Source organism: Streptacidiphilus albus JL83 (assembly GCF_000744705.1).
In the GTDB taxonomy this organism is placed as follows: domain Bacteria; phylum Actinomycetota; class Actinomycetes; order Streptomycetales; family Streptomycetaceae; genus Streptacidiphilus; species Streptacidiphilus albus.
The window spans coordinates 5,946,619-6,405,487 of the sequence record NZ_JQML01000001.1; the positions used below are offsets into that span (position 1 = coordinate 5,946,619).

Consider the following 458,869-nt stretch of genomic DNA (forward strand, 5'->3'; position numbering starts at 1 on the left):
CGGCGGTCGCGGCACCGGCCGAGGCGATGATGGCGGCGCGGCCGACCGTGGGCTCCGGATGGGCGTTGGCGGCGAATACGCCGTCCTCGGTGAAGGTCGCGGCCCACTCCTCGACCCGTCCCTGGTCGAGCAGTTGCATCTGCTGGGCGTAGAACTGCTGAACCTGGTGGTACAGCTCGGCGGAGCCGATTGTGGGGGCTTGCTCCGTCACGGTCATGGCGGCGGTCCTCTCTGCACTGGCGTGGTCGTTCCCTGCCGAACCGAGCATCGGGACCCCGGCTCGACTACGGCCGGACTGTCGCCGGAACGCCGCCCCGGACCCGCTCCGGCGCCGTCCAGCGCTGCTCGATCCAGCTGCGAGGCCCTCTCGGCAAGGTGACCTCAGTCAGCAGTCGAGAGGAGTCAAGAGCATGGCGAACGAGGCGAACGAGCAGCGGCGGGTGGCCCTGGTCACCGGCGGGACCAGCGGCATCGGACTGGCGGTGGCCCGCGGCCTGGGCGGAGCCGGACTGGCGGTGTTCATCTGCGCGCGCAGCGCGGAGAACGTCGAACTGACCGTCAAGGAGCTTCGGGCCGAGGGCCTGGAGGTGTCCGGAGCGGCCGCCGACGTCCGCAGCCCGGAGTCGGTCAAGGCCCTGGTCGCCGCGGCCGTCGAGACCTACGGCCGGGTCGACGTCCTGGTCAACAACGCCGGTCGGAGCGGTGGCGGCGTGACCGCCGACATCGCCGACGACCTCTGGTACGACGTCATGGACACCAACCTGAACAGCGTCTTCCTGACCACCCGGGAGGTGCTCAAGGCGGGCGGCCTGCAGGAGCGCGGCTGGGGCCGGATCGTCAACATCGCCTCCACCGGCGGCAAGCAGGGCGTGGTCCTGGGGGCCCCGTACTCGGCTTCCAAGCACGCGGTGGTCGGCTTCACCAAGGCCGTCGGCCTGGAGCTGGCGAAGACCGGGATCACCGTCAACGCGGTCTGCCCCGGCTACGTCGAGACCCCGATGGCGCAGAAGGTCCGGCAGGGCTACGCGGCGGCCTACGACGCCACGGAGGAGGCGATCCTGGAGCGCTTCCAGGCGAAGATCCCGCTGGGCCGCTACTCCACCCCGGAGGAGGTGGCCGGCCTGGTCGGCTACCTGGTCACCGAGACCGCCGCCTCCATCACCGCGCAGGCGCTCAACGTCTGCGGCGGGCTTGGCAACTACTGATCCCAGGGACAACGAGCGAAGCGAGGCAGAACACCATGTCCGTTCCCACCAGTGTGGTCGAGAAGTACCGCACCGTGCACTCCGTGGACGTCGCGGCTCCGGCCGAGCGGGTCTTCGGCATCATCGCAGACGTCACCAACTGGCCCCTGCACTTCGCGCCCAACGTTCACACCGAGCAGGTCGAGAGCGATGCCGGGGTCGAGCGGATACGCATCTGGGCCACCGCCAACGATGAGATCAAGACCTGGTCCTCGGTGCGGGTGCTGAACCCGGCGGACGGCCGGGTCAGCTTCCGGCAGGACGTCTCCACGCCGCCGGTCGAGGCCATGGACGGCGAGTGGATCGTCACCCCCGTCGACGCGGCGAACTCGCGGCTGGACCTGGTCCACACCTTCCGGGCGATCGACGACGACCCGGCCGGGATCGAGTGGATCCACGCCGCCCTGGAGCGCAACAGCGCCTCCGAGCTCGACGGCATCAAGCGCCTGGCGGAGCTGGGCGACCAGCTGGACGAGCTGGTGTTCGGCTTCTCCGACACCGTCCACGTCGAGGGCGACGGGGCCGACGTGTTCGACTTCCTGAACCGGGCCGACCTGTGGCCCGAGCGGCTGCCCCACGTCGCCCGCCTCGACCTGGTCGAGGACCTGCCGGGCGTGCAGGTGATGACGATGGACACGAGCACCAAGGACGGCTCGGTGCACACCACCCGCTCGGTGCGGGTCTGCTTCGCGCCGAACCGGATCGTCTACAAGCAGACCGAGGTCCCCGCGCTGATGACCGCCCACACCGGCAGCTGGACCATCGTCCGCTCCGGCACCGGGGTGGACGTCACCTCCCGCCACGACGTCACGGTCCGCCCGGACGCCGTCGAGCGGATCCTCGGCGCGGGCAGCACCGTGGCCGACGCCCGCGCGTACATCCAGCGCGCGCTGAGCACCAACAGCACCACCACCCTGCGGCACGCCCGCGACCACGCGGAGGGACGCCGTGGCTGAGCGGCTCGACGACCTGCTCGCAGCGGCCGCCCGGAACGATCCGGGCCGGGCCGCGATCCTCGCCGAGGGGCGCGGCACGGACTTCGCCGAGCTGGACCGCCGGGTCACGGCGGTGGCGGCGGCGATCACCGAGCTGCTGCCGGAACCGGGCGGCACCGTGGCCGCGGTCTCGGTCCTGCACCCGGACTTCGCCGTGGCCTACTACGGGACGGTCCGGGCCGGCGGGGTCGTCGCCGTCGTCAACCCGCTGCTGCGGGAGGACGACCTGGTGCACCTGCTGGTGTCCAGCGGCGCGGCGCTGGCGTTCGTGGACGCGGTGGTGCTGCGCAGGCTCGCGGCCGTCCGCGACCGGCTGCCCGCGGCGCTGCGCCTGATCGTGATCGGCGCCGACCCGGCGGCCGACCAGTCCTCGGTGACCACCCTGGACGACCTGGCCGCGGGCACGAGCACGGCCGGCGGGTCCGCCGCCGGGTTCGTCCCGCCGCCGGTCTCGCCGGACGACGTCGCCTGCATCCAGTTCACCAGCGGAACCACCGGACGCCCCAAGGCTGTTCGGCTCACCCACCGGAACCTGCTGGTGAACGCGGAGCAGATCGCCGACGCCCACCGGCTGGACCGGGGCTCGGTGACGCTGAACCACCTGCCCACCTTCCACCCCATGCACCTGAACTCCGCCCTGCGGGCCGGCGCCACCCAGGTGCTGTTCGCGGGCCCGGACCCGGCGGAGGCGGTGGCCGCGGCCAACCGCTACGGCGCGACCCACTACTACAGCCTGCCGGTGCGGCTGGCCCGACTGGCGGTCGATCCGGCGCTGGACGGGCTGGAGCTGCGGACGGTGCGGCGGATCGCCTCCGGCGGCTCCGCGCTGCCGGTGGCGGCGGCGGTGCGGCTGACCGAACGCTTCGGGGTGCCGGTGTTCCAGGGCTACGGCCTGGCGGAGACCTCCCCGCTGACCCACAGCGACGACCCGGAGCACCCGACCCCCGGTTCGGTGGGTCGGCCGGTGGCCGGCACCGAGTGCCGGGTGGTGGACATCGAGAGCCGGTCGGTGCTGGTCCCCGGCGAGGTCGGCGAGGTCCAACTGCGGGGCCCGCAGGTGATGAAGGGCTACCTGGGCGGTCCCGACGGCACCGGTCTGGAGGCCGACGGCTGGCTGTCGACCGGCGACGCCGGGCGGATCGACGCGGAGGGCCGGCTGTTCCTGGTGGACCGGCTCAAGGACGTGTTCAAGTGCGACAACTTCCTGGTCGCGCCGTCCGACGTGGAGCGCGTGCTGCTGGCCCACCCGCTGGTGCGGGAGGCCGTGGTGGTGGACCTGCCCGACCCGTTCAGCGGCTCGGTGGCCGGTGCGCTGCTGGTGCTCAGCGGTGGGGCCGACTCCCTGGACCAGGTCCTGTCGGCGGTCAACGAGCAGCTCCCCTACTACCAGCGGGTCCGCCATGCGAAGGCCGTGGACGCCGTCCCGCGCAACGGCAACGGCAAGATCCAGCGGCGGGTACTGGCGGCCGGTCTGGCCGAGGAACTCGCCGCGGTCTGAGCCGCAGTCTGACCAGTTCTGATCCGACGTCATGGCACCACCCCCGATCGAGAGGAACCGACCATGAGCGACAACGCGACCCCGGGACAGCGTCCCCTGTTCACCGTGATCAACACCTTCACCCTCAAGGAGCCCGAGAACGCGGCCGCGTTCGAGGAGCGCTTCCTCAGCCATGTCGAGTGGATGCGGGCCAGGGACGGCTTCGAGTCGCACCAGGCCGTGCGCAGCCAGGAGCAGCCGGGCGTGTACGTGAACCTGGGCTGGTGGGGCAGCCCGGAGAACTTCAAGGAGGTGCTCGGGAGCGAGGTGTTCCAGGAGCACGCCAAGGACTTCCACCGGATCGTGGACGTCGAGGCCGACCCCTCCCTCGGGGTGCTGCGGCTGAACGGCCGTCAGGACAGCCTGGCGGACGGCGTGGTGCTGGTGGTCGAGACCCTGGACGCCACCGGCGACGCGGTCGAGCTGGAGGTGGCCTACCGGGCCTACGCCGAGGCGGCAGCCTCCGTCGACGGCTTCGGCTGGACCGACTTCGCCCGCTCGCTGATCCGTCCGGACCACTACACCGCGGTCACCGCCTGGTCCGGCGCCGAGGCGGCGGCCGTGGCCGGCGCGCTGCCGCAGTACGCGGCGGTGCTGGCGCTCGCCGACACCCAGCGGACGACCGGTTCGCCGGTCGCGGGGACCCGGTCTCCCGCGGCCGTGCCGGTCGCGGTCTAGAAGGGAAGCGGTATGACGCGGGACGAGACGACGACGGAGCTGGCCACCGACATCTGCGTGGTCGGGGCCGGACCGGCCGGACTGACCCTGGCCCTGCTGCTGCTGAAGTCCGGGGTCGCGGTGACCGTGGTCGAGCGCTCCCGGGCCCACCAGCGCGAGTTCCGGGGCGAGATCCTGCAGCCCGTTGCGATGGCACTGCTGGACCAGCTGGGCGTGCTGGCGGGCGCGCGGGCGCGCGGCGCCCACGAGCACGCCCGGTTCCGGCTGGTGGAGCGGGACCGGGTGCTGCTGGACATCGACTACCGGGGTCTGCCCGCGCCCCACAACCACCTGCTGAGCATCCCGCAGGCGCACGTGCTGGACGAACTACTGCTGCACTGCGAGAAGTTCGAGGGGTTCCGCTATCTGGAGGGGACCCGGGTGAACGGCCTGCTCCGCGAGCAGGAGCGGATCGTCGGCGTCACCGCCGACGGCTCCGCGGGCCACCACACGGTTCGTGCGCACTGCGTGGTGGCGGCGGACGGGCGGTTCTCCAAGGTCCGCCGGCTCGCCGGGATCGAGGCCGGCCGCAGCGACGTCTTCGACCTGGACGTGCTGTGGTTCAAGCTCACCCTGCCGGAGGGCGCGTCCGGCGAGGGGCCCGAGCCGGTGCGGGACGTCCGGGTGTTCCGGGCCGAGGGCAGCCCGGTGCTGGTCTACGAGTCCTGGCCGAACCGGGTCCAGGTCGGCTGGACCCTTCCGCACGGCGGCTACAAGGCGGTGGCGGCGGAAGGTCTTGAGCACACCAAGGAGCAGCTGGCCAGGGCGGTGCCGCCGTACGCCGACCTGATCCGCAGCCAGATCACTTCGCCGCGCGACCTCAGCCTGCTCGACGTGTTCTCCGGACGGGCCGAGCGCTGGGCCGTCGACGGGCTGGTGCTGATCGGTGACGCCGCCCACACCCACAGCCCGATCGGCGCGCAGGGCATCAACCTGGCGATCCAGGACGCCGTGGTGCTCCACCCGCTGCTGGTCGCCTCGCTGGCGGCCGGCGACGCCGGGGCCGGGTTCCTGGCGGCCTTCGAGCGCGGACGCTCGGCGGACATCGAGGCGGTGATGCGGACGCAGCGGATCCAGAGCAAGGCGATGCTGGCCCACGGCGCCGTGGTCACCTGGCTGCGGCCCAAGATGGCCGCGGTGCTCCAGCGGACCCCGCTGTTCGGGAAGGTGCTGCGGAGCATCGCCTACGGCAACCCGGCCATCCGGATCGCCGAGGAGCACTTCACCGACCGCGACTGAGCCACCGGACGGCAGTGAAAGGGCCGGCCCCCGATCGGGGGCCGGCCCTTCCGTGTGTTCGCTGCGGCGCGGATCAGCGGCGGGCCAGGGCCTCCAGGTCGTGGACCACCTCGGCCGGTGACGGCATCCCGGCCATCGACCGGGCGAGGTCGCCCGCCGCGCGGGCGTAGCCGGGCTCGTTCAGCACCGCCTCCAGGCCGGCCCGGAGCCGCGAACGGTCGTTCTGCTCCTCCGCGTCGGAGATGCAGACGGCGGCGCCGGCCGCGGCGAGCTGCTGGCCGGTGGTGAACATGTCGAGCAGCTGCGGCAGCACCAGCTGGGGCAGGCCGAAGGAGGTCGAGGTGAGCGCGGTCCCGGCGCCGCCGTGGTGGACCACCGCGTCGCAGGACTCCATGATCAGGTGCAGCGGCACCGGGTCGATCAGCCGCACGTTCTCCGGCATCGGCCCGAGGGCCTCCCGGAACTCCTCCTCCACGGTCGCCACCGCCTCGGTGTCGGAGAGGCCGGAGAAGGCACTGAGGATGTCGCGGACGTGCGGCACGCCGTTGAGGGACAGGGTGCGGGAGCCCAGCGAGACCACGACCCGGCGGCCGAAGGGCTTCTTCTCCCGGAGCCACTCCGGGTAGACGCCGGGGCCGTTGAAGGGGACGTAGCGGATCGGTCGGCCGGGCTCGCTGCCCGGGGCCAGCAGCGCCGTCGGCGCGGAGTCCAGCACCAGGTCGGGGTCGGGCAGGCCGGGCAGGCCCAGCCGATGGCAGGCGCCCTGCAGGGCGAGCCGGGCGGGTCCGCGGGCGCCGGTGGAGATGGGGTCGAGGCCCCAGCGGTGGTGCACCACCGGCACCCCGAGCGAGCCGCCCACCACCAGCGAGGCGTACTCCAGCATGTCGGAGAGGATCAGGTCGGGCTTGAACTCGCGGGCGAAGTCCAGGTATTCGGGCAGCAGGTAGCGGGCGTGCATCATCCAGACCTTCGCGCCCGCGGCCATCTCCTCGGGCTTGGCCGGGGCGCGGGTCTCGATGATCCGCTTGCCGTCGCGCAGCCCGCCGGTGAGCATGTCGCCGACGTGGTACCAGTCGCCGAGGACCACGCCGGACAGGCCCGCGCTGCGGGCCGTCGCGACCACCTCGGGCTGGCCGGCGAACAGCACCTCGTGGCCGGCCGCGCGCAGCGCCCAGGCCAGCGGCACCAGCGGGGTGAAGTGGGTGGGGACAGGGGTGTTGAACATGAGTACACGCATCTGAGCTCCCGGGAAGGGTGCGCCCCGCCCCCTCGACGGGGGACGGGGCGGCGGTGGGTGTGGACGGGACGAGCCGGTGGTCGGTGGTTCTGTGGGGTCAGGCGGCCGTGGCGGCCTCTTGGTCGGATTCGGCGGCGGAGCCGTGCTCGGCGTCGGCGTCGGCGTCGGCGTCGGCGTCGTCGGAAGTGGAAGTGGAAGTGGAAGTGGCGGTGGAAGTGGCGGCCTCGGTCCCGGCCTCCGCCGGGACCTCGGTGTCCGCGTCCGCGCCCGCCTCCGTCTCCACCTCGGCCTCGGCCGGGTCGAGCCGGGTGTCCGGCAGTGCGACGGCCAGGGCCAGGCCGGCCAGCATGATCGCGCTCGCCACCAGGAACGCGGTGGCGGTGGCCTTCGCATAGGCGTGCTCGCCGACGGCCTTGGACGCGGACGCCATGCCGCCGGGCAGGATCGAGTTGAGGCGCTGGGTCAGCACCTCACCCAGGACGGTGGTGCCGAAGCCGCTGCCCAGGGTCATGAAGAAGCGGCCGCCCGAGGTCACCACGCCCAGGTTCTCCGGGAGCGCGGTCGCCTGCACGGTCTGCAGCACCACCTGGACCACGCCGCCGAGGCCGAAGCCCAGCAGCACCAGCATCCCGCTCAGCTCCAGGGTGGAGGTGTGCTCGTTGATGAGCCCGAACAGGCCGAGGGCGACCACCCCGACCGTGGCGTTGGCCAGCAGCACCGGCTTGAACCGGCCCAGCCGGGTGATCAGCTTGCCGGAGGTGAACATCACCACCAGCACGCCCCCCGCCATCGGCGCGAGCCGCAGACCCGCGCCCTCGGGGGTCACCCCCCGGGTGATCTGCAGGTACGTCACCACGTAGACGGGTACCGCCAGGATCGCGAAGCCGCCGATGAACTGCAGCGGGGCGGCGATCCGGAAGACCCGGTCGCGGAACAGCGACATCGGCAGGATGGGCTCGGCGGCCTTGGTCTCCCACCAGCAGAACAGCGCCGTGAGCAGCAGGCTGCCGCCGCCCGTGCCGAGGATCACCGGAGAGGTCCAGGAGTAGGCGCCACCGCCCCAGTGGGCCACCAGCAGCAGCCCGCTCGCGGCGGCGGTGATCAGCGCCGCTCCCGGCAGGTCCACCCGGTGGGCGGCCTTGCGGGCCGGAAGGCGCAGGGCCAGCAGCGTGATCACGACGGTGACCAGGCCGAGCGGCAGGTTGACGTAGAAGATCCAGCGCCAGGTCAGGTGCTGGCAGAGGAAGCCGCCCAGCACCGGGCCGATGATGATGCCGAGGGCGACCAGGCCACCGCCCATTCCGGAGCCGGCGGCCCGCTTCCGGGGCGGCAGCAGGGTGGCCATGATGATCAGCGTGACGCTCATCAGCCCGCCGCCGCCGAGGCCCTGGACCACCCGGAAGGCGATCAGTTCGCCCATGTTCCGGGCGGCCCCGCAGAGCGCGGAGCCGGCCAGGAAGGTGCAGATCGCGAACAGGTAGACCCGCTTGGGGCCGAACATGTCGCTGAGCTTGCCGTACAGCGGCTGGGTGGCGGTGGCGGCCAGCACGTAGGCGGTGATCAGCCAGGGGAGTTCGCTCAGCCCGTGGACCGGGTCGAGCGCCCTGGTGATCGGCCAGGCCGCGGTGGCCACGATGTTCTCGTCCAGCAGCGACAGCAGCATGGCCGCCATCGCCCCGAGCGAGAACAGCTGGATCTGCTGTTCACTCATCCCGTGGGTAGGAGCTGCCTCCTCGGTCGGGCGTTCGATCGTGCTGAGGTCGGTCATACGAAGATCCTCCGGTGGCGTTCGTCGGCGGTGGTCTGCTCGGGACCGCCGAGCTCGGGGCTGCGGGACGCGATCAGCGCCTCCAGGTCGCCGACCACGGCCGCCGGAGCCGGCATCCGGGCGACGCTCTCGCCCAACTCCGTCGCCGAGAGCCGGAACCCGGCCCCGTCGAGCAGCTGCTCCAGGGCGGCGCGGACCCGGGACGGGTCGTCCTGCTCCTCGGCCGAGTCGACGGCGAGGCCGGCCCCGGCCGCGACCAGCCCGTCGGCGACCGCGAACTGGTCCATGATCTGCGGGAGCACCAGCTGCGGCAGCCCGGTCGCGGTGGCGGTCATGGCGGTCCCGCAGCCGCCGTGGTGGACGATCGCGTCGCAGTCGTTCAGGAACAGCGAGAGCGGCGTCGGGTCCACCAGCCGGACGTTCCGGGGCACGGGACCGAGTTCCGCCCGGTGGGCCGGGTCCACGGTCACCACGGCCTCGGTGTCCGCCAGGCCGTCGAAGGCGTCCACCACGCTGCGCAGCAGCGGCATGCCGTTGAGCTTGAGGGTCTGCCCCCCGAGCGTCACGCACACCCGCCGCCCGGTGCGCCGGTCCAGGGCCCACTCCGGCCGCACGCCGCCGCCGTTGAAGGGGACGAAGCGGATCGGTGCACCGGGCGCGGCACTCGCGTGCTGGAGCTCCGGCGGGCAGGGGTCCAGGATCAGGTCGGGCTCCGGCAGCGAGGTCAGCCCGTGCCGGCGGCTCAGGCCGTCCAGGAAGAACCCGGCCGCGCCGCGCAGCAGGGCGGTCAGCGGGTCGACGCCCCAGCGGTGGCGGACCACCGGTATCCCCAGCGCACCGCCCACGACCAGCGAGGCGAACTCCAGCTGCTCCCCGACGACCAGGTCGGGGCGCCACTGCCGGGCCACCTCCAGGTAGCGCGGCACCATGTAGCGGGCGTGCCCGAGAAAGGTCTTGGCGCCGTCGGCGAGCCCGGCCGGGCCGGGCCTGCCGAGGCTCTGCAACGGGCGCTTGCCCGGCGGAAGGTACGGCAGCAGCAGGTCGTCCACGTGGTAGGGGTGGCCGACCCGGGCCAGGGACAGGCCCGCGGCGACGACCGTCGCCTCGACGTCCGGCTGTCCCACCACCAGCACCTCGTGCCCGGCGGCCCGGAGCGCCCACGCCAGCGGCACCATCGGGGTCAGATGGGTCGGTACAGGGGTGGTCGTCATCAGTACGCGCATCCGTGCTCCTCGGGTATCGGGCGGAGTGGGGCCGGTGGAACGGGGCCCGGGGTTGAGGGGAGGCGTTGTGCCTCGGGCCCGATGCTGGTCGCTCTTGATCGAGTCGCCCTCGCGCGGCACTTGAGCCGTGCACTCGACCCCGCTGCGAGAGGCGCTCCACGCCCCCGCGCCACGGTGGGTCGGATGTGTGACCGCAACGGAGGAGGTCGTAAGGATGAACGTTGACGTCGACGTGGCCGTGATCGGCGGCGGACCGGTCGGGACGCTGCTCGCGGCGGAACTACGGCTGGCCGGGGCCGGCGCGGTGGTCGTCCTGGAGCAGCGGTCGGAGCCGAACCCGCACTCGCGGGCGTTCCGGCTGCAGACCCGAACCCTGGAACTGCTGGACCAGCGCGGGATCCTGAAACGCTTCACGGATACGGCGGCGACCTGGCCCAAGGCCCACTTCGCCGGGATCCACCCGCTGCTGGACCTCGCCATGCTGCCCAGCAGCCACCCCTACGCGCTGCTGATCCCGCAGGCGCGCACGGAGGCCCTGCTGAACAAGCGGGCCCTCGAACTGGGGGCGGAGATCCGGCGCGGGCACCGCGTGCTCGGGCTGACCCAGTCGGACGACCGGGTGGTGCTGCGGATCGAGGGGCCCGAGGGCGAGCACGACCTGTCGGCCCGCTACGTCATCGGCTGCGACGGCGGGCACAGCGTCGTCCGCAACCTGGCCGGGATCGACTTCCCCGGCAGCGGCGGGACCGTGTCGGCGCTGCTCGGCGACGTGGTCCTGGAGGACCCCTCGGCGCTGCCGATCGGGCTCCCGGGAACCCTGCGCCGCCCCGAGGGGCTGCTGATGGCGGTCACCCTGGAGGAGGGCATCACCCGAATCCTCACCACCGAGTTCGGCCCCCGGCAGCAGCCCGCGCAGAGCGGCGAGGTGACCCTGGACGAACTCAAGGCGGCGGTGCGCCGGGTGAGCGGCACCGACGTGGAACTGTCGAACCCGCAGTGGCTGTCCCGGTTCACCGACTCGACCCGGCTCGCCGAGCACTACCGGGCGGGCCGGGTGCTGCTCGCCGGCGACGCCGCCCACGTCCACTTCCCGATCGGCGCGCAGGGCCTGAACCTCGGCCTGCAGGACGCGATGAACCTCGGCTGGAAACTGGCGGCGGTCGTCTCCGGCCGGGCGCCGGAGAGCCTGCTCGACAGCTACGAGAGCGAGCGGCGCCCGGCCGCGGCGGGAGTCCTGCGGGAGACCAGGGCGCAGCTGGCGCTGATGAACCCCGACCCCTCGGTCGATCCGCTGCGGGAGCTGTTCGCGGACCTGCTGGCGATCCCCGAGGTCAACCTGCACCTCTCCGAGATGATCACCGGGCTCGACGTCCGCTACCCGGTGCCGGACGGCTCCCATCCGCTGGTCGGCTGCCGGGTGCCGGACTTCACCCTGCACGGCAGCGGCGAGACGCACCGGGTCGCCGAGCTGCTGCACGGCGGCCGGGGCGTGCTGATCGACCTCGGCGCGGACAGCGCCGCGCACCGGGCGGCGGTTCCGTGGGCGGACCGGGTGGACCTGGTCGCGGCGACCGCCACGGTCGGCGCGCCCGCCGAGGCCCTGCTGATCCGCCCGGACGGCTGTGTGGCCTGGGTCGGCGGCGGCGCCGCTGCCACCGAGGACGGGATCGCGAGCCTGGAGACGGCCCTGGACACCTGGTTCGGTGCGCCGGTGCGCTGAGGGCGCCGCCGGCCACCGCGCGCCGGAGCGCGGTCGGGCCCCGGGGAGCAACCGCTCCCCGGGGCCTTTCGCGCTGCCGCCGTCCCGGTCCGCGACAGGAGGACGGGCCCACCGGAGCTTCCGCTCCGATGGGCCCGTCCGTGCTGCCGCCGTGCTGATGGAACGTCAGCTCTTGCCGCGACGAACGAGCTTGAGGACGCCGACGATGGCGCCGACGGCGATGATGGCGATGGCGATGTGGACGTAGTTGAGGCCCATGATGATCTCTCCTGATGTCAGTTCTCGGGATGTGTCGCTCGGTTGCGGTGCGGTGCTGCGTGCGCTGCGTGCTGCGGTGCGGTGGGTCAGGCGGCCAGTCGGCTGCTGCTGCGCTGTTCGTCCAGGACCCGCCACAGGGCTCCCGGCGTACCGAAGGTCACGCCGTTGAGGGTCTCCTCGGGAAACTCGACGCGGTACTCGCTCTCCAGCCGCACCAGTAGCTCGATGCTGGCCAGTGAGTCCAGACCGGCCTTCTTCAGGTCGTAGTCCGGGGTCAGCTCCGCGCCCCGGGCCGAGGCCGGCAGCGCGTCGCCGAGCAGCTGCGCGAAGCGCGCGTCCCACTGCACTTGCAGGTGTCCGTTCATGGTGGTCCCTCCTGTGCCGGTCAGTTCTGGGATGCCGCCTGCTGCCGCAGCAGCTGACGGTCGGTCTTGCCGTTGGGGGTCAGCGGGAGGGCGGCCAGCACCCGGCACTCGGCCGGTACCTTCGCGCCCTCCAGTCGTTCGGCGAGGAGTTCGATCACCTCCTCCGGGGTGCGGTCGGTCACCGCGAACAGGATCAGGTCGTGACCCTCCTCCGGCGGCACCGCGGCCGCGGCCGTGACACCGTCGATGTCCAGAGCGGCGGCCTCGATCTCCAGGGAGCTCATCCGCACCCCGCGCCGCTTGAACAGGTCGTCGCGCCGGCCCTGGAAGTAGAGGTGGCCGTCCTCGTCCAGCCGCCCGTAGTCGCCGGTGTGGAGGGTGACGACGCCGGTCACCGGGTCGCGGCGGAACCGCTGCGCGGTGATCTCGGGCGCCCGCCAGTAGCCGGTCATCACGTGCGGACCCCTGGCGGCGATCTCGCCGATGGCGCCGGCCGGCGCCGGCCGGCCCTCCTCGTCGAGGACCAGCACCTCGGTCCCGGGCAGCGCCCGGCCCACCGAACCGGGCTTGGCCACGTGGCCGCCCGGCTCCAGGACGGTGATCCGCTTGCACTCGGTGGTGCCGAACATGGGGGAGACCTCGGCCCCGGGGAAGCTGCTCCGCAGCGCCTCGATGACCGGCGGGGTCAGCGCCGCCCCGGTGTTGGTGAACAGCCGCACCGGCGGCGCCTCGCCCTGCTCCCGGCCCGCCAGCCGCAGCAGCATCTCGGCGAGCGAGGGCACCACCGGGACCACGGTCACCCGGTGCCGCTGGAGCGTGCCGATCAGCCGCAGGTGGCGGTCCGGCTCGGTCAGCAGCACCTGGGCGCCCGCGAGCACCGACAGGAACAGCTGGTAGAGCCCGTAGTCGAAGGAGACCGGGATCGCCACCAGGACCACGTCGTCGGCCCGGTAGCCGAGCCGCTGGGCGATGGACCGGGTGGCGAAGACCACCGGCGCATGGGTGCTGACCACGGCCTTCGGCGCGGAGGTGCTGCCGGAGGTGTAGATCAGCAGGGCCAGGTCGTCCGGGCCGACCGCGGTGCCGGCCGACGGCTCCGCCGCCGGCGGGGCGGCGCGCAGCTCCTCGACCCGGCGCCACACCTCCCCGAACTCGTGCACCGGACGGTCGGTCAGCGAGCCGAGCAGGACGGTGTCCTCGCCCTGCGCGACGACCAGCGCCGGGTCGCAGTCGGCGGTGACGGTGGTCAGGTGGAACCGCTTCATCGCGGGGTTCACCGGGACCAGGGCCGCGCCGTGGAGCAGCGTGCCGAACAGCAGTGCGGCGAACTCGCGGCGGTTGCCCACCCGCACCAGCACCCGCTCGCCGCGGGCGACGCCCTGCTCGGCCAGCCAGTCGGCGAAGGCGCGGGCGTGGTCGGAGAGCTCGGTGTAGGTCCAGACCCCGGAGCCGTCGGCGACCGCCGGGGCGTCGGGGCGGGCGGCGGTGGCCGCCGCGAGCAGCTCGGGGACGGTTCGGACGGCGGCGTCGGCCGCGGCCAGGACCAGCGGTTCGACGGCCGGAGCCGTGACCGCCGGCCGCTCGATCGCGGTCACCATTGCGGCACCTCCTCGATCTCCAGGACGGCGACGGTGCAGGTGTAGCCCGCGCCCCCGCCGAACAGCATCACCTTGTCGCCGGCGGCGAGGCCGCCGGTCGCGATCAGGTGGTCCAGGCCGGCGGCCCAGTCCCCGCCGCCGACGTGCCCGGTCGTGCTCCCGTACGCCCAGGTCGTCTGTTCCTCGGTGACGCCCAGCAGGTGGTGCACCTGGTGGTCGCCCTTGCGGCGGCCGGTCGCCGGGGTGATCACCCGGGTCAGGTCGGCGGTGGTGATCCCGGCGTCGGTCAGCGCCTCGGCCTTGGCCTGGAGCATGGTCCGACCGAAGCGCAGCATGATCTCGCGCTCGTCGCCGGCACTGGTGTACTCGTGCGAGCGGCGGGACAGGTCGATGCCCTCGGTCGCGGCCGGCGACGCGGTGCGGAACGGCTCGTTCCCACGGGCCAGCCCCTCCAGCGAGTTGTCCGCGACCGTGGCCGTGGAGAGCAGCCGGGCGAAGCCGCCCCGGCTGGACAGCACGATCGCGGTGCCGCCGTCGCCGTAGGCACTGAGCTCGTGCAGGTTCCAGCGGTTGACGCCGGGTTCGCTCCAGCGGTCGGCCGTGGTCACCATGACCGCGCTGCCGCCCCGGAGCCCGGAGGTGAGATGGGCGGCGGCCAGTTCGAGGCCGCTGATGCCGATGTTGCAGCGCTGCTGCACATCCATCGCCGGCACGTGCCGGCCCACGGTGCGGTGGGCGATGTACGAAGCGGCCGGCCAGATGTCCAGGCCCTGGAACCAGAGGCTGCCGTGCAGCAGCAGGCTGAACTCTGACGGGTCGACGCCGGACCGCTTCAGTGCGTTCTCGGCGGCCCACACCGCCATGTCGGGCGGCGCCACGTCGTCCGCCTGCAGGGTGGACCGGTAGCCGAAGGTCTCGTACCGCTCGGCGGTGTACTTCCCCTCGCGGACCGCGTCCGCGGCGGAGACCGGCTCCGGCAGCCAGGTGCCCACCGAGGCGATGTGGATGTCATTCCAGCGCATGCTCACTCCCTTCCTGAGTAGTCGGCCCCGGGTACGGGAGGGATGACCCGACCTCGTGGAGCCGGACCGACGGATCGATCGTGCGCGTCCCTACTGGAGCGCCGGTGGAGCAGGCGTACCGCTCCTCCTCGAAGCCGGTTCCGGGGCTGTGGACCGCGGATCGAGCGGGCGTCGAGGAGCTGGTCCGAAGGTTGGGTCCGGAAAGGCCCGCGCCGGTGCTGACGCCGGGTCCCGGCAGGACAGGAGAGAGACAGATGACCACCGACACCCCACAGGACGGCGGCGGCGCACTCGGCTTCGGCGTGTTCTTCTTCGCCGCGCTCGGTGAGCGCCCGGGGGAGACCTACCGACTGATGCTGGACTGCGCCCGGCGCGCCGACGAGCTCGACTTCGACTTCGTCTCCACCCCCGAACGCCACTTCCACCCCTTCGGCGGGGCGTTCCCCAACCCGGCGGTCACCTCGGCCGCCATCGCGGCGGTGACCGAGCGGATCCAGATCCGGGCGGGCAGTGTGGTCACCCCGCTGCACCCCGCCGTCCGGGTGGTCGAGGACTTCGCCATGGTCGACGGCCTCTCCGGGGGCCGGGTGGCGATCTCGGTCGGCTCCGGCTGGAACGTCAACGACTTCGTGATCGCGCCCGAGCAGTTCGCGGGACGGCGGGAGCGGCTGACCGCCGATGTGACGGCGATCCGGGAGGCCTGGCGGAGCGGCGCCTGGACCGGGCCGGACCCGCTCGGCAAGGAGGTCACCGTGTCGGTGTACCCCCGCCCGGTCCAGGAGGAGCTGGAGATCTGGATCACCGCCTCGCGCAGCGAGGGCACCTTCCGCGAGGCCGGCCGGCTCGGCTGCAACATCCTCACCCACCTGGAGAACCAGGACCCGGAGTCGCTCGCCGACAAGGTCCGGATCTACCGCGAGGCCCGGGCCGAGTTCGGGCACGCCGGCCCCGGCCGGATCACCGTGATGATGCACACCTACCTGGCGGCGGACTCCGCCGAGGCCCGGCGCACGGGCGGCGGCTGGCTCAAGCAGTACCTGCTGACCGCGATCGACCTGGAGGCCCGCGCGGTCGACGCCGGCGGCCGGATGAGCGGCGGCAAGGAGGGCCGCGAGGTCCTCGCCGCGGCATCCGCCCAGTCCAAGCTCGCCGACCTCGGCGTCAACCGCTACCTGGCCGGCAACTCGCTGATCGGCACCGTGGACGAGTGCGTCGCCACCGCCGAACGGCTGCGCGCGGCCGGGGCCGACGAGATCGCCTGCCTGGTCGACTTCGTCGGCGACCCCGGGCAGGTACTGGAGTCGCTGGAGCACCTGGGCGCGGTCCGCAAGCACTTCGCCGGCGGCTCCGACGTCCGTCGGACCGACCCGAACTGACGACCACTGCCCGGAAGCCTGGAGGACCACACACCGTGCCGACGATCCTGGCTGTCTCCGGCAGCCCCTCGCTCCCCTCGTTCACCCATGAGGTGCTGGCCCTGGCCTGCGCCCCGCTCACGGCGCGCGGCCTGCGCGTCGACACCCTCGCCCTCCGCGAGCTCCCGGCGCAGGCGCTGCTGGCCGCCGACGGCGGAGACCCGGCCGTCGCCGACGCCGTGGCCCGACTGGAGGCGGCGGACGCCGTCGTGCTGGCGACGCCCGTCTACAAGGCCGCGTACTCGGGCCTGCTGAAGACCTTCCTCGACCTGCTGCCGCAGCACGCGCTGGCCGGCAAGGTCGTGCTGCCGCTGGCCACCGGCGGGTCCATGGCCCACGCCCTGGCGCTGGACTACGGGCTCCGGCCGGTACTGATGTCGATGGCGCCGGCGGCGGTCGCCAACGCCGTCTTCGTCCACGCCGAGTCCGCGCTGCGCGGCCCGGAGGGGCTGCGCGGGCTGGAGCCGGACACCCGCACCCGCCTGGACCAGGCGGCCGAGGGCTTCGCCGACCTGCTCGACGCGCTCGCCCTGCACGCCCTGCTGAACGAGGCGGTGACGGACGACCTGGTGACGGCCGAGCGGTTGGCCGGCCTCCGTCAGGCAGCCTGAACGACCCCGGAGCACCGGCGGAAATCGAGGAATCCTCGATCGGCCGCCCCCATGGTCACCCTGGTCCCGCAGAGCGCGGGGCGCATCCCTGACACAGAGAAGAGGAGTCCCGATGAAGGCTCTTGTCCTGTCCGGCGGACTGGGAACCCGCCTCCGACCCTTCAGCTACTCGATGCCCAAACAGCTGATACCCATCGCCAACCGGCCGGTCCTGGAGCACGTCCTGGAGAACATCCGGGAGACCGGGGTCACCGACATCGGCATCATCGTCGGCGACCGCGAGGCGGAGATCTTCGCCGCCCTCGGCGACGGCTCCCAGCTGGGCGTGCGGATCACCTACTTCCGCCAGGACGCGCCGCTCGGGCTCGCCCACTGCGTGTCCATCGCCCGGACCTTCCTCGGCGAGGACGACTTCCTGATGTACCTCGGCGACAACATGCTCACCGCCGGCGTCACCGAGGCCGCCGAGCAGTTCCGCGACCGGCGCCCCGCCGCACAGGTCGTGGTCCAGAAGGTCGCCGACCCGCGCGCCTTCGGCGTCGCCGAGGTCGACGCGGACGGCGTGGTGCAGCGCCTGGTCGAGAAGCCGCAGTACCCGGCCGGCGACCTCGCGCTGATCGGCGTCTACTTCTTCACCCCGGCGATCCACCGCGCGGTGGCCGCGATCGTCCCCAGCGCCCGCGGCGAACTGGAGATCACCGACGCCATCCAGTGGCTGGTCGACGCCGGGGCGGAGGTCAGGGCCCACGAGTACACCGGCTACTGGAAGGACACCGGCCGGGTCGAGGACGTCCTCGACTGCAACCGGGAGCTGCTGGACCAGCTGGTCCGCTCCATCGACGGCGCGGTCGACGACGAGAGCCTGCTCATCGGCCCGGTCGTGGTCGAGGCCGGGGCCAAGGTGGTCAGGTCCACGATCGAGGGCCCGGCGATCGTCGGGGCGGACAGCGTCATCGAGGACAGCTGCATCGGTCCGCACACCTCCATCGGCGACGAGTGCGTGCTGCGCGGCAGCAGCGTCTCCTACTCCATCGTCCTGGACCGGGCCTCGCTGTCCGGCGTCGAGGGCCTCCACGGCTCCGTCGTCGGCCGGTCCGCCGCCGTCAGCGGCAACGACTCCGGTCAGCGGACGCTCAAGCTCGTGGTCGGCGACCACACCCAGGTCGAGGTGGCGGCATGAGAGTCCTGGTCACCGGCGGCGCCGGCTTCATCGGCTCCCACTACGTCCGCACCATGCTCGACGGCGGATACCCCGGCTACGAGGACGCCCGGATCACCGTCCTGGACGCGCTCACCTACGCCGGCAACCGCGACAACCTGCCGGCCCACCACCCCCGGCTGGAGTTCGTCCGGGGCGACATCTGCGATCTGCCGCTGCTGCTGCAACTCCTGCCGGGACACGACGCGGTGGTGCACTTCGCCGCCGAGTCCCATGTGGACCGCTCGCTGCTCTCGGCGGCCGAGTTCGTCCGCACCAACGTCGGCGGCACCCAGAACCTGCTCGACGCCTGTCTGCAGACCGGCGTCCGCAGGATCGTCCACGTCTCCACCGACGAGGTCTACGGCTCGATCGCCGAGGGCTCCTGGACGGAGGAGTGGCCGCTGCTGCCGAACTCCCCCTACGCCGCCTCCAAGGCCGGCTCCGACCTGGTCGCCCGCGCCTACTGGCGGACCCACGGCCTGGACATCTCGATCACCCGCTGCTCCAACAACTACGGCCCCTACCAGCACCCCGAGAAGCTGATCCCGCTGTTCGTCACCTCGCTGCTGGAGGGCGGGACGGTGCCGCTCTACGGCGACGGGGCCAACGTCCGCGAGTGGCTCCACGTCGACGACCACTGCCGGGCGATCCAGCTGGTCCTGACGGCCGGCCGCTCCGGCGAGATCTACAACGTCGGCGGCGGCAACGAGATGACCAACCTGCAGATGACCGAGGACCTGCTGGCCCTCTGCGGGGCCGACTGGAGCAGCGTCCGCCGGGTCGCCGACCGCAAGGGCCACGACCTGCGCTACTCGCTGGACGAGAGCAAGATCCGCGACGAGCTCGGCTACCGGCCGCAGATCCCCTTCGCCCGGGGGTTGGCCGAGACGGTCGAGTGGTACCGGTCCAACCCCAACTGGTGGAAGAGCATCAGGACGACCCACAGGGAGCAGGCATGACCGTCGATCACTGGACGCCGGAAGCCCTGCCGCAGGTCCTGGTGGCCGGGGCCGGACCGGTCGGACTGACCATCGCCCACGAACTCGCCCGCCACGGCGTGCGGGTCCGCCTGGTGGACGCCGCCAAGGGGCCCGCCAGCACCAGCCGCGCCCTGGCCACCCATGCCCGGACCCTGGAGACGTACGACCAGATGGGCGTCCTGCAGGACCTGCTCCCGCGGGGGCAGCGGGTCGAGCACTTCACGCTGCACCAGAACGGCGGACGCCTGATCCGCTTCGACACCGACTACACCCACCTGCCCACCCGTTTCCCCTTCACCCTGATGGTCGACCAGGTGGTGACCGAGCGGGTGCTCCGCGAGGCCGCCGCCCGGCGCGGGGTGCGGGTCGAATGGGGCGTCGAGCTGGGCGAGTTCGAGCAGGTCGAGGGCGGGGTCAGGGCCGTGCTGCGACACCCGGACGGGCGGACCGAGACGGTCGGGTCCGACTGGCTGATCGGAGCCGACGGCGGCCACAGCACCGTCCGCAAGCAGCTCGGCCTGCAGCTCGTCGGCGACAGCAACGAGACCTGGCTGATCGCCGACGCGGTCGTCGACTGCGACCTGCCGAGGGACAGCATCCACTGGATCCGCACCCCGCGCGGCACGGTGATGATGGTGCCCTTCCCCGACCCCGGCAAGTGGCGGCTGCTGGACACCGCCGAGGTCTCCTACGACGGCGACGACACCCTGGTCGCCCGTCGGTTCGCGGAGAAGATCAGCTCCGGCATCGGCGCCCGGGCCCTGGTCGAGCCGCCGACCTGGGTGTCGGTGTTCACCATCCAGCAGCGCATGATCCCCTCGATGCGGGTCGGCCGCTGCTTCGTCGCCGGCGACGCCGCCCACGTCCACAGCCCCGCCTCCGGCCAGGGCATGAACACCGGCGTCCAGGACGCCTACAACCTGTCCTGGAAGCTCGCCGCGGTGATCCACGACCGGGCGGACGAGGAACTGCTGGACACCTACTCCGCCGAGCGGGTGCCGGTGGGGGCCGAGCTGCTGGCCTCCACCCGGATGGCGACCGTGCTGGTGCAGCTGCGCAACCGCTACGCGGCGGCGGCGCTGCGGGTCCTGCTGACCTTCGTCCGCTCGGTGCCGCCGCTCAAGTCGAAGATCCAGCGGAAGATCATGGGCGGGATGTCCGCCCTCGACCTCCGCTACACCGAGAGCCCGCTCACCCTCCCCGACGACCCCGGCGGCGCGCTCGTCGCCGGCGCCAGGGCGGCCCGGGTCACCGCGGAGGACTTCGCCGGCTCCACCGGATGGCGCGAGTTCATCGCCGAACTCCGCACCGGCGAGTGGACGCTGCTGGCCTTCGCCGGCCCCCGGGAGTACCCGGAGCTGCACCGGATCGCCGAGAACCTCGGCGGCACCCTCTCGGTCCGCACGGTCTACCCCGGACCGGACGACGCCGGCCCCTGCGCCGCCCCCGGACCCCTGTCCGACCCCGGCGACCTGCTGCGGGACGGCCTCGCGGCCGAGCCCGGCAGCTGGCTGCTGATCCGCCCGGACGGCTACCTCGCCGCCCGCGGCACGGACCTGCGCACCAACCCGCCCGAGCGGGCCCTGGCCGACCTGGGAATCCGGGTCGGGTCGCGGCGGCCCGAGCACGTCGGCTCGGACCCGCTCGGTTGAGAGCGATCGTCGGTCCGAGCCCTCGCCCTGCTGTCGCACTCGATCCTCCGCTCCCTCCCAACCGATCAGGACTCAGCCATGGACATAGTGGGAAACGGCTTTCTCGCCCGGAGCCTCCTTCCGATCGCCGATCGTCACCCGGACACCGTGGCACTCGCCGCCGGGGTCTCCTGGGCGGACGGAACCTCGGAAGCGGACTTCGCCCGGGAGTCCGACCTCCTCCGCAGCGTCGCGCGGAACTGCGTCGAAACCGGTCGCCGCCTGCTGTTCTTCTCGACCGCGTCCAGCGGCATGTACGGGCTGGGCGCCGGCCCGGCCCGTGAGGACGACCCAGCCGCCCCGCCGACCCCCTACGGCCGCCACAAGCTGGCCATGGAAGAGCAGTTGGCCGAGTCCGGGGCGGACCACCTGATCATCAGGCTCAGCCACATGGTCGGCCCCGGCCAGCCCTCGCACCAGCTGATCCCGGTGCTGGTCCGGCAGATCGGCTCGGGCACGGTGCACATCCACCGCGGCGCGACGCGCGACCTGATCAGGGCCGACGACGCAGTGCTGCTGATCGACCGACTGCTGTCCCTGGGCCTGCGCCGGGACACGGTGAACGTCGCCTGCGGCCACGCCGCGAGCGTCGAGCTGATCATCAACCAGCTGGAGCGGATGCTCGGGGTCCGGGCGCACCGGGAGTACCGGACCTCGGGCGCCTCGACGGAGGTCTGCGTCGACCGGCTCCGCTCCCTGGTCCCCGAGGTGGAGGGGCTCGGCTTCGGCGCCGACTACTACCGACGCGCCCTCCTGGCCTTCCCGCTGGAGGTCGCCAGGTCGGGAGCCACGACTCGACCGGCGCTCAAGTCGGCGCTGCCAGTGTGAAGCAGAGAGCTTCCGTCACCGGAACGAAGAAGGAGAACCTCATGAGGAAAGCCGTCACGGGCGGCCCGACCGCGCAGCCGGTGCGGGAGCAGAGCCAGCTCGGGTCTGCCCTCCGCCCCCTGCTCATCGATGTCGCGATCCCGCTGGTGCTGTACTACGTCCTGCACGGCGGAGCGAAGCTCGGCACGGTCGAGTCGCTGTTCATCAGCAGCGTCGTGCCCGGACTGCGGACGGTCGTCGCACTGGTGCGTGAACGTTCGATCAACGGGCTGGCCCTGCTGATGTTCGTGGTCACCCTGGCCGGCGCGGCCATCAGCGTGATCACCGGCGACGCCCGGCTGATGCTGGCCAAGGAGTCGCTGGGGACCGGCGTGATCGGGCTGTCCATCGGATGGTCCGCGTTCACCAGCCAGCCGCTGATGAACAACGCCATCCGCCCCTTCATGACGAAGGGCGCGGCCGCCAAGGAGGCCGCCTGGCAGGCGCTGAACGAGACCTCGCCCGAGTTCCGCCGCTCGCTGTCGCGGGTGAGCCTGCTCTGGGGCGTCGGCCTGCTGAGCGACTGCGTGCTGCGGGTCGTCGGTGCGTTCACCCTCCCGGTGAGCACCATGGTCTGGATGTCCACGGTGATCCTGGTCGCGGCCATCGGCGTCCTGGTCGCCGGGACCGGCGTGGTGTCCGACCGCGCCGAGAAGCTGCTGGAGGCGCAGAGCGCGGAGAAGGTGGAGGACGGGCTCCCGGCCGCGGTCAGGACCGCGGCCTGACCGACCCGACCGGCAGAGCCGGACGAGCACCGACGAGCAGCGCGCGAGAGCAGCGCGGAAGAGCAGTACGGATACAGCGCCGACCGGTCCCGCAGTCACTGCGGCGAGCCGGTCGGCGGCGTTTCGTCAGTCATCAAGTCATCGAGTCATCGAGTTCGAGTCGTCGCGTCACGGCGCACGAGAGGAGCAGTGACATGGCCGTCAACGGCCCGACCGCCCACCCCGGTCACCCCGTCCGAACGGTGGCGGTGCTCGGCAGCACCGGATTCCTCGGCGCACAGGTCTGCACGACCCTGGAGGCAGCCGGCCTCACCGTCCACCGGATCACCCGCGACCGGCTGGACCTGGCCGAGGCCACTCCCGAGCGGCTGGCGGAGGTCCTGGCCCGCTGCGCGCCCGAGGTCGTGGTCAACGCCGCCGGCGCGGTCTGGGGAGTGACGGACCAGCAGATGAGACTCCTCAACGAGGAGGTGCCCCGGGCCCTGGCCGGGGCCGCCGGCCTGCTGCCGCGCCCGTTCCGGATCGTCCACCCGGGTTCCGTCCACGAGTACGGCCCCACGCCGCCCGGCGGGCCGGTGACCGAGGACCGGCGGCCCGAGCCCGTCGGCTTCTACGGGCGGACCAAGGCGCGGGGCAGCCGGGCGGTGGTCGCCGCCGGCGGGGTGGTGCTGCGGCTGTCCAATGTGATCGGCCCGGGGGCCCCCGCCGACAGCCTGCCGGGGGTGGTGGCCCGCCAGCTCGCCCTGGCCGCGGCGGAGGCCGCCGCCGGACGTCCGGTCCCGGAGCTCCGGCTGGCGCCGCTGGTGTCCTACCGGGACTTCGTGGACGTCAGAGACGCGGCCGACGCGGTGTCCGCGGCGGCGCTGGCGACCTGTACCGGGCGGGTGTTCAACATCGCCGCCGGGGAGCCGGTCCCGGTGCGGCTGCTGGTCCGGCGGATGGTCGAGCTGTCCGGGCTGCCGGTACGGATCGTGGAGGAGGGCGTGGCGGGCAACCCGCGCGGCGGCGCCGACCGGCAGCTCCTGGACGTCTCGGCGGCCGGCCGGGACCTGGGCTGGCGTCCGCGCCGTTCGCTCGACCGCTCGCTGCGGGACCTGCTCGCCCCCATCGGACTTCCAGGGGCGTTCGAGCCCACCGGTGCAAGGTCAAGGGACAGCGGGCCGCGGCCGGAGTGCCGAACCGAACAGAGAGGCAGCGAAGATGACCGATCAGAAGGCTCTAGTGCTCGACGAGGTGCGGAAGTACCACGAGGAGCAGCGGAACAATCGCCCGTTCGAGCCCGGCGTCACCGAGATCTGGCCGTCGGGGGCGGTGCTGGAGGCAGATGACCGGATTGCGCTGGTGGAGGCCGCGCTGGACCTGCGGATCGCGGCGGGCCACAGCTCGCGGAAGTTCGAGTCGGCGTTCGCGCGCCGGCTGAAGCTCCGCAAGGCGCACCTGACCAACTCGGGCTCCTCGGCCAACCTCCTGGCGATCACCGCCCTCACCTCGCACCACCTGGGCGACCAGCGCCTGGTCCCCGGCGATGAGGTGATCACGGTGGCGGCGGGCTTCCCGACCACGGTCAACCCGATCCTGCAGAACGGTCTGATCCCGGTCTTCGTCGACGTGGACCTGCGGACCTACAACACCACGGCGGAGCGCATCGAGGCCGCCATCGGCCCGCGCACCAGGGCGATCATCGTGGCCCACGCCCTGGGCAACCCGTTCCCGGTGGCCGAGGTGGCGCAGCTGGCCGAGGACCACGGGCTGTTCCTGATCGAGGACAACTGCGACGCGGTGGGCGCCACCTACGACGGCAAGCTCACCGGTACCTTCGGTGACATATCCACCGTCAGCTTCTACCCGGCGCACCACCTGACGATGGGTGAGGGCGGCTGCGTCCTCACCGGGAACCTGGCGCTGGCCCGGATCGTGGAGTCGCTGCGCGACTGGGGCCGGGACTGCTGGTGCGAGCCGGGCGAGAGCAACAAGTGCCTCAAGCGCTTCAACTACCAGATGGGGACCCTGCCGGCCGGCTACGACCACAAGTACATCTTCTCCCACGTCGGCTACAACCTGAAGGCGACCGACCTGCAGGCCGCGCTGGGGCTGACCCAGCTGGCCAAGCTGGACTCGTTCATCGCCGCCCGCCGCAGCAACTGGCAGCGGCTGCGGGAGAGCCTGGACGGCGTGCCGTGGCTGATCCTGCCGGAGGCCACGCCGCGCAGCGACCCGAGTTGGTTCGGGTTCGTGGTCACGGTGGACCCGGAGGCCCCGTTCCACCGGGCCGCGCTGGTGGACTTCCTGGAGAGCCGGAAGATCGGCACCCGTCGGCTCTTCGCCGGCAACCTCACCCGGCAGCCGGCCTACGTCGACCAGCCGCACCGGGTGTCCGGCAGCCTGGAGAACAGCGACCTGGTCACCGAGCACACCTTCTGGGTGGGGGTCTACCCCGGGCTCACCGAGGAGATGATCGACTACATCGCCTCCTCCATGAAGGAGTTCGTGGGGGCCCACGGATGACCGGCGGATCCCGTACACCGACTCCGGACCGGAAGGAGCCGTCGTGGACCTGGGCCTGAACGGGCGGACGGTGCTGGTGACCGGCGCGACCGGCGGCATCGGCAGCGAGATCGCCCGGGCTTTCGCGGCCGAGGGGGCCCGGGTGGCGGTGACCTACCGCTCCGACCACGAGGCCGCCGAGAAGCTCGTCGCCGAACTGCGCGGGGGCGGCGACCCGGCCGCCGACCCGGACCGCGCCTTCGCCCTGCGCTACGCCCTGGACGAGCCCGGCTCCGCGCAGCGCGCGGTGGCGGCGGTCGAGGACCGCTGGGGCTCCCTGGACGTCCTGGTGGTGAACGCGGTGCACCGGGGCGCCCGCCGGGTGCCGGGCACCCGCTTCGAGGACGTACCCGAGGAGGCCTGGCGCCCGGTCGTCGACGACAACCTGGCCCCTGCCATCAGCACGGTCCAGTGCGCGGTGGGCGGGATGCGCCGCCGGGGCTGGGGCCGGATCGTCCTGATCTCCTCCCACAACGCGCTCGGCGGCAACCAGGGCCAGGAGTTCTACGGCGCCGCCAAGGCCGGTCTGCACGGACTGGCCCGCAGCCTGATGTGGGACCTGGGCGACTCCGGGGTGCTGGTCAACGTGGTCTGCCCGGGGCTGACCGCGACCGAGCAGGTCGTCGCCGCCCTGCCCGGCGCGGTGCGTGACCGGGAGGCGCAGGCCACGCCGACCGGCCGGTTGACCGCCCCCGCCGAGGTGGCCCGGAGCGTGGTCTTCCTGTGCTCGGAGGCCAACGGCAACATCACCGGCGAATCGCTGACGGTGGCCGGCGGCCGCTAGCCGCACTCATCCGTACCTTTCAACCGCACCTGTCCGATCCCGATCGAAGGGGAAACCGTGTCGCCTGAAATAGCAACCGAAATGACCCTGCCGGCACTGCTGCGGTCCCGTATGGACCCGGACCTGCCGGCCCGAATCGCCCGCTCGGCAGCCACCACCCGGGGCTCCGTGATGCGGACCGAGGACTTCCCCGCCTGGCTGGACGAACGCCGTCGGGCCAACGACTTCCGGGTGGACCGGATCCCCTTCGCGGAGCTGGACGGCTGGTCCTTCCAGGAGGGCACCTGCAACCTGGTGCACCGCAGCGGGAGGTTCTTCGCCGTCGAGGGGCTGCACGTCACCTGCGACACCGGGCTCTTCCGCGACTGGTACCAGCCGATCATCAAGCAGCCCGAGGTGGGCATCCTCGGCATCCTGGTGAAGGAGTTCGACGGGGTCCTGCACTGCCTGATGCAGGCCAAGATGGAGCCGGGCAACCCGAACCTGCTGCAGCTGTCGCCCACCGTCCAGGCCACCCGCAGCAACTACACCAAGGTGCACCACGGCGCGGACGTGAAGTACCTGGAGTACTTCACCCAGCCGAGGTCCGGCCGGGTGCTCTCCGACATGCTGCAGTCCGAGCACGGCTCGTGGTTCTACCACAAGAGCAACCGGAACATGATCGTGGAGGCCATCGGCGAGGTGCCGGTGCACGAGGACTTCGTCTGGCTGACCTTCGGTCAGCTCGCCGAGCTGCTGCACCGGGACAACGTGGTCAACATGGACTCCCGGACGGTGCTGGCCACCGCGCCGATGGCCGCGACCGGCACCTGGGCGGAGGAGGAGGTGACCTTCGCGGCGGCCCTGGACCGCTCCCGCGACCAGAGCGCGGGCGCCCTCCACTCCGACACCGAGCTCCGCTCCTGGTTCACCGCCGAGCGCTCCCGGCACGACGTCGACGCCGAACGCATTCCGCTGACCGGGCTGCCCGGCTGGAAGCGCGGCGAGTCGTCGATCGAGCGGGAGGACGGCCGGTACTTCCGGGTGGTGGCGCTCTCCGTCACCGCCGGCAACCGCGAGGTGACCGGCTGGACCCAGCCGATGATCGAGCCCTGCGGCCGCGGCGTCTCCGCCTTCCTCGCCTGCATCATCGAGGGCGTGCTGCACGTCCTGGTGCACGCCAGGGTCGAGGGCGGCTTCCTGGACACCATCGAGCTGGGCCCGACGGTCCAGTACACCCCGGGCAACTACGACCACCTGGCGGAGGAGGAGCGCCCGCCGTTCCTGGACCTGGTGCTCTCCGCCAACCCCGCCCGGGTCCGCTACGAGGCGGTTCACGCCGAGGAGGGCGGCCGCTTCCTCAATGCCGAGAGCCGCTACCTGGTCGTAGAGGTGTTCGAGGGCGAAGCAGCTGCCGCGCTCGAACCGGTGGAAGGATACCGATGGGTTACGCCGGGGCAGTTGAGCAGCCTCGTGCGGCACAGTCACTATGTGAACGTACAAGCACGGACTCTTCTGGCTTGCCTGAATGCGATGGGTGGTACCGAGCAGAATGAATGAGGAGATAGTCGAAGGGCCGGGGACGGCGGATCCCCGGCCCGCTCTGCGGGTCGGTGTCCTCGGCAGTGCCGACATCGCCCGACGCCGGATGCTGCCCGCCCTGGCGGCGGAGCCCGGCATCGAGATCGTGGCGGTCGCCGGCCGTGCGCCCGGGCGGGCCGACGAGCTCGCCGCCGCCTACGGCTGCGCGTCGGTCACCGGCTACGCGAACCTGCTGGCCATGGACGAGGTGGACGCGGTCTACGTGCCGCTGCCGGTGGCCCTCCACGCCGACTGGGCCGAGCGCGCGCTGCGCGCCGGCAAGCACGTGCTGGCCGAGAAGCCGCTGGCGATGGACCCGGTCACGGCCCGGCGGCTGCTGGACCTGGCCGAGGAACGCGGCCTGGTGCTGCTGGAGAACGTGATGTTCGTCCACCACGGCCAGCACGCCGCCGTCCGCAAGCTGGTCGCCGACGGCACCATCGGTGAACTCAGGTCCTTCCGGGCCGACTTCGCCATTCCCGAGCTTCCGCCGGAGGACATCCGCTACCAGTCGGAGCTCGGCGGCGGCGCCCTGCTGGACGTCGGCCTGTACCCGGTCCGGGGGGCGCTGCAGATGCTGGGCGGCGGCCTGCGGGTGGTCGGCGCCGCCCTGTACAGCTCGCCGGGCAAGTCCGTGGAGACCGCCGGGGCGGCCCTGCTGACCACGCCCGACGGGGTGTTCGCCCAGCTCACCTTCGGCATCGGTCTGGCCTACCGGTCCGCCTACGAACTGTGGGGCAGCCGGGGTCGAATCCGGGTCGAGCGGGTGTTCACGCCCGGCGGGGACCATGCGCCGGTCGTGCAGGTCGAACTTCCCGGCTCCGTGCGGCCGGTGGTGCTCGCCCCGGAGGACCAGGTGGCGGCGACGGTGCGGGCCTTCGTGGAGGCGGTCCGCAGCGGTGTCGCAGGCGCTCCGGACGCCGAGGAGTGCCTGGAACAGGCGGCGCTGCTCGACGCGATCCGGCAGCACGCCCGCACCGGCGGCACTCCAGTCTCCCCCGAGCCGTCGAGCTGACCTTGTAGCCGGCTGCCGGGCGGCAGCCGGCCCCCACAGGAGGAATGGAAGCCGATGAGCATAGTTGACGACCGGCCACAGCTGCGGATCGAGACCCCGGCCTCGCTCCGTCGCACCGGACCAGTTCCGACCGCACCCCCGTCCAGGCCCCGGCCGGCTCCGGCCGGCCCCCCGGCCGCCCGCCCGGAGCCGGCTGCGGAGCCGGCTGCGGAGCCGGCGCCCACCGCGCCGCTGAGCGCCCGGGAGCGGGCGGCGGAACTGGCGGAGAAGCGCGCCGAGGTCCTGCGCGGACCGAGTGACCAGGCCACCGAGGCCCAGCACGCCAAGGGCAAGCTCACCGCCAGGGAGCGGCTCGACCTGCTCTTCGACCCGGGGAGCTTCACCGAGGTCGAGGGGTTGCGCCGGCACCGGGCCACCGGCTTCGGACTGGAGGCCAAGAAGCCCCACACCGACGGGGTGGTCATCGGCTGGGGACAGGTGGACGGCCGGCAGGTGTTCGCCTACGCCCACGACTTCCGGATCTTCGGCGGCGCGCTCGGCGAGGCCCACGCCCAGAAGATCCACAAGATCATGGACCTGGCGGCGGCCGCCGGAGCGCCCGTCATCGGCCTCTGCGACGGCGCCGGGGCCCGGATCCAGGAGGGCGTCACCGCGCTCGCCGGCTACGGCGGCATCTTCCAGCGCAATGTCCGCAACTCCGGGGTGATCCCGCAGATCAGCGTGATGCTCGGGCCGTGCGCCGGCGGCGCCGCCTACTCGCCCGCGCTCACCGACTTCGTGTTCATGGTCCGCGGCACCTCGCAGATGTTCATCACCGGGCCCGACGTGGTCCAGGCGGTCACCGGCGAGAAGATCAGCCAGAACGGCCTCGGCGGCGCGGACGTCCACGCGGAGACCACCGGAGTGGCGGCCTTCGTCAGCGACGACGAGGAGAGCTGCCTCGCCGACGTCCGGCACCTGCTCTCGCTGCTGCCGGCCAACAACCGTGAACTTCCGCCGCGGGAGCTGGAGTCGGACCCGGTGGACCGGCGCACCGACGCCCTGCTCGACCTGGTTCCGGCGGACCCCAACCGCTCCTACGACATGCGCGCGGTGATCGCCGAGATCGTCGACGACGGCGAGTTCTTCGAGGTGCACGAGCGCTGGGCGCCCAACATCGTCTGCGCGCTGACCCGGCTCGGCGGGGACGTGGTCGGCATCGTCGCCAATCAACCCCAGTCGCTCGCGGGCGTGCTGGACATCCACTCGTCGGAGAAGGCGGCCCGCTTCGTCCAGCTGTGCGACGCCTTCAACATCCCGCTGGTGACCCTGGTCGACGTGCCGGGCTTCCTGCCGGGCGTCGCCCAGGAGCACGGCGGGGTCATCCGCCACGGCGCCAAGCTGCTGTACGCGTACTGCAACGCCACCGTGCCGCGCATCCAGCTGATCCTGCGCAAGGCCTACGGCGGCGCCTACATCGTCATGGACTCGCGCTCCATCGGGACCGACCTCTCGCTCGCCTGGCCGACCAACGAGATCGCCGTGATGGGCGCGGAGGGGGCCGCCAACGTGGTCTTCCGCCGCGAGATCGCCGCCTCCGAGGATCCCGATCGGACCCGGGCCGAACGCATCCAGGAGTACCGCACGGAGCTGATGCACCCCTACTACGCCGCCGAACGCGGACTGGTGGACGATGTGATAGACCCGGGCGAGACCCGGAGCCGGCTCATCGGCGGTCTCGCGATGCTGCGCGCCAAGCATGTGCCGCTGCCCAGCCGCAAGCATGGGAACCAGCCCCAGTGAGCGCCGGGGCATCGGCGCCACCGGCGCCGCAGCCGCTGTTCAGCATCGTCCGGGGCGAGGTCGCCCCGGAGGAGCTGGCGGCGCTGACCGCCGTGCTGCTGACCCGGGCGCGGACCGCGGAGGCGCTCCCCCCGCAGCGCTCGGGCCCGGCCCGCTGGTCCCGCGAACTGGCGGGGCACCGGACGGCGGGAGCCTGGGCCGCTCCCGACCTTCCGGACTGGAGTTCGCCCAGGAACTGACGCCAGGTCACGATGATCCCGGTCCCATTTCCGAGGTATTCCACAAAGCGGTCGCGCCCCCTGCCTAGAGTGAACCCATGGACACTGAGGTGATCGTGGCCGGGGGCGGACCCGTGGGACTGCTGCTCGCCTGCGAGTTGCGGCTGGCGGGGGTCGACGTCCTGGTTCTCGAACGTCGGCGTGAACCGGACCTGACCATCAAGGCCGGCTCCGTCAACGCCCCCACGATGGAGGCGTTCCACCGGCGGGGACTGCTGCCGGCGCTGACCCGGGCCCAGCGGGAGAACCTGGAGCGGATGCGGCAGTTCCTCCGGCAGCAGCCGGCGGACGCGCCGACGGCGGTGCCGCCCAGGCCGCTCGGCCACTTCGCCGGGATGATGCTCAGCGCGGACCTGCTGGACCCGGACGACCCGGAGTTCGCCGGTCTCGGCCCGGTCGAGGCCGTCGGTCTGATCCCGCAGCGCGACATCGAGCGGATCCTGGCCGAGCGCGCGGCGGAGCTGGGGGTGCGACTGCTGACCGGCACCGAGGTGACCGGGCTGGCGGCGGACGACGAGGGCGTGACCGTACAGGCCGGCGACAGCTCCTTCCGCGCCCCGTGGCTGGTCGGCTGCGACGGCGGACGCAGCGCGGTGCGAAAGCTGAGCGGATTCGCCTTTCCCGGAACCGAGGGCGAGATCACCGGCCATCAGGCCGTGGTCGAACTGAGCCGCACGGACGGCCTGCGAGCCGGTTGGAACCTCACCGACACCGGCGTCTACGTCCACGGCCCGCTGCCCGGGCGGATCCTCACGGTGGAGTTCGACGGACCGCCGGTGGACCGCGAGGGGCCGGTCACCGCCGAGGAGCTGCAGGGCAGCCTGCGCCGGGTCTCCGGGCTGCCGGTCGTGGTCGACCGGGTCGCCAGCGGCACCCGCTTCACCGACAACGCCCGTCAGGCGTCCACCTACCGGCTCGGCCGGGTGCTGCTGGCCGGCGACGCCGCCCATGTCCACGCGCCCTTCGGGGCGCAGGGGCTGAACCTCGGCATCGGCGACGCGATGAACCTCGGCTGGAAGCTGGCCGCGGTGGTCCGCGACCCGAAGGCGGAGCGACTGCTCGACACCTACACCGCCGAACGGCACCCCATCGGAGCCAGGGTGCTGGACTGGACCCGCGCCCAGGTGCTGCTGATGCGTCCCGAACCGGCCAGCCGGGCGTTGCGCACGGTCGTCGGCGACCTGATGAACACCGGGACCGGGACCGGCTACTTCGTCCGGATGATCTCCGGGGTCCAGCAGCGCTACGAGCTGCCCGGCGACCATCCGCTCGTCGGCCGCAGCGCTCCCGACCTGCTGCTGGCCGACGGCAGCCGGCTCGCCGACCACCTCCACGACGGCCGGGGGCTGCTGCTCGACCTCCTGGACGACCCCGAGCTGCGGGCCGGTGCGGAGGGCTACCGGGAGCGGGTGCGGACGGTGACCCTGAGCAGCGCCGAGCGGCCGGGCACGGCCGCACTGCTGGTGCGCCCGGACGGCTGCGTCGCCTGGGCGGCGGACAGCGGCGCGCCGTCGGCCGACGTGCCGCTCGAAGCGGCACTGGCCACCTGGTTCGGCTGAGGTCACGTCACGGCGGCTACCACCCCTCCAGATGGGACGTCCCGTAGGGGAACTCCAGCTCCCACATGAGCATCATCTCCTGGGCGGTGAGCGGGACGTCCCGGCACAGCCGCTCCGGGTGCCCGGGCGGCGGCCCGTCCTCGTCGCCCGGCATCAGCATCAGGTAGCGACGGTCGATCGTCCGGAGCCGTCCGCGATTGCGCTGGGTCTGCCTGCGCCTGCTGAGGCCGCCGATGACGGTGAGGGCGTCACCCACAGGTCGGCCGCAACGCTTCAGCAGCCGACGCATCCATCCTGTTCGAGCAGCCATGCCTGTCCTCCCCTTCTTCCCGGGCAAGCGCCGGGGAGAAAGGGAGGATGCATGCCGCTGCTGGAATCGCGGTCGACACCGCGTCGGGTGGCGGCCGAGTGCCGCCCGTGCCGAGCGCCGGTTTGTCGAGAGCGGTTCGACCGGCGTGCGAACGCTCCGGGGCAGAGTCACGGGGTGTGCGCAACGGGCGCAGCCGGAACAGGTCGGTGCAGGACGGGTGGAGGTCTCGGGTCACGTGCTTGTCGAATCGATGGAAAGCGCTGTGGACGCCAACGGCGCAGTACCCAAGCAGATCAGCAAGCTGAACCAGGTGGTGATCCGGTTCGCGGGGGACTCCGGGGACGGGATGCAGTTGACGGGGGACCGGTTCACGACGGAGACCGCCGGGTTCGGCAACGACCTGTCGACCCTGCCGAACTTCCCGGCCGAGATCCGGGCTCCCGCAGGGACGCTGCCGGGAGTCTCCTCGTTCCAGCTGCACTTCGCCGACCACGACATCCTGACTCCGGGTGACGCCCCGGACGTGCTGGTGGCGATGAACCCGGCGGCGCTGAAGGCGAATCTCGGGGACGTTCCGCGTGGTGCGGAGGTCATCGTGAACACCGACGAGTTCACCAAGCGGGCGCTGGCGAAGGCCGGCTATGCGGCCGATCCGTTGGCCGACGGCAGTCTGGAGGCCTATGCGCTGCACCGGGTGCCGCTGACGACGCTGACGGTGGAGGCGCTGAAGGACTCCGGACTGGCCCGCAAGGACGCGGAGCGGGCGAAGAACATGTTCGCGCTCGGGCTGCTGAGCTGGATGTACCACCGCCCGACGGAGGGCACGGAGGGGTTCCTGCGGACCAAGTTCGCCAAGCGGCCGGAGATCGCCGAGGCCAATATCCGGGCCTTCAGGGCTGGTTGGAACTACGGCGAGACGACGGAGGAGTTCGCCACCTCGTACGAGGTGGCCCCGGCGTCGTCGGCGTTCGCACCGGGGCGGTACCGGAGCATGTCGGGGAACCTGGCCCTGTCCTACGGGCTGGTGGCGGCCGCGGAGCTCTCGGGGCTGCCGCTGTTCCTGGGCTCCTACCCGATCACGCCGGCGTCGGACATCCTGCACGAGCTGAGCAAGCACAAGAACTTCGGGGTGCGCACCTTCCAGGCGGAGGACGAGATCGCCGGGATCGGCGCGGCGCTGGGGGCGGCGTTCGGCGGGGCCCTGGGGGTGACGACCACCTCGGGGCCGGGAGTGGCGCTGAAGTCGGAGACCATCGGGCTGGCGGTGTCCCTGGAACTGCCGTTGGTGATCATCGACATCCAGCGGGGCGGGCCCAGCACCGGCCTGCCGACCAAGACGGAGCAGGCGGATCTGCTGCAGGCGATGTACGGCCGCAACGGCGAGGCCCCCGTGCCGATCGTCGCGCCGGCGACGGCGGGTGACTGCTTCCCGGCGGTGCTGGAGGCGGCGCGGATCGCGTTGACCTACCGGACGCCGGTGTTCCTGCTGTCCGACGGGTACCTGGCGAACGGCTCGGAGCCGTGGCGGATCCCGGAGCGGGACGAACTGCCGGACCTGCGGGTGGAGTTCACCCGGGAGCCGAACCGACCGGACGGGAGCTTCTGGCCGTACCAGCGGGACCCGGAGACCTTGGCGCGCCCGTGGGCCGTTCCGGGGACGCCGGGGCTGGAGCACCGGATCGGCGGGATCGAGAAGCAGGACGGCACGGGCAACATCTCCTACGACCCGGCCAACCACGACCACATGGTCCGCACCCGGCAGGCGAAGATCGACGGGATCACGGTGCCGGACGTCGAGGTCGACGACCCCTCGGGCGCGGCCCGGGTGCTGGTGCTGGGGTGGGGCTCGACCTACGGGCCGATCGCGGCCGGGGTGCGGCGGGTCCGGGCGGCCGGCGGGCGGGTGGCGCAGGCGCACCTGCGGCATCTGAATCCGTTCCCGGCCAACCTCGGCGAGGTGCTGGCGTCCTACGACCGGGTGCTGGTGCCGGAGATGAACCTGGGGCAGCTCGCCCACCTGATCCGGGCCAAGTACCTGGTGGACGCCCAGTCCTTCACCCAGGTCACCGGCCTGCCCTTCAAGTCCGACCAGCTCGCCGACGCCATCACCGCCTACTCGGAGAACGACCATGCCTGAGCGCACAGGTACCTACCCCTCGCTGACCCTGGTCCCCAAGAGCACCACGCCGCTGGGCACCAGGGACTTCAAGTCGGACCAGGAGGTGCGGTGGTGCCCGGGGTGCGGGGACTACGCGATCCTGGCGGCGGTCCAGTCGTTCCTGCCGGAGCTGGGGCTGGCCCGGGAGAACATCTGCTTCATCTCGGGCATCGGCTGCTCCTCGCGGTTCCCGTACTACCTGAACACCTACGGCATGCACTCCATCCACGGCCGGGCGCCGGCGATCGCGACCGGGCTGGCCACCTCGCGGACGGACCTGTCGGTGTGGGTGGTGACCGGTGACGGTGACGCGCTGTCGATCGGCGGGAACCACCTGATCCACGCGCTGCGGCGGAACGTGAACCTGAAGATCCTGCTGTTCAACAACCGGATCTACGGGCTGACCAAGGGGCAGTACTCGCCGACCAGCGAGGTCGGGAAGATCACGAAGTCGACGCCGATGGGCTCGCTGGACGCCCCCTTCAACCCGCTCTCGCTGGCGATCGGGGCGGAGGCGACGTTCGTGGCCCGGACGATCGACTCGGACCGCCAGCACCTGCAGTCCGTGCTGCGGGCGGCGGCCGAGCACGAGGGCACCGCGCTGGTGGAGATCTACCAGAACTGCAACATCTTCAACGACGGTGCGTTCGACGCCCTGAAGGAGCCGGAGACGCGCGAGCACGCGCTGATCCGGCTGGAGCACGGCCGGCCGATCCGCTTCGGTCCGGGCGACGCGATGGGGGTGTTCCGCGACCGGGTCACCGGGCAGCTGGGCACCGGCCCGGTGACCGAGGCGAACGCGGCCGAGGTCCTGGTCCACGACGCCCACGCAACGGATCCGGGCACCGCCTTCGCGCTGACCCGGCTGGCGGACCCGGACACCCTGCACCACACCCCGATCGGTGTGCTGCGAAGCGTCCGGCGACCGGTCTACGACACCCTCATGGCCCAGCAGCTCGACACCGCGGTCGCCCAGCGCGGCGTGGGCGAGCTGGACTCCCTCCTCACCGGCGCCGACACCTGGACGGTGGGCTGAGCGCGGGCAGCCCCGGGCTCCAACGGCCGGCGGGCCAGGTTCCGGGTCGGAGTGACGCGGCCACCCACCGGTGCAGCTCCACCCGTGGGCAGGTGTACGCCGCCGCGGGCCGGGCACCCGTGGCGGCGACGCTGCGGCGCATCGGGGACGGCCTGGGCTGACGCCGGTTCCGGGGCCGGTCGCCGACCGGGCCCGGACCGCCGGCGGGGGGCTCCCCTAGGCTGCACGCCATGATGCTGCGCACCATGGTGCTGGACACCTGGCAGAGGAGAGGCGGCCGGAGCCGGCGGTTCTGGGGCGCGGGCGTCACCTTGCTGGTGACCGGGTGCGCCATCGTCCTGCTCGTCTCCTTCGGGTCGGGTCCGGGCAGCAGCAAGGGCGCAGCCCTGGGCTCCGGCACCCCGGCCAGTCTGCAGCCGTTGCAGCGGCTCGCCTTCGGGATGTCCTACGGGGACACCCTCACCTTCGACACCGGCCAACAGCTGGACCGGGCGCTGGACGACGCGGTGGCCCTCGGCGTGACCTGGGTGCGCACCGACCTGTCCTGGGAGGACATCCAGCCGGACAGCTCGGACAAGTTCCAGTGGCAGCGGTTCGACCGGGTGTTGGCGGCGGCGCGGGCACGGGGGCTGAACGTGCTGCCGACGATCTCCTACACCCCGCCGTGGGAGCGCCGGCCCGGCTGCACCGGCGGCCAGTCCTGCGCGCCGGTGGATCCCGCCGCCTTCGCCGCCTTCGCCCGGGAGGCGGCGGCCCGGTACGCGCCGATGGGCGTGCATGTCTGGGAGATCTGGAACGAGCCCAACATCGGCTTCTGGGCGCCGCAGCCGGACCCGGTGGCCTACACCGCGCTGCTGCGCGACACGTCCGCGGCGATCCGTTCGGCGGACCCGAAGGCGTACCTGGTGATGGGCGGTCTGGCCGCGGTGCCGACCGATCCGGCGCGGGGCTACCTCTCGCAGACCGACTTCCTGGCCGCGGTCTCGAAGCTCGGCGCCAACCGGATGGTGAACGCGATCGGCTACCACCCCTACAACTACCCCAACCTGCCCAGCGCGACCACCTCCTTCGGGACCCCCTTCCAGCGGATCAGCGACTTCGGCGGCAGCAGTCTGGAAGCGGTGCTGGCCGAGTACGGAACTCCGGACATGCCGATCTGGATCACCGAGACCGGGGCGCCCACCGACGGGCCGGGGGCGGCGGCCGACGGCCGGAGCACCCCGCCGAACAGCACCCATGTGACGGAGGCCTTCCAGGCCGCGATCGCGACCGACACCGTGCGGGCGGCCGCCGCCAACCCCTTCGTCTACACCCTGTTCTGGTACACCGACCAGGACTCGGCGCCGCCCACGGATCCCTCCGACCGTTCGCAGTTCTACGGGCTGCGGCGCTACGACGGCACCCGGAAGCCCGCCTTCGCCGCCCTCAAGGACGCCATCGCCGCCTACCAGCGGTCGAGGGCGGCCGCCACGCCGGACAGCGGCTGACCTAAGCTGTGCCGCATGGCTGAGCGAACGGATGAACGGCAGCGGCTGCGGCTGCGGACCGGCCTCGTCTCGTTGGTCTTCGTCCTGGTGGCCACAGCCCTCGGGGTCCACGCGTCCTCCTCGGACGCGCCGACGGCCCCGGGCGCCAAGGCCGCCGCCTCGGCCCCGGCCGGCCTGGTGGGCACGGGCGGCGCCCGGAGCATTCCGCTGGACTTCGGCGTCGCCTACGGGGACACCCTCCCGTTCGACTCGGACCAGAAGCTGGACAGCGCGCTGAACGACGCGGTGACCCTCGGTGCCACCTGGGTGCGCGCCGACCTGTCCTGGGAGGACATCCAGCCGGACGGTCCGGGGACCTACGACTGGCAGCGCTTCGACCGGGTGGTCGAGGCGGCGCGGGCGCGCGGGCTGAGCGTGCTGCCGACGATCTCCTACACCCCGCCGTGGGAGCGCTCGCCGGACTGCGCCAACGGCCAGTCCTGCGCACCGGTGGACCCGAACGCCTTCGCCACGTTCGCGCGGACGGCGGCGGCCCGGTACGCGCCGATGGGCGTGCACACCTGGGAGATCTGGAACGAGCCCAACATCCCGTTCTGGGGGCCCAAGCCGGACCCGGCGGCCTACACCGCGCTGCTCAGGGTGACCGCCAAGGCGATCCGCTCGGTGGACCCCAAGGCGTTCCTGCTGATGGGCGGTCTCGCCGCGGTCTCCACCGACCCGAAGATCAACTACGTCTCGGCGACCGACTTCCTGGCCGCCGTCTCGAAGCTCGGCGCCAACCGGCTGGTGAACGCCATCAGCTACCACCCCTACACCTATCCGTACCTGCCCACCGCCACCACCTCCTTCGGCACCGCGTTCCAGCGGATCAGCAGCTACGGCAGCGTCAACCTGGAGGCGGTGCTGACCAAGTACGGGACCCCGAACCTGCCGGTCTGGGTCACCGAGACCGGTGCGCCCACCAACGGCCCGGGGGCGGCGGCCGACGGCACCACCATCCCGCCGAACGCCACGGACGTCACCGAGGGGTTCCAGGCCGAGATCGCCACCGCCACGGTGAAGGCCGCCGCCGCCAACCCCTATGTGGGCGCGGTGTTCTGGTTCAGCGACCAGGACACCGGCACGCCGGCGCAGAAGAACTACCGCTCGCTCTTCTACGGCCTGCGGCGCTACGACGGGAGCGAGAAGCCGGCCTTCACGGCGTTCAAGAACGCCATCGCCGCCTACGAGAAGTCGCTGCAGCCCCCGACGCCGTAGCCGGCCCGACGCCGTAGCCGGTCCGGAGCCTCGGCCGGCCCGGAGCCGGGCCAACGGCGGCTAGACGGACCGCAGCAGCTCCAGGTAGCGCCGCATCAGGTCGGGCCAGGCGTAGTGCTGTTCGGCCCGCAGCCGTCCCGCCGTGCCGAGGCGGTCGGCCAGGGCGCCGTCCGCCAGCAGTCGGCGGCAGGCCGCCGCCAGCGCCTCGGGGTCGGCCGGCGGTACCAGCAGCCCGCACTCCTCGTCCACCACGACGTGCGGGATGCCGCCCACGGCGGAGCCCACCACCGGGGTGGCGCAGGCCATGGCCTCGACCAGGCTCATCCCGAAGGACTCCGACTCGGTGCGCGAGGGCAGCACCAGCACGGCCGCCGTCCGCACGGCCTGCACCAGGTCCGCGCCGGTGAGCTCGCCGACCGCGTCGACCCGGTCGGCGACGCCCAGGCGCTCGGCCAGCCGCAGGTGGTCCGCGAGCGCGTCCCCGCCGCCGACCAGTCGCAACCGGACCCCGGAGAGCCCGGGGGCGTCGGGGGAGTCCGCGGCGTCCGGGGAGTCCGCGCCGGTGACCAGGGCGAAGGCCCGGAGCAGCACGTCGACGCCCTTCCAGGCGGAGCTGCGGTCCATCCGTCCGACGTAGAGGAGGGTGCGGGGCCGCCGGGAGGCGGGCTCCCCGGGGGTGAAGCGCTCGGTGTCGACGCCGGGGGTGATCCGGACCGCGTGGTCGTGGCCGGCCGCCAGCGACACGGGTGAGACCGCGACCAGGGCCCGGGCGCGGGCGAAGACCCGGGGCAGCACCCGTCGTTCGTAGACCGAGATCAGCCGGTCGGCCGCGCCGCTGCCGGGCTCGCCCTTGAGCATCGACCCGGCGTGGTAGGTCAGCACGGTCGGCCGCCGTCCGGCCACGGCGACCGCGAGGTCGCCCAGCCCCGGCACCGGGGCGTGGGCGTTGACCACCTCGGCGCCGGTCCGCCGCAGCCAGTACCGCAGTTGCAGCGGCCACAGCGGACTGAGCGGCGTGTTCGACAGCCGCAGCCAGGCGCCCAGCCGGACGACCGTGACGCCGTCCTCCTCGGCGACCGCCGTCCGCAGCCCGGAGGGCCGGGTGGTGATCACCACCGGGCGCAGCGCGTCGTCGGCGGCGACGGCGGCGGCGACCCGGGCGGCGTAGTGCTCCACCCCGCCGACCTTGGGCGGGTAGTAGGGCGAGACGATCGCCACGGTGCGCCGGCTCATCGGACGGTCGGCGCCGACAGGTCGGCCTGCAGCTCGGCGACGAACCCGGCGGCGCGGGCCGAGTAGCCGGGGATCACTCGGCGCAGGTGCTCACGGTAGGCGTCGCCGTCGACCAATAGCTTGTCGACGAGGGCGATGAGCGAGTCGGCACGGGCCTCGGTCATCGGCACCACCCAGTGGCCCAGGTCGAGGTCCTCCATGATCCCCCGGGTCTTGTGGTCGTACTCGACGGCCGCGCAGGGGACCCCGGCCAGCAGGCCGAAGATCACCGAGTGGAACCGGGTGCCGAGGATGAAGTCGGCGGTGCCGTAGAGCGCGAAGACGTCGTGGTGGTCGACCCGGTCGTCGTCGAGCACGTGCAGCCGGGGGCTGCCGACGCGGTCGGCGATCCGGGAGTTGACGATCCGGTCGTCGTCGGCCTGGAAGCTGCAGGTGACCTGGGGCACGAGCACGACCTGGCAGTCCTCCCGTTCGAGCAGGTGCCGGACGGTGGCCGCCATGGCCGCCTCGTAGCCGGACTGGGCCTCGCTGCCCAGGTACTGACGTGCCGTCATCAGCACCAGGACGGCGTCCTCGGGGATGCCGAGCTGCTGCCGCCAGGGCCGGTCCGAGGCGCCGTGGAAGGCGAAGGCGCTGTCGACGCCGCGGACCAGATTGGCCGGGGGCACCCCGGCCTCGTCGAGCCGCTGCAGGCTGATCTCCTCGCGGACCACCACCCGTCGGCAGGTCGCCAGCACCCGGCGGACCATCAGCCGCTGCACCCCGGTGGGGAAGGGCCCGTAGGACTGCGGGCCCAGCACCGTGGGGACCGCGAACCGGTGGGCCAGCCACAGCGGCAGCAGCAGGAAGCCGATGCTCAGGTCGGAGGCGAAGTCGGCCTTGCCGTTGAGCCGCCCGCCGCCCAGGGAGAAGACCAGGTCGGCCTCGGCCAGGGCCCGCAGCTCCGCGCGCATCTCCCCCGGCAGCAGCCAGGAGACCGCCCTGAGCAGCGGTGCGCTGCCGGGGACGGCGGCCAGCAGGGCGAGCCCGAGCGCCAGCAGCTTGCGGCTGATCCGGACCAGTCGGCCGACCGTCTCGTCGCCCACGTACCGGCGGATCGAGCCCAGGTTCGGCACGCCGTCGAACTCGGGCCGCTGCTGCGGCTGTTCGAAACCGGCGATGTGCAGCTCCGCCCCCGGAAAGGCCAGTTGGAGCTGCTCGACGGCGACGCTCAGCAGGGCCGCGTCGCCGCGGTTCTCCCGCAGGTACGCGTCGACGATCACGATCTTCACAGGGCGACGACCTCCAGGTAGTGGTGTTCCAGGGCGTCGAGGAACTCCGCGACGCCGTACCGCTCCGCCCGCAGCGCCGAGGCGGCGCCCATCCGTTCCAGCGCCCCCGGGTCGGCCAGCAGCCGGCCCAGTGCCGCCGCGAGTTCGGCCGCGCTGCCCGCCGTCACCAGTGCGCCGTTGTCCGGACCGACCAGCTCCGGCAGTCCGCCGACCCGGGAGGCCACCATGGGCCGCCCCAGCTGCAGCGCCTCCAGCGCGACGGTGGGGAAGTTCTCCGGCCACAGCGAGGGCAGCACCACCACGGCCGAGGCCCGCAGCCGCCCGGCCACGCCCTCCGGCGACAGCCGGCCGTGGAAGCGTACGCTCCCCCCGGCGGTGAGGTCGGCCGCGGCGGCCTCCAACCGGGCCCGGTCGGTCCCGTCCCCGACGATGTCCAGCCGCGCGCCGGGGCGTTCCGGCAGCAGCAGCCGGAACGCGTCCAGCAGCACCTGGACGCCCTTCACCGGTTCCAGCCGCCCGACGAAGAGCAGCTGTTCGGTCCCGGTCGGCGGCTCCGGGGCGGCGGTCCGCTCGATCCCGTTCGGCAGCACGAACACCGGGACCCGCCCCACGTCCCGGCGGACCGCCTCGGCGAAGTAGGCGCTGGGGGCCAGCACCCGGTCCAGCCGCCGGATCCGCGGCAGGTAGCCGGGACGCTGGAGGAACCGCAGGTAGAGGTAGCGGGCCCGGTCGCCGGCCGACAGCCGCCCAGCGCCGGTACCGGCGCTGGCGAGGTTCCAGCGGAGCAGCGACAGCGTCCAGTCCTCGGGGCCGTGCACGGTCAGCAGCCGGGGGCGGCCCCGGGTCGCGGCCAGCACCGCCGGGCTGAACTCGCCGATGGTGTGCAGGTGCACGCAGTCCGGACGGAACCCGGCGAGCTCCCGGCGCAGGATCCGGTGGGCCGGCCGGTGCCAGAAGTAGCCGAGCAGCCGCCGGGCGGGACCGCCGGCGACGGCCGGCACCAGCACGTCCGCGAACAGCTCCGGCGCCGCACCGGAGCGGTCGGCCGAGGACGGGTCGCCGGCCAGCAGGTCGGTGGCGACCACCCGGACCTCGTGCCCGCGCGCCCGCAGCCCCTCGGCGATCAGCCGGACGCTCTTCTCCGCGCCGCCGGCCTCGAAGCCGATGTTGACGATCTGCAGGATTCTCACGGATGTGCCTCCAGGGCTCGGGACAGCCGCTGCGCCCAGGGCTGCTCCGGGTCGGACGAGTCCCAGGTCAGCGTCGGCCGAACGGCCGACCGCTCCGGCTCGGGCTGCGCCGGGTCCGACGCGGCGTCCGCGCCGTCCGGCAGCGCCGCGTCGCGCCGCGCGCGGCGGCCGACCAGCGCGGCCAGCGCCACCAGCCCGGACGCCAGGTTGCCCGCGGCCCAGGCCCAGCCCAGCCAGACCAGTCCGCGCGGGGCCCAGAGCAGGGCCAGGCCGATGACCACCACCGCGTAGACGATGTTGCTGACGATCATCGCCCGCATCTGCTTGACCAGCTTGAGGGCGAAGCTGGACCAGCTGTTCAGCGCGACCGGGAGCGCGCCGACGGCGAACACCTGCAGCAGGCCGTGCACATGGGTGGCGTAGGCGCCGCCGAAGACCCGCAGCAGCAGTCCGCTGCCGAGGCCGACCACGGCGGCGGCCGGGACCTGGACGGCGAGGATGATGCCGACCGAGCGCCGCAGCAGCACCCCGAAGCGCGAGGGGTCGTAGGAGACCTCGGCGAAGACCGCCTCGCCGACGGAGTAGGACACCGAGTTGAGCAGCCCGGCTATCTGGAAGGCGACGAAGTAGTACCCGGCCGCGGCGGCGCCCAACTGCTGGAGCACGACCAGCGGGACGACCATCAGCGGGGCGAGGTTGAGCAGGCTGGAGACGTAGCTGGCCATCGAGAACCGCAGCTGCTCGCGCAGCCGGGTGCCCCGGGAGAGCAGGTCGAAGCGCCAGCCGAGCTTGGAGCGCATCAGCAGCAGCGAGGCGGCGACCGCCACCACGTAGCCGCCGCCGGTCGACCCGACGATCCCGGCGGTGCCGTAGCCGACCAGCAGCGCGGGCAGCGCCAGCTTGGCCAGGCCCTGGATCAGTCCGTCGACGATCACGTTGTACTGCGGCACCCGGGCGCCGATGAAGACCGAGTCGGTCAGCAGGTTCAACCCGGAGCAGGCGCAGAACACCACGAAGGCCGCGGCCAGCATCGGGGAGTCGCGGACGAACAGCAGCTTCTGGCCGTAGAGCGGCAGCCCGAGCAGATAGCCGGCGCCCACCAGCACCGAGGTGATCCCGACCACGACCAGCGACTGGGTGATCTGCCCGTTGCGGGAGACGCCGGCCGCCGGGAACCGGATCAGCGTGCTGTTCAGCCCGAACAGGCTGAGATAGGCGATCAGCGAGGTCGCCGACACCAGCGAGGTGGCCAGGCCGACCTCGGCGGGGGAGTAGTAGCGGGCGACGACCACCCAGAAGAGGAAGCCGAGGGCGGCGGTGACCACGGTCGAGGCGAGCAGGAAGAAGGAGCTCCGGTAGACCTGGTCCGGCTGCCGGGCGTGTTTGCCGCGTGCGTTCATGGGCGCGGCGGGCGAGGGGACGGGTGGTGCGGCGAGCGGTCGGGCAGCGCTTCGGCGTAGTGCCGCAGCAGCGCCTCCGCGTGCTGCGGCCAGGAGAAGCCGGTCTCGGCGTAGTGGCGCGCGTAGTCGCCCATCCGGCCGCGCAGCTCCGGGTCCCCGGCCAGCGAGGCCAGCGCGGTCCGCAGCGCCGGGACCTGACGCGGGACCAGCGCCACCAGCCCGGGGTCCAGCCGGTAGGGCGCATAGCCGGGATCGTCGCTGGTCAGCACCGCCAGCCCGGAGGCCATGGCCTCCTGCACGGTCAGCGGGAATCCCTCCGCCGCCGAGGGCAGGGCGAATATCTCGCAGGCCCGGTAGAGCTCGGCCAGCCGCTCGGCCGACAGGGTGCCGAGATGGTGCACCCCGGTGCGGCCGGCCAGCGCCCGGCTGTCGCCGTCCCCGGCGAAGACCAGCTCGTAGCCGGGCTCCGGCTCGGCCGCGTGCGCGGCGAGCAGCAGGTCGTAGCCCTTCTTCGGCACCAGCCGGCCGGCGAACAGCACCAGCGGGACGTCGTCCGGGAGGCCGAAGCTCCGGCGGGCGTCCCGGCGTTCCCCGGCCGAGGCGGCCGGCCGGAACAGCACCGGGTCCACTCCGTTGGCCAGGTGGTGGCTGCGCGCCGGACGCGCGCCGTACCGGCCGACGAAGGCGGCGACGCCGGCGTTGAGGGTGAGCACCGCCCGGGCCCGGCGCAGCAGCGAGCGCCCGGCCGTCGCGTACACGGCCCGCTGCACCCCGCGCACCAGCGCCGAGGGGTGCTCCACCAGGGCGACGTGCTGGGTGACCAGGTGCGGGGTGCGGGTCAGCGCGGCCGCCAGTCCGGCCGCCCAGGAGGTCGGGTAGAGGCAGTCGTGCACGTGCACCACGTCGGCCCGGCGGACCAGCCGGAGCGCGGTCGGCAGCAGCCGCGGCGACAGCACCGGGAAGGGCACCCCGGCCCGTCGCTCCACCCCGTTCCAGGCCCGGACCCGGACCACCCGCACGCCCGCCTCGTCGACGGCGCCGCTCCGCTCCCCGCTGGTGAGCACGGTGACGTCGACGCCCAGGGCGGCCAGCTGGACCGCCTCGTTCCGGACCACGTTCTCGATCCCGCCGAGGTGCGGCGGGTAGTAGTGGCTCACCAGGAGGACCCGGAGCGGCTGGGTGCGGGGCGCGGTCATCGGTAGATCTCAGCCCCTTCATTGCTGTAGATCTCGTCCTTGGTGCTCTGGAGGAGACCCATAGGGTAGCGGTAGGTCACCAGGTCGCCCTGGTAGTAGATGGTCACCGTGTCCTGCACCACGGTGGTCGTGCCGAGCAGCACGTAGGCGTTCCGGTCGAGCACGGTGGGGAAGATGTCGCCCATCACCGGCCCGGTGAACAGGGTCTGCTCGCGGCTGAAGGTGAAGGAGTCGGTCTGCACCACCGGCTCGGGCCTCCCCTGCGGGGTGGCGTCGATCTGCCGGCTCAGCCAGTAGGAGGCCATCCGCTCCTGCGTGGTGGGGTAGTAGACGTCGTAGTACTGGCCGGAGTTGCTGAGCTGCAGCTGGGCCGGGTAGCCGCCGAGGACCTTCGGCACCACGCCGGTCAGGTCCAGGAACAGCCCGATCACCAGCACGCAGACCACCGGGACGGACCGCCGGCCGAACCAGCGGGCCAACCGCAGCGCCCCGGCGGCGATGAACGGGGCGAAGCAGAACAGCCCCTGCTGGAAGGCGCGCTGGACGCTGTAGTCGACCGCGAGCTGGGGCAGCACGGTGAGCAGCGCGACCATCCCGACCGACCCCACGGTCAGGGTGACCTGGTCCCGTGCGGGCCGGAAGCACTTGCGGCGGCCCCGCAGCGTCACCACCAGCCCGAGCAGCAGCAGTGCCTCGAACCCGAGCGCGGCGGCCTCCCGCAGCAGCCCGTTGACCGTGACCGTGGAGACGCCGGTCGCCTGCAGCGCCCGCCCGGCGGCGGTGAGCGGCAGGTTCGGGGTCGGCACGGCGGTGACCGGGTAGGCGTTGACGGTGGACAGCGGGAGGTAGCTGCCGCCGGCGCGCTTGCCGGCCGTCTGGATCAGGGTCTGGGCGCGGTAGTCGGCCAGCTGCTGCTGCGGGGTGCCGGTCGCCTGGCCGTGGCCGAGGTGGGCGATGCCCTGGTAGACGTTGCCGAGAGTGGTCTGCAACTGCCCGCTGGTGTGGGTGATCGGGGCGGCCCAGACCACCGCCAGCACCGCCGGGACGAGCACCATCCACCAGCTGACGAAGGCGTGTGAGCTGGTCAGCGGGTCGCGTCGGCGCAGCCGCCGGCGCTTGCCGCGGGTGACCAGCCGCCAGAGCAGGTCGGTGGCGAAGCCGATGCCGAGGACACCGACCACCACGTAGGTGGTCGAGTAGTGCGAGAGCACGATGCCGGCCAGCAGCACCGTGAAGGCCGTCCGGCGGGCGCGCAGCGGGCGCCCGGTGTCGGTCACCACCACCATCGCGCAGCCGAGCAGCACGAAGGCGATCTCCTGCCGGCCGAGGTAGGTCATGTCCGTGTAGAAGGTCGGGAACACCAGGAAGAAGACGGCCGAGAGCAGCGAGACCAGTTGCGGGGCCACGTTCCGGACGGTGCGGTGGACCAGCAGCGGGGTCAGCGCGAACAGCAGCGGCAGGACGATCTTGAAGACGTAGACGCCGGGGATCGCGGTGAGGCGGACCAGCGAGACCGGCAGCAGGGTGATGCTGAGGCAGGCGTTGTAGGGGTTGGGGTAGGCGGCGACGTTCCACCGCGATCCGCCCAGGGTCAGCTGGAAGTACTCGTACTCGCGCTGGATGTCGTGGCCGGTGATGTACCAGCCGCGCAGTGAGACCAGCAGCAGCAGCGAGAGCGAGGCGGCGTACAGGCCGCAGCCGAGCACGGCGGCCGGGTAGCGCCCGCGTCGCACCAGCACCAGCAGCAGCAGGGCGGCGACGGCGACCAGGGCGACGGTGCTGACGCCGCCGCCCAGGCCGTTGTTGAGCCGGATCGGCCCGGCCACCGACAGCAGCAGGGCGACCGCGCCCAGCGCCCCGACCGGCAGGGCGCCCCGGGGCAGCCCCGGCCGCGCCCCGGTCGTCCGGGCCGCTCGGGCCGCTCGGGCCTCCTCGGGGAGGAACATCCCGAGGACGATCACGGTGAGCGCGGCGGCGGCGGCGAGCACGGTCCGGGTCAGTGGCCGGGCGTCACCCACCAGCGGCAGCAGGGTGTTCACGCCGAGGGCGACCACCATGTCGGTGATCAGTGTCAGGCCCACGGCCAGCAGCAGGCTGCCGTCCCGGGTGGAGACCGCCCGGGCGGCGGTCCCGCGCCAGACCAGGGTCGGGGCGAGCAGCAGCAGCCAGAGCCCGGCCAGGGTGAGCGGCAGCCCGGGCAGGCCCGGCACCATCTCGACGGCGCAGCCGAGCGCGGTCGCGGCCATGACCCCGGAGCGCCCCCGGGCCCAGCCGGGCAGGCGCGACCCCGCCGGACTCGTACCGGCGGGACCCGTACCGGCCGGACGCGCGCCGGTCGCAGCCGCTCCGGTCGCAGCCGCGCCGGTCGTGCTCGCGGCGCGGCTCATCCGAAGACCTTCGTGTAGACCTGTTCGACCTGCTCGGCCACCGCGGCCCAGGAGTGGCCGCGGGCGGCGGCCGCGCTGCGCCCGGCGAGCTGCCGGCGCAGCTCCGGATCGGCCGCGACCCGGTCGATCGCGGCCGCCAGCTCCGCCGCGTCGGGGGCCACCAGCAGTCCGACCCCGCGCAGCAGTTCGGCGTTGCCGGGGACGTCGGTGGCCACCACCGGCAGGGAAGCCGCCATGGCCTCCAGTGCCACCAGCGGCATGCCCTCCTTCTCGGAGGGCAGCACGAAGACGTCGGCCCGGGCGTAGGCGTCGAGCAGGTCCCGGCCGTGCAGGGCGCCGGAGAAGCTGACGTCCTCCAGCCCGAGCTCGCGGGCCCGCGCCTCCAGCGGCCCGCGCAGCTCGCCGTCGCCGACGATGCGCAGCCGCACCGGCCGAGCGGTCCGGCTCAGCGCGTCCAGCAGCCGGTCGACGCCCTTCTGCGGATTCAGCCGGCCGACGAACAGCAGCTCCAGCGGCCGGTCCTCCGGCTCGCGCGGCGGCCGGAAGAACTCCTCGCCGACCCCGTTGGGCACCACGAAGATCCGGTCGGCGGGCACCCGGTAGGCCTCCCGGACGAAGTCGGCCTGAGCCCCGGTCAGCACCACGACCCCGGCGGCGGCCCGGGCGACCCGGCCGAAGACGTGCTTCTTGTAGGCCGGCAGCAGCACCCCCAGCGGTCCGGAGCCGTCCACGTCCAGGTGGAAGTGGAGCAGGAAGCGCTGCCCCCGGAGCCGGGCGGTCAGCGCGACCAGTTCCGGGATCAGCGCGTGCGCGCTGTGCAGGTGCAGGACCGAGGAGCGCGGGGCACGCAGCAGCGACAGCGGCAGCCCGGGGGAGACCGCGGTGTGCGCCCATTCGACGGCGCGGTGCCGGTGCACGGTCAGGCTCCCCTGCTGGTAGCGGTGGAGCGCGCCCTCGGCGCCGATGCCGGTGGTGACCACCCGCACCTCGTGCCGCTTGGCCTGCTCCTGGGAGAGCCGTTGCACCACGCGTTCCAGGCCGCCCAGGTGCGGCGGGTAGTAGGGGGTGATCTGCACGATGGTGCGGGGCCGTGCCGGACCGGGTGCGGTGTCTCGGGTGCTGTCCATGGTGTTGCCCTTGCGGTCGGTGTCCGGCTGGCTAGTTCCCGAAGGCGTAGTGCAGTCGCTGCGGATGGCCGACCAGGATGACATCCACCTCGCTGACCGCCACCGTCAGGGTGGTGGGCAGCACCGGGCGGGCGACCACGCTCACCGGGGTGCCGTCGCGCGGGACCAGGGCCACCGTGGCCGTCGAGACGACGGCGCCGCTGTCCGTCTCCAGCTGCACCTTCAGCGTGAACGAGCCGACGTCCGTGCCGTGGGTGTCGATGGTGATCGGCACGACCACGGTGGCCCCGTCGAAGGCCGGTGCGGCGGTGAAGTACAGCTCGGTGTAGGGGCTCTGCTGCTCGGTGAACGACTGGAGCAGGACCGTCCGCACCGGACCGACCGACCAGAGGCCGACCGCCAGCGCGACCGCGACGAGGCCGCCCAGCAGCGCCGACGCCGCCCGCTTCGGCGTGCTCGGCCTCCGGCCGCGTCGGCGGCGGCGGGATCGGGGACGGCCCTCCTCCGCCGGTGCCGACGCCTCGTCCGGCACTGCTTCCTGCTCCGGCACTCCCTCCGGCTCCGGCACTGCTTCCGGCTCCGGTTCCGTCTCCGCTGCCGGTTCTGTCGGTCCGGGGCTCATGCGACTTCGTATTCCTCGGTGTGCCGCCGCTGGGCCGGGACGCCCGCGCTCGTGCTGTCCGCCGGGTCCAGGACCGGCTCCCCGGACCTGGTCCGGCGGAAGCGGTGCTCGAAGAGCTGCCGCAGGTTGGCCATGCCGTCGGGCAGTGCGTTCAGCTTCACCTCGCCGGCGCGCTTGCGGTACTCGATCGGCACCTCCAGGAAGCGGTAACCGGCGACCGTGGCGGCGTTCTTGATCTCCTGCGAGAAGGCCATGCCCTCCGAGCGGACGTCGATCCCGTGCCAGACATAGCGTCGGAATATCCACATGCCGGACTGGGAGTCGCGCAGCCCGTTGTGGAAGAGCCGGCGGCTGAGCGCGCTCAGCGCGTGGTTGGCGATGGAGTGGGTCGGCTTCATGGCCGGGCGGTTGGCGCGCTGCAGCCGATCCGTCGTCATGAACTCCACGTCCCGCTCCACCAGCGTGCGCAGCAGCTCCGGCAGGGCGTCGAAGGGGTAGGTGCAGTCGGCGTCGCCGGTGGCGATCACGGTGCCGGTGGCGGCCTCGAAGCCGGCCAGGTAGGCGTTGCCGTAGCCGCGCTTGGGCTGGAGCACGACGCGTGCCCCGAGCGAGCGGGCGACCTCGGCGGTGCCGTCGGTCGAGCCGTTGTCGACCACCACCACCTCGGTGCCCCAGCCTCCGGCCGCCAGTTCGTCCACCGGCACCGAGGCGAGCACCGAGGGCAGGTTGGACGCCTCGTTGAGGGCCGGTATGACGATAGACAGGCTGTCCATGCTGGTGAGTCCCCTGGTCGCTGCAGACGAGCGGCAGACCATGCCCTCGGAGCGGCACCCGGAGGGGCGCCGGTTCCCGGCCTGCCGTGACGGACGGGTGGCTGCGCCCGGGAGGGGCGCGTCCCGTGGTCGGGGCACCCGGCGTCGACGCCCAGAATCCCCCGGTTGCCAGTGCGCACGTTCGCCGACCATTTGCTTCGTGCGATTCTTGATTGCAACGGGACAATAGTGGATTCGCGGGAGCGAAGAGCGGTGGGGTGACCATATGGTTACCGACCGGTTGGCCTCCGGCGGCAAAAGCCACGGTGCCGGGCCCGAGTTGGGACGGCATCGTGACGCAGATCACGTCCCCGGCATGCAACGTCCCCGGCGGACGGAGACTCTGCCACCCCTGCCGTCGTCGGCCGCCGGGAGTCCGGGGGAATGGTTCAGCCGACGCCCTGGGAGCGGTCGTTGGCGCCGAAACCCGCGCGCCGTCGGGGCCGGCTGGAAATCCGCTGGGAATCGGCTGGGAATTCCGCGCCGGAACCGGCCGTCACCGGCCCGGAGCAGCGCCGGGATTGACGGTGACGCAGGGGTCCACCGGCAACACTGATGTTCTAGCATTGCTGTCCATGACCGACGGCAGGGAAGACCGGGACGAGTCCGTCCCCTCGGAGCGGGACCCCCGAGCGGGTCGGCAGGCGCCTTCCGCGCTGCCCGACCCCCGGATATCGGCCCCGGCGGCGGACGACTCCACCCGACTCCTCGGTTACGGCTACCCGCCCGCGTCACCGCCGCCGCGCGACGAGCCCACCCAACTGCTCAGCCCCGTCGTCGGCTACGGCTACCCGCAGCCCGCGCCGGCGCCCGCGCCCGCGCCGACGTCGGCCGATGAGCCCGGCCGGGTCCCCGGCTACGGCTACCCGCCGCAGCAGCCGGCGCGGCCGGTGCAGCCGGAGCCGTTCCGCCCCGCGCCGCCCAGGCCGCAGCAGCCCTACCCGCCGCAGCAGGTCAATCCGCAGCAGGCCGCCCCGCAGCAGGGCTTCGCCGCGCAGCAGGGCTTCGCCCCGCAGCAGGCCGGCCCGCAGCAGGGCTTCCCGCCGCCGCGGGCCAATCCGCCGCAGCAGGGCTTCCCGCCGTCACCTCCGCTGCCCGGGCTTCCCGTTCCCCCCTCCAACGAGCCGGACTGGTCCTCGCTGGCCGACCAGCACGACGCCCGGGCCCGGCGCACCCGCCGACTGCGGATCGGCGGCATCGCGCTCGCCGTCTGCGTGGTCGTGGCCGGCGGCGTCGTGGCCCTGCAGAGCCGGGGCGGGAAGCCGACGCCGCACGCCGGACCCACCGCCAGCGCCACCGCCACCGGGCCCTCGGCCTCGGCCTCGGGGCCGACCACCGCTCCGAGCGCGTCCTCGACCTCGCCCACCGTCCCCGGGCAGCCCGGGGTCCTCGCCGACCAGTCCGGGCAGTCCGACCTCGCGCTGGGCCCGGGCGCCACCGTCAGCTCGGTCCAGAACGGCTTTGTGGCCTCCTTCGATAACGCCTCCAACTCCTATGCGCAGTCGGCCGATCCGGTGGTCGACACGACCAAGGGCTTCAGCGTCTCGGCCTGGGTCTACAACCAGGCGCACACCCTGACCCGGGCCGCCATCAGCCAGGGCGACGGCGTGTCCTACTCCTTCATGCTGGGCCGCGACATCGTCAACGGCCGCTCCGGCTGGACGTTCAGCGTCCAGACCGGGGGCAACGGCGCGGACAGCACCGTCTACGAGGCGCGGGTCAACAGCGCCTCCACGGTCGGCGACTGGGCCCTGCTCACGGGGGTCTACAGCGCGTCGAAGCACACCATCCAGCTCTATGTGAACGCCGTTCCGGGCGCCACCGTCACCGTCCCCGGGATCTGGACCGGGACGGGCCCGCTGCAACTCGGCCGGGACCGCCACCACGGCCTGTGGGACGACTCCTGGGACGGCGTCATCGGCCACATCCAGATCTGGAACCAGCCGCTGGACCAGGCCGAGGTCACCAATGTGAAGAACGGCGGCTCCGGGCTCTCCGCCCATCCCGTCGCCTCCTGGCTGGTCGGCTGAGGGACGGACGGACGGTCAGAGCTGCGGCTCTGGGCGGTCGCGCGGCGCGCCCGGCCGGTCCAGGGTCAGCCGCTCGGCGCGCGGGAGCCCGGCGGCGACCAGGTCGTAGGAGTCCTCGATCATCTCGCGGACCAGCCGGTCGGGCACCGAGGCGTCGAGCAGCACGGTGTTCCAGTGCCGCTTGTTGAGGTGCCAGCCGCCGGTGATCGCCGGATACGCGGCCCGCAGCCGCAGCGCGAGCTCGGGCTCGCACTTCAGGCTGACCCGCAGCGGCTCGGCGTCCAGCGCCGAGAGGGCGAAGATCTTGCCGCCCACCTTGAAGACCGAGGTCTCCGCGTTGAACGGGAAGGTCTCCACCGCTCCGTTCAGCTCCAGGCAGGCGGCCTTCAGCGCGTCAGGTGTCATGGGGAGATCCTGCCGCGTCGGCGGCGGCTCACTTGCGCTTGCGGATCGCCGGGAGCCGGCGCTCGACGTCCTCCACGAACCAGTCCGGCACCTGGCCGGTGGTCCGCAGGTGCAGCCGCTCGTCGTGACTGAGCCGGTCGGCGGCCTGGTCCACGGCCAGGGCGTAGTCGATCCTGATGCCGGAGGTCTGCTCGCGGCGCAGGTCGCTGCCGTGGCGCGTGCCGCCCCGGCGTCCGCTGCCGAGGTAGGTGAAGAGGCGGAAGAGCCCGACCTTCCGGCTCTTCTCGTCGACGTAGTCCCGCATGGCGAGCCAGCAGAGCCGTTCGTCGGTCGTTCTCGGTACTGCGTTGCTCGTCGGCATCGGTCGTTCTCCCCCAGGTCGGTCGTGGTGGGGGGAGGTTAGCAAGAGCTACCGACATCGGCGCGGGACTTCGGCGGCGGCCCCGGCGAGCAGCCGGGTGGCCAGCTGGTGCCAGCCGTCCTCCAGTCGGGCCCGCGGGTAGCCGCGCTGCACATGGAGGTGGTGCAGCAGGACCGGGTCGAGATAGCCGTTGAGGGCCTGGGCGAGCAGCTCGGTGTCGCCCCCGGCTCCGGCCTGCCGGAGCAGCGTGGCCATGTGGTGCACCCGCAGCATCTCGGCGGGGACCAGCAGCCGCCGTTCGGCGCAGGGGTCGGCGGCCAGGTAGAGGTCGAGGTGGTCCAGGTGGTGGCGGATCGTGCTGCGCCCGAACGCCTCCAGCCGCTCGCAGGCCGGTGCGCCCGGTCCGAGCGGCGGCGGGCCGGTCAGGAAGCCGCGCTGGTACTCCGTCTCCGCGTGGTCCAGCAGCGCCCGCATCAACCCCTCCCGGTCGCCGAAGCGCCGGAACAGCGTGCCCTTGCCCACCTGGGCGGCGGTGGCGACGGCGTCCATGGTCACGTGCTGCGCGCCGAGCTCGCGCACCAGCTGCGCGGCGGCGTCCAGCAGCCGCGACCGGTTGCGCGCGGCGTCGGCGCGTTCGTGCGGGGGCTGCCCCAGCAGGGTGAGCTCGCGCGCGGGGCCGACGCGGGGCCGGAGGGGGTGGTCGGCGCGTTCATGTCGTCAACCATAACCTTCCGTGGACAGAACTGGACTGCGGTCCGTTTGGCGTGTTACACCTTTAACCGGACCACAGTCCACTTCTGTGGGGCCGCCATCCGAGCATCCAGGAGTTCGACATGTCCGTACGCGTTCTCGCCCTCGTCGGCAGCCTGCGCGCAGGCTCGCACAACCGCCAGCTCGCCGAGGCCGCTGTGAAGCACGCCCCCGAGGGCGTCGAGGTCGTGCTGTACGAGGGCCTCGCCGAGATCCCCTTCTACAACGAGGACATCGACGTCGAGGGCACCGTCCCCGCCGCGGCCGCCGCGCTGCGCGAGGCCGCCGGCCAGGCCGACGCCTTCCTCCTGTTCTCGCCCGAGTACAACGGCACCATCACCGCCGTGCTGAAGAACGCCGTGGACTGGCTCTCCCGTCCCTACGGCGCGGGCGCGCTGGCCGGCAAGCCGGCCGCCGTCGTCGGCACCGCCTACGGCCAGTTCGGCGGCCTGTGGGCGCAGGACGAGACCCGCAAGACCCTGGGCGTGGCCGGCGCCAACGTGCTGACCGAGGCCGCGCTGTCGCTGCCCGGCTCCGTGGTCCGCTTCGCCGAGCTGCACCCGCAGGACGACGCCGAGGTCGCCGAGAAGCTTCCCACCGTGGTCGCCCAGCTCGCCGCCGCCGTGACGGCCTCCGCCTGACCACCCGCGTCCTGCCGGACGGCCATGCAGTCGGCCCCACCGCCCTGAGGGCGGTGGGGCCGACTGCATGCGCGGCGCCGGGGGCGGGCGGGCTCAGTCCTCGCGGTGGGTCGCCGTTCCGTCGAGCATGGTGAGCCGGATGGGGGCCTCGGCCAGCTCGTCCGGCGCGGCGGTGGCCGGGTCGACGGCGAAGGCGGTCAGGTCGGCGCGGTAGCCCGGGGCGATCCGGCCCGCGTGCCGCTCCTGGCCGGTGGCGTACGCGGCGTGACTGGTCATCCCCTCCAGCGCCATCAGCCCGGTCAGGGCCTGCTCGGGGAGGACCGGCGCGGCATCCGTGCCGGGGAGCCGGCGCAGCTGGGCCGTGGCCAGCACCTGGCGCGGATCGAAGTGGGCGATCGGCCAGTCCGAGCCGAGGACCAGGGTGGCGCCGCTGTCGCGCAGGTCCCGGCAGCACCAGGCGCGCGCCGCGCGCTCCGCGCCGACCCGGAGCGACCACTCGTCGCTGTGGTCGGCCTTGGTGTAGGCGGTGTGGGTGGGCTGCATCGAGGCGGCGACGCCGAGCTCCGCGAAACGCCTGATCTGCTCGTACGGCAGCGTCTCGATGTGCTCGATCCGGTGCCGGACCGCGTCCGTCCGGCCGCGGCCCGGGGCGCCGGCGACGGTGTCCAGGGCGTACCGGACACCGGCGTCGCCGATGGCGTGGGTCGCGGTCTGGATCCCGGCCGCGTCCAGCCGGTGGACCGCCCGGGTGTACTGGGCGGGGTCGCGCCAGAAGGAGTCCGTGCTCCGGCCGTGGCAGTCGGCGTGCTCCAGCCAGGCGGTGCCGCCCTCCACCGTGCCGTCGATGAAGAACTTCACCGCGTCGATGCTCCAGCGGTGGCCCGCCGTGCCGTGGCGGTCGATCAGCTCGTCGATCTGGTCGTCGATCTCGCCCGGCATCGCCCAGGGGGCGAAGCGCAGCCGGAGCGGCAGCTCTTCCAGGCCGGAGACCAGCTCCAGCGAGTCGCCGTTGAGGTCCATCACATGGCCGCCGGTCAGCCCGGTGGCGGCCATCGCCTGCAGCACCCCCAGGACCTTGGTCCGGCGCTCCGCCAGGTCCGGGATCGGCGTGACCTGCTGCACCAGGCGGACGGCGCCGTCCTCCAGCAGCAGGCCGGTCGGCCGTCCCTCCGGGTCGCAGACGATCTCCGAGCGGCTGGCGAAGTCGCGCGGCCCGTCGATCCCGGCGGCGCGCAGCGCGGCCTCGCTGGCCAGTGCGGAGTGGCCGTCGTAGAGGACCAGTACGGCGGGGATGCCGTCGAGGACGTCCTCGATCAGGGAGTTGGTGATCGGCTGTCCGGCGAAGGTGTTGTGGTCGAGCGCGAAGCCGGTGATCCACTCGCCGCGTCCGGTGGTCCGGACCGCCTCGGCCAGCGCGGCGCGCAGCTGGTCGACGTCGTGGCAGCCGGAGAGGTCGATTCCGGTGAAGCTGGTGGAGCCGAGCACCGGGTGCATGTGGCCGTCGACCAGACCGGGCGTCAGGGTGGCGCCCGCCAGGTCGTGGACGGCGGTGGCCGGGCCGCGCCAGTCGGCGGAGTCCGCGCCGACGGCGACGATGGTCCCGTCCTTGACCGCGACGTCGGCCGTCTCGGTGGCCGGCCGGGCCGGGTCGAGGGTGCGGAGCACGGCTCCGGTGATCAGGGCGTCAGCTGTGGGCATGTTCCGGTTCCTTCTCGACGGACGGCGCCTCCGCGCCGATGTTGGCGTAGACCGAGGGTCGCGCGGACCTCAGCCACAGGGCGAGCAGCACGCCGACCACGATCACCACGGGCACGATCCCGACCAGGACCACATTGACGAAGCCGGTGGTCCCGGACAGCAGCGCGATCTTCGAGACCATCAGGTAGAGCGCGGTGGCCATCCCGACCGCCGCCGCGATCGGCGCGACCACCGTCCGCCACCTGCCCTCGTCGTGGCGGAAGCCGCGGAAGAACACCGGCACCGCGACCGCGACCGCCACCTGCAGCAGCACCAGCCCGATCACGCCGGGGGTGTTCACCCAGATCATCAGCTTGAGGTAGGGGTCGAGCCCGGCGACGGCGAAGCCGGCCACGATCACCACCGAGAGCGCCGTCTGCAGCCCGCCGGCGACGAAGGGGGAGCCGGTCCTCGGGTGGATCGCCGCGAGCCGGCGCGGCAGCATGCCCTCGTCGGCGACGGCCTTGGTGTAGCGGTTGATGGCGTTGTGGAAGGCCAGCAGCGAGGCGAGGGTGCTGCTGAGGATCAGCAGGTGCATCACGTCGGTGGCCCAGGCGCCCACATAGGTGGTCATCTCGGCGAAGACCAGCCCGGCGGTGTCCTGCGCGGCGGCGGCCTGGACCTCGGCCGAGCCGTAGCCCTGGATGATCGTCCAGGCGATGAAGCTGTAGAAGATGCCGAGGAAGGCCACGGCTATGTAGGTGGCGCGCGGGATGGTCCGGCGCGGGTCGCGCGCCTCCGAGCGGTAGATCGCGGTGGACTCGAAGCCCATGAAGGCGGCGAAGGCGAAGACCATCAACGAGCTGGTGCTGCCGTTGAAGACGTGCTTCGGCGCGTAGGACTGCAGGTCCAGGCCGTGGGCGCCGCCCTTGAGCAGGATGGCCGCGGCGAGCACCACCAGGATCCCCGACTCGGCGACCATCAGCACGGCCAGCAGCTTGGCGCCGAACTCGATGCTCCGGTAGCCGGCGAACCAGACCAGGGCGACCCCGGTCAGGGCGTACCAGGGCCAGGCGATGTTCACGCCGAACAGCGAGTCCACCGTGGACTGGGCCACGCTGCCGAGCAGGCCGTACATGCCGATCTGCACCGCGTTGTAGGACACCAGCGCGAGGATGGCGGCGGCCACGCCGGCCGGACGGCCGAGGCCGCGGGTGATGTAGGCGTAGAACGCCCCGGCGTTGGTCACGTAGCGGGACATCGTGGTGAACCCGACGGCGAAGACGGTCAGCACGATGCCGGCGATCAGGTACGCGGACGGTGCGCCGATGCCGCCGACCAGGATCGCGTAGGGGGCGACGCCGGCCAGGATCATCAGTGGTGCGGCGGCGGAGATGACGAAGAACGCGATGTCACCGGTCCCGAGCGTCCCGCGGTGCAGCTTTCGCTCCATGGGGGCCTTCCGTGGGGGAGGGTTAATCTAAACCGATTAGGTTTAGGTTTCGGGCAATATATCCTCAGCGGGGACGATCAGAAAAGTGACGTGCGTCACACTCATGGGTCCGCGTGGTGAACCAGGAGGAGAACACAGGTGGCACGACCGCGAACGGCACTGCTGGACCTTGAGCGGATCGCGACCGCCGCGATGGACCTGGTCGACGAGACGGGCGACTTCACCATGCCCGCGCTGGCCGCACGCCTCGGCGTGCAGACCGCCTCGCTCTACCACCACGTCGACGGCCGCTCCGGCGTCGTCGAACTGCTGCGCACCCGGATCGGCAGCGAGATCGTCTCCGCGCCCCGTCCGGACCAGTCCTGGGAGCCCGCGCTGCGCTCCTACGCGTACTCCTACCGGGCCGCGTTCGCCGCGCACCCGCATGTGGTGCCGATGCTGACCACCGAGCCCATCCGCTCGCCCGAGGTGCTGGCCGGCTACGAGCGGGTGGTGGCGCTGATGGAGAAGTCCGGCTTCCCGCTCCCGGCGGTGATGACCGCGCTCACCGCGCTGGAGAACTTCGTCCTCGGCGCGGCGCTGGACCTCGCCGCACCCGAGGTGATGTGGGCGGTCCCGCCCGGCATCGACGCCGACCGCCTCAACGCCGCGCTGGCCGCGCAGCCGGCCGAGCCCACCCGCGCCGACCGCGCCTTCGACTTCGGCATAACCGTCCTCCTCCGCGGCTGCGCGGACCTGCTGGCAGCGACGACGGCCGAACCCGAGTGACGTTGCCGTCGGTCCGACCGGGCAACCACCTGCGGGGACTCGTTCTATTCTCGACTGTGGCCCGGAAACTATTCTCGACTGTGGCCCGGAAACGAAGCCGTCGATGCTGAGATCGACCACGTCGAATCGCCACGTCCCGAAACCGCCATCGACGAGCAGTGGGACAACTTCTTCCGGGACGACTCCGATAGTCGGTAGTGCAGGGCCCGAGCGTCCGCGAGTCCGGCAGGGGCGGCTCCCTTCGCTCGGAACTCCCCTGCGGACGTCGCCCGTTGGGTCTGGCGGAGGTGGGGGGATGCGGACGCGTCAGCGGGACCGGGATCTGCCGGGGCCGGGGGAGCCCTGGAGCGAGATCCGTCGCGGGTTGTGGATGGGCGGTCACTACTGGACCGATCCGGCGGGGGAGTGGCGGCCGGTGGTGGTGCGGGAGGAGTTCGATCTGGTGGTCAGCCTGTTCACGCGCAGCGGGCACGGTCCCGGGCCCCGGACCGAGCACCTGGTGGCGGAGGTGCCGGACGGCCCGCTGGCACCGGGCCAGCTCGACCTGGTCCAGCGAGCGGCGCGGACGGTCGCGACGGCGGTGCGCGAGGGCCGGTCCACGCTGGTGCGCTGCCACTCCGGGTACAACCGCTCCGGACTGGTCGTCGGCCAGGCGCTGATCGAACTGGGTCACGATGCCGACGAGGCCATCGGCCTGGTCCGGCGGGGCCGCTCCCCCTGGGCGCTGAACAACGAGGTGTTCGTCGACTACCTGACCGCCGGCCTCGACCTCGCCCGCCTGCTCACCGGTCTGGAGCCGTCCGGCTGAGGCCGTTCGGCGCGGACCGGCTCCGGGCGTCGGCAGCCGCGCCTACTGCCAGAACAGCTCGTAGACGACGATCTGGGGATCGACGGCACGGCGTACGAAGGTGAATTCGAACCACCCGCGCGCACCGTCGAACTCGGCGTAGTGCGGCCCCAACGGGCGACTGGAGCGCATCGGCAGGGCAACGTCGTTGACGTAGGGATTGCGGGCGGTGATGATCTCGAACAGTACGTCGTCGTACATCGCCTGCACATGCGGGGGCAGACCCTCGCGGGCCTCGCGGGCCAGCAGAGTGAAGTCCACGGCCCATGGCGGCCCGAGGATCGCCTCGTGGGCGTCGCTCACTCGCCCGGCTCCAGTGCCCGCACGCTGTACTTGATGCGCGAGACATCCTCCAGCAACTCCCTGGCCCGAGCCGAGTCGCTCTCCTCGGCGGCCCTGTCTTCCAGGGTGTGCAGGTGTGCGGCCAAATCAGGGTCCCGCTCGATGGCGAACGTCTCCCACCACCGGGTGGTGAACGCTGGTGCCGCAGCCAGGTTGTATGTCTCGGCGATGGTCCGCTTCCAGTCCGCCTCGAAATCGGCCAGCAGTTGCGGAGTCCAGCGTGCGATCGCCTCGCGCAGCCCACGGGGTGTGCGCCCAGGCATCGGCGGCGGCTGTCGCACCGGCATCGTGCTCATCGCACACACCACCCTTCCGGACCAGGTCCGTACGCCTCTTGCGCCCTGTTCGATCACTGTGTGTAGCAGGAGCCATCATATCCACCTCGCAGCATCGGCGACTGGTCTCTCCGATGACGGGCGGACACGGTGGGCCCGGCCGGCGCGAGGACCGGCTCGGGCTACCGCCGGGGCTTGCGGGCCACTGCGCCGTACCAGGAGATGTCCTCGGGGCGGGCGAGGCGGTCGGCCTCGGTGTCCGGGCGCCAGTCGGTGACCAGTTGGAGGCCGGGTTCGAGCAGGTCCAGGCCGTCGAAGAACGGCAGTACCTCGGCACGGGGGCGCGGGTAGAGGCCGACGCCGTTGGCGCGGTAGGCGCGGACCAGGGCCTCACCGGCCTCGCCGGAGAAGTCCGTGCTGCCGTGGGTGAGGATCAGGTGGCTGCCCTCGGGGCAGGCCGCCAGCAGCCGGGCCACGATGCCGTACGGGTCCTCCTCGTCGGCGATGAAGTGGAGGATGGCCACCAGCATCAGCCCGACCGGTTCGCCCAGGTCCAGGGTGTCGCGGACGGCGGGGGAGGCCAGGATCGCCTCGGGGTCGCGCAGGTCGGCGTCCAGGTAGGCGGTGCGGCCCTCGCGACCGCTGGTGAGCAGCGCGCGGGCGTGGGCCAGGACGATCGGGTCGTTGTCCGCGTAGACCACCCGGGCGGTCGGGTCGACGGCCTGGGCCACCTCGTGGGTGTTGGGCGAGGTCGGTATCCCGGTGCCTAGGTCCAGGAACTGACGCACCCCCAGCCGGGCCACGTGGTCCACCGCCCGGCGGAGGAAGCGCCGGTTGGCCTGCGCGGCGGCGACGACCTGCGGCATCCGCAGGATCGCCTGGTCCGCGGCCGTGCGGTCGGCCTCGAAGTTGTCCTTGCCGGCGAGGAAGTAGTCGTACATCCGGGCAGGGTGCGCGATCGAGGTGTCGATGCCGCCCGGCCTCCAGTCGTCGGCCATCTCAACGTCCCCCTGCAGCAGTGATGTTGTCAGTGTGCGGAGCAAGAGTACTCAGCGTGCGGCGGTCGCGGCGACCCCCGGTCGGCCCGGCCGGCGGCCGGCCCCGGGTCCCGGATCCGACGTTTGCGCCTGCTCGGCGGGGGTGCCGGGCCGTTCGCCCGCGCTCGATGGTGTGCTAACCAGCGTGCGGTGCGCCGGTTTTGCCGAACTCACCGGTGGCACAGGGGTGCTGTGCTCGCGTCAAGTCGGTTTCGGGGCGGGCGGGGTCTGCGGGTAGGGTGGGGTCTGATTGGTCATACGATATTTCCGTAGATGGCCATGCCCTCAGCTCTTCCCACCGGCCCCGGCATGGTGCGTCGGCGTTCGCCGCCTTGTGCCACGAGGAACTGATTGATGTCTGCTCAGATGTCCCCCAACGTGCCGGACGCCCGACGGTCGAGGGGACGGACCCTCGGCCTGCCGCTGCTCGGCATCGTCCTGGTCGGCGCCGTCTGTGCCTGGAGCACCTCCGAGGCCGCGTCCGCCGACCGGATCCCGCTGGCCTGCTACGGCGGCGCCGCCGCCCTGCTGTTCGGGGTGCTGCTGGCGGTGAACGCCGTACGCACGGACACCGTGCGTCAGCTGGTCGCGGCCCGCGCCCTCACCGCCCGCGCCGAGGCCCAGCAGGCCGAGACCGCCCGCAAGGCGGTGCTGGACGGCGAGGCCGCGCGGCACGCGCTGTGGGACGCGCAGGCCGCCCACCAGGCCGAGCGGCAGGCCGAACGCCAGGCCGCTGCCGAGAGCGAGGCCCGGCTGCGGGACGCCCTGGACACCGAGCGCGCCGACGTCGCCGCCCTGGTCGAGGAGGTCGACCGGCTCCGGGCCCACGCGGCGCAGTTCACCGCCGACGCGGAGCGGTTGGCGCTGGAGGCCATGCCGGCCGCCGTCAAGCAACTGCGCGCCGGCTCCTCCGCCGACACCGTGCTGGCCCAGCTGCCGGACCGGCTCGACCCCGCGCACCTGGGCATCCTGCGCACCCTGGTGACCGAGGTCGGCACCAGCGAGCGGATGCGCGCCTCCTCCATGGCGGCCTGCGCCAACGCCGCCGGCCGGGTCCAGGCCCTGGCCACCAGCATGCTCGCGGACCTGCGCGAGATGGAGAACCGGCACCGCGAGGAGGTCCTCGGCGACCTGCTCACCCTCGACCACAGCACCGCCCAGGCGGGGCGGCTCGCCGACAGCATCGCCGTGCTCACCGGGGCGCGCTCGGGACGCCGCTGGACCAAGCCGATCGTGATGGAGAGCGTGCTGCGCGGCGCGCTCGGCCGGATCAGCGCCTACCAGCGGGTCCGGCTGCACAGCACCTCCACCGCGGCGGTGGCCGGTTACGCGGCCGAGGGCGTCATGCACGCCCTGGCCGAGCTGATGGACAATGCGGCCACCTTCTCCCCGCCCACGGAGGAGGTGCACGTCTACGTCCAGGAGATGCACTCCGGCGTGGTGGTCACCATCGAGGACGGCGGTCTGGTGATGCCCTCCGCGACCCTGGCCCGGGCCGAACTCCTGGTGTCGGCCGAGCCGTTGGACCTGATGACGCTCTCCGGCACCCGGCTCGGCCTGGCCGTCGTCGGCTGCCTGGCCCGCAAGCACGGGCTCACCGTCTCCTTCCGGCCCTCCTCGCGCGGCGGCACCGGGGTCGTGGTGCTGATCCCGGAGCAGCTGATCACCCGCCCGCAGGAGCAGTTCGAGGACGCGGGCCGGACGCCGGGCCGGGCGACGGAGCAGACACCCGGTCAGGCCGCCCTGGGCAGCGCCCCGGCCGCCCCGGCCGCGCCCGCCCTGCCGAGCGCGGCGGCGAGCGCGCCGAGCGCGACGCCCGCCGCGAGCCCCGCCGCCGAGCCGGAGGAGGCCGCTCCCGTCGCGAGGACCGGCCGGACCGGGCTGCCCAAGCGGCCGCCGGGGCGGACGCTGGCCGCCGCGACCCGCCCGGCCGCGCCGGTCTCCCCGCCCGCGTCGAGCGCGCCCCGCCCCGACGCCGGGGTCGGCTTCGGCGCCTTCCAGGCCGCGATCCGTGCCGACACCGGGTCGATCCCGGTGGTCCCGCCGCTCACCCGACGGGTCACCCCGCCGGCCGACCCGGAAGCCGCTCCGTCGACCAGCCTGTCGACCAACCCGTCAACCACCCCGTCAGAGCAGAACGGACAGGACACCGACCGATGAGCACCACAGACCGCAGCCTCGACTGGCTGCTGGAGAACCTGCTGGAGAAGACCCCCGGGGTGCGCCACGCCCTGGTGCTCTCGCGCGACGGCCTCAAGCTCTGCCTGACCTCCGGACTGACCGTGGACCAGGCCGACCAGCTGGCCGCCATCGCCTCCGGGATCCAGAGCCTGTCCCACGGCGCCTCCGTCGAGTTCGGGGACGGCAGCGGCGGCGTCCGCCAGTCGATGACCGAGTTCCACGGCGGCATCCTGTTCATCGTCGAGGCGGGCGTCGGCGCGCACCTCGCGGTGATCACCGAGGACGGCGCCGACGCCGGGGTCGTCGGCCACAACATGAGCGAGCTGATCGAGCAGATAGGGGACTACCTGCGGGCCGAGCCGAGGCTGCTCACATGATTCGCCGGCCGTTCGACAGCGGCGATCCGGACCGGCTGTACACCGTCACCGGAGGCCGCAGCCAGGCCCACGAGACCTCGTTCGACCTGGTCACGCTGATCGTGCGGGAGTGCCTGCCCACCCGGGGGATGCAGTCCGAGCACGCCCGGATCCTGCGGCTGTGCGAGCGCCCGGTCGCGGTGGTGGAGCTGGCCTCGCTGCTCGACCTGCCGGTCGGCGTGGTGAAGATCCTGCTGTGCGACCTGCTCGACTCGGGGAAGGTCACCGCCCGCCATCCGCAGTCGTCCGTACGGGGATCCCAACTGCCGCCGCCCGAAACCTTGAAGAAGGTGCTCGTTGCCCTCCGCAACCTCTGACCCGACCGCCTCCGCCCTCCCGCTGCGGGACTCGGCCCGGGACGGGCTCAAGATCGTCGTCGTCGGCGGCTTCGGCGTGGGCAAGACCACGATGGTGGGCTCCGTCAGCGAGATCCGTCCGCTGAGCACGGAGGAGGTGATGACCACGGCCGGTGTCGGCATCGACGACAGCAAGGCCGTGACCGCGAAGACCACCACCACCGTCGCCTTCGACTTCGGCCGGATCACCCTCACCGACGAGATGGTGCTCTACCTCTTCGGCGCCCCGGGCCAGGAGCGGTTCTGGTTCCTCTGGGACCGGCTGTTCGCCGGCACCCTGGGCGCGGTCGTGCTGGTCGACACCCGGCGGCTGGCGGACTCCTGGTACGCCATCGACCGGCTGGAACACCACGGACTGCCGTTCGTGGTCGCCCGCAACAACTTCGACGAGCCCGAGTTCACCCTGGACGAGGTGCGCGAGGCGCTCTCGCTCCGGCCGGAGGTCCCGCTGCTCGACTGCGACGCGCGCAAGCGGGACTCCAGTCGGGACGTGCTGATCGCCCTGGTCAACCATCTGCATTCCCTTTCCTACGCCCAGGAGTCGACCCCGTGACGACCCATCAGGACGCGGCCGTTCCGCCGCCCGGATGCCCCGCGCACGCCCCCGAGGGCTCTCCCTTCGGCGACGAGAGCATCGGTCCCGGCGGCGCGGTCCGGATGCACTCGCCCCGGTTCCAGCGCGACCCCGCCGAGCTCTACCGCGCGCTGCGCCGGGAGCACGGCCCGGTCGCGCCGATCCTGCTGGACAACGACGTCCCGGCCTGGCTGGTCCTGGGCTACCGCGAGGTCCACTACGTCACCAGCAACTCCGAGCTGTTCGCCCGGGACTCGCGCCGCTGGCACGCCTGGGACGACATCCCGGCCGACTGGCCGCTGCTGCCCTATGTGGTGCACACCCCCTCGGTGCTGTTCACCGAGGGCGCGGAGCACCAGCGCCGGGCCGGCGCGATCACCGAGGTGCTGTCCGCGGTCGACCTGTTCGAGCTGCGCGCGGACAGCGAGCGGGTCGCCGACGAGCTGGTGGACGGCTTCTCCGGCAGCGGCCGGGCCGAGCTGATGGTCGACTACGCCTCGCAGGTCCCGCTGCGGGTGGTGGCCGGGCTGTTCGGCCTGGACCGGGCCGCCATCTTCGACCTGGAGCGGGACATGGCCGCCTCCCTGGACGACGGCCCCGGCGCGATCGACGCCTACATGCGGATCCACGCCACCATGACCGGGCTGGTCGAGCGCGGGCGCGAGCGTCCGGGACCGGACGTGGCCTCGCGGATGCTGGCGCACCCGGCGGGGCTGGCGGACGAGGAGATCGTCCAGGACATGATCTCGATCATCGCGGCGGGCCAGCAGCCGACCTCCAACTGGATCGGCAACACCCTGCGGCTGATGCTCACCGACGACCGGTTCGCGGTGACCCTGTCCGGCGGTCGGCGCAGCGTCAGCCAGGCGCTCAACGAGGTGCTGTGGGCGGACACCCCGACCCAGAACTTCGTCGGCCGCTGGGCGGCCCGGGACACCCTGCTGGCGGGCCGGAAGATCCGCAAGGGCGACTGCCTGGTGCTCGGGCTGGCGGCGGCCAACACCGACCCCGAGGTGCAGCCGGACTTCGGCGCCGGATCGGTCGGCAACCAGGCGCACCTGTCGTTCAGCCACGGCGAGCACCGCTGTCCGGTGCCCGCCCCGGAGATGGCCGAGGTGATCGCCCGGGCGGCGGTCGAGGTGCTGCTCGACCGCCTTCCGGACGTGGTGCTGTCGGTGCCGACCCGGGAGCTGGAGTGGCGCCCGTCGATCTGGATGCGCGGCCCCTCGGCACTGCCGGTCGACTTCACCGCGACCTGACCGGCGAGCGGACGGCGGTTCAGCCCGCGACGGGGGTGAACCGCACCCGGAGCGAGTCCGGGCCGCGGGTGAACAGGCCCTGCTCCGCCGGCAGTTCCTCGGCCAGGGCCAGGTCGGGCAGGGCGTCCAGCAGCTGGTTGACGCCCACCTCGATCTCGGCCTTGGCCAGCAGCGCGCCCACGCAGAAGTGCCGGCCGAGGGCGAAGGCCAGGTGGTCGGCGGCGGCGGTGAAGGCGTTGGCCGTGGTCAGGTCGGCCCGGAAGATGTCGAAGGAGTCGGGGGCGGCGTAGCGACCACCGTCCCGGTTGGCGGCGGCGATCAGGCAGGTGACGGTCTTCCCGGCCTCGACCGTGCCGCCGCTGAGCACCACGTCCTCGGCCGGCTGACGCATGATCATGTGCACCGGCGGGGTGAACCGCAGGGTCTCCGCGAAGGCGGCGGCGATCAGGTCGCGGTCGGCGCGGACGGCGGCCAGCTGCTCCGGGTGGGCGAGCAGGTTGCGGAAGACCCCGGCTATCGCCTTGTCGGTGGTCTCGCCGCCGGCCGCGAGCAGCAGGCTGACGAACGCCTTGATGTCCTCGTCGCTCATGCTGGTGCCGTCGATCTCGGCGGTGCAGAGGGTCGACAGCAGGTCGTCGCCGGGGTTGGCGCGGCGCTCCTGGATGATCGGGATCATGTAGGCGGCGAGCTCCTCGCGGGTGCGCAGCCCGGCGGCGGTGACCTCGGGGTCCTGGGTGAGGTTGCCGAGGAAGCCGATGATCGAGGTGTACCAGCCGTGGAAGCGGGCGTGGTCCTCGCGCGGGAGGCCGAGCATGTCGACGATGACGTTGATCGGGAACCAGGTCGCGAACTGGGAGACCAGGTCGGCGCTGCCGTCGGCGCGGAAGGCGTCGATCAGCTCGCGCGCGTTGCGCTCGATCACCGGCAGGAACTTCTCCTGCAGCTCCTTGCCCCGGAAGGCCGGCGCGACCAGGGCCCGGCGGACCGAGTGCTCGCGGCCCTTGAGCTGGAGGATGGTCCGGCCGTGCACCGGCTCCAGCTGCCAGTCGTAGTTGTCGCTGGTGAACACCGGCTCCTTGAAGGCGCGTTCGACGTCCTCGTAGCGGGAGACGAGGTAGCTCTGCATTCCCTCGTGCCAGATCAGCGGGAACTGCTCGCGCATGGTGCGGTAGGCGGCGTACGGGTCGGCGGCGAACTCGGGGGAGAGGATGTCCGGTGCCTGCGGAGCGGTGGTCACGGCGTACTCCTTGATCATTTGTCGGCTGCGCGCACACCCTACTGTCACTGAACTGCCGTGCGAAGGTGCGGGGGTGCCCCACTTTCCGCCGTCGGCGGGACTAGCCGGCCGTCGGCCCGGCGTGCTCGGGCCGGATCCGGGCGGCGAGGACGGCGACGTCGTCCTCGACGTCCGTGCCGCCCGCGCCCATGCCCGCCAGCAGCCGGTCCAGCAGGAGGTCCAGCGAGGCGTTCCGGGGCAGCCGCAACCGGGCCAGCCGGAGCAGGGAGTGGTCGATGTCCTCGCCGCGCCGCTCCACCAGGCCGTCGGTGTAGAGCAGCAGGGTGTCCCCGCCGAGGCAGGGGCGGGTCCAGGAGACGTAGCCGCCGAAGCCGGTGCCCAGCGGTGGACCGGTGGGCACGTTCAGCAGGTGGGTGCGGTGGTCGATGTCGATCACGGCGGGCGGCAGGTGTCCGGCGCCGGCGTAGGTGCAGACGCCGCGCCGGGTGTCGACCAGCGCCAGCAGGCAGGTCGCCGGGCGCTCGCCGGAGACCCGCGCCATCAGCGCGTCCATCCGGTCCAGCACGAGGTGCGGCGCCATCCCGTCCTCGGCGACGACCCGCACCATGGCGCTGTAGTGGCTCATGTCGACGGCGGCCTCGACCCCGTGGCCCATCACGTCCCCGATGACCAGCAGGGTTCGGTGCGGCGAGAGTTGGACGCTGTCGAACCAGTCGCCACCGACCAGGGCGCTGGTGCCGGAGGGCAGGTAGCGGGAGGCCACCTCCAGCGCCGGATGCGGGCTACTCGGGCCGGACAGCAGGGCGCGCTGCAGCTCCAGCGCGATGTGGTGCTCGCGGGTGTAGCGGCGGGCGTTGTCCAGGCTGATCGCGGCCCGTCCGGCGAGGTCCTGGGCGGTGACCACGTCGTGGTCGGTGAACGCGGGGGAGTCGCCGGCCCGGACCAGGGTGAGGGTGCCGACCGGTTCGCCCCGGGCGAGCAGCGGGACCAGCAGCCCGGAGTGGTAGCCGAGCTCCCGGTAGGCGGCGAGCCGGCCCGGGGTCGGCGCGGAGCGGAGCAGCGCCTCGTCGTCGAGCAGGTTCTCCAGCACCGGCTCCCCGGCCGCCAGGCAGCGGCGCACCGCCGATCCGGGCTGGTGGTCGAGGTACTCGCCGGGTCTGCCGAACGAGCGAACCCGCGCCTCCAGATCGGGCACCGCCGCCACCGCCGTCCGGCGCAGCCGCAGCACCCCGCGCGAGGGCGGCCGCATCCGCAGGCCCACGTCGGAGGGGACGACGTCGACGGTGGCGATGTCGGCCAGGTAGGGGACCAGGAAGCCGGCCAGCTCGTTGCAGGTGGTGTCCATGTCCAGGGTGGTGCCGACCACGGTGGCGGCGCGGTCCAGCACCGAGAGCCGTGCCTGCGCCCGCTCCAGCTCCCGCTCGTGCTCCCGGGCGTCGGTGACCTCCAGCACGATCCCGAAGATGCCGATGACCTGCCCGTTCTCCTCCAGCCGGTGGTAGGCCCCGTGCCAGTAGCGGCGCTCGCGCTCCGATCCGGCCCGGGTGTGCCCGCTGGAGGTCACCTCGCGCGGGACGCCGTCGGCGAGGACCTGCCGCAGCACGTCCTCGCGGGCGTCGATGTCCGGCACCACCTCGGCGATGGTGCGTCCGGTGTGCTGCTCGGCCGGGACGCCGTTCATCCGGGCCAGGGTGCGGTTGACGTAGGTGTAGCGCAGCTCCGGGTCGAGCATGGCGACACCGGCGTTGGTCCCGTCGAGGATCTGCCGCAGCAGGGCCTGGACCTGTGGCGAGGAGGCGTCGCTCAGCACCCGCGTCCTCCTTCGCAGCGGCCGGGTCACCGGTCCCGGTCCCGCCCCCCGATCCCAGGCTACGCGCGCGCACATGACAGCGCCGCCGTCCCCGCCCTCTGAGGAAGGGCGGGGACGGCGGTGGTCCGGCGCCGACAGCACACGTCGGGCCGACCACAGGTGGTGCCCCGGGGCGGGCGGCAGCACCTGTGGTCCAGGGGGACGGCGCCGGAAGGAGGAGCCCCGACCCTGCCACCGACTCTAGTAATGAGAGCTTACTATTTGCAAGCCCCTGGACCGGGTCGGCCCGGCTCGGCCCGGAAAACCCTTTGCCCGCTCCCCGCGCCGCCGCCTAGCCTGGACGACGACCCAATGCCGTCCGTCAGGAGTAGGCCGTTGCTCGTCTGAGCCCGGAGACACCGCTGCCACAGTCTCGTGCTGTGCCCGTGCGCGCCCCGGCCCCGGCGACCGAACCCGCCCTCCTGCTCAGCGATCCGCTGTCGGACGATCCACCGTGATCCGCCCGCGGCCGAGTGATCGGCCCGGTGATCCGCCCTGTGATCACGCCCGCCGATCCGCCGCTGACGGCCGTTCCCCCGCGCTCCCGCCGTGTCTCCCTCCGTGTTGTCGCTGGATCACCACCAACACCGGGAGCTACCCCATGTCACAGTCCTTCACCGCGCCCCGCGACCCCGCCGCGACCCCCGCCGCCATCGGCTGCACCGGGCTCGACTACTCCTGGCCCGACGGACAGCCGCTGTTCCAGGGCCTCGACCTGGCCTTCGGCCCCGGCCGGACCGGACTGGTCGGCCGCAACGGCTCCGGCAAGTCCACCCTGCTGCGGCTGCTGGCCGGAGAGCTCCGCCCCGACGGCGGGACGGTCACGGCGGCCGGCCGCGTCGGCCACCTGCCCCAGGACCTCGCCCTGGACGCCGGACTGCCGGTCGCCGAGGCCCTCGGCATCGCCCCGGTCAGGGACGCCCTGCTCGCCATCGAGCGCGGCGACACCGGCGAGCAGAACTTCGCCCTCGTCGGCGACGACTGGGACGTCGAGGAGCGCGCCCGCGCCGCCCTGGACCGGATCGGCCTCGGCGCCGTCCCACTGGACGGCCGGGTCGGCCGGCTCTCCGGCGGCGAGACGGTGCTGCTCGGCCTGGCCGGGCTGCTGCTGCGCCGCCCCGAGGTGCTGCTGCTGGACGAGCCCACCAACAACCTCGACCGGGACGCCCGGCGGCGGCTGGGCGAGGCGGTGGCGGGCTGGCGCGGCGTCCTCGTCCTGGTCAGCCACGACCGGGAGCTGCTGGAGCAGGTCGACCGCACCGCCGACCTCAGGGACGGCGAAGTCCACTGGTACGGCGGCAACTTCAGCTCCTACCGGGCCGCGCTCGCGGTCGAGCAGGAGGCCGCCGGGCGGATGGTGCGGGTCGCCGAGGCCGACCTCCGCCGCCAGCAGCGCGAGCTGGCCGACACCCAGACCGTGCTGAACCACCGCAAGCGCTACGGCCAGAAGATGTCCGACAACAAGCGCGAGCCGGGCATCGTCATGGGCCAGCGCAAACGCCAGGCCCAGGTCTCCGCCGGAAAGCTGCGCAACCAGCAGCAGGAGAAGGTGGACGGGGCCAGGGAGCGGCTGGCCGCGGCCGAGGCGGCGGTCCGCGAGGACGCCGCGATCCGGGTCGACCTCGCGGCCGGCCAGGTCCCGGCCGGCCGCACCGTGCTCGCCCTCACCGGGGTGAGGCCGGTCCGCTTCGCCGAGGGCGTCCGGATCGACCTGGAGCTGCGCGGCCCCGAACGGATCGCGCTCACCGGCGGCAACGGCACCGGCAAGACGACGCTGCTGCGCACCATCGCCGGGGAGCTCGACCCGCTGGAGGGCGGGGTGTTCCAGGCCGTCCCGCTGCGGATGCTGCCGCAACGGCTGGACATCCTGGACGACCGCCTCAGCGTCGCCGGCAATGTGGCCCGGTTCGCGCCCTCCGCCACCGACAACGAGATCAGGGCGCGGCTCGCCCGCTTCCTCTTCCGCGGCGGCCGGGCCGACCAGCAGGTCGCCACGCTCTCCGGCGGCGAGCGCTTCCGGGCCTCGCTGGCGGCGCTGATGCTGGCCGAACCCGCCCCGCAACTGCTGATCCTGGACGAGCCCACCAACAACCTGGACCTGGCCGGCGTGGCGCAGCTCTCCGCCGCCCTGGCCGGCTACCCCGGCGCGCTGCTGGTGGTCAGCCACGACGAGCCCTTCCTCGCCGGTATCGGCCTCACCCGCCGACTGCGGCTGGACCCGGCCGTCGGCCTGGTCCCGGACCGGGTGGAGGAGTGACCGCCGAACGCGGAAGAGCCGGGGCGGCATCGGTCAGGCGTCCATCTGGCATGGTCAAATAGCCACTGGTGGACAGGAGATGACGGATTGTCAGCGTCCCGGCCAACTCTGTCGCCAATGCCTCGACAGGGCCGGGTCCGCTGGCGAACCTGGCTGCGTGGGAAACGACTTCTTGCTGGTCCTGGTGGTCGTCACGGCCCTGGCCTTCGACTTCACCAACGGTTTTCACGACACCGGTAACGCGATGGCGACGTCCATCGCAACGGGCGCACTCGGCCCACGAGTTGCCGTGGCCCTCTCAGGTCTGCTGAACCTGGTCGGAGCCTTCCTCTCGCTCAGCGTTGCCGCGACCATCGCCAGCGGCCTGGTGGACACCAACCTGGTCACCCTGACCGTGGTGTTCGCCGGCCTGGCCGGCGGCATCACCTGGAACCTGCTGACCTGGTTCCTCGGCATCCCGTCCAGTTCCTCGCACGCCCTGATCGGCGGCGTCGTCGGCGCCACGCTGGCGGCCGCCGGCGGGCACGCGGTGAAGTGGCACGGGCTCTTCCAGAAGGTCATCATCCCGGCCGGGCTCTCCCCGGTCATCGCCGGGCTGATCGCCGCCATCGGCACCTACCTCGTCTACCTGATCAGCCGCCGGGTCTCCGAGGGCGCGCGCGGCCACGGCTTCCGGATCGGCCAGATCGGCTCCGCCTCCATGGTCTCGCTCGCGCACGGGACCAACGACGCACAGAAGACCATGGGCGTGATCACTCTCGCCCTGATCGCCAACGGCACCCTGCACTCAGGGGCGAAGGCCCCGTTCTGGGTCATCCTCTCCTGCGCGCTGGCGATCAGCATCGGTACCTATACGGGTGGCTGGCGGGTGATCCGCACCCTTGGCAAGGGGCTGGTCGAGATCGAGGCGCCGCAGGGCATGGCCGCCGAGTCCTCGTCCGCCGCCGTCATCCTGCTCTCCAGCCACTTCGGCTACTCCCTGTCCACCACCCACGTCGCCACCGGTTCGATCCTGGGCACCGGCGTCGGCAAGAAGGGCGCCACGGTCCGCTGGTCCGTCGCCGGGCGGATGGCCACGGCGTGGCTGCTCACCCTGCCCGCCGCCGGCGCGGTCGGCGCGGCCGGCTACGGCCTCGCCCATGTCGTCGGCGGGACCGCCGGGGTCCTGGTCGACCTGGCGATCCTGCTCGCGGTGGCCGGCCTCATCTATGCGAAGTCCCGCGCCACCGCCGTCAGCCACAGCAACGTCAACTCCGAATGGACCGGCTCGGTCGCCCCGTCGGCCCCGGTCAAGGAGGTCGCCGCCGTATGAACTCCTGGATCAACCTGCACGCCCTGTGGGAGATCGTGGTCGTCGGCCTGCTGGCCGGGGCCGGTCTGCCGGCCCTGTTCGCCGTCGGCCTGCGCGCCCTCAGCCTGCCCGGCAGCCGGGGCCAGGCCGGCAACGGGGGCCAGGCCGGGGAGGAGCGGATCGTCGGCGGCAGCGTCCCCGGGATGGTCGCCGCCGGGCTCTGCTTCGCGGTGGTGCTGGCCGGCCTCGGCTGGGGCATCTACTACATCGTCGCCGGAAGCTGACGGCGGTGGCCGAGCATCCGCCGCCCCGAGGAGAGGCCCGCACCCATATGGCACTGCCACCGTTCCTGTCCGCAGTGATCACCTGGCTCCGGGCAGGGTATCCCGAAGGCGTCCCCGAGCACGACTACCTGCCCCTGTTCGCCCTGCTGTCGCGCCGGCTGCCCGACGCCGACGTGGCCGCGCTGGCCGACGAGCTGGCCGACGTCGGCGACCCGGCCTCGGCGCAGGCGATCCGCGCGGCCATCGCGACCGCCACCCGCGCCGAGCCGCTCGACGCGGACGTGGCCCGGGTCAGCTCCCGGCTGGCCGCCGCGGGTTGGCCGCTGGCCCGCCCCGACCACCTCGACCACGACTGAACCCGCCTGAACCCGACTGCTCCTCGCGCCGCCCCGGCCCGGTCGCCCGCTGCTCCCCGCTCAGGGCAGCGGCCGGCCGGGCCGACGACCACACCGCCGCCCGTCCGGCCGCGTTCGGCTGCCGCCCCGATGTCGCTCGCTCGGGGACCCGCCGCGCAGACCCCGCCTCCCGCAGCGCGAAGTGCCCCCCGGCCTCGCCCGTCCACAGCGCGTTGACACCGGGTCCACCGGCCATTGACGCCCACCCTGCGACAGTTCATTCCGGGCCCTGAACCTCCAGGGGCCTGTGCAGGAGAACGCGACAGCCGAGGGGGTGAAGAGAATGACGGACGAGCCGAAGGTCTGGGTGGCCCCCAGCCTCGCCGATGAGGTCTTCGAGGCTGAGCTGCGGTGCAACTGCGGCTGTGACGCCCAGCAGGGCGCCGGCGCCGGCGCCAGCGTCATCTGACGTGTTCGCCGAGACAGCACCGACCTTGGGAGGAGGTGATTCCCATGGAGATCGAAGAGCGGCAGTGGATTGCCCCGGCAATGAGTGCGGTGGTTTTCGAAGCCCAGCTTGAGTGCGCGTGCCGTTGCGGCGCGTCCGCGGGCAGTGGCGGCGGCTCGGGCGGCGAGGTCATCTGACGGACCCCCGGCCAGGCAACGGGCGTGCCGACGAACGGCCCAGCCGTCCGTCGGCACGCCCTCCGCAGGAGACACCCGCCCCACCGGAAACGTACAGCGCCAGGAAGAGAGCAAGCAGTGCTGACAGACATGCTGGAGGAACTGATAGTCCCGCCCGACCTTGTGGAGTTCCGCACAAGCGGGAGGCGGATGGTGGTCAATCCCGAACTCTCGTCCTGGTGCACGCCCGACGAGGAGCAGTACCGGACACTGAGGGCGGTCGCCAGGCGGGAACCGCGGCTCGACCGGGACCGGACCGCTCTGGAACGGGACCTCGGCTACTTGCTGCTGCACTACATGATCTACCGGCCCGGGGCCGTCCCGAAGCCGCAAGTGGCGCTCCCGCAGCTGAAGATGGTCTACTACGCGATCACCGACGGGTGCAATCTCCGCTGTCCCTACTGCTACGCGTCGTCCGAGAAGGCGCTGCCGGGAGAGCTCAGCACTGCCGAGTCCATGAAGCTGGTCGACGACGCGGCCGAGATGGGCGCGCCTCTGATGATCTTCACCGGTGGCGAACCGATGATGCGGCGCGATCTGTTCGACGTCGTGCGCCATGTCCGCGCCCGCGGCATGCGCGCGAACATCATCACCAACGGCACCCTGGTGCGTACGGCTGAGACGGCCGCGCAGATGGCGGAGCTCTTCGACGTGGTCACGGTGTCCATGGACGGCGCGACCCGGGAGAAGCACGAGAAGACCCGGGGACGTGGCACCTTCGACAAGACGGTCCAGGCCCTGCGTCTGCTCAACGAACAGGGCGTCAAGCCCATCATCAACCACGTCCTGAGCAAGGACAGCGTCCAGAGCGTGCAGGAGTTCTCCGAATTCATCCGCGGCTTCGACATCGCGTTCCTGCGCTGCATGCAGCAGTCGACACTCGGCCGGGGGAAGGAGGACGACGGGACGTTCGAATGGAACAACTACATCGACATGTTCGACTTCGCCTGGACCAGCCCCGCTTCCCAGGGGGTCTTCACTGAGGGCCCGAAGGCCGCCAAGCCTTGCTCTGTCAAGGGGAACTGCGGCATGGGCGGCACCGAGATCTATGTCAACTCACTCGGCAACGTGTATCCCTGCAAGCTGATCACCGGCGCCACCGACATCGCGGGGAACGTGCGCACACAGCGCCTCTCCGACATCTTTGCGAACCCGGTGCTGGCCGCGATGCGGGCGTCGTCGCCCATCGCCGGCGGTGGATCGGTGCACGCGGACTGCACGAAGTGCTACATCCGGGGCGGCTGCGGCGGCGGGTGCCGTGGATACCACCTGGCCAGGTCCGGCGACTACACGCGCAACAGCCGTACGCTCTGCCGCCAGCTGCGGCACCAGCAGGTCTCCGCGTACTGGGCCTCCACCGGCCTTCCGCCGAAGACCCTCGTCGCCGACCAGGGGGCGTACATCCCCTACCTCGTGCGTACCGGCGAGGTCCACGAGGTGTTCGAGGACTGGAAGGCGGAGCAGGTGCCCGCCTTCTCGAAACAACTGCCGCTGCTGAGCGTCGGCGGCAAGGAGAAAGGTTGTTCGGTATGACCAAGCAGATCAGTCCGGACGTGGTGTGGACCGAGGCCGGCGACGAGGTCCGGCTCTACGACACCAACACCGGCGAGTTCCAGCGGCTGAACGAGTCGGGTGCCGTGATCTGGCGGATGCTGGCCCAACCGACCGAGGAGACCGACGTCGCGGACCGGCTCGTCGCCGAGTACGCACCCGAGGACAGCGAAGGGCAGCGGGTGATCCGCCGGGACGTCGCACGGTTCATCGACGACATGACGAAGCGGTCGCTGCTCGTCGACGCCAATGCGGACTGACACGGGTGGCCGGGGCCCGGTGGCGGCGTGGGACCACTGCTCGCTGATCCGCCGGGCCGTGCAGCAGGGCAGCGGAGCGACGATGACGGCCCGGGGCGGCAGCATGGCCCCGACGATCGTCTCCGGTGACCGGGTGCGGATCGTCCGGTGCGACTTCGCGGACGTGGCACCGGGTCAGGTCATCGCCTTCGAGGTCCCCGGCCGGATCGTCACCCACCGCGTGCTCGACCGGTACGAAGGACAGCTCGTCACCGCCGGTGACGCGCACTGGTTCACCGACGCCCCGGTCACCGAGCAGTCGTACCTCGGCGTGGTGGCGGATGTCGACCCTCGTCCTCCGCTGCGGCGCTGGTCGGCGGGGCCCGCGCGGGCCGCTTCCCCGATGCCCCCGGGGGCCGGACCGACGTGGTTCCCTGGATCTTCACGGACCGTCCGGAGCAGCTCCCGGACACACTGGCAGGCGCGCGCACGGTTCCGCTGAGCGGTATCGGCAGCCGTCCGGACCGGCTCGCCGAGTTCAGCCGCGGCCTGGCCGCCTTCGACCTGGTCGTCCTGCTCCACTCCGGAGCCGTGCGACCGCTGGACTCGCTGCGGGAGATCGACTGGAGCCGGGTCGGCAGCGTGGCCGTCCTGGTCGGCGGCCGGATCGGCGAGGGCGCAGCGGGTACCGACGACTTCATCCCCTCCGCCTTGGCCGACGTCAAAGTCCGGGTTCGGGGCGTCGGCGAGGCGGTCCCGCCGACGAGGCAATCGCCGGCGTCCGCCAGCTCCTAGGAAGGACCTGATGTCATGGGCCAGGCAGCAATAAGCGTGGACGACGTCGTCAAGTGCTACGACCCGGCCAAGGGGCCGGTCCTGGACGGGGTTTCCGTCAGCATCGGCGAGGGCGAGTCGGTGGGCCTGCTCGGCCCCAACGGCGCCGGCAAGACCACGCTGGTCAAACTGTTGTCCGGGGTCACCCGGCCGACCTCGGGCCAGGTGCGGCTGCTCGGCCAGGACCCCTTCCTCGACGGGCTGCGGGTCAAGCGGAGCCTGGGGGTCGTGCACCAGGCGACCCCGTTGGACATGATGCTGACGGTCCGGGACAACCTGCGGATCGCCGCCATGTTCCGAGGGTTCACCTGGCGCCGGGCCGGCAGCCGAATCCTGGACCTGGTCGAGGAGTTCGAGCTCACGAAGACCCTCGACAACCTGGCGTTCACGCTGTCCGGCGGACAGATGAGACGGCTCCAGATCATCCGGGTGCTCATCGCCCCGCCGCAGATCCTCCTCCTGGACGAACCATCCGCCGGCCTGGACGTGCTCGGGCGGCGCAAACTCTGGAACATCCTGGACGAGCTGAAGGCCCAGCACGGCACCACCATCGTGCTGACCAGCCACAACCTCGACGAAGTGGAGCGGAACTCCGAGAACGTCATCATCCTGCACCGGGGCCGGGTGCTGCGGCACGCGCACCGCCGGGAGATCGTCGGTGAGTTCGGCGGGCGGGCTGCCACGCTGAGCTACAGCGAACCGGTGGACGTCGGTGCCGTCACCCGGATCTGCGCCCAGGTGGGCCTGGAGTGCCGGTCGATGTCGAAGACCGAGGTCGAGGTCAGCGGCGACCATGTGGAAGCCGCCCTGCCCGCCCTGCTCGAACGGCTGGCCCCGGTCACCGGAGCGCCGCGCCGGACCGCCATCACCGAAGTCTCCCTGGAGGAGGCGTTCATCAAGCTGACCGCGGCGAGCGCGGTGACCGAAGGAGCACTGCGGTGACCACACTGGACGTGCCGGCCCGGACGGTGGGCGGCCTGGCCGCGACCCTGTACCGCGAGATGCTGCTGCTCACCCGGAACCGGGTGAACCTGATCCTCTCCATCGCACCGTCACTGATCTATCTGGTGATCGTGTCCGGCTCCTTCAGCAGCCTGATCCCCACCGTGCAGTTCGACGGGAGGACCGTCACCTACCCCGAGTACCTGGTCGCCACCGTCGTGATGTCGGCGGTCCTGTCCTCGGCCCTGAACGTCGGTACCGCGCTCTTCCAGGAGGACATGAGCCGGATGGCGCTGGAGATCGGGGCGTATCCGGTCCGCAGGCGGGACTACCTCCTGGGGAAGGTCGTCGCGGGCATGAGCCTGATGGTCGTGCAGTCGGCGGCCATGATGCTGCTGGCCTCAGCGGTGCTGCGCACCGACTGGGGGCCGACCGCCTGGCTGTCACTGCTGGCGGCGGGTGTGGTCACCGGAGCCGCAGTGACCTCGCTGTACCTCTTGCTGGCCACCCTGGTGAAGGAGTTCCGCCGGTACTCCATCATCGGGGGCCTCTCGCTGCAGATCCTGCTCTTCGCCAGCCCCTCGTTCTACCCGCAGCAGAGCATGGCGGCCTTCCCCCGCTACCTGTCCTACGCCAATCCGATCACCTACTGCCTCGACAGCATGCGGCGGGCGGCCTTCCAGGGCCTGGCCTCGGCTGCTCCGCTGCTGGCCGCCATGGCCGTGGTGACCGCGGTGAGCTGCTTCGCGGTACTCAAGTGCCTCACCCGCCGCGCCGACCGGCTCTGAGCCGGCACCCGACCACCTATCTGGACTGCCTGGGGGCCTCCGTGGATACTCTGCGCCGTTGCGTCGGCGATCCCGCATCCTTCCTGACCGACGTCTGGCAGCAGCGTCCTGCTCTGCTGTCGCCCGCCGAACCGCCGGTGGACGTCTTCCCACCTGCCGAGATGGAGCGCCTGCTCGACCACGGGCTGCCGATGTCGCCGTACATCGAGCTGGTCCAGCACAACGGGACGGTGCCACCGGAGCGCTTCTGTCGCCGTGGCGCCTTCATGGACCGGGCCGAGACGCTGTGCCCCGACGCGGCCCTGGTCCGCAGGCTCGTCCTCAGCGAGGGCGCGGGCATCCTGCTCCGCTACGTCGAACACTGGCATCCTGGCGTGCGGCAACTGACGGAGGGCCTCGCCGCCGCTCTCGGCCGCAATGTGGAGGCGTTCTACTTCTTCACCCCGCCGCAGGTGCAGTCCCGACCGGTGCACCGCGACGACGCCGACGTCCTGGCGATCCAGGTGAGCGGACGCAAGGAGTGGCGGGTCTACGAGGGCCCGACCAGCGACAGTTGGACTCCGAAGGCCGTCGAGCAGCCCGCATGCGCACCGCTGCTGCAGGTCACGACCGGCCCCGGCGACGTGCTGTACATCCCCCGGGGCTACGCCCACGCGGCCAAGGCCGTGGGCAACGTGCGCTCCGTCCACCTCTCCCTGACCATCCGGGAGGCCGGCAGCGCCGAACTCAAGGAAGCACTCGTCGACGCCCTGCTGAGCGACCTGGAGCTGCCCGTCCGCCCGCTGGGCGATCTCCAGCTCACACGGACCGCCGAGCAGTTCCTGGAGGGACTCCGGGAGCGTCTGGAGAAGCTCGACGCACAGAGCCTCCTGGAGGCGGCGCGGGCCAGGGCCCACGGGTTCGCCGGGTGATCGACAGTTCTGCGGCGGCTGCCGCTTCCGGCATTGACACGGCGTTGACGGGCGACTGGCAGACTTCGGTCCGCCGGCCGGTCCTCCGGGGGGCCGGTTCGTGGGAAGGCTCGTCAACGAAGGGACCTCTGATGTCGTCAACCTGTACCCGTACGTCGCGCCGCACGCTGAACCCGCTGGTGGCGGCGGCCCTCCTGGCCGGAGCCCTGCTGATCGGCACAGGCGTGGCCGACGGCTCGGGTCACGGCGGCAGCCACGTCCGCGCGGCTGCCGGGAACGGGTTCGACTGGAACAGCGGTATCTCCGGACACGCCGTCCCGGGGCAGGGCGTACTCGTGCCGGGCGTCCAGGGCTGAACACCGGCGCAGCATCGTGCGGGCCGCGTTCAGTACGCCGACAGGTCCGGCTCTCCGGCGGCGAGTTGGGCCGCCGCGGACCGGGCCTCCGGCAGGTCCAGCGCGGCGAACAGGTGGTACGCCTGCTCAAGGCGGGCCAGTGCCCCGGTCCGGTCGCCGAGCGCCCACAGGACCCGGGCCAGCACCATCAGCGACTGGGCCGATTCCCGTTCGCTGCGGCTGGTCTGCCAGGTCTGCACGGCTTCGCGGACGAGCGGCAGGGCGTCCTCGGCCCGGCCCAGCGCCCGCAGGGTGTCCGCGAGCCGGTACTGGGCGGTGGCCGCCCAGCCGCTCTGACCGAGACGGGTCCAGAGCTCCAGCGCCTCGGTCAGCCGCTCGGCCGCCTCGGTGTACCGCCGGCCGGCATGGAGGCCGAGGCCGAGGACGTAGAGGGCCTGGGCCCGGCCTGCGCCCGGTCCGTGCAGGCGCGGGTTGTCCAGTTCGCGCAGACAGGTGCGTACGGCCCGTTCCCACTCCCCACTGCGAATCCAGACCACGGAGGCGTTGAGCGCGGTGGCGCATTCCCCGGCCTCGTGTCTCAGCTCGCGGGCCAGCTGAATCGCCTCGTCGTAGCAGCGGGACGCCTCCTCGTACCGGCCCCGGAAGTAGCACAGCATGCCCAGGTCGTTCATCACCTGGCGGAGGATCACGGTGTCGCCGGTCGCCCGGCAGATCTGCGCCGCCAGTCGGGTCAGCCGCTCGCCCTCGTCCAGCTGGACGGCCTCCAGGGCAGCGTTGCCGCAGAGGAACCGGCACCGCCCCTCGGCCCACCGGTCCGCACGCCGCTCGGCCGCCCGCAGCAGGGCCCGGCCCGCGGCCCACTGGCCCTGCCAGGCCAGCAGGTTGAACGGTGTCAGCGCGATCAGCAGACTGACCGCCGTACGCAGTTCCTCGGTCGCCCGCTGGTCCTCGGCCGGCAGGTCGGCCACCTCCGCCGCCACCTGGGCGGCCAGACCCACACAGGTGTCCATCTCCGCCGTGGCCCAGGCCCGCGCGGCGTTCGCGTCGTCGAAGGCCGGCCCCGGCCCGTGCAGTTCGAGCGCCTCCCGGATCGGGTCACCCGGCACGGCCTGTTCGAACGCCGCGCAGGCCTTGGCCAGCAGGAACCGCAGCAACCGGGTTCGCCCGGCCGCGGCCTCCGGCGCGTGGCCGGCCTCGGACTTCCGACGGGCGAAAGCGCGAAGCAGGTCGTGCGGCCGGTAGCGGCCGGCCGCCGACGACTCCAGCATCGCGACGTCGGCGAGCGACTCCAGCACCTGGTCGGCGCGGTGCTCGTCCAGGCCGAGCAGCGCGGCTGCGGCGCTGATGCCCAGATCCTGGCAGTCCACGGAGGCGACCAGCCGGAATGCCCGGGCCTGGAGGCCGCTCAGCTGGCGGTAGCCCAGTTCGAAGGTGGCGCGCACCGCGAGATCGCCGACGCGCAGTTCGTCGATTCGGCGTCGTTCGTCGCCGAGCCGGTCGACCATTGCCCGCACCGTCCAGTCCGGGCGGGCGGCGAGCCGGGAGGCGACGATGCGCACGGCCAGGGGTAGGAATCCGCAGGCCGCGACCAGTTCCGGCGTGGCGGTCGACTGGCCCGCCAGGCGATCGGCGCCGATGATCCGCTCCAGCAGGCTCCGTCCCTCGCACGGAGTGAAGCCGGTCAGTCCGATCTGCCGGACACCGGGCAGTCCGGCCAGCTGGGCGCGGCTGGTGACCAGGACGGCGCAGTCCGACGCCCCGGGCAGCAGTGGGCGGATCTGGGCGCTGTCGAACGCGTTGTCCAGCACCACGAGGAGTCGTCGGCCGTCGATGAGGGAGCGGAAGAGCGCGGACTTGGCGGCCAGCCCGTCGGGGAGCGCACCAGCAGCCGTGCCGAGTGCCAGCAGGAATGACGTGACGACGGCCTCCGAGGACACGGGCCCGTCCTCGCCCCGCAGGTCCGCGTAGAGCTGGCCGGCCGGGAAGAACTGCTTCACCCGGTGTGCGACATGGACGGCGAGGGCGGTCTTGCCCGCGCCGCCCATGCCGGTCACCGCGCCGATCCGCAGCGCGACCCGGCCGGGCGCCGCTTCCGCCAGTGCGGCGCAGAGCGCCTCGACGGCCGCCTCCCGTCCGGTGAAATGTGCGTCGTCCGGCGGGAGCTGTGCCGGTCTCGGCGGTACGTCCGGGGGTCCGGGGGCGTGCGGGCGGGGCGCCTCCTCGGGCGGGGCGGGCGGGGCGGGTGGTCCGGGTGGTCCGGGCTGCCGCAGCAGGGGCGCGGGGTCGGCCGCGAACTCGGTCTGCCCTTCGCTCCGTCCTTCGCTCCGTCCTTCGCCCCGTCCTTCGTTCTGCTCGCGGGCAGGGGTGTACTCGTGGGCAGGTGGGTGCTGGTGGGCGGGGGCCTGCTCACGGGCAGAGGTCTGCCGGACCAGCGCCGGATCGCCGTCGAGGATTCGCCGCTGGAGGCCGGTCAAGGCCGGGCCGGGCTCCACTCCGAGCTCCTCGACCAGCAGGCGCCGGGCGACCCGGAAGACTTCGAGGGATTCGTGCTGGCGGCCGGCGTGGCACAGGGCGCGCATCAGCAGTTCGTAGAACCGCTCTCGCAGGGGGTGCTCCTGGGTGAGCGGGATCAGCTCCGACACGCACAACCCCGCACGGCCCAGCGCGATGTCGAGGGCCAGTCGCTCCTCCAGCAGGGTCAGCCGCAGGTCCTCCAGCCGACCGCGCTGGCGTGCCGCGAACGGACCGGGCACGCCGATCAGCGGCTCGCCCTGCCACAGCGCAAGCGCCTCCCGGAGCAGCACACAGGCCTTCTCCGGAGCACCGTGCGAGGACGCGTCGACCGCGTCGGCAACGAGCCGCTCGGCCTCGAAGGCGTCAACCCAGGCTGTCGCCATCTCCAGACGGTAGCCACCGGGGAGCGAGACCAGTTGTTCGTCCGGCCCGGCCCCCAGGCTCCGGCGGAGGCGGGACACATACGTCCGCACCGTGGTCCTGGCCTGTCGCGGCGGGTCGTCCGGCCACAGTGCGTCCACCAGATCGTCCATGCTGGAGGTGTGGCCGGGGGCGAGTAGCAGGACCGCCAGCACCGCCTGTTGCTGCGGACTGCCCATCGTCAGCGGCACTCCGTCGGACTCGCCCTGCACCCGACCCAGTACGCGGAAGCGCGTCATCTTCATCCTGGCCCTCCCCGTCCGCCATGATCTTTCCACGTGAGGACGCAGATGCTACAGAGGAGGTTTCATCGCCAGGCTCGGTCAGCCTCGCGCGGCGGACCAGCCTGTACGGCTCGACGGCTGGAATGGCATCGCGCCACGCACGGGCCGGTGACCAGGTCACACGTCGAGCGCTGTGCGGGCCGGCGCGGGTAACCGCCCCCGGGCAGCGGGCGCGCCGGGGTGGTGCCTCCCGGTGCCCGGCTCAGTTCTTCATGGCGCGGCAGACCAACTGCTCCTCGGCAGAACGGAACCGGGACACCAGCGGCGCGGCGCTGCTGTCGCTGAGCTGCTCGCTGAGCGAGAGCGTCACGCTGCGGCTGCCGTCGGCGGTCGCGGCGGCGAACTGGGTGTAGCCTTGGACGTTGCCGGTGTGACCGTAGAACACACCGCAGGGGGTGGTGTAGCGGAAGATCGCCAGACCGGCCTCGTTCCGGCCCGGCCCCGAGGGCTGGGAGCGGCCTTCCACGAAGGTGAACTGCTGCGCGTGCGTCGCAGGCGAGAGCAGTTCGCCTCCGGCATCGGCGGCGATGAACCGGTTCAGGTCACGCGGCGTGGAGACCATGCCCCCGGCGGCCCACAGCCCCGACATGCCGAACGCCGTGCTCACGTCCGTCGGCCTGGCCGGCGGGTCGACGACGTAGCCGTGGAGGTAGGGCCGTGGCAGGCGGGAGCCCTGCGGCAACGAGGTGCGGTCGAGCCCGAGGGGCGCGAGGACGTCCGTCCGCAGCAGGTCCTCGTAGCGCCGACCGGTGACGGCCTCGGTCATCAGCGCGACCGCGATGTTGTCGGAGTTGGAGTAGTGGTAGGCCGAACCGGGGTCGAAGAGCAGCGGCCGGTCGGCGACGTAGTCGAGCAGGCGCCGTGAGTCGAACACGTGGTGCGGGTCGGCGGCGAACTCGCTCTGGAACCTGGGCGAGGAGGCGTAGTCCGGGAGCCCGCTGGTGTGGTTGAGGAGCTCACGCAGGGTCACACAGTCCCAGGCCGCAGGGAGGCTCGGCAGCCGTTGGCCGATGGTGTCGTCCAGGCCCAGCAGTCCGTGGTCCACCAGGACGAGTGCGGCCACCCCGCCGAACGCCTTGGACACGCTGGCCAACCGCATGGAGTCGTCGATCTGCGGCGTCCGGTGGGACCCGACCTCGGCAACACCGGCCCGGAAGGTCTCCGTGCGGTCGCCGCGCCGGACCACGGCGATGGCTCCCGGCGGACCGCCCGGCAGGTCGACCAGGTCGGACAGCGCCTTCTGCAGCCCGGAGGGCTCGGCGGCGGGCGTCGGTGCCGCCTGGGCGGGTGCGGCCAGCAGCCCGGCGACGACGGCGACCAGCGCCGCCGTCGCGAGCGTGCGCGGACGCGGACGCGGACGGCGACGAGTGGTCTGGCACAGGCGGCGCAGCGGGGATGACACGGCGGTGACCTCCTGGTTCGGCAGTGGTTCACGGCATCGATGCCCCCCTTGTCCACTGCCTGTGAGATATCACCTGGCACCCACGGACCGAAACCAGGCCCGGCGCAGATGAGGCCGGTCGGGGTAGCCGTCGGCTGCCCACCGCCCGGAGCAGCGACCTGACCCGGCTACCAGACGAGCACCCCGCCGCTGCACCCTCGGGCCCGCTCGGCCCCACCGCGCCAGTCCGCTGCTTTGATCGCAGAGGCAAGGGAAGGATACGACCACGATGAGCATGCACGACCTGAGCGCGGCGCCCTGGCGCAAGAGCAGCTACAGCGGCGACAACGGCGGGGACTGCATCGAGGCGGCCCTCGGATTCATCCCCGGAGCCGTCCCGGTCCGTGACAGCAAGGATCCCGAGGGGCCTGCCCTGGTCTTCCCCGCCGCCGCGTTCGCGGCCTTCGTGGGTGCTGTCAAAGCCGGCGAGTTCACCGACGGCGAGAAGTACCTGGTGCCGTAGTCCGCAGCGCAGCAGCACCTCGTCCCGCAGCGGCCCGCTCCTCGGAGTGGGTCGCTGACGTTTGCGCCTGGAACCTTGCGTGTTCCGGGCGAGGACCCTTGCGCGGTCAGCGCCAAGGCGATGTGCCAGACGCTCCGCACGCCTACGATCTGCTCAGGGGCGACGCTCTGCCCCGGATCGGTCCTGATCGACGGTTGCCTGAAGGGATCTGCGACGTGAACCGTGCCAGCGAACTGGGCGTCAAGTGGCGCAAGAGCAGCTACAGCGGCGACAACGGTGGCAACTGCATCGAGGCAGCCTCCGGATTCATGCCCGCCATCGTCCTCGTCCGTGACAGCAAGGATCCGGAGGGGCCCGCCCTGGCATTCCCTGCCGCCGCGTTCGTGGCCTTCGTGGGCGCGGTCAAGGTCGGCGAGTTCGCCGAAGGCGAGCAGTACGTCACCCTGTAGCCACCTCTGCGGGTTGGCGGTTTCAGACCGTGAACTTCCCATGGGGAATGCCTCGAACCCATTCCGCTTCGAAGGCCGCTGTGGCCAGCGCGACTACTGCTGGCTCCGTGCGCACCTCCTATCCCGGGTCGGCCCAGTCGCCTTCTCCACTGAAGTGGTTGATGGACGGCGGTGCTGATGGAGCTTCCATTGGCGCTCTACCCGGAGGGGCAAGAGCCTGTGGGCTACCGCCTGCGTCGGTCGCGTGCCCAGGCGCGGCGGCCCTCGACAAGCTGGGCGAGAACGGAGCGACGGTGCGTGACTCGGTCGGCATCGCAGACAAAAATGGTCAGCTTGCCGTCGGCGCCGGTACGGACGTAGATCGCCGTGTTGGATTCCGGCGGTTCAGCAAAGCGCGGAGGCATGACGAACTCCTGTCGACGGAGCGGGGATGGTCGCGGGTGAACAGGTCGGCTGCCATCCTGGCGCCTCGGTGGGAGGCGCCTCGACGGGAGGCCGGTTCAGCTCCGCGCCGCCTCGGCGGCCTGCTTCGCACGGTGCTCGGCCATGTACTCGGCCACGGTCATCAGCGGGGCGCCGGTCCCGGTGTCGGCGTCGGTGTCGTGCTTACGACGGTCCCTGACGTCCCGTCGGAGCAGGAACCACCAGCCGATCGGCAGCATCAGGGCGAACAGCCACCACTGGATCGCGTACGGCAGGTGCACCCCCTGGCCCACCACCGCCAGGTCGTCGCTGGTCTGGGCGTCGGCGGTGGGGCCGGGAATCGCCTCTGCCGAGTCCGCCGCGCTCATCTGCGGAGTGCTGGAGACGAACTCGATGTAGCCCGCCACCACCGGCTGGTGCAGGGCCGTCGACTGCTCCCCACTGTTGATCATCATGAACTGGTGGGGCGGCAGGCCCGCCAGTGAATGGATCTTGATCGGTAGCGTGGCCGGGGTCTCGTCCGGCCGCAGCCGACCGAAGACGGTGACCGTGCCGGTCGGCGTCGCCGGGACGCTGGGATAGGCCACCGCGTCGGTGGCGTTCGGGTTCACCCAGCCGCGGTCGACCAGGACCACCTCGCCGTCGGACAGGTCCAGTGGGGTGACCACGTCGAAGCCGGTGATGTCGCCGGACGAGTCCATGCGGTTGCGCACCACGAACTGGCCGCGGACGTCGAACCGGCCGGTCGCGGTGACATGCCGGTACATCTCACTGGTGGGCACCACGCCGCCGGGGTGCGACAACTGCTCGATCGGAACCGGCTGCGCCGTGAGGTTGGCGGAGGTCACGCGGTTGCTGCGGTTCGTCGCCTGGTACCGGTGGAACTGCCACATGCCGAGGAAGTACATCGCCGGGACCAGCCCGAGGAAGATCACGGTCAGCGCAAACCAGCGCCAGGTCAGTAGAGTTCGCAGCACCCTCCGACGCTACCGCCGTCCCCTTCGGGCCCCGCGCGCGGGTGGGAGGGGAGTGTTCAGCCTGCCGTGACCGGGCCGATGGTGAGCGGGTGGATGGTGGTGCCGGCGCAGTGGCTGGTCTTCCAGGGGAGGAAGATGGCGGCCTTCTCGTTCGGCGGGTAGATCCGCAGGCCCTGGGCCGGGGTGAGGTCGCACTGCTGCGGGGTGTAGCCGGTGCCGCCGTTGCTGTCGTGCAGGGTGGCCTGGGCCGTGCCGCCCGGCTTGAGGGTGACCAGCGAGACGCTGCCGGCCGCCCGCTGCGCGGGGTTGCCGGACTGGACGCCGTTGGCGGCCACGTACGAGACGCCGGGGTAGCCGTACAGGGTGCAGCCGGCGGAGGAGGTGTTGGTGAAGACCAGGGTGGAGTAGTACTGGCCCGCGCCCACGCTCGAATTGGTCTGCGCGACCGACAGCTCGCTGCTGGTGCAGGCGTTGCTGCTGCCGCCGGTGCCGGTGGTGCCGCCGGCACCGCTGCCGCCGCCGGTCTGCGAGGAGGAGCCGATCGGGGTGGTCGAACCGGAGCCCGAGCCCGAGCCCGAGCCGGAACCCGAGCCCGAGTTGGTGCTGGAGCCGGGGGCCGGTGCGGCGGTGCCGCCCGCCGCGGAGGACTGGTTGGCGGTCACGGAGCCGGTCGCCGAGCAGGCGGTGAGGCCGGTGGCGGCGAGGCCGAGCAGCAGGCCGGCGGTGGCGACGGAACGTATCCGCCGCGGGGTGTTGGTGGCACGCTTCATTTCAGGTCTCCCGCCGAGAGTGGTCTGCGCTGCCCGAACCGGGGCCCGCACTTCCAGAGTCCCGCGTCGGACCACCCGTGTCACCGGCTGTTACGCCGCTGTGGCAGAACCAGGGCCGCACCCGGAAGATGTGACGGGGTCGCGGAGCGCCCGGTTCCGATGGTGTGAGCTCGCCGCGAAGGGGCCCAATGGGCCTGCTGGACAGGGCGAAAGAGTTAACTCTCCAGGGTGCCGAAGGTACGATGAGCCCACAGAACCTGCGCTTGCTGGGGGGCGGCATGAAGCGGTTGCTGACGCGTGTGGTCACGGCTTTCGAACGGCTTCGAGGACGACCCGGACCTCTACCACGGCGCGTGGTCGGGGGCCGTCGGGGGTACTGGCCGGCCGACTCGGGCCTGGGTGACCAGGACACGTTCGTCGCCACCGTACGCTGAGCGGACCGATGCGAATCCCCCGTCCGGACTCCGGCCCGGACTTCGGCCGGCGGGGGCCGGGCAGGTAGGTGAGGAGACAGCGGCCGTGGCCGAGCGACGCATCCGCAGCACGGCGACGGCGAGCGCCCTCGCTCTCGCGCTGGCCCTCGCCCCGGTCCTGGCCGGCTGCTCCTCGAACGCGAGGCCGGGCCCGGGGCAGACCCCCGTCGTCGTCCCGGTCGTCCCCGTGGTTCCGGTCGACCCCACGGGCATCCCGGGCGCCTGGAAGACCACCCTCAACGACGGTCCGACCCAACTGGCCCGGTGGGGCGGCTGGTTCGGCGGCGGTGTGACCGGCCCGGTCAACACCAACGAGAACGTCTGCTACAGCTCCGACCATGTCGGGCTGACCCCGGCCACGCTCACCGGTCAGCGGAACCTGACGCTCACCCTCACCGGCGACCACAGCACCTGCAACGGCACCACCTACCCCTACACCGGTGCGCTGATCTCCTCCCGGGGGATCTTCCAGCAGACCTACGGCGCCTTCGAGGCCAAGGTCTACCTCCCGGCCGCGCCCGACGGCAGCATCGCCGACTGGCCCGCCGTCTGGTCCGATGGGATGAACGAGCCGCAGAACGGCGAGATCGACGCCATGGAGGGACTGCTCGGCGTGGCCTGCTACCACACCCACCCCCCGACCGACGGCCCCGGCGCGTGCGTGCCGCTCACGACCTTCAAGCCCGGTTGGAACATCGTCGGCTGGGTCTGGCAGCCGGGCTCGGTGACCTTCTACTACAACGGGGTCCAGGTGGGCCGGATCGACGGCCATGTCCCCAGCACGCCCGACTACCTGATACTGGACCTCACCAACGGGCCGGGCGTCGGCGGAAAGACGGTGGTCCCGGCCACGATGGAGGTCGCCTACGTCCGCGCCTGGACCAGCCTCGGCAGCAGCGGCGGCACCGGCGGGTAGCGGGGGAGCCCGCTGCCCGCCGGTGGCCGGCAGGGGTCAGCCGCCGACGTAGGCGGCCAGGTGCCGGCCGGTGAGGGTGGAACGGTCGGCGACCAGCTCGGCCGGGGTGCCCTCGAAGACGACCCGGCCGCCGTCGTGGCCGGCGCCGGGACCGAGATCGATGATCCAGTCGGCGTGCGCCATCACCGCCTGGTGGTGCTCGATCACGATCACCGACTTCCCGGAGTCGACCAGCCGGTCGAGCAGGCCGAGCAGCTGCTCGACGTCGGCCAGGTGGAGGCCGGTGGTCGGTTCGTCCAGGACGTAGACGCCGCCCTTCTCGGCCAGGTGCGTCGCCAGCTTGAGCCGCTGCCGCTCGCCGCCGGACAGCGTGGTGAGCGGCTGGCCGAGGGTGAGGTAGCCGAGCCCGACGTCGGCCAGCCGGGCCAGGATCGCGTGCGCGGCCGGGGTGCGCGCCTCGCCGGCGCCGAAGAACTCCTCGGCCTCGGCCACCGACATCGCCAGCACCTCGCTGATGTCGCGGCCGCCGAGGTGGTAGTCCAGCACCGACGCCTGGAACCGCTTGCCCTCGCACTCCTCGCAGACGGTGGCGACGCCGGCCATCAGCGCCAGGTCGGTGTAGATGACCCCGGCCCCGTTGCAGTTGGGGCAGGCGCCCTCGGAGTTGGCGCTGAACAGGGCCGGCTTCACCCCGTTGGTCTTCGCGAACGCCTTGCGGATCGGGTCGAGCAGCCCGGTGTAGGTGGCCGGGTTGCTGCGCCGCGAGCCCTTGATCGCGCCCTGCCCGATCGCCACCACGCCGGAGCCCGCGCCGCCGGAGCCGGAGCCCGCGCCGCCGGAGTCCGTGCCCTCGGTCCCCGCGTCGTCGGTCCCGGCGCCGTTGACCAGCGAGCCGTGCACCAGCGAGGTCTTGCCGGAGCCCGCGACGCCGGTGACCACGACGAGCACCCCGAGCGGGACGTCCACGTCCACGTCGCGCAGGTTGTGCGTGCTAGCCCCGCGGATCGCCAGCGTCCCGGTGGGCGTCCGCACCTGCTCCTTGACCGCGGCCCGGTCGTCGAAGTGACGGCCGGTGACGGTGTCGCTGGCCCGTAGCCCCTCGACGGTGCCCTCGAAGCAGACCGTGCCGCCGCCCGACCCGGCGCCCGGGCCGAGGTCGACCACATGGTCGCCGATCGCGATCATCTCCGGCTTGTGCTCGACGACCAGCACCGTGTTGCCCTTGTCCCGCAGCCGCAGCAGCAGCCCGTTCATCCGGTCGATGTCGTGCGGGTGCAGACCCGTGGTGGGCTCGTCGAAGACGTAGGTGACGTCGGTGAGCGAGGAGCCGAGCTGACGGATCATCTTGACCCGCTGCGCCTCACCGCCCGACAGCGTGCCGGACGGCCGGTCGAGCGAGAGGTAGCCGAGCCCGATCTCCACCAGCGAGTCGAGGATCTGCTGCAGCGCGGCCAGCAGCGGCGCGACCGAGGCCTCGTCCAGGCCGCGGACCCAGTCGGCCAGATCGCTGATCTGCATGGCGCAGGCGTCGGCGATGTTGACCTTGCCGATCCGCGAGGAGCGGGCCGCCGCACTGAGCCGGGTGCCGCCGCAGTCGGGACAGGCGGCGAAGGCGACCGCCCGGTCCACGAAGGCCCGGATGTGCGGCTGCATCGACTCCGGGTCCTTGGAGAGCATCGACTTCTGGATCCGGGGGACCAGCCCCTCGTAGGTCATGTTGATGCCCTCGATCTTCATCCTGACCGGCTCGTGGTGCAGGAAGTCGTGCAGCTCCTTCTTGGTGTACTTGCGGATCGGCTTCTCCGGGTCGTAGAAGCCCGAGGAGGCGTAGAGCCGGTAGTTCCAGCCGCCCGGCGTGTAGCCGGGGATGGTGAGCGCACCGTCGGCCAGCGACTTGGCGTCGTCGAAGAGCTGACCGAGGTCGATGTCGGAGACCGTGCCCCGGCCCTCGCAGCGCGGGCACATACCGCCGGTGATGCTGAAGCTGCGCCGCTCCTTCACCGTCTTCCCGTCGCGCTCCATGGTGACCGCGCCCGAGCCGCTGATCGAGGGGACGTTGAAGGAGAAAGCCTTGGGCGAGCCGATGTGCGGCTGCCCGAGCCGGCTGAACAGGATCCGCAGCATCGCGTTGGCGTCGGTGGCGGTGCCGACCGTGGAGCGGGGGTCGCCGCCCATCCGCTGCTGGTCGACGATGATCGCGGTGGTCAGCCCTTCGAGCACGTCGACCTCGGGCCGCGCCAGCGTCGGCATGAAGCCCTGCACGAAGGCGCTGTAGGTCTCGTTGATCAGCCGCTGCGAGTCCGCGGCGATGGTGCCGAACACCAGCGAGCTCTTGCCGGAGCCGGAGACGCCGGTGAAGACCGTCAGCCGGCGCTTCGGGATCTCGACGCTGACGTCCTTGAGGTTGTTCACGCGCGCGCCCTGCACCCGGATCAGATCGTGGCTGTCGGCAGGGTGCTGCGTCGGCGGTTCGGGCTTCGTCCTCGCGGCCGGGCTCATCGTCTCTCCGTCTGTCTGGCGGGCGCTGTCCTTCCCCACACGCTACGGGCAGCCGGACGGGCGGCGCTTCTCCGTTCCTGACCGGCTGCTCGCGGTTTTGTGTTATCCGCGTCCGGGTGCAGGATCTCCCAGGACATGATGAACTCACCTGCCCGGGATTCGGTGAAGGCGGTTGGCACGGTGCCCGGCGACCGGGTGCCGGGCCTGGTCGAGCGGGCCCAGCGCGGGGAGCGGGCCGCGCTGGACGAGCTGGTCGGCGGGCATCTGCAGCTGGTGTACAACATCGTCGGCAGAGCGCTCGCCGGGCATCCGGACACCGATGACGTCGTCCAGGAGACGCTGCTCCAAGTGGTGTCCGGCCTGGGCGGGCTCCGTGATCCGGCGAGCTTCCGCTCCTGGACGGTGGCCATCGCCATGAACCAGGTCCGGCGCCGGTGGCGCGGCGCGCCGTCCACCCGGGAGCTGGCGGACGCATGGCCGCTGAGCGACCCCGGAGCGGACTTCGCCGAGCTGGCCATCGTCCGGCTCGGCCTCTCCGACCAGCGCCGGGAGACGGTCGAGGCGACCCGCTGGCTCGACCCGGACGACCGCGAGCTGCTGGCGCTCTGGTGGCTGGAGGCGGCCGGCGAGCTGTCCCGTGCCGACCTGGCCGCGGCCCTGGAGCTGCCACCGCAGCACGTCGCGGTGAAGGTCCAGCGGATGAAGGGACAGCTGGAGACCGCCCGGGTGGTGGTGCGCGCGCTGCGCAACCGGGCGGGCTGTCCGGCGCTGTCGGCGCTCACCTCGGACTGGGACGAGGCGCCCAGCGCGCTCTGGCGCAAGCGAATAGGCCGCCACGCCCGCGAGTGCGAAGCCTGCTCCCGTCAGCGGGAGGGCCTGGTCCCGGCCGAGGGGCTGCTGGCCGGCCTGGCCATGGTCCCCGTCCCCGCCGGCTACGGGCCGACCGGGCCGGGGGGACCCGCCGGGCTCGGAACGGCTCCCGCAGGGGCCCGACCCGCTCGCGGCTCGCACCGTTCGCACCGATCCACGCCGCGTCGGCACGCGGGCGGCGGCCACCGCCGGACCCAGCCGCGCTGGCGGATGCTGGCGGCGGCGACCGGAGTGGCCGCCGCAGCCGTGGCGGGCGTGTTCGTCGTGGTCCAGTCGCCGGAGCAGTCGCAGGCGGCCGGGGCCCCGTCCTCCCGGGCGGTCACGGTCGCGGTCACGGTCTCCCCGGCGCCGGCGCCGGCGACCGCGGGCCCGGCCGGCAGCGGCGCCTCGCCCAGCGGCGCGGCGCCCACCACTGCCCGGCCCCGCCCGACCGCCGTGGTGTCCACCGCGCCGAGGTCCGCCGGCTCCCGGCAGAGCGCCGCCGCCGGTCCGGACAAGGGCACCGGAACCAGCACCAGCACCAGCACCAGCACCACCGGGGCGAGCAGCCCGGCGGAGCAGGTCCTGGCCCTGATCAACCGGGCCCGTGCCGCCAACGGGCTGGCCCCGCTCACCCTGACCTCCGGCCTGGACGCCAGCGCGGCCCAGCACGACACGACCATGGCGGACGGCTGCGGCCTGTCCCACCAGTGCCCGGGCGAACCGGCGCTCGGCCAGCGGGAGACCGCTCAGGGCGTCCAGTGGACCTCGGCCGGGGAGAACATCGGCGACGGCGGGCCGGTGAGCGACGACAACTCGGCGGTGGCGTCGATGGCGGTCGGCCTGACCCAGTCCATGCTCGACGAGCAGCCGCCCGACGACGGCCACCGGCTCAACATCCTGAGCACGTCCTTCACCCACATCGGCATAGCCGTGATCCGGGACAGCAGCACCGGGACCGTCTGGCTCACCCAGGACTTCTCCGACTGACCGCGGCCGGCACACCGCTGCGGGGCGGGCCCGGTTCGGGCCCGCCCCGCAGCGGTCGAGCACTCGGCGACGGTCAGGCGGCCGGGGCGCCGCCCGCGAAGTCGCTCTTGAAGTAGGACTCGATCAGGTTCACCGAGGAGTGGTCGGTGAGGATGATCCCGAGCTCGCGGTTGTTGTCCAGCGAGTTCTCGGTGATGTTGATCGAGCCGACCTCGACCCGCTCCGCATGGGTGCCGGCGTCGGCGACGACGGCCTTGGCGTGGATGTAGAGGCCGGTCTGCGAGGAGTAGGTGGTGACCGTGGCGCCGGCCGCCTCGACCTGGGCGATCTCCCAGGTGTAGTACGAGGGGTTCTCCAGCACGATCCGGACCTTCACCCCGCGCTTGGCGGCGGCGGTGATCGCGTCGACCACGGCCGAGTCGCTGAACTCCAGCTCCTCGACGTCCAGCGTCCGCTTGGCGCCGTTGATCACGGTGAGGATCCGGGCCCGGGAGTCGGTCGGCGACCACAGCAGGTTGTCGCCGTCGCCGGGCGTCACCGCGGTGTGGGTGAAGTCGGCGTTGAACACCGTCTCGATCGCGGCCACGTCCCGGTGGTCGTTGTCGAACACCCCGTAGTCGCGGCTGGTGGTGTAGTACTCGGAGGTCAGGTTGCCGGTCATGATCAGCGACACCGCGCCGTCGACGGTGATCGTCTTCTGGTGGGTGAAGTAGTACGTGGGGTTGGAGTAGACGACGCCGACACCGGCCGCCTGCAGCTGGGCGAAGGCGGGGGCGTTGTAGGACTCGTTGCGGTTGTCCAGGATCACCCGCACCGCCACGCCGCGGTCGTGCAGCGCGATCAGCTCCTTGATCGCGGTGGTGTCGTCGAGCTCGTACATCGTCATGTCGAGCGACCGGTGCGCCGAGGCGATGAACTTGTCGATGACCGGCTCGTTGGTCCCCGTGGTGCGCGAGAAGGCGAACGCCTTGTAGCTGACACCGACCTGGTGCGAGCCGGACGCCCGGGCGGCGCTCGCCGGTGCGGCGCCGGCGGTCGCGACCACCGCAGCGGCGCAGACGAGCGCGGCGATTCCGGCACGACCGGCAGACCTGGCTATCATGCGTCTCTCCCATGGGACTTGAGGATGGGTCCAGCCCCGTGGCCGGACGCGTCCCAAGGAGACCACCGACCGGGAGCGCTGGAAAGAGCGCCTCGGTGAACGCCCAATGACAACCTCCCCCGCACCGCTCTACGCGCGTCCCGCAGGGCCGCGGCGGTGCGCCGGGCGGGTCAGGAAAAGGGTCCGGCCCGCCCTGCGGCAACAGGACGGGCCGGCAAATCAGTGCATCGCACGGAACACTGTATTAAGGAGAAGTCGCGTGCGTGCACCACCTGCGATAATAGCCGGTGCTGCGCGGGTGCCCACGGCCGGATCCACGGACCGGGACGCGGCCTTCGTCCGACTTGTTCCGGCCGCTGCGGGGGCGCCGCGAAGGGTGTCGGACCCCCGAATTGACGGAGCGTCATCTATCGGGTGATGCAAATGAGTTGGATATGAAAAGAGTGGGTGATGTTCATGAATGCATCATCTGTGTAGGTGATCGAAGTCGCCTCTCCTCGCAAGACTCACCGCCGTCGGCAAAAGCCGGCTCGGGACTGCCCCGCGGCAACGGAGCGTCCCGGCAGCCATGCACGGAAGCTGTGTATAAGGAGAAGTCGCGTGCGCGCTCTTCGCACTGTCATGATTGCGACGGTGGCCACCGCCACCCTCGCGGCGGGCGTGGGTACGGCCCTGGCCGACCCGTCCTCGACCCCGGCCGTCACCGCGATCGTCGCGGTGGGTTCGGACACCACCCAGTACCTGAGCGACCAGTTCTCGACCGACTACAACTCGACGACGCCGACGAACCCGTTCTACAGCTGGGACGCCGTCAACCCCACCACGGGTCTGCCCGGTGACACCATCTCGACGAAGAACGACGCCAACTGCTCGATCACCCGGCCGAACGGCTCCGGCGCCGGCATCACGCAGCTCCAGCAGAAGCTCAAGACCACCAGCGGCACCGACTACTGTGTCGACATCGCCCGTTCCTCGCGGAACATCAAGTCCACCGACGGCACCGGCATCGTCTCGGTGCTGTTCGCCAAGGACCTGATCACCTATGCGACCAACAGCGGTGGCAACGGCGTCAGCAACCTCACCGACACCGACCTGACCGCGATCTTCTCCTGCAACGCCTCGCTGATCAACTCCTCGTACACGGGCGCGGTGAAGTGGAACGAGGTCGGTGGCACCAGCACCGACGCGATCATCCCGGTCCTGCCGCAGTCCAGCTCCGGCACCCGGTCCCAGTGGCTCTCCGACATCGGCGTGACCACCCCCGGCTCCTGCGTGGTGAACGGTGCCTACAGCGGTGCCGCGATCGAGGAGAACGAGGGCACCAACGCGGTGTACACCGCGGCCGGCAACCCGACCGGCTACAAGGACGTCCTGGGTATCTTCTCCGGCGGCAGCTACGTCTCCCAGGTCTACACGAAGTACAGCCCGGACCAGCACGGCACCCTGGTGCTGCAGGACATCGACGGCAAGGCGCCGCTGACGTCCACGGACACGATCAACACCTCCGGCCTGAGCGCCTTCCCGGCCACCTACATCCGTGGCCTGTACTACGTCACGCTGAACGCCGGCACGGCCTCGGCCCCGGCGGTTCCGACCAGCCCGATCAACCTGACCGCTCTCCTGGGCCAGGGCAACGCCACCGGCTGGATCTGCGGCACCACCGCGGCGACCGACATCAAGCACTTCGGCTTCGCCACCGCCTCCAACTGCGGTGCTCTGACCGGCCAGTAAGTCTGCAACTCGATCGTGCCGGGGCCCTTCGGGTCCCGGCACGATCCACCGGTGCGCCCGGTCACGGGCGCACCGGCCCGGCGGACCGGCGCACGCCGGAGGGCCAGTCGCGTGTGTGTCCCGCGCAGGCCCGGCAGCCGTTCCAGGGCGTCGACGGCCGCGACAGCGGGACCGAACCACCCCTGAGTCGAGAACCACCCCTCACTCGAAGTACCCAGTCAAGGAGAAGAGCTGTATGCGCATCTCTGCCAGGAACGCCATCGCCCTGTCCGTGGCCGCGCTCAGCGCCGCGATGCTGACCGGGCTCGGCGCCGGGACGGCCGACGCGGCCACCGTCGCCAGCGGTTCGGCCACCCTGACCGTCAACGCCTCGTTCCTCGCCTCGCTCGCCGAGCACGGCGTCGTCTTCCTGCCCAGCGGCTACAGCAGCGTCAGCTACGCGAACGGCCAGGTGGCCGTCGACTACGCGGCGACCGAGGGCAACGCGGACATCAGCACCTTCTCAGGGACCATCTCCTACTCCGGCGGTCTCTGCGGCTTCGACCTGAACGGCAAGCACGTCGAGCTCAGCTCGCTGCTGTTCGACCTCGGCGACACCCAGTTCGACGGTGCGACCGCGACCAGCGGCGAGGTGCCGCTGGTCGACCTGGCCGGCACCCAGGCCGGGAACATCAACGGCACCACCGAGACCTACTCGGCCAGCAGCCTGACGCTGGACCCGGCCGGTGCGGCCTTCCTGAACAGCGCCCTCGGCACCAGTGCCTTCGTGAGCGGCGAGAGCGTCGGCTCGTTCAGCGCGACCTGGGTGATCTGAGCGCGGGCACCCGAACACGCGGGGCCGGGGGAGGACCCGGTGCCGGTCCGGCACGGCGAGTCCGTGCCGGACCGGCACCCGCAGGCGGCCCCGGTGGGGCGTGACAGCAGTGGTGGAGCAGAGGACCGGTGGAGATGATGAGCGGAACGCCAACAGGGTTGCGGACAGGTGCACATCGGCGGATCGGCGCACGCCTGCGGAGCGCCGCCACGTTACTCGCGGCGGTGGCCGTGACGGCCGCTGCGCTGCTGGGGGTCGGGCCGGTGCCCGATGCGAGCGCGGCCGCCCCGACCGCGTCGCCGACCGCTCCCGCGACCGGGCACACCACCTGCGTGTCGAGCGGCGGGAGCGGGAGCAGCTGCACCGGTACCTACGGCGGTGACACCGCCTGGGACAACTACGCGGACGACGAGAACGGCGGCATGATCACGGCCCAGCCGAAGGTCACCGTGGACCAGACGGTCAACCTGACCAACCAGATGGTCCACATCACCTGGTCGAACTTCACCCCCTCCGGCTACGAGGGCAACGGCGACCCGGCCACCGGTCTCTCCAACGGTTTCAAGGCCTCGCTCGAGTACTACCCGGTCTTCGTGGTCGAGTGCAAGGGCGCGAACCCGCAGACCATCGACGCCTGCAACGAGTTGCAGGTGGGCCTGCCCAGCGCGGGCGCGCCGGGCAACGCGATCGAGTCGTACACCCAGGGCGGCGCGACCACCCAGGCGTCGGACTGCTCGGACGTGCCGAACGACCCGGTGTGCGGCACCGGGTACACGGACCTGCAGATCCAGACCCAGCTGCAGAACAACACCCTCGGCTGCGACAGCAGCAACCCCTGCTCGATCGCGGTCCTGCCGGAGTGGGGCGGCAACACCTACGCGCAGCCGGCCGACTGCGAGGACCACAGCCTGGACCTGCCGTCCAACGGCGGCTACGCCTCGACCCAGTACGGCGACTACACCTCGTGCATGTGGAACGACCGCATCGTCGTCCCGCTGTCCTTCGCGCCGACCGCCAAGCAGCTGTGCAGCTCCAACGACTACGCGTTCTCGGCCCAGGGCTCGCCGATGCTCGAACGGGTCATGGGGCAGTGGCAGCCGGGCTGGTGCACCGCCACCCAGGGCAAGGTCGACTTCAACTACGACTCCGGCGTGAACGAGTACGAGGCCCGGAACGGCTTCCTCAACGGCAGCAGCTCGCTGAGCGCGAGTACGGACGTGGCGCTGGTCACCGACCCCGCCTCCAGCACGGAGGCCTCGGCGTCGTCGCGGCAGTTCACCTACGCGCCGGTCGCGACCACGTCGATCACCGTCGCCTACTACGTGGACAACCAGGTCACCCAGGAACCGATCACCAACCTGAAACTGAACGCGCGACTGGTGGCGAAGCTGCTCACCCAGTCGTACTCGTTGCAGTTCAGCCAGTGCGCGACCGGTCAGACCGCGCAGTCGGACCTGTGCGACCCCAAGATCGTGGGCAATCCGGTCAGCATCTTCGCCGACCCGGAGTTCTACCAGCTCAACCCGGAGTACTCGAAGGCCGACTTCGAGACCGAGACCAACGGCCTGGACAACAGCGGCGACTTCCTGCCGATCGTGCTGGCGGGCAACAGCGACATGACCTACGAGCTGACCCGGTGGATCGAGTCCGACGCGAGCGCGGTCGCCTTCCTCGAAGGCAAGCCGGACCCCTGGGGCATGCACGTCAACGCGTACTACGAGCAGGGGCAGTCGCAGACCTACCCGGTCAGCGAGTTCCAGGTGCTCGACCCCGGCTTCACCTCCGGCACCACCGGGCTGGGCTCCACCAGCGATCCCTTCCTGTCCACCATGCAGGTCGCCTGGAACCCGGTGACCGGCCTGGACAACGTCGCCTCCGACCTGGCCGGCTGGACCCCCAGCGGCGACCAGTTCTTCCCCTCGTGCAGCAACACCACCTACGCCTGGACCCAGTGCCAGGGCAACGGCAACGTCATCGACGCCAAGGACCCCGCCGACCAGTTCCCGCAGCGTGCGCTGTTCGCCGTCCTGGACTCCGGCACCGCCTCCGCCTACCGCTTCCCGACCGCCCAGCTGGTCAACCCGGCCGGCGCAGCGGTGGCCCCCTCCACCACCTCGATGGCGGCGGCCGTGGCCGCGATGAGGACCAACCCGGACGGCGTCACCCAGTACCAGGACTTCTCCCACACCGTCGCCGGGGCCTACCCGCTGACCGAGATCCAGTACGCGATGGTGCCGACCTGCGGGCTCTCCTCGGCCAAGGCCGGAGCGATCTCGACCTTCCTGAAGGACGTGGTCGGCTCGCAGAGCTACGGCGTCGGCCTCAGCCAGATCCCGCCCTTCGGCGGCTACCTCAAGCTGAACTCCGCCCAGCAGGCCCAGGACCTGAAGGCGGCCGCGGCGGTGCAGCGGCAGACCTGCGCGACCACGCCGCCGGACGGCACGGTCTCCGGGCAGAAGCCGCCGCCCGCCACCGGGACCGGCACCGGCTCCGGCACCGATGGCGGCACCGGCACCGGCTCCGGCTCCGGCACCCTGGCGTCGGGCGGCGCCACCGGCAGCGGAGGCGCGACGGCCGCGGCGGCCGCAGCCGCCGCCCACCCGGTGAGCAGCGCCACCCCGACCGGCCGGGCCACCCCGGTCGCCCTCGGTGACAAGGCCGCGGACAGCAGCAGCGTCGGCGACTACGTACTGCCCGGCGCGCTCCTGCTCGGTGCGCTGCTGGCGGTCGGTGGTCCCCTGGCCTTCGGCTTCGGCACCGGCGGCATCCGGCTCAGGATGCCGCGCCGCCGCGGGGCCGGCAACGGGGCGGGCGGCAGCAATGGCTGACACCACGCCGACCGAGGCGTTCGGGCTGCCGCTGCTGCCCGGCGCCCCGGACCCCGGCGACCCATCGGCGCCGGGGTCCGAGGAAGGGCTGCAGGACGACGTGCGGCGGGTCATCGTGGCCCGGCTCAGCGGCGCGGACCGGGCCTTCCGGGCGCTGCTGCGCAGCGGCGGGATCGCGGTCTTCGTGATCACCGGCATGATCGGGCTGTTCCTCGTCATCCGGGCCTGGAGCGCCTACCGGAAGGCCGGTTGGAGCTTCTTCAGCACCGGTACCTGGCTGGTGGGCGAGAACCACTTCGGCATCGCCTCGATCCTGCCGAACGGCATCCTGATCGCGCTGATCGCCCTGGTGATAGCCGTGCCCTGTGCGATCGTCACGGCCCTGTTCATCTCGGAGTACGCCCCGGCCCTGATCGAGCGCAAGCTGATCGCGGTGATCGACCTGATGGCCGCGATCCCCAGCATCGTCTACGCGCTCTGGGGCGTCTTCTTCTTCCAGCCCAGGGCCCTCGGCTTCGCCCGCTGGCTGGCCGACCACGTCGGACCGGTCTTCCCCCCGTTCCGGATCGTCGGCCACGAGATGGTGATCGTCTTCTCCTCCTCGCCCTTCGTCGCGGGACTGGTCGTCTCGCTGATGGTCATTCCGATCATCGCCTCCCTCTGCCGCGAGGTGTTCTCGCAGGCGCCGCAGGGCGAGCGCGAGGCCGCCTACGCGCTCGGCGCCAGCCGCTGGGCGATGATCCGCGCCGTCGTGCTGCCCTACGGTCGCGGCGGCACGATCGGCGCGGTGATGCTCGGATTCGGGCGGGCGATGGGGGAGACGATCGCCGTCTCGCTGATCATCTCCCCGGTCTGGACCTTCAACTGGCACGTGCTGCAGACCGGCGGGATGTCGATCCCCGCCCTGATCGCGCTGCGCTACACCGAGTCCACGCCGCAGATGCTCTCCGCGCTGATGGCCGCCGGGCTCGTGCTCTTCGCCTTCACCCTGGCCGTCAACTCGGCGGCCGGCGTGATCATCACCCGCACGCGCTCCGGCGCCCAGACGGCCGACTAGGAGGAACCGCACCATGGCGAAGAGTTCGATCACGGAACCGAGCGTGGAGACCACGCTGCAGCTGCCGCCGGTCGCCGCCGAGCCCGAGGCGGGGGCGGAGGCGGGGGCGGAGCCCGAGCAGCGCATCCGGCGGCGCGCCGTCTCCCTCGACGGGGTCTGCGCGCTGCTCGGTTCGGCAGCCGCCGCCCTCGGCCTGACCTGGGTGGTCTACGAGCGGATCCTGCCGACCACCGGCGCCCTCGGCTTCTGGCTCACCGTGTTCCTGGTGTTCCTGGCGTTCTACGCCGGGGTGACGGCGCTGGTGTGGGGCCGCCGGGCGGTGGCCGACCGGATGGCCGGCGCGCTGATGTTCGCCGTCGGCATGCTGATCGTGTTCGTGGTGGCGGACCAGATCGCCTACACGGGGTACGAGGGCCATTCCGCGCTCGGGCACCTGACCTTCTTCACCCAGGACTCGCTGAACGCGACCGGGCTCACCCACCTCGACCAGGGCGGCATCCTCAACGCCCTGGTCGGCTCGCTGGAGCAGATGGGCATCGCGACCGCCATCGCCGTTCCGCTCGGCATCCTGGCCGCGCTCTTCCTGGTGGAGATCGGCGGCCCGATGGCCCGCCCGGTGCGCTCGCTGGTCGAGGCGATGACCTCGCTTCCCGAGATCATCGCCGGTCTCTTCATCTTCGCGCTGTTCATCCTCACCTTCGGGCTGCGGCAGAGCGGTTTCGCGGCGGCGCTCGCGCTCACCATCATGATGATTCCCTTCGTCGCCCGCTCCTCCGAGGTGATGCTCCGGCTCGTGCCCGGCACGCTGCGCGAGGCCTCGTACGCGCTCGGCGCGAGCCAGTGGCGCACCGTCCTCGGCGTGGTGCTGCCGACCGCCCGTTCCGGGCTGACCACGGCGGTCGTGCTGGGCATGGCGCGGGCGATCGGTGAGACCGCGCCGGTCCTGCTCACCTCCGGCTACACCGACTACGTCAACGCCAACCCGTTCTCCGGCTGGCAGACCAGCCTGCCGCTCTACATCTACGAGACCGTGCGCGAGCCGGCCGACGTCCAGCGGGTCCGGGCCTTCGGCGCCGCGGTCGTGCTGATCACGCTGGTCCTCGTGCTGTTCGCGATCGCGCGGCTGCTCGGCGGCCGGCGGCCGGGGGAGCTGAGCCGGCGTCAGCGCCGACGGGCCGACCGGGAACGGCTCGCGTACCGCAGGACGATCCTCGGCCTCCCCTCCTACGCCGGCCGCAGCGCCGCCGACCACCACTCCGGCCGCCGCGCCGCCGATCCGGAAGGAGGAGACCAATGAGTCCGCTCAGACTCCGGCTCCGCCTGTTCATCGCCGCCTTCGCCGCGGCGCTCGCCCTGTGCGCCGTCCCGGTGGCGCCGGCCTCGGCCACCGGCTACGTCCCGCTGGACGGGGACGGCTCCTCCTGGGCCGAGCCGGCGATCCAGCAGTGGGCCAGGGACATGGCGCCCGACGGCATCCAGATCAACTACACCGGGGACGGCTCCGCCCAGGGGCGGGAGAAGTACATCGAGGACCAGAACGACTTCGCCGGTTCCGACATCGCCTTCCTCACCCAGGGCGACCCCTTCGGCGCCGGTCTTGAGGTGCCGACCTGGAACTACTCGTACATCCCGATCGTCGCCGGCGGCACCACCTTCATCTACAACCTCACCGTCGGCGGGCAGAAGGTGAAGAACCTGCGGCTGTCCGGCCCGACCATCGCGGGGATCTTCACCGGCGCCATCACCAACTGGGACGACCCGAAGATCACCCACGACTACGGCACCCAACTGCCGAACCAGCCGATCACGGTGGTCACCCGCTCCGACGGCTCCGGCGCCAGCTACATGTTCACCCGGTGGCTGTCCAAGGAGTACCCGTCGCTGTGGGACTCCTTCTGCTCCGCGCACGGCGGCCCCAGCTCCTGCGGGCCCACCGAGTTCTACCCGGGCTTTGCGAACTCGGTGCAGAAGGACGGCTCGGACCAGATGGCCTCGTTCCTGTCCTCCCCGATCAGCAACGGGGCGATCGGCTACGACGAGTACGCCTATGCGCTCGACTACGGCCTGCCCGCGGTGAAGATGCTCAACGCGGCCGGCTACTACACCCTGCCGACGCCGTCCAATGTGGCCATCGCGCTGCAGGCGGCGGTGATCGACGAGAACCCGAACGACGTCGACTTCCTGATGCAGGACCTCGACAACGTCTACACCTACAACGACCCGCGGGCCTACCCGCTTTCGAGCTACAGCTACCTGGTCATCCCGCGCGACGTCGGCGGCGGGAAGAACAACGCGCCGCCGCCGTCCTGGAACACGGCCAAGGGCGCGACGCTGGGCACCTGGCTCAACTACGTGCTCTGCGGCGCCCAGCAGAGCGCCGGCAACCTCGGCTACTCGCCGCTGCCGAAGAACCTGGTCGTCGGCGGGTTCGAGCAGGTCGACCACCTGCCCGGACACGTAGCGACGCCGGACCTGACCGACCTGAACAACTGCAACAACCCGACCTACTCGAACGGCGTCAACCACCTGATCGCCAACGCGCCGAACCCGAGCCCGTGCGACTACTACACCGCGCCGCTGGACTGCACGGTCGCCGACGGCAAGGCCGTGCCGACGTCGACCGGCGGCTCGGGCTCCGGCTCGGGTTCCGGCTCGGGTTCCGGCGCCGGCTCCGGCTCGGGCGGGACCTCGGGCGGCTCGGGCAACGGCGACGCGGCCAACCCCGCCGCCGCCGGAACCGGCGGCGGCACCAGCGGCGGTACCGGGACCAGCACCGGCGTGGATCCGAACACCGGGCAGCCGATCGGCAGCGGCAGCGGCACCGGCTCCACGCAGTCCATCGCCGCCGAGCCGATGGACGTCGCGGGCCGGGCGAACGAGGAGTCGCTGCTCGCCGCGCTCACCGTGGTCGAGATCCTGGCGGCGCTCAGCGCGCCGGTGCTGGTCGGGGCCTGGGTCCAGCGGCGCCGGAAGCGGGGCTGAGCCGTGGCCCAGTCCGAGCTCCTCGAATCGCCGGCCGAGCCGGAGCCCCGGCCCGAGACCGGAGCCGGGGCCGGGAACTCCCGGCCCGGCCGGCCCGCCGCCGCGACAGCGAACCGCTGCGCCCGGCCCGGCCGTCCGGGCCGGTCCGGCGACGGCCCGTGCTGCAGGCCCTCGGCCTGACCTTCACCCTGCTCGCCGTGCTGGTGCTGGGTTTCTTCGTCTACCTCTACGGACTGTCCGGGCTCAGCGAGCAGCGTGCCCAGTCGGCCCTCTACAAGACCTTCGCGGCGCGGCTCGCCGTGGGGACCGCGCCGACCGGGCCCACCGCCGCGGGCGCGCCGGTGGCCATCCTGAACATCCCCGCGATCGGCGTCCACGACCTGGTGGTGGTCGAGGGCACCAGCGCCGAGCAGCTCACCCAGGGCGCCGGACACCTCCGCGCCACCGTGCTGCCGGGACAGTACGGCGTGAGCACGGTCTTCGGGCGCGATGCCACCCACGGCGGCCCCTTCGCCCACCTGATGGAGCTGCGGCGCGGCGACCGGATCACCGCGACCACCGGCGAGGGAACCGCGACGTACGTCGTCGAGTCCTTCGGCACCACCGCGGACCCCGCGCCCGACCCGACCCGGAACCGGCTGCTGCTGGAGACCGGCGCCGGTCCCGGCTACCCGACCGGTTGGGCCCAGGTCAGCGCCGACCTGTGGAGCGCTCCGGTGCAGACGCCGACCGCCTGGCCCGCCGTCGCCCCGGCGGAGACAGCGCTGGCCGGCGATCCCGACGCGCTGCTCCCGCTGATGCTCTGGACCCAGGCACTGCTGGTGGTCTCCTTCGCCGGTTCGCTGGCCGCGCACCGCTGGTCGCGCTGGGCCGCGCTGCTGTGCACCGCCCCGGTCGTGCTCGCCCTGGTCTGGGCGCTGTACGAGAACCTCTCGCTGCTGCTGCCGAACCTCTACTGACGCCGGACTCCTACCGAGAGACACTGACATGAGCACTCTGAACGAGACGGCATCGGTCGACCCGGGGCCGGTCGCGCCCGACCGCCTGCACGACCCGGCCGGCCTGGAGACGCGGGCGGTGTCCGCGTGGTTCGGCGACCACAAGGTGCTGGAGCGCGTCTCGCTGACGATGGACCCAGGTCGGGTGACCGCGTTGATCGGCCCCTCCGGCTGCGGCAAGTCCACCTACCTCAGGATCCTCAACCGGATGCACGAGATGGTCCGCGGCGCCAGTCTCGGGGGCAAGGTCCTGCTCGGGGCGGCCGACATCTACGACCCCGGGGTGCGCCCGGCCGAGATCCGCAAGCGGATCGGGATGGTCTTCCAGAAGCCCAACCCCTTCCCGGCGATGACCATCTACGAGAACGTCGCCAGCGGGCTGAAGCTCGCCGGGATCAAGGGCGTGGACAAGGACGCGGTGGTCGAGGACTCGCTGCGGCGCGCGGGCCTGTGGAACGAGGTGCACCGCCGGCTGCGCACGCCCGGCGGCGCGCTCTCCGGCGGCCAGCAGCAGCGTCTGTGCATCGCCCGCTCGCTCGCGGTCAGCCCGGACGTGCTGCTGATGGACGAGCCCTGCTCCGCCCTCGACCCGACCTCCACCCGGCGGATCGAGGAGACGATCGGCGAGCTGTCCGGGCAGATCACCATCGTCATCGTGACGCACAACATGCAGCAGGCGGCCCGCGTCTCCCAGCACTGCGCCTTCTTCCTGGCCGGCGAGGAGCAGCCGGGCCGGATCGTGGAGTCGGGCCCCACCGAGCAGATCTTCGACCACCCGGTCGACCCCCGCACCGCCGACTACGTCCACGGCCGCTTCGGCTGACGGAGGGCGACTGTGGCCACTGCCAACCGGATCACCGTCCGCGTCGAGTGCCCTGACTTCGAAGGGATCCGCAAGGCCGCCGCCGCCGAGGTCAGGGCCGAGCTCGACGCGATCGGCGACCCGGTCGAACTGGCCCGCCGGGCCGGTCGGATCATCGGGACGACGACCGCGGCGCTGGACGGCCTCCGGCCGGTCCGCGACGCGGCCGCCCTCTCCCTGTGGGCCTACCAGGCGCCGCCCGCCCTGCACCGGTCACTGGGGCAGACCCCCACCACGCTGGCCAAGCTGACGCGCGAGGCACTCGGCCTCGGCGCCGCGGAGCGGGTCCCGCCGGCCGGGCGGGAACGGATCGCCGCCGCGCGGGCCGCCGGGGTCACCCCGGTCCCGGACGCGCTGCGGGCCCTGCCGGAGCTGGCGGCCCGGGCCGCCGAGCAGCAGGCGCGGCGCAAGGCCGCCGTGCCCTACCGGAACGCCGCCGCCCGCGAACTGGTCAACCGGCTCGGCTGGGAGCGCGGCCGGGTCGAGGCGGTCACCGGCATGTCGAAGGTCGCCGTCCACCGCGCCGTGCACGCCGACGGCACCCCGTCGAACCGCTACGACGAGGAGACCCGCCGCAGGGCGGTGGTGCTGGTGCTGGACCAGGGGATGACCGGCACCGCCGCGGGCGAGCAGCTCGGCATCGGCCCGGCCACCGTCCGCTACTGGGTCAGGGTGGAACGCCGGCTCCGGGAGGCCACGGCGGTGCTGCGGCAGCGCGACCCCGAGATCCGCTGCAAGGCGGTGTCGATGGTGCTGGACCAGGGGATGACCGGCGCCGCCGCCGCCACCGAGCTCGGCATCGGCGCACCCACCGTCCGCTGGTGGGCCAGGACCGCGCGCCGGGAGCGCGCGGCCGGGCCCCGGTCGCAGCCGAGTCGGAGCGACCTGCCCTGACGGCGCCGAGGGCTATCCGGCCGGGTCCGCGGCGGGAACGGGACCGTCGGCGGGTTCGGCCGGGAACCAGAGGGCGGCCAGGGCGTCGGCGCCCAGCCCGAACAGGGCCTCGTCCGCGCAGGTCAGCAGGTCGAAGCGGAGCAGGCCCAGCAGCAGGGTCCAGGCCAGCAGGGCTCGCGGGCCGCCGGCCGACGCGGCGAGCGGGCCGGGGAGTCCGGGGACGGCGGGCGGCAGCGGCCGGGCGTCGAGCAGGGCGAACTGGTGGGGGTGGGCCCTGGCCCAGTCCCTGGCCGCCCGGCAGCAGGCGTGCCAGCGGGCCCTCGGCCCGGCGTCCGCCCGGCGGAGCGGCGGTCCGAGCCGCTGGGACAGGGCTGCCTGGGCCTCGGCGGCCAGCGCCTGGAGCAGGTGTTCGCGGCTGGGGAAGTACCGGTACAGGGCGGAGGACGCCACCCCCAGTTCCCGGGCGACCGCCCGGAGCGAGAGGCCGACCTGGCCCTCCTCGGCCAGCAGCCGCCAGGCGGTGCTCTTGATCTCCCGCACGATGTCCTCGTGCGCCCGTGTCCTGGCGGAGCCGAAGGACGATGACCGGCCGTCCATCAGGCGGCCGCGCCGGCCGTCAGCTGGACCAGCCAGATGCCGGGGCGCGCCTCGACGGCCGCCGGCGGCGAGCTGTGCTGGCTGCTCGACCAGTCCACCATGTGCTCCAGGACCCGCTCCACGCTGCGCTGGCCGAAGCGGGCCCAGCGCTGGTCGCCGATGGCCTCGGCGGCGTCGGTGAACTCCTGGAACCGCTGGAGGGCGTCCTCGGCGCGGCCCCGCGCCAACAGCACCAGGGCCAGCCCGCGCCGGGCGTCCACTCCCGCACGCCGGTCCAGGCCGTCCGCGTCCCGCCGCAGGACGGCCTGGTAGCACTCCTCCGCCCGCGTCGGATCGCCCTCGCTGAGGGCGGCGTCACCCGCGCCGATCAGGCAGCGCAGCGCCCCCGACACGTCGTCCAGCTCCTCGAACAGCCGTCCCGCGTCGGTGTAGTGGTCCGTCGCCGACCGGGTGCGCCGCTGCTGCCAGGCGAGGTCGCCGAGCATCCGCAGCACATTGGCCCGGCCCCTGTCGCTGCCGCCGAGCACGGCCGCCTCAAGGGCCAGGTCGAGCAGCACGGCCCATTCGTCCCAGCGCCCGCAGGCGTCCAGGTAGCCGGACACGGCATCGGTCAACTCCAGCACCAGGGACCAGTCGCGGGCCTCGCTGGCGTGCCGGACCGCTTCCAGCAGGCCCTGGATCTCCGCCTGGAACCAGCCGACCGGGGAACTGCCCACGATCCCGGCCCAGTCGAGCCGGAGCGGGGGGCCTTCGGGTCCTTCGGCCCGGCCGGCGCTGTCGGCTCCGTCGGCCCTGTCGGCCCTGGCGGCTCCGTCGGCGGAGGGCGGCCGGGGCCGGCCCGGCGCCAGCGACCGGTCCGCGTGGCGGGCCAGGGACAGGTAGGCGCGGCCGAGCCGGTCGGCGGCGGCGCGGCGCAGCTCCGGGCTCTCGGCCCCGTGCAGCTTCTCCTGGGCGAGCGCGCGGAGCAGCCGGTGGTAGCCGTACCGGTGGCCGACCGGTCGGCCCGTGCCCAGGATCTCCAGCAGCCGCACTTCGACCAGGAGTTCCAACAGCCGTTCGGCCTTCGCCGGAGTGGTGCGCAGCAGGACGGCGGCGCCCCAGAGCGAGAAGCCGGCCTCGGGGGTGATCGACAGCAGCCGGAAGGCCCGTTGCTCCTCGACCCCCAGCTCGTCGTAGCCGACCGCCAGCGCGGCCCGTACCTCCAGGTCGCCCGCGCTGAGCAGGTCGAGCGCGGCGGTACGGTCCGCCAGCCGTCCGGCGAGCGTGGCCGGGGTCCAGTGCGGGCGGGCGTTGAGCGCGGCCCCGGCCACCCGCAGCGCCAGCGGCAGCCCGCCGCAGAGCGAGGCGATCTCGCGGACGGCGGCCGGGTCGCCGTTGACCCGCGCCCCGGCCACGGCCAGCAGCAGCCGCTGCGACTCGGCGGCGGTCAGCGGCTCCAGCGTGAGCAGCCGGGCGTTCTCCAGGCCGACCAGGCTGCGCCGGCCGGTGACCACCAGCAGCCCCCGGTCCAGCCCTTCGGCCACCGGCCGCACCTGTGCCTCGGAGACCGCGTCGTCCAGCACCACCAGCAGCCGCCGTCCGCGCAGCGCACTCGCCAACTCCCGGTCGACGTCGGCGGGCAGGCCGGGCAGGGGCGTGCCGGGGCCGACCAGGCGCAGCACCGCGGCAGCGGCGGCGGCGGGGTCGAGCGCCGCGCCCCGGGGGTCGCGCAGCGGCACCAGCAGCTGCCCGTCCGGGAACGCCTCGGCCTGCTGCCGGGCCAGTTCGACGGCGAAGGCGGTCTTGCCGACCCCGGCCGCCCCGGAGACGACCAGCAGCCGCGCCGCCCCGTGCTCGCCGTCGCCCTCGGCCAGGCCGGCGGCCAGGGTCAGCAGCCGGTCCCGGCCGATCAGGTCGGGGACGGCCGGGGGCAGCAGGGACACCGGGGCGGCGGTACGGACCTGCGTCTTCGGGGCGTCCTGCGGCCAGAGCAGGGCGGGGTCCGAGCGCAGGACGCGCGCGTGCAGCCGGGCCAGCGCGGGGCCCGGCTCCACGCCCAGCTCGTCGACGAGCGCGCGGCGGATGTTGCGGAAGGCCAGCAGCGCGTCGCTCTGCCGCTCGGAGCGGTACAGAGCCACCATCAGATGGGCGTGCAGGACCTCCCGGTACGGGTGCTCGGCGGCGAGGGCCAGCAGTTCGGCGATGAGCCCGGCGTGGCGTCCCAGCCGGAGGTCGGCCGCCACCCGCTGTTCCAGCACGGCGAGCCGGGACTCCTCCAGGTGCACGGCGGCGGCGGACAGCAGCGGCCCGTGCGGGACGCCGGAGAGCGCCGCCCCGGTCCACAGCCCGAGGGCCTCCCGCAGCCGGGCCCCGGTCTCCTCGTAGGCGCCCCGTTCGTAGGCGCGGCGGCCGGAGTCGCGGAGCCGTTCGAAACGGGCGAGGTCCAGCTCGTCCGGGCCGACCCGGAGCCGGTAGCCGGGCGGCTGGGTCTGCAGCAGCCCGTCCCGGTCGCGCCGGTTGTCGGTGCCCTCGGCGAGCAGCGTCCGCAGCTGCGAGACGTAGACCTGCAGGGTGGTGGTCACCGTCCGGGGCGGCTCGTCGCCCCAGATCTCGTCGATCAGGGCCTGGCTGGAGACCACCTGGTCGGCCCGGATCAGAAAGGTCGCCAGCAGCACCCGTACCTTCGCTGCGGTGGGTGTGCGCGGACTGAGGGCCACTGGGCCCAGGACTTGGTATCGCATCGTTCCCCCTGACGCCTGCTCATACCCGGACACCTGGTCGGACCAGGCCGCTCGGTCGGACACGGACTCCGTCTCGCCCCCGGCGGGGACTCAGCAGTCCTGCAGCACGGTGGTTTCCACCAGCCCTATCTGCCGGGAGCCCTGGGTGAAGCGCAGGCTCAGCGCCAGCAGCGGCCTGCCCTCGGGGTCCCTGGCCGCCAGTCCGCCGGAGGCGCTGCAGAGCAGCGGCAGGTCGGGCTCGGCGAAGCCCTGGAAGTCCGCGCTCCAGCGGGTCAGCACGCAGTCCGCCGGGGCGAAGCCCCGGAGCTGGGCCGCCTGGAGGACCGCGGTCTGCCGACTGGCCTCCAGCAGTACCGACGAGGGGACGTGGTCGGCATCGCCGCCCGCGAACACCGGGTGGTCGGGGTCGGCGGCGACCTGGACCGTGAGGGTGTCGTCCTCGCTGTGCTCGCACAGCCCGATGACGACATTGGCCGGGTCGGTGCGACCGACCGCGAGCGGCGGGACCTTCTGCCCGGCCGTCAGGCCCGGCCGGCCGGGCTCGGAGCCGGCGCGGCTCGCGGCGCGTCCCCGGGCGCGGTGGTTCTGGTAGACCTTCGGCATCAGGAACACCAGCCGGGCGCTGACGCTGCCGCAGGGCAGCCCGGCCAGGCGCAGCCCGGCCCGGCACTCCAGGCCCCTGGGCACGCCGTTGACCACGTCGGCCGGCTCCAGCGACAGGTCCATCCGGGCCTCGGCCGGTCCGGCCGAGCGCCGCCAGGCGTCGATGCCGGCGGTGTCGAGGGCGATGGTCGAGAAGACCACCGGACGCTCCTCCGGGACCCGGAAGTAGCGGTGGGCCACGAAGAGCGCGCTGCGCCGCAGCGCCTCGACGGGGACGTGGAGGTCGTGGTGGCGTCCGGAGCCGTCGGTGTAGAGCGGGTGGCTCTCGGGCAGTTCGGCCGAGAGCCCGAACTCCTGGGGCACGGCGGCGGTCGAGCCGCTCATGATGCCCTCCAGGGTGTCGGGGCGGTGCACCAGGTGGAAGCTGAAGCCGGGTGCTGCGGCGGCGGTCCGAGTCTGCATCACGGTGACGGGTCCCCTTCTGGAGCGGCCGGCGCCCGACCCGGTGCGGCCTGCCGGTAGGCGGCGAGCAGGAGTTGCCAGGCGACGTCGAGTTCGCTCTCGTCCCTGGGGCCGTAGACGAGCAGCGAGCCGGCGGGTTCGGCGGCCACCGCCCAGCCGGCGGCGACGGCGCGCCCGGCCAGCGGGGACGGCAGCCTCAGGTGCAGACTGCCGTCGTAGACCGGGTGCAGGTGGCCGAATTCGGTGTCCAGCAGGAACGCCCGGGCCGGGCCGAGGGCGAGGGCCGGAACCAGTCGGCAGCCCCGGCTGCCGGGGACGCAACTGCCGGTCGGGCCGACCCGCACTCCGGGTAAAGCCGCGACCATTTCCAGGAGCAGCTGTTGGAGCGGAACGGGCGAGCACTGGGTGACCTGTTCGATCCGGCCGCTCGTGGACACGCGCGGCGCATGACCGATACGCAAGGGAATTTCGGGCCCAATGGCGGGCGTCATGACTCCGCACTCCCGCTCGCAAAAGTACCGCGAATGCTGGTGAAAAGAACTGACGGCATGTCCGCATCATGTGGGTTGCCGGTACCATTCTGTTCCTGTTCCGATACCGGGGCCCGGTACCGAACAGGAATCGGTCCAGGAACGCGGAGTCGAATGCTGGAGCACGTTCAAGGAGATGGACTGCGACCCAGGGAGAAGACACATGAACGTACGTTCATTCGGCACGCTGGTCGGCGCACTGCTGCTGGGAGTCGTCCTGCTGGGATGGGCGTCCGGTCACACCGCGGTGAGGGCCGATGACGACATCGTGCCGGCGACGGTCTCGACCGCGGGCAACTGACACGGAGCACGAGTGCCGCCCGGTCCCCGAGGGGGCCGGGCGCCGCCCGTTTCAGCAGGTTCGGACGTGTCCGGTGCGGATGCCCATGGCGTCGAACAGCGCCCTGGCCCGGCTCCGCTGGGCCTCGGCCTGACTGGTGTCCCCGGTCGCCTCGGCGACCAGGGCCAGCCCCTGCAGGGCCTCGGCCGCACCGATCCGGAAGCCGATCCGCTCGGCCTGCGCCAGCGCGTCGCTCAGGCAGCGCCGGGCCTCCTGGTACTCCTCGCTGCGCTCGTGCACCGCACCCAGGATGTTCTGCAGCTTGACCGACAGCGCGCTGTCGGTCGCGTTCCACAGCGCCCCGCGGATCAGCAGCATGTAGCGTCTGGCCTCCTTGAGGTTGCCCAGCGCCAGCTGGACCTGGGCCAGCCGTCCGGCGATCAGGGCGTTGCGGGTGCCGGTGCCCCGGAGCTGGGCCAGCAGCCACGCCTCGGTGAGGTGCTCCAGCGCGGCCTGCAGCCTTCCCCGGCCGACCTCGGCGTTGGCCAGGTTCACCAGGGCGAGGCCCTCGCCGGAGTGGTAGCCCAGCCGCTGGTACACCGTGATCGCCTGCCGCGCGGCCTGCGCGGAGCGCTCGTAGTCGCCCAGATAACCCATGGCGGAACTGATCGCCACCTGGGTCGCGGCGAGTTCGCGCTGCATTCCGCAGGAGCGCATGATCTCCAGTGCCTGCTCCAGAAAGCGGAGCCCCTCGGCGTAATTTCCGAGGGCATTATGGAATGAGCCGATCCGGTTCAGGCAGGTGGCCGCCGCCATTTGATCGCCGAGTCCGGTGGCGATTTCGAGCGCGTGCTCCGACCGCTCCAGCCCCTCCTGGAACCGGCCGAGACCCCACAGTGCCACGCCCACGTTCCTGGTGGCGGCCATAAGCAGCTTCGGGTCGTCGAGATGCTCCGCCGCCCCGACCGCGATCCGCGATATCTCCAGGCTCTCCTCCAGATAGCCGTTCAGTTGCAGGTACTCGCTCACATACCGCGGCACCACCGCCGCGTGCCAGTAAAGGCCGATATCCATGGCCAGCCGCACCGCCGCCGCCAGATTGGCGTACTCGCGGTCCAGCCAGGCCAGGGCGGCCGCGGCGTCCGGGAACTCCGGCCGGTGCGGCGTCTCCGGCAGGTCGTCGACGGCCTCCAGGGCGAGGCCGGGGTAGAGCAGCCGGGCGGCGGTCACCAGGGCCAGGTAGCAGTGGTCGAGGAACCGGGCTGCGGACTGCCGGTTGGCCTCCTCGTGCCAGGAGCCGCCGGCCTCGCAGGCGTAGATCCGCACCAGGTCGTGGAAGGCGTAGCGGTCCTCGGCGTGCTGGCCGAGCAGGTTGACGTCGACCAGGTGCTCCAACTGCTCCATGGCCTCGTCGACGCCGGTGCCCAGCAGGGCCGCCGCGCCGTGCACGTCGAAGTCGTGGATCGGGAGGCTGCCCAGCCGGCGGAAGGCCAGCCTGGCCTCCTCGCTCATGACCTGCTCCGAGAGCCCGACGCAGGCCGCCACGCTCCGGGTGCCGCCGCGCAGTTCGTGCAGCCGCCGGGTCTGCAGCCGCAGTCGGTCCGCCATGCCCGCCAGCGTCCAGCGGGGCCGGTCGGTCAGCCGTCCGGCGCAGATCCGCAGCGCCAGCGGGAGCCGGCCGCACTGCTCGATCAGCCGCAGTGCGGCCTCCGGCTCGGCGGCCACCCGGGCCTCCCCGAGCACCCGGACCAGCAGCCGGCTGCTGTCCTCCAGGCTGAGCACGTCCACCTGCACCGTCTGCGAGCCGTCCAGGTCGAACAGCCGTACCCGGCTGGTGATCAGGACCAGGCAGCCCGGCGAGGCCGGGAGCAGCGGCAGGACCTGGTCCGAGGCCGAGACGTTGTCGAGCAGGATCAGCAGCCTGCGCTGCGCGGTGGTGACCCGCCAGAGCGCGGTCCGGTTCAACAGCCCGTCCGGCACCCGGTCGCCGGGGACGCCGAGGGTGCGCAGCAGCACGTCCAGCGCACTGCTGGGGTCGACCGCGGGCTGTCCGGGGGTGAAGCCGGCCAGGTCGATGCAGAGCTGCCCGTCCGGGTACTCCTCGGCCAGGGCGTGGGCGGCGCAGACGGCCAGCGCGGTCTTGCCGGAACCGCCCATCCCCTCCAGGGAGACCACCTTCATCTCGGCACCCGGGCGGCCCAGCTCGATCAGGTCGGCCAACTCCTGCTCACGGCCGGTGAAGTCGGGGAGCGAACGGGGGAGTGAACAGGGCGCCTCGGTTCTTCGCGGGGCGGTCGGACGGACCGGCGGCGACTCGGACGCCCGGACGGCGGCGGCCGGCAGCGGCGCTGCCGCCGGACCGGCCAGGGCCGGGTCGCCGCGCAGGATCTCGCTGTGCAGCCGGACCAGTTCGGCACTGGGGTCGATCCCCACCTCGTCGGCCAGCAGCTCGCGGATCCTGGTGTACTCCTCCAGGGCCTCGGTCTGTCGCGCCGCCCGGTAGAGGGCCAGCATCAACTGGCCGCGCAGCCGCTCCCGCAGCGGGTGCTCGCCGACCAGCCGGCGCAGCTCGCCGACGAGTTCGGACCCCGCGCCCAGTTCGAGGCGCAGCGCGATCAGGTCCTCGATGGCTCCGAGCCGCATCTCGCCCAGCTCGGCCGTGGCCGCCTCCAGCGCGAGCCCGCCCGCGCCGGAGAGCAGCGGGCCGCGCCACAGGTCCAGCGCCGCCCGCAGCTGCTCCACCGCGTTCTGCCGCAGCCCGGCCGCCACCGCCCTTCTGGCGCGGCCCAGGTGGACGGTGAACAGGCTCAGGTCCAACTGCTCCTCGGCGAGTGCGACCTGGTAGCCCACGCCCGCGGTCTGCAGCAGAGTGCCGCCGTCGGGGATGCGGCGGCGGAGGTCCCCGGCCATCTTGCGGATCTGGTGTCCGGCGGTGGCCGGGGCCGCGCCCTCCCAGACCGTCTCCACCAGACGGGACACCGGGATCAACCGGTTGGCCTCCAGCAGCAGGGCGACCAGCATCCGCTCCTGCAGCGGGCCGCCGAGCGGAATCCGCTCGTCGGAGTGCCAACACTCCAACGGGCCAAGGACTTTGAAAACAACCCCCGTATTTCCGGACAGCAAGGCCGGCCCCCTCCTCCGTCGCCCGGCGGCACGATCTGCCCGTGCAGCCCTGTGCTCGCCGAACCGCAAGCCGGAGTATAGTTCCGCCTGCTGGGAAGGATCAGTGAGCGATCCTCAGCGATCGGCCGGACGCAGCTCCGAGATCCATCCGGGCAGATCGACCGACCGGGTCGAAACCAGCGGCAGCCGCCCCTCGGCCTGCGGCATCAGCAGGGCGACCGCGCCGCCGTGGGTGGCCGGCAGCGGGATCGAGTCGAGTCCCCAGTACTCGGGACCGGGCAGGTCGGTGTCGACGCCGTCGAAGGCCGGTCCCAGTCCGACCGAGAAACTGTCCAGTTCGGCCCACAGACCGTCCCCGGTCCCCTTGAGGTAGGCCTCCTTCCGGACGAAGCAGTGCAGGAACGCCTGCGCCTGACGCTCCACCGGCAGTCCGCGGACCGCCCGCTGCTCGTCCGGGTGCAGCAGCGGCACGAGGTCGGTCCCCGGCACCGAGGCCAGGGTCTCCACATCGGCGCCGACCGGGTCGGCCGCGAAGGCGCAGACCGCCAGGCCGGAGGTGTGCGACAGCGAGAAGTGCAGGCCGGGCCTGGCGGCCACCACCGGACGACCGTGCCGGTGGCCGCAGCCGCGGCACTTGGCGCGCTCGACGGCGACCCGTTCCGGCGCCTCGCCCAGGTAGGCGCCCAGCAGCAGGCGCAGGGCCACGTGCGAGGCGAGCAGCAGGGAGCGGCCCTCGGCGTCGCCGCAGCGGTCGATCCGCTCCAGTTCCAGGGGGTCGAGCAGGTCGCGCAGCTGTTCGGCGGCGGCCACCTGCTCGGGGCCGGTGCGCAACAGCCAGGCGTCCACCACCCCGCGCGGCGGGCGGTAGCCGGCGTGGGGGAGACCGGTGGACGGAAGCCCGGTGAAGGCGTCCGCCTCCGTTCCGGCGGGGCTGGTCCGAGGGTGGTCGATTGTCCGGTGCACAGTCACCTCCTGGAGACGCTGATACGGATGCCAGGCTGCGGCCCCCCGCTAAAGCTTCGCTAGCTCCGACCGGTCGCACCCGAACACCGCGGACTTTAGGTGAACGCAGTTGCGAAGCAGCATGCTTCGGCAGGTCACGGCAGGACACTCGAAGCCGCCCCGCAGGGGCGTGGGAAGGAGCGCACTGTGCCAGCGAGCTCTGTGCCACCGATAGGCACGCCGGGGCAGGGGGCCGGCCGCCGTCCCCCCGGGCCGCCACTGGAGGTGCGGCTGCGCACCCGGATGATCCACGGGTACCGCCGGGCCTTCCGGATGGCGGGGAACGGCTCGGCCGTGGTGCTGATCCACGGGATCGGCGACTCCTCGGCGACCTGGACCCCGGTGCTGCGCGGCCTGGCCCGGAGGCACCGGGTCCTGGCGCCGGACCTGCTGGGCCACGGCGCCTCCGACAAGCCGCGCGGGGACTACTCCGTGGGCGGCTACGCGAACGGGATCCGGGACCTGATCTCGGTGCTGGGCATCGAACGGGTCACCCTGGTCGGCCACTCCCTGGGCGGGGCCGTCGCCATGCAGTTCGCCTACCAGTTCCCGGAGCGCACCGAGCGGCTGGTGCTGGTGGGCACCGGCGGGGTGGGCCGCGAGGTCACCCCGCTGCTGCGGGCCGCCTCGCTGCCGGGGGCCGAGCTGGCGCTGGCCGCCATGCGGCTGCCGACCGTGCGGCAGCAGATCGGGCTGCTGGTGAAGGGGCTGCAACTGCTGGGCACCGGACTCGGTCTGGACGCCCCCGACCTGCTCCGGGTGGTCGACGCGCTGCCGGACGCGGCCTCCCGTAGCGCCTTCGTCCGGACCCTGCGGGCCGTGGTCGACCACCGGGGCCAGGTGGGCACTCTGCTGGACCGCTGCTACCTCGCCCAGGGCATGCCCACCATGCTGATGTGGGGCGAGCGCGACCAGGTGCTGCCCTCGGTGCACGCCGGGATCGCCCATGTCTCGATGCCCGGCAGCCGCCTCGAACTCTTCGAGAACGCGGGGCACTTCCCGTTCCACAGCGACCCGCAGCGCTTCGTCGACCTGGTGCTGGACTTCATCGCCACCACCGAGCCGACCCGCTTCAGCCCGGAGGAGTGGCGGATGATGCTCCGCGCCCGGAAGCCGGACCCCCGGGCACAGCGACTCGCGGGCATCACGGCGAGGGCCTCATGACACGCTACCTGCCCGAACACCGGGTCCAGGACTCCCGGATACGGCTGTTCTGCTTCCCCTTCGCGGGCGGCGGCGCCTCCGCCTACGCCGGCTGGCAGCGCCGGCTCGGCGACCGGGCCCAGGTGCTGCCGGTGCAGCTGCCCGGCCGCGAGGGCCGCTCGGCGGAGCCCCGGTTCACCGACCTCAATGCGCTGATCGCCGACCTCGACCGGGAGTTGGGCGCCGACCTGGAGTTCCCGCACATCCTGCTGGGCCACAGCATGGGGGCGCTGATCGCCTTCTCGCTGGCGCAGCACCGGGCCGGGCTCGGCCGGCGGCTGCCGGAGACGCTGGTGCTGAGCGCCTACCGGGCGCCGCACCTGCCGCCGCCGAGGATGGCCCCGCCGAACGCGACCGACCTGGAGCTGGTGGAGTCGCTGGTCGGGCTCGGCGGCATCCCGCAGATCCTGCTGGACCACCCGGAGTGGCTGTCGGCACTGCTGCCGGTGGCCCGGGACGACCTGCTGATGTGCTCCGGCCCCGGCCCGGCCCGGCAGGAGCCGCTGCCGCTGCCGCTCCAGGTGTACGCCGGGGCGGCGGACGTGCTGGTCAGCCCGGAGGAGGTGGCGGAGTGGGCGCGGTACTCGCGCGGCGGGTTCTCCATGCGGACCATGCCCGGCGGCCACTTCTTCCTGCGGGACCAGGAGGAGGAGTTCCTGGCCGACCTGTCCCGGGTGATGGAGGTGATGGAGGCGCGGGTCTGACCCGGACGCACTGCGAGGGGGTGGCGGCCCGGTCGGCCGCCACCCCCTCGCGTCTTCCGGCGCCGTTCACCCGGACGCCGGCGCCCCGGCCCCGCTCACTCCGCCGCGGCCCTGAGCCCGGCCAGCCAGTCCTCCATGCTCTGCTGGAGCTTCTCGCTGCTGTAGAACAGCGGCAGCAGCAGGCCGGCGATGGACTCCTCGGCCGAGACGACCGTGCCGTCGCCCTCCGCCCGCAGCCGGTGCCGGTGCACGGCCTTGGCCATGCCGCCGCTGCACACCCCGGTCCAGGTCATCTCCCGTTCCGGGGTGAGCACGGCGATCCGGGAGACGATCTTCGAACCCTGGATCCGCCAGGAGAACGGAAGGTCCACGGCCAGTCCCTCCGGCACCCGGACGTCGCGCACCGTCGCGGCCCAGGCGGGCCACCGGGGGACGTCGCTGAGCAGGGCCCAGACCTGGTCGGGCGGGGCCTCGATCCGCAGGCTGTGGAAGGCCTGCACCTGGGCGTCGCGGTCGATCCGGCCCCGCTTGGCGTACTGCTGGTGCAGTTCGTCGAGCCGGGGTCCGCGGTACAGCAGCCTGCCGCGCATCGCCGTCCCCTACTTCGCCGTGACCGGGGTCGCCGAGAGCGACGACAGCTGGAGGTCGATGGTGTCGATCTCGTGCGGGGCGTTGATCACCCGGTCGAACAGCCGGTACTTGATCGGCAGCCGGTCCAGCACCCGGTACTTGTTCCGGCGCAGCACCTTCTGCAGCGGGGAGTTGAGCGCCAGTGCGGACTCCTGCATCCGCTGGAACTTGGTGACGAACCCCTTGTGCTGCCGACGCTGCTGCACGAAGTCCGCCAACTGCGCCTCGCGGACCACCCCGTGGCCGCCGCCGAGCGGCTCCGCGAGGGCGTGGGCGATCACCGGGGCGAGGCTGACGGCGTCCTGGATCGCGACGTTGACGCCCTGGCCGAGGATCGGCGTGCAGGTGTGCGAGGCGTCGCCGATCAGGATCAGGCCGTCGCGGGCCCACTGGTCCAGCTCGGCGGTGAAGATCTCCAGGAACGAGGTGTCGTCCCAGGACCGCAGGTACTCGTGGAGCAGCGGCTCCAGCCTCGGGTCGAGTGCCGCGATACCGGCCCGGAAGGAGTCGAAGCCGGTCCGGCGCAGCTCGCCCAGGCCGCGCTTGGGCAGGTTGTGGCCGATCCGGAGGAAGTCGGGGAAGGTCGGCAGGACCATCACGTGCTTGTCGCCGTCCGCGATCAACTCGGCCTGGTTGCCCCAGTCCGCGGGCCGGGGCAGCTTGAACGAGAGGAAGTCACGGGCCATCGGGGTGATCCGGGCCTCCAGGCCGGCGGAGCGGCGCACCTTGGAGAAGCGGCCGTCCGCGCCGACGACCAGCCGGGAGCGGACCTCGGTGGTGGAGCCGTCGGGCTGCTTCAGCAGGGCGCCGCGAACGGTCCCGTCCTCCACCACCAGGTCGGTGAAGGCGGCGCCGGAGGCGTAGGAGAAGCTCGGCAGCCCGGCCGCCGCGGCGTGGAAGATGCCGATCAGGCTCGGTTGCGGGATGTCGATCGGCAGCGCGCCGATCGGGAACCGCCGGTAGTCGACATGGAGCACCTTGCGGCCCTCCATCCGCATGGTGACCGACTCGGTCTCCAGAAAGCCGTGCTTGTCCAGGGCGGGACCGAAGCCGAGCCGGCGCAGCGAGACGGCGGAGGGCGCGGCCAGGGTCTCACCGCGGAACTCCCGTTCGAAGCTGGTCTGACGCTCGGCCACGAGCACGCGCACACCGCGGCGGGCGAGCAGTGTCCCGAGCAGCGCGCCGGCCGGCCCGCCACCGACGATCAGCACATCGGTTTCGGTCGTGACAGTCATCATCATCTCCTGGGTTCGAGGTGGCCTCGGCCTCCGACGCTAGGCACGGCCTCTTGCGGAGCGCTAAAGACGTCCTCCACCGGGACAAGAGGCGCTTTAGCCGGGGCGGCCAGCCTGGACGCACTTCTCGTCCGTCCGCTTTCAGGAGACAGCCATGCGTTGGGACAACCTGTACGTCGCCGGTGTCGGCGCCTACCTTCCGGAGCAGGTGCAGACCGCCGACGAGGCCGTTGCCCTCGGCCTCTACGACGCCGAGGAGAGCATCGGCAACGGCATCCGCTCGGTGCGGGTCGCCAGTGACGAGGAGGCGCCGCCGGTGATGGCGGCGGCGGCGGGCAACCAGGCGGTGCAGCGCTCCGGGCACGCCCACGCGGACTTCGGGCTGGTGCTGCACGCCTCCATCGGCCACCAGGGCCAGGAGTTCTGGACGCCGGCCAACTACGTGCAGAACGAGACGGTCGGCGGCAGCGGCACCGCGCTGGAGGTCAAGCAGGGCTCCAACGGGGGCCTGGCCGCGACCGAGCTGGCGGCGGCGCACCTGACGGCCCGTCCGGAGCACTCGGCGGTGCTGGTCACCGTCGCCGACGCGTTCCGCCCGCCGTACTTCGACCGCTGGGCCAGCGACAACCAGCAGGTGTACGGGGACGGCGCCGGAGCACTGGTGCTGTCCTCGCGCGGCGGCTTCGCCCGGCTGCTGTCCACCGCCAGCTACACCGACTCCAGCCTGGAGCCGATCTACCGCGGCGTGCACGGCTGGACCAAGGCCCCCTTCGAGCAGGGCACCCCGGTCGACCTGCGGTCCCGCAAGAGCGACTACCTGCTCCAGCACGAGGACGCCTACGAGCAGACCATCCACCTGATGACCAAGAACGCCGGCCTGGCGCTGCAGGAGGCGCTGGACGACGCGGACACCAAGCTCGCCGACGCGCAGTTCTTCGTCCACGCCAACATCGCCGAGTCCATCGCCAACTTCTCCTTCTACACCATGCTCGGGGTGGAGCGGGCCCGGACCACCTACGACTGGGGGCAGACCATCGGCCATGTCGGCGGCGCCGACCAGCTGATCGGCATCAACCACCTGCTGGAGAGCGGTCGTCCGAAGGCCGGGGACCGGATCGTCACCATGGGCGTCGGCGTCGGCTTCATGTGGACGGTGGCGGTACTGGAGATCGTCTCCACGCCTTCCTGGTGACGCCCTGCGCAAGTGCCGCTTTAGCCGGTCCTGGGAGATTCATCCGGTAAGTCGCCGACGGCTCCCGCCGTCCGGCGTGCCCCACGCCCCTGGAGGCGACGATGCGTTGGGACAACCTCTACCTCGCGGGGCTCGGGGCGTACCTGCCCGAGGCGGTGGAGACGGCCGAGCAGGCCGTGGCGGCCGGCCGCTACACCGAGGAGGAGCGCCTCGCCAACGGCATCAGGGCGGTACGGGTGGCCCGGCTGGAGGACGAGAGCCCGGCGCAGATGGCGGTCGGTGCGGCCCTGCGGGCGGTGGAGCGCTCGGAGCACACCGCCGGGGAGTTCGGTCTGGTCGTCCACGGCGGCACCGGCCACCAGGGGCAGGAGTTCTGGACCCCGGCGTCCTACGTCCAGGACCACACCGTGCGCGGTTCCGGCGCCACCGCCGAGGTGCGCCAGGGCTCCGACAGCGGGCTGATCGGCTTCGAGCTCGCGGCCTCCTGGGTGGCCTCCCGCCCGGACACGGCGGCCCTGGTGACCGCCGCCGACTCCTTCCACCTGCCCTATGTCGAGCGCTGGACCGCCGACCACCAGCAGGTCTTCGGCGACGGCGGCGGCGCCGCGGTGCTGTCCTCGCGGACCGGCTTCGCCCGGATCCGGTCCAGCGCCACGGTCTCGGACTCGACGCTGGAGCCGGTCTACCGGGGCCCCGGCTGGACGGCCGGGCCGTTCGCCCAGGGCCGCCCGGTCTCCCTGCGCTCCCGCAAGCTCGACTACCTCTCCGCGCGCGCCGGCCGACTGGAGGAGACCGTCGGCCGGATGACCGAGAACCTGCACGCGGTGGTCGGCCGTGCTCTGCGCGACGCCGACTGCGAGCTGAGCGACATCGGCTACCTGGTCCACGCCAACACCGGGTTCCCGGTCTTCGAATGGGGGTTCCGGAAGCCGCTCGGCTTCGCCCCCGGGCAGACCGTCTACGAATGGGGCCGGGACTACGGCCACATGGGCGCGGCCGACCACTTCGTCAACCTCGACCACCTCGTCGGGACCGCACCGCTGAAGGTCGGGGACCGGGTGCTGACCGTCGGCGTCGGCACCGGCGTGGTCTGGACCGCGGTCGTCCTCGAAATGCTCCGCATTCCGTCCTGGGCCCAGCGGGCCTGACTACCTGAGGAGAACGTGACACATGACCACGGTCGTGAACCCCCCGCCCGCCGCGGCAGCCGCGGATCGTCCCGCAGCACCGCCCACCCCGTTGGCACAGCTGCGCGCGCTCCACGGCCAGGGACGGCTCGTCGCCGAGTACCCGCTGGTCGCCGGACTGCTCGCGGAGCTGGCGGCCGGTCAGAACGGCGCCGCCGACCTGGTCAGGGCGGGACAGCTGCTGTCCCGGATCGACCAGGAGCAGGTGGCCGCCGCCCACCCGGGCACCACGACCGTGACGGTCGCGGTCGCCGGCCACTCCACGGTCGGGGCGCTGGCCGAGCCGCTGACCGCCGAACTGGCCCGGCACGGCATGCTGCTCAAGCTGACCCTGGGGGACTTCGACGGCTATCTGCGCGAGCTCCAGGACACCGGCAGCCAGCTCTACGCCCCGGACCTCGACCTGGCCCTGGTGCTGCTGGACGCGCAGGCGGTGCTCGACGAACTGCCGCCGGTCTGGCGGGTGGAGGACCTGGAACAGGCCGCCACCGGCAAGCTGGCCCAGCTCACCGGGCTGGTCGAGCGCTATGTGGAGCACGGGACCGGCACGCTGGTGCTGAACACCCTGACGCTCCAGCACAACCACACCCACCAGCTGGTGGACCTGCGCTCGCGGGCCGCACTCGGCGTCGCCTGGCGGGAGTTCAACGCGGGGCTGCTCCGGCTCGCCGCCGCCCACGACCGGGTGGTCGTGGTCGACCTGGACCCGCTGGTCGCCCTCGGCGGACCGGTGAACGAGCCCCGGATGGCCTCGTACGCCAAGGCCAACCTGGGCGAGGAACTCCTCGGCCGCTACGCCCGCGAGATCGGCCACCTCGCCCGGACCCTCCGCGGCCGGGCGAAGAAGGTCCTGGTCGTGGACCTGGACAACACCCTCTGGGACGGGATCCTCGGCGACGACGGCGCGGACGGCATAGCCGCCGCGACCACCTACCGCGGCGAGGCCTTCGGCAACTTCCAGAAGATCGTCAAGCAGATCGGCTCCCAGGGCGTGCTGCTCGCGGTGAGCAGCAAGAACGACCAGGACCCGGTGCTCAGCGTGCTGCGCACGCACCCCGACATGGTGCTCCGCGACACGGACTTCGTCCGGGTCAACGCCAACTGGAACCCGAAGGACGAGAACCTCCGGGACATCGCGGCCCGGCTGAACCTCGGCGTGGACAGCTTCGTCTTCGCCGACGACTCGCCCTTCGAGACCGGCCTGGTGGCGTCGAGCCTGCCCGAGGTCGCCGTGGTCAGGCTGGACGAGGAGCCGGCCCTCCACATCGAGCGGCTGCTCGCCGACGGGTGGTTCGACGTGCGCGAGCTCACCGCCGAGGACCGGGCTCGGACCGCGCTCTACCAGGTCGAGTCCGGCCGCCAGGACCTGCTGGAGAGCAGCGGCTCGATGGAGGAGTACCTGGAGAAGCTGGGCGTGCAGGTGTCGGTCCGGGCGGTGAGCGAGGGCGACCTCGCCCGGGTCGCCCAGCTCACGCTGCGCACCAACCAGTTCAACCTGACAACCGAGCGGCTGCAGCCGGCCGAGGTCCGCGAGCGGCTGGACGATCCGGCGCACCTGGTGCTCTCGATCCGTTCCGGCGACCGCTTCGGCGACAACGGGGTCGTCGGCGCCCTCTTCGCGCACCGCCGCGCCCCGGGTGTGCTGCACATCGACAACCTGCTGCTCAGCTGCCGGGTGTTCGCCCGCGGCATCGAGCAGGCCGCCGTGGTCTCGGTACTGGACCACGCCAAGTCGCTGGGCCTGACGACGGTGACCGCCGCCTACCGGCCCACCAAGAAGAACCACCGGGTCAGGGACTTCTGGCCGACCCTCGGCTTCGAGCAGACCGGCGGGGGCGAGGAGGAACTGTCCTTCACCCACTCCCTGGCCGTGCTGCCCGAGATGCCCGCCCACCTCCACCTCGACGTCGACCTCGAAAGGCCGCAGCCGTGATCACTGAGGCATCGTTCATCCAGCTCGTCCGCGACGAGCTCGCCCTCCCGCTGGCCGACACCGACCTGGAGGCCGACTTCGACCGGGTCGTCTCCTGGGACTCCCTCCACGTGCTGCGCCTGGTCACGGCGGTGGAGAAGGAGACCGGCAAGCGCGTCCCGGTGGGCAAGGTGCTCGCCGAGCGCAGTCTGCGGGGGATCTACAACCTTCTGGCCGCCTGACCCGGGGGGCCGGGCGCGCGTCCCCCGTCGCGCCCGGCCCCCCTGCTCCGCTGTCCCCGGCCGGCTCGGACGCCGCCACCTGCATTGTCATGAGCCAGTCAGCTTTTCCGGCTCCTCCTCCAGCTCCTCCTCCGAGCGTCACCCGCTCCCCGAACGAATGTTGAGGCCATGTTCGACAGACTCGCACGCTTCCTGCACCGGCGGAGGAGGCTGGCCCTCCTCGCCTCGCTGGTCCTGCTGGTACTCGCCGGGGCCATCGGCTCCTCCCTCCAGCAGCACCTCACCAACGGCGCTTCGGACTACGACGACCCGGGAGGCGGCAACGTCTTCGCCCGCTCGGTGATCCAGCAGGCGACCGGGGTCGACCCCGAGCAGGGCTACGTGCTGCTGGTCCGCAGCAGCACCCCGCTCACCGCCGACTCCCCGGTGCCGCCCGCCGTCGCCGACGCGATCCGGGTGCTCAGGGCCCGGCCCGAGGTCAAGCAGGTGCTGGACTACGCCGACTCGCACCAGCCTGCACTGATCGCCCGGAACGGCCTCAGCACCGCCGTCGTCGCCGAGGTCGGCAGCCTGCCGGCCCCGGCCGACGCCAATGCCGTGGCCGCGATCCAGAAGGCGATCGCAGCCGACCCGCTGCTCCGCGACAGCACCCTGTTCGGCGGGGCGACCCCCGGCCACACCCAGGTCGCCCAGGTGTCGACCAAGGACCTCGACATGGGCGAGACCATCACCCTGCCGATCCTGCTGATCCTGCTGATCTTCGTCTTCCGCGGGGTGATCGCCGGTCTGATCCCGCTGCTCGGCGGGGTCTTCGCGATGATGCTGGCGATGGCCGCGGTCCGGCTGCTGACCATGGTCACCCATGTCTCCTCCAGCGCGATGGACCTGATCTTCGCGCTCGGCCTCGGCCTGTGCATCGACTTCAGCCTGCTACTGGTCTCGCGGTTCCGCGAGGAACTCGCCGCGGACCGGGCGGCCGGCGTCGAGGGCACCGCGCAGGCGGTGCGCCGCACCGTGCTGACGGCCGGCCGGACCGTGGTGTTCAGCGCCTTCACCGTCGCCGTCGCGCTCTCCTCGCTGCTCATCTTCCCGCTGCCCTACCTGCGTTCGCTCGGCATCGCCGGCGTTCTCACCGTCCTCTCCGCGGCCTTCTTCGCGCTGCTGGTGCTGCCGGCCGTGCTGGCCGCGCTCGGCACACGCATCGACGCGCTGTCCTTCGGCCGGAGCCGGGCCGCCGGCGCCGACCGGGTGGTCCGGCGCTGGGACCGGCTGGCCCAGGGCGTGATGCGCCGCCCGCTGGTGTACGCGGTCGTCGGGATCGTCGTCCTGCTCGGCATCGCCTCGCCCGCCACCGGGATCCACTTCACCGGCGTGGACTCGTCGGTGCTCCCGGTCTCCACCAGCTCCGGCCAGGTCGCCAAGGAGCTGACCGACGACTACGCCCAGCAGCCTTCCGCGGTGCAGATCGTGGTCGCCGGCGGCAGCGCCGCCGACAGCAGCGGCGCGCTCGCCGACTACGGCCGGCGGATCGCCCAGGTCCCCGGGGTCCAGGCGGTGCAGGCGGCCGTTCCGCTCGGCAGCGACCACTGGGAGATCGACGCCTCGGTCGCGGGCGAGCCGCTGCAGGCCGACGCGCTGGCGACGGTCCAGGCCGTCGAGCGGGTCCAGGCCCCGGCCGCGGTCTGGTTCACCGGGGCGAGCGCCGACTTCCTGGCCCAGCGCGCCAGCATCGGCGACCACCTGCTCCCGGCCGGCCTGGTGCTGGCCGCGCTGACCGTGCTGCTGCTCTTCCTGTTCACCGGCTCGGTCTGGCTCTCCTTCCAGGGCCTGCTGATGAACGCGCTGTCGGTCGGCGCCGCCTTCGGCATGCTGGTCTGGGTGTTCCAGCAGGGCCACCTCAGCGGCCTGCTGAGCTTCACGGCCACCGGCGCGCTGGAGGAGACCTCCCCGGTCATCCTGTTCGCGCTCGCCTTCGGACTCTCCACCGACTACAACGTGTTCCTGCTCGGCCGGATCAAGGAGGCCCGGAGCAAGGGCCTCGACGACCGTTCCGCGGTCGCGGTGGGGCTGTCGCGCACCGGCGGGATCGTCACCTCGGCCGCCCTGCTGTTCGTGGTCGCCGTCAGCGCGCTCGGCCTGTCCCGGCTGACCTTCATCAAGGAGCTCGGCCTGGGCGCGGCCTTCGCCGTGCTGATCGACGCCACGGTGGTGCGCACCCTGCTGGTCCCGGCGATCATGGGGCTGCTCGGCCCTGCCGCCTGGTGGGCCCCCGGCCCGCTGCGCCGCCTCCACGCCCGGATCGGCATCAGTGAGGGCGAGGTCGAGGACGGGGCCGCGGAGCTCTCCGGCGGCGACGCCCCGGCGGCAGCCGCCGCCGTGGAGGAGGCGCCGACCGGCGTCCGCCCGGTGGAGCCCGCCCCGGCCGGCCGGGGCTGACCGGCCGTCACCCACACACCCAGGTCCCCCGGGCCCGCCACCGCGATGCCGCGGCGGCGGGCCCGGGGGACCGCAGCAGACGGGAGCAGGACGTGACCCTGAAGTTCGCATGGTGGCGGATCCGGCGGGCCCTGGTCGTGTCCGGCGGCCGGATGTGGCTCGGCTTCGTCCTGATGGGGTGCTTCCTCGGAATGGCCCTGTCGGCCGACGACTTCGAGGGTGTGGTGACGGAGCTGTCGTTCCTGAAGGGGCTGCCGCCCGGCCACCCGGAGCGGTCGGTGGCCCAGCTGCCGCCGACCGAGTCCGAGGCGGAGCTCTGGGAGCAGCTGGGCCTGCTCGGCGACACGGTCTGAACGGGCCGCCCAGGCAGGGTGCGGCGGTACGGCGGCGGGGCCGGAGGAAGACCTCCGGCCCCGCCGCCGTACCGCCGCAGCACCCGCTACAGGTCCAGCACCAGGCGCCGGTCGCCCCGGGCCCGGGAGACGCAGATCAGCATGATGTCGCCGCCCGCCCGCTCCGTCTCGTTCAGGCAGGCGTCGCGGTGGTCGGGCACGCCGCCCAGCACCCGGGTCTCGCAACTGCCGCAGGTGCCCTGGCGGCAGGACGGCTCGATGGGTACGCCGGCGTCCTCGACCACGTCCAGGATGGAGAGCTCGGCGGGCACCTGCAGGGTCAGACCGCTCCGGACCAGCTCCACCTCGAAGCCGGCCGCCGGGGCGGACCCCTCGGCCCCGGACGCCCGGAACCGCTCCACGTGCAACGTGCCGCCGAACCCGGCGGAGCAGCGCTGCTCGATGGCGGCGAGCAGCGGCTCGGGGCCGCAGCAGTAGACCGCCGCGGACGCACCGGCGCCCGCGACGGCCGAGTCGAGGTCGAGCAGGCCGGTCTCGTCCTGGGGGCAGATCCGCACCCGGTCGCCGTACCGGGCGAGCCGGTCGAGGAAGGCCATGGAGCTGCGGGTCCGGCCGCCGTAGTACAGCCGCCAGTCGGCTCCGGCGGCCTCCGCCGCCTCGATCATCGGCAGCATCGGGGTGATCCCGATGCCCCCGGCGACGAAGAGGTAGCGCTCGGCGGGGACCAGCGGGAAGTGGTTGCGCGGACCGCGCACCGGGACGGTGTCGCCGACCGCGCACCGGTCGTGGAGGTGGACGGAGCCGCCGCGTCCGTCGGCCTCGCGCAGCACGGCGATCTGCCACTCGGTGTCGGAGGCCGGACTCCCGCAGAGCGAGTACTGGCGGAGCGTCGGCGTGCCGTCGACCGTCAGCAGCAGCTCGACATGGGCGCCGGGCTGCCAGGGGGGCAGCGGGGCGCCGTCGGCGGAGCGGAGGGTGAGGCCGAGGACGCCGTCGGCGAGGTCGGTCCTGGTGTCGAGCACCAGCAGCCGCTCGCCGACGGCGGGGGAGGGGGAGGCGGCCCGGCCGGACGGCGCGAGGGGCCGGCCCGGGGCCTGCGGACGTGCGACGCCCGGGAGGCGCCGCAGTCCTCCTGCGAAGACCTGCTTGATGCTCACCGCTGCTTCCTTCCACCGTGGTCGGCCCGGGTGTGCCCGGGAGTGCGGCGATGCTGTGCCCGGCGGCTAAAGCGGCTCTTGCTCCCGGCCGCGCCGCCGCCCGCCGGTGCCCGGTCCCCGGTACGTCAGTTGGCCAGCAGCCAGCGCAGCCGGCCGCGGGTGAGGAAGAGCTGCAGCACCAGCAGCGCGCCGAACCAGGTGGCCGGGGTACGGTCGCCCAGGTCGGCCAGGGCCGCCACCGCGCCGCCGAGGACCACGAGTTCGAGCACCAGTCGGACCGGCCCCGGGGTGGCCACCACGGTCGTCCCGGTGACCTGGGCGCCGGCGGTGGCGAAGACGCCCCAGACGGCGGCGACGGCGAGCGGGAGGCCGATGGCGGCGGGCCCCCGGAGCGGGCCCGGAACGGTGTGCCAGGCCCAGACGCCGTAGGTGACGACCGCCGCCACTTCGAGTCCGAAGGCCAGGGCCAGGGTGGGCCGGGTGAAGGTCGGGAGATTGCTCATGCGGAGGCTCCTCGGTGTCTGGGCAGGCAGCCGGCCTGCGGGTCCCGATCGTCCGTGAGTATCCGGCGCACCCCTTGCGCCGTGCTGAAGCGGCCCGGTTTAGGGGGAATTTAGCGGCGCTCGACATGCTCGGGCATCCGGCAGGGCCATCCGGCTCGGGCCGATCGCCCGAGGAGCCGCGCCCGCGTGGAAGAGCACGAGCGGATCGCCATCGTCCAGATTTCCGACCTTGTCCGCGCCCCGCACCGCGCGGGGCAGAGGGAGTGAACACGTGAGTACCACAGTGAGGACCGCGCCGAAGGCGGGGCCCGGAGACGCGCCCCGGGACAATCGGCGCTGGTGGATCCTGGTCGTCGTGGCATCCGCCCAGTTCATGGTCGGGCTGGACGCGACGGTCGTCAACGTGATGCTGCCCCAGCTGCAGCGCGGCATCGGGCTCTCGGTGGCCAACACCCAGTGGGTGATGAGCATCTACGTCCTGCTCTTCGGCGGACTGATGCTGATGGGCGGCCGGCTCACGGACGTCCTCGGCCGGCGGCGGGTGCTGCTCGGCGGCATGGCCCTGTTCATCGCCGGCTCGCTGCTGGCCGCCTCCGCGGACGGAACCTCGCAGCTGCTGATCGCCCGGGCCCTGCAGGGCCTCGGCGCGGCGGGTCTGGCCCCGGCCGCCCTCTCGATCATGGTGACCAGCTTCCCCGACCCGAAGGAGCGCACCAAGGCCTTCGGCGTCTGGGGCACGGTCATCGGCATCGGGGCCAGCATCGGCACCCTGCTCGGCGGCGCCATCATCGACATCGGCTGGCGCTGGGCCTTCTACATCAACATCCCGCTCGGCGCGATCCTGGCCATCGCGGCGATCGCGCTGGTCCCGGCCATGCGGCCGACCGGCCCCGTCCCCCGTCCGACGTCGCCGGGGCGCTGACCGCGACCTCGGGGCTGCTGCTGGCGGTCTACGGCATCACCGCCATCGGCAGCCGCGGCTGGAGCAGCCCGGTCACCATCGGCGCGCTCGTGGCCGCGCTGGTACTGCTCACCCTGTTCTTCCAGATCGAGAAGCGGAGCAGCGCGCCGCTGGTCCCGCTCCGGCTGTTCCGGCAGCGCGGCCTGCGGACGGCGGGCATGGGCCAGATCCTGGCCGCAGGCGTGATGCTGCCCTGCTTCTTCCTGCTCCCGCAGTACATGCAGACGGTGCTCCACTACAGTCCGCTGCAGACCGGCCTGGCCTACATCCCGACCAGCCTGGCGATGATGATCGTGGCCCCGGCCGTCTCCAAGATCATCGAGCGGACCGGCCCCCGGGTGCTCTATGTGATCGGCACCGTGGTGCTGGGCGGCACCATCGCCTTCATGCTCACCAGCTCGGTCCACTCCGGCTACTGGGGCCTGCTGCTGCCGGTCACCGCGCTGCTGGGGATCGGCCTGGTGCTCTGCCTGATCACCGCGTCCGTGGTGGGCACCGCGCAGGTGACCGACGAGGACGCGGGCATCGTCTCCGCGCTGCTCAACTCGGCCAGCGAGATCGGCGGCGCACTCGGGCTGACGGTGGCGGCGACCCTGCTGCAGACCCGGACCGCGCACCTGGTCGCGCACGGGACCGGTCGGCTGGAGGCGTTCAACGAGGGGCTGCACCGCGGGTTCGGCGCGCTCTTCGTCTGGGTCGGCCTCGGCCTGCTGGTCGGCCTGATCGGGTTCCGCGGCCTGCGGGCCGGCGCCCCCCAGGCCGAAGCCGAGGAGGCAGCGGCCGGTCCGGCCGCCGAGCGCCCGGCCGCGGTTCCGGCCGGACGCTGACCCCCGGCGCCCGACGCTCCGTGCCCGCTGCCCCCTGCACGCCGCCCCGCCCGCACCGCGCCGTTCCCGGCGCACCGCGGGCGGGGCGGCGTGCAAGTGGCGCTTAAGCGCCGGGCAACAGGGTGGAGTCCACCCCGACAGTGCGTCCGAAGTCCGAAGGAGGCCGACGGCATGGCCGCGCCCCGAGAAACCGTCACTCAGCCGACCGGAGAGGACCCGGCCTACCCCTTCGCCCGGCCGGACGCACTCTCCCCCTGTCCGCACTACGCGCGGTTGCGCGAGGAGGGCCGCCGGGTCGCCAGGGTGCGGATGCCCAGCGGCGACACCGCCCACCTGGTCACCGGCTACGAGGAGGTGCGGACCGTGCTCGGCGACGCCCGGTTCAGCCGGGCGGCGACGCTCGCTCCGGGCGCCCCGCGGCTCGCCGCGGCCCCGCAGAACTTTCCCAGCCTGCCGAACCTGGACGGCTCCGAGCACGCGCGGGTGCGCACCCTGGTCGGCCGGGAGTTCACCACCCGCCGGGTGAACGAGCTGCGCCCGCGGATCCAGGCGTACACCGACGAGCTCCTCGACGCGATGGCCGCGGGGGGCAGCAGCGCCGACCTGGTCCCGGCGCTCGCCTTCCCGCTGCCGGTACGGGTGATCTGCGAGCTGCTCGGGGTGCCGCTGGCCGACCAGGCGCTGTTCTCCGGCTGGTCCGCCGCGTTCGTGGCGACCACCGGCAGCAGCGCCGCGGAGATGCTGGCCGCCCAGGTCGCGCTGCGCGGCTACCTCTCCGCACTGATCGAGGAGAAGCGCCGGCGGCCCGCCGACGACCTGCTGTCGGCGCTGGTCTCGATCAGCGAGCACGACCAGGAGCGGCTGGCGCCGGAGGAGTTGATCTTCCTCGGGGTCAGCCTGCTGGTCGCCGGACACGAGACGACGGTCTGTCAGATCGGCAACAGCGTGCTCGCCCTGCTCGCCCACCCCGAGCAGCGTGCGGCGTTCCGCGGCGAGCCGGCGCAGGTGGAGGAACTGCTCCGGCTCTACCTGCCCGGGGACGAGTCGCTGCTGCGGATCGCGGTGGACGACGTCGAACTGGGCGGGGTGCTGGTGCGTGCGGGCGAGGCGGTGCTGCCGTCGGTGGGCTCCGGCAACCGGGACCCCGCCCGTTTCGCCGACCCCGACCGGCTCGACCTCGGCCGGAGCGGCAACGCGCACCTGAGCTTCGGCCACGGCATCCACTACTGCCTCGGCGCCGGGCTGGCCCGGGCCGAACTGCAGATCGCGCTGGGCACGCTGTTCGCCCGCTTCCCCACGCTGCGGCTCGCGGTCCCGGTCGAGCAGGTACCGCGCAGTTCGGGCCGGCTGATCCACGGCGTCAGTTCGCTCCCGGTCGCCTGGTGAGGCCGGACGCCGGAGCGCAAGAGGGACTTAAGCCCGGTCCGCGAGCATCGCACCACCAGGTCAGCCATCTGCCGAGCGCAGATCGAGACGAGGGAACGACCTTGCAGAGTTTCGAGACCTTCACAGAACTGGTGCTCCACCGCGCCGCCGAGCTGGACGCGAAGGACGCCTTCATCTTCCTGCACGACAACGCGGCCGGCAGCGACGCGGAGCGGCTCAGCTACGGCGTCCTGGACGCCGAGGCCAAGCGGATCGCGTCCTGGCTGCAGCAACGCGGCGCCTCCGGCGGACAGGTGCTGCTGCTCTATCCCTCGGGTCTGGACTTCATCAAGGCCTTCACCGCGACCCTGTACGCGGGCTCGGTGGCGGTCCCCGCGCCGCTGCCCGGCGACCAGGGCAACCACTTCGCCCGGGTCACCTCGATCCTCAAGGACGCCGAGGTCAGGGCGGTGCTCACGGACAGCGCCAATGAGCCTGGGATCAACGCCTGGCTGCGCGAGGCCGGCATCACCGACGTGGCCGTACTGGCCACCGACGCCGAGGGCCACGGCGACAGCGCGGCCTGGACCGCGCCCCGGCTCACCTCCGAGTCGCTGGCCTTCCTCCAGTACACCTCGGGCTCGACCAGCACCCCCAAGGGCGTCATGGTCTCCCACCGCAACCTGCTGGCCAACGAGTTGGCGATCCACCACAGCGTGGGGAGCGACCAGGACACCCGGCTCGGCGGCTGGCTGCCCTTCTACCACGACATGGGCCTGATCGGGCACATCCTGCACCCGCTCTACATGGGCGCCTCGGCCGCACTGATGTCGCCGATCTCCTTCCTCAAGCGGCCGTTGCGCTGGCTGCAGATGATCGGCGATCACCGGGTCACCGTCGGCGGCGGCCCCAACTTCGCCTACGACCTCTGCGTCCGCCGGGTCACCGACGAGCAGCTGGCCACCCTCGACCTGAGCAGCTGGCAGCAGGCCTGCAACGGCGCGGAGCCGATCCGGGCCGAGACCATCCGCGCCTTCACCGAGCGCTTCGCCCCGGCCGGCTTCCGTCCGGAGGCGTTCTTCCCCTGCTACGGCATGGCGGAGACCACCCTGCTGGTCTCCGGCGCCCCGCTGGGCGTGGCCCCGGTGTTCCGACGCGTCGACGCGCAGGCACTGGAGCTCGGCGAGCTGCACGACGTCCGGTCCGACGAGGCCGCCCGGACCCTGGTCAGCAGCGGCGTGGTCAAGGACTTCGACGTCCGCATCGTCGACCCGGAGACCTTCCAGGAGCAGCCCGAGGGCCACGTCGGCGAGATCTGGGCCAAGGGCGAGAGCGTGGCGTCCGGCTACTGGAAGCGCCCCGAGATCAACGAGGAGATCTTCAACGCGGCCATCGCCGGCGAGCCGGAGAGCGAAGGACCGGGCTGGCTGCGCACCGGCGACCTCGGCGTCCTGGACGGCGGCCAGCTGTACGTGACGGGCCGTCTGAAGGAGATGATCCTGATCAACGGGCGCAACATCTACCCGCACGACGTCGAGCGCGCGGTCCAGGCCCTGGACCCGGCCTTCGGCGTCGGCAGCGGCGCCGCGTTCTCGGTGGACGACGGCGAGGAGCACCTGGTGCTGGTGCAGGAGGTCCGCCCGAACGCCCCCGCCGCCGCCGACCTGCCGGCCCTGGTCTCGGCCGCACGCAGCCTGGTCAGCCGGGAGTTCACGGTGGCCGGCAGCATCCTGCTGGTCCGCCCCGGGACCATCCGCAAGACCACCAGCGGCAAGATCCAGCGGACCATGATGCGCAAGCTGCTGATCGAGGGCAAGCTCGTCCCGCTGCACGCCCAGGTCGAGGACGCGGTGGCCGCGCAGGTCGCCGAGGTCCTGGAACCGGTGGGCTGAACCGTGGAGCATGCCCCCTACCTGCTGGCCGAGCACCTGGAGCGGCAACTCGGCGACCCGGAGCTCCCGGGCACCGTCTTCAACCACGTGAACTGCCTGTCCCTGGACGAGCGGGAGGAGTTCCCCACCGCGATCTGCGCCCGGCTGGAGGAGCTCGGGCTGCAGGACTACTACGTCCCGGCGGAGCACGGCGGTCGGCTGGAGAGCTACGAACACCTGCTCCAGGTGATGCGTACGGTGGCGCGCCGCGACCTCACGGTGGCCATCGGGCACGGCAAGACCTACCTCGGTGGAGTCTGCGTCTGGGTGGCCGGAACCGCCGAGCAGGCGGAACGGCTCGGCCGGGCGATCCACGAAGGGCTACCGGTCTCGCTGGGACTCACCGAGCGCGCCCATGGCAGCGACCTGCTCGCAGGCGAGGTCCAGGGCGTGCCGGACGGGTCCGGGGGCTACCTGGTCAGCGGCGAGAAGTGGCTGATCAACAACGCCACCCGGAGCAGTCTGCTGTCGGTGCTGACCCGCACCGACCCGGCCGGGGGCCCGCGCGGCTACAGCGTGCTGCTGGTCGACAAGCGCCGGCTGCCCCGGGAGAGCTACCGCCACCTGGACAAGGTGCCCACCCACGGCATCCGTGGCGCGGACATCTCCGGGATCGCCTTCGACAACGCCCCGGTGTCCGCTGACGCCCTGGTCGGAGCCGTCGGCACCGGGCTGGAGACGGTGCTGAAGGCGCTCCAGCTGACCCGCACCATGTGTGCCGCGCTCTCGCTCGGCGCGGCCGACCACGCGCTGGCCCTCGGCCTGGACTTCGCCCGGGAGCGCGAGCTCTACGGCCGCACCCTGGTCCAGCTTCCGCAGGCCCGGCAGGCGCTCGCGGAGAGCGTGGCGGACGTGCTCGGCGACGAGGCCCTGGCGACGGTCGCCGCCCGGATGGTGCACACCGCCCCGGGCGAGCTCTCGGTCAGCGCCGCCGTCACCAAGTACCTGCTGCCGACGACCACCGAGGAGGTGATCGCACGGCTCACCCGGCTGCTCGGGGCCAGGGCCTTCCTCAAGGGCGTCTACGCCGACGGCCAGTTCCAGAAGGTCGACCGGGACCACCGGATCGTCGGCCTGTTCGACGGCAACACCCTGGTCAACCTGACCTCGCTGATCAGCCAGTTCCGCTCGCTGGTGCGGGCGCACCGGCGCGGCGGCGGCGACCGGGAGGCGGCCGTCGCCGCCTTCCGGCTGAGCCTGCCGCTGCCGCCCTCGGCGCCCGAGCGGCTCTCGCTGGTGGCCAGGCACGGCAGCGGAGTGCTGGCCTCGCTGTCCGACTCGGTGGCGTCGCTGCGCCTGGCCGCCGCCGAGGACCCGTCCTTCAAGCAGGCCCTGGCCGCCGCCGAGCGGCTGCTGCCGCTGGTCGACGAGGTGCACGCGGAGATGGCCGAGTACCAGGACGCGCTGGCCGAGGTGCCGGTCGCGGCCTTCGACACGGCCCGCCGGCTCAGCCTCTGCTTCGCTGCCGCCGCCTGCCTCGGCCTCTGGGCGCACACCCGGGCCGAGGCCGAGCAGGGCGCCACCGCCGGGCTCTGGGAGGGCGGGCTGTGGCTGCGGGCGGTCCTGGCCCGGCTGCTGGAAAGACTCGGCCTGCCTGAGGCCAAGGACCCGGAGGCGGGCGAGCAGCTCCTGGAACTGGCGCTGGAGCAGCGCTCGTCCGGCCGACTGGTCTCCCTCCTGCCCCTCGTACTGACCCCGGACCGCACGGCGACCGCCGTGGAGACAGATCACGCATATGTTGAGGAGGCGTCATGACAAGCGACGCCGTCATGCCGCCGGCTGACGCTCCGGACCGGCAGGAGGTTCGCGCGGCGGCCCGGGTCGCCGAGATCGAAGCGGTGCTGGGCGACCCGGGCGACCCGGTCAACCCGGTCGGCTACGCCAGGCTGCTGGAGGCGGACGAGGCCGGTGAGCTGCTCGCGGCCGGCGAGAAGGCACTGGACGAGCTGGGCCTCAACGCCGAGTTCGTCCCGGTGGCGGAGGGCGGACGGCTGGAGCGGATCGACTCGCTGGTGCGCATCCTGCGCCAGGTGTTCCGCCGGGACGTCGCGCTGGGCCTCGGCTACGGCGTCACCTCCTTCATGGCCTCGGTCAACGTCTGGACCGCAGGGGACGACCGGCAGCGCGAGCGGCTGGCCGGGATCCTGCTCGGCGGCGGGCGCGCCTCGGTGGCCTACCACGAGCTGGCGCACGGCAACGACTTCGTCCGCAACGAGTTCGAGGCCCGCCAGCAGGGCGACGGCGGCTTCCTGCTGCACGGCACCAAGCAGGTGATCAACAACGCCGGCCGGGCCGACGCCTGGCTGCTGTTCAGCCGCACCTCCGACGCACCGGGCTCGCGCAGCCACTCGGTGCTGATGGTGGAGCGCTCCGAGACGGACGCGCGGCGGCTGCGGATCCTGCCGCGCTACGAGACCGTCGGCGTCCGCGGCTGCCAGCTGTCGGGACTGGACTTCGACCAGGCCCCGGTACCGGAGCAGGCCCTGGTCGGCGGGCTCGGCCGGGGCGTCGAACTGGCGCTGCGGTCCTTCCAGATCACCCGCAGCGCGGTCCCCGGGATGGCCCTCGGCGCGGCCGACACCAGCCTCCGCACCGTGGTCTCCTTCGCCCTGGGCCGCAAGCTCTACCGCCGCTCGGTGATGGACATCCCGCACGCCAGGGCGACCCTCGGCGGCGCCTTCCTGGACCTGCTGACCAGCGACAGCCTCTCGCTGGTCGCCACCAGGGCGGTGCACCTGCTGCCGGAGGAGACCTCGGTCTACGCCTCGGCGGTCAAGTACCTGGTGCCCAAGCTGCTCACCGAGACCATGTACGAGCTGTCCATCGTGCTCGGGGCCCGCTTCTACGTCCGGGAGGGCGAGTTCGGCATCTTCCAGAAGCACATCAGGGACCTGCCGGTGCTGAGCCTCGGCCATGCCGGCTCGGCCGCCTGCCAGGCCACCATCATCCCGCAGCTGCCCCGGCTGGCTCGGCGCTCCTGGTTCCAGGGCGAGCCCGCCCCGGACGAGCTGTTCCAACTCCGCACCGACCTGCCGGAGATCCCGTTCCAGCGGCTCACCCTGGCCAGCGGCCGGGACAGCGTGAGCTGCGCACTGGTGGCCGCGGTGGCCTCGCTGCCCGACGGAACGCCCACCGAGGTGGCCCTCCAGTCGCTGGCCCTGCGGCTGATGGACGAGCTGCGGCAGCTCCAGGAGCAGAGCCTGGAGCTGTCGTTGGAGGACCGCACGGCACTGGCCTCACCGGCCAGCTTCGCGCTGGTGGACCGCTACACGGTGGTGCTGGCCGGGGCCTCCGTGCTGGGGGTGTGGCGGCAGGCGCAGGCGCTCGGCGACGACCGGTTCCTGGCCGACCCCGCCTGGGCCGCCGCCGCCCTGCACCGGCTGGTCCGGCGGCTCGGCTACCAGCCGGCGCCGCTGCCGGCCGGCTGCGAGGAGCAGGTCCACCAGGAACTGCTGCGCCGGTACGAGGAGCGGCACAGCTTCGACCTCTACGACACCCCGCTGGCGGGCTGAGCCCCGGCCGCCGGCCGCACGAACCGTCAGCAACCCTTATTCGGAGGACCTCATGAATGCCATCACCACCAACAACGCGGCGCCGTCGCACACCGCCGAGTCCCTGAGTGTCTGGCTGGTCGACCGTATCGCGGTGTACCTGAAGCGCACGCCGGCCGAGATCGACCCCAGCGTGCCGCTGGCCGAGTACGGACTCGACTCCGTGGCCGCGCTCAGCCTCTGCGGTGACATCGAGGAGGACTTCGACCTGGTCCTGGAGCCGACCGTGGCCTGGGACTACCCGACGGTGGAGGCGCTCGCGGGCCACCTGCTGGAGGAGTTCGCGAACCAGGCGGGACCGGCGCGATGAGAGAGATCGCCATAGTCGGCCTCGACTGCCGGTTCCCCGGGGCCCGCGACGCCCGGGGCTACTGGGAACTGCTGATGCGCTCCGGCGACGGCGTCGGCGAGGTGCCGGCCGACCGCTGGGACTCCGCCGAGTTCCTGTCGCCGGAGGGCGGCGAGGGCCGGACCAACACCGGCTTCGGCGGCTTCATCGACGACCCGGACGCCTTCGACAACGAGTTCTTCACGGTCTCCCCGCGCGAGGCCGCCGCCATGGACCCGCAGCAGCGGGTCCTGCTCCAGTGCGCCTGGCGCGCCCTGGAGGACAGCGGAACGGCCCCGGCGACGCTGGCCGGCAGCAGCACCGGGGTCTTCGTCGGGATCATGGGCAACGAGTGGGCCCACCAGCACCTGACCGACTTCGACCGGATCACCGCCCAGGTCGGTTCCGGCAACGGCTACTGCATGACGGCCAACCGGATCTCGTACCACCTCGACCTCAAGGGCCCGAGCATGGCCGTGGACACGGCCTGCTCCTCCTCCCTGGTGGCGGTGCACCTCGCGGCCAACGCGCTGCTCGCGGGCGAGTGCGACACCGCGCTGGCCGCGGGCGTCAACATCACCGTCTCGCCCGCCCTCGGCATCTTCTACACCCAGGCCGGACTCTCCGCGCCGGACGGCCGCTGCAAGCCGTTCAGCGCGGACGCCGACGGCATCGGGCGCGGCGAGGGCGTCGGCGTGGTGGTGCTGCGCCGACTGGAGGACGCGCTGGCCGAGGGCCAGCAGGTCTACGCCGTGATCCGGGGCACCGCCGTCAACCAGGACGGCCGCAGCAACGGCATCACCGCCCCCAACCGCTGGTCCCAGCAGGCGGTGCTGGAGGCCGCCTACCGCCGTGCCGGGGTCGAGCCCGCGGACGTGGTCTTCACCGAGGGGCACGGCACCGGAACCGAACTCGGCGACATGATCGAGACCAAGGCCCTGGGCGCGCTGCACGCGGGCCGCTCGGCCAACCCGATGGCCCTGGGCTCGGTCAAGGGCAACCTCGGCCACACCGAGGGCGCGGCCGGGATCGCCGGACTGATCAAGGTCGCGCTGTCGCTGCACCACCGCACCGTCCCCGCCAGCCGGTTCGCCGCAAGGGAGAACCCCCAGCTGGAGCTGGCCGCCAAGGGCATCAAGCTGTTGAAGGCGCCGCTGCGGCTGCCGATGGGCCGGCACGTCGCCGGCCTCAGCAGCTTCGGCATGGGCGGCACCAACGCCCACGCCGTGCTGGCCTCCGCCCCGCCGCAGGCCGTCCGTCCCGTGGCCGACCAGGGCGGTGCGGTGTTCACCGTCAGCGCCTCCAGCGTCGACGCGCTGCGCCGCAACCTGCGGGTCCAGGCCGACGCGCTGGAGCGGCGCCGGGTCTCGCTGGACCAGCTGTGCTGGAGCAGCAACCAGGTGAAGACCGGGCTGCGGATCCGCTTCGCACTGCCCGCCGACGAACTGGGCGCCCTGGTGGCCGACCTGCGCGCGGTGGCCGAGGACGAGGAGCGGCTGTCCCGGCACGCGAACCGACCGACCGGGCGGCCCAAGGTGGCCTTCCTGTTCTCCGGCCAGGGCGCGCAGGCCCCCGGGATGACCATGCGGCTCTACCGCGAGTCCGCCGTCTACCGGCAGCACCTGGACCGCGTGGACGCGGCCCTGCGCCCGCACCTCGGCGAGTCCGTGGTCGAACTGCTGCAGTCCGGCGACGAGCGGGTGCACCGCACCGGCATCGCCCAGCCCGCGCTCTTCGCGGTCGGCTACGCCCTCGCCCGCACCCTGCAGGACCTCGGCGTCGAACCGGCGCAGCTGCTCGGCCACAGCGTCGGCGAGTACGCGGCGGCGGTCCTCGCCGACGCCCTCTCGCTGGAGCAGGCGGCGCGGCTGATCACCATCCGGGGACGGCTGATGGACGCCCTCCCCGACGGCGGCGGAATGCTCTCGGTCTTCGCCCCGGTCGAGGACATCCGCCGACTGGCCGAGGGCTTTCCGACGGTCGGCGTCGCCGCCGTCAACGGCCCGCTGCAGACGGTGCTCTCCGGCGACCTGGCGAGCCTGGCGGAGATCGCCGGCGACCTGGCCGAGGCCGATGTGGAGACCAGGGCGCTGAAGGTGTCCCACGCCTTCCACTCCCCGCTGATGGAGCCGATGCTGGCGGAGTTCGCCGAGGCCGCCCGGGGCCTGGGCGGGGTGCCCCGACTCCCGTTCTACTCCACCGTGCACGGCCGGATGCTGCGCCCCGGGGAGCCCCTGGACGCCGACTACTGGGTGCGGCACGTCGGAGCGACCGTGCTGTTCGCGGACGCCACCGAGGCGCTGCTCGCGGCCGGACCCACCCATGTGCTGGAGATCGGCCCCCGTCCGATCCTGGGCGGCCTGGTCCGCCGGCTGCGCCCGCCGGCCGGGCTGCGCAGCCTGCACCCGCTCTCCGGCGAGGAGCCGGGCCTGCGGCAGCTGGCCGCGTTGGCGGCCCAGCTCTACCAGGACGGCATCAACCCGCACTGGGAGGCGCTCTACCCGGAGGAGTCCCGGCGGCAGATCCGGATGGCCCCCTACGCCTTCTCCGAGGCGCACCGCTACTGGAACACCCCGCCGACCCGTCACGGCCGGACCGAGCTTCGGGTGCAGCCCGCGCCCGACCAGGCCCCGTCCGCCGGACGGCCGGACACCGGCCCGGCCCGGCTCACCCTGCCCGGCCGCGCCGCCTTCGCCGGGCGCGTCCCGGAGCAGGTGCTGGCGGCCGTCGCCCTGGTCGGCGGCTACTCCCTGGACGAGCTCTCACCCGGCTCCCGGCCGTACGAGGACCTGTGCTTCGACTCGGTGATGCTGCTGGAGCTGAAGAAGCAGGTGGAGAAGCGGCTGCCCGAGGTCCAGGAGGTCTCGGTGCCGGAGCTGCTGCCGGTGCTGTCCACGCTGGGCGAACTGGTCGCCTTCTACGAGCAGCGGGCCGGCGTCGCCGCAGCGGCCTCGTGACCCGGCGGCCCGAGCCCCATCCCCATCCCCATCCCAAGAGTCAGACCCAGAGTCAGACCCAGCACCAGACAAGGAGCAGATGATGGACGGTCGGGAGGCATACCTCCTCTCCATCGGGACAGCCCTGCCGGGCGACCCGGTGGACAACGCCCAACTCGCCAAGGCGCTCGGCGTCAGCGAGGAGTGGATCGAGGTCTTCATCGGGACCAGGACCCGGCACTTCGCCCGGGACTTCGCCACCGGCGAGGTCCGCTGGAGCCTCGCCGACCTCTGCGCCGCCGCTGCGGAGCGGGCGGTCGCGGCGGCCGGAGTGGACGCGGCGTCCATCGACTTCGTGGTGATGGGCACCGCCACCCCGGACGCGCTGATGCCGGCCACCGTCAACATGGTCGCCGACCAGCTCGGCCTGGACCAGATTCCCACCTACCAGCTGCAGTCCGGCTGCGCGGGCGCGGTCCAGGCCCTCGACCTGGCCCGGACCCTGGTCACCAGCACCGGCGGCACCGGGCTGGTGATCGGCGGCGACGTCTGCAGCAAGCACCTCGACCTGCGCCGGGACCTCACCGCCGCCGCCCCGAGCGAACTGGTCAACTACGTCCTGTTCGGCGACGGCGCCGGAGCCGTGCTGCTCGGCCCCGAGCCGACCGGTGAGGCGGTCGCGCTGCGTCGGGTGCTTAACCGCGTCACCGGGCTCGGGCGCAAGCCGGGACAGGTGATCGAGTGGTTCGGCATGGCCGACCGGGACAGCGGGAAGCAGGCGATCAACGAGGACTACAAGGCGATCGAGGAGTCCGTCCCGGCCATGGCCGAGGAGATCCTTTGGGAGCTGCTGGACGAACTCGGCTGGTCTGCCGACGAGTTGGACTACCTGCTGCCGCCCCAGCTGTCCGGGACGATGACCGCGAAGATCAACTCCAGGCTCAATCTGCCCGGCGCCGTCGAGGTGTCCTGCGTCGCGGACACCGGTAACAACGGCAACGCCCTGCCCTTCCTGCAGACCGAGCTGCTGCTGAAGCAGATGACCAGCGGTCAGAAGGCCCTGGCCGTGGCGGTTGAGTCGAGCAAGTGGCTCAAGGCCGGATTCGCCCTGGAAAAGCTCTGACAGCCGCCCGTTCCCTGCCCGTTCCCTGCCCGTTCCCGCCCGACCCGGCTATCCCAGGAGGAGAGCACTGTGACCGCTCCGATCGCCACGCCCGAGGACTATGTCGTGCTGCTGCGCGACGCCACCGGTCTGGACCTGGACCTTCCCGCACTCGAGAGCGACTTCGACTCCCTTCCCGGCTGGGACTCGCTGCACCTGCTGAAACTGGTCTCGGCCCTGGAGCGGGCCACCGGGCAGCGGATCCCGGTGGGCAGGGTCCTGGAGGCCCGCAGCCTGGAGCAGATCCGCCGGGTGGCGGTCGGCGCATGACCGGGCCCCGGATCGTGCCGGTCCAGGGCCGCCGGCACACGGTCTACTTCCAGGAGTTCGCGGCCCGGCAGCGGGCGGTCTTCCTGGACACCGAGGTGGACATGGCGCGGGTGGAGGCCCACCGCGAGGCCGCCCGCGACGCCTCGGGCCGCACCTTCTCCCGGGTCAGCTACGTGCTGTTCGCGGTCGGCCGGGTGCTCGCCGAGTACCCGGCCGCCAATGCGGTGATGGCCCCGGGCTGGCCCAGCCGCTGGCGCGCGCCGCGGGTCGCCCGCTACGACGGGGTCACCGCCAAACTGGCGCTGGACCGCGAACTGCAGGGCGAGCGCAGCGTGCTGTCGGCGCTGGTGCCCGGTGTCGAGCGGGCCGGCCTGGCCGAAATCCAGCAGCGGGTCGACCGCTACCGGGGCCCCGGCACCGACCAGCTGCCCGAGTTCGCCGGGGTGCGCAAGCTGGTCCGGCTGCCGGTGCCGCTGGGACGGCTGGCGTTCGGGCTGGCCATGCGCGACCTCGCCCGCCGGGAGCAGGTCTTCGGCACCGTCTCGGTCAGCTCGCTCGGCCACGGCCAGGTGGACGGCTTCCACTCGGTCGGCGGCACCGCGCTCACCGTCAACCTCGGACGGGTCGTGGACCGTCCGGTGGTGCGGGACGGCGCGGTCGCCGTCGTCCCGGTCATGCGGCTGAACCTGGCCTTCGACCACCGTGTCGTGGACGGTGCCCTGGCTTCCGACGTGCTCGGCGCACTCAAGCAGCAACTGGAGGAATTCGATGACCGCAGCGGAGCGGAGCCGGTCGGTGCAGCCGTTCGGACCGCTGATCAGGATCGCCGGCCGGGACGGGCCCTGGCACCGGATCGGCGCTGACCTGGCCGCGTACGGCACCGCGCTGGTCTACGCCCGCACCGGGGACTGGCGGCCGGACCAGGCCCCCGGCCCCCGGCTCCGGGCCCTGCTGGGCCGGGACTGGAGCCGCTACCTGGACCTGTCCCGGCCGGACGTCAGGAACCGCTTCGCCGCCTCCCGGGTACTGCTCAAGTACGCGGCCGGGGCGGCGCTCCAGGTTGCACCGGAGTCCCTGGAGCTGGGCTACCGCTCCACCGGCCGCCCCTATCTGCGCGGCAACGACGCGCTGGACATCAGCCTCAGCCACACCGAGGGGCTGCTCCTGGTCGGACTGACCACCAGTGGCTTCATCGGCGTCGACGTGGAGGACGCGCGCCGCGAGTTCCACGAGGCCGGCCTGGCACGGCACTGGTGCACCCCCGACGAACTGGCCCGGATCGAGGCGCTGGCGCCGGAGCTGCGCGACCCGGCACTGGTGCGGTTGTGGACGCTCAAGGAGTCCTACAGCAAGGCGCTCGGCCTCGGCATGCAGTTCCGCTTCACCGATTTCGGCTTCGACTACGAGCACGACGGGCGGATCACCGCGCGCACCGTCGAGGACGCCCCGGTCGGCCCGAACGACTGGGCCTTCCAGAGCTATGCGCTGGACGACGACTTCACCGTCAGCTCGGCCGTCTACAACGTCGGCTTCGGCTCGACCGATGACACGGCGGCGCACACCATGCTCGACCTCAGCCTGTTCGACGCGGTCGCCTCCGTGCTCGGCGACGAGGAGTCCGCGGCCGACGCCGGCGAGAGCTGGTGACCGGCGCGGGCGGCGGGGCGCGGCGCCACCGCGCTCGGACCCGCGCTTAGGCAGTACGCAAGTCCTCCAGGGCACGCTCGTTCGAAGCGGGGGCGGCTACTGACGGCGGCGCTCCGGACGAGGAAAGGCGGCCCGTTCCAGTGACCACGACCACAGCCGAACTTCGCCCTTTGGACATGGCCTTCTGGAGCCTCGAGTCCGAAGCGGCGCCGCTGCACCTCGGTGCGCTGCTGCACTTCGGGCCCGGCGGAGCGCCGGACGCCGAGTCGCTGGTGTCCCTGCTCGCCGAACGCGCGGGCCGCTCGGCCCGCCTCCGCCAGCGGGTGCACGTGCCGTGGAACCCGCTGGACCCGCCGCGCTGGGTCGACGACCCCCGCTTCGCCGCCCGGCAGCACATCGGGGTCCACCCGCTGGAGGGTCCGGGCGCGCTGGAACGGGTCACTGCCGCGCTGATGGCGGCGCCGCTGCGGCGCGAGCTGCCGCCCTGGGAGATCCACCTCCTCACCGGCGGCGGACTCGCCCAGGGCTTCACCCTGCTGCTGAAGGTGCACCACGCGGCCGTGGACGGCCTGCGCGCGGTCGAGCTCGGGGTCAGGCTGCTGGACCGGCTGGAGGCGGACCGGCAACCCGCCCCCGAACCACCGCCGTCCCGACACCCGGGCCTGGCCGCCGGGTTGGCGGCGGGGCTGGACGGGTTCACCCGGCGTACCCTGCGCTCGGCCCGGGTCGCGGCCGAGGTCGCCACGGCCGTGGTCGGCAGCCGGGTCGCGGAGGGCTGGCGGCCGGTCGGTACACCGCTGCACACCGGCGCGACCGGGACCACGGGCGCGGTCGCCGGGGAGCGGGTCCTGGCGCTGCCGTCGCTCGCCACCCGCGACCTCCAGCTGATCCGCCGGGCGCACGGGGGCACCCTGCACGACATCGTCCTGGCCGTGGTCGCCGGCGGGCTGCGGCGCTGGTTCCTGGACCTGGGCCGCGACCCCGCGCTGCGCAGCACCCGCGTCCTGGTGCCGGTCAGCCAACGGGCCCGGACCGAGGACGCCGAGCAGGGCAACCAGCTCTCCGGATTCCTGGTCACCCTGCCGCTGGCCGAACCGGACCCGCTGATCCGGCTCTACCGGGTGCGGGAGGCGATGTCCGCGCACAAGGCGCGCGGTCCGCTGCGCGGCCCCGGCGCCGTCGCCACCCTGCCGGACCTGCTGCCGCCCGGGGTCCAGCGCTTCACCGGGCCGCTGCTGCGGCCCTCGGCCCCGCTGCTCTTCGACGCCCTGGTCACCGACGTCCCGCTGCCGGGCCTGCGGTTCACCCTCGCCGGAGCCCCGCTCACGGCCATGAACCCGCTGCCGCCGCTGGCCCAGGGCCACACCCTCGCCATCGCGGCCAGCCGCTACCGCGACCGGGTGCACCTCGGCATCCACGGCGAGGCCGACCCCGACCGCGACCCCCGCGACCTCTCGGCCATGCTCGCGGCCGAGGTCCGCACCCTGCTGCAGCTGTCCTGACCTGCCCCCGCGTCGCCCGGCTGCCATCCCTGCCGAGCCGCCGGACGCCCCGGGGACGCGCCCTGCCACCTCAGCACTCGATGACGTTGACCGCGAGGCCGCCCCGGGAGGTCTCCTTGTACTTGACCTTCATGTCGGCGCCGGTCTCCTTCATCGTCTTGATCGCCTTGTCCAGCGAGACGTGGTGGCGGCCGTCGCCGCGCAGCGCCATCCGGGCGGCGGTGACCGCCTTGACCGAGGCCATGCCGTTGCGCTCGATGCAGGGGATCTGGACCAGGCCGCCGACCGGGTCGCAGGTGAGGCCGAGGTTGTGCTCGATGCCGATCTCGGCGGCGTTCTCGACCTGCTCCGGGGTGCCGCCGAGGACCTCGGCCAGGCCGCCGGCCGCCATGGAGCAGGCCGAGCCGACCTCGCCCTGGCAGCCGACCTCGGCGCCGGAGATCGAGGCGTTCTCCTTGAAGAGCATCCCGATCGCGCCGGCGGTCAGCAGGAAGCGGACGATGCCGTCGTCGTCCGCGCCCTGGATGAAGTTCAGGTAGTAGTGCAGGACCGCCGGGATGATGCCGGCCGCGCCGTTGGTCGGGGCGGTGACCACCCGGCCGCCGGCCGCGTTCTCCTCGTTCACGGCCATCGCGTAGAGGGTGACCCACTCCATCGCGTTGGCCGGGCTGATGCCCTCGGTGCGCAGGGCCCGGGAGGCGGGGGCGGCGCGGCGGCGGACCTTGAGGCCGCCGGGCAGGATGCCCTCGTGGTTCATCCCGGCGCGGACGCACTCCTGCATCACGTCCCAGATCGCCAGCAGGCCGGAGCGGATCTCGTCCTCGGTGCGCCAGGCCTTCTCGTTCTCCAGCATCAACGAGGAGACGGACAGGCCGGTCTCGGAGGCCAGCCGCAGCAGCTCGGCGCCGGTCCGGAACGGGTAGCGGAGCACGGTGTCGTCGGGCTTGACCCGGTCCGCGCCGATGGCGTCCTCGTCGACGACGAAGCCGCCGCCGACCGAGTAGTAGGTCTTCTCCAGCAGCGGCGCGCCCTCGGCGTCGAAGGCCGCGAGGGTCATCCCGTTGGCGTGGTACGGCAGCGAGCGGCGGCGGTGGAGTATCAGCTGGGTGTCGGGGTCGAAGGCGATCCCGTGGTCGCCGAGGAGCGAGAGCCGCCGGTCGGCCTTGATCCGTTCGACGTCCAGGTCGGCCTTGGCGATGTCCACGGTGCGCGGGGAGTTGCCCTCCAGCCCCAGCAGGACGGCCTTCGGGGTGCCGTGGCCGTGGCCGGTCGCGCCCAGCGAGCCGAAGAGCTCGGCCCGGAGCGAGACGGTCTGGGCGAGCAGGCCCTCGGACTTCAGCCGGCGCGCGAACATCCGCGCCGCCCGCATCGGTCCGACCGTGTGGGAGCTGGACGGCCCGATGCCGATGGAGAAGAGGTCGAAGACGCTGATGGCCACGGGAGACGCCCTTGTCTTGGTGGTGGGGGTGCGGTGCCGGGAAGGGCCCGAGGTCGGGGCCCGGTGGCGCGGTTGCGCGGGTGCGCGCGGGAACGAGTTGCGCGGGTCGGGTACGTGCGGCGGGGCACCGGCCCACTGTCCAGTGTGCGCGGTGCCCCGCCGAATGGATCCGGATCCGGTCCGGAACGGCTCCCGAACAGCGTCGGAACAGTTCGCTACGGACCGGCCGGAGCCGGGGCCTACAGGCCCGGGTAGAGCGGGTGCTTCTCGGCCAGGGCGGTGACCCGGGCGGCGAGGGCCGACTTCACGGTCTCGTCGAAGGAGGGCTTGAGCGCCTCCGCGATGATGTCCGCGACCTCGGTGAAGTCCTCGGCGCCGAAGCCGCGGGTGGCCAGCGCCGGGGCGCCGATCCGCAGGCCGGAGGTGACCATCGGCGGACGGGGGTCGAACGGGATGGCGTTGCGGTTGACGGTGATGCCCACCGAGTGCAGCCGGTCCTCGGCCTGCTGGCCGTCGAGCTCCGAGTTGCGCAGGTCGACCAGGACCAGGTGGACGTCGGTGCCGCCGGACAGCACGGAGACGCCGGCCGCCGTGGCGTCCGGCTGGGTGAGCCGGTCGGCGAGGATCTTCGCGCCCTCAAGGGTGCGCTGCTGGCGGTCCTTGAACTCCTCCGTCGCGGCGACCTTGAAGGCCACCGCCTTGGCGGCGATCACGTGCTCCAGCGGACCGCCCTGCTGGCCGGGGAAGACCGCGGAGTTGATCTTCTTGGCGTACTCGGCCTTGGAGAGGATCACGCCGCCGCGGGGGCCGCCGAGGGTCTTGTGGGTGGTGGTGGTGACCACGTCGGCGTAGGGCACGGGGGAGGGGTGCAGCCCCGCCGCGACCAGGCCGGCGAAGTGCGCCATGTCCACCATCAGCAGCGCGCCGACCGAGTCGGCGATCCGGCGGAAGGCGGCGAAGTCGAGCTGGCGCGGGTAGGCGGACCAGCCGGCGATGATCAGCTGCGGCTGGTGCTCCTTGGCGAGGCGCTCGACCTCGTCCATGTCGACCAGGTTGGTCTCCGGGTCGACGTGGTACGCGGCCACGTTGTACAGCTTGCCGGAGAAGTTGATCTTCATGCCGTGGGTCAGGTGACCGCCGTGGGCCAGGTCCAGGCCCAGGATCGTGTCGCCCGGCTTGATCAGCGCGAACATCGCGGCGGCGTTGGCCGACGCGCCCGAGTGCGGCTGGACGTTGGCGTGCTCGGCGCCGAACAGCGCCTTGACCCGGTCGATCGCCAGCTGCTCGACCACGTCGACGTGCTCGCAGCCGCCGTAGTAGCGGCGGCCGGGGTAGCCCTCGGCGTACTTGTTGGTCAGCACCGAGCCCTGTGCCTCCAGCACCGCGACCGGGGCGAAGTTCTCGGAGGCGATCATCTCCAGGGTGGACTGCTGGCGGTGCAGCTCGGCGTCCACGGCGGCGGCGACCTCGGGGTCGAGCTCGTGCAGAGACTGGTTCAGAACCGTCATGGTGTTCTTCCTCGGAGAGGTCTGGAGTGCTCAGGCGCCGGTGTGGGCGGAGTACTCGTCGGCGGTCAGCAGGCCCTCGGGCGTGCCGTCGAGGCGGATCTTGAACAGCCAGCCCTCGGTGAAGGAAGCGGAGTTGACCAGCGACGGGTCGTCCACCACGGCCTGGTTCGCCTCGACGACCTCGCCGGTCGCGGGGGAGTACAGGTCGCTGACCGACTTGGTCGACTCCAGCTCACCGCAGGTCTCGCCCGCGGTCACGGTGTCGCCGACCTCGGGAAGCTGCACGTAGACCACGTCACCGAGCGCGTTGGCGGCGAAGGCGGTGATGCCCACGGTCGACACGCCGTCCTCGGCGGTCGTCAGCCACTCGTGTTCCTTGCTGTACGTGAGGTGCTGGGGGTTGCTCATGGTGTCGATTCTCCAGGATGAGGTACGGGAACGGCGAAACGGGTCGCCCACCGTCCAGGTGGTGGACGGCGGCGGGGGAGCGGCGCTGCGGTGGGTCAGCGGGCGCGCTTGTAGAACGGCAGGGCGACGACCCCGACCGGCTCGTGGCTGCCGCGGACGTCCACGGCGACGGTGCTGCCCGGCTCGGCGTGCGCGGCGTCCACATAGGCCATCGCGATCGGCTTGCCCAGCGTCGGCGAGGGCGCGCCGGAGGTGATCGAGCCGATGACGGTGCCGTCGGTCGCCGACACCACGTCCATCCCGGCACGCGGCACCCGGCGTCCGGGCGAGACCAGGCCGACCAGGACCCGCGGCGGCTGGGCGGCGGCCTCGGCGGCGGCCTTCTCCAGCGCCACCCGGCCGACGAAGTCCCCGCCGTTGGTGGTCTTGTCGAAGCGGACGACCCGGCCCAGGCCGGCGTCGAAGGGGGTGAGCGAGGTGGTCAGCTCGTGGCCGTAGAGCGGCATGCCGGCCTCCAGCCGCAGGGTGTCGCGGCAGGACAGCCCGCAGGGGACCAGTCCGGACCCGGCGCCCGCCGCCGTCAGGGCCTCCCAGAGCGCCACCGCGTCACCGGGCGCGACGAACAGCTCGAAGCCGTCCTCGCCGGTGTAGCCGGTGCGGGCGAGAAGTGCCGGGCGGCCGGCCACGGTGGTCGGCAGGGCGGTGTAGTACTTCAGCGCCGGCAGGTCGGCCTCGGTGAGCGGGGCGAGGATGCCGGTCGCCTCCGGGCCCTGGATCGCGATCAGCGCGTAGGCGTCGCGGTCGTCGCGGACCACGGCGTCGAAGCCGGCCGCGCGCTCGGTCAGCGCGTCCAGGACCACCTGGGCGTTGGAGGCGTTGGCGACGACCAGGAACTCGGTCTCGCCGGTGCGGTAGACGATCAGGTCGTCCAGGATGCCGCCGTCCGGGGCACAGATCATGGTGTAGCGGGCGCGGTTCACGCCCAGCGCGGAGACGAAGCCGACCAGCGCGTGGTCGAGCAGCTCGCCCGCCTGGGGGCCGGTGAGGGTGATCTCGCCCATGTGGGAGAGGTCGAACAGGCCGGCCCGGTTGCGGACGGCGAGGTGCTCCTCGCGCTCGCTGCCGTAGCGCAGCGGCATGTCCCAGCCGGCGAAGTCGGTCATGGTGGCGCCCAGGGCGCGGTGCACGGCGTCCAGCGCGGTGAGGCGCAAGGGCGCAGCGGCGGTCGAATCGGGGGACGACATGGAAAGGACTCCTCGGTGCTCTCGGACAGGCGCATGCAGGGCATGCCGCAGCGGGGCTCTCCCCCTCTGTCGCTGCAACCTGAGAGCTTCACCGGGCGCCCGCCGGAGAACGGGGACGCGCGGCTTGCACCGTTGGTGGGCCTGCCCCGGGCGTACGCCCGCGGTCGACCACTTTCCAGATGTGCCTCGCCCGTGCGGTAGCTGTGCCTGAGAGTTTCCGGGGAGGGCTTGCTCCTTCGGCGCCGACTGCAACCCCGCTCCCGCCGGGGGAGGTGGGGCTGGCCTGGCTCTCCCGCGCGGGTTCGAACGGCCGGTGTGAAGTTGTTGGGCACGCTCATCATGGCATGGAGCGCGGGCCGGTCGCAGGGGCGCGTCGCCCGCCCGCCCGGCGAAGGTGTCCCGCGCCGCAGTGACAGCCGCGGTGACGGCCGTAGTGACATACATCGCGTCCGTCCCCTGCGGCCGGGTCGCGGTCGTTATCCTGCGAGGAGGTCACGTCGGAGAACGGTGGTAGGGACGATGCAGCACCCGGTGATTCCGGCGCAGAGCGCGACCGGCGGCTGGCCCGCCAACGAGCTGGAGCAGGTGCTCACCAGCGCCGTCGGCGACCCGGGCGCGACACCGCGGGTGGTCGAGGTGCTGCGCCGCAGCCACGTCTGGCTGCCGCTGCCCGGCGGACCCACCCGCGACGGTTCGACGCTGGACCTGCCGACGACCGAGCTGGCCGGCCAGCCCTTCGTGCCGGTGTTCAGCTCCGAGGAGCAGTTCCGGCTGATCGCCGGCGACCTGCCGTTCGCGGTGGCGCCGGTGTGCGAGCTGGCCGAGGGGATGCCGCTGGGCGTCGGGATCGTGGTCAACCCGGAGGGCGCGGTCGGGATCCCGATTCCGGCGGGCGGGGTGCCCCAGCTGCGCGGCGCCACCGACGCCCGCGCGGCGGCCGAGCCGAGGGCCGCCTTCGCCGCCCGGCTGGGGCTGCGGGTGCCCGAGGCGCACGAGGACCCGGTGGAGTTCCTGGTCGCGGCGATCGGTGAACTCTCGGTCACGCCCGTGGTGCTGACGGCCCGCCGGGCGCTGGTCCAGGTCGAGCAGGACCGGGAGAAGCTGTTCGTCGGGGTGGAGCTGGCCCGCGCCGAGGTCCAGGACCAGCAGGCCGCCAACCTGGCCCTGGGCCGGGCGCTGGGCGCGGTGCCGCTGCCCTGGGAGGTCGGGATCGTGCTGCTGAACGTGGTCGACGACCCGCTCGCGGACTGGATGCTGACCTCGGTCCAGCCGTTCTTCGCCCGTGCCTAGCGGGATAGGCTGAGCTGTTCGAAAGGGAGCAGGCCGAGACGGGCGCGCGGGGAGAGGGCGGCAGAGTGGTCCAGGCAGGCGGCGGGGGCGCCATCGAGCGGGCGCTGCTGGAGGTGGCTCCGGGGCGCTTCGACACGTACGAGGCACTGCTGGGCGCTCTCGGCGAGGGCCAGGTGTGGATGCTGCTCTGGTTCGGCGAGGCCGGTCGGCCGGACGCCCAGTACGGGAACATGGAGGTCGGCGGCTTCGGCTACGCGCCGTGCGTGACCTCGGCCGAGCAGCTCGCGGCGAGCGGCTGGTCCCGGGCGCACCAGGTGGGCAGCGGGCGTGAGGTCGCCGCCGCGCTCTACCGGGAGCGCTGGGGCCTGTGGCTGAACCCGCACCAGCCCGGCGGCGGGGTCGGCGTGCCCTGGGCGGACCTGCGCCGGGTCGCGGGCGGCCTGGACCGGCTGCCGGCCGGTCCGCTGCAGATCGGCGAGCCGGAGGTGCGGGCCGACGGCTTCTACGCGGCGCTGGCGCAGTCGGCGCAGGCGACGCCGGTGGTGCGCTCGCTGCGCCGGGCCTGGGTCCGTCCGGCCTGGGGCGAGCCGTACCTGGTGATCGGACTCGACCTCTTCGACTCCGGACCGGCCGCGGTGGAGTCGGTGCGGCTGATGATGGAGCACTCGCTGGGCTCCGCCCCGGCCGGGGTGGCGGTCTCGACGGTGGCGATGTCCGATCCGTATGATCCGGTGGCGCTGTGGCTCCAGGTGCGCGCGGCGCCGTTCTACGACCGTGCTGTCCAGTACTGACGCTCCTGCCCCTTGCGTCCGTTTCGTAGTAGGACGTCCGGTGCCTGCCGTCCCGCGCCGCCCGGGTCGCGGGCCGAATAATGCTGTGCCGTGGGCCCATCCGGACCGTACCCGAACGGTCGGCGAGAGGTGACGCTCAGTCAATTGCGCTCACTGTGACACTCGTAGCAGTGGTGTCAAGAACGCGCTGGCCTGCCGTGAAGCGTTTCCGCAGCCTGGACGGCACTCCCGGGTCCAGGTAACAGTCGTGTGAATTGATGTATTCGCATATCTCGGCCATGCATCGAAGCAGATCACAGTTGGGCATCCATTGCCCTTCAGGGGTGGCGGATCTGCTTCCCGCTGTTGAAGAGTGACGCCTCAACGACGCGCCCCGGGCGCGGAGTAACGCCGTGTCGAGGGGTCGCCGTCACATCCGACGGGCCGGTCCCGCGGCACTCGCGGGCTGGGCGGAACACCTCCGCGCAGGCCGGGGTGCCGAGGCGCGGCAGCGGAAGTTCTGGGCCTGTTCCGAGTATGACAATTACCTTCCGAACGCCGGACAATCAGACGCAGCATCGCGGGTTCATCGCGCCACGGATCGTTCGTACCACTGCACTTGGCACCATCAGTGAGACTGCTAGGGAGTCAACACGCCATGTCTGCGCCACTAGAGGTCACTGGATCAGCCGACGAGGCAGGGCCGGACGACGGCGCGCCCACAACTGCGGGCAAGGGGATCGAGGGCCGCTCGCTCGGCCGGATCGCCTGGACCCGGCTGCGCCGCGACAAGGTCGCCATGGCCGGTGGCATCGTGGTCGCCCTGCTGGTGCTGCTCGCGGTGCTGGCCAAGCCGATCGAGTCCCTCTTCGGACTGCACCCCAACGCCTTCCACCAGAACCTGATCGACCCGGTGCTGCTCAAGCCCACCGGCTCCTTCGGCGGCATGAGCTTGGCCCACCCGCTGGGCGTGGAACCGCAGTTCGGGCGCGACCTGCTGTCCCGGGTGATCGAGGGCTCCTGGGTCTCGCTGGCGGTGGCCTTCGGCGCGACCATCCTCTCCAACGTCATCGGCATCGTCCTCGGCGTCGCCGCCGGTTACTACGGCGGCTGGGTCGACTCGGTGGTCAGCCGGCTGATGGACATCTTCCTGGCCTTCCCGCTGCTGCTGTTCGCCATCGCGCTCTCCGCCTCGCTGCAGAACGGGGCCTTCGGGCTGACCGGGCTGCCGCTGGAGATCAGCGTCCTGATCTTCGTCATCGGCTTCTTCAACTGGCCCTACATGGGCCGGATCGTGCGCGGCCAGACGCTCTCGCTGAAGCAGCGCGAGTTCGTCGAGGCCGCCCGCAGCCTCGGCGCCCGCGGCCCGTACATCCTGTTCAAGGAGCTGCTGCCGAACCTGGTCGCCCCGATCATCGTCTACTCGACGCTGCTGATCCCGACCAACATCCTCTTCGAGTCGGCGCTGAGCTTCCTCGGCGTGGGCATCGAGCCGCCGCAGGCCTCCTGGGGCGGGATGCTCAGCGAGGCGGTCCCGTTCTACAGCGCCGACCCCGAGTTCATGCTCGTGCCCGGTCTGGCGATCTTCGTCACCGTCCTCGCCTTCAACCTGCTCGGCGACGGGATCCGGGACGCCCTCGACCCGCGTGCCAACTGACCGGTCCCACCAACCCATCGTGCGAAGGGGAAACCACCAACGATGAACAGCAGCAAGCGCAAGAGGACCCTCGCGGTCCTGGCCACCGCCGCCTCAGCGGCGATGGCGCTGACCGCCTGCAGTTCGGGCAGCTCCGGCTCCGGCTCCGGCGGTTCGGGTTCGGCCAAGGCCGGCGCGGCCGTCTACAACGCCGGCAACACCAGCCGGATCAACCCCTCCACGGCGACCGGCGGCACGGAGACCTACGAGCTCTCCAGCACCCCCGACTCGATGGACCCGGGCAACACCTACTACGACTACATGTGGGACTTCAGCCGGCTGTACGCGCGGGCGCTGACCACCTTCGCGCCCACCCCCGGGAGCAAGAGCCTCACCCTGCAGCCCGACCTGGCCACCGGCCTCGGCGTGGCCAGCAACAACGACAAGACCTGGACCTACACCATCCGGGCCGGGCTCAAGTTCTCCAACGGCCTGCCGATCACCTCGGCCGACGTCAAGTACGCGGTGGAGCGCAGCAACTTCGCCCCCGCCGTGCTCAGCAACGGGCCGACGTACTTCAACAACCTGCTGGTCCAGAACACCACGGCGTACCAGGGCCCCTACAAGGACCCGAAGGGCGGCCTCAACTCCATCCAGACGCCCAACGCCACCACCATCGTCTTCAACCTGAGCCAGCCCTTCGCGGACTTCGACTACCTGGTGTCGATGCCGCAGACGGCCCCCGTGCCGCAGGCCGACGACACCGGCGCGAACTACGTCAAGAACATCATTTCGTCCGGTCCGTACATGTTCAAGAGCTACACCGACGGCCAGGGCGCGGTGCTGGTCAAGAACCCGAACTGGACCCAGGCCAGCGACCCGATCCGGCACCAGTACGCCAACGAGATCGACGTCAAGTTCAACGTCGCGCAGACCACCATCGACCAGGACCTGATCCACGGCAACGCGACCATGGACCTCGGCGGCACCGGCATCGCGCCCAGCACCCAGGCGACCGTGCTGCTCAGCCCGACCGAGAAGGCCAACCTGGACGACACCCCCTCCGGGATGCTCGCCTACACGGCGATCTCGGAGAACGTCGCGCCGTTCAACAACGTCCACTGCCGCGAGGCCGTGGAGTACGGCATCGACAAGCTCTCGGTGCAGACCGCGGCCGGCGGCAATGTCCACGGTGACATCGCCACCACCATCCTGCCGCCCACGGTGACCGGCTACACCCCGTTCAACCTGTACCCGAGCACCGGCAACCAGGGCGCCGACACCGCCGACGGCCTGGCCTCGGCCAAGGCCCAGCTCGCGCTCTGCGGCCAGCCGAACGGCTTCACCACCAACATCGCGGCCCGCAGCGACCGTCCGGGCGAGGTCGCCATGGCCGAGGCCGTGCAGGCCTCGCTGGCCAAGGTCGGCATCACCGTCAACATCAAGCAGTACACCTCGGGCGAGTACTTCCAGGACTACGCCGGCTCCCCGGCCTACGTCCACTCGCACGACCTCGGTCTGATGATGATGGCCTGGGCCGCCGACTGGCCGTCCGGATACGGCTTCCTGGACCAGATCCTCGCCGGCAACACCATCAAGCCCTCCGGCAACACCAACCTGTCCGAGCTGAACGACCCGGTCATCAACAACCTGCTCAACTCGGCCATCGCCACCCCCGACGTCGCGACCCGCACCGTCGACTGGGGCACGATCGACAAGGACGCGATGGCGGACGCGGGCATCGTCCCGCTGCTCTACCGCAAGGACCTGCTGTACCGGCCCAGCAACGCGACCAACGTCTTCGTCAACGAGTCGTACGGCATGTACGACTACGCCAACATCGGTCTCAACCAGTAGCAGCCACGCAGGCACTGCCAGAAATTCGGAAGGCAGGTGAAGGCGGCGGCGCCCGCCGGCGGAGAGATCCGTCGGCGGGCGCCGGGGCCGGACTACCGTGCTCATGTACATCCTCCGGCGACTCTTCGCCGCGGTGCTACTGCTGCTCATCGTGAGCGCGGTCACCTTCGCCATCTTCTTCCTGGTGCCACGCCTCGCCGGGCAGACGCCCACCGAGCTCGCCGCCCAGTACGTCGGGCGCGACCCCAGCGCCGCCGCCATCAAGGCGGTGGAGCAGAACCTCGGCTTCGACAAGCCGCTGTACCAGCAGTACTGGGAGTACATCCACGGCATCTTCGCCGGGCGCGACTTCCAGTACGGCCCCGACGCCTCGCACTGCGGCGTCCCCTGCTTCGGCTACTCCTTCAAGAGCCACCTGGACGTCTGGCCGCTGATCACCTCCCGGCTGCCGGTCACCGCCTCGCTGGCGATCGGCGCGGCCGTGCTCTGGGTCGTCTCCGGCGTCGGCATCGGCGTGCTCTCCGCGCTGAAGAAGGGCTCGCTGCTGGACCGGCTGTCGATGGGCATCGCCCTGGCCGGCATCTCGCTGCCGATCTTCTTCACCGGGCTGATCTCGCTGGCGCTGTTCAGCTACAAGTGGCCGATCTTCGCCAACGACGTCTACATACCCATCACCCAGAACCCGCTGATGTGGGCGAAGAACCTGGTCCTGCCCTGGATCAGCCTCGCCTTCCTCTACTCCGCGCTCTATGCCCGGCTCACCCGTGCCGGGATGCTGGAGACCATGGGTGAGGACTACATCAGGACCGCCCGTGCCAAGGGCCTGCCGGAGCGCACGGTCGTGGTCAAGCACGGCCTGCGGGCCGCGCTGACGCCCATCGTGACCATCTTCGGCATGGACCTCGGTCTGCTGCTCGGCGGGGCGATCCTGGTCGAGAACGTCTTCTCGCTCCAGGGCATCGGCCAGTTCGCCGTCCTGGCGATCCAGAACCAGGACCTGCCGGAGATCATGGCGGTCACCCTGGTCGCCGCCTTCTTCATCGTCGTCGCCAACCTCGCCGTCGACATCCTGTACGCCGCTGTCGACCCCCGGGTGAGGTTCCTGTGAGCAAGAAGAATCCCCTGGAGAAGCAGGCCGCGGAGCAGCCGGAGCCGGAGACCGACATCCTGCTGAAGCCGGTCCAGGAGGCCCCCGGCAGCGCCTTTCTGAGCGTCCGCGACCTGCGGATCCACTTCAACACCGACGACGGCCTGGTCCGCGCGGTCGACGGGCTCACCTTCGACCTGGACCGGGGCAAGACCCTCGGCATCGTCGGCGAGTCGGGCTCCGGCAAGTCGGTCACCTCGCTCGGCATCATGGGCCTGCACCGCACGGCCCGGGCCCGGGTCACCGGCGAGGTCTGGATGGACGGCGAGGAACTGGTCTCGGCCGACGCCGACCGGGTCCGGCAGCTGCGCGGCCAGAAGATGGCCATGATCTTCCAGGACCCGCTGACCGCGATGCACCCGTACTACACGGTCGGCAAGCAGATCATCGAGGCCTACCGGGTGCACCACCCGGAGGCCAGCCGCCGGGACGCCCGGGCCAAGGCCGTGAAGATGCTCGACCGGGTCGGCATCCCGCAGCCGGACCGCCGGGTGGACGACTACCCGCACCAGTTCTCCGGCGGCATGCGCCAGCGCGCGATGATCGCGATGGCGCTGGTCAACGACCCCTCGCTGCTGATCGCCGACGAGCCGACGACCGCGCTGGACGTCACCGTCCAGGCCCAGATCCTGGACCTGATCCGGGACCTCCAGCAGGAGTTCGGCTCGGCCGTCATCATCATCACCCACGACCTCGGCGTGGTCGCCGAGCTCGCCGACGACATCCTGGTGATGTACGGCGGCAAGTGCGTGGAGAACACCTCCGCCGAGAACCTGTTCACGGAGCCCGAACACCCCTACACCTGGGGCCTGCTGGGCTCGATGCCGCGCATCGACCGGGAGCGCCAGGACCGGCTGGTCCCGGTCAAGGGCAGCCCGCCCAGCCTGATCAACCTGCCGCAGGGCTGCGCCTTCCACCCCCGCTGCCCCTTCGCCGACCGTACCCACGGCGCCTCGGAGACCGAGATCCCGCTGCTGGTCGAGACCGCGCCGCAGCACCGGGTGGCCTGCCACCTGCCCCAGGCGACCCGGAAGGAGATCTTCGCCCAGGAGATCTCCCCCCGGCTGTAGAGCGAGAGAGACGAGAACCCCCATGGCTGACGACAGCGCCGCCCCGACGATGACGAAGGCGGCACCGGCCCGCGAGGGCGAGCCGCTGCTGCGGGTCTCCGGGCTGGAGAAGCACTTCCCCATCCGCAAGGGCCTGCTCCAGCGGGTCAACGGGGCCGTGAAGGCGGTCGACGGGATCAGCTTCACGGTGAACGCCGGGGAGACCCTGGGCGTGGTCGGCGAGTCCGGCTGCGGCAAGTCGACAATGGGCAGGCTGGTCACCCGGCTGCTCGAACCGACCGGCGGCAGCGTGGAGTTCGAGGGGGTGGACATCACCCACCTGAGCACCGGGAAGATCCGGCCGCTGCGCCGGGACATCCAGATGATCTTCCAGGACCCGTACTCCTCGCTGAACCCCCGGCACACCGTGGGCACCATCGTCGGCGCGCCGTTCCGGCTGCAGAACGTCAAGACCGAGCACGGCGTGAAGCGCGCGGTCCAGGACATGCTGGAGCTGTGCGGCCTCAGCCCGGAGCACTACAACCGCTACCCGCACGAGTTCTCCGGCGGCCAGCGCCAGCGCATCGGCATCGCCCGCGCGCTCGCGCTGCGGCCGAAGATGATCGTCGCCGACGAGCCGGTCTCGGCGCTGGACGTGTCGATCCAGGCCCAGGTGGTGAACCTGCTCGACGACCTCCAGTCGGAGCTGGGACTCACCTACGTGATCATCGCCCACGACCTCTCGGTGGTCCGGCACGTCTCCGACCGGGTCGCGGTGATGTACCTCGGCAAGATCGTCGAACTGGCCGACCGGGAGTCGCTCTACGCCGCGCCCCGGCACCCGTACACCAAGGCGCTGATGTCGGCCGTCCCGGTGCCGGACCCGCGCCGCAAGGGGGCCGGCAAGCGCGAGCGGATCCTGCTCACCGGTGACGTCCCGTCACCGATCAACCCGCCCTCGGGCTGCCGGTTCCGCACCCGCTGCTGGAAGGCCCAGGACGTCTGCGCCACCGAGGAGCCGCAGCTGGCCACCCTGGCCACCGGCCACCAGGCGGCCTGCCACTTCCCGGAGCAGACCGACTGAGCAGGTACAACTAGGGGCGTGACCACCTCGCGCCTCTTCTCGCCCGATCTGCAGCAGACGCTCGACCTGATCGGGATCTTCGTCTTCGCGCTCTCCGGCGGGCTGCTCGCCGTGCGCAAGAACCTGGACATCTTCGGCATCGCGGTCCTCGCCGAGGCGACCGCCCTCGGCGGGGGACTGCTGCGCGACCTGATCATCGGAGCGGTGCCCCCGGCGGCCTTCCAGAACCGGGGGTACTTCTTCACCCCGCTGGTCGCCACCGCGGTGGTCTTCTTCCTCCATCCGGAGGTGGCCCGGATCAACAACGCGGTGCAGTTCCTGGACGCCCTCGGGCTCGGCCTGTTCTGCGTCACCGGCACCGCCAAGGCGCACGACTACGGGCTCAGTTCGGTCGCCGCCGTCGCCCTCGGGGTGGTCACCGCGGCCGGCGGCGGCGTCGTCCGCGACCTGCTGGTCAGCGAGGTGCCCTCGCTGCTGCGCTGGGACCGCTCGCTCTACGCGGTTCCGGCCCTGGTCGGCTCGATCCTCACGGCGGTGCTGATCACCGTCCACGACTTCGACGCCGTCACCGGCACCACCGCCGCGCTGGTCGCCTTCACCGTGCGGATGCTGGCGCTGCGCTACGAGTGGCGGGCGCCGCGCGCCTGGCACCGGGGCAGCAGCTCCAGCGGCGAGGAGGAGTCGGGCTGAGGCCGGTCCCGAGGCCGGTCCCGAGGCGGCGTCAGCCCCGGCCGCCGTACTCCTGGGAGACCGCCTCGGCGGTCCGCATCAGCTCCGGGACCAGTCGCCGCAGCGTGGCCATCGGCGCCACCACCGTCGGGGTGGAGATCGAGCAGGCCGCGATGGTCCGGCCGTCCACCCCCCGGATCGGCACCGCGATGCAGTTCACCGTCTCCTCGTACTCGCTGCGGTCCATCGCCCAGCCCTGGGCCCGGACCTGTTCCAGCTCCGCCCGCAGCTCCATCGGCGTCCGCAGCGAGCGCGCCGTGTAGGCGGGGTACTCCAGCGCCTCCACCACCTCCCGCCGCCTGGCCTCCGGCAGGTCGGCCAGCAGCACCTTGCCGACGGCGGAGGCGGTCAGCGAGGCGCGCTTGCCGATCCGCGAGTACATCCGGACCGGGTAGCGGCTCTCCAGCTTGTCGACGTAGACCACCTCGCCGTCCTCGTACACCGCCAGGTGCACGGTGTGGCCGCAGCGCTCGTTCAGCGCCGCCAGGTGCGGCGCGGCCACCACCCGGACGTCGATGCTCTCCAGCGCCAGCTGCGCCAGCGAGAACAGCTTGCCGCCGAGCCGGTAGCGGTAGTCGGACTGCCGGTGCACGAAGCCGTGCTCCTCCAGCGTGCGCAGCAGCCGCAGGGCGGTGGACTTGTGCACCCCGATCCGGTTCGCCGCCTGCTCCAGCGAGGCGGGTCCCTCCGCCAGGGAGGCCAGGATGACCAGGGCCCTGTCCACTGTCTGCGCCATCTGCCGCCCGTCCCGCTCTCGCTACGCGTGTGGACGGAGCTTAGGCATCCGTTGCGCAGGATGCAACGCGACGACCACGAGTCCATGGACCCGGCGGCGGCGGGTCGCCCGGCCGCTCTACACTTGGTCCCGCCATGCCCTATCTCGACCACGCGGCGACCACGCCGATGCTGCCCGAAGCGGTCCTCGCGATGACCGAGCACCTCGGCAGCACCGGGAACGCCTCCTCCCTCCACGCCGCCGGCCGCCGCGCCCGCCGCGTCATCGAGGAGTCCCGGGAAACCCTTGCCCTGGCCCTCGGCGCGCGCCCCAGCGAGGTCGTCCTCACCGGCGGCGGCACCGAGTCCGACAACCTCGCCGTGAAGGGCCTTTACTGGGCCCGCCGCAACGCCGACCCGGCGCGGGTCCGGGTGCTGTGCAGTCCGGTCGAGCACCACGCCGTGCTGGACGCGGTCGAATGGCTCGCCCTGCACGAGGGCGCCAGGATCGACTGGCTGCCGGTCGACGGCTACGGCCGGGTCCACCCCGAGGCCCTGCGGGCGGCCATCGAGGCCGACCCGACGGACGTCGCCCTGGTCACCGTGATGTGGGCCAACAACGAGGTCGGCACCATCCAGCCGATCACCGAACTTGCGGCCGTCGCCCAGGAGTTCGGCGTGCCCATGCACGCCGACGCGGTCCAGGCCTTCGGCCAGCTGCCGCTCTCCTTCGCCGACTCCGGGCTGGACGCGCTCACCGTCACCGGCCACAAGATCGGCGGCCCCTACGGAGTCGGCGCGCTGGTGCTGGCCCGCTCGGCCACCCCGGTCCCGCTGCTGCACGGCGGCGGCCAGGAGCGCGACGTCCGCTCCGGCACCCTGGACGTCCCGGCCGCGGCCGGCTTCGCCGCCGCTGCGGAGATCGCGGTGGCCCGCCGCCCGGAGTACGCCGTCTCGGTGGCCGCGCTGCGCGACACCCTGGTCGCCGGGGTGCTCGCGGCGGTGCCGGACGCGGTCCTCAACGGCGAGCCGGCCGGTCCTGGCCGGCTCCCCGCCAGCGCGCACTTCTCCTTCCCCGGCTGCGAGGGCGACGCGCTGCTGATGCTGCTCGACGCCCGGGGCATCGAGTGCTCCACCGGCTCGGCCTGCTCGGCCGGCGTCCCCCAGCCCAGCCACGTGCTGCTGGCGATGGGCGTCGAACCGGCGCTGGCCCGGGCCTCGCTCCGCTTCTCGCTCGGCCACACCTCCACCGAGGGCGACGTCGCGGCCCTGCTCGACGCCATCGGCCCGGTCGTCGACCGCGCCAGGATGGCCGGCGCGGCGGCCCGGCGGTAGCCGGGTTAAGCGCTTGGCGGGGCCACGGCTCCGGCTTTCCGGGGGGGCGACCCCCCGTACCCCGGCGTGGACCCGTGGTGGGCGGGGCCCCGTGCGCGGGTTAAGCGTTTGGCGGGGCCACGTACCCTGGACGCATCATGAATGACTTTCCTGGTGCCCCTGACGAATCCGCCTCCGCCCTCGGCGGGGGGCGGCTGCGTGTGCTCGCCGCGATGTCCGGGGGCGTGGACTCCGCCGTCGCCGCCGCCCGCGCCGCCGAGGCCGGCCACGAGGTGACCGGCGTCCACCTGGCGCTGTCCAGCAACCCGCAGTCGTTCCGCACCGGCGCGCGCGGCTGCTGCACGCTGGAGGACGCCCGCGACGCGCGCCGGGCGGCCGACGTCATCGGCATCCCCTTCTACGTCTGGGACCTGGCCGAGCGCTTCCGTGAGGACGTCATCGACGACTTCGTCGCCGAGTACGCCGCCGGGCGCACCCCCAACCCCTGCCTGCGCTGCAACGAGAAGATCAAGTTCGCGGCGCTGCTGGACAAGGCCGTCGCGCTGGGCTTCGACGCCGTCTGCACCGGCCACTACGCCCAGATCGTCACCACCGCCGAGGGCCTGCGCCAGCTGCACCGCGCGGTCGACCCGGCCAAGGACCAGTCCTACGTCCTCGGCGTGCTCGACGAGGACCAGCTCGCGCACGCCATGTTCCCGCTCGGGGACACCCCCAAGGAGCAGGTCCGGGTGGAGGCCGAGCGGCGCGGCCTCGCCGTCGCCAAGAAGCCCGACAGCCACGACATCTGCTTCATCGCCGACGGCGACACCCAGGGCTTCCTGGAGCGCCGGCTCGGCACCCGGCCCGGCGAGATCGTGGATGTCGACGGCACCCGGCTGGGCGAGCACAGCGGCGCCTACGGCTTCACCATCGGCCAGCGCAAGGGGCTGAAGATCGGCCACCCGGCCGCCGACGGCAAGCCCCGCTACGTGCTGGACATCTCGCCGGTCGACAACCGGGTCACCGTCGGCCCGGTCGAGGCGCTGGACGTCCGCGCGCTCACCGGGATCCGGCCGCGCTGGTGCGGACCCGCGCCGGTCGGCGCCGCCGAGTACACCGCGCAGCTGCGCGCGCACGGCGAGCCGGTCCCGGTCGCCGCCGAGGTGGTCGACGGCGAACTGCGGGTCGAACTGGCCGAGGCCGCCCGGGGGATCGCCCCCGGCCAGGCCGTGGTGCTCTACCAGGGCACCAGGGTCGTCGGCTCGGCGACCATCGCCACCACCTCGTCCGACCCGGCCCTGGCCCGCTGACCACGGCTCCTGCCACCGACCGCACCACCCCCGGGGAACCCCTGTGAACATCACCGTCTTCTGCTCCGCCAACAAGCTGGACGACCGCTACACCGCACCCGCCGCCGCCTTCGCCCGGCTGCTCGGCGAGCAGGGCCACACCCTGGTCTGGGGCGGCTCCGACGCCGGGCTGATGGGCGTGATCGCGGACGAGGCCAGGGCCGGCGGCGGACGGCTGGTCGGCATCAACGTGGAGATGCTGGCCCACCGGGGCTACCCGGACGCCGACGAGATGGTGATGACCCGCGACCTCGCCGAGCGCAAGGCGCAGCTGCTGGGGCGCGCCGACGCGATAGCCGTCCTGGTCGGCGGCGTCGGCACGCTGGACGAGGTCGGCGAGGTGATCGAGCTGAAGAAGCACGGCGCGCACGGCAAGCCGATCGTCTTCCTGGACACCGACGGCTTCTACGCCGGGCTGCGCCTCCAGCTGGAGCGGATGGAGCAGGACGGCTTCCTGCCCCGGGCGCTCGACACCCTGGTCCGCTTCGCCGCCGACCCGGCCGAGGCCCTCGACTACCTGGTCGGCTCCTCCGGCTGAGGGACTGCCTCCGACTGAGGGACTGCCTCCGACTGAGGGGCTTCCGGCTGACCGCCCGGCCGCACCTCCTCGCGCTCGCGGCGCTGCCGGGCCACCACCCGGCGCGAGTCGGCGTGCAGCTCCTGCTCGTTGATCGGCGGGTAGGGAGCGTCCGGCTGGGCACGGGGCAGCCGGGGCAGTGGCGGCACCGGCAGCCCACCGCGCCGGAAACGCCCGGAGTGCGGCGGCTCCGGAGCACCCGGCAGCGGCTGCGGAGGCGCCGGCGGCTGTGGGGCCGCGCCCGGCTGTGGGGCGCCCAGGAACGGGAACGGGGCGGGGACCGGGGCGAGCCGGGCCGCGTCCCGCTGGAGCAGCAGGCCCAGGCCCTCTCGGGTGGCGACCACGATCACCCGGTCGTCGGGCTCGATCAGCCGCTCCGGGGCCGGGTTCCAGTCCAGGCGGCCGTCGGGGGCCTGGATCGCGACCACCCGCCAGCCGCCGGGGCGGAACGACTCACCCACCGTCAGCTCGGTCAGCGCGACCCGGCCGCGCACGGTCAGCGTCGCCACCAGCAGCATCTGCCGCTCGACCGGGATCGCGGCCAGGACCTGACGGCCCATCATGGCGGCGGCGAAGGTCGGCGCGGCGAGGTAGGACACGCTCCGGCTGCGGGTCGGGGCCTGCGGGTAGGAGGCCCGCAGCGCCCGGTAGACGGTGCTGGCGTAGGAGTCGTCGAACAGCCGGAGCACCACCCGCAGGTCCGGGCGCTGCTCCCGGGCGAACAGCACGGCCTCCAGATTGACGCTGTCGTTGCTGGTCAGCGCCATCAGCGTCTGGCAGCGGGCGATCCGGGCGGCGCGGTGGACGGCGGGGTCGGAGATCTCGCCGATGACCACCGGCACCCGGCGGTCCCGGGCCTGGGCGAGGCCTGGCGCGTCCGGGTTCCGCTCGACCGCGACCACCGGGATCCGGAGGTCGGTGAGGTGCTCCAGGACCCGGGTGCCGACCTTGCCCAGGCCCACCACCACGATGTGGTCGGCGATGGTCCGCAGCGGCCGGTTCAGGGTGGTGGCGGTGTTCAGCGCGCCCAGGTTCTCCAGCACCAGGGCGAGCACCAGTGGCATGATCATCATTCCGGTGAAGGCCGCGGTGAGCTGCAGGACCTGCCGGGCCAGCGGGGCCCCGACGGCGGGGTTGCCGAGGCCGAAGACGTCCATCAGCACCAGGTAGAACGAGAACGGCAGCGAGTTGCGGGTCACCAGCCAGGTGGCCACGCTGAGCATGGTGATCAGGGTGGCGACGGCCAGTCCGGCCAGCCGCAGCCGCCGGGAGAAGAGCGCCCCGACCGGTATCCGGGGGATCCGCGAGCGCGGGCGTTCGGGCTCGTCCGGGTCGTGCCGGAGCCTCAGCACCGCCCGGGTGCCGAAGCTGTCGGCGGCGGCGACCTGGGCCGGCGAGGGCAGCAGGGTGTTCAGCGGGGCGTCGCCCGAGCCCACCGCGTGGTCGCTGCGCGGGGCGAGCAGCGCCAGTTCGATCCCGGGCCCCGGCGGCTCGAACAGCGACTGCTCGACGACCGAGAAGGTGCCGCTGTCGATCGGGATCACCTGGTTGCGTCCGGGGACGGCCGAGGAGACCAGCGCCGGGGTCGCGGTGTCGGAGGCGGAGAGCAGGGTGGCCGATCCCGAAGTGTCCCGGGCGACCAGGTTGAGCAGGTTCTCCAGCCGCTGGCCGAGGGTGCTGTTGAAGATCCGCACCACCAGCCGCAGCCGCGGGTTCAAACCCTGGGCCAGCAGCGCGGCCTGAGTGACGGCGGAGTCGTCGTCCATGGTCAGGGCGAGGGCGGTGGCCTGCTCCACGCCGGCCGCCAGCAGCGTCGTCTCGTCCGGGCCGCGCCCGGCGATCACCGTGACCGAGCCGTCCTCCCGGGCCAGGGCGGCGAGCTGCGGGCCGTGCCCGTCCTCCAGGCTGGGGATGATCAGGGTCACCCGCTCGCGGTAGAGGTGGATCAGCTCCAGCGCCAGCCGGTGCGTCAGCGAGTCGCCACCGCAGACGATCATGTGCCCGACCGGATGTGCCTCGGTCACGTTCCGTTCCCCCCGGTCACTTTGGAGCCATCTGTTCCTATGGTGACGGATGGTGAGCAACCGCGGTCATGATATGTCTGAATGCATGGGTACACATCTGATCACCGGAGCAGGCTCAGGCATCGGCGCAGCGGTCGCCGCGCGACTGGCGGAACGCGGCGAGGAACTGTGGTTCCTGGTCCGCGACGCCAAGCGGGCGGCGCAGCTCAAGGCGCAGTTCCCGGGCAGCAACACGCTCATCGGCGACCTCTCCGCGCCGGACCGGCTCTCCTGGGCACTGGGCCAGCAGGCCCAGCCGGTCGAGCTGGACTCGCTGCTGCACATCGCCGGGGTGGTCCAGCTGGGCACCGTCGGCGATCTCACCACCAAGGTCTGGAACGAGACCCTCGCCGTCAACCTGATCGCCCCGGCCGAACTCACCCGGCTGTTCCTGCCGACGCTGCGGGTCTCCCGAGGCCACGTGGTCTTCGTCAACTCCGGTGCCGGGCTGACCGCGAGCGCCGAGTGGGGGGTCTACGCGGCGTCCAAGTTCGGCCTGCGCGGGCTGGCCGACTCGCTGCGCGCCGAGGAGCACGGCAACGGGGTCCGGGTGACCACCGTCTACCCGGGGCGGACCGCCACCGCGATGCAGCAGCGGGTCCGCTCCCAGGAGGGCCTGCCCTACGACGCCGACGCCTACATCGCCCCGGAGTCGATCGCCACCACCGTCCTGACCGCCCTGGACCTGCCGCGCGACGCCGAGATCACCGAGCTGACGGTCCGTCCGGGCCGCTGAGGCCGCGCGGCGGCGATGCCCGGTTCACAGTCGGGCGGAGCGGCCGCTGCCGCGGCGGAGACGGAGGGCGGCGAGGAGGCCGAAGGCCAGGCCGAAGCCGAGGAGGACGGCGCAGCCGGTCAGGGTGCGGGCGGCATCGCCCCGCAGTGCGGCGTGGAGGGAGCTCATCGCCCAGTAGCCGGGGGAGGCCGGGGCGATCGTCCGCACCCAGGGCGGCAGCGCGGACAGCGGCACCAGCGCGCCGCCCAGACTGCTGAGCAGCATCCCGCCGATGTCGTAGGCGGCGGAGAGCTCGCCCTGGCTGCGGGCCAGCGCCCCGAGGGCGGTGCCCAGGCCGATCAGCGCCGGTCCAGCACCTCGCCCAACTGCAGTTCCTCGGCCAGCGCGGCGGTCCGCCGCCGCTGGTCGCGCCCGGAGAGTCCGCCGAGGGCGGCGAAGAGCAGCAGGTTGTCGCGGACGGTGGCGCTGACGTAGAGGGCCGGCTCCTGCGGGGCGACGCCGAACGGCGCTGCTGGCGGCCGGCCTGCCGCCGTCCCAGGTCCCCCGGGTGGAACGGATGCTGAGCACCTTCGTCATCGGCCACCTGGCCTCCGAGGCGGGCGGCCGGTTCGGCGCCGGGACGCTGGACCCGCGCGGACGGCGCGGGCAGCTCCCCGGCGGCGACCTGCCGGGGCACCGGGCGCTGGCCGAGTGGCTGGACGGCCCGGTGGACTGGGAGGCGGAGTACCGGGCCGACCTGGACGACCTCCGGCGCATGATCGCGGGGATGGCCGAGCAGGCGGCGGGGCCGGCCGAGGGGCCGGAGTAGCGGAGCGGGCGGCGGCCGACTCAGGCCGGGCGCTCGGTGGTGACCGCGCCGGTGCTGCAGTAGAGCACCCGGCCGTGCCCGTCGGCGATCACGACCTTCAGCGGCACCCGGGTGCCGACCGGGGCCTCGGGCAGGGCCAGCTGCGTCCAGAGGCTGGTCAGCGAGCGGGCCTCCAGCGGCGGCAGGGTGGCCGGCGGGGCCAGGCGCTGCCCGGTGGCCGGGTCCAGGAACACCACCGAGGGCTGCCGGACGGCGGTCCCGTTGTAGACCGTCAGATCCTGCCGCAGGGTGGTGCGGTAGAGCGAGAGGCCCCGGTCGGGACGGGTGTCGGTGCTGTGCACGGTGAGCCGCTGGACGTCGAAACTGGTGGCGTGCGGCGCGCAGTCGCTCCAGCCCGCCGGGAACGGCGAGGACGACTGCGAGGTGTACGCCTGGGCCGGTGCGGCGGTGAGCAGCGCGGCGGCGAGGACGGCGGTGGCGGCGGCAAGGATCGGGCGGAGGGGACGCACGGGGGACTCCGGTTCTCTGGTGCTGCGGGACGGAAGGGACGAGAGGGACGAGGGGACGGGAGGGGACGGGAGGGACGCCGTCATTTCTTCCTACCGGGCGCGGCCGGATGACGGCCGGAGCGGAAGTTCCACCCGACCGGGTGAGCGCTCCCGTCCCGTACGCTGCCACCGTGACCGCTGAGAGTACGTTTCCGCAGTTGGACGGTGTCGGGGCGACCGGCATCGGCTCCATGCCCGGCACCGACGCGCGCGAGGCCGCGAAGACCGTCACCGGTTCCCTCGACGCCCTGCCGCACCTCGTCGAACTGCCGGCCCGGGGGCCCGGCGCGGACATGATCGGCCGCAGCCTGGGGCTGCTGGTCGAGCTGTTCGCCCGGGTCGAGCCCTCCGGCTGGCGCTTCGGCGACCGTCCTGGCCGGGACACCCGCCGGGCCCGCTCCTGGCTCGGCGAGGACCTGGACGCGCTGGAGGAGTTCACCCAGGGCCGGACCGGCCCGCTCAAGATCCAGGCCGTCGGGCCGTGGACGCTGGCCGCCGGCGTCGAACTGCAGCGGGGCGAGAAGGCGCTGGCCGACCCGGGCGCGGTCCGCGACATCGCCGGATCGCTGGCCGAGGGGCTCCGGCTGCACCTCGCCGAGCTGCGCCGGCGGGTGCCCGGCGCACCGCTGCTGCTCCAGCTCGACGAGCCCTCGCTGCCGGCCGTGCTGGCGGGCCGGGTGCCGACCGCCAGCGGCTGGCAGCGGCTGCGCGCGGTCGACCGGCAGGTCGCCGAGGAGACGCTGCGGAGCCTGATCGGTGCGCTCGACGTGCCGGTGGCGGTGCACTGCTGCGCCCCGGACGTCCCGCTGGCGCTGCTGCGCCGGGCCGGGGCGGCGGCGGTCGCGGTGGACGCGGCACTGCTGACGGAGCGTGACGACGATGCCATCGGCGAGGCGGTGGAGGACGGCCTGGTACTGCTCGCCGGTGTCGTGCCGTCGGTCGGACCGGCGTTGTCGGACCCGGCCGGTAGTGTCGGCGTTGTCAGGACGTTGTGGCGCAGGCTGGGGCTCGACCCGGCGCTGCTGGCCCGGCACGTCGTGGTGACTCCGAGCTGCGGTCTGGCCGGGGCCACCCCGTCCTATGCCCGGCTCGCACTGTCACACAGCGTCACGGCGGCGCAGAGCCTGACGGACAATCCGGAGTAGCCGGAAGGCCCGGTGAGACAGGGGGAGTTGGCGATGGAGGAGAGTCGAGTGGCAGCGGACGCACCCGGGGTCGACGCAGCGGCCGACGCGGCAGCCGGGGAGGCGGCCGACCGTGCCCGGCACGCGGAGCTCGCGCGAGAGCTGCAGGAGCACCGGCAGCGGTACTACGGCAAGGACGCGGCCAGCGTCAGCGACGCCGAGTTCGACGCGCTGATGCGCGAGCTCCGGGCGATCGAGCAGCGCCGCCCGGAGCTGGCCACCGCCGACTCGCCGAGCCAGCAGGTCGGCGGGGCGCTGTCGGAGGACTTCGCCAAGGTCACCCACCTGGAGCGGATGCTCAGCCTGGACAACGCCTTCACCGACGAGGACCTGGACGCCTGGGGCGAACGGGTCGAGCGCGACCTGGCCGGCCAGGAGCACCACTTCCTCTGCGAGCTCAAGATCGACGGCCTGGCGGTCAACCTGACCTACGAGCACGGGCGGCTGGTCCGCGCGGCCACCCGGGGCACCGGCCGGGTCGGCGAGGACATCACCGCCAACGCGCTGACGCTCGACGACATCCCGGAGCGGCTGCAGGACGACAACCCGCCGGCCCTGGTGGAGATCCGCGGCGAGGTCTACATGTCCACCGCGGACTTCGAGCAGTTCAACGCCGGCCTCGCGGCCGAGAACGAGCGCCGCCGCGGGCTGAACGAGCAGCTGCTGGCCGAGGGCAAGCGCCCGCTGGCGATGGAGCACCTCTACTCCAATCCCCGCAACACCGCCGCCGGATCGCTGCGGATGAAGGACCCGAAGGCCACCGCCGCGCGTCCGCTGCGCATGATCGTCCACGGGATCGGCGCCCGCGAGGGCTTCGACATCGACTGCCAGTCCCACGCCTACGAGCTGCTGCACGCCTGGGGCCTGCCCACGGCCAGGCACAACCGGGTGGTCGGCACGCTCGCCGAGGTGAAGGAGTTCATCGCCCACTTCGGCGAGAGCGGACGCCACTCGGTGGAGCACGAGATCGACGGCGTGGTGGTCAAGGTCGACGAGATCGCGCTCCAGGGCCGGCTCGGCGCGACCTCCTCGGTGCCGCGCTGGGCCATCGCCTGGAAGTACCCGCCGGAGGAGGCCATCGGCAAGCTGGACCGGATCCAGGTCGGCATCGGCCGCACCGGACGGGCCACGCCCTTCGCGGTGCTGGCCGAGCCGGTGCTGATCGCCGGATCGATGGTCCAGTACGCGACCCTGCACAACAAGGACGTGGTCAAGAGCAAGGGCGTGCTGATCGGCGACACCGTGGTGCTGCGCAAGGCCGGGGAGATCATCCCGGAGATCCTGGGCCCGGTGGAGGACCTCCGCGACGGCAGCGAGTACGAGTTCGTCATGCCGACCCACTGCCACGAGTGCGGCACCGAGCTGCGCCAGATGACCGAGGGCGACAAGGACTGGCGCTGCCCCAACGCCCGCTACTGCCCGGCGCAGATCCGCGAGCGGATCGCCTACCTCTGCGGCCGGGCCTCGCTGGACGTCGAGGGCGTCGGCTACGTCGCGGCCGTCGCGCTGACCCAGCCGCTGGAGCCGCCGACGCCGCCGGTCGCCGACGAGGGTGACATTTTCGGCCTTTCGCTCGATCAGCTGCTGCCGATCAAGGTGCTCATCCGGGACGCCAAGACCGGGCTGCCGAAGATCGACGAGGTCACCGGCGAGCAGAAGATCGTCTCCTTCTTCGCCAACCTCAACGGCGAGCCGAAGAAGACCACCAGCCTGATGCTGGACAACCTCCAACTCGCCAAGGACCGCGACCTGTGGCGGTTCGTCAACGGCCTGTCGATCCGTCATGTCGGTCCGGTCTCGGCCCAGGCCCTGGCTCGGGAGTTCCGCGACCTGGACCGGATCGCCGCCGCCACCGAGGAGGAGCTGGCGGCCACCGAGGGCGTCGGTCCGACCATCGCCGCCGCCATCGTCCAGTGGTTCGCCGAGGACTGGCACCGCGCGATCATCGAGAAGTGGCGGGCGGCCGGGGTCCGCTTCGTCGACGAGGGCACGGCGGAGGAGCAGGGTCCGCGTCCGCTGGAGGGGCTGACCGTGGTGGTCACCGGCACCCTCGCCTCGCACACCCGGGACGGCGCCAAGGAGGCCCTGCAGCAGCTCGGGGCGAAGGTGACCGGGTCGGTGTCGAAGAAGACCGACTTCGTCGTGGTCGGCGACAACCCCGGTTCCAAGTACGACAAGGCGGTCCAGCTGAAGCTCGCGGTCCTGGACGACGACGGCTTCGCGGTGCTGCTCAGCGAGGGCCCGGAGGCCGCCCGCGGCGCGGCCCTGCCGCTCGGCGGGGCGGCCGACGAGGCCGCCGACGAGACGGCCGGACCGGTGGCCGGGGCGACGGGGGATGTGGCCGGAACCGATGGCTGACGACGTCCGAATCCAGTCCCGGCCACCGGGGCTGACCGATCGTCAAGTTACCTAACGCAAAGGCAAAATGCCCAAGCCCCTGCAAACCACAGCACTATCAAGCCACTTAGGACACCACTGGGTTACGTCCCGTCCAATTTCATATCCTCTTCACAGAGCTGCATTTACGCTTGAAGCAGCCCGTCCGCAGCGGGTACGCGGGGAAGCAAGAGGACCACTTCATGGAGCGCACGTCCAGGTCCGGCCGTGCCGGCCAGTCGCGCAGGACTGGGCAGCCGGTCAGGGTCAGCACGCTCGTCGGCGTGCTCGCCGCAGGCGCAGTTCCGCTGCTCCCGCTGGCCCTGCTCGTCATCAGGAGCGCCCCGCAACTGCTGCCGCTCTTCGCCGTCCCGCTGGCCGTGCTCTACGCGGCCTGGCGGATCGCCCGCGAACGCGTCCGCGACCAGGAGACCGACTCGCTCACCGGGCTGGCCAACCGGGGCGCGCTGCTCCGCGCCGCCCGCGAGGCGATCGGCGCCGGAGTCGGCCCGGCGGTCGGCCAGGGCGGCGGCGCCGGGCACGAGGGCCAGCCCGGCCAGGGCCGCGAGCAGCGCTGGGTCGCCCTGGTGCTGTTCGACCTCGACCGGTTCCGCTCGCTCAACGACACCCTCGGCCACGCCGCCGGCGACCGGCTGCTGGTCCAGGTCGGCACCCGGCTCCGCCGCGCCGTCGACACCCCGGAGACCCCCGGCGGGCTGGTCGCCCGGATCAGCGGCGACGAGTTCGCGGTGCTGCTCACCGGCGTCGGCGACACCCAGGGGCTGCTGCAGACCGCCCGCGGCCTCGCCGCCGAGCTGGCCGCGCCCATCTACCTCGACGGCATCCAACTGGTCCTGGAGTCCAGCGCCGGACTGGCGGTCAGTCCCGACCACGCCGCCGACGCCGAGACCCTGCTCCGCCGCGCGGACGTGGCGATGGCCCACGCCCAGCGCAGCCGCAGCGGGATCGAGCTCTACAGCCCGGAGCAGGACGCCGACACCCCGGAGCGGCTGGGCCTGCTGGGCGACCTGCGCCGGGCCCTGGACAACGGCGATGTGAAGATCCACTACCAGCCCAAGGTCGCCTTCGACGGCCATGTGGTCGGCCTGGAGGCCCTGGTCCGCTGGGACCGGGTCGGCCGGGGCCCGGTCAGCCCGGAGGAGTTCGTCGGCCTGGCCGAGTCCACCGGGCTGATGCCGCAGCTCACCGACTACGTCCTGGACGCCGCCGTGGCCCAGCTGGCCTCCTGGCGGGCCGAGGGGATGACCGTGCAGGTCGCGGTGAACGTCTCGCCGCGCGACGTGCTGCGCCAGGGCTTCGCGGGCTCCGTCGCCGACCGGCTGGCCCGGCACGGCGTCCCGGCGGCCGCGCTGCAACTGGAGATCACCGAGCGGCTGCTGCTGGAGGACGGCCAGCTCGCCGCCGCCACCCTGGAGGAGCTGCGCGGGTTCGGCGTCGGGATGTCCCTGGACGACTTCGGCACCGGCTACTCCTCGCTGGTCCGGCTGCGTCGGCTGCCGGTCGGCGAGCTGAAGATCGACCGCTCCTTCGTCAGCCGGATGGTCGCCGACGACCACGACGCGGCGGTCGTGCTCTGCTCGGTCCAGCTGGCGCACTCGCTGGGGCTGACCGTCGTCGCCGAGGGCGTCGAGGACGACGAGACCTGGGAGCGGCTGCACGACATGGGCTGCGACGCGGTCCAGGGCTGGCTGGTCTCCGCGGCCCTCCCGGCCGACCAGGCGACCGCCTGGCTGCGGGTCCGGAACGCCGCCCGGCCTGCCCTGGAGGCCGCCGCCGGGGAAACGCCGGTGCAGGCTCCCGCCCCGCCTCCGTAGGATGGGCCTCGCGCCGTTGTCAATACACTGGCGTCGACACTTGAGAACTCACCCCGATGGGATCGCTGCATGCCTGGCATTACGCGCGAGGAGGTCGCCCACCTCGCCCGGCTGTCGCGGCTGGAGTTGCAGGCCGAAGAGCTGGACCACTTCGCCGAGCAGCTCAACGCGATCGTGGACGCGGTCGCCCGCGTCAGCGAGATCGCCGCCGATGACGTTCCGCCGACCTCCCACCCGCTGCCGCTGACCAACGTCATGCGGCCGGACGTGGTCCGCCCGTCGCTCACGCCCGCCGAGGCCCTCGCCGGCGCACCGGCCGTGGAGGAGCAGCGCTTCCGCGTGCCGCAGATCCTCGGGGAGGACTGACCCACCATGACCGATCTCATCCGTTCCACCGCAGCCGAGACGGCCGCCGCCATCGCCTCCGGCGAGGTCTCCGCCGTCGAGGTGGCCCAGGCGCACCTGGACCGCATCGGCGCCGTCGACGAGAAGGTGCACGCCTTCCTCCACGTCGACACCGAGGGCGCGCTCAGCGCCGCCCGCGCCGTGGACGCCAAGCGCGCCGCCGGCGAGGAACTGGGCCCGCTGGCCGGCGTCCCGCTGGCGCTCAAGGACGTCTTCACCACCAAGGGCGTGCCGACCACGGCCGGCTCGAAGATCCTCGAAGGCTGGGTCCCGCCCTACGACGCCACGGTCACCCGTCGGCTGAAGGAGGCCGGCGTCGTCATCCTCGGCAAGACCAACATGGACGAGTTCGCCATGGGGTCCTCCACCGAGAACAGCGCCTTCGGCGTGACCGGCAACCCCTGGGACCTCTCCCGGATCCCCGGCGGCTCCGGCGGCGGTTCCGCCGCCGCGCTGGCCGCCTACGAGGCCCCGCTGGCCATCGGCACCGACACCGGCGGCTCGATCCGCCAGCCCGGCGCGGTCACCGGCACCGTCGGCGTCAAGCCGACCTACGGCACGGTCTCCCGCTACGGCCTGATCGCCTTCTCCTCCTCGCTGGACCAGGGCGGTCCCTGCGCCCGCACGGTGCTGGACACCGCGCTGCTGCACGAGGCCATCGCCGGGCACGACCCGCTGGACTCGACCTCCATCGACGCCCCGGTGCCGGCCCTGGTCGAGGCCGCGCGCCGCAAGGACGTCAAGGGCATGCGGATCGGCGTCGTCAAGGAGTTCGGCGGCGAGGGCTACCAGCCCGGCGTGATGCAGCGCTTCCAGGAGTCCGTGGAGATCCTGCGCGCCCTGGGCGCGGAGATCGTCGAGGTCTCCTGCCCGGCGTTCACCTACGCCCTGCCGGCGTACTACCTGATCGCGCCGTCCGAGGCCAGCTCCAACCTGGCCCGCTTCGACGCCATGCGCTACGGGCTGCGGGTCGGCGACGACGGCACCCGCTCGGCGGAGGACGTCACCGCGCTGACCCGCGAGGCCGGCTTCGGCCCCGAGGTGAAGCGCCGGATCATCCTCGGCACCTACGCCCTGTCGTCCGGCTACTACGACGCCTACTACGGCTCGGCGCAGAAGGTCCGCACCCTGATCACCCAGGACTTCACCCGGGCCTTCGCCGACGTCGACGTGCTGGTCTCGCCGACCACCCCGACCACCGCCTTCCCGATCGGCGAGCGGGCCGACGACCCGATGGCGATGTACCTGGCGGACCTGTGCACCATTCCGTCGAACCTGGCCGGAAACTCGGCCATGTCCGTGCCCTGCGGACTCGCCCCGGAGGACAATCTCCCGGTCGGCCTGCAGATCATCGCCCCCGCTCTGGCCGACGACCGGCTCTACCGGGTCGGTGGAGCGGTGGAGGCGGCACTCAACGACAAGTGGGGACATCCCCTGCTGGAGGAGGCACCGGCACTGTGAGCAAGTCCATCGAGAAGATCGAGCAGATCGACCTGTCCGAGGAGACGAGCGGCAAGGCGAGCAGGGCCAGTCAGCTGAAGGGCTTCAAGCACAGCAAGCCCGGCCTGCTGTTCAGCATCGGCACCAGCGCCTTCGGCGCGTTCGGCGTGGTCAAGGACATCCGCAAGGCCCGCACCGAGGGCGACGCCCTCAAGCTGGTCAACGCGTCCGTGGCCGCGCTGGCGATCCTGACCAGCACCGCCCTGCTCGTCCGTGAGCTGCGCCGACTGGGCAGCGACGACGTGCTGGCCGGCTGACGGCGGCAGGCTCCCGACAGGCCGTTGGCTGAAGCAGCTGACGGCCTGTCGAATTCTTCGCACTCGGGAGGGAACGGGATGATCGCGCAGATCCGCATCGACGGCTTCAAGTCCTTCGTGGACTTCACCCTCGACGTGCACCCCAGGACGCTCCTCCTCGGCGGCAGCGGGTCCGGGAAGTCCAACCTGCTGGACGCGCTGCGGCTGACCGCCGGCACGATGACCCGCGGTTTCGACGCGACCCTCGCCGCCGACCCGCGGTTCGCCGCCAGGGACCTGTTCCACCGCGGCGAGGGGCACCGCTGCTCCCGGTTCCGGATCGAGGTCGTGGCGCTGGTGGCGTCCGTCTACGGACCGCTGCCGCTGCATGTCCGGCTGAGCGCCGGGTACGAGCCGGGGGAGCCCGGACGGCCCGGCCGCGCGCGGCTCGACCTCCGGGACAGCGGCATCCGGGTGGAGCGCTCGGAGGCGGACGGCTGGCCCGGGGCGGACGTCCCCGAACCCCTCCGGAAGGCGGTCGCGGCCTCGCGCCGGGCCGTCTTCGGCCGGACCGAGGGCAGCCTGCGCCTGCTGACCTTCGCCGCCGACGGCCGACCCGTACCCGTCCAGGGCCGCCTGGGTGCGGGGGAGAAGGTCGACCTGACCGGGCTCGCGCACCGCGAGTGCGAGTCCTGGCGCACGCTGCTGCCCGAGGTCTCGGCGATGCGCGGCCCGGCCCCGGCCGAGGCCGCGGGGCCGCTCGGCGCGGACGGCGGCAACCTGGCGCTGGTCCTCGACCGGATCCGGCACCAGGCCCCCGAGTCCTTCACCCGGCTCCTCGCCGACCTCGCCGCGGTCGTCCCCGGCGTACGCGGGCTGCGGACGGAGTTCCTGGAGCCGCGTCAGCAGTTCGACTTCGCCGTCGACCTGGTCGGCAGCGGTTGGACCGACCCCGGCTCGCTCTCCGAGGGCACGCTGCGGGCGCTCGCGCTGCTGGCCGCCGAGGCGGACCCGCAGGGCCACGGGCTGCTGCCGGTCGAGACGGTCGAGCAGGGCGTCCCGGCCGGCCGGGCAGCCGAGCTGGTGCGCAGGCTGAGCCGGGAGGCGGACTGGCCGCGACCCGGTGCCGCCGGGCGCTACCGGCAACTGCTTGCCAGTACCCATTCCCCGGCGCTGCCGGCCGCGCTCGGCGACGACCGTCCCGGCAGCCTGGTCGTCCTGGAACAGGCGGACCGGATCGACCCGGGGCAGGGCACTCGGTCGCAGGTCACCGCGGCCCGCTGCTTCCCGACCGAGCACCTCCCCACCGAACTTCCCTCCTACCAGCAGTGGCTGTCGGACACCGCGGCCGCGCTCGAACTGAAAGGTTTCCTGTGAGCACCATTGACCTGGTGTCCTACGACGACGCCCTCTCCGTCTACGACCCGGTGATGGGCCTAGAGGTCCATGTCGAGCTGGGCACCGCCACCAAGATGTTCTGCGGCTGCTCGACCGAGCTGGGCGAGGAGCCCAACTCCCAGGTCTGCCCGACCTGTCTGGGCCTGCCCGGCTCGCTGCCCGTGGTGAACGCGGTCGGCGTGGAGTCCGCCATCAAGATCGGGCTCGCGCTGAACTGCGAGATCGCCGAGTGGTGCCGCTTCGCCCGGAAGAACTACTTCTACCCGGACATGCCGAAGAACTTCCAGACCTCCCAGTACGACGAGCCGATCGCCTACAACGGCTACCTCGACGTCACGCTGGAGGACGGCGAGGTCTTCCGGGTGGAGATCGAGCGAGCCCACATGGAGGAGGACACCGGCAAGTCCTCGCACATCGGCGGCGCGACCGGGCGGATCCAGGGCGCCTCGCACTCGCTGCTGGACTACAACCGGGCCGGCATCCCGCTGATCGAGATCGTCACCAAGCCGATCGAGGGGGCCGGCGCCCGCGCCCCCGAGGTCGCCAAGGCGTACGTCGCCGAGCTGCGCGAGGTCATCAAGGCGCTCGGGGTGTCCGAGGCGCGGATGGACAAGGGCCAGATGCGCTGCGACGTCAACCTCTCGCTGCGCCCGATCGGCCGGGTCGAGTTCGGCACCCGCTCGGAGACCAAGAACGTCAACTCGCTGCGCAGCGTCGAGCGCGCCGCCCGGTTCGAGATCCAGCGGCACGCCGCGGTGCTGAACGGCGGCGGCACCATCCTCCAGGAGACCCGCCACTTCCACGAGGAGGACGGCAGCACCAGCGCCGGGCGGATCAAGGACAACGCCGAGGACTACCGCTACTTCCCGGAGCCGGACCTGGTGCCGGTCGCCCCCTCGCGCGAGTGGGTCGAGGAGCTCCGGGCCGGGCTGCCGGAGATGCCCCGGGTGCGGCGCGAGCGGCTGCAGGGCGAGTGGGGCATCTCCGACCTGGAGATGCAGTCGGTGCTGAACGCCGGTGCGATCGAGCCGATCCTGGAGACCATCGCCGCCGGCGCCCCCGCCGACCAGGCCCGCAAGTGGTGGATGGGCGAGCTGGCGCGCCGCGCCAACGAGTCCGGCACCGAGCTGGCCGCCCAGCCGATCACCCCGGCCCAGGTGGCCCGGGTGTGCGCGCTGGTCGCCGCCGGATCGCTCAACGACAAGCTGGCCCGCCAGGTCATCGAGGCCGTGCTGGACGGCGAGGGCGAGCCGGACGAGGTCGTCGCCAAGCGCGGTCTGGCCGTCGTCAGCGACGACTCGGCGCTGGGCGCGGCCGTGGACGAGGCCATCGCCGGCAACCCGGACGTGGCCGCGAAGATCCGCGACGGCAAGCTCGCCGCGGTCGGCGCGCTGGTCGGCGCGGTGATGAAGGCGACCCGCGGCCAGGCCGACGCGGCCCGGGTCAAGGAGCTGATCCTGGAGCGCCTGAGCTGATCCCGAAGTGATCGCCGCACAGCTGGTCGCAGCCCCGTTTGCCCTGGTGGCAAGCGGGGCTGTGTTGCGATCCGGTGCGCCTCCTGTAACACCGGTTGTGACGCACCAAGCGAAACCCTGTGAGTCCCCGGCCGCGTGTAGGTGATTGATAAGCACACACCGACACGTACTCCTCGGGGGACACCATGAACCAGACCCGCCGCCGCATCCTGCCCCTCGTCCTCATCGCCGCCGCCGGCACCATGGCGCTGAGCGCCTGCAGTGGCAGCGCCAACGGCACGGTCTCGGCCGGCGGCGGTGCCTCGGCCTCGGCGTCCGGATCGACCTCAGGATCGACGTCCGGCTCGACCTCCTCCTCCACCTCCACCGGGCAGCCCACCCAGTCCGCGGGCTCCTCGAACGGCGGCTCCACCGCCGGCAGCAGCAACGGCGGGTCCGGTTCCGGCACCAGTGCCACCAGCGACTCCTACGCCTACAAGCACCCCTGCACCGGCGGCCAGCTGACGGTCAAGGCGTCCTACGACTCCGCGCTGGGCGTCACCAAGCGGCTGATCGAGGTCACCAACACCGGCAGCGCCTCCTGCGGCCTGACCTACTACCCCTCGGTCGCCATCGACAACAGCGCGACCATCAACACCACCAGCGGCACCCCCGAGACGGTGCAGCCCGCCGTCCCCGGCGGCCTCGGCGGCCCGCCGTACTTCCCGATCTACGCCGGCGCCCACGCCTACGCCGTGGTCGACCTCGACCCCAGCCACGCCACCTCCGGCGCGAGCAAGCAGTACAACACCCTCTCGGTGATCGCCACGACCGAGCTGCCCGACGCCGACACCGTCAACACCACCATCACCGAGGAGGGCAGCGGCGGCGGCAACCCCTACGTCAAGAGCCCCTTCCTCGGCCTCTACCGCAGCACCGTCACCGACGCCGTCAGCTCGGCCAAGGGCTGAGCCGCGGGACGCCGGACAGCGGGACACCGGACATCAGGACCACCGGACGTCAGGACCACCGGACATCAGTACACCAGGCATCGGCGCAGCCGCGCATCGGGCACCGTGCCGCACCGTCTAGGCATCCCCAGGACCGGGCCTAAGGCCCCCGGGCGGCGCGGAACCCGACAGCTGCCCGATGTCCGGGACCCCCCTGGGCGAGCAGAGTCCTCCTCGGCAGCGCAGTCGGCACCAGGCCGACTGACGGACCGTCACCGAGGGAGCCCGGTATGTCCAGCGAGATCTACTACGCGTCAGTCAGCTACCGAGCCGGCGAGCTGCGCCAGGCCGCCGAGCGGCAGCGCCGGATCCGGGAGGCCGTCGGCGCCGCCCGCGCCCTGGCCGCGGAGGAGCGGCCCGATGGCGAGCGTTCCGGCAGCCGGAGCAGGGGACGCCGGAGCCGCCGTCGGCAGTCCGCCGCCGCGTGCGGCTGCTGAGTCAGCGGCTGCCGGGGAATGTGCGATGCTCGACCTTGTGCAGCGGATATCGGTGAGCCCCGTCTTCGTCGCCCGCTCCGGCCAACTCGCCGAGCTGGCGGCGGCCCTGGACCGGGCCGAGGCGGGACAGCCGCAGGCGGTGCTGGTGGCCGGGGACGCCGGTGTCGGCAAGACCCGGCTGCTGGAGGAGTTCGCCGCCACCGCGACCGCCTGTGGCGCGACCGTCGCCGTCGGCGGCTGCGTGGAGATCGGCGCGGACGGGCTGCCCTACGCCCCTCTGGTCACCGCGCTGCGCACGCTCCACCGCGAACTGCCCGCCGAGGTCGAGCAGGCCGCCGTCGGCCAGGTCGGCCACCTCGGCCGACTGCTGCCGGAGCTCGGCTCGTTCGAGCCGGGTACGAGGGGCGCGGCCGAGGCCCCCGCCGCCGACGAGTACAGCCGGGCCCGGCTGTTCGAGCAGACCTCCCAGTTCATCGAGCGGCTGGCGGAGGGCCGCACCCTGGTCCTCGCCCTGGAGGACCTGCACTGGTCCGACCGCTCCACCCGCGAACTCCTGCTCTACCTGCTGCGCTCGCTGCGCACCGCCCGGCTGCTGCTGGTCGCCAGCTACCGGACCGACGACCTGCACCGCCGCCACCCGTTGCGGCCCTTCCTGGCCGAGCTCGACCGGCTGCGCACCGTCCAGCGGCTCGAACTCCCGCACCTCGCCAAGGCCGAGGTCGCCCAGCAGCTGGCCGGCATCCTGGCCGCCCCGCCGGAGCCATACCTGGTCGACCGGGTCTTCCGGCGTTCCGAGGGCATCCCCTTCTTCGTCGAGGAGCTGGCCGCCAGCTACCAGCAGGGCTGCTCGGCCGGACTCACCGAGTCGCTGCGCGACCTGCTGCTGGTCCGGGTCGCGGCCCTGCCCGAGGACGTCCAGGCAGTCCTCCGCACCCTCGCCCAGGGTGGCTCCGCGGTCGAGTACGGACTGCTCGCCGAGGTGCTGGGACTGCCCGAGGACGAGCTGATCGGGCTGCTGCGCACCGCCGTGGACGTCAACATCCTCCGGCCGACCGCCGACGGCGACGGCTACCGCTTCCGGCACGCCCTGGTCCGCGAGGCGGTCGCGGACGACCTGCTGCCCGGCGAGGGCAGCCGGATCAAGCGCCGCTACGCCACCGCGCTGGCCGCCCGGCCCGGACTGGTCCCCGCCGACGAGCTGACCGCCCGCCTCGCCAACTACTGGTACAGCGCCGGCGATCCGGCCCGGGCGCTGCCGACCGCGCTGCAGGCCGGGCGCGAGGCCCGCTGCCGGAACGCCTTCGCCGAGCAGCTGCAGATGCTGGACCGGGTGCTGGAACTCTGGGACCGGGTGCCCGAGGAGGTCCTGTCGGCGCTGCCCCGGACCCGGATCGCCGAGGCCTACCCGCAGGCCGCCGACGGCCGTCCGTCCTGCACCGACATCCTGGCCGAGGCGGCCGACGCGGCCCGGCTGACCGGGGACCGCGAGCGCTGCTTCAGCCTCTGCAAGCAGGCGCTGCGGCAGGTCGACGAGGTCGCCCAGCCGGCCCTCGCCGCCTGGTTCCTGACCCTCAGCTCGCGCTTCGGCAAGGCCGCCAACGGCGGGAAGGAGGAGCTGGAGCACGCCCGCCGACTGGTCGACGAGCTGCCGCCCAGCGCCGTCCAGGCCGAGGTGCTCAGCCGGCTCGCCGCCTGCGACATGGTCGACTGGCCGGACGAGTCCGACATCGTGATCGCCGAACGCGCCGTGGCCATCGCCCTCCAGGTCGGCGCGGAGACGGTGGAGCTGCATGCCCGCTGCACCCTCGGCACCCTGCTGAACACCCTCGGCCGGGAGCAGCAGGGCATGGCCGAGCTCGACCGGGTGCTGCGCCGCTCGCTCGAACTGCAGGACCCGGACCTGATGTCCCGGGTCCACGTGCTGGTGTCCGACGCCCAGGAGCAGCTGGGCCTCTCCGTCGAGGCGGTCCGCACCGCCCGGAACGGCTGGGCGCTGGCCAGGTCCAGCGGGATGGCCGGCTCGGCCGGGGCGATCCTGCGCGGCAACCTGGTCGAGTCGCTGCTCTCGACGGGCGGCCTGGACGAGGCCGAGGAACTGCTGGGCTCCGCCCGGGACACCCTCTGGGCGGCCCGGGAGCAGAGCTTCCTGTCCCGGCTCGGCGGCAACGCCGCGCTGCTGCGCGACGACCTGCCCGCCGCCGTGCGGCACCTCGCCGAGGCCCGCGAGGCCACCCCGCCCACCGCCCAGTTCCTGCTGCCGCTGGGCGAGCTGGAGCTGCGGCTGGCGGCGGCGCAGGGACGTTTCACCGAGGCCAGGGCGGTGCTGCTGCGCCTGCTCGACGGGCCGGGCTTCCCGCCCGGCAAGACCCGCTACCTGTGGCCGATCCTCTTCCACGGCGCCGCCGCCGAGGCCGACTCGCGCGGACTGCCGGGCTCCGACAGTGGTCGGGCCGAGGTGCTCGACCTGCTGCGGCGGACCGCGTTCCAGCTCAACGACCGGTGGCCGCTGGCCGAGGGCTGGTCGCTGCTGTTCGAGGCGGAGCTGGGCCGGGCCGAGGGCCGGGTCGACGCCGAGCCCTACCTGGAGGCCGCGGCCGTGCTGGAGGCCACCGGGCTGCCCTACCCGCTCGGCACCGCGCTGCTGCGCGCCGCCGAGGCCGAGGCGGCGCGCGGCGACCGGAGCGCCGCCGCCGAGCTGCTGCGCCGCGCGGAGGCGGCGGCGGAGCGCCACGGCGACCTCCGGCTGCGGCGCGAGGCCGGGCTGCTGGCGGACCGCGCCCGGCTGCACACCGCCGCCGCGGCGGCGGAGCCGGCCGAGCCCGAGGCCCCGGCGCTCGGACTCACCCCGCGCGAACAGGACGTGCTGCGGCTGGTCGCCCTGGGCCGGACCAACCGTCAGATCGCCGAGGAGCTCTACATCTCGCCGAAGACGGCGAGCGTCCATGTCTCCAACATCCTGGCCAAGCTGGAGGTCGGCGGCCGGGGCGAGGCCGCCGCCATGGCCCACCGGCTGCGGCTGTTCCCGGTCGCCGGCTGAACCGGTCGCCCGGGGCCGCCGGGCCGCCCCGTAGGCTCGGCCGCATGACGCGCTACCTGCTGCCCTACCCGCCCGCCGAGATCGGCGGCCTGCCCGAGAGTCTGGACGCCGCCGTCTGGGACGGGACCGCCCAGCCGCCGTCCCAGCAGGTGCTCGACGGCGTGGAGTTCTTCTGCCTGCCGTACCTGCGCACCGCCGCGGCGGTGCCGCTGCTGGCGCGGATGCCCGCGCTGCGGGTCGCGCAGACGCTCACCGCCGGCGTCGACGACGTGCTGCCGCACCTGCCCGCCGGAGCGGTGCTGTGCAATGCCCGGGGCCTGCACGATGCCAGCACCGCCGAGCTGGCGATGACGCTGATCCTGGCCTCGCTGCGGGGGATCCCGCAGTCCGTGCGGCGGCAGGACGCGGGGGAGTGGCGCCAGGAGTTCCACCCGGCGCTGGCCGACCGCACCGTGCTGATCGTCGGCCACGGCTCGATCGGAGCGGCGCTGGAGGAGCGGCTCCGCCCGTTCGAGTGCGAGGTGGTCCGGGTGGCGCGCAGCGCGCGTTCCGCGCCCCACGGACCGGTGCACGCCCTCGAAGAGCTTCCCGAGCTTCTGCCCGCCGCCGATGTGGTGGTGCTGCTGGTGCCGCTCACCGAGCGGACCCGCGGTCTGGCCGACGCCGGGTTCCTGGCCCGGATGAAGGACGGCGCCCTGCTGGTCAATGTCGCCAGGGGCGGGGTGGTCGACACCGGCGCCCTGCTGGCGGAGCTGGCCTCCGGACGGCTCCGGGCCGCGCTCGACGTCACCGATCCCGAGCCGCTGCCGGCCGACCACCCGCTCTGGCACGCCCCGGGCGTGCTGATCACTCCCCATGTCGGCGGCCCCAGTTCGGCGTTCCTGCCCCGGGCGCTGCGGCTGCTGCGCTCGCAGCTGCTGCTGGACCTGGCCGGTGAGCCGCCGGCCCACGCCGTCGCCAAGGGCTGAGCACCGCCGCCGATCCCCCGCCGACCCCCGGCTCACCCCCAACTCGCTCTCGGCGCGCACCGGTACGCCCCCGCCGCGACCGTTTCACCCCTGCTTCACCCGGCGGAGCGAATCCGCTCCAATGGCCATGCGCCGCTCCATTACTCTGAGTTGAGTGTCCATGTCGCAGAGTGACGAGAGTGGTGTAAGGTCCAGACCGGGAGAACCGGTACGGAGTTTTCCGCCCCGATGCTCCGACCGCAGCCGGGGCCGGAGGGGGTATGACCGGTGTTGCTGAGTAGTGAACTGTGCGCTGAATGGGCCGAACAGCAGCCCCCGCACCCCGAAGCCGGCCCCCGCCCGACGGTGGCGCCGCGCACGACCCCGACCGCGGTTCCGGAGCCGAACCGCCGCGTCGCGCCAGCTGGCTGCCCCGGCTGCTGGTCGTCCTGGTCTGCACCGGCTACCTGGCCGGAGCGGCCAGGGACTGGGGCTCGCGCGGACTCGCCGACTTCATGGGCGACTTCGGCCTGGCCGGCGCCGCGCTGACGGCCGCGCTCTCCTGCTTCGCCTACGCCTGCGGCACCGGCGGCCGGAACAACCGCTCGGCCTGGCTCTGCTTCGGCTTCTCCTCGTTGATGGTCGCCCTCGGCAACGGCGTCTGGGGCTGGTACCAGGTGGTCCGCCACACCGCCATGCCGGAACCCTCGATCGCCGACTACGTGTTCCTGCTGTTCGCACCGCCCGCCATCGTCGGCCTGCTGCTGCTCGCCAACCGGCCGCGCAACCTGGCCGGCTGGCTCTGCCTGGCGCTGGACGGCTGGCTGATCGCCGGCTCGCTGCTGACCCTCAGCTGGAGCCTGGCGCTCGCCCGCACCGCCCACGGCCACGAGGGCAGCCTCGCCCTGGCCTATCCGGTGCTGGACATCCTGCTGATCAGCATGGTGCTCGGGCTCAGGTTCCGCAGCCGCGAGGGCAACCGCTCGGCCGTCCACACCGTGATCGCGGCACTCGCCCTCACCGTCGTCTGCGACGCCCTGTTCACCAGCGCCGCCGTCAAGGACTCCTACCACTCCGGCGAACTCCTCGACGCCGGCTGGTTCACCGGCAGCATGCTGCTGGCCTGGGCGCCCTGGGTCGGCGGCCGGTCCGCCCGGGGTGCGCGACCGCCGGCCGTGCGCCCCCGGGTGGCCTCCACCTTCAGCGCGCTCACCCCCTACGCCGCCGCCGGGATCTGCACCGCCGGCCTCTTCTACAACGCCCTCGGCCGGCACCAGCTCGACCGGGTGGTGCTGATCGTGGCCTGCACCGTGGTCTTCGCGCTGATCCTGCGGCAGGGCATCATGCTGCTGGACAACGTCGCCCTGGCGCAGCGGCTGGCCCGGCAGGAGCAGCACTTCCGCTCGCTGGTCCAGGGTTCCAGCGACGTCATCATGATCGCCGACCCGGCCGGGGTGCTGCGCTACGTCAGCCCGGCCGCCACCGGCGTCTACGGGCGGGCGGCCGAGGAGATCGTCGGGACCAGGCTGCCCGAGATGGTGCACCCGGACGACCTCGGCCATGTGCTGTGGGAGGTCCGCCGCTACCTCGCGCAGAGCCCGAACGAGGAGCCGACGGCCCGGATCGAGTGCCGGGTCCGCTCCGGCGCCGGGGCCTGGCTGGACGTCGAGTCGACCGTCAACCGCTACCGCGACGGGCTGATCTTCAACTGCCGGGACGTCTCCGAACGCGTGCGGCTGCAGGCCCAGTTGGAGCACAACGCGTTCCACGACACGCTCACCGACCTGCCCAACCGGGCGCTGTTCCTGGAACGCGGCCGGGCCGCGCTGCACGGACGCGACGCCAGCGGGCAGGTCGCCGTGCTCTTCCTCGACCTCGACGGCTTCAAGGCGGTCAACGACAGCGCCGGCCACCAGGCCGGGGACGACCTGCTGGTCCAGGCCGCCCGCCGGCTGCAGGAGTCCGTGCGCTCCGGCGACACCGTCGCCCGGCTCGGCGGCGACGAGTTCGCGGTGCTGCTGGTCGGCGGCGTGGACGAGGCCGAGGCCGCCGAGATCGCCGAACGGCTGCGGGTCGCGCTCTCCGCGCCCTACTGGATCGGTGGCGAGGAGCTCACCGTCGCCGCCAGCATCGGCATCGCCCTGGCCGAGACCGGGATCACCCCGGCCAAGCTGCTCCGCAACGCGGATCTGGCGATGTACCAGGCAAAGAAGCACGGCAAGGACCGGATCACCCTCTACGGCCCGGAGCTGCGCAGCGATCACCACCGCCGCAGCGAGCTGGACCAGCAACTGCGCACCGCCGTCCGCGACGGCCGGTTCGCCCTGGTGCACCAGCCCGTGGTGGACCTGCGGACCGGCGAGATCGCCGCGCTCGCGGTCCAGGTCCGCTGGCGGGCGGCCCAGGGCGAGGTGCTCACCCCGGCCGAGTTCCTGCGGGTCGCCGACGGCGGCGACCGGGCCGCCCGGCTCGCCCGCTGGCTGGTGGAGCAGGCCCTGCTGCAGGCCGCCGAACGACGCGACCGGCTGCCCCCGCCGGCCGGCCGGCTGCCGGTGTCGGTGCCGCTCTCGGCCGCCCGGGTGACCGCGCCCGGCCTCTACGAGGCGGTGGAGAGCCTGCTGCGGCGCACCGGGCTGCCGGGTTCGGCGCTGGTGCTGGAGATCGCCGGCGGCGAGGCGGCGGGCGGCCGTCCGCAGCACTTCGACGAACTGGTGCGCCGGCTGGCGGACTTCCGCAAGCTCGGGGTGGGCCTGGTGCTGGACGGCCTCGGCGGCGCGTCCGCACCGCTCAGCGGCCTGCGGCGGCTGCCGGTGAACATGATCAAGATCGAGCGCGGTCTGGTCGACGGCATCACCGACTCGCCCTTCCTGCGGACCCTGGCGACCTCGGTGCTGCGACTGGGCCAGGAGCTCGGGCTGACCACCCTGGCCGAGGGCGTGGACCAGGCCGCGCAGGCCGGGCTGCTCCGCGAACTGGGCTGCCGGCAGGCGCGTGGCCTGCTCTTCTCCGGCCCGGTGGAGCAGCAGGAACTCGACGAACTGCTGCTCGGGCCGGGCTTCGCACTGCCCGACCGCACCTGGTCCGACCTGCGCACCAGACCCTTCGTCGGTGTACGTCTCGACCTGGGTCCGCATGATGAGACGCCGATGGCGCCGGCTTGACACCCGCCAGGGTGCCGGAGGATTGTCGAGCCCATGAGCACCCGCATTCTCGTACTTGGCGAGCGCGTCGGCTGATCCGGAGAACAGAGTCTTCACCGACCAGATCCCGGAATCACCAAGCTGACGCGCTACCCCTCGCATGCCCTAGGCACGAGGGGTTTTTTGTTGCTCCCGGCACCATCCGAAACGCCTCCACAACGCCGTGCGTACCCCTCCGAGAAGGAACCAGCAGATGACTGAGCAGGCAGCCGCCCCGCATCGCGGAGAGACCCCCGTCGCCGAGCCCATGACCGGGGCCCAGTCGCTCATCCGCTCGCTCGAGGCGGTCGGCGCCGACACCGTGTTCGGGATCCCCGGTGGCGCCATCCTCCCCGCGTACGACCCGCTGATGGACTCCACCAAGGTCCGCCACATCCTGGTCCGCCACGAGCAGGGGGCCGGCCACGCCGCCACCGGCTACGCCCAGGCCACCGGCCGGGTCGGCGTCTGCATGGCCACCTCGGGGCCCGGCGCGACCAACCTGGTCACCCCGATCGCCGACGCCTACATGGACTCGGTGCCGATCGTCGCCATCACCGGGCAGGTCGCCAGTGCCGCCATCGGCACCGACGCCTTCCAGGAGGCGGACATCTGCGGCATCACCATGCCGATCACCAAGCACAACTACCTGGTCACCGACGCCGCCGAGATCCCCCGGGTGATCGCCGAGGCGTTCCACATCGCCGCCACCGGCCGCCCGGGACCGGTCCTGGTCGACATCGCCAAGGACGCGCTGCAGGCGCGGACGGTGTTCCGCTGGCCGGTCGAGCTGCAGCTGCCCGGCTACCGCCCCGTCACCAAGCCGCACGCCAAGCAGATCCGCGAGGCGGCCCGGCTGCTGACCGGCTCCAAGCGCCCGGTGCTCTACGTCGGCGGCGGCGTGATCAAGGCGGGCGCCACCGCCGAGCTGCGGATCCTGGCCGAGCTGACCGGCGCCCCGGTGGTCACCACCCTGATGGCGCTCGGCGCCTTCCCCGACACCCACGACCAGCACCTGGGCATGCCCGGGATGCACGGCTCGGTCGCCGCCGTCACCGCGCTGCAGAAGGCCGACCTGCTGTTCGCCCTCGGTACCCGCTTCGACGACCGGGTCACCGGCCGGCTGGACACCTTCGCCCCGCACGCCAAGATCGTCCACGCGGACATCGACCCGGCCGAGATCGGCAAGAACCGCACCGCGGACGTGCCGATCGTCGGCGACGCCCGGGAGATCCTGGCCGACCTGATCCAGGCCGTCCAGGCCGATCTCGAAAAGGACACAGCCGCGGCGGGTGTCACCGCCGCCTACCCCGAGTGGTGGCAGCAGCTCAACCAGTGGCGGAAGACCTACCCGGTCGGCTACGACGCGGCCCCGGGCGGGATGCTCAGCCCGCAGCAGGTCATCGAGCGGATCGGGCAGCTGGTCGGCCCGGACGCGATCTACGCGGCGGGCGTCGGCCAGCACCAGATGTGGGCCTCGCAGTTCCTCACCTTCGAGAAGCCGGCCACCTGGCTGAACTCCGGCGGCGCGGGCACCATGGGCTACGCGGTCCCGGCCGCGATGGGCGCCAAGGCGGGGATGCCGGGCACCGAGGTCTGGGCGATCGACGGCGACGGCTGCTTCCAGATGACCAACCAGGAGCTGGTCACCTGCGCGCTGAACAACATCCCGATCAAGGTCGCGGTCATCAACAACGGCTCGCTGGGCATGGTCCGCCAGTGGCAGACCCTCTTCTACGACCAGCGCTACTCCAACACCGTGCTGCACAGCGGCCCGGGCCACGACGGCAAGGCCCAGCCGGCCCAGGGCACCCGGATCCCGGACTTCGTGAAGCTCGCCGACGCGATGGGCTGCGTCGGACTGCGCTGCGAGCGCCCGGAGGACCTGGACGCGGTGATCCAGGAGGCGATGGCCATCACCGACGCCCCGGTCGTGATCGACTTCATCGTGCACCAGGACGCCATGGTCTGGCCCATGGTCGCGGCCGGTACCAGCAACGACGAGATCCTGGCCGCCCGTGACCTGCGCCCGGACTTCGGCGACGAGAACGACTGACACCCCCCGCCAGCATCCAGGACCGGAACCAAGGGATAGGAACCATGTCCAAGCACACCCTCTCCGTCCTCGTCGAGAACAAGCCCGGCGTGCTCGCCCGCATCGCCGCACTGTTCTCCCGCCGGGGATTCAACATCGACTCGCTCGCCGTCGGACCGACCGAGCACCCCGACATCTCCCGGATGACCATCGTCGTCAATGTGGAGGACCTGCCGCTGGAGCAGGTGACCAAGCAGCTCAACAAGCTGGTCAACGTGATAAAGATCGTCGAGCTGGACCCGGCCGCGGCGGTCCGCCGCGAGCTGATCCTGGTCAAGGTGCGTGCTGACAGCGAGACCCGCTCGCAGATCACCGAGATCGTCCAGCTGTTCCGGGCCAAGACCGTGGACGTCTCCCCGGAGGCCGTGACGGTCGAGGCCACCGGCAGCTCGGACAAGCTGGAGGCGATGCTGAAGATGCTGGAGCCCTACGGCATCAAGGAACTGGTGCAGTCGGGAATGGTGGCGGTGGGCCGCGGCGCCCGCTCGATCACCGACCGCTCGCTCCGGGCGCTCGACCGCAGCGCCTGAGACGCCAGTCTCATTATCTGAGAACGAAACCCGTCACGCCCCCACCGGCGTACGGTGTCCCTAACCACCGTGTACCCCCTGCAAGGAGAAGCCAGCGATGGCCGAGCTGTTCTACGACGAAGACGCTGATCTGTCCATCATCCAGGGCCGCAAGGTCGCGATCCTCGGCTACGGCAGCCAGGGTCACGCCCACGCGCTCTCGCTGCGCGACTCGGGCGTCGACGTCCGGGTCGGCCTGCTCCCGGAGTCCAAGTCCCGTGCCAAGGCCGAGGAGCAGGGCCTGCGCGTGGTCACCCCCGCCGAGGCCGCCGCCGAGGCCGACGTCATCATGATCCTGGTGCCGGACCCCATCCAGGGCGACGTCTACAAGGAGGTCGTCGAGCCCAACCTCAAGGCCGGCGACGCGCTGTTCTTCGGCCACGGCCTGAACATCCGCTACGGCTTCATCAAGCCCCCGGCCGACGTCGACGTCTGCATGGTCGCCCCGAAGGGCCCGGGCCACCTGGTCCGCCGTCAGTACGAGGAGGGCCGCGGCGTCCCGTGCATCGTGGCCGTCGAGCAGGACGCCACCGGCAAGGGCCTGCAGCTGGCGCTCTCCTACGCCAAGGGCATCGGCGGCACCCGCGCCGGCGTCATCAAGACCACCTTCACCGAGGAGACCGAGACCGACCTGTTCGGTGAGCAGGCCGTCCTCTGCGGTGGCGCGTCCGCGCTGGTCAAGGCGGGCTTCGAGACCCTGGTCGAGGCCGGCTACCAGCCGGAGATCGCCTACTTCGAGTGCCTCCACGAGCTGAAGCTCATCGTCGACCTGATGTACGAGGGCGGCCTGGAGAAGATGCGCTGGTCGGTCTCCGAGACCGCCGAGTGGGGCGACTACATCACCGGCCCGAAGATCATCACCGCCGACACCAAGGCCGCGATGAAGCAGGTCCTGGCCGAGATCCAGGACGGCACCTTCGCCACCACCTGGATCGCCGAGTACAAGGCCGGTCTGCCCAAGTACAACGAGTACAAGAAGGCCGACAGCGAGCACCTGCTGGAGACCACCGGCAAGAAGCTCCGCAAGCTGATGAGCTGGGTGGACGACGAGGCGTAAGCCCCGGTTCGCAGTGGCGGGGGCGTCCGTGCGTGGACGCCCCCGCTTCTTTGTACGGATTGTCAGATCCCGTGCGGGTGATTCCTCCGCATGGGCATGGGTCGCCGACCCAACCCTCGCTAGACTCCCGAGTGCGCGTCAGGCTCACAGCGTCGTGCGTCTCCAACGCGGCATGCCACCGTCCCCACCATGCCGTCCGTGCCCAAGGCCTGCGGCCGGGGAGACCCGGACAGTAAGGACACACTGTCGTGAGCGCTGCTACCCCTCATCAGAAGCCTGTCGTCCTGATCGCCGAAGAACTGTCGCCCGCGACCGTCGACGCTCTCGGCCCCGACTTCGAGATCCGCCACTGCGACGGCGCCAACCGCGCCGAGCTGCTGGCGGCCATCGCCGACGTCGACGCGATCCTGATCCGCTCGGCCACCAAGGTCGACGCCGAGGCCATCGCCGCCGCCCGCAAGCTCAAGGTCGTCGCCCGCGCCGGCGTCGGTCTCGACAACGTGGACGTCCCCGCCGCCACCAAGGCCGGCGTGATGGTCGTGAACGCGCCCACCTCCAACATCGTCACCGCCGCCGAGCTGGCCTGCGGCCTGCTGATCTCCACCGCCCGGCACATCCCGGCCGCCAACCTGGCGCTGAAGAACGGCGAGTGGAAGCGCAACAAGTACACCGGCGTCGAGCTGGCCGAGAAGACCCTCGGCGTGGTCGGCCTCGGCCGCATCGGCGTCCTGGTCGCCCAGCGGATGTCCGCCTTCGGGATGAAGATCGTCGCCTACGACCCCTACATCCAGGCCGCCCGCGCGGCCCAGATGGGCGTCAAGCTGCTGCCGCTGGACGAGCTGCTGCAGGTCGCCGACTTCATCACGGTGCACCTCCCGAAGACCCCGGAGACCATCGGCCTGATCGGCGACGAGGCGCTGCACAAGGTCAAGCCGACCGTGCGCATCGTCAACGCCGCGCGCGGCGGGATCGTCGACGAGGAGGCCCTGGCCTCCGCGCTGAAGGAGGGCCGGGTCGCCGGCGCCGGGCTCGACGTCTACGTCAAGGAGCCCTGCACCGACTCGCCGCTCTTCGCCTTCGACAACGTGGTGGCCACCCCGCACCTGGGCGCCTCCACCGACGAGGCCCAGGAGAAGGCCGGTATCTCGGTCGCCAAGTCCGTCCGCCTGGCGCTCGCGGGCGAGCTGGTCCCCGACGCGGTCAACGTCCAGGGCGGCGTCATCGCCGAGGACGTCCGTCCGGGCCTGCCGCTGGCCGAGAAGCTCGGCCGGATCTTCACCGCGCTGGCCGGCGAGGTGGCCGTCCGCCTCGACGTCGAGGTGCGCGGCGAGATCACCCAGCACGACGTCAAGGTGCTGGAGCTGTCCGCGCTCAAGGGCGTCTTCGAGGACGTCGTCGCCGAGACCGTCTCCTACGTCAACGCGCCGCTGTTCGCGCAGGAGCGCGGCCTGGAGGTGCGGCTCACGACGACCAGCGAGAGCCCCGAGTACCGCAACGTCATCGTCGTCCGCGGCACCCTGACCGACGGCCGCGAGGTCTCCGTCTCCGGCACGCTGACGGGCCCGAAGCGGATCCAGAAGATCGTCGGCGTCGACACCTTCGACGTGGACGTGGTCCTCACCAACCACATGGGCTTCTTCCGCTACGACGACCGCCCCGGCGTGGTCGGCACCCTGGGCCGCCTGCTCGGCGAGGCCGGCATCAACATCGCCGGCATGCAGGTCTCCCGCGACGACGAGTCCGGCGACGCGCTGGTCTCGCTCACCGTCGACAGCGAGATCCCGCAGCCGCTGCTGGCCGAGATCTCCGCCGAGATCGGCGCCAAGTTCGCCCGCTCGGTGAACCTCAGCGCGTGAGCCGCTGACGCGATCCGACAGGCCCGGGCCCACCCTTCCGAGGGGTGGGCCCGGGCCTGCATGACCATTCGGCGCCAGGAGCGCCTGTACATCCTGCGCAGCACCTGCATCGGCGGCTGACGTGTCCGCGCCGCCCCGGTCAACGGGGCGGCGCGGGGCAGCAGTTCACTCGTCGACGGTCAGCAGGCGGCGCATCAGGGCGTACTTCTCCCGCAGCCGGGCCTGCGTTGCCGGGTTGAGTACGGCCAGCCGGTCCGGGTCGCTGTTGTGGGCCAGGTCGGCCAGCTTGATCGTGACCGCGCCCGGCACCGCCAGCAGCCGGGCGGCGTAGTCGCGCGGGTCCTCGCCCCGGTGCTTGGTCATCGCCAGCACCAGCGACTTGGTGCGTTCCGTCAACGGCGCGCCGGCCAGCCACTCGGCCGTGAGCGCGCCGTCCTCGACCGCGTCGTGCAGCCAGGCCGCCGTGACCTGCTCCGGGTCGCCGCCCCGGGCGGCGGTGCCCCGGGCCACCGCCTCCAGGTGTTCGGCGTAGGGCCGTCCGGCCTTGTCCACCTGCCCCGCGTGCACCCGCCGCGCCAGCGCCTCGACCTCGGCCAGGCTCATGACCGGTTCGCTCATCGGATTCCCCCTCGGTTCGGTCAGGTCAGTCTGCCCGATCCCCCCGACAGCGCGTCCCCCAGCGGCGTGCGCCGGTACAGCACCGAGCGGCCGGAGCGGGCCCGGGCCAGCAGGCCGCCGGCCAGCAGCACCGCCAGGTGGTCGCCGACCGCGCCCGGCGCCAGGCCGAGCTCGCGGGCCAGCTGGCTGGTGCTGGCCGGTACCTCCAGGGCGAGCAGGATCCGGGCCCGGGAGCGGCCCAGCAGTCCGCCGAGCGCGGCCGGGGAGTCCGGGGCCGGGTCCGGCTCCTCCCACAGCGCGGCGGTGCCCCGGGCCGGGTAGATCAGCGTCTTCGGCCAGGGGGCCTCCCAGTGGTAGGCGGTCCCCGGCCGGACCAGTACCGAGGGGATCAGCAGCAGCCCTTCCCCGTTCAGCCGAACCGTCTCGCTCGGCCCCGAGCGCCCGCGCTGGGCCGCCCGCTTCACCTCGATCCCGCCCTCGTGCCAACGGACGCCGGGGTGCAGGTCGCCGATGGCCGCCGCCCAGCCGCGCTCGCCGATCACCCCGACCCGGTGCACCACGTCCCGCTCGCAGAGCGCCCGCAGCCGGGGCCAGTCCTGCGCCAGCAGCTCCCGCCAGGCCAGGTCCAGCGCCTCGGCGATCAGCGCGACCGGGTCCGGCCCGGTCAGCACCGCCAGCACCGCGGGGTCGGTCACCGGCCGCAGCGACATGACGTGCGCGATCTCGACGCGGGCCTGCTCCGGCGGGGCGGCCCGGATCGCGGCCAGGTCGTCGGCCCAGGTCTGCGCGAGCCCGCGCGGCGGAATGGTGACGAAGTCCGCCCCGTACCGCCCGGTGTGGAGGGCGAGCGCCGCGCCCAGTGCGGGATCCCGCCGCAGCCGCTCGAACCGCGGGCGCAGCCGGGCCGCCCACGGCCCCGGCAGCGGTCGGCCCAGCGCCAGCCGGTTCAGCAGGGAGGCCAGCTCGAAGGCGGGGGAGAGGGCGAACCGGCTGCGCAGCAGGTCCTCGGCGGAGGCCTCGAAGCGGATCACGCCACCGATGCTACGTCCGGACCGGGCATCCGACCTTACGTCCAGGGGCGAAGCATTGGCGGGCCGGGCCGGGCCCGGCGAGGCTGCTCCGCATGACCACCACCACCGCGGACGCCCCGGTCCGCCGCACCACCTACCGGGAGGTGCTGGCCGATCCGCGGTACCGGCTGCTCTTCCTCACCCGCACGGTGGCGATCATCGCCGACTCGCTGCGGATCACCACCTTCTCGGTGCTGGTCTTCGCGGGCACCGGTTCGCCGCTGCTCAGCGCGGTCGCCTTCGGCGCCGGCTTCCTGCCGCAGCTGCCCGGCAGCGTGCTGCTCGGCTCGTTGGCCGACCGGCTCCCGCCCCGGGCGCTGATCGCCGGCGGCTACCTGCTGGAGGGAGCGGCCGCGATCGCCCTGGCCACGGCCGGGCTGCCGATCGCGGCGAGCCTGGCGCTGGTGGCCGTGGTCGCCCTGGTCACTCCGCTGTTCGGCGGCGCCTCGGCCCGGCTGACGGCCGAGTGGCTGACCGGCGACGCCTACGTCCTGGGCCGCTCGCTCAACAACATGGCCTCCTCCGGGGCGCAGCTGGTGGGCCTCGCCCTCGGCGGCGCGGCCGTCGCGTCGCTCGGGGCCCACCGCGCGCTGCTGGTCGGCGCCGGGCTCTACCTCGTCGTCTCGGCGGCGGTACGGCTGGGCCTGCCGGACCTGCGTCCGGCCGCGTCGGCGACCGGTTCGGTGCTCCGCTCCAGCCTGCGCGGGGCGGGCGGTCTGCTGCGCGTGCCCGGTCTGCGGCGGCTGCTGCTGGCGCAGTGGCTGCCGTCCGCGTTCACGGCGGGCGCGGAGGGCCTGATCGTCGCCTACGCCGGGCAGCGCCGCTTCGCGCCCGGCAGCTACGCCCTGCTGATGGCCTGCCTCCCGTTCGGGATGCTGCTGGGCGACCTGCTGGTCGGCCGACTGCTGTGGCCGGCCACCCGGGAGCGGCTGGTGGTCCCGCTGGTCGCACTGCTGGGCCTGCCGCTGCTCGGCTTCGCGGCCGCGCCCGGACCCTGGCCCGCGGCGGCCCTGCTGCTGCTCACCGGTGCCGGCTTCGCCTACGGCCTGGGCCTGCAACGGGTCTTCCTGGACGCCCTGCCCGCCGACGGCCAGGGCCAGGCCTTCGGCCTGGTGAACTCGGGCAACATGACCCTCCAGGGCCTCGGCCCGGCCTGCTTCGGCGCCCTCGCCGCGCTCACCGGCAGCGGCGCCGCGATGGCCCTGGCCGGTGCCTGCACCCTGCTCACCGCCGCCTGGATCGCCACCTGGCGTCAATCCGCCGCCGGGGAACCGGGGTGAAACGACGTCAGGGCCCCACTCCGAGGAGTGGGGCCCTGACGTCTACTACCTGCAAGCTGTGCGCCGCCAGGGACTCGAACCCCGGACCCGCTGATTAAGAGTCAGCTGCTCTAACCAACTGAGCTAGCGGCGCCTGCTGACGTGGAAGAGATTACATGATCCGGCGGGAAACTCCGAATCGGTATCCTGGGCCCGCCGGGTGAACGTCCCGGTAACCGGCCGCCGGACAGGGGGAGCGCATGACCGAAAGCAGCAGTGCCACGGGTGGCGAGGTGGACCAGCAGGCCCAGGCGGAGCTGCTCCGACTGCGGGGCAGCATCGACAACATCGACGCCGCGATCGTCCACATGCTGGCCGAGCGCTTCAAGTGCACCCAGGAGGTCGGGCGGCTGAAGGCGCAGTACAGGCTGCCGCCGGCCGATCCGGCCCGCGAGCGGGACCAGATCCAGCGGCTGCGCGACCTGGCCGAGAACGCCCGGCTCGACCCGGCCTTCGCCGAGAAGTTCCTCAACTTCATCATCGCCGAGGTCATCCGCCACCACGAGCGGATCGCGGGGGCCTGAGTCGGCCCGGCCCGAGGGCGGCGTGAGCAGCCGTCATCTCAGATAGTAGGAAATCCAAGTAGTTGTGCAGACAGTTCAGGTCCACTGTCGTAACGTGAGGTCATCAGGCGGTCCGCTGCATCTCCAGCCGGTCCTGATCGGCCCTTGCCGCAGGTGACCCCTGCGCGGCCACGCACCCCCACCCTCACCTTCCCCGTCCTGTGCACGGAGCAGTCCGTGCGTGCGATCGGAGTTCCCATGGACCAGCTGCGCCCGCAGACCCCTCCCCGCCGTAGCCGCCGCGCCGACGCGGCCGCCGAGCGCGCCAACGCCGCAGCCGCGCTGCAGCGGGCGCTCGACCGCCGTGACAACGGCGGCGCGACCGGCCACGACCGCTGAAGGCGGTCGGATTCCGTCCACATATCGGACGGAATCCGACCGACAGGTGAAACCAGGAGTATCGTCCCCGACATGTCTCGTACCCTCCGCCTCGCAGTGATCCCCGGTGACGGCATCGGCCAGGAAGTCGTGGCCGAAGGCCTCAAGGTCCTCTCCGCCGTCCTCCCCGCCGATACCAAGGTGGAGACCACCGAGTACGACCTCGGCGCCCGCCGCTACCACGCCACCGGCGAGACCCTGCCGGACAGCGTGCTGGAGGAGCTGAAGCACAACGACGCCATCCTCCTCGGCGCGATCGGTGACCCGTCCGTGCCCTCCGGGGTGCTGGAGCGGGGGCTGCTGCTCAAGCTGCGCTTCGCCTTCGACCACCACGTCAACCTCCGCCCCGGCAAGCTGTTCCCGGGCGTCTCCTCGCCGCTGGCGGGCGAGCCGGAGATCGACTTCGTGGTCGTCCGCGAGGGCACCGAGGGCCCGTACGCCGGCAACGGCGGCACGCTGCGCACCGGCACTCCGGAGGAGATCGCCACCGAGGTCAGCCTGAACACGGCCTTCGGCATCGAGCGGGTCGTCCGCGACGCCTTCGCCCGCGCCCAGGCCCGTCCGCGCAAGAAGCTGACGCTGGTTCACAAGAACAACGTCCTGGTCCACGCCGGGCACCTGTGGACCCGGATCTTCAACGCGGTCGCGGCCGAGTTCCCCGAGGTCAGCACCGACTACCTGCACGTCGACGCGGCGACGATCTTCTTCGTCACCCAGCCCGAGCGCTTCGACGTCATCGTCACCGACAACCTGTTCGGCGACATCCTGACCGACCTGGCCGCGGCCGTCACCGGCGGCATCGGCCTGGCCGCGAGCGGCAACATCAACCCGTCCGGCGCCTTCCCGTCCATGTTCGAGCCGGTCCACGGCTCGGCCCCGGACATCGCCGGCCAGGGCAAGGCCGACCCGACCGCCACCGTGCTCTCGGTCGCCATGCTGCTCCAGCACCTCGGCCTGAACGACGAGGCCGCCCGGGTCGAGGCCGCGGTCGCCGCGGACCTCGCCGCGCGCACCGGTCAGGCCCCGCGCTCCACCGCGCAGATCGGCGACGCCCTCGCCGCCCGAGTAGCCGGCTGACCAGCCGGCACTCGGAACGAAGGACCTACAGCGGTCCGGAAGACAGTGAGCCGAATCCGGCTGGTCAGCACGCTCTGTGACCCCGGTACCACCGGTTCGCGCCTTCCGGGCCGCTTTGCCGTGCCGCCGCGCCTGCGGCTGTTCGAGCGGACCCGGAAGGTGCGACCATCGACCCTGGGCCCCCGCGACGCCTCGGGCCGCCCGACATGACGACACGGTGAAGGACGTAGCCACCATGACCTCCCCCATGGACACCATCGAGATCGAGCTCAAGCCCTCGGCCCACCCGCTGGCCGCCGAGGAGCGCGAAGCCAGGCTCGCCAACCCCGGCTTCGGCCGTTTCTTCACCGACAACATGGTGACCATCCGCTGGACCGAGGGCCGGGGTTGGCACGACGCCCAGCTGGTGCCCTACGGACCGATCGAACTCGACCCGGCGACCTCGATCCTGCACTACGGCCAGTCGATCTTCGAGGGCCTGAAGGCGTACCGGACGGCCGACGGCAGCATCCAGACCTTCCGCCCCTACGCCAACGCCGCGCGGTTCCAGTCCTCCGCGCGCCGGCTGGCCATGCCGGAGCTGCCGCAGGAGACCTTCGTCGCCGCCGTCGAGGCGCTGGTCCAGCAGGACCAGGCGTGGGTGCCGGCCCAGGACGAGGCCAGCCTCTACCTGCGCCCGTTCATGATCGCGACCGAGGTCGGCCTCGGCGTCCGCCCCGCCAACGAGTACCTGTTCCTGCTGATCGCCTCCCCGGCCGGCGCCTACTTCCCCGGTGGCGTCAAGCCGGTCTCGGTCTGGCTCTCCGAGGAGTACGTCCGTGCCGCGCCCGGCGGCACCGGCGCCGCCAAGTGCGGCGGCAACTACGCCGCCTCCCTGGTTGCCCAGGCCGAGGCCGCCGCCCACGGCTGCGACCAGGTCGTCTACCTGGACGCGATCGAGCGCCGCTGGATCGAGGAACTGGGCGGCATGAACCTCTACTTCGTCTTCGGCGAGGGCGAGAACGCCCGGATCGTCACCCCCGAGCTCTCCGGCTCGCTGCTTCCCGGCATCACCCGCGACTCGCTGCTGAGCATCGCCGCCGACCTCGGCTACGCCACCGAGGAGCGGAAGATCTCCGCCGACGAGTGGCGCGCGGGCAACGCCGACGGAGCCCTCACCGAGGTCTTCGCCTGCGGCACCGCCGCCGTGATCACCCCGGTCGGCTCGGTCAAGTCCGCGCGCGGCAACTGGACGGTCGGCGCGGGCGAGCCCGGCCCGGTCACCCTCAAGCTCCGGGAGACCCTGCTGGCCCTGCAGACCGGCCGCCGCGAGGACACCCACGGCTGGATGCACAGCATCGTCTGACCCACCCGGGCCCCGCCGCCCCGAAGGGGGGCGGCGGGGCCCGAGCCGTGGGTAGCCTCGATCCGTACCACTCGTTGAGCAGTGAGCACCGGAAGGGAGGGGCCATGTCCGCAGCAACATTCGACTTCGCCGACGTCGACCGGAGCGAGGGGGACGGCCTGCTGGAGGCGTTCCTCGCCCTGGAGACCCCCGAGGGCTTCAAGGCCGAGCTCATCGAGGGGGAGATCGTCGTGACACCACCGCCGGACGGCGACCACGAGACCGCGATCGGCCGGATCGTCTGGCAGATCGCTCGCCAATGCCCGGAGGAGCTGGACTTCGCCGGAGGCAAGGGTCTGATCGTCCCCACCGGGCGGTTCATCCCGGACGGCACCTTCACCCGGGACGGAGCCATGCTCGGCCGGGAGTCCTGGTCCGAGCCCGAGGGCGTGCTGATGGTGCTGGAAGTCACTTCCAGCCGTCCCGGCAAGGATCGCGAGCAGAAGCGGCGAGGCTGCGCCGCTGCCGGGATCCCGCTCTACCTGCTGGTGGACCGCCAGCGGGACCAGGTCGTGCTGCACAGCGAGCCCCGGCACGGGGACTACACGGTCGTGGCCACCGCCGCTCTCGGCGATCCGCTGCGGCTGCCGAAGCCCTTCGACTTCGAACTGGACACCGCCAGGCTGCACTGACCGCCGATCTGCGGCGTCCCGCATCCTGAGACCTTCCGTCCCGCGCGGCGCGCCTGTGCAAGACTGCGGACGTGCCCTCGCTCGCGCTCATTATTGGCAGCAGGCGCGCCGGTCCGCAGTGACCGCTCCGCACGACAGACCCGTATGCGGAACGGACATCGTGTTCTCAGACCCGCGCGCAGACCTCTCGCATCCGCGAGGGGTTTTTTTGTTGCCCGGCGCGCTCCCACAAGGAGCCGTCGGACGACCGAGGCGCACGCGGCGATGGGGGACAGTGGCCATGGTCCCGGGAGTCACCCCGGGATCCCCGTGGAGGTCCCCGCCCGGCAACCAGCCGGCCGGGGGCCACCCAGCCCCGGACAGGAGACCCCAGGCATGACCCTCAACGACGACTTCCACGTCTTCGACACCACGCTTCGCGACGGTGCGCAGCGCGAGGGCATCAACCTCACCGTTGCCGACAAGCTGGCCATCGCCCGCCATCTGGACGACTTCGGAGTCGGCTTCATCGAGGGCGGCTGGCCCGGTGCCAACCCCCGTGACACCGAGTTCTTCGCCCGCGCCGCCGCCGAACTGGAGCTGCGCAACGCCCAACTGGTCGCCTTCGGCGCGACCCGCCGGGCCGGCGGCAGCGCCGCCGACGACGCCCAACTGGCCGCCCTGGTCGCCTCCGGCGCCCCGGTGGTCACCCTGGTCGCCAAGTCCCACGACCGCCACGTCGAACTGGCCCTCCGCACCACGCTGGAGGAGAACCTGGAGATGATCGCCGACAGCGTGCGCCACCTGCGCTCGCTCGGCCGCCGGGTCTTCCTCGACTGCGAGCACTTCTTCGACGGCTACAAGGCCAACCGGGACTACGCCCTCGCCGTGGTCCGGACCGCGCACGAGGCCGGGGCCGACGTGGTCGTGCTCTGCGACACCAACGGCGGGATGCTGCCGGCCGGCGTCCACGCGGTCGTCGCCGACGTCCTCGCGCAGACCGCCGGCTACCTGCCCGGCGCGCGGATCGGGATGCACGCCCAGGACGACACCGGCTGCGCCGTCGCCAACACCCTGGCCGCCGTGGACGCCGGCGCCACCCACGTCCAGTGCACGGCCAACGGCTACGGCGAGCGGGTCGGCAACGCCAACCTCTTCCCGGTGGCCGCCGCACTGGAGCTGAAGCACGACCGCCGGGTGCTGCCCCCCGGCGCGCTCCAGGAGATGACCCGGATCTCGCACGCCATCGCCGAGGTCGTCAACCTGACGCCGTCCACCCACCAGCCCTATGTCGGGGTGTCCGCCTTCGCCCACAAGGCCGGGCTGCACGCCTCCGCGATCAAGGTCGACCCCGACCTGTACCAGCACACCGACCCGGCGCTGGTCGGCAACAGCATGCGGATGCTGGTCTCCGACATGGCCGGCCGCGCCTCGGTCGAGCTGAAGGCCGTCGAGCTGGGCTTCCAGGACACCCTCGACCGCGACGCGGTCGGCCGGGTGGTCGCCTCGGTCAAGGCGCGGGAGAACCTCGGCTACACCTACGAGGCCGCCGACGCCTCCTTCGAGCTGCTGCTGCGCGACGAGATCGCCGGTCGGCGCAGGCGCTTCTTCACCCTGGAGTCCTGGCGCACCATCAGCGAGCAGCGCGCCGACGGCAGCCCGGCCAACGAGGCCACGGTCAGGCTGAGCGTCAAGGGCACCAGGACCGTCGCCACCGGCGAGGGCAACGGCCCGGTGCACGCCCTGGACCAGGCGCTGCGCGCCGCGCTGGAGCGGATCTACCCGCAGCTGGCCGCCCTGGAGCTGGTGGACTACAAGGTCCGCATCCTGGAGGGCCAGCACGGCACCGAGTCGAAGACCCGGGTGCTGGTGTCCACCGGCGACGGCAAGGTCGAATGGTCGACCGTCGGCGTCGCCGAGAACGTGATCGGCGCCTCCTGGCAGGCACTTGAGGACGCCTACACCATCGGGCTGATCCGGGCCGGGCTGGAGCCCCAGGAGGACTGAGGCCGGGGCCTACCGCGCGCCGCCGCCGGGCCGGGCCAGCAGGACGGCGGCCGCGACGGTGCCGGCCTGGTGCTCGACCTGGCGGGCGATCGGCAGCCAGGTGCCGGGGAACCGCTGCCGGTACTCCTCGCACCAGTGGTCGGCCAGAGCCTCCAGCCGGTCGCGCAGCGGTCCGGTGCCGGGGCGCTGCGGATCGAGCGCCCGGCGCAGCATCGACGCGGCGCGCAGCGGCACCCGGTGCGCCCACAGCTCCAGGGTCGCCAGCCGGGAACGGGTCATCGGCGGCAGCGCGGGCTGGTCCGGAAGGACGACGCCCGGGTCCCACTCGTCGGCCAGCGGCGCGCAGACGTCGAGGGCGCTGCGGACGGCGCGCGGCAGCGGGCCCTCGGTCAGCGCGCCGAGCCGCTCGGCCTGGGCCAGCAGCTCGTCGAGCAGCCGGCCGTGCCGGCGCATCCGGGCGGCGAGGGCGGTCAGTTCGGCCTCGGGGTCGCCGATCGGGGTCGGGTCGGCCAGCCGGCCGCAGGTCCACAGCGGCACCTCGACGATCAGCGTGGAGCCGCCGTGCCGGTGCGGGGCGTGCCAGGTGGTGCGGCCGAGCTCCCGGGAGCTGGCCTCCGGTCCCCGGTCGGCCGCCTCGGGCATCAGGAACACGCCGGGGTTCGGGTTGGGCCAGAAGTAGACGTCGTAGGGCGAGAGTTCGACCGGGATGCCGAGCCCGGCGGCCGAGCGGGCGAAGTGCCCGTCGAGTCCGGGCTGGTCGCGGGTCGCCTGCAGGAAGGTCCCGCCCACGTCGGTGCTGTGCAGCGAGCACTGGAGGAACGGCCGCAGCTCGTCGATGACCGCGAGCAGGGCCCGGCTCTCCGGCAGGTCCGCGCCGAGCGAGGGGGCCCACTCCGGCTGCTCCTCGCCGGCCGGGCGGAAGAAGTCCCGGTAGTGCCCGGCCAGGGTGTACGGGCCGGGGGTGCGGCCGTGGGAGGCCAGGCTGGCGCCGTCGGGGTCCAGGCAGAGCAGCAGGTTCCAGGTGCAGCCGGCCCGCAGCCCGGGGTCGGCGACGACCCGGCGGGCCAGCTCCAGCACGGTGGCGCCGCCGACCGACTCGTTGGCGTGCGCTCCGGCCACCACCAGTGCCTGTGGCGCCGCCCGGCCGACCGAGAGCAGCAGCAGCGGCCGTCCGGCCCGCGAGCGGCCGACCTGCCGCAGCCGGCAGAGCTCGGGATGGCGCTCGGCCAGCAGCTCCGCCGCCCGGACGACCTCGTCCGGGGTGGGGTAGCGGTCCTCGACCGCGACGGCCCGTCGGGCCGCGTCCGAACCGTCGACCGTCGGCGATGCGTCGACCACCGGTGACGCGTCGGCCACCGGGATCGCTTCGGCCACCGGCGCGCTGTCGTCGAGCGGCAGCGACTTGGCGAGAGACATTGACGCATTGACAGGCACTGGCTGCGACCCCGTTCGTTCGTCCCCGTCCCGGCAGCGCGTCGTTCCGACGTCCGGCCAGCAGACCACGGCTCCTGTCGCACCGTCAAGAACGGCCCGGTAAGGGGCCGGTGCGGAGGCCGGACAGGAGGACGGGCCGGTACGGCAGGCTCGCTGCCGGACCGGCCCGCCCTCCTGTCCGCGCGGCGGCTAGCGCAGTCGGGCGAGGAGGGCGTGCTCGACGAGGGTGATGAGTGCGGATTTGGCGCTGTCGCGGCGTCGGGCGTCGGTGGTGATGATGGGGGTTTCGGCGCTGAGTTGGAGGGCTTCGCGGACTTCTTCGGGGTTGTGGGTCTGGGTGCCGTCGAAGACGTTGAGGGCGACGACGAAGGGCAGGCCGCTGTTTTCGAAGTAGTCGATGGCGGGGAAGCAGTCGGCGAGGCGTCGGGTGTCGACCAGGACGACGGCGCCGATGGCGCCGCGGACGAGGTCGTCCCACATGAACCAGAAGCGGTCCTGTCCGGGGGTGCCGAAGAGGTAGAGGATCAGGTCCTGGTCCAGGGTGATCCGGCCGAAGTCCATGGCCACCGTGGTGGTGGTCTTGTCGGCGACGTGGCTCAGGTCGTCGATGCCGGCGCTGGCGCTGGTCATCACCGCTTCGGTGCGCAGCGGGTTGATCTCCGAGACCGCGCCGACCAGGGTGGTCTTGCCCACACCGAAGCCGCCCGCCACGACGATCTTCGCGGAGGTGGTGGCGCGGGTCGGGGCAGGAGCCGCGGGCCTAGAGCTTGCGTAGTCCACTGAGCACCCTTTCGAGCAGTGTCACGTCTGGCGTGCCGCCGGAATCGCCTCCGGCAGCGGGCTGGTGGATCGCGACCAGGCCGGATTCGGCCAGGTCGGCAACGAGGATGCGGGCCACCCCGAGGGGGATGGACAGCAGGGCCGAGATCTCGGCCACGGACTTGATGTCCTGGCAGAGGTGGCAGATCCGCTGGTGCTCCGGGAGGAGCGAGGCGAAGCGCTCGGGCGGCGTCGTGGTCGAGACCAGGGCCTCGATCGCCAACTGGTAGCGGGGCCGGGTCCGGCCGCCGGTCATCGCGTAGGGGCGGATCAGCGGCTGGTCGTCCTGGTCCTGCTCCGGCTCGCCGCGCCGGGACCCCTGGGCCGACGAGGACGGACGGTTCCAGTCGTCCTGGTACGGCTGGTCGCGGTAGCCGCCTCCGGTGTAGCCGTTCTCGACGTACCGCTGTTCTTCCTGGTACGGGTTGCTCTCGTAGCCGGGGTAGCCGGGGGCGTAGCCGCCACCGGGACCGCCGAACGCGTCATGACCTGTACCCGGATAGCCGGTGCCGTACTGGCCGTGCTGATCCTCTGACGCTGTCACGGTTCCTCCTCACAGTGGGGCGACGGGGCGTTGCGGCTCTTGTCTGTGTGCTGTGCGGGTGGTGCGGGTGCTGGCCGTGCATCGGTGCAGTGCTGTGGTCTCGGTACGGTGCTGCGGTTCCGGCGGAGTCTGTCAGTGGAGCAGGCTGCCCTGGAGCTCCGCGCGCAGGGCCGGGGTCAGCACCGTACCGGCCCGGTCGACCAGGAGTGCCATCTCGTACCCCACCAGGCCGATATCGCTGTCCGGGGCCGCCAGCACGGCAAGTGACGAGCCGTCGGAGACCGCCATGATGAAGAGGAAGCCGCGCTCCATCTCCACCACGCTCTGGGTCACCCGGCCGCCCTCGAAGATCCGCGAGGCGCCCTGGGTGAGCGAGCTCAGCCCGGAGGCCACCGCGGCGAGCTGGTCGGCCCGGTCCCGGGGGAAGCCCTCGGACATGGCGAGCAGGAGGCCGTCCGCGGACACCACCACCGTGTGCGACACCCCGGGGGTGCTGTCCACGAAGTTGGTGATCAACCAGTTCAGGTTCTGTGCCGCCTGGGACATCTGACTCACTGCTAACGCTCCGGGTGGTTCGGGCCGCCGAAGAGATCGGTGCCGCCGTGCTGGTCGGGGTGGGGAGAGTCGCCTGCGCTGCGGCCCTGCTGGACGCCGCGGCGCAGATTGGTGAGCCGGCCGCGGACCTCCTCGGGGGTGCGGGACAGCTGCGAGGTGGTGCTGCCGGCCTGGTCGCGGCCGGGTTCCTGGACGTTGCCCGGGAGCAGGTTCTGCCGCGGCACGCGGCGGGGCAGGCCCGCCTCGGTGGTGCCGCCGGCCACGGGGGTGCGCATGGCCTCCGGCGCGGTCGGCAGGAAGGCGTCCGTCGAGCTCTGGCCGCTGTCCTCACGGGCGCCGGTGAACCAGTTGGGACGCTCGCCGGTCTCCCGCTCGCCGATGGCCCGACCGCCGAGGGCCTGGCCGGGACGGCGCTGCGGCAGCGCGCCGGTGCCGCCGGCGCCGCCGTTGTTCTGCGGCAGCGAGGGACGCGGCTCCTCGGCCTGCGGGGCCTGCGGGGTCTCCGGGTAGTACGGCTGGTTGAACTGCGGTTCGGGCTGGTAGGGAGCCGAGTGCTCCTTCCGGCCCCGCCGGTCGTGGGTGAAGGGGCTGAGGGCGGGTGCGGCCGAGTCGAAGTCGGCGGCGGTGTAGCGGCCGGCCTCGTAGCCCGCGTCCGGGGCGGGGTAGGACTGCTCCTGGAACCCGCCCTGGTAGGGCTGCTCGGGGAAGGCCGCCGGGTAGCCGGAGTCGCGGTACCCGGGCTCCGGGTACCCGGGCTCCGGGAAGGCCGGGGCGGGGAACGGCGCGTCCGGGAAGGCGGCGGCCGGGAAGGAGGTGGTCGGGTACTCGTCGTCGTAACCGGTGGCCCGGTCGAACTCCCCGCCCGGATAGCCGTTGTCGGCGTAGGGCGTGCCCTCGAAGCCGCGCTGCGGTGCGGGCTGCGCTGCGGGCTGCGCTGCGGGCTGCGGAGCGGTGGGCCGGGCCTGCGGCGCCGGGGCGGGTGCGGGAGCGGGCTGCGGAGCGGCGGCCTCCAGCGCGGCCGTCTCGCGGCGCTGGCCGAGCCGGCGCAGCCGCGGCGTGGGTGCGGCCGGGGCGGGCGGCTGCTGGACCGCGGGGGCGGGCACCTCGTAGCGGCTGTCGTCGAAGCCGAGCTCGCTCGCGGTGAGCAGGCCGGGCACCGGGTAGCTGCCGGTGTCGCCGTAGCCGCCGGCCTCCGGGTAGCCGCCACCGAAGTCCGCGGCCGGGGCGAAGCCCGGAGCGGCCGGAGCGGCCGGTTCGAAGTCCGGGGCCGCGCCGAAGTCCGGGGCGGGGGTGGGGGCGAAGCCCAGGGCCGGGACCGGGCCGGTGGTCTCGGCCTCGGTCTCCGGGTAGACCCGGGAGACCGAGTAGGTCTCCTCGGGCTCGGTCACCCGGGGCAGCTGGGTCAGGTGCTCGGGCATCATCACCAGCGAGGTGGTCCCGGCCGACTCGCCCGAGGGGCGCAGCTGGACCCGGACGCCGTGCCGCTCGGCCAGCCGGCCGACCACGAACAGGCCCATCTGCCGGGAGACCGAGGCGTCCACGGTCGGCGGGTCGGCCAGCTTGCTGTTGATGCCGGCGAAGTCCTCGGGGGTGAGGCCGATGCCCTTGTCGTGGATCTCGACCAGCATCCGCTGGTCGGGCAGTCGGGTCGCGGTGACCCTGACCCGGGTCTGCGGGCTGGAGAAGGCGGTGGCGTTCTCCAGCAGCTCGGCGAGCAGGTGCACCAGGTCGGTCACGGCGACGCCGATGACCTCGGCCTCCGGTATGCCGCTGAGCTCGACCCGCTCGTACTGCTCCACCTCGGAGGCGGCGGCGCGGAGCACGTCCACCAGCGGCACCGGGTCGGTCCACTCGCGTCCGGCGCTCTCGCCGGCCAGGACCAGCAGGTTCTCACCGTTGCGGCGCATCCGGGTGGCCAGGTGGTCGAGCTTGAACAGGCTCTCCAGCTGGTCCGGGTCGGCCTCGTTGGACTCCAGCACCGAGATCAGTTCGAGCTGACGCTCGATCAGGCCGTGGCTGCGCCGGGACAGGTTGGTGAAGATCGCGTTGACGTTGCCGCGGAGCAGCGCCTGCTCGGAGGCGAGTCGGACGGCCTCGCGGAGGACGTCCTCGAAGGCCCGGGCGACCTCGCCGATCTCGTCCCGCCCGGTCAGCGGGATCGGTGCGACGGTGGTGTCGACCCGCTCCGGGTCGGTCTTGGAGAGCTTGCGGACCAGGTCCGGCAGCCGCTCGCCGGCGATCTCCTGGGCGCTGTTGCGCAGGGTGCGCATGCCGCGCACCATCGAGCGGGACATCACCATCGTCAGCAGCGCCGAGGCCAGCAGCGCGGCCAGCGCCTCGATGCCGATGATCAGCGCCTGCTGGTCCGCGCTGTGCTGGGCGCTCTTGGCGTCCTGGACGATCTGGTCGGTGATCGCCGACTCGACCTGGCGCTCCTGCTGGATCAGCGCGGAGGAGTCCTGGTACCAGGAGGCGGGGGTCACCCCGGAGGACGACAGCCGCTTGCCCGCCAGCCCCAGCGCCTCCAGCTTCTCCTCGGTGGGAGTGATCGGCGCGGCCGTCACGGTCTTCTGGTAGAGCGCGAGGTCGGAGGGGATCCCGGAGACCACGAACTGGCCGTTGGCGACCTGGGTGAGCTTGTTCGCGACCTGGACGCCCACCGAAAGCTCTGTCGGCATCTTGTCGGCGACCAGGGCGATCGTCACCAGGTTGCGCTCGTTGGAGGTGGACGCCTTCTGCAGGGTCAGCGCGTAGAGCTCGCGGCCGCGGCTGTTGACGTTGTTGTTGCCGAAGCTCAGCTCGTTGTCCAGGCCCATCAGCTCGAAGAACAGGTTGGAGTAGTTCGAGTTGGTGGTGATCGGGTCCATGGACGCGGAGTTGCCCTGGCTCCGCAGCGCCTTCAGCTCCTGCGCCTGCAGGGTCTTGAAGTTGCCCAGCTCGGTCGAGATCCGCGCGTCGCTGTGCACCGAGGTGGCGGCGGCGTACATGGTGAGGATGTCGGCGTCGGTCTGCTTCTGGGCGCGCAGGACGGCGGGGTCGTTGCGGTTGCCCGCCAGCGCGGGGGCCACGGCCAGGTCGCGCTCGTTCTCCAGGTCGTCGACGACCGTGGTGGCGTCGCGGACCAGGATGGCGACCTTCTCGTTCTGGCCGGCCGCATTGGCGATGTTGAGCTGGTCGTGCACCCGCAGACCGGCGAAGGTCACGCCGGTGAGCACGGGAACCAGCAGAATGGCCGTCAGCCGGGTGGGCACGCGCCAGTTGCGGAAGCGCCAACTAGCGCCGCCGTCCGCCACCGGCTGTTCACTGTCCTGCCGGGGTCCGGGGTCTGCCTGCTTCTGCCTCACTCGACAACAACCTCTCGGCCGGGTTGGCCAGTTCTACAGATCTGCGCGGATCGCTGGAATTTCAGCACGTCCGTCGGGCAGCGGCCAAACATCTGCTCCAACGTTGCGCGCCGACGCCAAAACGGGGCATATGGCCCAGCGATGCCGAATGCGCCCCTCCGGATCGGCGCAGCGTGCACAGTCGGCTACGCCTGGTCACGCCGCCCCGGGAATTGCGGGTCTAACTGTTATGAAAATGTGTGCACCTGGCGCGGGCTCAGCGCAGTCGGGCGAGGAGGGCGTGCTCGACGAGGGTGATGAGTGCGGATTTGGCGCTGTCGCGGCGTCGGGCGTCGGTGGTGATGATGGGGGTTTCGGCGCTGAGTTGGAGGGCTTCGCGGACTTCTTCGGGGTTGTGGGTCTGGGTGCCGTCGAAGACGTTGAGGGCGACGACGAAGGGCAGGCCGCTGTTTTCGAAGTAGTCGATGGCGGGGAAGCAGTCGGCGAGGCGTCGGGTGTCGACCAGGACGACGGCGCCGATGGCGCCGCGGACGAGGTCGTCCCACATGAACCAGAAGCGGTCCTGTCCGGGGGTGCCGAAGAGGTAGAGGATCAGGTCCTGGTCCAGGGTGATCCGGCCGAAGTCCATGGCCACCGTGGTCGTGGTCTTCCCCGCCACATGGGTGAGGTCGTCGATGCCGGCGCTGGCGCTGGTCATCACCGCTTCGGTGCGCAGCGGGTTGATCTCCGAGACCGCGCCGACCAGGGTGGTCTTGCCCACACCGAAGCCGCCCGCCACGACGATCTTCGCTGACGTGGTGGCGCGGGTCGGCGCAGGGGCCACTGGCCTAGAGCTTGCGTAGTCCACTGAGGACCCTTTCGAGCAGTGTCACGTCCGGCGCGCCGCCGTTCTCGGTGGCCGCGGCCGGCTGGTGGATCGCGACCAGGCCGGCTTCGGCCAGGTCGGCGACGAGGATGCGGGCCACACCCAGGGGTATGGGTACCAGGGCGGAGACCTCCGCCACCGACTTGACGTCCCGGCACAGCTGCACGATCCGTTGGTGCTCGGGGAGCAGCGTCCCCGCGCGGTCGGCCTGGGCCGTGGTCGAGACCAGGGCCTCGATCGCCAGCTGGTAGCGGGGGCGGGTCCGGCCTCCGGTCATCGCGTAGGGGCGCACCAGCGGGGGCTGGGAGCCCCCGCCGTACGAACCGGTGGAGCCTTGGGGCGGGGCCATCTGTCCTCCTTGAGCTGCAGCGGTCCGTGGTGCCTCTCCGCGGCGGTTGGTGGTGCTGAGGGTTTCCGTGGATCAGTCGGTCGGACGGTGGAGCAGTCGAGCAGTCGTACTGAGGTCACGTCAAGTGCCGGGACGGCGGAGCAGCCGCCGTCCCGGCGGTGGGATCAGTGGAGCAGGCTGCCCTGGAGCTCCGCACGGAGGGCCGGGGTCAGCACGTCGCCGGCCCGGTCGACCAGCAGCGCCATCTCGTAGCCGACCAGGCCGATGTCGCTGTCCGGCGAGGCCAGCACGGCGAGGGACGAGCCGTCGGAGACCGCCATGATGAAGAGGAAGCCGCGCTCCATCTCCACCACGGTCTGGGTCACCCGGCCGCCCTCGAAGATCCGCGAGGCGCCCTGGGTGAGCGACGTCAGCCCGGAGGCCACGGCGGCGAGCTGGTCGGCCCGGTCCCGGGGGAAGCCCTCGGACATGGCGAGCAGGAGGCCGTCCGCGGAGACCACCACCGTGTGCGACACGCCGGGGGTGTTGTCCACGAAGTTGGTGATCAACCAGTTCAGATTGTGTGCCGCTTGGGACATCTGGCTCATCTGAGTCAACGCTCCTGGGGGTTGGTGCCGTACGGGCCGTTGTCCTGCGACCGGTCCTGGGACGGGTTCGGCGATCCTGCCTGGCGTCCCTGCTGGATGCCGCGGCGCAGGTTGGTGAGCCGTCCGCGGACCTCCTCGGGCGACCGGGAGACCTGGGGCCCGTTGTCGGGCGTGCTCTCGGCGGCACCGGGCACGAGGTTCGCCTGCGGCACCCGGCGGGGGAGGCCCGAGGGCATCACACCGCCGGCGCTGGGCTCACGCACCTGCTCGGCCCGGCGCCACACCTCGTCGTTGGAGGAGGCGCGCCACGGGGCCGCGGCGGACGCCGAGGAGCCGCCCGCGCCCGCGGGGGCGCCGCGCTGCGGCAGCGGGCGCTGCTGGGGCTCCTGCGGCCGGGAGGCCGCGGTGGGCTGCGGCGCCTGCGGCGAACCCGGCTGCGGCGAACCGGGCTGCTGCGGACCCGCCTGCTGCGGGGCCTGCGGCTGACGCTGCTGCCCCTGCTGCGGACCGGACGGCCCGCCCTGGGCCTGGTCGCCGTACACCTGCACCGCGCGCATCCGGTCGGCCCGCCCGCTGCGGAACCAGTTGGACTCCATCGCCTCGAAGATCGGCGAACGGGCCGCGTCGGCCTCGGCGGGCGGGAGCGCCCGCGTCAGCGGGTGGTCGGCCGGGTCCTGGTGGAGCGGCGCGGCCGGCTGCGGAACCGGCTGCTGCGGGACGACCGGCTGCGGGACGGCCGACTGCGGCGCGACGGGCTGCGGTGCGACCGGCTGCGGGGCGACCGGACGCTGCGGGGCGACCGGCTGCGGCGCGACCGGGCGCTGCGGGGCGACCGGGCGCTGCGGCTCCTCCTCGAAGTGCGGACGGGCGAACTGCGCGGTGCTGTCGGGGGAGCCGTGCTGGGGCTGCTCGGCCCACAGGTTGGTCTCCTCCACCGGCGCGGGGGCCGGGGCCGGCATCGGCGGCTGCGGGCGCTGGCCCCGGGTGGGCAGCGGCCGACCCGGCAGCTGCTGCGGGGACTGCGACTGCTGCTGCTGCGACTGCGGAGCCTGCGGCTGGGCCTGCTGCGGCGGCTGCGGAGCCTGCGGCTGCTGCTGCGGAGCGGGCTGCTGCTGGTCGCGCCGGGGGAGCTGGTGCTGGCCGGTGAGGGCCGTGCTGCCCTGCGGCAGCGTCGGGTTCGGCCGACGCGAGGGCAGGCCCTGCTGCGGCTGGCCGGACTGACCGGGCAGACCCTGCTGCGGCTGACCCGGCTGACCCGGCTGACCCGGCTGACCCGGCAGGCCCTGCTGCGGCTGGCCGGGCAGGGAGGGGCGGCCGGGGACCGGGCCGGAGGGGCCGGCCGGGAGCGGGGCGCGACCGGGGCCCTGCGGCACGGCGCCGCGCTGCGGGCCGCCCTGGAGGCCGGCCATGCCCTGCGGACGCTGGCGCGCCTGGCCGGGAAGCTGGCCCGGACCGCCCTGGCCGGCCATCTGACCGGGCATCTGACCCGCGCCGGGGCCGCCGCCGGGGCCGCGCCGCTCGGCGGTGTTGGTGACGTCCACCGGCAGCATGACCAGCGCGGTGGTGCCGCCGGAGTCGCTGGGGCGGAGCTGGATCCGGATGCCGTGGCGGAGCGACAGCCGACCGACCACGAACAGGCCCATCCGGCGGGACACCGAGACGTCCACCACCGGGGGGTTGGCCAGCCGCTCGTTGATCTCGGCGAGGTCCTCCGGGGAGAGGCCGATGCCGGTGTCGTGGATCTCGACCAGCACCCGCCCGTCCGGCAGTGCGTGGCCGGTGACCCGGACCCGGGTCTGCGGGCTGGAGAACGAGGTGGCGTTCTCCAGCAGCTCGGCGAGCAGGTGGACGAGGTCGTTGACGACTCGTCCGGCGACCTCGGCGGTGGGCACCGAGGCCAGTTCGATGCGCTCGTACTGCTCCACCTCGGAGGCGGCGGCGCGGAGCACGTCCACCAGCGGCACCGGGCGGGTCCAGCGTCGGCCCGGGTCCTCGCCCGCGAGGACGAGCAGGTTCTCGCCGTTGCGGCGCATACGGGTCGCCAGGTGGTCCAGCTTGAAGAGGCTGGCCAGCTGGTCCGGGTCGGCCTCGCGGCTCTCCAGCTCGGAGATCATCGACAGCTGGCGCTGGATCAGGCCCTGGGAGCGGCGCGAGAGGTTGGTGAACATCGCGTTGATGTTCCCTCGCAGCAGGGCCTGCTCGGCGGCGAGGCGGACGGCCTGGGCGTGGACCTGGTCGAAGGCCCGGGCCACGTGGCCGATCTCGTCGGTGGTGTCGATGCCGATCGAGGCGACCGAGGTGTCGACGTCCTGCGGGTCCGACTCGGAGAGGGTGCGGACCAGTTCCGGCAGCTGGTGGTCGGCCACGTCCTCGGCGGCGAACTGCAGCTTGTTCAGCGTCCGGACCATCGAGCGGGCCACCAGCGCGGCGCCGAGGATGGCGACCAGCAGCACCAGCGCGATCAGCACGGAGTTCAGGATCACGTCCGTCTGGGCCTGCGAGCGCTGGTCGATGACCTGGTTGATGAGGTTCTGCAGGAGGTAGTTCTCATCGTTGGTCATGCTGGTGATCTGCGACTCGGCCTCGTCGTCCCAGGTCGAGTAGGAGGGCAGCACGTCCGGGTACGCCTTGAAGCCGTTGGTCGCGTTCAGCACGGCGTTGGCGAACAGGTTCGCGTTCTTGATGTTGGTGTTGTAGGTCCAGGACTGGATCAGGTTCGCCGAGTCGCCGTTGTAGAGCGCGATGAACTCGGTCCGCAGGAACGCCTCGTTGGTGAAGGCGGTCTGCGCGTACAGCCGGTCCTGGGTCTCCAGCACGTTGCCCGAGGCCAGCGAGGCGCTGATGACGGCCTGGACGATCGAGACCGACTCCTTCCACTGCGAGAAGATCTCCAGGGAACGCGCGGAGGAGAGCAGTTCGCTGTTGCTGGAGGCGAGCGCGAGGTTCTGGCTCAGCGACAGCAGCTGCTGGATCAGGTTGTCGTAGTCCGACACCGAGGCGGTGATGTTGCCGCCGGTACCCATGGCGAAGTCGCTCGCACGGCTGTTCTTCAGGGTGCCGAGGTTGCTCAGCACGGCCGTGATGTCGGCGCCGTGGCCGGGCAGGGCGTTCAGGTCGAGCGACTTGGCCAGGGTGATGAAGTGGGTGGCGACCGTGTTGGTCGTGTACTGCGCGGCCTGGATGCTGTCCGAGTCGCGCTCGCCGGTCGAGGTGATCTCGCCGGCCATGGCGTCGCGCTCGGTCTCCAGCGCGGTGGCCAGGTTGGTGGCGTCCTGGGCGACGGCGCCCAGCTGCGCGACCTTGGCCAGCGACTGCTCCGTCTGCAGCGAGCTCTGGATGCGCAGGCCACCGAGGATGCTGGCGGCGATGACCGGCAGGGTCAGCAGGGCGATCAGCCGGGTGCGGATGCGCCAGTTGCTCAGGCCGTAGCGGCGCATGCCGCTGACCCGCTTCGGCGCGATCCGGCCTATTCGGCTGGGCTCGGCCTCTTCGGGCTTCTGACCTGCGCTGGGCTTCTGGCCTGCGGCTCCGGCCGACTCGCGGCCGGGCACGGCGGCTGGGCCGCCCGCCGACTGCTGTTGCTGCTGGCGAATGGCTGCTTCGCGGTCCGCCGGGTCGCCCGGGCCGCCGCCACCCCTCTTGATACGTCCCTGCACTAGCGTCGCAACCTCTGGACCAGGCGTCCCTCCGCGTGGACGCGGACAGGACGGTGTCGAGTTTCGGGCGGGCGCGGGGTTGCCTGGGGCAACCCCTGATGAATGCCCGTGTGCCGCCGTGGAGTGCGCCCCGGCGCTGGCAGTAGCGCAGTGGAGGGGTGGCCTCCGGCGGTCCGTGGCATTTCAGCACAGTGCCGCATCAGCAACAAGGGGCGACTGGCTGTAGCGGCTACTGCTACTCCATGCGCGCGGAATCTCACTGTCGGTGTGCCGCGACCCCGGGAATAGTGCACCTTTCGGACACGCGGCCATTGTCCATGTCCGAACAAGGGTGACAGGGCGTGATGATTTTGTCCGATATGAAGGATATGTCGATTTCACGGAGAAAGTGGCAATGTCGCAAATGTCGGAACTGTCGGTAGGATAAGTGACCAAAATCACAGGAGTTTGGGTAGTGCTGAGTGTGGCTCCTGTGGAATGAGATCCTGGATGGGCAACCGAACACCCCGGTTTCTCTCCACGAGTGAGGTAGTCCGCGTGTCCACCAAGACGACGATGAGCTTCCGTCCGACGGCCAACCCCCGCCGGACGAAACTGGCCGGCCTGCCCGCCGAGCCCGGTCCCGCGCTGCGCGCCTCCGCCACGGAGCAGACTCCGCTGCCGCAGCGCACGGCCAATCCGCGCCGCACCAACCTCATGGTCGCCCCGGTCCGGGCCGACCAGGCCTGACCGCCGCGGTCCGACCGCCGCGGTCCGACCGCCGCGGTCCGACCGCCACGGCCCGACCGCTGCGGACGGCCGCACACGTACAGTCACGCCGCAGGCCCTGCCGGGAGGAAACCGGCAGGGCCTGCGGCGCAGCTCCGGATAGGCTGGGCGGCGATCCATCCGCGAGTCCGAGGGGACACCAGTCACCGTGCGCATCGCCAGGTTTTCCAGTGAGGGGAACGTAACCTTCGGGGTCGTCGAGGGCGACGCCGCCCAACCGGAGACGCTGACCCTCCACGTCCTCTCCGGCCACCCCTTCGGCGAACTCCAGCCCACCGGCCAGGTGCTCCCGCTCTCGGAGGTGCGGCTGCTGCCGCCGATGCTGCCGAACAAGATCGTCGCCGTCGGCCGCAACTACGCCGCGCACGCCGCCGAGCTGGGCAACGAGGTCCCCGAGGTCCCGCTCACCTTCTTCAAGCCCTCCACCGCCGTCGTCGGCCCCACCGAGAACATCGCGTACCCGCCGTTCTCCTCCGACGTCCAGTACGAGGCCGAGCTGGCCGTCGTCATCGGCCGGATGTGCCGCGAGGTCCCGCACGCCCGGGTCGCCGAGGTGGTCTTCGGCTACACCTGCGCCAACGACGTGACCGCCCGCGACGTCCAGCAGCGCGAGGGCCAGTGGGCCCGGGCCAAGGGCTTCGACACCTCCTGCCCGCTCGGCCCCTGGATCGAGACCGACCTCGACCCCGCCGACCTGGCGATCACCTGCACGGTCAACGGCGAACTGCGCCAGGCCGGCCGCACCTCGCAGATGGTGCACTCGGTCGCGGACCTGATCGTGCACATCTCCGAGGCCATGACGCTGCTCCCGGGCGACGTCATCCTCACCGGCACCCCCGCGGGCGTCGGACCCCTGAGCATCGGCGACGAGGTCGCCGTCTCCGTCGAAGGCATCGGCACTCTCACGAATCGAGTGGTCAAGCGTGGCTGACACCGGACCCGCACCCGAGCTCGACCCGGCCGTCCGGGTCCGCTTCTGTCCCTCCCCGACCGGGAACCCGCACGTCGGCCTGGTCCGCACCGCCCTCTTCAACTGGGCCTTCGCCCGGCACAACGGCGGCAAGCTGGTCTTCCGGATCGAGGACACCGACGCGGCCCGCGACTCCGAGGAGTCCTACCAGCAGCTGCTGGAGGCCATGCGCTGGCTGGGCTTCGACTGGGACGAGGGCCCCGAGGTCGGCGGGCCGGACGCGCCCTACCGGCAGTCGCAGCGGATGGACACCTACGCCGACGTCGCCGCCAAGCTGCTCGCGGCCGGCCACGCCTACCACTGCTACTGCTCCACCGAGGAGCTCGACGCCCGCCGCGACGCCGCCCGCGCGGCCGGTCGGCCCTCCGGCTACGACGGCCACTGCCGCGAGCTGACGGCCGAGCAGGTCGCGGCGTACCGGGCCGAGGGCCGGCAGCCGATCGTCCGCTTCCGGATGCCGGACGAGCCGATCACCTTCGACGACCTGGTCCGCGGCGAGCTCACCTTCACCCCGGAGAACGTGCCCGACTACGGCATCGTCCGGGCCAACGGCGCCCCGCTCTACACCCTGGTCAACCCGGTCGACGACGCGCTGATGCGGATCACCCACGTGCTGCGCGGCGAGGACCTGCTCTCCTCGACCCCGCGTCAGATCGCGCTCTACCGGGCGCTGGCCGACATCGGCGTCTCCGACGGCACGGTCCCGCACTTCGGCCACCTCCCCTATGTCATGGGCGAGGGCAACAAGAAGCTGTCCAAGCGCGACCCGCAGGCCTCGCTCAACCTCTACCGCGAGCGCGGCTTCCTGCCCGAGGGCCTGCTCAACTACCTGGCACTGCTGGGCTGGTCGCTGGCCGAGGACCGGGACCGGTTCTCGATGGCGGAGATGGTCGCCGCCTTCGACATCGCCAAGGTCAACGCCAACCCGGCGCGGTTCGACCTGAAGAAGGCCGAGGCGATCAACGCGGAGCACCTGCGCGCACTCGCCCCGGCCGAGTTCGTCCGCCGACTGGTGCCCTACCTGGTCGCCTCGGGCCACTTCGCGGCCGAGGGGCCGACCGACGCCCAGCTCGACCTGCTGATCGCCGCCGCGCCGCTGACCCAGGAGCGGATGGTCGTCCTCAGCGAGATCTCCGGGATGCTCGGCTTCCTCTTCGTCGCGCCCGAGGACTTCGCCCTCGACCCGGCCGACGCGGAGAAGGTGCTCACCGCCGACGCCCGCCCGGTGCTGGCGGCCAGCATCGCCGCGCTGGAGGCGCTGGAGGGCTTCGACCCGGACGACATCCAGGCGGCGCTGCGCGCGGCCCTGGTCGACGGGCTCGGCATCAAGCCCAAGTTCGCCTTCACCCCGCTCCGGGTCGCCGTCACCGGCCGCCGGGTCTCCCCGCCGCTGTTCGAGTCGATGGAGCTGCTCGGCCGCGACGAGACCCTCCGCCGGCTGAACGCGGCGCTGGCCCGGACCGAGAGCTGAACCCGGGTGCACCAGGCCTCCGAGGCGCTCCGGACCGGTGTCCTCTGGGACATCGACGACACGCTGGTCGACTACGGCTCCGCGGAGCGGGCCGGGGTCCTGGAGCACCTGGCGGCCGAGGGCCTGCTCGGTGAGTTCGACTCGCCGGAGCAGGCCCTCGGCCGTTGGCGGCAGCTCATGGAGCTGATGTACGAGCGCTTCCTGGCCGGTGAGCTGGGCTTCCAGCAGCAGCGCCGGGAACGGGTCCGGCTGCTGCTGGTGGAGCTCGGCCGTCCGCCGCTCGACGACGCGGACGCCGACGCCTGGTTCGCCGGGTACTCCCGCCGGGCCGAGCGGCACTGGCGGCTCTTCCAGGACGTGCTGCCGGCCCTGGACGCACTCGCCGACGGCTACGCGCACGGCCTGCTGTCCAACTCCAGCGGCCCCCACCAGCGGCGAAAGCTCGCCAGGCTGGGGGTGGACGGCCGCTTCGCGACGCTGGTCTGCTCCGACGACATCGGCCACGCCAAGCCGGCCCCGGAGGCGTTCCTGGCCGGCTGCGCCGCCCTCGGCCTGCCGCCGGAGCGGGTGGCCTACGTCGGAGACCGGCTGACCACCGACGCCCTGGGCGCGCTCGGGGCCGGCCTGCATCCGGTCTGGCTGGACCGCTCCGGCGCCGCCCAGGTCGCCGCCCCCTCCGGAGTTCACCGCATCGTCACCCTGGCTGACCTGCCAGGAGTGCTGGAGGTAATCGATTTTGGAGCGATGCCCAGGATCGGGTAGTGTTCTTCTTGTTGCGCCGCCCGGGAGGGACGGGGAAGACCGGAAGGTCCTCACCAAGATCACCTGGACAGCCAATGGGGTATGGTGTAATTGGCAGCACGAGTGATTCTGGTTCATTTAGTCTAGGTTCGAGTCCTGGTACCCCAGCGTAGGTCCTCGCCAGAACGAGGCTTGCAAATGCAGTAAGAGTTTTCCCGCCCCCGTTGTGTAGCGGCCTAGCACGCTGCCCTCTCACGGCAGTAGCGCCGGTTCGAATCCGGTCGGGGGTACGCAGTACCAGCACCGAAGAGATCAAGCCCCCGTTGTGTAGCGGCCTAGCACGCTGCCCTCTCACGGCAGTAGCGCCGGTTCGAATCCGGTCGGGGGTACCAGATCCTCCACCCTCTCCATCGGAACGAGCAATTCTCCGAGGCGAAGAGCAGGATCACTAAGTTTGCCCCCGTTGTGTAGCGGCCTAGCACGCTGCCCTCTCACGGCAGTAGCGCCGGTTCGAATCCGGTCGGGGGTACTCCGCAGAATCGCATTTCCTCACCCAGGCTTCCGGTGTCTTCCGGGAGCCTGCTGTGTTTTGGGGCGCGGAACTGACGGGGCACGGAACTGCCGGGAGTGCGCGGCGTCCGGTCGCTCGCGCCGGGCGGTCGCGGTCCGCGAACGCCGGGCTGGTCAAGCAGCGCCCGCCGGTCAGGTAGTGTTCTCCTCGCACCGTTTCGCCGGGGGACCGGCGTGATGTGCATTGGGGTATGGTGTAATTGGCAGCACGAGTGATTCTGGTTCATTTAGTCTAGGTTCGAGTCCTGGTACCCCAGCCAGCAGGCGCAGCAGATTCGAAGGCCCGCAAGGGCCTTTTCGTGTTTTGAGAGGCCGGCAGTACGCATGGCTAAGCCCAAGAAGGTCGCACGTCCCCCTCTGCTGGCGCTCCGTGAGGTCAGCCGGCGCTACGGCGGCCGGATGGCGCTGCAGCCGATGAACCTGAACATCGCCCCGGGCGAGTGCGTCGCGCTGGTCGGCCACAACGGTTCCGGGAAGTCCACCCTGCTGCGGCTGGCGGCCGGCCGGGACACCCCCACCAGCGGCACGGTCAAGCTCGACGGCGAGCCCGTGGACGAGAACGACCCGCGGGTGCGGGCCAGGCTCGCGGTGGTGGGCGATGTCTCCGCCTGCTACCCCGACCTGACCGTCCGCGAGCACCTGGCCCTGGTCGCCGTCGCCCACGGCGTCGACGAACCGCTGACCTGGGTCGACCGGGCCCTGGCCGACCGGGGCCTGGCCGAGCACGCCGAGGCGCTGCCCGACTCGCTCTCCTCCGGCCAGCTCCAGTCGCTGCTGCTGGCCGCCGCCCTGGTGCGCCCGCGCGACCTGCTGATCCTCGACGAGCCCGAGCAGCGGCTCGACCCCGGCGCCCGGCAGCGGCTCGCCGACCTGCTGAAGGCCGAACTCGCCGACGGCGTCGCGGTCCTGCTCGCCACCCACCACCCCGACCTGGCGTTCACGGTCGCCGACCGGGTCGTGCTGCTGGAGGACGGCGCGGTGCTCGCCCAGGGCGCTCCGCAGGCGGTCCTGCCGACCGCCTTCCCCGGCAGCGCCGCACCCGGCAGCACCACGTCGGGCAGCACCACGTCGGGCAGCGCCCGATGAGCGACGCCGAGGCCGAGACCGAGGCCGAGAGCGCCGTCGAGTTCGGCGACTGGACCGACGAGACGCTGACCCTGCTGCGCGCGCTGCGCGCCCCGCACCGGCGGTCGCGGGCCGGCCAGATCGGCTACACCGTCTACTGCTTCGTGATGATCGGGCTGACCTGGGGCGGCCTCTTCTCGCTCGGACTGTTCACCAACGCCTCGATGGGCGCCAACTACACCGCCGACGGCCCCCGGCTGCTCGCCGCCCTGCCCTCGGCCGTCTGCGCGCTGAGCCTCGGCCTGATCCTGGTGGTGTCCAGGGACGCGCTCTGGCGCGGCCCCGTGGTCGCCCCGCGCGCCACCGTCGACTGGCTGCTGATGCAGCCGGTCCGGCCCGCGCCGCTGCTGCGGCCCTGGTTCTGGGTGTCCGCCGTGATCGCCGTGGTTCCGGGCGTGGTCGCGGCCGTCGGCGCCTCGGTGGCGGTCGCGCTCACCGACAGGGTGCACTTTCTCTCCGCCCTCGGCTGGGCGCTGATCGGCGGCATCTGTGTGCCGCTGATCGCCACCGCCTGCGGGGTCGCCGTCGAGCGCTCCCCCCGGGTCGCCCGCTACCTGCGCCGGGCCTCCCCGGTGCTGGCGCTGCTGGTGCTGCTGCTGGCCGCGCAGAGCGTGCTGGCCGTGATGGGCCACCGGGCCACCGGCCTGGAGCGGGCCGAACTCTGGTCCGGGCCCTGGGGCTGGGGCGGACTGGCGGGCCTCAGCCCGACCACCGCCGCGCTCCCCGGCGGCTGGATCGCCGCCGTGCTGCTGGTGGTGGTGACACTGGCGGCCGTGGCCGCCGCCCACTGGGCGGCCGGCTCGGTCCCGCTGGGCAGCCTCCGGCTGCGGGCCAGGACCGCGGCCGGGGTCGCCGCCGCGCTCCGTACCGCCGAACTCCGCTCCGCCCGGATGGTGCTGTCCCAGGCCGAGCAGAAGGGCCGCAAGGTCCGGCTGCGGATCCCGCCGCCGCAGCGGCCCTGGCTGATCGTCCCCTGGCGCGACCTGACCGCGCTGCTGCGCGCCCCCTCGCGGTTCGGCCGCGCGGTGCTCTTCGCCGCGCCCGCGCTGCTGCTGGCCACCCCGGCCGCCAATGCCCGCGGCGCGGACCGGGTGCTGCTGACCGCGCTCGCGGTCGCGCTGGCCTACCTCGGCGTGGCGCAGCTCGCCGAGCCGGTCCGGGTGGAGGCCGACGACCCGCGCCGTGCGGGCTGGTCGCCCTACCCGTACGCCAAGCTGATGCTGCGCCACGGCGCGGTGCCGCTGATCGCCTCGGTGCTGCTGCTGGCCGCCGGCGCGGCGGTCGCGTCCGCGCTGGGCGCGTCCGCCGCGGTCTGGCTGGCCCCGGCGGCGGCGCTGCCGCTGACCGGCGCGGCCATGGTCAACGCCTGCCGCGGGCCCTCCCGGCAGGAACTCATGTACACCCCGCAGGGGGCCGGCGGCATCGGTCCTTTCCTCTTCCTCGCCTGGTACGCGGCCGGACCGCTGACCACCGTCCCGGCACTGGCCTTCGCGCTGGACACGAAGGCGCCGGAGGCGGTGCTGTGGTGCCTGGTGATCGCAGGTGTGCTCGGATACTGGACCTACCAGCGGGCGCTGAAGCTCTCCGGACGGCACCGCCCGAAGGACTGAGCGCGACGCACCGGTGGCGACGTCTCTTACTCAGAAACGTGGCCTACCCTCGGTCCATGTGACTCGTGCATCCGCCCCCCGCGGCGACGTCTCCGCACCCGTGGGCTCGTCCCTGCTGACCGAGGCAGTTCCGCGCAGCGCCGTCGGGCGGCTGCACCGAGCGCTGGGGCAGGCCGCCCCGGCCCTGCTGGCATACGCGGGGGTGCGCGCGGTCGGACTGCTGCTGATGGTCGTGCACGCCGGTCCGCACCGGACGCTGACCCGGCTGGCCTCGCTCTGGGACGCCTGGTGGTACGGCCAGATCATGAGGACCGGCTACTCGGCCACCAAGGGAATGGGCCACCACGGCGTCGTGTACTCGGCCCGGGCGTTCTTCCCGCTGTTCCCGTGGCTGGCCGAGCCCTTCCACCGGCTGCTGCCGATCAGTGCCGGTTTCTCGCTGCTGATCGTCTCCTGGACCGCCTCGCTGGTCGCGGCCTGGGGCATCTACGCCTGTGCGGCCCTGGTGCTGGACCGCAGGGCCGGTCTGGTGGCGGCGGTGCTCTGGGGGGCGCTGCCGCTGGCGGCGGTGGAGAACATGGCCTACTCGGAGGCGATGTTCACCGCGCTCTGCGCGTGGAGCCTGTACGCGGCTCTCACCCGCCGCTGGTTCTGGGCCGGTTGGCTGGGCATCCTGGCCGGGCTGACCCGGCCCACCGCGATGGCGCTGACCGCCGCGCTGGGCGTGGCCGCGCTGGCGGAACTGGTCCGCTGGTGGCGGGACCGGCAGCAGTTCCCGCTGCCGTGGCGGCCGCTGGCCGGGACGCTGCTCTCGCTGGCCGGATGGGTCGGCTACATCCTCTGGACGGGCTGGCGGGAGCACTCCTGGACGGCCTACTTCCGCATCCAGAGCGCCTGGAACAGCAGTTTCGACGGCGGCGCCACCACCCTGCACTGGTTCACCCACCTGCTGGGCCACTACCACAAGGGCGTCGGCTACACCGACCGCAACCTGATCATGGCCGCCACGGTCCTGGGCTACCTGGTGCTGTTCGCGGCCTCGGTGGTCCGCCGGCAGCCGCTGGTGCTGGTGGCGTTCAGCGCCGCGATGCTGGTGGTGGACCTGGGCAACGCCGCCCCCTACCCGCCGCTGGCGCGCTTCCTGCTGCCGGCCTTCCCGCTGCTGTTCCCGCTGGCCGAGCGGCTGGCCCGGATCAGGGACCGGCGGGTGCTGGTGGCCCTGCTGGCACTGGCGGCGCTGGCCTCCGGCTGGCACGGCGTGAACGTGGTGTTCACCGGCGGCGCACCGGCCTGAGCGGCCGGTGCGCCGCCGGGGCGGTGGCAGTGAGCAGCGTCAGGCCCGGCGCAGCGCCTCGGTGAGCCGGGCGGCCGCCTCGATGATGGCCTGGGCGTGCAGGCGTCCCGGGTGGCGGGACAGCCGCTCGATCGGGCCGGAGACCGAGACCGCCGCGACCACGCGGTTGGAGGGGCCGCGCACCGGGGCGGAGACCGAGGCGACGCCGGGCTCGCGCTCGCCGATCGACTGGGCCCAGCCGCGCCGGCGGACGCCGGACAGCGCGGTCGCGGTGAACCGGGCGCCCTGGAGGCCGCGGTGCAGCCGCTCCGGCTCCTCCCAGGCGAGCAGCACCTGCGCGGCCGAGCCGGCCTTCATCGGCAGGGTGCTGCCGACCGGCACGGTGTCGCGCAGACCGGAGAGCCGCTCGGCGGCGGCCACGCAGATCCGCAGGTCCCCCTGACGGCGGTAGAGCTGCGCGCTCTCCCCGGTCACGTCGCGGAGGTGGGTGAGCACCGGTCCGGCGGTGGCCAGCAGCCGGTCCTCACCGGCCGCCGCCGAGAGTTCGGAGAGCCGCGGGCCGAGAATGAAACGGCCCTGCATGTCACGGGTCACCAGCCGGTGGTGTTCGAGCGCCACCGCCAGTCGGTGGGCCGTCGGCCGGGCCAGTCCGGTCGCGGCCACCAGGCCGGCCAGGGTTGCGGGGCCTGACTCCAGCGCGCTCAGCACCAGAGCAGCCTTGTCGAGAACGCCGACGCCACTAGAGTTGTCCATGCCCTGATATTGCAGTCTCAGATCGCGAGACGCAAGTTCAATCTTCTGGGATCTGCGCCACTCTTGCTGGAGTGGCCCGCGGGATATCGCCCGATGGGACGCCGAATCGACACTTAGACCGACATCGCCGCCGGTCGGAGGGAATGTGATGGGACGCACACTCGCGGAGAAGGTCTGGGACGACCATGTCGTCAGGCGCGCGGAGGGCGAGCCTGACCTTCTCTTCATCGACCTGCACCTGCTCCACGAGGTCACCAGCCCGCAGGCCTTCGACGGGCTGCGGCTGGCCGGACGCAAGGTCCGCCGGACCGATCTGACGATCGCGACCGAGGACCACAACACCCCGACCCTGGACATCGACAAGCCGATCGCGGACCCGGTCTCCCGGCTCCAGTTGGAGACCCTGCGGGCCAACTGCGCCGAGTTCGGCGTCCGGCTGCACTCGCTGGGCGATGTCGAGCAGGGCGTCGTCCACGTGGTGGGACCGCAGCTGGGGCTGACCCAGCCCGGCACCACGGTCGTCTGCGGCGACTCCCACACCTCGACCCACGGCGCCTTCGGCGCACTGGCGTTCGGCATCGGCACCAGCCAGGTCGAGCACGTGCTGGCCACCCAGACGCTGCCGCTGGCCCCGTTCCGGACCATGGCGATCACGGTCGAGGGCGAGCTCCCGGAGGGCGTCACCGCCAAGGACCTGATCCTGGCCGTGATCACCCGGATCGGCACCGGCGGCGGCCAGGGCTACGTCCTGGAGTACCGCGGCTCGGCCATCCGCGGCCTCTCCATGGAGGCCCGGATGACCGTCTGCAACATGTCGATCGAGGCCGGCGCCCGGGCCGGCATGATCGCCCCCGACGACACCACCTTCGCCTACCTGGAGGGCCGCGACCACGCGCCCAAGGGCGAGGACTGGGACGCCGCCGTGGCCTACTGGAAGACCCTGGTCACCGACGAGGACGCGGTCTTTGACGCCGAGGTCTTCATCGACGCCAGTGAGCTCACCCCCTTCGTCACCTGGGGCACCAACCCCGGCCAGGGCGCCCCGCTGGGCGCCGACGTGCCCGACCCGGCCTCCTTCGAGGACCCGTCCGCGCGCGTCGCCGCCGAGAACGCCCTGAAGTACATGGGCCTGACGGCCGGCACCCCGCTGCGCGAGGTCGCGGTGGACGCGGTCTTCGTCGGCTCCTGCACCAACGGCCGGATCGAGGACCTGCGCGCCGCCGCCGCGATCCTGGACGGCCGCCAGGTCGCCGACGGCGTCCGGATGCTGGTCGTCCCCGGCTCGGTCCGGGTCGCCCTCCAGGCGATCGAGGAGGGCCTGGACAAGGTGTTCACCGCCGCCGGCGCCGAATGGCGGCACGCGGGCTGCTCGATGTGCCTGGGCATGAACCCGGACCAGCTCGCCCCCGGCGAGCGCTGCGCGTCCACCTCCAACCGCAACTTCGAGGGCCGCCAGGGCAAGGGCGGACGCACCCACCTGGTCTCCCCGCAGGTGGCCGCCGCCACCGCGGTCCTGGGCCACCTGGCCTCGCCGTCCGACCTGTCCGACGCCCGTACGACCGTGGAGGTCTGAGCATCATGGAGAAGTTCACCGCCCACACCGGCCGGGTCGTCCCGCTGCGCCGCAGCAACGTCGACACCGACCAGATCATCCCGGCCCACTGGCTGAAGAAGGTCACCCGCAACGGCTTTGAGGACGGCCTGTTCGAGGCCTGGCGCAAGGACGCCGACTTCGTGCTGAACCAGCCTCAGTACGCGGGTGCGTCCATCCTGGTGGCCGGGCCCGAGTTCGGCACCGGCTCCTCCCGCGAGCACGCGGTCTGGGCGCTGGAGAACTACGGCTTCCGGGCCGTCATCTCCTCGCGGTTCGCCGACATCTTCCGCGGAAACTCCCTCAAGAACGGCCTCCTGACGGTGATCCTGCCGCAGGACGTGGTGGAGCGCATCTGGGCCCTGGTGGAGGCCGACCCGAGCACCGAGGTGACCGTCGACCTGGAGGCCCGCGAGGTCCGCACCGGCGACCTCACCGCCGGCTTCGAGCTGGACGAGAACGTCCGCTGGCGGTTGCTCAACGGGCTGGACGACATCGGCATCACCCTCCAGCAGGAGGCCGAGATCGCGGCCTTCGAGGCGACCCGCCCGAGCTTCAAGCCGAGCACCGTCGCAGCCGTCTGAGGCCTGCCCGGCCTGCACTTTGAGACATCGTCACACGGCCCCCCGGGCCGGTCCTCGGACCGGAACGGGGGGCCGGTGTCATGTCGCCGGTAACTCTGTGTAAGGTTGAACTAAGGGCGAACAAGGAGTAAGTCGGCACAGATGGCACAATCAGCACATGAGTCCGGTCGTTCAACCCTCCCGCGGTCCTGAGCCGGGGGAGCCGTGGGAGCCGTCTGAGGTCGAGCTCTACGGGCTGGTGGCCGAACGGCTCAAGCTGGCGCACGCCGCTGTGCGAGCGCTGGACGTGCCCGAGGCCACCCGGGAGTCGCTCACCCGTTCGTTGCTCCAGGTGACCGAAGCAGCCAAGCGCGATCTCCCGGAGGCCGCACGGAGGTTGGCACGCTTTCTGGACAACCTTGACGACGGGGCGCTCCCGCCGCCGACTGCTCCCTGAAAGCCGAATCCATTGCGACACAAGGGTGATTCGCCCGTTTGGTAATTGAAATGCCGTATATACATGCCTAACGTGCGAAAAGCCCGGATCGAATCCGAATCGTCCGGGCACCGGTTTCTGAAGGGGAAGACGTGAACAAGGCGCAGCTTGTTGAAGCGGTGGCCGAGCAGCTGGGTGGCCGTCGGGCCGCCGCAGAAGCAGTGGACGCTGTGCTCGACACCATCGTCCGCGCGGTGACGGCAGGAGAGCGTGTCTCCGTCACCGGCTTCGGGACGTTCGAGAAGGTCGACCGCTCGGCGCGGTTCGCCCGCAACCCGCAGACGGGTGAGCGGGTCAAGGTCAAGAAGACCGCGGTGCCCCGCTTCCGTCCGGGCCAGGGCTTCAAGGACCTGGTCAGCGGCGCGAAGAAGATGCCGAAGACCGGTCCGTCGGTGAAGAAGGCCCCCAAGGGCTCGCTCACCCCCGGCAAGAGCGGCATGGCCGCCCCGGCCGGCTCGCCCGCGGCGAAGAAGGCCGCGGCCAAGAAGGCGGCGACCGCCAAGAAGTCCACGCCCACGGTGAAGAAGGCCGTGGCGGCCAAGAAGGCCACCGCCGCCGCGACCGCGACCGCCACCACGGCGGCCGCCAAGAAGGCGGCTCCGGCGAAGAAGGCCGCGACCGCCGCGAAGACCACGGCGGCGAAGAAGACCACGGCGAAGAAGACCTCCGCCGCGGTCAAGTCCCCGGCCAAGAAGACCGTGACCGCCTCCGCGACCCGACCGGCCGCCAAGAAGGCCACGACCACCGCGAAGACGGCGGCCAAGAAGACCGCGACCGCGACGGCGGCGAAGACCACCGCCGCCAAGCGCACGCCGGCCAAGCGCGCAGCCAAGAGCTGAGCCGAAGGCAGTAGTTTCCGTAGGACAGCAGTTCCGTAGGACAGCAGGCGCTGGTGCACGGGCCGGGTCCGGGGAGGTCTCCCGGCTCGGCCCGCGCTGCGTTCCGAGCCGTCAGAAGGTCCGAGCCAGCAGAAGGTCCGAGCCGTCAGAAGGTCTGGAGGGTCACGAAGGTGACGCGGCGTTCCGTGCCCTCGCCCGCGGTCTCGATCCGCACCCGCTGGCCGGGGCGGAGCAGCCGCAGGCCGCCCGCGTCGAAGGCCCCGGCGTCGAAGGGCAGCGGGGTGCCGTCGTCGAGCAGCACCGAGCCGCTGCGGCTGTCGGGGGAGTAGGTGAACGCTGTGGCCTGCATGGGCTCCAGGCTAGGGCAGTGCCACCAGCGCGGCCAGCGCCGTGGTGCGCGGCCCGCAGCCGAGCCCCAGCGCGTCCCGCAGGTCCTGCGGGGTGTCCACGTCCCGGCGCAGCGAGGGGACGTCGGGGAGCGTCAGTTCGACCGCGCCGGAGGCCGCGTGGCGCTGCCGGGAGGCCCCGCCGAAGGCCGGCGCCAGGACGGTGCCGGCGGCGGCGGCCAGCAGCGTGGTGCCGACCAGCTGGGTGTCGCTGAGAAAGGCGCGCGGATGCGCGGCGGCCGCGCGCAGCACCTGTCCGAGCTCCTCCGGTCGCAGCGCCGGCAGGTCAGCGGACATGGCGGCCACGGCGCGGGCGCCGTGGTCCCGGCGGACCGCGGCCGCGCCGTGGGCGAGCGCCGCGTTCAGACCGCCGCCGGTGTCGTCGTCGGGCAGCACCAGCGCGCCCAGGGCGGCCAGTTCCCCGGCCGCGCGCGGATCGTCGGTGACCACCAGCACCCGGGCCACCTCGGCGCAGCGCAGCGCGGCGGAGACGGTGTCCACGGCCAGGGCCAGCGCCAGTCCGGGCCGCAGCGGCCCGCTGGCCCGGGCCAGTCTGCTCTTGGCGAGTGCCAGCGGCTTCAACGGCACGACCAGGGACCAGGACGCAGGCACGGCGAGCCTTCCTGCAGGTTTTGACGGGCAATCTGTCCGGGACATTGTGCCCCGATCGCGGGGGTGCCTCGACAGTCCGTCCGGCCAGGAGAGACACTTGTGCGGTCACGATGAGGTGGATTTGTGAGGAGGAGTTCGCGTGCCCGGCAGCAGTACCAAGGCGGCTCGCCGCCAGTACGGGTTCTGGTACCGCCTTGCGGCGGCGATCGGGAAGCCGCCGCTGTTCCTGCTGACGAAGCGCGACTGGCGTGGCTACGAGAACTTCCCCGAGACCGGCGGATTCATCACCGTGGTCAACCACAACTCCTACCTCGACCCGCTGGTCTACGGGCATTTCCAGTACGACTCGGGCCGTCCCGCGCGCTTCCTGGGCAAGGCGGGCGTGTTCAAGGTGCCGGTGATCGGGAAGATCCTGCACGGCGCCGGTCAGATCCCGGTCTACCGGGGGTCGACCGACGCGGCCCATGCCTTCCGCGCCGCCGTGGCGGCGGTGAACGCCGGGGAGTGCGTGGCCTTCTACCCGGAGGGGACGCTGACCCGCGACCCCGACCTGTGGCCGATGACCGCGAAGACCGGCGCCGCCCGGGTGGCGCTGATGACCGGCGCCCCGGTGATCCCGGTGGCGCACTGGGGTGCGCACGAGATCATCCCCCGCTATGCGAAGGGCGGGAGGGGCGACCGCCGGTTCAAGCCCTTTCCCCGGCACACCGTCCACGTGGTCGCCGGGCCGCCGGTCGACCTGAGCGCCTTCCGGGACCAGGAGATCAACGGCAAGGTGCTGCGCGAGGCGACCGAGGTGATCATGGATGCGATCACCTCGTTGCTGGAGGGACTGCGCGGCGAGCAGGCGCCCCCCGTACGCTACGACGTGCAGCGAGCCGCTGCCGAGCAGCGCAAGGAGAGGGAGGCCGGTCGGTGACGACCCGTACCGCCGTATTCGGGACCGGGTCCTGGGGCACAGTCTTCGCCATGATCCTCGCCGATGCCGGGTGCGAGGTGTCCCTCTGGGGCCGGCGCCCGGAACTGGTCGAGGCGATCAACAGCACCCGCTGCAACCCCGACTACTACCCGGGCGTGGAACTGCCGCCCGGGATCACCGCGACCACCGACCCGGCCGAGGCCGCGGCCGGCGCCGAGTTCGTGATGCTGACCGTGCCCTCGCAGACGCTGCGGGCCAACCTCGGTTCCTGGCGCCCGGTGATCGGGCCGCAGACGGTCCTGGTCAGCCTGATGAAGGGGGTCGAGCTCGGCACGGCCAAGCTGATGAGCGAGGTCATCGCCGAGGTCACCGGCGCCGGACCGGAGCGGATCGCCGTGGTCTCCGGACCCAACCTGGCCCCGGAGATCATCCGCCGGCAGCCCGCCGCCTCCGTGGTGGCCTGCCGCGACGAGGAGGTCGCCCAGCGCCTCCAGGCCGCCTGCCACACCGGTTACTTCCGCCCGTACACGGTCTCCGACGTGGTCGGCTGCGAGCTCGGCGGCGCGGTGAAGAACGTCATCGGCCTGGCCGTCGGCATCGCCGACGGAATGGGCCTCGGCGACAACACCAAGGCCTCGCTGATCACCCGGGGCCTGGCCGAGACCACCCGGCTGGGACTGGCGATGGGCGCCGACCCGTACACCTTCGCCGGGCTGGCCGGGATGGGCGACCTGGTCGCCACCTGCTCCTCGCCGCTCTCCCGGAACCACACCTTCGGCGCCAACCTGGGGCGCGGGATGACGCTCCAGGAGACCATCGCCGCGACCAAGCAGACCGCCGAGGGCGTCAAGTCCTGCGAGTCGGTGCTGGACCTGGCCCGCCGCCACGGCGTCGAGATGCCGATCACCGAGACCGTGGTCGACGTGGTCCACGGCGGCAAGCCGCCGATGCTGGCGCTCAAGGAGCTGATGTCGCGTTCGGCCAAGCCCGAGCGGCGCTGAGCGCGGGCTGCGGGTAGTCTCCATCGAACTATGAGCACTGAGTCCACCTCCCCAGTCCCCGTGCCCGCTGCGGCAGGCACCATCCGCAAGCCGCGTGTCGCGATCGTCTTCGGCGGACGCAGCTCCGAGCACGCCATCTCCGTCTCCACGGCCGGCAGCGTCCTGCGCGCCATCGACCGCGACGCCTTCGAGGTGCTGCCGATCGGCATCACCTCCGACGGACGCTGGGCCCTCACCGCCGACGAGCCGGCCCGGATGGCGATCAGCGGGGGCGTGCTGCCCTCGGTCGAGGCCATCGCCGAGTCGACGGAGGGTCAGGTCTCCCTGCCGGCCAGCCCGGTCGCCCGGGAGCTGGTCTACACCGAGCCGGGCGCCGTGCCCAAGGCCCTCGGCGAGGTCGACGTCGTCCTGCCGCTGCTGCACGGCCCCTGGGGCGAGGACGGCACCGTCCAGGGTCTGCTGGAGCTCTCCGGGGTGCCGTACGTCGGCTCGGGCGTGCTGTCCAGCGCGGTGGGCATGGACAAGGAGTACACCAAGCGGGTGCTGGCCTCCTTCGGCCTGCCGGTCGGCCCCTACACCGTGGTCCGCCCGCGCGAGTGGGCCGACGAGGACGCCCGCCCTGCCGTCCGCGCCCGGATCGCCGAGCTCGGCTACCCGGTGTTCGTGAAGCCCTCCCGGGCCGGGTCCAGCATCGGCATCACCAAGGTCTCCGACCCGGCGCAGCTGGACGCGGCGATCGAGGAGGCCCGCCGGCACGACCCCAAGGTCGTGGTCGAGGCCGGTCTGATCGGCCGGGAACTGGAGTGCGGCGTCCTGGAGTTCGAGGACGGCCCGCGCGCCAGCCTGCCGGCCGAGGTGCTGGTCGCCGACGGCTACGACTTCTACGACTTCGAAGCCAAGTACATCGACTCCAGCGACGTGCAGATCCCGGCCGCGCTGACCGAGGACGAGACCGCCCGGCTGCGCGCCCTCGCGGTCGACGTGTTCGAGGCGCTGGCCTGCGAGGGCCTGGCCCGGGTCGACGTCTTCCTGCTGCCCGACGGCGGCTTCGTGGTCAACGAGATCAACACCATGCCCGGCTTCACGCCGATCTCGGCCTACCCGCGGATGTGGGAGGCCACCGGCATCCCCTACCCGGAGCTGATCGACCGGCTGATCCGGGCGGCGCTGCGCCGCTCCACCGGTCTGCGCTGACGACCGGGGCCCGACCGTCCGACGGCCCGCCCCGGACCGGGGCGGGCCGTCCACGCTCACGGGCGGCTCAGGAGGCCTTGTAGGTCCCCAGGCAGAGCACGAAGTCGTCGAGGCTGTCGCTGTAGGACTCGACGGTGGTCGAGGGGCAGCCGCTGTCGGCGGTGGTCCCGGTCAGCTTGCTGACCACGACGTAGGCGCCACTGGCGCAGGGGATGATCCCCAGGTCGGGCTGGTCGCTGGTGCCGTCGTTCTTCACGCAGTCGCCGACCTTGGCCACGGTGCCCTGGTCGGGAATGCTGGAGGGCGCGCTGGTGGCGGTGTTGACGCCGGTCGGCAGGTTGCTGTCGGTGCCCTCGTCCGAGGAGCCGCCGGAGCTGAGCGCCGCGATGATCACGGCCACCACGAGGATCGGGATCAGGAAGCCCAGCGCGGCCGGACGGGCCAGCAGCGGCCGGCCGGGGATCATCTGCTGTCCGGGCTGGCCCGGGACCGGCTCCGGCAGCGCCTTGATCTTCTGGTAGGCGAAGAAGTTCCGGATCAGGGTGACCGGGGCCATCACCGAGGAGATGTAGCCCCACCAGCCCTGCCAGAGGGTGTCCGCCGACAGCCGGCGGACGGTCGCGATCCCGCAGGTGCGGCAGAACGGCCCGCGCAGGCTGCGCCACTGCATGACGAAGATCATGCCCCGGTGGGCGCGCACGGTGGTTTCCACCGCCGGGTAGGCCCCGCAGAAGCGGCAGCTGACGCCGTCGCTCGGGGGTGCGGCCGGTCCGCCCTGGAACTGCGGCTCGGCGAACGGCGCCTGGACCGGGTACTGCGGCTGCTGGAACGGCTGGGGCTGCTGGAACTGCTGCGGCGGCTCGAAGCCGGGCTGCGGCGGCTGGAAGGCCTGCGGCTGCTGGAACTGCTGCGGCTGCTGGAAGGCGGGCGGCTGGGGGAACGCGGGCGGCTGCTGGAACTGCGGGGGCGCGTCGGCCGGGGCCTTGGCGAAAGGGTCCGCCTGCGAGGCGCGGGCGTCCGCCGGCGGGGCGTAGGGGTTCCCCTGCGGGGGGACCTGCGCGCCGTAGGGGTTGTCCGCCGCAGGCTGTTGGGCGTACGGGTTCCCCGGGATCGGCTGGGGCGGGGTGCTCATCGGGCTACCTTGTCGCAGAGTCTTGACTGTCTGTTCGAACGTTTCGAACCTGCGGACACTATCGACCCGTGCGCCACCCGGGTTCCTGCCCCCCGGATCGGATACCGAGCTGTTACCAACCGCCCGGCGACGGTCTCAGAGGCAGTCGAAGACCCGGTTCGGGTCGGCCGGGTCCGCCTTGGTGATCGCGGTCACCAGCGAGGGCAGCGGGTAGTCCTGGCCGGCGTACGCGCCGGGCACGTCGACCTCGACATAGGTCTGCTGCTTGACCGTGGTGAAGCGGTAGCCGCCGCCGGAGCCGGTGGTGGTGATCCAGCACAGCCCGTTGGCCACGGTGGACACCGCGGAGGGGTCGTAGTCGGCCGACTTCGGGTTCAGCACGTCCGGCACCGGCACCCCGCAGCGCAGGGTGATCGCCGGGTCGCCCCAGGCAGCGGTGTTGTCCGAGGCCGGGCTGGTGCTGCGGCGGTGCTGCCCCATCAGCGTCGACGGCAGCAGCTTCTGCAGCGCCGCGCACTGGGCGCTCGCCGTCCCGCCGGTCCGCGGCGGGCTGACCTGGACGCTGCCGGAGCAGCCGGCCAGGAGCAGCACCGCAGCGGCCGCGGTGACCGCGGTCGTGGGTACGACTGAGCGTCGCCTGGTCTCTTTGCGCACCAGGCGATGGTAGACGGTGCCTAGAGGTGCACCACCGGGCAGGTCAGGGTCCGGGTGATGCCCTCCACCTGCTGGATCCCGCCGGCGACCAGGCGCCCCAGGTCGTCGACGGTGGCGGCCTCGGCACGGACGATCACGTCATAGGGGCCGGTGACGTCCTCTGCGGTGAGAACGCCGGGGATTTCTGCGATGACCTCGGCCACGGCGGTTGCCTTGCCGACCTCGGTCTGGATGAGGATGTATGCCTGTACCACGGTGGACCCCCAAGCGGCTCGTTGCGGAGATCGTGCGAGTAGTGCTCTCTCCTAGAGTGCGTCTTCGTACGACCCCGCGCTCTCAAGAACTCGCCACGCTATCGCGGCACACACCCCCGGGGGGAGACCTCCGATGCGGTTTCAGGGCGTACGCTGCGCGCGGGGAGCGTACGGATTCCTCCCGCACGGACTTCGGAAGGACGCAGATGCAGGGCACCGTCGGCGAACTCGGCGAGTTCGGACTGATTCGCGAGCTGACCGCACGGCTCCCGCGGACCGCCGCGGTGGAGCTGGGCCCGGGCGACGACGCCGCCGTCGTGGCCGCGCCCGACGGCAGGGTGGTCGCCACCACCGACGTGCTGCTGGAGGGGCGGCACTTCCGACGCGACTGGTCGACCGCCTACGACGTCGGCCGCAAGTCCGCCGCGCAGAACCTCGCCGACATCGCCGCGATGGGCGCCAGCCCGACCGCCCTGCTGCTCGGCCTGGTCGCCCCCGCCGACCTGCCCGCCACCTGGGCGCTGGAGCTGATGGACGGGATCAGGGACGAGTGCCAGGTGGCCGGCGCGGCCGTGGTCGGCGGCGACGTGGTGCGCGGCGACACCATCACCGTCGCCATCACCGCCCTCGGCGACCTCCAGGGCCGTGCCCCGGTGACCCGCAGCGGCGCCCGCCCGGGCGACGTGGTCGCGGTCACCGGCTGGCTCGGCTGGTCGGCGGCCGGACTCACCGTGCTCTCCCGCGGGTTCCGCTCGCCGCGCGCCTTCGTCGAGGCGCACCGCCGGCCCGAGCCGCCGTACCACGCAGGCCCCGCCGCCGCGCAGCTCGGCGCCACCTCGATGATCGACGTCAGCGACGGCCTGGTGGCCGACCTGGGGCACGTGGCCGAGGCCAGCGGCGTCTACATCGACCTCCATGCCGCCGACTTCGACATCCCGGCGCAGATGTCCGACATCGGGCAGGCGGTCGGGGTCGACCCGCTGAGCTGGGTGCTCTCCGGCGGCGAGGACCACGCCCTGGTCGCGACCTTCCCGCCCGACGTCCACCTGCCCTCCCGCTGGCGGGTGGTGGGCGAGGTCACCCGTCCGGCGGGACTCTCCAAGACCGGCACGGTGACCGTGGACGGCGCGCCCTGGGACCGCACCGGCGGCTGGGACCACTTCGGCTGAACGGCCGTCCCGCGCGCACTGTCGGACATAACGTCGCAACCCGGTCCTTCCGCATAAACTGCGGCCATGCGAATCGGCGTGCTGACCAGCGGTGGCGACTGTCCCGGGCTCAACGCGGTGATCCGCTCGGTGGTGCACCGGGCGGTCGCCGACCACGACGACACCGTCGTCGGCATCGAGGACGGCTTCCTCGGCCTGGTCGAGGGCCGGAGCCGTCCGCTCGGACTGGACGACGTCCACGGCATCCTGACCCGTGGCGGCACCATCCTCGGCTCCGCCCGGGTCGCCCGCGACCGGCTCCGGGACGGGGTCGCCCGCTCCGACGAGCTCGCCGCGAAGCTCGGCATCGACGCCCTGATCGCCATCGGCGGCGAGGGCACCGTCACCGCCGCCCAGCTGTTCAGCGAGGCCGGGCTGCCGGTCGTCGCGGTCCCGAAGACCATCGACAACGACATCGACGCCACCGACGTGACCTTCGGCCACGACACCGCCGTGCACATCGCCACCGAGGCCATCGACCGACTGAAGACCACCGCCGAGTCGCACCAGCGGGTGATGGTGGTCGAGCTGATGGGCCGGCACACCGGCTGGATCACGCTGAACGCCGGGATGGCCGGGGGAGCCCACGGCATTCTGATCCCGGAGCGGCCCTTCGACGTCGAGGAGGTCTGCCAGATGGTCGAGGAGCGCTTCTCGCGAGGCAAGAAGTTCGCCATCGTCGCCGTCGCCGAGGGCGCCGAGCCCCGCCCGGGGACCATGCGCTACGAGAACGGCAGCACCGACGCCTACGGCCACCAGCTGTTCGGCGGCATCGGCACCCGGCTGGCCGGCGAGATCGCCCAGTGGATCGACAAGGAGTCCAAGCCGGTCATCCTCGGCCACGTCCAGCGCGGCGGCACCCCGACGGCGCAGGACCGGGTGCTCGCCACCCGCTTCGGCTGGCACGCGGTCGAGGCCGTCCACCAGGGCGCCTTCGGCTGCATGACCGCGCTGCGCCGCACCGACATCCGGCTGGTGCCGATCAGCGACGCGGTGGCCCACCTGAAGACCGTTCCGGAGAGCCGCTGGATGGAGGCCGAGGCGGTGCTGTAGGGCGCGCGCGGATAGGTTGGCACCATGCTTCAGCCCAGTTCGCACTCGCCCGCCGCCCCGCCCCGGGTGCTCACCGTCGCCGGCTCCGACTCCGGCGGCGGCGCCGGCATCCAGGCCGACCTCAAGACCATGCTCGCCCTCGGCGTCCACGGGATGAGCGTGATCGCCGCCGTGACCGCGCAGAACTCGCTCGGGGTCCAGGGCTACTGGGAACTCCCGGTCGAGGCCGTCCGGGCGCAGTTCCGCAGCGTCGTCGACGACATCGGCGTCCAGGCGGTCAAGACCGGGATGCTGGCCTCCGCCGAGCTGGTCGAGACCGTCGCCGAGCTGATCGCCGGGGTCTGGGCGGGCGGCGCGGTCCCGGTGGTGGTCGACCCGGTCGGCGTCTCCAAGCACGGCGACGCGCTGCTCGCCGCCTCGGCGGTGTCCGTGCTGCGGGACCGGCTGCTGCCGGTCGCCACCGTGCTCACCCCCAACCTCCACGAAGTGGCGCAGCTCACCGGCATCACCGTGGTCCGCGAGGAGGAGATGTCCGACGCGGCGAAGGCGCTCCAGGAGCTCGGCCCGGACTGGGTCCTGGTCAAGGGCGGCCATCTGGAGGGCGAGGCCGCGGACCTGCTGCTCGGCCCCGACGGCAGCGAGTACTGGTACCGCGCGCCGCGCTACGACAACCGGCACACCCACGGCACCGGCTGCACCCTGGCCAGCGCGATCGCCTCGAACCTGGCGCTGGGCCTGTCCGTCCCGGACGCGGTGGCGGCCTCGAAGGCGTACGTCACCGGGGCGATCGCGGCTGGCTTCCCGCTCGGCACGGGCATCGGACCGGTCGACCACGGCTGGCGGCAGCGCTGAGTTCCTGCCCGGAACAGACCGAAGGCCGACCCACCAGGAGGTGGATCGGCCTTCGGGAAGCCTGAGCTAGGTGGCCGCTACAGTGCGACACCGGATCACCCCCACTGGGGTGGGGAGGATATTCGCGCGCGATTAGCGCGACACCTTGCCGGCCTTGATGCACGAGGTGCAGACGTTGAGCCGCTTCGGCGTCCGCCCAATCACAGCGCGCACCGTCTGAATGTTGGGGTTCCAACGACGACGGGTACGGCGGTGCGAGTGGGAGATGTTGTTGCCGAAGCCCGGCCCCTTGCCGCAGACGTCGCAGTTGGCAGCCACGGGAGTCACTCCAAAGACTTCAGATGCACTTACATTGACAACCCCGGTGGCGCAGAGGCCGTGGTAGCGACTGTGTCGTTCGCACGACTGCGCTGCTACCGAGGGGCGGCCCGGAGGGATCCGGGCAACCGGAGCAGCATACATCGGCTTACTCCGTACAACGAAACTACCATGGCCCGCTCGGATGCCCCGCATCCGTCCGCTCCGGGGGGCGACTCTGCGCAGGCCGGACGCACCCGGACGTATCGCCCGGAACCTCAGGCTGCGGTTCTCCGGGGGCGACCCCCCGTGCCCCCACGGCGGCGGTGGCCGCAGGCCGGACGCGCCCGGACGCGCCCGGACGTATCGCCCGGAACCTTAGGCTGCGGTTCTCCGGGGGGCGACCCCCCGTGCCCCCACGGCGGCGGTGGCCGCAGGCCGGACGCGCCCGGACGTATCGCCCGGAACCTTAGTAACCTGCCCTGGAACCCCGTCGCTCCGCAGCGTACCCAAGGAGAACCCAGGTGCTGGACATCCTCGACGCTCCGGTCGTGCGCACCTGGTGCCGACTCTCGCTGGCCGCCCTCGGGCAGGCCCGGGAGGAGATCGACGCCCTCAATGTCTACCCCGTTCCCGACGGCGACACCGGCACCAACCTCTATCTGACCGTCGAGTCGGCCAACGAGGAGGTCGACCGGCTGTTCACGGCCGGGGCCGGGGCCGGGACGCCCAGCCTGGCCGAGGCCCTGCGGGCGATGGCGCACGGCGCGCTGCTCGGGGCCCGGGGCAACTCCGGGGTGATCCTGGCCCAACTGCTGCGCGGCATCGCCGCCGCCTTCGGCAGCGACACCGCCGACGCGCCCGCGCTCTGCCGGGCCCTGCGGCGGGCCGCCGACGCCGGCTACGAGGCGGTCGCCAAGCCGGTCGAGGGCACGGTGCTGACCGTGGCCGCCGCCGCCGCCGACGCGGCCGAGCGCGCGGCCGGACTCGACCCCAGGGCGGGGCTCGCGGCCATCGCCCAGGCCGCCTACGAGGCCTCCCGCAGCGCCCTCGCCCGTACCCCGCTGCAACTGGAGGTCCTCGGTCGGGCCGGGGTGGTCGACGCCGGCGGCCGGGGCCTGGTCACCGTCCTGGGCGCGCTCGCCGACGCCATCAGCGGGCAGAGCCCGATGGGCCCGCTCGCGCTGTCCGGCAGCCGCGCCGTCGAACCCGTTCCCTCGGGCGCCCACACCGTCGACCCGGACGGCCCCGCGTACGAGGTGATCTACCTGCTGGACGCCGAGGACGCCGCGCTGCCCCCGCTCCGCGCCGCCCTCGCCGACCTCGGCGACTCCCTGGTCGTGGTCGGCGGCGACGGCCTCTGGAACGTCCACGTCCATGTCGACGACCCGGGCGCCGCCGTCGAGGCCGGGATCGTCGCCGGACGCCCGTACCGGATCCGGATCACCCACTTCGCCGCCGCGGCCGGCGCCGAGTCCGCCGAGCCGGACGGAGCCGACGCCCCGGCGCAGACCCGCGGCATCGTCTGCGTCGTCCACGGCGAGGGCCTGGCCGGCCTCTGCGGCGAGTCCGGCGCCACCGTGGTGCGCGCCGACCCCGACCGGCAGCCGTCCAGCAGCGAACTGGCGGACGCGATCCGCCGCGCCCGCGCCCGCGAGGTGGTGCTGCTGCTGAACGACCGCGAACTGCGGGCCGCCGCCGGCGTCGCCGCCGAGCAGCTGCGCCGCGAGGGGGTCAGGGTCGCGGTCATCCCCACCCGCTCCCCGGTCCAGGGCCTGGCCGCGCTCGCCGTGCACGAGCCGGGGCGCCGCTTCGACGAGGCCGTGGTCGCCATGACCTCCGCCGCCGGCGCCACCCGTTACGCCGAACTCGCGGTCGCCGAGGGCGAGTCCTGGACCATGGCCGGCGTCTGCCAGGCCGGGGACGTGCTCGGGCTGATCGACGGCGACGTCGCGGTCATCGGCGCCGGGACCGGACAGACCGCCGCGATCGTGCTCGACCGGATGCTCGCCGCCGGCGGCGAGCTGGTCACCCTGATCCTCGGCGAGGGCGTCGAGGACGAGCTCGCCGAGCACCTGGTGGCCCATGTCCGGCGGGCCAACCCGGTGGTCGACACCGTGGTCTACCGGGGCGGCCAGGCCGGCTCGCCGCTGCTGATCGGCGTGGAGTGACGGCGATGTCAGAGCGGTGCGGTAGTCGTTGAGGACAGCAGGCGTGCAGCGCGGGAGAGGAGGCCGAGGATGTCGGCACTGGACCAGACCCTGACCGGGGCGATCGGCGGGGCCTCCGCCAAGGCCTTCGCGGCCCACCTCGACCTCCACACCGTCGGCGACCTGCTGCACCACTATCCGCGCCGCTACGCCGAGCGCGGCGAGCTCACCGGCCTGGACGAGCTCCAGCTCGACGAGCACGTCACCGTGATGGCGCGGATCGAGGACTCCCGGGTGGTCGCCTTCAAGGGCCGCAAGGGCGAACGGCTCGACGTCACCGTCACCGACGGCCGGGCCCGGCTCAAGCTGGCCTTCTTCAACTTCCGCAAGGGCCGCCACCTGCACGAGCTGCGGCCGGGCCGGCAGGGCCTGTTCGCCGGCAAGGTCACCGTCTTCAACCACGTCCGGCAGCTGGCCAACCCCGACTACCAGTTGATGGACGGTGAGGACGCCGAGGCGGCCGAGGAGTTCGCCAACCGGCTGATCCCGGTCTACCCGGCGGCGGCCCAGGTCCCCACCTGGAAGATCGCCAAGGGGGTCAACGCCCTGCTCGGCGAGGGTGGGATCGACCTCGGGGCGATCGCCGACCCGCTGCCGGAGCAGCTGCGGCTCGGCCGCGACCTGCTCCCGCTCGCCGACGCGCTCCGGCTGATCCACCGTCCGACCGACCGCGACGACGTCCAGCGGGCCAGGGACCGGCTCAAGTGGGACGAGGCCTTCGTGCTCCAGGTCGCCCTGGCGCAGCGCCGGGCCGCCGACTCGGCCCGGCCGGCCGTGGCCAGGCCCCGACGCGAGGGCGGACTGCTGGACGCCTTCGACGCCCGGCTGCCGTTCACCCTGACCGACGGCCAGCTCAAGGTCTCCGCCGAGATCTTCGCCGACCTGGCCGTGGAGCACCCGATGCACCGGCTGCTCCAGGGCGAGGTCGGCTCCGGCAAGACCCTGGTCGCGCTGCGGGCGATGCTCGCGGTGGTGGACTCCGGCGGCCAGGCCGCGCTGCTCGCCCCGACCGAGGTGCTGGCCCAGCAGCACCACCGCTCGATCGTGGAGATGATGGGCGACCTGGCGGCGGCCGGGATGTTCGGCGCCCACGAGCACGCCACCGGGGTGGTGCTGCTCACCGGCTCGATGGGGGCCGCCGCCCGGAAGAAGGCGCTGTCCGACATGGCGGTGGGCAACGCCGGGATCGTCATCGGCACCCACGCCCTGATCCAGGACAAGGTCAAGTTCCACGACGACAACCTGGGCCTGGTCGTCGTCGACGAGCAGCACCGCTTCGGCGTGGAGCAGCGCGACGCGCTCCGGGCCAAGGCGGACCGCCCGCCGCACCTGCTGGTGATGACTGCCACCCCGATCCCGCGCACGGTGGCGATGACGGTCTTCGGCGACCTGGAGACCTCGGTGCTGGACCAGCTCCCGGCCGGGCGCTCGCCGATCGCCACCCATGTGGTGCCCTCGCTGGAGAAGCCCAACTTCTACGTCCGGGCCTGGGAGCGGGTGCGCGAGGAGGTGGCCAAGGGCCACCAGGCGTACGTGGTCTGCCCGCGGATCGGCGACGAGGAGGAGGGGAAGCGCAAACCGGACGACGGCGATCGCCGTCCGCCGCTGGCCGTGCTCGACCTGGCGGCGGAGCTCTCCGCCGGCCCGCTGGCCGGGCTCCGGGTGGCGGTGCTGCACGGGCGGATGGCGCCGGAGGCCAAGGACGAGGTGATGCGCCGGTTCACCGCCGGCGAGCTGGACGTGCTGGTGGCGACCACGGTGATCGAGGTCGGCGTCAACGTCCCCAACGCCACCGTGATGGTGATCATGGACGCCGACCGCTTCGGCGTCTCCCAGCTGCACCAGCTGCGCGGCCGGGTCGGCCGGGGCTCCGCCCCCGGCCTGTGCCTGCTGGTCAGCGAGATGCCCGGGGGCAGCCCGGCCCGGCAGCGGCTGGACGCCGTCGCGGCGACCCTGGACGGCTTCGAGCTCTCCCGGATCGACCTGGAGCAGCGCCGCGAGGGCGACGTCCTGGGCCAGGCCCAGTCCGGGGTGCGCTCCTCGCTGCGGGTGCTGTCGGTGCTGGAGGACGAGGAAGTGATCGCGGCGGCCCGGGACGAGGCCACCCTGCTGGTCGCCGAGGACCCGGAGCTGACGGACCGTCCGGCACTCGCGGCGGCGCTGCGCAGCCTGGTCGACGAGGACCGCGCGGAGTACCTGGAAAAGGGCTGAGCCCACCCCTCCGCAGCCCCCGGAATTGTCAGTGCCGCGCGCGACAATAGAAGTGTTCAGGACGCCGCCTCACCTGCGCGGTCGTGCCACTGCACGCCACGGAACACTGCACGCCAACGAACACTGGGGGCACATCCATGGCATTCCGTCACCTCAATGAGCTGCCGCTCGGGGACAAGGTCTTCCGGGTGGAACTCACCAGTGAGGACGACCGCGAGGTCGTGCTCACCCTCACCGGCTGGCGCGAGGGCCACGCCGCCGACCCCATCGCCTCCGGCCGGATGCGCCTCCCGGTCGAGGACGTCAACTCGCTCCGGATCGCCCTGAACCGCGCCCTGCGGGCGATGGCCATCGTGGCCGACGTCTCCGAGCCGATCCCCGACCGCGACGTGCTGCGCGAGCTCTACCCCGGACACGGCTCCCCCTGGGTGCCGCAGCACGAGGAGGAGGCGGTCCGCCGCTTCCACGACAACGAGACCGTCGCCCGGATAGCGGCCCGCTTCGGCCGGACGCCGGACTCCGTCCGCACCAAGCTGCGCGAGCTGGGCCACGACCCGCGCCGGCCCGAGTACTGCCCGCCCGACGGCTGCCTCTCCTGGTCCCGCTACGCCTCTCCGGCGCTGCTGGGTGCGGAGCCGGCCACCGAGTCCTGACCGCCGAGGGCTGACCCCGAGGACCGACCGCCGCGCGGTCGCCCGCCCCGCGTACGGATAGCGTGGTGGGCGACCGCGTACCACCCGTACCACCCGCACCCCGAGGACATTCGAACCATGACCCGCGTGATCGCCGGATCGGCCCGTGGCCGCCGCTTGGCCGTACCCCCGGGCGAGGGCACCCGGCCGACCTCCGACCGGGCCCGGGAGGGCCTCTTCTCCAGCTGGGCGTCGCAGCGCGGCTCGCTGGCCGGGGCCCGGGTGCTTGACCTGTTCTCCGGCTCCGGCGCCGTGGGCCTGGAGTCGCTGTCGCGCGGCGCCGCCCACGCCCTGCTGGTGGAGTCCGACCCGGCGGCGGTGAAGACCGTCCTGGCCAACATCCGGACCCTGGGCCTGCCGGGCGCCGAGGTGCGCCCCGGCCAGGTCGAGAAGGTCGTCGCCGGGGAGCCCCCGCAGGCCCGGTACGACATGATTTTCATGGACCCGCCCTACGTCCTGCCGGACGAGCAGGTGCGCGAGATCCTGATCACACTGACCGCCGGGGGCTGGCTCGCCGAGGGAACGATTGCCACGGTGGAGCGCAGCACCAGGGCGGGCGGCTTCGAATGGCCTGCCGGGTTCGAGGCGCTGCGGGAGCGCCGCTACGGCGAGGCCACGCTCTGGCACGGGCGCGCCGCGTCCGCCGGAACGAGTGAGTGAGAGGCAAGGTCATGCAGGTCAGTCGGGAGAAGGACTGTCGGGAGACTCGCCGGGCCGTCTGCCCGGGGTCCTTCGACCCCATCACCAACGGGCACCTCGACATCATCCAGCGGGCCTCCCGGCTCTACGACGTGGTGCATGTGGCGGTCCTGATAAACAAGACCAAGCAGGGCCTGTTCACGGTCGAGGAGCGGATCGAGATGATCGAGGAGGTCTCCGCCCCCTACGGCAACGTGGTGGTGGAGTCCCACCACGGCCTGCTGGTCGACTTCTGCCGGGACCGCGGCATCCCGGCGATCGTGAAGGGTCTCCGGGCGGTCAGCGACTTCGACTACGAGCTGCAGATGGCGCAGATGAACCACGGCCTCTCGGGCGTGGAGACGCTGTTCGTGCCGACCAGCCCGACCTGGAGCTTCCTCTCCTCCTCGCTGGTCAAGGAGGTGGCGGCATATGGGGGTGATGTGTCGCATCTCGTCCCGGAGTTGGTGCACAGCCGGCTGACCGCGAGGCTCGCGGAGCGCCGATAGCGCAGTAGAGTGCGTGCTTCCAGTCCATTGCCTCCTCTGGAAGACGTGAGCTCAGGTGGACGTGCAGCAAAAGCTCGACGAGATCACTGCCACAGTCGAGAACGCGCGATCCATGCCGATGTCGGCATCGATCGTGGTGAACAAGGCCGAGCTGGCCGCGATGCTGACGGAGCTGCGCGACGCGCTGCCGACCGAGCTCGCCCAGGCCCAGCAGACGGTCGAACAGGGTGACCAGGTCGTCGAGGAGGCCCGCCGCGAGGCGGAGCGGATCGTGGCCGCGGCGCACGAGGAGCGGGCCCGGCTGATCGCCGGCACCGACCTGGTGATGCGGTCCCAGGCCGAGGCCGACCGGCTGCTGGCCTCGGCCCGCGCCGAGTCCGAGGAGGAGCGCCGCGAGGCCGACGACTACGTCGACAGCAAGCTGGCCAACTTCGAGGTGGTGCTCACCAAGACGCTCGGCGCGATCGGCCGCGGCCGGGCCAAGCTCCGCGTCGGCGGCGCCCCGGTCGAGGGCGAGGACGGCGAGGAGTTCGCCCAGGACGCCTTCAAGTCGCCCAGTCCGGAGGTCGACGACTACGTCGACGTGAAGCTCGCCGCGCTGGAGACCGCCCTGGGCAAGACCCTGGAGGCGGTCGGCCGGGGCCGGGACAAGCTCCTCGGCAAGCGGCCGATCGACGACCTCGGCGCCTACCTGGAGGCCGCGGACCAGGCCTCCGGCGTGGCCCAGAGCAGCGACCGGCACGCCGCCGTCGCGGCCGAACTGGCCCAGGCGGGGCTGCTGCCGCAGCAGACCGACCACACCCAGGCGGCGGAGCAGCAGCCGGAGTACTGGCAGCCGCAGCCCGACCGGGGCCAGGGGGGCTACCAGTACCAGCAGGAGGGCTACCAGGAGGCGTACCAGGTCCAGGCGGCCCAGGGCGGCTACGAGCAGGCGCCGCAGCCCGGCTACGACCCCTACGCCTACCAGCAGCAGCCCGGCTACGACGGGTACGCCTACCAGCAGCAGCCGGACCAGTCCCAGCAGTTCCCGCAGCAGCCGGGCTACGACCCCTACGTCCAGCCGCAGCCGCAGCCGGGGCAGTCGGGACTGGACGAGACCAGCTTCTTCGACACCGGATTCATCGACGTCAGCAAGCTGCGCGAGTTCGGCGGATACCAGCAGTAGCAGGGGTCGGTGGCCGCGAGTTGGGTCAGAGTCCACCCTTCCGGTACTCTGACCTCTCCGGCCTGTTCAGTGCCGGGGATTGTCGGCTGCCCCGACCCGGGTCCATGACCCGGGTGCCCGCAGCTCTGTGCACCGTAGAGAGCAGGAAACCCTGAACCGCCTCGATCACCGTGACCCACTCGTGTTCGACACTCACGAGCTGGGACGCCGGTCTGGTTCGATGCGCAAGGTTTCCCGTTCCCTCCCGGCGCCCGAGGGCCTGGGCATCGAGGTCATCGGCGTCCCCGTAGGAAGCACTGTCGAGCTGGACCTCCGACTGGAGGCTGTCGTCGAAGGGGTACTCGTCACGGGTACCGCCAAGGGCGAGCTCAAGGGTGAGTGCGTGCGCTGCCTGGAGCCGATCGAGCAGAAGCTCGACACGGACTTCCAGGAGCTCTACTACTACCCCGAGGGCACGAACCGGTTCGCGACCGCCGAAGAGGAAGAGGACGAAGAAGCCTCCCGGCTCGAGGGCGACCTGTTCGACCTCGAACCGGTGCTGCGTGACGCGGTGGTGCTCGCACTGCCGCTGCAGCCGGTGTGCCAGGACGACTGCCTGGGTCTGTGCTCCGAATGCGGTGCACGGCTCTCGGACGACCCGGACCACCACCACGACGCCGTCGACCCCCGGTGGGCGGCTCTGCAGGAACTCTCGGCCCCATCCATCGAGGCCGGAAGCAACGACAGCGGTACCCGTGAGGGTGCTGCCGAGAACCAGGAGAAGTAGCCGTGGCTGTTCCGAAGCGGAAGATGTCGCGCAGCAACACGCGCCACCGCCGTTCGCAGTGGAAGGCTGCGGTCCCCGCCCTGGTGGCTTGCGACCGCTGCCACGAGCCCAAGCTGGGCCACATCGCGTGCCCGAGCTGCGGCACGTACAACCGCCGTCAGGTCCTGTCGGTCTGATCGGCAGGTGACCAACACGATGTCAGCGTCTGCGTCGCAACACGCCGACACCGGGTACGCCGTCCTGGAGGGCCGGCTCGGGTACACACTCGAGCCGGCCCTCCTGGTTCGTGCGCTCACCCACCGCTCGTACGCGTACGAGAACGGCGGGCTGCCCACCAACGAACGCCTGGAGTTCCTCGGCGACTCGGTGCTGGGCCTGGTGGTGACGGACACCCTGTACAAGATCCACCCCGACCTCCCGGAGGGGCAGCTCGCCAAGCTGCGCGCCGCGGTGGTCAACTCACGTGCCCTCGCCCAGGTGGCGCGGGGACTCGAACTCGGCTCCTTCATCAGCCTCGGCCGTGGCGAGGAGGGCACCGGTGGACGTGACAAGTCCTCCATCCTCGCCGACACGCTTGAGGCCATCATCGGCGCGGTCTACCTCGACCAGGGGCTGGACGCCGCCGACGAACTGGTGCACCGCCTCTTCGACCCGCTGATCGAGGAGTCCTCCAACCTCGGTGCCGGACTCGACTGGAAGACCAGCCTGCAGGAGCTCACCGCTTCGGTCGGCATCGGTGTCCCCGAGTACATCGTCACCGAGTCGGGCCCCGACCACGAGAAGACCTTCATCGCCGCCGCGCGCGTGGCCGGCGAGGACTACGGCACGGGTTCCGGCCGTTCCAAGAAGGAGGCGGAGCAGAAGGCCGCCCAGAACGCCTGGACCTCCATCCGGGAGAAGCACGGCGACAGCAGCGCTTCCACCGGCGCCTAGGTCTTTCCATGCGGGTCTTGCCGATGCGGAGGAGCCTCGATGCCTGAGCTGCCCGAGGTCGAGGTCGTCCGGCGCGGTCTGGAGCGCTGGGTGAGTGGCCGGACCGTGGCCTCGGTCGCGGTGTACCACCCCCGGGCGGTCCGCCGTCACACCGCGGGACCGGACGACTTCGCCGCGCAGCTGGCCGGCCGTACCCTCGGCCCGGCCCAGCGGCGCGGCAAGTACCTCTGGCTGCCGCTGCCCGGCAGCGGCAGCTCGCTGATCGGCCACCTCGGGATGAGCGGCCAGCTGCTGGTGCAGCCCGAGGACGCCCCGGCCGAGACCCACCTCCGGGTCCGAGTCCGTTTCGCGGACGAGGCCGGCACCGAGCTCCGCTTCGTCGACCAGCGCACCTTCGGCGGCCTGGCGGTCGAGGACGCCGATCCGAGCGACCCGGAGTCCGCCCCGCTGTCGCTCGGGCACATCGCCCGCGATCCGCTGGACCCGCGCTTCGACGACACCGCCTTCCTGGCCGCGCTGCGCCGCCGGGGCAGCGGGGTCAAGCGCAACCTGCTGGACCAGAGCCTGATCAGCGGCGTCGGCAACATCTATGCCGACGAGGCGCTGTGGCGGTCCAAGCTGCACTTCGAGCGCCCTGCCGACACCCTCACCCGGCCCCAGGCGGCACTGCTGCTCGCCTCGGCCCGCGAGGTGATGACCGCCGCCCTGGCCGTCGGCGGAACCAGCTTCGACAGCCTCTACGTCAATGTCAACGGCGAGTCGGGCTACTTCGCCCGCACCCTCGACGCCTACGGCCGCGAGGGCGAGCCGTGCCACCGCTGCGCGACGCCGATGCGCCGCGCGCCGTGGATGAACCGCTCCAGCTACTACTGCCCGCGCTGCCAGCGGCTGCCCCGCCCGCGCGCGGCGGACTGAGCCGGAGGGCCGCCGCACCCGCTCGGCGGCTCAGAAGCCGAAGTCCTCGGTCCACCAGGGGCCGCCGTTGCTCCCGTAGTAGACGCCCACGCCGAGCGAGCGGTACTCGCAGTCGAGGATGTTGGCCCGGTGCCCGGCGCTGTGCATCCACGCCGCCACCACCTCCTGCGGCGTCTGCTGGCCCATGGCGATGTTCTCGCCGCCCAGATTGCCGATCCCGAGCGCCCTGGCCCGGTCCCAGGGGGTCCGCCCGGCCGGGTCGGTGTGGCTGAAGAAGTTCTCGGTGCCCATCTCGGTGCTGTAGGACTGCGCCAGTTCGGTCAGCGCGGACGAGCCCGTCAGGGTGCCGCAGCCGTGCCTGGTGCGCTGGGCGTTGACCAGGCTCAGCACGCTCGCCCGGGAGCCGGCCGTCTCCGCGCCGATCCGGGTGGCGGCGGTCCCGGTGCCGATGACGGTCGGGGCCGGGGCGGGCCGCGCGGACCGGATCACGACCGCCGAGGGAACGACGGCCGAGGGCGCGGCGGCGAAGGGGGCGGTGGAGAAGGGCGCGGTGGCCGGACCGGCCTGATCGCCGGCCAGCGCCACGCCTGCCGGGGCGCCCGGCGGCTGCGGCAGGAGGCCGCCGAACACCGCGCCGGCCGCCGCGACCAGTGCCGTGCCGCAGACCGCGACCGCGATCCCGGGTATCCGGCGGGACCGCCGCGCGGCTCGGGCGAGAGCGACAGGGGTGCGGGTGCGTGCGTGACGTGGCATGGCTGGTGCTGTCCCTCCCTGGCCCCCCGACCCGACAGTTACGGCATGGTCCCCGTGCGAAGGGGCCCATGCCGGGGAGCGTAGGGCATAGCCGCGCGGGGACGCGGGAAAGTCGGCATACCGAGTGATGGCAGACTCTGGGCATGAGTGAGGACGTCCGGATGACCGCCTGGGTGCGCGGCGCGGTGCAGCAGGTGGGTTTCCGCTGGTGGACGCGGGCCCGGGCGCTGGAGATCGGATTGCGCGGCTACACCTCGAATCTGGGCGACGGCCGGGTCCAGGTCGTCGCCGAGGGCGGCCGGGAGCAGTGCGAGGACCTGCTGGAACTGCTGCGACACGGCGACACGCCCGGCCGGGTCGACGGGGTCACCGAGATATGGGGCGAGCCCGAGGGGCGTTACCCGGACTTCGCCATCCGCTGACCCGCCTCACCCGCGCCGAACGCATGTGCCACTGGAATGGGCGAACCACGCTTGCGCTTCTGCGCGTCCCGTGGTTGACTCCGCATCGAGCAGTGATCGCCCGGCCACCGGTCGTCAACACCGCCGCTCGCAGCGTGGGTCTTCCGCTGCGAAGGTCGGCGGTGGACGTTGCACGCTGTGATCGTGTTGACCCTTTCCGGGTTTGGTGAGACGCTGGAAACCCGCGCACCCGTACGTACAGCCCAAGGCTTTCGGCCCCGTACAGCCTTGCGAGGGCTGCGCAGCGAGTGCGTACCCCAACACACGACCCCCTTCAACGGTCGGTCACTCAGCGTGGAGGACCATCCATCATGGCAAAGGCGCTTCTCGGTTACGTCGGCGGCCCCGACCCGCGCGTGCTCTCCGAGATGCGGCGTCTCCAGCAGCGAGTCCAGGACCTGGAATCCGAGCTTGTCCGGATGCAGGCCGAGAACGACACGCTGTCGGCCGTCGCCGAACACGAGCAGCTTCTCCGCAGCATCGAGGTACCCCAGGCAGTGCCCGCCTACTCCTGATCATCCGCAGATCGGGCGGCGGAAGCTGTCGACACCACCACAGCACGCACCACAGCAGCTCACAACACCACAGCACCCAGTCCACACCAGGCAGACCACCTTCAGCGGTGCGCCATCCCGAATGGTGCGAGCGCCTGCGGAGTCACGACCTCATCCGCGCGGCGGCACCGCAGCACATGCAAGGGACGCCCTCAGCGGCGTCCCTTCGGCATTCCCGACCTGGCACGCTCCTCATCCGGCGGAGTCCCGAGCCGCGCCGTCCCACCGAAGCACCTTGTAGCAGGGATGCCCCCTGCCTCCACCGGTGAAACCCCGGTCGGCGTCCGGTCCGGCCTGCGGCCGCGCGGATAGAGTTCGCTCAGGTCAGCGAGGTAGGGGCAAGATCGGGCGAAGGGTCAACGCGTGCATCTCAAGAGTCTCACCCTGCGCGGCTTCAAGTCCTTCGCCTCAGCGACGACGCTGCGCTTCGAGCCCGGGATCACCTGTGTGGTCGGGCCCAACGGCTCGGGCAAGTCCAATGTCGTCGACGCCCTGTCCTGGGTCATGGGCGAGCAGGGCGCCAAGTCGCTGCGCGGCGGCAAGATGGAGGACGTCATCTTCGCCGGGACCACCGGCCGCGCGCCGCTGGGCCGTGCCGAAGTCGCGCTGACCATCGACAACACCGACGGCGCGCTGCCCATCGCGTACAGCGAAGTCACCATCTCGCGCACCATGTTCCGCAACGGCGGCAGCGAGTACGCCATCAACGGCACCACCTGCCGACTGCTCGACATCCAGGAACTGCTCTCCGACTCCGGCATCGGCCGGGAGATGCACGTCATCGTCGGCCAGGGCCAGCTGGACTCGGTGCTGCACGCCGACCCGATGGGCCGCCGGGCCTTCATCGAGGAGGCGGCCGGCGTCCTCAAGCACCGCAAGCGCAAGGAGAAGGCGCTGCGGAAGCTGGACGCGATGCAGGCCAACATGACCCGGGTGCAGGACCTGGTCGGCGAGCTCGGCCGGCAGTTGAAGCCACTGGGGCGGCAGGCGCAGATAGCGCGCCGGGCCGCGACCATCCAGGCCGACCTCCGCGACGCCCGGCTGCGGCTGCTCGCCGACGACCTGGTCACCCTCCGGCGCGCGGTGGAGGAGGAGGTCGCCGACGAGATGGCGCTGCGGCTGCGGCGCGGCGGGGTCGAGCAGGAACTGACGGCCTGTCGGCAGCGGGAGGCGGTGCTGGAGGCGCAGGTCGCCCAGCTCGGGCCGCGGGTCGAGCGGGCGCAGCAGACCTGGTTCGCGCTGTCCTCGCTGGCCGAGCGGGTGCGCGGGACGATCGGACTGGCCGAGGCCCGGGTCAGGCACGCCGCCGCCGCGCCGGCCGAGGAGCGGCGCGGCCGCGATCCGGAGGAGCAGGAGCGGGAGGCCGCCCGGATCAGGGCGGAGGAGGCCGAGCTGGCCGAGGCACTGGAGGAGGCCCGCTACACCCTGGCCGAGACGGTGGAGCGGCGGGCCGACCTGGAGCGCGCCCTCGCCGAGGAGGAGCAGCGGCTGCGGGCGGCGGCGCGGGCCCTGGCGGACCGTCGCGAGGGTCTGGCCCGGCTCCAGGGCAAGGTCGCGGCGGCCCGCTCGCGGGCGGTCGGCGCGGGTGAGGAGATCGGCCGACTGGCCGAGGCGCGGGACGAGGCGATGGTCCGGGCCGAGGCCGCGACCGAGGCCTACGAGCAGCTGAAGGCCCAGGTCGACGGCGCGGACGCGGTCGACACCGAGGCCGAGGCGAGCCTTGCCGAGCTGCGCTCGGCGCTGGCCGGGGCCGAGGAGGAGCAGTCCCGGGCGCGGGAGGAGCTGGCGGGCGCGGAGCGCGAGCGCGCCGGGCTGACGGCCCGTCGGGACGCGCTGGCGCTCGGGCTCCGCCGCAAGGACGGCACCGGTGCGCTGCTGGCCGCGGGGGACCGGCTGACCGGGCTGCTGGGCCCGGCCGCCGAGCTGCTGACGGTCCGTCCCGGCGCGGAGGCGGCGGTCGCGGCGGCGCTCGGCCACGCGGCGGACGCGGTGGCGGTCAGCGGCATCGGCGCGGCGGCCGAGGCGCTGCGGCTGCTGCGCAAGGACGACGCGGGCCGGGCCGCGCTGCTGGTCGCGGGCGGCGGCGCGGCTGCGGCCCCGGGTACTGCCCCGGGTACTGCCCCGGCGCTCGGTACTGCCGCGGCGCTCGGTACTGCCCCGGCGGCGGCCGAGTGGGCGGTGGCGCTGGTCTCCGGACCGGAGGAGCTGCTGGCCCCGGTCCGCGACCTGCTGCGGCACACCGTGGTGGTCGACACCCTGGAGGCGGCGGAACAACTGGTGGCCGCCCGGCCCGAGCTGGTCGCGGTCACCGCCGAGGGCGACCTGCTCGGCAGCGGCTTCGGCTACGGCGGCTCGGCCGGCGCGCCCAGCCTGCTGGAGACCCAGGCCGCAGTGGACGAGGCGACGGCGGCGCTGGCCGTCCTGGTCGGCCGGCGCGAGGCGCTGGCCGAGGCGCTGGAGCAGGCCACCGCGCGCCGCAAGGAGCTGGCCGCCGAGGTCGAGGCGCTGGCCGCCCGGCGGCGCGCCGCCGAGAAGGAGAAGTCGGCCGTCGCCCAGCAGCTCGGCCGACTGGGTGGCCAGGCGCGCGGTGCGGCGGGGGAGGCGGAACGGCTGGCGACCGCGGCGGCCAAGGCCGAGGACGCCCGGGAACAGGCCGAGGCGGAGCTCGCCGAACTCTCCGAGCGACTGCTGGCGGTCGAGGAGGGACCGGCCGAGGACGAGCCCGACACCGCCGAGCGGGACCGGCTGGGCGAGGCGGCGAGCGCGGCCCGCGCGGCCGAGATGGAGGCCAGGCTGTCCGTCCGCACCCATGAGGAGCGGGTGCGCGGCCTGGTCGGCCGGGCCGACGCGCTGGAACGCGGAGCCAGGGCCGAGCGGGAGGCCCGGGCCAGGGCCGCCGCCCGGCAGCAGCGGCTGCGGCACGAGGCCGCGGTCGCCGCCGCGGTCGCCGACGGCGGTCGGCAGCTGCTGGCGCTGGTGGAGGCCTCGCTGCTGGGAGCCGCCGCCGAGAAGGCCGGGGCCGAGCAGGAACGCGCGGTCCGCGACGCCGAACTCGGGCAGGGCCGGGTCCGCAGCCGCGAGCTGGCGGCGGAGCTGGACAGGCTCACCGACTCGGTCCACCGGGACGAGGTGCTGCGCGCCGAGAAGCGGCTGCGGATCGAGCAGTTGGAGGCCAAGGCGCTGGAGGAGCACGGCATCGCCGCGGACTCCCTGCTCGCCGAGTACGGGCCGGACCAGCCGGTCCCGCCCTCGGTCGAGCCGGGGGGAGCGGCGGGCGAGGCGGAGCCGCAGCCCTACCGCCGGGCCGAGCAGGAGCGCCGGCTCCGGGCCGCGGAGAAGGCGTACACCCAGCTCGGCAAGGTCAACCCGCTGGCGCTGGAGGAGTTCGCCGCGCTGGAGGAGCGCCACAAGTTCCTCAGCGAGCAACTGGAGGACCTCAAGACCACCCGGCGCGACCTGCTCACCGTGGTCAAGGAGGTCGACGAGCGGGTCGAGCAGGTCTTCACCGCCGCGTACCACGACACCGCCCGACAGTTCGAGGGCGTCTTCTCCCGGCTCTTCCCCGGCGGCGAGGGCCGACTGGTCCTCACCGACCCGGACAACATGCTCACCACCGGCATCGACGTCGAGGCCCGCCCCCCGGGCAAGAAGGTCAAGCGGCTCTCGCTGCTCTCCGGCGGCGAGCGCTCACTGACCGCCGTCGCGCTGCTGGTCTCCATCTTCAAGGCCCGCCCCAGCCCGTTCTACGTGATGGACGAGGTCGAGGCGGCCCTGGACGAGACCAACCTGCGCCGGCTGATCGCCATCATGGAGGAGCTGCGCGACAGCTCCCAGCTGATCGTGATCACCCATCAGAAGCTGACCATGGAGTGCGCCGACGCCCTCTACGGCGTCTCCATGCGCGGCGACGGCATCTCCCAGGTCATCAGCCAACGCCTCCGGGAGACCCCGCGCCCGGCCCCCCGCCGTACCCTGCCCGCGCAGACGGTGTCGGACGACCCGGCACCGGCACCGGAGTCGCCGCCCCGCTCATGACGCGAAGTTCAGCCCGGCGAGGTTGCCGGTGAGGTTCTGGGCGTGCGCCTTGACGTCTGCGGCGTGCTGGGCCAGCGTCTTGGCGTGGGTGCGCAGGTCGTCGGGCTGGATGGTGAAGCCGTCGCCGACGCTGCCGGAGACCCCGAGCATGTTCTCCAGCGCCGAGTAGGTCATTCCCGACACCGCCTTCTCCACGATGCCGAGCAGCGGGGTGAGGGCCGCTCCGATGACCTCGGCCAGGATGTACTGGATGATCGTCTGTTCCATGTAGTCGACGGCGAGGTCGGCGGCCTCGACGATCAGGGCCTCGGCGGCCTCGGCGATGCCGAAGGTGAGCACGGCGGCGGCCTGGTCGGCGACGAAGCTGACGGCCATGACGGTGAGTTCGGCGATGCAGCTGAGCTTCATCGCGACGATGTAGTCGGCGCCGTCGTCGAGCGCGGTGGCCAGGACGCTGCAGCCTTCGAGCAGGTCGTGCATGTGGCCCTGGGACAGGTGGGCCCACTTGGAGACCAGCAGGTCGTAGGAGTTGGCCTGGTAGGAGGCGCCCATCGCGTTGACGGTGGCGGTGGCCTGCTGGTGGGTGCCCTCGATGTCGGAGGCGAAGGTCCGCACGTGCGTGGCGAACTCGCGCACCGTGTCCTCGTTGACCTGCGGCCAGTTCACCCCGATGCACTGGAGGAACGTCACCACTTCGCTGGGCAGTTCGATAGCCATCCGTACCCCCGAACACCTGGACCGTCGCTCTCGGGCTCACGTTACCAAGCCGGGCAAGTCCATTGGCCCCGGCGGGAGATGGTCTTCGCGCCGACCGGGGTCAGGGCAGCAGCAGCGGGCGGACGGTGTCCCAGCAGCGCCGGTCGGCGGCGTTGAGCAGGCCGGCCCCGGTGTCGGCGGGCCGGTAGCGGCTGCCGTCGGGGCGCAGCGCGGTGCCGCCGGCCTCGCTGAGCAGCAGCGTGCCGGGCGCGTGGTCCCAGGGCAGGGTGCGCTGGTAGAGGACGAAGTCCTGCTCGCCGTCGAGCAGCCGGGGGTAGTCCACGCCCGCGCACCGGGTCCCGGGGCCGAGCCGGGCGAAGTGCGGCGCGGAGGCGTCGACGTGCGCCCGGGTGGTCGGGTCCAGGAATCCGGTCAGCGCGGCCCCGCGCAGCTCCGCCGCCCGGGGCGGGGCGGGCTCGCGCCGGACCCGGATCCCGTCCCGCCAGGACCCGGAGCCGCGTTCGGCGACGTAGGCCCGGCCGTCGGCCGGGCGGACGATCCAGGCCGCCACCGTCTCGCCGCCGCGTACCAGCGCGGCCATCACCGCGTACTCGGGGCGGCCGGCGACGAAGTTGGCGGTCCCGTCCAGCGGGTCGACCAGCCAGGCCGTCGGGGCCAGCCGCAGGGCGTCGAGCAGCCCGGGGTCGGCGGCCGCGGCCTCCTCGCCGACCACCGGCGCGTCCACCACCTCCCGCAGCCGACGGCTGATCAGCTCCTCGGCCTCGCGGTCGGCCACGGTCACCAGCTCGCCCGGCGACTTCTCGCTGACCTCGCCCTCGGCCAGCGCGCGGAAGCGCGGCACGATCGCCGTCTCGGCGGCCTCGCGCAGGATCCCGGTCACGGTCTCGATCCACATGGCCACCACGCTACCGCCGGGGCCCGCCCGGCCCGCGCCGGCCCTCCAGCGCGTAGACGGTGGCCTGGAGGCCGTAGAGCTCGGCATGGCGGCCGCACCAGCTCCTGGTGGCTGCCGGACTCATGCCCGAGCAGCAGCACCGCGCCGAACAGCACCAGCGGCAGCAGCGCCGCGGTGAACAGGGCCGCTCCGCCGCCGCTCCCGTCCAGCCGGGAGACCAGCAGGGAGACCAGCAGGGCCAGCACGACGGCGGTGGTGGCCGGCGCCGGCGCGCCCAGCAGCAGGACGGCGGCGAACCCGGTCAGGACCGGGGCCCGGCGGCGCCGGGACAGCGCAGCAGCGCCAGTCGTCGACGGAGCACGGCAAGCGGGGCTGCCATCGGCATGCCGAGCAGGATGCTCGGTCGCCGGGGAGCGGTTCCACTCCATTTACCGCCCCGGCGCGACCCGCTGCCGCACAGCCGTAACGGATACTGGGTGAGCCATGGAATACATCATCCTTACCGTAGTCATCGCGGTGGTCCTGCTCGGAGCTGCCGCCGGTCTCGTCGTCAACGGCAGGCGGCGCAGGCAACTGCCGCCGTCCCCGCCGTCGGACACGTCCCTCGGCCAGTCGACCCGCCCGGCTCCGGTCGGGACGGCGACCCCCACCGAACCCCCGACCGCCGCCGCAGCCACCGCCGCGGCCCCGGCCCCGGAGACCGCGCTCGTCACCGAGCCGGAGCCGGAGCCGGAGCCGTCCGAGGCCGCGCTGACCCCCGCCCTCGACGTCCCCGAGCCGACCGCCGGACGCCTGGTCCGGCTGCGCTCGCGGCTCTCCCGCTCGCAGAACTCGATGGGCAAGGGCCTGCTCGCGCTGCTCTCCCGGGACCGCCTCGACGAGGAGACCTGGGAGGAGATCGAGGAGGTGCTGCTCACCGCCGACGTCGGCGTCCAGCCGACCCAGGAGCTGGTCGAGCGGCTGCGCACCCGGGTCAAGGTCCTGGGCACCCGCACCCCGGACGACCTGCGCACGCTGCTCCGCGAGGAGCTGCTCGCGCTGATCGATCCCTCGATGGACCGCACCCTGCACACCGCCCGGCACACCGAGGCGGAGCCGCCGCGCCCGGCCGTGGTGCTGGTCGTCGGCGTCAACGGCGTCGGCAAGACCACCACCAGCGGCAAGCTGGCCCGGGTGCTGGTCGCCGACGGCCGGACGGTGGTGCTCGGCGCGGCCGACACCTTCCGCGCCGCCGCCGCCGACCAGCTGCAGACCTGGGGCGAGCGGGTCGGCGCCCGCACGGTGCGCGGCCCGGAGGCCGGCGACCCGGCCTCGGTGGCCTTCGACGCGGTCAAGGAGGCCACCGCCGAGGGCGCGGACACCGTGCTGGTGGACACCGCCGGCCGGCTGCACACCAAGACCGGCCTGATGGACGAGCTGGGCAAGGTCAAGCGGGTCGTCGAGAAGCACGGCCCGGTGGACGAGGTGCTGCTGGTGCTGGACGCCACCACCGGCCAGAACGGCCTGGTCCAGGCGCGGGTCTTCGCCGAGGTCGTGGACATCACCGGGATCGTGCTGACCAAGCTGGACGGCACCGCCAAGGGCGGCATCGTCATCGCGGTGCAGCGCCAGCTCGGTGTCCCGGTCAAGCTGATCGGGCTCGGCGAGGGTGCGGACGACCTCGCGCCGTTCGACCCCGCCGCCTTCGCGGACGCGCTGATCGGCTGAGCCGAGCCGACCTGACCTGGTGCGGGCCGCTTCCCTCCGGGGTGGCGGCCCGCAGGCACGTGGGCCCGCAGGCACGGCGGCCCACAGGCACGTGAGCCCGGGCGGCGGCGGGCTAGCGGCGGCCGACCAGTTCGGGGACGCCCCGGTGGCAGGCGTACGCCAGCGCGCCCAGCAGCAGCCTGGCCTCCGGCGGACGCGCCGCGTTCTCGGGCGTCGGCGGGCGCAGCCAGCGCGCGTCCGTGGCCGGGGGCGCGGGGACGGCGCCGCCCGCCCCGTGGCAGCCCAGGTCGAGCGCGGCGTCGTCCCAGCCGGTGCGGTAGAGCAGGTCGGGCAGGGCGGCGGCGGTGTCCGGGGCGACCAGGAACAGCGCCCGGCCGGGGGTGCCGAGCACCGGCCCGGGGCGCACACCCATCCGCTCCATCCGCTCCAGCGCGCGGAAGCCCGCCGCGTGCGGCACGTCGAGGACGTCGAAGCCGTTCCCGGTGCGCAGCCGCGGCTCGGCCGCCGGGCACCGCTGCCACGCCTGGTGGACCTGGTCCTGGCTGCTGCCCGGGGGCAGTTCGACGCCGCCCAGGACGGCTGTCCAGCCCCAGAGCTGGGTGTACTCGGCGACCGTCCGGCACCGGGCGGTGCGGACGCGACCGCGCGGGCCGAGCGAGCGGCTGCCGAAGATCGGGCTGTCGAACAGGATGTCCAAGTCCACTCACCACCAACATGAAAGAGGGCCCGATGGTTACGCCGGGAGCGTGGAGGGGGGCGCGGTTGTCGACAGGGGCGCTCAGTTGGACCTTGTGCGCCACATCGTCGGACGGTTTGGGCGGAACGCGTTGCCGCGGCCGCGGCAATGGGGGAGGGTCGTGAGTGCGAGAGCGATGCAGGGCTCGACCGAGATCCAGTGAAGCGCGCCGGGAGTGCCGGGAGTTCATCCTCAGGGGTGGCGAAGGGTGGCGTTTTCCCGAGTGAACTCCCCCGGGTGTGCGGAACCGCGCTACGTTCACTCCGCAGGGCAGGTGCTTCTTCCGTCCCGTGGGTATGCCAGGGGCAATCGGATCATCAATTCGGTTGGCCGGTGCTACTGCTGACGGTTCGTGACCTGTCCGACCGATCAGGCTCGGGTGCCCTCGTTCACCGACGGGGAGCCGCGGGTACCGCAGCGGGTTAGCCCGGGATGGGGGCGTTCCGGTGGGCGAGAAGCAACCCAACGAGCAGTTGACGGCGTGGTTCGTCAGGAGCGGTTGGTCCAAGGGCGAGTTGGCCCGCCAGGTGAACCGGAGGGCCCGTCAGATCGGGGCCAGCCATGTCAGCACCGACACCTCGCGGGTGCGGCGCTGGCTCGACGGGGAGAGTCCCCGCGAACCGATCCCCAAGATTCTCTCCGACCTCTTCTCCGAGCGCTTCGGCTCGCTCGTCGCGGTGGAGGACCTGGGCCTGCGGCAGGTCATGCCGCTGGCTCCGAACAGCGGGGTGGACTACCCCTGGAGCAGCAGCCAGACGGTGCAGCTGATCTCCGACTACTCCCGCAGCGACCTGATGCTCAACCGCCGGGGCTTCCTCGGCACCTCGCTGGCGCTGACGGCCGGCACCGCCCTGATCGAGCCGATGCAGCGCTGGCTCGCACCCAACCACGGTGGTCAGCCCACCACCATGCTCGTCGCGGCCCGCGAGGGCGCCCACCCGACCGGTCGGATCTCCGTCCCCGAGCTGGAGCTGCTGGAGTCCACGGTGGTGATGTTCCGCCAGTGGGACGCCCAGAACGGCGGCGGGCTGCGCCGCAAGGCCGTCGTCGGACAGCTGCACGAGGTCTGCGACCTGCTCCAGGAGACCTACGCCCCGGACGTCACCCGCAGGCTCTTCCAGACCACCGCGCAACTGGCCCACCTGGCCGGCTGGATGTCCTACGACATAGGCATGCACCCCAGCGCGCAGAAGTACTACGTGCTGGCGCTGCACGCGGCGAAGGAGTCCGGCGACCGGCCCTTCGGCGCGCTCATCCTCTCCGACATGTGTCGGCAGATGATCCACCTCAACCGCGGCACCGACGCCCTGGAACTGGTCCACCTCGCCCAGTACGGCAGCCGGGACACCGCCACCCCCCGGACCCAGTCGCTGATGCACGTCCTGGAGGCCCGCGCCTACGCCTCCCTCGGCGAGGTGACCAAGTGCCACCGGGCCGCCCGGCTGGCCGAGGACTCCTTCCGCGACATCAACCCGGACGACCCGGAGCCGGACTGGATCTCCTTCTTCTCCGAGGCCGAGCTCAACGCCGAGAACGCCCACTCCTACCGCGACCTCAGCTACACCACCGGCCGCACCCAGGTCTACGCCCGGCAGTCGGAGCCGGTGATGCAGCGCGCGGTCCAGCTCTTCTCCGAGGATCCGGGCCACCAGCGCTCCTACGCCCTCAACCTGATCGGCATGGCCAGCGTCCACCTGCTGCAGAAGGAGCCGGAGGCCGCCGCCGCCTCCGCCGAACAGGCCGTGGACATCGCCATGCGGATACGTTCGGAACGGGTCAACACCCGCGTCCGGAAGACCACCGAGACCGCGCTGAAGCAGTTCCGCGAGGTCAACGAGGTCAAGCGGCTGCGTGAGCGGGTCGACCAGGACCTGCCCGAGTTCAACGCCCGCAACCAGGCCGTCTGACCCGACCGCACGACCCGCCCCGGAGCTCCGGCCGCGAGAACCATCCCGACACTCGGCTCCCCCACGCCTGGTCCGAAGGACGGTTCTCGCGGTCGGCTTTGTCATGCCCCCTTACAGCGACCGCCGCGCGACATGGGAGTTCACCCCGGCGTAACAGCGGCGTCAGCTTCGTCACCTTCCGGAAACACGTCGGCGCGTCGGCCGAAACCGCTCTCCGTCAATCTCCTCTTCATCAGCCGACGCCTCCGGTGGCACGGGACGGGATACCGGGGAACGGAGCGGCTCAACATTCGAGGAGACGCCGATGCCTAGCGGCTTCAGTGGCGGGGACACCGCTTTCGTGCTCATAAGCGCGGCACTGGTGATGTTGATGACACCGGGTCTCGCCTTCTTCTACGGCGGCATGGTACGGGCCAAGAGCGCCCTGAACATGCTGGTCATGAGCTTTATCGCGCTGGGGATCGTGACAGTCCTCTGGGTGCTCTTCGGCTTCTCGCTCAGCTTCGGCCCCGACGCATTCCACGGGCTGATCGGCAATCTGCACTACCTGGGCATGCGCAACATCGGAATGAACAAGCTCTACCTGGGCTACGGAATTCCGATCTTCGCACTCTCCGCTTTCCAGTTGATGTTCGCGGTCATCACCCCGGCGCTGATAAGCGGCGCCATCGCGGACCGCACCCGCTTCGCCGCCTGGGGCCTGTTCGTCGCCCTCTGGACCACCCTGGTCTACTTCCCGGTCGCGCACTGGGTCTTCTACAGCGACAACGGCAAGGGCGGCTGGCTGGTCGACCACGTCGGCGTCCTCGACTTCGCCGGCGGCACGGCGGTGCACCTCAACGCCGGTATGGCCGGTCTGGCCCTGTGCCTGGTGCTGGGCAAGCGGGTCGGCTTCAAGAAGGACCCGATGCGTCCGCACAGCCTGCCGCTGGTGATGCTCGGCTCCGGTCTGCTGTGGTTCGGCTGGTTCGGCTTCAACGCCGGCTCCGCGCTCTCCGCCAACGGCCTGGCCGGCGTGGCCTTCATGAACACCCAGATCGCCACCGGCGCCGCGATGATCGGCTGGCTCGCCTACGAGCGGATCAGGCACGGCGCCTTCACCACCCTCGGCGCTGCCTCCGGCGCGGTGGCCGGCCTGGTCGGGATCACCCCGGCCTGCGCCTACATCAGCCCGCTCGGCTCGCTCGCCCTCGGCCTGATCGTCGGCGCCCTGTGCGCCTGCACCATCAGCCTCAAGTACCGCTTCGGCTTCGACGACTCGCTCGACGTGGTCGGCGTCCACGCGGTCGGCGGCGCCACCGGCGCCCTGCTGATCGGCCTCTTCGCCACCGGCACCCTGGGCTCCCCGGCCAAGGGCCTCTTCTACGGCGGCGGCCTGGACCAGCTCTGGAAGCAGGCGATCGGGGTCGTCTCGGTCGGCGCCTACTCCTTCGTGATGGCCTACCTCCTCGGCAAGCTGATCGAGAAGACCATGGGCTTCCGGGTCCCGGAGGAGGTCGAGATCGCCGGCATCGACCTGGCGGAGCACGCCGAGTCCGCCTACGACTTCAGCGCGCTGGGTTCGGCGCTCTCCAAGGCCCTGGCGCCCACCGCGCCGACGGCCGAGGACGAGTCCGGGATCGTGGTCGAGGCCGTGGCGGCCGCCGAGGGAACGAAGGTCGAGGCATGAAGCTCATCACCGCAGTGATCAAGCCCCACCGGCTGGACGAGGTCAAGGACGCCCTCCAGGCGTTCGGCGTCCACGGACTCACCGTGACCGAGGCCAGCGGCTACGGTCGGCAGCGGGGCCACACCGAGGTCTACCGTGGTGCCGAGTACACCGTCGACCTGGTCCCGAAGGTCCGGGTCGAGGTCCTGGTCGAGGACGACGACGCGGAGGGCCTGATAGAGGTGGTCGTCAAGGCCGCCCGCACCGGCCGGATCGGCGACGGCAAGGTCTGGTGCGTGCCGGTGGAGACCGCGGTCCGGGTCCGCACCGGCGAACGCGGCCCGGACGCCCTCTGACCGGGGCGGAACGGCACGGCTGAGGCACAGCACAACTGAAACGAGCGGTGGCGGGGGGAGCACGGGCAGCGCAGCCCGGCTTCCCCCTTCGCCGCGTCCCACCTGCCGGGGGTCCCGGTTTTCGGTACGAGCCACGGGAGTCCCGTTGACGGATCGCCAGCAGGCAACGGCAGGACAGCAGCAGCCCGGCTCCGGGTCCGGGCAGCCCAGCGGCTACGCGGCCCAGCGGCTGCACCTGCTCCGCGAGGACGCCCGCACCGGCGCGGCCCGCCGCCGCGCGCTGGCCGAGCTCACCGACCGCTGGCTGGCCGGACTGTTCTCCACCGCCGCCGACGGCCTCACCGGCGTCGCCCTGGTCGCCGTCGGCGGCTACGGGCGCGGTGAGCTCTCCCCGCGCAGCGACCTGGACCTGCTGCTGCTCCACGACGGCGGCGCCAGGGGCAAGGCCGTCCCGGCCCTGGCCGAGCAGCTCTGGTACCCGGTCTGGGACAACGGCATCGCCCTCGACCACTCGGTCCGGGACCTCTCCACCGCCCGCAAGGTGGCCGGCGAGGACCTCAAGGTCCAGCTCGGCCTGCTGGACGCCCGTCACCTCGCCGGAGACGCCGACCTCACCGCCGGTCTGCGCTCGGCCGTGCTGGCCGACTGGCGGGCCGGGGCGCTCCGCCGACTGCCCGAGCTGCACGCCCTGTGCCGGGAGCGGGCCGAACGCCACGGCGAGCTGTCCTTCCTGCTGGAGCCCGACCTCAAGGAGGCCCGAGGCGGCCTGCGCGACCTGACCGCGCTGGACGCCGTCGCCGCCTCCTGGATCGCCGACGCCCCGCGCGCCGGGCTGGCCGAGGCCGGGGCCCGGCTGGCCGACGTCCGCGACACCCTGCACCTGGTCACCGGACGGGCCACCGACCGGCTCAGCCTCCAGGAGCAGGACCAGGTCGCCGCCGAGCTGGGCGTGCTGGACGCCGACATCCTGCTGCGCCAGGTCTACGAGGCCGCCCGGACCGTCGCCTACGCCGGCGACGTCACCTGGCGCGAGGTCGACCGGGTGCTCCGTTCCCGCAGCGGCAGGCTGCGCCGCAGCACCCGCTTCGGCTTCGGCACCTCGGCCCGGGGCACGGTCGAGCGCACCCCGCTGGCCGAGGGCGTGGTCGAGCAGGACGGCGAGGCCGTGCTCGCGGCGGCGGCCAGACCGGCCGCCGACCCGGTGCTGCCGCTGCGCGCCGCCGCAGCCGCCGCGCAGGCCGCGCTGCCGCTGGCCCCCTCCACCGCCAAGCGGCTGGCCGCCGAAACCCGGCCGATGCCGGTGCCCTGGCCGGACGAGGCCCGCGAGCAGCTGGTCACCCTGCTGGGCGCGGGCGAGAGCGCGATCCCGGTCTGGGAGGCGATGGAGGCCGAGGGCCTGGTCACCCGGCTGCTGCCGGACTGGGACCGGGTCCGCTGCCGTCCGCAGCGGAACGCGGTGCACCGCTGGACGGTCGACCGGCACCTGGTCGAGACGGCGGTCCGGGCCGCGGCGCTCACCCGCCGGGTGGCCCGGCCCGACCTGCTGCTGGTTGCGGCGCTGCTGCACGACATCGGCAAGGGCTGGCCCGGCGACCACTCCGAGGCGGGAGAGGTGATCACCCGCGACGTCGCGGCCCGGCTGGGCTTCGCCAAGGCGGACGTGGAGACGCTCGCGCTGCTGGTCCGCCACCACCTGCTGCTGGTGGACACGGCGACCCGGCGCGACCTGGACGACCCGGCCACGGTCGCCGCGATCACCTCGGTCGTCGGCAGCACCGGCACCCTGGAGCTGCTGCACGCGCTGACCGAGGCCGACGCGCTGGCTACCGGACCGGCGGCGTGGAGCAGCTGGCGGGCCGCGCTGGTGGCCGACCTGAGCCGGCGCGCCGCCGAGGCGCTGACCCTGGCCGGGGGCGGGGCGGCGGGAGGCGCGGGCGGCGGCGAGCAGCCGGAGCCCTCGGCCGAGGAGGAGCGGCTGGCGGTGGAGGCGGCCCGCACCGAGGGCCCGGTGCTGTCGCTCAGGGCCGAGTCGGAGCAGGCACTCGACCAGGTCGGCGAGCAGTTGGGGGTGACCCTGACGCTGGCGCTGCCGGAGCGTCCGGCGGTGCTGGCGACGGTGGCCGGGGTGCTGGCGCTGCACCGGCTGACGGTCAGGGCGGCGGCGATCCGGGTGCTGGACCCGATCGGCGCGGGCGCGGTGCTCGCGCTGACCTGGCAGGTCGCCGCCGAGTTCGGCGAGGTGCCGGAGGCGGCCCGGCTGCGCGCCGACATCCGGCGGGCACTGGACGGCGGGCTGGACGTCAGCCGCCGCCTGGCCGAGCGGGACGCCTCCGCGCCCCGCCGCCGGGGGAGCGTGGCGCCGCCGCCCCGGGTCACCGTCGCCGCCGGCGGCTCCGCCTCGGCGACCGTGCTGGAGGTCCGCGCCCACGACGCCCCGGGGCTGCTGCACCGGATCGGCCGGGCGCTGGAGGCCACCGGGGTGCGGGTCCGGACGGCCAGGATCTCCACCCTGGGCGCGGACGCGGTCGACGCCTTCTACGTGACCGGCCCGGACGGCCGCCCGCTCGCGGCCGGGCGGGCCGCCGAGGTGGCCCGGTCGGTGGAGCGGGCCCTGTCCTGAGCGCCGCGCCGGGCCCGGCCCCGGGAAGAGCTCGGGGGTGGGTGGGTTCCGCCGCGCGCGGAGCCGGATACCCTGGTGGGCGACACCCTTATCCGCACCCGAGCCACGAGGACCCGCGACCGACGTGTTCGATACCCTTTCCGACCGCCTCGCAGCGACGTTCAAGAACCTCCGTGGCAAGGGGCGCCTGTCCGAAGCGGACATCGACGCCACCTGCCGTGAGATCCGCATCGCCCTGCTGGAGGCCGATGTCGCGCTTCCCGCCGTGCGGGCGTTCATCAAGCAGGTCAAGGAGCGCGCGCTCGGCGCGGAGGTCTCCGGTGCGCTGAACCCGGCGCAGCAGGTTGTCAAGATCGTCAACGAGGAGCTCGTCGGCATCCTCGGCGGCGAGACCCGCCGGCTGCGCTACGCCAAGACCGGTCCGACCGTGATCATGCTCGCGGGTCTCCAGGGCGCCGGCAAGACCACGCTGGCCGGAAAGCTCGGCCGCTGGCTGAAGGACCAGAAGCACACCCCGCTGCTGGTCGCCTGCGACCTGCAGCGCCCCAACGCGGTGACCCAGCTCTCGGTGGTCGCCGACCGCGCCGGCGTGGCGATCTACGCCCCGGAGCCCGGCAACGGCGTCGGCGACCCGGTCAAGGTCGCCCGCGACTCCATCGAGTACGCCAAGACCAAGCAGTACGACGTGGTGATCGTCGACACCGCCGGCCGGCTCGGCATCGACACCGAGATGATGCAGCAGGCCGCGGACATCCGCGCCGCGGTCAACCCGGACGAGGTGCTCTTCGTCGTCGACGCGATGATCGGCCAGGACGCGGTCACCACCGCCCAGGCCTTCCTCGAAGGCGTCGACTTCACCGGTGTGGTGCTGTCCAAGCTGGACGGCGACGCCCGAGGCGGCGCCGCGCTGTCGGTGGCCCACCTCACCGGCCGTCAGATCATGTTCGCCTCCAACGGCGAGCAGCTGACCGACTTCGACGCCTTCCACCCGGACCGGATGGCCTCGCGCATCCTGGACATGGGCGACATGCTCAGCCTGATCGAGCAGGCCGAGAAGACGTTCAGCCAGGACGAGGCCGCCAAGATGGCGTCCAAGCTGGCGAGCAAGAACGGCAAGGAGTTCGGCCTCGGGGACTTCCTGTCCCAGCTGGAGCAGGTCTCCAAGATGGGCTCGATCTCCAAGCTGCTGGGCATGCTGCCGGGCATGGCGCAGATGCGCGACCAGATCAACAGCATCGACGACCGGGACGTCGCCCGGATCGGCGCGATCATCAAGTCGATGACCCAGGCCGAGCGGGACGACCCGAAGATCATCAACGGCTCGCGCCGCGCCCGTATCGCCAAGGGCTCCGGGGTGCACGTCTCCGAGGTCAACAACCTGGTCGAGCGCTTCTTCGAGGCCCGGAAGATGATGTCGGCGATGGCCGGCGGCAAGGGCATCCCCGGGATGCCGGGCATGCCGGGGATGGGCGGCGGCGGTGCCCGCAAGCCCAAGCAGCAGAAGCAGGCCAAGGGCAAGCAGAAGTCCGGCAACCCGCTGAAGCGCGCCGCCGAGCAGAAGGCGGCGCTGGAGCGCAAGGCCGAGCCGGCCCCGGGCGCGAACGGCAGCCCCTTCGGCCCCGGTGCCGCCCAGCTGCCGGACAACTTCGAGCTCCCCAAGGAGTTCAAGGACCTCCTCTGAGTGATTCGGGGTGCTGTGCGCATACGCAATGATGTGCGGATGCGAGTGGAGATCCGAACCCCGAAACTGTCCGATGCCGCCGCCTACGCCGCCGCCACGCGGCGCTCCGCCGAACACATCGGGCGGTGGAACCCGGTGGAGCCCGACGGCCTGGTCGACATGGTGCGCCGTCAGGGTGACGCCCTGCAGAGCTTCCTGATCGTCGACACCGAGGACGGCGGGTTGGTCGGCACCTGCAATGTCGCCAACATCACCCGTGGCCGCTTCCTGAACGCGACGCTCGGCTACAACTCGTACCTCCCGTACAACGGCACCGGCCGGATGAGCGAGGGGATGCGGCTGGTCGTGGACCGCTGCTTCGCCCCGGAGGCCAGGGGCGGGCTGGGGCTGCACCGGCTGGAGATCAACGTCCAGCCGGAGAACGGCCCCTCGGTGGCGATGGCCAAGCGGCTCGGCTTCCGGCACGAGGGCTTCACCCCGCGGATGCTGTTCCTCCAGGATGCCTGGCGCGACCACGAGCGCTTCGCCCTCACGGCGGAGGAGTGGCCAGGGGTGTGAGCCGGGGTGTGCCCCGGGGGTCGTTCGGCGGTGCGCTGTCTGGCGGGCTGTCAGCTGTGTCCGTATTGTCACAATTGTGACTACTCCTGTGCCGCCCCGCCGCAACCCCGACCAGCCGTGGCGGTCGGAGGGCGCCCCGCAGCCGCCGAAGCCACCGGGCAAGGCGCCGGGGCCGCGCCGGGGCTGGATCAGCCTGGTGCTGATGGCCCTGGTCGCCTACCTCGTGGCGGACCTGCTGCTGAACCTGTTCACCGGCGGCGGGAACAGCATCAGCGTCACCTACACGGAGTTCACCAAACAGCTGAAGGCCGGCCAGATCTCCGAGATCTACGCCAAGGGCGACACCATCCAGGGCAAGCTCAAGGCGGCCCAGCCCAAGCCCGACAACGGCAAGGGCACCTACAACGCCTTCACCACCCAGCGGCCGGTCTTCGCCGACGACGACCTCTGGACCGAACTGGTGGCGCAGAACGTCACCGTCGACGCCGAGCCGGTCATCCGCGAGCGCAGTGTGCTGGTCAACCTGCTGATCTCGCTCGCCCCGATGCTGCTGCTGGTCCTGCTCTGGGTGGTGATCGCCCGGCGGATGAGCTCCGGCGGCGGCCTCGGCGGCCTGGCCAGGAAGGCGCCGCCGAAGCCGGTCACCCCCGGGGCCGACGACCGGCGCACCACCTTCGCCGACGTGGCCGGCATCGACGAGGTCAAGGCCGAGCTGACCGAGGTCGTGGACTTCCTCAAGCGCCCGCAGGCCTACCGCGCCATGGGCGCCAAGCTGCCGGGCGGCGTGCTGCTGGCCGGTCCGCCCGGCACCGGCAAGACCCTGCTGGCCCGCGCCGTGGCCGGCGAGGCGGGAGTGCCGTTCTTCTCGGCCTCCGCCTCCGAGTTCATCGAGATGATCGTCGGGGTCGGCGCCTCCCGGGTCAGGGAACTGTTCTCCGAGGCCCGCAAGGTCGCCCCGTCGATCATCTTCATCGACGAGATCGACACCATCGGCCGAACCCGCGGCGCCAATGCCATGGGCGGCCACGACGAGCGCGAGCAGACGCTCAATCAGATCCTCACCGAGATGGACGGCTTCTCCGGCTCGGAGGGGGTGGTGGTGATCGCCGCCACCAACCGCTCCGAGATCCTCGACTCGGCGCTGCTCCGCCCCGGCCGTTTCGACCGGGTGGTCACCGTCAGCCCGCCGGACCGGGCCGGCCGCGCCGCCATCCTCCGGATCCACACCCGGGACATCCCGCTGGCCGCCGACGTCGACCTGGACCAGGTCGCCCGGACCACCCCCGGGATGACCGGCGCCGACCTGGCCAACCTGGCCAACGAGGCGGCGCTGCTCGCGGTGAAGCGCGGCCTGACCGAGGTCCGGGCCAGGGAGTTCTCCGACGCCCTGGAGAAGGTGCAGCTGGGCGCGGAGCGCTCGCTGGTCATGCCGGACGAGGAGCGCCGCCGTACCGCCTACCACGAGTCGGGCCACGCCCTGCTGGGGATGCTGCACCCGGGCGCCGACCCGGTGCGCAAGATCACGATCGTGCCGCGCGGCCGGGCCCTCGGCGTCACCCTGTCCACCCCGGACGCCGACCGCTACTCCTACACCGAGGAGTACCTGCGCGCCCGGATCATCGGCGCGCTCGGCGGGATGGCCGCCGAGCAGGTGGTCTACGGCGTGATCACCACCGGCGCGGAGAGTGACCTGGAGCAGGTCACCTACATCGCCCGGGGGATGGCCGGACGCTGGGGGATGAGCGAGAAGGTCGGCCGGCTCACCGCGGTCCCGGGCGACAGTCAGGCCCCCTACGGACTCTCCTCCGCCCCGGCGACCCTCGACGCGGTCGACGGCGAGGCCCGGCGCATCGTCGCCGAGTGCTACGAGGCGGCGTGCCGTCAGCTGACCGAGTACCGGCCCAAGCTGGACGCGCTGGCCGCGGCGCTGATGGAGCACGAGACCCTGGACGAGGAGGCCGCGTACCGCGCCGCGGGGATGCCGAGGATGCACAAGGGCGGCAACTGACCGCCCTAGCCGACCCGCTCCGCGACCGTGTAGCGAAAGACGTTCTCCATCCGCACCGACCCGTCCTCGCGCAGGTACGGGTGCAGCGCCTCGGCGATCTCCTTGCGGACCTGGCGTTCGCCCGAGTGGTCCGCGGCCGCGTCGAAGACGCCCATCGCCAGCAGGCCGCGGACCGCGCTGTCCAGGTCCGGGTAGGCGAAGGGGCAGCAGACCAGGCCGCCGCCGCCGAGCCGCAGCCCGGCGTCGGCGACCAGGCGCTCGACCGCGCCGGGCTCGCTCAGCGTGAACGGCGCGTAGCGGGCGCGCCGCAGCGGGTCGCTGAGCCGCCGGGCGACCTGGAGCACGGCCGTGCTCTGGCAGCGCTCCGACGGACCCCAGGTCGCCAGCGCCACGTGCCCGCCCGGCACCGTCAGCCGCGCCGCGTCCCGTACCAGCGCCGCCGGGTCGGCGGTGCAGGACAGGTGCTCGAACGCGGTCACCAGCGAGTGCGCGGGGGCATGCCATCCGGCGCCCCCGGCCGGCGACAGCTCCCGGTAGACATCGCTCAGCACCCGGAGCGAACGGTCCTGCGCCAGCGAGCGCAGCTCCGCCTCGGGTTCGAGTCCGACCACCTCCGCGCCCCGGGCGGCGGCCAGCAGCAGCGCCAGCCCGGACCGGCAGCCCAGGCCGAGCACGCTGGTCGCGGGGCCGACCTCCAACCGCTGGTAGACCGCCTCGTACAGCGGGACCAGCATCCGCTCCTGGATCTCGGCCCAGTCCCGCGCCCGCTGCCGCGCCCGCGTACGCGGCGCGGGCGCGCCGTTCGACGCCGCTGCGCCGTTCGGCGCCACTGCACCATTGGTAACCACTGCGCCATTCGTAACTGACCTGGAAGCCATCACCCCGGCCCCTCCGATCCGGACCTGCCGCAAGGACGTGAGGGTCGTCCCGCGCTGAGCCCCACGGTCTCCAGCCAACTCCGCCCGCGCCCGTGCGTCCAGAGTGCCGACGCAGACAAAAGCACCCACTGTCGCGCGCCGGGGGCGCAGCGTGTTCCGCTGCGCCGTCGGCGGCGGGATACGATTCGCCCCATGGCAAAGGCTCCCGTTCTCACCCCCCAGTCGGACGATTTTCCCCGCTGGTACCAGGATCTGATCAACAAGGCCGAACTGGCCGACAACGGTCCGGTGCGCGGCACCATGGTCATCCGACCGTACGGCTTCGCGTTGTGGGAGCGGATGCAGCAGGAGATGGACGCACGGATCAAGAAGGCGGGCGCGCAGAACGCCTACTTCCCGATGTTCATCCCCCAGTCTTATCTGACCCGTGAGGCCGAGCACGTCGAGGGCTTCGCCCCCGAGCTGGCCGTGGTCACCCACGGTGGCGGCAAGGAGCTGGAGGAGCCGGTCGTCGTCCGGCCCACCTCCGAGACCATCATCAACGAGTACTTCTCCAAGTGGGTGCAGAGCCACCGCGACCTGCCGCTGCTGATCAACCAGTGGGCGAACGTCGTCCGCTGGGAGCTGCGCCCCCGGATCTTCCTGCGCACCACCGAGTTCCTCTGGCAGGAGGGCCACACGGCCCACGCCACCTACGAGGAGGCCCGGGCTTACGCCTCGATGATCCACACGGACGTCTACGGCGACTTCATGACCAATGTCCTCGGCATCGACGTGGTGCTCGGCCGCAAGACCGCCAAGGAGCGGTTCGCGGGCGCGATCAACACCCTCACCCTCGAATCGATGATGGGCGACGGCAAGGCGCTGCAGATGGGCACCAGCCACGAGCTGGGCCAGAACTTCGCCAAGGCGTTCAACACCCAGTTCCTGTCCAACGGCAGCGAGCGCGAGTACGTCTGGCAGACCTCCTGGGGCAGCTCCACCCGGATGGTCGGCGGCCTGATCATGTCGCACGGCGACGACAACGGGCTGCGCGTCCCGCCGCGGCTGGCCGCGACCCAGGTCGTGGTGCTGGCGATCAAGGGCGAGGACGCGGTGCTGGCCAAGGTCCGCGAGATCGGTGCACAGCTGGAGGCCGTCGGGGTCCGGGTCGTGGTCGACGACCGCACCGACACCCCCTTCGGCCGCCGGGCCGTGGACTGGGAGCTCAAGGGCGTGCCGATCCGGATCGAGGTCGGCCCGCGCGACCTGGAGGCCGGGACCGCGATGATGGTGCGACGCATCCCGGGCGGGAAGGAGCCGGTGCCGGCCGACTCCCTGGCCGCGACCGTCCCCGGCCTGCTGGAGGAGGACCAGGCGACGCTGCTGCGCCAGTCCCGCGAGCGCCGCGAGTCCCGCACGGTCGAGGTGACCGGGCTGAACGAGGCGGTAGAGGCGGCGGCGACCGGCTGGGGCCGGATGTCCTGGGCCGAGCTCGGCCCCGAGGGCGAGCGCAAGCTCGCCGAGCAGGGCGTGTCGGTCCGCTGCATCGTCGCCGAGGACGGCTCCGTGCCGTTGACCGACGACCAGCCGGGCAATGTGGCGATCGTCGCCCGCGCCTACTGACGTCGGCGCCCACCGGGGCTCCGGGGCTGGTGAGGCCCCCGGTCTCATTGGCTGAGACGTTTCTCCAGCGATTTTCGTAGACGGCCTGGTCGGCCGCCCTCCCTCCGGAGAGCGGCCGACCAGGCCGTTCGGCGCTGCTCCCCAGGGCATCGTCGCTGGTGGGGACGGGTTTCAGGTAAGTCTTGGGCAAGTGTCGGGCCGAGTCGGGGCGGGACCGGGGCCCCCTTGACGGTCGGATGACTTGTGGTGAACCCGCCGACACCGGAACACAGCGGGGCCTTCCCTCGTTTGGCCTTGCGTGAGCACGACACAACAACCTCTGGTCCTCGCAGCCGAGCTGGCCCTCGCCTGGGGCGACATCCAGCGCCACCACACCGACCTGCCCAATCTCGCGGCACCCGAATCGCTGATCGGGGAGTCCTCCTCGGCGTGCGGTTCCGCGTTGGGCTTCGAGCGCCTGCTGCACGAAGCGGCCCACGGACTGGCCGCCGCCCGCGGCATCCGGGACACCTCGCGCGCCGGGCGCTACCACAACCGCCGCTTCCTGGCCCTCGCCGACGAGCTCGGTCTGGACCACGCCGCCGACCCGCATGCCAGCAGCGGCTTCTCGCTGGTGACGCTGCGGCCGGAGACCCGGGAACGCTACGCGGACACCATCAACCGGCTCCAGCGCGCGCTGGACATGCACACCGCCGCGACCGAAGGGTCCGGAGCCGACCGGGTCCGCAGCTTCCGCGGTCCGTCCGCCCGGCACGGCTCCTCCGGTGGCGGCGTCCGGGTCAAGGCGGTCTGCGACTGCGGCCGCAACGTCCGGGTCGTGCCCTCGGTGCTGGCCCAGGCAGCGATCGTCTGCGGTGCCTGCGGGCAGCCCTTCCGGATCGTCGAAGTTCCGAACGCCTGAGGTCGCCGCGCCCCCGGCTCCGGCGGGCATGGGCGCAGTCGCCCGCCGGCCGGCACCGCTGTTGCCGCCCCGGCGGGAATTGGCGCGGCCGACCTATGGCAGAATGGACAGCTGAGTACTCGGCAGCCGAGCAGGACCCCTCTCTCCTCCGGCTGACGTGTCCGTCGAGCAGCCCGCAGCCGCAACCCCACGTGGATCGCACGGCTGCTCACCCACGTCAAATCCAGGAGAACCACTCCCGTGGCAGTCAAGATCAAGCTTAAGCGTCTCGGCAAGATTCGCTCCCCGCACTACCGCATCGTCGTCGCCGACGCCCGCACCAAGCGTGACGGTCGCGCGATCGAGGAGATCGGCATCTACCAGCCGACCTACGACCCCTCGATCATCAAGGTCGACAACGAGCGCGCCCAGTACTGGCTGAGCGTCGGCGCCCAGCCGACCGAGGCCGTGCTCGCGATCCTCAAGCTCACCGGTGACTGGCAGCAGTTCAAGGGCCTGCCGGCCCCGGCGCCGCTCAAGGTCGCCGAGCCCAAGGTCACGGACTTCTCGCACCTGTTCGCGAAGGCCGTCGCCGGCTTCGAGGACTCCACCACCGGTGTGGCGATCACCCCGAAGGCCAAGAAGTCGGACAAGAAGGACGAGGCCGCGGCCGAGTCCGACGCCCCCGCCACCGAGGCCTGATTCAATGCTCGAGGAAGCCCTCGAACACCTGGTGAAGGGCATCGTCGAGAACCCGGACGACGTCCAGGTCCACTCGCGGGAGCTCCGCCGGGGCCGCATCCTCGAAGTGCGTGTGCACCCCGAGGACCTCGGCAAGGTCATCGGCCGGGGCGGCCGTACCGCGCGTGCTCTGCGCACCGTGGTCACCGCTCTCGGCGGTCGTAGCGTCCGGGTCGACCTGGTCGACGCCGACGGCGTGCGATAGATCAGAAGGCACCACTCGGGGCCGGTCGGGACATGATGTCCCGACCGGCCCCGAGCCTTTTCACACCTAGGAGAACGATCACCGTGCAGCTCGTCGTCGCCCGGATCGGCCGGGCCCACGGCATCAAGGGCCAGGTCTCGGTGGAGGTACGCACCGACGAGCCCGAACTGCGGCTCGCCCCCGGTGCGGTGCTCGCCACCGACCCCGCCTCGGCCGGACCGCTGACCGTCGCCGAGGGACGGGTGCACAGCGGACGGCTGCTGCTCCGCTTCGTCGGCGTCGACGACCGGAACGGCGCCGAGGCCCTGCGCGGCACCATGCTGATCGCCGAGGTCGACCCCGAGCAGACGCCGGACGACCCGGAGGAGTACTACGACCACCAGCTGATCGGTCTGGACGTGGTCCTCGCCGACGGCGCCCGGGTCGGCGAGCTCGCCTCGGTGCTGCACCTCCCGGCCCAGGACCTGCTGGCGGTCAAGCGCGACGACGGCACCGAGGTGCTGGTCCCGTTCGTGCACGAGATCGTTCCCGAGGTCGACCTGGAGCTGCGCCGGATCGTGCTCACCCCGCCGCGCGGACTGCTCGACCCGGCCGCGGCCGAGGTCGCGTCCGACCGCGCCGCCGAGTCCGAGTAGGAGCGTCGGACCGGTGCGCATCGACGTCGTCACGATCTTTCCCGAGTACCTGGAGCCGCTGAACGTCTCGCTGGTCGGCAAGGCCCGCGCGCGCGGGCTGCTCGACGTCCGGCTGCACGGGCTGCGCGAGCACACCAGCGATGTCCACCGCACGGTGGACGACTCCCCCTACGGGGGCGGGCCCGGCATGGTGATGAAGCCCGAACCCTGGGCCGCCGCCCTGGACGGCATCGTGGACTCGGCCGGCGAGGCCGACGGGGAGGTGCCGACCCTGGTGGTGCCGACGCCCAGCGGCCGGCCGTTCACCCAGGCACTGGCCCAGGAGCTGGCCGGACGCCCCTGGCTGGCCTTCGCCCCGGCCCGGTACGAGGGCATCGACCGCCGGGTGATCGATGCCGCCGCCGAGCGGATGCCGGTGGTCGAGGTCTCCATCGGCGACTACGTGCTGGCCGGCGGCGAGGTCGCGGTGCTGGTCATCGTGGAGGCCGTGGCCCGGCTGCTGCCCGGGGTGCTCGGCAACGCCGAGTCCCACCAGGACGACTCCTTCGCCCCGGGCCGGATGGCGGACCTGCTGGAGGGCCCGGTCTACACCAAGCCGGCCGAGTGGCGCGACCGCCCGGTGCCGGAGGTGCTGCTCAGCGGCAACCACGGGCTGATCGCCCGCTGGCGCCGGGAGCAGGCGTTCGCCCGCACCCTGGCCATGCGCCCCGACCTGGTCGAGCGCTGGGACCGGGCGGCGATGGACAAGCACGACCTCAAGGCGCTGGCCGGACTGGGCGTCCACTGGGACGAGCCGAGCGGGCGGTTTAGGCGCAGGCCGATCGGTGTGGAAGAATAGGCGGCTGCTGCCTGTCCTCGGCCGCTCCCACCGACCCCCGGTCGGTTGAGCCGGTCCGGTGCCCCTGCCACGGGGGAGACGCCGCCAACCGGGCGACACACAGCGCAACCCCTTTCACTCGATATTCCGTGGGTGGCCCGTGGCGCCTGCGATGGAGACAATCATGAGCAACCTGCTCAGTGCTGTCGACGCGGCCTCGGTCCGCACCGACATCCCGGCCTTCCGCCCGGGCGACACCGTCAACGTCCACGTCCGCGTCATCGAGGGCAGCCGCTCCCGTGTGCAGCAGTTCAAGGGCGTTGTCGTCCGCCGTCAGGGCGACGGCATCCGCGAGACCTTCACGGTCCGCAAGGTCAGCTTCAACGTCGGCGTGGAGCGCACCTTCCCGGTGCACACCCCGATCGTCGAGAAGATCGAGGTCGTGACCCGCGGCGCCGTCCGTCGCGCCAAGCTCTACTACCTCCGTGAGCTGCGCGGCAAGGCCGCGAAGATCAAGGAGAAGCGCGACCGCTGAGTTTCCTTACCGCGGTGCCCTAAGCTACTGCGGCGATGGAAACCCACACTGCGCACGAGGACCGCGACTCCCCTCCCGTACCGGCCGACCAGGCCGAACCGGAGGGCGGGTCGCGGTCCTCCGTCGTGCGCGGGCTGGCGCGGGACGTGCTGCTGCTGGGCGTCGTCTGCGCGCTGGTGCTGTTCCTGGTGACCACCTTCGTGGCGCAGCCCTTCTCGATCCCCAGCGGCTCGATGGAGCCCACGCTGAAGGTCGGCGACCGAGTCATTGTCGATAAACTGGCCTATCGATTCGGCTCGCCCCAGCGCGGCGACGTGGTGGTCTTCGACGGCCGCGGCTCCTTCATCACCGAGAACTCGGCGGACCCCGAGGACAGCTCGGGAAACGACTTCGTGAAGCGGGTGATCGGCGTCGGTGGGGACACGGTGACCTGCTGCGACGCCAAGGGCCGGGTCAGCGTGGACGGGGTTCCGCTGAACGAGTCCGACTACCTCTTCCCCGGCGACGCACCCTCCCTGGTCCCCTTCTCCATCAAGGTCCCTTCGGGCACACTGTTCGTGCTGGGCGATCACCGTTCGGTGTCACGTGACTCACGTGACCACCTCGGCGACCCCGGCGGCGGCTTTGTTCCGGTCGACAAAGTGATTGGTCGAGTCGACTGGGTGGTGTACCCGATCGGCGACTGGCGCTCGGTGGACCGTCCGCAGATCTTCGCCGTGCTGGATCCGGAGCTGCGGAAGGGTGCCGTACGTGGGTAGCAGGGGGCGGCACGGGGCACCGGAGCGCACGTCCGGCGAGGACGCCGGGGGCATAGCCGAGGAGGACGGGGCCGGTGCGGGCTCCTCCGGCGGCAGAGCCGGCGAGCCCGGGAGCCGGGCCGAGCGCGGGCGGGCGGAGCGCAGGCGCGCCGCCAAGCGGGCGCACCGGCGCCGGCAGCGCTCGCTGCTGCGCGAGGTCCCGCTGATCGTCGCGGTCGCCCTGGTGATCACCTTGCTGCTGCAGACCTTCCTGGTCCAGGTGTTCTCCATCCCCTCGGGGTCGATGCAGAACACCATCGCGATCGGCGACCGGGTGGTGGTCGACAAGTTCTCACCCTGGTTCGGCTGGAAGCCGCAGCGCGGCGAGGTGATCGTCTTCAACGACCCGGACAACTGGCTCGCGGACGACCCGGTGCCCAAGGACAACGCGGTGGTCGGCGCGATCAAGTCCGCCTTCACCTTCGTCGGGCTGCTGCCCTCGGACCGGGACCTGATCAAGCGGGTCATCGGCGTTCCGGGCGACACCGTCGCCTGCTGCGACAGCCAGGGGCGCGTGACCGTCAACGGCGCGCCCCTGAATGAGTCCTATGTGTTTCCCGGAAATCCGCCCTCCCGGATCACCTTCAAAGTCACGGTTCCGGCCGGGAAGTTGTGGGTGATGGGCGACCACCGCGACATCTCCGCCGACTCGCGCTACCACATGACCGATGCCACCGGCGGCTTCGTTCCGGAGAAGGACGTGGTCGGACGGGCCGTGGCGGTGGTCTGGCCGGTGTCCCACTGGCGGACGCTGCCGGTGCCGCACACCGGTGCGCCGAGTGCGGCGGGGACGGCGGTCGGACAAAGCCTTCGTCAAGTATCGTCCGCAGCAGCACTCGTCCCGATTCCTGCGGAACTTCCGCTCGTTATGGGTGTGGCTGCGACTGTCTCCCGCTTCCGGAGCCGGCGCCGTTCGCGGCGCGGCTGACCGCGGAGGCCAGTTCTGGCAGCACGGCCGGCAGAACAGCAGCGCCTGACAACAGTGGTGACGAACGCGGACGCGAGCCGTCCGCACGGCAGTAAGGAGGCGACGTGGGGGATCTCGCGATCGGTGCCCAGTCCGGTGTCGGTGAGCCCGAGGATTCCGGCGGCCGTACCGTGGAGTCCGTGGACGACTCAGGGCGCGCGGAATCAGGCAGCGATCAGACCGGGCGACCGGCGGCGGACCCCCACGGGGACGACGTGGACGGCCCGAGGGGGCCGGGCGGCGACGACGGTGGCGGCGACGACGACAAGGGCGGCAAGCAGCCCAAGAAGCAACGCTCCTTCTGGAAGGAGCTGCCGATCCTGGTCGTGGTGGCGCTGGTCCTGGCGCTGCTGATCAAGACCTTCCTGGTGCAGGCGTTCTCCATTCCCTCGGGGTCGATGGAGAACACTCTCCAGATCGGCGACCGGGTACTGGTGGACAAGTTGACGCCGCACTTCGGCGACAAGCCCTCCCGGGGCGAGGTCGTGGTCTTCCACGACCCGGGCGACTGGCTGGCCGACGAGCCCAACACGGCGCAGAGCAGCAACGCCTTCATCCGCGGCATCCAGGACGGCCTCAGCTGGATCGGCCTGATGCCGGCCGCCAATGAGAAGGACCTGATCAAGCGGGTGATCGCGGTCGGCGGAGACACCGTCAGCTGCAGCGGCACCGGTCCGGTCTACGTCAACGGCAAGGCGCTGACCGAGCCTTACATCTACCCGGGGGCGACCCCCTGCGGCGACAAGAACTTCGGTCCGCTGAAGGTCCCGGCCAACTCGATCTGGGTGATGGGCGACCACCGCAACGACTCGCTCGACTCCCGTTACCACATGGACGAGCCGGGCGGCGGCTCGGTACCGGACAGTGACGTCGTCGGCCGCGCCATCGTGGTGGCCTGGCCGTTCTCGCACTGGTCACTGCTGTCGATCCCCTCGACCTTCAGCCAGTCCGGCATCGGCAACCAGTCCGCGGTCTCGGCCTCGGGTCCGGTCGGCGCGGTCGGCGCGGCGATGCTCAACGAGCCCGCTGCGGCGGGACTGATCGGCGCGATCCCGCTGACCTACCTCTACCGCAAGGGCCGGCTGCGCCGCGCCCGGCGCAAGCGCGGCTGACCCCCCGGTTCCCAGGTCTTACCCCCTCCGCTCTTGCCAGGGCCGCAGTACTCCTCAGTAGCATGCGGGGACGTCCTGCGGCCCTTCGCATGGGCACGCGAGAACGGGAGAGCCCATGGCGGTCACCGAGCAGGATCCCGGCACGGCGGTGGGCTCCCCGCGCCGCCGGTTCACGCCGGGCGGGGTGCTCCAGGCGGTCGGCATCACCGTCGGGCTGCTGGCGATGGTCGGCGGCTTCGCGCTGCTCGCCGTCATGTACCGCCCCTACAGCGTCCCGACCGACTCCATGCAGCCGACCGTCCGGCCCGGGGACGTGGTGCTGGCGCATCCGGTCAAGGCCGGCGACATCGGCCGCGGCGACATCGTGGTCTTCAACGACCCGCAGTGGGAGGGCAGCGACCTGGTGAAGCGGGTGGTCGCGGTCGGTGGCGACACCGTGGCCTGCTGCGACACCCGGGGCCGGATCACGGTCGACGGCCACCCGGTCACCGAGCCCTACCTCCAGCCCGGGGCGGGCGGCTCGGCCGGCAGCGGGACGTTCGACGTCACCGTCCCGCCGGGGCGGCTCTTCCTGCTCGGTGACAACCGCCCGGTCTCCCAGGACTCCCGGGTGCACCTGGCCATCGACGGGGGAACCGTGGCCGCCGACCAGGTGGTCGGTCGGGTCGACGGCGTCGTCTGGCCGCTCGGCGACACCCGGGCGCTCACCCGGACCAGCGCCTTCGACGCCCTGCCCGGCCGGGACGCGAGCACCCCGGGACCGCTCTCCCTGCTCACCTGGACCACCCTCGGCGGCGGGGCCCTGGTGTTGCTGACCGCCGCACTGGGTACCTTCGGGGGACTGGTGCGACGGCTGCGGAGCCGCCGGACCTGACCGGGACGAGGGATCGGCGATGACAGAGACAGGATCGACGGGGCCGGGGCCGGGGCCGGCGACAGGCGGCCGGGCGGACGTGCTCCGCCGCCGCGCCGCCCGGGTGCTGCTGCTGGACCCGGCCGACCGGATCCTGCTGCTGCACGGCTTCGACCCGCTCGACCCGGCCCGGCAGTGGTGGTTCACCCCGGGCGGAGGCGTGGAGACCGGCGAGGACCTGCACACCGCCGCCCTGCGCGAAGTGGAGGAGGAGACCGGCATCACCGAGGTGGCGCTCGGCCCGCTGGTGGCCCGGCGCAGCAGCGCCTTCGCCTTCGACGGCCGCAGCTTCGAGCAGGACGAGTGGTACTTCCTGGCCCGCACCGGCACCACCGGGACCGACACCTCGGGCCAGACCGACCTGGAACGCCGCAGTACCGACGGGCTGCGCTGGTGGTCCGCCGCCGAGCTCCGGGACACCGCCGAGACGGTCTACCCGGAGGCCCTGGCCGGGCTGCTGACCGGTCTGCTGAAGGAGGGGGCGCCCGCCGTGCCGGTAAGGCTCTCGCCTCCCGCCCCGTGGTCCACAATGGACGAACATACGCACAGCTGAGGGGAACGTGGGGATGAGTGCCGAGGACCTCGAAAAGTACGAGACCGAGATGGAGCTCAAGCTCTACCGGGAGTACCGCGACGTCGTCGGGCTGTTCAAGTTCGTGATCGAGACCGAGCGCCGCTTCTACCTCACCAATGACTACGAGTTGCAGGTCCACTCGGTCCAGGGCGAGGTGTTCTTCGAGGTGTCGATGGCGGACGCCTGGGTCTGGGACATGTACCGACCGGCTCGCTTCGTCCGCAAGGTCAGGGTGCTGACCTTCAAGGACGTCAACGTCGAGGAGCTCGCCAAGAGCGACCTGGAGCTGCCCTCCGACGAGGCCGGCTTCGGGCCCTGACCGGCGTCCGGCCGGACCGGACCGTCCAAGTGTCAACACTCCGCCGCCCGAACCCACCCGTTCGGGCGGCGGACTTATGCACAGCCCCGGGTTGTCCACAGATCCCTCGGCGCCCCTCGCCCGGCACCCCCGGTCACGGCAGAGTCCGGTACCGGAGGTGATCGCGATGACCGCGCGCACACAGGCCCTCGGCCGCTACGGGGAGGACGCCGCCGCCCGCCACCTGGCCGCCGCCGGACTCACCGTGCTGGAACGCAACTGGCGCTGCCGGGCCGGGGAGCTGGACATCGTCGCCCTGGACGGCGACACCCTGGCCGTCTGCGAGGTGAAGACCCGCACCGAGGACGGCATCCAGAGCCCGACCGAGGCCGTGGACGCGGTCAAGGCCGCCCGGCTGGCCGCCCTGGCCGAACGCTGGCTCGCCGAGCGCTGGAGCGGACCGCCGCCGCCCGGCGGCGTCCGGCTGGACCTGCTCTGCGTGGTGCACGGACGCCGGGGCCCGGCCCGGGTGTCCCACCTGCCCGGGGCGGTGGGTTGAGATGGCCTTCGCCCACACCGGCTCGGTCGCCCTGCTCGGCGTCGACGGCGTCGTGGTCGAGGTCCAGGCCGACCTGGAGCCGGGGGTCTCCGCCTTCACCATCGTCGGGCTGCCGGACAAGGCCCTGAGCGAGGCCCGGGACCGGGTGCGAGCCGCGGTGGTCAACTCGGGGGAGAAGTGGCCCCAGCGCAAACTCACCGTCGGGCTCTCGCCCGCCTCGGTGCCGAAGAGCGGCAGCGGCTTCGACCTGTCAATAGATAGACCTAGACTCTTTTAAGGCATAGCCTGTAGGACCATGACGCTCTCTTCGCTCCCAGCATCCCGCCTCCGCGTGATCATCTACTGCCGAATCAGCTCGGACCCGGAGGGAGTGCGCGCCGGCGTCGAACGCCAGGAGCGCGACTGCCGCAAGCGTGCCGACCGCAACGGCTGGGACGTGGTCCTCGTCCTGGTCGAGAACGACCTCTCGGCGTACTCCGGCAAGCCGCGCCCGAAGTACGAGCAGATGTTGGAGATGCTCCGCAGCGGGGAGGCCGACGCGGTTCTCGCCTTGTCGCCGAAGCGGTTGTATAGGCAGATCAAGGACGCGTTTGAGTTCTTCGACCTGATCACCGAGAGGGACATCCGGGTCGAGACCATCAACCAGGGACGGTTCAACTTGTCGACAGCCGAAGGCCGGAAAGACGCCCGGCGCGCTGCTGTCGATGCGCAGGGGGAGTCCGAGGAGATCAGCGAGAGGGTCCTCGCGGCCAAGGCCGACGCCGTAACCCAGGGTCTGTACAGGGGCGGGCCGAGGCCGTTTGGGTTCGCTGCGAACGGTGTCGACATCGTCGAGGACGAAGCCCGCTGGATCCGCTTCGCCACCGGTGCCATCATCGGCGGCGAGAGTCTGCGCAGCATCTGCCGGACCCTCGCCGAGCAAGGCGTCCGCACGGTGCCACGCCGCTTCCGGCAGGAAGACGGTACGAAAGGTGAGCCGACCTCGCGCGAGTGGAAGCCCGAGGAATTGCGCAAGATGCTCTTGCGTGGCAGGAACTGCGGGCTCCTCGAAGTGACCGTCAAAGAGAAGGACGGCAGCAAGCGTTCCGAGATCGCGGGGAAGGCCGCATGGGAGGGCATCGTGTCCGAGGAGGAGTGGCGTACGTGCGTCGCGATCCTCAAGGACCCCTCCCGTCGCACCACGACCGGGAACGGGCGCGTGTGGCTCGGTAGCGGCCTCTACCGATGCTTCTGCGGGCAGGCGGTCCGCGGGTCCAGTACGGGCGTCGGAGGGGTCAGGAAGGCCGCTGAGGGCGGCCGGACGCATCGGCCGGCGTATCGGTGTGACACGCCCCGTCACGTCATCCGGGACGCGCCTGCGCTGGACTCCTACATCGAGCGGGTGGTCGTCGCCCGCCTGTCCCGCCCCGACGCCGCAGAACTGCACCTCAAGCCCGTGCCGAGCGCGGAGCCTCAAGCGGACCTCGACGCGCGCATGAACCTGCTGCGGTCCAAGCTGGACAACCACACCGAGGACTACGACGCCGACCGGATCACGAGGAAGCAGTTTTTGGACGCGACGGCGAAGACGAGGGGCCGGTTGAACGAGCTGGCGGCGAAGATGGCTGGCCGGGCATCGTCGAGCGTGTTGGCCAGCCTGCCGCTCGGGACGAGCGAGATGGAGACGGTGTGGCCGGGTCTGCACCTGGACAAGAGGCGCGCGATCCTGGATGCCCTGTGCACGGTGACGATCAATCGGGCACGGCGCGGCCGACCGCCGGGCTGGAAGCCGCCGACGGACCCGAACGAGCACGGCTCGTACTTCGACGCCTCGACGATCTCGATCGACTGGAAGCCGCCGCAGTAGAAAGGCCAGAATGCCCCGCTCCGGATCAATCCGGCGGGGCATTCTCTATGCGCTTGCTCAAGCCGCCAGCTTCACCTCAGTGCCCGGCTGCGCCCCCTGGTAGGCGTCCACGACGAGGTTGAGCTGCTTCTGCATGTACCAGATGTTCAGGCCGAACACGAAAGTCAGCAGCCAGCAGACTGCCGGGCTGCACGTCTCAGGCAGGCCAGCGGCCTTCTGTGCTCTCGCGATGGCCTTTCCGGTGTTGTTGTACGAGACCAGTGGGGCGATGAGCGTCCATCCCAGGAAGATCAGGACCATCGTGCTGCCGCCGGGGCTGAGGCTCAGCCGGCGGTCGTAGTCCCGCAGCTCGCGGTGGATCTTGTAGTACCAGACGAGGTGGTAGATCCCAAGGGTGATCAGCGGCAGGCCCAGCCAGACGGCGACGGGGCCCCGGCGCTTCATCGCGAGCCCAGTGGTGGGGGCGAGCTGGTCGGGGATGGGTTTCGTCACGTGGATGCTCCCTGGCGTCTGGATTGGTGGGGGCGCCAGAGTTTCAGCCTCGTGGAGATGATGTGTGCGACGTTGCGGGTTTGTGATCGACCGTCATCCCGTCGTGATGTCGAACCCCTGCCGATGAGTGCAGATGCCTCGCGCCGGGCGCACTGGTGCGAGGTTTCGTGCTGTGCTGATCTCACTCCTGGTGGTCAGAGAAGTACTTGCGGATTTCTGCCGCGATGTCTTCGAAGGCGGAGTCCTCATTCGCGCCAGCGCGGCCCGCCCGTTCTGTCAGTTCGGCGCTCAGCGGTCGCCCGTACAGACCCTGGGCGATGACCAGTGAGTCGATGGGGGGCACACCGAGCCGCAACGGGAACTCCATCTCGGATGGCTGGTTGTACAACCGCCGCGCCGCCGCGGCCACGCCAGGTGAGATGAAGTGGTAGGCCCTCGCGACGTCCGCGAAGACGGCGTCCAGGTCCGTCACGTTTCCCATCTCAATCGCGTGTGCAACCCAAGCGCGCAGCTTCGGGCCGGCCTCGGCGCCCATTCGGCCCTTCGCTCCCGGTGCGAGCCACCCTTCTTTCCGTGCCCGAGTGATCCATGTCCGCATCGTGCCCTCTGGGCGCTCAAAGCGCTCTGACATGCGCTGGAGTGCACCTGGATCCTTCCCGGGGGCTGTTTCCTGCAGGTAGGCCAGCGAGACGGCCCTCAGTAGTTCGCCACTCATGACCGTCCGGCCAGCAGTCTGAGGAATCGCGTCCCCCTCGGAGAAGACGCCAGGCGCTGGTTCCTCCCCCAGGATCGCCTGCACGCCGCGCCGCCGGGCCTCTTCGTAGAGCACGTACTTGCGCACGTCCTCAAGGACATCCCCAAGGGGAGCACGGCGAAGGAGCCGATGGGTGATCCCGGTGGATGCGGGCGCGCTTAGTTCGGCACGAGTGATCACGAGTCCAGCGTCTCCACGCGAGACGTCCCCGCTGATCACGAACTCGTCCTCGTGTCGCTCGAACTGCACCACCACCCCACGAGCCTTCGCTTCGTCCGTGGGCTTGAAGAGCTGCGTCCGGGCCGCTTCGACTTCCGCCTGCGTGGCCAGGATGTCGTCTACGGCCTGCTTGCTGCTCGCCCCAACGAACCCGCTGGGGGTCTTCCGCGGCGGCTGATTGGGACTCATGCCACTGAGCATTCCAAGTCGGCATTTCGGCAGTCAACATGCATCGCCGGGATGAGATCTAGTCATCGTTGCAGTCCCGAACGCTTGCGGTGGGCCATTGCATGGGTCCATAATGTTCACATGGCAGTCACCGTTGCGGATGCCGTCCGCTTTGAGCTGCGCATTCACCGCGATCTCCCTCCTCCGGACGAACGTCGGAGACTGAGGAAGGCAGCGGGAATGTCGCAGCAGAAACTCGCCGAAATCATCGGCGTCACGCGTCAGGCCGTGTGCCAGTACGAGAGCGGCGCGAGGTCGCGACCGAGGAACCCGCTCGTCCGACAGCGATACGTAGAGGCTCTGCGAACGCTTCGAGAGGCGGCATAGTGCCGGCCTCGGAGTTGTACGAGGACCGGAAGATTCGCGAGGCCGAGGCCCGAGGCGATCACGCCGAGGCGGCGCTATGGCGCCGCATCAGGGCCGTGGTCGACGAGGCTCCGCCGCTCGGACCGTGCCAGAAGGCGCTGCTGCGCTCACTACTCAGTCAGCCCTCGGGCCCGGCGCAACGCCAGCCAGCGGCCTAGTCCAGAACATGGCGAAGGCCCTGCCGGTCGCCACAACCAGCAGAGCCTCAATCGCCGATCAACCCGCGCCCACCAGGTACCAGCCGAGGCGCACGAGCAGAAGGTCTTGAAACACATGATGCCATCAACGACTGTCAGCGGCACCCCTGCCGTCGACGTCGAGAGGCTGCTGAGCGGCGACGGCGCCCTCATGTACCTCTCGGTGCGCAACAGCCGCAGGGACACCACAGCGGACGCCCTCATGGCGCTCACCGCCCCGATCCGCGCCTTCGCCTCCCCGCTCAAGCCGCCGCGCGGTGGTCTGGTCGACTACGCGCTCACCGACGCCGGAATGCTCGTGATCTTCGACGCGGAGTTTCTCACGGCCCGCCACGCCATCGAGCTGGCCGCGCTCGTGTCCGGGCTCGACCTCGTCGACATCAACGCCGAGGAGTCCAAGTGATCGCCACCACGCAGGACTCGCCGAGCATCACCGCCGGGTACGACGCCATCCTGCCGCCCAAGGTCCACCCGGCCAGCAGCGAGCCCGAGTTCGTCGAGGTCGCCCGGATCGAGACGGTCCTCGCCGGCGGCAGCAGCGTCACAGTCGAGCAGAACGAGTGGCGTGAGGAGACCAGCCCGGAGACCGGTCGACACTGGCCGGCGTCCACGGAAATCGTCCTCACCTTCGGCGACATGCAGGAGCTGAAGCCCAAGGCTGCGGTGGTGGTGGCCGAGGAGCTTCTCGATCTCGGCGTGACCCTCGCGGCGTTCGCACAGCGGGCCGAGACCGGATGGAACCCGGCCGGTCCCGCGCCCGCCCTGGACGTCGAGGCGGCCGGTGTCGCCGCCGTCCGGCAGATCGCCCGCAGGGTCTGCGAGGACGCCGCGAAGGGCGACGAGTTCCCGCTGCCCGCCGTCCGGGTCGGCACCGTCGGCAACCAGCTGCTCGACGCCGTGATCGGGGCGACATCCGATGTCACCGCCGCCTACTCCAAGGCCTCCCCGGCCTCCGCCGTGTACTTCAGCGCGGCAATGCACTCGATGGCCGAGAGCTTCAAGCACGTGGCCACCGAGGCCCGTGCGGCGGGCGAGGACGAGACCGCCGCCGTGAAGCGCCTGCAGGTCGCGTTCACGACCCTCGTCGAGATCACCGCCGAGTACGCCTTGAACCCCGACGAAGACGGCTGATCCAACCTGCACGACGTGACGCAGTACCCGGCCGGCGGTGGTGGCCTACACCCTCACTCCGCCGTCGGCTGGTCCCCCCAAGCACTTCAGAGCAGGAGCACCAGTTGAGCACCACTACCGACCAGCTGCAGGGCACTGGTCGACCGTCGGGCGAGGGTCCCGTCGTCAACCTGCGCGCCGCCATGCGCCTTCCTGAGTACGTCGGGGGTGCTGAGCGATGACACTCGAAGACTTCGTTCGTCTCCTTCGCGAGCACATGTGCTACATCACCGGATCGGCGCCCAACTTCAAGGCGACCTGCCCAGCGCACGAGGACAATCAGCCGTCGCTGTCGATCGGCCCCGGTACGGACGGAGCACCGTTCTCGTACAAGTGCCACGCCGGATGCAGCAAGGATGAGATCCGAGCCGCGCTCAGCCTGCCGGCCGCCAAGTCGGACGCAGACTTCCATGGTCGAGCTAAGCCGACGTGGACCACCGAATACGGGTACACCAGCGAGGTCGGCGCGACGCTCTACGTGAAGGAGCGGGGCGAACCCAAGACGTTCCGTATCTACCGGCCATTGACCGGTGGTCGCCGCCAGTACAAGTCCGTGTTCGTCGGTCCCGGTGCCCCGCAGAAGGTGCTGTACCACCTGCCTGAACTGATGGCCGGAATCCAGGCCGGGGAGCCGGTCCACGTCGTCGAGGGCGAGAAGGACGTGCATACCGCCGAGGGCCTTGGGCTGATCGCTACGTGCAACGTTGAGGGCGCGGCGAAGGAAGGCCAGCGCACGAAGTGGCTCTCCCGTTACGGCGACAGTCTCAAGGGTGCCCACGTCGTGATCGTCCGCGATAGGGACGACGCGGGCCGAGCCCACGCCAAGGCCATCGCCGCCGACCTTCAGGGCAAGGCAGCGTCCGTCAAGGTGGTCGAGGCCAAGGAGGGCAAGGACCTCACCGACCACGTGAAGGCTGGATACGGGGTCGAGGACCTGATTGAGGTCACAGGCACCGAGGAGGTTCGCCGCCCGGACCTGCGGATCGTGGCGAGCATTGATGGCGCCAACGTACTGGCGGACGAACCGGACAAGGTCTCGCAGAACGCCGACGACCCCGAGGTCGGCTATGACATCGCCGGGACGTTCAACCTGCCCGGGAAGGTCACTGTGCCCGCGCAGTACCGCCTCGACCGGCGCGGCGTCTGGCTGAAGAAGATGGTCAAGGAGAACGGCGTAGAGAAGCCCACCTGGATCCGCGTCTCCTTCGCCCCATTGGTGGTCACCGGCACCCTGCGCGACCCCGACGATGAACAGTCGGTCGAGCTCTCCTGGCTCGACCGCGGCAAGGTCGTCTCGAAGGTCGTCCCGCGCGACGTCGCCAAGCGCGGTCGGGAGCTGATCAAGCAACTCGGCAACGCCAACCTGCCAGTCATCGAGGCGGACTCGCGGCTCGTCGAACGGTGGCTCGCCGAATTCGAGGCCAGCAACCGTCAGATCCGGGACCAGTACCTCGCCCGCTACCTGGGCTGGCAGCCCGACGGAACGTTCGTCGCATCTCCGCACGGCGACGTGAAGGTCGAAGTCCTCCATGACGAGCAGCGGACCCGCGCCCGCGCGTTCGGCCAGCACGGAACCCTGAAGGGCTGGCAGGAGGCCGTGAAGGAGTTGGCGGCGCACCAGGTGCCACGCGTGGTCATCGCGGCGTCCCTGGCAGCCTCCCTACTGCGGCCGTTGGGCATCTCCTCGTTCACCGTCGACGTGTCCTCACGTTCAACGAAGGGCAAGACCACCTGCCTTCAGTGCGGACTGAGCGCCTGGGCGAACCCCAGCGAGCAGGCCGACGCCATGGCGAACTGGCGGACCACGCTGTTCGCGATCGAGAAGACCCTGAACCTCGTCCGGGGAATGGTCACCGTCCTCGACGAGACCATGGCGGTCGACGACGAGACACTGATCGACCAGGTGCTCTACCAGCTTCCGATGAACCACGGGAAGAGCCGCAGCGGCGGGTACGCAAGCATGCTGCCCTGGGAAACCATCCTGCTCTCCTCGGGCGAACAGCCGGCCCTATCGTTCACGACCGCACAAGGCGCCGCCGCGCGCATCCTCGGGACCACCAAGCCGCCCTTCGGTGACAACGGCGGTGACATGGCCGTGCGCGCTCGCGAGGGCGTCCTCGCCAACTACGGCCATGCCGGTCCGGCGTTCGTCGAGCAGCTCCGACGTGACCTGGCCTCGAAAGGCGGCCCTGACCGCCTTAAGCAGCAGCACCAGCAACTGCGCGACCAGTTCAAGGGGGGCAACGACATGACGGCGCGTCGAGCGCCGATGGTCGCGCTGCTTGCCCTGGCCGAGAAGTTGGCCTGCGAGTGGAAGATCCTTCCGTATGAGCCCATGCCGGCCGAGAGCTGGCGTCGGCTTTTCGCAGCGGACAGCCCGACGGACAACCGGCCCGAGATGGCGATGGACGTCGTGCGGGAGTACATCGCCGGGCACGCCTGGGAACTGTGGCCCAGCGACTCCGACCGGCCGCCGCTGCACGGATGGCTCGGTGCCGAGAAGCAAGTGAACGGCGAGTCGCGAGTCGCGATCATGCCGGAGCGGTTGAAGAAGATCCTGGCCGATGCCAGCTACAAGCTCGATGCGGTCGAGCAGGCGTGGATCGCCTCGGGCTACCTGGAGCTGAGCAAGAGCCAGAAGCCTGCTCACAAGATCCCCATTCGGATCAATAGCAAGCAGGCCCGGTGCTACGTCTTCACCAAGAAGGCACTGGAGAGCGCCGAAGCGACGCAGGAGGCGCTGTGAGGCGCCTGGTACGCGCGGTGGTACGAGCCGCGCGTACCAACCAGAGCAGCCCATCGGTGCAGGTGAGGGGTGGTTTCGGGACACAGAGTGGCCCGGTACGAATCCCGCAGGGAGACCTACCTCAAAAGTGTTCCGGGTGCGCGGGTGCGCGTGTGCGCACGCAGGTATGTACGTCTCTTCTGCGTATCTCTCGTACCACTTCATCTATCAAGGAAGTAATAGCAGGTCAGAGTCACATTCGACCGGTACGGATAGCGGTACGCGGCCGGTACGAGCCGGTACGAGCCGTGTGCTGCTCTCGCTCCCTGCGCTTCCGTTTCCCCTACGGGTCGGAGGTGACCCATGCCTGAGACCTTCGCCCCGCGCCCCTACCAGCAGGCCGCGATCGACAAGCTCACCGAAGGCTGGCGCGGCGGGCAGAACCGGCTCGCGGTCGTGCTGCCGACCGGAGCCGGCAAGACCGTCGTCTTCGCCAACCTCATCGCCGCCATGCTCCCCGTCGCCAGCGGCCGACCCCTGGTCATCGCCCACCGCGAAGAACTCCTCAACCAAGCCGCCGACAAGATCCGTGCCGTCAACCCGCACCTGCGCGTCGGCATCGTCAAAGCCGAGAAGAACCAGCACCTCGACGTCGACGTCGTCGTCGCCTCCGTCCAGACCCTCGCGGTCGAGCGCCGCCGCCGCGATATCGCCGACATCGGCATGGCCATCGTCGACGAGTGCCACCACGCCGCCGCGCCCACCTACATGGAGGTGCTGGACCACTTCGGTGCCTGGCGCGGCCTGCCCGCCGCCGGCTTCACCGCCACCCTCACCCGGCAGGACGGCGGCCTCGCCGAGGTCTGGCAGGACGTCGTCTTCCGGATGGACATCCTCGACCTCATCGCCTCCGGCCACCTGGTCGACGTCAAGGGCAAGCGCGTCGTCGTACCCGGCCTCGACCTCGACACGGTCCACACCCGCAACGGCGACCTCGCCGACGGTGAACTCGGCACCGCTCTCGAAGAGTCCGGCGCAGCAAAGATCGTTAGCGAAGCATACCTCGAACACGCCGCCGACCGTCCCGGCGTGATCTTCACGCCGACCGTCGCCAGCGCCAAGAACATGGCCGAGGTCATGACCGACGCCGGCATCCCGACCGGCACCGTCTGGGGCGCCATGCCCAAGGACGAGCGCGCCGCCACCCTCGCCCGCTACCAGGCCGGTGACCTGCAAGTCCTCGCGAACTGCATGGTCCTGACCGAAGGGTTCGACGCCCCCTGGACGTCATGCGCGGTCATAGCCCGGCCCACCAAGTCCGCCGGGCTGTACATCCAGATGGCCGGTCGCGCGCTCCGCCTCGCCGAGGGCAAGAAGGACGCTCTCCTCCTGGACGTCATGGGCGCCAGCACCCGGCACAAGCTCGCCTCGATCGTGGACCTGACCGACCGCAAGATCGCCGCGCCGAAGGACGGCCAGACCCTCACCGAGGCAGTAGACGAGGAAGAAGCCCAGGGCTTCCAGATCGGCGAAGTCGAGTGGGCCGACGTCGACCTCTTCCACAACTCCGATGTCCACTGGCTCCAGACCTACCGCGGCACCTGGTTCATCCCCGCCGGCGACACCTCCTACTTCCTCGCACCCGGCAGCCAGCCCGGCCAGTTCCTGATCCGCAGTTGGACCAAGCAGACCGGGCAGATCCGCCTCGCCCCCGACCCCGACGAGGAGCAGCCCCAGGAGCTGGCGATGCTCCGCGCAGCGATGTTCGCCAAGCGCCGGGCCGCCCACCTCAGCCTCAAGGACACCCGGTGGCGCACCGCGCAGCCCACCAGCAGACAGCTCGGGCTCTGCCGCTACCGGCGCATCAAGGTCACGCCTGGTTGGACCGCCGGAGAAGTAGCCGACGCCCTCGACATCCATACCGCATCCGCCGCCATCGACCAATGGGTCGAGGCCGCTGCAGCGGCCTGACCACCGGCCTGCACCCGCAGGACGGACCGCACCACCAACAAGGAGACCAGCATGAGCACCACCGCCGACAAGAAGGCACTCAGGGCCAGCATCCGCGCCCTCCACGCCCGGATCCAGGTCTGGAGCCTCAGGAAGCCCGGCCTGCACTTCGACCAAGCCATCGTCTGCCCGAGCCAGCCGGCGCGCTGCGGCTCGCCCGAGTGCGAAGGCTGCGGCATCACAGCGATGCGGACCGAGCGCCTTGAGCGGTTCCGCGCCGAGCTGCGCCCGCTTGAGGCCGAGCTGAGGCGACTCGACGGCAAGCCCGAACCCGCCCCCAAACCGAAGCCGGTCGCCAAGGCGGCAGCACCGAAGCCCCCCACCATCCCCGGCCAGACCCCGCTGTTCGCCTGACGACCTGCCGGGCGCGCCCACCCGTAGTAGGCGCGCCCGGCACCACCGATGATCCACGAAAGGAGAACCCGATGACCGCCGACGACCCGCCGCTCATCTACTGGGGCCGCTGCCGCACCGGCAAGCGCGCATTCTGGACCGCCCGCCACCTCGTCGAACCGTTCAGCGACAGGAACATCACCGAGTACGGGTGGGCCGACACCCTCGACGAAGCAGCCCGACAAGGACACCTCGCCGCACTCCGCCTCGCCTCCGGCCACTGCAGCAACATCCACGTCTCCCACGGCATCGCCCGCGACCAACTCAAGGCCGTCAACGCCGCGAAGCGAAAGACCAAGCTGCTCTCCGACAGCACCGAAAGCAGCCCGGTCGAATACCTCTACGGCACCTACGACTCCGAGGACATCCGCGGACACCTCGTCACGGAGGTCAGAGCCTTCCGGATCACGAAGCGCACCAAGCAGCGCGTCTACTACATCCGCCGCCAGCACTCGGACACCGACTTCCAGCTCGGGTACGTCAACCGGCAGGAACTGGAGACCGAGGGCCACGTCCACAACTACGCCGCCGGCGGATGGTGGGCGGCCGACTTCCACCTCCACGTCGAGCCGCCCGATGTGGAGCAGCGCAACGTCGCACCGGCCCCGGACCTGAAGGTGCTGAAGCAGGCGATGGCCGACGCGCATCCGGACCGCGGCGGCAGCAGCGAGAGCTTCATCCGCGCCCGCGAGCAGTACCAGCGCGCCCGAGCCCGCACCAAGACCACCAAGGAGTAGCCATGCCCGCCCGCATCCGCCGGCCCGTCGTCGTCCAGACCGTCTGCCCGGCCTGCCGAGCCGTCAGAAAAGCCCAGCCACTCGGCACCACCACCATCGGCCAGCACAAGCACCAGATTTTGGAATGCCTCGACCAGAGCTGCGGACTCCGCTGGCTCACCAGCCGCACCACCACCCCCCAAGCCGCCTGACCCCAACACGAACAACCCGGAGAACCACATGACCAGCAGCACCTACACCGCCCCCGCCGCCGAGCCCCCGATCGTCCGCGCCACCCGGCTCATCACCAGCGGCCACACCCAACTCGTCATCCGCTGCCCCCAGTGCAGCGGCATGCACCGGCACCTCGGCCCCGGCCTCCGCAAGTCCCCCTGCGGCCTGCAGTACATCGTCCGCTTCCGCCAGCAGGCCACCGCCACTGCGGCCTAATTGCCGCGCCAAAGACACGCCGCAAAAACCAGTCCGTACAGCATCAAACGCACCGAGGAACAGCCCGTGATCACCACCGCGCCGCCCTGGAACCGACCCCACATCCACTGCCACTGGACACCCGAAACCGACGGCACCCCCATCACCGTCCCGCCGCCCGGCACGATCGTCCCCAGCCCCGGCGGCGACGTCACCGTCTACGTCGGCGACCGCTGGACGGCCACCCCCGACGAGACGCACTCGCTCGCCGCCGTCCTCCGGCACGTCCGCACTGTCACGCTCGTCGGCAACATCACCTACGCCGGCCGGGCCGCAAAGCAGGCCCTGCACGATGCATGGAACGCCGCGAACAAAGCCGCCCGCGAAGCAGCCCGGCCGCCCGAGCCACCCGCGCCCGCACCCCCCGGCCGATGCGGACGGCCCCGCCGCGACGGACAGCCCTGCCAGCAGTACGCCGGCTGGGGCGCCGACGACCCCACCGGGCCATGCCGCTACCACGGCGGCAGCACCGTCCGGCGGGAGCAGCAGCGCGAACACCTCGTCGACCAGGCCACGCGCTGGGCCGATCTGACGGCCAAGGCCAAGGCCGGTCCGCTGTCGCCCGCCGAGCACCTGGAACTGCTCACCGCCGAGAAGACCCTCCGGTCGGCCAGCGCAGAGGGTCGTCTGCGCTGACCCGCCGCCGGGTGCCGAATTTTTGACTCGCTGCCAGCTGACTATCCGCACGTTGAACGGAATGCCCATGAACGATCAAGTCCCGGTCCCGCCGGGCACATGCTGCCCCCGCTGCGGGCACCAGGCCGAGCCGCCCCTCGGGGATGGCCAGCGGCTCGCCGAGACCGTCCTCGCGCTCATTGCGGCGCAGCTGGGGGAGCTGCCGCGCCCGGTCCTGGACGAGGTGCTGCAGGAGGCCCCGGCGGGGGACGCTGCCCGTGTCCTCGCGTGGCTTGTGGCGTGGATCCTGGGGCAGTCCCCCGGCGGCGACCGGTGGCTTCAACGGCTCGCCCTGGCTGTCGCGGGGGAGGGCGAGTGAAGGCGATCGAGGGGCTGCTGTTCGAGTCCGAGGAGTACGCGCTCCTGGACCACCTGGTGGTCGCGGGCATCGTCTATGTCCTGCGGACCAACGGGACGGTTCCGGACGGTGCGGAGGCGTTGGCGGCCCGGCTCCACCAGTACGTCGTCCAGTATCGCGAAACCGAGTTTCGCGTTCGACCGCAGGTCAGCGCCTCACTCGAAACCATGTTCGACAGCTCAAGTTTCGCGTTGCGATCTTCGGAGACAACGGAGTGGCTGTCAGTGCGACAGGTCGCGGAGTTGTCCGGCAAGAGTGAGCAGTACGTGCGCAGGTTGGCCCAGAAGAGGGTCCTCGAAGGGGATCAGATGGGCTACAAAGGCGCGCGCAGGCTCAACGGCAACAGCGTGGCCGCCTGGCTCGCCGCTCGAAGGAGCGACCAACAGGCGGCGTAGCGATGGGCAGTACCCGGGCAGCGAAGTGCACGTGCCAGTGCGGCGGTGAGCAGCTGACGGCAGCGCTGGCACTGCTGCGGCGTGATGTCGAGCGGCTGATCGAGGACGACGAGAAGCAGATCCAGCGCCCGGTCTCGATGGCCGAGGGCGTGGAGCGGTGGAAGCGCGGCGTGGCCGAGCACCGCAACAACATCGCCGGGGGACGCCCGTGAGCCCCGGCAGCACAGCGCCCAGCAACGAACCCCACGACCGGATGGAGACACCCATGCCGACTATGTCCTTCCGCAGGTCCGCCGCCCCGGCGGAGCCCGCCCCCGACCTGCAGGCCGCTCTCGCGCAGTTCGTCAGCCCGATCGTCGACGAGGAGCGCGAGGCCGCGGAGCTGTTCGCCCGCGCCGAGGAACTGCGGGCCGGCATCGTCGCCGCGCGCGCCGAGGCCGACATACTCGTGACCACCGCCCGCGCCCAGGCCGCGCAGCTGCTCGCCGGCGCCGAGGCCCGCGCCCGGGACCTGACCGGCACGGCGCACGCCACCGAGCTGGAGGCGGTGAAGGCGCACACCCGCGCCAGCGGCTTCGCCCGCGCCCACATTCTGCGCGGCACCATCGCCGACACCGATCGGCAGACGGCCGAGCTGCTCGCCGAGGTGCAGGCGTTGACCGGGCAGGCCGACGTGCTGACCGTGCGCCTGGGGGAACTCGGCGAGCAGCGCGAGGACACCGGCGCGCGGCTGGCCACTGCCCGCGAAGCCGGCGACGTCGCCCAGGTCGCGGAGCTGCGGCGCCGACTCGACGCGGTCGACGAGGTCGTGACAGTCCTCACCGGCCAGCGCGAGGTTCCCCTCGGCCGGCGCCGGGCCATCGAGGCCGACGGCAGCGGCGAACTCGCCCAGGTCCGCCAGCGGGCCGAGACGGCTCAGGCCGAGCTGCGGCAGGTGTTGAACGTCCTCGATCCGGAGAGGCCGGAGGCGAAGCACGACCGCTTCTTGAAGGGCCTGACCCTGATGGCTGCCGATGTCGCCGCGAAGCAGGCCGAGCCGTCCGGGCCGCGAGTCGAGCGGCGCGTGCTGCCCGCCATCCCGGGCGTCCGCGGCCCGCTCGTCCACCAGCAGTACCAGGCCGGATAAGTCGCCAGAGAGCCACACCCAGTTGAGGGAGAATCGCATGAACGTCAAGCCGCAGCTCCGCCCCGTCGCCAAGGCCGCCAAGGTCGCGATGTACGACGCCAACGGGCGTCTCATGGGCATGATCGATCCGGACCTGCTCGCTACCCCGCCAGCGGACCAGGGAGCCCCGAACCTGGGCACCCCGAAGAACGCCGCGTACCCCGGCACCCGCCCGGTCCTGAAGGCGAAGAAAAAGGACCAGGTCGCCGTGTACGACGCCAACGGCAACCTCGTTGGCACCTGCGACCCCGACTCGATCACCGTGCTCGCGGCGGCGCAGGCCCCTGCGGCGAAGCCCAAGCCCGCTGCCGCTGCCCCCGCTGCGGCTCCGGCCGCCGCGCCTGCGCCGACCGTGGACGAGCAGGTCCAGAAACTGCGGAAGGCCATGGACAGGTCGCAGAGCGCCCCCGAGCGGGAGCAGATCGCCACCGCCTTGAACCAGGCCGCGATCATCAAGCTGGCGACGATCCGGATGCAGGCCGGACGCGGTCTCTGACCGCCCCCATACCCCTCGCCGGGGTCTTCATCTTCGACCGGCGGGATGCTCGGGGAGTCCATCCCCGTGCAGCGCGCCGCCCGCCCTCCGGGGTTGGCGGCGCGTCGTGCATCAACGACAAGGAGCAGCTAATGCAGCAGCAGGCGACAGTGAGGCAGCGGCGGACGATGCCAGCCGAGATCGGCGTGATGCTTGCCGCGGCGCGGATACGGTGCGGGTGGCGGAGGAAGGAAGCGGCGCGGATTCTCGGTATCGCGCCGACGTTCCTGTTCAACCTGGAGGCCGGGCTGCGCTGCCCCTCGGTGACATCGGCGCGGCAGCTCGCCGCCGGCCTGGCGCTCAGCGAGGCCGAGCGCACCGCCCTGCTCGCCGCTGCGGTCGACGACGCCGGGGCCGACAGTCCATGGCGTAAGCCGGGGTGATCTCGCTCTGGTTCGGTGGTGCGTCTCCGTCCCATACTGGCCGGGATCGTCTTGAACCCCGGAGGAACTGTGCTTGGCTGGACCGTGTTCGTGGTGGTGTACGTGCTGCTCGCCGGGCTCTGGGGGCTTGGCATGCGGCGCTTCTGGCGGAGGCCACCGTCCCCTGTCGCCATGGGGAGCGGATGGTTCGCGGCCGAGAGTCGCGGGAATCAGCGGGCGATCATTCCTACCGGCGTCATGTTCTTTGCGCTGGTTGGAGCGGTTGCGGCGGTCTATGCCGCGGGCGAGTCGCACGGGCTGGTTGCGGCCGTGTTCTCGCTCGTGACCGCGGCCTTCGGCTTGATCATGATGGTGTCGGTTGTCTTCATCGGAACGGTGCGCTGGTTCAACTGGCCCAGGGCGCTCGTCCACCCGGGCTCCCGGGAAGATCCGGGGATGGGAGTCGAACTGAAGGAGCGTTGGCTGTCTCGCAAAAGGCGCCGCTGAGCGGTCCCCTAGGAGACCGCTCCTCAGGGTTTTTGGACGTAGGTTATTGGACGGTATCGCTCCTGCTCGCTAGGTTGTCCAAGAAGGTAGACGATTCTGGACTCTTGAGGGGGATCCGATGGGCCGCACCGTCGCATACGTCCGTGTCAGCACTCGTGACCAGAACCCGCAGATGCAGATCGACGCCATCACCGCCCACGGCTACGACCTGATGCTCACCGAGAAGATGTCCGGCCGCGTGAACGAGCGCCCGGAGTGGCAGCGCTGCCTCTCCGAACTCCGCGAGGGCGACACGTTCCTGTGCTGGAAGTCGGACCGGTTCGGCCGCTCGGCCGGCCACGTGCTCTCCGTGGTCGAGGATCTGACGAAGCGCGGCATCAAAGTCATCTCGCTCACGGAGAGCTTCGACGTCAGCACGAAGGAGGGCAAGTTCATGTTCTCTGTGCTGGCCGCAGCCGCCGAGTACGAGACCGCGATCCGTGCCGAGCGCCAGGCCGAGGGCATCGCTGCGGCGAAGCGCCGCCAGGAGTCCGGCCAGATGCTCCCGGACAAGAAGCACATGGGCCGGCCGCGGGTCATCGGCCCGTCCGAGGTCGAGACGCTGCGGCACCTGGTCGAGAGCGGGAAGACGGTGACCGAGGCCGCGCGCACGTTGAAGATCAGCCGCTCGGCGGCGTACGCGGCCCTCAAGGGCTAGTCCGGTGCCAGAAGTGTTCGAGTGGCGTAGCTTCGATCACCCGCTTGGGTGAATTCAAGGAGCGCCGTTCTATGGCCGATCTCCCGTTCGACACTGCGTGACCTGTGGCGATTGCCTTGTATGTGAGGGGTCAACTGCTGTGCGGATTGGGAAAGTTGTTCGGAGCGCCGCCAGCACCTGGGAGAATGGGGACAGGTCGCCGACGTTCGTCGAAGACCGGCTTCGGCGTGTCGATCCGAGCGCTGAGGCGCATCTGAGCGCGCCTACTTCTGGCGTCGGGGTGCACGTTCACGGCTTGGCCGTAGAGAGAGACCAGAGATGATCCAGCAGACCCACCCGTTCCACGTTCGGCAGCAGGGAAGCCCGATGGTTCACTTCGCGAGGCGTGAGCGCGAGGGCGTCCAGATGCCCTGCGGCTACTTCGCCGACCGCGGGAAGTTCGCGGAGGTGCCACAGGAGTCGGTGACCTGTCCCCGGTGCCTTGAGCACAACAAGGACGAGACCATCGCCGCCGTCTGATCCGGTCGAACCACACTGCCCCGGTCGCCCATCACGGGCGCCGGGGCCGTTCTTTGCAGAAGATCCGCTCGAAGTTCAAGGCCGACAAGCAGACGGCGTACGCCAGGCCGGGTACGAGCAGCTATGCCGAGGCCTCGACGCTAGCCCCATCCGCGCCTTCGCCGCCGGCCTCGCCAACCGGCTCCTCCGGGTGGCGCAGCTCGATCTGGTATGTCACCGGCTTCGGGCTCACACCGTCAGCAACAACGGTCACCGTCATGGTCGGCCGTTGCACACTCCTCAACCAGCTCGCGCCTGCCAGGTTGATCCGCGGAAGGGTCCGTGACCACTTTCCGTGGATCATCCGATCAGCTCCACCATCCCACTGGATCTCTGTGACGCTGGTCGCGTCATCCTCCTTCACCGACTCCCAGCCTCCGACCTGGAGCGCGCCAACCAGGCCGTCGAACCTGATCCGCACGCCGGGGTTCCGGGCGGCGTATGCGCTGGAGTTCTCCAACAGCACCTGCCCCCAGAGCAGATTGGTCGGACTCAATGGCCAAAGCTTGGCGCTCTCCTCTGTGATCGCATCCAGTGCAAAGTCAGGACTATTGGGATCACCGGTCCCGAACGTCACCGTCGCCTTCAGCTTTGCCTGACCGCTCGCGGCGGCGTAGGCGATGATCGCGACGATGCCAGCGAGCACTGCGACTATGAGTGCGGCTAGCACTGCCACTGTGTTGATGAGGGCCATCTTGGTGTCGTCGTGGACGGGCAGGTGGAACCGCCAGTCCCACTGGTACGAGCCGTACACGCAGAAGAGGCATCCGAGGCAGACGATCGTCAGCAGGGCGATCAGAAGTACGCGTGGGTTGATGGACACCGCGCAAGTCTGGCAGCGCCGGACGCTGCGGTCACCCAGGGCCAGAAGAGCCGCAGGCCGAGCGTATCCGCCCCGCCAGTCCATCGCAGCATGGTGCCCCGTACCGGTCTGGTGCGGGGCACCATGCCGTACAAGTGCGGTGCAGCGGTTGGGGGCCCTGCTCGACCTCGGCCAGGACCCCCGGAGCAGCGTACGGGGGAATGGTGCCTCAGGCGCGCCAGTGGAGTCTTCCCTTCCGAGTGACGGGGTATTGACGGGCTGTCATTGCGCACACGAGGGTGTGGAAGATGGTGAAAGGGACTCGACTCGGGAGGGCACCATGGCACTAAGGTTTGTCGCGATCGACCCGGAGACTGAGACGGGCGACTCGCCGACCATCTGGTTCGACGAGGAGGCCGACGAGTTCGTGTTCCAGGGTTGGAAGCCTGGCGATGACCTGCGTAGGCGGATCACCGAGACACCGGCACCGGGCCATACGCCGGGTATCCCTGATCACGAGCTCGCCATCAGGATGCCGAAGCGCATGGTCGCGGCGCTCAGGAAGGCGTGCGATGTCGCAGAAGGACTGGACTGAGCCGTTCCGCAATGCCCGGAGGTCTGCCGTACATCTGGAGATGCGGGACGCCTACGGCGTTGCTACCGAGGCTGCCGCGTTCGCGCACTGGCGCGAGACCGGCGAGCGGGACAACGACCCGGAATCGCCCCACTGGAAGCCGTGGACGACGCTGATCCGCGACATGGTCGCCCGGGGCGTGGTCGTCCGCCGTGCCCGGATCGTCTCCGAGCCCGTCACCGACTACATCCGGTACGAGCATTCTGGAACGTTCGTCATCCTCTCCGCAGGGGAGCAGGTCCGTTGGCTGCCGAGGCGTCTCGCCTCAGACATCGCCCTGCCTGGCAACGACTTCTGGCTGTTCGACGGTGCCCTCGTTCGCTTCGGACACTTCACCGGGGATGGCGCGCTCGCCGGCCACGAGATCCGGACCGAACCTGCGGTAGCCGAACTGTGCGGCACGGCGTTCGAAGCCGTCTGGGAGCGAGCCGTCCCGCACGAGGACTACAAGATCAGCTGAGCACCTTGAATCCCAAGCACGGCCGGGGAACATGCCCAAGTCACCATCTTCCAGCGCCCAGGCAGCCCGAGAGCGCGTAGCCGCACAACTGCGCGATCTCCGGCTCGACGCCGGCATCACAGCACATGACCTGTCCGCCCGCTGCGGATGGAGCCCGGCGAAGACCTCGCGGTTCGAGCACGCTGTGGCGGTGCCGACCGATGCCGACATCCGGGCCTGGTGCACGGCTTGCGGCGCGGAGCAGCAGGCCCCCGACCTGATCGCCGCGAACCGGCAGGCAGACCACCTGTACGTGGAGTGGCGCAGGAAGCACCGCAGCGGGCTGCGCCGCACCCAGGAGGAACTGCTGCCGCTCCACGAGCGCACCCAGGTCCAGCGGGTCTACGGCTCGAAGGTCATCCCCGGGTTCTTCCAGACGACCGGCTACGCAACTGCACTACTCGGTGCGATCACCCGCTTCCAGGGCACGCCGGACGACGTCGCCGAGGCGGTGCGGTCGCGTCGCAAGCGGGAGCGCGCCCTGTACGAGGGCGACCACCGGTTTGTGGTCCTGCTGGAAGAGGTCGTGCTGCGCTACCGAATCGGCGGCGCCGATGTCATGGCGGGCCAGCTTGAGCACCTGCTCGACGTGATGCGGCTGCCGTCCGTCGCCCTGGGCGTGATCCCGTTCACCGCGGACCGTCCGGACATGTGGCCGCTGGAGCCGTTCTACGTCTTCGACGACGAGTGCGTGATCGTTGAGATGCTATCGGCGGAGATCCGCATCACTGTGCCTGGCGAGATCCAGCTGTATACGCGCGCATTCGCCGAGATGGGCCGCATGGCCGTCTACGGGCCGTCAGCACAAGCCCGGCTGGAGGCTGCTGTCAACGCGCTGGGGTGATTGCCGTGGAAGAACGTGGAAGACCATGGTGGCCGGATTCCGGCCGTCCCTAACGTCGAGTTATGGCAGATCCCGCAGTCTCCACGCTGCAGCCGCTGGCCTCACCTGTGCCCGTACGCCAGCCCCTGTCGCCGTCGCAGGAGTTCCGTGTCCGAGTCGCCCGCAACGACCTTGATCGTGTGCGTGGCCGTGACCTGTCCGCCGTCCCGGCGTCCGAGCTGCAGTTGGAGATCGGGGCGCTCGTCTCCTCGCTCTACAACGTCCTGCAGGTCGTCGAGGACCTCGCCGTCAAGGGGGAGACGTGATCCCCTACGCGAAGCACCGCCCCGAGACGGTCCCCGTGGATGTCTGGGTGGAGTACGTGAAGCTGATGACCGCCGCCGGCTACGGCAAGCTCACGCCGCCCGGGGTGGCACGCCTGGACGCGATCTACGCGGCCTCGCCGGAGATCCTCGTCGCCGGCCGGGATCTGGAGTTCGGGCCGAGGTGCGTCGCATGACCGAGCACCCGGTGGTGGCCGCCGACGCCCTGCCTGCGGTGAGCAGCCCGGAGATAGCGCCGGGCTTGTGCTGCGAGTGCGGTGAGCACACCGATCACGGCCGGATCCTCGGCAGCGTCGACCAGGCGTCCGGGCCCGGCTGGACCGTGCTGATCTGCCCGTCCTGCGACTTGAAGCCGAAGCCGCGACCCGGCCGGGGACAGAACCGGTCGCTCTGAAGACTGCCGTCCGGGCAGACCAAGCCCCCCACGGCGGCTGCCCGGACGGCACTTGGCCGGCCGTCCCGTCTCCCTGCGTGGAGGCAGCGACGGGACGGCCATCGACGGTCCCGGCCGGCGTCCAAGCATCCGCCGACCGGGGCCGGCACCGATGAGGGAGAGACGAGCGTGATCGACTACCTTGGCCGACCGTGCCCGGCCTGGTGTGCGGGCAGGCACGGCGCCGAGCCGCCGTGGCAAGACGTCCTGTACCACGAGTCCGAGCCGGTGGTGCTGGACGTGCTGGTGGATCCGGTCGAGGTCCAGTGCATCTCGGGCTTGATCCAGTTCCCGGATGCCGCCGACCCGCGTCACCGCAACGTCACGGCCTGGTCGTGGGTGGTGACGTCGGTGGGGCTGCGGCAGCCCTCCGACGTCCTCGCGTACGCGGACATGCTCACCGGCTACGCGGACCGGCTCCGGGAGCTCGCCGGCGAGCTGGCGACCGCGCAGGCCGAGGACCACGCCGCCCGCTCCGAGCGGACGTGATCTTGAGGGTGGCTGGCCGATCGGTGGAGTCGGTCAAACCGTCACGGCTGCTTGGGTTTCCGCTGCAGCCGAAGCACCAGCACGAGCGCGGTCACGAGCGAAGCGGCGCTGCAGATATCAACCCCAGTCGATACGGCAGCTGGCCAGTGTGTCAGCCGGACAGCCGCGTTAAGGATGAACGCAAGCCCGAACGCGGCCTGCGTCCACGCGGCGAGACGCGTCCTCGCCGAAACCGAGCCGCGGCTCCGGGCCAAGCCCCTGACGCAAACAACGATCATCACGCACCCGCCGGCCAGCAAGAGCCATACGCCCCACATGACATCCCCCTCTTTGTCGCGGGCACTGTACCGCTCCGGTCGGCTACCAGACCTTGCGCGTGACCAGCTCGACCCATTCGCCGTCGCGGTCGCCGGGCACCATGCGGCCGAACGCCGCCCAATCGGCGGCGAGGGCCTCGTACATGGGCGTCTCTGGCCGGCGTCGTCGGCGAGATGGGTGCGGAACTGTGGGGCGGGTGAGGTCGACGGGTTCGGCAACAGTTGTCACACCCGGTTCAACGCAGAAGCCGTTCGGCGGGCACGGCGATGGTGGTCAACCGATCCGGTGAACGAGACGGCCAGTCCTGTCGGCTCCGGCTTACTGTGCGCCGGCTCCGATGGCGTTGACGCGGGTTGTGAGGGCCGCCATCTGTGTGTTCCCGGCGATCACATCGGCGATGCCCTTGCCAGTCTCGGTAGCGTTCATCTTCGCGATCCCGGCGTAGCACAGTGAGGTGCCGGTGGTGTAGTCGGCGAGGGCCTTCGCCCAGTGGGACTGTGCCTCCGGGTCGGGGATGGGGCCGTAGTCCACAGCACTGGTCGTGGCGCTGGCGAGGATGGCGCAGTCGCCGCCAACGGCCGAGAGGTTCTTGGCCCTGCCGTCAGTGCCGAGCTGGTTGATGTCGGTTCCGAGGGTGCTGATGTCGGACTGGCCGCCGCCCTTGTACCAGGCGGCGACCTTCTGTGCCATGGAGTCACTGGTGCTGCCGTCGGGTGTGGCCGACGCTGCGGTGGCTGCTGGCCCGGTGGCGGTTGCCGTGGCGGTCGGCTTGGCGGTGCCGCTGCTGCAGGCGCCCGCTCCCAAAGTCACGACGCTGAGCAGTACTGCCGCACCCAGTGCCCTGGACGTGGTGTTCATGTTGCCGTTCCCCCAGTGATCTGCGAGGGCACAGACGGCCCTCTCTCGCTCCCCGTGCGCTTGAGCGCCGCGCGGAACATGATCGCACGCAGGTACGACGAAATCCGGCAGGGAGCGTCAACTGCGCTTCGGTCCTTGAGTTCGAGCGCGATTCATTGTCGCAGCGCGGCCGGCGACCGTTGCCGGGGGCGGCTCGCCCTCTCGCATACGCGACAGCACGAAGATCACCCGTTGCGAGCGCCGAGCAACCTCATCAGTAGTGAGGTTGGTCCTGGGCGTGCGTGACGCACGTCCGGCCCGAGCTGGTCGGCCCTGGACAGGCCTCCGGCGGGAATTGCTGCTCAGTTGGGACCGGAGATGGTGATGTGGGTCGAAGCCCACCAAAGCAGAAACAATCCGGTCGATATGGACACGGCCACTGCCAGGGTGTCGACGCCCTTGGCGTCGCCGTCGTCGCTCTTGTGCGGGGCGAAGAGCCACACGATCAGGACGCCCGGCAGGGCACTGAGCACTAGGAACACGACGACGCCGAGAATGAAATCCATTGATCCCCCGTGAGCAAGTCCGCACACTGTAGCGCCCGTTCGCGCCCGAGGGGCGGGCCGCCCTGGTGTTGCCGAGGTCGGCGAGGACGTCGGGGGAGTGCCTCAGCCGAAGACGGCGGTGGCCAGCCGGTAGAGCAGGCCGGCGGCAACGAAGACCCCGACGAACTGGAAGAGGGCGCGGCCGATGATCCGGTCGTGCCGGTCCAGCCACGCCCGCACGTAGCCGTCCACCGGTCGGGGTGGCACATGGGGGCCGCTGATCTTGTCGTCCTCGGGCCAGCGGCCGTGATGGGCCCGCTCGGCGTGGTCGGTCCGCTCAGCCTCCGCCGCCCGCTCGCTCGGATGGCCGGTGATGGTCCGGCAGACACCGCACCTGTACGTGTACCGCATGCTGTCGAGCATGGCAGAGCCCCCGTCCGGCCGGGGGCCGATTTGGGGGCTCTGCGGGGTGGGGTCGTCGGCGGGTCAGGCGACATGGTCGCGCGGGACGACGATGGTGTGGGCCGGGTTGGCGGGGTCGGCCTGGAGGACGAACCCCTCTCGGATATTCGACTCGGCCGTGTTGTTGGCGTTGGCGTTGGCAGCCTGAGCAGGGCCAACGTTGGCAACAACGGGGGGGACGGGGGCGGTGTCGGTGGGGGAGGGGAGCGGGGGCACGTCCTGGTGGTGGACGCCGGGCCCGTTGCCGTCCGGTGTGCGCACCCCCGGGCGGGTGGGGACGGCGGCCTCTGCGAGGAGGGCGCGGACCGCCTTGGTGGAGGGCTCCCAGCCGGGGTAGAGCGCGGCCAGATCGGAGGCCAACCGGGTGAGCAGGACGGAGGTCCCGGGGGCGGTCAGACAGGCTGCCAGCGCGTGCGTCTCGGCGGCCGTCGGGACGGTCGGATCGGGCTCTTTCCCGTCCTGGTCGTCGCCGTCGGCTTCACCCTCGGCCGCGTCGGCCGGCTTGGTCGTGGTCTTGGCGGGGTGGTCCTTCTGGCCTGCGATCATGGCGACGATCATCCACAGGGTGACTCCCCCGGCGATCAGCGCGACGGCGTGGCGGTGGACGGCGGGGATCCCGAACAGGACCACGGTGCCGACCACGACGCACCCGGCCGCGACCAGCACCGGATGGGTCGGCCGCTCCCCCTTGAGGTCTTCCAGGGCCTTGGCGCGCTGCTGCGGGTCCTTGATCTCCCGGGCCTTGGCCCGGCGTTCGTGCCAGGTGGCCAGCGTCTCGGCGTGATCGGCCTTGGCGGTGGCGTGGCGGTTCCTCAGCGGGCTGAGCAGGACCCGGTTGCCCCGGGCCAGAGCGTCGATGGAGACGCCTTCGAGGTAGCGGGTGATGGTCATCAGGCGCCCACCAGCCCGTGGAGGAAGCTGCCGCCGATGGTGAAGGGCATGGCGAGGATGCTGCCCGAGGCCAGGCAGGCGGCGGGGAGGGTCGCGCCGACGATCACGTCCTTCCACACCCGGGGCTTGGTGCCGAACAGGATCATCATCAGGATCACGGCGGTCGCCCCGGCACCGGCGTTGAACTGGTGGTTCATCGCGGCGGTGAGGGAGTCACCGACCTTGCTCGGTGCGGTGAAGGCTTGGCCGGCGGACTGGGCGAACAGGCCGAAGGCCAGCATCCACCACGCCGTGTGGTGGTCCTCGTGGTGCTTGGCGAGGGTGCCTTTGCCGCGGTGGCCGACGAGCAGCCACACCATGATGGCCAGGCACACGCCGGTGGCGGTGAACTGTCCGAGCAGCGACGACATCAGGGACTCCTTGGGTGGTCAGTGGTGGTGGAAGAGCTGGCCGCTGAGGGCGAGCAACTGGTTGAGGCCGAGCAGGGAGGCGAGGACCGAGGCCACGGGGATGCGGACGACGATCAGCAGGACGAGCGGGAACACGCCGCGCACCTGCGAGACCCGGATGCGGCCCCACCGGCGCATGTACAGGTCGAACCACCAGCAGGCCCCGAGGGCGGCAACGCCCACGTCCAGCGGCAGGCCGGTGGCGTCCTGGACCAGGCCGACCGCGTAGCCGGCCGAGGCGGACAGCCCGGTCAGCACCACCCAGCGGCGGAAGCGCCGCGCCCGTTCGCTGTGGTGCACCCGCAGCAGCGCTGTGGTCCGGCGCTCGTGCTGGCGGCGCTCTTCGCGGTGCCGCTGCCTGCGCTGGGCGGGTGTCTCGCCGGCGTCGGCCAGCCGCGCCTCACGCTCACGGTGCCGGCGCTTCTCGCGTTCCTCCGACGTCTCGGACAGCACGCCGGTCAGTTGGTCGGCGAGCGCCCGCAGGTCGAACGGCAGCCCGGCACTGTCGGCCTGGTCCTCGTCGGCCGCCTCGGGCTCGGGCTCGGCCTGGTCGACGGGCTCGGCCTTGGCGAGATCGACCGGGACGCTGTCCTCGGCCGGAGCGGCGGCAGCATGGGTGTCGGGGTTGGACTCGGCATACAGCCGCTCGAACCAGGTGTCCGGGTCGACGTACCGGGTGCCGTCGGTGTCGGTCACAGCGGACCACCGACACCGAGGAGACGGAACAGGTTGGCACGGGCGGCCAGTTCGTCAGCCCCGGGCGTGTGCGGCTGATCGATGGGAGCAGAGAACGTGACACGTTCATTGCTGCCAGGCCCAGGGATCGGCAGGCGGGTGAGGGTGTCCGGCTCGGTCCAGCGGCGGCGACGTAGACGGTTCCATATGCGGGTGATCACGGTGCAACCTCCGGTACTGGCTCGGGGAACTCTGCGATGGACTTACGCAGCGTCGGCACCGAGATCCCCGACGCCTTGGCGTGCTCGTTGAAGGTCGGCCGATCCGTCTGCAGCTGCGCGACCCACCAGCTGGCGGCGGCCTGCCTGCGTGCCTCGCGCAGCCGCTCCAGCCGGGCGCGAGTGGCGACTTCGAGCGCGCTCAACTCCGGCTCGGCCTCGGCGCTTGCGGGAAACTTTCCCGGAAGCGTGACGTCCGGCAGCGGCTCGACGATGTCCGTTTCGCCCGGTTCGACAAGATCAGTGCTTTCCGACGGCACCACGGGTTCCACCGGCTCCAGCTCGGCTGTGTCGCCGTCGATCTTTTCCACCGCATGGAGCAGCAGTGCGGCGCGGCCTTCCGGAAAGTTTCCGGAAGGCTCAGAGGGCAGCGGCACCCCGTAGCGGGCCAGCTTCAGCGGCAGCAGCAGCTCCACCGGCGCCTGCCTGCGCCAGCGGCGCCCGTACTGGGCGCGCAGCCGAGTCCGGTACACCAGCCGGTTCTGCTCCAGCTGCACGACCTCGTCATAGGAGCGCATCTCCCACAGCTTCATCCGCCGCCACAGCCGAAACGTCGGCACCGGCGCCAGGACCCAGCGGACCAGCCGGACCGACTCCATGTGCCGGTCGACGCTGATGTCCGCCAGCCGGCCCACCGCGTGCCGCGCGGCCTCGACGACGACGACGAACAGGATCGGGATGATCGCGTGCATCGCCACGGCGAGCGCGTCCGGCCACGCCGAGGCTGCGTTGAACACGATCGTCCCGGCGGTCAGCAGCCACGCCGTGTGCCGCAGCAGCGGGAACGGGATCCGCAGCCATGTGAGTACGAGGTCGAGGGCGAGGAGTACGGCGATGCCGACGTCCACGCCGACCGGGAAGACGTACGAGAAGCCGCCGAAGCCCTTCCGGGCGGCGAGGCCCTGCACGGCCGCGTAGGAGCCGGTGAAGCCGATCAGGGCGATCAGCAGGGCGCCGGCGGCGACACACCAGACAGCGGCGCGCTGGGCGCGGGTGAGGGTCACCACCATCCCCGCCCTCGCTTGCCGGTGCGCTCCGCCGTGCGGTTCGCGTCGATCTCGGCGTTCACCTGGCGGTCGATCTTGGTGGCGGCCTTGCGGTGGTGTGCGGCGCGCTTGCCTCGCGCCTCGGTGTCCTTGCGGGCCGCCCGGTCGGTGGCGGACTCCCGGCCGGCGTAGGTGCCGGTGGACATGTCCTCGGTGTTGCCGAACAGGCCGAAGAACGACATCTCAGGCACCGCCGTTCTCGGCGCGGCCCTGGGCGAGACGGTGGGCGAAGGTGCCGGGCGTCGTCTCCGCCGAGCAGGGGCAGTTGCTGACGGCGGGCTTCTCCGCGAGGGTGCTGTGTCCGGCACAGCCGAGCGGGCTCTTGCCGCCGGTCTCGCACAGGCGGGCGGTGCAGCAGCCGCAGTTGGGGCAGTCGCCGGGAACGGGGCGCACCCAGGCGTGTTCGTCGCCTGCCTCGGCGTACCAGTCGCGCGGGTCGATGGACATCGGGGTCTCCTGGTTGGAGGGCCCGGGGTGGTGCGGCCGGTGGCCACGGCGAACCTTGGACAATGTGCAAGGTTCCGCTGGCCTTCCGTCCGCACCATCCGGGCGGGTGAGGGGTGGGTCAGAACTGGGCGGTGGCGGTGAGCAGCCACATGCCGGGCCGCTCCAGGTCGGGCTCGGGCGGGTCGGCCTGGACGTCGGTGAAGGCGCGGCGCAGGCGGTGCTCGGCAAGCTGCAGCTCCGCCGGATCGGCGGCGGTGATGCGGATCTCGATCACAGGTCGCCGTCCAGGGGTGCGAGCGGCGGCAGGTGCGGCGGGATACCGGCCGGCCGGTACTCCTCGGCGGTCACGGCCCGCAACTCCTCGACCTCGACGGCGAACCGGCGCAGGAACACGGCGTGCGCCTCCAGGCCGTCCGCGAGGCCGCGCAGCTGGTCGGGCTCCATGCGCTCGTAGCCGCCGCCCGTGTCGACCGACGCGTAGGGCAGGCAGTCGCGGGAGCCGAGCGGGGCCTGCGTGATGCCCGCGGCGAGGATCTCGTCCCGGCCGGCAGCGGTCTCCACGGTCACGCCGGTCTCGGGGCCGTCGTGGTGGAAGTCGACGGGGTGCTGCGCGACCTGGGCGTCGGTGTGGCCGATGCACCAGGGCGGGCAGGGCATTGTCATCGTGCCGCCGCGCCATACCGCGACGGTCACCGTGCGCGGGGCGGTCACGACTCCTCCCCGGCGGTCCAGGCGAACGGCGGGAGCTTCTGGGCGGCCTTGAACACACGGATCGCCGCGCCGTCGGTGACGGAGTTGGAGTAGACGCGTCCGCCGGTCAGTGAGGCGAGCAGCCGGGCCGCGTGGTGCTCGCAGCCCGTCGCGCTGCCGCCGAGGCCGTCGAGGACCGTGACCGCGTGGAGCGGCCCGACGCAGGCCGTCGTGTCCTCCGGGTGCGCTGCCCGGCAGCGGTCGGGGATCGTCGTCATGACCGCTCACCGGCCTTTCCGGCGATGGCACGCAGGATCAGGTGGCCGAGCAGGGTGAAGCCCTCGCGGTCGTCGCGGACGTACGTCGTCGTCAGGTCGGCGTACATGGCCTCGGCCGACGGGTAGCGCCTCGGCCGCAGCGCGGCGATCGCAGCCGTCTCGGTCGGGCGGGGGATCGGGAAGCGGGCACCCATCAGGACCGCCTCCAAGGCATCTGCGACATGTCGAGGTCGGTCTGCCACAGCGTCGCGCCGTCGCTCGACAGCCCGGACGGGGTCGCGTGCCGCTGGTGCAGGAGGCCGAGCAGCCGGGCGGTGTGCTCCCACTCCTCGGCGGGGACGGTGGCGTGCACGACGACCAGGACGACGGGGTCGTCCTCGGCGCTGCACGCGTACCCGGCGCAGTTCGGGTCGAGGTTCACGCCGAGCCGTACGTCGTAGCAGTGCTCGCGGCCGACCTCGGACTCGATGTGGACGAGCGTTGCCTCGGTGCCCCGGTAGAGGGGTGCGATGATCTGCCGGCCGAAGCGGGGGCGCTTGAGGGTCGTTGTCATCGCGGTCACCGCCCGGCGAACGTGTAGGCGCGGTGCTCGGTGCGGTCGTCGCCCGGGTCGATCGCGTGGCAGTCCACGCACACCGGGTCGCCGTCGCCGTCCTCGGACAGGTCCGACTCGGGCCACGTGCGGTCGCAGCGGACGCACATGCCCTCGGCGATGGTGACGGCCGTCAACAGGGCGGTGCACCCGTCCGGGTGGTCGTAGCCGTTTACGAGGGTGAGGGTCATCGGGCCACCAGCTCACTGAGCTCGGCCTCGACGGGGGCGGCGGTGACGGTGGCCTTGCGGACCTTGAGGCTGGGCGCGTTGGCCTTCATGGGGACGGGGCCGAGGTTGTGGGCCTTGAAGATCGCCCGGATCTTGTCGAGGTCCGCGGTCTCGCGGCCGGACGTCTCGCGGGTGACGTCCCAGGTGCCGTAGCGGCCGACGGGGAGCCTGTTGAGGATCTTCTTCGCTGCGCGCTTCGCGCGGTCGGCGGTGCGGGCCTGGTCGGCGGCGCGGAAGTAGGCGGAGGCCGCGGTCATGATGTCGTCGAGCGGCGGCATGTCGTCGGGGGTGTACAGCTCGGCGTCGTCCTCGGCGGGGGCCTGCGTGGCCTGCTGCGCGGTGGTGGCGCGGTGCTCGGCGATGCGGGCGCCGAAGCTCGCGGCGGCCTGCCCAACGAGGGCGCGGGCGATCCTGGCGGCGGTGCGACGGGTCGTGAGAAGGTGCATGGAGCCAACTCCTTGTTGCTTCAAGGTGGTGGTCAGGCCCCTCCGGAGACTGGAATCTCCCGGTGGGGCCGTCTGTCTTCTAAAACTGTCTCAGCAGAGCATTGGTCCTGGCCATCGCCTGCTCGGTGCTGGCCGCCGCCGAGCGGATCGACCCGGCCGCCATCGCCGGGCTGCTGCTGGTCGGCGAGCTGGGCCTCGACGGCCGGGTCCGCCCGGTCCGGGGCGTGCTGCCGGCCGTCCTCGCCGCCGCCGACGCCGGATACGGCCGGGTCGTCGTGCCGGCGCAGACCGCGGCCGAGGCCGCGCTGGTGCCCGGGATGGCGGTGCACGGCGTCCGCACCCTGCGCCAGTTGATCGCGCTGCTCTGCCACGAGGACCCGCCCGAGGACAGTTTCGGACCCGGCGCCCAGGAGGTGGCCGGACTGCCCGACAACGCCCTGGCCGGGCTCTCGCTGCCCGGACTGGGCGTCCGCAGCCGGGCCGCCGACGCTCCGGACCACCGCGACCTCGCCGACGTCGCCGGGCAGTTCGAGGCCCGCCGCGCCCTGGAGATCGCCGCCGCCGGCGGGCACCACCTGTACCTCAAGGGCCCGCCCGGTGCGGGCAAGACCATGCTGGCCGAACGGCTGCCCGGGATCCTGCCGCCGCTCACCCCGCAGGAGGCCCTGGAGGTGACGGCCGTCCACTCGGTCGCCGGACTGCTCCCGCCCGGCCGACCGCTGCTCACCGGCGCGCCCTACTGCGCACCGCACCACTCCACCACCATGCCGGCGATCATCGGCGGCGGCAGCGGACTGCCGCGCCCCGGCGCGGTCTCGCTGGCCCACCGGGGCGCGCTCTTCCTGGACGAGGCCCCGGAGTTCCCGGTCCGGGTGCTGGACGCACTGCGGCAGCCGCTGGAGTCCGGCGAGGTGGTCATCGCCAGGGCCGCCGGCTCGCTGCGGCTCCCGGCCCGGTTCCTGCTGGTGCTGGCGGCCAACCCGTGCCCCTGCGGGCGCTGGTCGCGCCGGGGCGAGGGCTGCGACTGCACGCCGGCGATGGTCTCGCGCTACCAGGGGCGGCTCTCCGGGCCGCTGCTCGACCGGGTCGACCTCCGGGTCGAGGTCGACGCCGTGACCAGGGTCGAACTGATGGAACGCGACGCCACGGCGGAGAGCACCGCGACCGTGGCCGCCCGGGTGGTCGCCGCCCGGGAGCGGGCCGCCGCCCGGCTGCGGGACACGCCCTGGCGCACCAACGGCGAGGTTCCCGGGCACGAGCTGCGCACCCGCTGGCGGCTGGCCGACGGGGCGCTGCGGGACGCCGAACGCGACCTGGAACGCGGGCTGCTGACCGCCCGGGGGCTGGACCGGGTGCTGCGGGTCGCCTGGACCGCCGCGGACCTCGCCGAGCTCGACCGACCCGACCGCGAGCAGGTGCGGACCGCGCTCGGCCTGCGCACCGGCGTCCGCTACGGGCTGCCCCGGGACGGGGGACCGCTGTGCTGACCGAGGCGGAACGGCTGGCCAGGGCCGCACTCGGCCGGATCACCGAGCCCGGGGACGAGTCCGTCGGGCTGCTGCTGGAGCGGCACGGCCCGGTGGAGGCGCTGGCGCGGCTGCTCGACGGCCCGTCCGGGGAGGGCCGTCGGGCCCGCGCCCGGGGCACCGACGCGCGTGCCGACCTCGACCACGCGGCGGCCCTGGGCGCCCGGCTGGTCTGCCCCGGCGAGGAGGAATGGCCCACCCAGCTCGACGACCTGGGCCCGGCCCGGCCGATCGGGCTCTGGGTCCGCGGCACGGCCTCGCTGCGGCTGCTCGCCCTGCGCTCGGTCGCCATGGTCGGCGCCCGGGCCTGCACCGACTACGGTGTCCGGGTCGCCGCCGAGCTCTCGGCCGAACTCGCGGACTCGGCCTGGACGGTGGCCTCCGGCGGGGCCTACGGCATCGACGCGGCGGCACACCGGGGCGCGCTCGCCGCCACCGGGATCACCGTGGGGATCCTGGCCTGCGGGGTCGACCAGATCTATCCGCGCGGCCACAGCGCCCTGCTGGGCCGGATCGCCGAGCAGGGTCTGCTGGTCAGCGAACTGCCGCTGGGCGCCCACCCCACCAAGCCCCGGTTCCTGCAGCGGAACCGGCTGATCGCCGCACTCACCCGGGGGACGGTGGTGGTCGAGGCGGCCCGCCGCAGCGGCGCGCTCAGCACGGCCCGGCGCGCCCGGGAGTTGAACCGGATCGTGATGGGCGTGCCGGGGCCGGTCTGCAGCGAGCTCTCGGTCGGGGTGCACGCCCTCATCCGGGACGGCGGCAGCCTGGTCACCGACGCCGCCGAGGTGGTCGAACTGGTCGGCGGCATCGGCACGGACCTGGCCCCGGACCGCCGGGGGCCGCTGCTGCCGCGCGACGCCCTGGTCGGCGAGGCGCTGCAGGTGGTGGAGGCGCTGCCGGCGGGTGCCCCCGGAGCACCGGTCGAACGGCTCGTCAGGAGTACCGGGTTGCGTCCGGACACGGTCCTGCAGCGCCTCTACGAACTGGGCGCGCTCGGACTGGTCGTGCGCCGGGGCGCGCGCTGGTGCCTCGCGCGACCGCTCTGATTCGGCCTGCAGCGCCGGGCGCCGGTCCGGCGCGCCACCTGATCGAGCGAGCACTCGTGGCGCATAACACTCGGACAGCACCTCGTCACGCTACGCTCACAACCGCTCGGCTGACAGCAGCTGACGGAACGGCAGAACGGCTCTAGACGACGCATGCCCACGTACTCAGGCTTCCCCGGGGACGAGCCCCGCACCTCCAGCAGGCGCCGGGGGTCGACGCGCGCACGGCGGGCGGCACCCCATGGCGAGGCCCAGTGCATTCCCGGGGCGCGCAGCGGGTCCCCCGCGCCCAGCGCGCAGCTCCGTCTGCCTGCTCCCGTACCGAATTCCGCGCCCGCCACTACCCCGACCCCCGCCGCCACTGCCGCCCCGGCCCCGGTTTCCGCCCCTGGCTCTGGCTCTGGCACTGGCCCGGCCCCGGTTCCGGCCCCAGCCCCGGTGCCCGCGCAGCAGACCGAGGCCGAGCGGGCGGCGGCCCGGCGGCCGCTGGACGAGCTGTGGCGCTCCTACAAGGAGCGGGGCGACCCCCGGCTCCGTGAGCAACTGATCCTGCACTACTCACCGTTGGTGAAGTACGTGGCTGGCCGGGTCGGGGTGGGGCTGCCCTCCAACGTCGAGCAGGCGGACTTCGTCTCCTCCGGCGTCTTCGGGCTGATCGACGCCATCGAGAAGTTCGACCCCGCCCGCGCCATCAAGTTCGAGACCTACGCGATCAGCCGGATCCGCGGCGCGATCATCGACGAGCTGCGCGCCCTGGACTGGATTCCGCGCTCGGTCCGGCAGAAGGCGCGTGCGGTCGAACGCGCCTACGCCACGCTGGAGGTGACCCTCCGGCGGACTCCCAGCGACCCCGAGGTCGCCGCCGAGATGGGCATCGCGCTGGAGGACCTGCACACCATCTTCAGCCAGCTCTCGCTGGCCAACGTCGTTGCGCTGGACGAACTGCTGCACTCCGGCGACGGGGAGGGCGGCAGCCGGATCAGTCTGGGCGACACCCTGGAGGACACCACCGCCGACGACCCGGTCGAGATCGCCGAGAGCCGCGAACTGAAGCGGCTGCTGGCCAGGGCCATCAACACCCTTCCGCAGCGCGAGAAGACGGTGGTCAGCCTGTACTACTACGAGGGCCTGACCCTGGCCGAGATCGGCCAGGTGCTGGGCGTCACCGAGAGCCGGGTCAGTCAGATCCACACCAAGGCCGTGCTCCAGCTCCGCGCCAAGCTCTCCGACGCCCGCTGAGCCGGACGCCCGCTGAGCCGGACGGTCGCTGAGCCGCGCGGTCGGTCCAAGAAGCACATCCGATCCGAGCTGCACGCCCGATCCGAGACGCACGCCCGATCCGAGACGCACATCCGGTCCGAAGCGGACAGCGTCCACGTCCGCCCGCACGGACCGGTCTAAGCTGATCGGGTGCCCAAGATCCGTGCCGCCACCCTGGCCCAACACCGTCAGTTGCAGCGCGACGCGCTCCTGGAGGCCGCTCGCGCACTGCTCGTCGAGGGCGGCATGGAGGCACTGACCTTCCCGAACCTGGCGCAGCGCACCGGCCTGGCCCGGTCCTCCGTGTACGAGTACTTCCGTTCCCGGGCGGCGGTGGTCGCCGAGCTCAGTGCGGTGGACTTCCCGGCCTGGGCCGCCGAGATCGCCGCGGCCGTCGCCGCGGCGGGCACCCCGGCCGCCCGGGTGGAGGCCTATGTCCGGGTGCAGCTCGCCCTGGCCGGCGCCCCGCGCCACCGCGCGGTCGCGGCCATCTCGGTCGGAGAGCTGGACGACGAGGCCCGGGAGCGCATCAGGGCCGCACACGGCCAACTGGTCGACCTGGTGGTCACCGCGCTGGCCGACCTCGGGCACCGGGAGCCCGGACTGGCGGCGGTGCTGATCCAGGGCATCGTCGAGTCCGCGGTGAAGCGGCTGGAACTCGGCGCCGCCGAGGACCCGACCGTCGTGGTCGACAGCGCTGTCGCGCTGGTGTTGCACGGGGTGGTCCCGACGGAGCCTGCGGGAGACTGACCTCCGCTCCGGAACTGCCGCGCCCCGGAACTGCCGCGCCCCGGACCTGGCTCCCCTCCCGACCTTCCCTGCTCCCGACCTACCCCTGTGCCCCGTCCGGCGGCAGCAGCCGGGAGCGGCCCAGGCCGACCAGGGCCAGCGGGTCCAGATAGCGGTGGCCCCGCAGCAGCCCCCAGTGCAGGCAGCTCGCCGGGCAGTGCCAGGGGCCTGCCGCCACCGTGCCGATGACCTGCCCGGCGGCCACCCGGTCGCCGGTCGCCACCAGTGGTTCCAACGGCTGGTAGGTGGTCCGGAGCGGTGGGTCGCCGGTCCCGGGATGGGTCACCGCGACCGAGAAGGTGCCGGCGATCTCCCCGGCGAAGGACACCACTCCGGCCTTCACTGCCCGGACCGGGCTGCCCACCGGCGCGGCCAGGTCGACCCCCCGGTGCCCGGCCGCCCACGGCAGCGGCGGCGGATCGAAGCGGCGCAGCACGTCCGCGAGCGAGTGCCCGACGGGCATCGGCGCGAGCGGCCGCAGCTCGGTCGGCCGCAGCTCGGCCGCCTGCAGCCCCGCAGGCCGCAGCTCGGCCGGCCGCAGACCCGCCGCTGCCGGGAGCGGCAGCGCCCGGGCGTGCGCCGGGCGCGGCGGCCCGACCAGCGTCACGGTGAGCCAGAGCAGCAGCCCCAGCATCAGCAGCAGGCTCCGGCCGTCGAGCTGGGGCGGCCCGGCCGGGGAGCCGACGCCGGTCCGCAGCGGGGGCCGCGGCGACGCCCGCAGCGCGAGTCGTGGGGCGATCCTGAAGTAGTCCATGGCCAGGACTCTGCTCGTGGACGCCGCTTCCGGGGGGCCGGAAACCCGTCCCTGTGGACAGAACCGGGGGTGTGGACAACTCCCTCACCCGCTCGGGTGAGGCCACCCCGTCCAGCACGGTTCGCCCCGTGTCCTGCAGTTCCCGTACACTTCACTCGCGACCCGGCGTGCCGGGTCGACTTCGCACGCCCCACCACCGGTAGTTCGGCTCTCGTCCGCCCGGTGAAGTGCCGCTCGGTCCGCCAGGGACACCAGGAGACTCCGTTCGTTCGGAGGATCCGGTCCTCCCTCGCCGGAACGGCACGGTTCAAGGCGTCAGGCGCAGCGGCCTCCCGGCCGTTGCGGACAACCGAGAATGAGGAGTACGGCCATGGCCGTCGTCACGATGCGGGAGCTGCTGGAAAGCGGCGTCCACTTCGGTCACCAGACCCGTCGTTGGAACCCGAAGATGAAGCGTTTCATCTTCACGGAGCGCAACGGCATCTACATCATCGACCTGCTGCAGTCGCTGAACTACATCGACCGCGCCTTCGAGTTCGTCAAGGAGACGGTCGCCCACGGCGGCAGCGTCCTCTTCGTCGGCACGAAGAAGCAGGCCCAGGAGGCCATCGCCGAGCAGGCCACGCGCGTGGGCATGCCCTACGTCAACCACCGCTGGCTCGGCGGCATGCTGACCAACTTCTCCACCGTCTACAAGCGTCTGCAGCGCCTCAAGGAGCTCGGCGAGATCGACTTCACGGATGTGGCCGCCTCCGGCCTCACCAAGAAGGAGCTCCTCGTCCTGCAGCGCGAGTACGAGAAGCTCGAGAAGACCCTGGGCGGCATCCGCGACATGCAGCGCGTGCCCTCCGCGGTGTGGATCGTCGACACCAAGAAGGAGCACATCGCCGTCGGTGAGGCGCGCAAGCTCCACATCCCGGTCGTCGCGATCCTCGACACCAACTGCGACCCCGACGAGGTCGACTACAAGATCCCCGGCAACGACGACGCCATCCGCTCCGTCACGCTGCTCACCCGCGTCATCGCCGACGCCGTCGCCGAGGGCCTGATGGCCCGCTCCGGTGCGGCCAAGGGCGACGCCAAGGTCGAGACCGGTGCCGACCAGCCGCTCGCCGACTGGGAGCGCGAGCTGCTCGTCGAGGGTGAGAAGAAGGCCGACGAGGCCCCCGTCGCCGAGGCCGCCGTTGCCGAGGCCCCCGCCGTCGAGGCCCCCGCCGTCGAGGCTCCGGTCGAGGAGGCCGCCCCGCTCGAGGAGGCCGTCGCCACCGACGCCGTCGTCGTCGAGGCCCCTGCCGCCGAGGCCGAGCAGGCCTGACGGACTTCAGGGCGAGGGGTACGGCGGCTGACGCCGGCGTGCCCCTCGCATCGCGTCCGGCCCCGACCGTGATCCGGCGGGGCCGGCCCGCACCTCAACCGACACCGCGAACCGACACCGCGAGAAGAGACTGAAGAAGAATGGCGAACTACACCGCCGCAGACGTCAAGAAGCTCCGTGAGCTCACCGGCGCCGGCATGATGGACTGCAAGAACGCCCTGGTCGAGGCGGAGGGCGAGGTCGAGAAGGCCGTCGAGCTGCTCCGCATCAAGGGCCAGAAGGGTGTTGCCAAGCGCGAGGGCCGCGACGCCTCCAACGGTGCCGTCGTCTCCCTGATCGCCGAGGACAACACCTCCGGCGTCCTGGTCGAGCTGAACTGCGAGACCGACTTCGTCGCCAAGGGCGACAAGTTCGTCGTCGTCGCCGACGCGCTGGCCGCCCACGTCGCCAAGACCTCCCCGGCCGACCTCGAGGCCGTGCTGGCCAGCGAGATCAACCCGGGCCAGACCGTCCAGCAGTTCGTGGACGAGGCCAACGCGACCCTGGGCGAGAAGATCGTCTTCCGTCGCTTCGCCCAGTTCAACGGCGCCTTCGTCTCGGCGTACATGCACCGCACCGACCCCGACCTGCCGCCGGCCATCGGCGTTCTGGTCGAGCTCGACTCGGCCAACGCGGCGATCGCCAAGGACGTCGCGCAGCACATCGCCGCCTTCGCCCCGACCTACCTCTCCCGCGAGGAGATCCCGGCCGAGGCGCTGGAGAACGAGCGTCGCATCGCCGAGGCCACCGCCCGCGAGGAGGGCAAGCCCGAGGCCGCCCTGGAGCGCATCGTCGAGGGCCGGGTCACCGGCTTCGTCAAGGAGAACGCGGTCCTGGAGCAGGCGTTCGCCAAGGACAGCAAGAAGACCGTGCAGAAGGTCCTGGACGAGGCGGGCGTCAAGCTGGTCCGCTTCGCCCGCTTCCGCGTCGGCGCCTGATCTCCGCAGCCCCGCCCGGGGCAGCGAGGTCTGTGGCGGACGCCCGATCCGGGCGTCCGCCCATACGATGTGAGTCGTGAATACGACGAGGAGGCCACTGCCGTGCAGGTAACCGTTCCGGTGCCCGCGGCAGTGGCCTCCTCTCGTACGCGCGCTCGCAGCAGCGCTCGTACCAGCGCATGCACACGTTCACGCACCACGAGGAGTTGATGCAGATGACCGCAGAGGACGGCACGCGCCGCCGCGTACTGCTCAAGCTTTCCGGCGAGGCCTTCGCCGGAGGAGGCGGACTCGGCGTCGACCCCGACGTGGTCCACGCCATCGCCAGGGAGATCGGCACGGTCGTCCGCGGCGGTACCGAGGTCGCCATCGTGATCGGCGGCGGCAACTTCTTCCGGGGCGCGGAACTCCAGCAGCGCGGCATGGACCGGGCCCGCTCGGACTACATGGGCATGCTCGGCACCGTGATGAACTGCCTCGCCCTGCAGGACTTCCTGATGAAGGAGGGCATCGAGACCCGGGTCCAGACCGCCATCACCATGGGCCAGGTCGCCGAGCCCTACCTGCCGCTGCGGGCGGTGCGCCACCTGGAGAAGGGGCGCGTCGTGATCTTCGGCGCAGGCATGGGGATGCCGTACTTCTCCACCGACACGACGGCGGTGCAGCGCGCCCTGGAGATCCATGCCGAGGTGCTGCTGATGGGCAAGAACGGGGTCGACGGGGTCTACGACTCCGACCCCAGGACCAACCCGGGCGCGTTGAAGTTCGACAGCCTGGAATACTCCGAGGTGATCACGCGTGATCTCAAGGTCGCAGACCTCACCGCGATCACTCTCTGCAAGGACAACGACCTGCCGATCCTGGTGTTCGAACTGCTGGCCGAGGGCAATATCGCCCGGGCGGTGCGCGGTGAGAAGATCGGCACGTTGATCAACGGGGCGACGGAACGGGACTGATCCCGGTCGGCCGGCCCTCGCCGGTACCGGCAGGGGGATGGACAAGCGGCCGGACGTCCGCGAACGTGCCCGGTAGCAGCGGTACGAGCGGTAGTGGCAGTGCCCGCACAGCAGGAGTCGAGACCGGGTAGCACCGGACAGGAGCACATTGTGATCGAAGAGACCCTCCTCGAGGCCGAGGAGAAGATGGAGAAGGCCGTCGCCGTCGCGAAGGACGACTTCGCCGCGATCCGTACCGGCCGGGCCCACCCCGCGATGTTCAACAAGATCGTGGCCGAGTACTACGGCGCGGTGACCCCGATCAACCAGCTGGCGTCCTTCTCGGTGCCCGAGCCCCGGATGGCGGTCGTCTCGCCCTTCGACAAGACCTCGCTGCGGGTCATCGAGGAGGCCATCCGCAACTCGGATCTGGGCGTCAACCCCTCGAATGACGGTTCCATCATCCGGGTGGTGTTCCCGCAGCTGACCGAGGAGCGCCGCCGGGAGTACATCAAGGTCGCCCGCAGCAAGGGCGAGGACGCCAAGATTTCCATCCGCGCGGTGCGCCGCAAGGCCAAGGAGATCCTGGACAAGCTGAACAAGGACGGCGAGGCGGGCGAGGACGAGGTCCGCCGCGCCGAGAAGGAGCTCGAGGACGTCACCGCGCGCTATGTGGCGCAGGTGGACGAGCTGCTGAAGCACAAGGAAGCCGAGCTCCTCGAGGTCTGATGAACGACGACTCCTTTTGGGGGCCCACCTCTGGTGACAGGGGTGCCGAGGCCCGAGCGCAGCAGGGCCCCGGAACGCCACCGGGAGGACCGGTCCCGCCCTCGTGGGCGGGACCGGCGTTCGACCCTTCGCAGCAGCAGTACCCGCTGCACGGCACGGACGACTCGGCGCAGACCCAGTACCTGCCGCCGGTCGTGGCCGGCGTCGGACCCGAGCGGTCCGGTCAGCCGGAGCCCGGGCACGAGTCGGCGCCGCGGCTGAGCGGACCGCTGTTCCGCGACGACGTACCGCCGCCGCAGCCCGAGGCGGCGGCGGAGCAGACGGCGATACTCCCGCCGATCACCGACGGGCCGCCGATGGCCGGCCCGCCGATGGCCGCTGCGGCGATGGCCGGCCCGCCGAACGGCGGCGTACCGAACTTCGGCGCGCCCAATCCCGGGCCCGCCAACCCAGGGCCCACCAACCCGGGCGCCCCGAACCAGGCCGGCCCGCCCGCGGCGCCGAAGGCGCCGAAGGGCGGACGCAACCTCCGGGCGGCGGTCGGCGTCGGCCTCGGCCTCGGCGCGGTCGTGGTGGCCTCGCTGATCGTCTTCAAGTGGCTGTTCGTGATCGTCGTCGCGGCGGTCGTGGTCGTCGGCATGTGGGAGCTGACCAGTCGGCTGGCGGAGAGCAAGGGGATCAGCGTCCCACTGCCCCCGCTGGCCGTCGGCGGCGTCGCCATGCTGGCCTCCGCCTACCTCGGCGGCCCCGAGGCGGGGCTGGTCGCGCTGGCGCTGACCAGCCTGGCCGTACTGGTGTGGCGGATGAGCGAGCCGCCGGAGAACTACCTCAGGGACGTCACGGCGGGCATCTTCACCGCCTTCTACGTGCCGTTCCTGGCCACCTTCGTGATGCTGATGCTGGCTGCGCACGACGGCCCGCAGCGGGTGGTGCTGTTCATGGTGCTGACCGTGTGCAGCGACACCGGCGCCTATGCGGCCGGCTCGCGCTTCGGCAAGCACAAGCTCGCGCCCCGGATCAGCCCCGGCAAGACCCGCGAGGGCCTGGCCGGCGGGGTGCTGCTGTGCATGCTGGCCGGCGCGCTGGGCATGCAGTACCTGATCAAGGACGGTTCCTGGTGGCAGGGCCTGGTCCTCGGCGCCTGCGTGGCCGTCAGCGCCACCCTGGGCGACCTGGGCGAGTCGATGATCAAGCGCGACCTCGGCATCAAGGACATGGGGACGCTGCTGCCGGGCCACGGCGGCATCATGGACCGGCTGGACTCGCTGCTGCCCACGGCCCCGGTGGTGTGGCTGGTCCTGGTCGGCTTCGTCGGCGCCGGCTGACCCTTCTCCGCAGGCCGCAGGCCCCGCGTCGCCCAGCCGGGCGGCCGGGGCCTTCGTCATGCCCCTCATCCCGACCTGTCGAGCACGGTGCCGCGACCTGCGACACTGGAGGAACTATGCCTACCACCCCCGGTGAACTCACCTTTGTCGCGCCGCGGGGCGCCAAGCCCCCGCGCCACCTCGCCGACCTCAGCGCCGACGAGCGCCGCGGAGCGGTGGCCGAACTGGGCGAGAAGCCCTTCCGTGCCGACCAGCTCTCCCGCCAGTACTTCTCCCGCCTCTCGGACTCCCCGCAGGACTGGACCGACATCCCGGCAGCCGCGCGCGAGCGGCTGGCCGAGAACCTGCTGCCGGAGCTGATGACCAAGGTCCGCGACGTCTCCTGCGACGACGACACCACCCGCAAGACGCTGTGGAAGCTGTTCGACGGCGTCCTGGTCGAGTCGGTGCTGATGCGTTACCCGGACCGGGTCACCATGTGCATCAGCTCGCAGGCCGGATGCGGGATGAACTGCCCGTTCTGCGCGACCGGCCAGGCCGGCCTGACCCGCAACCTGTCCACCGCCGAGATCGTCGAGCAGATCGCCGCCGGGATGCGGGCGATCAAGGCCGGGGAGTTCGGCGGGACCGCCGAGGGCGAGGAGGGCGCGGTCCGGCTCAGCAATGTCGTCTTCATGGGGATGGGCGAGCCGCTGGCCAACTACAAGCGGGTGATCGCCGCCATCCGCCGGCTCACCGACCCGGCCCCCTCCGGCTTCGGGCTGTCCCAGCGCGGCATCACCGTCTCCACCGTCGGCCTGGTCCCGGCCATGAACCGGCTGGCGGACGAGGGCTTCAGCGTCCGGCTCGCGGTCTCGCTGCACGCCCCCGACGACGAGCTGCGCGACACCCTGGTCCCGGTCAACACCCGCTGGAAGGTCGCCGAGGTCCTGGACTCCGCGTGGAACTACGCGGAGCAGTCCGGCCGCCGGATCTCCATCGAGTACGCCCTGATCAAGGACATCAACGACCAGGCCTGGCGGGCCGACCTGCTGGGCCGGATGCTGAAGAACCACCGGGTGCACGTCAACCTGATCCCGCTGAACCCGACGCCCGGCTCCAAGTGGACCGCCTCGCGTCCGGAGGACGAGCGCGAGTTCGTCCGGCAGCTGCAGCGGCACGGGGTCCCGGTCACCGTCCGGGACACCCGCGGCCAGGAGATCGACGGCGCCTGCGGCCAGCTGGCCGCGGCCGGCTGAGCCGACCGGGGCAGGGGCAGCCGGGTCGTTCGGCCAACTGGGTCGGCCGTCGGGTCAACCGGGTCGTCCGGTCAACCGGGTCGTTCGGTCAACTGGAGAGCGCGGCGGCCAGTGCCGCCGCGCCGCCGCCGGCGGCCAGCGCCACCAGCGTGGCCATCCCGCCGCGCAGCGCCGCGCACTGCCGGAGCAGTGCGCCGGGTGCGCCCATCCGGGTCAGCGGCGAGTAGGAGCGGCGGCGGGAGACGCTCAGTTCGGCCATCCGGGTGAGCAGCGCACCGAGGACGCACAGCACGATCAGCGCGCCCTCGACGGTGAGCAGCGGGCCCGGCGACAGTCCGAGCCGGTCGGCCGCGACCGCGCCGGCGGTCAGGGTGACGATCAGCACCGCGATCGGGGTCCCCAGCTGCCAGGCCCCGGCCTGCAGCCCGCGCCCGGCCAGCAGCCGTACCGGGTGGGGGTGGCGCCAGGCCAGCGCCATGCCGGTGGCGTAGAGCAGCGCGGGCATGGCCAGACCCAGGCCGACCAGCGCCAGCGCGCCGCCGAGCAGCGCGGTGGTGGTGGCACCGCGCCGTACCGCCGCGAGCTCGACCAGCGTTCCGAACAGCGGCACCAGCACCGCCGCGACCAGGTACAGCACCGAGGGGCGGCGCTGGGTGACATCGCCCTCGTCCGGCGGCCGGAGCAGCGCCGGACGGACGGCGGCGGCCGCGGCGAGGCCGCCGACCAGCGGCACGGTCGAGAGCAGGGTCGCCGTTCCGGCGATCGGCAGGCCGTTCCTGGCGCCGAGGGCGGGGTCGAGCCGTCCGTCCGGCAGCAGTTCCAGCAGATGGGCCCGGAGCACCAGGAAGCCGAGCAGCCCCAGCACCGCGCCGCCGACGCAGGCCAGCGCGATCTCGACGGCGAGCAGCACCCGCAGCCGGCGCTGGCCGAATCCGGCCGCCAGCAGCCCGGCCACCCGTTCCGGCTGCTGCAGCGGGGCCGACCGGGCCCAGGCCGCGGCCAGGTAGCCGACGCCGGCCAGCGGCGGCAGGCACCAGAGCAGCCGGGCCGCGACGGCCGAGGGCAGCGGTCCGGCCGGGTGCGTCCCGGGGCCGGGGTGGCCGATCGGGACCGGCGGCACGGTCAGCGCCCAGCCGAGCGCGCGCAGCAGCAGCGCGGCGACGGCGGCCGAGGCCACGGCGGTGAGCAGCCAGCGGCAGAGGTCGACCGGGCGGTAGCCGCGGGCTAGACGGAGGTAGGGGAACAACGGTCCGCGTCTTCCTCGGGCGTCGGCGGGGCGGTGGTCGGCGGAGCGATGGTGTTCGGGGCCACCGGCTCGACGGGCGGCTGGGCGGAGGCGGCCTGTACGGCGGCCGCCGCAGCAGCAGCTTCCGCCGCAGCGGCTTCAACCGCGGCAGCTTCAACCGCGGCGGCCTGTACGGCGGCGGCGCGCGCGGCGGCCCGGGCGGCTGCCTGAGCCGCAGCGGCCAGCCCCGTCGGGGCCTGCGCGCTCGACGACTGCAGGGCCCGGGCCTCCCGTGCCTGCCGGGCGCCTACCGGGGTGGCCAGCCTGCCGTCGGACATCGCCGCGATCCGGTCGGCGTAGTCCGCGACCTGCGGGTCGTTGGTGGCCAGCACCAGGGTGATCCGGTGCGAGCGCGAGGCGGCGACCAGTATCCGCATCACCTGGTCCTGGGCGTCGCGGTGCAGTGGGGCGGTCGGCTCGTCGGCGAAGACCACCAGCGGGCCGTGGGCCAGGGCGCGGGCGACGGCCACCCGCTGGCGCTGGTCCTGCCGCAGCTCGGCCGGGCGCTGCCGGGCCTGGTCGGCGATGTCCAGCCGCTCCAGCCACTCGTTGGCGGCGACCACCGCCTCCTTGCGGGTCGCACCGGCCAGCAGTGGGGCGAGGGCGACGTTCTCGGCGGCCGTGAGTTCGGGGACCAGCTGCGGCTCGGGGCCGACGTAGCCGAAGCGCTCGCGTCGCAGCCGCTCCCGGGCGGCCCGCCCGAGGGTGTGCACGGGGGAGCTGTTGAACCAGATCTCGCCCTGGTCGGCACTGGTCAGCCCGCTGAGGCAGTCGAGCAGGGTGGTCTTGCCACTGCCGCGCGGACCGGTGACGGCGAGGACCTCGCCCTCCCGGACACCGAGGGAGACGCCGCGCAGCGCGGGGGTGCCCTGGTGGGCCTTCACCAGTGCCCGTGCCCACAGCACGTCGTTGTCCGGTGGGGCGACGGTCACTGGGGTCCTCCCGCTCTTGGTGCTGCTTCCGAAGGTAGAACGAGTCATCCGCTGTGCAGTTGCGCCACGCTGTCGGAAGCCGAAACACCGCTGGGCGGCTGCGACCGTGAGGTCGGCAGCCGCCCAGCGGCGGGGTGGGACGGGTGGGACGGGTGGGACGGACCTACATCCGGCTCCACGCCTCGGTGAGCACCGTGCGCAGGATCTGCTCGATCTCGTCGAACGTGCCCTGGTCGGCGATCAGCGGCGGGGAGAGCTGGATGACCGGGTCGCCACGGTCGTCGGCGCGGCAGTACAGGCCGTTCTCGAAGAGCGCCTTCGAGACGTAGCCGTAGAGGATGCGCTCGCACTCCTCGTCGCTGAAGGACTCCTTGGTGGCCTTGTCCTTGACGAGCTCGATCCCGTAGAAGAAGCCGTTGCCGCGGACGTCGCCGACGATCGGCAGGTCGAGCAGCTTCTCCAGGGTGGAGCGGAAGGCGTCCTCGTTGGTGAGGACGTGCTTGTTCAGGCCCTCGCGCTCGAAGATGTCCAGGTTGGCCAGCGCCACGGCGGAGGAGACCGGGTGGCCGCCGAAGGTGTAGCCGTGGAGGAAGGTGTTGTCACCCTTGTAGAACGGCTCGGCGATCCGGTCGGAGATGATCGCCGCACCGATCGGGGAGTAGCCCGAGGTCATGCCCTTGGCGCAGGTGATGATGTCGGGGATGTAGTCGAACTTGTCGCAGGCGAACATCGTGCCCAGGCGGCCGAAGGCGCAGATGGTCTCGTCCGAGACGAGCAGCACGTTGTACTGGTCGCAGATCTCGCGGACCCGCTGGAAGTACCCGGGCGGCGGCGGGAAGCAGCCACCGGCGTTCTGCACCGGCTCCAGGAAGACGGCGGCGACGGTCTCCGGGCCCTCGAACAGGATCTCCTGCTCGATCTGGTCGGCGCACCAGCGGCCGTAGGCCACCGGGTCGTCGCCGAAGAGCGGGGCGCGGTAGATGTTGGTGTTCGGGACCTTGTGGGCGCCCGGAACCAGCGGCTCGAACGGGGCCTTGAGGGCCGGCAGGCCGGTGATCGACAGGGCGCCCTGCGGGGTGCCGTGGTAGGCCACCGCGCGGGAGATCACCTTGTACTTGGTGTGCTCACCGGTCAGCTTGAAGTACTGCTTGGCCAGCTTCCACGCGGTCTCGACGGCCTCGCCGCCACCGGTGGTGAAGAAGACCTTGTTGAGGTCGCCGGGGGCGTAGGACGCCAGACGCTCGGCGAGCTCGACGGCGGCGGGGTGCGCGTAGCTCCAGATCGGGAAGAACGCGAGCTTCTCGGCCTGCTTGCGGGCCACCTCGGCCAGCTCGGCGCGGCCGTGTCCGGCCTGCACCACGAACAGGCCGGCCAGGCCGTCGAGGTACTTGCGACCGTTGGAGTCCCAGATGTAGGCGCCCTCACCACGGACGATCGTGGGAACGGGGTTGTTCTCGTACGAGGACATCCGGGTGAAGTGCATCCACAGATGGTCGTAGGCGGTCTTCGACAGGTCGCTAGAACCCGTACTCTTCGTGGCCGGATCGGCGCTCATCGGGTACCCCAGGTGTAGGTCTGTTTCCGTAGCTTCAGATAAACGAAGCTTTCGGTCCTCCGCACGCCGGGAAGCGCGCGGATACGCTTATTGATCAGTTCGAGGAGGTGCTCGTCGTCCTCGCAGACCAGTTCGGCCATCAGGTCGAACGACCCTGCGGTGACGACGACGTAGTCCACCTCGTCCATGGCGGCCAACGCGTCCGCGACGCCGTCGATGTCGCCCTCGACGGTGATGCCCACCATCGCCTGTCGGGAGAAGCCGACGGTCAGCGGATCCGTCACCGCGACGATCTGCATGACACCCTGGTCGAGCAGCTTCTGGACGCGCTGGCGGACCGCTGCCTCGGACAGGCCCACGGCCTTGCCGATGCTGGCGTACGGTCGCCTGCCATCCTCCTGCAGCTGCTCGATGATCGCCTTTGAGACGGAGTCGAGAGGAACGCTGCCGTTCCGGTCACGGTTGGCCACGGAGGCCACCTTGCCCTATCGATCGCCCGTTCGCAAGGGAATCCGTCGAAGATGCCGACGAAGAGAACTGATTCCATCGTTGTTACTGCTCAGGTCTGCCGATAACCGCAGGCAGAGAGCTAGGCTGGGTCCGACCGGGCACGCCGGAGTGCACGATTCAAGGAGAGGTCACCGTGAGCGAGCTTCACACGCTGCGCAACTACATCAACGGCGCGTTCACCGACGCGGCCGACGGCCGTACCACCGAGGTCATCGACCCGACCACCGGTGAGGTGTACGCCACCGCCCCGCTCTCCGCCGAGGCCGACGTCGACGCGGCGATGGCCGCCGCGGCCGCGGCTTTCGAGCTGTGGCGGGACACCACCCCCTCGCAGCGCCAGCTCGCCCTGCTCCGGATCGCCGACGCGGTCGAGGCCCGGGGTGAGGAGCTCGTCGCGGTCGAGTCCCGCAACACCGGCAAGCCCCTGGCGCTGACCGCGTCCGAGGAGATCCCGCCGATGGTGGACCAGATCCGCTTCTTCGCCGGTGCCGCCCGGATGCTGGAGGGCAAGTCCGGCGCGGAGTACATGGAGGGCATGACCTCCTTCATCCGCCGCGAGCCGGTCGGCGTCTGCGCCCAGGTCGCCCCCTGGAACTACCCGATGATGATGGCGGTGTGGAAGTTCGCCCCCGCCATCGCGGCCGGCAACACCGTCGTGCTCAAGCCCTCCGACACCACCCCGGCCTCGACCGTGCTGCTCGCCGAGATCATCGGTGGCGTCTTCGAGGAGCTCGGCCTGCCGACCGGCGTCTTCAACGTCGTCTGCGGCGACCGCGAGACCGGCCGGCTGATGGTCGAGCACGAGACCCCGGCGATGGCCTCCATCACCGGCTCGGTCCGGGCCGGCATGCAGGTCGCCGCGTCCGCCGCCAAGGACGTCAAGCGCGTTCACCTGGAGCTGGGCGGCAAGGCCCCGGTCGTGGTCTTCGGCGACGCCGACATCGCCAGTGCGGTCGAGGGCATCTCCGTGGCCGGCTTCTTCAACGCCGGCCAGGACTGTACGGCCGCCACCCGGGTGCTGGTCCACGAGTCCATCCACGACGAGTTCGTGGTCGCGCTGGCCAAGGCCGCCGCCGAGATCAAGACCGGCCTGCCGGACGACGAGGACGTGCTCTACGGGCCCGTCAACAACGCCAACCAGCTCGCCCACGTGGCCGGCTTCATCGAGCGGCTGCCCGCCCACGCCAAGGTGGAGACCGGCGGCCACCGCGTCGGCGAGGTCGGCTACTTCTACGCCCCGACCGTGGTCTCCGGCCTGAAGCAGGACGACGAGATCATCCAGAACGAGGTCTTCGGCCCGGTCATCACCGTGCAGAAGTTCTCCGACGAGGCCGAGGCCGTCGCCAACGCCAACGGTGTGGAGTTCGCCCTCGCCTCCTCGGTGTGGACCAAGGACCACGGCCGGGCGATGCGCCTGGCGAAGAAGCTGGACTTCGGCTGCGTGTGGATCAACACCCACATCCCGCTGGTCGCCGAGATGCCCCACGGCGGCTTCAAGAAGTCCGGCTACGGCAAGGACCTCTCCGCCTACGGCTTCGAGGACTACACCCGGATCAAGCACGTCATGACGTCGCTGGAAGGCTGACCCTGGAAGGCTGACGCCTCGGCAGCAGGGCCCGGACGCAATGCGTCCGGGCCCTGCTGCCGTCCCGCGTCGCTGCTACCCCACGTCCCAGAGGAAGCGGTGGGTGTGGATGCCGAAGTACGGGAAGTTCTCGACCCGGGTGACCCCGTCGATCGGCCGCACCACGTCGTTGATGAAGTCCAGCAGCTCGCGCGGCTGGTGGCAGACCACCTCGGCGAACAGGTCGAAGCCGCCCGAGGTCAGCACGCTGTAGACGACCTCCTCGCGCCGGCCGAGCACATCCGCGACCGCGCGGGCGTCGCCGTCGACCGCGATGCCGAGCAGCGCCATCGCCTGTCCGCCCATGGCCATCGGGTCGGTCACGCCGACCACCTGCACCACCCGGCTGTCGACCAGCCGCTGCAGCCGCTGGCGCGCGGCGGAGGGGGAGAGGCCCACCTTGGGGCCCAGGTCGGCGTAGGGGATGCGGCCGTCGGTCTGCAGTTCGCGCAGGATGGCCCGGTCGATGTCGTCCACGCTGCCAGTCTTCCCTACCCGGCAGTCTTCCCTACCCGACCAACTCGGCCAGGGCCTCGGCGAAGACGGCGGTGTGGGTGTCCACATCGGCCTCGGTGGTGGCCGGGCACATCAGCGCCATGTTGTGGAACGGCGTCATCAGGATGGACCGGTTGGCCATGAAGAGGTGGAGGAAGTCCTCCAGCTCGCCGTCCGCGCTCGCGGCGGACTCGGTGCCGTTGCGCGGCGCGGGGTCGGCGAAGCGGTACTCGGTGCGGGCGCCGAGCCGGCTGACGGACCAGGGCAGCCCGTGCTTGGCGACGCCGTCGCGGACGCCCGCCTCGAAGCGCTCGGACAGCGCGCACATCCCGGCGAAGGCCGCGTCGGTGAGGACGTGCTCCAGGGTGGCCCGCATCGCGGCCACCGACAGCGCGTTGCCGGCCAGGGTGCCGCCGACGCCGCCCATGTCGATCAGGTCGAGGTCGGTCCGGCCGAGCAGCCGTTCGGACAGCTCGGCCGAGAGGCCGTAGCCGCCGGCCGGGATCCCGCCGCCGATGGCCTTGCCGATGGTGAGGATGTCCGGCGTCAGCCCCCAGGCGGCGGTCGCGCCGCCGGGTCCGGCCGAGAAGGTGTGGGTCTCGTCGTTGATCAGCAGAGTGCCGTGACGCCGGGTCAGCTCCCGGACGCCGTCCAGGTAGCCGGGCTCGGGCAGGACGATGCCGATATTGGTGAGCGCCGGCTCCATCAGCACCGCTGCGACGTCGCCGTGGGCGAGCTGGCGCGCCAGTCCGTCCAGGTCGTTGAACTCGGCGACCCGGCTGGTCAGGGTCACGTCGCAGGGCGCGCCGACATTGCCGGGACGGCTCTCGCCCTCGCCGTCGGGGCCGACGACGATCAGCGACTCGTCCACGCTGCCGTGGTAGCTGTAGCTGTTGACCAGGATCTTGGAGCGCCCGGTGACGGCGCGGGCCAGCCGGATCGCCCAGCGGTTGGCGTCGGTCGCGGTCAGTGAGAAGGACCAGCGGGGCAGCCCGAAGCGGCGGGTCAGCTCGGCGCCGACCCACTCGGCGTCCTCGGTCGGCAGCATCGCGGTCGCCCCGCCGCGTACCCGGTAGCGCTGCTCGATCGCCTCGGCGACGACCTCGGGGGAGTGGCCGGCCATGGCGCCGGTGTCGCCGAGGCAGAAGTCGACGTACTCGTGCCCGTCGAGGTCGCTCACCCGGGCCCCGCGCGCGCCGTCGAGGTAGAGCGGGAAGCCGCCGGCGCTCTTGTTCATCCAGGTCATCGGCACCCGGCCGAAGAGGTGCTCGGCGCGCTGGTAGGCCGCCTGCGAGCGCGGGTTGCGGGCGGCGCTCGCGGCGGTCTCCCGGGCGAGCAGGTCGGCGAGTCGGGCGCGGTCGACGGATGCGGGCATGGCGAACCTCCTGTAGGGCCGGTTCACCGACCGTACAGTTGATTCGAGCGTTCGGGCAATGGATGGCACTCGAATCGAGTGCCGTCCCATGCGGAACTAGCGCCGCACCGCGTCCAGGGCCAGCAGCGCGACATGCAGCGACAGACAGGACTCGACCTGGTCGAGGTCCACCCCCAGTACCCGCTCCACCTTGTGCAGCCGGTCGTAGAAGGACGGACGGGAGAGGTGCGCCGCGTCCGCCGCCGCCGACTTGTTGCGGCCCTGCTCCAGGTAGATCCGCAGCATCTGGATCAGCTGGCTGTTGTGCTCGGCGTCGTAGGCCAGCAGCGGACCCAGCTCCCGCTCCACGTAGGTCTGCAGCCTGGCGTCGTCCCGCAGCAGGTGCAGCAGGCCGCGCAGCCGGACGTCCGGCAGCCGGTAGTAGGAGGCCGAACGGGCGCCCGAGGGCGGGGCGTCGTGCAGTGCGGCGTCGGCCACCTGGGTCGCCTCCACCAGCGTCCGCCGGGCGTCGCGCACCGAGCCGACCGAGGAGCCGACCGCGATCACCGGCTCCGCCCCCTCCGCCTCCAGCACCAGCCGGCGCAGCGAGGAGGCGAAGCCCTCCAGCGAGGTGTGCTCGTCGTCGCGCGGGCCGAGCGAGACCAGCAGCCCCACCGCCTCGTCGTCCAGTGCGCCGACCAGCGCGGTCAGCCGCTTCTCGCGGACGGCCGCCGCCGCCGTCTCGGTGAAGTCCCGCAGCCGGGCCTGCGCCTCCAGCGCGGCCGGCACCGGTCCGCGCCGCTGCCGCAGCACCACGCCCACCAGCCGCCGCCCCTCCAGCGGGACGCCGAGCGCGGTCGCCCGCAACGCCACCTCGGAGACGGTCAGCCCATGGGTGAGGATGCCGGACAGCAGCGTCCGGTGGGTCTGCCGCTCCAGGCTCTCCCGGTCCCGCACCAGCAGCCGGTTCAGCGCCAGCGTCGCCGCCGCCCGCTCCAGCAGCATGGTGTGCCGGTGCGAGACGGTCGCCTGGACGGCGTCCTCCTGCGCCGAGTGCGGCGCGCCGACCAGCACCAGCCGCCCCCAGTCGTGACCGCGCGCCCCCACCTGGGTCACCAGCCAGCCGGTCCGCGGGTCGTGCCCGGTGCGGCCGGTCGGCCTGACCCCGCGCGAACGCGACTCCCAGCCGCTCAGCAGTACCTGGGCGCTCTGCCCTGCCGTGTCATAGGCCAGCACCTGGTGCGACAGGTTCTCCAGCACCACCGGCGCCGCCGCCATCCGGGAGACCTGCTGCACCACCTCGACCGGCTCCGCGCCCTCCACCGCCAGCTCGTTGAAGATCTGATGGATCTCCTCCGACGAGCGCAGCTCCTCCAGCTGCGCGTTCACCACCAGCGCGTGCACCGCCTCGGTCACCGCGACGAAGCGCAGCTCGCGCCGGAGCACGATCAGCGGCAGTCCGCGCTGCTCGGCCGCGTGCACCAGGGCCCGCGGCAGGTTGTCGAAGTAGCGCCGGCCGAACTCCACCACCAGCCCGGCCGCTCCCACCTCGGCCAGCTCCCGCACGTACCGGGCCAGCCCCTCGCGGTCCTCCGGCAGCGCGATGCCGGTGGTCAGGATCAGCTCCCCGCCCTGGAGCACGTCCGCCACGTCCGACAGCTCGCTGACGTGCACCCAGCGCACGGTCCGCTCCAGGTGCTCCTTGCCGGCGACGACCTCGGGCAGACCGCGGCTGACCACTTCCAGGTCCAGGACACGGGCGAGAGTGGGGAACAAGGGGGCCTCCAGAACGGCGAACGTACCCCTTCATGGTGTCAGGTCAGGATGACTTCCGGGCAACGAGGTGTCATCCGCGACCTCCCGGCGCTTCCGCTATCAGTGTGTAATGCTGGAAGCGATCTGCCTTACGCCCCGTTGCTTGCTCGAATCGGGCGGTCAGGGGCATCGTCGCAGGGTGGGCACGCTGCCCCCGCTGCGCCGTCCCGACCGGGCGCCCCGGTGGAGCACTGAGGCACCGCATGACCGACGCACCGCACTGACGCACCGCCGTACCGCTTCCGCCGTACCGGCCGTACCGCGCGCCTGGAGGAACACATGGACCAGTCCATCGTCGGCACCCGCTTCGACGCGGGGGCCCAGTTTGTCGGCGGGGAGCTGCGCGAAGGCACGGCCGAGAACACCTTCGACGTCACCAACCCGGCCGACGGCAGCCTGGTGCAGCGGGTTCGGCTGGCCTCGACCGGCGACGTCGACGCCGCCGTGGCCGCCGCCCGCGACGCCTTCCCGGAGTGGTCGGCGGCGACCCCCGGCACCCGCGCCGAGGCGCTGAACAAGCTGGCCGGCATCCTGGCCGAGCAGGCCGAGGACCTGGCCCGGGTGGAGAGCGCGCAGACCGGCAAGCCGATCCGGCTCACCACCGAGTTCGACGTACCGGGCACGGTCGACAACACCGCCTTCTTCGCCGGTGCCGCGCGCAACCTGGAGGGCAAGGCCACCGGTGAGTACTCCGGCGACCACACCTCCTCGATCCGCCGCGAGGCGATCGGCGTCGTCGGCTCGATCTCGCCGTGGAACTACCCGCTGCAGATGGCCGCCTGGAAGATCCTCCCGGCCGTCGCGGCCGGCAACACCATCGTCCTCAAGCCGGCCGAGCTGACCCCGCTGACCTCGCTGATGTTCGCCCAGGCCTGCACGGCGGCGGGCATCCCGGACGGTGTCGTCAACGTCATCACCGGCTCCGGCCGCAGCGCCGGCGAGCACCTGATCGGCCACCCCGACGTCTCGATGGTCTCCTTCACCGGCTCCACCGGGGTCGGCATCCGGGTCGGCGAGGTCGCCGTCCAGACCGTCAAGCGGACCCACCTGGAGCTCGGCGGCAAGGCTCCGTTCGTGGTCTTCGACGACGCCGACCTCGACGCCGCCGTCAACGGCGCGGTCGCCGGCTCGCTGATCAACACCGGCCAGGACTGCACCGCCGCCACCCGCGCCTACGTCCAGCGCCCGCTGTTCGACGCCTTCGTGGCCGGCGTCGCCGAGCTCTTCGACCAGGTCCGCCTCGGCGACCCGTTCAACCCGCAGACCGACCTCGGCCCGCTGGTCTCCCTGCGGCAGCGCGACAGCGTCGCCGGCTTCGTCGAGCGCGCGCGCGGCTACGGCGCCACCATCGCGGCCGGCGGCTACGCCCCGGAGAAGGGCCACGACGGCACCGACCTCACCCTCGGCGCCTTCTACCGCCCGACGCTGATCACCGGCATCGCCCAGGACGCCGAGGTGGTCCAGAGCGAGATCTTCGGCCCGGTGCTGGTCGTGCTGCCCTTCGACAGCGACGAGGAGGGCCTCCGCCTCGCCAACGACACCCCCTACGGCCTGGCCGCCTCCGCCTGGACCCGCGACGTCTACCGTTCGCTGCGCGCCACCCGCGAGATCAAGGCCGGCTGCGTCTGGGTCAACGACCACATCCCGATCATCAGTGACATGCCCCATGGCGGCTACAAGGCCTCCGGCTACGGCAAGGACATGTCGCAGTACGCGTTCGACGAGTACACGCAGGTGAAGCACGTGATGCAGGACATCACCGCGATCGCCCGCAAGGACTGGCACCGCACGATCTTCGGCGACCGCTGAGGCCGACAGCACCGGCGATCCCGACCCGGCCGCGCGTCCTCGCGCGGCCGGCGCATCCCCCTCCACAGCGCCTGAGGGCGCATCAGAAAGCAGTGAGAGTTATGGAATCGGCCCATTCCCTTGCCGACGTCCAGTACACCTCCTTCTGGCTGGCCGACCCTGGCCGGCCGGAAGCCCTGCCCTCGTTGACCGGTGACACCAGCTGCGACCTGCTGGTCGTCGGCGGCGGCTACACCGGGCTGTGGACGGCGCTGGTCGCCAAGGAGCGCGACCCTGCCCGCGACGTGGTGCTGCTGGAAGGCCACGAGGTCGGCTGGGCCGCCTCCGGCCGCAACGGCGGCTTCTGCGCCGCCAGCCTCACCCACGGCTTCTTCAACGGCTACGAGCGCTGGCCGAACGAGCTGCGCACGCTGGAGCGGCTCGGCCACGAGAACCTCCAGGCCATCGAGGACGCGATCAAGCGCTACAACATCGACTGCGACTGGGAGCGCACCGGCGAACTCGACGTCGCGACCGAGCCCTACCAGGTCGAGGAGCTCCGCGAGGGCGCGGCGCTGATGGCCGAGTACGGCTCCAACGCCGAATTCCTGGACACCGAGGCGATCCGGGCGGAGGTGAACTCGCCGACCTTCCTCGCCGGACTCTGGGACAAGGACGGCGTGGCCATGGTCCACCCGGCCAAGCTCGCCTGGGGCCTGAAGCAGGCCTGTCTGGAGCTGGGCGTGCGGATCTACGAGCACACCCAGGCCACCGACCTCGCCGAGAGCGGCGCCGGCATGGCCGTCCGCACCCCTTACGGCCGGGTCTTCGCCCAGCACGTCGCGCTCGGCACCAACATCTTCCCCAACCTGGTGAAGCGGGTCCGGCCGTTCCTCGCCCCGGTCTACGACTTCGCACTGATGACCGAGCCGCTGACGGAGGAGCAGCTCGACGCCATCGGCTGGAAGAACCGCCAGGGCCTCGGCGACTGCGCCAACCAGTTCCACTACTTCCGGATCTCCGCCGACAACCGCATCCTCTGGGGCGGCTACGACGCGATCTACCACTTCGGCGGCAAGGTCCGCGCCGAGTACGACCACCGCCCGGAGACCTACGAGAAGCTCGCCGAGCACTTCTTCACGGCCTTCCCGCAGCTCAAGGGCATCAAGTTCACCCACGCCTGGGGCGGGGCGATCGACACCTGCAGCCGCTTCTCGGCGTTCTTCGGCACCGCCCACAAGGGCAGGGTCTCCTACGCGGTCGGCTACACCGGCCTCGGCGTCGGCGCCACCCGCTTCGGCGCGGAGGTCATGCTGGACCTGCTCTCCGGCCGGAAGACCGAGCGTACCGAGCTGGAGATGGTCAAGAGCAAGCCGCTGCCCTTCCCGCCCGAGCCGGTGAAGTGGGCCGGTATCGGCATCACCAAGTGGTCGCTGGACCGCGCCGACCACAACCAGGGCAAGCGCAACCTGTGGCTGAAGGCCATGGACGCGCTCGGCCTCGGCTTCGACAGCTGATCCGCTGATCCGCTGATCCGTTTCCGTCCTGCGGATGGCGTCCTGCGGAGGACGGCGCGCGGCGTGCACCCATTAGCGGGTGCACGCCGCTTTCGCATCCGTACGCTCCTTCTCACCCCCGTGAATCCGCCCCCGGATGAGGATGTTGCCGACACCGGCGTAAGAGTCGGGCGGCAACCCGCTCTCTCTTGTTGGCACCAGCTCCACTACCGGGTGCCGCACGAGGGATGTGGAGGGCGGAAGCTATGGGAATCATGGACGCGAGAGGGGCGGTCGCCTGGCTCGTGGCCGCCGCACCCGACCCGGAGGCCTGCCGCTGGGAGTGGGAGCGCAGCACCTCGGGGATCGCGCTGCTCCCGGCCGGACAGCTGTGGGACGTGCTGATCGTGCCGGGTGAGCTGGGCCGGCTGACGGCCGACGTGCTGCTGCGGCTGACGGCCGAGCCCGGACCGGTGCTGGCGGACTTCGGCGACTTCCGGTTCGGCTTCTTCGTCCCGCCGGGAACGGCGGCGCACTGGGTCGCCACCGGGGTCCGCACCGCCGGGGCCGGGACCTGGCTGGCCGTCCCCTATCCGGGGCGCAGCGGGCGCGGGCTGCGCTGGCTGGTGCCCCCGGACGGCAGCGGGACGCTCACCGATCCGGTCGTCCTCGAACTGGCGATGCACGAGGCAGCGGTGCTGCTGGTGAGCGGCACCGACGAGGTGTAAGGGCAAATCGCCAGGACCCGACAGCTTGCCGATTGAGAGGGGCTCGGCCACGCCACAGAATGGGTACAGCGCGGCACCCGCTCTGTGACCCTGTGTGCCTCGCACGACCTCGGAGGCACACGTTGAGCAAGCACATCACCCACTGGATCGGCGGCAAGCAGGTCGCCACCGCGGGCGACGCCCCGCGTCGCGGTGACATCTTCGACCCGGCGACCGGCAAGGTCAGCGGCCAGGTCGACTTCGCGACCATCGCCGAGGTCGATGCCGCTGTCAGTGCCGCCGTCGGCGCGTTCGCCGGCTGGCGCAACGCCTCCCTGGCCAAGCGCACCACGGTGCTCTTCAACTTCCGCGAGCTGCTGAACTCCCGCAAGGACGAGCTCGCCTCGATCATCGTCGCCGAGCACGGCAAGGTGCACTCCGACGCCCTCGGTGAGATCGCCCGCGGCCAGGAGGTCGTCGAGTACGCCTGCGGCATCCCGCAGCTGCTCAAGGGCGGCTTCACCGAGCAGGCCTCGACCGGCGTCGACGTCTACTCGATCCGCCAGGCCCTCGGCCCGGTCGCGATCATCTCGCCGTTCAACTTCCCGGCGATGGTCCCGATGTGGTTCTTCCCGATCGCCATCGCGGCCGGCAACACCGTCATCCTCAAGCCCTCCGAGAAGGACCCGTCGACGGCGAACTTCCTCGCCGAGCTGTGGAAGGAAGCCGGCCTCCCGGACGGCGTCTTCAACGTCGTCCACGGTGACAAGGTCTCCGTCGACCGGCTGCTGGAGCACCCGGACGTCAAGTCCGTCTCCTTCGTCGGCTCCACGCCGATCGCCCGCTACGTCTACGAGACCGGCACCCGCTACGGCAAGCGTGTCCAGGCGCTGGGCGGCGCCAAGAACCACATGCTGGTCCTCCCGGACGCGGACCTGGAGCTGGTCGCGGACTCCGCGATCAACGCCGGCTTCGGTGCGGCCGGCGAGCGCTGCATGGCCGTGTCCGTCCTGGTCGCCGTCGACACCATCGCCGACGAGCTGGTCGAGAAGATCAAGGACCGGATGGCCACCCTCAAGGTCGGCCCCGGCTGCAACGGCGAGTCGGACATGGGCCCGCTGGTCACCGGCGTCCACCGCGACAAGGTCACCTCCTACCTGGAGTCCGGTGTCGCCGACGGCGCCGAGCTGGCCGTCGACGGCCGCAAGCACCCGATCACCGCCGCCGACAAGAACGGCGCCGAGACCACCGACGGCTTCTGGCTCGGCCCGACGCTGTTCGACCACGTCAAGCCCGGCATGTCGGTCTACAACGACGAGATCTTCGGCCCGGTCCTGTCGGTCGTCCGGGTCGCCTCGTACGACGAGGGCCTGGAGCTGATCAACAGCAACCCCTACGGCAACGGCACCGCGATCTTCACCAACGACGGCGGCGCGGCCCGGCGCTTCCAGAGCGAGGTCGAGGTCGGCATGGTCGGCATCAACGTGCCGATCCCGGTCCCGGTCGCCTACTACTCCTTCGGCGGCTGGAAGGCCTCGCTCTTCGGCGACAGCCACGCCTACGGCGCGGACGGCGTCCACTTCTTCACCCGCAGCAAGGCCGTGACGTCCCGCTGGCTCGACCCGAGCCACGGCGGCATCAACCTGGGCTTCCCCACCAACTCCTGATCCACGCGGACCCGGCCCGGCCACGACACCTCGTCGTCGCCGGGCCGGACCCGTATCCGGAACGTGATGCCAGCACGAGCTGCCGGAACGAGCTGCCAGAACGTGTTGAACGAACGAGCGTCACGCTCCTAGCGTGGACGCATGCCCAACCAGCGCCCGGAGAACCGGTCAGGACTGCTGCGCCGCGCGGCGTCGCTCTTCCAGCGGCAGGGCTATCACGCCGGCGGGTTGAACGAACTGCTGATCGACAGGGACTTCCCCGGCGGGAAGGAGCAGCTGGCCGTGGAGGCCGTGCTGCTGACCGCCGCCGAACTGGGTGCGCAGATGACCGAGGTACTCGACCGGGCGGCAGACCCGGTGGCCGGCGTCGTCACCCTGGGAGCCCTCTTCGCCCGCCCGCTCGCCGAATCCGGCTACCAGGGCGGGAGCACGATATCGACCATCGCCCTGCAGCTGACCGCAGACCATCCGGAGATCCGTACGGCCTGCGCACGTGCTTATGCGGACTGGCTCGGCATCCTCGACCGGCGATTCCGGTCCTGGGGAGTGCCGGCGGGGGAGTCGGCCGCGTTGGCGGAGGTGGTCCTCTCGGGCATCGAGGGGGCACTCGTCCTGGCCAAGGTGCGCCGCGACTGCGCCCCGATCCACCAGGTCACCGCCCGTCTGGGCGCACTGGTGGCAGCCTGGTTTGACTCTCCTCGCGGGGACGCGTAGTGTCCTGCGAGTTGCCCTGCGGAGCCGTGGTGGCGACCAATCCCCTGAACATCCCGTACGGTCTTCTTTGTCGTGCGATTTTCCGGGAATTGCGCGGAATTCGCGTCACTGACGAGAAACCGCTAGAGTTTCACTCGTCGGAACGGGCCGGAAACGGCGCGGGAAGACGGAGCAGGAACTGGCGAAACAGACTGGTGAAACGGTCTGCTAAGCTAAACAACGAAGAACGAACGAAGCGCTCGGAGAGACCGGTGAAAGGGTCTTGAAGAAAGCGTCCGTTCCTTGAGAACTCAACAGCGTGCCAAAAGTCAACGCCAAATGTTGATACCCCGTCCGGCCACATCATGTGGACGGTCGAGGTTCCTTTGGGAAAAACTGTAGTAAACACTAGCGAGGACGCAGTGCACGGGATCGGCTATTCCGCCGGTCGCTGTGCCGCTCAACGCGGGTGCTGTTCCGATTACGGAATGACATTCACGGAGAGTTTGATCCTGGCTCAGGACGAACGCTGGCGGCGTGCTTAACACATGCAAGTCGAACGGTGAAGCCCTTCGGGGTGGATCAGTGGCGAACGGGTGAGTAACACGTGGGCAATCTGCCCTGCATTCTGGGACAAGCCTTGGAAACGAGGTCTAATACCGGATACGACGCATCCCCGCATGGGGTGTGCGTGGAAAGCTCCGGCGATGCAGGATGAGCCCGCGGCCTATCAGCTTGTTGGTGGGGTAATGGCCTACCAAGGCGACGACGGGTAGCCGGCCTGAGAGGGCGACCGGCCACACTGGGACTGAGACACGGCCCAGACTCCTACGGGAGGCAGCAGTGGGGAATATTGCACAATGGGCGAAAGCCTGATGCAGCGACGCCGCGTGAGGGATGACGGCCTTCGGGTTGTAAACCTCTTTCAGCAGGGAAGAAGCGCAAGTGACGGTACCTGCAGAAGAAGCACCGGCTAACTACGTGCCAGCAGCCGCGGTAATACGTAGGGTGCGAGCGTTGTCCGGAATTATTGGGCGTAAAGAGCTCGTAGGCGGCTTGTCACGTCGGATGTGAAAGCCCGGGGCTTAACTCCGGGTCTGCATTCGATACGGGCAGGCTAGAGTGTGGTAGGGGAGATCGGAATTCCTGGTGTAGCGGTGAAATGCGCAGATATCAGGAGGAACACCGGTGGCGAAGGCGGATCTCTGGGCCATTACTGACGCTGAGGAGCGAAAGCGTGGGGAGCGAACAGGATTAGATACCCTGGTAGTCCACGCCGTAAACGTTGGGAACTAGGTGTGGGTCACATTCCACGTGGTCCGCGCCGCAGCTAACGCATTAAGTTCCCCGCCTGGGGAGTACGGCCGCAAGGCTAAAACTCAAAGGAATTGACGGGGGCCCGCACAAGCAGCGGAGCATGTGGCTTAATTCGACGCAACGCGAAGAACCTTACCAAGGCTTGACATATACCGGAAACGGCCAGAGATGGTCGCCCCCTTGTGGTCGGTATACAGGTGGTGCATGGTTGTCGTCAGCTCGTGTCGTGAGATGTTGGGTTAAGTCCCGCAACGAGCGCAACCCTCGTTCTGTGTTGCCAGCGAGTAATGTCGGGGACTCACAGGAGACTGCCGGGGTCAACTCGGAGGAAGGTGGGGACGACGTCAAATCATCATGCCCCTTATGTCTTGGGCTGCACACGTGCTACAATGGCCGGTACAATGAGCTGCGATACCGCGAGGTGGAGCGAATCTCAAAAAGCCGGTCTCAGTTCGGATTGGGGTCTGCAACTCGACCCCATGAAGTCGGAGTTGCTAGTAATCGCAGATCAGCATTGCTGCGGTGAATACGTTCCCGGGCCTTGTACACACCGCCCGTCACGTCACGAAAGTCGGTAACACCCGAAGCCGGTGGCCTAACCCGCAAGGGAAGGAGCTGTCGAAGGTGGGACCAGCGATTGGGACGAAGTCGTAACAAGGTAGCCGTACCGGAAGGTGCGGCTGGATCACCTCCTTTCTAAGGAGCTCTTCTCCCGGCTTCGGTCGGGCAGAGGGCCAGTACACCGGCGACTGTCCGGTGCTGGTTCGCTCATGGGTGGAACGTTGACTATTCGGCGCGATCATCGTCATGGACACGAGTACTGCTTCGGCGTGGAAAGTTCTGTGGGTGTTGGTCGGGTCGGGCACGTTGTTGGGTCCTGAGGGCACGGCCGCAAGGTCTGTCTTCGGTACGCCGGCCCCAGTGAACTTTATGCCGTTGTGGTGTGGGGGTGATGGGTGGCTGGTCGTTGCTTGAGAACTGCACAGTGGACGCGAGCATCTGTGGCCAAGTTTTTAAGGGCGCACGGTGGATGCCTTGGCACTAGGAACCGATGAAGGACGTGGGAGGCCGCGATAGGCCCCGGGGAGCTGTCAACCGAGCTTTGATCCGGGGGTGTCCGAATGGGGAAACCCGGCAGTCGTCATGGGCTGTCACCCGCTGCTGAACACATAGGCAGTGTGGAGGGAACGCGGGGAAGTGAAACATCTCAGTACCCGCAGGAAGAGAAAACAACCGTGATTCCGAGAGTAGTGGCGAGCGAAATCGGATGAGGCTAAACCGTAGTGGTGTGATACCCGGCAGGGGTTGCCATTGCGGGGTCGTGGGAAAATTCTTGATCGGTCTGCCGGCCGGTCGGAGAGTCAGAAACCGTATGGGTAGTCGAAGGACATGCGAAAGGTCCGGCGTAGAGGGTAAGACCCCCGTAGACGAAACCTGTACGGCTCTCTTGAGTTTCTCCCAAGTAGCACGGAGCCCGAGAAATTCCGTGTGAATCTGGCGGGACCACCCGCTAAGCCTAAATATTCCCTAGTGACCGATAGCGGACAGTACCGTGAGGGAATGGTGAAAAGTACCGCGGGAGCGGAGTGAAATAGTACCTGAAACCGTGTGCCTACAAGCCGTGGGAGCGTCGCAGCGTGTGCTTGCACATAGCTGTCGTGACTGCGTGCCTTTTGAAGAATGAGCCTGCGAGTTTGCGGTGTGTTGCGAGGTTAACCCGTGTGGGGTAGCCGTAGCGAAAGCGAGTCCGAATAGGGCGGTTTAGTAGCGCGCCCAAGACCCGAAGCGGAGTGATCTAGCCATGGGCAGGTTGAAGCGCGGGTAAGACCGTGTGGAGGACCGAACCCACCAGGGTTGAAAACCTGGGGGATGACCTGTGGTTAGGGGTGAAAGGCCAATCAAACTCCGTGATAGCTGGTTCTCCCCGAAATGCATTTAGGTGCAGCGTCGCGTGTTTCTTGCCGGAGGTAGAGCACTGGATAGGCGATGGGCCCCACCGGGTTACTGACCTTAGCCAAACTCCGAATGCCGGTAAGTGAGAGCGCGGCAGTGAGACTGTGGGGGATAAGCTCCATGGTCGAGAGGGAAACAGCCCAGAACACCGGCTAAGGCCCCTAAGCGTGTGCTAAGTGGGAAAGGATGTGGAGTCGCAGAGACAACCAGGAGGTTGGCTTAGAAGCAGCCACCCTTTAAAGAGTGCGTAATAGCTCACTGGTCAAGTGATTCCGCGCCGACAATGTAGCGGGGCTCAAGTACACCGCCGAAGCCGTGTCATTGCAGCTTAACTCCTAACGGGGGCTGTGATGGGTAGGGGAGCGTCGTGTGCCGGGTGAAGCGGCGGCGGAAGCCAGTCGTGGACGGTATACGAGTGAGAATGCAGGCATGAGTAGCGATACAAGAGTGGGAAACTCTTGCGCCGATTGACCAAGGGTTCCTGGGTCAAGCTGATCTGCCCAGGGTAAGTCGGGACCTAAGGCGAGGCCGACAGGCGTAGTCGATGGACAACGGGTTGATATTCCCGTACCCGCTTTGAAGCGCCAACGTCGAACCTCTGAATGCTAAAGCCGTGAAGCCGTCTCGGATCCTTCGGGTGATGAGGAGTGGTGGAGCCGCTGACCCAACAGGGTAGTAGGTGAGCGATGGGGTGACGCAGGAAGGTAGTCCAGCCCGGGCGGTGGTAGTCCCGGGGTAAGGGTGTAGGGCGTTGTGTAGGCAAATCCGCACAACATGAGCCTGAGACCTGATGCCGAGCCGATTGTGGTGAAGTGGATGATCCTATGCTGTCGAGAAAAGCCTCTAGCGAGTTTCATGGCGGCCCGTACCCCAAACCGACTCAGGTGGTCAGGTAGAGAATACCGAGGCGTTCGGGTGAACTATGGTTAAGGAACTCGGCAAAATGCCCCCGTAACTTCGGGAGAAGGGGGGCCGGAACTGGTGACGAGTCTTGCACTCCGAGCTGGGGCCGGCCGCAGAGACCAGCGAGAAGCGACTGTTTACTAAAAACACAGGTCCGTGCGAAGCCGTAAGGCGATGTATACGGACTGACGCCTGCCCGGTGCTGGAACGTTAAGGGGACCGGTTAGTTCTGTTTCGACGGAGCGAAGCTGAGAACTTAAGCGCCAGTAAACGGCGGTGGTAACTATAACCATCCTAAGGTAGCGAAATTCCTTGTCGGGTAAGTTCCGACCTGCACGAATGGCGTAACGACTTCTCGACTGTCTCAACCATAGGCCCGGTGAAATTGCATTACGAGTAAAGATGCTCGTTTCGCGCAGCAGGACGGAAAGACCCCGGGACCTTTACTATAGCTTGATATTGGTGTTCGGTTCGGCTTGTGTAGGATAGGTGGGAGACTGTGAAGCGGCCACGCCAGTGGTTGTGGAGTCGTCGTTGAAATACCACTCTGGTCGTGCTGGATGTCTAACCTGGGTCCGTGATCCGGATCAGGGACAGTGTCTGGTGGGTAGTTTAACTGGGGCGGTTGCCTCCTAAAATGTAACGGAGGCGCCCAAAGGTTCCCTCAGCCTGGTTGGCAATCAGGTGTTGAGTGTAAGTGCACAAGGGAGCTTGACTGTGAGACCGACGGGTCGAGCAGGTGCGAAAGCAGGGACTAGTGATCCGGCGGTGGCTTGTGGAAGCGCCGTCGCTCAACGGATAAAAGGTACCCCGGGGATAACAGGCTGATCTTCCCCAAGAGTCCATATCGACGGGATGGTTTGGCACCTCGATGTCGGCTCGTCGCATCCTGGGGCTGGAGTAGGTCCCAAGGGTTGGGCTGTTCGCCCATTAAAGCGGTACGCGAGCTGGGTTTAGAACGTCGTGAGACAGTTCGGTCCCTATCCGCTGCGCGCGCAGGAGTCTTGAGAAGGGCTGTCCCTAGTACGAGAGGACCGGGACGGACGAACCTCTGGTGTGCCAGTTGTCCTGCCAAGGGCATGGCTGGTTGGCTACGTTCGGGAGGGATAACCGCTGAAAGCATCTAAGCGGGAAGCCTGCTTCGAGATGAGGACTCCCACCACCATTGAGTGGGTAAGGCTCCCAGTAGACGACTGGGTTGATAGGCCGGATGTGGAAGCCCTGTGAGGGGTGGAGCTGACCGGTACTAATAGGCCGAGGGCTTGTCCATAGTTGCTACGCGTCCACTGTGTTGTTCTGAAGAAACGACCCCTGCTTCCGGCAGCGTGTTAGTCGATATCTTCATAGTGTTTCGGTGGTCATAGCGTGAGGGAAACGCCCGGTTACATCCCGAACCCGGAAGCTAAGCCTCACAGCGCCGATGGTACTGCAGGGGGGACCCTGTGGGAGAGTAGGACGCCGCCGAACAACCTTTATCGAAGAGCCCCCTGACCATAGGTCAGGGGGCTCTTCGGCATGTCCGGACTCAGATGGAGTCAGAGGGACTCAGACGGAGCGGACGAGGTTGTTCGTCCAGGTCTGTGCGTTGAGGACGGAGTCGCCGGCGTAGGTGAAGGTCAGGGTCTGCAGGCCGCGCTTCATGGGCTTGAGCGTCACCGTTGCCCGGCCGTGGGCGAGTTCGGCGGATCCGAGCAGCGTGCGACCGTCGTAGACGCGGATCCAGCCGGTCGGGGTGGTACCGGGAGCGGTCAGCACGAAGTTGAACCTGCCGTGGGCCAGATGGCTGACGTCCGGGATGCCGTTGCCTCGCGGGGACCAGCTGAGGTCGGGCCAGTTCTTGAGGACGTTGACGGTGATGGCGGAGTCGACCTGGATCACGCCCTCGGCGTCCACATAGGACATGAGGATGCTGTGGAGGCCGAGGCCGAGGCGGCTCGATGCGATGGAAATGCTTGCCTGGCCGTGGGCGTTCACGGCCGGTTGGCCGAGCAGGCTGCCGTTCTCGGCGGTGAAGACGATACGGCCGCTGGTGACGGCCCGCCCGGCGTCGCGCACGGTCTCCGTGTAGGTCTGCGACGAGCCGTAGAGGATGTTCGGGGCGACCGTGCCCGTGACGCTGTAGGCGGGGTTCGGGAAGGTGTCCGCCATTGCCGGCGGGGTTGAACAGGACAGCACGCCCACGACTGCGGCTGCCGAGACGGCTGCGGTAGCGAGCTTGGGGGACAGGGGCATCGACGGTCTCCTGGTTGATCTCCGGTCGAAATGACGATCATGTTATATCTCGGCTCGCGCAGGCCAGTTCGACCGGGCCTACCATCGACTTCGCACCGCACAGCTCTCCGAGCCGACAAGGACGCAGAACCATGACCGACCTTCCTGTCAGTCACTTCCAGGGCAGTGACGGCACCGAACTGGTCTATCGGGAGGTCGGGGAGGGACGTCCGGTGGTGCTGTTCCACGGCTACCTGACCAACGGTCCGCTCAACTGGGTGCGCTTCGGCCACGCGGCCCGGTTGGCCGAGCTCGGCTACCGCGTGGTCCTGCCGGATCTGCGCGGTCATGGCGACAGCGCGAAGCCGCACGACGCTGCGGCCTACCGGCCCGACGGGCTGGTGGACGACGGCTTCGCCCTGCTTGCGCATCTCGGACTGCACGGGGCCAAGGCCACGGGTGAGGGTGGCTACGACCTCGGCGGCTACTCGATGGGCGGCCGCACGGTGGCGCGGATGCTGGTCCGGGGCGCCAGGCCGGGCCGGGCCGTGGTGGCCGGGGTCGGTTTGGAGGGGCTGCTCGACACCGACTACCGACGCGACCGGTTCCGCCACTTCCTCACCCACCTCGGCACGTTTCCGGTCGGCACCCCCGGCTGGGAGGTGGAAGCCTTCCTGCGGTGGACCGGTGGTGATCCGGCGGCCCTGCTGCACGTGCTGGGGACCTCGGTGGACACCTCCAAGGAGGAGCTGGCACGGGTCGCCGTGCCGACGCTGCTGCTGATGGGGGCGCACGACCACGACCACGGCTCGGCCGAGGACCTGGCCGCGCTGCTGCCGAAGGGCCGGTGCGTCAACGTGCCCGGCACCCACATGAGCGTGGTCCCGAAGCCCGAGTTCGGCGCGGCGATCGCGGAGTTCCTCGGACCAGCCTGAGTCCGTACCAGCGGAGGCGGTTCAGCGGGGACGTGGAGCCCAGCGGACCAGGCACCAGAGGATCACGCCGGTGAGGCTCCAGCCGGCCACCACGTCCAGGAACCAGTGGTAGTTGCACCAGATCAGGGTGACGCCGACGCCGAAGCAGACGAAGGCCGTCGCGCCGTGCAGCAGTCGGCGCAACCGGCCCGAGGCGAGGGTGAGCCCGAGCAGCCAGGCGGCGGTGCCCAGGCAGACGCCGGAGGTGGACGTGTGGCCGGAGGGGAACCAGCCCCACTCGCCCGGCGACATCGGCTGGCCCTCGGGCCCGGGGCGTCCGATCAGGATCTTGCCCGGGATCACCGTGGCGAAGAGCGCGGCCCCGGCCAGCAGGGAGACCGCCAACGGCTTCCAGGAGCGGGCCCGGACGGCGGCGGTCAGGGTGCCGAGCACCATGAGCGGGATGGCCACGGCCGAGCTGCCGAAGTCCGTCCAGTAGTCGGCGAGGGTGTTCAGCCAGGTTGCCGAGGACTCGGCGACCAGGTGCACGGTGGTGTGCCGGACCCAGCGGTCGACGGCCAGCAGTGGGCCGTGGGTGACGACCTGCTCGGTGAGGACGACGAGGACCAGCAGCAGCGCGACCGGGAACCAGATGGACTTCAGCACGGCCTCCAGCACGGCCGTGAACCGGCGCAGGACGCGGAGAAGCAGCCCCGGAGCAGGGGGGAGAGCTCCGGGGCTGCTGTGTTGATCGCCTGTCCGCGTGGCCCGGGGGGTTTGAGCGTGGCGGACGGTCGATCGGCTGAGGGGCTGCGGGCCGGAGCCCGCCGTGGTGTCCTCGGCGGTGTTTCGTCGGTGAGGGTCAGTCACCGGCGAGGGCTGCTTCTCCATCTGTCATGACAGTACGTCACCGGGGCGCAGGGTGCGATCCACCTCACCCACCCGCCATCAGGTCCGCACACCTTCTTCACGACGTGGCGGGAAAAGCCGCTCGCGCGGTGCCGGGGCCGTCGTCCCGCGGAGTGGTTGTCACCCAGCGTGACAACTGCACGAGCAACGCCGACGGCCCGACCCGGAGGGAGATCCGGGTCGGGCCGTCGACGGCTGTCCCGCCACAGGGCGGAAGGGTGGGTGGGTCAGACCGCGGCGAAGGCGCCCTCGATGATGTCGAGGCCCTCGGCGAGCAGGTGCTCCGGCATGACCAGCGGCGGCAGGAAGCGCAGCACGTTGCCGTAGGTGCCGGCGGTGAGGACCAGCAGGCCCTCGGCGTGGCAGGCCTTGGCGATGGCCGCGGTGATCTCCGGGTTGGGCTCCTTGCTGCCGGGCTTGACCAGCTCGACCGCGATCATCGCGCCGCGGCCGCGGACGTCGCCGATCACGTCGAACTTCTCCTGCATGGCGCGCAGGCGGGGGAGCATGGTCTCGCCGATGGCCTGGGCCCTGGCGTTGAGGTCCAGCTCCTTCATGGTCTCGATGGAGCCGAGCGCGGCGGCGCAGGCGACGGGGTTGCCGCCGTAGGTCCCGCCCAGACCGCCGGAGTGGGCGGCGTCCATGATCTCGGCGCGGCCGGTGACCGCGGCGAGCGGGAGGCCGCCGGCGATGCCCTTGGCGGTGGTGATCAGGTCGGGGACGATGTTCTCGTCGTTGCAGGCGAACCACTGGCCGGTGCGGCAGAAGCCGGTCTGGATCTCGTCCGCGACGAAGACGATGCCGTTGGCCTTGGCGAACTCGACCAGGGCGGGCAGGAAGCCCTTGGCCGGCTCGATGAAGCCGCCCTCGCCCTGGATGGGCTCGATCACGATCGCGGCGACGTTCTCCGCGCCGATCTGCTTGGTGATGATCTCGATGGCCTGCGCGGCGGCCTCGGTCGCGGCGTTCTCCGCGCCGGTCAGCCAGCGGTAGGGGTACGCCACCGGGACGCGGTAGACCTCGGGCGCGAACGGACCGAAGCCCTGCTTGTAGGGCATGTTCTTCGCGGTCATGCCCATGGTCAGGTTGGTGCGGCCGTGGTAACCGTGGTCGAAGACCACGACGGCCGTGCGCTTGGTGTAGGCCCGCGCGATCTTGACGGCGTTCTCGACGGCCTCGGCGCCCGAGTTGAAGAGCGCGGTGCGCTTCTCGTGGTCGCCCGGGGTCAGCTCGTTGAGCTGCTCGGCCACGGCTACGTAGCCCTCGTAAGGGGTGACCATGAAGCAGGTGTGGGTGAACGCGGCCAGCTGCTCGGCGGCGCGGTCCACGACAGCCTTGGCGCTGTTGCCGACGTTGGTCACGGCGATGCCCGCGCCGAAGTCGATCAGCGAGTTGCCGTCCACGTCCTCGACCACGCCGCCACCCGCGCGGGTGATGTAGACGGGGAGGGTGGTGCCGACGCCCGCGGCGACCGCGGCGAGCTTGCGCGCCTGCAGTTCCTGCGACTTCGGGCCGGGGATGGCGGTGACGATCCGGCGCTCCTGGGGGAGCGAGGGGCCGCCGGGCAGCTGCCCGGCGCTGGACGGAACAGCGCTCATGAGGTGTCTCCCAGGGAGGTGGGGGTGGTGGCGCGGACGGCGCTTCGTTACAGGCAGGCTACGACGGCGGGAATGGGGTCGCATACGCCGAAGGGGAGTGGTGCGGGGCCCGAGTTGTCCTGGCCGGACAGCGCCGCCGATCCTGCGTGCCTCTGCTCAGGGGGTCTCCCGCTGCACTAGATTGAGAGCTTTGGACGGGTGGGCGCGCGCGAGGGAGCGGGACTGCGATGTCACTGGAAGGCGCGCGGGGGCGACAGGCCGATCGGGCGGACGGTCCCGCATTCGGCAAGCCGTACTTTCCCGGCCCCGCTGAAGGCTCGTCAATGACCGCCGCGCCGGGCCGGGGCGGCCGGGGCTGGGGTCCGCCCGCAGCCCCCCCGGGACCGGCCCCGGCGCTGCCGCCGATGCAACCACCGGGCCTGGAGCAGGGGTTCGACCTGGTGGGATGGCTCTCGGCGCCCCGGAACTCCGGGACGCCCGGGATCTTCGGCCTGGGCCCGGCCGCCCGGCCGGCGCGGGAGTCCGCGGACGAGGCGCCCGGCGTCCCGGCCTGGAAGCTGCTGCTCCGGGCGCTGCTGAACCTGGTGGTGGCCTGGGAGGTCTTCTACTACCTCGGCAGTCTGATCGGGGCGGAGGTCAACATACTGCTGCGGCCCTACGTCGGCGGCGGGTTCGGCCTGATGCTCACCAACTGGCTGGTGGACCTGATCGAGATCGCGCTGCTGGCCAAGCTCTTCGGCCGGATGGGCCGGTGGCCGCTGGTCTGGCGGCGCTACGGGCTGCCGACCGCGCGGGTGCTGGCCCGGCGGCTGGCCGGGGCGACCGAGGGACGGGTGGCGATCCCGGTCCAGGGCCTCGGCCATCCGGCGCAGCCGGAGGACCCCTGGCAGGCCTTCCGGGCGCTGGCCCATGCCGAGGACCTGCAGCTGCTGGACCAGGAGACCGCGCAGGGCCGGGTCGACGACGTCGACCACCAGCGGCTCAACCGGGCGCTGGACTATGTGCGCGACCAGCCCGAGCGGCTGACCGCACTGCTGGACGCGGTCCGCGACCACGGTGCCGCCGCCTGCGGCCACCCCTCCGGTGCGCGGGACCTGCCGGGCCGCGCGGCCCGGCACGACCTGCTGCTGCGGCAGGTCAGGATCGGCGCCACCCAGGACGTTCCGAAGAACCCGCCCGCCTACCGGGGCACGGACCTCGCGCTCGACCCGGTGCTGCTCGGGACCTCGCTGCTGGCGGTCGGTCCGGCCGGGACCGGCAAGACCGCGCGACTGGCCCGCCCGGTGGCCGAGGCGCTGTGCCTCCAGGCGCTGGCCGGGACCGCCGCGGTCGTGGTCGTCGGTGCGGACGACGCCGACCTCGGCCCGGACGCCTGGTACGACGTGGTCGTGGATCCCGGACCGGGCGCCGACCACCGCACCGGCTACGGCCTGGACCTCTTCGGCGGCGCGCGCTCCGCGGACGCCGCCGCCGCGCAGCTGGCCGACGCGCTGCTGCCGGACGAGCTGGCCTCCCGTGCCGACGCCGCCCGGCAGGCGCTGCAGCAGGTCGTCGGCCCGTTCCGGGCCGCGCACCGGCGGCCGCCGGGCGTGCGCGAGCTGGTGCAGCTGCTGCGCGGGGAGCCGGCGGCCTGGGCCGGGCTGCAGGAGGCGCTGGGCTCGCAGGGGCTGCTGGAGGAACACCGGTACGAGCTGGCGCAGCGGGAGCGGACGCACGGCCAGGTGGACGATCCGGGGGCGCTGCTGGCCGATCGGCTGGCGCTGCTGGACCGGCCGGTGTTCGCCGGCAGCTTCAACCCCTCGGCCCGCTCTGCGGCCCGGTCGGCCGCGGCCCGGCCGCTGTTCGCGATGCACGCGCTCGACCATCCGCTGCGGGTGCGGGTGAAACTGCCGGAGCAGAGCCACCCGGAGGCGGCGCGGATCATCGCCCGGCTGGCCGTCGGCCAGTTCCTGCACGCCGCCGCGGCCCGGCAGGACCGCTCGCTGTTCGCCGGACTGGTCGTCGACGACGCCTCGACCGTGATCGACAACCAGACCGTGCGCGGACTGCAGCGGCTGCGCGGCGCCCATGCCGGGGCGGTGCTGCTGCTGCGGACCCTGGTCGACCTGCCGGAGCCGCTGCGGGCGCCGCTGTTCGGGGCGGTCGGCGGCAGGATGGCGTTCCCGGGGATCGCCCCCTGGGACGGCAAGCTGTTCGCCGAGACCTGGGGCACGGTCTGGGTCGACGAGCGGGACGTCACCCGGGCGCCGGACACCTCCGGCGGCTTCCTGAAGCGCGGCTGGCGGGGAGCCAGGGCGCTGCTGGAGGGCGAGCGGGCGGAGACCGAGAGCGTCACCACCCGGCGGGTGGAACGGCGGCGCTGGTCGCCCTCGGACCTGGCACAGGTGCTGCCCGGCGGTCACGCGGTGCTGTCGCTGACGGCGGTGGACGGTACGCCGGTCCCGCCGCTGCTGGTCGATCTGCGCGGCTGAGGGGTCCCACGGCGGGCAGCTACTCGCACCTCGGCCGACATGCACTGGGACGGTGCGGCAGAATCAGTAGTGGCCGTTGTCCTCGACGGCCAGTAAGCGCAGTCGCCGGCAGTGTCGCCGGCGGCGCTCTGCCCGTCGAAGGTGCCATGTCTCTCAAGAGCGCAGCCCCGCAAGCCACTGTCCGGGCGACCGCGGTGACCCTGTCCGCCCTGGTCGCGATGGACGGGCTGCACCTGGTCGTGCTGGCCGGTGAGCAGCAGCTCGACCGTCCGGTGCGCTGGGTGCACACGAGCGAGCTCGACGACCCGGCCCCCTATCTGGAGGGCGGCGAGCTGCTGCTCACCACCGGGCTGAAGCTCGGCCGGAGCAAGGAGAAACTGCGCCAGTACGTCCACCGGCTGGCCGACGCCGGGGTGGCCGGGCTCGGCTTCGGCATCGGCCTCACCTACGGCGAGGTCCCGGCCGCGCTGGTCGAGGCCGCGGCCGAGCGGGGGCTGCCCCTGCTGGAGGTGCCGCAGCCGACACCGTTCATCGCCATCAGCAAGGCGGTCACCGCCGCCCTCGCCGCCGAGCAGTACCAGGCCGTCACCACCAGCATCGAGGCCCAGGAGGAGCTGACCCGGGCCGCCCTCGGCCAGGACGGCACCACCGCGCTGATCGCCCGGCTCGCGGCCCGGCTCGGCGGCTGGGCCGCGCTCTACGACGCCTCGGGCGCGGTGGTGGTCGCCGCGCCGGGCTGGGCCGCACGCCGCGCCGGGCGGCTGCGTCCCGAGGTGGAGCGGTTGCGGGACCGGCCCGCGCCGAGCAGCGCCGCGCTCCAGGGCCGTCCCCGGACCGCCCAGGAGCAGGACCGCGGCGACGAGCCCTCGGGCGAGCGGGCCGGCGAGGCCGAGGGCGGGGACTTCGTGGTGCTCCAGTCGCTCGGCGCGGACCGCCGGGCCCGGGGCTTCCTCGCGGTCGGCACCGAGGACCGGTTGAAGCCCGGCGAGCGCTACATCGTGAACGGCGCCGTCGCGCTGCTCACCCTCACCCTGGAACGCTCCCGGGACCTGCGCCGGGCCGAGGAGCGGATGCGCACGGCGCTGCTGCGGCTGGTGCTGGCCGGCGAGACCGGGACCGCCAGGGAGGTCGCCGGGGCGCTGCTCGGCGGGCTGCCCGAGGGCTCGGTCCGGGTGCTGGTCGCCGCGGGCGAGGGGTTGGCGCTGCTGGGCGACGTCGCCGAGCAGAGCGCGACCCGGGCGGGGGAGCCGCTGCTGCTGGCCACCGAGGGCGACCGGTTGGTGCTGCTCGCGGTCGAGGGCGGGGCGGTCCACACGGACTGCGTCGCCGCCGTCCAGGATTTCGACACCGTCTCGCTGGGCATCTCCGGACCGGCCACGCCGGAGACGGCCGGCGCCGCGTTCGCCCAGGCCGAGCGGGCGCTGGCGGTGGCGCTGCGCGGCGGGCGGCGCAGCGTCGACCACGACGAGGTGGGCAGCGGGTCGCTGCTGCCGCTGCTGGCCGACGAGGCGGTGCTGGCCTTCGCCGACGGGCTGCTGCGTCCGCTGCGCGAGCACGACCGGACCGCGCGCGGCGACCTGGAGGCGAGCCTCCAGGCCTGGCTGTCGCGGCACGGCCAGTGGGACGCCGCCGCGGCCGACCTGGGCGTTCACCGGCACACCCTGCGCTACCGGATGCGCCGGGTGGAGGAGCTGCTCGGCCGTACCCTGGACGACGCCGACGTCCGGATGGAGCTGTGGCTGGCGCTGCGGGCGCGCGGCCGGGTCTGATGTTCGCCCCCGGGTCGGCGGCGTCATGCGCCAGTCCGTAGTGCGGACCGGTCGGACCAGGACGCGACGGACAAGCTACGGGTGCGCCCCGGCGTCCTACCGTGGACCCAGACATCCTTTCCCCGACCGCCAGTACGGCCGGGGCGCAGCAGAAAGGCCGGTGACCTCGGTGACCAGCACCCACGCATTCTGGCTGGCCGGTCGGCAGGAGCACGGCACGGAGTCCTTCGAGGTCCGGCACCCCTGGGACGACAGCCTGGTCGGCACGGTCAGCGTGCCGACCGAGGCCCAGGTGGAGGCGGCCGTCGCCGCCGCCGTCGCGGTGCAGGACGAGTTCGCCGCCACCCCCGCGTACGTCCGCGCCGCCGCGCTGGACCATGTCGCCAAGCGGCTGACCGAGCGGACCGAGGAGCTCGCCCGGCTGATCACCGCCGAGAACGGCAAGCCGATCAAGTGGGCGCGCGGCGAGATCGGCCGGGCCGCCTCGGTGTTCCGCTGGGCGGCGGAGGAGGCCCGTCGCTTCAACAGCGGTGAGGGCCAGCGGCTGGACACCGACGCCGGCGGCACCGGGCGGCTGGCGATCACCCGCCGCTTCCCCAAGGGCGTCGTGCTCGGCATCGCGCCGTTCAACTTCCCGCTGAACCTGGTCGCGCACAAGGTCGCCCCGGCGATCGCGGTCGGCGCGCCGATCATCCTGAAGCCGGCCCCGGCGACCCCGATCTCGGCGCTGGTGCTGGGCGAGATCCTGGCCGAGACCGACCTGCCGGCCGGGTCCTGGAGCGTGCTGACGGTCTCCAACGACCGGATGCCGGCCCTGGTCCAGGACAAGCGGCTGCCGGTGATCTCCTTCACCGGTTCCGACATCGTCGGCTACCAGATCCTCGACTCGGTGCCGCGCAAGCACGTCACCCTGGAGCTGGGCGGCAACGCCGCCGCCGTCGTGCTGGCCGACTGGTCCAGCGAGGCGGACCTGGAGTGGGCCGCGACCCGGATCGCGACCTTCGCCAACTACCAGGGCGGCCAGTCCTGCATCTCGGTGCAGCGGGTGCTGGCCGACGCGGCGGTCTACGACCGGCTGGTCGAGAAGGTCGTCGCCAAGGTCGGCGCGCAGGTCACCGGCAACCCCGCGGACGAGACCGTGGACGTCGGCCCGCTGGTCAACGAGGCGGCGGCGAAGCGGGTCGAGTCCTGGGTGGACGAGGCCGTGGCGGCCGGCGCGCAGCTGCACACCGGCGGCAAGCGCGAGGGCGCGACCTACGCCCCGACCGTCCTGTCCGACGTCCCGGCCGGGGTCCGGCTGGCGACCGAGGAGGTCTTCGGCCCGGTGCTGACGCTGACCCGGGTCGAGGGCGTGGACGCGGCCTTCGCCGCCGTCAACGACTCCAAGTTCGGTCTGCAGGCGGGTGTGTTCACGCACGACGTGCAGACCGCGTTCCGCGCCCACCGGGAGCTGGAGGTCGGCGGTGTGATCATCGGCGACGCGCCCTCCTACCGGGCCGACCAGATGCCGTACGGCGGCGTCAAGGACTCCGGCGTGGGCCGCGAGGGCGTGGCCTTCGCGATGGCGGACTACACCTACGAGCGGGTCATGGTGCTGACCGGCCTGGCGCTCTGACGCTCCGTCCGGCAACGAACCCCGGGCGGGTGTGCGGCACTGCCGTACACCCGCCCGGGGTTTTCGCGTTCGGGGGGCGCACCCCGGGATCCTGCATCACCTATGGTGATCTGTCGGTCACCGGGCGTACGGTCGGGTAGAACCCGTCGGTAACGCGTCCCGAGGTGGTGCCCGATGTCCGTCCCCACGCCTTCTGCCGCCGGCCATGCCGACCCTGCCGCCCCCAGGGTCACCGAGCGCGAGGCCCGCCGGGTCGCGGAGGAGGCCCGGGAGCAGGACTGGCGCCGGCCCAGCTTCGCCAAGGAGCTGTTCCTCGGCCGGTTCCGGCTGGACCTGATCCATCCGCACCCGCTGCCGGAGCCGGAGTCGGTGCGCGTGGGGGAGGAGTTCCTGGCGCGGTTGACCGAGTTCTGCGTGACGAAGATCGACGGCGCGCTGGTCGAGCGCGAGGCGCGGATCCCGGACGAGGTGGTGCGCGGCCTCCAGGAGCTCGGGGTCTTCGGGATGAAGATCGACCGCGAGTACCAGGGGCTCGGGCTGAGCCAGCTGTACTACAACCGGGCGCTGGCGCTGATCGGCAGCGTCAGCCCGGCGATCGGCGCGCTGGTGTCGGCGCACCAGTCGATCGGCGTCCCCCAGCCGTTGAAGCTGTTCGGGACGGCGGAGCAGAAGCAGCGCTTCCTCGGACGCTGCGCCCGGACCGACATCAGCGCCTTCCTGCTGACCGAGCCGGACGTCGGCAGCGACCCGGCCCGGCTGGCCACCGCCGCCGTGCCGACCGAGGACGGCTCCGCCTACCTGCTGGACGGCGTCAAGCTGTGGACCACCAACGGGGTGGTGGCCGACCTGCTGGTGGTGATGGCCCGGGTGCCGAAGTCGGCCGGGCACCGGGGCGGGATCAGCGCCTTCGTGGTGGAGGCGGACTCGCCGGGGATCACCGTCGAGCAGCGCAACGCCTTCATGGGGCTGCGCGGTCTGGAGAACGGCGTCACCCGGTTCCACCGGGTGCGGGTGCCGGCCGAGAACCTGATCGGCGCCGAGGGCGCGGGCCTGCGGATCGCGCTGACCACCCTGAACACCGGTCGGCTGTCGCTGCCGGCGAGCTGCGCGGGGGCCGGCAAGTGGTGCCTGCGGATCGCCCGCGAGTGGTCGGCGGCCCGCGAGCAGTGGGGGCGGCCGATCGCCGAGCACGAGGCGGTGGCGCAGAAGATCTCCTTCATCGCGGCCACCACCTTCGCGCTGGAGGCGGTGCTCGACCTGTCCAGCCAGATGGCCGACGAGGACCGCAACGACATCCGGATCGAGGCGGCCCTCGCCAAGCTCTACGGCTCGGAGATGGGCTGGCGGATCGCGGACGAGCTGGTGCAGATCCGCGGCGGCCGCGGCTACGAGACGGCGGCCTCGCTGGCGGCGCGCGGCGAGCGGGCGGTCCCGGCCGAGCAGGTGCTGCGGGACATGCGGATCAACCGGATCTTCGAGGGCTCCACCGAGATCATGCACCTGCTGATCGCCCGGGAGGCCGTGGACGCCCACCTCAAGGTCGCCGGGGACCTGATCGAGCCGGAGGCCGACCTGCGGCGCAAGGGCCGGGCGGCGGCCAGGGCCGGCGCCTTCTACGCCGGCTGGCTGCCCAAGCTGGCCACCGGTGCCGGACAACTGCCGACCTCCTACCGGGAGTTCCACCCGGCCGGGCACGCCGACCTGTCCGTGCAGCTGCGCTTCGTCGAGCGCGGTTCGCGGCGGCTGGCCCGCTCCACCTTCTACGCGATGTCCCGCTGGCAGGGCCGGATGGAGAGCAAGCAGGGATTCCTGGGGCGGATCGTCGACATCGGCGCGGAGCTGTTCGCGATGAGCGCGGTCTGCGTCCGCGCCGAGATGCTGCGGACCGGGGAGGGCGCCGACCCGGAGCAGGGCCGGGCCGCCTACGAGCTGGCCGACCTGTTCTGCCGTCAGTCCAGGATCCGGGTGGACGAGTTGTTCGCTCGGCTCTGGACCAACACCGACGACCTGGACCGCCGGGCGGCCCGGCGGGTGGTCGAGGGCCGCTACACCTGGCTGGAGGCGGGGGTGCTGGACCCCTCCGGCGAGGGCCCGTGGATCGCCGACTCGACGCCGGGCCCCTCCGCGCACGACAGCGTGCGCCGGCCGATCGGCTGAAGGCCCGCACGCTGCACGGAAGCGGCCTGCTATCCGATGCCTGACGCCTCGGTGAACCGAGTCACCAGGGAGACGAACCGGCCGGAGTCCTGGACGAGCATCGCGTGGCCGGCGTCAGGGAACATGACCAGCTCGGCGTGGGCGGCCCGCCGAGCGATGATGCTCGCGTTTCCGGGCGGGGTGATCTCGTCGAGGGAGCCGTTGGTGATCAGCATCGGGACGGTGCTGTCGGGCAGCCCGTCCCAGGTGCCCTCGAAGGACTCGTAGGCCTGTCCGGCCTGGTACTGACGCAGCAGCGTCTCGTCGCCGACCTTCTCCGGCGGGAGCAGACCGAGCTGCTGGATGTACGCGGTCCGCGCGGCGGTGGCGTCGGCCGGGAAGAGCAGGTCCAGCATCTGCGGCCCCGTGGTCCTGGGGCTGTTGAGCTCCTCGGCCACGGCGGGCGGCGTGTTGACGGCCTGGCTGCCGCCGAGGTCGCCGCCGGTGCTGACGAGCGCGCTGATCGCACCCGGGTGGAGCGCGGCGACGGTCAGACCGATCTCGCCGCCCATCGACCAGCCGAGCAGCGCGGGGTGCTGCAGACCCAGCGCCTTGATCAGACCGACGGTGTCGTCCGCCATGAGCGGAACGGTGTCCGGGACCGAGGTGTCGTCGCTCGTGTAGCCGACGCCGCGGTTGTCGAAGATCGTGACGCGGTAGTGCCGGCCGAGCCGGCTCAGCAGGTCGACGGTCCAGTCGCTCATGGTGCCGGTGTCACCCATGACCATGACGAGGTCCGGGCCGGAACCGAACTGGCGGTAGCCGATCCTGATGCCGTCGACCGGGATCCGGCGCACCGGCCCGAGGAACGCGCCCGGCCCGCTCGGGGCGGAGCCCGGGACGACGGCCGACGCCGCCGTGGCAGCGGTCACTGCCGTGGCCTGTGTGCTCGGCCTGCTGCTCGTGGCGCTGGTCGGGTGCCCGCCGCCGGACGAACAGGCGACCGCTCCGAGGGCCACCGTGGCGACGGCCACGGCCAGCCCGGGCAGGGTGCGGGTACGCGGCGTGCGGCGCGGTGCGGACATGGGGGACCTCCGTGCTGATCAGGTGCGGGTGGGGTGTTGAGCGAGATGAGCTGCGGATTCGGTGCGCGGCTCAGACGTAGGCGCCCGGGAGGTGGGCCGGCTCGTTCGCGTTGCGGTCGACCCGTGCCTGCAGCAGCTGGCCGCGGATGATGATGGTGCCCAGGCGGACGACCACCTCGCCGACCGCCATCAGGAGCAGGGCGACGACCCAGGCCTGGCCGCTGGTGATGTTGTGCGCGGCGGAGAAGCCGGTCAGGTGCGCGGCGCCGGAGGGATGGGTGGACCACACCGCGAAGCCCAGGCGGAAGCCCATGCTGATGATCCAGAGCGCGGCCGCGCTGCGGGAGGCCTTGATCAGCACGTGCCCGTCGGCGTGCCGGACGCGGGTGAGCAGACCGCCGGCGAGGCCGAAGGCGATCCCGGTGGCCGCGAAGACCACGGCCAGCAGCACGTCGTTGCCGGCGGTCGGGATGTTGCTCAGGTAGTTGCCGGCGGCCCAGGTGATCATGCCGAGCGGGAGCAGGATGGTGCGGGTGGTGAGCCGCTCCTCGCGCAGCTGGCGAAGGACGATGAGGAGGAGCGCGATGTCGATGAACCAGTCGGTCGTTGTCATGTCTAAGAGCATCCGCCGACGCGCTCCGAACTCCTTCAACCCAGAGGTGCAACCCGGGTGGAAGTCCGTGCCGCTACTGCTCGGTGTTGTCGACCAGGCCGAAGCGCCAGGCCCAGGCGATCAGCGCGCCGCGGTCGTCCAGCGCCAGCTTGGCCAGGACGTGGTTGAGGTGCGTCTTCACCGTCGCCTGGCTGACGACCAGCTCGTGCGCCACCTGTCGGTTGTTCAGCCCCTTCGCCAGCAGCCGGACGACGTCGACCTCCCGCCTGGTCAGCCCCTCGGCCTCGGCGGGCAGCGTCGCCGACGAGGGCGCGGGCACGGCGGCGGGCGCCTCGGGCGCCGTCACGACGAGCTGCACGAGCCGCCGCTGCACGGCCGGGTCGAGGACGGTCCGACCGGCCGCCACGTCCCGGACCGCGGCCAGCACCGCCTCGCCGGTCGCGTCCTTGGTCAGGTAGCCGAGTGCGCCGGCCCGCAGCGCGGGCATCACCGCGTCGTCGTCGGCGAACGTCGTCAGGATCAGCACCCGTGTCCCCACGCCCGCTGCCAGTACCTCGGCCGTCACCTGCGCGCCGTCGAGCCCGGGCATCCGCAGGTCGACGAGGGCGACGTCGGGCCGCTCCGCCACGGCGAGCCGCACCGCCTCGTTCCCGTCGCCGGCCTGCCCGACTACCTCGATGTCCTCCGCCGAGGTCAGCAGCAGCACCACCCCGTCCCGCACCACCGCCTGGTCGTCCGCGACCAGTACCCGAATCGTCACGCGTCTGCCTTCCCGTCTGCCGTAGTGCCGCCGGTGTCAGTGCCGCCCGCCGCGGCCCCGGCGTCCTCCACGACCGGCACCCGGAGCGCGGTCCGCCAGCCCGCTCCCTCGGGCGCAGGTCCGGCGGTCAACGAGCCGCCGACGGCCTCGATCCGCTCGGCCATGGCGCGCAGCCCCGTGCCGCTGCCCTGTACCCCCGACGGGCCGCGACCGGCCGGCAGCCCGCGGTCCCGCACCACGGCGCGCATCTCGGAGCCCTCCCATGCCAGGAGCACGTCGATGACACTACCGGTCGCGTACCGCGCCGCGTTCGTCATGGCCTCCTGCACCGCCCGGTACACCGCGTGCCCGGCCTCGGGTGTGAGCCGACCGGCCCGGCCGCTGACGCGCAGCCGCGCCTCGCCCGGAAAACCCCTGGTCAGGCCATCGATATCGGCCACGCCCCGGAGTGGCACGGAACGCAGCGCACTCACCGCCGCGCGGGCCTCCTGCACTCCGTCGCGCGCGAGCTCGGCGGCGCGGTCCAGCGGCTCGGTCAGCGTCGCCGGAGCAGCGTCACGCCGTGCGATCGCCCTGATCGCCTGCAGCTGCATGGACAGACCGGCGAGGCTGTGCGCCAGCACGTCGTGCAGCTCGTGGGCGATCCGCCTCCGCTCCTCAAGGGCCGCCGCCTCCTGCCGGGCTGCGCGGGACGCCTCCACTTCGGCCAGCAGCGCGACCGCGCGGTCCCGTTCGGCCTGGAGCGCGGCGTGCTCGATCGAACGGTCGGCGAGCAGCCACACGCCGACGGCCGACAGCAGGCCGGCCATGCTGTCGAAGATCAGCATGACCGCGACGCCGAAGCCGACCGCCAGCAGCGCGATGCAGGCGTTGCGCACCGGCCCGGCCGGGATGCACATCGGCAGCACGGCGGCGGCGGCCAGCACCGGAACCTCGCCGAGCCCGTTGGGCACGAGAGCCATGACGGCGAAGCCGGTCCCGATGGTCAGCGCGACGCCGAACCAGGTCAGCGGCGTCGGCAGGGCCCGGCCGCTGAGCACCATGCCCAGCTCCGCGCAGAGCCCGAGCACGGCGACGACGACCTTCAGCGCCGTCCCGTCGGCCGCGATCACCGAGACCACCATGCAGGCGATCAGCGCGCCCGCGCCGATCACGTCACCGCGCTCGAAGATCCGGGGGCGGCCGGGATCGGCCGCGGACCGGATCGGGTCGGACCACATGCTCACCATTCCCGTGCTCCGTTCGCCGGCGGTCGGTGCACTCACGGCCGGCGGCGCACGGCGGCGAGCATAACCGAGCGTCCGAGCCGTCGCGGTCCCGACCGGCGCGGCCGGGTGCCGACCGAGGTGTCCGGTTCGGGGGCCGTCCCAACGGCGAATGACCGCAGGTCCGGTGCCGCCCTGTCAGTTCGGGGCGGCGCCGACTGCCTCCGGCCGGTCCTCGGCCCGGCATCCCGGTACGATGCCGACCGACGTGCGTCATGAAGTGTGATTTCGGGGGAACGACAGACTACGCGCGATCGTCCCCCGTTCCGGATCAGGAGAACGGGCATCAAGTGAGTTACCCGCCATATGGCCAGGACCCGCGGCGCCCCCAGGGCAACCCGCCCCAGCAACCGCCCTCCGGTCCGCCGCAGCCGCCCTACGGCCGGCCCCCGCAGCAGCCCCAGCCGCCCTACGGGCCGCCGCCGCAGGGCTACCCGCCGCGCCCGCAGCCCCAGCAGCCGCCCTACGGGCCGCCGCCGGGCTACCCGCAGCCGCAGCAGCCGCCGCAGCAACCCCCTTACGGCCGGCCGCCGCAGGGCTACCCGCCGCAACAGCCGCCCCAGCAGCCGCCCTACGGTCGGCCCCCGCAGGGCTACCCGCCGCAGAACCCGCAGCAGCAGCCGCCGGTCTACGGCCAGCCGCCGCGCCCGCCGCAGCAACCGCCGTACGGCGGTGGCGGCCAGGGCGGCGGCGGACAGGGCGGCGGGCCGGTCGGCCCGCCGGACTCCGGTGGCGGGTCCGGCCGTCCGCCGCGCCGCCGGGGCCGGAGCCTGGCGATCGGCGTGGTGCTGGCGGTGGTCCTGGCCGGCGGCGGCTACGCCCTGAGCTCCCACCACGGCGGCTCGCCCTCCAACGACACCACCACCGGTGGTTCCAGCGGCGGGACGGGCGGCACGACCACGACCACCATCGCCGGCGGCACCTCCTGGAGCCGTCCGTCCTGGGCGACCGCCGCCAACGACCTCGGCCCGGCCAGCCCGAACGCGGTGGTCACCGGCTCGGTCTACTTCGCCCAGGCGTCGCCGCAGAGCGCCAACCAGTACGCGACCGCCGTCGGCACCCCCGGCGGGCCCGACTACCACCACTTCCTGACGCCGGCCGAGTTCCAGAGCAAGTTCGCCAGCAAGCCCAACGCCGGGGCGGCGGTGATCGCCTGGGTCAAGCAGAACAACATGACCATCCTGTCCCAGGACAGCGAGTCGGTCCGGGTGCAGACCACCGTCGGCAAGGTCAACGCCATCCTGAAGATCAGGGTCGACCGCTTCAAGCACGACGGGCGGATCGACCTCTCCACCACCTCGCAGCCGCAGTACCCGCCGGACATCGGCGAGTACATCTCCAGCATCACCGGTCTGACCACCACCAGCCCGGTCACGCCCTCGATCGAGCAGGCCGGCTCCTTCTTCGCCGCCAGGGCGACCAAGGGCAGGAGCAAGGGCAAGGGGGCGGACAGCCCGGCCGACAGCGGCCAGGGCGGCTGCTCCCAGTACTACGGCCAGCACTCGGTGAGCGGCGCCCCGGCCGCGCCCGGGGGCGGCGCCATATCCACCCTGCTCTGCGGCTACACCCCGTCCCAGCTGCGCAGTGCCTACGGGGTCACCGCCAGCGGCCTCACCGGCCAGGGGGTGACCATCGCCGTGGTCGACGCCTTCTCCTCACCGACCATCCAGCAGGACGTCAACCAGTACGACCAGCAGGAGGGGCTGCCGGCGGTCGACCTGACCGTGGTGGGACAGCCCTCGTACGGGGCCACCACCACCGCCGCGGACGCCCAGGGCTGGTACGGCGAGGAGACCCTGGACATCGAGGCGCTGCACACCATCGCCCCGGCCGCCAAGATCATCTACTATGCGGCGGCCTCCGACGACGCGGCCGACCTCGACGCCCCGCTGCAGACCATCGTCAACAGCGGCTCGGCCCAACTGGTCAGCTGCTCCTGGAGCTCGCCCGAGAACAGCGGCGACAACAGCAACTTCAACCCCGAGAGCCAGATATTCGAGCAGGGCGCGGCCGAGGGCATCTCCTTCAACTTCGCCACCGGCGACACCGGCGACTACACCAAGGGCGAGAACGGCGGCCAGCCGTCGAGCACCACGCCCACGGTCGGCGAGCCCGCCGACAACCCCTTCGCCACCGCCGTCGGCGGCACCGAGCTGGGGATCGGCGCCCAGGGGCAGTTCTCCTGGGAGACCGGCTGGGGCGATGTGCTGTACCAGGCCGACGGCAGCGGCTGGGACACCTCCGACTCGACCTTCAACGGCGCCACCGGCGGCGGCACCAGCACGATCTTCCAGCAGCCGTCCTACCAGCAGAAGGCGGTGCCGAACTCGCTCGCGGTCCAGGGCGGTCTGAGCGCGCCGGCCCGGACCCTGCCGGACGTGTCGATGGACGCCTCCTCGATGACCGGCCTGCTGGTCGGCTCCAGCACCGGCACCATGCACTCGCACCCCAGCGGCAGCGGTGTGGTCTACACCGAGAGCAACACCAGCTACGCCGCCCAGCCGGTCGGCGGCACCAGCCTCGCGACCCCGCTGTTCACCGGGATGGAGGCGCTGGCGATCCAGGCCGCCGGTTCGCCGCTGGGCTTCGCCAACCCGGTCCTCTACAGCCTGAGCAACACCTCGGCCTTCTACGACGTGGCGCCGGACCCGGCGGCACTGGGCGGCCATGAGCCGTACATCGGCGGGTTCAACTCCTCCGGTGTGCCGCTGCTGGACGTCGGCGACAGCGACACCACCCTGAAGACCGCCAAGGGTTACGACGACATGACCGGGCTCGGCAGCCCCGCCCCGGCGTTCCTGACCTGGTTCAAGGACCACCCGAACGGCAACTGACCCCCGTCGTGGCCGCCTCCGCGCACACCGGCGCCCACCGGGACGCCCGGAGGCGGCCACGCTCACACCCGGGCAGGCCACAATGGTGCCCATGAACTCTCTCGCCCACCCGCACCTGCGTTTCGAACCCGTCGTCAGCGACCCGGCCGGTCCGCGCGAACTGGTGGTCCTGGGATCGACCGGTTCCATCGGCACCCAGGCCATCGACATCGTGCTGCGCAACCCGGAGCGCTTCCGGGTGGTGGCCCTGTCCGCGGCCGGCGGCCGGGTCGAGCTGCTGGCCGAGCAGGCGCTGCGGCTCGGGGTGGCGCGGGTGGCGGTGGCCAGGACCGAGGCGGTCGAGCCGCTGCGGGCCGCACTGGCGGCGAAGGCCGCTCCCGGCGCCGAGCTGCCGGAGATCATCGCCGGACCGGACGCGGCCACCGAGCTGGCGGCGATGGAGTGCCACTCGGTGCTGAACGGCATCACCGGCTCGATCGGCCTGGCGCCGACGCTGGCGGCGCTGCGGGCCGGCCGGGTGCTGGTGCTGGCCAACAAGGAGTCGCTGATCGTCGGCGGCCCGCTGGTCAAGGCGCTGGCGAAGCCGGGCCAGATCGTCCCGGTCGACTCCGAGCACACGGCGCTGTTCCAGTGCCTGTCGGCGGGCGACCGGCGCGAGGTGCGCAAGCTGGTGGTCACCGCGAGCGGCGGCCCGTTCCGCGGCCGGACCCGCGAGCAGCTGGCCGACGTCACCCGGGAGCAGGCGCTGGCGCACCCCAACTGGGCGATGGGCCCGGTGATCACCATCAACTCGGCCACCCTGGTGAACAAGGGGCTGGAGGTGATCGAGGCGCATCTGCTCTACGACATCCCCTTCGACCGGATCGAGGTCGTGGTCCATCCGCAGTCGGTGGTCCACTCGATGGTGGAGTTCACCGACGGTTCGACGATGGCCCAGGCCAGCCCGCCGGACATGCGGATGCCGATCTCGCTCGGCCTCGGTTGGCCCGAGCGGGTCCCTGACGCCGCCCCGGCCTGCGACTGGACCAAGGCCGCGACCTGGGAGTTCTTCCCGCTGGACACCGAGGCCTTCCCCTCGGTCGGCCTGGCCCGCCAGGTCGGCGAGCTCGGCGGGACCGCCCCGGCGGTGTTCAACGCCGCCAACGAGGAGTGCGTCGACGCCTTCCTGGACGGCAGGCTGCCGTTCACAGGCATCGTGGATACCGTGGCCAAGGTGGTCGCCGAGCACGGGAACCCGGGCCGGGGAACTACGCTGGCGCTCGCCGACGTCCTCGAAGCGGAGGCCTGGGCCCGCGCCACCACGGCGGCTTACGTGAGGGAAGAGGGTGGCCGATGACGGCACTCATGACGGTGATCGGCATTGTGATCTTCGCGCTCGGGCTTTTGCTCTCGATCGCGTGGCACGAACTCGGTCACCTGACCTGGGCCAAGCTCTTCAAGATCCGCGTGCCCCAGTACATGGTGGGCTTCGGCCCGACCATCTGGTCGCGGAAGAAGGGCGAGACCGAGTACGGCATCAAGGCCATCCCCATGGGTGGCTACATCCGCATGATCGGGATGTTCCCGCCCGGCGCCGACGGCAAGATCACCGCTCGCTCCAGCTCACCCTGGCGCAGCATGATCGAGGACGCCCGCGCCTCCTCGTACGAGGAACTGCTGCCCGGCGACGAGAGCCGGCTCTTCTACACCCGCAAGCCCTGGCAGCGCGTGATCGTCATGTTCGGCGGTCCGTTCATGAACCTGATCCTGTCGTTCGGGCTCTTCCTGACCCTGTTCATGGGCTTCGGCCAGCTGACCCCGGTGCCGACCGTGCAGAGCGTCGCCGCCTGCGTGGTCAAGGCCACCGACGCCGCCGCCGCCGGCAGCAGCTGCCCGGCCGACGCCAAGCCCTCGCCGGCCGCCGCCGCCGGGATCAGGGCCGGGGACACCATCGTCTCCTTCGACGGTCAGCACATCAGCAACTACGACCAGCTCCAGGCCGACATCCGCAAGTCCGCCCGGCAGACCGTGCCGATCGTGGTCCAGCGCGACGGCAAGCAGGTCACCCTGAGCGCGACCCTGGTCAGCAACCAGGTCTACGCGGTGGACGCCAGCGGCAACCCGACCAACAGCAACGCCACGGTCGAGGCCGGCTTCCTGGGGATCACCCCGCAGGAGACCAATGTCGGGCTGAGCTTCGGCGCCAGCATGGACCAGATGGGCACCATGGCCAGGACGGCCGCCAGCTCCGTGGTCTCGCTGCCGTCCAAGATCCCCGCGCTCTGGGACTCCGCCTTCGAGGGCGCCAAGCGCACCGACGACCAGCCGGTCGGCATCGTCGGCGTGGCCCGGGTCGGCGGCGAGGCCTTCGCCGAGAAGGCCCCGGTCATCGACAAGCTGGCCTTCGAGATCCAGCTGCTGGCCGGACTGAACCTCTCGCTGTTCCTGCTCAACATGCTGCCGCTGCTGCCGCTGGACGGCGGGCACATCGCCGGTGCGCTCTGGGAGGCGCTGCGCCGCAACGCGGCCCGGCTGCTGCGCCGCAAGGACCCCGGTCCGTTCGACGTCGCCAAGCTGATGCCGCTCGCCTACGTGGTGGCCGGGGTCTTCCTCTGCTTCACCGTGCTGGTGATGATCGCGGACGTGGTGAACCCGGTCAGACTGGGCAACTAGGGGCGAACACCGGGTGGCGGGGCCGGTCGCAGGTCGATTGCGGTCGGCCCCGTGCCGTACGGTTGTGCCGGGAGTCCTGGGACAGTTCCGGCACTCCTGGTCGCCCGGGACAGCCGGTCGGACCGCCGCCTCACCTTGGGGAACAGACCAGAGATGACCGCGATCTCGCTCGGAATGCCGTCCGCTCCGCTCAAGCCGCTCGCCGTGCGGCGGAAGAGCCGTCAGATCATGGTCGGCAGTGTGCCGGTCGGCGGCGACGCACCGATCTCGGTGCAGTCGATGACCACGACGGTGACCTCGGACGTCAACGCGACGCTGCAGCAGATCGCGGAGCTGACCGCGTCCGGCTGCCAGATCGTGCGGGTGGCCTGCCCCTCGCAGGACGACGCGGACGCGCTGGCCACCATCGCCCGCAAGTCGCAGATCCCGGTGATCGCGGACATCCACTTCCAGCCCAAGTACGTCTTCGCGGCCATCGACGCGGGCTGCGCCGCGGTGCGGGTCAACCCCGGCAACATCCGGCAGTTCGACGACAAGGTCAAGGAGATCGCCAACGCGGCCTCGGCGGCCGGGGTGCCGATCCGGATCGGCGTCAACGCCGGCTCGCTGGACGCCCGGCTGCTGGCCAAGTACGGCAAGGCCACCCCCGAGGCGCTGGTGGAGTCCGCGCTGTGGGAGTGCTCGCTGTTCGAGGAGCACGGCTTCCAGGACATCAAGATCTCGGTCAAGCACAACGACCCGGTCGTCATGATCGCCGCCTACCGGCTGCTGGCCGCCTCCTGCGACTACCCGCTGCACCTGGGCGTGACCGAGGCCGGCCCCTCCTTCCAGGGCACCATCAAGTCCGCGGTCGCCTTCGGCGCGCTGCTCTCCGAGGGCATCGGCGACACCATCCGGGTCTCGCTCTCGGCCCCGCCGGCCGAGGAGATCAAGGTCGGGAACCAGATCCTGGAGTCGCTGAACCTGCGCCAGCGCGGCCTGGAGATCGTCTCCTGCCCCTCCTGCGGGCGGGCCCAGGTCGACGTCTACAAGCTGGCCGAGGAGGTCACCGCCGGACTTGAGGGCATGGAGGTGCCGCTGCGGGTGGCCGTCATGGGCTGCGTGGTCAACGGCCCGGGCGAGGCCCGCGAGGCCGACCTGGGCGTGGCCTCGGGCAACGGCAAGGGCCAGATCTTCGTCAAGGGCGAGGTCATCAAGACCGTGCCCGAGTCGAAGATCGTCGAGACGCTGATCGAGGAGGCGCTGAAGCTCGCCGAGGAGATGCAGGCCGACGGCGTCGCCTCGGGCGAGCCGATGGTCGCCGTCACCGCATAGCCACGGGAGCGAGCAGGGGCGGGGCGGCCGGGAACCGGGCACGAAACGGATCCCGGCCGCCCCGCCCCTTGCCCGGCGCCCCACACCGGATAGGGTTCCTCCGTGCTCAGCAGTGCGGTGACGACCACCCGAGTCCTGGAGGCCGGCGACCTCCCGGCCGCCCTTGAGGTGCTCGACCGCGACCCCGTCGCCAATGCCTTCGTCGCTGCCCGGGTGGCCATCGCCGGCCTCGACAGCTGGCGGCTGGGCGGCGAGATGTGGGGCTGGTTCGAGCACGGACGGCTCGAAGCGCTCTGCTACGCCGGGGCCAACCTGGTCCCGCTCAGCGCCGGTCCCGAGGCCGTCCGCGCCTTCGCCGACCGGGCCCGCCGCCAGGGCCGCCGCTGCTCCTCCATCGTCGGCTCCGCCGAGGCCACCGCCGAGCTCTGGGCCCAGTTGGAGCCGAGCTGGGGGCCCGCCCGCGAGGTCCGGGCCAACCAGCCGCTGATGGCGACCTGGGAGCCCTCCGAGGAGATCGCCCCCGACCCCCGGGTCCGGCAGGTCCGGCGCGACGAGATGGACCTGCTGCTGCCCGCCTGCGTCGCCATGTTCACCGAGGAGGTCGGCGTCTCCCCGCTGGCCGGCGACGGCGGACTGCACTACCGGGCCAGAGTGGCCGAGCTGGTCACCACCGGCCGCGCCTTCGCCCGCTTCGAGGCGGGGAAGGTCGTCTTCAAGGCCGAGATCGGCGCGGTGACCGCCCGGGCCTGCCAGATCCAGGGCGTCTGGGTGGAACCCGGGCACCGGGGCCGCGGGCACTCGGAGAGCGGTATGGCCGCCGTCGTCGAGTACGCCCTCCGCGAGGTCGCCCCCGTGGTCAGCCTCTACGTCAACGACTTCAACACCGCCGCCCGCGCCGCCTACCGGCGGGTCGGCTTCGCCGAGGTCGGCACCTTCATGAGCGTCCTCTTCTGACTTCCCGGCCGCGCCCCGGCGCCGACGGCGGTCGGGCCCGTCACGGCTGGATTCCGGGGTGGCGGCGGGCGCGGGAGACTGTCCGCCCAGCAGCCGACCCGGTAGCGTCGCCACCCATGGACGACGTCACGATCGAGCCCTTCGACCTCGCCGGCCGGGCCGCCGAGGCCCTGGCCGTCCAGGCCGCCGCCTTCCGTCTGAGCGCCGACGAGGTCGCCGTCCGCCTGCAGATCGTGGGACGCCATGCGCTGGTGCCCGGGGTGCGGGCCTTCGGCGCGGTGGCCCGCAGCCACCCGGGAGCCGCCGGCCGACTGGTCGGATTCGCCTACGGCATGCCCAACGACCGTGCGCACTGGTGGAGTTCGGTGATCGAGCCGCAGCTGGAGGCGAACGGCCACGGCTTCTGGCTGGACCAGTCCTTCGCCGTCACCGAGCTGCATGTGCACCCGGACTACCAGGGGTTGGGCTTCGGCCGACGGCTGATCACCACCCTCTGCGCGGGCAGCAGCCTGCCCCGGACCATCCTGTCCGCGGTGGACCACGAGACCCCGGCCCGGAACCTCTACCGCTCCCTGGGCTACCGGGACCTGGCCCGCCGGGTGATGTTCCCGAACACCGCCGTCCCCTACGCGGTGATGGGGGCCCCGCTGCCGTTCCCGCCGCGTCCCTGAGTCGGCACCGGCAGCGTGGCCAGCAGCCGGAAGCCCTTCTCCGAGGGCCCGGCCTGGAGCGTCCCGCCGACGGCGGCCAGCCGCTCGGTCAGCCCGCGCAGCCCGTTGCCCGGCGTGCTGCCCGGCGTGCCGTTCGAGGCGGCCCCGTCGTCGCTGATGCTCAGCCGCACCGGGTCGGCGCCCCGGTCCAGGGTGATCTCGCAGCGCTTCGCCCCGCTGTGGCGGACCACGTTGGTGACGCCCTCGCGCACGATCCACGCCAGCAGGCTCTCGGCCTGGGCCGGCAGCGGCGGCCCCGACTCCTGCACCACCGGCTCGATCCTGGCGGTGTCCAACAGTGAGCGGGCCCGGTCGAGTTCCTCGGTCAGCGTGGTCTCCCGGTAGCCGCTGACCGCCTCACGGATCTCGGCCAGGGCCTTGCGGCTGATCTCCTCGATCGACTCCGCCTGGGCCACGGCCGCGTCCAGGTCGCGCGGTGCGAGCCGGCGCACCGCCTCGGCCTTGAGCACGACCACCGACATGGTGCTCCCGAGCAGGTCGTGCAGGTCCCGGCTGAACCGCAGCCGCTCGTCCGCGACCGCCACCCGGGCCAGCTCCTTCCGGGTCTCCTTCAGCTGCTCGACGACGCTGAACAGCTTGAGCATCACGAAGACGATCGTCCCGGAGAGCAGCGTGCTGTAGGCGGTGCCGAGGATGTCGGACTGCTCCCCGCGCAGGTAGGCGGTGAACGCCGCCAGTCCGGTGACGCCGATGATCACCAGCCAGCCGGACCGGCTGGGCGCCACCACCGCACAGACGATCGACAGCAGCGGGTACAGCGTCAGCGCGTGCGGCAGCGAGCCCGCGAGCGCCCCGGTCACCGGCACCATCAGCAGCGTCAGCGCGATCGGTACCCGGCCGTCCTGCAGCCGCGGCCGGAAGGAGGCGACGATCGTCCCGCAGTACAGCACCGCGAACAGGCCCAGACCGACGTAGGCGTAGCCGGGACGGGGGTACTCCCCGTGCATGACGGCGTGGAGCGGACTGAGCATCAGCAGCATCCACGGCAGCAGCGCGTACTGGCTGAAGCCGTTGAGCTTCTCGATCTCGGCGTCGCTGAGGGGCTTGCGGCGGGGACGGCCGGCCACGGGCGGGTCCTCTCGGAACAGGGTCTCGTCAGGACCGGGTCTCGTCAGGTCGAGGTGTGCCGCGGGGGACGGCAGGTCACAGCATGGCAGCGAACTCCAGGTACAACTCTGCCCCCTCAGTATCGCCGACGCCGAGGTACCGCAGTCCGGCCTCCACGCTGCGGAACAGGGTCCAGCCGCGCAGCCGTTCCCGGTCCACCTCGACGGCGTCGGAGAGCCGTTGCAGCCGCCGCCGGGCCACCGACTGCGGCCCCGGGGCGCCGGCCAGGGTGTCCAACCGGTCCTGGGCCAGCCAGGCCAGATCATAGGCGCGTTCGCCTACCAGCGGTTCGGGGTCGATCGCCAGCCAGGGCGAGCGCTCCGCCGCGAGCACATTGCCGTGGTGGAAGTCGCCGTGCAGCAGCACCTGTTCGGGCTCGGAGGCGATCAGCCCGGCGGCCGTCTCCAGGGCCTCGTCGACCAGCGTCCCGAGCCCGGCCGCGGCCGGCAGCGCGCGGCGCTCGCGGACGGCCGCGGAGAGCAGCGCGACCCGGTCGGCGACCGAGCCGAACGGATGCCCCGCGGGCGGGGCGACCCACAGCCGCTGCAGCGTCCCCTCGGCCTCCAGCATCGCCCGGGCCTCGGCCAGTGAGCGCAGCGGCACCTCGCCGTGCAGCCGCTCCAGCAGCAGCGCCCGGTCCTCCGGGGCGGCGGCCAGCAGCCGGACGGCGCCGCGTCCGTCCCAGTGCGCGAGGGCGGCGTGCTCCTGGGCCGACTCCGGGGTGGGCAGGCCGAGCTTGAGCACAGCCGGGGCGCCGTCGGCCCGCAGCACCTGGACCACCAGACTGCCTCGGCCGCCCGGCTCGACCACTCGTTCCAGGGTCAGCTGCCAGCGGTCGCGCGCCGCGGCGACCAGCGCGGGCAGCGCGGCCAGCCAGGCCGCGCCGCCGCCGGACCCGTCGGGGCGGGCGGCGACGGTCTCGCGGAGCCGCGGCGGGATGGTGATCTGCTGCTCTGACGCCGACATGCTGGCCCTTCGTTCGAGCGCCCGGTGCCGGGCACGGCCTGTCGCCAGTCCCTCAACATGAGGTGCCTCTTGGTGATTGTGATGGTGCGGTCGGCCGCTCCGCGCGTCCGCGTCCGCTAGGCGGCGCTGCGCTCGGGCAGTCCCGGGAAGGCGCTGCCGCTGCCGCTCCAGCCCAGGGTGTCCAGCGCGGACTGCCGCAGCGCCGAGGCGGCGCCCGCCCGCAGCGCCCCGGCCGTCGCCTGGACCCCGTTGGCGTAGACGGCGGCCAGCCGCTGCTCCAGCAGCACCGCCAGCCGGACGGCCGAGTCCTGGCCGGTGACCTGGAACGGCAGTTCGTAACCGGGGGCGGCGGCGGCCGGGGTGGCCGAGGCGGAGGCTATCTGCTGGGTCAGCGCGGCGCACCGGGCCTGGTGCTCGGCGAGCGAGTCGCTCGCCCGGGCCCTGAGCCCGCCGGAGAGCTGGGCGCCGATCACCCCGTAGCCGTAGACGGCCGCGTTCTCGGCGGCCAGCGCCGCCTGGAGCGCGGCCAGGGCCGGGGCGGCGAGGGCCGCCGTGCCCGGCATCGGGACGGCGGCCGGCGCGCTGCCGCCCAGCAGCACGGCGCGCTGGGCGCCGCTGGCGCCGATGGAGGCGATCAGCCGGGCCAGCGCGGGCGAGGCCGCGAGCAGGTCGTCCTCGCGCCCCTGGACGGTGGCGCGTTCGGCCGCCGCGAGCGCCGCCCGCCCGGGCGCCGGGACAGGGGCGGCGGTGGACGCCGAGGCGCCCGCGGTGGCGGCGGGAGCGGCGGCCGGGCTGCCGGAGCCGCTGCCCGTCGGTTGCCCCAGGGCGGTGAGCTGCGCCGTCAGTTGGGCCCGCAGCGGGCCCAGGGACGCGGTCGGCGCCGGGGTCGCCGCCAGCGCCGCGTCGTACTGCGCGGCCAGGGCCAGGGTGGCCCGCAGCTCGCGCTGCCGGACGGCGGTGTCCGGGTCGATCTCGGCCACCGGCCTGGTCTTCGGCCCGCCGTGCGGGCGGTTGTCCGGCGCCGCGCCGCAGGCGGTGAGCAGGCCGAGCAGCCCGGCCCCGAGCAGGGCGCGACGGCGCGGGGCGGGGGAGGGGAGCATGGTCACGGACACGGACGCTACCGTGCGCCCCGTTGACCCGGGCGGGGGCGTCCGAAAGTGGCCGAATCGGCGGTTGGCCGGTGTTGCGGATAAGCTGGGCCCCGTTCTTTGCGACCTACAGACAACAGCAGACGCGGCCGAGGAGTCACCCGGATGACCACCACCCTGAACGATCGGCTGCATGCCCTGCTGGAGCCGCTCGCGGCGACCGCCGGAGTCGACCTGGAAGAGGTCACTCTGAGCAAGGTCGGCGGGCGGCGCGTACTGGACGTGGTCCTCGACGCCGACGGCGGCGTCGACCTGGACCTGGTCGCCGAGCTGAGCCGCGAGTTCGGCCAGCTGCTGGACGGCCCCGAGGGCGCTGCGGTGCTGGGCGAGGGCGAGTACCGGCTGGAGGTCGGCTCACCGGGCGTGGACCGGCTGCTCACCCTGCCCCGCCACTGGCGCCGGAACACCACCCGCCTGGTCAAGGCGCAGCTCACCACCGGCGCGGAGGTCACCGGCCGGGTGACCGAGGCCGACGACGAGGGCGTGCTGCTGGAGATCCCGCCGGTCAAGGGCCGGGGCAAGGCCACGGAGCGCCGGCTGGCGTACACCGAGATCGCCAAGGCCCGGGTGCAGGTGGAGTTCAACCGCAAGGGCGCGGACGAGGCGGTGGCGGAGGGTCCCGAGGAGGACCTCGCCGACGCGGACTTCGAGGAGTTCGCGACCGAGGCCGAGTTCGAGGACGACGACCAGGCCTGAGCAGTACCCCGAACACATTCACGAGAGAAAGAGGAGGCGTAGCCATGGACATCGACATGAGTGCCCTGCGCAGGTTGGTGCAGGAGCGGGAGATCAAGTTCGACCTGCTGGTCCAGGCGATCGAGTCGGCCCTCCTCATTGCGTACCACCGCACTGAGGGTTCGCGGCAGAGGGCCCGCGTGGAGCTGAACCGCGAGACCGGTCATGTGACGGTCTGGGCCAAGGAGGAGGCGGACGAGGTCGCCGAGGGCGCGGTGCCGCGCGAGTTCGACGACACCCCGGGCGGCTTCGGCCGGATCGCGGCGAGCACCGCCAAGCAGGTCATCCTGCAGCGGCTGCGCGACGCGGAGGAGGAGCTCACCTTCGGCGAGTACGCCGGACGCGAGGGCGACATCGTCACCGGCGTGGTCCAGCAGGGCAAGGACCCGAAGAACGTCCTGGTCGACATCGGCAAGATCGAGGCGATCCTGCCGGCCCAGGAGCAGGTCCCGGGCGAGGAGTACAAGCACGGGCTGCGGCTGAAGTGCTACGTGGTGTCGGTGCGCCGGGGCGTGCGCGGCCCGCAGGTGACGCTCTCGCGGACCCACCCCAACCTGGTGCGGCAGCTGTTCGCCCTGGAGGTCCCGGAGATCGCCGACGGCTCGGTGGAGATCGCCGCCATCGCCCGCGAGGCCGGCTTCCGCAGCAAGATCGCGGTGTGGACCGGCAAGTCCGGGCTGAACGCCAAGGGCGCCTGCATCGGTCCGATGGGCGGCCGGGTGCGCGCGGTCATGGCCGAGCTGCTGGGTGAGAAGATCGACATCGTCGACTGGTCGGACGACCCGGCGGAGATGGTTGCCAACGCGCTCTCGCCCGCCCGGGTGACCCGGGTCGAGATCGTCGACTACGACACCCGTTCGGCCCGCGTCACCGTGCCCGACTACCAGCTCTCGCTGGCCATCGGCAAGGAGGGGCAGAACGCCCGGCTGGCCGCCCGGCTCACCGGCTGGCGGATCGACATCCGTCCGGACGTGGACGCCTCCGGCGCCGAGGGCGAACTGCGCGAGAGCGACCGCCGCGACGACCGGCGTGACGACCGCCGCGACGACCGCCGCTGAGCCCCGAGCGGCTTCCATCGAAGAACGAGTTCGAAGCGATGACCATCAGAGGGGTAGACTTGGACGTGTCTGGCCGGACGCGTGGCCGATCATGCCCGGAACGCACCTGCGTCGGGTGTCGGAAACGCGCGGCCAGACATGATCTGCTGCGTGTGACGGCGGTCGAGGGCGTCTGCGTCCCCGATCCCCGGGGCACGCTGCCCGGCCGGGGCGCGCATCTGCACCCCGAACCGGGCTGCCTCGACCTGGCGCTCCGCCGCCGGGCCTTCCTGCGGGCCTTCCGCCTGCAGGGCACGCTCGACACCGCGGCACTGGAGCGGTACGTCGGGGCACTGCCCGTGGCAGGGCACCCGTAGGACACGTACGCGACCCCCGCACCCCATGTGCGAGGGCCGAGCAAGGTACCTCGCGAGTTCGAAAGTAGGTCGAGATTGCGATGAGCACTCGATGAGTACGCGATGAGTACGAGCATGAAGTAGCGACGGTCCGGCGGAACACCCGGACCTAAAAGGAGCGAAGTGGCTAAGGTCCGGGTATACGAACTCGCCAAGGATTTGGGCGTGGAGAGCAAGGTCGTCATGGCCAAGCTCCAAGAGCTCGGTGAGTTCGTGCGTTCGGCGTCCTCGACGATCGAGGCGCCTGTCGTACGAAAGTTGGAAGTTGCCTTCGGCGGGTCTGCAACCCCCGCCAAGCCGGCCGCAAGCAAGCCGGCCCCCCCGAAGCCCGCGGCGGCGACGCCCGGTGCACCCCGTCCGGGCGCCCCGCGCCCCGCAGCGCCGCGCCCCGCCGCGACCCCGGGCCCGCGCCCGGTGGCCGCCGAGGCCGCAGCGACCCCCGCCGCGCCTGCGGCACCCGCCGCCCCGGCGGCCCCGCGTCCCGCCGCAGCTGCAGCCCCGGGCCCGCGCCCGGCTGCGCCGCGTCCGGCCGCTCCGGCCGCCGAGTTCTCGGCGCCGGCCCCGGCCGAGGCGCCCGCCGCTCCCGCGGCACCGCGTCCGGCCTCGTCCGCCCCGCGTCCCGGCGCCACGCCGGGCCCGCGTCCGGCCGCAGCCCCGGGCAGCCGCCCGTCCGGCCCGCGTCCCGGTAACAACCCGTTCACCAGCAGCAACACCGGCATGTCGCGCCCCGGTGCGCGTCCGGCCGGCCCCGGCGGCGAGCGTTCCGGCGCTCCGCGTCCGGGTGGCGACCGTCCCGAGCGTTCCGGCGCCCCGCGTCCCGGTGGCGACCGTCCGGGCGCCCCGCGTCCGGGTGGCGACCGTCCCGAGCGTTCCGGCGCCCCGCGTCCCGGTGGCGACCGTCCGGGCGCCCCGCGTCCGGGTGGCGACCGTCCCGGTGGCGCCGCGCGTCCCGGTGGCGACCGTCCGGCCCCGTCCGGTCTGCCGCGCCCGCAGGGCCCGCGTCCCGGTGGGCCGAGCCCGTCCGGCATGCCGCGTCCGAACCCGGGCATGATGCCGCAGCGTCCCGCCTCCAACGGTGGTCCGGGTCGCCCCGGCCCCGGCGGTCGCGGCCCCGGCGGCCCCGGTGGCCGTCCGGCCGGTCCCGGCGCTGCCGGTGGCGCGCGTCCCGGCTTCCAGGGCCGTCCGGCCGGTCCGGGCGCACGCCCGGCCGGTGGCGGCTTCGCCGGTCGCCCGGGTGGCGGCTCCGGTGGTGGCGGCGGCTTCGGCGGCCCGCGTCCCGGCGGCTTCAGCGGCCGTCCCGGCGGCCCGGGTGCCCGTGGCGGCACGCAGGGCGCCTTCGGCCGCGGCCCGAACGGCCGTCCGGCCCGTGGTCGCAAGTCGAAGCGTCAGCGTCGTCAGGAATACGAGTCGATGCAGGCGCCGTCGATCGGTGGCGTGATGCTGCCGCGCGGCAACGGCCAGACGGTCCGGCTGTCGCACGGTGCGTCCCTCACCGACTTCGCCGAGAAGATCAACGCCAACCCGGCCGCGCTCGTCTCGGTGATGCTCAACCTGGAGCAGATGGTCACCGCGACCCAGTCCGTTCCCGACGAGACGCTGCAGCTGCTCGCGGACGAGATGGGCTTCGTCCTGGAGATCGTCAGCCGTGACGACGAGGACCGCGAGCTGCTGGAGTCCTTCGACATCGACTTCGGCGAGGACGAGGGCGACGAGGACATGCTCGCCCCGCGTCCGCCGGTGGTCACCGTCATGGGTCACGTCGACCACGGCAAGACCCGCCTGCTCGACGCGATCCGCAAGACCAACGTGGTCGCGGGCGAGGCCGGCGGCATCACCCAGCACATCGGTGCCTACCAGGTGAAGGCGGAGGTGAACGGCGAGGAGCGCCGCATCACCTTCATCGACACCCCCGGTCACGAGGCGTTCTCCGCCATGCGTGCCCGTGGTGCCAAGTCCACCGACATCGCGATCCTGGTGGTCGCGGCCAACGACGGCGTCATGCCGCAGACGGTCGAGGCGCTCAACCACGCCCAGGCCGCCGGCGTGCCGATCGTGGTCGCGGTCAACAAGATCGACGTCGAGGGCGCCGACCCGGTGAAGGTCCGCGGCCAGCTGACCGAGTTCGGGCTGGTGGCCGAGGAGTACGGCGGCGACACCATGTTCGTCGACATCTCCGCCCGCCAGGGCCTCAACATCGACCAGCTGCTCGAGGCCGTCGTGCTCACCGCCGACGCCTCGCTGGACCTGCGCGCCAACCCCGAGCAGGACGCCCAGGGCATCGCGATCGAGGCTCACCTGGACAAGGGTCGCGGCGCCATGGCGACCGTCCTGGTCCAGCGCGGCACCCTGCGCGTCGGCGACTCCGTCGCCGTCGGTGACGCGCACGGCCGCGTCCGCGCCATGCTGGACGAGAACGGCAAGAACGTCACCGAGGCGGGTCCGTCCCGTCCGGTGCTGCTGCTCGGCCTGACCTCGGTGCCCCGCGCCGGCGACAGCTTCATCGTCGTCGACGACGACCGCACCGCGCGTCAGATCGCCGAGAAGCGTTCGGCCCGTGACCGCAACGCCATGTTCGCCCGCCGTCCGATGCGGATCTCCCTGGAGAACCTGGACAAGGCGATCGCGGCCGGCGGCATCCAGCAGCTCAACCTCATCGTCAAGGGCGATGTCTCCGGTTCCGTGGAGGCCCTGGAGGACGCGCTGGTCAAGCTGGACGTGGGCGAGGAGGTCGAGCTCCGGATCCTGCACCGCGGTGTGGGTGCGATCACCGAGTCCGACGTCGACCTGGCCATGGGCTCCGACGCCATCATCATCGGCTTCAACGTGCGGGCCGAAGGCCGCGCCCGGGTCGCGGCCGACAAGGAAGGTGTGGACGTCCGGTACTACTCGGTCATCTACCAGGCGATCGAGGAGATCGAGGCGGCGCTCAAGGGCCTGCTCAAGCCGGAGTACGAGGAGGTGCGCCTCGGTTCCGCGGAGGTGCGCGAGGTCTTCCGCTCCAGCAAGTTCGGCAACATCGCGGGTGTCATCGTCCGCGAGGGCCTGCTGCGCCGCAACGCCAAGGCCCGCCTCATCCGCGACGGAAAGGTCGTGGCGGAGTCCCTCACCATCGAGGGCCTGCGCCGCTTCAAGGACGACGCGACCGAGGTCCGCGAGGGCTTCGAGGCCGGTGTCACCCTGGGGTCGTTCAACGACATCAAGGTGGACGACGTCATCGAGACCTTCGAGATGCGCGAGAAGCCGCGCGCGTAACCAGCGCGTGCGCTGAGTGATCGGCACGAACGGTCGGGGCCGGTCGGCAGAAAACTGTCGACCGGCCCCGGCCGCATGTCGTAGCGTGAACGCTCGTACCAGCCCTTCGAGGCCTTCAGGTCGGCGAGACCTGTCCCTTATGTTCGTAGGAACACTCACGTTCGACCTGCTTCTCGGCGACGTCCACTCGCTCAAGGAGAAGCGTTCGATCGTCCGGCCCATCGTGGCCGAACTGCAGCGCAAGTACAGCGTCTGCGCGGCGGAGACCGGCAACCAGGAGCTGCACCGACGGGCCGAGATCGGCCTGGCGGTGGTCTCCGGGGAAGCCGCCTTCGTGGCGGAGGTGCTGGACAGCTGCGAACGGCTGGTCTCGGGCAGGCCCGAGGTCCAGCTGCTGGCCGCCCGCAGGCGGCTGCACGACGACGAGGACGAGTAGCCGCTCCGTCGGACGGCGACGGTGTCGAAGGGCACCGTCGCCGCGTAGGACAATCAGACATGGCATCCCTAGGTGGATGCGTCCGGGTACTGTGCCTCCCGGGGGACGCCCCCCGGACTCCGTGAGTGCACAAGGCCGGGAGACCGATGGGCGCCCTGGTGTCGATGACACGCAGGGCCCACAGCACGAGGAGGACCAGTGACCGACACCGCGAGGGCGCGCAAGCTCGCAGACCGCATCCGGGTGGTCGTCGCGGAGACCCTGGAGCGGCGGATCAAGGACCCGCGCCTGGGCTTCGTGACCATCACCGACACCCGGGTGACCGGTGACCTGCGCGAGGCCACCGTCTTCTACACGGTCTACGGCGACGAGACCGAGCGGGCCGCCACGGCAGCCGCGCTGGAGAGCGCCAAGGGCATCCTGCGGACCGAGGTCGGACGACAGACCGGGGTGCGCTTCACGCCCTCCCTGACCTTCGTCGCCGACGCCATCCCGGACACCGCCCGCCACCTGGACGACCTGCTCGTCAAGGCCCGGCAGGCGGACGCCGAGGTGCGCAGCGTCGCCGTGGGCAAGAGCTACGCCGGCGACGCCGACCCGTACCGCAAGCCCGACGAGGACGACGACCTCGACGCGGACCTCGACGACGACCTCGACGAGGACGAGTAGCCATGACCGGCGAGCCGCCCGCAGGGGTGCCCTCCACCACGGTGGAGGGCACCCCTGCGGTGCCCTCCCCCCGGTCCGAGCCTTCGGCGACCGAGATCGCGTCGGCCGGGTCCTCCTCGGCCGCGTCCGCCTCGTCCGCGCCGACGGACGCGGACTGGGACCGGGTGGTCGCCGCGATCGGCCGGGCCGCCTCGGTCGACCTGGTCTGCCATGTGCTGCCGGACGGCGACGCCCTGGGCTCGGCGCTGGCGGTCGGCCTCGCCCTGCGCTCGCTCGGCGTCGAGGTCCGGGTCTCCTTCGGCGACGACCCGCAGGTGGTCCCCGCCTCCCTGGGCTTCCTGCCCGGACAGGAGCTGCTGGTCCCGGCCGCGCTGGTGCCGGAGCGCCCGGAGCTGATGATCAGCTTCGACGTGGCCGACCCGCAGCGCCTCGGCCTGCTCCGGGCCAAGGCGGAGGCGGCGGCGGCGCTCGTGGTGGTCGACCACCACGCCTCCAACGCCGGCTTCGGCAGCCACCGGCTGATCGACCCGGCCGCCCCGGCCACCGCCGTGCTGGTGGACGAACTGCTGCGGCGGCTCGGCGTGCCGCTGGACCGCTCCATCGCGACCTGCCTCTACACCGGCGTGGCGACCGACACCGGCTCCTTCCGCTACGCCGCGACCACCCCGGCCACCCACGAGTTCGCCGCCCGGCTGCTGGCCACCGGGCTGCGCCAGGACCTGATCTCCCGGCGGCTCTGGGACACCCAGTCCTTCGGCTACCTGAAGGTCCTGGCCGCCGCGCTGGAGCGGGCCGAGTTCGACCGCACCGCCGCCGACGGCCTCGGCCTCGTCTGGACCTGGGTGCCGCACGCGGACCTGGTCGCCCACGGGGTGCTGCCGGAGGAGATCGAGGGCCTGATCGACGTCGTCCGGAAGGCGGCCGAGGCGGAGGTCGTGCTGGTGCTCAAGGAGGACCCGGACGGCAGCCTGCGCGGCTCCTCGCGGGCCAGGGGCGCGGTGGACGTCGCGGCGGCCTGTGCCGCGCTCGGCGGCGGCGGGCACGTCTACGCCGCCGGCTTCGGCTCCCGCGACGGCGTCGCGGCGACCGTCGCCCGGTTCCGGGCGGCCCTCGTCCGGAGCTGAGCCGGCGCCACTCCACCGCTGCCACTGATTTTCCGTCATTGATTTCCAACTGAGAGTCGGATCGTTGAAGCGCAAGGGAACGGGCCCGGACGGCCTGGTCATCGTCGACAAGCCCGCCGGGATCACCTCCCACACGGTGGTCTCCCGGATCCGCCGGCTGGCCGGCACCCGCAAGGTCGGCCACGCCGGCACGCTGGACCCGATGGCCACCGGCGTACTGGTGATCGGCTGCGAGCGGGCGACCCGGCTGCTCGGGCACCTGGCGCTGACCACCAAGACCTACCAGGCCACCATCCGGCTCGGCCAGGCCACGGTGACCGACGACGCGGAGGGGGAGGTCACCGCGACCGCCTCCACCGCCGGGGTCACCCCGGAGGCCGTCGCGGCCGGGATCGCGGCGCTGTCCGGCGACATCCAGCAGACCCCGTCCAAGGTCAGCGCCATCAAGATCGACGGCAAGCGCTCCTACACCCGGGTCAGGGACGGCGAGGAGGTCGAGCTGGCGGCCCGCCCGGTCACCGTCTCCCGCTTCGAGGTGCACGAGCGGCGCGAGGCCCTGGCTGAGGACGGCACTCCGCTGATCGACCTCGACGTCACCGTGGAGTGCACCTCCGGCACCTACATCCGGGCGCTGGCCCGTGACCTCGGCGAGAGCCTCGGCGTCGGCGGGCACCTGACCGCGCTGCGCCGCACCCGGGTCGGTCCGTACACCGTGGCCGGCTCGCACACCCTGGAGGAGCTGGAGACCACCTTCGCCGCCTCGGTGCTGCCGATCGCGACCGCCGCGGCGGCGGCCTTCCCGCGCTGGGACGTGGACGCCGAGCAGGCCCGGCTGCTGGTCAACGGCGTCCGGATCGACGCCCCCGGGCTCGGCGTGGACGAGCCGATCGCGGTCTTCGACCCGGACGGGCGCTTCCTCGCGCTGATCGAGGAACGCGGGGGCCGGGCCAGGTCGCTGGCCGTCTTCGTCTGAGCCGAGTTCTTTTTCCGCCGAGAGCGAACAGTGCTCGACTCTTCGGGCCGCCGCTTCACCCGAACGGGCGGCGCGCGGAGCGAAGCAGGGGGGTGCGCGGGGCGCAGGGGGTCGCGGGGGAGGGACGGCGGGAAGCCTCCGCTCAGGTGACGGCCTGGGCGGGGGTGGTGGGCGGTGCAGCGAGCCGAGGAGGCCCTGGTACGGGTCGGGGACCTGTCCGGGCGGGCCCGGGGCACGGCCTTCCACGTCGACCACCAGGGACTGCTGCTCACCGCGCACGAGGTGGTCGACGGCCTCCAGGACCTGCTCCTCACCTGGCCCGGCGGCGCCACCCGGCGGCTCGGCGCCGACAGCGTCAGCTGCCTGCCCGAGTACGGTCTGGCGCTGCTGCACACCGACGCCGTCGTGCCGCCGCTGCCGCTGGCGGGCGGCCACGGCACCCGGCTGGTCAGCCTCCACCTGGACGGGCAGGTGCTGCAGGGCGGCATCGCCGGGGTGGTGACCGCCCGCTACGCCGCGCGGACCCGGTTCCACCTGGTCGCCGACGCCTGGCTGCTGCACCTCGAACAGGCGCCGTACGGACTGCCGGTGCAGGCGGCCGGCTCGCCGGTGCTGGACGCCGAGACCGGCGCGGTCGTCGCCGTCGCCACCGTCGCCCTGCGCGGACGGCAGCACGGCGCGGTGCTCGCGGTGCCGCTCCGCTCCGCCGCCGGCCACCGCGCGGTGGCGGACCTGCTGGCCCGCAACGGCGCGACCGTCCCGGCGCACGGCCGGGCGCTCAACCTCGCCGGGGCGCTGGAACTGTGCGCCGCCACCCTCGGCCCGGTCGGCCGGACCGCCGCCGACCGGATCGAGCGCGCCGACGGCCTGGCCGCCGTCGAGCCCGGCTGGGCCTGCGACCCGGACCGGCCGGTGCTGGCACTGGTCGGCGAGCCGGGCAGCGGGCGCAGCACCGAACTGGCCGCGCTGGCCCGGCGGCGGGCCGGGGCCGCGCACCGGCTGCCGACGCTGCTGCTGCGCGGCGCGGAGCTGCGCGCCGGGGACGCCTCGCTGCTGGACGCCGCCGACCGGGCGCTGGATTCGGCCGGACGGCTGATCCATGTCGAGGGGGCGCGGACGGAGCAGCTCTGCCGGGTCGCCGCGGCCGCCTGCCGCCCGCCGCTGATCGTGCTGGACGGCCCGGAGGAGATGCCCCCCGCGCTCTTCGACGACCTGGACGCCTGGTGCGCGGAGACCGCGCGGCTGCTGCGCCGGACCGGGGCCCGGCTGCTGATCGGCTGCCGCCCCGAGTTCTGGGAGCAGGCCGGACCGCTGTTCCCGGCCGAGGACCTGTACGGCGAGGGCAGCCCGCAGGCCCTGCGGCTGGACGACCCGGCCGCGGCGGCGGGCCGCTCCCGGCCGAGCCGGCATCCGCTGACGCTGCGGCTGCTCGCCGAGTTGCGGGCGGCCGCCCCGCACCTCCCGCTGGAGCCCGAACCGAGCCGGGCGCAGCTGCTCGCCGCCCGGGTCGACCTCGCCTGCCTCCGCACCGCCGAGCGGATCGCGCTGCGCCCGCACGAGCGCCCGTACGAGCACCGGTACGAGCACCGGTACGAGCGCTCCGCAGCCGTGCCGCCGCCCGACCCCGCCGCCGTGCGCCGGCTGGCCGCGGCGGTCGCCGGGCGGGTGCACGAGGCGGCGCGGCGGATGCTGGGGCCCGGCGGCGGGACGCTGGACCGGGCCGGCTTCGACGAGCTCTTCCCCTGGGCCGGGGGCTGGGCGCAGGCCGTCCTCGCCGAGGGCCTGCTGGAACCGGCCGGGCCCGGCTACCGCTTCGCCCACGAGGAGGTCTCCGACTGGCTCCAGGGTGGTCGGCTCGACCTCGGCGCCGCGCTGGACGCGCTGCTCGGCGACGGCCTGCCGACCGTCCTGGACCCCGGCCACCGGCCGCCGCCCGCCGCGCCTGGGGCCCGCGGCGCGCACCGGCGCGGCGGCCCGCGCGGCCTGGCGGTGCCCGCCCCGGTGCCCGCCCCGGGCCGCTGCCGCCGCCGGCCCCGCGCCCGCTGCCGCACCACCGGATCGGACCGGTGCGCGCCGCCCTGCTCCGACTGGCCGGGGAGGACGGCGATCCGAGCGCGCTGGAGCCCTGGCTGAGCCGACTCGTGCTCCGGCTCGACGGCCCCGACGCCGCCGAAGCCGGCAGCGAACCGTACTGGTGGACCAGTCGGCTGCTGGCCTCGGTGCTGTCCGGACTCGACGACGCCGGACCCTACCTGCCGCTGCTGCGCACCCTCGCCGAGCGGATGGCCTTCCGCGCCGTCGAGACCGGGGAGCAGCCGCTGCCCGCCGGGCTCTGGTCCGGACTCCGGCTCCCGGTACCGGAGCTGATCGAGCTTCAGCTGCTGCTCGCGCGCGCCGCGACGGACGGCGGGACCCTGGCGGCGGTGGCGCCGCTGGTCCGCCGCGACCCGGCCGCCGCCCTGTCCGCGCTCTGCCGCCGGCTGCGGGACGAACGCCTCGCCGCCACCGTCGGCCAACTGCTGCGCGCCGTCCGCCGGATCGCGCTGGACGACCTGACCGAGGCGCTGGTCGACACCGCGCACCCGCGCGCCGACGCGCTGCTGCTGGAGCTCGCCGGAACCGAGCCCTCGGCCCTCAGCCGCGCGGTGGACCGCTGGGCGCACGACCCGCGCCCGGAACGCCACGTCGCCGCCGCCGTCCACGCCCCGGCGGTCCGCGCCGAGAGCGGCGCGGACCGGGCGCTGCTGCGCTACGCGGCCGAGGCGCTGCTCGCCCGGGACGGCGAGCGGGCGCTGCACGGCGCGGCCCTGGCCGTGCTGGTCGCCGACCCGGCGACCCGGGACCGGTGGCTCCCGGAGGCCGCCGCCCGTTACACCGAGGAGGATCCGTTGCTCCGGCCGCAGCACCTGGCACCCGGCCTGGACGGCCATCCGGTGCTGGTGCTGGCCGCCTACGCGGCCCGGCTGCACCGGCCGGGGGAGGAGGCCGGGGCGATCCTGCGCACCCTCGGCTCGGTCGCCGCGCCCCGGGCCCAGCCCGGGGCCGTCCGGTTGGTGGGCGAGCACCTGGACCGCCGTCCGGAGGCCGCCGCCCAGGTCGCGGCCTGGCTGGCGGCCCGGACCGGCCACGGCGGCGCGGACCGGGCGCTGCTGCTGTCCTTCGTCCGCGCGGTCGCCGGGCGCCCCGAGACCGTGCGTGCGGCCTTCCGCGAGGCACTGGTGGCGGCGCTGGGGCGGGAGCCCGCCGGACTGGGCGGCGAACTGCTGGCGGAGCTGCGGGCGGGCCAGCCGATGCGGGCCGGTGACCAGGCGCATGGCAGGCTATAGGGGTAACGGACGTACGAGCGAGGAGCGGTCAGGGTGCAGCGCTGGCGTGGCCTGGAGGAAGTCCCCGAGGACTGGGGGCGCAGCGTCGTCACCATCGGCTCCTTCGACGGAGTGCACCGGGGGCACCAACTGATCATCGGTCGGGCGGTGGAGCGGGCCCGCGCCCTGGGGCTGCGCTGCGTCGTGGTGACCTTCGACCCGCACCCCAGCGAGGTCGTCCGCCCCGGCAGCCACCCGCCGCTGCTGGCCCCGCAGCACCGCCGCGCGGAGCTGATGGGCGAGCTGGGCGTGGACGCCGTGCTGGTGCTGCCGTTCACCCTGGCCTTCTCGCAGCTGTCGCCGCAGGACTTCGTCCGCCAGGTGCTGGTCCGGGCGCTGCATGCGGCAGTGGTCGTCGAGGGCCCCAACTTCCGCTTCGGGCACCGGGCTTCGGGCAATGTGGAGCTGCTGGCCGAGATGGGCGCCGAGCACGGCTTCGAGGTCGACCTGCTGGACCTGACGGTCACCGGCTCGATCGGCGACGGCGCGCCGTTCTCCTCCACCCTGACCCGCCGACTGGTCGCCGAGGGCGACGTGGCCGGCGCGGCCGAGGTGCTGGGGCGCCCGCACCGGGTCGAGGGCACGGTGGTGCGCGGGGCGCAGCGCGGGCGGGAGTTGGGCTACCCCACCGCCAACGTGGAGACCCTGCCGCACACTGCGATCCCGGCCGACGGCGTCTACGCGGGCTGGCTGACCGCCGCCGACGAGCGGATGCCGGCCGCGATCTCGGTCGGCACCAACCCGACCTTCGACGGCACCAGCCGCACGGTCGAGGCCTACGCCATCGACCGGGTCGGCCTCGACCTCTACGGCCTGCACGTCAGCGTGGACTTCCTGGCCTACCTGCGCGGCATGGAGAAGTTCGACTCCATCGACGCGCTGCTCGACCGGATGGCCGACGACGTCAAGCAGGCCCGGGTGCTGACGGACTGCTAGCACCGGGGAACGACAGCGCGGCCCGGCCGGAGGAGTCCGGCCGGGCCGCGCTGTCGTTCAGGAGCGCTCGGATCAGGACTGCGGGGGCTGCTGGCCCTGGCCGTAGTTCTGCGGTGCTCCCCAGGCCTGCGGCTGGGTGCGGGGGAAATCGGCGGCGACCATGGCGGCGAGGTCGAAGTAGGCCTCGCGGGTCTTCGGCCGCATCCGGTTGAGGTCGACCTCGGCGCCGGCCGCGAGGTGCTCGTCGAAGGGCACGACCACCACGCCCCGGCAGCGGGTGCGGAAGTGGGCGACGATGTCCTCGACCCGGATCATCTTCGCGGTCTCGCGCACCCCCGACACCACGGTGATGCTGCGCTGCACCAGGTCGGCGTAGCCGTTGGCGGACAGCCAGTCGAGGGTGGTGCTGGCGCTGCTGGCCCCGTCGACGCTCGGGGTGGAGACGATGATCAGCTGGTCGGCGAGGTCCAGCACCCCGCGCATGGCGCTGTAGAGCAGACCGGTGCCGGAGTCGGTCAGCACGATCGGGTACTGGCGTCCCAGGAAGTCGATGACCTGCCGGTAGTCCGCGTCGTTGAAGGTGGTGGAGACGGCCGGGTCGACGTCGTTGGCCAGGATCTCCAGCCCGCTGGGGGCCTGCGAGGTGAACCGGCGCATGTCCATGTAGCTGGTCAGGTACGGGATCGCGGTCACCAGGTCGCGGATGGTGGCACCGGTCTCGCGGCGGACGCGGCGGCCCAGCGTCCCGGCGTCCGGGTTGGCGTCGATGGCGATGACCTTGTCCTGGCGCTCGGACGCGAGGGTCGCGCCCAGCGACATGGTCGTGGTCGTCTTGCCGACGCCGCCCTTGAGGCTGATCACCGCGATCTTGTAGGAGCTGAGCACCGGCGTGCGGATCACCGCGAGCTTCTGCTGGTGCTCCTGCTCGGCGGCCTTCCCGCCGAAGCGGAAGCGGCTGCCACCGCCCCGGCGCTCGGGCGCCTGGTTACGGAGCAGCCGGTCCGAGGACAGCTCCACCGCGGCGGTGTAGCCCAGCGGCGCACCGCCGACCGGCCCCTGCTGCTGCGGGCCGCCCTGAGCGGGGGGCTGCGGCTGGTACTGCTGCTGGGCCGGACCCTGCTGGGCCGGAGCCTGGTTCTGGGCCTGGCCCTGGTACGGGGAGGGCTGGGGCTGCTGGCCGTAGTCCGGCGGCGGGTAGGGGCCCGCGGACTGCGGCGGCTGGAGCGGCCAGCCGCCCAGGGCCTGCCGGGGGTCGGCCGGCGGCTGCACGGGCTGCTGCGGTGTGGACGGCTGCGGTGCGGGCGGCGTCCAGGGCTGCTGGTACGCCGGCGCCTCGGGCCGGGGCTGCGGCGGCGGGGTCGGCTGCTGCTCCGCCGGGTAGTTCGGCGGCTGGTAGGGGGGCTGCTGCGGGCTGGGAGCGTACGGCGCACCCTGGTACGGGGCGCCCTGGTACTGCGGACCCGGCTGCTGCGGACCGGACTGCTGCGGACCGGACTGCTGCGGGGCGCTCAACTGCCAGGTGTCCGGCTGCGGCTGCGACTGCTGCGGCTCGGGCTGCGGCGGGACGGGATCGGCCGGGCCGGCGGACGGGCGCGGCTCAGCGGGACCCTCGAAGACGGCGTCGCCGGTGGCGTCGGCAGCGGCCTCCCGGGCCGGGACGGCGTCCGGTGCCGGTGCCGGTGACAGCGGCGCGGTAGACGCGGGCGCCTGCAGCGGCGCGGGCGCCTGCAGCGGGGTCTGGTCCTGCGGCGGGGCCGGAAAGGACGGGCGGAAGGACGGCTGCGCCGACTGGTAGGGCTGCTCCTGGACCGGGCTCGGGGCCGGGCCGGGGGCGGGCGCGGGAACCGGCCCCGGCGCGGGGGCCTGGACCGGGGGGACCGGCGTGGACGGCGGGCCCACCTGCTCCGCGTTCTGGAGGTACCAGGCCGGGGGCGAGTAGTCAGGCGCGTCCGACCACTCCTCGTCCTCGTCCGGCGCGCTCTCGCCGACGTGAACGTTCTCGCGATCGTTCGTCACTGCTCGTCCCTCTCCTTCGCCTCCGTGGTCCGGTCCAGCCTAACCAGTTACCGGTTTCGCCCGGCCACCGCTGTGGCAAACCTCTAGTCGGCCCGCCTGGCCTGGCCGAGCACCTGGGCCTCGGCGGCCGTCGGTCCGCCGCGGACGAACATCCGCGACCGCCGGTTCGCCCACAGGGTGACGCCGTCGCCCAGGTTGGACAGTGCACCGGTCTCCATGGCCGGGAGCTCCAGCACCCGGCCGATCAACTCGGCCTCCTGCGGGGCCACCCGCTGCACCCCGACCACGTCGGCCGAGGAGAGCAGCCGCTCCGAGGCCGGGCTGAGGAAGGGCAGCAGGGTGAGCGTCGTCTGCCAGGGGCCGGGCGACAGTCGGCTGCGCCCCGGACGCGATCCGCAGTCCCGGACGACCAGCACCGGCGCGGTCACCGACGCGCCCTGCGGCCCGATCCGGCCGACCGGATGCACCGTCAGGCAGGGCTGGCCGCCGCCCGCGGCCTGGGCCACCGGCGTCCAGGACTGGCCGCGTCCGGTCTCGACCACCACCCGCGCCCCGGTCGCCGCCGCGCGCAGCGCGATCAGCTGGGCCGTCCACACACCGCCGACCAGCACCACGTCGTAGGCCCGGGGCCGGAACAGGCCCAGGACCGCGGCGGCGTCCTGGCCGTCCATGCCGATCACCACGCCGTCGTCGCCGATCGGCAGCGCCATCGCGGACAGCTCCTCCTGGCTGAGGACGTGCTGCTCGCGTCGCGGGCCGCGCAGCCCGAATCCCGCCAGTGCCCCCATCAGCGTGTCCCTCCCAGCGGCAGCGTCGCGAGGACGCCGGGTACCTGTTCGCGGTCCAGCCGCACCAGTGTCGCACCCGCGCTCTTCGCCCGGGCCTCCAGCTGTCGGGCCGCCTGCTCCAGCTCCCGGTCGCCCCGGGCGGTGACCCGGACCTGACCGGTCAACGCGACTGCGTCGCCGTCGGCCTGACGAACAGTCAGGCTGAAGGTGGTGCCCAGGGCGGTGCCGCCGGTGAGCAGGTTCACCAGGTCGGGTGCGGTCACCGCGCCGCGCGCGGCGGAGCTGCCGCCCGAAGGGGCGAGCCGGGGCCACTGGCCCACCCAGTAGGTGGTGTGCCAGCGGTCGTCGCAGCGCCAGGCCCGGGTGGTCTCCGCGGTCCGGCGGCCGTTCCGGGAGCCGTTGCCGGCGCTGCCCGCCGCCAGCGGGTTGGCGCAGACCGCGGTGGACACGGCGGCGGCGACGGCGGCGGCGTCCAGCACGGTGGTCGGCAGGCCGGCCCCGGCGAGCCGGGCGGCGAGCTGGTCGGCGGCGCGCTGGAGCGACTTCCGGGCGCCGATGTCGCCGCCGCCGCGCGCGGCCACGGCGCCGAGGCAGAGCTCCGGGTCGAGCCTGACGGTCACCCAGGTCAGCCGCAGCCCCGGGGTCCGCTGGCTGCCCGGGAGCTCGCGGTAGCCGCGGGCGGCGAGAGCCTGCTCGGGCAGGTGCGGCGCGGGGGCGGGCTGGGCGTACTGCACGACCTGGATCGCGTCCAGCACGATGTCGTCGACCACGAGTCCGGCGCCGAGCAGATCCAGCGGCAGCGAGCGGGTGTTGTGCTCGGGGCGCAGCGGTTCGTCCGGGGCCTCGACCTGGAGCACCGCGGTCAGGAAGGTGCCGTCGCCGACCATGCCGATCTCGCGCCGCTCCCGGCGTCCGGCCGCACCCTTCCCCTCGGCCTCGACCGTGTGCTGGACGATCCGCAGCGCGGGGTCGCACTCCAGGACCGGCACCAGCAGCGGGTCGGCCTGCGGGTCGACCGGGTTGGCGGCCGAGCGCTTCCGGCGGGCCTGCAGCGCCGCGCGGACGCCCGCGTGCTCGGTGAAGGAGAGCCCGTTCCAGCGCAGCAGTGCCAGCAGCACCAGCAGCACCGCCACGACGCCGTTCACGGTCAGCACCACGCGGTTGGTGGCCAGCCCGATCAGCACCAGCGCGGCCGCCAGTTCGACCAGGATCAGCTGCGGCAGCCGCAGCGGCCCGAGCCGGCCGGGTCGGGGCCGGAAGCGGACCGTGACCGGGACGGCGGACCGGGAGCCCGCAGCCTTGGGCTGGGGCGGAAGTTCGGCGGGCGCGCCATGGCGCCGTGCCCGCAATGCGCCGCTCTGCTCGGACATCCCCCGGATCAGCCCTCTCTGGTCGGGTGCACATCGGAAAACAGGTAGCCGGTTGGCTGACCGCCATACCGTACCCGTACCGTACGTACCGATCGCGCGCGGTAGTTGGTGCCGAGGGCATCAGGACGGGGATCGGGGACCAAGAGCATGGCATCACGCCGGAACGAGCTGAGCGCCTACACCTTCTCTCGCCGCCGCACGGTGGCCGCCTTCCTCCAGCCGTCGAGCGGCGGGAACGAGGAGGATGCACCGCGCGCACTGCGGGCCGTGGTGCCCAGCATCATCGTCGGTGTGCTGGCCGTCGCCGGCGCCGGCGCCTACGGGATGATCAAGCCATCGGCGCCGGTGGGCTGGCAGAAGGCCAACGCGGTCATCGTCGGCAAGCAGTCCACCACGCGCTACGTGATGCTGGACGGGATGCTGCACCCGGTGCTGAACATCGCCTCGGCCCGGCTGCTGCTGACGCCCGGTTCGAGCGTGGTCTCGGTCGACGACTCGGTGCTGGACTCCGGCAAGGTGCCGCACGGTTCGCTGGTCGGAATACCGTTCGCCCCGGACAGCCTGCCGACGGCGCAGGACGCCGGGACCGCGAAGGTCTGGGCCTACTGCGAGCAGCCGTCGAGCAACGCCCAGGGCGGCACCGACCAGAAGCTGTTCGTGCTGGACGGCAAGGACACCGGTGCGGTGGGCGGCAGCGGGCAGTTGGACGCCGGGCACGCGATGTACGTCCAGGGCCCGGACGGCACCACCTACCTGGTCGACGCCACCGGGACCTCCCACCAGCTGTCGGCCGGGCACCAGGGATCGGCCACCGAGCGGATCCGGCTGGCCACGGCCGCCTTCGGCGCCACCGTCGGCGCACCGCAACCGGTCACCGCCGACTGGCTGGCGACCCTGCACCAGGGCGACCCGATCATCCTGCCCAACGCCGACATCGCCGGCTACGGCACCAGCAGCAGCATCTCGTTGGGCGCGGGAGCGGTCCACGTCGGCGACGTCTACCAGGTGCAGACCGACAGCGGCCAGTACCTGCACTACGTGGTGGAGCAGGACGGCGTCCACCCGGTGTCCGACTTCACCAACCGGTTGCTGGAGGCGGTCGACCCCAACCGCACCGTGCCCACGGTCCCGGACATGGAGGTCGCCGGCGCCAACACCCGCTCCGTCTTCGAGGGCACGAAGAACTGGCCGACGGCGCTGGTGGCCCAGGCGAACCAGGGCGCCACCGGCAATGTCGCCTGCAGCGTCTACGCCGGGACGGCCTCCGCCGCGGGCGTGCCGCAGCTCCGGCTGTGGACCGGGGCCGGCTACCCGGTCAACAGCACCTCCGGGACGGCCGGCGTCTACGTCACGCCCGGATCCGGGCTGCTCTACCGGCAGGTGTCGGGAACCAGCACCACCAGCGGCTCGGTGGACCTGCTGACCGACACCGGACTGCGCTACCCGATCCAGATGAACAACGACAGCAACGCCGGCGGGGCCGCCCCGACGCCGAACCCGGGCGGCAGCACCGACGGCAGCGCGGACGGCTCCGGCGACGGCACCGCCAACACCGACGACGCCCAGGCCAGGCTGGGTTACGGGAGCGTGGCGCTCAACCCGGTGCCGCTCGCCTGGTCCAGCCTGCTGTCCTCGGGGCCCAATCTGAACACCGCCGCCGCCGAGTTGCCGCAGGGCTCCTGAACCGCATTCCCTGTTGGGTCAGTTGCGCCGGGGCGATAGAGTGCTGCGGGACATCACCGTTGTGATGCCGGCCGGGTGGATGTGACCGGGCACCCGGTCCAGATGGTCTGTCTCATGGGGGACGGTGCAAATGTCGGGTCAGTTTACGACCACTGCCAATGACATGAAGTTGTTCTCGGCGCACATTGCCGAGGTGAACACCCAGATCCAGCAGGAACTGGGGCGCTTGGAGAACCTGATCAGCTCGATCGCCTCCGGGTGGCAGGGTGACGCGGCGATCGCGTACAACACGCTCCAGTCGCAGTGGAACGAGGACGCGGGCAAGCTCAACCGCGTGCTGAACGAGATCAAGGAAGCGATCGACGGAACCACGGCGCAGTACACCGCGACCGAGTCCGACCAGCACTCCTCGATCAGCAAGATCGCCGCAGCCCTCGGCTGACGGTCGGTCGACCCCACCACTGCTTGTCAAAGGAGAGTTCATGTCCGGCCACATCAAGGTCAGTTTCAACACCGTCTCGGACGCGGCGAGCGAGGTCCGCTCCACCGCCGACCGGGTCAACTCGCAGCTGGAGGACCTGAAGGCGGGCGTCGCCCGGGTCGCTCAGAGCTGGGAGGGCGTGGCCCAGGAGAAGTACCAGGCCCGCCAGCAGGAGTGGAACACCGCTGCCGCAGACCTGCACACCGTGCTGATGCAGATCGCCTCCGCGCTGGACAACGCCGCGCAGAGCTACCAGGCGACGGAGCAGAAGAACGCCGGGATCTGGGGTAACTGAGAGCCGGGGCAACCGAGCCCCGCTCGTCACCACCGTCCGTGCGCGGCCCGCACCGGGGTTGCGCGCGGACGGCGCACCGCAGTCGGACAGCCACACCTTCGGGGGATCGAGCACCAGTGAACCGGCACCACCTCGGCACGCGCCTGGCCCTGGTCCCCGCGGTGCTCTCCGTTCTCGCCCTGTCCACGCCCGCCGTCGCGGCCGGTGCTCCGGGCGCCGGCGTCCGGGCGGTGCCCGGACGTTCCGCCACCGTGCTGGACTCCAGCGGGCAGTGCACCTTCCCCGCGTCGAACATCCCCGGCACCCCGTGGGCGCTGCAGCGCGTCCTGCTGCCGCAGCTGTGGAGCTTCGCGACCGGGAAGGGCGTCACCGTCGCCGTGATCGACACCGGCGTCGACGACACCAACCCGCAGCTGCGCGGTGCGGTCACCGGCGGGAAGAACTTCCTGACCAGCGAGAGCGGCAACTCGCTGACCGATCCGGACGGCCACGGCACCATGGTCGCCGGGATCATCGCCGCCCGTCCCGCCTCCGGGACCGGCTTCGTGGGCCTGGCCCCGGACGCCGACATCCTCTCGCTGCGGCAGAACGACTCCCAGGGCGACGGCACCATCACCACCCTGACCGCCGCGGTGAACGCCGCCGTGGACGCCAAGGTCGGTGTGATCAACATCTCCCAGGACGTCACCACCAACGGCCGCCCGGTGCCGGTCACCCCGGACAGCGGGCTGGCCCACGCCATCGCCAGGGCCATCGCCGCCAACATCGTGGTCGTGGCCGCGGCCGGCAACGAGGGACTGTCGCTGCCGACCTACCCGGCGTCCCTCCCCGGGGTGCTCGGAGTCGGCGCCTCCGACCGCAACGACGAGCGCGACTCGGACTTCTCCGAGAGCGGCAGCTCGGTCCTGGTCGCCGCGCCCGGGGTGGACATGGTCTCCACCGTGCCCGGCGGCGGCCAGTGCGTGGACAGCGGCACCAGCTTCGCCGCCCCCTACGTCGCCGCCGTCGCCGCGCTGCTCCGGCAGGCCCACCGGAACTGGACGGTGGCGCAGATCGACGCCCGGATCGAGCAGACCGCGCAGCGCACCGACCCCGGCTGGAACGCCTTCATCGGCTGGGGCGTGGTCGACCCGGTCGCGGCGCTCTCCGACGACGCCCCGCCGACCGATGCCGCCGTCGCCGACCCGTCGACCGGCGCGGGCGCGCCCCCGGTCCGGGCCCGACCGCTGGACCTCGGCCAGAGCCGGGCCGCCGACCAGCAGCAGACCGCCGTCTACCTCCTCTGTCTGGGCGCGCTCGCGGTGGCGCTCACCGCGGGCACCGCGATAGTCCTGCGCGATGCCCGCCGCCGCCCCGCCTCCTGACAGAGAGCCCGATGAGCAACACCTCATTCCGAGTCGACCTGGCCGAACTCGGAGCCCTGCGCCACGCCCTGGTGCGCGCGGAGCAGACCGTGCGGAACGCCGTCGGGGCGCTCGGCGCCGCCGACACCGCAGCGCCCGGGGACGCCCCCGGCAGCGCCGACCCCGCCTCCGGGACGGTGATCGGGACCGCCGACCTCGACCGGGCCTGCACCGAGCTGCTGGGCCACTGGTCCGCCGTCCTCGGCGACCTGGGGCGGCAGCTGGAGCAGACCGCGGAGGGCGTCACCACGGCCGCCCGGAACTACTCCGGCACCGAGAGCCGCCTCGCCGCCGCCCTGCGCTCCGCCGCGCCCGGCGAGCCGCGCGGGCCCCTCGCACCGGAGGCGCGCCGGTGAGCTGCGACCGCTACCCGGGCATCGGCTTCGACCCGGCCCCCGGCGACCCCGCCGCCGTCGACCTGCTCCAGCAGCGGCTGACCCGTTCCGCCGAGTGGCTGGGCGCCGCCCACGACCTGGTCGAACGGACCGTCCGGGACGACCCGGCCTGGCAGGGCGCGGCCGGCGCCGCCTTCCGCGACCACCTGGGCAACGCCCCCGGACTGCTCGACCGGGCCCGGGGCTCGCTGCAGTACGCCGCCGCCCGGCTGCGGGACTGGCACGGCGAACTGCTCGACCACCAGGCCCACGCCCGGCAGCTGGACGGCGAGCTGCTGCGCGCCCGCACCGTGCTGCGGGAGACCGCCGCCACGGCCGGCACCTCCACCGCGCCCGAGGGCAGCGCGGCCTGGATCGACGCGACCACGGCCGGACTGTTCGAGGCGAACGACACCCTCCGCCGCACCCGGGCCGAGGTCGACCGGCTGCTGGCCCGGGCCCGCGAACTGGAGGCGGCCCACACGGACGCGGCCGGCCGGGTCGCCGACGCGCTGCGCCGCGAGGACCCGGGCCCCGCCCACCGCCCCGGGGGCGCCGACCGTCCTGCCGGACTGTTCGGACCGCTGCTGCACGAGCTGGACGCCGGTGTCGGCGCGGTCGGCCGCGCGGTCTACGACCACGCCGGCACGATCAGCTCGATCGCCGGCTTCCTGGCGCTCTTCCCGACCCCGCTGACGCCGCTGCTGGCCGCGACCGCGATTGCGACCGGCGCGCTCCAGCTCGACAAGGACGTCAGGGACCCGGCGGTCTGGGCCGCGCTGTGGCCGCCGAGAGCCGGCGCCGACTCCCTCGGCGCCGCGCTGTCGCTGGGCGGGGACGTCGCCGGCGTGCTCCCCGGGGTCGGCGCGGTCGCCCGGGGCGGGGCGGAGACCGTCCGGGCGCTGCGGCTGGCCGGGGAGGCAGGCCGGACCGTCAGGGCCGAGGAGCTGACCGGTGAGTTCCTCGGCAGCACGGTGCGGCTGGTCAGCCGCCGGGCCATGGACGACGCCCGGGTGGCGGCGGTGCCGGGGATGAGCGCGGCCGAGACGGCCGCCCGGCAGCGGCACATCCTGGTCGGCCGGGGCGTGGCCGGTGTGGGCGCCGGCGCGGCGCTCTGGACCGAGCTCTCCGGCGGCGGACGGTGACCGACTGCGGCGCGGTGGCGACCGGCTCGATGGAGACCGGCGCGGTGGAGATCGGCTGTGGCGTCCCGCGCGGCTTCCGGCGACTGGAGCCGAGCCCGGACCCGGCGCGGCTCGCGGAGCTGCGCGCGGTCCTGGCGGGGCGGGCTGCCGAGGTGCTGGCCGCGCAGCAGCACACCGTCGGACTGCTGGTCGGCCAGGGCGTGCTGTTCTGCGCCCTGGGGCTGCACCGGGGGCCGGGGTCCGCCGACGAGGTCCGCCCGTCGGTGCTGACGCTGGCCGCGGGGGAGCTGGGCGGGGTCGCGCCCGGGCCGCTGCTCGCCGAGCTGCTGGCGCGAGCCCGGGGAACAGCCGAGGGCGGCGCGGGCTCCCGCCCGCTGGAACTGCCGGCCGGCCCGGCGGCAGTGCTGCTGGGCCGGGGGAGCGGCACCCCGCCCCGGTTCGACGGCGCGGCCGCGGAGCCGCCAGGCCGGCTGTGGGCCGGGACGGTGGCCCTCGCCTCGGCCGCGCACGACCGGCTGGTGCTGCTCCAGCTCACCTCGGCCTGCCCGGAGCTCGGGGCCGACTACCGGGCGATCCTGCTGGCGACGGCGCACACCCTCACCCTGTCCGGCCCGCCGCGCTCCCGGATCCGGGACGCCCTGGGCTGACGCGAAGGACCCGCCGCCCCTGAGGGGCGGCGGGTCCTTCGCGTTCCGGCGGGCGCGGTGGTCAGGCAGCGACCTGCTCGTCCTCCGGGACGGTGATGATCCAGCGGGTGTCCGGGCGGGGCCGGAGGTAGAAGACCCAGTAGAGCAGCGAGGCGACGGTGATGCCGCCGGTGATCAGCAGGTCGCTCATGGCCTGCTGGCTCAGCACGTACAGCAGCACGGCGATGACGGCCACCGGGATGGTCGGCCACAGCGGCATCCGCCAGGCGGTGGTGTTCAGCTTGTGCCTGCCGCGGCGCGAGGCCAGGGCGGCGACGGCGACGAAGCCGTAGAGCAGGGTCACCGCGACGCCGGTGACGTTGGTCAGGGTGTCGACCGGGACGAAGCAGAGGACGGCGCCGGGGACGCCGACCGCGAGGGTGGAGATCCAGGGCGAGCCGAACTTCTTGCTCAGGTCGACCAGGGCGCGGTTGACCGGCTCGGGCCAGGCCTTGTCGCGGGCGGAGGAGTACAGCACCCGGGAGTTCTGGATGACCATGACGATCGCGGCGTTGATGATGGCCAGCGCGATGCAGAGGCTGACGAAGGTGCCGACGGCCGAGTCGGACCAGGCGGTGACCATGCCGCTGATGTCGCCGTTGTCCAGCGCGCTCATGCTCGGCGCGCCCATGGTGATGGCGATGGTCGGGATCAGGATGACGGCGGAGCCGATGCCCAGGGTCCACAGCACGGTGCGGGGGACGGTGCGGTTGGGGCGCTCCATCTCCTCGGCCAGGTAGACGGCGGTGGAGAAGCCCTGGGTGATGAAGAGCGCGGTGGCCAGCCCGGCGATCATCGTGCCGGCGGTGACCACGTTGAGGTGGCCGCCGTCGCCGACCAGCTGCGGGTGCAGCATCACCGAGGCGGAGCGGTTGCTGTGGGCGAAGCCGAGGCAGGCGACCAGGGCGGAGGCGATGACCTCCAGGCAGAGGAAGATGCCGGTGATCCAGGCGTTGGCGCGCAGGTCGAGCAGGCCCATCACGGTGGCCAGCAGCATGACCGCGGCGCCCGCCAGGTCGGCGTTCACGTGCAGGATCGGGGCGAGGTACTGGGCGGTGCCCAGGGCGATGATCGGCGGCACGATCAGGACCACGATCAGCGCCTGGATGAACGCCAGCCAGCCGGTGCCCTTGCCGAGCGTGCTGCCGGCCATGGCGTACTCGCCGCCGGCGCTGGGGACCAGGGTGCCGAGCTCGGAGTAACAGAAGGCCACGCCGATACAGATGACCATCGCGATGGCCAGCGCCAGCGCGGTGCCGGTGCCGAGGACCGCGAACGAACCGGGCACGATGACGAACAGCGACGACGCGGGGGTCAGGCAGGAGAGCGTCAGCAGGGTCCCGCCGACCACGCCGATGGAGCGCTTCAGCTTCTGCGGCTCGTTCCCGGCGACGGCAGTGGAACGGGCGTCCCGCTGCCCGGGGATCCCGGCGTCGGGGGGGCTCAGCGTGTCGGTCATGTGCATTCCGATCGGATCGGTGGGTCTGTGTCGCGGGGAGAGCGGTATCGCCTCCGGTCGGGTTGGCTGTTGCGAACCGTGTCGCTCTCCGGGGGTCATGTAACCCCGGCTGTTAATGACACGTCAAGGGACACTTTGCTTCGGATTTCGTTGCTCATATTGCTGGAGGCAACGAATCTGATGGCCAGTCAGTGAAATGCGTTATTTGTGGCCTATGTCCATACGCCTTCGCATAGCATGATCGAAAAACTATATGGCCTATGAAACTAAGGTCATCGGGGGAAAATCTCGCTGTATCAACCCCGCCCTCCATGCTCTCCGGCGAACACGACAAAGGGGCCGCCGAGTGACGTATCACTCAGCGGCCCCTACGGATCGGACCGTGGCGTCCGGATAACGATCCGGACAGCGCCTCCCCCGCTCCGGCCTGCGCCGATGCTCAGCTCGCGGGCGTCCAGCCGGTCTGCACCGTGAACGAGCCCCGGCGCCGGGTGACCAGCACACCCCGGCCCGGCGGCATCGGCCGCGGCTTCACATTGCCCAGCAGCACGCCCTCGTCCTTGTCGCCGGAGAGCACGATTCCCTGCGAGCCCAGCTCCTTCAGCCGCTGCATCACCGGCTCGTAGAGGGCCCGGCCGGCGCCGCCGGAGCGGCGGGCGATGATCACGTGCAGCCCGATGTCCTTGGCGAACGGCAGCACCTCCAGCAGCTGCGAGAGCGGGTTGCCGGAGGACGTGGCGACCAGGTCGTAGTCGTCGATCACCAGGAACAGCTCCGAGCCGGTCCACCAGCTCCGGTCCCGCAGCTGCTGCTGGGTGACGTCGGGACCGGGGATCCGGCGGTCCATCGCACCCCTGATGTCGCCCAGGAAGGACTGCAGGGCCGGCTGCGCCGCCGCGTACTCCAGCAGGTGCGCGGTGGTGACCTGCCCCAGCAGCGCGCGCCGGTAGTCACCGATGACGATCCGGGCCTGCTCCGGCGTGTAGCGCTCGGTGATGCCCTTGAGCAGCAGCCGCAGCAGCGCGGTCTTCCCGGTCTCGCCGTCGCCGAAGACGATGAAGTGCGGGTCGGTGTCGAAGTTGACGAACACCGGCGAGAGCGAGGACTCGTCCACGCCGATCGCGATGCCCAGCTCCGGGTACTCCATGCCCTTGGGCAGCTGCTCGGCCGGCAGCAGCTCCGGCAGCATCCGCACCTGCGGCGCGCGCGGCCCGGTCCAGGCGCTGTTCGCCGCGGCGACGAAGGCGGCGACGCCGTCGGCCAGGTCCTCGACCCCGCTGGAGCCGTCGATCCGCGGCAGACCGGCCAGGAAGTGCAGCCGCTCCGAGGTGAGGCCGCGTCCCGGCGCCCCGGCCGGGACGTTGACGGCGGTCTTGCGGTCGATCTCCGACTCCATCGAGTCGCCGAGCTTCAGCTCCACCCGGGTCTGCAGCAGGTCCTTCAGCGCCGGGCGCATCTCGCCGTAGCGGGAGGCGCCGACCACCACGTGCACGCCGTAGGCGAGACCGCGCTGGGCGATGTCCGCGACCGCGGACTCCAGCAGCTCGAACTCCTGCTTGAAGGTCAGCCAGCCGTCGACGACCAGGAAGACGTCGCCGTACTGCTCCTCCGGCAGCAGCCCCTGCTTGCGCCGGTTGCGGAAGGTCGCGATCGAGTCGATGCCCTGCGCGCGGAACAGCTCCTCGCGCCGGGTGACCAGCCCCGACACCTCGGCGACCATCCGCCGCACCTTGTCGGCGTCCAGCCGTCCGGCGACCCCGCCGACATGCGGCAGGTGCTGGAGGCCCTGCATCCCGCCGCCGCCGAAGTCGAGCAGGTAGAACTGCACCTCGGCCGCGGTGTGGGTGAGTGCGAACGAGCTGACCATGGTCCGCAGCAGGGTGGACTTGCCGGAGCGCGGACCGCCGACGACCATGCCGTGCCCGGCGGCCCCGGAGAAGTCCAGGTACATCAGGTCCCGGCGCTGGTCGATCGGCTTGTCGACCAGGCCGACCGGCACCACCAGCCGTCCGGCCGCGGTGTACTCGGCGGCGGCCAGGCCCCGGTCGGGGGTGGCGGCCAGCGGCGGCAGCAGCTGGTCCAGCGAGGGGGCCTCGCTCAGCGGCGGCAGCCAGACCTGGTGGGCCGGCGGTCCCTGGCCCTCCAGCCGCTGGACGATGACGTCCAGCACCGAGTCGGCGAGCGCGTCGTCCTGCCGGGGCGCCTGCTCGACCGGCTGGGCGTGTAGCGGCCGGGCCGGCAGCGCCACCGGCGAGCCGGTGAACAGCACCGCCGCCGTCCGCTGCGACTGCCCGGCGGACTGGGTGGCGCCGCCCGCGCGGTAGGGGCCGGACACGTAAGCGGCCTTGAACTGCGCCATCACGTCGGTGCCGAACTTGAGGTAGCCGACGCCGGGCACCGGCGGCAGGTGGTAGGCGTCGGGGACGCCCAGCGCCGCCCGGGACTCGGCGGCGGAGAAGGTCCGCAGGCCGATCCGGTAGGAGAGGTAGGTGTCCAGGCCGCGCAGCCGGCCCTCCTCCAGCCGCTGCGAGGCCAGCAGCAGGTGCACGCCCAGCGAACGGCCGATCCGGCCGATCTGGATGAACATGTCGATGAAGTCGGGCTTGGCGGTGAGCAGCTCGCTGAACTCGTCGATGATCAGCAGCAGCGAGGGCAGCGGCTCCAGCGGCGCCCCGGCCGCGCGGGCCCGCTCGTAGTCGTGGACGTTGGCGTAGTTGCCGGCCGCGCGCAGCACGTCCTGGCGGCGGTTCAGCTCGCCGGTGATGGAGTCGCGCATCCGGTCGACCAGGGTCAGTTCCTCGGCCATGTTGGTGATCACGGCCGAGGTGTGCGGCATGGTGGCCATGCCGGCGAAGGTCGCGCCGCCCTTGAAGTCGGCGAGCACGAAGTTCAGCGTCTCCGAGGAGTGGGTCATCGCCAGGCCCAGCACCAGCGTCCGCAGCAGCTCGGACTTGCCGGAACCGGTCGCGCCGACGCACAGGCCGTGCGGGCCCATGCCCTCCAGCGCGGCCTCCTTGAGGTCCAGCATGACCGGGTCGCCGCCGGCGCCGAGTCCTATCGGAACCCGCAGCCGCTCGTTCATGGCCCGGGGCCGCCAGGTGCGGGCGACGTCGACCGAGGCGGCGTCGCCGACGCCCATCAGGTCGGTGAAGTCCAGGTTGGCCAGCAGCGGTTCGTCGTTGTCGCCGGCCGAGACCCGGAGCGGGGCGAGCTGCCGGGCCAGCGCCTCGGCCTGCCAGGCCGTCAGCTGGTCCGGACGGCCGAGGTAGACGCCGCCGCCGGCCGCGGTCAGCCGCATCCGCTCGGGCTCCACCACCACCGCCAGCGCGCCGCGCGGCTCGTCCAGGTCGCCCGGGATCACCTCGATCACGGTGACGCCGTGCAGTCCCTCGCCGGAGGCCAGCACCGAGTCCGGGCCGACCGAGGCGCCGTCCAGGACCACCACCAGGTGCGGCTGGTCGGGGACGGGCGGTGCGTCGCGGTTGAACCGGCCCCGGCCGCCGAGCTCGTCGGCCAGCAGCTCCTCCAGCTCGTCCAGCGAGGGGCAGATCATCCGCAGCGAGCCGGCGCCGTCGGTGCGCGAGGGGTGCTGGATGTGCGGCAGCCACTTCGCCCACTCCCACTCGGGCGCGGCGCCGGGGGCGGCGGCGATGCCGACCACCAGGTCGTCGGGCGAGTGCAGCACGGTGAGCTGGGCCAGTGCGGCCCGCACCGTGCTGTAGACCGTCTCCGGGTCGCCGGAGACGGTCAGGTGGTAGAAGGCCCGGAGCGACACGGCCAGCGGCAGCTCCGGCAGGGTGCCGTGGGTGGCCAGGAAGCTCCGCATGGCCTCGGCGGTCAGCGGCTCCAGCTCGTCCAGGGGCGCGGTCTGCGGGGCGACCAGCGGGGTCGCCAGCTGCTGCGGCCCGGTGCCGAGCCGGGTCTGCCCGAAGTCGGCGTCGCCGGGGCGGCGCTCCCAGAGCCGGCTGCCCTCGGCCACCACCGACCACAGCTGGTCCGGCGCGGGGTGCAGGTAGAGCTGGGCGTCGCGCTGCAGCGTGGCCGTCCGGCGGACCTGCCGGCGCAGCTGGTTCAGGTACTTGAGGTAGTCGCGGCGCTCGTCCTCCAGGTCGCCGCCCCCGCCGCGCCGGGAGTTGAGCTGGGCCACGGCCATGGCGACGGTCGAGGCGACCATCACCCCGCCCATCACCTTCATGATCATCTGACTGCCGGGCATGAAGAAGAACGCCGCGGACCCGGCGGTGGCCAGCATCGGCAGCAGTGCCTGCCACCAGGGCCCGCCGTCGCCGCGCGGCAGTTCCGGCGGTGACTCCAGTCGGACGTCCTCGCCGGGCACCGTGGGCGGGTAGGCCCGTGGTGGTCGCTTGACGGTTACCACGCTCAACTCGGTACCAGCCCTCGTCCTGATCGAGTGTCTCGGTTCGTCGCAGTGGATGATCCTACCGATCCGCACAATGCGCGCCCCACCGCGTCCCGAAGAACCCCCGGCGGCCGGTTCACGGATTGACGCCGTGTCAATTTCCGTCCCTGGGACTGTCCTTGGCGGACGGTCCGGAGCGGGCGTGGCGATCCGCACCGCTTTGCGGCATTCGCCCGCCCTCCGGGCCCGGCCCGTGGGCCGACGGTCGGCAGCCGCCCCCGCTCCGGGCCTTGAGCTGTCGGCGGCGCCCGGTAGGGTGATCGGCTGCAGGCACTCATCAGCACTCGCACGGGGGAGGGGCTCGCGGTGAGCACCAGTACCACGACCGGATTCTGCCGGGTCACCGTCGTCGCACCGGACAGCCGGATCGACGTCGCCCTGCCCGAGGACATCCCGCTCGCCGACGTCTACCCCGAGGTGCTGCGCCTCTCCGGCCAGGGCTTCAGCCAGGGCGCTCCGGTCGGCTTCCACCTGGTCCGCCGCGACGGGACGGTGCTCGACAGCAGCCTGACCCTGGTCGCCCAGCAGGTCCGCGACGGCGACCTGCTCAGCCTGCGCCCCTTCGCCGAGTCGCTGCCCCCGGCGGTCTACGACGACGTCGCCGACGCCATCGCCACCGCCGTCGCCGCCGACCGCAGCCTGTGGTCCACCAACCTGCTGCGCACCACCGGCCTCATCGGCTGCGTGCTGATGACCGTGCTGCTCGGCTTCGCGCTCTGGTTCTCCGACCTCACCCACAACATGCACTCCCTGCCCGGGCTGGTCTCCGGCCTGGTCGCGGTGCTGCTGGTCGCCGTCGCCGGGGTCCGCGCCAGGATCTACGACGACCGCGGCTCGGCCCTGGCGCTCGGCCTCGCGGCCCTGCCGCACGCCCTGATCGGCGGCTCCGGGATCATCGCGCCCGACCTCGGCCAGGGGCCGGGGCGGATCCAGTTCCTGGCCGGCTGCATCGCCGTGCTGGTGGCCTCGGTGCTGATGACCGCGCTGATGCCGGGCGGCGACGCGCCGTTCGTGGCCGCGGTCCTGGTCTCCGCCGTCGGCACCGCCACCACCTTCACCGCGGTCTTCAGCAACGCCTCGGCCCGCGAGAGCGCCGCCGTCGCCGCCGTGGTCGCCATCGGCCTGGTCGGCTTCCTGCCGCAGCTCTCCGCCCGCTTCGCCCGGCTGCCGGTCGCCTTCCGGGCCCCGCAGCAGGTCGGCGCGGTCGAGCCGCGCAGCGAGGAGGCCGCCGCCGAGGCCGCCGACTACACCCGGATCGCGGCCCGGGCCCGGCGCGGCCACGAACTGCTGGTCGGCCTGGTGGGCGGCTGCGCGGCGGTGGTCGTCGGCTCCGCCGCCGTGCTCTCCTTCACCGACAGCCGCTGGCCGGAGCTGCTGGCGCTGATGCTGGGCGTCACCGTGATGCTCCGGGCCCGGCTCTTCCGGCACACCTCGCAGGTGCTCTGCCTGCTGGTCGCCGGGCTGCTCAGCCTGGCGCTGCTGGTCATCGGCGTCTCGCTCAACCTGCCGCTCTTCCTCTTCAGCAATATGGGCCACCCCTCGACGGTGGACATCCACACCCTCGCCCTGGCCGCCTCGGTGCTGCTCGGCGCGGTGCTGCTGGGCGCGATCGCCCTGGTCGTCCCGGCCAAGGGCGTCTCCCCGTTCTGGGGCCGGATCCTGGACCTGGTCGACGGGCTGACCCTGGCCGCGCTGATCCCGCTGGCCCTGGCGGTGCTCAACATCTACGCCCTGGTCAGGGGTCTTACCTGAGCCGGTCGCGACCGCCGGCGAGAGCCGGGCTTCCCGAGTCGGCCGGGCGGGTGATAGAGGGCCGCTTCGGCGCTGGTAGGCTGGTGCGGACGGACGTGCCACACCCTTCGGGGCGGCGCGCCCCGACCGCCGGGCCGCATCCGTTCCTGTGAAGCAGACCAGGAACACCCGGCACATCGAATCAAAGGAGTTGCTGTGGCCCTCGACGCCGCTGTCAAGAAGCAGATCATGACCGAGTTCGGCACCAAGGAGGGCGACACCGGCTCCCCCGAGGTCCAGGTCGCCATGCTCAGCCGCCGTATCTCGGACCTGACCGAGCACCTCAAGCTTCACAAGCACGACCACCACTCCCGTCGTGGCCTGCTGCTCCTCGTCGGCCAGCGCCGTCGCCTGCTGCAGTACCTGGCCAAGAAGGACATCGAGCGCTTCCGTACGCTGGTCGACCGCCTCGGCATCCGCCGCGGTGCCGCCGGCGCCGCGCGCTAGCACTTCGCCTGGGGGCGGCTCCCGAACGGGAGCCGCCCTTCGGTGCATCCTGGCTCCGATCGGCAACGATCGGTCCGGTTCGGCCCCGCCGACTCGACGCCACAGGATTGGACAGCCGACGCACGTGGGAAAGACCACGTGCGTAAGGTGAGTACGAAGGGTGAAGGACGACCCGAGCACGCGCGCCGCGCGTGACGGACGGCCGACGCCGCGGGACGACCGGACCGGTCGCCGCCCGCAAAGACGCGGAGCGTCCACACGCATCCGACCACAGGCGCCACCAGGCGCCGGTCCTCGGTAGTGGCCGCCGGAGGAGTGACAGCGCCGAGCGCCGACAGCGCCAGTACTGCACCCGCCCGGAGGCTTCGATCGAAGACCGGCTGAGCCGGGGCCGTCCGCCGTCGGCACTGTGCGGGACGCTCCACCTGAGGACATGAAGGAGATCTTCCAGGTGGAAGACAACACCACGCACGAAGCCGTTGCCGTCATCGACAACGGTTCTTTCGGTACCCGCACCATCCGCTTCGAGACCGGTCGTCTCGCCAGGCAGGCCGCCGGCTCCGCCGTCGCCTACCTGGACGACGAGACGATGATCCTCTCGGCGACCAGCGCCTCGAAGCAGCCCAAGGACCACTTCGACTTCTTCCCGCTCACGGTGGACGTCGAGGAGCGGATGTACGCGGCCGGGCGGATCCCCGGCTCGTTCTTCCGCCGTGAGGGCCGTCCCTCCGAGGACGCCATCCTCACCTGTCGGCTGATCGACCGCCCGCTGCGCCCGTCCTTCGTCAAGGGCCTGCGCAACGAGATCCAGGTCGTCTGCACGATCATGGCGCTCAACCCGGACGACCTGTACGACGTCGTGGCGATCAACGCCGCGTCCGCGTCCACCCAGCTCGCCGGCCTGCCCTTCTCCGGCCCCATCGGCGGCGTCCGGGTGGCGCTGATCAAGGGCCAGTGGGTCGCCTTCCCGCGCCACAGCGAGCTGGAGGAGGCCGTGTTCGACATGGTCGTCGCCGGCCGCACCCTGGCCGACGGCGATGTCGCGATCATGATGGTCGAGGCCGAGGCCACCGCGAAGACCATCGAGCTGGTCAAGGGCGGCGCCGTGGCGCCGACCGAGGACGTCGTGGCCGCCGGTCTTGAGGCCTCCAAGGTCTTCATCCGCGAGCTCTGCCGGGCCCAGTCCCAGCTGGCCGCCGCCGCTGCCAAGCCCACCGGTGAGTTCCCGGTCTTCCTGGACTACCAGGAGGACGTCTTCGAGGCGCTCAGCGCGGCCGTCAGCGACGAGCTCGCCAAGGCGCTCACCATCGCCGGCAAGCAGGCCCGCGAGGCCGAGATCGACCGGGTCAAGGGCCTGGCCTCGGACAAGCTGCTGCCGCAGTTCGAGGGTCGCGAGAAGGAGATCTCCGCCGCGTACCGCTCGCTGACGAAGAAGCTGGTCCGCCAGCGCGTCATCAAGGACAAGGTCCGCATCGACGGCCGCGGGGTCACCGACATCCGCACCCTGGCCGCCGAGGTCGAGGTCATCCCGCGCGTCCACGGCTCGGCCCTGTTCGAGCGCGGCGAGACCCAGATCCTGGGCGTCACCACGCTGAACATGCTCCGGATGGAGCAGCAGCTCGACACCCTGGCGCCGGAGACCCGCAAGCGCTACATGCACAACTACAACTTCCCGCCGTACTCCGTCGGCGAGACCGGCCGCGTGGGCTCGCCCAAGCGCCGCGAGATCGGCCACGGCGCGCTCGCCGAGCGTGCGCTGATCCCCGTGCTGCCGACCCGCGAGGAGTTCCCCTACGCGATCCGTCAGGTGTCCGAGGCCCTCGGCTCCAACGGCTCGACCTCGATGGGCTCCGTCTGCGCCTCGACCATGTCGCTGCTGAACGCCGGTGTGCCGCTCAAGGCCGCCGTCGCCGGTATCGCCATGGGCCTGATCTCGCAGGAGATCGACGGCGAGACCCACTACGTCGCGCTGACCGACATCCTGGGCGCCGAGGACGCGTTCGGCGACATGGACTTCAAGGTCGCCGGCACCAAGACCTTCGTCACCGCGCTGCAGCTCGACACCAAGCTCGACGGCATCCCCGCCTCGGTCCTGGGCGCCGCGCTGAAGCAGGCCCACGACGCGCGTCTGCACATCCTCGACGTGATGAACGAGGCGATCGACGTCCCGGACGAGATGTCCGAGTTCGCGCCGCGCATCATCACCATCAAGATCCCGGTTGACAAGATCGGTGAGGTCATCGGCCCGAAGGGCAAGATGATCAACCAGATCCAGGAGGACACCGGCGCGGACATCACCATCGAGGACGACGGCACCATCTACATCGGTGCGGTCGACGGTCCCTCGGCGGAGGCTGCCCGTACGACGATCAACCAGATCGCCAACCCGACCATGCCGGAGGTCGGAGAGCGCTACCTGGGCACCGTGGTGAAGACCACGACCTTCGGAGCGTTCGTCTCGCTGATGCCGGGCAAGGACGGTCTGCTGCACATCTCGCAGATCCGCAAGCTGGCCGGCGGCAAGCGGGTGGAGAACGTCGAGGACGTCCTCGCCGTGGGCTCCAAGGTGCAGGTCGAGATCGCCGAGATCGACCCGCGCGGCAAGCTCTCGCTGATCCCCGTGGTCGAGGGCGAGGAGAACGCCGAGGCGGCCGAGGCCAAGTGAGGCTTCGCCTGACGGCGTAGGTTCGTCGCGGCCCGGTCCCCCGCCCTGTGGCGGAGGACCGGGCCGCACCCCTGTTGACCGCAGTCTCCCGGGGGGTGACCCCCGGACCCCATATCGGCAATTCCCCGGGGGTGACCCCCGGACCCCCACGCATGTAGGCATCGCGGAGGAAGTAACGTGGCACAGCCCACGGCAGCACAGCAGCGCCCCGGCAGCACCAGGACCCTGCTCAAGGGCGTGGACGGGGCCGGAGTCGTCCGCCGCACCGTTCTACCGGGCGGGCTCAGGATCGTCACCGAGACCCTGCCGACGGTCCGCTCGGCGGCCTTCGGCATCTGGGTCGGGGTCGGCTCCCGTGACGAGACGCCGGTGCTCAACGGCGCGACGCACTACCTGGAGCACCTGCTCTTCAAGGGCACCGAGCGGCGCAGCGCGCTGGACATCTCGTCCGCGCTGGACGCCGTCGGCGGTGAGATGAACGCCTTCACCGCCAAGGAGTACACCTGCTACTACGCACGGGTGCTCGACAACGACCTGCCGCTCGCCATCGACGTGGTCAGCGACATGCTGACCGGCTCGCTGATCCGCCAGGAGGACATCGACACCGAGCGCGACGTCGTCCTGGAAGAGATCGCGATGACCGAGGACGACCCGGGCGACGTGGTCCACGACCTGTTCGCGCGGGTGATGTACGGCTCCTCGCCGCTGGGACGCCCGGTGCTCGGCACCGTCGAGACCATCAACGCGCTCACCCGCGACCAGGTGGCCGGCTTCTACAAGCGCCGCTACCGCCCCGAGCACCTGGTGGTCGCGGCGGCCGGCAACGTCGACCACGCCAAGGTCGTCCGCCAGGTCGAGCGGGCCTTCGCCGGTTCGCTGACCCGCACCGACGTGCTCCCGGCCGAGCCGCGCGGCGGCACCAGGGCGCTGCGCACGGCCGGTCAGGTCGAGATCCTGGACCGGCCGACCGAGCAGGCCCACCTGGTCCTCGGCCTGCCCGGCCTCTCCCGCGGGGACGACCGGCGCTGGGCCCTGGGTGTGCTCAACTCGGCGCTCGGCGGCGGCATGAGCTCCCGGCTGTTCCAGGAGGTGCGCGAGAAGCGCGGCCTGGCGTACTCGGTGTACTCGTACTCCACCTCGCACGCCGACAGCGGGCTCTTCGGCATCTACGCGGGCTGCCAGCCCAAGCGGGTCGAGGAGGTCCTGAAGATCTGCCGCGAGGAGCTCCAGAAGGTCGCCGAGCACGGCATCACCGAGGAGGAGCTGAAGCGGGCGGTCGGCCAGATCTCCGGCTCCACCGTCCTCGGCATGGAGGACACCGGCTCGCTGATGTCCCGGGTCGGCAAGGCCGAGCTCTGCTACGGCACCCACCTGTCGGTGGACGAGCTGCTGGGCAAGATCTCCGCCGTCACCCTGGACGACGTCCGCGAGGTGGCCGGCTCCGTGCTCGGCGCCTACCGGCCCTCGCTCGCGGTGATCGGCCCGGTCAGCGGCAAGCGCGCCGCCAAGCTGGGCGAAGCCGTCGCCTGACCCGCCAGTCCTGCTTCACCACTTTCCGAAGGAGCACGTGAGATGAGTACGCCGCTGCGGGTCGCCGTGATCGGCGCCCAGGGCCGGATCGGCTCCGAGGCCGCCCGCACCATCGAGGCCGCGCCCGACCTGGAGCTGGTGGCCGCGCTCGGGCGCGGCGACCGGCTGGAGGCGCTGGCCGAGGCCGGCGCCCAGGTCGCGGTCGAGCTGACCCACCCCGACGCGGTGATGGCGAACCTGGAGTACTGCACGGCCCAGGGCATCCACTCGGTGGTCGGCACCACCGGCTGGACCGAGGAGCGGCTGGCCACGCTGAACGGCTGGCTCGCCGCCTCACCCGCGACCGGCGTGCTCATCGCCCCGAACTTCTCCATCGGCGCGGTGCTCACCATGCGCTTCGCCCAGCAGGCGGCGCGCTTCTTCGAGACCGTCGAGGTCGTCGAGCTGCACCACAACCGCAAGGCCGACGCGCCGAGCGGTACCGCCACCCGCACCGCCCAGCTGATCGCGGCGGCCCGGACCGAGGCCGGCCTGGCCCCGCAGCAGGACCCGACCACCCACGGCCTGGCCGGAGCACGCGGCGCGGACGTGGACGGCGTGCCCGTGCACGCGGTCCGGCTGCGCGGCCTGCTGGCCCACCAGGAGGTGCTCTTCGGCGACACCGGCGAGACACTGACGATCCGTCATGACTCGCTGCACCACAGCTGCTTCATGCCCGGCATCCTGCTGGGCGTGCGCAGTGTGGTGAGCGCGCCGGGGCTGACCTTCGGCCTTGAGCACTTCCTGTTCCCCGGAGAGTGAACCCATGATCGCCCGCGTGATGTACTTCGTCGTCTCCATCGCCCTGCTGCTCGGCTTCGCCGTGATCGTGGCCACCGGTGGCCAGCTGATCGCCTCCGGCAAGCCCTTCGGCATCGGGATCGGGGTCTGCGCGGAGGTACTGGTGGCCCTCGGCTGCTGGTTCCTCTGGAAGACCTTCCGCTTCGGCCGCCGCAGTGCGCAGCTCGCGCGCCAGCTGGAGGCCGAGGGCGGGCTGCCGGTCGACGAGTTGCAGCGCAGCGCGGCCGGCCGGATCGACAAGGCCTCCGCCGACCAGGTCTTCGCCCGGCGCAAGGCGGAGGCGGAGGCCGCGCCGGACGACTGGCGCTCCTGGTTCCGGTTGGCCGTGGCCTACGCGGACGCCAGCGACACGCCGAGGGCCCGGAAGACGATGCAGCACGCCATCAAGCTCCACGACGGCCGGGCGCGGGAGGCGGTCACGACAGGCTGACCCGCCGCCCCGGTTCGCCGGCCTGGCCGACGACCGCGGCCGCCGGATTGCCGTACTGCAGCTCGGTGAGCACCACGCCGCCGAGCCGCAGCGAGCTGCGCCGACCCGTGGCGAGCAGCCCCTGCCGCTCGTAGAAGGCCCGGGCCCGGCGGTTGGCCTCCAGCACCCAGAGCACCTGCTGGCCGAGTCCGTCGGCCAGCAGCCGTTCCCGCGCCGCGTCCAGCAGCGCCGCCCCGACCCCGGTGGACCAGGCGTCGGGGTGGGCGTAGAGCGCGTACACCTCGCCGCGCCGGTTCCCGGTGCGCAGCTGCTCCGGCATCGGCCGCTCGGGTCCCGCCGCGGCGAAGGCGATGATCCGCCCCGCCCGCTCGGCCACCAGGTGGTGCCGCCCGGCGGGGTTCTCACGCAGTCGGCGGACGGCCAGCGCGACCGCCTCCGGGCCGGTGTCGATGGACTCCAGATAGGCCGGCGGCATGATCCCCGCATAGGCTGCGCGCCAGGACGCCGCACGGAGCCGCAGCACCTCCGCGACGTCGGCCGCGGTCGTGTCACGGATCAGCGGCTGCGCCGATCGTCCCTGCATCAGCAGCCCTCCTGGGTGCGGTTGCGCCTGCGGTGTTCCGGTGCGGTTTCCGGTGCGGTTGCTGGGCGGTTCCCAGGATAGACAGGCATGTCAGACGGTTGTGTCAGTCCCGACCGATACGCTTGGCGGCGGCCGGACCTGGCCCGCACCGCCCCGCCGAGAGGACCACTCAGGTGACCGCAGAGACCTCCGAGCCCGTGGAGACACGGGAGCATCCCGAGATCGTCTTCCGTGACGATGTCACCGTCGAGCTGGTTCGCAGCAGCGCGCAGGACGCCGACGTGCTGTTCGCCGCCCGGGTCTCCACCGCCGGCGAGCAGTCCCTGGACGAGCTGCAGAAGGACCCGGCGCGCTCCAAGGGGCTGATCAACTACCTGATGCGGGACCGCCACGGCACCCCGTTCGAGCACAACTCGATGACCTTCCTGGTCAGCGCCCCGATCTTCGTCTTCCGGGAGTTCCAGCGACACCGTGTCGGCTTCTCCTACAACGAGGAGAGCGGTCGCTACCGCGAGCTGCAGCCGGTCTTCTACGTGCCCGCGCCCGAGCGCAAGCTCGTCCAGAAGGGCCGTCCCGGGAAGTACGAGTTCTTCGAGGGCACGCCCGAGCAGTACAAGAGCGTGACCGCGGCGATGGAGGACTCCTACCGCCGGTCGTACGACGCCTACCAGGCGATGCTGGCCGAGGGCGTGGCCCGCGAGGTCGCCCGCGCGGTGCTCCCGGTGGGCCTGTTCTCCTCGATGTACGCCACCTGCAACGCCCGCTCGCTGATGCACTTCCTTTCGTTGCGGACCAAGGACGACCGGGCCAAGGTGCCGTCCTTCCCGCAGCGGGAGATCGAGATGGTCGCCGAGAAGATGGAGCTGGAGTGGGCCGCGCTGATGCCGCTGACCCACACTGCCTTCAACGAGCACGGCCGGGTCGCGCCCTGAGGGAGTAGTCGCGGCTGCCTGTGGGTAGACCCCTGGCAGGCAGCCGAAGGGCCGGATTCCCGGAAACAGTCGTTGCCGCGAGGTGGGCTGACGTTATGTCCCATTTGCGGTAAATCATGCTGTTCCCTAGTCTCAAAGCACGAGCCCCGGTGCTGTCTGAACCCCCGAGCAGCCAGCACCGGGCTCTCTTCGAGAGGGCCGCCGCCCCGTCCGACAGGGCTGCGAGCTGGACTGCTTTCACGTCCACACACCTGTAACGAGTAGCGTTGGGTTCATGGCTCCGACCTCCACCCCTGAGACCCCCTTCGGCAGGGCACTGACCGCGATGGTGACTCCGTTCACCCCGGACGGTTCCCTCGACCTCGAAGGCGCCCAGCGTCTGGCGGCTTACCTCGTCGACGCCGGCAACGACGGACTCGTCGTGAACGGCACCACCGGCGAGTCGCCGACCACCAGCGACGCCGAGAAAGCCGCCCTGGTCAGGGCTGTACTGGAGGCCGTGGGCGACCGCGCCCAGGTGATCGCCGGGGTGGGCACCAACGACACCGCCCACACCGTGGAACTGGCCCGCGAGGCCGAGCGCATCGGCGCCCACGGCCTGCTGGTGGTCACCCCGTACTACAACAAGCCCCCGCAGGAGGGCCTGTTCCGACACTTCACGGCCGCCGCCGACGCCACCGGGCTCCCGGTGATGCTCTACGACATCCCCGGCCGCGCCGGCGTCGCCATCGCGACCGAGACCATGGTCCGACTGGCCGAGCACCCGCGGATCGTCGCCAACAAGGACGCCAAGGGCGACCTCGCCGCCGCAGCCTGGGCCATCGCCCGCACGGACCTGGCCTGGTACTCCGGCGACGACATGCTCAACCTGCCGCTGCTGTCGATCGGCGCCGCCGGCTTCGTCAGCGTGGTAGGCCACCTGGTCACCCCCGAGCTGCGGATGATGCTGGACGCCTTCCTCGCGGGCTCGACGGACAAGGCCGCGGAGATACACCAGCGGCTGCTCCCGGTGTTCACCGGAATCTTCCGCACCCAGGGTGTCATCACCACCAAGGCCGCCCTGGCGCTCCAGGGCCTCCCGGCCGGGCCGCTGCGGCTCCCGCTGGTCGAGGCCACCGAAGCGGAGATCGCCCAGCTCACGCAGGATCTCGCGGCCGGAGGGGTACACCTCTGACAACAGACGTTCACGTCGCGCCACGGCGATGACGTGCCGCACCACGACCACGCACCACAACTGACGATGCCGCACGCACCGTGCACCCAAGAGGGGTGTCCGGGACGCGCGGAGAGGAGAACCTTTTGAGCCATCCGCACCCCGACCTGGGCACCCCGCCGCCGCTCGCCGAGGGGGCGCTCCGCGTCACCCCGCTGGGCGGTCTCGGTGAGATCGGCCGCAACATGACGGTGTTCGAGTACGGCGGCCGCCTGCTCATCGTCGACTGCGGCGTCCTCTTCCCCGAGGAGCAGCAGCCCGGCGTCGACCTGATCCTGCCCGACTTCACCTCCATCCGGGACCGGCTGGACAAGATCGACGGCATCGTCCTCACCCACGGGCACGAGGACCACATCGGCGCCGTCCCCTACCTCCTGCGGGAGAAGCCCGACATCCCGCTGATCGGCTCCAAGCTGACCCTCGCGCTGATCGAGGCCAAGCTCCAGGAGCACCGCATCCGGCCCTACACGCTGGAGGTGAAGGAGGGGGAGCGCGAGCGCATCGGCGTGTTCGACTGCGAGTTCATCGCGGTCAACCACTCCATCCCGGACGCGCTCGCGGTCGCCATCCGCACCCCGGCCGGCATGGTCGTCGCCACCGGCGACTTCAAGATGGACCAGCTGCCGCTGGACAAGCGCCTCACCGACCTGCCGACCTTCGCCCGTCTGGGTGAGGAGGGCATCGACCTGCTGCTGGTGGACTCCACCAACGCCGAGGTCCCCGGATTCATCGCGCCGGAGCGCGACATCGGCCCGGTGCTCCAGCAGGTCTTCGACCGCGCCGACAAGCGGATCATCGTGGCCAGCTTCGCCAGCCACGTCCACCGCATCCAGCAGGTCCTGGACACCGCCCACGAGTTCGGCCGCAAGGTCGCCTTCGTCGGCCGCTCGATGGTCCGGAACATGGGCATCGCCCGTGACCTCGGCTACCTGAAGGTTCCCGGCGGTCTGGTTGTCGACGTCAAGGCGCTCGACGACCTGCCCGACGAGGACGTGGTGCTGGTCTGCACCGGTTCGCAGGGCGAGCCGATGGCCGCGCTGTCCCGGATGGCCAACCGCGACCACCAGATCCGCATCGTCGAGGGCGACACGATCATCCTCGCCTCCTCGCTGATCCCCGGAAACGAGAACGCGGTCTACCGGGTCATCAACGGCCTCACCCGCTGGGGTGCGGACGTCGTGCACAAGGGCAACGCCAAGGTGCACGTCTCCGGTCACGCCTCGGCCGGCGAGCTGCTGTACTTCTTCAACATCTGCAAGCCCCGCAACCTGATGCCGGTCCACGGTGAATGGCGCCACCTGCGGGCCGTCTCCGAGCTCGGCCAGAAGACGGGTATTGCGAAGGACCACATCGTCATCGCCGAGGACGGCGTCGTCGTCGACCTGATCGACGGCGTCGCACGGATCGTCGGCAAGGTCCAGGCGGGCTACGTGTACGTCGACGGCCTCTCGGTCGGCGACATCACCGAGGGCTCGCTGAAGGACCGTCGGATCCTCGGCGAGGAGGGCATCATCTCGGTGTTCCTGGTGGTCGACTCGGCCACCGGCAAGGTCGTCAGCGGCCCGAACATCCAGGCCCGCGGCTCCGGCATCGAGGACGACGCCTTCGGGCCGGCCATCCAGAAGATGCAGGAGGCGCTGAACCGCTCGGCGCAGGACGGTGTCATCGAGCCCCGTCAGGTCCAGCAGCTGGTTCGCCGGGTGCTCGGCAAGTGGGTGTCGGACACCTACCGCCGCCGCCCGATGATCCTCCCGGTCGTGGTAGAGGTCTGACCCCGACGGTGACCGCGTCTCTCGCATGATCAGTTGATTGCGAACACGTCCACCCGTGTGTGCCCCCTCTGCCCAGGTCGAGGGGGCACACACGTTTCACCTTCCGCGGACAGCCGGTAAAGCTGTTGCGGGATGCCACAGCCGACGCCTAGCTTCCCGAGGATGACGCTCTCCTATGACGCCTTTCTCGTCGGCGACGGCCCGGTACTGGTACTGCTCCACTCCTCGGTCTGCGACCGCAGGATGTGGGAACCCCAATGGCAGCCGCTGATCGACGCAGGGTTTCGCGTGGTCCGCTGCGACTTCCGCGGATTCGGCGACACGCCGGCGGCGGAGCGACCACACACCCATGCGGGTGATGTTCTGGAACTCCTCGACGTTCTCGGAATCGACACGGCTGCCCTCGTCGGCTCGTCCTACGGCGGCCGAGTCGCCCTGGAAATTGCCGCGAGCTCACCCGAGCGGGTGGATTCGCTGGCGCTGCTCTGCGCAGCACCTCCCGAGCAGCCCGGTTCCTCGGGGGAGGACCCCAGCGCTGAGCTTCTTGCCTTCGCGACGCAGGAGGAGGCACTGCTCGACCGTGGCGACATTGCCGCAGCGGTCGAGCTCAACGTCGACACCTGGCTCGGCCCGGAGGCCGGCAGCGCAGCCCGCGGAGCCGTGCGACAGATGCAACACCGGGCCTTTGACGTCCAGTTGGGTGCGGGCGAGGAATTCGACGGAGGCTACGGGCCGGTCGAGCTGAGCGCCGTGACGGCCCGATGCCTGGCCGTCTCAGGCCGCCATGACTTCGTGGATTTTCGGACGGCGGCCCGCGGACTGCCCGACCGGATCGCCGGAGCCATCCATCGGGAGTTGGACTGGGCGGGCCACTTTCCGGGGCTGGAGCGGCCCGCAGAGGTCACGGCCCTGCTGATCGCCTTCCTGGGCACGGTGCGGCCGGTTTGACATCGTCCGTGGGGGTGCGTAGTGTTCTTCGAGTTGCCCTGGCAGAACTGCGGTGGCGACCAATCCTCCGAACATCCTGCACGGTCTTCTTTGTCGTGCAATTTTTGAGGATTGCGCGGAATTCGCGTCACTGACAAGAATCCGCTAGAGTTTCACTCGTCGGAACGGGCCGGAAACGGTGCGGGAAGACGGAGCAAGAACTGGCGAAACGGACTGGTGAAACGGTCTGCTAAGCTTAAGAACGAAGAACGAAGAACGAACAAGCGCTCGGAGAGACCGGTGAAAGGGTCTTGAAGAAAGCGTCCGTTCCTTGAGAACTCAACAGCGTGCCAAAAGTCAACGCCAAATGTTGATACCCCGTCCGGCCACATCATGTGGACGGTCGAGGTTCCTTTGGGAAAAACTGTAGTAAACACTAGCGAGGACGCAGTGCACGGGATCGGCTATTCCGCCGGTCGCTGTGCCGCTCAACGCGAGTGCTGTTCCGATTACGGAATGACATTCACGGAGAGTTTGATCCTGGCTCAGGACGAACGCTGGCGGCGTGCTTAACACATGCAAGTCGAACGGTGAAGCCCTTCGGGGTGGATCAGTGGCGAACGGGTGAGTAACACGTGGGCAATCTGCCCTGCATTCTGGGACAAGCCTTGGAAACGAGGTCTAATACCGGATACGACGCATCCCCGCATGGGGTGTGCGTGGAAAGCTCCGGCGATGCAGGATGAGCCCGCGGCCTATCAGCTTGTTGGTGGGGTAATGGCCTACCAAGGCGACGACGGGTAGCCGGCCTGAGAGGGCGACCGGCCACACTGGGACTGAGACACGGCCCAGACTCCTACGGGAGGCAGCAGTGGGGAATATTGCACAATGGGCGAAAGCCTGATGCAGCGACGCCGCGTGAGGGATGACGGCCTTCGGGTTGTAAACCTCTTTCAGCAGGGAAGAAGCGCAAGTGACGGTACCTGCAGAAGAAGCACCGGCTAACTACGTGCCAGCAGCCGCGGTAATACGTAGGGTGCGAGCGTTGTCCGGAATTATTGGGCGTAAAGAGCTCGTAGGCGGCTTGTCACGTCGGATGTGAAAGCCCGGGGCTTAACTCCGGGTCTGCATTCGATACGGGCAGGCTAGAGTGTGGTAGGGGAGATCGGAATTCCTGGTGTAGCGGTGAAATGCGCAGATATCAGGAGGAACACCGGTGGCGAAGGCGGATCTCTGGGCCATTACTGACGCTGAGGAGCGAAAGCGTGGGGAGCGAACAGGATTAGATACCCTGGTAGTCCACGCCGTAAACGTTGGGAACTAGGTGTGGGTCACATTCCACGTGGTCCGCGCCGCAGCTAACGCATTAAGTTCCCCGCCTGGGGAGTACGGCCGCAAGGCTAAAACTCAAAGGAATTGACGGGGGCCCGCACAAGCAGCGGAGCATGTGGCTTAATTCGACGCAACGCGAAGAACCTTACCAAGGCTTGACATATACCGGAAACGGCCAGAGATGGTCGCCCCCTTGTGGTCGGTATACAGGTGGTGCATGGTTGTCGTCAGCTCGTGTCGTGAGATGTTGGGTTAAGTCCCGCAACGAGCGCAACCCTCGTTCTGTGTTGCCAGCGAGTAATGTCGGGGACTCACAGGAGACTGCCGGGGTCAACTCGGAGGAAGGTGGGGACGACGTCAAATCATCATGCCCCTTATGTCTTGGGCTGCACACGTGCTACAATGGCCGGTACAATGAGCTGCGATACCGCGAGGTGGAGCGAATCTCAAAAAGCCGGTCTCAGTTCGGATTGGGGTCTGCAACTCGACCCCATGAAGTCGGAGTTGCTAGTAATCGCAGATCAGCATTGCTGCGGTGAATACGTTCCCGGGCCTTGTACACACCGCCCGTCACGTCACGAAAGTCGGTAACACCCGAAGCCGGTGGCCTAACCCGCAAGGGAAGGAGCTGTCGAAGGTGGGACCAGCGATTGGGACGAAGTCGTAACAAGGTAGCCGTACCGGAAGGTGCGGCTGGATCACCTCCTTTCTAAGGAGCTCTTCTCCCGGCTTCGGTCGGGCAGAGGGCCAGTACACCGGCGACTGTCCGGTGCTGGTTCGCTCATGGGTGGAACGTTGACTATTCGGCACGGTTGGTCCTTGTCTGTCAGTACTGCGCTTCGGCGCGTGGAACGCAGGTCGGGGTTGGCCGTTCCGGGCACGTTGTTGGGTCCTGAGGGCACGGCCGCAAGGTCTGTCTTCGGTACGCCGGCCCCAGTGAACCTTGCCTGCTTGTCGGGTGGGGGTGATGGGTGGCTGGTCGTTGCTTGAGAACTGCACAGTGGACGCGAGCATCTGTGGCCAAGTTTTTAAGGGCGCACGGTGGATGCCTTGGCACTAGGAACCGATGAAGGACGTGGGAGGCCGCGATAGGCCCCGGGGAGCTGTCAACCGAGCTTTGATCCGGGGGTGTCCGAATGGGGAAACCCGGCAGTCGTCATGGGCTGTCACCCGCTGCTGAACACATAGGCAGTGTGGAGGGAACGCGGGGAAGTGAAACATCTCAGTACCCGCAGGAAGAGAAAACAACCGTGATTCCGAGAGTAGTGGCGAGCGAAATCGGATGAGGCTAAACCAGTCATGTGTGATACCCGGCAGGGGTTGCGTGGCTGGGGTCGTGGGAAAATTCTTGATCGGTCTGCCGGCCGGTCGGAGAGTCAGAAACCGTATGGGTAGTCGAAGGACATGCGAAAGGTCCGGCGTAGAGGGTAAGACCCCCGTAGACGAAACCTGTACGGCTCTCTTGAGTTTCTCCCAAGTAGCACGGAGCCCGAGAAATTCCGTGTGAATCTGGCGGGACCACCCGCTAAGCCTAAATATTCCCTAGTGACCGATAGCGGACAGTACCGTGAGGGAATGGTGAAAAGTACCGCGGGAGCGGAGTGAAATAGTACCTGAAACCGTGTGCCTACAAGCCGTGGGAGCGTCGCAGCGTGTGCTTGCACATAGCTGTCGTGACTGCGTGCCTTTTGAAGAATGAGCCTGCGAGTTTGCGGTGTGTTGCGAGGTTAACCCGTGTGGGGTAGCCGTAGCGAAAGCGAGTCCGAATAGGGCGGTTTAGTAGCGCGCCCAAGACCCGAAGCGGAGTGATCTAGCCATGGGCAGGTTGAAGCGCGGGTAAGACCGTGTGGAGGACCGAACCCACCAGGGTTGAAAACCTGGGGGATGACCTGTGGTTAGGGGTGAAAGGCCAATCAAACTCCGTGATAGCTGGTTCTCCCCGAAATGCATTTAGGTGCAGCGTCGCGTGTTTCTTGCCGGAGGTAGAGCACTGGATAGGCGATGGGCCCCACCGGGTTACTGACCTTAGCCAAACTCCGAATGCCGGTAAGTGAGAGCGCGGCAGTGAGACTGTGGGGGATAAGCTCCATGGTCGAGAGGGAAACAGCCCAGAACACCGGCTAAGGCCCCTAAGCGTGTGCTAAGTGGGAAAGGATGTGGAGTCGCAGAGACAACCAGGAGGTTGGCTTAGAAGCAGCCACCCTTTAAAGAGTGCGTAATAGCTCACTGGTCAAGTGATTCCGCGCCGACAATGTAGCGGGGCTCAAGTACACCGCCGAAGCCGTGTCATTGCAGCTTAACTCCTAACGGGGGCTGTGATGGGTAGGGGAGCGTCGTGTGCCGGGTGAAGCGGCGGCGGAAGCCAGTCGTGGACGGTATACGAGTGAGAATGCAGGCATGAGTAGCGATACAAGAGTGGGAAACTCTTGCGCCGATTGACCAAGGGTTCCTGGGTCAAGCTGATCTGCCCAGGGTAAGTCGGGACCTAAGGCGAGGCCGACAGGCGTAGTCGATGGACAACGGGTTGATATTCCCGTACCCGCTTTGAAGCGCCAACGTCGAACCCGGTAATGCTAAAGCCGTGAAGCCGTCTCGGATCCTTCGGGTGATGAGGAGTGGTGGAGCCGCTGACCCAAGCTGGTAGTAGGTGAGCGATGGGGTGACGCAGGAAGGTAGTCCAGCCCGGGCGGTGGTAGTCCCGGGGTAAGGGTGTAGGGCGTTGTGTAGGCAAATCCGCACAACATGAGCCTGAGACCTGATGCCGAGCCGATTGTGGTGAAGTGGATGATCCTATGCTGTCGAGAAAAGCCTCTAGCGAGTTTCATGGCGGCCCGTACCCCAAACCGACTCAGGTGGTCAGGTAGAGAATACCGAGGCGTTCGGGTGAACTATGGTTAAGGAACTCGGCAAAATGCCCCCGTAACTTCGGGAGAAGGGGGGCCGGAACTGGTGACGAGTCTTGCACTCCGAGCTGGGGCCGGCCGCAGAGACCAGCGAGAAGCGACTGTTTACTAAAAACACAGGTCCGTGCGAAGCCGTAAGGCGATGTATACGGACTGACGCCTGCCCGGTGCTGGAACGTTAAGGGGACCGGTTAGTTCTGTTTCGACGGAGCGAAGCTGAGAACTTAAGCGCCAGTAAACGGCGGTGGTAACTATAACCATCCTAAGGTAGCGAAATTCCTTGTCGGGTAAGTTCCGACCTGCACGAATGGCGTAACGACTTCTCGACTGTCTCAACCATAGGCCCGGTGAAATTGCATTACGAGTAAAGATGCTCGTTTCGCGCAGCAGGACGGAAAGACCCCGGGACCTTTACTATAGCTTGATATTGGTGTTCGGTTCGGCTTGTGTAGGATAGGTGGGAGACTGTGAAGCGGCCACGCCAGTGGTTGTGGAGTCGTCGTTGAAATACCACTCTGGTCGTGCTGGATGTCTAACCTGGGTCCGTGATCCGGATCAGGGACAGTGTCTGGTGGGTAGTTTAACTGGGGCGGTTGCCTCCTAAAATGTAACGGAGGCGCCCAAAGGTTCCCTCAGCCTGGTTGGCAATCAGGTGTTGAGTGTAAGTGCACAAGGGAGCTTGACTGTGAGACCGACGGGTCGAGCAGGTGCGAAAGCAGGGACTAGTGATCCGGCGGTGGCTTGTGGAAGCGCCGTCGCTCAACGGATAAAAGGTACCCCGGGGATAACAGGCTGATCTTCCCCAAGAGTCCATATCGACGGGATGGTTTGGCACCTCGATGTCGGCTCGTCGCATCCTGGGGCTGGAGTAGGTCCCAAGGGTTGGGCTGTTCGCCCATTAAAGCGGTACGCGAGCTGGGTTTAGAACGTCGTGAGACAGTTCGGTCCCTATCCGCTGCGCGCGCAGGAGTCTTGAGAAGGGCTGTCCCTAGTACGAGAGGACCGGGACGGACGAACCTCTGGTGTGCCAGTTGTCCTGCCAAGGGCATGGCTGGTTGGCTACGTTCGGGAGGGATAACCGCTGAAAGCATCTAAGCGGGAAGCCTGCTTCGAGATGAGGACTCCCACCACCATTGAGTGGGTAAGGCTCCCAGTAGACGACTGGGTTGATAGGCCGGATGTGGAAGCCCTGTGAGGGGTGGAGCTGACCGGTACTAATAGGCCGAGGGCTTGTCCATAGTTGCTACGCGTCCACTGTGTTGTTCTGAAGAAACGACCCCTGCTTCCGGCAGCGTGTTGTCGATATCTTCATAGTGTTTCGGTGGTCATAGCGTGAGGGAAACGCCCGGTTACATCCCGAACCCGGAAGCTAAGCCTCACAGCGCCGATGGTACTGCAGGGGGGACCCTGTGGGAGAGTAGGACGCCGCCGAACAACCTTTGATGAAGAGCCCCCTGACCACTGGTCAGGGGGCTCTTCGGCATGTCCGGACACAGACGGGCCGTTACTCAGCCCCGCTCCGCCACGGTGAGCAAATGGCTGCTCGCGCCGAGGAGCGAGGGGACGCTCTCGGTCCGGCGCAGGGCGGCGAGCAGGACCTCGGTGCGCTCGGGGTCGTCGAGGTCGGTGGCGGTATTGGGCATGAGCCATGCGGCGCCCTCGATGCCGTACTGCCGGCTGGGACCTAGCCCGGCCTCGGTGAACTCCTCGGCGATCTGCTCGGGCGCGTGGAAGAACGCCGTGGTGAAGTCCGAGCCCTCCGGGCGGGGAATGTGGCGGCCGTTCTCGGTGCCCGCGTCGATGACGACCCGGCGTTCCGGGGTGTAGTAGACCCCCTTGGCCAGGCTGTCGTGCAGAGCGCTGAATCGGTTGATCGTCGCGGCGACGACGATCCCGCCCGGCCTGGTGACCCGGCGGGCCTCTCCGAGCGCGGCCAGGCGCTCCTCCCGCTCCTGGAGGTGGTACAGCGGGCCGAGCAGCAGGACCACGTCGACGGAGGCGTCCGCAGCGTCGTGGAGGTCGCGGGCATCGCCGAGCCGGGCCGAGACACCGGGCTGCCGGCCGGCCTGCTCCACATGGAGCGGGACCGGATCGACGAGCTCGACCCGGTAGCCCTGCTGGGCGAGCCACGCGGCGTAGACGCCGCTGCCGCCGCCGACGTCGAGGACCAGGGCGGGCGGGGTCGGCAGGGTGCGGCTCAGTAGGTCCTTGGTGCGCAGGAATTCGAGCCGGCCGGTGCCGGTCCTTCTGCTCAGCCGGTCGGCCTCCTGGCCGAGTTCGTAGTGGGCGAGGATGTCCGGACGCAGGTTCGGCGCGCTGGTGGATTGGTCCATGAGGGGACGATGCCGTTCGGAACGGGGCGGGGGCAAGCGGTTATCGGGAGGCAGGGCTCGGCTTGGGCGTTCCGGTCCGGGACAGCAGCAGGTGGGCGCCGAGACCTACCACGAGGCCCCAGAAGGGAGCGCCGATACCGAGGACCGAGATGCCGGAGGCGCTGATGACGAAGGTGATGACCGCCGCCTCGCGTCCCTCCTCCTGGGCGAGCGCGGCGGAGAGGGCCGAGCCGAGGGTGCCGAGCAGGGCCAGGCCGGCCACCGCCTCGATCAGCAGCGGCGGGGCCGATGCCAGCAGCGCGACCCAGAGGCCCGCCGTCAATCCGAGGAGCAGGTAGACCACGCCTGCGGTGACGGAGGCGATCCAGCGCCGGTTGCGGTCCGGGTGGGCGTCCGGGCCGGCGGACAGGGCGGCGGTGATGGCGGCCAGGTTGACCATGTAGAGGCCGCCGGCCGCGCCGACCACGGTGGTCAGCCCGGTGCTGACCAGCAGGGACCGGGTGGGTGGCCGGTAGCCGAAGTGGTTGAGCACGGCGAGGCCGGCGATGTTCTGCGAGGCCATGGTGATGACGTAGAGCGGCACGGCTATCCCGACCAGCGCGCCCAGGCTGAAGGCGGGGGCGGTGAGCACCGGGATCGGGAGCAGGTCGCCCGCCGGTCCCAGCCGGAGCGAGTGGTGGATCAGCAGCATGAGGGCCGCGGCGACCAGCGCGGCCGGGGTCGCCCAGCGACGCGCGAACCGGGTCAGCACCGCCCAGACCACGATTGCCGGCAGGGCCAGTGACGGCAGGTGGGCGGCGGCCTCGACCGGGGCGAGGCAGAGCGGGAGCAGCACGCCGGCCAGGAGGGCGGTGGCGAGCGCCGTGGGGATGGCGGAGACCCAGTTGCGGAGCGTGCCCCAGAGTCCGGTGAGGGTGATCAGCAGTCCGGCGAGCAGGAAGGCGCCCACGGCGTAGCGGTAGCCGCCGCTGTGGTGGCCGGCGTTGATGAGGAGGGCGGCGCCCGGGGTCGACCAGGCGAAGCTGAGCGGCTGCCGGTGGCGGAGGCCGTGCCAGAGGGCCAGACCGCCCATGGCGAGGCAGAGCAGGAAGAGTCCGGACTCGGCTTCGCGGGGGTCTGCGCCGACGGCCCGCAGGGCGGTGAGGACCAGGACGAAGGAACTGGTGAAGCCGACGAGGGCGGTGAGCACACCGGCGGTGAGCGGCGGTCCGATGTCCGAGGTCCGGTCAGTGGCAGGCGCGGCGGCAGAGTCGGTGGGCGGTGTGGCGGGTGTGGTGGGCGGCGTGGTGGTTCCGCTGTGCGGTTCGGTGGCGGTCATGGCACTCCCCCCGTAGGTGTTCCGTTTATGGAACGATAGCGGGCGCGGGATACTCGGTGCCATGGTTCAGCCAAGAACGGACGAGTCCGCCGCTGCGCTGGGCAGCCGTATCCGCCGGCTGCGGGTCGAGCGCGGGGTGAGCCTCTCCGAGCTGGCCGGTCGGGCGGGCATCGGCAAGGCCACACTGTCCGGGCTGGAGACGGGCAGTCGCAATCCGACGGTGGAGACGCTGTATGCAGTGGCCGCGCAGCTGGGCGTCCCGTTGGCGGCGCTGCTGGCGGAGCCGATGTCCGGCGGCGCTCCCGAGATGCACGGCGAGGCGGTGACCGCGACGCTGCTGGAGGCGTTCGTGGACGGCGGCGTCAGTACCGAGCTGTACCGGCTGCGGATCCGCCCCGGTCGGGTGCAGACCTCGCCCGGCCATGGACCGGGGGTCGTCGAGTACCTGACCGTCTTCAGCGGGACGGCGCGGGTCGGGCCGGTCGGGGCGCCGGTGGACGTACCCGCCGGAGGCCACGGCCACTGGTCCTGCGACGGCCCGCACACCTATGCGGCCCTGGGCTCCACGCCGGTCGAGGCGAGCCTGCTGATCAGGCACCCGCTGCCGGATCGGGCCGGGTGACCGAACGGCCGCCCCGAAGTGTCGGCTGCCGGGCGCTGACGTTACGGTGTGCCCAACACGGGGAGAGAAGGCGGTTTGCCATGCAGAACCTCACGCTGTCCTGGCAGTCCGCCGGGGCCCTGGGCGCGACGGTGTATGCCGGCTCGCTGCTGGTCCGCCGGACCGGCCGCGCCTCCTCCGCCCTGGTGCTGCGTGAGATCGCCACCGTGGTCGGCCTGTTCGCGGTGTGGCAGTTCGCCGGTCAGGCCTCGGTGATGGGGACCGGCGACGCCGTCTCGCGGGGGGAGTGGATCTGGAACGCCGAGCGCGGACTCGGCCTGCCGAGCGAGGCGGCGCTGCAGCGCCTGGTGCTGCCGCATCCGCTCCTGGTCCAGGGCGCCAACTACTACTACGCCTCCATGCACTTCGGACTGATGATCGCGCTGCTCGCCTGGGTGTTCTTCCGGCACCGCGAGTCCTATCCGTGGGTGCGCGGGACGCTGGTGCTGGTCACCGCGATGTCGCTGGCGGTCCAGCTGATCCCGGTGGCCCCGCCCCGGCTGCTTCCGGACTCCGGAATGGTCGACACGGCGGTCCAGTACGGCCAGTCCGTGTACGGGACGACGATCGACGGGCTGCAGGCCGACGCCTACTCGGCGATGCCGTCCGTGCATGTCGCCTGGTGCCTGCTGGTGGCGGTGGCGGTGATCCGGATCAGCCCGAGCCGCTGGCGCTGGCTGGTGCTGCTCCATCCGCTGATCACGGTGACCGTGGTCGTGGTGACGGCCAATCACTACTGGCTGGACGGGGTGGCGGCGGTGCTCCTGCTGCTGCTCAGCTACCTGCTGCAGTGGTCGGGCGCCCGGGGGCTGCGCCGCCTGCGGTCGCGCCGGCAGGTCTTGCTGCCCGAGGGGCGGTCCGATCCGGTGCGGATCCCGACGAGCTGAGGCCTGGACCGCTGAGGGACGGAACCGGGCCGGACACCCCCGATCCGGGATGTCCGGCCCGTACCCGTGGTCCCGCCGTCAGCGGACGGGGAGCGACACCCGTCCCCAACTGCCGCCGGCCAGCGCCGAGGTCGCGCTGTACCAGGCCAGCAGTCCGGCCACGGCGGCGACCCAGCCACCGATCTTGCCGACGGTGTCGTTGCCCGCGAAGGCGGAGACGGCCATCAGCACCAGGGCGACCGTGAACAGGGCGTAGACGTCGCGCACCAGTGATCCGCTGCCCCACTGGGCGGCGGTCATGGTGAGGGCGAGCAGGGCCCAGAGGACGAGGAAGAGGCCGGCTGCGTTCTTGCCGGCCGGACCGGCCTCGGCCCAGGTGCCCCAGAACGCGCCGAGGACGACGAAGGCGGTGCCGGTGGCGGCGTTGCCGCCGCGGAACTCCAGCAGGCCGGAGACGAACAGGGTCAGCCCGCCGACGAGGAGGGCCATGGTGCCGGCGTTGCGGACGCCGGTGCCGCTGAGCACGCCGGTGCCGAGAAGGCCGAAGGCGAGGAGGGTGAGGCCGAGGGCGAGGTAACCGAGCGGGCCGGCTGCGGCGCCGAGGGAGAGGGTGCGGGACTGCTGTGCCACCGCGGCTTCGTTGCTCACGGGGGCTCCTTTCCATGGGTGGAACGGAACGGGTGGAACGGAACGGGCGGAACGGAACGGGTGGAACGGAGAGTTTGGTCGGTGCCGGCGGTACGGATCGCTGGTTGCTCGATGGGGGCCTGCGCCATTGCCTGCCCCGGCCTGCCGGTGGTGCGACGCTCGACCGCATTGTCCTGACGATTGTTCCGTACCCGACAGTGACCGGTCGTCAACCTTCCGTAATCATAGATTTATCGACCAAATCAGTGCAGCGACCCACAGAGCACATGGTCATGGTGTATGGCCGCCCGGATACGGCGCTTTCGACCGCCGTCGCGGAGCCGCCTCGGGCGGGACTGTCCGTGACCGCGGAGGAGGGCCGGAGCCTTCAGGCGGACCGCGGCTGCGGTACCCGCAGCGCGAGGATGGCCATGTCGTCGGAGGCCGGCTCCGGCGCGAAGCGCTCGACCGCGCGCAGCACCCGGGCCGCGACCGCGCCGGCCGTCAGGCCGGTGCAGGCGGCGAGGACGTCGGCGAGCCCGTCGTCGCCGAGCATCCGGGTGCCCTCGCGGCGCTCGGTGACGCCGTCGGTCACGCAGAGCAGGACGTCGCCCGGCTCCAGGACGAAGGTCTCCTCGTAGAGGTCGAGGTCCTCCAGCACGCCGAGCAGCGGCTGCGGCTCGGCGGCGGCGGTGACCGTGCCGTCCGGGCGCAGCCGGAGCGGCAGCGGGTGCCCGGCGCAGACCGACCTGACCTCCACCGAACCGTCCTGACGTGGCGTCAACTCTCCGTAGAGCAGTGTCAGGAACCGGCTGCGGGTGCCCTCGTCGAGGATGGCGGCGTTGAGCCGCTTCAGCACCTCGGGGGCGGACAGGCCCTCGCGGGCGAGCAGCCGGAGCGAGTGCCGGGCGAGGCCGGTGACCGCCGCCGCCTCCGGACCGGTGCCGCAGACGTCGCCGATGGCGAAGCCGTAGCTGCCGGGGCGGATCGGGAAGACGTCGTAGAAGTCGCCGCCGACCTCGTTGCCCTCGCCGGCGGCGCGGTAGACCACCTCGACCTCCAGGCCGGGGATCCGGGGCATCTCCGGCGGCAGCAGGCTGCGCTGGAGGGCGCGGCTGATGGCGGTGCGCTCGGAGTAGAGCCGGGCGTTGTCCAGGGCCAGGGCGGCCCGGCGGGAGAGGTCCTCGGCGAGTTCCAGGATCTCCCGGCGGAACTTCTCATCGGCGGCCTTGCCGAGCGTCAGCATCCCGATGACCCGGTTGCGGGCGACCAGCGGCAGCACCACGGTCTCGCCGCCGACGGTGGCGGCGGTGGCCAGTGCGGTGGCCGGTCCGGAGCCCGGGGTCGGCCGACTGGTGCCCTCGCGGGCGAGGCTGCGCAGGGAGACCCGCATCGCCGCGTCGTGCGCCGCGACCGCGGGCGCGCGCCAGCTCCGCGCGCCGGGCAGGTTCAGCGGCTCCGGCGGCGGGATCTGCGCCAGCAGTGCCCGCAGGCCGTCGATCTGGTCCTCGTCCTCGTGCAGGACGAAGGCCAGCTCCGGCGGGGACTGCTCGGAGATGGTGTAGACGGCGCACCAGGAGGCCAGCGTCGGCACGGTCATCTGGGCCATCAGCGCCAGCGTCTGGTCGCGCTCCAGCGTGCCGGCGAGCAGGTCGGAGGCCTCGACCAGGAACGACAGTGAGCCTCGACGGAGCCGCTCCAGCTCGGTCAGCCGGGCGCTCTCGACGGCCAGCGCGATCCGGTCGGCGGCGAACTGGAGCCGCATCGCGTCCTCGTTGCGGTACTGCTCCGGGGCCTGGGCGGCGACCCCGAGCGAGCCGGTGAGCCGGCCCTCGACCTTGAGCGGCACGGTGACCACCGAGCGCAGCCCGGTGCCGCTGAGCAGCGGGACCAGTCCGGCCTGGGTGGTCAGGTCGTCGTGGACGGCCGGCAGCCGGGCCGAGCCGTAGCGTCCGGCGCCGGACTCGACCGGGACCCGGGCGAAGCGCTGGCGCCCGGAGGGCAGGCCGCAGCTGGCGCGCACCTCCAGTTCGGTTTCGTCGTCGGTGGCGAGCAGCAGGTAGGCGGCGTCGCCGTCGAGCATGTCGCGGGCGCGTTCCACGGTGCGCTGGAGCAGGCTGTCCAGGTCGTCGGGGGCGGGCGAGCCGAGGAAGGTGTCGAAGGACTGGGCGCCGCCGCGGGTCTCGCCGCCCTGTCGTTCCAGTCCGCCCTGCTCGCCGCCGCCCCGGAACGGGGACTGGAGCACGGCGCGCTCGTGCTCCGGGACCAGCAGACAGACGGTGGAGGGCGAGCCCTCGCTGTCCCGTACCCGCAGGTGCGCCCCGTAGACGGGCAGTACCCGGCCGTCGCCGCCGCGCAGCCCGTAGCTGCCCTCCCAGCGGGACAGCCGGAGCGCCTCCTCCAGGCCGAGCCCGGTGCCCGGTGTCTGCGGCCAGGCCGCGAACGCGCCGAAGGGCTGGCCCAGGGCCTTGGCGGCGGGCAGCGAGAACAGCGCCTCGGCGTCGGCGTTCCAGCCGATGATCCGGCTGTCCGCGTCGATCTGGACCACCGCCACCCGGACCCCGGAGTCGGTGGCGGGGAGCAGTTCGTCGGGGGTCAGCGGTCCGGCGAAGCGGGTGCCCGCCGCGCGGGCGGGCAGGTCGAGCTGGTACCAGACCCGCTTCCGGGTGGGGGTGTAGTCGACGCCCCAGGTGGAGGCGAGGGTGGCGCACAGCAGCAGGCCGCGTCCGCCCTCGCGTTCCAGGTCGGCGTGGCTGGGCTCGTAGCCGCCGGCTTCGAGGAGGCGCTGTTCGAGTGCCGCCCCGTCGCGGACGCCGGGGAGCCCGGGGACGGCGTGCAGCTCCTGGAGACCGGCGTGCCCGGCGGCCGGTGCGCCGGAGCCCGAGGCCCGGGAGGGCGCGGGGACGGTCGGTTCCTGCGGCTCGCAGCCGGGGTCCGGGACGGTGCCGTAGAAGGCGCCGTCGAACACCGGCAGCACCCGGTGCGGGTAGCGGTCGGCGACCTCGATCCGGACCGAGTGCTCGTGGCGCAGGCACAGCACCTCGGCCGCCGTCCCGGCGTGCACGACCGCGTTGGTGACCAATTCGCTGGCCAGGACCACCGCGTCGTCGACGACCTCGTTGAACCCCCAGCCCTGGAGGGTGTCGCGGACGAAGGCGCGTGCGGACGCCACGGAGCGGCCGACCGGCTCGAACGTGGCGGTTGCCCGCGCGGTGACCACGAGGTGACCCCTTCTTTCCTCTGCTGTGACAACGGTCGTCAGGCCGTCAGGTTACTTTCCGGGAGGCACTCCCGTCGCCCGTCGGGCCGCGGCGGACCGTGGGCCGGGCCCCGAAGGTCCGTGTTCGATCTGCAGGGCGATACCCCGCGCCAGCCCTCCCGCAACCCGTTCGGGTCGCTAGATTGTTGGTCGACAGCCGGTCCGCAACTCTGGAGGGACCCCGGTGGATTCGAGCAGGGCGACAGCGACGGTAGCGGTCCGGGGCGGCAGGGGCCGCCACAACCGGGGCGCGGACGCGGCGGACCTGCGCAAGCTGCTGTCCGCACTGACGGCGATGCGCGACGGGAACTTCCGCAGACGGCTCACGGTGCCCGGGGACTCGGTCATGGCCGAGGTCGCCGCGATCTTCAACGAGATCGCCGAGCGCAACCAGCACCTGACCGGCGAACTGGCCCGGGTCCGGCGGCTGGTGGGGCGCGAGGGCCGGTTGTCCGAGCGGCTGGAGGTGGGCGCGGGAGAGGGCGCCTGGGGCGCGGCGGTCGACAACTGCAACGCCCTGATCGACGACCTGGCGCGGCCGATGGCCGAGGTCGGCCGGGTGCTGGGCTCGATCGCCGAGGGCGACCTGGAGCAGCGGATGGAGCTGCGGGCGCTCGGTCCGGACGGCGGCACCCATCCGCTGCGCGGCGAGTTCCTCAAGGTCGGCCGCACGGTCAACGGGCTGGTGGACTCGCTCTCGGAGTTCACCGACGAGGTGACCCGGGTCGCCATCGAGGTCGGCACCGAGGGCAAGCTGGGCGGGCAGGCCCGGGTGCGCGGCGTCTCCGGCAGCTGGAAGGACCTGACCGACTCGGTCAACATGATGGCCGGGCGGCTGACCGCGCAGGTCCGCGACATCGCCTGGGTGACCACGGCGGTGGCCAAGGGCGACCTGTCGCGCAAGGTCACCGTGCATGTGGCCGGCGAGATGCTGGAGCTGAAGAACACCGTCAACACCATGGTCGACCAGCTCTCCGGCTTCGCCTCGGAGGTGACCCGGGTGGCCCGCGAGGTGGGCACCGAGGGGCGGCTCGGCGGCCAGGCGACGGTGCCGGGCGTGGCCGGGACCTGGAAGGACCTGACCGACAACGTCAACCTGATGGCGACCAACCTGACCCAGCAGGTCCGCAGCATCGCCCAGGTGACCACGGCGGTGGCCCGCGGCGACCTCTCGCAGACCATCGAGGTGGACGCCCGCGGCGAGATCCTGGAGCTGAAGAACACCATCAACACCATGGTCGACCAGCTGTCCGGCTTCGCCGAGCAGGTGACCCGGGTGGCCCGGGAGGTCGGCACCGACGGCATCCTCGGCGGCCAGGCGATGGTGCCGGGCGCGGCCGGGGTGTGGCGCAACCTGACCGACAACGTCAACTTCATGGCCGGCAACCTGACCGGCCAGGTCCGCAACATCGCGCAGGTGGCGACGGCGGTCGCCCGGGGCGACCTGTCGCAGAAGATCACGGTCGACGCCCGGGGCGAGATCCTGGAGCTGAAGACCACCCTGAACACCATGGTCGACCAGCTCTCCGGCTTCGCGGACGAGGTCACCCGGGTCGCCCGCGAGGTGGGCACCGAGGGCACCCTGGGCGGTCAGGCGGCGGTGCCGGGGGTGTCCGGGACCTGGAAGGACCTGACCGACAACGTCAACTTCATGGCCAACAACCTGACCGGGCAGGTCCGCAACATCGCCGAGGTGACCACGGCGGTGGCCAGGGGCGACCTCTCCAAGAAGATCACCGTGGACGCGCGCGGCGAGATCCTGGAGCTGGTCACCACCGTCAACACCATGGTCGACCAGCTGTCGGTGTTCGCCGACGAGGTGACCCGGGTGGCGCGCGAGGTCGGCACCGAGGGCATCCTCGGCGGGCAGGCCCGGGTCAAGGGGGTCTCCGGGATCTGGCGGGACCTCGCCGAGAACGTCAACTTCATGGCGAGCAACCTGACCTTCCAGGTGCGCAACATCGCCCAGGTGGCCACGGCCGTGGCCGGCGGCGACCTGTCGAAGAAGATCACCATCGAGGCCCAGGGCGAGGTCGCGGCGCTGGCCGACACCCTGAACACCATGGTCGACCAGCTGTCGGCCTTCGCCGACGAGGTGACCCGGGTGGCCCGGGAGGTCGGCACCGACGGCACCCTGGGCGGCCAGGCCCGGGTGGCCGGCGTCGCCGGGATCTGGAAGGACCTGACCGACAACGTCAACCAGATGGCCAACAACCTCACCGGACAGGTCCGCAACATCGCCCAGGTGACCACGGCGGTGGCCAAGGGCGACCTGTCCAAGAAGATCGACGTGGACGCCCGGGGCGAGATCCTGGAGCTGAAGACCACCATCAACACCATGGTCGACCAGCTGTCGGCCTTCGCCGACGAGGTCACCCGGGTGGCCCGGGAGGTCGGCACCGACGGCCGCCTCGGCGGCCAGGCCCGGGTCCCCGGCGTGGCCGGCACCTGGCAGGACCTCACCGAGTCGGTGAACGAGCTGGCCGGGAACCTGACCCGGCAGGTCCGCGCCATCGCCCAGGTCGCCACCGCGGTGACCAGGGGCGACCTCTCGCTGCGGATCGACGTGGACGCGTCCGGGGAGCTCGACGAGCTCAAGGACAACATCAACCAGATGATCGCCAACCTGCGCGAGACCACCCGTACCAACCAGGAGCAGGACTGGCTCAAGACCAACCTCGCCCGGATCTCCGGGCTGATGCAGGGCCGGCGCGACCTGGAGGCCGTCGCCGCGCTGATCATGAGCGAGCTGACCCCGGTGGTCTCGGCCCAGCACGGCGCCTTCTTCCTGGCCCAGCCGGGGACCAGATCCCAGGAGCGGGTCACCGACGAGGAGGACGACAGCGACCTGATCCTCCGGCTGATCGGCTCCTACGGCTACCAGCGCCGGGCCATGCCGACCACCTTCCGTCCCGGTGAGTCGCTGATCGGACAGGCGGCGGTGGAGAAGCGGCCGATCCTGCTCACCTCCGCGCCCCCCGGCTACCTCCGGATCGCCTCCGGTCTCGGCGAGGCGGCGCCGGTCAATGTGATCGTGATGCCGGTGCTGTTCGAGGGCAGGCTGCTCGGGATCATCGAGCTGGCCTCCTTCAACGCCTTCACCAAGGTCAGTCTGGCCTTCCTGGACCAGATCGCGGAGATGATCGGCGTCACCGTCAACACCATCTCGGTCAACACCAAGACCGAGGGGCTGCTGCTGGAGTCGCAGCGGCTGACCGCCGAACTGTCGATGCGCTCGGCCGAGTTGGAGGCCCGGCAGGAGGAGCTCCAGCGCTCCAACGCGGAGCTGGAGGAGAAGGCCGAGCTGCTGGCCACCCAGAACCGCGACATCGAGATCAAGAACTCCGAGATCGAGGAGGCCCGGCAGGTGCTGGAGGAGCGCGCGGAGCAGCTCGCGCTCTCCTCGCGCTACAAGTCGGAGTTCCTCGCCAACATGTCGCACGAGCTGCGCACCCCGCTCAACTCGCTGCTGATCCTGGCCAAGCTGCTGTCCGACAACGCCGAGGGCAACCTCAGCCCCAAGCAGGTCGAGTTCTCCGAGACCATCCACGGCGCAGGGTCCGACCTGCTCCAGCTGATCAACGACATCCTCGACCTGTCCAAGGTCGAGGCGGGAAAGATGGACGTCCGGCCGGCCCGGATCGCGCTGGTGCAGCTGGTCGACTACGTCGAGGCCACCTTCCGCCCGCTGACCGCCGACAAGGGGCTCGACTTCGCCGTCCAGGTCTCCTCCGAGCTGCCGGTGACCCTGCACACGGACGAGCAGCGGCTGCAGCAGGTGCTGCGCAACCTGCTGTCCAACGCCGTGAAGTTCACCGACTCGGGGGCGGTCGAGCTGCTGATCCAGCCGGCCGGCGGCAGCCACACCGAGCACCCGGTGCCGGTGCACATCCGGGAGCAGCTGCTGGAGAGCGGCGCGATCAGCGATCCGGACGAGCCGCTGATCGCCTTCTCGGTCACCGACACCGGCATCGGCATCCCGCAGAACAAGCTCCGGGAGATCTTCGAGGCCTTCAAGCAGGCCGACGGGACCACCAGCCGCAAGTACGGCGGCACCGGGCTCGGTCTTTCGATCAGCCGGGAGATCGCCCGGCTGCTCGGAGGGGAGATCCACTCCGAGAGCGAGCTGGACCGGGGCTCCACGTTCACCCTCTACCTGCCGCTGGAGTCGGGCGTCGAGAACGCCCTGCCGCCGTCGGCCAACCCCGCCCAGCTCTGGGCGGACGAGGTGCGCGAGGCGGCCCAGGAGCGCCGTCGGGAGGCCGCGGCGCTGGCCGCCCTGCCCCGTCCGGCGGCGGAGCTCCTGTCCGGAGCCGGAGCCGCCAACGGGGCCGCCAACGGGGCCGGTGCCGGGGCGAACGGCGCGGCGGCGCGGCCGGTTCCGCAGCCCGAGGAGATCCTGGTGGACGACCGGGCCGGGATCCCCTTCCGCGGCCAGTTCGGCGGCGAGAAGGTGCTGATCGTCGACGACGACATCCGCAATGTGTTCGCGCTCACCAGCGTGCTGGAGCAGTACGGGCTGACCGTGCTCTACGCGGAGAACGGCCGCGAGGGGATCGAGGTGCTGGAGCAGCACGAGGACGTGTCGCTGGTGCTGATGGACATCATGATGCCGGAGATGGACGGCTACGCGACCACCGAGGCGATCCGCCGGATGCCGCAGTTCGCCGGGCTGCCGATCATCGCACTGACCGCGAAGGCGATGAAGGGCGACAAGGAGAAGAGCCTGTCCGCCGGGGCCACCGACCATGTCACCAAGCCGGTCGACACCGACTACCTGCTGGGCGTGATGGACCACTGGCTGCGGGCCAGGGAGCGGTGACCGCGCGGTGACCGGCGCAGTGCCGGAGCGGCGGAGGTAATCGGTCAATGCGGTGGGCCGAACCGGACAGAGTGTCCAGCCGGGCCACCCGCTGGTGCGGATCCGTCCGTCCGATCCGCGCCCACCGTCTTCCCCGCGTTCGTACAGATTGGCGGGGGGTCGGGGCGGGCATCTGTCCGAAACCTGCTGTCGCTCGTCCGTCCTCCCGGTTCCCTCGCCGGGGCTGTACCCACTCGCAGGGGTGGTGGCCGCGCCCACGGGGAACCGGATAGTGTCACTCGGCGTTGCTATGGGTACCGGCTGGGTCACCAGAGCGCCCTGTTCCAGGCACGGATCGCCGGTGGTGTGGGTAGCAGGCAGTGAGGTGCGGCTAGCATGACCGTGACGAGTACGACCGAAGCCGGGTTGACCGCCGGAATCGCGACAAGGTCAACTTCGGTGCAGCAGTCAGACAGCGCGGGCGAGACCGTGGCAGGAGTGGTCGGGGCACGGGTCCCGGCCGACATCACGTCGACCGGACACGGTCCGGGACGAGGAGGGCGGGCCAGCGTGCAGAAGGCCAAGATCCTCCTGGTCGACGACCGGCCGGAGAACCTGCTGGCACTGGAGGCGATCCTCTCCGCCCTGGACCAGACGCTGGTCCGCGCGACCTCCGGCGAGGAGGCCCTGAAGGCGCTGCTCACCGACGACTTCGCGGTGATCCTGCTGGACGTCCAGATGCCCGGGATGGACGGCTTCGAGACCGCCGCCCACATCAAGCGCCGCGAGCGCACCCGGGACATCCCGATCATCTTCCTGACCGCGATCAACCACGGCCCGCACCACACCTTCCGCGGCTACGCGGCCGGTGCGGTCGACTACATCTCCAAGCCGTTCGACCCCTGGGTGCTGCGCGCCAAGGTCTCCGTCTTCGTCGAGCTGTACTCCAAGAACTGCCAGCTCAAGGAGCAGGCCGCGCTGCTGCGGCTGCAGTTGGACGCGGGTGCGGCCGGGCAGGGCGGCCACGGCAACGGCAACTCGAACGGCAGCGGCGGCGGCGAGGCCGTCCGTCGTGGCGACCCGGTCGGCGGCCTGCTGGCCGAGCTCTCGGCCCGGCTCGCCGCGGTCGAGGAGCAGGCCGAGGCGCTGACCAAGCAGCTCAACGAGGCCGCCGACCCGGCCGCCGTCGCCACCGCGACCCACCTGGAGCGCCGGCTGACCGGGCTGCGCCGGGCGCTGGACGCGCTGGAGCCCGGCGGCGCGACCGGCCCGCTGCCCGCACCCGAGAACTGACGCCCCGGCAACTGATGCCGCGACAGGCCCCGTCCGTCCGGGGCCGGTGATTCCGACACCGCCGGAGCAACCGGGCGCAGCACATGTTGCGCTCCCGCTCACACCGGTAACCTGGGCCGCATGGCCACACGCACGTCCGGAAGCGGTTCGCGTACCCGAAACGCAGGGGCGGCGAAGAAGGCCGCCCCGGTGAAGAAGGCGGCGCCCGCCAAGAAGGCCGCTCCGGCGAAGCCCGCCGCCAAGGCGTCGGCCAAGCCCGCCGCCAAGCCGGCCGGCAAGGCGCCGGCCAAGTCCGCGGCCAAGGCGCCCGCCAAGGCCGCCGCGCCGGCCAAGCCGCCCGCCCCGCCGAAGCCGATCGCCTACCGCGCGGTGCGCGGCAGCTGGCTCGGCATCGCGCACGGGGTCGGCGCCGCCGCCCGGGGCGTGGGCAACGGCGCCAAGGGGCTGCACCCCGCGCACCGCAAGGACGGCCTGGCGCTGCTGCTGGTCGCGCTGGCGCTGCTGGTCGCCGCCGGATCCTGGTCCGACCCGCAGGGCTGGCTCGGGATCGCGGTCACCAATGTGGTGCAGGGCGCGTTCGGACGGCTCGCGGTGGTGGTGCCGATACTCCTGGTCGGCATCGCCGTGCGGCTGATGCGCCATCCGGAACAGCAGGAGGCCAACGGACGGATCGTCATCGGCCTGGGTGCGCTGACCATCGGCGTCCTCGGGCTGGTCCACATCGGCTGCGGGGCCCCCGGACTGCATGCCGGCGCGGGGCGGATCCGGGCCGCCGGCGGGCTGATCGGCATGGCCGCCTCGCGTCCGCTGATGGCCGCCGCCGGACCGGCGCTGGCGGTGCCGCTGCTGCTGCTGGTCACCTTCTTCGGCCTGCTGGTGGTGACCGCGACCCCGGTCAACCAGATCCCCGAGCGGCTGCGCCTGCTCGGCGTGCGGCTGTCCCTGATCGATCCGGAACTGCCGCCGCCCGGCGGGGACTTCGACGGCGACGAGGGGGACTGGGAGTCGGGCGGCCTGGACGAGCTGGGCTTCGGCGAGTTCGAGGGCGAGCCGGGTACGCCCGCCGAGCGGGCCGTGCTGCTGGAGAAGCGCGAGCAGTTGGAGCAGGAGGGCGCCGCGGTGCCGGCCGGACGCCGCCGCCCGCGCCGCCGTCAGGTCGCCGCCGGGGCCGAGGAGTCGGCCCCGGCGACCCCGGGGGGCCTGGACGCCATCGACGTGGCCGCCGCTGCCGCCGCCCAGCTGGACGGCGCGGTCATCCACGGGGTCCATCCCTCGCCCACGCTGGTCAACATGCTGAGCAAGGTGAAGGACAACACCCCGCCCGGCGAAGCCCCGCCGGCCGAGCAGCCGGTCGCGGCGCCGGCCGACGCCGTCCCGGACCACGAGGTCGACGTCGACGAGTTCGACGGCGGGTCGGGGGCCGAGTCGGGCGACGCGGCCGGGGTGCCGCCGGCCCGGCAGGAGGACGGCGGCATCCCGCCGCTGCGCTCGGAGCAGCTGCCGCTGCCGGCCGGCAGCGGCTACCAGCTGCCCCCGCCCGAGCTGCTGACCCGGGGCGGACCGGGCAAGTCCCGGTCCAAGGCCAACGACGACGTGGTGGCCGCGCTGAGCAACGTCTTCGCGGAGTTCAAGGTCGACGCCGCCGTCACCGGCTTCACCCGGGGCCCGACGGTGACCCGCTACGAGGTCGAGCTCGGCCTCGCGGTGAAGGTCGAGCGGATCACCGCGCTGGCCCGCAACATCGCCTACGCGGTGGCCAGCCCGGACGTCCGGATCATCAGCCCGATCCCGGGAAAGTCCGCGGTGGGCATCGAGATCCCCAACACCGACCGCGAGATGGTCAACCTGGGCGACCTGCTGCGCTCGCCGATCGCGACCAACGACCCGCACCCGATGATCGTCGGCATGGGCAAGGACGTCGAGGGCCAGACGGCCGTCGCCAACCTGGCGAAGATGCCGCACATCCTGGTGGCCGGCGCCACCGGCGCGGGCAAGTCCTCCTGCATCAACTGCCTGATCACCTCGATCCTGATGCGGGCCACCCCGGACGAGGTCCGGCTGGTCCTGGTCGACCCCAAGCGGGTCGAACTGACGGCCTACGAGGGCGTGCCGCACCTGATCACGCCGATCATCACCAACCCCAAGAAGGCCGCCGAGGCGCTGCAGTGGGTGGTCCGGGAGATGGACCTGCGCTACGACGACCTGGCCGCCTTCGGCTTCCGCCACGTCGACGACTTCAACCGGGCGGTCCGCTCCGGCAAGGCCCAGCCGCTGCCGGGCAGCGAGCGGGTGCTGACGCCGTACCCGTACCTGCTGGTGATCGTCGACGAGTTGGCCGACCTGATGATGGTGGCCCCGCGCGACGTCGAGGACTCGATCGTCCGGATCACCCAGCTGGCCCGCGCGGCCGGCATCCACCTGGTGCTCGCCACCCAGCGCCCCAGCGTCGACGTGGTCACCGGTCTGATCAAGGCCAACGTGCCCTCCCGGCTGGCCTTCGCGACCTCCTCGCTGGCCGACAGCCGGGTCATCCTGGACCAGCCGGGCGCGGAGAAGCTGATCGGCAAGGGCGACGCGCTGTTCCTGCCGATGGGCGCCGGCAAGCCGACCCGGATGCAGGGCGCCTTCGTCACCGAGGAGGAGATCGAGGCCGTCGTCGAGCACTGCAAGGCGCAGCTCCAGGCCGAGTACCGGAGCGACGTCACCGTCGGCAGCGCGCCGAAGAAGGAGATCGACGAGGAGATCGGCGACGACATGGACCTGCTGGTCCAGGCCGCCGAACTGGTCGTCTCGACCCAGTTCGGCTCCACCTCGATGCTCCAGCGCAAGCTGCGGGTCGGCTTCGCCAAGGCCGGCCGGCTGATGGACCTGATGGAGTCGCGCGGCATCGTCGGCCCCAGCGAGGGTTCCAAGGCCCGCGACGTGCTGGTGACGGCGGACGAGTTGGACGGGGTGCTGCTCACTCTCAGGGGCGAATGAGCGGTCGAGGGCGCATCGGCGGGCCGCTCCCGGGCGTTCCACTTTCGGCGGATCACCGCTTGCCGGGGCCTCGGCTCCCGCTCCTAGACTGACGATCAGCTGATGTCTCCGGCCGCCGTCCTCGCGGGACCGCGCGGCAGCAGGCGGTGAACGCTCGAAAGGCGGAACTGTGGCCAGCGGCACGTCACTCTCCGAAGAATCCGGCCGAACCACCCCGGCCAAGCCCTGGGTGGACACCGCGCCGCTGCCCGTGCCGGATGCGGACCCGGCAGGCGGACCGGCGGGGGCGGAGCGGCCGTCGATCGGGCAGGTGCTCCGCGCCGCCCGGATCGCGGCCGGCCGCAGCGTGGAGGAGGTCGGCGACGACACCAGCGTCCGGGTGCCGATCATCGAGGGCATCGAGCAGGACGACTTCAGCCGATGCGGCGGCGACTTCTACGCCCGCGGCCACGTCCGCTCGCTGGCCCGCGCGGTGGGCGCGGACGCGGACGCCCTGGTCACCGAGTTCGACGAGGCGCACGGCGGGACCTCGGCGGCGGCCCGGCCGCTGCCGCTGCCGCTGTTCGAGCCCAGCCGGATGAACCACGAGCGGCGGCGGCCCAGCTGGGCCGGGGCGATGGTGGCGGCGATCGTGGTGGTGGCCGCGGTGATCGGCTTCAACCTGGCCGACGGCCGGAGCAAGGACACGGCGGCCGAGGCCGCGGTCGTGCCCTCGCCGTCGGCCAGCGGCCCGGCCAAGCCGCTGGTGGTGCTGCGGCCGACGATGCCCGCCGCGCCGGTCAGGACCGCCCCGCCGGCCGCGCCGGCCGCGCCGCTGGGCGTGGTCACCGTCAAGCTCACCGCCGACGCCGCGGACAGCTGGCTGGAGGTCGCCGACACCACCGGCCGGACGTTCTTCGAGGGCGATCTCGCCAAGGGCGCGAGCCAGAGCTACACCGACCCCAAGGGACTGCAGCTGGTGCTCGGCAACGCCAGCGGCGTCCACCTCTGGGTGAACGGCAAGGATGTCGGCCGCCCCGGTGCGGCCGGCCAGGTGGTGCAGCTCGCCTACACCCCGTCCGACTTCCGCAAGGCCCCGGCCGCCCCGCCCGCCGCTGCCGCCCCGGCTGCCCCGCGCGCCTCCGCCGCGCCGGCCGTGCCCGCGCCGCCGCCTGCTTCCGCCGCTGCTGCGGCCGCGGCGGTCGGTTCGGCCGCGCCGCTCGCCCCGGCGGCTCCGCCCGCCTCGGCCGCGTCCGTCCGGTGACCCCGGAGCGGCCCCGGAGCACCCGGTCTGGGCTGCGGTTTTACCCCTTCGTGCCACCCGCGTCAAAACCTCGGTAATCTTGGCGACATGTCCGAACGCCGCACAGTCGCCCTTGTCACCCTTGGATGCGCCCGAAACGAGGTCGATTCCGAGGAACTCGCCGGGCGCCTGGAAGCCGATGGATGGGAGCTCGTCCACGACGCCGCCGACGCCGACATCGCCGTCGTCAACACCTGTGGGTTCGTCGAGGCCGCCAAGAAGGACTCGGTCGACGCCCTGCTGGAGGCCTCCGACCTGAAGGGCCGGGGCCGCACCCAGGCCGTCGTCGCCGTCGGCTGCATGGCCGAGCGCTACGGCAAGGAGCTCGCCGAGGCGCTGCCGGAGGCGGACGCCGTCCTCGGCTTCGACGACTACGCCGACATCACCGACCGGCTGCAGACCATCCTCTCCGGCGGCCAGCACACCTCGCACGCCCCCCGCGACCGCCGCAAACTGCTCCCGCTGAGCCCGGTCGAGCGGCAGCAGGCCGCCGACGGCGGCTCCGTGGCCGTCCCCGGCCACGGGGAGGCGTCCGCGGCCGCACCGGTCATCGAGGACCTCCCGGAGGGCGTCGCGCCCGCCTCGGGGCCCCGGATGCTCCGCCGCCGACTGGACGACAGCCCGGTCGCCTCGGTGAAGCTCGCCTCCGGCTGCGACCGGCGCTGCTCCTTCTGCGCCATCCCGGCCTTCCGCGGCTCCTTCCTCTCCCGCCGCCCCTCCGACGTGCTGAACGAGACCCGCTGGCTCGCCGAGCAGGGCGTCCGCGAGGTGATGCTGGTCAGCGAGAACAACACCTCCTACGGCAAGGACCTGGGCGACATCCGGCTGCTGGAGACGATGCTGCCGGAGCTCGCCGCGATCGAGGGGATCGACCGGGTCCGGGTGAGCTACCTCCAGCCCGCCGAGATGCGCCCCGGTCTGATCGACGCGCTGACCTCGACCCCGGGCGTCATGCCCTACTTCGACCTGTCCTTCCAGCACTCCGCGCCGGACGTGCTGCGCCGGATGCGCCGCTTCGGCGACACCGACCGGTTCCTCGGCCTGCTGGAGCAGATCCGGGCCAAGGCCCCGGAGGCCGGCGCCCGGTCCAACTTCATCGTCGGCTTCCCCGGCGAGACCGAGGCCGACCTGGCCGAGCTCGAACGCTTCATCACCCACGCCCGGCTGGACGCCATCGGCGTCTTCGGCTACTCGGACGAGGACGGTACCGAGGCCGCGACCTACGACGGCAAGCTCCCGGAGGAGGTCGTCGCCGAACGGCTGGCGAAGATCGGCCGGCTGGCCGAGGAGATGACCTCGCAGCGGGCCGAGGAGCGGATCGGCAGCGCCGTGACCGTCCTGGTCGAGTCGATCGACGAGGAGGACGGCGTGGTCGGCCGGGCCGCCCACCAGGCCCCGGAGACCGACGGCTGCACCACCCTGCTCGGCGCCCCCGAGGGGGTGAAGGTCGGTGACCTGGTCGAGGCGAAGGTCGTGGCCAGCGAGGGCGTCGACCTGATCGCCGAGGCGATCGGCTGTGTCGGAGCCGAGGTGGACGCGTGACACCAGGCCCGGAGGGGAGAACCGGGGGCGTGGCGCCCGTCTCGGCGGGGGCGTCCGTGTCGGGGTCCGCGTCGGGCCCGGTGACCGGGTTGGGCAGCCTGTGGAACATCCCCAACATGCTGACCATCCTGCGGCTGCTGATCGTCCCGGTCTTCGCCGCGCTGCTGCTGGCCGACGGCGGACACGATCCCAAGTGGCGCTCGGTGGCCTGGGCGGCCTTCGCCCTCGCCATGATCACCGACCTCTTCGACGGCGAGCTCGCCCGGCGGATGAACCTGGTCAGCGACTTCGGCAAGATCGCCGACCCGATCGCGGACAAGGCCATCATGGGCACGGCGCTGGTCGCGCTGTCCGCCCTGGGCGACCTGCCCTGGTGGGTGACGATCGTCATCCTGGTCCGCGAGGTCGGCATCACGCTGATGCGCTTCTGGGTGATCAAGCTCGCCGTGATCCCGGCCAGCCGGGGCGGCAAGATCAAGACGCTGACCCAGGGCATCGCCGTGGGCATGTACGTGCTGGTGCTGACCGGCCCGCTGGCGACCGCCCGGGCCTGGCTGATGGCGGTTGCGGTGATCCTCACCGTGGTGACCGGCCTGGACTACGTCCGGCAGGTCGTGGTGCTGCGCCGGGCCGCCCTGGCCCGTGAGCGGGCCGGCGAGTGAGCGCGCAGCCACCGGCCGACGCCGGGGCGGTGCTGGCCGCGCTGGGCGAGGCCGGGGCGACGGTGGCCGTCGCCGAGTCGCTGACCGGCGGGCTGCTGGCGGCGGCCTTCGTCGCCGTCCCCGGCGCCTCCCGCTCCTTCCGGGGCTCGGTCACCGCCTACGCCACCGAGCTCAAGGGCACCGTGCTGGGGGTGGACGCCGGGCTGCTGGCCGCCCGGGGCGCGGTGGACCCGCAGGTCGCCGCGGAGATGGCCGAGGGCGTCCGGCGGCTGATGGGCGCCGACTACGGCGTCGCGACCACCGGGGTGGCCGGCCCCGAGCCGCAGGACGGACAGCCGGTCGGCACGGTACACCTTGCGGTCGCAGGACCGGAGGGACTATCCCTCTCTTCGCTCCGGCTTTCGGCAGGCCGTGCCACAATCCGACGAAGAACCGTAGAGGCTGCGCTCGAACTACTGGGCGAGGCTGTGTGGAACCAGAGGGTTAGGACTACCGGTCCTACCGGGAATAGGACAAGTGACGCACCGGGAAGCTCCAGCGTCCATACCGCGAACACCAGGGGAGGGGCCATGGATACAGCCCAGAGTGAACACGACCGGGCTCCCCGCACGTGATGCGGGTCAAGCGGTACGGTGGGGCAGTGACGTGTCGAGCCGCGGTCCAAGGAGGGAGCCACCGATGATCCTGCTCCGTCGTCTGCTGGGTGACGTCCTGCGTCGGCAGCGCCAGCGCCAGGGCCGCACCCTGCGCGAGGTCTCAGCCGCTGCGCGGGTTTCGCTGGGCTACCTGTCCGAGGTCGAGCGCGGCCAGAAGGAGGCATCCTCCGAGTTGCTCTCCGCGATCTGCGACGCCCTCGACGTCCGGATGTCCGAAGTGATGCGCGAGGTCAGCGACGAGCTGTCGCTCGCCGAGCTGGCGGCCGGTGAGCCGGTACGCCCGATCCTGGTCGAGCCGGTGGCCGTGCCCTCGGGCCCGGGCGACCGGATGCCCTCGCTGCTGCCCAAGGCCAGTGCGATGGACGTCGTCGCGGCCTGAGGCCCCTGTCCGGCGCGGCGCCGGGTCCGTCCCCCCGGGGGCGGGCCCGGCGTTCGCCGTGCCCGTTACCCCGTCTGCGCTCATACCTGCCCAATATGACCGGGTATGCCTACGATGGAATTTCTGTCCCCGCTCCGGACGGCTGCCGCCGACCGGGACCGCGAGGTGGTTGCGCCATGGTCAGGCCGTCGATACCGCAGTTCTCCCCGCTGTCCCGCCCACGTCGCGGACCGTTCGCCTGGTCGCTGGCGCTGCTGTGCAGCGCCGGTCTCTGGTGGGTGCTGCTGGCCGGGGCCTCCGGCCCCGGCGGCGGGGTGGGACTGATGTTCGCCGGCGGCTGGACCCTCAGCCTGATGCCGATCCACAGCAGCCGACGGCCCGTCCTGCGCTCACGCTCCTCAGTTGCGCAGTCGCAGCCCCCGGGGGGTGGGGTGGAACCCGCTGTCCTCGAAGGCGGCGCTGAGGGCTGAGGTGAGCGCGGACTCGCCGTTGATCCGCTCGACGGTGAGGTCGGGCAGCGTGCCCCGTGCAGCGCCCGGACCAGCGCGGACGCCGCCCGGCGCAGGGCCGCCCGGTCGTCGGTCCAGGTCAGCAGCGACTTGCCGCCGCGCTCCAGGTAGCAGGTGAGCGCGCCGTCCAGCAGCACCACCAGCGAGCCCGCCTTCCGGCCCGGCCGGTGTCCGGAGGTGGCCGGCACCGGCGGCTCCGGCCAGGGCAGGGCCGCGCCGTAGGCATTGGCCGGGTCGGTCGCCGCCAGCACCTGGTCCGCGCCCGGCCCGCCGGTCGGCTCCTCGCCCCGCTCGGCCGCGTTGGCCAGCGAGCCGCTGACGGCGCGCAGCCGGTCGATGGCGCCGTCGGTCGCGAACTGGGCCGCGCCCAGCCCCTCGACCACGTAGCCGCGCCGGGTGCGGCCGTTCTCCTCGAAGGCGGTCAGCACCCGGTAGACACCGGCGAAGCCGCCCGGAGCCCGCTCCGCCTGAACCGCTCCCCGGGTGACCACCCCGTGCCGGTCCAGCAGGGTCTGCGCCAGGGCGTGGCCGCGCTGGGTGGCGTCCGCGAGCGGCGGCGGCAGCAGCGACCAGCGGCCGGCGGTGGTCGGCAGCGCGGCGGCGCGTCCCGCCGGGCGGGACGCCGGGCGTGCGACGCCGTAGCGTGCGCGGGGCGTGGAGCGGGGCGCGCGGTGCGCGGTGGAGCCCGCCGTGCGCCCCGAGCCGAGGTACGCCCGCAGCGGGCCGAGGGTGTCGTTGGTCAGCAGCCCGGACCAGGTGAGGTCCCAGAGCGCGGTCGCCAGCTCGGTCGGGGTGGCCTCCGGCAGCTGCCGCTGCACCTGCTCGGTCAGCTGCCGGAAGAAGAGCCCGTAGCCGGGGGCCAGCGCCGCCAGTACCGCCCGGTGCAGCGGGGAGGGCTCCAGCGGCAGCGGGGCGGCCCGCAGCAGCGGGGCGGTCTCCGCCGGGCAGAGCGAGACCCAGCCGTCCTTGCCGGGCAGCGCCCCGGCGCCGGACCAGAGCACCTCGCCCGAGGAGGTCAGCTCGTCCAGCATCGCCGGACTGTAGTCCGAGACCCGGGACGGCAGCACCATCCGCTCCAGCGCGGAGGCCGGGACCAGCGTCCCCTGGAGCTGCTCGACCACCCGCAGCAGGCCGTCGGCCCCGCGCAGCCGGTGGCTGCCGAGGTGCTGCCACTGCGGCAGGAACGCGGCCAGCGCGCGCGGCGGCACCGGCTCGACCTCGTGCCGGAGCGCGGCCAGCGAACGCCGCCGGAGCCGCCGCAGCACCTCGCTGTCGCACCACTCGGCACCGCTGCCGCCGGGCCGGAACTCGCCCTGGACCAGTCGGCCGGTCACCGCCAGCCGCTGCAGCCCGGCCTGGACCACGGCCGGGCCGAGGCCGAACCGGGCGGCGGCGTCGGCGGCGGTGAACGGGCCGTGGGTGCGGGCGTGCCGGGCCAGCAGGTCGCCAAGGGGGTCTTTCACCGGCTCGGTGAAGGCCTCCGGCACGCCCACCGGCAGGGGGGTGCCCAGGGCGTCGCGGAGCCGTCCGGCGTCCTCCACCGGGGCCCAGCGCCGCTCACCGGCGATCCGGACCTCGATCACCCGGCGGGCGGCCCGCAGCTGCTCCGGCCAGTCCGGGGCGCAGCCGCGCTCCGCGAGCTCCTCGGCGGAGAGCGGGCCGAGCAGCCGCAGCAGGTCGGCCACGCCCTCGGCGTCCTTGGGCCGGCGCTCCGGGGTGAGCCGCTGGAGCTCGGCCTCCAGCTCGGCCAGGACCTCGGCGTCCAGCAGCTCGCGGAGCTCGGCCTGGCCGAGCAGCTCGGCCAGCAGCCGGGAGTCCAGGGCGAGCGCCGAGGCGCGGCGCTCGGCCAGCGGGGAGTCGCCCTCGTAGAGGAACTGGGCGACGTAGCCGAAGAGCAGCGAGCGGGCGAATGGGGAGGGCTCGGGGGTGGTCACCTCCACCAGCCGGACCCGCCGGGACTCGATGTCGCCCATCAGCTCGACCAGCCCGGGGACGTCGAAGACGTCCTGGAGGCACTCGCGGACCGCCTCCAGGACGATCGGGAAGGAGCCGAACTCGGAGGCGACCTGCAGCAGTTGGGCGGAGCGCTGGCGCTGCTGCCAGAGCGGGGTGCGGCGTCCGGGGCTGCGTCGGGGCAGCAGCAGGGCGCGGGCGGCGCACTCCCGGAAGCGCGAGGCGAACAGCGCGGAGCTGCCGACCTGGTCGGTGACGATCTGTTCGATCGTGGTGGGGTCGAAGACGGTGGCGTCCGCGCCGATCGGCGCCTCGTCGACGGCGGCCGGGACCGGGACCGGGGCGGCCGCTGACGCCGGGTCGGCGGAGTCGGCGAAGTCCGGGAAATCGGGGAAATCCATCAGGTCGGCGTCGGGCAGCCGCAGCACGATGCCGTCGTCGGCGTGCATCACCTGGGCGTCCATGCCGTGCCGTTCGGCCAGCCGGGCGCCCAGGGCCAGCGCCCAGGGTGCGTGCACCTGGGCGCCGAAGGGCGAGTGGACGACGATCCGCCAGTCGCCGAGCTCGTCCCGGAACCGCTCGACCACGATGGTCCGGTCGTCCGGCAGGTGGCCGGTGGCGGTGCGCTGCTCGGCCAGGTAGGCGAGCAGGTTGGTGGCGGCCCAGCCGTCCAGTCCGGCCGCGCGCAGTCGCCCGGTCGCGTCCTCCGGCGTCAGTCCGCCGAGCTCGCGCAGGAAGGCCCCGACGGCGCGGCCCAGCTCCAGCGGGCGGCCGAGCGAGTCGCCGTGCCAGAAGGGCAGCTTGCCGGGCACCCCGGGAGCGGGCGAGACCAGCACCTTGTCATGGGTGATGTCCTCGATCCGCCAGGAGGAGGTGCCCAGGGTGAAGACGTCGCCGACCCGGGACTCGTAGACCATCTCCTCGTCCAGCTCTCCGACCCGGCCCCCGCCCTTCTTCGGGTCGTGCCCGGCCAGGAAGACCGCGAACAGCCCCCGGTCGGGGATGGTGCCGCCGGAGGTCACCGCCAGCCGCTGGGCGCCCGGACGGCCGCTGACGGTGCCGGCCACCCGGTCCCAGACCACCCGGGGGCGCAGCTCGGCGAAGGCGTCCGAGGGGTAGCGGCCGGCCAGCATGTCCAGCACCGAGTCGAACGCGGACTGCGGCAGCGCGGAGAACGGCGCGGCCCGGCGGACCAGCGCCAGCAGCTCGTCCACGTCCCAGGTGTCCATCGCGGTCATCGCCACGATCTGCTGGGCCAGCACGTCCAGCGGGTTGCGCGGGACCCGGAGCGACTCGATGGCGCCGCTGCGCATCCGCTCGGTGACCACCGCCGACTGGACCAGGTCGCCCCGGTACTTGGGGAAGACCACGCCGGTCGACACCGCGCCGACCTGGTGCCCGGCCCGGCCGACCCGCTGCAGCCCGGAGGCGACCGAGGGCGGCGACTCGACCTGGACCACCAGGTCGACCGCGCCCATGTCGATGCCCAGCTCCAGGCTGGAGGTGGCGACCACGGCCGGCAGCAGCCCGGACTTCAGCTGCTCCTCGACGTCGGCGCGCTGCTCCTTGGAGACCGAGCCGTGGTGCGCGCGGGCCAGCACCGGCGGTGCGGCCCGGCCGACCCCGGCCTGCGCCATCAGCTCGGCGGGCGCGCCGGTGCGCGGCAGGGCCTCGCCGGTGGCGCGCTCGTGGGCGATCTCGTTCAGCCGCCCGCAGAGCCGTTCGGCCAGCCGCCGGGAGTTGGCGAAGACGATGGTGGAGCGGTGGGCCTCGATCAGATCGGTGATCCGCTCCTCCACATGCGGCCAGATCGAAGCCGACCGCTCCGGCTGCTCGGCATCCGGCCTGCCCCCGGACAGCTCGCCCAGGTCCTCGACCGGAACCACCACGGAGAGGTCGAAGCGCTTCTCCGAGGGCGGCTGGACGATCACCGTCCGGCGCTGCGGGCGCAGGCTGCCGTCGCGCAGCCAGCCGGCCACGCCCTCCACCGGGCGCACCGTCGCCGACAGGCCGATCCGCTGGGCCGGGGCGGGCAGCAGCTCGTCCAGCCGTTCCAGGGAGAGCGCCAGATGCGCGCCGCGCTTGGTCCCGGCGACGGCGTGGACCTCGTCCACGATCACCGTCTCCACCCCGCGCAGCGCCTCCCTGGCGGCGGAGGTGAGCAGCAGGAACAGTGACTCCGGGGTGGTGATCAGGATGTCCGGCGGGTGGGTGGCGAAACGCCGTCGCTCGGCGGGCGGGGTGTCACCCGAGCGGATGCCGACCTCGATCTCGGGTTCCGGCAGCCCCAGCCGGACGGCGGCCTGGCGCAGCCCGGCCAGCGGGGCGCGCAGGTTGCGTTGGACGTCCACCGCGAGGGCCTTCAGCGGAGAGACGTAGAGCACCCGGCAGCGCCGCAGCGCCTGGGCCGGCGGGGGAGTACTGGAGAGCCGGTCGAGCGCGGCGAGGAAGGCCGCCAGGGTCTTGCCGGAGCCGGTCGGCGCGACCACCAGGACGTCGGAGCCCTCGTCGATGGCGCGCCAGGCGCCGGCCTGGGCGGCGGTGGGCGCGTGGAAGGCCCCGGTGAACCAGGCGCGGGTGGGCGCGGCGAACCCGGCGAGCGGGTCGCGCGCCGGTGCGGCGACCGGCTCACCGGGTGCGGAGGGCTGGGAGGGCTGGGGTCCGGCCATGCCCCCCATGGTGCACCGGGCCACTGACAGCCGACGCCCGACCGGACCGCCGAGAGCGAGCACGATCCGATATCCGCTCATATCGTATGAATATCCCGGCCCGGGGTTGCCAGTGTTCACAAGCAGCGATGTCCACGAGCAGCGGAGGCGTGTGTGCGGCCGAGTCAGCCAGGTCACGTCTTCCCGCTCGCCCGCTGCTCGGTGGTCCTGGCCCTGGTGGCCCTGTTGCTCAGCGGCGCCGTGCCGGGGGCCGGCAGCACCACCGGGCAGTCCTTCGCCTACCTGGTGGTGGCCCGGCAGGACGGGCCCGGCGGGATTCCCGCCGCCGAGGCGGCGGTGCGGGCGGGCGGCGGCCGGGTGGTGGAGGCCTACCCGCAGATCGGCACGGTGCTGGCGTACGGCCCGCGCAGCGACTTCGCCCGGGTGGTGCGGGGGGAGCCGGACATCCTCGCCGCGGGCGCCAGCCGCACCGTCCCGGTCCCCGACCCGCAGAGCGGTGCGGCGGCCCGGGTGCGGGCGCCCCGCGCCGGGACGCCCGGTCGGCCGGGCGCGGCGGCGCCCGCTCCGGCGACGCCGCGCCCCGGGACAGCGTTCCGGCCGCACCGGATCCGCACGGCCGCCCGCAGTGGAACCTGCGGATGATGGGCCGGACCACGGTGGCCGGGCTGCCCGCCCGGGTCCGTGCCGCACTGCGCGGCACCGTCGTCGCGGTGCTGGACTCCGGGGTCGACGACACCCATCCGGACCTGCGCGCCGCCGTCGATCCCGGCCGCTCGGCCTCCTGCGCGACCGGCACGCCGGACAGCAGTCCGGGCGCCTGGCGGCCCGACCCCGAGGTGGGCGAGAGCGGCCACGGCACCCATGTCAGCGGGATCATCGCCGCCGACCGGCCGGGCGACGGCGTCGCCGGGGTGGCCCCGGGGCGCGGATCGCCGCCGTGCGGCTGCTCGGCGCGGTCGGGCAGTACTACGCCGAGAACCTGGTCTGCGGCTTCCTCTGGGCCGCCGACCACGGGGCCCGGGTGGTGAACGACAGCTACTTCGCCGACCCGTGGAAGTACAACTGCCCGGAGGACCGGGACCAGGCCGCGATCATCGCCGCCGTCGGCCGGGCGGTGCGCTACGCCCAGGACAAGGGCGCGGTCGTGGTCGCCTCGGCCGGGAACGACGCGCAGAACCTGGGCGCCGCCCGCACCGACGAGCGCAGCCCCAACGACCACCCGGACGGCGTCCGGCCGGCCGTCCGCCACCTCGGCGCCGAGTGCCTCCGGCTGCCCGGCGGCCTGCCGGGGGTGCTGGACGTGACCGCCGTGGACCGCGACGGCAACCTGGCCGGCTACTCCAACTGGGGGGCCGGGCAGGTGCAGCTGGCCGCCCCCGGCGGCGACCCGGACGGCGGCGCCGGTCAGGCGGTGGTCTCCGACTGGCCGGGCGGCGGCTATGCCGCGCTGGCCGGGACGTCGATGGCGGCGGCGCAGGTCAGCGGCGCGGCGGCGGTCGAGGCCGCGCTGCACCCCGGCGCGGGCAGCGCCGAGCTGGCGCGCCGGCTGGAGGCCGCCGCGCTGCGGATCGACTGCCCCTCCGGCCGGCTCACCGGCCCGGACTGCCTGGGCGGCGCGTACTACGGCTACGGGCTGGTGGAGACGCCCGACCGGTGAGCGCGGCGCGGCCGGTCGGGCGGTCGGCCGGTCGACGGTCCGGTCAGCGGGACCGGTCGGCCAGGAGCGAGAAGTAGCCGAGGAAGGTCAGCTTCATCTCGTCGATGTAGCGCGGCCGGTCCTCCGGCGCGGCGGTCAGCACCAGCGGCAGCAGCCCCTTGAACATGTGGACGGCCACCTCGGCCGAGCGGCGCACCTGCTCCGGCGCGGCGTCCGGGGCGAAGGCGCCGAGGATGGCCGCGATCCGGACCAGCATCGCGTCCTGCAGGGGCTGGTGCAGGTCGGTCAGCCGCTGGGGCGTGTCCGGGCCGACGAAGAGCACGATGCAGGCCGGGTGTTCGACGTGGTACTCCACCAACGGACCCATGATCCGGTCGAGTTGCTCGGCCAGGGTCTCGCCGGGCGCCGCCGCCTTGAGTACCCGGGTGATCAGCTCGCCCAGCTCCTCGGTGTACTGGACGGCCACCGCGTCGGCGATGGCGTCCTTGTTGGGGAAGTACTGGTAGAGGGTGCCCGGGGAGACGCCGGCGCGGGCGGCGATGGCGTTGGTGGTCGTGGCCGAGTAGCCGGACTCCGCGAAGACCAGTCCGGCCGCGGTCAGCAGCTCGGCGATCCGGCGCTCGCCGCGGGCCTGCCGCCGCCGGGGGGCGCCCGCCTTCTCTGCGCCCGCCTTCTCCGCGGTCGGCCCTGCCGCGGTCGGCGCTGCTTCGGTCAGCTCTGCCACGCCTGCCTCCGTCCGTCCCGCCGATCTCCCCGGATCCGGCTGTGGCAAGTCTAGGTGCGTTGACTAATGCGAGCAATCACTCGTATTCTCGAAGCAGTAAAAGCGAGCAATGACTCGCATTCTGCTGCCGTAGTCACCACCCGCCTGCAGTCAGCACAGCCTGCAGCCCGCCCTCCTGCCGACGCACCCCTGAAGGGGACAGCCATGTCTGCCGCCGTCACCGTCACCCAGTCCGACCCGCCCGCCGTGGCCGCCGCACCCGGCGGCAACCGTTGGTGGACCCTGGCGATCGTCTCGATCGCCACCTTCATGCTGATGCTCGACCTCACCGTCGTGAACGTTGCGCTGCCCGACCTCCGGACCGCCCTGCACGCCGACTTCTCCGACCTCCAGTGGGTGCTCGACGCCTATGCGCTCACCCTCGCCGCCTTCCTGCTGACCGGCGGCTCGCTGGCCGACCGGCTGGGCCGCAAGCGGGTCTTCGGCGCCGGCTTCACGATCTTCACCCTCTCCTCGCTCGCCGCCGGACTCGCCCCCGGCATCCTCGCGCTCAACCTCGCCCGGGGCGCCCAGGGCGTCGGCGCGGCCGTGCTGTTCGCGGTCGGCCCGGCGCTGCTGGGCCAGGAGTTCCGGGGCAAGGACCGGGCCATGGCCTTCGGCGTCTTCGGCGGTGTCAGCGGACTCGCCATCGCCTTCGGGCCGCTCATCGGCGGCGGACTGACCCAGGGCCTCAGCTGGCGCTGGATCTTCCTGGTCAACGTCCCGATCGGGATCGCCGCCATGGTCCTCGGCGCGCTGCGGCTGCGCGAGTCGGTCGAACCCGGCGCCCACCGGGTGGACCGGGCCGGGCTGGTCACCTTCTCCTCCGCGCTGGTGCTGATCGTGCTCGGCTTCCTGCGCGGCGAGAACGAGGGCTGGACCAGCGCCCCGATCATCTCCATGTTCGTTGCCGGGGTGGCGCTGCTCGCCGTGTTCGTCGTGATCGAGCGCCGGGCCGGCGCGGACGCCATGCTCGACCTCAGCCTGTTCCGGATCCGCACCTTCAACGGGATCTCCGCCGCCACGCTGCTCGCCAACGCCGCCGGGATGTCGGCGATCTTCCTCCAGGTCTCCTACATCCAGAACGTCCTCGGGGCCTCGCCCCTGGAGGCGGGCCTGCGCTTCCTGCCGATGACGCTCACCCTGTTCGTGGCCGCCGCCGTCACCGGCAGCCTCACCGTGGCCGTCCCGCCCCGGGTGCTGGTGGGGGTCTCGCTGACGCTGATCGCGGTCGGCCTGGCGCTGGTCTCGCTGGTCACGGTCGACAGCTCCTGGACCGCGCTGCTGCCCAGCATGATCGCCACCGGGCTGGGGATGGGCATGTTCAACCCACCCCGGGCCTCCCTCTCCATCGCCGTCGTCGAGCCCGGCCGGGCCGGCATGGCTGCCGGGATGGGCGAGACCTTCCAGCAGGCCGGGATCGCCATCGGGATCGCCGGGCTGGGCGCGCTGTTCCAGTCCCGGGTCACCAGCCTCTTCGCGGCCTCCGCCGCCGGTCACTCGCTCGGGCCGCAGGCGGACTCGGCCGGCCGGGCCATCGCCTCCGGCGGCGGGACCGACCTGGTCAAAACGCTGCCGGCGAACCTCGCCCGGCCCGTCGCCGAGGCCGCGAAGGCCGCCTTCGTCCACGGACTGGACCAGGTGCTGCTGGTCGGCAGCGGCATCGCGGCGGTCTCCGCCGTCATCGGCTTCCTGCTGATCCGCCGCAGCGACCTGCACGCCAGCGCCCTGGCCGGGGCCGAGACCGGCCCCGACGCCGGCTGACTCCGCTCAGCCGGGGAGCGCCGGGCCTGCCGTCGGGTCGACCGGCAGGCCCAGCCTGGCCGCGTCCCGCTCCGGGCGCAGCAGCACCAGCGCGACCAGCCCGGCCCCGGTGACCAGGACGGCCGTGACCAGGTAGCCGGTGCGGTAGCCGTCGACCAGGTGCGCCGTGCCGGTCGTCAGTCTGCCGACGACCAGCGGTGACAGCACCCCGGCCAGCGAGTAGACGAAGGCCAGCGAGCCGAGCACCACCCCGCGCTGCCTGGGCGGTGCGATCCGGGCACAGGCCGTCTGCGCCATCGCCAGCACCACGTTGCACAGCGTCATCGGGCCGAGCATCAGCGCGATCTTCAGCGGTAGCGACGAGGTGGTGCCGAAGGCGGCGACGGACCCGCCGGACACCACCATGGCCGCGCCGCAGAACAGTGCGACCCGGCGCAGCGAGGCGCCCCGGCGGCGCAGCCGCTGGGCCAGGAACCCGTAGCCGAGCAGCACGGACGCCGAGGTCAGACCGGCTCCCATGATCAGCACGCCGGTCTCCCGGGTGGACACCCCGAGGCCCTTCTCCAGGTAGTCGGCGGTCCAGGTCAGCCCGGAGGAGAGCTGCCAGTAGGCGGCGAAGCACCCCAGCGCGGCCGCGATCCAGGTGCCGGTCAGCAGGATCCGGCGCAGCGGGACGTCGGGCGTCCCCTCGGCGGCCGGCGGGGCCGGCGCCGTCAGCACCGGTTCCGGCCCCTCGGCGCCGAACCGGGCCCAGCAGGCCGCCCAGGCCAGGCCGACCAGCCCGACCAGGCCGAACGCCCAGTGCCAGCCGAGATCGTCGATCACGGCGGTGAGCAGCGGGGCCGAGACGGCGACCCCGGCCGCCGCGCCCAGGGTCAGCACCGAGACCGGCAGTGTCCGTTCCCGGTCGGGGAACCAGCTGAAGAGGCTGTGCACGGCGACCGGGAAGGCCGGGCCCTCGGCCGCGCCGAGCAGCACCCGGGTGGCGACCAGCACGCCGAAGCCGACGTTGGCCAGCAGCGGCAGCTGGGCGGCCGACCACAGCAGCGCCATCAGCAGCAGCAGGGTGCTGCTGCGGACCCGCTTGGCCAGGACCGAGACCCCCAGCGCCGAGAGGCTGAACAGCGCGAAGAAGGCGGAGGACGCCTCGCCGTACTGGGCATGGGTGATCCCCAGGTCCTGCATCATCGGCGTCGCGGCCAGACCGAGCACCGTCTTGTCCGCGAAGTTGATCAGCATGAAGCCGAGCAGCAACCAGGTGGTCCGCCAGGCCGCGCGCCTGGTGCGAACCGGGTCGGCGGCGCCCGGGCCGGAGGGCGTGCCCGCCCGGACCGGAGCGGTCATGCGGCGCCGCCCTCCGGGGCCCGGCGGGTGTCGTCGCCGGCCAGGTGGCCGACGGCGATCACTCCGCTCGCGGCCCGACGGCCGTCGCCGGTCAGCGCGAGGGCCTCGTGGATGGTGCGTCCGGACGCCTGCACCCGGGACTCGGCGGCGGCCCAGCCGAAGACGCCCCGGGCCATGGTGGAGCTCTCCTGCTCGGCGCGGCGGGTGTAGACCTCGGCCCGGGTCCCGGCGATCGCCCGGTCCTCCGGCGCGGCCAGGGCCGCGGTCTCCGCCAGATGGCAGGCCAGCCGCAGCTCGCCCTCGGCCAGCAGCGCCAGCGCCCGGTCGGCGAGAGCCTGTGCCCCGCCCGCCGCCCGGGCGAACTCGGCCGCCAGCGCGGCCTCGGCGGCCGGCTTCAGATGGGCCGGGTTCTGGTCGTACCAGCCGCCGTACAGCCGCCAGACATTGCGGATGACGAACTCCGGCTCGTCGTAGGCCGGGTGCAGGAAGGGGCGCTCCAGCAGCTCGGCCGGGACGACCACCTGCTGCAGCACCTCGTCCAGCCGCGCCCCGGCGTTCATCAGCGCCAGGGTCTGCGAGCAGAGCGACTCCAGCAGCTCCGCCGTGTCGCCCAGGGCCGAGGCGACCCGCTCGGCGCCGACGATCGGCACGCCGTGGCCGGGCAGCAGCAGCTCGGCGCCCAGCGCCTGCATCTCGCGCAGCGCCCGGGCCCACTCCACCGGGAAGCGCTGCACCTTCTGCGGGTTGCCGGCGTTGGGCGCGTTCCAGATGAACAGGTCGCCGGTGCACAGGGTGCGCAGCTCCGGCACCCAGACGTAGGTCGCGTCGTCGGTCTCGCCCTTCGCGTGGACGAGCTCGAAGTCCAGCCCGCCGCTGCGCAGCGAGTGCCGGGTCCGGTAGGTGGTGTCGGGGTAGCGGTAGCGCGTGGGCCACTCGATGTCGGGCGCCTGGAACTGCCGGCGGTTGATCCAGGCGTTGTAGCCGGCGGTCTCGGTGTAGCGGTCGAAGCGGGCGGCCACCGCCTCGTGCGCGAGCACCTCGGGGCGTTCGGCGCCCCGGGCCGCCGCGTCCGCGTCCAGGTGGAAGGCGCCGAAGACGTGGTCGACATGGCCGTGGGTGTAGACGACCTGCCTGACGTCGGAGTCGGGTCGCCAGGCGCGTACCGCGCCGACCAGCTCCTCGGCCGTGCGGAACTCGCCGGTGTCCACCAGCACCAGCCCCTCGCCGGTGTCGAACGCGGCGACGTTGGCGAACCGGGGGAAGAAGGCGGTGCGCGGACCGAGCTCCACCAGACCGAGGTCCGCGAAGTCGCCGAAGACCTGCGGGCCCAGGTTGGCCCGGCCGGTCCACACCTGGTCGACATAGGCGAGATAGTCGGCGGGGCTGTGCTTCGACATCGCGTGAACTCCTCATGGGGAACCGGAACGGCGCGGGTGGGAGGAGTCTGCGTTCGGGACCTGCGCCGCGAACAGCGGTCCGGATCACAGCCACCGCCGGTGCCGGCTGTGACCTGTCACAATCGAGGCCCGGATCGAACCGCCGCCAGGAGCAGCCCTGTCCTCCCCACCGACCCGGCCGGACCTTCCGCGGCCGCAGCTCTCCGCAGCGGCGCGCGCCCTCGCCGCCCGCTGCGAACCCCGGGTCAACGAGCTCGCGCGCCGGATGAGCCGGGGCGACTTCGAGACGATCCCCGGCTACCGCGACCTTCCCGACGACATGAAGGACGTCGAGATCGCCGCCACCGTCCGCTACGGCCTGCGGCTGTTCCTCGGGGCGGCGCGCGAGGGGCGCCTGGCCGGCCGGCCGGAGATCCGCTACTTCCGCGAGCGCGCCGCCCAGCGGGCCGAGGAGGGGCTGCCGCTGCACCTGCTGCTGCGCACCCACCTGCTGGCCCAGCACGTGCTCTGGCAGGCGTTGAACGAGGCCGCGCTCCCGGGGGACGAGGCCGCCCTGCTCGAACTCGCCGACCTGCTGATCGGTGGTCAGCAGAGCCTGATCGGCGCCGTCGCCGAGACCTACCTGGACGAGCAGGCGGCCCTCGCCGCCGAGCGTCGGGAGAGCCGGCGGGCGCTCGTCCGGGCCGTGCTGTCCGGCTTCCCGGTGCCGTCGGCCCGGCTGGAGGAGGCGGGACTGCGGTACGGGGCGCTGGTGCTCTCGCTCCGCATCGACCTCCCGCCGGGGGAGCGGTCGGCCGACCCGACGGCCGAACCGCTGGTGACGGCGGGGCGGCGGCGGACCCGGCGGGTGCAGACGGTGCTGGACCGCTGCTTCGGCGGTGAGGTGCTGACCCTGCTGGAGGCCGAGGGCGGCCACGCCCTGGTCTCCCGGGACGGCCCGGGCCGGTCGATCGAGGTGCCCCCGGACCTGGACCGGCGGCTGCGGCGGGCCTGCGGTGCGGAGGTGTCGGTCGCGGTCGCCGTCGCGGAGGAGCCCGCCGGTATCGCCGGGGCCGCCCGCACGGCCGCCGAGGTGCTGCGGATCGCCCGGGCGCTCGGCCGGCCCCCGGGCGTCCACCGGCTCGACGACGTGCTGCTGGAGTACCACCTGTCGCGCGCGGACGAGAGCAGCGGTGCGCTGGCCGCGCTGTTCGACCCGATCCGGGACCGTCCGGAACTGCTCGACACCCTGCGGGTCTACCTGGCCCAGCAGCAGGACCGGCGCGGCACGGCCGCGCTGCTCGGGCTGCACCCCAACACCGTCGACAACCGGCTCGCCCGGATCGGCGAACTGACCGGCACCGACGTCACCACGCCCCGCGGCTTCGCGGTGGCCCTCACCGCGCTGACCCTGCGCGCACTGCGGCCGGAGGAGAGCTGAGCGGTCGGCAGTCCGCGCTCCGGCGGGCCGGTGCGACGATGGGGGACGGGAGGAACGCCATGAGCGAGGAGCACGCGCACTACTGGACCCATCCGGCCCTGCCCGCGGTCGACCTGCTGGACGCCCGCTACGTCCGGCACACCTTCGGCCGGCACACCCACGACTCCTACGTGATCGCGGCGATCACCAGCGGTGTCGAGGCCTTCCACTACCGTGGCACGATCGAACGCGTGGGCGCCGGCAGCCTCGGGCTGGTCGACCCCGACACCCTGCACACCGGCCAGGCGGGCGTTCCCGACGGCTGGACCTACCAGGTCCTCTACCCGAGCACGGCGAGCGTCCGGACGGTCGCCGACGAGCTCGGCGCGCCGCTCGGCACCCCCGGCTTCCGCAAAGCCGTCGTCGACGACGACCGGCTCACCCGGCTCGTCGCCCAGGTCCACCTGGCGGCCGCGCAGAACCAGGTGCTGGCCGCGAGCACGCTGCTGCGCGAACTCCTCGCCCACACCCTGCGCCGGCACACCGCTGCCCGCGTCCCCGACAGCCCGCCGGCCGCCGCCGCCCGGCAGGCCGCCCGACTGGCCCGGGACCTGCTCGCCGCGGACCTCACCGACCCGCCGACCCTGGAGGAGCTCGCGGAGGCCGTGGGCGCCCGGCCGTTCCCGCTGCTCCGCGCCTTCCGCACGGTCTACGGGCTGCCGCCGCACGCCTGGCTGACCCAGCGCCGGGTCAGCACCGCCCGGCTGCTGCTGGACGCCGGGACCCCGCCCGCCGAGGCCGCGGTCCGGGTCGGCTTCGTCGACCAGGCACATCTCGGCCGGCACTTCCGGCGGATCATGGGCGTTCCACCCGGCGCCTACCGCCGGGCCAACGCCCCGGCCGCCCGCGACGCCCTCGCGGCCCGCGCCGACCTCTGAGCGGATCTCTGCGCCGACCTCTGCGCCGACGGGAGGCAGGGCCGGACCGCCCGCAGGAACGTACAAGAAAGCGGGACCCGGCCGCCGCCACCATGGCGGGATGACGGCACTACACCAGTCCGACCCGTCCCTGGGCACCGTTTCCGCAGGGAGCGGCGCCGCGCCCCGGCGCTCCGACCGGGCGGTCGTCCGCGACTCGCTCACGGTCGGCCTGACCGTCGGCGTCTCCGGGACCGCTTTCGGCGTCGCCGGGGCCACCGCGCATCTGACGGTCCTGCAGACCTGCGTCCTCAGCCTGCTGGTGTTCACCGGCGCCTCGCAGTTCGCGCTGGTCGGCGCGTTGGCGGCGGGCGCCGCGGTACCGGCCGCCGTCGCCGGGGCGCTCTTTCTCGGCCTCCGCAACGTCTTCTACGGGCTGCGGCTCGGGCCCCGGCTGGAACTGCCGCGGCTGCTGCGGCCGCTGGCGGCCCAGACGGTGATCGACGAGACCGCCGCGGTCACCCTGGTCCAGCCCGACCGGCGCTCCGCCCGGATCGGCTTCGCGACCACCGGCATCAGCCTCTACCTGGTGTGGAACCTGGCGACCCTGGCCGGGGCGCTCGGCGCGGGCGCCCTGGGGAACCCGGCGCGCTACGGCCTGGACGCCGCCGGACCGGCCGTGTTCCTGGCCCTGCTCGGCCCGAGGCTGCGCGAGGGCGGGACCGAACGGCTGGTCGCACTGGTCGGCGTGGTGCTGGCGCTCGCGGCGGTGCCGGTGCTCCCGGCGGGTCTGCCGGTGCTGCTGGCCCTGGCGGCGGTGCCGCTGGCCCTGCTGGTGGAGCGGAACCGGTCCGAGTCGAAGCCGGAACCGGAGTCGGAGTCGGAGCCGGAGGAGGATCGGGCATGAGCGTCTGGATCGCGGTGCTGGCCACCGCCGCCGGCTGCTACCTCTGCAAGCTGCTCGGGCTGTCCGTCCCGGCCGGGCTGCTCGACCGCCCTGCCGTCCGCCGGTTCGCGGCGCTGGCGCCGATCGCGCTGCTGGCGGCACTGACCGCGCTGCAGACCTTCGGCCGCGGCACCCACGGGCTGACCCTGGACGCCAGGGCGCTCGGGCTGGCCGCCGCCGGCCTCGCACTCTGGCGGCGCGCGCCCTTCCTGGTCGTGGTGCTGGTCGCGGTGGTGGTGACCGCCCTGGCACGACTGGTCTGAGAGCCGGGCCCGCCGCGCCGGGTAGGGTTTCGGTGGCGGCGGACCGCGCGGAAAGAGAGCTGACAGATGCGCCTGACGGAGTTCTGGACGAAGATGAACGACCACTTCGGTCCGGCCTACGCCGACAGCTTCGCCCGGGACCATGTGATGACGGAGCTCGGCGGGCGCACCGTGTGGCAGGCCCTGGATGCGGGCTGGGAGGCCAAGGACGTGTGGCGGGCCGTGTGCGCCGCGATGGGCGTGCCCGCGTCACGGCAGTAGCCGGGGAGCGGTGGCCTGGGCGGCATATGATGGTCAATCACAGTAAATAGGACAGACTGGGTGCCGTGGCAGGCACCGACAGCGACTCCCCGACCCCGGACTCCCCGACCCCGGACTCCCCGACCCCGGACTCCCCGACTCCCGGCTCTTCGCCCTCCGACTCTCCGCCCCCCGACGCGCCCACCCCCGGCGGCGGGGCCGCGCGGCTGCCGCGCTGGCTGCCGCGGGCGATGCTGGTGGGCCTGCTGCTGGTCGGCCTGTTCGAGCTGGCCAGCTGGGCCTTCCTGCGGCTGACCGACTTCCTGACGACCCTGCTGGTCTCCTTCGTCCTCTCGCTGGCCATGGAGCCCGCGGTGGACCGGATGGCGGCCAGGGGGATGCGCCGGGGGCTGGCGACCTTCCTGGTCTTCCTGGTCGCCGGGGTGCTCTGCGCCGGCTTCGTCGCCGCGATGGGGACCCTGCTGGTCGACCAGGTGTCCCAGGTGGTGTCCCGGCTGCCGCACCTGCTGGACCGGCTGATCGACTGGGTCAACCGGACCTTCCACCAGGACTACTCGGTGGCACAGCTCCAGCGCTCCGTGCTGAGCAACGCCGACGACCTGGAGACGTACGCGCAGAAGGCCGCGAACAACATCTGGGGCTTCTCCAGCTCGATCCTCGGCGGGGTCTTCCAGCTGTTCACCATCGCCCTGTTCACCTTCTACTTCACCGCGGACGGCCCCCGGCTGCGGCGCGCCCTTTGCTCGGTGCTGCCCCCGGCGCGCCAGACGGAGGTGCTGCGGGCCTGGGAGATCGGGATCGAGAAGACCGGCGGCTACCTCTACTCCCGGGCGCTGCTCGCGGTCGTCTCGACGGCGGCGCACTTCGCGCTGCTGGCGTTGCTGGGCATCCCGTACGCGGCGGCGCTGGCGGTCTGGGTCGGCGCGGTCTCGCAGTTCGTGCCGACGGTCGGCACCTATCTGGCCGGGGCGCTGCCGGTGCTGGTCGCGTTGACCGGCGACCCGGTCAACGCTCTCTGGATCCTGCTCTTCGTCATCGCCTACCAGCAGGTGGAGAACTACCTGCTGCAGCCGAGGATCACCGCGCGGACGGTGGAGATCCACCCGGCCGTGGCCTTCGGCGCGGTGATCGCCGGCGCCGCGCTGCTGGGCGCCGTGGGCGCGCTGATCGCCATCCCGGTGGCGGCGACGCTGCAGGGCTTCGTCGGCAGCTACATCCGCCGCTACGACCTGGTGGAACCGGCCGGTCCGAGCCGCTGGCGGTCGACGCCCGACGGTGCGGACCCGGGGGGACGCCCGACCTCCGCTTGAATCGAACTAATGTTCCCTATACTGGGACGTGGCGAGTTGTCCACAGGCGCGGACCCGATAGGGGCGGATTGTCAGTGGTGCGCGCTAGCGTCTCTGGTGATGAAGCGCTCAGCACAGACCCCCAGGGTGGAATCAATGGCAGCGAACGACCGCGAGCGGGCTCTCGAGACCGCGCTCGCCCAGATTGAACGGCAGTTCGGCAAGGGTTCGGTGATGCGCCTCGGCGACGAGGCCCGGGCCCCGATCGAGGTCATCCCGACCGGATCGATCGCCCTCGACATCGCGCTCGGCGTCGGCGGGCTCCCGCGCGGACGCGTGGTCGAGGTCTACGGACCGGAGAGCAGCGGCAAGACGACCCTCACCCTGCACGCGGTCGCCAACGCGCAGAAGGCCGGCGGCATCGTCGCCTTCATCGACGCCGAGCACGCGCTCGACCCCGACTACGCCAAGAAGCTCGGCGTGGACACCGATGCCCTGCTGGTCTCCCAGCCGGACACCGGCGAGCAGGCCCTGGAGATCACCGACATGCTGATCCGCTCCGGCGCGGTCGACCTGATCGTGATCGACTCGGTGGCCGCGCTGGTCCCGCGCGCCGAGATCGAGGGCGAGATGGGCGACTCCCACGTCGGCCTCCAGGCCCGGCTGATGAGCCAGGCCCTGCGCAAGATCACCGGTGCCCTCAGCCAGTCCAAGACCACCGCCATCTTCATCAACCAGCTGCGCGAGAAGGTGGGCGTGATGTTCGGCTCGCCGGAGACCACCACCGGTGGCCGGGCGCTGAAGTTCTACGCCTCGGTGCGGCTGGACATCCGGCGGATCGAGACCCTGAAGGACGGCACCGAGGCGGTCGGCAACCGCACCCGGGTCAAGGTCGTCAAGAACAAGGTCGCCAGCCCCTTCAAGCAGGCCGAGTTCGACATCATCTACGGCCAGGGCATCAGCCGCGAGGGCGGCCTGATCGACATGGGCGTGGAGCAGGGCTTCGTCCGCAAGGCCGGCGCCTGGTACACCTACGAGGGCGACCAGCTCGGACAGGGCAAGGAGAACGCTCGCAACTTCCTCCGGGACAACCCCGATCTGGCCGACGAGATCGAGTCCAAGATCAAGGAGAAGCTGGGTGTCGGCCCGCGCAAGCCGGCCGTCGACGCGGACGGCACGCCGACCGTGAAGGAGATCACCCCCGTGGTGAAGCCCGTCACCACCAAGGCCAGCAAGGCCAAGGCAGCAGCCGCCGCTGCCGCCGCACCCGCTGTTCCGGCCGCCGCGGCCGAGCCGGTGGCTGCGGAGTCGGCGGCGAGCAAGGGCTGACGGTGACGCAGGACGCCTGGGGTCCGCGCGACTGGGCTGCCAATGGAATCGGCGGGGAGTCGTTCACCGACCTCCCCGCCGACCCGGCGGAGCCCGAGCGGCCGGACTTCGAGGAAGCGGCGTTCGAGGAGCCGGCGTTCGGGAAGCCGGCGTTCGAGAAGTCGGTGTTCGGGCAGTCGGCGTTCGCGGGGCGGCGCGGGCCCGAGCGGGCGGCGGCGCGGCCGGAGCCGGAGGCCGATCCGGCGGTGCGGGCGCGGAACATCTGCCTGCGGCTGCTCACCGGCTCGGCGAAGACCAGGGGCCAGCTCGCCGAGGCGCTGCGCAAGCGCGAGATCCCGGCGGAGGTCATCGAGGAGGTGCTCTCCCGCTACGAGGAGGTGGGGCTGATCGACGACGCCGCCTTCGCCGAGTCCTGGGTGGAGTCCCGGCACCGGGGCCGCGGACTGTCGCGGCGCGCGCTGGCGAACGAGCTGCGCACCCGGGGTGTGGACAACGCGGTGGCCGCCGAGGCCGTCGCCCGGCTCGACCCCGAGCAGGAGGCCGCCACCGCGCGCGCCCTGGTGGAGCGCAAGCTCCGGTCGACGGCCGGTCTCGACCGGCAGGTCCGGATCCGAAGGCTGGCCGGGATGCTCGCGCGTCGCGGTTACCCCGAAGGTTTGGCGCTGCGGGTGGTGCGGCAGGCTCTGGACGACGAGGAACTCGATGCTGGGGACCAGCCGTGAGTCCTATGTCAGAAGTCGATCGTATTGGGTCGCTATCTTGACCGTTTCGTAACCTGGACTTAGTCTCACCTGGAGTGAGGGATCACTGTGGGGCGCGGCTGAGCCGATCGGTACCGATCCGGGCGACGACGTCTCTCCTATGGGCGGAGCGTGCCTTCGGCATGCCCGCAATCCCTCCGTGACGCCGCGGGAACGGCCTTCGCGCGGCTTCGTCGACACGGAGCAGGGGAGGACGTCCGATGGAGATCGTGCTGGCTGGAGGCGCGGCCGTTCTCCTGGCCGCGGTGCTGATGCTGTGGATGCTGCTGCACAGCGCGCGGGAACGGGTGGGCGAGCACGAGCGGCGTGAGCAGCGCAGTGCCGAGCGCGAGGCCAGACTCGACGCCGAGCAGCGCCGACTCCACGAACGGGCCGTCGAGGCGGCCGAGGCGCAGGCCGTGCTGGCAAGGCAGCGCGAGGAGTTGCGCGCGGACCGGGTGCTCGCGGAGACCGAGCGCCGGCTCGAACTGGAGCGGATCGCCGGCTTGACGGCGGTGGCCGCACGGCTGGAGCTGGTGCACGAGATCGAGGAGCAGGCCAAGCGCGAGGGAGTGCGCAGCGCGCGCGAGATCGAGGCGCGGGCGCACGCCGAGGCGGAGAGCCGGGCCCGGGACATCGTCGCCACGGCGGTGCAGCGGGTCGCGGTGGAGCAGACCACGGACGCCGTGGTGTCGGTGGTACGCCTGCCGGGTGACGAGATGAAGGGCCGGATCATCGGCCGCGAGGGCCGCAACATCCGCGCCTTCGAGGCGGTCACCGGGGTGAACCTGGTGGTCGACGAGACACCGGAGTCGGTGCTGCTCTCCTGCTTCGACCCGGTCCGCCGGGAGGTCGGCCGGCTGACCCTGGAGTCGCTGGTCTCCGACGGCCGGATCCATCCGCAGCGGATCGAGGAGGCGTACGAGCGCAGCCAGGTCGAGGTCGAACGGGTCTGCGCCCGGGCCGGCGAGGACGCCCTCGCGGACATCGGGATCACCGACATGCACCCGGAACTGGTGCGGATGCTGGGCCGGTTGCGCTTCCGCACCTCGTACGGGCAGAACGTGCTGGGGCACCTGCTGGAGTCCGCGCACATCGCCGGGATGATGGCGGCCGAGCTGCGGGTCGATCCGGCGCTGGTGCGCCGCTGCACCCTGCTGCACGACATAGGCAAGGCGCTGACCCACGAGGTCGAGGGCAGCCATGCGCTGATCGGCGCCGAACTGGCCCGCCGCTACGGTGAGTCGGAGGACGTGGTGCATGCGATCGAGGCCCACCACAACGAGGTGGCGCCGAGGACGCTGGAGGCGGTGCTGACCCAGGCCGCGGACGCCTGTTCCGGCGGCCGTCCGGGCGCCCGCCGTGAGTCGTTGGAGCTGTACGCCCGGCGGTTGGAGCGGCTGGAGGCGATAGCCCAGGCCCACGAGGGGGTGCACAAGGTCTTCGCCATGCAGGCCGGCCGCGAGGTGCGGGTGATGGTCCTCCCGGAGACCGTGGACGACCTCCAGGCGCAGATCATCGCCAGGGACGTGGCCAAGCAGGTCGAGGAGGAGCTGACCTACCCCGGCCAGATCCGCATCACCGTCATCCGCGAGAGCCGCGCCACCGAGTTCGCCCGCTGAGCGCCGGGGTAAGGCTGAGCGCCAGGGTAAGGCTGAGCGCCGGGATACGGCCAACACACCGACGTCCGCCGCGACTTGGGTCGGGCGGACGTGGGCGTGCGGGCGTCGGGGCGCGGTCGGGCGGCCGCCTCAGCGGATCACCGCGGCGGGGTGACCGGGAGACCGGCCGCCGACCAGGCCTGGAAGCCGCCGACGAGGTCGGTGGCCCGGTGCAGGCCGAGGGCCTGGAGCGAGCGGGCGGCCAGACTGGAGGCGTAGCCCTCGTTGCAGACCACGACCACCAGGAGGTCGTGGCCGGTCGCCTCGGGCAGCCGGTGGTCGCCGAACGGGTCGAGCCGCCACTCCAGTTCGTTGCGCTCGACGACCAGCGCACCGGGTATCGTGCCGTCGCGGTCCCGCAGCGCGGCGTAGCGGATGTCGACCAGGACCGCACCGTCCGCCGCCACCGCCTCGGTGGCCTGAGCGGCCGTCAGCCGGTCGAGCTGGGCGCGCTCGCGTTCCAGCAGGTCGTCGATGCCGATGCGTTCGGTCATGGTCACCACTCCTCGGGGATCTCGACCAGGGCCAGCCGGAGGGTGTCGCCGTCACGGGCGTAGCGCCGGAGCTTGGGCAGTGGCGGGTAGTAGCAGTGGACCGAGACCGCGTGCTGCTCCGCGGAGGGGTTGATCACCTGGTGGACGTGGTGCGCCCCGAAGGACCGGCCCTTGCCCTCGGGCAGGCTGCGCTGTCGGTCGACACCCTCCGCGAGTTCCAGGCTGCGCCAGCCGTCGGTGGGGATCGGCACGCCCAGGGACAGTTCGCTGAGCTCGCCGCTGGCCGTGACGAAGGCCCCGGCCGAGCCGCCGTGGTCGTGCCAGCCGGTCTCGGAGCCGGGCGGCCAGCCGATCACCCAGGCCTCGGTGCCCTGCGGACCGTCGAGCCGGATCCAGGTGCGGTCCTCCGGGTGGAGGGCGAGCCGGGCCAGGACCTCCGGGTCGTTGGCGGCGCTGCGGGCGAAGCCGAGCAGGTCGGCGAGGCTGGGAACCACGGTCTCCGGGCGTCGCGGTGGATCCGCGGACGGTGGGGTGTCCGCTGGATCGCGGACGTCCGGGCTGGTGGCGGTGTCGGTCAAGGGGTGCCTTCCCTGGGATCGAAGGGTCAGGTACATGAGGTCGCCGGGGCTGTGCGGGCCCGGCGGGGAGCCTGCTGCGAGGCGGGGTGGGTCGGGGTGGCGCGGGGGTGCGACGCTGCGCGGGACCTACCGGTGCACGGACGTTCGGGGCTGGGCTGCGCCCGACCGCGCCCGTGGCGTGCTCCGGACTGCGGGCGGTCCCGACGGGCGGTGGTCCGCAGGTGTGGGCGGACCGGTGCCCGCCCGGGCGCACGCGTGGACGTGTGCCGGGGTACGGGAGGGGGTGCGCGGCTGTGCCGCGAGACGGCCGGAGCCGGAAACTGTGCGGGAGGGGTGGCTGTCGGAGGGCTAGTCGGCTAGCCGGCCGTACAGAGCGCGCCCAGGTACCTGACCAGGTCCAGATGGGCGCGGCGTACCAGCGCGACGCTGGTCAGCCCGGGTGCGGACAGCATTCCGACGTCCCGGGGGGCAACGCTCGAGCCCTCCGCGGAAACTCCGAGTGGCCGATGCCACCTGCACTGCTGCCGCATGGTCGTCAGTGAAGCATGGGGCTGCATGATCGTCAAGGCTGCGCGGGCCGCTGACCGGCTGTCATTCCCGGCCCCGGTCGGCGGCGACCCGGTCGGAGGGAACCCGGTCCGCGGCGACCCGCTCGGCACTGCCGCGGTCCGCCGGTCCCCGGGAGCGGCCGCCACCGGCGGTCCGGGCCGAGGCCCGCGCCGACGCCCGGGTGGGGGTGGCGGCGCGCGGGGTGGGCAGCTCCGCGTGGCTGCCCCGGGCGCGGTCGGCCAGGGTCCACAGGTCGTCCGGATGGCAGCCGCGCAGCGCCGCGACCAGGTGCCCGTCCGGGCGGATCAGCAGCACCGTGTGCGGGACCGCCCCCGGGTAGGCCTCGGTGACCAGCAGTTCCGCCGGTAGCGGCAGGCTCTCGGTGGCCTCGGTGAGCTGCGGCATCAGGCCCGCGCCGAGCCAGTACTCGCTGGACCACACCGCCGTTCCGGGGGCGACCAGGACCACCAGGAACCCGCGTCCCAGCCGGGCCCGGAGCCGGTCGGCGCTGCCGTCCAGGCCGACCACCGGCACGTCGGTGACCAGTACGCCGGGACTGGTGGGGGAGAGCGAGGGGCTGAGCGCGGCCCGCCCGCCGTCCGGGTAGGCCGGGGCCGAGCCGAGCCGGCCGGTGCCGAGGCTGCCGTCCGACAGCAGGGCCGCGTTGCGGCGCAGCGAGCCGGAGAGCACGCTGCGCCGGGCTTCCAGCAGCGGCGTGCTGGGCTGCAGCAGCGGCCGGGCCTGGTCGACCGAGCGCAGCCGGGCGATGACCGAGCCGCGCCGCTCCTGCTGGTAGCTGGTGAGCAGTTGCTCGGGGGCGCAGTTGTGCCAGACCAGGGCGAGCTTCCAGGCGAGGTTGTCGGCGTCGCGCAGCCCCTCGTCCAGGTTCTGCATGCCCAGCGAGCCGAGCAGGTGCGCGGCGTCGC

General features: G+C 72.0%; 403 protein-coding genes, 6 tRNA genes, 6 rRNA genes, 6 pseudogenes and 1 riboswitch (2 of these 422 running past the window's edge). Of the genes and pseudogenes, 289 read left to right on the plus strand and 132 right to left on the minus strand.

The features are described from left to right. Positions 1-217 carry the 5' portion of a nuclear transport factor 2 family protein gene (locus tag BS75_RS26030; protein ID WP_034089983.1) on the minus strand. It extends 227 nt beyond the left edge of the window, so only the first 217 of its 444 coding nucleotides appear in the window; the start codon lies at positions 215-217; its stop codon lies off the left edge, out of view. A gap of 193 nt (positions 218-410) precedes the next feature. Here BS75_RS26030 and BS75_RS26035 point away from each other — a divergent pair, with 193 nt between their 5' ends. The 5 genes from BS75_RS26035 (at position 411) to BS75_RS26055 (ending at position 5,732) form a co-directional block, all read left to right on the plus strand. Continuing rightward, entirely contained in the window at positions 411-1,205 is a 795-nt protein-coding gene (locus BS75_RS26035) for an SDR family NAD(P)-dependent oxidoreductase (protein WP_034089984.1), read from the plus strand. Between the two features lie 35 nt (positions 1,206-1,240). Continuing rightward, positions 1,241-2,200, plus strand: coding sequence for an aromatase/cyclase (locus BS75_RS26040; protein WP_042439895.1), 960 nt, complete (start codon positions 1,241-1,243; stop codon positions 2,198-2,200). After that, positions 2,193-3,737 (plus strand): class I adenylate-forming enzyme family protein, encoded by a 1,545-nt coding sequence (locus BS75_RS26045; RefSeq protein ID WP_042439894.1) that lies wholly within the window; start codon positions 2,193-2,195, stop codon positions 3,735-3,737. The genes BS75_RS26040 and BS75_RS26045 overlap by 8 nt, the downstream gene beginning before the upstream one ends. 63 nt (positions 3,738-3,800) lie before the next feature. Beyond that, on the plus strand, positions 3,801-4,454 hold the full coding sequence (locus BS75_RS26050; protein WP_034089985.1) for an antibiotic biosynthesis monooxygenase family protein: 654 nt from the start codon (positions 3,801-3,803) through the stop codon (positions 4,452-4,454). Positions 4,455-4,466: 12 nt separating this feature from the next. Next, positions 4,467-5,732 carry an FAD-dependent monooxygenase gene (locus tag BS75_RS26055; RefSeq protein WP_034089986.1) on the plus strand — a complete coding sequence of 422 codons (1,266 nt, stop codon included), beginning with the start codon at positions 4,467-4,469 and terminating at the stop codon, positions 5,730-5,732. A 73-nt stretch (positions 5,733-5,805) separates the two neighbouring features. On the opposite strand, the gene BS75_RS26060 is transcribed toward BS75_RS26055, so the two are convergent. From BS75_RS26060 to BS75_RS26070, 3 genes are all read right to left on the minus strand, one after another. Next, entirely contained in the window at positions 5,806-6,969 is a 1,164-nt protein-coding gene (locus BS75_RS26060; protein ID WP_034089987.1) for a nucleotide disphospho-sugar-binding domain-containing protein, read from the minus strand. Between the two features lie 97 nt (positions 6,970-7,066). Then, a complete protein-coding gene (locus BS75_RS26065) occupies positions 7,067-8,737 on the minus strand; it encodes an MFS transporter (protein ID WP_052069702.1) in 1,671 nt (556 codons plus the stop codon). Continuing rightward, positions 8,734-9,960: a nucleotide disphospho-sugar-binding domain-containing protein gene (locus BS75_RS26070; protein WP_042439892.1), complete on the minus strand. Its 1,227-nt coding sequence runs from the start codon at positions 9,958-9,960 to the stop codon at positions 8,734-8,736. The genes BS75_RS26065 and BS75_RS26070 overlap by 4 nt, the downstream gene beginning before the upstream one ends. Positions 9,961-10,174: 214 nt before the next feature. On the opposite strand from BS75_RS26070, the gene BS75_RS26075 reads away from it, so the two are divergent. Further along, positions 10,175-11,680 (plus strand): FAD-dependent monooxygenase, encoded by a 1,506-nt coding sequence (locus tag BS75_RS26075; protein WP_034089988.1) that lies wholly within the window; start codon positions 10,175-10,177, stop codon positions 11,678-11,680. A gap of 344 nt (positions 11,681-12,024) precedes the next feature. On the opposite strand, the gene BS75_RS26080 is transcribed toward BS75_RS26075, so the two are convergent. The 3 genes from BS75_RS26080 to BS75_RS26090 are packed head-to-tail and all read right to left on the minus strand — an operon-like array spanning position 12,025 to position 14,923. Next, positions 12,025-12,303, minus strand: a complete 279-nt coding sequence (locus BS75_RS26080) for a phosphopantetheine-binding protein (protein WP_034089989.1) — start codon at positions 12,301-12,303, stop codon at positions 12,025-12,027. A 20-nt stretch (positions 12,304-12,323) separates the two neighbouring features. Next, a complete protein-coding gene (locus BS75_RS26085; protein WP_081982583.1) occupies positions 12,324-13,901 on the minus strand; it encodes a class I adenylate-forming enzyme family protein in 1,578 nt (525 codons plus the stop codon). Then, positions 13,895-14,923, minus strand: coding sequence for a ketoacyl-ACP synthase III family protein (locus tag BS75_RS26090; RefSeq protein WP_034089990.1), 1,029 nt, complete (start codon positions 14,921-14,923; stop codon positions 13,895-13,897). The genes BS75_RS26085 and BS75_RS26090 overlap by 7 nt, the downstream gene beginning before the upstream one ends. 254 nt (positions 14,924-15,177) lie before the next feature. On the opposite strand from BS75_RS26090, the gene BS75_RS26095 reads away from it, so the two are divergent. The 15 genes from BS75_RS26095 to BS75_RS26165 all read left to right on the plus strand — a co-directional run bounded on the left by BS75_RS26095 (position 15,178) and on the right by BS75_RS26165 (position 31,935). Next, entirely contained in the window at positions 15,178-16,299 is a 1,122-nt protein-coding gene (locus BS75_RS26095) for a MupA/Atu3671 family FMN-dependent luciferase-like monooxygenase (RefSeq protein ID WP_042439890.1), read from the plus strand. A gap of 35 nt (positions 16,300-16,334) precedes the next feature. Then, complete coding sequence (gene ssuE, locus BS75_RS26100; RefSeq protein ID WP_042439888.1) at positions 16,335-16,949, plus strand: NADPH-dependent FMN reductase; 615 nt, start codon at positions 16,335-16,337, stop codon at positions 16,947-16,949. A 112-nt stretch (positions 16,950-17,061) separates the two neighbouring features. Then, on the plus strand, positions 17,062-18,129 hold the full coding sequence (locus BS75_RS26105; protein ID WP_034089991.1) for a glucose-1-phosphate thymidylyltransferase: 1,068 nt from the start codon (positions 17,062-17,064) through the stop codon (positions 18,127-18,129). Beyond that, on the plus strand, positions 18,126-19,109 hold the full coding sequence (gene rfbB, locus BS75_RS26110) for a dTDP-glucose 4,6-dehydratase (RefSeq protein ID WP_034089992.1): 984 nt from the start codon (positions 18,126-18,128) through the stop codon (positions 19,107-19,109). Before BS75_RS26105 ends, rfbB begins: the two co-directional genes overlap by 4 nt. Further along, complete coding sequence (locus BS75_RS26115) at positions 19,106-20,782, plus strand: FAD-dependent oxidoreductase (RefSeq protein WP_034089993.1); 1,677 nt, start codon at positions 19,106-19,108, stop codon at positions 20,780-20,782. The genes rfbB and BS75_RS26115 overlap by 4 nt, the downstream gene beginning before the upstream one ends. Positions 20,783-20,860: 78 nt before the next feature. Beyond that, positions 20,861-21,649 (plus strand): NAD-dependent epimerase/dehydratase family protein, encoded by a 789-nt coding sequence (locus BS75_RS26120; protein ID WP_034089994.1) that lies wholly within the window; start codon positions 20,861-20,863, stop codon positions 21,647-21,649. Between the two features lie 41 nt (positions 21,650-21,690). Beyond that, positions 21,691-22,413 (plus strand): VC0807 family protein, encoded by a 723-nt coding sequence (locus BS75_RS26125; RefSeq protein WP_042439887.1) that lies wholly within the window; start codon positions 21,691-21,693, stop codon positions 22,411-22,413. Between the two features lie 194 nt (positions 22,414-22,607). After that, positions 22,608-23,741 carry an NAD-dependent epimerase/dehydratase family protein gene (locus BS75_RS46940; protein ID WP_231607898.1) on the plus strand — a complete coding sequence of 378 codons (1,134 nt, stop codon included), beginning with the start codon at positions 22,608-22,610 and terminating at the stop codon, positions 23,739-23,741. Continuing rightward, positions 23,635-24,918: a lipopolysaccharide biosynthesis protein RfbH gene (rfbH, locus tag BS75_RS26135; RefSeq protein ID WP_233444685.1), complete on the plus strand. Its 1,284-nt coding sequence runs from the start codon at positions 23,635-23,637 to the stop codon at positions 24,916-24,918. The genes BS75_RS46940 and rfbH overlap by 107 nt, the downstream gene beginning before the upstream one ends. A 43-nt stretch (positions 24,919-24,961) precedes the next feature. Then, positions 24,962-25,741 carry an SDR family NAD(P)-dependent oxidoreductase gene (locus BS75_RS26140; RefSeq protein ID WP_034089996.1) on the plus strand — a complete coding sequence of 260 codons (780 nt, stop codon included), beginning with the start codon at positions 24,962-24,964 and terminating at the stop codon, positions 25,739-25,741. An 81-nt stretch (positions 25,742-25,822) separates the two neighbouring features. Then, positions 25,823-27,280 carry an NDP-hexose 2,3-dehydratase family protein gene (locus BS75_RS26145; RefSeq protein ID WP_034089997.1) on the plus strand — a complete coding sequence of 486 codons (1,458 nt, stop codon included), beginning with the start codon at positions 25,823-25,825 and terminating at the stop codon, positions 27,278-27,280. Then, complete coding sequence (locus tag BS75_RS26150; protein WP_081982584.1) at positions 27,273-28,316, plus strand: Gfo/Idh/MocA family protein; 1,044 nt, start codon at positions 27,273-27,275, stop codon at positions 28,314-28,316. The genes BS75_RS26145 and BS75_RS26150 overlap by 8 nt, the downstream gene beginning before the upstream one ends. A gap of 54 nt (positions 28,317-28,370) precedes the next feature. After that, complete coding sequence (locus BS75_RS26155; RefSeq protein ID WP_152646123.1) at positions 28,371-30,098, plus strand: acyl-CoA carboxylase subunit beta; 1,728 nt, start codon at positions 28,371-28,373, stop codon at positions 30,096-30,098. Continuing rightward, positions 30,095-30,337: an acyl-CoA carboxylase subunit epsilon gene (locus tag BS75_RS26160; protein ID WP_034089998.1), complete on the plus strand. Its 243-nt coding sequence runs from the start codon at positions 30,095-30,097 to the stop codon at positions 30,335-30,337. Before BS75_RS26155 ends, BS75_RS26160 begins: the two co-directional genes overlap by 4 nt. A 77-nt stretch (positions 30,338-30,414) precedes the next feature. Continuing rightward, positions 30,415-31,935 carry an FAD-dependent monooxygenase gene (locus tag BS75_RS26165; protein ID WP_034089999.1) on the plus strand — a complete coding sequence of 507 codons (1,521 nt, stop codon included), beginning with the start codon at positions 30,415-30,417 and terminating at the stop codon, positions 31,933-31,935. Between the two features lie 16 nt (positions 31,936-31,951). Here BS75_RS26165 and BS75_RS26170 read toward each other — a convergent pair whose 3' ends face one another. Beyond that, a complete protein-coding gene (locus BS75_RS26170; protein WP_152646122.1) occupies positions 31,952-32,245 on the minus strand; it encodes a DUF6059 family protein in 294 nt (97 codons plus the stop codon). Between the two features lie 250 nt (positions 32,246-32,495). Between BS75_RS26170 and BS75_RS26175 the strand changes: the two genes are divergently transcribed. From BS75_RS26175 to BS75_RS44800, 4 genes are all read left to right on the plus strand, one after another. After that, positions 32,496-34,382, plus strand: a complete 1,887-nt coding sequence (locus BS75_RS26175) for a 2-oxoacid:acceptor oxidoreductase subunit alpha (RefSeq protein WP_034090001.1) — start codon at positions 32,496-32,498, stop codon at positions 34,380-34,382. After that, positions 34,375-35,439: a 2-oxoacid:ferredoxin oxidoreductase subunit beta gene (locus BS75_RS26180; protein WP_034090002.1), complete on the plus strand. Its 1,065-nt coding sequence runs from the start codon at positions 34,375-34,377 to the stop codon at positions 35,437-35,439. Before BS75_RS26175 ends, BS75_RS26180 begins: the two co-directional genes overlap by 8 nt. A gap of 230 nt (positions 35,440-35,669) precedes the next feature. After that, complete coding sequence (locus BS75_RS26185) at positions 35,670-36,926, plus strand: cellulase family glycosylhydrolase (protein WP_034090003.1); 1,257 nt, start codon at positions 35,670-35,672, stop codon at positions 36,924-36,926. Between the two features lie 15 nt (positions 36,927-36,941). Continuing rightward, entirely contained in the window at positions 36,942-38,183 is a 1,242-nt protein-coding gene (locus tag BS75_RS44800) for a cellulase family glycosylhydrolase (RefSeq protein WP_052069703.1), read from the plus strand. 60 nt (positions 38,184-38,243) lie between these two features. On the opposite strand, the gene BS75_RS26195 is transcribed toward BS75_RS44800, so the two are convergent. Genes BS75_RS26195 through BS75_RS26235 form a run of 9 tightly spaced genes read right to left on the minus strand, consistent with a single transcriptional unit; the run spans position 38,244 to position 49,382 of the window. Further along, entirely contained in the window at positions 38,244-39,416 is a 1,173-nt protein-coding gene (locus BS75_RS26195; protein ID WP_042439884.1) for a glycosyltransferase family 4 protein, read from the minus strand. Then, complete coding sequence (locus BS75_RS26200; protein WP_034090005.1) at positions 39,413-40,687, minus strand: polysaccharide pyruvyl transferase family protein; 1,275 nt, start codon at positions 40,685-40,687, stop codon at positions 39,413-39,415. Before BS75_RS26200 ends, BS75_RS26195 begins: the two co-directional genes overlap by 4 nt. Further along, entirely contained in the window at positions 40,684-41,877 is a 1,194-nt protein-coding gene (locus BS75_RS49485; protein ID WP_052069704.1) for a glycosyltransferase family 4 protein, read from the minus strand. Before BS75_RS49485 ends, BS75_RS26200 begins: the two co-directional genes overlap by 4 nt. Then, a complete protein-coding gene (locus BS75_RS26210; RefSeq protein WP_034090006.1) occupies positions 41,874-43,277 on the minus strand; it encodes a lipopolysaccharide biosynthesis protein in 1,404 nt (467 codons plus the stop codon). The genes BS75_RS49485 and BS75_RS26210 overlap by 4 nt, the downstream gene beginning before the upstream one ends. Further along, a complete protein-coding gene (locus BS75_RS26215) occupies positions 43,274-44,473 on the minus strand; it encodes a glycosyltransferase family 4 protein (RefSeq protein ID WP_042439883.1) in 1,200 nt (399 codons plus the stop codon). The genes BS75_RS26210 and BS75_RS26215 overlap by 4 nt, the downstream gene beginning before the upstream one ends. Beyond that, a complete protein-coding gene (locus BS75_RS26220; RefSeq protein WP_034090007.1) occupies positions 44,470-46,860 on the minus strand; it encodes a DUF2206 domain-containing protein in 2,391 nt (796 codons plus the stop codon). Before BS75_RS26220 ends, BS75_RS26215 begins: the two co-directional genes overlap by 4 nt. Next, positions 46,857-47,987: a glycosyltransferase family 4 protein gene (locus BS75_RS44810; RefSeq protein WP_052069705.1), complete on the minus strand. Its 1,131-nt coding sequence runs from the start codon at positions 47,985-47,987 to the stop codon at positions 46,857-46,859. The genes BS75_RS26220 and BS75_RS44810 overlap by 4 nt, the downstream gene beginning before the upstream one ends. A gap of 31 nt (positions 47,988-48,018) precedes the next feature. Continuing rightward, positions 48,019-48,555: a hypothetical protein gene (locus BS75_RS26230; protein ID WP_156164292.1), complete on the minus strand. Its 537-nt coding sequence runs from the start codon at positions 48,553-48,555 to the stop codon at positions 48,019-48,021. Positions 48,556-48,605: 50 nt separating this feature from the next. Continuing rightward, a complete protein-coding gene (locus BS75_RS26235) occupies positions 48,606-49,382 on the minus strand; it encodes a glycosyltransferase family 2 protein (protein WP_042439882.1) in 777 nt (258 codons plus the stop codon). A gap of 614 nt (positions 49,383-49,996) precedes the next feature. On the opposite strand from BS75_RS26235, the gene BS75_RS51580 reads away from it, so the two are divergent. Then, positions 49,997-51,451, plus strand: coding sequence for a LamG domain-containing protein (locus tag BS75_RS51580; RefSeq protein WP_042439881.1), 1,455 nt, complete (start codon positions 49,997-49,999; stop codon positions 51,449-51,451). A gap of 15 nt (positions 51,452-51,466) precedes the next feature. On the opposite strand, the gene BS75_RS26245 is transcribed toward BS75_RS51580, so the two are convergent. Genes BS75_RS26245 through BS75_RS26255 form a run of 3 tightly spaced genes read right to left on the minus strand, consistent with a single transcriptional unit; the run spans position 51,467 to position 52,796 of the window. After that, positions 51,467-51,856 carry an MmcQ/YjbR family DNA-binding protein gene (locus tag BS75_RS26245; RefSeq protein ID WP_034090010.1) on the minus strand — a complete coding sequence of 130 codons (390 nt, stop codon included), beginning with the start codon at positions 51,854-51,856 and terminating at the stop codon, positions 51,467-51,469. A gap of 28 nt (positions 51,857-51,884) precedes the next feature. Continuing rightward, positions 51,885-52,217: a hypothetical protein gene (locus tag BS75_RS26250; RefSeq protein WP_034090011.1), complete on the minus strand. Its 333-nt coding sequence runs from the start codon at positions 52,215-52,217 to the stop codon at positions 51,885-51,887. Between the two features lie 48 nt (positions 52,218-52,265). Beyond that, positions 52,266-52,796, minus strand: coding sequence for a TetR/AcrR family transcriptional regulator (locus tag BS75_RS26255; RefSeq protein WP_408022555.1), 531 nt, complete (start codon positions 52,794-52,796; stop codon positions 52,266-52,268). 254 nt (positions 52,797-53,050) lie between these two features. On the opposite strand from BS75_RS26255, the gene BS75_RS26260 reads away from it, so the two are divergent. After that, positions 53,051-53,608: an NAD(P)H-dependent oxidoreductase gene (locus BS75_RS26260; RefSeq protein ID WP_034090013.1), complete on the plus strand. Its 558-nt coding sequence runs from the start codon at positions 53,051-53,053 to the stop codon at positions 53,606-53,608. A 93-nt stretch (positions 53,609-53,701) separates the two neighbouring features. Here the strand turns inward: BS75_RS26260 and BS75_RS26265 are convergent, their stop codons facing one another. Further along, positions 53,702-55,306: an amidohydrolase gene (locus tag BS75_RS26265; protein WP_034090014.1), complete on the minus strand. Its 1,605-nt coding sequence runs from the start codon at positions 55,304-55,306 to the stop codon at positions 53,702-53,704. Then, entirely contained in the window at positions 55,293-56,738 is a 1,446-nt protein-coding gene (locus BS75_RS26270; RefSeq protein ID WP_042439879.1) for an APC family permease, read from the minus strand. The genes BS75_RS26265 and BS75_RS26270 overlap by 14 nt, the downstream gene beginning before the upstream one ends. A gap of 138 nt (positions 56,739-56,876) precedes the next feature. On the opposite strand from BS75_RS26270, the gene BS75_RS26275 reads away from it, so the two are divergent. Beyond that, positions 56,877-57,506 (plus strand): TetR/AcrR family transcriptional regulator C-terminal domain-containing protein, encoded by a 630-nt coding sequence (locus BS75_RS26275; RefSeq protein WP_034090015.1) that lies wholly within the window; start codon positions 56,877-56,879, stop codon positions 57,504-57,506. A 295-nt stretch (positions 57,507-57,801) separates the two neighbouring features. After that, complete coding sequence (locus BS75_RS26280) at positions 57,802-58,314, plus strand: protein-tyrosine phosphatase family protein (protein WP_034090016.1); 513 nt, start codon at positions 57,802-57,804, stop codon at positions 58,312-58,314. 42 nt (positions 58,315-58,356) lie between these two features. On the opposite strand, the gene BS75_RS26285 is transcribed toward BS75_RS26280, so the two are convergent. The 3 genes from BS75_RS26285 to BS75_RS26295 all read right to left on the minus strand — a co-directional run bounded on the left by BS75_RS26285 (position 58,357) and on the right by BS75_RS26295 (position 59,968). Continuing rightward, complete coding sequence (locus BS75_RS26285; RefSeq protein WP_042439878.1) at positions 58,357-58,656, minus strand: hypothetical protein; 300 nt, start codon at positions 58,654-58,656, stop codon at positions 58,357-58,359. After that, the gene (locus BS75_RS26290) at positions 58,653-58,991 is read right to left on the minus strand and encodes a hypothetical protein (RefSeq protein WP_034090017.1); all 339 of its coding nucleotides are present in this window, start codon (positions 58,989-58,991) and stop codon (positions 58,653-58,655) included. Before BS75_RS26290 ends, BS75_RS26285 begins: the two co-directional genes overlap by 4 nt. A gap of 161 nt (positions 58,992-59,152) precedes the next feature. Beyond that, positions 59,153-59,968 (minus strand): SAM-dependent methyltransferase, encoded by an 816-nt coding sequence (locus BS75_RS26295; protein ID WP_034090018.1) that lies wholly within the window; start codon positions 59,966-59,968, stop codon positions 59,153-59,155. 393 nt (positions 59,969-60,361) lie between these two features. On the opposite strand from BS75_RS26295, the gene BS75_RS26300 reads away from it, so the two are divergent. The 5 genes from BS75_RS26300 to BS75_RS26320 are packed head-to-tail and all read left to right on the plus strand — an operon-like array spanning position 60,362 to position 64,793. Beyond that, on the plus strand, positions 60,362-62,167 hold the full coding sequence (locus tag BS75_RS26300) for an ATP-binding protein (protein WP_231607899.1): 1,806 nt from the start codon (positions 60,362-60,364) through the stop codon (positions 62,165-62,167). Then, the gene (locus BS75_RS26305; RefSeq protein WP_034090019.1) at positions 62,164-62,565 is read left to right on the plus strand and encodes a roadblock/LC7 domain-containing protein; all 402 of its coding nucleotides are present in this window, start codon (positions 62,164-62,166) and stop codon (positions 62,563-62,565) included. Before BS75_RS26300 ends, BS75_RS26305 begins: the two co-directional genes overlap by 4 nt. Beyond that, positions 62,562-62,921, plus strand: coding sequence for a DUF742 domain-containing protein (locus tag BS75_RS26310; RefSeq protein ID WP_034090020.1), 360 nt, complete (start codon positions 62,562-62,564; stop codon positions 62,919-62,921). Before BS75_RS26305 ends, BS75_RS26310 begins: the two co-directional genes overlap by 4 nt. Next, on the plus strand, positions 62,902-63,513 hold the full coding sequence (locus tag BS75_RS26315; protein WP_034090021.1) for a GTP-binding protein: 612 nt from the start codon (positions 62,902-62,904) through the stop codon (positions 63,511-63,513). Before BS75_RS26310 ends, BS75_RS26315 begins: the two co-directional genes overlap by 20 nt. Continuing rightward, on the plus strand, positions 63,510-64,793 hold the full coding sequence (locus BS75_RS26320) for a cytochrome P450 (protein ID WP_408022556.1): 1,284 nt from the start codon (positions 63,510-63,512) through the stop codon (positions 64,791-64,793). The genes BS75_RS26315 and BS75_RS26320 overlap by 4 nt, the downstream gene beginning before the upstream one ends. Positions 64,794-64,812: 19 nt before the next feature. On the opposite strand, the gene BS75_RS26325 is transcribed toward BS75_RS26320, so the two are convergent. Together BS75_RS26325 and BS75_RS26330 are read right to left on the minus strand one after the other, a co-directional pair. Beyond that, complete coding sequence (locus BS75_RS26325; protein ID WP_034093813.1) at positions 64,813-66,030, minus strand: cytochrome P450; 1,218 nt, start codon at positions 66,028-66,030, stop codon at positions 64,813-64,815. Positions 66,031-66,130: 100 nt separating this feature from the next. Then, positions 66,131-67,840 carry a SpoIIE family protein phosphatase gene (locus tag BS75_RS26330; protein WP_034090022.1) on the minus strand — a complete coding sequence of 570 codons (1,710 nt, stop codon included), beginning with the start codon at positions 67,838-67,840 and terminating at the stop codon, positions 66,131-66,133. 640 nt (positions 67,841-68,480) lie between these two features. Here BS75_RS26330 and BS75_RS26335 point away from each other — a divergent pair. The 14 genes from BS75_RS26335 (at position 68,481) to BS75_RS48530 (ending at position 78,351) form a co-directional block, all read left to right on the plus strand. Next, complete coding sequence (locus BS75_RS26335) at positions 68,481-70,136, plus strand: ABC-F family ATP-binding cassette domain-containing protein (RefSeq protein WP_042437325.1); 1,656 nt, start codon at positions 68,481-68,483, stop codon at positions 70,134-70,136. A 157-nt stretch (positions 70,137-70,293) separates the two neighbouring features. Further along, the gene (locus BS75_RS26340; RefSeq protein ID WP_034090023.1) at positions 70,294-71,448 is read left to right on the plus strand and encodes an inorganic phosphate transporter; all 1,155 of its coding nucleotides are present in this window, start codon (positions 70,294-70,296) and stop codon (positions 71,446-71,448) included. After that, positions 71,445-71,711 carry a hypothetical protein gene (locus BS75_RS26345; RefSeq protein WP_034090024.1) on the plus strand — a complete coding sequence of 89 codons (267 nt, stop codon included), beginning with the start codon at positions 71,445-71,447 and terminating at the stop codon, positions 71,709-71,711. The genes BS75_RS26340 and BS75_RS26345 overlap by 4 nt, the downstream gene beginning before the upstream one ends. A 47-nt stretch (positions 71,712-71,758) precedes the next feature. Then, complete coding sequence (locus BS75_RS26350) at positions 71,759-72,067, plus strand: DUF3349 domain-containing protein (protein ID WP_034090025.1); 309 nt, start codon at positions 71,759-71,761, stop codon at positions 72,065-72,067. A 322-nt stretch (positions 72,068-72,389) separates the two neighbouring features. Then, entirely contained in the window at positions 72,390-72,515 is a 126-nt protein-coding gene (locus BS75_RS51585) for a hypothetical protein (protein ID WP_267970421.1), read from the plus strand. A gap of 44 nt (positions 72,516-72,559) precedes the next feature. Further along, entirely contained in the window at positions 72,560-72,691 is a 132-nt protein-coding gene (locus BS75_RS51590) for a hypothetical protein (RefSeq protein WP_267970422.1), read from the plus strand. Positions 72,692-72,820: 129 nt separating this feature from the next. Continuing rightward, positions 72,821-74,263 carry a StsB family radical SAM/SPASM domain sactipeptide maturase gene (stsB, locus tag BS75_RS26355; RefSeq protein WP_034090026.1) on the plus strand — a complete coding sequence of 481 codons (1,443 nt, stop codon included), beginning with the start codon at positions 72,821-72,823 and terminating at the stop codon, positions 74,261-74,263. Continuing rightward, on the plus strand, positions 74,260-74,541 hold the full coding sequence (locus BS75_RS26360; RefSeq protein WP_042437327.1) for a PqqD family protein: 282 nt from the start codon (positions 74,260-74,262) through the stop codon (positions 74,539-74,541). The genes stsB and BS75_RS26360 overlap by 4 nt, the downstream gene beginning before the upstream one ends. Continuing rightward, entirely contained in the window at positions 74,531-75,022 is a 492-nt protein-coding gene (locus tag BS75_RS26365) for a S24/S26 family peptidase (RefSeq protein ID WP_081982590.1), read from the plus strand. Before BS75_RS26360 ends, BS75_RS26365 begins: the two co-directional genes overlap by 11 nt. Next, entirely contained in the window at positions 74,947-75,315 is a 369-nt protein-coding gene (locus BS75_RS26370; protein WP_034090028.1) for a hypothetical protein, read from the plus strand. Before BS75_RS26365 ends, BS75_RS26370 begins: the two co-directional genes overlap by 76 nt. A 15-nt stretch (positions 75,316-75,330) precedes the next feature. Further along, a complete protein-coding gene (locus tag BS75_RS26375) occupies positions 75,331-76,296 on the plus strand; it encodes an ABC transporter ATP-binding protein (RefSeq protein ID WP_081982591.1) in 966 nt (321 codons plus the stop codon). Further along, a complete protein-coding gene (locus BS75_RS26380) occupies positions 76,293-77,084 on the plus strand; it encodes an ABC transporter permease (protein ID WP_034090029.1) in 792 nt (263 codons plus the stop codon). The genes BS75_RS26375 and BS75_RS26380 overlap by 4 nt, the downstream gene beginning before the upstream one ends. Positions 77,085-77,125: 41 nt before the next feature. Beyond that, a complete protein-coding gene (locus tag BS75_RS44815; RefSeq protein WP_160312232.1) occupies positions 77,126-77,995 on the plus strand; it encodes a JmjC domain-containing protein in 870 nt (289 codons plus the stop codon). Positions 77,996-78,126: 131 nt separating this feature from the next. Further along, positions 78,127-78,351 carry a hypothetical protein gene (locus BS75_RS48530; RefSeq protein ID WP_152645698.1) on the plus strand — a complete coding sequence of 75 codons (225 nt, stop codon included), beginning with the start codon at positions 78,127-78,129 and terminating at the stop codon, positions 78,349-78,351. 29 nt (positions 78,352-78,380) lie between these two features. Here the strand turns inward: BS75_RS48530 and BS75_RS26390 are convergent, their stop codons facing one another. Beyond that, positions 78,381-81,530: an AfsR/SARP family transcriptional regulator gene (locus tag BS75_RS26390; RefSeq protein ID WP_231607900.1), complete on the minus strand. Its 3,150-nt coding sequence runs from the start codon at positions 81,528-81,530 to the stop codon at positions 78,381-78,383. A gap of 241 nt (positions 81,531-81,771) precedes the next feature. Continuing rightward, positions 81,772-82,971, minus strand: coding sequence for a serine hydrolase domain-containing protein (locus BS75_RS26395; RefSeq protein WP_231607901.1), 1,200 nt, complete (start codon positions 82,969-82,971; stop codon positions 81,772-81,774). Positions 82,972-83,239: 268 nt separating this feature from the next. Here BS75_RS26395 and BS75_RS26400 point away from each other — a divergent pair, with 268 nt between their 5' ends. Both BS75_RS26400 and BS75_RS26405 read left to right on the plus strand, forming a co-directional pair. Next, complete coding sequence (locus tag BS75_RS26400) at positions 83,240-83,473, plus strand: DUF397 domain-containing protein (protein ID WP_034090030.1); 234 nt, start codon at positions 83,240-83,242, stop codon at positions 83,471-83,473. A gap of 215 nt (positions 83,474-83,688) precedes the next feature. Continuing rightward, complete coding sequence (locus tag BS75_RS26405) at positions 83,689-83,922, plus strand: DUF397 domain-containing protein (RefSeq protein ID WP_034090031.1); 234 nt, start codon at positions 83,689-83,691, stop codon at positions 83,920-83,922. Between the two features lie 224 nt (positions 83,923-84,146). Here the strand turns inward: BS75_RS26405 and BS75_RS48535 are convergent, their stop codons facing one another. The 3 genes from BS75_RS48535 to BS75_RS51595 all read right to left on the minus strand — a co-directional run bounded on the left by BS75_RS48535 (position 84,147) and on the right by BS75_RS51595 (position 86,092). Next, on the minus strand, positions 84,147-84,326 hold the full coding sequence (locus BS75_RS48535) for a hypothetical protein (protein ID WP_152645699.1): 180 nt from the start codon (positions 84,324-84,326) through the stop codon (positions 84,147-84,149). Between the two features lie 96 nt (positions 84,327-84,422). After that, positions 84,423-85,322, minus strand: coding sequence for an SURF1 family cytochrome oxidase biogenesis protein (locus BS75_RS26410; protein ID WP_081982593.1), 900 nt, complete (start codon positions 85,320-85,322; stop codon positions 84,423-84,425). 56 nt (positions 85,323-85,378) lie between these two features. Further along, on the minus strand, positions 85,379-86,092 hold the full coding sequence (locus BS75_RS51595; RefSeq protein ID WP_052069710.1) for a DUF4232 domain-containing protein: 714 nt from the start codon (positions 86,090-86,092) through the stop codon (positions 85,379-85,381). Positions 86,093-86,611: 519 nt separating this feature from the next. Here BS75_RS51595 and BS75_RS26420 point away from each other — a divergent pair. After that, complete coding sequence (locus BS75_RS26420; RefSeq protein ID WP_034090032.1) at positions 86,612-87,481, plus strand: glycoside hydrolase family 16 protein; 870 nt, start codon at positions 86,612-86,614, stop codon at positions 87,479-87,481. 36 nt (positions 87,482-87,517) lie between these two features. On the opposite strand, the gene BS75_RS26425 is transcribed toward BS75_RS26420, so the two are convergent. After that, positions 87,518-89,980: an ATP-binding cassette domain-containing protein gene (locus BS75_RS26425; RefSeq protein WP_034090033.1), complete on the minus strand. Its 2,463-nt coding sequence runs from the start codon at positions 89,978-89,980 to the stop codon at positions 87,518-87,520. Positions 89,981-90,115: 135 nt separating this feature from the next. Between BS75_RS26425 and BS75_RS26430 the strand changes: the two genes are divergently transcribed. Continuing rightward, positions 90,116-91,819: a sigma-70 family RNA polymerase sigma factor gene (locus BS75_RS26430; protein ID WP_231607902.1), complete on the plus strand. Its 1,704-nt coding sequence runs from the start codon at positions 90,116-90,118 to the stop codon at positions 91,817-91,819. A gap of 73 nt (positions 91,820-91,892) precedes the next feature. Here the strand turns inward: BS75_RS26430 and BS75_RS26435 are convergent, their stop codons facing one another. Further along, entirely contained in the window at positions 91,893-92,921 is a 1,029-nt protein-coding gene (locus BS75_RS26435; RefSeq protein WP_034090034.1) for a phospholipase D-like domain-containing protein, read from the minus strand. A gap of 600 nt (positions 92,922-93,521) precedes the next feature. On the opposite strand from BS75_RS26435, the gene BS75_RS26440 reads away from it, so the two are divergent. From BS75_RS26440 to BS75_RS51600, 9 genes are all read left to right on the plus strand, one after another. Then, a complete protein-coding gene (locus BS75_RS26440) occupies positions 93,522-94,652 on the plus strand; it encodes a hypothetical protein (protein WP_160312233.1) in 1,131 nt (376 codons plus the stop codon). Between the two features lie 235 nt (positions 94,653-94,887). Beyond that, a complete protein-coding gene (locus BS75_RS26445; RefSeq protein ID WP_034090036.1) occupies positions 94,888-95,466 on the plus strand; it encodes a hypothetical protein in 579 nt (192 codons plus the stop codon). Between the two features lie 224 nt (positions 95,467-95,690). After that, on the plus strand, positions 95,691-98,294 hold the full coding sequence (locus tag BS75_RS26450; RefSeq protein ID WP_034090037.1) for a hypothetical protein: 2,604 nt from the start codon (positions 95,691-95,693) through the stop codon (positions 98,292-98,294). Next, positions 98,287-99,351 carry a phosphate ABC transporter permease subunit PstC gene (gene pstC / locus BS75_RS26455; RefSeq protein WP_081982594.1) on the plus strand — a complete coding sequence of 355 codons (1,065 nt, stop codon included), beginning with the start codon at positions 98,287-98,289 and terminating at the stop codon, positions 99,349-99,351. The genes BS75_RS26450 and pstC overlap by 8 nt, the downstream gene beginning before the upstream one ends. 13 nt (positions 99,352-99,364) lie before the next feature. Then, complete coding sequence (gene pstA, locus BS75_RS26460; protein WP_063771431.1) at positions 99,365-100,648, plus strand: phosphate ABC transporter permease PstA; 1,284 nt, start codon at positions 99,365-99,367, stop codon at positions 100,646-100,648. After that, the gene (locus tag BS75_RS26465) at positions 100,645-102,333 is read left to right on the plus strand and encodes a substrate-binding domain-containing protein (RefSeq protein ID WP_034090038.1); all 1,689 of its coding nucleotides are present in this window, start codon (positions 100,645-100,647) and stop codon (positions 102,331-102,333) included. The genes pstA and BS75_RS26465 overlap by 4 nt, the downstream gene beginning before the upstream one ends. A 158-nt stretch (positions 102,334-102,491) precedes the next feature. Next, positions 102,492-103,292, plus strand: a complete 801-nt coding sequence (locus BS75_RS49490; protein WP_052069711.1) for a sortase — start codon at positions 102,492-102,494, stop codon at positions 103,290-103,292. 28 nt (positions 103,293-103,320) lie between these two features. Continuing rightward, entirely contained in the window at positions 103,321-104,154 is an 834-nt protein-coding gene (locus BS75_RS26475) for a phosphate ABC transporter ATP-binding protein (RefSeq protein WP_034090039.1), read from the plus strand. 12 nt (positions 104,155-104,166) lie between these two features. Beyond that, complete coding sequence (locus BS75_RS51600) at positions 104,167-105,087, plus strand: helix-turn-helix domain-containing protein (protein ID WP_034090040.1); 921 nt, start codon at positions 104,167-104,169, stop codon at positions 105,085-105,087. 12 nt (positions 105,088-105,099) lie between these two features. Here BS75_RS51600 and BS75_RS44825 read toward each other — a convergent pair whose 3' ends face one another. The 4 genes from BS75_RS44825 to BS75_RS26500 all read right to left on the minus strand — a co-directional run bounded on the left by BS75_RS44825 (position 105,100) and on the right by BS75_RS26500 (position 109,906). Beyond that, the gene (locus BS75_RS44825) at positions 105,100-105,684 is read right to left on the minus strand and encodes a TetR/AcrR family transcriptional regulator (RefSeq protein WP_052069712.1); all 585 of its coding nucleotides are present in this window, start codon (positions 105,682-105,684) and stop codon (positions 105,100-105,102) included. Then, on the minus strand, positions 105,684-108,404 hold the full coding sequence (locus BS75_RS26490; protein ID WP_034090041.1) for an AfsR/SARP family transcriptional regulator: 2,721 nt from the start codon (positions 108,402-108,404) through the stop codon (positions 105,684-105,686). Before BS75_RS26490 ends, BS75_RS44825 begins: the two co-directional genes overlap by 1 nt. Before the next feature lie 90 nt (positions 108,405-108,494). Then, complete coding sequence (locus tag BS75_RS26495; RefSeq protein WP_042437331.1) at positions 108,495-109,469, minus strand: AfsA-related hotdog domain-containing protein; 975 nt, start codon at positions 109,467-109,469, stop codon at positions 108,495-108,497. Then, positions 109,469-109,906, minus strand: a complete 438-nt coding sequence (locus tag BS75_RS26500) for a luciferase domain-containing protein (protein ID WP_197091962.1) — start codon at positions 109,904-109,906, stop codon at positions 109,469-109,471. The genes BS75_RS26495 and BS75_RS26500 overlap by 1 nt, the downstream gene beginning before the upstream one ends. Before the next feature lie 256 nt (positions 109,907-110,162). On the opposite strand from BS75_RS26500, the gene BS75_RS48540 reads away from it, so the two are divergent. Beyond that, entirely contained in the window at positions 110,163-110,300 is a 138-nt protein-coding gene (locus BS75_RS48540; RefSeq protein WP_156164293.1) for a hypothetical protein, read from the plus strand. A gap of 51 nt (positions 110,301-110,351) precedes the next feature. On the opposite strand, the gene BS75_RS26505 is transcribed toward BS75_RS48540, so the two are convergent. Next, complete coding sequence (locus BS75_RS26505) at positions 110,352-113,357, minus strand: AfsR/SARP family transcriptional regulator (RefSeq protein ID WP_052069715.1); 3,006 nt, start codon at positions 113,355-113,357, stop codon at positions 110,352-110,354. Positions 113,358-113,516: 159 nt separating this feature from the next. After that, positions 113,517-114,365: a 4'-phosphopantetheinyl transferase family protein gene (locus BS75_RS44830; protein WP_052069716.1), complete on the minus strand. Its 849-nt coding sequence runs from the start codon at positions 114,363-114,365 to the stop codon at positions 113,517-113,519. A gap of 282 nt (positions 114,366-114,647) precedes the next feature. Between BS75_RS44830 and BS75_RS26515 the strand changes: the two genes are divergently transcribed. Together BS75_RS26515 and BS75_RS26520 are read left to right on the plus strand one after the other, a co-directional pair. Further along, positions 114,648-115,568: an alpha/beta fold hydrolase gene (locus BS75_RS26515; RefSeq protein WP_081983381.1), complete on the plus strand. Its 921-nt coding sequence runs from the start codon at positions 114,648-114,650 to the stop codon at positions 115,566-115,568. Beyond that, complete coding sequence (locus tag BS75_RS26520) at positions 115,565-116,311, plus strand: thioesterase II family protein (protein ID WP_052069717.1); 747 nt, start codon at positions 115,565-115,567, stop codon at positions 116,309-116,311. Before BS75_RS26515 ends, BS75_RS26520 begins: the two co-directional genes overlap by 4 nt. Before the next feature lie 95 nt (positions 116,312-116,406). On the opposite strand, the gene BS75_RS26525 is transcribed toward BS75_RS26520, so the two are convergent. Then, on the minus strand, positions 116,407-116,901 hold the full coding sequence (locus tag BS75_RS26525) for an SRPBCC family protein (protein WP_034090043.1): 495 nt from the start codon (positions 116,899-116,901) through the stop codon (positions 116,407-116,409). 9 nt (positions 116,902-116,910) lie between these two features. Next, complete coding sequence (locus BS75_RS26530; RefSeq protein WP_042437335.1) at positions 116,911-118,176, minus strand: FAD-dependent monooxygenase; 1,266 nt, start codon at positions 118,174-118,176, stop codon at positions 116,911-116,913. Between the two features lie 154 nt (positions 118,177-118,330). Between BS75_RS26530 and BS75_RS26535 the strand changes: the two genes are divergently transcribed. The 6 genes from BS75_RS26535 to BS75_RS26560 all read left to right on the plus strand — a co-directional run bounded on the left by BS75_RS26535 (position 118,331) and on the right by BS75_RS26560 (position 125,498). Continuing rightward, positions 118,331-119,368, plus strand: a complete 1,038-nt coding sequence (locus tag BS75_RS26535; protein WP_034090044.1) for a ketoacyl-ACP synthase III family protein — start codon at positions 118,331-118,333, stop codon at positions 119,366-119,368. Positions 119,369-119,469: 101 nt separating this feature from the next. Next, positions 119,470-120,516 carry a ketoacyl-ACP synthase III family protein gene (locus BS75_RS26540; RefSeq protein ID WP_052069718.1) on the plus strand — a complete coding sequence of 349 codons (1,047 nt, stop codon included), beginning with the start codon at positions 119,470-119,472 and terminating at the stop codon, positions 120,514-120,516. A 22-nt stretch (positions 120,517-120,538) separates the two neighbouring features. Next, positions 120,539-122,488 (plus strand): HAD-IIIC family phosphatase, encoded by a 1,950-nt coding sequence (locus BS75_RS26545; RefSeq protein WP_034090045.1) that lies wholly within the window; start codon positions 120,539-120,541, stop codon positions 122,486-122,488. Beyond that, the gene (locus tag BS75_RS26550; RefSeq protein WP_034090046.1) at positions 122,485-122,709 is read left to right on the plus strand and encodes an acyl carrier protein; all 225 of its coding nucleotides are present in this window, start codon (positions 122,485-122,487) and stop codon (positions 122,707-122,709) included. The genes BS75_RS26545 and BS75_RS26550 overlap by 4 nt, the downstream gene beginning before the upstream one ends. Positions 122,710-122,877: 168 nt before the next feature. Next, entirely contained in the window at positions 122,878-125,145 is a 2,268-nt protein-coding gene (locus BS75_RS26555; protein WP_042437336.1) for an MMPL family transporter, read from the plus strand. 92 nt (positions 125,146-125,237) lie between these two features. Beyond that, positions 125,238-125,498, plus strand: coding sequence for a DUF6059 family protein (locus BS75_RS26560; protein WP_034090047.1), 261 nt, complete (start codon positions 125,238-125,240; stop codon positions 125,496-125,498). An 86-nt stretch (positions 125,499-125,584) separates the two neighbouring features. Here BS75_RS26560 and BS75_RS26565 read toward each other — a convergent pair whose 3' ends face one another. Both BS75_RS26565 and BS75_RS26570 read right to left on the minus strand, forming a co-directional pair. After that, complete coding sequence (locus BS75_RS26565) at positions 125,585-126,526, minus strand: PDR/VanB family oxidoreductase (protein ID WP_034093835.1); 942 nt, start codon at positions 126,524-126,526, stop codon at positions 125,585-125,587. 254 nt (positions 126,527-126,780) lie between these two features. Beyond that, a complete protein-coding gene (locus tag BS75_RS26570) occupies positions 126,781-127,158 on the minus strand; it encodes a YrdB family protein (RefSeq protein WP_034090048.1) in 378 nt (125 codons plus the stop codon). A 271-nt stretch (positions 127,159-127,429) separates the two neighbouring features. On the opposite strand from BS75_RS26570, the gene BS75_RS44835 reads away from it, so the two are divergent. The 13 genes from BS75_RS44835 (at position 127,430) to BS75_RS26630 (ending at position 143,638) form a co-directional block, all read left to right on the plus strand. Then, entirely contained in the window at positions 127,430-128,080 is a 651-nt protein-coding gene (locus BS75_RS44835) for an MFS transporter (protein ID WP_156164294.1), read from the plus strand. Between the two features lie 14 nt (positions 128,081-128,094). Then, entirely contained in the window at positions 128,095-128,946 is an 852-nt protein-coding gene (locus BS75_RS49495) for an MFS transporter (RefSeq protein WP_331281475.1), read from the plus strand. 171 nt (positions 128,947-129,117) lie between these two features. Then, on the plus strand, positions 129,118-130,332 hold the full coding sequence (locus tag BS75_RS26580) for a cytochrome P450 (protein WP_042437337.1): 1,215 nt from the start codon (positions 129,118-129,120) through the stop codon (positions 130,330-130,332). Between the two features lie 101 nt (positions 130,333-130,433). Continuing rightward, positions 130,434-132,203 carry a fatty acyl-AMP ligase gene (locus BS75_RS26585; RefSeq protein WP_042437338.1) on the plus strand — a complete coding sequence of 590 codons (1,770 nt, stop codon included), beginning with the start codon at positions 130,434-130,436 and terminating at the stop codon, positions 132,201-132,203. Between the two features lie 3 nt (positions 132,204-132,206). Further along, positions 132,207-133,997, plus strand: a complete 1,791-nt coding sequence (locus BS75_RS26590) for an acyl-CoA dehydrogenase family protein (RefSeq protein WP_063771432.1) — start codon at positions 132,207-132,209, stop codon at positions 133,995-133,997. After that, positions 133,994-135,754 carry an acyl-CoA dehydrogenase gene (locus BS75_RS26595; RefSeq protein ID WP_052069721.1) on the plus strand — a complete coding sequence of 587 codons (1,761 nt, stop codon included), beginning with the start codon at positions 133,994-133,996 and terminating at the stop codon, positions 135,752-135,754. The genes BS75_RS26590 and BS75_RS26595 overlap by 4 nt, the downstream gene beginning before the upstream one ends. Before the next feature lie 52 nt (positions 135,755-135,806). Then, positions 135,807-136,103, plus strand: a complete 297-nt coding sequence (locus BS75_RS26600; protein WP_034090049.1) for an acyl carrier protein — start codon at positions 135,807-135,809, stop codon at positions 136,101-136,103. Next, on the plus strand, positions 136,100-139,078 hold the full coding sequence (locus BS75_RS26605) for a type I polyketide synthase (protein ID WP_034090050.1): 2,979 nt from the start codon (positions 136,100-136,102) through the stop codon (positions 139,076-139,078). Before BS75_RS26600 ends, BS75_RS26605 begins: the two co-directional genes overlap by 4 nt. 82 nt (positions 139,079-139,160) lie before the next feature. Beyond that, on the plus strand, positions 139,161-140,180 hold the full coding sequence (locus BS75_RS26610) for a 3-oxoacyl-ACP synthase III family protein (RefSeq protein ID WP_042437368.1): 1,020 nt from the start codon (positions 139,161-139,163) through the stop codon (positions 140,178-140,180). 69 nt (positions 140,181-140,249) lie between these two features. Next, a complete protein-coding gene (locus tag BS75_RS26615; protein WP_231607903.1) occupies positions 140,250-140,489 on the plus strand; it encodes an acyl carrier protein in 240 nt (79 codons plus the stop codon). Then, the gene (locus BS75_RS26620; protein WP_034090052.1) at positions 140,486-141,352 is read left to right on the plus strand and encodes a 2-oxo acid dehydrogenase subunit E2; all 867 of its coding nucleotides are present in this window, start codon (positions 140,486-140,488) and stop codon (positions 141,350-141,352) included. The genes BS75_RS26615 and BS75_RS26620 overlap by 4 nt, the downstream gene beginning before the upstream one ends. Beyond that, a complete protein-coding gene (locus tag BS75_RS26625; protein WP_042437340.1) occupies positions 141,258-142,136 on the plus strand; it encodes a 4'-phosphopantetheinyl transferase family protein in 879 nt (292 codons plus the stop codon). Before BS75_RS26620 ends, BS75_RS26625 begins: the two co-directional genes overlap by 95 nt. 140 nt (positions 142,137-142,276) lie before the next feature. Further along, entirely contained in the window at positions 142,277-143,638 is a 1,362-nt protein-coding gene (locus tag BS75_RS26630; RefSeq protein WP_152645705.1) for a wax ester/triacylglycerol synthase domain-containing protein, read from the plus strand. A gap of 70 nt (positions 143,639-143,708) precedes the next feature. Here BS75_RS26630 and BS75_RS26635 read toward each other — a convergent pair whose 3' ends face one another. The 4 genes from BS75_RS26635 to gcvT form a co-directional block, all read right to left on the minus strand. Beyond that, a complete protein-coding gene (locus tag BS75_RS26635; RefSeq protein ID WP_034090054.1) occupies positions 143,709-145,076 on the minus strand; it encodes an L-serine ammonia-lyase in 1,368 nt (455 codons plus the stop codon). A 239-nt stretch (positions 145,077-145,315) separates the two neighbouring features. Then, positions 145,316-146,584 (minus strand): serine hydroxymethyltransferase, encoded by a 1,269-nt coding sequence (gene glyA / locus BS75_RS26640; protein ID WP_034090055.1) that lies wholly within the window; start codon positions 146,582-146,584, stop codon positions 145,316-145,318. 30 nt (positions 146,585-146,614) lie between these two features. Next, positions 146,615-146,992, minus strand: a complete 378-nt coding sequence (gene gcvH / locus BS75_RS26645) for a glycine cleavage system protein GcvH (protein WP_034090056.1) — start codon at positions 146,990-146,992, stop codon at positions 146,615-146,617. Positions 146,993-147,087: 95 nt separating this feature from the next. Then, positions 147,088-148,236, minus strand: coding sequence for a glycine cleavage system aminomethyltransferase GcvT (gcvT, locus tag BS75_RS26650; RefSeq protein WP_034090057.1), 1,149 nt, complete (start codon positions 148,234-148,236; stop codon positions 147,088-147,090). Positions 148,237-148,421: 185 nt separating this feature from the next. Beyond that, positions 148,422-148,541, minus strand: a riboswitch (glycine riboswitch). A 214-nt stretch (positions 148,542-148,755) separates the two neighbouring features. Between gcvT and BS75_RS26655 the strand changes: the two genes are divergently transcribed. The 8 genes from BS75_RS26655 (at position 148,756) to BS75_RS26690 (ending at position 157,759) form a co-directional block, all read left to right on the plus strand. Further along, a complete protein-coding gene (locus BS75_RS26655) occupies positions 148,756-149,526 on the plus strand; it encodes an enhanced serine sensitivity protein SseB C-terminal domain-containing protein (RefSeq protein WP_034090058.1) in 771 nt (256 codons plus the stop codon). A 65-nt stretch (positions 149,527-149,591) separates the two neighbouring features. Next, positions 149,592-150,317, plus strand: coding sequence for an enhanced serine sensitivity protein SseB C-terminal domain-containing protein (locus BS75_RS26660; RefSeq protein ID WP_042437342.1), 726 nt, complete (start codon positions 149,592-149,594; stop codon positions 150,315-150,317). Positions 150,318-150,954: 637 nt separating this feature from the next. Then, the gene (locus BS75_RS26665; protein ID WP_034090059.1) at positions 150,955-151,953 is read left to right on the plus strand and encodes an ABC transporter permease; all 999 of its coding nucleotides are present in this window, start codon (positions 150,955-150,957) and stop codon (positions 151,951-151,953) included. A 42-nt stretch (positions 151,954-151,995) separates the two neighbouring features. Next, positions 151,996-153,789 (plus strand): ABC transporter substrate-binding protein, encoded by a 1,794-nt coding sequence (locus tag BS75_RS26670; protein WP_034090060.1) that lies wholly within the window; start codon positions 151,996-151,998, stop codon positions 153,787-153,789. 97 nt (positions 153,790-153,886) lie between these two features. Further along, positions 153,887-154,897, plus strand: a complete 1,011-nt coding sequence (locus BS75_RS26675) for an ABC transporter permease (RefSeq protein WP_152645706.1) — start codon at positions 153,887-153,889, stop codon at positions 154,895-154,897. A 56-nt stretch (positions 154,898-154,953) separates the two neighbouring features. Then, positions 154,954-156,006 carry an ABC transporter ATP-binding protein gene (locus BS75_RS26680; RefSeq protein WP_042437369.1) on the plus strand — a complete coding sequence of 351 codons (1,053 nt, stop codon included), beginning with the start codon at positions 154,954-154,956 and terminating at the stop codon, positions 156,004-156,006. 22 nt (positions 156,007-156,028) lie between these two features. After that, positions 156,029-157,069 (plus strand): ABC transporter ATP-binding protein, encoded by a 1,041-nt coding sequence (locus BS75_RS26685; RefSeq protein WP_034090062.1) that lies wholly within the window; start codon positions 156,029-156,031, stop codon positions 157,067-157,069. Positions 157,070-157,087: 18 nt separating this feature from the next. Next, positions 157,088-157,759: a trimeric intracellular cation channel family protein gene (locus tag BS75_RS26690; protein WP_034090063.1), complete on the plus strand. Its 672-nt coding sequence runs from the start codon at positions 157,088-157,090 to the stop codon at positions 157,757-157,759. A 31-nt stretch (positions 157,760-157,790) separates the two neighbouring features. On the opposite strand, the gene BS75_RS26695 is transcribed toward BS75_RS26690, so the two are convergent. Next, positions 157,791-158,534, minus strand: coding sequence for an IclR family transcriptional regulator (locus tag BS75_RS26695; protein WP_034090064.1), 744 nt, complete (start codon positions 158,532-158,534; stop codon positions 157,791-157,793). 134 nt (positions 158,535-158,668) lie between these two features. On the opposite strand from BS75_RS26695, the gene BS75_RS26700 reads away from it, so the two are divergent. The 3 genes from BS75_RS26700 to BS75_RS26710 all read left to right on the plus strand — a co-directional run bounded on the left by BS75_RS26700 (position 158,669) and on the right by BS75_RS26710 (position 161,713). Beyond that, entirely contained in the window at positions 158,669-159,847 is a 1,179-nt protein-coding gene (locus BS75_RS26700; protein WP_034090065.1) for a cysteine desulfurase family protein, read from the plus strand. Between the two features lie 137 nt (positions 159,848-159,984). Further along, the gene (gene mnmA, locus BS75_RS26705; RefSeq protein WP_034090066.1) at positions 159,985-161,136 is read left to right on the plus strand and encodes a tRNA 2-thiouridine(34) synthase MnmA; all 1,152 of its coding nucleotides are present in this window, start codon (positions 159,985-159,987) and stop codon (positions 161,134-161,136) included. A gap of 43 nt (positions 161,137-161,179) precedes the next feature. Then, positions 161,180-161,713, plus strand: coding sequence for an LOG family protein (locus tag BS75_RS26710; protein WP_034090067.1), 534 nt, complete (start codon positions 161,180-161,182; stop codon positions 161,711-161,713). Here BS75_RS26710 and BS75_RS51605 read toward each other — a convergent pair. Then, complete coding sequence (locus tag BS75_RS51605; protein WP_052069722.1) at positions 161,689-163,776, minus strand: NAD(P)-binding protein; 2,088 nt, start codon at positions 163,774-163,776, stop codon at positions 161,689-161,691. The genes BS75_RS26710 and BS75_RS51605 overlap by 25 nt on opposite strands. 85 nt (positions 163,777-163,861) lie before the next feature. On the opposite strand from BS75_RS51605, the gene BS75_RS26720 reads away from it, so the two are divergent. Then, positions 163,862-164,551 carry an SDR family oxidoreductase gene (locus BS75_RS26720; RefSeq protein ID WP_034090068.1) on the plus strand — a complete coding sequence of 230 codons (690 nt, stop codon included), beginning with the start codon at positions 163,862-163,864 and terminating at the stop codon, positions 164,549-164,551. Between the two features lie 24 nt (positions 164,552-164,575). Here the strand turns inward: BS75_RS26720 and BS75_RS50655 are convergent, their stop codons facing one another. Then, entirely contained in the window at positions 164,576-165,127 is a 552-nt protein-coding gene (locus tag BS75_RS50655) for an ABC transporter permease (RefSeq protein ID WP_231607904.1), read from the minus strand. On the opposite strand from BS75_RS50655, the gene BS75_RS26730 reads away from it, so the two are divergent. Then, a complete protein-coding gene (locus BS75_RS26730) occupies positions 165,108-165,359 on the plus strand; it encodes a hypothetical protein (RefSeq protein ID WP_052069724.1) in 252 nt (83 codons plus the stop codon). The two genes, BS75_RS50655 and BS75_RS26730, sit on opposite strands and share 20 nt — an antisense overlap. A 20-nt stretch (positions 165,360-165,379) precedes the next feature. On the opposite strand, the gene BS75_RS26735 is transcribed toward BS75_RS26730, so the two are convergent. Next, on the minus strand, positions 165,380-165,868 hold the full coding sequence (locus BS75_RS26735) for a hypothetical protein (RefSeq protein WP_034090069.1): 489 nt from the start codon (positions 165,866-165,868) through the stop codon (positions 165,380-165,382). 170 nt (positions 165,869-166,038) lie between these two features. On the opposite strand from BS75_RS26735, the gene BS75_RS26740 reads away from it, so the two are divergent. From BS75_RS26740 to serA, 17 genes and pseudogenes are all read left to right on the plus strand, one after another. After that, positions 166,039-167,052, plus strand: coding sequence for a methionine synthase (locus BS75_RS26740; protein WP_267970423.1), 1,014 nt, complete (start codon positions 166,039-166,041; stop codon positions 167,050-167,052). Between the two features lie 33 nt (positions 167,053-167,085). Continuing rightward, entirely contained in the window at positions 167,086-169,449 is a 2,364-nt protein-coding gene (gene ligA / locus BS75_RS26745) for an NAD-dependent DNA ligase LigA (protein WP_042437344.1), read from the plus strand. Positions 169,450-169,748: 299 nt separating this feature from the next. Beyond that, positions 169,749-171,302 (plus strand): annotated as a pseudogene (locus BS75_RS26750) (putative bifunctional diguanylate cyclase/phosphodiesterase); the annotation flags it as partial. 69 nt (positions 171,303-171,371) lie between these two features. Next, positions 171,372-171,668 carry an Asp-tRNA(Asn)/Glu-tRNA(Gln) amidotransferase subunit GatC gene (gene gatC / locus BS75_RS26755; protein ID WP_034090071.1) on the plus strand — a complete coding sequence of 99 codons (297 nt, stop codon included), beginning with the start codon at positions 171,372-171,374 and terminating at the stop codon, positions 171,666-171,668. Positions 171,669-171,674: 6 nt separating this feature from the next. After that, the gene (gene gatA, locus BS75_RS26760; RefSeq protein WP_034090072.1) at positions 171,675-173,168 is read left to right on the plus strand and encodes an Asp-tRNA(Asn)/Glu-tRNA(Gln) amidotransferase subunit GatA; all 1,494 of its coding nucleotides are present in this window, start codon (positions 171,675-171,677) and stop codon (positions 173,166-173,168) included. 32 nt (positions 173,169-173,200) lie between these two features. Further along, on the plus strand, positions 173,201-173,464 hold the full coding sequence (locus BS75_RS26765) for a hypothetical protein (protein ID WP_034093849.1): 264 nt from the start codon (positions 173,201-173,203) through the stop codon (positions 173,462-173,464). A 78-nt stretch (positions 173,465-173,542) separates the two neighbouring features. Then, the gene (locus BS75_RS26770) at positions 173,543-174,820 is read left to right on the plus strand and encodes an AAA family ATPase (protein WP_034090073.1); all 1,278 of its coding nucleotides are present in this window, start codon (positions 173,543-173,545) and stop codon (positions 174,818-174,820) included. Further along, positions 174,817-176,316 carry an Asp-tRNA(Asn)/Glu-tRNA(Gln) amidotransferase subunit GatB gene (gatB, locus tag BS75_RS26775; protein ID WP_034090074.1) on the plus strand — a complete coding sequence of 500 codons (1,500 nt, stop codon included), beginning with the start codon at positions 174,817-174,819 and terminating at the stop codon, positions 176,314-176,316. Before BS75_RS26770 ends, gatB begins: the two co-directional genes overlap by 4 nt. Before the next feature lie 185 nt (positions 176,317-176,501). Next, a complete protein-coding gene (locus BS75_RS26780; RefSeq protein WP_042437345.1) occupies positions 176,502-177,266 on the plus strand; it encodes a DUF4232 domain-containing protein in 765 nt (254 codons plus the stop codon). 269 nt (positions 177,267-177,535) lie between these two features. Next, positions 177,536-177,742, plus strand: coding sequence for a hypothetical protein (locus BS75_RS26785; protein ID WP_034090075.1), 207 nt, complete (start codon positions 177,536-177,538; stop codon positions 177,740-177,742). Positions 177,743-177,767: 25 nt separating this feature from the next. Continuing rightward, the gene (locus BS75_RS26790) at positions 177,768-180,779 is read left to right on the plus strand and encodes a helix-turn-helix transcriptional regulator (RefSeq protein ID WP_034090076.1); all 3,012 of its coding nucleotides are present in this window, start codon (positions 177,768-177,770) and stop codon (positions 180,777-180,779) included. Between the two features lie 44 nt (positions 180,780-180,823). Next, entirely contained in the window at positions 180,824-181,747 is a 924-nt protein-coding gene (locus BS75_RS26795) for a 2-hydroxyacid dehydrogenase (RefSeq protein WP_034090077.1), read from the plus strand. 296 nt (positions 181,748-182,043) lie between these two features. After that, positions 182,044-184,887: a putative bifunctional diguanylate cyclase/phosphodiesterase gene (locus tag BS75_RS26800; RefSeq protein WP_052069726.1), complete on the plus strand. Its 2,844-nt coding sequence runs from the start codon at positions 182,044-182,046 to the stop codon at positions 184,885-184,887. 202 nt (positions 184,888-185,089) lie between these two features. Then, positions 185,090-186,961, plus strand: a complete 1,872-nt coding sequence (locus BS75_RS26805; RefSeq protein ID WP_267970425.1) for an acetolactate synthase large subunit — start codon at positions 185,090-185,092, stop codon at positions 186,959-186,961. Positions 186,962-187,005: 44 nt separating this feature from the next. After that, positions 187,006-187,530, plus strand: coding sequence for an acetolactate synthase small subunit (ilvN, locus tag BS75_RS26810; RefSeq protein WP_034090079.1), 525 nt, complete (start codon positions 187,006-187,008; stop codon positions 187,528-187,530). A 97-nt stretch (positions 187,531-187,627) separates the two neighbouring features. Further along, a complete protein-coding gene (ilvC, locus tag BS75_RS26815; RefSeq protein WP_034090080.1) occupies positions 187,628-188,626 on the plus strand; it encodes a ketol-acid reductoisomerase in 999 nt (332 codons plus the stop codon). 248 nt (positions 188,627-188,874) lie between these two features. Beyond that, positions 188,875-190,482 carry a phosphoglycerate dehydrogenase gene (gene serA, locus BS75_RS26820; RefSeq protein WP_034090081.1) on the plus strand — a complete coding sequence of 536 codons (1,608 nt, stop codon included), beginning with the start codon at positions 188,875-188,877 and terminating at the stop codon, positions 190,480-190,482. Between the two features lie 165 nt (positions 190,483-190,647). Here serA and BS75_RS26825 read toward each other — a convergent pair whose 3' ends face one another. Continuing rightward, complete coding sequence (locus tag BS75_RS26825) at positions 190,648-191,100, minus strand: HD domain-containing protein (protein WP_034090082.1); 453 nt, start codon at positions 191,098-191,100, stop codon at positions 190,648-190,650. A gap of 20 nt (positions 191,101-191,120) precedes the next feature. After that, positions 191,121-192,131 (minus strand): helix-turn-helix domain-containing protein, encoded by a 1,011-nt coding sequence (locus BS75_RS26830; RefSeq protein WP_034090083.1) that lies wholly within the window; start codon positions 192,129-192,131, stop codon positions 191,121-191,123. Between the two features lie 92 nt (positions 192,132-192,223). On the opposite strand from BS75_RS26830, the gene BS75_RS26835 reads away from it, so the two are divergent. Next, positions 192,224-193,450: an MFS transporter gene (locus BS75_RS26835; RefSeq protein ID WP_034090084.1), complete on the plus strand. Its 1,227-nt coding sequence runs from the start codon at positions 192,224-192,226 to the stop codon at positions 193,448-193,450. A 59-nt stretch (positions 193,451-193,509) separates the two neighbouring features. Here BS75_RS26835 and BS75_RS26840 read toward each other — a convergent pair. After that, positions 193,510-193,583: transfer RNA gene (locus BS75_RS26840), tRNA-Lys, on the minus strand. Between the two features lie 106 nt (positions 193,584-193,689). Between BS75_RS26840 and BS75_RS26845 the strand changes: the two genes are divergently transcribed. From BS75_RS26845 to cimA, 6 genes are all read left to right on the plus strand, one after another. Further along, the gene (locus tag BS75_RS26845; protein WP_034090085.1) at positions 193,690-194,013 is read left to right on the plus strand and encodes a chorismate mutase; all 324 of its coding nucleotides are present in this window, start codon (positions 193,690-193,692) and stop codon (positions 194,011-194,013) included. 237 nt (positions 194,014-194,250) lie between these two features. Beyond that, positions 194,251-194,391, plus strand: coding sequence for a hypothetical protein (locus BS75_RS49500; protein ID WP_169790765.1), 141 nt, complete (start codon positions 194,251-194,253; stop codon positions 194,389-194,391). Between the two features lie 72 nt (positions 194,392-194,463). Then, entirely contained in the window at positions 194,464-195,507 is a 1,044-nt protein-coding gene (locus tag BS75_RS26850; RefSeq protein ID WP_034090086.1) for a 3-isopropylmalate dehydrogenase, read from the plus strand. 247 nt (positions 195,508-195,754) lie between these two features. Then, on the plus strand, positions 195,755-196,852 hold the full coding sequence (locus BS75_RS26855; protein ID WP_034093852.1) for a branched-chain amino acid aminotransferase: 1,098 nt from the start codon (positions 195,755-195,757) through the stop codon (positions 196,850-196,852). A gap of 104 nt (positions 196,853-196,956) precedes the next feature. Then, complete coding sequence (locus BS75_RS26860) at positions 196,957-197,523, plus strand: Uma2 family endonuclease (protein WP_034090087.1); 567 nt, start codon at positions 196,957-196,959, stop codon at positions 197,521-197,523. 375 nt (positions 197,524-197,898) lie between these two features. After that, complete coding sequence (cimA, locus tag BS75_RS26865; RefSeq protein WP_034090088.1) at positions 197,899-199,509, plus strand: citramalate synthase; 1,611 nt, start codon at positions 197,899-197,901, stop codon at positions 199,507-199,509. A 9-nt stretch (positions 199,510-199,518) separates the two neighbouring features. Here the strand turns inward: cimA and BS75_RS26870 are convergent, their stop codons facing one another. The 9 genes from BS75_RS26870 to BS75_RS26910 form a co-directional block, all read right to left on the minus strand. Beyond that, complete coding sequence (locus tag BS75_RS26870; RefSeq protein ID WP_081982601.1) at positions 199,519-200,925, minus strand: M14 family zinc carboxypeptidase; 1,407 nt, start codon at positions 200,923-200,925, stop codon at positions 199,519-199,521. Positions 200,926-201,132: 207 nt separating this feature from the next. Then, positions 201,133-201,723, minus strand: coding sequence for a GTP-binding protein (locus BS75_RS26875; protein WP_081982602.1), 591 nt, complete (start codon positions 201,721-201,723; stop codon positions 201,133-201,135). Then, the gene (locus tag BS75_RS26880; RefSeq protein WP_034090090.1) at positions 201,704-202,306 is read right to left on the minus strand and encodes a DUF742 domain-containing protein; all 603 of its coding nucleotides are present in this window, start codon (positions 202,304-202,306) and stop codon (positions 201,704-201,706) included. The genes BS75_RS26875 and BS75_RS26880 overlap by 20 nt, the downstream gene beginning before the upstream one ends. Before the next feature lie 132 nt (positions 202,307-202,438). After that, positions 202,439-202,852, minus strand: a complete 414-nt coding sequence (locus BS75_RS26885) for a roadblock/LC7 domain-containing protein (protein WP_034093854.1) — start codon at positions 202,850-202,852, stop codon at positions 202,439-202,441. A gap of 11 nt (positions 202,853-202,863) precedes the next feature. Next, a complete protein-coding gene (locus BS75_RS51610) occupies positions 202,864-206,205 on the minus strand; it encodes a sensor histidine kinase (protein ID WP_081982603.1) in 3,342 nt (1,113 codons plus the stop codon). Positions 206,206-206,461: 256 nt separating this feature from the next. Then, complete coding sequence (locus BS75_RS26895) at positions 206,462-207,052, minus strand: GTP-binding protein (RefSeq protein WP_034090091.1); 591 nt, start codon at positions 207,050-207,052, stop codon at positions 206,462-206,464. Further along, entirely contained in the window at positions 207,033-207,419 is a 387-nt protein-coding gene (locus tag BS75_RS26900) for a DUF742 domain-containing protein (RefSeq protein ID WP_034090092.1), read from the minus strand. Before BS75_RS26900 ends, BS75_RS26895 begins: the two co-directional genes overlap by 20 nt. 164 nt (positions 207,420-207,583) lie before the next feature. Continuing rightward, positions 207,584-208,006: a roadblock/LC7 domain-containing protein gene (locus BS75_RS26905; RefSeq protein ID WP_034090093.1), complete on the minus strand. Its 423-nt coding sequence runs from the start codon at positions 208,004-208,006 to the stop codon at positions 207,584-207,586. Between the two features lie 5 nt (positions 208,007-208,011). Next, on the minus strand, positions 208,012-211,662 hold the full coding sequence (locus tag BS75_RS26910) for a nitrate- and nitrite sensing domain-containing protein (RefSeq protein WP_081982604.1): 3,651 nt from the start codon (positions 211,660-211,662) through the stop codon (positions 208,012-208,014). A gap of 537 nt (positions 211,663-212,199) precedes the next feature. On the opposite strand from BS75_RS26910, the gene BS75_RS26915 reads away from it, so the two are divergent. From BS75_RS26915 to BS75_RS26970, 12 genes are all read left to right on the plus strand, one after another. Continuing rightward, on the plus strand, positions 212,200-212,391 hold the full coding sequence (locus BS75_RS26915) for a hypothetical protein (protein ID WP_034090094.1): 192 nt from the start codon (positions 212,200-212,202) through the stop codon (positions 212,389-212,391). Between the two features lie 187 nt (positions 212,392-212,578). Beyond that, positions 212,579-213,361: a fumarylacetoacetate hydrolase family protein gene (locus BS75_RS26920; protein WP_034090095.1), complete on the plus strand. Its 783-nt coding sequence runs from the start codon at positions 212,579-212,581 to the stop codon at positions 213,359-213,361. Beyond that, positions 213,354-214,871 carry a glutamate--tRNA ligase gene (gene gltX / locus BS75_RS26925; RefSeq protein WP_034090096.1) on the plus strand — a complete coding sequence of 506 codons (1,518 nt, stop codon included), beginning with the start codon at positions 213,354-213,356 and terminating at the stop codon, positions 214,869-214,871. Before BS75_RS26920 ends, gltX begins: the two co-directional genes overlap by 8 nt. A 6-nt stretch (positions 214,872-214,877) precedes the next feature. Then, complete coding sequence (locus BS75_RS26930) at positions 214,878-215,633, plus strand: HAD family hydrolase (RefSeq protein ID WP_034090097.1); 756 nt, start codon at positions 214,878-214,880, stop codon at positions 215,631-215,633. A 75-nt stretch (positions 215,634-215,708) separates the two neighbouring features. After that, positions 215,709-215,780 (plus strand) — tRNA-Gln (locus BS75_RS26935). A 49-nt stretch (positions 215,781-215,829) separates the two neighbouring features. Beyond that, a tRNA-Glu gene (locus tag BS75_RS26940) sits at positions 215,830-215,902 on the plus strand. Positions 215,903-215,928: 26 nt separating this feature from the next. Beyond that, a tRNA-Glu gene (locus tag BS75_RS26945) sits at positions 215,929-216,004 on the plus strand. A 64-nt stretch (positions 216,005-216,068) separates the two neighbouring features. Beyond that, positions 216,069-216,141, plus strand: a tRNA-Glu gene (locus tag BS75_RS26950). A gap of 226 nt (positions 216,142-216,367) precedes the next feature. Next, positions 216,368-216,442: transfer RNA gene (locus BS75_RS26955), tRNA-Gln, on the plus strand. 64 nt (positions 216,443-216,506) lie between these two features. Next, a complete protein-coding gene (locus BS75_RS26960) occupies positions 216,507-217,268 on the plus strand; it encodes an ABC transporter ATP-binding protein (RefSeq protein ID WP_042437347.1) in 762 nt (253 codons plus the stop codon). Further along, the gene (locus tag BS75_RS26965) at positions 217,265-218,917 is read left to right on the plus strand and encodes a hypothetical protein (protein WP_052069729.1); all 1,653 of its coding nucleotides are present in this window, start codon (positions 217,265-217,267) and stop codon (positions 218,915-218,917) included. The genes BS75_RS26960 and BS75_RS26965 overlap by 4 nt, the downstream gene beginning before the upstream one ends. Before the next feature lie 58 nt (positions 218,918-218,975). Next, positions 218,976-220,211, plus strand: a complete 1,236-nt coding sequence (locus BS75_RS26970) for a glycosyltransferase family 39 protein (protein WP_152645708.1) — start codon at positions 218,976-218,978, stop codon at positions 220,209-220,211. Between the two features lie 39 nt (positions 220,212-220,250). On the opposite strand, the gene BS75_RS26975 is transcribed toward BS75_RS26970, so the two are convergent. Then, positions 220,251-220,964, minus strand: a complete 714-nt coding sequence (locus BS75_RS26975; RefSeq protein WP_034090098.1) for an IclR family transcriptional regulator — start codon at positions 220,962-220,964, stop codon at positions 220,251-220,253. A gap of 148 nt (positions 220,965-221,112) precedes the next feature. On the opposite strand from BS75_RS26975, the gene leuC reads away from it, so the two are divergent. From leuC to BS75_RS26995, 4 genes are all read left to right on the plus strand, one after another. Beyond that, a complete protein-coding gene (gene leuC, locus BS75_RS26980) occupies positions 221,113-222,537 on the plus strand; it encodes a 3-isopropylmalate dehydratase large subunit (RefSeq protein WP_034090099.1) in 1,425 nt (474 codons plus the stop codon). 5 nt (positions 222,538-222,542) lie between these two features. Next, positions 222,543-223,139 carry a 3-isopropylmalate dehydratase small subunit gene (gene leuD, locus BS75_RS26985; RefSeq protein WP_034090100.1) on the plus strand — a complete coding sequence of 199 codons (597 nt, stop codon included), beginning with the start codon at positions 222,543-222,545 and terminating at the stop codon, positions 223,137-223,139. Between the two features lie 157 nt (positions 223,140-223,296). Beyond that, entirely contained in the window at positions 223,297-223,575 is a 279-nt protein-coding gene (locus BS75_RS26990) for an SCO5555 family protein (protein ID WP_042437348.1), read from the plus strand. 131 nt (positions 223,576-223,706) lie between these two features. Continuing rightward, the gene (locus BS75_RS26995) at positions 223,707-224,453 is read left to right on the plus strand and encodes an HU family DNA-binding protein (RefSeq protein WP_034090101.1); all 747 of its coding nucleotides are present in this window, start codon (positions 223,707-223,709) and stop codon (positions 224,451-224,453) included. 145 nt (positions 224,454-224,598) lie between these two features. Here BS75_RS26995 and BS75_RS27000 read toward each other — a convergent pair whose 3' ends face one another. Both BS75_RS27000 and cofC read right to left on the minus strand, forming a co-directional pair. Next, positions 224,599-224,802, minus strand: coding sequence for a hypothetical protein (locus BS75_RS27000; RefSeq protein WP_034090102.1), 204 nt, complete (start codon positions 224,800-224,802; stop codon positions 224,599-224,601). A 10-nt stretch (positions 224,803-224,812) separates the two neighbouring features. Next, positions 224,813-225,496 carry a 2-phospho-L-lactate guanylyltransferase gene (gene cofC, locus BS75_RS27005; RefSeq protein WP_042437349.1) on the minus strand — a complete coding sequence of 228 codons (684 nt, stop codon included), beginning with the start codon at positions 225,494-225,496 and terminating at the stop codon, positions 224,813-224,815. Between the two features lie 94 nt (positions 225,497-225,590). On the opposite strand from cofC, the gene BS75_RS27010 reads away from it, so the two are divergent. From BS75_RS27010 to BS75_RS27020, 3 genes are read left to right on the plus strand one after another with little or no spacing between them, the layout of a single operon-like run. Continuing rightward, the gene (locus tag BS75_RS27010; RefSeq protein ID WP_034090104.1) at positions 225,591-226,370 is read left to right on the plus strand and encodes a lysophospholipid acyltransferase family protein; all 780 of its coding nucleotides are present in this window, start codon (positions 225,591-225,593) and stop codon (positions 226,368-226,370) included. Next, positions 226,367-227,371 carry an NAD(P)H-dependent glycerol-3-phosphate dehydrogenase gene (locus BS75_RS27015; protein WP_034090105.1) on the plus strand — a complete coding sequence of 335 codons (1,005 nt, stop codon included), beginning with the start codon at positions 226,367-226,369 and terminating at the stop codon, positions 227,369-227,371. The genes BS75_RS27010 and BS75_RS27015 overlap by 4 nt, the downstream gene beginning before the upstream one ends. 30 nt (positions 227,372-227,401) lie before the next feature. Next, complete coding sequence (locus BS75_RS27020) at positions 227,402-228,565, plus strand: D-alanine--D-alanine ligase family protein (RefSeq protein WP_034090106.1); 1,164 nt, start codon at positions 227,402-227,404, stop codon at positions 228,563-228,565. A gap of 67 nt (positions 228,566-228,632) precedes the next feature. On the opposite strand, the gene BS75_RS44845 is transcribed toward BS75_RS27020, so the two are convergent. From BS75_RS44845 to BS75_RS27035, 3 genes are all read right to left on the minus strand, one after another. Beyond that, a complete protein-coding gene (locus BS75_RS44845; protein ID WP_052069731.1) occupies positions 228,633-229,697 on the minus strand; it encodes an LppU/SCO3897 family protein in 1,065 nt (354 codons plus the stop codon). A 135-nt stretch (positions 229,698-229,832) separates the two neighbouring features. Further along, positions 229,833-230,351, minus strand: a complete 519-nt coding sequence (locus tag BS75_RS27030) for a DUF3515 domain-containing protein (protein ID WP_160312234.1) — start codon at positions 230,349-230,351, stop codon at positions 229,833-229,835. Positions 230,352-230,371: 20 nt separating this feature from the next. After that, the gene (locus tag BS75_RS27035; RefSeq protein ID WP_034090108.1) at positions 230,372-230,605 is read right to left on the minus strand and encodes an Lrp/AsnC family transcriptional regulator; all 234 of its coding nucleotides are present in this window, start codon (positions 230,603-230,605) and stop codon (positions 230,372-230,374) included. A 206-nt stretch (positions 230,606-230,811) separates the two neighbouring features. On the opposite strand from BS75_RS27035, the gene BS75_RS27040 reads away from it, so the two are divergent. The 3 genes from BS75_RS27040 (at position 230,812) to thiD (ending at position 233,718) form a co-directional block, all read left to right on the plus strand. After that, positions 230,812-231,774, plus strand: coding sequence for a thiamine-phosphate kinase (locus BS75_RS27040; protein ID WP_034090109.1), 963 nt, complete (start codon positions 230,812-230,814; stop codon positions 231,772-231,774). A gap of 66 nt (positions 231,775-231,840) precedes the next feature. Beyond that, positions 231,841-232,866, plus strand: a complete 1,026-nt coding sequence (locus BS75_RS27045; RefSeq protein WP_034090110.1) for an ATP-dependent 6-phosphofructokinase — start codon at positions 231,841-231,843, stop codon at positions 232,864-232,866. Positions 232,867-232,890: 24 nt separating this feature from the next. Further along, positions 232,891-233,718, plus strand: coding sequence for a bifunctional hydroxymethylpyrimidine kinase/phosphomethylpyrimidine kinase (gene thiD / locus BS75_RS27050; protein WP_034090111.1), 828 nt, complete (start codon positions 232,891-232,893; stop codon positions 233,716-233,718). Positions 233,719-233,850: 132 nt separating this feature from the next. Here the strand turns inward: thiD and rpmB are convergent, their stop codons facing one another. Then, positions 233,851-234,036 (minus strand): 50S ribosomal protein L28, encoded by a 186-nt coding sequence (gene rpmB / locus BS75_RS46965; RefSeq protein ID WP_035846000.1) that lies wholly within the window; start codon positions 234,034-234,036, stop codon positions 233,851-233,853. A gap of 503 nt (positions 234,037-234,539) precedes the next feature. Here rpmB and BS75_RS27055 point away from each other — a divergent pair. From BS75_RS27055 to mutM, 10 genes are all read left to right on the plus strand, one after another. Next, the gene (locus BS75_RS27055; protein WP_034090112.1) at positions 234,540-236,186 is read left to right on the plus strand and encodes a DAK2 domain-containing protein; all 1,647 of its coding nucleotides are present in this window, start codon (positions 234,540-234,542) and stop codon (positions 236,184-236,186) included. Positions 236,187-236,255: 69 nt separating this feature from the next. After that, on the plus strand, positions 236,256-238,436 hold the full coding sequence (gene recG, locus BS75_RS27060; RefSeq protein ID WP_034090113.1) for an ATP-dependent DNA helicase RecG: 2,181 nt from the start codon (positions 236,256-236,258) through the stop codon (positions 238,434-238,436). A gap of 137 nt (positions 238,437-238,573) precedes the next feature. After that, on the plus strand, positions 238,574-239,089 hold the full coding sequence (locus BS75_RS27065) for a hypothetical protein (protein ID WP_034090114.1): 516 nt from the start codon (positions 238,574-238,576) through the stop codon (positions 239,087-239,089). Between the two features lie 117 nt (positions 239,090-239,206). Beyond that, entirely contained in the window at positions 239,207-239,788 is a 582-nt protein-coding gene (gene rsmD / locus BS75_RS27070) for a 16S rRNA (guanine(966)-N(2))-methyltransferase RsmD (RefSeq protein ID WP_034090115.1), read from the plus strand. An 11-nt stretch (positions 239,789-239,799) separates the two neighbouring features. Next, positions 239,800-240,315, plus strand: coding sequence for a pantetheine-phosphate adenylyltransferase (coaD, locus tag BS75_RS27075; protein ID WP_034090116.1), 516 nt, complete (start codon positions 239,800-239,802; stop codon positions 240,313-240,315). 55 nt (positions 240,316-240,370) lie between these two features. Then, positions 240,371-241,480 carry a hypothetical protein gene (locus BS75_RS27080; RefSeq protein ID WP_034090117.1) on the plus strand — a complete coding sequence of 370 codons (1,110 nt, stop codon included), beginning with the start codon at positions 240,371-240,373 and terminating at the stop codon, positions 241,478-241,480. A 151-nt stretch (positions 241,481-241,631) separates the two neighbouring features. Continuing rightward, positions 241,632-242,246, plus strand: coding sequence for a YceD family protein (locus BS75_RS27085; RefSeq protein WP_042437375.1), 615 nt, complete (start codon positions 241,632-241,634; stop codon positions 242,244-242,246). Between the two features lie 2 nt (positions 242,247-242,248). Continuing rightward, positions 242,249-242,422: a 50S ribosomal protein L32 gene (rpmF, locus tag BS75_RS27090; protein WP_030263933.1), complete on the plus strand. Its 174-nt coding sequence runs from the start codon at positions 242,249-242,251 to the stop codon at positions 242,420-242,422. Positions 242,423-242,441: 19 nt separating this feature from the next. Next, positions 242,442-243,179: a ribonuclease III gene (gene rnc, locus BS75_RS27095; protein WP_042437377.1), complete on the plus strand. Its 738-nt coding sequence runs from the start codon at positions 242,442-242,444 to the stop codon at positions 243,177-243,179. Between the two features lie 39 nt (positions 243,180-243,218). Then, the gene (gene mutM, locus BS75_RS27100; RefSeq protein ID WP_034090119.1) at positions 243,219-244,094 is read left to right on the plus strand and encodes a bifunctional DNA-formamidopyrimidine glycosylase/DNA-(apurinic or apyrimidinic site) lyase; all 876 of its coding nucleotides are present in this window, start codon (positions 243,219-243,221) and stop codon (positions 244,092-244,094) included. A 30-nt stretch (positions 244,095-244,124) separates the two neighbouring features. On the opposite strand, the gene BS75_RS27105 is transcribed toward mutM, so the two are convergent. Beyond that, positions 244,125-244,847, minus strand: coding sequence for a CAP domain-containing protein (locus tag BS75_RS27105; protein WP_052069732.1), 723 nt, complete (start codon positions 244,845-244,847; stop codon positions 244,125-244,127). Between the two features lie 143 nt (positions 244,848-244,990). On the opposite strand from BS75_RS27105, the gene BS75_RS27110 reads away from it, so the two are divergent. From BS75_RS27110 to smc, 3 genes are all read left to right on the plus strand, one after another. After that, the gene (locus tag BS75_RS27110; protein ID WP_034090120.1) at positions 244,991-245,269 is read left to right on the plus strand and encodes an acylphosphatase; all 279 of its coding nucleotides are present in this window, start codon (positions 244,991-244,993) and stop codon (positions 245,267-245,269) included. A gap of 350 nt (positions 245,270-245,619) precedes the next feature. Continuing rightward, positions 245,620-245,823 (plus strand): hypothetical protein, encoded by a 204-nt coding sequence (locus BS75_RS27115; RefSeq protein ID WP_034090121.1) that lies wholly within the window; start codon positions 245,620-245,622, stop codon positions 245,821-245,823. 402 nt (positions 245,824-246,225) lie between these two features. Continuing rightward, on the plus strand, positions 246,226-249,897 hold the full coding sequence (gene smc, locus BS75_RS27120; RefSeq protein ID WP_081982607.1) for a chromosome segregation protein SMC: 3,672 nt from the start codon (positions 246,226-246,228) through the stop codon (positions 249,895-249,897). On the opposite strand, the gene BS75_RS27125 is transcribed toward smc, so the two are convergent. From BS75_RS27125 to BS75_RS48545, 3 genes are all read right to left on the minus strand, one after another. Then, the gene (locus tag BS75_RS27125; RefSeq protein ID WP_034090122.1) at positions 249,892-250,614 is read right to left on the minus strand and encodes a WXG100-like domain-containing protein; all 723 of its coding nucleotides are present in this window, start codon (positions 250,612-250,614) and stop codon (positions 249,892-249,894) included. The genes smc and BS75_RS27125 overlap by 6 nt on opposite strands. 100 nt (positions 250,615-250,714) lie before the next feature. Next, entirely contained in the window at positions 250,715-251,509 is a 795-nt protein-coding gene (locus tag BS75_RS27130; RefSeq protein WP_197091963.1) for an inositol monophosphatase family protein, read from the minus strand. Continuing rightward, entirely contained in the window at positions 251,491-251,937 is a 447-nt protein-coding gene (locus BS75_RS48545; RefSeq protein WP_152645709.1) for a hypothetical protein, read from the minus strand. Before BS75_RS48545 ends, BS75_RS27130 begins: the two co-directional genes overlap by 19 nt. Positions 251,938-251,992: 55 nt before the next feature. Between BS75_RS48545 and ftsY the strand changes: the two genes are divergently transcribed. Beyond that, a complete protein-coding gene (ftsY, locus tag BS75_RS27135) occupies positions 251,993-253,216 on the plus strand; it encodes a signal recognition particle-docking protein FtsY (protein WP_034090123.1) in 1,224 nt (407 codons plus the stop codon). 112 nt (positions 253,217-253,328) lie between these two features. Here the strand turns inward: ftsY and BS75_RS27140 are convergent, their stop codons facing one another. Beyond that, the gene (locus BS75_RS27140; protein ID WP_160312235.1) at positions 253,329-253,919 is read right to left on the minus strand and encodes a bifunctional DNA primase/polymerase; all 591 of its coding nucleotides are present in this window, start codon (positions 253,917-253,919) and stop codon (positions 253,329-253,331) included. A 479-nt stretch (positions 253,920-254,398) separates the two neighbouring features. Here BS75_RS27140 and nsdA point away from each other — a divergent pair, with 479 nt between their 5' ends. From nsdA to ftsH, 7 genes are all read left to right on the plus strand, one after another. After that, positions 254,399-255,859: a transcriptional repressor NsdA gene (gene nsdA, locus BS75_RS27145; protein WP_034090124.1), complete on the plus strand. Its 1,461-nt coding sequence runs from the start codon at positions 254,399-254,401 to the stop codon at positions 255,857-255,859. A 304-nt stretch (positions 255,860-256,163) separates the two neighbouring features. After that, entirely contained in the window at positions 256,164-257,528 is a 1,365-nt protein-coding gene (locus tag BS75_RS27150; protein WP_034090125.1) for an ammonium transporter, read from the plus strand. Then, positions 257,525-257,863, plus strand: coding sequence for a P-II family nitrogen regulator (locus BS75_RS27155; RefSeq protein ID WP_034090126.1), 339 nt, complete (start codon positions 257,525-257,527; stop codon positions 257,861-257,863). The genes BS75_RS27150 and BS75_RS27155 overlap by 4 nt, the downstream gene beginning before the upstream one ends. A 145-nt stretch (positions 257,864-258,008) precedes the next feature. Beyond that, on the plus strand, positions 258,009-260,483 hold the full coding sequence (locus BS75_RS27160; protein ID WP_042437351.1) for a [protein-PII] uridylyltransferase: 2,475 nt from the start codon (positions 258,009-258,011) through the stop codon (positions 260,481-260,483). A gap of 124 nt (positions 260,484-260,607) precedes the next feature. Next, positions 260,608-262,164, plus strand: coding sequence for a signal recognition particle protein (gene ffh / locus BS75_RS27165; RefSeq protein WP_034090127.1), 1,557 nt, complete (start codon positions 260,608-260,610; stop codon positions 262,162-262,164). A gap of 39 nt (positions 262,165-262,203) precedes the next feature. Next, entirely contained in the window at positions 262,204-262,722 is a 519-nt protein-coding gene (locus tag BS75_RS27170; protein WP_081982608.1) for a GNAT family N-acetyltransferase, read from the plus strand. A 76-nt stretch (positions 262,723-262,798) separates the two neighbouring features. After that, a complete protein-coding gene (ftsH, locus tag BS75_RS27175) occupies positions 262,799-264,730 on the plus strand; it encodes an ATP-dependent zinc metalloprotease FtsH (protein ID WP_034090129.1) in 1,932 nt (643 codons plus the stop codon). Positions 264,731-264,735: 5 nt separating this feature from the next. On the opposite strand, the gene BS75_RS27180 is transcribed toward ftsH, so the two are convergent. Continuing rightward, the gene (locus BS75_RS27180) at positions 264,736-265,560 is read right to left on the minus strand and encodes a class I SAM-dependent methyltransferase (protein ID WP_034090130.1); all 825 of its coding nucleotides are present in this window, start codon (positions 265,558-265,560) and stop codon (positions 264,736-264,738) included. 240 nt (positions 265,561-265,800) lie between these two features. Between BS75_RS27180 and proS the strand changes: the two genes are divergently transcribed. The 16 genes and pseudogenes from proS to BS75_RS27260 all read left to right on the plus strand — a co-directional run bounded on the left by proS (position 265,801) and on the right by BS75_RS27260 (position 278,092). Beyond that, entirely contained in the window at positions 265,801-267,213 is a 1,413-nt protein-coding gene (gene proS / locus BS75_RS27185) for a proline--tRNA ligase (RefSeq protein WP_034090131.1), read from the plus strand. A gap of 298 nt (positions 267,214-267,511) precedes the next feature. Next, a complete protein-coding gene (locus BS75_RS27190) occupies positions 267,512-268,114 on the plus strand; it encodes a hypothetical protein (RefSeq protein WP_034090132.1) in 603 nt (200 codons plus the stop codon). A 240-nt stretch (positions 268,115-268,354) separates the two neighbouring features. Continuing rightward, positions 268,355-268,795 carry a 30S ribosomal protein S16 gene (rpsP, locus tag BS75_RS27195; protein WP_034090133.1) on the plus strand — a complete coding sequence of 147 codons (441 nt, stop codon included), beginning with the start codon at positions 268,355-268,357 and terminating at the stop codon, positions 268,793-268,795. Between the two features lie 4 nt (positions 268,796-268,799). Next, positions 268,800-269,039: an RNA-binding protein gene (locus tag BS75_RS27200; RefSeq protein ID WP_034090134.1), complete on the plus strand. Its 240-nt coding sequence runs from the start codon at positions 268,800-268,802 to the stop codon at positions 269,037-269,039. 83 nt (positions 269,040-269,122) lie between these two features. Further along, complete coding sequence (gene rimM, locus BS75_RS27205) at positions 269,123-269,674, plus strand: ribosome maturation factor RimM (protein WP_034090135.1); 552 nt, start codon at positions 269,123-269,125, stop codon at positions 269,672-269,674. A 13-nt stretch (positions 269,675-269,687) separates the two neighbouring features. After that, the gene (trmD, locus tag BS75_RS27210) at positions 269,688-270,512 is read left to right on the plus strand and encodes a tRNA (guanosine(37)-N1)-methyltransferase TrmD (protein WP_034090136.1); all 825 of its coding nucleotides are present in this window, start codon (positions 269,688-269,690) and stop codon (positions 270,510-270,512) included. Between the two features lie 163 nt (positions 270,513-270,675). Further along, on the plus strand, positions 270,676-271,026 hold the full coding sequence (gene rplS / locus BS75_RS27215; protein ID WP_034090137.1) for a 50S ribosomal protein L19: 351 nt from the start codon (positions 270,676-270,678) through the stop codon (positions 271,024-271,026). A 35-nt stretch (positions 271,027-271,061) separates the two neighbouring features. After that, the gene (gene lepB / locus BS75_RS27220; protein WP_042437353.1) at positions 271,062-271,784 is read left to right on the plus strand and encodes a signal peptidase I; all 723 of its coding nucleotides are present in this window, start codon (positions 271,062-271,064) and stop codon (positions 271,782-271,784) included. Next, entirely contained in the window at positions 271,777-272,751 is a 975-nt protein-coding gene (gene lepB, locus BS75_RS27225) for a signal peptidase I (protein WP_034090138.1), read from the plus strand. Before lepB (BS75_RS27220) ends, lepB (BS75_RS27225) begins: the two co-directional genes overlap by 8 nt. 104 nt (positions 272,752-272,855) lie before the next feature. After that, positions 272,856-273,902, plus strand: a complete 1,047-nt coding sequence (gene lepB / locus BS75_RS27230; protein WP_081982610.1) for a signal peptidase I — start codon at positions 272,856-272,858, stop codon at positions 273,900-273,902. Between the two features lie 115 nt (positions 273,903-274,017). Next, entirely contained in the window at positions 274,018-274,776 is a 759-nt protein-coding gene (lepB, locus tag BS75_RS27235) for a signal peptidase I (RefSeq protein WP_042437354.1), read from the plus strand. A gap of 19 nt (positions 274,777-274,795) precedes the next feature. Beyond that, entirely contained in the window at positions 274,796-275,368 is a 573-nt protein-coding gene (locus tag BS75_RS27240; RefSeq protein WP_042437355.1) for an NUDIX hydrolase, read from the plus strand. 13 nt (positions 275,369-275,381) lie between these two features. Continuing rightward, positions 275,382-275,708 (plus strand): DUF2469 domain-containing protein, encoded by a 327-nt coding sequence (locus BS75_RS27245; protein ID WP_034090139.1) that lies wholly within the window; start codon positions 275,382-275,384, stop codon positions 275,706-275,708. Positions 275,709-275,874: 166 nt separating this feature from the next. Further along, positions 275,875-276,246, plus strand: a complete 372-nt coding sequence (locus BS75_RS27250; protein WP_034090140.1) for a YraN family protein — start codon at positions 275,875-275,877, stop codon at positions 276,244-276,246. 1 nt (position 276,247) lies between these two features. Further along, positions 276,248-276,502: pseudogene (locus tag BS75_RS27255) on the plus strand (magnesium chelatase domain-containing protein); the annotation flags it as partial. A 39-nt stretch (positions 276,503-276,541) separates the two neighbouring features. Continuing rightward, positions 276,542-278,092 carry a recombinase family protein gene (locus BS75_RS27260; RefSeq protein ID WP_081982611.1) on the plus strand — a complete coding sequence of 517 codons (1,551 nt, stop codon included), beginning with the start codon at positions 276,542-276,544 and terminating at the stop codon, positions 278,090-278,092. 57 nt (positions 278,093-278,149) lie between these two features. On the opposite strand, the gene BS75_RS27265 is transcribed toward BS75_RS27260, so the two are convergent. Both BS75_RS27265 and BS75_RS44850 read right to left on the minus strand, forming a co-directional pair. Next, entirely contained in the window at positions 278,150-278,584 is a 435-nt protein-coding gene (locus tag BS75_RS27265) for a DUF4234 domain-containing protein (protein ID WP_231607905.1), read from the minus strand. 181 nt (positions 278,585-278,765) lie between these two features. Further along, positions 278,766-279,746: a hypothetical protein gene (locus BS75_RS44850; protein ID WP_052440033.1), complete on the minus strand. Its 981-nt coding sequence runs from the start codon at positions 279,744-279,746 to the stop codon at positions 278,766-278,768. A 120-nt stretch (positions 279,747-279,866) separates the two neighbouring features. Between BS75_RS44850 and BS75_RS51970 the strand changes: the two genes are divergently transcribed. From BS75_RS51970 to BS75_RS27360, 19 genes are all read left to right on the plus strand, one after another. Continuing rightward, positions 279,867-280,112: a helix-turn-helix domain-containing protein gene (locus BS75_RS51970; protein WP_160312236.1), complete on the plus strand. Its 246-nt coding sequence runs from the start codon at positions 279,867-279,869 to the stop codon at positions 280,110-280,112. 312 nt (positions 280,113-280,424) lie between these two features. Beyond that, positions 280,425-280,751, plus strand: a complete 327-nt coding sequence (locus BS75_RS27275; RefSeq protein ID WP_034090143.1) for a hypothetical protein — start codon at positions 280,425-280,427, stop codon at positions 280,749-280,751. Further along, positions 280,748-281,479 (plus strand): hypothetical protein, encoded by a 732-nt coding sequence (locus BS75_RS27280; RefSeq protein ID WP_034090144.1) that lies wholly within the window; start codon positions 280,748-280,750, stop codon positions 281,477-281,479. The genes BS75_RS27275 and BS75_RS27280 overlap by 4 nt, the downstream gene beginning before the upstream one ends. 217 nt (positions 281,480-281,696) lie before the next feature. After that, positions 281,697-284,264 carry a DUF927 domain-containing protein gene (locus tag BS75_RS27285; RefSeq protein ID WP_081982614.1) on the plus strand — a complete coding sequence of 856 codons (2,568 nt, stop codon included), beginning with the start codon at positions 281,697-281,699 and terminating at the stop codon, positions 284,262-284,264. A 342-nt stretch (positions 284,265-284,606) separates the two neighbouring features. Then, positions 284,607-286,214, plus strand: a complete 1,608-nt coding sequence (locus BS75_RS27290; RefSeq protein WP_034090146.1) for a DEAD/DEAH box helicase — start codon at positions 284,607-284,609, stop codon at positions 286,212-286,214. Positions 286,215-286,265: 51 nt separating this feature from the next. After that, positions 286,266-286,607 carry a hypothetical protein gene (locus BS75_RS27295; RefSeq protein ID WP_034090147.1) on the plus strand — a complete coding sequence of 114 codons (342 nt, stop codon included), beginning with the start codon at positions 286,266-286,268 and terminating at the stop codon, positions 286,605-286,607. A gap of 71 nt (positions 286,608-286,678) precedes the next feature. Further along, positions 286,679-287,383, plus strand: a complete 705-nt coding sequence (locus BS75_RS27300; RefSeq protein ID WP_034090148.1) for a hypothetical protein — start codon at positions 286,679-286,681, stop codon at positions 287,381-287,383. A gap of 2 nt (positions 287,384-287,385) precedes the next feature. After that, a complete protein-coding gene (locus BS75_RS27305) occupies positions 287,386-287,574 on the plus strand; it encodes a hypothetical protein (protein ID WP_034090149.1) in 189 nt (62 codons plus the stop codon). A gap of 28 nt (positions 287,575-287,602) precedes the next feature. Continuing rightward, positions 287,603-287,812: a hypothetical protein gene (locus BS75_RS27310; RefSeq protein ID WP_034090150.1), complete on the plus strand. Its 210-nt coding sequence runs from the start codon at positions 287,603-287,605 to the stop codon at positions 287,810-287,812. Between the two features lie 66 nt (positions 287,813-287,878). Further along, positions 287,879-288,487, plus strand: coding sequence for a hypothetical protein (locus BS75_RS27315; RefSeq protein ID WP_034090151.1), 609 nt, complete (start codon positions 287,879-287,881; stop codon positions 288,485-288,487). Positions 288,488-288,554: 67 nt separating this feature from the next. Beyond that, entirely contained in the window at positions 288,555-288,845 is a 291-nt protein-coding gene (locus BS75_RS27320; RefSeq protein WP_034090152.1) for a hypothetical protein, read from the plus strand. Beyond that, complete coding sequence (locus BS75_RS27325; protein WP_034090153.1) at positions 288,842-289,279, plus strand: helix-turn-helix domain-containing protein; 438 nt, start codon at positions 288,842-288,844, stop codon at positions 289,277-289,279. Before BS75_RS27320 ends, BS75_RS27325 begins: the two co-directional genes overlap by 4 nt. Positions 289,280-289,281: 2 nt before the next feature. Continuing rightward, positions 289,282-289,491, plus strand: coding sequence for a hypothetical protein (locus BS75_RS27330; protein WP_034090154.1), 210 nt, complete (start codon positions 289,282-289,284; stop codon positions 289,489-289,491). A 53-nt stretch (positions 289,492-289,544) separates the two neighbouring features. Continuing rightward, complete coding sequence (locus tag BS75_RS27335; protein ID WP_152645712.1) at positions 289,545-290,405, plus strand: hypothetical protein; 861 nt, start codon at positions 289,545-289,547, stop codon at positions 290,403-290,405. 37 nt (positions 290,406-290,442) lie between these two features. Then, positions 290,443-290,940 (plus strand): hypothetical protein, encoded by a 498-nt coding sequence (locus tag BS75_RS27340; protein WP_034090156.1) that lies wholly within the window; start codon positions 290,443-290,445, stop codon positions 290,938-290,940. A 131-nt stretch (positions 290,941-291,071) separates the two neighbouring features. After that, the gene (locus BS75_RS27345) at positions 291,072-291,362 is read left to right on the plus strand and encodes a helix-turn-helix domain-containing protein (RefSeq protein ID WP_034090157.1); all 291 of its coding nucleotides are present in this window, start codon (positions 291,072-291,074) and stop codon (positions 291,360-291,362) included. Positions 291,363-291,431: 69 nt separating this feature from the next. Beyond that, positions 291,432-291,848 (plus strand): hypothetical protein, encoded by a 417-nt coding sequence (locus tag BS75_RS27350; protein WP_034090158.1) that lies wholly within the window; start codon positions 291,432-291,434, stop codon positions 291,846-291,848. A gap of 118 nt (positions 291,849-291,966) precedes the next feature. Beyond that, positions 291,967-292,545 (plus strand): recombinase family protein, encoded by a 579-nt coding sequence (locus tag BS75_RS27355; RefSeq protein ID WP_034090159.1) that lies wholly within the window; start codon positions 291,967-291,969, stop codon positions 292,543-292,545. 366 nt (positions 292,546-292,911) lie between these two features. After that, complete coding sequence (locus BS75_RS27360; protein ID WP_156164296.1) at positions 292,912-293,064, plus strand: hypothetical protein; 153 nt, start codon at positions 292,912-292,914, stop codon at positions 293,062-293,064. A 121-nt stretch (positions 293,065-293,185) separates the two neighbouring features. On the opposite strand, the gene BS75_RS27365 is transcribed toward BS75_RS27360, so the two are convergent. Then, positions 293,186-293,926 carry a hypothetical protein gene (locus BS75_RS27365; RefSeq protein WP_034090161.1) on the minus strand — a complete coding sequence of 247 codons (741 nt, stop codon included), beginning with the start codon at positions 293,924-293,926 and terminating at the stop codon, positions 293,186-293,188. Positions 293,927-294,245: 319 nt separating this feature from the next. Here BS75_RS27365 and BS75_RS27370 point away from each other — a divergent pair, with 319 nt between their 5' ends. The 7 genes from BS75_RS27370 to BS75_RS27395 all read left to right on the plus strand — a co-directional run bounded on the left by BS75_RS27370 (position 294,246) and on the right by BS75_RS27395 (position 297,127). Next, the gene (locus BS75_RS27370; RefSeq protein WP_034090162.1) at positions 294,246-294,500 is read left to right on the plus strand and encodes a hypothetical protein; all 255 of its coding nucleotides are present in this window, start codon (positions 294,246-294,248) and stop codon (positions 294,498-294,500) included. Then, positions 294,478-294,999 (plus strand): DUF6879 family protein, encoded by a 522-nt coding sequence (locus BS75_RS27375; protein WP_034090163.1) that lies wholly within the window; start codon positions 294,478-294,480, stop codon positions 294,997-294,999. Before BS75_RS27370 ends, BS75_RS27375 begins: the two co-directional genes overlap by 23 nt. A gap of 31 nt (positions 295,000-295,030) precedes the next feature. Next, the gene (locus BS75_RS27380; protein ID WP_034090164.1) at positions 295,031-295,882 is read left to right on the plus strand and encodes a helix-turn-helix domain-containing protein; all 852 of its coding nucleotides are present in this window, start codon (positions 295,031-295,033) and stop codon (positions 295,880-295,882) included. A gap of 62 nt (positions 295,883-295,944) precedes the next feature. Then, the gene (locus BS75_RS48550; protein WP_152645713.1) at positions 295,945-296,187 is read left to right on the plus strand and encodes a hypothetical protein; all 243 of its coding nucleotides are present in this window, start codon (positions 295,945-295,947) and stop codon (positions 296,185-296,187) included. Then, positions 296,184-296,381: a hypothetical protein gene (locus tag BS75_RS27385; protein ID WP_034090165.1), complete on the plus strand. Its 198-nt coding sequence runs from the start codon at positions 296,184-296,186 to the stop codon at positions 296,379-296,381. Before BS75_RS48550 ends, BS75_RS27385 begins: the two co-directional genes overlap by 4 nt. Beyond that, a complete protein-coding gene (locus BS75_RS27390) occupies positions 296,378-296,599 on the plus strand; it encodes a hypothetical protein (protein WP_034090166.1) in 222 nt (73 codons plus the stop codon). The genes BS75_RS27385 and BS75_RS27390 overlap by 4 nt, the downstream gene beginning before the upstream one ends. A gap of 3 nt (positions 296,600-296,602) precedes the next feature. Next, the gene (locus BS75_RS27395) at positions 296,603-297,127 is read left to right on the plus strand and encodes a DUF6907 domain-containing protein (protein WP_408022600.1); all 525 of its coding nucleotides are present in this window, start codon (positions 296,603-296,605) and stop codon (positions 297,125-297,127) included. A gap of 636 nt (positions 297,128-297,763) precedes the next feature. Here the strand turns inward: BS75_RS27395 and BS75_RS27405 are convergent. After that, positions 297,764-298,135: a hypothetical protein gene (locus BS75_RS27405; RefSeq protein ID WP_034090169.1), complete on the minus strand. Its 372-nt coding sequence runs from the start codon at positions 298,133-298,135 to the stop codon at positions 297,764-297,766. Here BS75_RS27405 and BS75_RS48555 point away from each other — a divergent pair. Continuing rightward, on the plus strand, positions 298,134-298,322 hold the full coding sequence (locus BS75_RS48555) for a hypothetical protein (protein WP_152645714.1): 189 nt from the start codon (positions 298,134-298,136) through the stop codon (positions 298,320-298,322). The genes BS75_RS27405 and BS75_RS48555 overlap by 2 nt on opposite strands. A gap of 322 nt (positions 298,323-298,644) precedes the next feature. On the opposite strand, the gene BS75_RS27410 is transcribed toward BS75_RS48555, so the two are convergent. The 16 genes from BS75_RS27410 to BS75_RS27475 form a co-directional block, all read right to left on the minus strand. Continuing rightward, complete coding sequence (locus tag BS75_RS27410; RefSeq protein WP_034090170.1) at positions 298,645-298,848, minus strand: hypothetical protein; 204 nt, start codon at positions 298,846-298,848, stop codon at positions 298,645-298,647. A 102-nt stretch (positions 298,849-298,950) separates the two neighbouring features. Beyond that, positions 298,951-299,238, minus strand: coding sequence for a hypothetical protein (locus BS75_RS27415; protein ID WP_152645715.1), 288 nt, complete (start codon positions 299,236-299,238; stop codon positions 298,951-298,953). Between the two features lie 75 nt (positions 299,239-299,313). Next, positions 299,314-300,180, minus strand: a complete 867-nt coding sequence (locus BS75_RS44855) for a hypothetical protein (protein ID WP_052069734.1) — start codon at positions 300,178-300,180, stop codon at positions 299,314-299,316. Continuing rightward, the gene (locus tag BS75_RS27425) at positions 300,180-300,590 is read right to left on the minus strand and encodes a hypothetical protein (protein ID WP_034090172.1); all 411 of its coding nucleotides are present in this window, start codon (positions 300,588-300,590) and stop codon (positions 300,180-300,182) included. The genes BS75_RS44855 and BS75_RS27425 overlap by 1 nt, the downstream gene beginning before the upstream one ends. An 18-nt stretch (positions 300,591-300,608) precedes the next feature. Beyond that, positions 300,609-301,325, minus strand: coding sequence for a hypothetical protein (locus BS75_RS27430; RefSeq protein WP_034090173.1), 717 nt, complete (start codon positions 301,323-301,325; stop codon positions 300,609-300,611). Next, positions 301,322-301,525: a hypothetical protein gene (locus BS75_RS48560; RefSeq protein ID WP_152645716.1), complete on the minus strand. Its 204-nt coding sequence runs from the start codon at positions 301,523-301,525 to the stop codon at positions 301,322-301,324. The genes BS75_RS27430 and BS75_RS48560 overlap by 4 nt, the downstream gene beginning before the upstream one ends. After that, a complete protein-coding gene (locus tag BS75_RS46980) occupies positions 301,522-302,586 on the minus strand; it encodes a DUF2637 domain-containing protein (protein ID WP_081983385.1) in 1,065 nt (354 codons plus the stop codon). Before BS75_RS46980 ends, BS75_RS48560 begins: the two co-directional genes overlap by 4 nt. Then, positions 302,583-302,810 carry a hypothetical protein gene (locus tag BS75_RS27440; RefSeq protein WP_034090174.1) on the minus strand — a complete coding sequence of 76 codons (228 nt, stop codon included), beginning with the start codon at positions 302,808-302,810 and terminating at the stop codon, positions 302,583-302,585. The genes BS75_RS46980 and BS75_RS27440 overlap by 4 nt, the downstream gene beginning before the upstream one ends. A 1-nt stretch (position 302,811) precedes the next feature. Next, positions 302,812-303,075, minus strand: a complete 264-nt coding sequence (locus BS75_RS27445) for a hypothetical protein (RefSeq protein WP_052069735.1) — start codon at positions 303,073-303,075, stop codon at positions 302,812-302,814. A 118-nt stretch (positions 303,076-303,193) separates the two neighbouring features. Continuing rightward, positions 303,194-303,349, minus strand: coding sequence for a hypothetical protein (locus tag BS75_RS48565; protein WP_156164297.1), 156 nt, complete (start codon positions 303,347-303,349; stop codon positions 303,194-303,196). Beyond that, positions 303,346-303,786, minus strand: coding sequence for a DUF6907 domain-containing protein (locus BS75_RS27450; RefSeq protein ID WP_034090175.1), 441 nt, complete (start codon positions 303,784-303,786; stop codon positions 303,346-303,348). Before BS75_RS27450 ends, BS75_RS48565 begins: the two co-directional genes overlap by 4 nt. Further along, positions 303,783-304,043, minus strand: coding sequence for a hypothetical protein (locus BS75_RS27455; RefSeq protein ID WP_034090176.1), 261 nt, complete (start codon positions 304,041-304,043; stop codon positions 303,783-303,785). The genes BS75_RS27450 and BS75_RS27455 overlap by 4 nt, the downstream gene beginning before the upstream one ends. Continuing rightward, positions 304,040-304,237, minus strand: a complete 198-nt coding sequence (locus BS75_RS27460) for a hypothetical protein (protein WP_034090177.1) — start codon at positions 304,235-304,237, stop codon at positions 304,040-304,042. The genes BS75_RS27455 and BS75_RS27460 overlap by 4 nt, the downstream gene beginning before the upstream one ends. After that, a complete protein-coding gene (locus BS75_RS27465) occupies positions 304,237-304,596 on the minus strand; it encodes a hypothetical protein (protein ID WP_042437358.1) in 360 nt (119 codons plus the stop codon). The genes BS75_RS27460 and BS75_RS27465 overlap by 1 nt, the downstream gene beginning before the upstream one ends. A gap of 5 nt (positions 304,597-304,601) precedes the next feature. Continuing rightward, complete coding sequence (locus BS75_RS27470; protein ID WP_034090179.1) at positions 304,602-304,826, minus strand: hypothetical protein; 225 nt, start codon at positions 304,824-304,826, stop codon at positions 304,602-304,604. After that, positions 304,823-305,311 carry a hypothetical protein gene (locus BS75_RS27475; RefSeq protein ID WP_052069736.1) on the minus strand — a complete coding sequence of 163 codons (489 nt, stop codon included), beginning with the start codon at positions 305,309-305,311 and terminating at the stop codon, positions 304,823-304,825. Before BS75_RS27475 ends, BS75_RS27470 begins: the two co-directional genes overlap by 4 nt. 101 nt (positions 305,312-305,412) lie before the next feature. Between BS75_RS27475 and BS75_RS50665 the strand changes: the two genes are divergently transcribed. The 4 genes from BS75_RS50665 to BS75_RS27495 all read left to right on the plus strand — a co-directional run bounded on the left by BS75_RS50665 (position 305,413) and on the right by BS75_RS27495 (position 309,896). Next, entirely contained in the window at positions 305,413-306,798 is a 1,386-nt protein-coding gene (locus BS75_RS50665; RefSeq protein WP_231607906.1) for a YifB family Mg chelatase-like AAA ATPase, read from the plus strand. Then, positions 306,795-307,886, plus strand: a complete 1,092-nt coding sequence (dprA, locus tag BS75_RS50670) for a DNA-processing protein DprA (RefSeq protein WP_034093878.1) — start codon at positions 306,795-306,797, stop codon at positions 307,884-307,886. The genes BS75_RS50665 and dprA overlap by 4 nt, the downstream gene beginning before the upstream one ends. A gap of 438 nt (positions 307,887-308,324) precedes the next feature. Further along, positions 308,325-309,125, plus strand: coding sequence for an RNA polymerase sigma factor WhiG (gene whiG, locus BS75_RS27490; protein WP_042437359.1), 801 nt, complete (start codon positions 308,325-308,327; stop codon positions 309,123-309,125). Positions 309,126-309,320: 195 nt separating this feature from the next. Then, a complete protein-coding gene (locus BS75_RS27495; protein ID WP_034093880.1) occupies positions 309,321-309,896 on the plus strand; it encodes a TetR/AcrR family transcriptional regulator in 576 nt (191 codons plus the stop codon). A 79-nt stretch (positions 309,897-309,975) separates the two neighbouring features. On the opposite strand, the gene BS75_RS44860 is transcribed toward BS75_RS27495, so the two are convergent. After that, entirely contained in the window at positions 309,976-310,689 is a 714-nt protein-coding gene (locus BS75_RS44860; RefSeq protein ID WP_052069737.1) for a murein hydrolase activator EnvC family protein, read from the minus strand. A 370-nt stretch (positions 310,690-311,059) separates the two neighbouring features. On the opposite strand from BS75_RS44860, the gene rpsB reads away from it, so the two are divergent. From rpsB to rlmN, 6 genes are all read left to right on the plus strand, one after another. After that, complete coding sequence (gene rpsB, locus BS75_RS27505) at positions 311,060-312,004, plus strand: 30S ribosomal protein S2 (protein ID WP_034090180.1); 945 nt, start codon at positions 311,060-311,062, stop codon at positions 312,002-312,004. 140 nt (positions 312,005-312,144) lie between these two features. Next, positions 312,145-312,981, plus strand: a complete 837-nt coding sequence (gene tsf / locus BS75_RS27510) for a translation elongation factor Ts (protein WP_034090181.1) — start codon at positions 312,145-312,147, stop codon at positions 312,979-312,981. A 209-nt stretch (positions 312,982-313,190) separates the two neighbouring features. Further along, entirely contained in the window at positions 313,191-313,937 is a 747-nt protein-coding gene (pyrH, locus tag BS75_RS27515; protein ID WP_152645723.1) for a UMP kinase, read from the plus strand. Between the two features lie 150 nt (positions 313,938-314,087). Beyond that, positions 314,088-314,645 (plus strand): ribosome recycling factor, encoded by a 558-nt coding sequence (frr, locus tag BS75_RS27520; protein WP_034090182.1) that lies wholly within the window; start codon positions 314,088-314,090, stop codon positions 314,643-314,645. After that, positions 314,645-315,970 carry a phosphatidate cytidylyltransferase gene (locus BS75_RS27525; RefSeq protein WP_081982615.1) on the plus strand — a complete coding sequence of 442 codons (1,326 nt, stop codon included), beginning with the start codon at positions 314,645-314,647 and terminating at the stop codon, positions 315,968-315,970. Before frr ends, BS75_RS27525 begins: the two co-directional genes overlap by 1 nt. Before the next feature lie 116 nt (positions 315,971-316,086). Beyond that, positions 316,087-317,208, plus strand: coding sequence for a 23S rRNA (adenine(2503)-C(2))-methyltransferase RlmN (gene rlmN / locus BS75_RS27530; RefSeq protein WP_034090183.1), 1,122 nt, complete (start codon positions 316,087-316,089; stop codon positions 317,206-317,208). Positions 317,209-317,296: 88 nt separating this feature from the next. On the opposite strand, the gene BS75_RS27535 is transcribed toward rlmN, so the two are convergent. The 4 genes and pseudogenes from BS75_RS27535 to BS75_RS27550 form a co-directional block, all read right to left on the minus strand. Continuing rightward, complete coding sequence (locus BS75_RS27535) at positions 317,297-318,454, minus strand: hypothetical protein (RefSeq protein WP_034090184.1); 1,158 nt, start codon at positions 318,452-318,454, stop codon at positions 317,297-317,299. A gap of 287 nt (positions 318,455-318,741) precedes the next feature. Then, a pseudogene (locus tag BS75_RS27540) lies at positions 318,742-319,473 on the minus strand (ABC transporter ATP-binding protein); the annotation flags it as partial. A gap of 115 nt (positions 319,474-319,588) precedes the next feature. Continuing rightward, positions 319,589-320,980, minus strand: coding sequence for an aspartate aminotransferase family protein (locus BS75_RS27545; protein WP_034090185.1), 1,392 nt, complete (start codon positions 320,978-320,980; stop codon positions 319,589-319,591). After that, positions 320,977-321,450, minus strand: coding sequence for an Lrp/AsnC family transcriptional regulator (locus BS75_RS27550; protein ID WP_042437387.1), 474 nt, complete (start codon positions 321,448-321,450; stop codon positions 320,977-320,979). Before BS75_RS27550 ends, BS75_RS27545 begins: the two co-directional genes overlap by 4 nt. Before the next feature lie 173 nt (positions 321,451-321,623). On the opposite strand from BS75_RS27550, the gene BS75_RS27555 reads away from it, so the two are divergent. Beyond that, positions 321,624-323,075 carry a gamma-aminobutyraldehyde dehydrogenase gene (locus tag BS75_RS27555; protein ID WP_034090187.1) on the plus strand — a complete coding sequence of 484 codons (1,452 nt, stop codon included), beginning with the start codon at positions 321,624-321,626 and terminating at the stop codon, positions 323,073-323,075. Between the two features lie 75 nt (positions 323,076-323,150). Here the strand turns inward: BS75_RS27555 and BS75_RS27560 are convergent, their stop codons facing one another. From BS75_RS27560 to BS75_RS27570, 3 genes are all read right to left on the minus strand, one after another. Continuing rightward, a complete protein-coding gene (locus BS75_RS27560; RefSeq protein ID WP_034090188.1) occupies positions 323,151-323,591 on the minus strand; it encodes an Lrp/AsnC family transcriptional regulator in 441 nt (146 codons plus the stop codon). A gap of 31 nt (positions 323,592-323,622) precedes the next feature. Next, positions 323,623-324,984, minus strand: a complete 1,362-nt coding sequence (locus BS75_RS27565) for a transaminase (protein WP_034090189.1) — start codon at positions 324,982-324,984, stop codon at positions 323,623-323,625. Positions 324,985-325,080: 96 nt separating this feature from the next. Then, a complete protein-coding gene (locus BS75_RS27570; RefSeq protein WP_034090190.1) occupies positions 325,081-326,739 on the minus strand; it encodes a PucR family transcriptional regulator in 1,659 nt (552 codons plus the stop codon). Between the two features lie 318 nt (positions 326,740-327,057). Between BS75_RS27570 and BS75_RS27575 the strand changes: the two genes are divergently transcribed. The 8 genes from BS75_RS27575 to rrf (BS75_RS27610) all read left to right on the plus strand — a co-directional run bounded on the left by BS75_RS27575 (position 327,058) and on the right by rrf (BS75_RS27610) (position 338,769). Beyond that, on the plus strand, positions 327,058-328,587 hold the full coding sequence (locus BS75_RS27575; RefSeq protein WP_034090191.1) for a gamma-aminobutyraldehyde dehydrogenase: 1,530 nt from the start codon (positions 327,058-327,060) through the stop codon (positions 328,585-328,587). Between the two features lie 101 nt (positions 328,588-328,688). Beyond that, positions 328,689-330,083: an NAD(P)/FAD-dependent oxidoreductase gene (locus BS75_RS27580; RefSeq protein WP_034090192.1), complete on the plus strand. Its 1,395-nt coding sequence runs from the start codon at positions 328,689-328,691 to the stop codon at positions 330,081-330,083. Between the two features lie 254 nt (positions 330,084-330,337). Beyond that, positions 330,338-330,790, plus strand: coding sequence for a hypothetical protein (locus tag BS75_RS27585; protein WP_408022557.1), 453 nt, complete (start codon positions 330,338-330,340; stop codon positions 330,788-330,790). A gap of 122 nt (positions 330,791-330,912) precedes the next feature. Beyond that, the gene (locus BS75_RS27590; protein ID WP_034090194.1) at positions 330,913-332,436 is read left to right on the plus strand and encodes a CoA-acylating methylmalonate-semialdehyde dehydrogenase; all 1,524 of its coding nucleotides are present in this window, start codon (positions 330,913-330,915) and stop codon (positions 332,434-332,436) included. Positions 332,437-332,577: 141 nt separating this feature from the next. Beyond that, positions 332,578-333,150, plus strand: a complete 573-nt coding sequence (locus tag BS75_RS27595; protein ID WP_034090195.1) for a TetR/AcrR family transcriptional regulator — start codon at positions 332,578-332,580, stop codon at positions 333,148-333,150. A 473-nt stretch (positions 333,151-333,623) separates the two neighbouring features. Further along, a 16S ribosomal RNA gene (locus tag BS75_RS27600) occupies positions 333,624-335,142 on the plus strand. A 307-nt stretch (positions 335,143-335,449) separates the two neighbouring features. Further along, positions 335,450-338,572, plus strand: a 23S ribosomal RNA gene (locus BS75_RS27605). Between the two features lie 80 nt (positions 338,573-338,652). Further along, positions 338,653-338,769, plus strand: a 5S ribosomal RNA gene (rrf, locus tag BS75_RS27610). The 16S, 23S and 5S rRNA genes sit together here, the layout of an rRNA operon. A gap of 78 nt (positions 338,770-338,847) precedes the next feature. On the opposite strand, the gene BS75_RS27615 is transcribed toward rrf (BS75_RS27610), so the two are convergent. Further along, positions 338,848-339,534, minus strand: a complete 687-nt coding sequence (locus tag BS75_RS27615; RefSeq protein WP_042440722.1) for an Ig-like domain repeat protein — start codon at positions 339,532-339,534, stop codon at positions 338,848-338,850. 131 nt (positions 339,535-339,665) lie between these two features. Between BS75_RS27615 and BS75_RS27620 the strand changes: the two genes are divergently transcribed. Further along, on the plus strand, positions 339,666-340,448 hold the full coding sequence (locus tag BS75_RS27620) for an alpha/beta fold hydrolase (RefSeq protein ID WP_034090197.1): 783 nt from the start codon (positions 339,666-339,668) through the stop codon (positions 340,446-340,448). A gap of 21 nt (positions 340,449-340,469) precedes the next feature. Here the strand turns inward: BS75_RS27620 and BS75_RS44865 are convergent, their stop codons facing one another. Both BS75_RS44865 and gabT read right to left on the minus strand, forming a co-directional pair. Beyond that, a complete protein-coding gene (locus tag BS75_RS44865; RefSeq protein WP_160312332.1) occupies positions 340,470-341,093 on the minus strand; it encodes a phosphatase PAP2 family protein in 624 nt (207 codons plus the stop codon). A 470-nt stretch (positions 341,094-341,563) separates the two neighbouring features. Continuing rightward, a complete protein-coding gene (gene gabT, locus BS75_RS27630; protein ID WP_034090198.1) occupies positions 341,564-342,934 on the minus strand; it encodes a 4-aminobutyrate--2-oxoglutarate transaminase in 1,371 nt (456 codons plus the stop codon). 323 nt (positions 342,935-343,257) lie between these two features. Here gabT and BS75_RS27635 point away from each other — a divergent pair, with 323 nt between their 5' ends. From BS75_RS27635 to BS75_RS27650, 4 genes are all read left to right on the plus strand, one after another. Beyond that, positions 343,258-345,405: a hypothetical protein gene (locus BS75_RS27635; RefSeq protein ID WP_034090199.1), complete on the plus strand. Its 2,148-nt coding sequence runs from the start codon at positions 343,258-343,260 to the stop codon at positions 345,403-345,405. Between the two features lie 146 nt (positions 345,406-345,551). Next, positions 345,552-347,174 carry a PucR family transcriptional regulator gene (locus BS75_RS27640; RefSeq protein WP_042440723.1) on the plus strand — a complete coding sequence of 541 codons (1,623 nt, stop codon included), beginning with the start codon at positions 345,552-345,554 and terminating at the stop codon, positions 347,172-347,174. A 169-nt stretch (positions 347,175-347,343) separates the two neighbouring features. After that, on the plus strand, positions 347,344-348,789 hold the full coding sequence (locus BS75_RS27645) for an aldehyde dehydrogenase family protein (RefSeq protein ID WP_034093887.1): 1,446 nt from the start codon (positions 347,344-347,346) through the stop codon (positions 348,787-348,789). Between the two features lie 174 nt (positions 348,790-348,963). Next, entirely contained in the window at positions 348,964-350,946 is a 1,983-nt protein-coding gene (locus BS75_RS27650) for an acyl-CoA dehydrogenase family protein (RefSeq protein WP_034090200.1), read from the plus strand. Between the two features lie 29 nt (positions 350,947-350,975). Here the strand turns inward: BS75_RS27650 and BS75_RS27655 are convergent, their stop codons facing one another. The 4 genes from BS75_RS27655 to BS75_RS44870 all read right to left on the minus strand — a co-directional run bounded on the left by BS75_RS27655 (position 350,976) and on the right by BS75_RS44870 (position 354,612). Continuing rightward, positions 350,976-352,010 (minus strand): alpha/beta fold hydrolase, encoded by a 1,035-nt coding sequence (locus BS75_RS27655; protein ID WP_034090201.1) that lies wholly within the window; start codon positions 352,008-352,010, stop codon positions 350,976-350,978. Positions 352,011-352,080: 70 nt separating this feature from the next. Next, positions 352,081-352,623 carry a DUF1453 family protein gene (locus BS75_RS27660; protein ID WP_034090202.1) on the minus strand — a complete coding sequence of 181 codons (543 nt, stop codon included), beginning with the start codon at positions 352,621-352,623 and terminating at the stop codon, positions 352,081-352,083. A gap of 73 nt (positions 352,624-352,696) precedes the next feature. Next, positions 352,697-353,383: a response regulator gene (locus BS75_RS27665; RefSeq protein WP_034090203.1), complete on the minus strand. Its 687-nt coding sequence runs from the start codon at positions 353,381-353,383 to the stop codon at positions 352,697-352,699. Continuing rightward, on the minus strand, positions 353,380-354,612 hold the full coding sequence (locus BS75_RS44870) for a sensor histidine kinase (protein ID WP_052069739.1): 1,233 nt from the start codon (positions 354,610-354,612) through the stop codon (positions 353,380-353,382). Before BS75_RS44870 ends, BS75_RS27665 begins: the two co-directional genes overlap by 4 nt. Before the next feature lie 326 nt (positions 354,613-354,938). Here BS75_RS44870 and BS75_RS27675 point away from each other — a divergent pair, with 326 nt between their 5' ends. From BS75_RS27675 to BS75_RS27700, 6 genes are all read left to right on the plus strand, one after another. After that, positions 354,939-357,482 (plus strand): S53 family peptidase, encoded by a 2,544-nt coding sequence (locus BS75_RS27675; protein ID WP_034090204.1) that lies wholly within the window; start codon positions 354,939-354,941, stop codon positions 357,480-357,482. Between the two features lie 91 nt (positions 357,483-357,573). Next, the gene (dxr, locus tag BS75_RS27680; RefSeq protein ID WP_152646325.1) at positions 357,574-358,818 is read left to right on the plus strand and encodes a 1-deoxy-D-xylulose-5-phosphate reductoisomerase; all 1,245 of its coding nucleotides are present in this window, start codon (positions 357,574-357,576) and stop codon (positions 358,816-358,818) included. Continuing rightward, complete coding sequence (locus BS75_RS27685; RefSeq protein ID WP_034090205.1) at positions 358,815-360,134, plus strand: M50 family metallopeptidase; 1,320 nt, start codon at positions 358,815-358,817, stop codon at positions 360,132-360,134. The genes dxr and BS75_RS27685 overlap by 4 nt, the downstream gene beginning before the upstream one ends. Positions 360,135-360,287: 153 nt before the next feature. Further along, positions 360,288-361,448, plus strand: a complete 1,161-nt coding sequence (gene ispG / locus BS75_RS27690; RefSeq protein WP_034090206.1) for a flavodoxin-dependent (E)-4-hydroxy-3-methylbut-2-enyl-diphosphate synthase — start codon at positions 360,288-360,290, stop codon at positions 361,446-361,448. Between the two features lie 102 nt (positions 361,449-361,550). Continuing rightward, positions 361,551-362,402 carry a GNAT family N-acetyltransferase gene (locus BS75_RS27695; RefSeq protein WP_231607907.1) on the plus strand — a complete coding sequence of 284 codons (852 nt, stop codon included), beginning with the start codon at positions 361,551-361,553 and terminating at the stop codon, positions 362,400-362,402. A gap of 116 nt (positions 362,403-362,518) precedes the next feature. Next, entirely contained in the window at positions 362,519-363,073 is a 555-nt protein-coding gene (locus tag BS75_RS27700) for a GNAT family N-acetyltransferase (protein WP_034090207.1), read from the plus strand. Here BS75_RS27700 and BS75_RS27705 read toward each other — a convergent pair. From BS75_RS27705 to BS75_RS50675, 3 genes are all read right to left on the minus strand, one after another. Then, positions 363,028-364,200, minus strand: a complete 1,173-nt coding sequence (locus BS75_RS27705) for a sensor histidine kinase (protein ID WP_052069740.1) — start codon at positions 364,198-364,200, stop codon at positions 363,028-363,030. The two genes, BS75_RS27700 and BS75_RS27705, sit on opposite strands and share 46 nt — an antisense overlap. 76 nt (positions 364,201-364,276) lie before the next feature. After that, positions 364,277-365,206, minus strand: coding sequence for an aminoglycoside phosphotransferase family protein (locus tag BS75_RS27710; RefSeq protein ID WP_034090208.1), 930 nt, complete (start codon positions 365,204-365,206; stop codon positions 364,277-364,279). Positions 365,207-365,322: 116 nt separating this feature from the next. Beyond that, a complete protein-coding gene (locus BS75_RS50675) occupies positions 365,323-366,318 on the minus strand; it encodes a ferritin-like domain-containing protein (RefSeq protein WP_231607908.1) in 996 nt (331 codons plus the stop codon). A 141-nt stretch (positions 366,319-366,459) separates the two neighbouring features. On the opposite strand from BS75_RS50675, the gene rimP reads away from it, so the two are divergent. The 11 genes from rimP to BS75_RS27770 all read left to right on the plus strand — a co-directional run bounded on the left by rimP (position 366,460) and on the right by BS75_RS27770 (position 379,297). Continuing rightward, positions 366,460-367,050 carry a ribosome maturation factor RimP gene (gene rimP / locus BS75_RS27720; RefSeq protein WP_034090209.1) on the plus strand — a complete coding sequence of 197 codons (591 nt, stop codon included), beginning with the start codon at positions 366,460-366,462 and terminating at the stop codon, positions 367,048-367,050. A 44-nt stretch (positions 367,051-367,094) separates the two neighbouring features. After that, positions 367,095-368,147: a transcription termination factor NusA gene (nusA, locus tag BS75_RS27725; protein ID WP_052069741.1), complete on the plus strand. Its 1,053-nt coding sequence runs from the start codon at positions 367,095-367,097 to the stop codon at positions 368,145-368,147. 65 nt (positions 368,148-368,212) lie between these two features. Further along, complete coding sequence (locus BS75_RS27730) at positions 368,213-368,503, plus strand: YlxR family protein (protein WP_042440730.1); 291 nt, start codon at positions 368,213-368,215, stop codon at positions 368,501-368,503. A 162-nt stretch (positions 368,504-368,665) separates the two neighbouring features. After that, entirely contained in the window at positions 368,666-371,794 is a 3,129-nt protein-coding gene (gene infB / locus BS75_RS46990) for a translation initiation factor IF-2 (protein WP_081982618.1), read from the plus strand. Positions 371,795-371,933: 139 nt separating this feature from the next. After that, a complete protein-coding gene (locus BS75_RS27740) occupies positions 371,934-372,230 on the plus strand; it encodes a DUF503 domain-containing protein (protein WP_034090211.1) in 297 nt (98 codons plus the stop codon). A gap of 198 nt (positions 372,231-372,428) precedes the next feature. Continuing rightward, positions 372,429-372,899 carry a 30S ribosome-binding factor RbfA gene (gene rbfA, locus BS75_RS27745; protein WP_034090212.1) on the plus strand — a complete coding sequence of 157 codons (471 nt, stop codon included), beginning with the start codon at positions 372,429-372,431 and terminating at the stop codon, positions 372,897-372,899. A gap of 2 nt (positions 372,900-372,901) precedes the next feature. Then, positions 372,902-374,023 carry a DHH family phosphoesterase gene (locus BS75_RS27750; RefSeq protein ID WP_081982620.1) on the plus strand — a complete coding sequence of 374 codons (1,122 nt, stop codon included), beginning with the start codon at positions 372,902-372,904 and terminating at the stop codon, positions 374,021-374,023. 64 nt (positions 374,024-374,087) lie between these two features. Next, on the plus strand, positions 374,088-374,996 hold the full coding sequence (gene truB, locus BS75_RS27755; RefSeq protein WP_034090213.1) for a tRNA pseudouridine(55) synthase TruB: 909 nt from the start codon (positions 374,088-374,090) through the stop codon (positions 374,994-374,996). Positions 374,997-375,170: 174 nt separating this feature from the next. Continuing rightward, a complete protein-coding gene (locus BS75_RS27760; RefSeq protein WP_052069742.1) occupies positions 375,171-377,129 on the plus strand; it encodes a serine protease family protein in 1,959 nt (652 codons plus the stop codon). Further along, positions 377,063-378,322 (plus strand): hypothetical protein, encoded by a 1,260-nt coding sequence (locus BS75_RS27765; protein ID WP_034090214.1) that lies wholly within the window; start codon positions 377,063-377,065, stop codon positions 378,320-378,322. Before BS75_RS27760 ends, BS75_RS27765 begins: the two co-directional genes overlap by 67 nt. Before the next feature lie 33 nt (positions 378,323-378,355). Next, the gene (locus BS75_RS27770; protein WP_034090215.1) at positions 378,356-379,297 is read left to right on the plus strand and encodes a bifunctional riboflavin kinase/FAD synthetase; all 942 of its coding nucleotides are present in this window, start codon (positions 378,356-378,358) and stop codon (positions 379,295-379,297) included. Between the two features lie 72 nt (positions 379,298-379,369). Here the strand turns inward: BS75_RS27770 and BS75_RS27775 are convergent, their stop codons facing one another. The 3 genes from BS75_RS27775 to eccE all read right to left on the minus strand — a co-directional run bounded on the left by BS75_RS27775 (position 379,370) and on the right by eccE (position 383,471). After that, entirely contained in the window at positions 379,370-381,313 is a 1,944-nt protein-coding gene (locus tag BS75_RS27775; protein ID WP_052069743.1) for a MinD/ParA family ATP-binding protein, read from the minus strand. Between the two features lie 83 nt (positions 381,314-381,396). Continuing rightward, positions 381,397-382,101, minus strand: coding sequence for a hypothetical protein (locus BS75_RS27780; protein WP_034090216.1), 705 nt, complete (start codon positions 382,099-382,101; stop codon positions 381,397-381,399). Further along, positions 382,101-383,471 (minus strand): type VII secretion protein EccE, encoded by a 1,371-nt coding sequence (gene eccE, locus BS75_RS27785; protein WP_081982622.1) that lies wholly within the window; start codon positions 383,469-383,471, stop codon positions 382,101-382,103. Before eccE ends, BS75_RS27780 begins: the two co-directional genes overlap by 1 nt. Before the next feature lie 147 nt (positions 383,472-383,618). On the opposite strand from eccE, the gene eccB reads away from it, so the two are divergent. The 7 genes from eccB (at position 383,619) to BS75_RS27820 (ending at position 389,499) form a co-directional block, all read left to right on the plus strand. Beyond that, positions 383,619-385,154, plus strand: a complete 1,536-nt coding sequence (eccB, locus tag BS75_RS27790; RefSeq protein WP_034090217.1) for a type VII secretion protein EccB — start codon at positions 383,619-383,621, stop codon at positions 385,152-385,154. A 130-nt stretch (positions 385,155-385,284) separates the two neighbouring features. Further along, positions 385,285-385,596, plus strand: coding sequence for a WXG100 family type VII secretion target (locus BS75_RS27795; protein WP_034090218.1), 312 nt, complete (start codon positions 385,285-385,287; stop codon positions 385,594-385,596). Between the two features lie 40 nt (positions 385,597-385,636). Continuing rightward, positions 385,637-385,930 (plus strand): WXG100 family type VII secretion target, encoded by a 294-nt coding sequence (locus BS75_RS27800; protein ID WP_034090219.1) that lies wholly within the window; start codon positions 385,637-385,639, stop codon positions 385,928-385,930. 116 nt (positions 385,931-386,046) lie between these two features. After that, complete coding sequence (gene mycP / locus BS75_RS27805) at positions 386,047-387,294, plus strand: type VII secretion-associated serine protease mycosin (RefSeq protein WP_042440704.1); 1,248 nt, start codon at positions 386,047-386,049, stop codon at positions 387,292-387,294. An 11-nt stretch (positions 387,295-387,305) separates the two neighbouring features. Then, a complete protein-coding gene (locus BS75_RS27810; protein ID WP_034090220.1) occupies positions 387,306-387,689 on the plus strand; it encodes a hypothetical protein in 384 nt (127 codons plus the stop codon). Then, positions 387,686-388,852, plus strand: a complete 1,167-nt coding sequence (locus tag BS75_RS27815) for a hypothetical protein (RefSeq protein ID WP_034090221.1) — start codon at positions 387,686-387,688, stop codon at positions 388,850-388,852. The genes BS75_RS27810 and BS75_RS27815 overlap by 4 nt, the downstream gene beginning before the upstream one ends. Then, on the plus strand, positions 388,849-389,499 hold the full coding sequence (locus tag BS75_RS27820) for a hypothetical protein (RefSeq protein ID WP_034090222.1): 651 nt from the start codon (positions 388,849-388,851) through the stop codon (positions 389,497-389,499). The genes BS75_RS27815 and BS75_RS27820 overlap by 4 nt, the downstream gene beginning before the upstream one ends. Positions 389,500-389,560: 61 nt before the next feature. On the opposite strand, the gene BS75_RS27825 is transcribed toward BS75_RS27820, so the two are convergent. Both BS75_RS27825 and BS75_RS27830 read right to left on the minus strand, forming a co-directional pair. Further along, on the minus strand, positions 389,561-390,997 hold the full coding sequence (locus BS75_RS27825; RefSeq protein ID WP_034090223.1) for an APC family permease: 1,437 nt from the start codon (positions 390,995-390,997) through the stop codon (positions 389,561-389,563). A gap of 439 nt (positions 390,998-391,436) precedes the next feature. Next, a complete protein-coding gene (locus BS75_RS27830) occupies positions 391,437-395,381 on the minus strand; it encodes a type VII secretion protein EccC (protein WP_034090224.1) in 3,945 nt (1,314 codons plus the stop codon). A gap of 342 nt (positions 395,382-395,723) precedes the next feature. Between BS75_RS27830 and eccD the strand changes: the two genes are divergently transcribed. From eccD to BS75_RS27860, 6 genes are all read left to right on the plus strand, one after another. Continuing rightward, positions 395,724-397,169 carry a type VII secretion integral membrane protein EccD gene (eccD, locus tag BS75_RS27835; RefSeq protein ID WP_034090225.1) on the plus strand — a complete coding sequence of 482 codons (1,446 nt, stop codon included), beginning with the start codon at positions 395,724-395,726 and terminating at the stop codon, positions 397,167-397,169. A 195-nt stretch (positions 397,170-397,364) separates the two neighbouring features. Then, positions 397,365-397,655 carry a 30S ribosomal protein S15 gene (rpsO, locus tag BS75_RS27840; RefSeq protein WP_034090226.1) on the plus strand — a complete coding sequence of 97 codons (291 nt, stop codon included), beginning with the start codon at positions 397,365-397,367 and terminating at the stop codon, positions 397,653-397,655. A 433-nt stretch (positions 397,656-398,088) separates the two neighbouring features. Next, the gene (locus BS75_RS27845; RefSeq protein ID WP_034090227.1) at positions 398,089-400,320 is read left to right on the plus strand and encodes a polyribonucleotide nucleotidyltransferase; all 2,232 of its coding nucleotides are present in this window, start codon (positions 398,089-398,091) and stop codon (positions 400,318-400,320) included. A 177-nt stretch (positions 400,321-400,497) separates the two neighbouring features. Further along, positions 400,498-401,850, plus strand: a complete 1,353-nt coding sequence (locus BS75_RS27850; RefSeq protein ID WP_034090228.1) for a M16 family metallopeptidase — start codon at positions 400,498-400,500, stop codon at positions 401,848-401,850. Between the two features lie 42 nt (positions 401,851-401,892). Continuing rightward, positions 401,893-402,651 carry a 4-hydroxy-tetrahydrodipicolinate reductase gene (gene dapB / locus BS75_RS27855; protein ID WP_034090229.1) on the plus strand — a complete coding sequence of 253 codons (759 nt, stop codon included), beginning with the start codon at positions 401,893-401,895 and terminating at the stop codon, positions 402,649-402,651. A gap of 4 nt (positions 402,652-402,655) precedes the next feature. Then, on the plus strand, positions 402,656-403,120 hold the full coding sequence (locus BS75_RS27860) for a hypothetical protein (RefSeq protein WP_034090230.1): 465 nt from the start codon (positions 402,656-402,658) through the stop codon (positions 403,118-403,120). On the opposite strand, the gene BS75_RS27865 is transcribed toward BS75_RS27860, so the two are convergent. Continuing rightward, positions 403,107-403,703 (minus strand): GNAT family N-acetyltransferase, encoded by a 597-nt coding sequence (locus BS75_RS27865; protein WP_042440702.1) that lies wholly within the window; start codon positions 403,701-403,703, stop codon positions 403,107-403,109. The genes BS75_RS27860 and BS75_RS27865 overlap by 14 nt on opposite strands. 197 nt (positions 403,704-403,900) lie before the next feature. Here BS75_RS27865 and thyX point away from each other — a divergent pair, with 197 nt between their 5' ends. From thyX to rrf (BS75_RS27900), 7 genes are all read left to right on the plus strand, one after another. Then, a complete protein-coding gene (gene thyX, locus BS75_RS27870) occupies positions 403,901-404,635 on the plus strand; it encodes an FAD-dependent thymidylate synthase (protein WP_034093901.1) in 735 nt (244 codons plus the stop codon). 274 nt (positions 404,636-404,909) lie between these two features. Then, the gene (gene dapA / locus BS75_RS27875; RefSeq protein WP_034090231.1) at positions 404,910-405,809 is read left to right on the plus strand and encodes a 4-hydroxy-tetrahydrodipicolinate synthase; all 900 of its coding nucleotides are present in this window, start codon (positions 404,910-404,912) and stop codon (positions 405,807-405,809) included. A 125-nt stretch (positions 405,810-405,934) separates the two neighbouring features. Then, positions 405,935-407,620 (plus strand): ribonuclease J, encoded by a 1,686-nt coding sequence (locus BS75_RS27880; RefSeq protein ID WP_034090232.1) that lies wholly within the window; start codon positions 405,935-405,937, stop codon positions 407,618-407,620. Positions 407,621-407,782: 162 nt separating this feature from the next. Continuing rightward, positions 407,783-408,568, plus strand: a complete 786-nt coding sequence (locus BS75_RS27885; protein WP_034090233.1) for an alpha/beta fold hydrolase — start codon at positions 407,783-407,785, stop codon at positions 408,566-408,568. 501 nt (positions 408,569-409,069) lie between these two features. Next, positions 409,070-410,588: ribosomal RNA gene (locus tag BS75_RS27890) — 16S ribosomal RNA — on the plus strand. Between the two features lie 309 nt (positions 410,589-410,897). Further along, a 23S ribosomal RNA gene (locus tag BS75_RS27895) occupies positions 410,898-414,020 on the plus strand. Positions 414,021-414,099: 79 nt separating this feature from the next. Continuing rightward, positions 414,100-414,216, plus strand: a 5S ribosomal RNA gene (gene rrf / locus BS75_RS27900). A gap of 74 nt (positions 414,217-414,290) precedes the next feature. On the opposite strand, the gene BS75_RS27905 is transcribed toward rrf (BS75_RS27900), so the two are convergent. Next, complete coding sequence (locus BS75_RS27905; protein WP_034090234.1) at positions 414,291-415,115, minus strand: class I SAM-dependent methyltransferase; 825 nt, start codon at positions 415,113-415,115, stop codon at positions 414,291-414,293. A 40-nt stretch (positions 415,116-415,155) separates the two neighbouring features. Next, a complete protein-coding gene (locus tag BS75_RS27910) occupies positions 415,156-416,433 on the minus strand; it encodes a benzoate/H(+) symporter BenE family transporter (protein WP_081982624.1) in 1,278 nt (425 codons plus the stop codon). A gap of 61 nt (positions 416,434-416,494) precedes the next feature. On the opposite strand from BS75_RS27910, the gene BS75_RS27915 reads away from it, so the two are divergent. Together BS75_RS27915 and BS75_RS27920 are read left to right on the plus strand one after the other, a co-directional pair. Then, positions 416,495-417,055 carry a helix-turn-helix domain-containing protein gene (locus BS75_RS27915; protein WP_034090235.1) on the plus strand — a complete coding sequence of 187 codons (561 nt, stop codon included), beginning with the start codon at positions 416,495-416,497 and terminating at the stop codon, positions 417,053-417,055. Positions 417,056-417,135: 80 nt separating this feature from the next. Further along, positions 417,136-417,981, plus strand: coding sequence for a phosphatase PAP2 family protein (locus BS75_RS27920; RefSeq protein WP_063771631.1), 846 nt, complete (start codon positions 417,136-417,138; stop codon positions 417,979-417,981). A gap of 78 nt (positions 417,982-418,059) precedes the next feature. On the opposite strand, the gene BS75_RS27925 is transcribed toward BS75_RS27920, so the two are convergent. Beyond that, the gene (locus BS75_RS27925) at positions 418,060-418,629 is read right to left on the minus strand and encodes an acetate uptake transporter (RefSeq protein WP_034090236.1); all 570 of its coding nucleotides are present in this window, start codon (positions 418,627-418,629) and stop codon (positions 418,060-418,062) included. Between the two features lie 367 nt (positions 418,630-418,996). Beyond that, positions 418,997-421,828 (minus strand): SpoIIE family protein phosphatase, encoded by a 2,832-nt coding sequence (locus BS75_RS27930; RefSeq protein ID WP_034090237.1) that lies wholly within the window; start codon positions 421,826-421,828, stop codon positions 418,997-418,999. Positions 421,829-422,162: 334 nt separating this feature from the next. On the opposite strand from BS75_RS27930, the gene BS75_RS27935 reads away from it, so the two are divergent. From BS75_RS27935 to BS75_RS27970, 8 genes and pseudogenes are all read left to right on the plus strand, one after another. Beyond that, positions 422,163-426,689, plus strand: a complete 4,527-nt coding sequence (locus tag BS75_RS27935; protein ID WP_042440938.1) for a HAMP domain-containing protein — start codon at positions 422,163-422,165, stop codon at positions 426,687-426,689. Between the two features lie 549 nt (positions 426,690-427,238). Then, on the plus strand, positions 427,239-427,961 hold the full coding sequence (locus BS75_RS27940; RefSeq protein ID WP_034090238.1) for a response regulator: 723 nt from the start codon (positions 427,239-427,241) through the stop codon (positions 427,959-427,961). A 120-nt stretch (positions 427,962-428,081) separates the two neighbouring features. Beyond that, entirely contained in the window at positions 428,082-430,940 is a 2,859-nt protein-coding gene (locus tag BS75_RS27945; protein WP_034090239.1) for a DNA translocase FtsK, read from the plus strand. 169 nt (positions 430,941-431,109) lie between these two features. Continuing rightward, positions 431,110-432,183, plus strand: a complete 1,074-nt coding sequence (locus BS75_RS27950) for a helix-turn-helix domain-containing protein (protein WP_052069744.1) — start codon at positions 431,110-431,112, stop codon at positions 432,181-432,183. Positions 432,184-432,270: 87 nt separating this feature from the next. Then, positions 432,271-433,764, plus strand: a complete 1,494-nt coding sequence (gene rimO, locus BS75_RS27955; RefSeq protein ID WP_034090240.1) for a 30S ribosomal protein S12 methylthiotransferase RimO — start codon at positions 432,271-432,273, stop codon at positions 433,762-433,764. Between the two features lie 116 nt (positions 433,765-433,880). Then, positions 433,881-434,426: a CDP-diacylglycerol--glycerol-3-phosphate 3-phosphatidyltransferase gene (gene pgsA / locus BS75_RS27960; RefSeq protein ID WP_042436638.1), complete on the plus strand. Its 546-nt coding sequence runs from the start codon at positions 433,881-433,883 to the stop codon at positions 434,424-434,426. A gap of 29 nt (positions 434,427-434,455) precedes the next feature. Continuing rightward, positions 434,456-434,932, plus strand: a pseudogene (locus tag BS75_RS27965) (CinA family protein); the annotation flags it as partial. Between the two features lie 172 nt (positions 434,933-435,104). Next, positions 435,105-435,461, plus strand: a complete 357-nt coding sequence (locus tag BS75_RS27970; RefSeq protein WP_034090241.1) for a helix-turn-helix domain-containing protein — start codon at positions 435,105-435,107, stop codon at positions 435,459-435,461. A 398-nt stretch (positions 435,462-435,859) separates the two neighbouring features. Here BS75_RS27970 and BS75_RS43500 read toward each other — a convergent pair. Next, a pseudogene (locus BS75_RS43500) lies at positions 435,860-440,592 on the minus strand (ATP-dependent helicase). Positions 440,593-440,745: 153 nt separating this feature from the next. Between BS75_RS43500 and BS75_RS49505 the strand changes: the two are divergent. Both BS75_RS49505 and BS75_RS43505 read left to right on the plus strand, forming a co-directional pair. After that, complete coding sequence (locus tag BS75_RS49505; RefSeq protein WP_034090243.1) at positions 440,746-441,234, plus strand: hypothetical protein; 489 nt, start codon at positions 440,746-440,748, stop codon at positions 441,232-441,234. Further along, a pseudogene (locus tag BS75_RS43505) lies at positions 441,234-442,249 on the plus strand (S8 family peptidase). The gene BS75_RS49505 and the pseudogene BS75_RS43505 overlap by 1 nt, the downstream one beginning before the upstream one ends. 43 nt (positions 442,250-442,292) lie before the next feature. Here the strand turns inward: BS75_RS43505 and BS75_RS27995 are convergent. Beyond that, complete coding sequence (locus BS75_RS27995; RefSeq protein WP_052069747.1) at positions 442,293-442,973, minus strand: TetR/AcrR family transcriptional regulator; 681 nt, start codon at positions 442,971-442,973, stop codon at positions 442,293-442,295. 204 nt (positions 442,974-443,177) lie between these two features. Between BS75_RS27995 and BS75_RS28000 the strand changes: the two genes are divergently transcribed. Then, positions 443,178-444,776: an MFS transporter gene (locus tag BS75_RS28000; protein ID WP_081982629.1), complete on the plus strand. Its 1,599-nt coding sequence runs from the start codon at positions 443,178-443,180 to the stop codon at positions 444,774-444,776. 6 nt (positions 444,777-444,782) lie between these two features. Here the strand turns inward: BS75_RS28000 and BS75_RS28005 are convergent, their stop codons facing one another. Both BS75_RS28005 and BS75_RS28010 read right to left on the minus strand, forming a co-directional pair. After that, positions 444,783-446,120, minus strand: a complete 1,338-nt coding sequence (locus tag BS75_RS28005; protein WP_042436434.1) for an MFS transporter — start codon at positions 446,118-446,120, stop codon at positions 444,783-444,785. Next, positions 446,117-447,517, minus strand: a complete 1,401-nt coding sequence (locus tag BS75_RS28010) for an alkyl sulfatase dimerization domain-containing protein (RefSeq protein ID WP_034090244.1) — start codon at positions 447,515-447,517, stop codon at positions 446,117-446,119. The genes BS75_RS28005 and BS75_RS28010 overlap by 4 nt, the downstream gene beginning before the upstream one ends. A 265-nt stretch (positions 447,518-447,782) precedes the next feature. Between BS75_RS28010 and BS75_RS28015 the strand changes: the two genes are divergently transcribed. From BS75_RS28015 to rny, 9 genes are all read left to right on the plus strand, one after another. Then, positions 447,783-448,937 (plus strand): PucR family transcriptional regulator, encoded by a 1,155-nt coding sequence (locus tag BS75_RS28015; protein WP_081982631.1) that lies wholly within the window; start codon positions 447,783-447,785, stop codon positions 448,935-448,937. 59 nt (positions 448,938-448,996) lie between these two features. Further along, entirely contained in the window at positions 448,997-449,854 is an 858-nt protein-coding gene (locus BS75_RS28020; protein ID WP_231607910.1) for an AraC family transcriptional regulator, read from the plus strand. Between the two features lie 100 nt (positions 449,855-449,954). Continuing rightward, positions 449,955-450,740 carry an AzlC family ABC transporter permease gene (locus BS75_RS28025; protein ID WP_042436437.1) on the plus strand — a complete coding sequence of 262 codons (786 nt, stop codon included), beginning with the start codon at positions 449,955-449,957 and terminating at the stop codon, positions 450,738-450,740. Then, positions 450,737-451,042 carry an AzlD domain-containing protein gene (locus BS75_RS28030; RefSeq protein ID WP_034090247.1) on the plus strand — a complete coding sequence of 102 codons (306 nt, stop codon included), beginning with the start codon at positions 450,737-450,739 and terminating at the stop codon, positions 451,040-451,042. Before BS75_RS28025 ends, BS75_RS28030 begins: the two co-directional genes overlap by 4 nt. 66 nt (positions 451,043-451,108) lie before the next feature. Continuing rightward, positions 451,109-451,303 (plus strand): DUF3046 domain-containing protein, encoded by a 195-nt coding sequence (locus BS75_RS28035; RefSeq protein ID WP_034090248.1) that lies wholly within the window; start codon positions 451,109-451,111, stop codon positions 451,301-451,303. 65 nt (positions 451,304-451,368) lie between these two features. Continuing rightward, on the plus strand, positions 451,369-452,613 hold the full coding sequence (locus BS75_RS28040) for an AI-2E family transporter (RefSeq protein ID WP_052069748.1): 1,245 nt from the start codon (positions 451,369-451,371) through the stop codon (positions 452,611-452,613). A gap of 135 nt (positions 452,614-452,748) precedes the next feature. Beyond that, positions 452,749-453,921: a recombinase RecA gene (gene recA, locus BS75_RS28045; protein WP_034090249.1), complete on the plus strand. Its 1,173-nt coding sequence runs from the start codon at positions 452,749-452,751 to the stop codon at positions 453,919-453,921. Positions 453,922-453,923: 2 nt separating this feature from the next. After that, the gene (recX, locus tag BS75_RS28050; protein WP_231607911.1) at positions 453,924-454,643 is read left to right on the plus strand and encodes a recombination regulator RecX; all 720 of its coding nucleotides are present in this window, start codon (positions 453,924-453,926) and stop codon (positions 454,641-454,643) included. 239 nt (positions 454,644-454,882) lie between these two features. Beyond that, positions 454,883-456,283 (plus strand): ribonuclease Y, encoded by a 1,401-nt coding sequence (gene rny / locus BS75_RS28055; protein ID WP_081982633.1) that lies wholly within the window; start codon positions 454,883-454,885, stop codon positions 456,281-456,283. Positions 456,284-456,420: 137 nt separating this feature from the next. Here the strand turns inward: rny and BS75_RS28060 are convergent, their stop codons facing one another. The 3 genes from BS75_RS28060 to BS75_RS28070 all read right to left on the minus strand — a co-directional run. Then, on the minus strand, positions 456,421-456,816 hold the full coding sequence (locus BS75_RS28060) for a rhodanese-like domain-containing protein (protein WP_034090250.1): 396 nt from the start codon (positions 456,814-456,816) through the stop codon (positions 456,421-456,423). A 2-nt stretch (positions 456,817-456,818) separates the two neighbouring features. Further along, on the minus strand, positions 456,819-457,394 hold the full coding sequence (locus BS75_RS28065; RefSeq protein WP_034090251.1) for a cupin domain-containing protein: 576 nt from the start codon (positions 457,392-457,394) through the stop codon (positions 456,819-456,821). A gap of 591 nt (positions 457,395-457,985) precedes the next feature. Next, positions 457,986-458,869 carry the 3' portion of an FAD-dependent monooxygenase gene (locus BS75_RS28070; RefSeq protein WP_042436439.1) on the minus strand. It continues 826 nt past the right edge of the window, so only the last 884 of its 1,710 coding nucleotides appear in the window; its start codon lies off the right edge, out of view; the stop codon is at positions 457,986-457,988.

Coding starts and splice junctions, on each gene's coding strand:
- BS75_RS26035 (WP_034089984.1), top strand. CDS start 411: ATGGCGAACGAGGCGAACGAGCAGCGGCGGGTGGCCCTGGTCACCGGC.
- BS75_RS26040 (WP_042439895.1), top strand. CDS start 1,241: ATGTCCGTTCCCACCAGTGTGGTCGAGAAGTACCGCACCGTGCACTCC.
- BS75_RS26050 (WP_034089985.1), top strand. CDS start 3,801: ATGAGCGACAACGCGACCCCGGGACAGCGTCCCCTGTTCACCGTGATC.
- BS75_RS26055 (WP_034089986.1), top strand. CDS start 4,467: ATGACGCGGGACGAGACGACGACGGAGCTGGCCACCGACATCTGCGTG.
- BS75_RS26060 (WP_034089987.1), bottom strand. CDS start 6,969: ATGCGTGTACTCATGTTCAACACCCCTGTCCCCACCCACTTCACCCCG.
- BS75_RS26065 (WP_052069702.1), bottom strand. CDS start 8,737: ATGACCGACCTCAGCACGATCGAACGCCCGACCGAGGAGGCAGCTCCT.
- BS75_RS26070 (WP_042439892.1), bottom strand. CDS start 9,960: ATGCGCGTACTGATGACGACCACCCCTGTACCGACCCATCTGACCCCG.
- BS75_RS26075 (WP_034089988.1), top strand. CDS start 10,175: ATGAACGTTGACGTCGACGTGGCCGTGATCGGCGGCGGACCGGTCGGG.
- BS75_RS26080 (WP_034089989.1), bottom strand. CDS start 12,303: ATGAACGGACACCTGCAAGTGCAGTGGGACGCGCGCTTCGCGCAGCTG.
- BS75_RS26085 (WP_081982583.1), bottom strand. CDS start 13,901: ATGGTGACCGCGATCGAGCGGCCGGCGGTCACGGCTCCGGCCGTCGAA.
- BS75_RS26090 (WP_034089990.1), bottom strand. CDS start 14,923: ATGCGCTGGAATGACATCCACATCGCCTCGGTGGGCACCTGGCTGCCG.
- BS75_RS26095 (WP_042439890.1), top strand. CDS start 15,178: ATGACCACCGACACCCCACAGGACGGCGGCGGCGCACTCGGCTTCGGC.
- BS75_RS26105 (WP_034089991.1), top strand. CDS start 17,062: ATGAAGGCTCTTGTCCTGTCCGGCGGACTGGGAACCCGCCTCCGACCC.
- rfbB (WP_034089992.1), top strand. CDS start 18,126: ATGAGAGTCCTGGTCACCGGCGGCGCCGGCTTCATCGGCTCCCACTAC.
- BS75_RS26115 (WP_034089993.1), top strand. CDS start 19,106: ATGACCGTCGATCACTGGACGCCGGAAGCCCTGCCGCAGGTCCTGGTG.
- BS75_RS26120 (WP_034089994.1), top strand. CDS start 20,861: ATGGACATAGTGGGAAACGGCTTTCTCGCCCGGAGCCTCCTTCCGATC.
- BS75_RS26125 (WP_042439887.1), top strand. CDS start 21,691: ATGAGGAAAGCCGTCACGGGCGGCCCGACCGCGCAGCCGGTGCGGGAG.
- BS75_RS46940 (WP_231607898.1), top strand. CDS start 22,608: ATGGCCGTCAACGGCCCGACCGCCCACCCCGGTCACCCCGTCCGAACG.
- BS75_RS26145 (WP_034089997.1), top strand. CDS start 25,823: ATGACCCTGCCGGCACTGCTGCGGTCCCGTATGGACCCGGACCTGCCG.
- BS75_RS26150 (WP_081982584.1), top strand. CDS start 27,273: ATGAATGAGGAGATAGTCGAAGGGCCGGGGACGGCGGATCCCCGGCCC.
- BS75_RS26155 (WP_152646123.1), top strand. CDS start 28,371: ATGAGCATAGTTGACGACCGGCCACAGCTGCGGATCGAGACCCCGGCC.
- BS75_RS26165 (WP_034089999.1), top strand. CDS start 30,415: ATGGACACTGAGGTGATCGTGGCCGGGGGCGGACCCGTGGGACTGCTG.
- BS75_RS26170 (WP_152646122.1), bottom strand. CDS start 32,245: ATGGCTGCTCGAACAGGATGGATGCGTCGGCTGCTGAAGCGTTGCGGC.
- BS75_RS26175 (WP_034090001.1), top strand. CDS start 32,496: ATGGAAAGCGCTGTGGACGCCAACGGCGCAGTACCCAAGCAGATCAGC.
- BS75_RS26180 (WP_034090002.1), top strand. CDS start 34,375: ATGCCTGAGCGCACAGGTACCTACCCCTCGCTGACCCTGGTCCCCAAG.
- BS75_RS26185 (WP_034090003.1), top strand. CDS start 35,670: ATGATGCTGCGCACCATGGTGCTGGACACCTGGCAGAGGAGAGGCGGC.
- BS75_RS44800 (WP_052069703.1), top strand. CDS start 36,942: ATGGCTGAGCGAACGGATGAACGGCAGCGGCTGCGGCTGCGGACCGGC.
- BS75_RS26195 (WP_042439884.1), bottom strand. CDS start 39,416: ATGAGCCGGCGCACCGTGGCGATCGTCTCGCCCTACTACCCGCCCAAG.
- BS75_RS26210 (WP_034090006.1), bottom strand. CDS start 43,277: ATGAACGCACGCGGCAAACACGCCCGGCAGCCGGACCAGGTCTACCGG.
- BS75_RS26215 (WP_042439883.1), bottom strand. CDS start 44,473: ATGACCGCGCCCCGCACCCAGCCGCTCCGGGTCCTCCTGGTGAGCCAC.
- BS75_RS26220 (WP_034090007.1), bottom strand. CDS start 46,860: ATGAGCCGCGCCGCGAGCACGACCGGCGCGGCTGCGACCGGAGCGGCT.
- BS75_RS44810 (WP_052069705.1), bottom strand. CDS start 47,987: ATGGACAGCACCCGAGACACCGCACCCGGTCCGGCACGGCCCCGCACC.
- BS75_RS26235 (WP_042439882.1), bottom strand. CDS start 49,382: ATGGACAGCCTGTCTATCGTCATACCGGCCCTCAACGAGGCGTCCAAC.
- BS75_RS51580 (WP_042439881.1), top strand. CDS start 49,997: ATGACCGACGGCAGGGAAGACCGGGACGAGTCCGTCCCCTCGGAGCGG.
- BS75_RS26245 (WP_034090010.1), bottom strand. CDS start 51,856: ATGACACCTGACGCGCTGAAGGCCGCCTGCCTGGAGCTGAACGGAGCG.
- BS75_RS26250 (WP_034090011.1), bottom strand. CDS start 52,217: ATGCCGACGAGCAACGCAGTACCGAGAACGACCGACGAACGGCTCTGC.
- BS75_RS26260 (WP_034090013.1), top strand. CDS start 53,051: ATGTCCGTACGCGTTCTCGCCCTCGTCGGCAGCCTGCGCGCAGGCTCG.
- BS75_RS26265 (WP_034090014.1), bottom strand. CDS start 55,306: ATGCCCACAGCTGACGCCCTGATCACCGGAGCCGTGCTCCGCACCCTC.
- BS75_RS26270 (WP_042439879.1), bottom strand. CDS start 56,738: ATGGAGCGAAAGCTGCACCGCGGGACGCTCGGGACCGGTGACATCGCG.
- BS75_RS26280 (WP_034090016.1), top strand. CDS start 57,802: ATGCGGACGCGTCAGCGGGACCGGGATCTGCCGGGGCCGGGGGAGCCC.
- BS75_RS26290 (WP_034090017.1), bottom strand. CDS start 58,991: ATGAGCACGATGCCGGTGCGACAGCCGCCGCCGATGCCTGGGCGCACA.
- BS75_RS26295 (WP_034090018.1), bottom strand. CDS start 59,968: ATGGCCGACGACTGGAGGCCGGGCGGCATCGACACCTCGATCGCGCAC.
- BS75_RS26300 (WP_231607899.1), top strand. CDS start 60,362: ATGTCTGCTCAGATGTCCCCCAACGTGCCGGACGCCCGACGGTCGAGG.
- BS75_RS26305 (WP_034090019.1), top strand. CDS start 62,164: ATGAGCACCACAGACCGCAGCCTCGACTGGCTGCTGGAGAACCTGCTG.
- BS75_RS26310 (WP_034090020.1), top strand. CDS start 62,562: ATGATTCGCCGGCCGTTCGACAGCGGCGATCCGGACCGGCTGTACACC.
- BS75_RS26335 (WP_042437325.1), top strand. CDS start 68,481: ATGTCACAGTCCTTCACCGCGCCCCGCGACCCCGCCGCGACCCCCGCC.
- BS75_RS26345 (WP_034090024.1), top strand. CDS start 71,445: ATGAACTCCTGGATCAACCTGCACGCCCTGTGGGAGATCGTGGTCGTC.
- BS75_RS26350 (WP_034090025.1), top strand. CDS start 71,759: ATGGCACTGCCACCGTTCCTGTCCGCAGTGATCACCTGGCTCCGGGCA.
- BS75_RS51585 (WP_267970421.1), top strand. CDS start 72,390: ATGACGGACGAGCCGAAGGTCTGGGTGGCCCCCAGCCTCGCCGATGAG.
- BS75_RS51590 (WP_267970422.1), top strand. CDS start 72,560: ATGGAGATCGAAGAGCGGCAGTGGATTGCCCCGGCAATGAGTGCGGTG.
- stsB (WP_034090026.1), top strand. CDS start 72,821: ATGCTGGAGGAACTGATAGTCCCGCCCGACCTTGTGGAGTTCCGCACA.
- BS75_RS26360 (WP_042437327.1), top strand. CDS start 74,260: ATGACCAAGCAGATCAGTCCGGACGTGGTGTGGACCGAGGCCGGCGAC.
- BS75_RS26365 (WP_081982590.1), top strand. CDS start 74,531: ATGCGGACTGACACGGGTGGCCGGGGCCCGGTGGCGGCGTGGGACCAC.
- BS75_RS26375 (WP_081982591.1), top strand. CDS start 75,331: ATGGGCCAGGCAGCAATAAGCGTGGACGACGTCGTCAAGTGCTACGAC.
- BS75_RS48530 (WP_152645698.1), top strand. CDS start 78,127: ATGTCGTCAACCTGTACCCGTACGTCGCGCCGCACGCTGAACCCGCTG.
- BS75_RS26390 (WP_231607900.1), bottom strand. CDS start 81,530: ATGAAGATGACGCGCTTCCGCGTACTGGGTCGGGTGCAGGGCGAGTCC.
- BS75_RS26400 (WP_034090030.1), top strand. CDS start 83,240: ATGAGCATGCACGACCTGAGCGCGGCGCCCTGGCGCAAGAGCAGCTAC.
- BS75_RS48535 (WP_152645699.1), bottom strand. CDS start 84,326: ATGCCTCCGCGCTTTGCTGAACCGCCGGAATCCAACACGGCGATCTAC.
- BS75_RS51595 (WP_052069710.1), bottom strand. CDS start 86,092: ATGAAGCGTGCCACCAACACCCCGCGGCGGATACGTTCCGTCGCCACC.
- BS75_RS26425 (WP_034090033.1), bottom strand. CDS start 89,980: ATGAGCCCGGCCGCGAGGACGAAGCCCGAACCGCCGACGCAGCACCCT.
- BS75_RS26430 (WP_231607902.1), top strand. CDS start 90,116: ATGATGAACTCACCTGCCCGGGATTCGGTGAAGGCGGTTGGCACGGTG.
- BS75_RS26435 (WP_034090034.1), bottom strand. CDS start 92,921: ATGATAGCCAGGTCTGCCGGTCGTGCCGGAATCGCCGCGCTCGTCTGC.
- BS75_RS26445 (WP_034090036.1), top strand. CDS start 94,888: ATGCGCATCTCTGCCAGGAACGCCATCGCCCTGTCCGTGGCCGCGCTC.
- pstC (WP_081982594.1), top strand. CDS start 98,287: ATGGCTGACACCACGCCGACCGAGGCGTTCGGGCTGCCGCTGCTGCCC.
- pstA (WP_063771431.1), top strand. CDS start 99,365: ATGGCGAAGAGTTCGATCACGGAACCGAGCGTGGAGACCACGCTGCAG.
- BS75_RS26465 (WP_034090038.1), top strand. CDS start 100,645: ATGAGTCCGCTCAGACTCCGGCTCCGCCTGTTCATCGCCGCCTTCGCC.
- BS75_RS26475 (WP_034090039.1), top strand. CDS start 103,321: ATGAGCACTCTGAACGAGACGGCATCGGTCGACCCGGGGCCGGTCGCG.
- BS75_RS44825 (WP_052069712.1), bottom strand. CDS start 105,684: ATGGACGGCCGGTCATCGTCCTTCGGCTCCGCCAGGACACGGGCGCAC.
- BS75_RS26490 (WP_034090041.1), bottom strand. CDS start 108,404: ATGCGATACCAAGTCCTGGGCCCAGTGGCCCTCAGTCCGCGCACACCC.
- BS75_RS26495 (WP_042437331.1), bottom strand. CDS start 109,469: ATGCAGACTCGGACCGCCGCCGCAGCACCCGGCTTCAGCTTCCACCTG.
- BS75_RS48540 (WP_156164293.1), top strand. CDS start 110,163: ATGAACGTACGTTCATTCGGCACGCTGGTCGGCGCACTGCTGCTGGGA.
- BS75_RS26515 (WP_081983381.1), top strand. CDS start 114,648: ATGATCCACGGGTACCGCCGGGCCTTCCGGATGGCGGGGAACGGCTCG.
- BS75_RS26520 (WP_052069717.1), top strand. CDS start 115,565: ATGACACGCTACCTGCCCGAACACCGGGTCCAGGACTCCCGGATACGG.
- BS75_RS26525 (WP_034090043.1), bottom strand. CDS start 116,901: ATGCGCGGCAGGCTGCTGTACCGCGGACCCCGGCTCGACGAACTGCAC.
- BS75_RS26530 (WP_042437335.1), bottom strand. CDS start 118,176: ATGACTGTCACGACCGAAACCGATGTGCTGATCGTCGGTGGCGGGCCG.
- BS75_RS26535 (WP_034090044.1), top strand. CDS start 118,331: ATGCGTTGGGACAACCTGTACGTCGCCGGTGTCGGCGCCTACCTTCCG.
- BS75_RS26540 (WP_052069718.1), top strand. CDS start 119,470: ATGCGTTGGGACAACCTCTACCTCGCGGGGCTCGGGGCGTACCTGCCC.
- BS75_RS26545 (WP_034090045.1), top strand. CDS start 120,539: ATGACCACGGTCGTGAACCCCCCGCCCGCCGCGGCAGCCGCGGATCGT.
- BS75_RS26555 (WP_042437336.1), top strand. CDS start 122,878: ATGTTCGACAGACTCGCACGCTTCCTGCACCGGCGGAGGAGGCTGGCC.
- BS75_RS26570 (WP_034090048.1), bottom strand. CDS start 127,158: ATGAGCAATCTCCCGACCTTCACCCGGCCCACCCTGGCCCTGGCCTTC.
- BS75_RS26580 (WP_042437337.1), top strand. CDS start 129,118: ATGGCCGCGCCCCGAGAAACCGTCACTCAGCCGACCGGAGAGGACCCG.
- BS75_RS26595 (WP_052069721.1), top strand. CDS start 133,994: ATGACAAGCGACGCCGTCATGCCGCCGGCTGACGCTCCGGACCGGCAG.
- BS75_RS26600 (WP_034090049.1), top strand. CDS start 135,807: ATGAATGCCATCACCACCAACAACGCGGCGCCGTCGCACACCGCCGAG.
- BS75_RS26605 (WP_034090050.1), top strand. CDS start 136,100: ATGAGAGAGATCGCCATAGTCGGCCTCGACTGCCGGTTCCCCGGGGCC.
- BS75_RS26610 (WP_042437368.1), top strand. CDS start 139,161: ATGGACGGTCGGGAGGCATACCTCCTCTCCATCGGGACAGCCCTGCCG.
- BS75_RS26620 (WP_034090052.1), top strand. CDS start 140,486: ATGACCGGGCCCCGGATCGTGCCGGTCCAGGGCCGCCGGCACACGGTC.
- BS75_RS26625 (WP_042437340.1), top strand. CDS start 141,258: ATGACCGCAGCGGAGCGGAGCCGGTCGGTGCAGCCGTTCGGACCGCTG.
- glyA (WP_034090055.1), bottom strand. CDS start 146,584: ATGACGGTTCTGAACCAGTCTCTGCACGAGCTCGACCCCGAGGTCGCC.
- gcvH (WP_034090056.1), bottom strand. CDS start 146,992: ATGAGCAACCCCCAGCACCTCACGTACAGCAAGGAACACGAGTGGCTG.
- gcvT (WP_034090057.1), bottom strand. CDS start 148,236: ATGTCGTCCCCCGATTCGACCGCCGCTGCGCCCTTGCGCCTCACCGCG.
- BS75_RS26655 (WP_034090058.1), top strand. CDS start 148,756: ATGCAGCACCCGGTGATTCCGGCGCAGAGCGCGACCGGCGGCTGGCCC.
- BS75_RS26665 (WP_034090059.1), top strand. CDS start 150,955: ATGTCTGCGCCACTAGAGGTCACTGGATCAGCCGACGAGGCAGGGCCG.
- BS75_RS26670 (WP_034090060.1), top strand. CDS start 151,996: ATGAACAGCAGCAAGCGCAAGAGGACCCTCGCGGTCCTGGCCACCGCC.
- BS75_RS26685 (WP_034090062.1), top strand. CDS start 156,029: ATGGCTGACGACAGCGCCGCCCCGACGATGACGAAGGCGGCACCGGCC.
- BS75_RS26695 (WP_034090064.1), bottom strand. CDS start 158,534: ATGGCGCAGACAGTGGACAGGGCCCTGGTCATCCTGGCCTCCCTGGCG.
- BS75_RS26700 (WP_034090065.1), top strand. CDS start 158,669: ATGCCCTATCTCGACCACGCGGCGACCACGCCGATGCTGCCCGAAGCG.
- mnmA (WP_034090066.1), top strand. CDS start 159,985: ATGAATGACTTTCCTGGTGCCCCTGACGAATCCGCCTCCGCCCTCGGC.
- BS75_RS26720 (WP_034090068.1), top strand. CDS start 163,862: ATGGGTACACATCTGATCACCGGAGCAGGCTCAGGCATCGGCGCAGCG.
- BS75_RS26730 (WP_052069724.1), top strand. CDS start 165,108: ATGCTGAGCACCTTCGTCATCGGCCACCTGGCCTCCGAGGCGGGCGGC.
- BS75_RS50655 (WP_231607904.1), bottom strand. CDS start 165,127: ATGACGAAGGTGCTCAGCATCCGTTCCACCCGGGGGACCTGGGACGGC.
- ligA (WP_042437344.1), top strand. CDS start 167,086: ATGGAGGAGAGTCGAGTGGCAGCGGACGCACCCGGGGTCGACGCAGCG.
- gatC (WP_034090071.1), top strand. CDS start 171,372: ATGCCTGGCATTACGCGCGAGGAGGTCGCCCACCTCGCCCGGCTGTCG.
- gatA (WP_034090072.1), top strand. CDS start 171,675: ATGACCGATCTCATCCGTTCCACCGCAGCCGAGACGGCCGCCGCCATC.
- BS75_RS26770 (WP_034090073.1), top strand. CDS start 173,543: ATGATCGCGCAGATCCGCATCGACGGCTTCAAGTCCTTCGTGGACTTC.
- BS75_RS26780 (WP_042437345.1), top strand. CDS start 176,502: ATGAACCAGACCCGCCGCCGCATCCTGCCCCTCGTCCTCATCGCCGCC.
- BS75_RS26785 (WP_034090075.1), top strand. CDS start 177,536: ATGTCCAGCGAGATCTACTACGCGTCAGTCAGCTACCGAGCCGGCGAG.
- BS75_RS26790 (WP_034090076.1), top strand. CDS start 177,768: ATGCTCGACCTTGTGCAGCGGATATCGGTGAGCCCCGTCTTCGTCGCC.
- BS75_RS26795 (WP_034090077.1), top strand. CDS start 180,824: ATGACGCGCTACCTGCTGCCCTACCCGCCCGCCGAGATCGGCGGCCTG.
- BS75_RS26800 (WP_052069726.1), top strand. CDS start 182,044: ATGGGCCGAACAGCAGCCCCCGCACCCCGAAGCCGGCCCCCGCCCGAC.
- ilvN (WP_034090079.1), top strand. CDS start 187,006: ATGTCCAAGCACACCCTCTCCGTCCTCGTCGAGAACAAGCCCGGCGTG.
- ilvC (WP_034090080.1), top strand. CDS start 187,628: ATGGCCGAGCTGTTCTACGACGAAGACGCTGATCTGTCCATCATCCAG.
- BS75_RS26825 (WP_034090082.1), bottom strand. CDS start 191,100: ATGAGCGAACCGGTCATGAGCCTGGCCGAGGTCGAGGCGCTGGCGCGG.
- BS75_RS26835 (WP_034090084.1), top strand. CDS start 192,224: ATGACCACCACCACCGCGGACGCCCCGGTCCGCCGCACCACCTACCGG.
- BS75_RS26845 (WP_034090085.1), top strand. CDS start 193,690: ATGACCGAAAGCAGCAGTGCCACGGGTGGCGAGGTGGACCAGCAGGCC.
- BS75_RS49500 (WP_169790765.1), top strand. CDS start 194,251: ATGGACCAGCTGCGCCCGCAGACCCCTCCCCGCCGTAGCCGCCGCGCC.
- BS75_RS26850 (WP_034090086.1), top strand. CDS start 194,464: ATGTCTCGTACCCTCCGCCTCGCAGTGATCCCCGGTGACGGCATCGGC.
- BS75_RS26855 (WP_034093852.1), top strand. CDS start 195,755: ATGGACACCATCGAGATCGAGCTCAAGCCCTCGGCCCACCCGCTGGCC.
- BS75_RS26860 (WP_034090087.1), top strand. CDS start 196,957: ATGTCCGCAGCAACATTCGACTTCGCCGACGTCGACCGGAGCGAGGGG.
- cimA (WP_034090088.1), top strand. CDS start 197,899: ATGACCCTCAACGACGACTTCCACGTCTTCGACACCACGCTTCGCGAC.
- BS75_RS26870 (WP_081982601.1), bottom strand. CDS start 200,925: ATGTCTCTCGCCAAGTCGCTGCCGCTCGACGACAGCGCGCCGGTGGCC.
- BS75_RS26885 (WP_034093854.1), bottom strand. CDS start 202,852: ATGTCCCAGGCGGCACAGAACCTGAACTGGTTGATCACCAACTTCGTG.
- BS75_RS26900 (WP_034090092.1), bottom strand. CDS start 207,419: ATGGCCCCGCCCCAAGGCTCCACCGGTTCGTACGGCGGGGGCTCCCAG.
- BS75_RS26905 (WP_034090093.1), bottom strand. CDS start 208,006: ATGAGCCAGATGTCCCAAGCGGCACACAATCTGAACTGGTTGATCACC.
- BS75_RS26960 (WP_042437347.1), top strand. CDS start 216,507: ATGGCTAAGCCCAAGAAGGTCGCACGTCCCCCTCTGCTGGCGCTCCGT.
- BS75_RS26965 (WP_052069729.1), top strand. CDS start 217,265: ATGAGCGACGCCGAGGCCGAGACCGAGGCCGAGAGCGCCGTCGAGTTC.
- BS75_RS26975 (WP_034090098.1), bottom strand. CDS start 220,964: ATGGACAACTCTAGTGGCGTCGGCGTTCTCGACAAGGCTGCTCTGGTG.
- leuC (WP_034090099.1), top strand. CDS start 221,113: ATGGGACGCACACTCGCGGAGAAGGTCTGGGACGACCATGTCGTCAGG.
- leuD (WP_034090100.1), top strand. CDS start 222,543: ATGGAGAAGTTCACCGCCCACACCGGCCGGGTCGTCCCGCTGCGCCGC.
- BS75_RS26990 (WP_042437348.1), top strand. CDS start 223,297: ATGAGTCCGGTCGTTCAACCCTCCCGCGGTCCTGAGCCGGGGGAGCCG.
- BS75_RS27000 (WP_034090102.1), bottom strand. CDS start 224,802: ATGCAGGCCACAGCGTTCACCTACTCCCCCGACAGCCGCAGCGGCTCG.
- cofC (WP_042437349.1), bottom strand. CDS start 225,496: ATGTCCCGGACAGATTGCCCGTCAAAACCTGCAGGAAGGCTCGCCGTG.
- BS75_RS27020 (WP_034090106.1), top strand. CDS start 227,402: ATGAGCACTGAGTCCACCTCCCCAGTCCCCGTGCCCGCTGCGGCAGGC.
- BS75_RS44845 (WP_052069731.1), bottom strand. CDS start 229,697: ATGAGCACCCCGCCCCAGCCGATCCCGGGGAACCCGTACGCCCAACAG.
- BS75_RS27040 (WP_034090109.1), top strand. CDS start 230,812: ATGCAGGGCACCGTCGGCGAACTCGGCGAGTTCGGACTGATTCGCGAG.
- BS75_RS27045 (WP_034090110.1), top strand. CDS start 231,841: ATGCGAATCGGCGTGCTGACCAGCGGTGGCGACTGTCCCGGGCTCAAC.
- thiD (WP_034090111.1), top strand. CDS start 232,891: ATGCTTCAGCCCAGTTCGCACTCGCCCGCCGCCCCGCCCCGGGTGCTC.
- recG (WP_034090113.1), top strand. CDS start 236,256: ATGTCGGCACTGGACCAGACCCTGACCGGGGCGATCGGCGGGGCCTCC.
- BS75_RS27065 (WP_034090114.1), top strand. CDS start 238,574: ATGGCATTCCGTCACCTCAATGAGCTGCCGCTCGGGGACAAGGTCTTC.
- rsmD (WP_034090115.1), top strand. CDS start 239,207: ATGACCCGCGTGATCGCCGGATCGGCCCGTGGCCGCCGCTTGGCCGTA.
- coaD (WP_034090116.1), top strand. CDS start 239,800: ATGCAGGTCAGTCGGGAGAAGGACTGTCGGGAGACTCGCCGGGCCGTC.
- rnc (WP_042437377.1), top strand. CDS start 242,442: ATGTCAGCGTCTGCGTCGCAACACGCCGACACCGGGTACGCCGTCCTG.
- mutM (WP_034090119.1), top strand. CDS start 243,219: ATGCCTGAGCTGCCCGAGGTCGAGGTCGTCCGGCGCGGTCTGGAGCGC.
- BS75_RS27105 (WP_052069732.1), bottom strand. CDS start 244,847: ATGCCACGTCACGCACGCACCCGCACCCCTGTCGCTCTCGCCCGAGCC.
- BS75_RS27110 (WP_034090120.1), top strand. CDS start 244,991: ATGAGTGAGGACGTCCGGATGACCGCCTGGGTGCGCGGCGCGGTGCAG.
- BS75_RS27115 (WP_034090121.1), top strand. CDS start 245,620: ATGGCAAAGGCGCTTCTCGGTTACGTCGGCGGCCCCGACCCGCGCGTG.
- BS75_RS27125 (WP_034090122.1), bottom strand. CDS start 250,614: ATGGCTATCGAACTGCCCAGCGAAGTGGTGACGTTCCTCCAGTGCATC.
- BS75_RS27130 (WP_197091963.1), bottom strand. CDS start 251,509: ATGTGGATCGAGACCGTGACCGGGATCCTGCGCGAGGCCGCCGAGACG.
- BS75_RS48545 (WP_152645709.1), bottom strand. CDS start 251,937: ATGGAGTGGAACCGCTCCCCGGCGACCGAGCATCCTGCTCGGCATGCC.
- ftsY (WP_034090123.1), top strand. CDS start 251,993: ATGGAATACATCATCCTTACCGTAGTCATCGCGGTGGTCCTGCTCGGA.
- BS75_RS27150 (WP_034090125.1), top strand. CDS start 256,164: ATGCCTAGCGGCTTCAGTGGCGGGGACACCGCTTTCGTGCTCATAAGC.
- BS75_RS27155 (WP_034090126.1), top strand. CDS start 257,525: ATGAAGCTCATCACCGCAGTGATCAAGCCCCACCGGCTGGACGAGGTC.
- BS75_RS27170 (WP_081982608.1), top strand. CDS start 262,204: ATGCGAGTGGAGATCCGAACCCCGAAACTGTCCGATGCCGCCGCCTAC.
- proS (WP_034090131.1), top strand. CDS start 265,801: ATGGCAAAGGCTCCCGTTCTCACCCCCCAGTCGGACGATTTTCCCCGC.
- BS75_RS27200 (WP_034090134.1), top strand. CDS start 268,800: ATGCTCGAGGAAGCCCTCGAACACCTGGTGAAGGGCATCGTCGAGAAC.
- rplS (WP_034090137.1), top strand. CDS start 270,676: ATGAGCAACCTGCTCAGTGCTGTCGACGCGGCCTCGGTCCGCACCGAC.
- lepB (WP_042437353.1), top strand. CDS start 271,062: ATGGAAACCCACACTGCGCACGAGGACCGCGACTCCCCTCCCGTACCG.
- lepB (WP_042437354.1), top strand. CDS start 274,018: ATGGCGGTCACCGAGCAGGATCCCGGCACGGCGGTGGGCTCCCCGCGC.
- BS75_RS27240 (WP_042437355.1), top strand. CDS start 274,796: ATGACAGAGACAGGATCGACGGGGCCGGGGCCGGGGCCGGCGACAGGC.
- BS75_RS27245 (WP_034090139.1), top strand. CDS start 275,382: ATGAGTGCCGAGGACCTCGAAAAGTACGAGACCGAGATGGAGCTCAAG.
- BS75_RS27250 (WP_034090140.1), top strand. CDS start 275,875: ATGACCGCGCGCACACAGGCCCTCGGCCGCTACGGGGAGGACGCCGCC.
- BS75_RS27260 (WP_081982611.1), top strand. CDS start 276,542: ATGACGCTCTCTTCGCTCCCAGCATCCCGCCTCCGCGTGATCATCTAC.
- BS75_RS44850 (WP_052440033.1), bottom strand. CDS start 279,746: ATGAGTCCCAATCAGCCGCCGCGGAAGACCCCCAGCGGGTTCGTTGGG.
- BS75_RS51970 (WP_160312236.1), top strand. CDS start 279,867: ATGGCAGTCACCGTTGCGGATGCCGTCCGCTTTGAGCTGCGCATTCAC.
- BS75_RS27275 (WP_034090143.1), top strand. CDS start 280,425: ATGATGCCATCAACGACTGTCAGCGGCACCCCTGCCGTCGACGTCGAG.
- BS75_RS27285 (WP_081982614.1), top strand. CDS start 281,697: ATGACACTCGAAGACTTCGTTCGTCTCCTTCGCGAGCACATGTGCTAC.
- BS75_RS27290 (WP_034090146.1), top strand. CDS start 284,607: ATGCCTGAGACCTTCGCCCCGCGCCCCTACCAGCAGGCCGCGATCGAC.
- BS75_RS27295 (WP_034090147.1), top strand. CDS start 286,266: ATGAGCACCACCGCCGACAAGAAGGCACTCAGGGCCAGCATCCGCGCC.
- BS75_RS27300 (WP_034090148.1), top strand. CDS start 286,679: ATGACCGCCGACGACCCGCCGCTCATCTACTGGGGCCGCTGCCGCACC.
- BS75_RS27305 (WP_034090149.1), top strand. CDS start 287,386: ATGCCCGCCCGCATCCGCCGGCCCGTCGTCGTCCAGACCGTCTGCCCG.
- BS75_RS27310 (WP_034090150.1), top strand. CDS start 287,603: ATGACCAGCAGCACCTACACCGCCCCCGCCGCCGAGCCCCCGATCGTC.
- BS75_RS27320 (WP_034090152.1), top strand. CDS start 288,555: ATGAACGATCAAGTCCCGGTCCCGCCGGGCACATGCTGCCCCCGCTGC.
- BS75_RS27330 (WP_034090154.1), top strand. CDS start 289,282: ATGGGCAGTACCCGGGCAGCGAAGTGCACGTGCCAGTGCGGCGGTGAG.
- BS75_RS27335 (WP_152645712.1), top strand. CDS start 289,545: ATGCCGACTATGTCCTTCCGCAGGTCCGCCGCCCCGGCGGAGCCCGCC.
- BS75_RS27340 (WP_034090156.1), top strand. CDS start 290,443: ATGAACGTCAAGCCGCAGCTCCGCCCCGTCGCCAAGGCCGCCAAGGTC.
- BS75_RS27345 (WP_034090157.1), top strand. CDS start 291,072: ATGCAGCAGCAGGCGACAGTGAGGCAGCGGCGGACGATGCCAGCCGAG.
- BS75_RS27355 (WP_034090159.1), top strand. CDS start 291,967: ATGGGCCGCACCGTCGCATACGTCCGTGTCAGCACTCGTGACCAGAAC.
- BS75_RS27360 (WP_156164296.1), top strand. CDS start 292,912: ATGGTTCACTTCGCGAGGCGTGAGCGCGAGGGCGTCCAGATGCCCTGC.
- BS75_RS27370 (WP_034090162.1), top strand. CDS start 294,246: ATGGCACTAAGGTTTGTCGCGATCGACCCGGAGACTGAGACGGGCGAC.
- BS75_RS27375 (WP_034090163.1), top strand. CDS start 294,478: ATGTCGCAGAAGGACTGGACTGAGCCGTTCCGCAATGCCCGGAGGTCT.
- BS75_RS27380 (WP_034090164.1), top strand. CDS start 295,031: ATGCCCAAGTCACCATCTTCCAGCGCCCAGGCAGCCCGAGAGCGCGTA.
- BS75_RS48550 (WP_152645713.1), top strand. CDS start 295,945: ATGGCAGATCCCGCAGTCTCCACGCTGCAGCCGCTGGCCTCACCTGTG.
- BS75_RS27390 (WP_034090166.1), top strand. CDS start 296,378: ATGACCGAGCACCCGGTGGTGGCCGCCGACGCCCTGCCTGCGGTGAGC.
- BS75_RS48555 (WP_152645714.1), top strand. CDS start 298,134: ATGGAGTCACTGGTGCTGCCGTCGGGTGTGGCCGACGCTGCGGTGGCT.
- BS75_RS27405 (WP_034090169.1), bottom strand. CDS start 298,135: ATGGCACAGAAGGTCGCCGCCTGGTACAAGGGCGGCGGCCAGTCCGAC.
- BS75_RS27410 (WP_034090170.1), bottom strand. CDS start 298,848: ATGGATTTCATTCTCGGCGTCGTCGTGTTCCTAGTGCTCAGTGCCCTG.
- BS75_RS27415 (WP_152645715.1), bottom strand. CDS start 299,238: ATGCGGTACACGTACAGGTGCGGTGTCTGCCGGACCATCACCGGCCAT.
- BS75_RS44855 (WP_052069734.1), bottom strand. CDS start 300,180: ATGACCATCACCCGCTACCTCGAAGGCGTCTCCATCGACGCTCTGGCC.
- BS75_RS27425 (WP_034090172.1), bottom strand. CDS start 300,590: ATGTCGTCGCTGCTCGGACAGTTCACCGCCACCGGCGTGTGCCTGGCC.
- BS75_RS27440 (WP_034090174.1), bottom strand. CDS start 302,810: ATGTCGTTCTTCGGCCTGTTCGGCAACACCGAGGACATGTCCACCGGC.
- BS75_RS27445 (WP_052069735.1), bottom strand. CDS start 303,075: ATGTCCATCGACCCGCGCGACTGGTACGCCGAGGCAGGCGACGAACAC.
- BS75_RS27455 (WP_034090176.1), bottom strand. CDS start 304,043: ATGACGACGATCCCCGACCGCTGCCGGGCAGCGCACCCGGAGGACACG.
- BS75_RS27460 (WP_034090177.1), bottom strand. CDS start 304,237: ATGGGTGCCCGCTTCCCGATCCCCCGCCCGACCGAGACGGCTGCGATC.
- BS75_RS27465 (WP_042437358.1), bottom strand. CDS start 304,596: ATGACAACGACCCTCAAGCGCCCCCGCTTCGGCCGGCAGATCATCGCA.
- BS75_RS27470 (WP_034090179.1), bottom strand. CDS start 304,826: ATGACCCTCACCCTCGTAAACGGCTACGACCACCCGGACGGGTGCACC.
- BS75_RS27475 (WP_052069736.1), bottom strand. CDS start 305,311: ATGCACCTTCTCACGACCCGTCGCACCGCCGCCAGGATCGCCCGCGCC.
- BS75_RS44860 (WP_052069737.1), bottom strand. CDS start 310,689: ATGGACTACTTCAGGATCGCCCCACGACTCGCGCTGCGGGCGTCGCCG.
- rpsB (WP_034090180.1), top strand. CDS start 311,060: ATGGCCGTCGTCACGATGCGGGAGCTGCTGGAAAGCGGCGTCCACTTC.
- tsf (WP_034090181.1), top strand. CDS start 312,145: ATGGCGAACTACACCGCCGCAGACGTCAAGAAGCTCCGTGAGCTCACC.
- pyrH (WP_152645723.1), top strand. CDS start 313,191: ATGCAGATGACCGCAGAGGACGGCACGCGCCGCCGCGTACTGCTCAAG.
- BS75_RS27525 (WP_081982615.1), top strand. CDS start 314,645: ATGAACGACGACTCCTTTTGGGGGCCCACCTCTGGTGACAGGGGTGCC.
- rlmN (WP_034090183.1), top strand. CDS start 316,087: ATGCCTACCACCCCCGGTGAACTCACCTTTGTCGCGCCGCGGGGCGCC.
- BS75_RS27545 (WP_034090185.1), bottom strand. CDS start 320,980: ATGAGCGCCGATCCGGCCACGAAGAGTACGGGTTCTAGCGACCTGTCG.
- BS75_RS27565 (WP_034090189.1), bottom strand. CDS start 324,984: ATGCCCGCATCCGTCGACCGCGCCCGACTCGCCGACCTGCTCGCCCGG.
- BS75_RS27575 (WP_034090191.1), top strand. CDS start 327,058: ATGGACCAGTCCATCGTCGGCACCCGCTTCGACGCGGGGGCCCAGTTT.
- BS75_RS27580 (WP_034090192.1), top strand. CDS start 328,689: ATGGAATCGGCCCATTCCCTTGCCGACGTCCAGTACACCTCCTTCTGG.
- BS75_RS27585 (WP_408022557.1), top strand. CDS start 330,338: ATGGACGCGAGAGGGGCGGTCGCCTGGCTCGTGGCCGCCGCACCCGAC.
- BS75_RS27595 (WP_034090195.1), top strand. CDS start 332,578: ATGCCCAACCAGCGCCCGGAGAACCGGTCAGGACTGCTGCGCCGCGCG.
- BS75_RS27615 (WP_042440722.1), bottom strand. CDS start 339,534: ATGCCCCTGTCCCCCAAGCTCGCTACCGCAGCCGTCTCGGCAGCCGCA.
- BS75_RS27620 (WP_034090197.1), top strand. CDS start 339,666: ATGACCGACCTTCCTGTCAGTCACTTCCAGGGCAGTGACGGCACCGAA.
- gabT (WP_034090198.1), bottom strand. CDS start 342,934: ATGAGCGCTGTTCCGTCCAGCGCCGGGCAGCTGCCCGGCGGCCCCTCG.
- BS75_RS27635 (WP_034090199.1), top strand. CDS start 343,258: ATGACCGCCGCGCCGGGCCGGGGCGGCCGGGGCTGGGGTCCGCCCGCA.
- BS75_RS27640 (WP_042440723.1), top strand. CDS start 345,552: ATGTCTCTCAAGAGCGCAGCCCCGCAAGCCACTGTCCGGGCGACCGCG.
- BS75_RS27650 (WP_034090200.1), top strand. CDS start 348,964: ATGTCCGTCCCCACGCCTTCTGCCGCCGGCCATGCCGACCCTGCCGCC.
- BS75_RS27655 (WP_034090201.1), bottom strand. CDS start 352,010: ATGTCCGCACCGCGCCGCACGCCGCGTACCCGCACCCTGCCCGGGCTG.
- BS75_RS27660 (WP_034090202.1), bottom strand. CDS start 352,623: ATGACAACGACCGACTGGTTCATCGACATCGCGCTCCTCCTCATCGTC.
- BS75_RS44870 (WP_052069739.1), bottom strand. CDS start 354,612: ATGGTGAGCATGTGGTCCGACCCGATCCGGTCCGCGGCCGATCCCGGC.
- dxr (WP_152646325.1), top strand. CDS start 357,574: ATGAACTCTCTCGCCCACCCGCACCTGCGTTTCGAACCCGTCGTCAGC.
- BS75_RS27685 (WP_034090205.1), top strand. CDS start 358,815: ATGACGGCACTCATGACGGTGATCGGCATTGTGATCTTCGCGCTCGGG.
- ispG (WP_034090206.1), top strand. CDS start 360,288: ATGACCGCGATCTCGCTCGGAATGCCGTCCGCTCCGCTCAAGCCGCTC.
- BS75_RS27700 (WP_034090207.1), top strand. CDS start 362,519: ATGGACGACGTCACGATCGAGCCCTTCGACCTCGCCGGCCGGGCCGCC.
- BS75_RS27710 (WP_034090208.1), bottom strand. CDS start 365,206: ATGTCGGCGTCAGAGCAGCAGATCACCATCCCGCCGCGGCTCCGCGAG.
- rimP (WP_034090209.1), top strand. CDS start 366,460: ATGACCACCACCCTGAACGATCGGCTGCATGCCCTGCTGGAGCCGCTC.
- nusA (WP_052069741.1), top strand. CDS start 367,095: ATGGACATCGACATGAGTGCCCTGCGCAGGTTGGTGCAGGAGCGGGAG.
- BS75_RS27740 (WP_034090211.1), top strand. CDS start 371,934: ATGTTCGTAGGAACACTCACGTTCGACCTGCTTCTCGGCGACGTCCAC.
- BS75_RS27750 (WP_081982620.1), top strand. CDS start 372,902: ATGACCGGCGAGCCGCCCGCAGGGGTGCCCTCCACCACGGTGGAGGGC.
- BS75_RS27780 (WP_034090216.1), bottom strand. CDS start 382,101: ATGGGGGCACTGGCGGGATTCGGGCTGCGCGGCCCGCGACGCGAGCAG.
- eccE (WP_081982622.1), bottom strand. CDS start 383,471: ATGTCCGAGCAGAGCGGCGCATTGCGGGCACGGCGCCATGGCGCGCCC.
- eccB (WP_034090217.1), top strand. CDS start 383,619: ATGGCATCACGCCGGAACGAGCTGAGCGCCTACACCTTCTCTCGCCGC.
- BS75_RS27795 (WP_034090218.1), top strand. CDS start 385,285: ATGTCGGGTCAGTTTACGACCACTGCCAATGACATGAAGTTGTTCTCG.
- BS75_RS27800 (WP_034090219.1), top strand. CDS start 385,637: ATGTCCGGCCACATCAAGGTCAGTTTCAACACCGTCTCGGACGCGGCG.
- BS75_RS27810 (WP_034090220.1), top strand. CDS start 387,306: ATGAGCAACACCTCATTCCGAGTCGACCTGGCCGAACTCGGAGCCCTG.
- BS75_RS27825 (WP_034090223.1), bottom strand. CDS start 390,997: ATGACCGACACGCTGAGCCCCCCCGACGCCGGGATCCCCGGGCAGCGG.
- BS75_RS27845 (WP_034090227.1), top strand. CDS start 398,089: ATGAAGGAGATCTTCCAGGTGGAAGACAACACCACGCACGAAGCCGTT.
- dapB (WP_034090229.1), top strand. CDS start 401,893: ATGAGTACGCCGCTGCGGGTCGCCGTGATCGGCGCCCAGGGCCGGATC.
- BS75_RS27860 (WP_034090230.1), top strand. CDS start 402,656: ATGATCGCCCGCGTGATGTACTTCGTCGTCTCCATCGCCCTGCTGCTC.
- BS75_RS27865 (WP_042440702.1), bottom strand. CDS start 403,703: ATGCAGGGACGATCGGCGCAGCCGCTGATCCGTGACACGACCGCGGCC.
- dapA (WP_034090231.1), top strand. CDS start 404,910: ATGGCTCCGACCTCCACCCCTGAGACCCCCTTCGGCAGGGCACTGACC.
- BS75_RS27885 (WP_034090233.1), top strand. CDS start 407,783: ATGACGCTCTCCTATGACGCCTTTCTCGTCGGCGACGGCCCGGTACTG.
- BS75_RS27905 (WP_034090234.1), bottom strand. CDS start 415,115: ATGGACCAATCCACCAGCGCGCCGAACCTGCGTCCGGACATCCTCGCC.
- BS75_RS27910 (WP_081982624.1), bottom strand. CDS start 416,433: ATGACCGCCACCGAACCGCACAGCGGAACCACCACGCCGCCCACCACA.
- BS75_RS27915 (WP_034090235.1), top strand. CDS start 416,495: ATGGTTCAGCCAAGAACGGACGAGTCCGCCGCTGCGCTGGGCAGCCGT.
- BS75_RS27920 (WP_063771631.1), top strand. CDS start 417,136: ATGCAGAACCTCACGCTGTCCTGGCAGTCCGCCGGGGCCCTGGGCGCG.
- BS75_RS27935 (WP_042440938.1), top strand. CDS start 422,163: ATGCGCGACGGGAACTTCCGCAGACGGCTCACGGTGCCCGGGGACTCG.
- BS75_RS27945 (WP_034090239.1), top strand. CDS start 428,082: ATGGCCACACGCACGTCCGGAAGCGGTTCGCGTACCCGAAACGCAGGG.
- rimO (WP_034090240.1), top strand. CDS start 432,271: ATGTCCGAACGCCGCACAGTCGCCCTTGTCACCCTTGGATGCGCCCGA.
- pgsA (WP_042436638.1), top strand. CDS start 433,881: ATGCTGACCATCCTGCGGCTGCTGATCGTCCCGGTCTTCGCCGCGCTG.
- BS75_RS27970 (WP_034090241.1), top strand. CDS start 435,105: ATGATCCTGCTCCGTCGTCTGCTGGGTGACGTCCTGCGTCGGCAGCGC.
- BS75_RS28000 (WP_081982629.1), top strand. CDS start 443,178: ATGTCTGCCGCCGTCACCGTCACCCAGTCCGACCCGCCCGCCGTGGCC.
- BS75_RS28005 (WP_042436434.1), bottom strand. CDS start 446,120: ATGACCGCTCCGGTCCGGGCGGGCACGCCCTCCGGCCCGGGCGCCGCC.
- BS75_RS28010 (WP_034090244.1), bottom strand. CDS start 447,517: ATGTCGAAGCACAGCCCCGCCGACTATCTCGCCTATGTCGACCAGGTG.
- BS75_RS28015 (WP_081982631.1), top strand. CDS start 447,783: ATGAGCCGGGGCGACTTCGAGACGATCCCCGGCTACCGCGACCTTCCC.
- BS75_RS28020 (WP_231607910.1), top strand. CDS start 448,997: ATGAGCGAGGAGCACGCGCACTACTGGACCCATCCGGCCCTGCCCGCG.
- BS75_RS28025 (WP_042436437.1), top strand. CDS start 449,955: ATGACGGCACTACACCAGTCCGACCCGTCCCTGGGCACCGTTTCCGCA.
- BS75_RS28030 (WP_034090247.1), top strand. CDS start 450,737: ATGAGCGTCTGGATCGCGGTGCTGGCCACCGCCGCCGGCTGCTACCTC.
- BS75_RS28035 (WP_034090248.1), top strand. CDS start 451,109: ATGCGCCTGACGGAGTTCTGGACGAAGATGAACGACCACTTCGGTCCG.
- recA (WP_034090249.1), top strand. CDS start 452,749: ATGGCAGCGAACGACCGCGAGCGGGCTCTCGAGACCGCGCTCGCCCAG.
- rny (WP_081982633.1), top strand. CDS start 454,883: ATGGAGATCGTGCTGGCTGGAGGCGCGGCCGTTCTCCTGGCCGCGGTG.
- BS75_RS28060 (WP_034090250.1), bottom strand. CDS start 456,816: ATGACCGAACGCATCGGCATCGACGACCTGCTGGAACGCGAGCGCGCC.